The organism is Actinopolymorpha sp. B11F2 (assembly GCF_040195635.1).
Taxonomy (GTDB): domain Bacteria; phylum Actinomycetota; class Actinomycetes; order Propionibacteriales; family Actinopolymorphaceae; genus Thermasporomyces.
Genome location: NZ_JBEFTX010000003.1, coordinates 57,672 through 517,384, shown reverse-complemented (window position 1 = coordinate 517,384; position 459,713 = coordinate 57,672). Strand labels below are relative to the sequence as shown.

The following is a 459,713-nucleotide window of genomic DNA, read 5'->3' as shown; positions in this document are numbered from 1 at the left end:
GTACGCGACCGTCACGTCGTCACAGGCCGCACTCTCGGGCACGCCCACGTCGCGGTTGTCCAGGTCGCAGACCTTGCGGTTGACCGCCTCGTGATTGTTGCTGTAGGCGAGGGCGACCGACTCGAAACCCGGGTCGACGAAGATGGTGTAGTCGATCAGGCCGTCGCGGCTCGACACATGCAACTTCTGCGTCTCGCGGTTGACCGCGGGCCCCGGCGCGCCGAGCAGTCTGGGGTTGTAGATCCAGTCGCCCTGGTCCTCCACGCGCAGGCCGAGAGCGGGGACATCGGCCTTGTCTGCGACGTACTCCCGCGCGACCACCCGTGCGCGCGCATCGCTGAACAGACTGGTGGGAGCCTCGACCACGCCCGAGACCGTCTCCCCGAGCAGCGCCTCGAGTCCGCCCGAGTGGTCGAGGGTCGCCGTGACGTCGCCGGCCACCACCGGGAGTCCGTTGATGTACTGCTGCAGCCGAACCACCTCTCCGCCGGCCACCTTCGACGCGCCCGCCGGCCGGAGCGTGTCGGCATCGATCCCCATCTTCGCGGCGAAGCGTTCGAGGTGGGTGCGGGCCGCGTCCTCCGGCGACCCGGTCATCCCCTGGGGTAACGCGACAGGGGCGTCATCGGCCAACAGGCCGCGGACCACCCCATCGGCTCCCTCGAGCAGGGTGACTCCGTCGCCGGACCGCTCGACGGGGAACGCCGGGCCGGTCGACGATCCGGCATAAGACGGAGCGGCAAGCGCGACCAGTGCACTTCCGCTGATGACCGTCGCCAGGGCGGCCAGGCCGCCGACTGCGCGTCGGTACCTCACAGGGACTCCCATCGTCGGAACCGTCGGTCGGGGTCACGGAGAACGGTGCCGGCGAGAGCCTATTAGCAGACCGGGCGCATTGCCTACCCAACGGTGCGTACCGGAAGCATGCTCCCGAGACAGGCCAAAACACCGCAAGACAACCGACACACGCCTGTCATGAACCGTGCGAAAAGCCCGCGAACGCCAACGGCCCCGGACCACCTCCAGTGAGGAGGCGGACCGAGGCCCCTGGTCGTACGGCTATGGATCAGCCGCAGTTGTAGATCTTGAAGTTGTCGACCCACCAGGCGGAGTTGTCAGTCGCCACCGCCGAGCGGAACCGGAACTTCACCGACTTCCCAGCCAGGCTGGAGGCGTCGTAGCGGGTACCGCCGAAGCCCACCGAGTTGCCGGCGAAGCTGTCGGCACCGCCGAGTGTGTCGACCGGCACGTCCTCACCGTTGACATTCGGCAGGTCAGCCGCGGCCTTCCAGGTGAGGCCGTTGTCCTCGGAGTACTCGAGTGCCGCGCCGTCACCGTCGTCGAGCAGATAGGCGTGGTCGTACCGGATGAACGCATCGGCTGGTATCTCCACTGCCACGCTCTGCGTCAGCGAGATGTCGTCGCCGGCGAGTGACCAGGCCACCGCCGCTTCCTCACCGACCGCGGCGTAGCGGTAGAAGCCCACCTCGTTGCTGAGGAACCAGTTGCCTTGGAACGTCCAACCGTCGTTCTTGGACTCGAAGCCCTGGACGTAGGACGGCGTGTGCTTCAGGCCGTCCTCGCAGTAGTCGACGTTCTGCGCCGAACCCTGCAACGGGTCCTTGTACATCTCCGTCGCCCGGACGACCTTGTCGACCTGCTGGCAGTCGTCCTCGGTGATGTAGCTACCGGCCCGACCGATGTTCTTCCGGCAGGACAGCGGCAGGGTGTAGAAGACGTCCTTGTAGTCCGCACCCGGCGGCAGGAGGTTCTGCAGCGTCCAGCCGATCTTCGCGGTCTTCGCCGGCCCGAGCCCACGGATCTGGTAGCCGTTGAAGTCCTCGCCGTCGGTCATCAGGTAGATGGCCTTGTTGAAGACACCGCTGTTGTAGTGGACGCCACCGTTGTCCTCGAACGACGTGCCGTCGAAGAAGTCCGGCGACGTCATCCGGTCGGGCTGACCGAGCGATCCGGGGTCCTGCATGTCGCGGATCACGCCGAGCGAGGAGCCCTCGCCGACCTGCCAACGGGTGTCGGCGTTGTCGTCGTCACTGCCGTTGTTGATGTCGACCATCTCGCCCCAGAAGTCGGAGAGGCCTTCGTTGATGGCCCCCGACTGGAAGATGTACGCGAGGTTCGACGTCTGCTGGGTGACACCGTGCGCGAGTTCGTGCGCGGTGATGTCGTCGGTCGTGACGCCTTCGCCGAACACCATCTGCTCGCCATCCCAGAAGGCATTCTCGTAAGGGCACGCCTCGGTTGTGCACACCCGCACGGTGGCGCGGAGGGCCTTACCCTGCCCGTCGCCGTAGTCGGTCCCGATGAGCTGGGTCACGTCGGTGTTGATGTAGCTCGAGAACCGGACCGAGGTGTCGTGGAAGTAGTCGTAGACCTTGTTGACGTCATCCACCGCCGACGACGCGTCGCCCTCGGTGCGGGCGTAGGGCACCGTCTCGCCGTTACAGGCGTACTCCTCGATGACCTGCGACTCCGCGTCACACACCACGCGGTTGATGGCGTGCTGCACCAGCGAGTATGCGATCTCGGTCTTGCGGGTGGCGGCGTTCACGAGCACCTGGTAGGAGATGTCGAGGTTCTCGCTGTGCACCTTGTAGCTGTAGACCGGCTCGATGCCCTTGGCGTCAGGCACGCCGAGCACCTTGCCGTCGTACCACGCCCTGCCCTCGGACTCGACCTCGAGGCCGCTGGTCGACCGCAGCTTCTCGCGCCGGGCGACGACCTGCTTGGCGGCGTTCGCGAGCTTGCTCTCGCCGAAGAGGTCAAGCGTGGGGAACGACCGCTGCGGCTTGCCGCCGGTCTCACCCACGATGAACTCGAGATTGTTGAGGCTGTCGAGCGAGACGACCACCTGGCCACCGAAGACGTCGATACCGTCCACGGAACGGTCGAACCGGACGGCACTGCCGTCGCCGAGGTCGGTGGCCTTGGCGAGGCTGAGCTCTTCGCTCTGGACGCCGAATGCACTCGCGTAACGCGTCAGGTGAGCTTCGGCCGCCGCCTCTGGCTCGGCTTTGGCAGTGATGCCCTGTGGACGCTCGATGGTGCCGCCCTTGGACTCAAGGACACGCACGGTGCCGTCGTTCCCCCGCTGGGAAACGATGGCGTCGGGCTGCTTTCCGAACACGGGACTCGTCAACGAGCCCGCGTTGGCCGGAGCTGCTGTGGCAACCACTGCCGTACCGCTCAGCACAGTGGCTAGAGCCGCCAGGCCGCCGACCAGGCGCGATCTCACGTGTGACCCCCCGAGGGTGTCGTCTGGACGAAACAGACGGAGCCTAGAGCAATTTCCGGATCGCCCGGAAGGTGGGTTGTGGAAAACAAGTCCCAATTCGTGCGCAACGCCGGGACTGTGGATAAATCCTCATGTACGTCCGCGGTGCGCACGGTCCAGAATCGGTCAAATCGGGCGGTGCGGGCCCTGTGCGGTCGTCCCAGTACCCACGCCAGAGATGAGCCCCGCGAAGGGCCGTTCACAGCGCGCGGATCGTGCGCTCCAGCCGCGCGGCGACGTCGCCCAGCAGGCGGTGACGGCCGTCCTCGACCACCAGGACTCCGTTCGCGACGACGACGTCGACGTCACTCGAGGTCGCCGCGAACACCGCGGCGTCGGCGGCCTGGTCCGGCGTCGCGCCCGCGGTGCGCACCGAGTCCAGTCGTACGCAGACCAGGTCGGCGCGGGCGCCCGCGCTGATGACACCGGCGTCGTCGGTACCGAGCGCGTGGTGACCGGACTCGGTGACGGCGCGGAGAAGCTCGGCGGCCGACCAGTGCCCGCGTCGACCGGACGCGAGCCGCTCGTGGTGTTCGAGGGCGCGGGCCTCCTCGAACATGTCGATCACCGCGTGGCTGTCGGTGCCGAGTACCAACCGGCTGCCGGCGCGGTCGAGCGCCGCGGCGGGGGCGATGCCGTCGGCCAGGTCGCGTTCGGTGGTGGGGCACAGGCAGATGGTCGTACCCGTCCCGGCGAGCAGGCCGATGCCGTCACCGTCGAGGTGGGTGGCGTGGACTGCGGTCGTACGCGGAGAGAGGGCGCCGGCGTCGAAGAGCAACCTCGTGGGGGAGACGCCGTAGGCCGCCACGCAGTCGTCGTTCTCGCGGCGCTGCTCCGACAGGTGCACGTGCAGCGGACGTTCGCGCTGGGCTGCCCAGCCGACGACGCCGGCGAACTGGTCCCTCGGCACCGCACGGACGGAGTGGATGGCCGCGCCGATCACGACGTCCGCCGCGGCCGCGTAGGCGTGGTCGAGCCGCTCCACCCGGTCGGCCCAGCGGTCCACGTCGCCATCGCCGAAGCGGCGTTGGGCGCCGGCCAGCGGCAGACCGATCCCGCCCGACAGGTAGCAGGCGTCGAGCAGCGCGATCCGCAGCCCGGCGGCGCGCGCCGCGGCGACGAGGGCGTCCGCCATGACGTTGGGTTCGGCGTACGACCTGCCCTGTCGGTCGTGGTGCAGGTAGTGGAACTCCCCGACACAGGTGACGCCGGCGAGCGCCATCTCGGCGTATGTCGCCGTCGCCAGGTCGAGGTAGCTGTCCGGGTCGAGCCGGTCCGCCACGTCGTACATCTGGGTCCGCCAGGTCCAGAAGCTGGCCGCTTCGGAGCTCGCTCTGTGCGTACGACCGCGGAGGGCGCGGTGGAACGCATGGGAGTGAACGTTCGCGAGACCGGGCAGCGTGAGTCCGCGCAGCGTCTTCGCTCCGGGGGGCGGCGCTGGGGTGTCTGGCTCGACCCCCACGATCCGGTCGCGGTCGACGCGGACGAGAACGTTCGGTGTCGGCGTGATGCCGGGCGGGATCCAGGCGAGCTCGCACCAGTACGCGGACGGCTCCGGCCGCGTGGTCGGCGAGGTCGGAGTCGACGGTCCGCTCATGTGCCTCCCTTCTCCCTGACGTCCTTACCCTCGTGGACGACGTCTACCGCCGTGCGGTCGCGCGCTGAGAAGGTGAGCGGATGCGGACGACGGCGGTGAAGACGTACATGCAACGGGTCGGCGAGCGGCCCCGACTGCTGGTGAAGGTCGAGACCGACGAAGGAATCGTCGGATGGGGCGAGGCCTTCAACCACGGGCCCGACTGGGCGCTCGTCCCGTTGCTCGACTACCTGTTCGCCCAGATCAGGGGCGTCGATCCGCGGCGCATCGAGTTCATCGTACGAAGGCTGCTGCAGTCGTCGCGGTTCCCGCCCGGCGCGCTCGGGTTGGCGGCGTTGTCCGCCCTCGACCACGCGCTGTGGGACATCTCCGCCAAGGCGGCCGACCTGCCGGTCTACATGCTCCTCGGCGGTCATGCCCGCGACCGCGTGCGCGTCTACTGCGGTGTCTACTCTGCGCCTGATCCGGCGGAGTGCCGTGATCTGACGCAGCGGCTGAATGCCGAGTACGGGTTCACGGCGTTCAAGCTCAGCCCCTATCGGCGCGACCTGAACCAGGGACGTTGGGGCGAGACGTGCCGGTTGGCGGCGGACTACTTCGCTTCGTTGCGCGAGCTCAGCCCGACCGAATGGGAGTTCGCCTTCGACGCGCACGCACAGATCTTCGAGCCGTACCAGGCGATCCAGCTGGGAAACGCCTTGGCGCCGTATGATCCGCTGTTCTTCGAGGAGCCGATCCGCCCCGAACACATTCCCGCGTGGGGCCAGTTGCGGGGCCAGCTGAAGGCGCCCATCGCCACGGGCGAGTGCCTCTATTCGCCGTTCGAGTTCCTGGAGCTGTTGAAAGTGCGAGGGGCCGACATCATCCAACCCGACGTGTGTGTCGTGGGCGGTCTGCTGCAGTTGCGGAAGATCGCGACCATCGCCGACGCGCACTACGTCAGCGTCGCGCCGCACAATCCGATGGGACCCTTGGCCACCGCCGTCAACCTGCACTTCGCTGCTGCGCAACCGAACTTCAAGATCCTCGAGTACAAGGTGCCTGAGACACGCTGGTGTCCGGACCCCTATCTTCCGCGCGACGGTCATCTCGAACTCCGTCCCGACCGACCCGGCTGGGGCGTCGAGATCGACGAGGACGCGCTGGCGACCGACGACTACGTGCACTGGGAACGCAAGCTGCCGGTGCGACCGGACGGATCGACGGGCTACGTCTGAGGGATCGCCGACTTGCTCGCTCGCACCCTGGACGAGGGCGGGCGCCCCTCAAGCAAGCAGCGAGGACCGAGAGGGCGAGGCTGCTTCAGGGGAGGTCGACGGTACGGCCTTCGGCGGCGGAACGAATGATCGCCTCGGCCACCTCGACGATCGCCTGCCCTTCGCGCATGCCGACGACGACGTTGGGGTCCCCTCCTCCGAGCACGGCGTCGCGGAAGGCGGCGAGCTCGGTCCGCAGGGGTTCCGGCTTCGCGATCGCGTACCTGATCATGTCGCCCTCGGTCATCCCACGAAACGAGGCCATCGTCTCCCACTCCAGCGGCCGCACACCGTTGGCGTGGAACGTCAGGTCCGCTGCGATGGTGTCGGCGATGAAGGCGCCGCGTTCGCCGGTCACGACGGTGACGCGCTCCTTCATCGGGGACAGCCAGTTGACGAGGTGGTTGACGACCGTGCCGTCGGCGAGTTGGGCCACGACGGCGACGAGGTCCTCGTGCTGCCGGCCGCTCTTGTGCGCAGTGCGCGCCGACACCGAACGGTAGGGCAGCTGCGTCACCCACGCCGTCGAGTCGACGTCATGGGTGGCGAGGTCCTTGACCACCCCGACGTCGGCGACGCGGTTCGGGAACGGTCCCTGCCGGCGGGTGATGACCTGGTAGATCTCGCCGAGCTCGCCGTGTTCGAGGCGCGCGCGGAGGTTCTGCAGCGCAGGGTTGTACCGCTCGACGTGACCGACGCAGCCGACCACGCCGGCCGCCTCGAACGCCTCGGCGAGCCGGGCAGCACCCGCCGCCGAACTGGCCAGCGGCTTCTCGACGAGCGTGTGCACCCCGGCCGCGGCGAGCGCGAGACCGGCCTCCTCATGGCTCGCGGTGGGAATCGCGAGTACGCAGATGTCGATGCCCGCGGCGATGAGCTTCTCGACGTCGGGTAGCACATCGAGCCCGCCCGCGACCTTGTGCGGGTCGCCACCCGGGTCCGCGACGGCGACAAGCTCGACGCCCTCGAGCGACCGGAGCACTCTCGCGTGGTGCCGGCCCATCATGCCGAGCCCGACCAGGCCGGCGCGTAGCACTCCCATCGTCATCTCCCCCGTCGTGCGGGCGCGAGTCGTGCCAGTGCCCGTCGTCCACGGGTGGGTATCCCGCGCCGCTGGCCAGGCCACGCACTCATCCGGCGACCGCCTTCGCCACCGCGGCCACGATGCGTTCGAGGTCGGGGTGGGAGAGCGCCGGATGTACCGGCAGGGACAGCACCTCGCGGCAGACCTGCTCGGTCACCGGCAGCTCGACGCCACACCCGGCACTGCTGGCGAACGACCGCAGCTGGTGGGTCGGGATCGGGTAGTAGACCCCCGTCCCGATTCCGGCCTCCTGCAGTCGCGACTGGATCGCGTCGCGGTCGTCGGTACGGATCGTGTACTGGTGATAGGCGTGCTCGGCACCCTCCGCCACCTGTGGAAGGGCCACACCCGGGGCCTCGACGGCCAGCTCCGAGGACAGCACGGCGGCGTTGGCCCGTCGGCGTGCGGTCCACCCGGGGACCCGGCCGAGCTGCACCCGGCCGATGGCCGCGGCCATGTCCGTCATCCTGGTGTTGAAGCCGACTACCTCGTTCTCGTAGCGGCGTTCCATGCCCTGGTTGCGAAGCAGGCGGACCTTGCGCGCGACCGCCTCGTCGGCACAGACGACCATGCCGCCCTCGCCGGTCGTCATGTTCTTGGTGGGATAGAAGCTGAACGCCGCCACTTCGCCGAACGCACCGACCGGCCGGCCGCGCCAGCGGGCGAGGTGCGCCTGGCAGGCGTCCTCGAAGAGGGCGAGGCCGTGGCGGTCCGCGATCGCCTGCAGGGCGTCCAGGTCGGCGGGATGGCCGTAGATGTGGACCGGCATGATCCCGACCGTGCGAGGCGTGACCGCGGCCTCGACGGAGGCGGGGTCGAGGCAGAAGAAGCGCGGTTCGATGTCGGCGAACACTGGCGTCGCCCCGGCGAGCGCGACCGCGTTGGCGGTGCCGGCGAACGTGAACGACGGGACGATCACCTCGTCGCCCGGCCCGACCCCGGCCGCGAGCAGGCCGAGGTGCAGGGCGCTGGTGCCGGAGTTGACGGCCACACACGTACGCCCGTCGACCAAGGCGGCGAACTCGGTCTCGAACGCCGCGACCTCCGGCCCCTGCACCATCATCCCGCTGGCGAGGATCCGGTCGACCGCCCGGCGTTCCTCTTCACCGATGAGCGGCCTCGCCGCCGAGATCTGCCCCGTCGACGGACCATTCGCCCCCGCGAGTTCCCTCATCGTCAGTACTCCCCGTCCCCGTCCTCGTTCCTGTCACCGCCGGGCGCTTCCCGCAGCGCGGTCCCGTGCTCGCCGTCCTCGACGTACGCCGCACCGGTCGCCGGACACCGCCACCGACCCGCGCCGACCGGCTCGAGGCGTACGCCGGCCCGTCCCACCCACCCGATCCGCCGCGCCGGCACCCCCGCGACCAGCGCGAAAGCGGGAACGTCGGCCGCCACCACCGCACCCGCCGCCACCATCGCCCACCGCCCGATCGTGACCGGCGCGACGCACACGGCGCGGGCTCCGAGCGATGCACCCTCGCGCACGGTGACACCCACGGGCGCCCAGTCCCCGGCCCGCTTCGGCGCACCCGCCGGATCGACCGCACGCGGGTACTCGTCGTTGGTCAGGACGACCGCGGGCCCGACGAAGACACCGTCGCCGAGGATCGCCGGTTCGTAGACGAGCGCGTGGTTCTGGATCTTGACGTGGTCGCCGATGCGGACTCCGGCACCGACGTAGGCACCGCGTCCGACCACACAGCCCGCGCCGAGCACGGCGTCCTCCCGGATCTGAGCGAGATGCCAGATGGCGCATCCCGGCCCGAGCGTCGCGCGCTCGTCGACGTCGGCAGTCGCCGCGACGAGACCCGTGGATATAGCGGTCATAGCGGATGAGCCTAACGAAGTACGGACATCCCGCAGGCGGGAAACCCAGAAGCCCGGCCGGCGCGACGTCCGGTCGGTGCACACACGTCTCACGACGCCGTGGCGACCGCCATGACCTTGCGGAACGCCGCCACCGTGTCGTCGATGTCCCGGTCGGAGAGGGTGGGATGCACCACCAGCATGAGCGACGTCTCACCGAGCTCACGAGCGACCGGTAACGGCGCCGCCGGCCGCCCGCCGGGCACGTCGTCGAACGCCTTCTCCCGGTAGATCTCCGCGCACGCGCCTTGCAGACACGGCACGCCCTCGGCCGCGACGGCGGTCATGATCCGGTCCCGGTTCCAGCCGGGCGCGAGTGCCTCCGGCCGGACGAACACGGAGTACTTGTAGTAGGCGTGCCCGACCCCGGCCGGAGGAATCGTCACCCGCAGCCCTGGCAGGGCGCCCAGCCCGGCGTCGAGCGCCGCGGCGTTCCGGCGGCGCCGGCGCGACCATTCCGGCAGCTTCGCGAGCGCCCGGCGACCGGCCGCGGCCTGCACCTCGGTCATCCGGGCGTTGGTCCCGAACGTCTCGTGCAGCCACCGGAACCCCGGCGGGTGGTCGCGTTCGTACACCGCTTCGTAGCTCTTGCCGTGGTCTTTGTACTCCCAGACCGCCCGCCAGATCGCGTCGTCGTCGGTCGTGACCATGCCACCCTCACCGACGGTGGTGAGGATCTTGTCCTGGCAGAACGACCAGGCCGCCACGTGCCCGAAGGTGCCGACCGACTGCCCGTCGAGGGTCGCCCCGTGCGCCTGGGCGCAGTCCTCGACGACGACGGCACCGATTTCGTCGGCGAGCGCCACCAACTCCCCCATCGGCGCCGGCCAGCCGGCCAGGTGCACCGGGACGATGGCCTTCGTCCGCCGGGTCACCGCCTGTCGGACGGTTGCCGCGGTGAGGGTCTGGCTCACGGCGTCGATGTCGGCGACCACCGGCGACGCGCCGACCGCGACCGCCGCGCTCGCCGTACCGATGAACGTCCGGGCGGGTACGACGACCTCGTCGCCGGGGCCCACACCGGCCGCACGCAGCGCGAGTTCGAGCGCCACCGTGCCGTTGCTGAGTGCCACGGCGTGCCTCGCCCCGACGGTCGCCGCGAACTCCCGCTCGAACTCCCGCCCCTCCTCGCCGGTCCAGTAGTTGACCAGGCCAGAACGCAGAACGCCGACCACGGCGCGTACCTCGTCGTCAGCGAAGTACGGCCACGGCGGAAACGGGGCCTGCCGGACGGGTACGCCGCCGAAGGCCGCCAGGTCGCGGGCCCGCTCGGTCACCGGCACGACCGGCCCACCAGAACGGGCCCCCTCGGACAGGACCGTTCCACGGGGAAGGTCCGACCCCTCGGGCAGGGGCAGGGCCATCGGTCAACCTCCCATGTTGAGGAGCAGGTCGGACAGGATCGCGAACATCACCGCATCGTGCCGCGTCGCCTCTCCACCGCTGAACGAACCGTCCGAACGCTGCTTGCGGATCGCGTCACCGACGTAGCTCGTGATGTCCGAGCTCAGGTTGAGGCCGTAGACCGACGCGTAGCCCTCGGTCGGCACCAGGCCGTCGCGGGCATGGTTGGCCATCCAACTGAAGCCGCGGGCGGCGTGGCCCACCCAGTCCTCGCGGCCGCGCATCTCGCCGTACTCCAGCAGCCCGGTGTAGGCGATGTTGGCGTAGCCGCCCGAGTGCGGCGAACTCTCGTACCACGAGTACGGAATCGAGCCGTCCGCGCGCACCTTGCTGGCGAGGTTTCTCGCGATGGCGTCGCCGTAGGTGAGCAGCCGCTTGTCGCCGGTCTCGACGTACAACGCCTTGAGGAACGACAGGCCGGCGCCGTCGATGTTGTAGACCTCGACCGAGGAGTTCCTGACGGCGGACACCACGCGGTGGGAACGCACGCGGGGGTCACCCGGCGGCAGGATCGGCTCCAGGGAGCAGTAGGGGATGCTGCCGCGGGTGCGCTTCGAGTCGAGCCACTGGAATCCGTTGGATCCGCGCAGCAGGTAGTCCATCGCACGGACGGACGCGGCGAGGTAGCGCGAGTTGCCGTAGACCTTGAAGCCCTCCAGCAGGGCACTCGCCGCCGCGATGGTGACCACCGCGAGCGGCTCGCCGGCCGCGTGGGTGGTCGTGCCCCCGTGATAGTGCGCCGACGCGCCGAAATGTCCCTGCCCGGTGCCGAACGCCCAGGGCAGACCGAACGAACCATCGGCCCGCTGGTGCCTCACCAGCCACTCGAGGCCGCGCCGTGCCTGTGCCTCGTACTCCGCCTCCTGCGAGGACTGCGCCCGCTTCAGGTAGCCCTGGGTGAGGACCGCGATGGCCTGCGGGTCCTGCCGGATATCGCCCTGCCAGTACGGATGGGCGATCGCCCAGCCGCCGTCGCGCGTCTCGCGCTCCTCGAGGTAGCCGGCGAGCTTGTCGACAGCCCCGCGTACGGCCAGCCGGTTGGGCAACTGGACGCCATCGACGTCGGAGTCGAAGTTCTGCGCGGCGACGAAGATCGGGAACTCAGCCTGCGCCATGGGGTCGCCCAGCGTCGCGACCGGGAACCCAGTGCCCGGTGTCGGGCTGAAGCGGCCGGTGATGTGGATGGTCGCGGACTCTCCAGGCCGGACGAGGATGGTCCGGGTCGAGGAGTCGTAGCGGGCGGCGCCGCTCAGTTCGTACGTCATCCTGGCGCCGCCCTCGCTCGCCAACGCGCGCCGGCCGATGACCTGCAGGTGTTCACCGAACGCGTCGATGGTGCCCACATGGACACCGCCCGGTGTGGGCGTCGTGACCTGCAGGGAGAGCGTGTCGTCGCGCTCGCCCCGGCGGACGCCGGTGCCGCCCCACACCTCGAGGATCGGGCTCTGCGCCAGCTTGACGCCGTCGAGCCAGACGGTCCGCCCCGGCCCGGAGACCGCGACCTCCACCTCGACGAACGACGTACCCACCGGCGACCGTGCCTTGGCCGAGACACCCTCCCACCGGTGTTTCACCGCGTCTGCGCCCCGGTCGATGCCAGAGCCGATGACGCGCCGCTTGTCGTCGTAGAACACGATCCTGACCGACTCACCACCGGACGAACCGTCGACCGAGGAGCGCCGCCACACCGTTGCTTCGTACGTACGCTGCGGAAGGGCGGGCATCGCGGCGCTGCGCAGCGTGAAGCGGTCGCCCGCAGCGGGCACCACCACCCGTAGCGACCGCTCGCCCCCCTTCGCCACGTCGGTCGTGGTCGCGGTCGCGGGCCTGCCGGTGCGCCCGCAGGTCCAGCTGCGGGGACAGCGGGTGAACGGCCGGTCCTCGAAGCTCGCGTTGACGGGCAGGATCGGCGCTTCGGGTTGCACCGCGCGGTCGGCGAGCCGGTCTGCCAACCGGTTGTGTTGCACCGAGCGGGCCTGGGTGCTCATGGGCGAGGGTTCGTCGGACGCCTGCTGGATCCGGGAGGCGTCGGCACACGCGGTGGCGGTGAGCACGAGGACACCGACCGCCGCCATGGTCGTGCGAAGGTACGCCGACCCACGGCGGCGCCGCCGCAGGGCGAACGGGGTGCGCCACGTCAAGCGCACGCCCCCGTGGCGCATCGTCCTGGCTTCACCTGCCCCCACGTGATGTGCAGCTCCTCCCGGACGAACGGTCGCGTCAAGGTGCGGCGGTGACGTCGTTCAGCACCTTCTCGAGGCGAGCCGCCATCACGGTACGGGACGCGTGCCGGTCCACATAATCGCGAGCCCGCCGGCTCATCGTCTCCCGGTCGTCCACGGATCGGTCACGCAGCACCTCGATCGCCGTGGCAAGTGCGGCACGTCCGGAGGCACCGCCGCGTGGCGATCCGGGCACCGCGCAGCCGTGGTCGACGAGCCGCGCCTCGAGCCCACCGCCGACGTTGGTGATCACCGGGAGGCCCGCCGCCATGTAGTCGTACAGCTTGTTCGGGCTCATCGCCTCGCGGAACAGCTCCGACTGCGCGAGGGTGTGCAGGCCGACGTCACAGCCGACGAACACGTTGCCGAGGTCGCGTTTCGGCACGGGGTCGCAGAAGCGCACATTGTCGAGGCGCTCGTCGCGGGCCCGCGCGACCAGCCGCTGTTTGTCCAGCCCGTCGCCGAGGAGGACGAACGTGACGTCGGTGAGGTCCTTCGCCACGTCGAGCACCAGGTCGAGGCCGTTGGCGGGACCGTGCGCCCCCGCGTAGACGGCCACGAACCCGTCGACGCCGAGCTGGGCCTGGGCCTTCTCCCGGGTCACCGTCGGGACGAAGTCGGCCGGCTCGGCACCGTTGGTGACGAGGGCGACCTTCGCAGGCGGTACGCCGAACGACGCGAAGTGGGCGTTCCAGCCGTCGGCGACCGCGACGATCCGGTCCGCCGCCCGGTAGAGGAAGCGTTCCAGACCGACCAGGACGCGGTGCAGCGGCGATCCGGCGGTGAGGTAGCCGAGTTCCACCATCGACCGCGGCCACAGGTCACGGATCTCCAGCACGAGAGGGACCCGGTGGACCTTCGCCAGGAGCCACCCGGCGAGAGGAGTCACCAGATGCGGAGACGACGCGTAGACCACGCCGACGTCGCGCCGCCGCAGCCCCACCCGCAGGGCGCCGACGGCGTATCGCAGCCAGCCGCCGACCCGGGCGAGTCCGTTGGACTCGTGGCCGGGCACCCGGATCGTCACGAAGTCCGGCGAGTCGCTCACGAACCGCTCGCGGGTGTTGTTGTTGCGGTCTCCGGCGACGATCAGGTGCGCCCATCCGGTGAGCCGGCCGAACAGCTCGACGTGGCGCGTCCCTCCCCCTTGTGAACGGGGCAGGGCGAAGTGGTTGAGGACGAGGACTCGGCGACGTCCGCCGGCCCCTTGCGTACGGCTCCGGCGCGGTGTCATGACTGCCGTTCGCTCCCCGTCTCGGCCGCACCCGCGGCGTCGTGTCCGGCCGCGTCGTGTCCGGCGGCGTCGTGTCCGGCGGCGTCGTGTCCGGCGCTCTGTGACGTGGCGTCCGGCTGGGGACGCGGGGTGACGCGAGGCCGCAGCGGCTGCCGTCGCCTGGTGGCCGTGACGCCGCCCACCGGCATCAGGTAGACCATCAGGACCGCGAGCAGCATGCCGTGGGTCAGGAAGACGGTCAGCATCGCGGTGTTGGACAGGCTGAACGCCGACTGCGCCATCGCCGCGATCGCGAGCCCTTCCGGCAGCCCCTTCGCGATGGCGTCGAAGAAGAACAGCACCACGCCCAGGACCGCCGTGAAGCCGAACACACCGACCAGGCCGAAGTTGGCGAACGCGTCCGCCCAGATGTTGGCGTTCGCGCTGGTCTCGGGATTGCCGTAGTAGACCTGACCGATCAGGAACGCCGGCGGCAGTTCGTACGGATACTCCACCCAGCGGCTCAGCAGCCCGTAGCCGAGGAAGCCCTTCGGGTTGTGCAGGAAGAACTCGTAGTGGTACTTCGTGTTGACCGCGCTCGTCAGCACCATCCGGCGGATCAGCACCGAGGAGATGCTCCACCCGCCGGTGAAGAAGTCGTACGCCGTCACCGCGAAGACCCCGCTGCCGACGATCGCGGCGACCCGGTAGCCGACCCGCGAGACCGCCGTCGAGCGCACCAGGATCACCACGGCCGCCACCAGGACCGACGAGAACAGCATCTGCTTGAATCCGGTGATCGAGACGAGGAAGAGTTCGGTCGCCACGCCGAACACCGTCCAGGCGAAGCGTTTCGTCGTCAGGCCGCGCGCGATGGCGATCGGCGCGATCACGTTGCCCAGCCAGGTGATGGCGTAGCGCGCCAGCCGCGGCACCTGCTCGAACGAGTCGCGGTAGGTGTCGCGGATCTCGTAGATCTCCGACAGCGCCACCCACCGGAACTGCAGCCCGTAGTAGGCGACGACGACGCTGACCAGGCCGATCCACACGAGGGCGAAGAGCGGCCAGTACAACCGCGCGGGCAGGTGCAGGCGCGGAAGCGTCGGGAGGCGGACGGAGTAGATCAGGCCAAGCAGCCAGAACGCCGCCGCCACCGAGCCCACCATGAGCCACACCGCCGTCGACAGCCTGGTCGTGAACACCGGGACGACGTGGATCGGGGCCACGACGATCATGAAAAGCATCCAGTAGACGATCGTCGACGGACGCTTCCACGACGCCGGGAGCCGCCGCGCACACAGCAGGTAGCTCGGCAACAGAACGAGCGCGACGAAGGGGTTCGGCCCCACCTTCTCAAAGCCCAGGTAGGCAAAGGACGGCGCGATGACGAAGAAGTGCGACGCGCCAAGACCGACCGCGTAGACGGCCAGCCACAGCAGACCGCGCCGGCCGAGCCGTGGAGCGTCGGCCGGCCGGGTACGCCGGAATGGCCGAGCGGCCAGCGTCCTGGCTCCGGTCAGAGTCGTGGCCGTGGTTTCACGCACGTCGCAACACCCACCACGCGAGGCCGAGCACACCGGCATAGGAGAACACAAGGACCCCAGAGTAGGCAGTGACACCGAGCACGTCGGAGCCGCCGAGCGCCCACACCAGCGTGGGTACGGCGACGACGAGAACCAGCCGGCAGGCGTCCCAGACAAGGGCGACGCCCTGGCGTCCGGCGAGGTTGAAGACGTTGCCGATCGGGCTCGCCACGAACTGCAGCAGGAACGCCGCGGCCAGGATCCGTGCGTACACCCCGGACTGTTCCCAGGTGCTGCCGAACACCCAGCCGAACGCCCACGGCCCGGCCACCGCGAGCAGCAGGGCCGGACCGACCCCGACGACGAACAGCCGGCGGACAGCGAGCCAGGTGAGCCGGGGCAGCTGACCCGAGTCGGCGCGCTGCGCCGCCGCACCCCTCCCGAGGAAGACCTGGGCCACCGACTGACCGACGACCGTGGCGGGAAGGGTGAGCAGTCGCATCGTGAACGCCAACCAACCGGCCGGTGTCGCCCCGAACGTGGCCGGGAAGACGAACGCGGGCGCCCACTGGGCGGAGCTGTTGAGCAACGCGGACCAGGTGGTGACGGCGGGGAACTGGCGGAAGCGGTGAAGTGCGGCGCGCAGGTCGGCGATGGTCAGGCGTTCATCGTCGGGTCGTTCGGTGTCGGGTCGTTCGGTGTCGGGTCGTTCGGTGTCGGGTCGTTCGGTGTCGGGTCGTTCGGTGCCGCGCTTCGGGCCGCCGAACAGCGGCTGGCGACCGACCACCGACACCAGACCAAGGATCCGGCCGATGCCCAGCCCGAGGAGCAGCCCGAGCGGTCGGACGCCGGCGAAGCCGAACGACAGCTGCGCGGCCGCGGTGCCGAGTCCCTGGGCGGCATTGCGACCCGCCAGGTCCCGGTACCGTTCCGCCCGGATCAGAACCGCGCTGACCAGCTGGAACATCGCGAGCACGGCGATCGTGAGCGGCACCAGCCACCACATGGCACGCAACCCGCGCAGCGTCTCGCCGCGCGCCCACCACGGCGAGGTCGCGTAGCCGGCGATCCCGAGGACGCCCGCGATCACGACCGAGCTGAGCAGGCCGACTCGCACGACCGCGCGCGTCTCCCGCAGGTCTTGCGCGAGCGGGATCGCGAGCTCGAGCCGCAGGCTCGCGAGGACGGCGCCGATCGCCACGACACCGGTGAAGAGCTGGAGGAGGGCGAAGTCTGCAGGCGCGTAGAGCCGCGACAGGACCGGCGCCCCGGCGACGATCACGCCCTGGCCGACGACGGTGCCGAGGACGATCTCGACCACACCACGCCGGGCGCCGGGACGGGCTCTGCCGGAGGTCGGCGTACCGTCCAGGCTCTCTCGCGGCGCTCCCCCGAGTGCGCCCATCTACCCACCCGTCCGGCGCGCGCCGCTCGGTGCGGTGTCGGACCCGGCGTACGGTCCCATGCTGGCGCCAGCGCGAGCACCGGCGGGGAGGAAGCCGGCGTACAGCGCGAGCAGGGTCCCTGCCTCGGTCTCCCAGGAGTACCTCGCGTGGACCGCGCGGCGCCCGCGTTCGCCCATCGCGGCGGCCGCGGCGGGATCGGCGAGCAGGCGGGAGACCGCTTCGGCAGCGGCTTCGCCGTCCTCCGGGTCGACGACCACACCTGCGTCGGCCTCGGCCAGGATCTCCCTCCACACCGGGAAGTCCGATGCCACCACCGGGAGCCCCTCGGCCATGTACTCGAACATCTTCGTCGGCAGGTTCTTCTTGTACGCCTCCGGCCCGCGTTGCAGGATCAGGCCCACCTTCGCCTCGCCGATCAGCTTCCGGGCGGCGTCGGGGGGAAGGACGCCGGCATAGTCGATGACGCCGGCGAGGTCAGGCTCGCTCAACCGGTCCTGCAGCTCAGGTGGCGTGAACGGGCCGACCAGGGTGAGCTTCTCGCCGTGCCGGCGGCCGGCGATCCGGGCGACGTCGAGCATGCTCGACAGGCCACGCAGGTCGGAGATTCCGCCGACGTAGACCATGCCGCGCGGACGTTCGGTGTACGCCGTGACCTCGCCGCCACCACTCTCGCCGCCACCACTCTCGCCGCCGACCCCGTCCCGGCCGTCCCTGTCCCCGCCGGCACCGTCAGCCCCGCCGGCACCGTCAGCCCCGCCGGCACCGTCAGCTCCGCCGGTGAGGATGGGAAAGTTGTTGACCGTGACGAGGTTCCGCGCGCCGGTGTACACACCCGCCACCAGTGGCGAGGCGGCCACGACCGCGCTCATGCCCCGACCGGCGGCACCGACCAGGAACCTTGTCCCCCACGCCACCACTGGCCGCAGCCGGTGCGGTATCCAGTGCTTGGCCAGGATCTGGTCGGGAAGCGGTTCGTGGGCGTCGAAGACCACCGTCCGCCCCCTCGCCCGGAGGGCGAACCCCAGGGGGATCAACTCAGGGTCGTGCAGGTGGTAGACGTCCGCCCGTTCGGCGAGCAACGGCCGCAGCAGGCCCCACACGCCCGTCGTCATACGGACCAGCCGTGACCGGGGAGCCGGTACAGGGAGCACCCGTACGCCGGCCGCGGTGTACGCCTCCTCAGCGCGTGCGTACAGGATGACGTCGTAGCCCGCGGCAGCGAGGGTCCGGCACTGCTTGTGGAAGATCCGGATGTCGGTGGCACGGTGCACGATGGACACGTGCACGGCCTTCGGCCGCCGAGGCCCCGCATCGACCGGCCAACCGTCGCCTGACGGGCCGGCCCCACTCGATGCGGCCCCACTGGATCCGGCCCCACTCGATGCGGTGTTGCGCGGTGCGGAGCTACCGGTCATTGCCTATTCCATAGAGCTTGCGGTTGGTCGATGGTCAGGACACGAAAGATCGCGGACAGGTCCGCGATCTGTTGTGCACTGGTCGACCACCTCGACGGCCTCGTCGCGGTCGCGGCCGCGCTCGGGTCAGCTCGGTGCCGGCAGGTCTGACGTGATCAGCGGCTCGCTGTCGGCGCAGACTAACAGGTCCTCGGCGGGTCCGACCGTGCTGTCCTCCGCCCGAGATCCCACCCCGAGGACGTCGCTGAACTCGACCTCGGCCACGGCCAGCGGCGGGACCTCGACGTGGGAGATCAGCGGATGGAACGGCCGCTCGTCCCGCTCACTCGTGCCGAGGAGCTGTTCGTGCAGCTTCTCGCCGGGCCGCATGCCGGTGAACACGATCTCGACGTCGGCCCCGGCCATGTCGATGAGCTGGCGGGCGACGTCGACGATGCGTACGGGCTCACCCATGTCGAGCACGAGCACCTCGCCGCCGCGCCCGATCGCCGCCGACTGGATGACGAGTTGCACGGCCTCGGGGATCGTCATGAAGTAGCGGGTCACCTCGGAATGGGTCACCGTGACCGGCCCTCCGCCGGCGACCTGCCGGGCGAACGCCGAGAGCACCGAGCCGCGGCTGCCGAGGACGTTGCCGAACCGTACGCTCAGGAAGCTGCCCGAGGCGGACCCGGCGAAATGCGCGGTCAGCCGCTCGGCCAACCGCTTGCTCCGCCCCAGCACGCTCGTGGCGTCCGCGGCCTTGTCGGTGGAGATGTTGACGAAGCGTTCGACGCCGGCCTTGGCCGCGGCCTCCAGCACGTGGATCGTGCCGAGGACGTTGGTCTTGTAGCCCTCCTCCGGATACTGCTCCAGCATCGGCAGGTGCTTGAGCGCGGCGGCGTGGAAGACCACGTCGGGCCGGCGTTCGGCGAAGAGCGACACAATGCGGTCGCGGTCGCGGATGTCGGCGAGGATGACGTCGCCGGTGTCGAGCAGCGCGCGTCCGCTGATCGAGAGTTGGACGGCGTGCAGCGCCGACTCGTCGCGGTCGAGCATCATCAGCTCGGCCGGTTCGAACCTGGTGATCTGCCGGCAGAGCTCGGCACCGATCGACCCACCGGCTCCGGTGACCAGAACCCGCTTGCCCTCGAGGTAGCCGGCGATCGCCTGGATGTCGGTGTCGACCTGGTGGCGTCCGAGCAGGTCCGTCACGTCGATGTCGCGGACGTCGCGGATCGAGATGTGACTCGGCGCGAGCAACTCGGCGAGCTCGGGGAGCACCTTGACCTCGAGGCCGCACTGGCGAGCCTCCCGGGCGACGTCGCGGTAGAGCTCGGCCTGTCCGCTGGGAACCGCCACCACGAGGACGCTGGCGTCGTGGTGCCGCGCGACCTCGGCGAGGTGGTGCCGCGTGCCGAGGACGCGTACGCCGGAGATCCGCAGGTGCCGCTTGCCCGGATCGTCGTCGATCAACCCGACCGGAAGGTAGGGGCTCGCCGGGTCGGTGAGCATCGACCGGATCAACTGCTGGCCGCCGTCACCCGCACCGAAGACGAGCGTCCTGGCACCGCTACGCGGCCGGGCGGTCCCCTCCCGCAGCCCGCGGATGATGCCACGGGTGGTGACCATCGCGAGGACCGCCGCCATCGTGCCGCCGAGCGGCACACTCAACGGAACCAGCCGGCTCGGCCGCACGGCCAGGTCGACGACCAGGACCGACGCCCCGATGATCAGCCCGCACGCCACGATCACGACGGCCTCGTCGAAACTCGCCGTGCGGTAGCCGCCCTGGTAGAGCTTGACCAGCAGGCCGACGCCCAGCTGAAGTCCACAGGCCACGGCACAGACGGCGATCACCCCGCCGATGTTGATCCGGTCGAGGGCGCCGTCGTAACGGAACACCGTCGCCAGGACGAGGGAGCCCGCCCACGCGAGGAGGTCGCCAGCGACGATGCCCAGGCGCGACCACGACACGACCGGCGCCGGACCTGCACCACCCACGAAACCACGCTCCCCCGTGCGTCGAGATAGTACGAGTCGAGATAGTAGGAGTCGAGATAGCAGGATAAGGACCTCAACGTGCGATGACGGACGTTACCTGACGTCTTGCGAAACATGTCAGGTCTTGCCCGTGCCACACTCGGTGCCGACGAATGCGCAGCAGCCGGCGGTCGGGCCACGGGGTGTCGGGCGTAACTCGCGTGTTCGCGCTCTGTCCCCGAAAGACCCCAGGAAGGTTGCTCCCCGTGGAGCTGCGCGACTATCTCAGGCTCGTCCGCAAGCAGTGGATGCTCATCATCTGCTGCACAACCGTCACCGTCGGCATCGCAGCGCTCGTGGTCCTCCGGACGACGCCGACCTACGCCTCACAGACCACGCTGTTCCTCAGCATGACCCAGAGCGACAACACCCCCGCGGGGGCGTACCAAGGTGGGCTCTTCTCCCAGCAGCGGGCCGCCTCCTACGCCGACCTCGTGCGCGGGGAGGCCGTCACCCGCGCCGTGGTCCAGGACCTCGGGCTCTCGATGTCGCCGGCCACGCTCGGCGGCAAGATCGGGGCGCGGGTCCTTCCCGAGACGGTGCTCCTCGAGATCACCGTCACCGACACCGACCCCACCCGGTCGCAGCGGCTCACCAGCGCGGTTGCCGAGGAGTTCAAGACGTTCGTTCAGGAGCTCGAACGTCCAAGCCCCGACCAGCCCTCGCCGATCCGGGCGACAACGATCGACACGCCCACGCTGCCGGGCGCGCCGGTGACGCCGAACCCGAGCCGGACGATCAGTCTCGGCCTGCTCGCCGGGCTCGTCCTCGGCATGGGGATCGCCGTCCTCCGTGAGGTGCTCGACACGAGCGTCAAGTCCGCCGAGGCGCTGACCGCCCGGACGGGTGCACCGAACCTCGGCGTCATCGCCCACGACTCCGACGCGCAGACCAACCCGCTGGTCGTCCACATCGAACCGCGGTCACCACGGGCGGAGGCGTTCCGGCAGCTGCGGACCAACCTGCAGTTCGTGGACGTCGATCGACACCCGAAGCGGATCGTCGTGACGAGCTCGGTGCCGTCGGAGGGCAAGACCACGACCACGTGCAACCTCGGCCTGACGCTCGCGCAGGCCGGCCAGCGGGTCATGCTGGTCGAGGGTGACATCCGCCGGCCGCGACTGGCGGAGTACCTCGGCCTCGAGGGCGGCGTCGGCCTCACCAACATCCTCATCGGCCGGGTCTCCCCGGACGACGCGATCCAGCCGTGGGGCGACCTCCCCCTCCAGGTGCTCGCCAGCGGGCCGCTGCCGCCGAACCCGAGCGAGCTGCTGCAGTCGCGGGCGATGCAACACCTGCTGCGCGAACTCGACGACCGCGCGGACGTCGTCCTCATCGACGCGCCGCCGCTGCTGCCGGTCACCGACGCCGCGCTCCTGGCCCGGATGTCAGACGGTGCGGTCCTCGTCGTACGCCATGGCAAGACGGGGACGGACCAGCTCGAGACGGCGATCGGCAACCTCGCCAAGGTCGACGCCCGACTGCTCGGTTCGGTGCTCAACATGGCGCCGTCGCGAGGGCCGGACGCGATGACGTACGGCTACGGCTACGGTTACGGCGTCGAGGGCGGGCGGCGGCGGTCGCGGGCGCCCGGCGAGACCGTCGGCGTCACCTGACCTGGCCAGGTCACGCCGGCCGGCTCGCCCACGTACGACCGCCGTCGCCGCTGAACCACAACGCCTCACCGACACCGAGGTACGCACGGTCGCCGTCGGCGGTGATGTCGGGGAAACCGCCGGCCGTCGTCTCGACACACGCACGCGGCTTCCAGGACGCTCCGGCATCGGTCGACGCATGGACGGAGATCCCCGCACACGACCGGTCCCCCACCACCGCGGCGAGGCCGGTCGTCGCGGAGACGAAGTCCAGGTCGACCGCGCCGCGCATCTCACCCCGGTCGCTCCACGACGCCCCGCCATCGACGGTCCGCAACAGCACTGCCGCCGCGCCCTCCCTCCCACACAGGACGTACGCCTGGTCGCGGGACAACGTGCTGTAGCCCAGCACCTTTAGCCGTCGCGGGCAGGGGACGTCGACGTCACCGGTCGGCGCGTGGATGCGGGCGCCGGCGACGGGGAGGCGGTGCCAGCTCCCGTCCGAGCCGTTGGAGGGGGTCCACGTCCCGCCACCATCGGTCGTCGTGAAGGTCGTCAGCGTCGCGCAGTCGGCACCGGCGGCGACGACCCAGGCTTGTTCCGCGTCGACAGAGGCCACCCGCAGGACGACCGCCGCGGCCGGCACGCTCGCCCGCTGGAACGACTCGCCACCGTCGCGGGACAGTGCGATCGTCGCGCCGCCTGTGCCGCACGCCCCGGTCACCGCCCGCGCCACGGCACCCGCCGCTCCGATGTCGACGAGGACCCGCGGCGCACCCGGATCGAGCGCGGGTCGGACGGTCGCCCCCGGGTCACCGGTCGCCGTCGGGCTGCCAGCGGGGTCCGTACCCGGCGTGGCCGAGTGGCTCGCTGTCGGCGCGGGTGTCGCCACGATGCCGGTCATTGCCGGCGAGCCCGCGTGGGTGTGGCGTACCGCGAGAACGACGAGCACCACGTCGAGCGCCACCATCGCCGCCAACCCCACCGCACCGAGCATGCGCAGCCTCGACACCGAACGGCCCTCCTCGCGAGATCACCCGGCCGTAGTCCATCACGATCGACGGCGCAACGGCCGTAGGCGTTCCGCCACCAGCGTTCATGCTGGTCCAAGGGCCATTGTCCTGGTCCAAGGGCCATTGTCGTTCCTACCCGCCACGTGCGGCTTGGATAGCCTGTGCTGCCGGCGCCAGGCCATCGCGGCCGTGCGGTGGCGACGTCGATCAGGGCCGTCCATCAGGGCCATGAAGCCACCACGGCCGGGGAAGGGTTGACCCGCGGATGAAACGCGTCATGGTGGTCTACGGGACCCGTCCCGAGGCGATCAAACTGGCGCCCCTCATCTCCGCGCTGCGGTCGTCGGCCGTGGTCGAACCAGTCGTCGCCGTCACGGGACAACACCGGGAGTTGCTCCACCAGGTTCACGCCCTGTTCGGGATCACGCCAGACCACGACCTCGCGATCCTGACCGAAGGGCAGACACTCACCGACATCACCCAGCGCGCCCTCACCGGGCTCACTCCTGTCATCCGACATGTCGAGCCGGACGCCGTCGTGGTCCAGGGCGACACGACCACGTGCTTCGCGGGTGCTCTGGCTGGGTTCTACGCCCAGGTCCCCGTCGTCCACGTCGAGGCGGGCCTGCGTACGCACGACCGATACGCGCCGTTTCCCGAGGAGATGAACCGCCGGCTCACGACGCAGCTCACCCACCTGCATCTCGCGCCGACGGCCACCAACCGCGCACACCTGCTTTCCGCCGGAGTGGGTGAGGACTCCGTGGTGGTCACGGGCAACACCGTCATCGACGCGCTGATCGAGATCGCCGGCCGCCGGTTGCCGTACGCCGACCGGAAGGTGGCAGAGGTCGTCGCCTCTGGCCGCCGCGTCATCGTGGTCACCGCCCACCGGCGCGAGTCGTGGGGCGCTCCGCTGCGTTCCGCGGCCGGGGCCGTCGCCGACACCGCGCGGACGCACCGGGACGTCGAGATCGTGGTCCCGCTCCACCCGAACCCCGCTGTCCGCCGGGTGGTCGAGGACGAACTGGCCGGCCGACCCCACGTCCACCTCGTCGAGCCGCTGCCGTACGCCGACTTCGCGCGGTTGCTGCGCGACTGCCACCTCGTCCTCACCGACTCCGGTGGGATCCAGGAGGAGGCGCCGAGCCTCGGCCGTCCGGTGCTCGTCCTCCGCGACACCACCGAACGGGTCGAGGCGGTCGAGGCGGGGACCGTACGCCTCGTCGGTACGGATCGCGCGACGGTGCACACCGCGCTGACTCAGCTGCTCGACGACGACCGGGCGTACGAAGCCATGGCGAGTGCGAGGAACCCCTACGGCGACGGCAAGGCGGCCGCCCGGAGTGCCGCGGCGATCGAAGACCTGCTCGGGGCGGGGATACGCCTACCAGACTTCGGTGGATAAGATCACGCGCCTACGTCGCAAAAGTGCTAATTTCTTCACGAACCGGTCACAAGCGGACACTTGGCAGGCACCAATTCCCGCCACTCAGATACGCTCTGCGCCTGACTGATCACGATAAGTGTGGATTTCCACGTCTGACCACTGATCACCCTTCAAGGGGGGACGATGCAGTTAGCAACACTCGCTCGTCGAGGTACGGGGATACTCGCGTCGGTGGCCGTCGCCACCGGCACGCTCATCGCTGCGACACCTGCGCACGCGGACGATGCCCAGCCGGGCTTCGTGGCCCAGGCCTACGGCTCTTATGCGTTCACAGACGACCGACGCCTCGGCAGCGGGCCTACCGCCTACAGCGACATCGCGTGCGGCACCGCGCCCGGCGAGGTCGTCACCAACAAGACCGCACAGGTCGTACTCCCCGAGCTTCTCGGCAACGCTGGCGCCCAGTCGACCTACGTCGAGTCGATCGAGACCGACACGTCGCGGACCTCGCTCGCCAACTCGCGCACCGCGAGCCTCAACCTCCTCGGTGGACTGATCAGCTCCGGCGTGATCAAGTCCGAGACCCGCACGACCTGGGACGGCTCCGGCTTCAGTGCCGAGGGAACCTCGTCGCTCGCCGACCTCAGGATCCTCGGCCTGCGGGTCGCGGCCGACCCGGCGCCCAACACCCGGATCGACCTCTCCCTGCCACTGCTGGGCGACGTCGGATACGTCGAACTCAACCGGCAGATCCAGCGACCGGTCGACGGCGGTTTCGAAGCGATCACCACGGCGTTCCACCTCGTCCTGCTGTCGGACAACCCGTGGCTGCCAGGCAAGGGTCTGCACGTGTGGCTGGGCAACTCCAAGGCCGCGCTGACCGCGCCGTCGGTCGGCTTCCTCAAGGGGCAGGGCTTCGCCTCCAGGATCACCCTGGCCAACGGAGCGGTGAACTCCGGCGCGACTGCGTTGGCCAAGGTCGCCTGCACCGGCGGTAGGGACATGAACTCCGCAGCCACGGTCGACCTGGACGACATCGCCAAGGCCGGCGCGGCCAAGACGGACGCGATCGGCGAGACGACCGCCACCGATGCCAGCAGCAAGGTGGGACAGCGGATCACCTCGATCGAGGCCCTCGGCGGCCTGATCAGGGCCGACGCCCTCGTCGCAGCGGCCACGGCCACGCGTAGTAACGGTGGTCCGATCACCCTGACCGACTCGGGCACGCGGTTCGTCGGCCTGACGGTCGCCGGACACCCGTTGGCCACCCTGGGCGTGGCACCCAACACCAAGATCTCGCTGCTCGACGGTGCTGCCGAGGTCACGCTCCGCAAGGTCAGGCGCGACGCCCGCACGATCGAGGTCACGATGATCGAGATCGTGGTCAAGGACGGCACCCTCGGCCTGCCGATCGGCTCGAAGGTCGAGATCGGCCGGGCCTACGCGGGGATCACACCGGCCAGCTGACCGGCTAGGGCGACGCGGCCCCAGGCATAGGGGCGCAGACGACCATCGACGCCTGACCTGACAAAACCGAACGAGGGTGGCGCTTCGGCGCCACCCTCGTTCGCATTCCCGCGAAACCGAGCCCAGGCTTACGCGATCGAGCCCAGGCTTACGTGGTCGAGCCCAGGGTTTGCGGAAACGGTGCATGGCCGCGCCATGTCCCATGATCATGATCGTGATCGTGAAGGTTTTCGTCGCATAGACCCGCTTTTCCTTCATGATCATGGGCGCGGCACGTGGCAATGACCCCTGTACGGCCCAACGCCGGGCTCGCGCACAGCAGCGTCAGGCGCGGAGCTTGGGCCGGACATGCAAGCCGGCATCGGGAGGTACGACGACCTCCTGGGCGGCGGCTACGCCATCGGCCAGCAGGTCGGCGTCGACGGGGACGTTGCGGCGGATCAGAGCGAGTGTGACCGGGCCCATCTCGAAGTGTCGCGCACTACTGGTCACGAACCCGACTGCCCGATCTTCGTGGGTGACCGGTGCTCCGTGACCCGGGAGCCGGTCGACCGAGCCGTCGAGGTGCAGGAACACCAGCCGGCGGGGCGGCCGGCCCAGAGTGTGCACCCGCGCCACCGTCTCCTGCCCGCGGTAGCAACCCTTGTGCAGATGGACGGCGGTGCCCAGCCAACCCACCTCGTTGGGGATCGTGCGATGGTCGGTCTCGAATCCCGCCCTTGGCAGGTGGGCGGCGATCCGCAGCGCTTCGTACGCCCAGAGGCCAGCAGGACGACCAGGGCCTGCCGCTGCCGCCGTATCGCCAGCGCCCGCCGCCTCTCGAACGCCCGCCGCTGACCCCGTGTCTCCAGCGGCCTCGACAACCCGCCTCGCGGTCTCTGCCAGCTTCGAGCGTGGAACGAAGATCTCCCGGCCGCCGAGCGAATCCGCGCCCTGCCGGGTGAGATGGTCTGTCGTCCCTTCTGCAGTCCCCTCAGCCGTCACCCCTTCAGCCGTCACGCCTTCAGCCGTCGGCTCCCACCGGATCGCGTACTCCGCAGACAGGTCGCTCACCTCGACCCGCATCAGGAAGCGCATCGACTCCAGGAACGCGACCACCTGCGGTGCCGTACCTGGCTCGACGTGCATCCACACCGCCTCGCCGTCGTCGACCATGGCCAACGCGTGCTCGACATGGCCGTGCGGCGAGAGGAGAAGCGCACTCGCCGATTCGCCCGGAGCGAGATGCTCGACATCCTGCGTGGTGAGGGCATGCAACCAGGACAGCCGGTCAGGGCCGGCGACCCGGACGACACCCCGGTGGGAAAGGTCGACGAAATCCATGCGGTCGACGGCGAGGCGGCGTTGTTCGCGCATCGGGTCGCCGTAGTGGGCCGCGACGCCGCTGTCCGGCGGGTCGGCGGCAACGGCTCCCGCGAGACCGAGGAGTGGGCTGGCATAAGCGTCGGTGTCGGTGGCAGTCACGCCTTCGAGATTACGGGGCTCCGAGCCGAGCCGGGGTGCCACCGCCGCCTGCGTCCCAGGCGACAAACCCGCTGGGTGCAGTCCACTCCCGTCATTTCGAACAGTTCGTACAGGATCCGAAGATCGCGAGATGGCGTACGTCCATGGTGAAGCCGTGTCGTTCGCGGAGCCCGTCCGACAGCGGGTCGATCTCCGCCGACGCCACCTCGATCACCCGACCGCACGAACGGCAGACCAGGTGGGCGTGGTCAGGCGTACTGATCGCGTGGTAAGTCGGCGCCCGGTCGCCCAGGTGTGCGTGGCTTACGAGCTGGAGCTCCTCCAGCAGTTCGAGCGTGCGGTAGATCGTCGACATGTTGACGCCGCTGGCCTTTTGCCGGACGACGGTGAGGATCTTCTCTGGCGTCGCGTGGCCCAGCTCCTCGACCGCCTCGAGCACGAGTTGCCGCTGCGGGGTCAGCCGAAATCCCCTGGCCCGCAGCTCCTCGTGCAGGTCGGAGCCGCCAGGAAGGTCGCCATGCGGTCGGTCACCCATCGGCAGAAATTCTAGGCCGTGTCCACCGGCCGATGTGATCATGCCGGTCGCGCCCTACGAGCAGCACGTACGAATGTCAGGAAACGGGCGCAGCCCGCTCGAGCCGACCCCACAGGTGGGACTGCATGCCTTCGCCGACCGCCGCCATGTCGAAGGCCCACAGCAGCGCACCGTCGACCAGGCCGTACAGTCGGCGCCCCGCGTCGTACTCCTTGGCGGTCGCCGTCCGCGCCACCAGGTCGGTCGCGAGCTCGATCTTGGCTCCGTCGATCTGGCCGTACCACACCTCGGCCACACCGGTGGGGTGAGCGAGGACGACCTCGAGCCCGCCGTCAGGCTGGGGACGCCAGAAACCGGTCTCCATCGCCAGCGGACGGACCGCGGTGCCTTCCGAGTCGAGCAACCAGGAGCGACTCGTGTAGTAGAGGAATGGCTTCCCGTTGTGGCTGAAGACCACTTCGTGGCCGAACTCGAACGGCTCGATGGTGGGATAGTCGCCGTGCCCACGCCCCTCCCACCGGCCGAGCAGGAAGGCGAGCGGTACGCAGTCCGGGTGCAGGTCGGGCGGGATCTCGAATGGCGTCGGCGTTGCCATGGTGATCAGGCTCTGGCTCCGGTGTAGGTGGTGCTCTCGATCCGTGCGCTGGCGGTACTTCCGCTGACGTTCCGTGTCCGTCCGGTTCCTCCGCCGCTGGCTCCTCCGCCGCTGCCCCCACTTCGGGCGGTTCCGGACGCGACGGCGCGGGTCGCCGCCGGTCCGCGCTCCGGCCGGCGGACCAGTCGGAACAAAACGAAGATTCCGGCGACTCCGATGGCCAGCACGGCCAGGATGAGCAGTCCGGCGAACACCGATTCGATCACGATCCAGGAGTTTAGTTGCGCCTCGGCGGCCGACCGGCGACGCCCCGCCATGTGTCAGACAGTGAACCCGTGGGCGCGCCTGACCGTACATCCTGCGTAATGTTCGCCTATCGCGATCATGACGCTCGGTCGCCGGTGCTCTGCGTACGATGTGGTACGACAAGCTCGCCTGAGCCCTCGACCGTGGGGGAGCAGCATTCGTCGCAGGATCAGCGGGGATGTGCGTGGCAACCCGTAGCCCGCCATGCGGCAACCTCGTTGGTTCACGGCACGTCAGTACTAACTGAATGACGGTGAACTGACCGACGGCCAACTGACCACTGTGAAGTGACCGACTGTCTGGACAGCGCAGGGCTGCCGCCCGCGGCACACGGTACGAGGACGCAAGGAAGCCATGAGCTATTACCGCGCCGATGATGAGTTGCGCTCGATCAACCTGCGCGAGGACGATGACTCGCAAGGGCCACGCGCAGATCGCCGCAAGAAGAAGACCCGCACGAAGACGGTTCTCCTGGTCCTGCTCTCCCTGCTGCTCATGCTCAGCGGAGGGATTGTTCTCACCGGCTACATGCTGTCGGAAAAGTTCGGCGGCCAGATCGACCGGTTCTCCGCGTTCTCCCAGCTCCCGGAGAAACTCCGCCCGAAGAAGCCCACGGGCGCGGGGGCCGACGCCGTCAACATCCTGCTCGCCGGCAGCGACGCGCGCACCGACGACGACTCCGGTACGACCGGCCAGGGCAAGGGTGACGCCTGGAAGAGCGGCGGCCAGCGCAGCGACACGATCATGATCCTGCACATCACCGGCGACCGGAAGAGTGCCTACCTGATCTCGCTCCCCCGTGACTCCTGGGTGGAGATTCCAGGACGAGGCAACAACAAGATCAACGCCGCGTACTCCTTCGGTGGCCCTCCGCTCTACATCCAGACCGTCGAGAAGCTCACCGGGCTACGCATCGACCATCTCGCCGTGATCGACTGGGCCGGATTCAAGGCTCTCACCGACGCCCTCGGCGGCGTCCAGATGACGTTCGACGACGACACGCGCTTCGCCAGCGGGAAGTACTACAACGCCGGCACGCACACCCTCAGCGGCGAAGAGGCCCTCGACTACGTACGTGAGCGCAAGACGCTGCAGCGTGGCGACTTCGACCGGATGGCGCGGCAGCAGAACTTCCTCCGCTCGCTGATGCGTCAGACCCTCTCCAACGGCACGATCAGCAACCCGTTGAAACTGGGCCGCGCACTCGACGCGATCACGCAGAACCTCTCCGTCGACGAGGAGTTCACGACCAAGGCGATGCGCGACCTCGCTCTCGACATGCGAAGCCTGCGGGCAAGCAGTGTGACCTTCATGACCGCCCCCACCAAAGGCACCGGCATGGAAGGCAGCCAGTCGGTTGTCTACCTCGACGACGCGAAGGGTGCCGCGCTGTGGAAGGCCGTCCGGGCGGACAGGATCGGCCCCTGGCTGCAGAAGAACGGCTCACAGGAAGATGTCCTGGGCGACGAAGTCCGCTAACTGATCGGCTCCCGGCATCCACGCTGTCGGCGTTGTCCTCCTCGCCGATACGAACCCCAGTATCGGCTTCGTCGTCCGCCTTGCCAGCGCGGCGCCGGGCGCCGATCAGCCGTGTCAGATCTTTCAGCCAACTGTGCGCGCCTAACTTCAGTACGCGCCGTCGCGGCTGAGGACGGCGCCCAAGGTCTTGGCGAGGATCACCAGATCGGCTGACAGAGACCAGTTCTCGACGTAGTAGAGGTCGAGGCGTACGGAGTCGTCCCAGGACAGGTTCGACCGACCCGACACCTGCCAAAGGCCGGTGATCCCGGGGCGTACGAGCAGCCGGCGGCGGACGTCCTCGCCGTACTGCTCCACCTCTCTCGGCAGCGGCGGCCGCGGACCGACCAGGCTCATCTCGCCGCGCAGGACATTGAACACCTGCGGCAACTCATCGAGGGACAGCTTGCGGATCACCCTGCCCACCCGGGTGATCCGCGGATCGTTGCGAATCTTGAACAGCACACCGTCGTGCTGGTTGTCGGCGTGGAGTTCGGCGAGGCGTTGCTCGGCGTCGACCACCATCGAACGGAACTTGAAGCACGGGAACTCCTTGCCGTGCACCCCCACCCGTGTCTGCCGGAGGAGCACCGGACCGCGGTCGTCGAGTTTGATGGCGATGGCGATCACCACCAGCAATGGAGCGGCCAGGATGGCGAGCAGGACGGCCGCCACCCAGTCGAAAATGTTCTTGACGATCCGGCGGGCACCCTTGAACTCGGGCTCCTCCACGTGCAGCAGTGGCAGACCGGCAACCGGCCTGACGTGGATGCGAGGCCCGGCGACGTCGGTCAGGCTGGGTACGACGACGAGATCGACACCGGAGCCCTCCAGCGACCACGACAGCCGGCGTAGCAGCCGGGACGACCGCCCGGGGAGCGCACTCACGACCACCGTGTCGATGCCGCCGCGTTCGACGGCCTCCCGTACCTCGTCGAGGTAGCCCAGGATCGGCAGACCCTGGTCAGCCACCTCGTCGCCGGGATCCTTCGACAACCGCGGAAGGCAGGCGCCGACCACGGCGAAACCCATGTGCGGCTCCCGCTTGATGACCTCGAGGAGTTCGGCCACACCGGCCGGCATGCCGACGAGGAGTACGCGATGGACGAGGCGGTCCCGGCGATGGAGCGCATGGAGCACCTTGCGTGCGCCGAATCTGCCGAGCAGCACGACCATGGTGCCGAAGGGGAACGCCGTCGCGAGAAACCCACGGGACAACTCGATCTTGCCGAGGTAGCACACGATCGCCACCAGGCCGGCCGCCAGCACGCTGCTCGAGAGGACGAGCTTGTACTCGTCGGTGCCCGACCCGAACGTGCGGGGCGAATAACCGCCGCGGACGGCCAAGACACCTACCCAGGCGCCGGTCAGCGCGAGGGCGACGAACGTGTAGGGAACACCGCCGAGGTTGGCTCCGCGCCACGCACCTGCGATCTCGGTCTCGACGACCCTGAAGCGTACGAGCGTAGCCGCGAGCGTCGCGGCGCCGATGAGTCCGAGGTCGAGGACCGCGACGGCGAGTGCGAACCAGCGCATGCCGCGTGCCGCCATGCCACGCGGCGGTGGCCGGTGGGCGGCGTCACCCGCCACGTCCCCGTCGCCGAGACGTGCGCCCGGCTCCTTCAGTATCGCCATTCCGCTGCGATGTCCCCCAACGTTCGTACTCGTCCGACGTGCGATGTGGTGGTCGGGTTGCCCACCCCGTGCACGGCCGGATCATCGTCGAGGTCGCGGCACCGATCGGTCAAGGTGGTAGGAAACACCGTAAACCCTCCGGAGACGCCAGTCAGGTGGACGCGCTTCGGTGTGTGACGGTGCGCATTGCGTACGACGACATGCCTGGGTACGCACGACTGGGGCCTGCGCGGCCGACCGGGCACTGCGGGGCCGACCGGGCACTGCGGGGCCGACGGCGCAGAGCTCACCCCCGGAAGGCGGGTCCGGACGGCGTATCGTCGGCGAAGGCATCCGCCGGAGAGGGGTGGCACACACGATGGCGCATCGGGCTGTCGTCACCGGTGGCGCCGGTTTCCTCGGCAGCCACCTGTGTGAGCGGCTGTTGGACGAAGGGTTCGAGGTCATCTGCCTCGACAACTTCCTCACCGGACGCCCCGACAATGTGGCTCAGCTGATCGAGCGGGACGGTTTCCGGCTCGTCCGCTGCGATGTGAGCGACTTCATCCACGTGCCCGGTCCGGTGGACGCCGTCCTGCACTTCGCGTCACCGGCCTCTCCCGTCGACTACCTCCACCTGCCCATCCACACGCTGAAGGTGGGTTCGGTCGGAACCCTGCACGCGTTGGGTCTCGCCCGCGACAAGGGGGCGCGGTTCGTTCTCGCGTCCACCTCCGAGGTCTATGGCGACCCGCTCGAGCATCCGCAGCGCGAGGAGTACTGGGGCAACGTCAATCCGGTCGGCCCGCGTGGCGTCTACGACGAGGCCAAGCGGTTCGCCGAGGCCCTCACCGTGGCCTACCGTGCGACCCACGGCCTCGACACGGCGATCGTCCGGATCTTCAACACGTTCGGCCCGCGACTACGCCCGAACGACGGCCGCGCGATCCCGACCTTCATCCGGCAGGCGGTGCGCGGCGAGCCGCTGACCGTCGCCGGTGACGGGAGCCAGACCCGGTCCATCTGCTACGTCGACGACATGGTGACGGGCATCGTCTCGATGCTGCACTCGACCCACGCCGGACCGCTGAACCTCGGCAACCCCCATGAGCTCTCCGTCCTCGCGCTGGCACGGTGGATCCTCGAACTCGCCGGGTCGGCGTCCGACATCGCGTTCGTACCTCGCCCGGAGGACGACCCGCGGATCAGGCAACCCGACATCTCCCAGGCCCAACAGCTGCTGGGATGGGAGCCCAAGATCACCGTGGAGGACGGCCTCCGGCGGACGATCGCGTGGTTCCGCGACCATCCTGAGCTGGTGTGACGAACACTTCTCGCCTGGCAGCCGGCCGACCTAGTAGATACCTAGTAGACTGCTGTCATGAGCGCGCAACCGTCCGACTCGGACGCTACGGTCACGGTCACGGAGCTGAACCAGCGGACCACAGCGGTTCTTCGTCGGGTCAAAGCAGGTCATACCCTGCCCATCACCGAGCGCGGAAAGATCGTGGCATTTCTGACCCCGCCGCCACCGACCGTCACCGGTAACCCGACCATCGACCGATGGATCGCCGAGGGCCGCCTCACGCCCCAGGCAGTTCCAGGAACGATCCTCGACCTGTTGCCGATGCCAGAGCTGAGCGAGGACGGGTCCAGTCTTTCTGCCGAGATCGTCGCCGAACGCGACCGGGCAGCGGGCGACGAGTGATCTACCTGGACACCTCCGCCGCGGCAAAGCTCGTCCACACCGAGGCCGAGTCCGCTGCCCTCACCCTCTATCTCGCCGAACGACTGACCACGCCCCTCGTGTCGTCGGTGCTGCTGTATCCCGAGCTCGTCCGCGCCGTCACTCGCCACCAGCCAGCCCTGCTGCCACGCGCGGTCGCGTTGTTCCAGCGCATCATGACCGTGCCGATGTCGAGCGACATCGTGATCGACGCCGCGAGTGTCGGAACGCCACAACTTCGGACCCTCGACGCGCTGCACCTGGCCACCGCTGCCACGATCGCGCGTGAGCTCGACGCCTTCCTGACCTACGACAAACGCCTGGGCGACGCCGCCGGCTCTACCGGGCTTGCGGTGGCAGCACCCGCGTAGGTCGGGGACCGGGGAGCAACCATGCAGGCGCACGTTGTCGGAGGTTCCTCGGGGTAGAGCCCCGACAAACCTCCGACAACTTTGCCGCTCTGGACCGTCAGGCGGAGGCGGTGAGGGCCAGCTCCACCTCGGCGACCGTGCCGAGCTTCGCTTCCACCGAACCCTCGGCGGTCGCGCTCTTCGGCGCGAGCGCCCGCACCGTCCACGTGCCCGGCGCGGCGAAGAACCGGAACACGCCGTCGTCGCCGGTGGGCACCTCGGCGGTGAACTCGCCCGACCCGTCGAGCAGGCGTACGTACGCCCCCTTGACGGGCTGCGCGTCACGCCGCACGACGCCCTGGATCACCGCCTCCTTGGCCAGGTCGACTCCGGCCAGCGCGGCGCCACCGACCGGCGCGCCGCAACCGTCACCTGCACTCATGACGCCTCCCCAGGCTGGTCGCCGAGCGAGACGGGCACGCCGACCAGCGAGCCGTACTCCGTCCAGCTTCCGTCGTAGTTCTTCACGTTGGCCTGGCCGAGCAGCTCGTGCAGCACGAACCAGGTGTGCGAGCTGCGCTCGCCGATCCGGCAGTAGGCGATGGTGTCCTTGCCGAAGTCGACACCGGCCTCGCCGTAGATCTCCTTCAGCTCGTCGTCGGACCTGAACGTGCCGTCCTCGTTGGCCGCCTTGCTCCACGGCACGTTCACCGCGGTCGGGATGTGGCCGGCCCGCTGCGCCTGCTCCTGCGGCAGGTGCGCCGGGGCGAGCAGCTTGCCGGTGTACTCGTCCGGCGACCGCACGTCGACCAGGTTGCGCTGCCCGATGGCGTCGACCACCTCGTCACGGAACGCCCGGATCGCCAGGTCGGGGTCCTTCGCGACGTACTGCGTGGCCGCCCGCGACGGCGCCTCCTCGACGAGTGCCCGGCTGTCGAGCTCCCACTTCTTCCGGCCGCCGTCGAGCAGCTTGACGTCGGCGTGGCCGTAGAGCTTGAAGTACCAGTACGCATAGGCGGCGAACCAGTTGTTGTTCCCGCCGTACAGCACGACCGTCTGGTCATTGGCGATACCGCGCTCGGACAGCAGCTTCTCGAACTGCTCCTTGCCCACGAAGTCGCGACGGACGTGGTCCTGCAGATCCTCCTTCCAGTCCAGCTTGATCGCGCCGGAGATGTGGCCCTTGTCGTAGGCGCTGGTGTCCTCGTCGACCTCGACGAGGACGACCTTCGGATCGTCCAGGTGTTCTTCCACCCAGTCGGCGGAAACCAGGGACGTGTCACGGCTCATGCGGAAGCCTCCTTGCTTGGTGATTGGTGAGTGAGTGCCGACAGGGCGCGACGACCGAGCAGGTATGCCTCGCAGCCGAGGCAGAGCCCGAATGCCGCGTTGAGGAACGCGGCGATGAGTGCGAGACCGGTGGCGACGGCGCCCAGTGTCGTCGCTCCGGACAGGTAGCCCACGATGCCCAGGACGGCGAACGCCAGCCCGACACCCTGGGCGAACCGCGGTGGCGCCTCCGCCTCCAGTTCGCCCGGTGGGCCCAGCCGGGGCCGGACGAGCCGCGCGAAGATCAGTCCGTACGGAGACCGCCGCAGCCCGAACGCCACGCCCACCGCGAAGACGACCGCCTGGAGGGCCAGGAGCCAGGAACTGTCCGTGACGAGGACGATCGCCAGGACCACCGCGGTAACAGCGGCGGCGAACCGGAGCCCGCGCGGGTCGAGGATCGCGCCCGGCTGGCCGGTCGACCCGTGCGGGGTTGACGCTGTCGTTGACATGGGCGACGGCTGAGGTCTCTGGTCCGAATCCGACATGGCTACAACGCTCCTGTGGCGAGGCGGAGGCCGGGATGAGGGAGCGGAGAATCCACGCGGGGATCCCGCTCAGGACGGCGCCACTCTGCGAACGCTCGACGCATCCGACGGATGCGGGGCAGAAACGGACTAACGCCGTCCGATCAGGACGTACGACACAGACAGGTCGACGTGCGGCAATGATCCACGGCACGTCGTTTGGTCAACAAAGTCGTACGCAACACGCTGTTCAGGCTACGGACCGTTGCCACTACTGTCACGGCCGTCTCGCATAATGGGCAGCCGCATCAGGCAATGAGACGGCCAAAGTGCCCGCAGCACCGCAACCCAGCCACCGAAGCAACCCCTTCAGCGAACTGGCGCCGCCTTCCAGCAGTACGGCAAACCGGCGGGTCAGGCGATCAGCCGGCGGGAACGGAACGGCCCACGTCGGCGCTGTCGCGAGAGGCGGGTCGCCGACGCGGCCCGGCGCACGGCCTGCCCGTAGATCGCGGCCATCCGTTGGGCGTACTCCGCCGGGGTGTTCTGCTCGGCCCGCCGGCGCGCGTCGTCGCCCACCTGCTTGCGGTGGTCAGGGTCGGTGAGCAGGTCCTCCATCGCCTCGGCGTACCGCATCGCGTCGGTGGTCCCGAAGACTCCGGTGCCGGCGAGCGGCCCACTGCCGTACAGCGCCTCGTCGGCCAGAACCGTGGGCAGCCCGGCGAGGGCCGCCTCCTGCACGACCAGCCCCTGCGTGTCGGTGAGGGACGGGAACGCGAACACGTCCGCCGCGGCGTAGGCCTGGGCCACCTGGTCGGGCGGAAGCTGGCCGGTGAGGATCGTACGGCCGACGATGCCGGCCTGGTCGAGCAACTTGTGCACCCAGCGGGGCTCGTAGACCGCACCGACGAGGACCAGGCGGGCGGAGGGTACGACGCCGGCGAGCCGGCCGAATGCCTCGGCGAGCAGGTCGATGCCCTTCTCGTGGTTGACCCGGCCGACGAACAACACGACCTGCTCGTCGGCGTGGATGCCGTGTCGGCGACGGAACTCCTCGCCCGAACCGGGCGGGACGCGCGGCAACGACACCCCCGCGGGGGCCAGATAGATGCGGGCGTCCTCGACGGGCAGCCGGCAGCGGGTCAGGATCGCCGGCGTCGGGACGAGTACGGCGTCGGCGTCGGCGAGCAGCAGATCGGTGCAGGCGTCGACGACCGCGTTGCGACGTTCGGTGCGCGTGCCCCCGCGGGGAATGTCCGGCTTCGGGCTGCCCAGCCGGCGGGCCGCGCAACGCGCGATCCCTGACAGGACCCGCGAGGGCAACCGGTAGGCATCGGCGTACGCCCGAAGATCGGTGTGGTAGGTCTCCACCAGCGGCAGCCCCAGCTGCCGGGCGGCGAGGATGCCCAGCAGCCCGACCGGCCCGGGCGTGTGGACGTGGACCACGTGCGGCAGCCAGTGGGCCACCCGCTCGACGTGCTTGCTGCGCGGCCAGGCCGCGACGCGGTACTGCGCGACGCCACAGGGCACCGACGGCAGCCGGAAGAGCTCGACGTCACCGGTGGCCAGCTGGTCAGGGTGCCTCGGCACCACGAGCAGGCTCGCGTGCCCCTGGTCGGACATCGCCGCGGTCAGCGTCTGCAGAGCGGTCACGATCCCGTCGCGACGCGGCAGCCACGTATCGGAGAAGTGGGCGACCCGCAGGGTCGGCCGGTCCGTACGCGCGACGAGTGCCGGGTCGAGCGGGATCACGGGTGCGACGCCTCCCATACCGGCGCCGCGACGGATGCGGCATCGCCCAAGCAGTTGGCGGAGGTCCATGGACCGGCTCCTCGTGTCGGCCAGCGGTTCATCCTCAGCACACCATTCGTGAGCGTCAAGATGGCGCACTTCGGTCATGCACGGACTGGAGCAAGCTCGACTCCGGCGGTAAGCCTGGCATGGCCCCCCTCCGCGATGGTGTCGCGGGGGTGACATCTGCCGAAATCGGGGGTAACCCGACCTTTTCCGGACCTACACACCTTCCGATGGGGGTCTTATACCCCTCGAAGCGGACTCGGCAACAGTGCCACCGGCCTCTCACCAGCCGAATCGCGGGTGGTGTCAGCGACGCTTCGCCCGAGAGGAGGGTACGCCTGCCGGCATCGCGCCGGACAGTCTTGACACGATGGCTCAGGTCACCCGCTGGCCGGTGGCGCGCAGCAGGGCCGCCAGAACGTCCGGTCGCCTGGGCTGTCCCGACGCCCGGACGACGACCTTGCCGTCGGCGTCGAGGACGAAGACCGTGGGAGTACGCATGATGCGCAGGCGTCGAACCAGGTCCAGCTGGGACTCGGCGTCGACCTCGACGTAGGCCACGCCCTGCTCCTTGCCGGCCACGTCGCGCAGGAGCGCCCGGGTGGCGCGGCACGGCGCGCAGAACGCCGAGGAGAACTGCACGAGGGTCGCCCGTTCGCCGAGCTCGTCGCCCACGTCGGCCGCGGTCAGCACCTCGACGACGCCGTCGGCCGGCGGCGCGGGGGCACTGGCGTCCGCGCGCGGGGACGGTCCGGCGTCCCGGAAGCGGCCGTCGTACCGCCGCTTCGCCACACCCAGCACCGTCGCAACGGTGAGGGCGACGACAAGGGCGGCGAGTCCAGTGGTCATGGATCCAGAGTACGAGGCCGGACGAATACGCCAGAGCGGGAAGTACCTGGCGAACCGTCCCAGGTAGCGCTGGGGCGGGCCGTTCAGCCTTCGAGCTTGACGATCGACTCGTAGCCGGGCGCGAAGATCTCGATCCGGGACACCTGGTCCGCCGACACCGCGACCCCTCCGCTCCACCGGACGCCCTTGTCGTACGCCACCTTCCAGCTGCCGCCGTCCCACCGGTTGCCCGACGCGTCGTAGACGACGAGCGAGCAGACGTCACCCTTCTTGACGCCGGTCAGCACGATGTCGACCTTCGTACCCCACGCGACGGGGTTCATCGTGACGACGGCGTTGACGTTCGAGTCGGGATCGACGGCCGACCACTCCACCGGCGGCGCGGTCAGGTGCGGCGTCGCAGAGGAGGGTCCAGGCGACGGCGTGGTCGGCTGCGCGGACGCCGATGGCGTCGTCGGCTGAGCCGACGGCGTGGGGAGCGCGACAGGTTGGTGCGGAGTGACCCAGCGCCCGACCGCCCAACCTCCGCCACCGACGGCGATGGCGACCAGGGCGGCGGCAACGAGGGCGGTACGCCAACGGCCGCGGCGTTCGCGCCCGCGTTCGGCGCGCACCCGCTCCTGGAGCCGTTCGAGGCCGCGTTCGTCCGGGTGCGGGAAGCCGTCGATCACCTCGTCGGCACTGACAAGGCCCAGCAGGGTGGGTACGTCGGCGAGCTCCGCCTGTGCGGCCTGGCAGTCAGGGCAGCCGGCGAGGTGTTCGCGCAGCTCCGTCGACTCGGCCGGATCGAGTGCCCCGAGGACGTCGACGCCAAGCGCCGCGCGGGCTTCCGCGCAGTTCATAGCGCTACCTCCGGGGTGATACCGCGCTCCTCGAGCAGGAGCTTGAGCTGCCTCAGTGCGTAGTAGGTGCGACTCTTGACCGTGCCTGGGGGTACGCCGAGGTTCGCCGCGGCCTCGGCGACCGAGTGACCGCGGTAGTAGACCTCCACCAGCACGTGCCGATGGTGCGGCGCGAGCTCCGCCAGCACCTCGATGACCTCCCAGGACAGCATCGCCCGATCGATGTCGTTCTCAGCGGTGGGAACGACCCGCAGAGCCTCCTCGCCGACCTCCGGCGGGCGGGCGCGGCGTGCCCGTTCACCGTCGACCACGATGTTGCGGGCGACGGTCGCCAGCCACACTCGTTGCGGACCGCGGGCCGGGTCGAGTGACTCCGGGTGCCGCCAGGCGCGGAACAGTGTTTCCTGTACGACGTCTTCGGCCCGCTGACGGTCTCCTCGTACCAGCCGCAGGACGTAGCCGAAGAGCGCACCCGCGTGCTCGGCGTAGAGCGCGCGGATCAACTCGTCGTCGGTGGTCTCACCGCGTGACACCGCCGACCCCACACCCATTTCACGTGTGGGACGCTGCGGAGGTTCATTCGGCACGGGGGTGATGGTCGCACGAAACCCCGTGACGGTGCACCGGAATGATCACCGGGCGGCGAACATCGGTCCGGGCCGCCCCGCCCCCGCTTCCTGATCAAGCGGAGTCCGTCACCGACCTCGTGAACCGCACCACCTAGCCGCCGGCGTACGGCGGGAGGACCTCGATCCGCGCACCGGCCGTCAGGGTCACCGCAGCCGGGTCGCGGGCACCCACCGGGTCACCGTCGACCAGTACGGAACAGAGCTGGAGAACCTGCGCGAACCGGGGCCGATCGGCGTGCCGGGAGCGTACGTCGGCGAGAACGTCGGCGAGCGTCACCGCGCTGACCTGCTCCTCAGCCAGCCCGGACGCTTCCTTCGCCGCCGCCCAATAACGAACAGTGACCGTCACCTCGTGGGACACGTGGGATATCCTGCCTCCAACCGGCGGACCTGGGCGACATCGCCGTCATCGGGTTCCAGGTCCCTCATCAGCAGGGAGACGCCCCGGTGAGCACACTTCTCTTGCTGACGAACGCGCTGCAGCCGTCCGCCGAAATCGTGCCCGCACTCGGACTTCTCGCCCATCACGTCCGGGTCGCCCCGGCGGAGGCGAGTGCGCTGCTCGACGTCGGCCCGGCTGACGCGGTACTCGTCGACGCCCGCTCCGAACTCGTCCAGGCGCGCAGCCTGACCCGGGTCATTCGTACGACCGGAATCGACGTTCCCCTCCTCATCATCGTCACCGAAGGCGGTCTCGCCGCGGTGAACGCCGACTGGGGCATGGACGACGTACTCCTCCACAACGCCGGCCCCGCCGAGGTCGACGCCCGGCTGCGGGTCGGCATCGGGCGGCTCGCGCTGAAGTCCGCCGAGCAGGACCGGCCCCACGTGATCCGGCGCGGTGAACTGGTGATCGACGAGGACACCTACACCTCCCGACTCGGCGGGCGCACGCTCGACCTGACGTTCAAGGAGTTCGAGCTCCTGAAGTTCCTCGCCCAGCACCCAGGGCGGGTCTTCACCCGGCAGCAACTGCTGCAGGAGGTCTGGGGCTACGACTACTTCGGTGGTACGCGGACCGTCGACGTCCACGTGCGGCGACTGCGAGCGAAGCTCGGGCCGGAGTACGAAGCGCTGATCGGCACTGTCCGCAACGTCGGCTACCGCTTCGTCGCGCAGCAGATCGCCCAGGACGTACCCGAGGACGAGTCGGACGCCAGCGATGCCGCCGCTTCCGCGCCCCGGTTGGCTGACTCGCGGGTTCCCGACGACGCCCGCACTCTCACCCACGACTCCGCTGGCGACTGACGGGCTTCGCGACGTTCGCCTTGAGCCCGAACGGTCGTCTGCCCTAACGGGGTATCCGGCGCAACTGGAACCGGTGACGGGTTGGATCGTGCGCATTGACCGCGCTGGCGTCTGTGAGCGCCAAGGCTGCGGGCCCGGAGCCTTCCCAGGACCCCAGGCAGCCAGCTCCACAACGCAGGGCGAACCACGACTCTGAGTCGCCCCCATCCTGAACTGCTGTGTCCGCAGCTCTCGCGGCCCGGCCATCCCAACGGTAGCTAAGGTGGGTCCGGATGGTCCCAACTTACCCACAGGCTTGCGCTTACTCACAGTAAGTCTCGATTGCCTAGAGATGGTACGTTTCGGGGGCCTGCCAGGATTGGTTCATGGGCGCGACGACGATCGGCTCAGACCTACTGGTCCCACGCTTGGCTGCGGCCGCGGGACTCATGGTCGCTGGCGTTGGGGGCGTAGGGATCACGGTTTGGCTCGGTGGACTCCACATCCTCACGCTTCTTGTCCTCCTCCTTCCTGCCACTCTCGCCTGGATGTGCGTGATCATTTTGGTCGATCGCATCCAGCTCCGCCTCGACGGTCGCGGCTTGCGGGTTTCAGGGCGGCGCCACCAGGTGGCCTACTCCTGGAACCAGATCGAGCGAGTCGGGCTCGTACGCTACGGATCCCACGAGTGGCTGGCGATCTGGATATCGCAAGAGGCGGGCCGGCCCAAGCAGAAGTTCATGTACCCGGCATGGGTAGATGATCCCGGCGCCGTACTGCTCGGCCGAATGGATACCTGGAAGGCCACCAGCTACGAGTTGGAACAGACCGTCTCCCGCCACGCCGAAGGCAAGTGGAGCAACGACGCGACTGCGCGCAGTTGAGCATGGACGGGGCGGAGGGCTGCGGCGCCGCCCTTTTCGTTCGGTGGAGACTCGCTCAGCTGGTTGGGGTGATTCGGCCTTCGCCGCCTTCGGGGTAGTCGGCCGCGAGGACCTTGCCGGACAACCCGGCCTCGAGGTACTCCTGCAGCGCCTGCTGGTACGTCGTACCGACGGGCGTGAAGTCGAGACCCTTCAGCGGGTACGCATCACCGCCTCGCGCCGAGAAGTCGTTTGTCGCCAGCGGGATCGCCGGTCCGTCGACCACCTGACCGTCCTCGACCAGGACCGTCCCGTCGTCGAGCACGAGCTGGCGCACCCGCTCCCCGGGCGTGACGATCTCGCCGGTGCTCTCGTCGACGACCTGGGCCTGCCGGGCCACGTCGTAGGTGAATGACAGTCCCGACACCTGGGTGAACGCACCGGCCGCCGAGGGCAGACCCGCGACCCCACGCTCCAGCAGCTGACGCAGCGTGTCCCGCGGCACCTCCGGCACCACGGCGACGAAGTTGGCGAACGGCGCCACGTCGTAGGTGTCCAGCGCGGTCACGTCACCGGCCGGAATGAGTGCGTCGTTGCGGATGCCGCCGCCGTTCTGGATGCCGACGACCGGCTCTGGCACGCCGTACTCCGCCGACTGCTGTGCACCTGCCCACACCAGCGCGTCGGCGAGGAGGTTGCCGAGGTTGGTCTCGCCGCTGCGTACGTGGTCGCGGACGCCATCGAGCCCGACCTCGCTCTGCGCCACGACCGCCTCCTCCAGCGCGGCGACGTGCGCGGCAACCGGCTCCTCGACACGGGCGAGGGTCCAGCCGTCCTTGCGTACGGCATCGTCGCCGGCACCGGAGACGCGCACCGGCAGGCTCCGTTCCTCGTCGACTCCCAGCAGCCGACCGGCGCGATCGAAGCGGAGCACCAACTGCCCGACGTACTTGTAGTTGCCCGTCGTCGTCACCACTGGCACCTGCCGGCCGTCGGCGTCGTCCGCCCACAGGGGGTAGCCACGTTCGGCCTCGTCGCCCGGGATCAGCGCGTCGCCCTCGTCGGCGAGGATCTCGCCACCTCCCGCGCCCACCACGACATCGACGCCGCGCAGTTGCGGCACCAGCGCCAACTCGTTGTCGATGTCCTGCAGGTGGCTCACGAGCAGGATCGTGTCGACGCCCTGCTGAGTCAGCTCGCGCGCCTCGGCGTTCGCGATACCGGCGAGGTCGGTCAGCACCTTCACGCCGCGCGGGCTGGAGATCGTCGGCAGCTCCGGCGTCGTGAGGCCGATGACGCCGACCCGCTCACCGGCCGTACGCACGATTGTCGACGTACGGATGACGCGCTTGTCGGCGTACTCCTGCAGCCTGGGTTCGGCACTCACGTCGAGGTTGGCCGACACGAACGGCAACCGGTCGTCGAACCCCTCCATGAAGTCCGCGAGGACGTCCGGACCGAAGTCGAACTCGTGGTTGCCGATCGCCGACACGTCGAGGCCCAGCCGCCGGATGGCGAGGGCGTCGTAGAAGGGTGGGCCCTGCTCGAGACTCGCCGAGAACTCCGGTCCGGCGAGGAGGTTGTCGCCACCGGAGAGGGTGAGGAGTCCACGTCGACCACCCCGCAGGTCGGCCGGCCCGAGCCGCGCCTGTTCGCGCAGGCGGTCCCACTGGGTCGCGTAGCGCGCCGCGCCGCCGTAGGCGCGTTCCTCGTCGGGTTCGATCGTGCCGTTGCCGTTGGTGTCGCCGTCGACACCGAGCAGCTGCGACTCGTCGTCGTTGGTGTGCAGGACCGTCAGCGTGAAGTCGGCCCGACCGCCATCGGTAGCCGCGCCGGCCGCCGGGGCGGTCCCGAGTACGCCGATCCCGACCGCCGCGAACCCGACAGCTGCGACTCCCGCCACGGCACGGATCCCACGTCCACCAGCCGATCCCCTCCGCGCCATGCGGCCCTCCGCCTCCCTTCGCCAGAACGCTGATGGCGGCGTCGCATTCGATCACCGCACGCCGTACGGTACCGACGCTGGCGCCCGGTTGGCGGCGTTCGTCCACAAACCAGGGCCAGGCAGGACGGCGATCTTCGGCACGACCAGCCGTACGGTGGGGGAATGAGTGAATCGCCGGATGTCGTACGCGTCACCGGTCAACTCGCTCCCGGCGAACTCGCCGGCGTCGAGAGCCTGGTGGCGGCCGCCGCCCGCGTCGACGGGGTCCGCGCCCTCGACGAACAGGCCTCGCTGCACCTGGGCGCACCAGGATCCACCCATCTGCTGACGGGCGACCGGCGACTGATCACGGGGTACGCCCGACTCGAACGTGCTGCCGATCCTGACGCCACGCTCTCCACCGGGCCCGGACGCGACGACAGTCCAGGGACCGGCACCGCCCCAGCAGCCGGCACCGCCCCGACGCCCGACGCGGCCGCCGACCTCGTGGTCCACCCCGACCACCGCCGCCGTGGCCTCGGCCGCCTGCTCCTCGACCGGTTGCTCGAGCACGCCGCCGGACGTGCAGTCCAGATGTGGGCCCACGGTCCACACCCCGGGGCCGAACGACTCGCCGCGGCGACCGGGTTCGTACCCGTCCGCGAACTCGCCTGGCTTCGGCGCCCGCTGGCTGGTCCCGATGCGCCGCCGCTCCCCGACGGACCCTCTCCGGCGGGCGTCACGATCCGGACATTCCGCCCGGGCCACGACGACGACGCCTGGCTCGCCCTCAACGCGGCGGCGTTCGCGCAGCATCCGGAACAGGGCCGGTGGACACGGACGGATCTCGACGCACGGCTGGGCGCGGCATGGTTCGACCCGGCGGGCTTCTTCGTGGCCGAACGCGACGACCGGCCGGGTCAGCTGGTCGGGTTCCACTGGACGAAGGTGCACGAAGGGGAGGTACGCGGCGACGGGCCTGGCCCGGTGGGCGAGATCTATGTCCTCGGCGTCGCGCCGGAGGCGCAGGGCGCCGGACTCGCCAAGGCCCTCGCGGTCGCCGGGCTCAGGTATCTGCGCGACCGCGGCCTGCGGACCGTCATGCTGTACGTCGAGGCCGACAACGGCCCGGCTGTCGGCCTCTACACCAGGCTCGGGTTCGCCCACGAGGCCACCGACGTGATGTACCGGCACCCCTGATCAGCGCCGACCGCCCAGCCGCCGAACCGGGCCGCCCGGCCGCCGGAACCGGACTGACCGGCCGCCGGAACCGAGCCGCCGGAACCGGGCCGCCGGAACCGGGCCGCCGGAACCGGGCCGCCGGAACCGGGCCGCCGGAACCGGGCCGCCGGAACCGGGCCGCCGGAACCGGACTGACCGGGAGATCCCGGTCGCGAGCTACCCCGCGTTCACACAGCGGTGTCACGATGGCAGTGTGAGTTCGCAGCTGATCCGCCCCGAGGTCGCCGAGTACGACATCGAACCGCCGTACGACGTGTCCGGGGGCGACCTTCCCGCCGACCGGTTCCTCGACCGGGAACTGTCCTGGCTGCACTTCAACACCCGGGTGCTCGAACTCGCCGAGGACCCCCGGATCCCGCTGCTCGAACGGGTCCGCTTCCTCGCGATCTTCGCGGCCAACCTCGACGAGTTCTTCATGGTGCGGGTGGCCGGCCTGAAGCGCCGGATGGCGGCCGGTGTCGCGGTCCGCGCCGCGTCCGGGCTCCTCCCCCGCGAGGTGCTGGAGGCGATCTGGACCCATACGCAGGAGCTGATGATCCGCCACGCGTCCTGCTTCCACGATCAGGTACACCCGCAGCTGGCCGGCCAGCGCATCCAGATCCTGCGCTGGGCCGATCTCGACGAGTCCGCGCAGAAGCGCATGCACGACCTCTTCGGCGCGCGCGTCTTTCCGGTCCTGACGCCGCTCGCAGTCGACCCGGCCCATCCGTTCCCCTATATTTCGGGCCTTTCACTGAACCTCGCGGTCGTCGTACGCAATCCACAGACCGGCACGGAGCACTTCGCGAGGGTGAAGGTCCCGCAGATCCTGCCCCGTTTCGTGCCCGTCGACGACGGTCGCTTCGTCCCGCTCGAGGATGTCATCGCGGCCCATCTCGACCAGCTGTTCCCCGGCATGGAGATCCTGCAGCACCACACGTTCCGGGTGACCCGCAACGAGGACCTCGAGGTGGAGGAGGACGACGCCGAGAACCTCCTGCAGGCGTTGGAGCGGGAGCTGATGCGGCGGCGGTTCGGCCCTCCGGTCCGGCTGGAGGTCGAGGCCTCGATCGATCCGCACGTCCTGGATCTGCTGGTCTCCGAGCTCGGGGTCAGTCGTGCGGAGGTCTGCCACCTCACCGGGCCGCTCGATCTCACGGGCCTCTCCACGATCGCCGACCTCGACCGGGCCGAGCTGAAGTACGCCGCGTTCGTCCCCGCCACCCACCGCGACCTCGCGGAGGTCGAGAGCTCCCACCCGCCGGACATCTTCGCCGCCGTCCGCCAGCACGAGGTGCTGCTGCACCATCCGTACGACTCGTTCTCCACCAGCGTCCTGCGGTTCATCGAGCAGGCCGCGACCGACCCGCAGGTGCTCGCGATCAAGCAGACTCTCTACCGCACCAACGAGGAGTCGCCGATCGTCGACGCGCTGATCGACGCCGCCGAGGCGGGCCGGCAGGTCCTGGTGGTGGTCGAGATCAAGGCGCGGTTCGACGAGGAGGCGAACATCCGCTGGGCGCGCAAACTGGAGCAGTCCGGCTGCCACGTGGTCTACGGCTTCATCGGGCTGAAGACGCACTGCAAGCTGTCGTTGGTCGTACGCGACGAACCCGACGGCATCCGCCGCTACGCGCACATCGGCACCGGCAACTACAACCCGAAGACGGCGCGGCTCTACGAGGACCTCGGGCTGCTCAGCTCCGACCCGGTGCTCACCACCGACCTGAACGCGCTGTTCAACCACCTGTCGGGTTACGCCCTGACAACCGAGTACCGCCGGCTGCTCGTGGCGCCGCGGACGATCCGGGACGGGCTGATCGATCGGATCACGGCGGAGGTCGACCACCAGCGGGCCGGACGTCCGGCACGGATCCGGATCAAGGCCAACTCGCTGGTGGACGAGGCGGTGATCGACGCGCTCTACCACGCCTCCCGCGCCGGTGTGCCCATCGACCTGCTGATTCGTGGGATCTGTGCGCTGAAACCCGGAGTACCTGGGCTGTCGGAGACGGTACGGGTGCGAAGTATCCTCGGCCGGTTTCTCGAACACTCGCGGATCTTCTGGTTCGCCGGCGGTGGGTCACCGGAGGTCTGGACCGGTTCGGCCGACCTCATGCACCGCAACCTCGACCGTCGCGTCGAGGCGCTCGTCCAGGTGGTGGCGCCGGACCATGTGGACGAGCTGACCGACCTGTTGGATCTGGCGTTCGACGAGGGTACGGCGGCGTGGGTGCTCGACGGCGGTGGCTGGAGGCAACATCGGGTTGACGCGGACGGTGCGCCGCTCCTGGACCTGCAGGACCATCTGATCGCCACCAAGCTCCGGCGGCGCTAGTCGTGGCGCGTGGGCGGGCAGGCTCAGGGGTCGAGACCGGGACCGAGGTCGAGCGGAAGTTCGGTGTCGACGAGGCGTACGCGGTCCCCGACCTGAGCGATGTCGTGACCGTGCGCGAGGAGGGGACGGACGTCCTCGTCACCACGTACCTCGACAGCGCTGACCTGCGGTTGTGGCGGGACGGCATCGTGCTGCGCCACCGCAGCGGTGGGCCGGACGCGGGCTGGCACCTGAAGTTCCCGGCCGCCGTCACCGACGGCGGAGGCGTGACGGGCGCGGCGAGCGCGGCGGGGGGAGGTGCGGCGCCGGACACCCGGGTGCGGTCGGAGGTACGCCTGCCCGCGCGGCGCGGCGACCACCTGGGCGCGCCACCCGCTGAGCTCCTCGGCCTGGTCCGGGTCGCCCTCGCCGGCGCGCAGGTCGGCCCACGGGGCCGGATCCGTACCGAACGCACCCGCCGGACGCTCCTCACACCCGGCAGCGCCGAGCTCGCCGAACTCGCCGACGATCGCGTGACGGTCGGCCCCGCCGATCTGGATGAACGGATCCCGCATCCAGAAACGGCGTCACCACCGGGGCCCCCGCGTGCGACGGGCATTCCACTCGGGGCGTTCCGAGAGCTGGAGCTGGAGGAACTCAACGGTGCGGCCACGCCTGAAGGCCGGCGTCTCCTCGACGCCGTGGCGACCCACCTGACGGACGCCGGTGCTCAACCGCCGGCCGCAGAGTCCAAGGCCGTCCGGGTGCTCGGCGACCCGGCCAACCTCCCGCCGGCCGTGCCGCCCGTACCACCGCTGTCTCCCGCCGCACCGGCGGCCGCGGCCGTGCGCGCGCACCTCGCGACGTACACCCGGGCGCTGCGGCGCGAGGATCTCCGCGTACGCCTCGATGCCGAGGACTCGGTCCACCAGCTGCGGGTGGCGACCCGCCGGCTGCGCAGCGGGCTTCGGGCGTTCCGGCCCCTGTTCGTGACCGGCTGGGAAGATGCGCTGCGTACCGACCTGCGTTGGCTGGCGACCAGCTTCGCGCCGACCCGCGACGCCGAAGTCCAGCTTGCCCGCCTGGTCGACCGGGCGGGGCGGCTACCGGACGCGGAGGCCACGGAAGAGGTCCAGACGTTCCTCCGTCGGCGCCTCGGCCGCGAGCTCGCGACCTCTCGCGGGGCGAGCCTGGCGGTGCTCGACACCGACCGTTACCTGGCTCTTCACCACCAGCTGCTCCAGGCCGCAGACGCACCCGCGACGGTGAAGGCCGCGAAGAAACCCTGCGCGGAGGTGCTGCCGCCGCTCGCGCGCCGGGCGTACGGACGACTGGAGAAGGCCGCCCGCGGTCTCGACGCGGACGCGCCGGACACCCGGTGGCACGAGGTACGCATCACCGCGAAGCGCGCGCGGTACGCCGCCGAGGCATGCGCACCCGCGCTCGGCAAGCCCGCGAGGCGGCTGGCCGGCCAGCTTTCCCGGGTCACCGACGTGCTCGGGGAGCACCAGGACGCCGTGGTCGCCGCTGCCACCCTCACCCGGCTCGCGACCTCCGGCCGGGTCCCGGCGCGGGTGGCGTACTGGCTCGGCGTGCTCCACGCGGAGGAACGCGCTGCAGCCAGGGTCGCCCGAGAGTCGTTCGGCGACGTGTGGCGGGAAGCCGGCCGGCCGAGGTACCACCATTGGTTGGACGAGGAGCGCTGACCCATGGAAGGGCGTACGACAGGGTCCGGCGGCCGACGCGTGGTCGAGGCGGCAGGAGCCGTCGTCTGGCGCCAGGGAGACCACGAGCAGGTCGAGGTGCTGCTCATCCACCGGCCGAAGTACGACGACTGGTCGTTTCCCAAGGGCAAGCTCGAACCCGGTGAACGCGCGCAGGGTGCGGCAGTCCGCGAGGTACGGGAGGAGACCGGCGTCCACGTGCGGCTCGGTCCGGTCCTGCCGAGCGTCCACTATCCGCTCGCGAACGGGTCGGACAAGGTGGTGCGGTACTGGGCCGCCACTCCCCACGACCCCGGACGCCCGGCCGCCCCAGGTGCCCCCCACGCACGCGCCGGCCCTTCGAGCAGAGGCCCAGACACGGCCCGTTCCGACAGCGCCCGCCCAGGTTCGGCCACCCCCTCAGGTGCCGCCGCGCGCTCAGGACCCTCCGCACGCCCAGGTGCCGCCGCAGCGTCAGGTGCCACCGCCCCTGGCACCGCTGGCACCGCGCGAGCCGCCGGAGCCGTGGCCAACCCGTCGTTCCAACCCAACCGTGAGGTCGACGCCTGCGCGTGGTTCGGGCGGCGCGAAGCGGCGCACCAGCTCACCCACCCTCGCGACCGCGCCCTCCTCGGCCACCTGCGCCCCGTGGCCACACAGACCCTCGTCGTTCTCCGGCACGCCCACGCCATCGAGCGCGCCCGCTGGCCGGGCCCCGACCCCGACCGTCCATTGAGCCCGGAGGGGATCGTTGAGGCGGAGCAGCTCCGGCCCACGCTCGATGCGTACGGCATCCGCCACGTGGTGTCATCGCCGGCGCGGCGGTGCGTGGACACCGTTCTTCCCGACGCCATCCGCCACGGCCTCAGCGTCGACGTCGACCCGGCGTTCGCCGAGGAGGCCCCGGACACCGTGGTGCGGGCGGCGGCGGTCGGGCTGCGGCGGGTGCGCGAGCCCACGCTGCTGTGTACGCACCGGCCGACGCTTCCGGCCATCTTCGAGGCGCTCGGTGTCACCCCGATCCCCCTCGACCCGGCCGAGTTCGTCGTCGTACACCTCCACGACAACGCCCCATTCGCGATGGAGCACCCAGACGGGAAGTGATCACGCTCTGCGTGATCACTTCAGTTCTCCGCCGCCGCCGGCGCAGGAGGCGGCGGCATCGACAGCCGGCGCGCCGGCAAGCGCACCGGACCGGCAGTTCACGTGACGTCCGCCACAGCGTCGCGCAGCCGTCACGGTTCCGCCGGCCGACGTTCACCCTTCGTTCACGCGAGCCGGGGAGCGGTTTCACCTGTACTGCCTACGTTCCGTGGTGACCGCGTATTTCCATTGACCCGAAGGGCAAGGGCAAGAACGTGAACCACAACCGGTTCGCCGCATTCGCGGCTGCCGCTCTGGGTGGCGCCCTGGTGCTGGCCAGCTGCGGCGGGCAGAACACCGGATCCGAGTCCACGACCGGCGAAGGCGGCCAAGGCTCCGCCCTCTCCGGAGAGGTCCGCGTGGACGGGTCGTCGACCGTTCAGCCGCTGACGGCGGCCGCGGGCGAGCTTTTCAAGGAGCAGGAGTCGGGGGTGAACGTCTCCGTCGGCACCAGCGGCACCGGCGGCGGATTCAAGAAGTTCTGCGCCGGCGAGACCGACATCTCCGACGCGTCCCGCCCGATCAAGGACGAAGAGAAGGCGGAGTGCGAGAAGAACGGCATCGAGTACGCCGAGGTGCAGGTGGCCAACGACGCACTCACGGTGGTCGTGAACCCGGAGAACACCTGGGCCGAATGCCTGACCGTCGAGCAGCTCAACACGATGTGGGCGCCTGAGGCCGAGAAGAAGGTCACCACCTGGAAGCAGGTCGACCCGAAGTTCCCGGCCGAGGAGCTCGACCTCTACGGCCCGGGCACCGACTCCGGCACCTTCGACTACTTCACCGACGAGATCAACGGTGAGGAGGGTGCCTCGCGGGCGGACTACAACGCCTCCGAGGACGACAACGTGCTCGTGCAGGGCGTCGCGGGCAGCAAGAGCGCACTGGGTTACTTCGGTCTCTCGTACTTCGAGGAGAACTCCGACAAGCTGAAGGCCGTGAAGATCGACGGCGGCAGCGGATGTGTCGAGCCCTCGATCGAGACCGCACAGGCCGGTGACTACGCCCCGCTGGGCCGTCCGCTGTTCATCTACGTCGCCAAGAAGGCGTACGCCGACAAGCCACACGTCAAGGCGTTCGTCGACTTCTACGTCAAGAGCGACGAGGAGATCACCGAGCTGGCGAAGTTCGTCCCGCTCAACGACGAGCAGCGCACCACGGCGCAGGATGCGGTCGCCGGGATCAGTGGCGCCTGACATCCGGCCCGTGCCGCAGCTGGTACCGGTATCCACCCTGCCACGGAGGATCGTCCAACCGTGACGACAACAACAGCCGCCGGTGGGGGTGCGACTCGCGGGTCGCGCTCCCGCCGCGGCGACTCTTCCCCGTTGCGTTCCTCGAGCCCGAGGTACGGCGAACGGATCATCAAGGCCGTCCTGGCCGGTGCCGCGGCGCTGTCGATCGTGATCACGGTCGGGATCGTGGTGTCGTTGCTCGTGCCCGCCGTGGAGTTCTTCGGCCAGGTCTCGGTCGTCGAGTTCCTCACCGACACCAGGTGGGCACCGCGGTTCTCCAACCCGAGCTTCGGCGTCCTGCCTCTCATCACCGCGACGGTGTGGGCGACCGTGATCGCGCTGGCCGTGGCGATTCCGTTCGGCCTCGGCGCCGCGATGTACCTCAGTGAGTACGCCTCGGCGGGCGCGCGCCGGATCCTCAAGCCGATCCTCGAGGTCCTCGCCGGAATTCCGACCGTGGTGTACGGATTCTTCGCGCTCGAGTTCGTCAACCGGATCTTCTTCCGCGAGATCCTCGGCCTGCCGTTCGGGACGTTCAGCGTGCTCTCCGCGGGGCTCGTGATGGGCGTCATGATCATCCCTACGGTGGCGTCGCTGTCCGAGGACGCCATGTCGGCCGTGCCGCTCAGCATGCGGCAGGGTTCGTACGCACTCGGCGCCAACCGGATGCAGACGACGCTCCGGGTGGTCTTCCCGGCCGCACTGTCCGGGATCGTCGCCGCGGTCGTGCTCGGCATCTCCCGTGCGGTGGGCGAGACGATGATCGTCGCCATCGCTTCGGGTCAGCAGCCGGTGATGCTGCTCAACCCGGTCGAGGGCGGCCAGACGATGACTGGTTTCATCGCCCAGGCGGCGCTCGGTGACAGCCGGGTCGGCTCGGTGGAGTACAACACCCTCTTCGCCGTCGGCCTGCTGCTCTTCGTCATGACGCTGGTGGTGAACCTCGTCAGCATCAGCCTGGTCCGACGGTTCCGGGAGGCGTACTGATGGCCGCTGTCACAACAACCGCTGGTGGTGCCGCGCTCGGCCGGGCCAGCGGCGGTGAACGGAGCGCGAAATCACTGGTGTTCCTGGTCGCCTTGTGGCTGAGCCTCTTCTTCGCCTTCGCGTTCCTGCTGACCCTGATCATGACGACGCTCATCGACGGGCTCCCCCGCCTCGACGCGACGCTGTTCACGAACTACACGTCGTCGTTCGCCGAGCGGGCTGGGGCACGGGCCGCGGTCCTGGGTTCGCTCATGGTCGTGGGCTTCTGCGCCCTGCTGGCCGTGCCGCTCGGCGTCGCCGCCGCGATCCACCTGGAGGAGTTCGCCGACCGGCACCGGTGGTACAACCGGCTGTTCGAGCTCAACATCGCGAACCTCGCCGCCGTACCGTCGATCATCTACGGCATGCTGGCGCTCGGCTTCCTCGCCGTCCTGGGCGTCGCCAACAAGAACATTGTCATCGGCGGGTCGCTCGCCCTCGCGCTGCTGATCCTGCCGGTCATCATCATCACGGCCCGCGAAGCGCTCCGCGCCGTACCCGCCGAGATCAAGGAAGGGTCGCTCGCCCTGGGCGCGACGGAGTGGCAGACCGTGTGGCGCCAGACCCTTCCGGCCGCGCTGCCCGGCATCGCCACCGGCACCATCATCGCCTTGTCGCGTGCCATCGGCGAAGCCGCTCCCCTGCTGCTGCTCGGTGGGCTCGTGTTCGTCACGTACGATCCCAACGGCCTGCTCAGTGGCTTCACGACCCTGCCGATCCAGATCTTCAACTGGGTCCAGCTCCCGCAGGCCGACTTCAAGACGGTCGCCTCCGCGGCGATCATCGTTCTCCTGGCGATCCTGCTGGCGATGAACGGCCTCGCCATCTACATCCGCAACCGCTTCCAGCGCCGCTGGTGATCCCGACAACGATGAGGGCTTCTCACATGGCACACAGGGAACCCATGACACCCACGCACCCGACCTCGACGGCGTCGAGCAGCGACGGCGCCGCCGAGCAGGGCGGCGAAACCGCGGCCGGTCAGGGCAGCACGGCCAGTCCGGTGGACCGCGCCGGGGCCAACGGCACCGGCACCGGCTCCGGCACCGCCCAGCGGTACGTCGAGCGACCGCCCCTCACGGAGCATCAGTTGCCGACCACTCCGGCCGCGGTGATGGAGTGCCGCAAGCTCAACGTCTTCTACGGTGCGTTCCATGCCGTCCACGACGTGGACCTTCCGTTCGGCCACAACGAGATCACCGCGCTCATCGGACCGTCCGGATGTGGGAAGAGCACGGTCCTGCGCTGCCTCAACCGGATGAACGACCTGATCCAGGGCGCCCGCGTCCAGGGTGAGGTGACGTTCCGGGGAGAGAACGTCTACGGCGCCGGGGTCGACCCGATCGAGGTACGCCGCCGGGTCGGCATGGTGTTCCAGAAGCCGAACCCGTTCCCGAAGTCGATCTATGACAACGTGGCGTACGGCCCCCGGGTGACCGGCATGAAGGTCGACGACATGGACGCCGTCGTCGAGGAGGCGCTGCGCGGCGCCGCCCTGTGGGACGAGGTGAAGGACAAGCTCAACCAGAACGCCTACAGCCTGTCCGGCGGCCAGCAGCAGCGGCTCTGCATCGCCCGGACCATCGCCGTTCAGCCCGACGTCATCCTGATGGACGAGCCCTGCTCCGCCCTCGACCCGATCGCCACCGCGCGGATCGAGGACCTCATGCAGTCGCTGCGCGAGCAGTACACGCTGGTCGTCGTGACGCACAACATGCAGCAGGCGGCACGGGTGTCTGACCGTACGGCGTTCTTCACCGCCCGGCCCGACGAGACGACCGGCAACCGCACCGGCATGCTGGTGGAGTTCGACACCACGTCGAAGATCTTCTCGAACCCGTCGGAGAAGGCGACCGAGGCCTACATCACCGGTCGCTTCGGCTGATGCGACAAGAGCGCTCGGCCTGGCGGGCACCCAACGTTCGCCCGTCGCGGCGTGCCCGGGCCTGCCGTGCCAGTGCCCGGCGACAATGACCACGCTGCCCGGCGACAATGACCACGCTGCCCGGCGACAATGACCACGCTGCCCATGCCTGTGTCAGCCGGCACAGGCGTCGACACCTCGCAAGGGAGCACTCGCCTGGTCGGCAAGGCCTCCCCGCCCGCTCCCCACCTCTCCCCGCCCGCTCCCCACGTCTCCCCGCCCGCTACGCCGCCCTCGTGCTCGCAGAGGCTCGGCTGAACGCTGACCGGATCCGCTTGGCGAGCTGCGTACGACGCTCCGGAGCGAGGTCGGCCCAGGTCAGCCGGACGACCTCCAACCCGAAGTGCTCTCGCAGGGCATCCTCGCGCAGCTTCTCCCGCCAGACGACCTCGCCAGGGTCCGCATCATTGCCTAGGTCGCGGTAGTACTTTCGCCGGCCGTCGAACTCCGCCACTGTCCCGTACTCCCGGAAGAGGAAGTCCGTCCTGGCGACGACAGATCCATCGCGCGTCCGGAAGACAGCTTGCAGCTCGGGCGTGGGGAGCCGAAGCTCGTCGAAGGCGACGCGAGCAAGCGACTCGCCCGGGCTCTCGCTGCGACCGTCCGCGAACGCAACGACCCGGCTGGCGGTCCGCGAGCCGGCCCAGTCGCGGCAGGCGAGGAGTTCGGTCACGAGCTCGCTCCGGTTCACACCTCGACGGAGGCCGCAGTCGGCTACGACGACGCCGGCGTCGAACGAGGAAAGGCGCGCGAGGTCCAGCACAGTCCGAGCCACACTCGTCACCGCGACGCCGCCAGCCGCACACACGGTCCGTGCCTCGAGGGCACCGCGGTGGTGGCAGACTCCCGCCTCGATCCTGGCGGAGCGCAGCTCAGGTCGAGTCAGATGGACCAGGGACAGGTCGGCCTCTGCCATGTCGAGATCGTGTACGACGCCCGCCGACCAGTGACTTGCGACCGCTGGCCCGTCCACCCGCAGCAATGCCGAGCGGACCTCGACAAGGTGTCGGCGGTTGGGGGACATGGTCTCGTACGTGTGCGCGTCGATGTAGACGCCGCGGCGAATACGGTGCCACTCACCGGAGCTCACCAGCCGCTGGATCTCCCTGTCGCTTACGCCGGCAGCCAGCGCCTGGGGCCGGGTGAAGATGCCTCCGCCGGCAGCCATGGAGGTCACCGACGGCCGGCCATGGATGAATTCGGTCATGCAGCAGACGATGGCTCTTCGCTGTCTGGCACATGCGGTCGTGCAGAAGACCTGTGGAGAACCTTGCCGGTGCGTCACCTGTGGAAGAAACCGAGCGCTGATGCGGCCAGGGTCAGCGGCAGTGACGCATCTTTTCGGCGCGAACGCTCAGATCCGCCACCAGCGACCAAGCCGTCCAGGTCGGCCACCCCGCCGCCATTCCCCAGGTCGGCCACCTTGGTGGCCCACGCCGCCCAGGTCGGCCACCCCGCCGCCATTCCCCAGGTCGGCCACCTTGGTGGCCCACGCCGCCCAGGTGAGCCACCCCGCCGCCATTCCCCAGGTCGGCCACCTTGGTGGCCCACGCCGCCCAGGTGAGCCACCCGCCACCATCCCGCCCAGGTCGGCCACCTTGGTGGCCCACGCCGCCCAGGTGAGCCATCTGTTGCCCTGTCAGCCAGGCAAGCGGCCATGTCAGCCAGGCGAATGTCAGCCGGGCAAGGTGCCGACACCTGTGAGGAGACCACTGACCAGCTCAGCGTGGTCATTTGCGGCGACCGCGGATCAGGACCGGCAGCCGGTGGAACTCGCCCGACGGAAGGAGCATTGCCTCAGGTGTGCCAGCCAAAGTGCCGCAGCTGTGGAGCCGGGCAGATGGGCTGGGCCTACGGGAGGAAGAGGCGGGCGAAGGCGTACACCAACGCCGCTACCGCCGCCGCCATCGGGATGGTGAGCACCCAGGCCCGCAGGATGTTGCCCGCCATGCCCCACCGAACCGCGGAGAGACGGTTGGTCGCGCCGACACCCATGATCGCCGAGCTGATGGTGTGGGTCGTCGACACCGGGGCATCGAGACCGATGGCCATCACGTAGAGCACGCTCGAGGCGGTCGTCTCCGCCGCGACGCCCCGCGCCGGGTCGAGCTTGATCACCCGCCGTCCGAGGGTACGCATGATCCGCCAACCGCCGGAGTAGGTGCCGAGCGCGATCGCGCCCGCCGCGGACAGCTTCACCCACAGCGGCACATCCGTACCAGTGTGAAGGTCGGCCGTGACGAGAGCCAGGACGATGACGCCCATCGTCTTCTGGGCGTCCTGGAGCCCGTGACCGAACGCCATGGCCGCCGCCGACACCGACTGGCCGGCGCGGAAGTGTCGGTTGACCTTGTTCGGGCTGGTCCTACGGAAGATCCAGAGCAGTCCGACCATGACGAGGTAGGCCAGGGTGAAGCCGAGCAACGGCGACATCACCATCGGGACGACGACCTTGTCGAGGATCACGTCCCAGTGCACCGTCACCGAGGCGGCCATACCGGCTCCGATGAGCCCGCCGATGAGGGCGTGCGATGACGACGATGGCAGCCCGAGCCGCCAGGTGAGGAGGTTCCAGGTGATCGCACCGATCAGGCCGGACAGGACGACGGTCATGCCGTGCGAGTCGACGCTCGGCGTGATGATCCCGCTGCCGATCGTGCTGGCGACACCTTCGGAGACGAGCGCGCCGGCGAGGTTCATCACGGCGGCGAGGGCGAGGGCGACGCGAGGGGTCAGTGCGCGGGTCGAGATCGAGGTCGCGATCGCGTTGGCCGCGTCATGGAAGCCGTTGGTGTAGTCGAAGACCAGGGCAATCGCGACGACCGCCACAACGAGGGCAAGCTCCATACCGCCTGCTCACGACTCCTTGACGGCGATCTGCTCGACCGTGTTGGCGACCTTCTCGAACGCGTCGACCGCCAGCTCGAGCTGCTCCACCACGTCCTTCAGTTTGAGGACAGTCAGGGCGTCGTACGCACCACTGAACAGCTTCGCGACCATCTGCCGGTGGATCTGGTCGCCGAGGTTCTCGAGGCGGTTGATCTCGATCCAGTACTCCTCGAGGTGGCGCATCGTCCGCAGCCGCGGCATCGCCTCGGCCGTGAGATCGGCCGCCCGTTGGAGCACCTCGACCTGCTCCTCCATGCCTTCGGGAAGGATGTCGAGCTCGTAGACCGCGATGGCGTCGACCGCGGCCTCCATGTAGTCCATGACGTCATCGAGGCCGGCGGCGAGGCGGTAGATGTCCTCCCGATCGAACGGCGTCACGAAGGTCGAGTTGACCCGCCGGATGATCTCGTGGGTGGCTTCGTCGCAGCGGTGCTCGGCGTCCTTCATCAGCCGAGCGGTGACCGTGCGGTCGTTGTCGTCGACCAGCAGCTCGGCCAGCAGACGGGCGCCGTCGACGAGGTTCGCCGCGGACTTGGCGAACAGATCGTAGAACGTCGTGTCTACCGGTGTGAGTCGGAAGCGCACGGCGAACTCCTGTCGAAGTCTTCGTGTCCGGTCCAGCGATGGCCCGGGCCAATGCTAGGGGGGTTGTCAACGGTGGGTCACGACGGCCACGAGATCGAGGGCGCCGACGACCACGACCAGTGCAGCGGCACAGACAGTGAACCCACCCCGGGCGAGCAGGACCGCAGCAGGGCCTCCCATCAGACCGCGATATGCACGATGAGTGACCACCCAGGCGGGAACAGTGAGCGCAAGGACGACGAATCCGGCGATAGCCGCCCACAGTCCCGTAGCCGAGGAGCTGCGGATCAGCAGGGCCCCGTTGACCGCGAGCGCGAGCAGGGTGCGGTTCCAAGCCATGGCCGTGCGCTCCAACTGGGCGGCCTGGTCATAGACCCGGGTCGGCGCCCTGTCGCCCGCCGGTCCGGCCGCCGTCATTCGTGCCCCCACCCCGACCACTGACCCATCCGAAGATCCACTTGCCCTACCCGAAGACGACGAGGGCGATCACGGCCAGCGACACCACCAGCGCTGATGCGGCGAGGCCGAGTGGCATCAGAGTGGGTGGGAGGGGCGCATCCCGGCGCATGGCGGCGACGTTGGCCCGCCACCTGACGTACGCGCCGATCGACGCCGCGATCCCCGCGACTGCGAGGACGCTGCTGATCAGGCGCCGGATCCGGAGATCCTCGACGGCGGTGAGGAACTGCATGGCCGCGACACTCGCGGCGTCCAGGGCGAGGGCGGTACGGACGTAGGCGAGGAAGGTCCGCTCGTTGGCGAGGGTGAACCGGTAGTCGGGCTCGCGGACGCCGGGAGCGTCCACACCGGCAGGCTCACTGCTGGCGTCCGCGGTGCCGGCCGTGTCACCGCCGGCGTCCGCGGTGCCGGCGCGGTCGGCGCTGGCCATGTCGGCGCTGGCCATGTCGGCGTTGGCCGTGTCGGCGTTGGCCGTGTCGGCGTTGGCCGTGTCGGCGTTGGCCCCGTCGGCGCTCTCGGCGCTCTCGGCGCCGGTCTTCCGGACGCGGGCGCTGTGTGCGGACGAATCTTCGCCGGACGGATCACCGGCTCCGCCAGCCGTCCTCGCGTCCTCGGCCACGGTCCCATCCTCGCACCCGAGAACGTTCGATGATCCCAAGCGGGACAGGGCGCGCCGCCGCGACCTCGCCCGGGCCATCGCCGCATGTCGCCTCGGGACACTATGGTCAACAGGAAAGGCTTCGACACGGCAGCAGCACCACCGCCACCAAGACCACCACCAGCAAGACCACCGCCACCAAGACCACCAGCAGCGCCATCAAGATCATCGCCATCCAGGGGGTTCACCACATGGACGCCGGCCTCACGCCCGCCGAGCTCGAACTGATGCGCAAGGGCTTCGCCGACAACCCGGCCTACCGCCTCGCCCAGAACGCGCTCACCCAGACCTCGCTCGACGACCTCGCGCTCGACCGGGAGATCGTCGTACGCACGGACCGGTCGGTGTCCCACCTGCTCGACGACTGGAGCGCGACCAACCAGAAGAGCAGCGGCCGCTGCTGGCTCTTCGCCGGCCTCAACCTCCTGCGGGTCGGCGCCATGACGAAGATGAACCTCAAGAAGTTCGAGTTCTCGCAGAACCACGTGATGTTCTGGGACAAGCTGGAACGGGCCAACTACTTTCTCGAACAGATCATCGACACCGCCGACCGGGACGTCGACGACCGCACGGTCGCGCACCTGCTGCGCGATGTCGCGGGCGACGGCGGGCAGTGGAACATGTTCGTCGCCCTCGTCCGCAAGCACGGTCTCGTGCCCAAGTCGGTGATGCCCGAGACGCAGAGCTCGTCCGCAACGGCCCGGATGAACGACATTCTGCGCCGGGTGCTGCGCCAGGGCGCCCGTGACCTGCGTACCGCGACTGATGTCGACGCCGCCCGGCAACGCAAGCAGGCGATTCTCGAGGTGGTGCACCGCGTTCTCTGCATGCACCTCGGCACCCCTCCGGAGCGCTTCCACTGGCAGTGGACCGACAAGGACCGGGCCTTCCACCGCGACGGAGAGCTCACGCCGCAGGAGTTCGCCGAGAAGTACGTCGACCTTCCACTGGACGACTACGTCTGCCTTGTCCATGACCCGCGCGAGAGCAGTCCCCAGGGCAGGACGTTCACCGTCGACCGCCTCGGCAACGTCGTCGACGGCCCGCGGGTCATCTACCTCAACGTCGACGTCGCCCTCATGAAGACCCTTGCCAGGCAGACGATCGTCGACGGCGAACCGGTGTGGTTCGGGTGCGACGTCGGCAAGATGATGCGCCGCGACATCGGGATCTGGGACGCCGGGCTCTACGACGTCGGCGCCGTCTATGACACCGAGTTCGACCTCGACAAGGCCGACCGGCTGCTCTTCCACGAGACGGCGATGACCCACGCGATGCTCTTCACCGGCGTCGACATCGAGGGTGAGTCCGCACGGCGCTGGCGGGTGGAGAACAGCTGGGGTGACAAGGACGCCGACCAGGGTTTCTACACCATGAACGACTCGTGGTTCGACGAGTACGTCTTCGAGATCGCCGTACGCCGTGACCGGCTGCCCGCGGAGCTCCAGGCGGCGCTCGTCGAGGAGCCGATCGTGCTTCCCGCGTGGGACCCGATGGGCGCACTGGCTCGTACGCACTGACTCCAGGCAGCCCACCTGGGGCGAAGGTCCCCCCTGCGGCCGGTCTTTTTGGGGAGTACACGGGATCGTCGCGGCAGTGTTCTGAGGGTGTCCCACGCAGGCTACCCGTGTCCGGGATCCGGCGACGTCCACAAGGGTGTCGTACGCCACTCTCCTTCCGGGCGGCCGGCCACGCAGAACGCGGTAAGGCGGGGATGCGAACCAACCGTGTCCACGCGGCGCCGCAGGGGGAGGCAGCACAAAATGCCAGGAAACAAAGCAGTGGAGTACATCGGCCCAGGCAAGGTCGAAGTACGCACGATCGACTATCCCACCCTCGAAGTGCACGACGGCCCCGGCGTACCACGGGCGAATGTCGGTCGTCAGTGTCAGCACGGCGTCGTCCTCAAGGTCGTGGCGAGCAATATCTGTGGCTCCGACCAGCACATGGTGCGTGGCCGTACGACGGCACCGTCCGGGCTGGTGCTGGGCCACGAGATCACCGGCGAGGTCGTGGAGAAGGGGCGTGACGTCGAGTTCATCGACGTCGGCGACCTCTGCTCGGTGCCGTTCAACATCGCGTGCGGGCGGTGCCGAATGTGTAAGGAAGGAAACACCGGTGTCTGCCTCAACGTGAACCCGGACCGGCCGGGCGCTGCGTACGGCTATGTCGACATGGGTGGATGGGTCGGCGGCCAGGCGGAATATGTCATGGTTCCGTACGCCGACTGGAACCTCCTGAGGTTCCCGGACAAGGCGCAGGCGATGGAGAAGATCCTCGACCTGACGATGCTGTCCGACATCTTCCCGACCGGCTACCACGGCGCCGTCACCGCAGGGGTGACGACCGGGGCGACGGCGTACATCGCCGGAGCGGGTCCGGTGGGGCTGGCGGCGGCACACGCGGCCCAGTTCCTGGGCGCCTCGGTGGTGATCGTGGGCGACATGAACCGGCGCCGGCTCGGTCAGGCCCGCAGCTTCGGCTGCGAGACCGTGGACCTCACCGAGGATGCGACCCTGCCCGAACAGATCGAGCAGATCCTCGGAGTTCCCGAGGTCGACGCCGCAGTGGACGCGGTCGGCTTCGAGGCGCGCGGCCACGGGCAGGACGCCGACACCGAGATGCCCGCGACCGTACTCAACTCGATCATGGAGATCACCCGGCCGGCGGGGAAGCTCGGAATTCCGGGGCTGTACGTCACCGGTGACCCTGGCGGCGCCGATGAGGCCGCAAAGACCGGCAGTCTGTCCATCCGGTTCGGACTCGGCTGGGCGAGGTCGCTGTCGCTGACGACCGGCCAGTGCCCGGTGATGCGCTACCACCGCGGACTGATGCAGGCGATCCTCCACGACCGGACCAAGATCGCGAAAGCCGTCAACGCCAAGGTGATCCCGCTGGAGGACGCACCGAACGGCTACGAGGACTTCGACAAGGGAGAGGCGTGCAAGTACGTCCTCGACCCGCACGGAATGCTGGCCGGCAAGTCCGCCGCATAAGGAACGCGGTTCGCCGTGTCGGATCGCCAGCCGGCCGGCGAATGGTCCACGGTGGCGGAACTGATCCACGGTGGCGGAGCCAGACACCCCACGCAGGTGGCGTCTGGACTCCCCACCGTTGGTCAACCATCGTCGACGAACGTCGTGCGCTCCCGCTGAGTGCGCCGCTGGTCGGCGTTCACGAGGTCACGTACGCGGGAGACCTCGCCGCGGACCGCACGGGTGCCGAGCCTCGACACCTCTGCAGCCTCGGCAGCGGTCAGGTACGCCGCCGGTGACTTCCCGTGAACGCGGGCGAGCAACAGTGCGCCGGTGTGGCGTACGACCGACTCCTCCGCACCCGCCCGACCACCCGCCGCCGCATAGCTGTCAAGGAAGCCTTGCGCGCACGCCGTCAGCCGCTCCTGCGCGCCCTCCACCCGGCTCGCCAGGTGCACCGCCTTCATCACCAGGTGGTGCAGCAGGAACGCGACGTCGAACACCGGATTGCCCGCATGCGCGACCTCGAAGTCGAGCACCCAGAGGTCGTCGCCACCGGTCAGGACGTTCTTCGGCGAGAAGTCGCCGTGGACGAGGCAGGTCTGCTCGGTGAGCAACTCGTCCAGGCACGCGGTCACGGCGGCGGCAACGTCGGGACGCCTGGCGGCGACGGTGCGGTGGTACGGGTCGCCGCGGAGTTCGAGGAACATCGTCAGGTCGGCGAAGCCGGCCAGCGTGTCCGCGTCCCCCCGGGTCGCCGCGTGCCAGGTGCCGAGCACGTGCCCCAGCGTGAGGGCGGCCGGAACCGCGATCGTGCCGCCCAGCAGGGAGGTACGCCACTCCGACCAGTCCTCCGGTGCCGCCGACATGACGATGATGAACCGCTCCGGGTCGTAGTCGAGCAGCCGCGGCAGGCGCCCGGGTGTCAGCGTTTCGAGCAGGCCGATCGCCCGCGCCTCGACACCCGCACGTTCCTGGCGCGCCGGCCACACGTCGGCGACCGACAGGAACGGCAGCGGCTGCTTGACGACGTACCGTTGCCCGCCATCGACCGCGAGGAACGTCGCGCTACTCACGCCACCAGCGAGGGTGGTGACCCGCAGGCCGGCGGCAGCCGGGGCGATCCCGCGGGCGCGCAGGTGTTCACCCACGGCCTCCTCGCTCAGTCGCACCGTCACCCGAGCGAGTCTGCCCGACCGGCGATGTCGGCGACAGGTCCCCGCGATGGCGAACCCCGGTCGCCGGCAGCTCTCCTTGCCGAGTCGACCTCCGAACTACCGCGCTCAGTCGATCGGTACGTACAGGTCGGTACGCAGTTCGTCCGGCGGCGTGCTGTCATGGTCGCTGACATAGACCTCGAAGCAGACGCCTTCCCGCAACGTGTGGCCACCGGCCGGAACGTGTTCGCCGTAGAGCCGGGCCCAGGCCTCGCCGAGTCCGAAATAGTGGCCGATGAACTCCGCGCGGAGGAACTTTCCCGACGGCAGCCGTTCCTCTTCGAGGTCACCGATCTTCGCGTCGTCCGTCACGCTGACCGCGGCGACGGCCTGCAGTTCCTCGGCGGGTTTGGTTTCCGGGTCGTCGTAGTAGATGGCGAGCCGCATCGCCTCGGGATCGTCCATGAGACCGAGCGGACCTGCTTGTTGCGCGAGTGCGCCGAATGCCGCGCCGATCAGGTAGTAGGGGCCTTTGTGGCGTACGGCCGCAAGGCGTTTCGCCGGCACCTCGACGACGTCCAGTTTCATGGGGTCTCCTCCCCGATCGACAAGATGGAAAAGGGTCAGTCCGCCTGGATGAAAATGCAGACCGTTGGGAGCCCGGATACCCGGACAGGTCCGCAGGCCGTTGCGGAATCTTGACGGTGGCATTCCGTACGCCTGTTGAAAGGCCTTGGTGAATGCCTCATGAGTGGCATATCCCGCGGTGAAAGCCAGCTCCGTGATCGGCCGGGAGGTGTTGCGAACCTGCCAGGCCGCGCGTTCGAGCCGGAGCCGACGGATGAGCTCGGCCGGCGATTCGCCCGTCATCGCCCGGAAGATCCGGTGGAAGTGATACGGCGACAGGAACACCCGGCCGGCGAGCTCGCGAAACCCGGGCGGATCGTCCAGCCTGCGGGCGATTTCGGCCATGGTGTCCCGCACCATCGCCTCGTAGTCCACCGCCATCAGTCCACCGCCATCAGTCCACCGCCATCGCACACCGCCTGGAGGCCCGTCCGTTGCCCATGTCGAAGTCAACGTAGACGAGCGAACGGCGGGGTCGCTTGTCCCCGCTTGCGGTCCGTACGTGGCGAACCTCCGTCGCGTACTCCGGTGATCAGCACGGGGATTTTCCTGGAAGCAACATGCCTGGTCGATCGGCGAAATGCGGACGAGCGAAGCTGGGTCGCACAAGGCGGGCGAGGGGGCTTCGCGGGACGCTCGATCTGAGGGGGACCTCATGACGTTGTGGCAGGTACGCACCCGGGTTCGCGATCTTCCCGGCACGCTGGCGCGCCTCGCGACCGCGCTCGGCGCCGTACCAGGAAATGTGGTCGGCATCGACGTCCAGGGCTGCGACACCACGCACGTGCACGACGACCTGTTCGTCGACGTACCTGACTCGGTGACGCAGGCTGAGCTCTGCGGGGCGCTGGCCGCGGCGGTGGAGGGGACCGAGCCGGTCTACGCCCGCCGGGCACGCGCGCAGGAACTCGTCGACGGCCCCAGCCACGCACTTGCCCTCGCCGAGCGACTGGTCGAGGATCCGGCGAGCATGCCCAAGCTGGTGTGCCAGCTGGTCGGCGGCGACAGTGTCGAGCCGAGGTACCGGATCCCGGCCGAGTCCGACCACGAACTCGTCGTGATCGTGCCGCCCACCGGCGAGGTCATGGTGATCCGGCGGGACTGGGCGCCGTTCACCGTCGTCGAACGCGCCCGGGTCGACCGGTTCCTCGCCTGCGCGGCAAGCATCGCCCGGGCACGGTCCAGGGCGGGGCACAGCGCCACCCTCGCCGACGGCGCCGAAGTGCGGCTCCGGGACGGTACGCCCGCCGACACCGATGACGTGGCTGACCTGCTCGAACGCTGCAGCGAGTCGACGCGGCAGGGGCGGTTCATGTCCCCGACCGTGCACCTGTCGGACGAGTGGCTCGCGCGGCTGGCGTCGCCGGCCGAGGGCTTCGCGGTCCTGGCGTACTCAGAGAACGGCGCGCTGATCGGCATGGCCCAGTGCCTGCCGGACACCGAACAGGACGTACGCGGGGACGTGGCTCCGGGGCCCGCCGGCAGCGAACGCTCGGGCCGCCACGAGATCGGCCTCGTCGTCGTCGACACCTGGCAGCGACGTGGGGTGGGGACGCTGCTGTTGCGGAGCCTCGTGCGAAGGGCCAGGAGCGAGGGCATCGGGGACGTCGTGTCGGTGGGGCTCGCCGGCCGGGCCGGGGCAGAACGGTTGTTCGTCCGAGCAGGGCTCGCTCCGGTCGTCCGGTACGTCGACGGCATCCGGGAGGTGCGGGCCCGGCTCAGGTCTGGTCGTCGTGCGGCTGGATCTGACCGGCGTGCGGCTGGATCTGACCGGCGTGCGGCTGGATCTGACCGGCGTGCGGCTGGGCGAATGGCCACGGTGCCGGAACCGATCAGCCCGACCCACGACCAGCGGGGTTCGGTGCTCAGCGGCCGCCGTGCCCGTCAGGCCTGGGCCCGGTCACAAGCCTGATCGCGCTGGGATCCGGCCCCGCGTTCATGATCATGAAGGAAAAGTGGCCATACGTACGCAAAACGTTCATGATCACGATCATGATCACGGGAACAGCCACGGGGGCGTCACCTGGAGGGTGCGTGGGCTAGGGGTGGAGGCCGCGGGGCAGGGGGAAGTGCTCGGCGAGGAACTCCAGCAGCAGTCGGTTGAAGGCCGCGGGATTGTCCTGGTGGGCGTGGTGCCCGGCCCGGCGGATCACCTCGTACCGACACCGCGGGTCCCTCGCCGCCCATCGCGGCGCCAGCCGGCGGACTCCCGTCGTACCGTCGTACTCGCCATGAACGAGCAGCAGCGGCTGCTCGATCCGATAGGTCGGATCCGATCTGATCTTCCCGGCACCGGCCCGTAGGGCCGCGAGGAGCTCGCCCCTCGTGAGCCGTTGGGTCGCGTCGTAAGCATAGGTCTGCACCGCCGGGACGATGCCGCTCGCGCGCGCCAGGCGCTGCCGCAGCGTACGTCCCGAACGCAGCCGACACCCCGCCCGCGACCACGCCGACGCCCACGCGTGCCACGGCCCCGCCGGAAATGTCACGCAGCCGGCGCCGATGACGACCAGCGCGGCGACGCGTTCGGGCCGGGAGAACACGATCTGCTGGGACACCTGCGCACCGAGCGCCTGACCGACCAGGCACACCTGCCGGCCGAGCAGGTGATTGTCCAACAATGCTTGGAGATCCTCGGCGACATCAGTCATCCTCAACGGAACCTTGCCCAGTGGCTTCGACCTGCCGTGGCCGCGGATGTCCCAGCGGAGCGTGCGGTAGCCCGCCTTCCACACGGCCGGCAGCTGGCCGGCGAACATCCGGTGATCCATCGAGGCACCGTGGGTGAAAGCCACCATCGGTGCGCGTTTGGGACCGGCCACCCAGTAGTGGATCGCCGACCCCGACCGCTGGAGGATGCCGGAGATCTCCTCCATGAGTGCCCCTCTCGCGACGCGTCTGGCGCGACGTCGACAGGCATTCCGGCACTCCTGCCCGATCAGCGTAACCACAGCGGTGGCACTGATGTGGACCCATTCACCAACCCGCCGCCACCAGAGACCATGCGGTGGTCGCACGGTTTCGCGTCGTACACCCACGCTGAACGAACGACAAAAGCTCAACGAGAGCAAGGGGTTCAGTAAGAGAGAGTGCAACAGCGGAAATGGCTCAGCAGTGGAAAGGGCTCAGCAGTGGAAAGGCTCAGTAGTGGAAGGGGAAGGGCGACCAGTCGGGATCGCGCTTCCCCAGGAAGGCGTCGCGCCCCTCGGCCGCCTCGTCGGTCATGTACGCCAGCCGGGTCGCTTCACCGGCGAAGAGTTGCTGTCCGACCAAACCGTCGTCGATCAGGTTGAAGGCGTACTTCAACATGCGCAGGGCCGTCGGGCTCTTCCGGTTGATCTCCCGGGCCCATTCCAGCGCCGTACGTTCGAGATCGGCATGCGGGATGACGGCGTTGACCATGCCCATCTGGTATGCCTCGTCCGCGTCGTACGCCCTGCCCAGGAAGAAGATCTCCCGGGCGAACTTCTGCCCGACCTGACGGGCGAGATAGGCCGAGCCGAATCCGCCGTCGAAGCTGGCGACATCGGCGTCGGTCTGCTTGAAGCGCGCGTGTTCGCGGCTGGCGAGGGTGAGGTCGCAGACGACGTGGAGGCTGTGGCCACCGCCGGCGGCCCAGCCGGGTACGACACACACCACGACCTTCGGCATGAAGCGGATCAGCCGCTGGCATTCGAGGATGTGCAGCCGCCCGGGACGCGCGGTGTCCACGCCGTCCGCGGTCTCCCCGTCGGCGTACTGATAGCCGGTACGACCCCGGATCCGCTGGTCACCACCGGAGCAGAACGCCCAGCCGCCGTCCCTGGGCGACGGTCCGTTGCCCGTGAGCAGGACGCAGCCGACGTCCGGGGTCATCCGGGCGTGGTCGAGGGCGCGGTGGAGCTCGTCGACGGTGTGCGGCCGGAACGCGTTGCGGACTTCGGGACGGTTGAAGGCGATTCGCACGGTCCCCTGGTCGACCGCCCGGTGGTAGGTGAGGTCGGTGAAGTCGAACCCCTCGACCGCCTTCCAGGAGGCAGGATCGAACAGCGGTGAAACCTGCTCGGACGCCCCACCCATCCGGCCCACCCTCTCCCTTGTCGTTCACGTGTGCAGGCCCGTGTCCTGCTCGCCCACTGATCGTGCCACCGCGGGCCGACGACCCGGCACCCCGGCTGGTCCACGTCCGCGGACCCTCCTCGCCGTAGACTGTCGAGTCCCCAAGCCGTCGGAACCAGCGGAGGACCGGTCGTGGTACGCAGATGCGCGCTGCACAGCCGGATCCGCGGGCCCGCGGCGGCGGCCATGGGCATCCTGCTCGGCGTCCTCCTCGGCGTGGCTCAGCCGGGCATGGCCGGACTGCGGGCCGCCTATCGGGAGCCGGTCGGCGGCAACAGCCGCACCGCCGCCCAGCCGCTCACCGACTCACGGACCCATCGCGCGACGTCCGCCTCGCAGAGCACGTCGGAGGTCACCTCGGACGGCACGTCGCAGAACACGTCGGACGGTACGTCGCGGGGCAGACCGAGCGGTCTCGGTCATATCGCTCCGACATCCTCTGCGGTCCACGGCATGAGCGGCTCGGGCTCACCAAGCGCGTCCAGCGATCCGGCCGGCGCGACGCACGAACGCGCACGGGCCGCCGGCGACACCACCCACGCCGCGGGAATCCTCTTCGGCGCGGACGTCGTCCACTCCACCGGAGGGCGTGGAGCGCCCGTCGAGCGTGCTCCCCCGGAGGTCGGTTCCGCCGCCTGAACGCCTGAGCACCTGATCACGCCGACGCTCACGAACCCCTTCGCTGACTCGGGCGTACCGCAGGCACAGGCTCCTTCCTCGGCCCGCGACCCCACCGATCCTCCCCGGAGGCACCGTGTCCCGCGCACCTTTGTTCCGCGCCATCCTGACGTTCGGCATCCTCGCCGCGGCGTTGTACTTCGCGATCAGTACGCCGGTCAAGCTGGGCCTCGATCTGCGCGGCGGCACTCAGATCGTCCTCGAGACCCATGACGGTCCCGCCGCCAAGGCCGACGCCGAATCGACGAGTCGTGCGCTGGAGGTCCTCCGCCGCCGGGTCGACGCACTGGGTGTGTCAGAGCCGAGCCTCACCCAGTCCGGTGACCGCCGGATCATCGTCGAGCTGCCCGGTGTGCAGGACCCGCGGGAGGCCGAGCGGGTCATCGGTCGTACCGCCCAGCTCACGTTCCATCCCGTGGTCGGCGTCGCCCAGCCGAAGGAGAAGCCCAAGAAGGGCGAGAAGATCATCGCCGACGAGCAGGGCCAGCGGATCAGGATCGGCCCGACCGCCCTCACCGGCGAGGGTGTCACGGACGCCTCCGGAATGACCGACCCGCAGCAGGGTCTCGGGTGGTTCGTCAACGTCAAGTTCACCGGAGCCGGCGGCGACGCGTGGGCCAAGGTGACTGGTGAAGCGGCGTGTGCGCAGCCCGGCGATCCGAAACGGCGGGTGGCCATCGTCCTGGACGACAAGGTGATCTCCTCGCCGCAGGTCGAAGAGACCGTCCCCTGCAACGTCGGGATCGCCGGCGGCGAGACGACGATCACCGGCGACTTCACCCAGGAGTCGGCACAGGAACTCGCCGTCCTCATCAAGGGCGGTGCGCTCCCGGTGCCCGTCGAGACGATCGAGCAGCGCACCGTCGGGCCGACGTTGGGTGCCGAGGCGATCGAGGCGAGCTGGAAGGCCGGCGTGATCGGCCTCGCCCTGACCGGCCTGTTCATCATCGTCGTCTACCGGCTGATGGGTGCGCTCGCGACGATCGCGCTCGCCAGCTACGCGCTGCTGTCCTACGCCACCCTGGTCGCGCTCGGCGCCACCCTCACCCTCCCCGGCCTGGCCGGCTTCGTCCTCGCCATCGGCATGGCGATCGACGCCAACGTGCTCGTCTTCGAACGCGCACGGGAGGAGTACGCCGCCGCGCCCAAACGCGGGCTCACCGCGGCCCTGAGCCGGGGGTTCTCCGGGGCGTGGACCGCCATCATCGACTCCAACGTCACCACGCTGCTCGCCGCCGGGTTGCTGTTCTTCCTGGCGTCAGGACCGGTCCGCGGGTTCGGCGTCACGCTGTCGGTCGGTGTCATCGCCTCGCTCGTTTCCGCGCTCATCATCGCCCGGGTGCTCACCGAGTGGGCCGTCAAGCGGAGCTTCGTCCGCAACCGCCCAGGCATCACCGGGCTCGCCGCCCTGGGACGGGTGCGGACCTGGCTCACCGGACGCAACCCCGACCTGATGTCGCGGAAGAACCTCTGGCTCGCCATCTCGGCCACCGTCGTCATCGTCGCGATCGCGGGCATCTTCATCCGCGGGCTCAACTGGGGAGTCGAGTTCACCGGCGGCCGGGTGATCGAGTACTCCACGAGCCGGCCGGTCAACATCGACGCGGCACGCGAGGCCGTGGCCGACGCCGGGTTCCCGCGCGCGGTCGTCCAGCGCTCCGGCGAGGACAACGTGTCCGTGCGTACCGGCCAACTCACCACCCAGCAGGCCGTCGAGGTCCAGGAGGCGCTGGGCGACGTCGGTGGCAAGGTCACCAAGGAACGCGACGAACTCATCGGGCCGAGCCTCGGCACCGAACTACGGATCAAGGCGCTCATCGCGCTCGGGGTGGCTCTGCTCGCGCAGATGGCGTATCTCGCGATCCGGTTCCGATGGACCTTCGGGGTGTCGGCGGTGCTCGCGATGTTCCACGACATCCTGTTCGTGACCGGTGTGTTCGCCTGGCTGGGCCGGCCGATCGACGGCGTCTACCTCGCGGCGGCGCTCACCATCATCGGCCTGTCGGTCAACGACACGGTGGTGGTCTTCGACCGGGTGCGGGAGTTGTGGGCGGGCAGTCCGCGGACGCCGTTCGCCACGACCGCGAACACCGCGGCGTTGCAGACCGTCCCGAGGACCATCAACACCGGGCTGGGCGCGATGTTCATCCTGGCCGCACTGGCGGTGCTCGGCGGGTCGTCGCTCACCGACTTCGCGGTGGCGCTGCTGCTGGGTCTGCTCGTCGGTACGTACTCCTCGGTCTTCACCGCGACGCCACTCGCGATCACGTTGCAGGCGAAGAGTGCCAGCGGGCCGCCCAGGACCCGGTCGCGCGCACCGGAGGCCGCTGCCCGGCGCCGGGCCCGCCAGTCCGGTTCCGGTGCCGTCGTCTGACGCCGTACGCCGGGGCGCGTGAGGGCCGCCGGGGTCAGGGCAGGCCGCCGGCGGCGCAGAGGTTCTGGCCGGTCAGCCACCTGCCGTCCGGCCCCACCAGGAACGCCACGACGTCGGCGATGTCCGCGGGCTGGCCCAGCCGGCCGAGCGTGGTCATCGCGGGAATCTGCTCCAGCACTTCGGGCGGATTGGTCGACCGCAGCAGGTCGGTGTCGGTCGCCCCGGGCGAGACGATGTTGGCGGTGATGCCGCGCGCGCCGAGTTCTTTCGCGGCCGTACGCGTCAACATCTCGATCGCACCCTTGCTCGCCTGGTAGAGCCCGTTGCCGGCCACCGGCAACGCGGTGTTGAGGCTCGAGACCGCCACGATCCGCCCGCCGTCGCGCATCCGCCGCGCGGCCTCCTGCAAGGCGATGAACGTCGACCTGGCATTGGCGTTCATCACCGCGTCGTAGTCGTCCTCGCTCGCCTCGGCAAGGCTCGCCAGCCGGCTCGTCGCGGCGTTGCACACGAGGATGTCGAGTCCGCCCAGCAGGTCGTCGGCCGTGTCGAAGAGCCGTCGTAGGTCTGCGACGCTGCCGAGATCCGCCGGCACGGCGTGGGCGACCCCACCTGCCGCGCGCACGGTCTCGACCACCTCGTCGGCCGCCTGCTTGTGTCGTACGAAACTGAACACCACCGAAGCACCGTCGCGCGCGAGGCGCTCGACGACCGCACGTCCGATACCGCGCGAGCCGCCCGTCACGAGGGCCGTCCGCCCCTCCAGCACGCCTGTCATCGCCACCCCCTTGCACGGGGGTACGACCCCGTGCCGCCAACGTAGCAAGCGATCTCGTCAGTGCCGTCCTCACCACGCGAGGCGAGTTGCATGGTCGCGCTGGATGGAGTCAGCCCGAGCGGGATCGCCTGACCCGCTTCAGCCACACCCCCACGGAACCAGTCCTCTAGGCTGGCGGAAAGCATGGCCCTGGAGCGGAGGACAGAACTCGTGCAGCCAAGCGGAGAGCAGTACTCCATGACGGCGGTCGGCTACACCGCGACCGTGACCGAGGTCGGTGCCACGTTGCGCAAGCTCGCCCACGAAGGGCGCGCGCTCGTCGCCGGCTTCGCCGCCGAGGAGATCCGGCCGGCCTACCGGGGCGCCGTGCTCGCCCCCTGGCCCAACCGAGTGGCCGATGGTGCGTACGACTTCGGGGGTACGAGGCACCAGCTGCCGCTGAGCGAACCGGCCCGGCACAACGCCCTGCACGGCCTGGTCGCCTGGGTGCCCTGGACACTGCTCGAACGCTCAGCGGACCGGGTGGTCCTCGGGTACCAGCTGTTCCCGCAGGACGGGTATCCGTTCCGGCTCGATCTCACGGTGTCCTACGTACTCTCCGTCGACGGGCTGACGACCCGACTCACGGCGCTGAACGCCGGCGTGGACGAAGCGCCCTACGGGTGCGCGCCGCACCCCTATCTCGTCGCCGGGCCGGGCCGGGTCGACGACTGGACGTTGGACCTGCCGGCGGCGGACTACCTCGAGGTGACGCCCGACCGGTTGCTGCCCGTGCGGGTGACGCCGGTCGAGGGGACGTCGTACGACTTCCGCCGCCCGCACGACATCGGAGACACGTTTCTCGACCACGCCTACACCGGCCTCGGTCGCGACGCGGGCGGGCGTACCCGGACGCGGGTCCTGACCGGCGACGGGAGCGGAGTGGAGATGTCGTGGAACGCGGCGGGCCTCCCTTGGGTGCAGGTGCACACGGCCGACCGCCCGGAACCCGAGCTCAACCGGTCCGGCCTCGCCGTGGAACCGATGACCTGCCCGCCGGACGCGTTCAACTCCCGCACGGACCTGCTGGTGCTCGCGCCAGGCGAACTCCACGAGGCCTCCTGGACCATCACCGCCGTCTAGGACGACGCCCGCCGCCGGCCAACCAGTCCGCGCGGAATTCCTGGTCGGAGACGAGCATCCCCTTCAGCGCCGTGCGCGGAGACAATGCGCTTCCCCGCCCGACATCGCTGTCCTACCTGGTCCGTCCCTCATTCCATACGTGAGTCCTCACGGGCAGTCCCGCGCCATCCGCTGCCGCACCGGTCAGAGGTCACGAGTCTCTGATCGGCGGGCGCGCCGAGGTTGCCCGTGGACAACTCCCGTACTCCCCTGCGGTACGGGTGCCGCCCACAGGCGCACCCCGGCGTTGTCGGTGCTGCCACCTAGCCTCGCCTTCACACATTCGTACGAAAGGACCCTCCGATGAGGTTCACCTGCGACACCGCGCAGTTGGGCAGGTCCGCCGCCTTCGCCGCGCGGCACACCGCCGGCAACGGCGCATCCATCCCGTCGCTGTCCGGACTGCGGATGTCGGCGCGCGAGGATGTCGTACGCCTGACGGGTTACGACTACGAGGCCAGCTCCGTCGTCAGCTTTCCCGCCGAGGTCGGCGAGGCTGGTGAGCTGCTCCTGCCTGGCCGGGTGTTCGCTGAGATCGTGCGTGCGTTGCCGGCCGGATCGGTCGAGATCAGCGCGGCCGGCGGCACGGTCGAGATCGCGGCCGGCACGATCGAGTTCACGCTGCCGACCCTGCCGATGGCCGACTACCCCGAGCTGCCGGCACCGCCCGCACCGACCGGGGTGGTCGACGGTGGGTCGTTTGCCAAGGTGGCCGCACAGATGGCCCGGATCGCGCTGCGCGAGCACGTCATCCCGGTGCTGTCGGGCACGCTGTGTGAGTTCGCGGCCGACTCGCTCACCATGACCGCGTCGGACCGCTTCCGGGTCGCGATCCGGGAGTTGCCGTGGAAGCCGACCGATGCCGACCTGCCCGCCCGGGCGGTCGCCCCGGCCCGGCTCCTCGCCGAGGCCGCCAAGGGCCTCGGTTCCGACGACGTCCTCACTGCAGGAGTGGGCGGCGCCGGCGATCCGTTGTTGAGTCTGGGCACGGACGACCGACTCACCACCCTCCGCCTGCTCGACGACACCTATCCCGCGCTGCGGTCGAAGGTGCCGACCTCGTTCGTGGGCGCGGTCACCCTCGACGCCGAACTGCTGGCTGCGGCGCTGCGGCGGGTGTGCATCGTCGCCGACCGTTACGCGGCGGTCGAGCTGTCGATCGGCTCCGACGAGGTGGTGGTGGGCGCCGCCGGCGACGTCGACACCCGCGGGCGTGAACGACTGCCCGCCGACCTCGACGGATCCGGTACGACGGTGGGGTTCAACGCCGGCTACCTGCTCGACGGCCTCGACGTGCTCGACGCGCCCTACGCGCGACTCTCCTTCAACGAAGGAGTCCGTCCCGCCCTGCTCACCGGGCGCGACAGTCCCGACGCCGACGATCGGGCGGACGTCCGCTATGTCGCCATGCCACGCCGTCTCGCCTCGTGACGCGCGGAACCTCGTGACGGGCGGGCTCGCGGTACTTCTGTCGTTGCGTTCGCCACGGTCGGTGCGTCCGTTCGGGCCTCAGGGCGGCCGCCCGGACATGGCGGCCTCGCGAAGCCGGGTGAACTCGGCGGCCAGACCTGCCGGGGTGTAGTGCGCGTTGAGACCGCTGGGATTCGGCAGTACCCAGACCTGGGCCGCGCCGAGCGTGGCGTCCTGCGGTCCGACCTTCGCGGCGGGGGAGTCGAAGGCGGTGCGGTAGGCGGTCACGCCGACGACCGCTACCCAGGTCGGGTGCTGGCGCGCGACCAGGCGTCGGAGGCGGCGGGCACCAGCGCGTAACTCTGTCGGTTCGACGTCACTCGCCTTCGCTGTCGCGCGTGGGACGAGGTTGGTGATGCCGAGCCCGTAGTCGAGCAACTCCCGCTGCTCGGCCGGCCGCAGCTGGCGTGGTGTCAGTCCGGCGTCGTGGAGGGCGCGCCAGAACCGGTTGCCCGGATGGGCGAAGTGCCAACCGGTCGCGCCAGAGGTGAGGCTTGGATTGATCCCGCAGAAGAGCACCGTCAGGCCGGGCGCCATGACGTCCCGAATCGTCTTCCCGGCGGCGGCCAGGAGGTCGGCCCTCGGCACCGCTACCTGTCGTCCGGCTCGCTCGGCCACTCAGCCCTCCGGCGGTGCTTTCAGGGTCACCGGCGTCGTGGTCTTCGGCCGGTCCGGTCCGCCTACCCCTGCGCCCGTTCGGCGTCGCCGTATTCGTCGTGCCAGTGCCACCATTCGTACGGCGGGGTTTGGGGGTAGCCCTCGGGCGAGTCCTCCCACTGCTCCTGACGCCCGAGTGCGGTCATGTCGAGGTGACTCCAGGTGTTTCCCAGCGCCTCGTCGCCACGGGCGTTGATGAAGTACGTGCGGAACACGCTGTCATCCTCGCGGATGAACGCGTTCGTGCCGTGCCACTCGTCCACACCGAAGTCGGCGTCGAACTCGTCGGTCATGGTGTACCACGGCATCGTCCAGCCCATCCGCGCCTTCACCCGCTCGATGTCCGGCTGCGGCGCACGCGAGGCGAAGACGAGTGTGGTGTCACGGGCGTTCAGATGGGCGAGGTGGCCGACGTGATCGGCCACCATGGAACAGCCGACACAGGCGTGGTCGGGCCAGCCGGACACACCGGGCTCGAAGAAGGCGCGGTAGACGATCAGCTGTCGACGACCCTCGAACAGGTCAAGCAGGCTCGCCCTACCCGCAGGTCCGTCGAACTCGTACGCCTTCTCCACCGTCAGCCACGGCATCCGCCGACGCGCCGCGGCCAGCGCATCACGGGCTCGGGTCAGCTCCTTCTCCTTCACGAGCAGCTGCTCGCGCGCAGCCTCCCACTCCTGTGGCGAAACGATCGGTGGTCTTTTCATGGTGATGTTCTCCTTCCCGCTCAGGTTCATACCCACGCCCCTGGCTGGTCCCGTTCGGCTTGCCCAGGGGCCCGGGCGACCATCTGTGGTGTCGCCGCGCGGGGCTTACCGGCTGAGGTGGTCCTTCAACGCATCGAGCTGGCCGTCCCAGTCGCGGGCCAGCGCGGCCAGGAACTGTTGTGCCACTTGCATCGGGGCGGAGTGGAGCCGGTACCGCACCCGGCGCCGCTCCCCAGGTTCGGCCGTCACCAGGCCGGCCTCTGCCATCAGGGCCAGGTGTTCGGCGATCGCCTCGGTGTCAGGCGGCATCGAGGTAGTCGACCAGGTCGCCCAGCTCGCTTGCCCAGCCCTGGGTGTTGCCGTCGTACGCCTTGTGGTGGGCGTCTTCCGGCAACTGGGCGAAGCCGGATTCGACGATGGTCAGCCGCGTCCCCGTACCGACCGGTTCGAGCGTGAACTCGACATAGGTGCGGCGCGGATCCCCCTCGGGCAGGCCGTAGATGTGCCAGGTGAAGCCGAACACCGTCGGCTCCCTCGACCCGTTCGACGCGCATGTCGGCGGTGTCGCCGCTGGTCCGGGGCCTACACGTCTCCGTGTACGCGGAGGAGGGCCAGCGTCGCGTCGTCGTGCACCTTCGCCGTGGTGCGGCGCTGGCCTGCCGGTTGCCCCGCGTCCGCGCGTTCGGCGGCCCGGGTCTGGGCGATCCATGCGTCCGGGCCGCCCGCGCGCAGTGCCTCGACGGCGTCCCGCCAGTCACCCCACCCGAACGTGTCGACGAGGCGGGTCGCCCCGTCGGTGGCCGCCACCACCGTGCGTACGCCCGACAGTGCGGACTCACCGGTGAGCGCTTCGTACGCCGACTCCGGACGTTCGGCCGCCACCCAGTAGCCGCCATGCTGGTTCCGCCGCGCTCGAACCACCGGGCCCGTCGGGCGTATCCCATCCGCGCGCAGCCGGCGACCTACCTGGCCCGCCCGGTTGTCGGTGATGAGCCGCGGTTCCCCGCCGGTGTCCACGACGATGGCCGCGTCGGACAGGACCAGATGTTCGAGCGTCCCCTCGCGGAGACGTACGACCGCCACCGTCGCGGCCGGGCTGTCCGGATGCGCGGGATCGCAGCCGCCGCCATGCGCGTTCCGAGTCTCGGCGATCGCTGCGGCGAGGCAGTCGGTGAGTGGGTCGGAACCCTTCCCCGCCAGGGAGAAGAGGCGGGTCCCGAGCGTCCGGGCGTACCACGCGACGCCATGCCGGCAGCCGGTGTCGGACCGATCGAGCGGTGTCACCCCGTCAACGACGACCACCACATCCGGGGACGCCACCACGAAGTCCTCGTTCGGGATCGCGGGATCACCGGCAACGGTCGCGAACGTCACCTGCATGCGTCGCGGCTCCTCAGCAAGCCAGTTCCTTCACCCACGGTGGCACCTTTGGACCTTATGCCCAGCCGGAGCCGTCCCACCGCCTCCGACCCAGGTGCTACTTCCGGCGTACGTGGATATCGCCACCGCCGAAGATCGCCACGCCCTTGAGCACGATGACCGGCGCACCAGGCGGGGGTGGCGTGTCGCCGGTGTTGATGCTGACGCCACCGACGACGCCGCCGCACTGGTTCTGCACTTCGACGCCATCGGGAATGGTGATGCTGATCCCACCAAAGAGGGCGAACAACCTGATCTCGACCCTACGCGCGTCGAAAGTCGCCTCGGTCATGTCCAGATCGAAGCCGCCGAACACCGCGACCGCATTCGTCCGACGCCGCACGCGCCAGCGACCTTTCCGTTCGCCACCGCCGAAGATCCCGATCAGGTGGTCGGTCTCGGCGGACGCCCCGGCCTGGTCGATCACGGGGCTCCGGGTCCGCCCCTGCGTGTCCGCGCCCGGCGTTTCCGCCACATCGGACAGGTCATGGGTCAGCGGTACCAGTTCCCCCAAAGTCTTCGCGGTGTAGACCGCGTCGAGGCGCTCGGAATGCTCATGCGCTTCCAGCCGCCCGTCCGCAAGCGCCTCACCGAGCAGCTGGACCACGCGTTCGCGATCCGCGTCGGACGCGCGGAGGTGCGCCCGTGGGTGCACCGGCTCAGGCAGATTCGTCATGGCGACACGATAGTGGGACATGGGGGTTGTGGGCGCGTACCCATTTCTCCTGCGCGGTCCGGGCGTAGGTTGGACTTCAGGCCAGCGCCAGCGCATCGGGATGTTACGACATCAGGGGGACCGATCATGGTCGATTCCGCGCTCCAGCAACTCCGCGAACGCCTTCGTGGCCGCGTCATCACCGCGGCGGACGACGAATACGACCAGGCACGCCGCGTCAACAACGCGATGATCGACCGGCATCCGCGCCTCATCGTCCGGCCCGCCAATTCCGGCGACGTGATGGCCGCGGTCGATTTCGCCCGCGACAACAGTCTCGACCTCGCGGTCCGCGGCGGTGGGCACAGCGTGCCCGGGTTCGGCACCTGCGACGACGGGGTGGTCATCGACCTCAGCCGGATGCGCGGCGTCCGGGTCGATCCCGTCCGCCGGCTGGCCCGTGCGGACGGCGGCGCCACCTGGGGCGACTTCAACGCCGCGACGTATCCGTTCGGGCTTGCCACGACCGGCGGGATCATCTCCACCACCGGAATCGCCGGACTCACCCTCGGCGGTGGGATCGGCTATCTGACCCGCAGCCTCGGCCTGTCCTGCGACAATCTGGTCGCAGCCGATGTCGTCACCGCCGACGGGCAGTTTCTCCTGGCGAGTGCGCAGGACAATGCCGACCTCTACTGGGCCATCCGTGGCGGTGGCGGGAACTTCGGTGTCGTCACGTCGTTCGAGTTTCGGCTCAGCCCGGTCGCCGACATCTACGGCGGGCCGGTCTTCTTCGAACTCGAAAGGGCACGTGACGTGTTGGAGTTCTACCGCGACTTCATCACCTCGGCCGACCATCAACTCGCCGTCTTTCCGGCGTTCCAGATCGCGCCGCCGCTGCCGTTCATTCCGCCAGATCGCCACGGCGATCTGCTGGTGGGCCTTGTGTCATGCTGGGCGGGACCACTCTCGGAGGGTCCTTCGATGGTGGCACCGATTCGCGACGTCGCTCCCGTGGTCGCGGAGTTTCTCGGACCGATGCCCTACCCCGCCCTGAACACGGCGTTCGATGCGCTCGTCCCGCCGGGTATGCAGCAGTACTGGAAGGCCAACTTCGCCCGGGAGCTCACTGATCCCGCGGTCGACGCCCACCTGGAGTTCGGACCGCGGCTCCCGGCGTTGAACTCGACCGTGCACATCTATCCCGTCAACGGTGCGTGTAACGAGGTGGCGGGCGACGCCACTGCCTTTGCCTATCGGGACACGACCTTCGCCACGGTGATCGCCGGAATCTGGCCCGACCCGGCCGACAATGCACAGAACATCTCGTGGGTACGCGACTACTACTCCGCCATCGCGCCGCATTCTGAGGAAGCCGGCTACATCAACTTCATGTCCGGCGACGACCAGGCCAGAACCGAAGACAACTACAGCGCCAACTACGAGCGGCTCGTCGCGATCAAGAAGAAGTACGACCCGGGCAACCTCTTCCACCTGAACCAGAACATCAGGCCGGAATAGGGCCTGGCGACCGAGAAAGAAGGCCCCCTCACGCACGAGGTTCGCGCGAGGGGGCCCCTCATCCCACGTGCCGAACTGGCGGCAGCCCGGGCGCCCGGCTTTCTACTCCGGGCTTTCTACACCGGGCTTTCTACACCGGGCGCTTGAGGTACCGGTGCCGGCTGCGTACCTCGTCGAGAAGCTCCTCCGCGCTCAGCGCGAGCGTGTCGAGCTTGGGGTCGACCTCGTGGACGCGGGTCGCGTCGACGAACTCCGCCTCCGGCGGCAGCTTGGCCTTGACCGGGTTGACGGCGTCGTTCAGCACCGACGAATCGAAGCCGATCCGCTCGACGAACTTCGTACCGTCGTTCTTCCGCGCATGCCGCAGGGCACCGGCTTCGCGTAGCACGAGTTCGACCTTCGCCAGGGTTTCGCGGGCGTCGGCGAGCGTGTGATAGATGGCCTCGAGCTTGGTCTGGGCTTCCTGGCGTTCGATGATGGCGTGGTTCATCTCGGTCTTGGCGTCCGTCACCCGGCTGGCGGTGATCACCGCTCCGAGAATGGCGCCGAGAACGCCGGTCATCACGGCTGTGACGCCGGCATAGAGACTGAGATACTGGTTCCAGGCATTCGCGCGCATCGAGAGGTACGACACGAACGCGCCGAACGCGACGATCAACAGCAGTCCGAAGAATGTCCGTGGGTCTTTCCAGCTGTAGCTTCCGCCTTCGCGACCAGCGGTGCTGCTCATCATTCCCCTCCCCCGCATGGCATCCCGCTCGTTGCCCTGCACGCATCGAGACGCTCTGTGACTTGCGTACTACTGATTCGTCATCCTAGGTGCGACCTTTCACAGCCGGGCGGAAATCGCGGCTTCAATGTCTGGCAGCAATGACCGGACATGACCACCACTTGTGGGCGAATTCCGCACGCTTCGCGTTGCCTCTGAGGGAGACAATGGCGAGTCGTCGGGTTGGGGGATTTGCCAAGCAGGGAAAGAGAACCGCGGGAGACAACAGGACCAAACGCCCGGCTTCACCCGCTGAGGGTGGTCCCGGTGCTCACGGCTGGCCGACACCCTGGGAATCATGGACGATCACATCAGGCCGCGACGCATCGTGATCGTCGGCGGGGGATTCGCGGGACTCTTCGCAGCCCGCTCGTTTCGCCACGCACCGGTCAGGGTGACGCTGATCGACCGTGCGGCTCACCACCTTTTCCAACCGCTGCTTTACCAGTGCGCAACCGGAATCCTTTCCGAGGGCGAAATCGCCGCGCCGTTTCGAAGCGTCCTCAGGCGGCACCACAATGTCGAGTCCCTGCTCGCCGAAGTGACCGACTTCGACCTGGACCGCCGACAGGTGATCGCCCACCGACCGCACGGTTTTGAGGTACGTGTCGACTATGACGATCTGATCGTCGCCGCCGGGGTCGAGCAGTCCTATTTCGGGCACGACGAGTTCGCCCGTTACGCACCAGGAATGAAGTCGGTCCTGGACGCGCTGACCATCCGGCAGAAGGTGTTCGGCGCGTTCGAGTTGGCGGAGTCGGCGGCGAACGCGGACGAACGCAAGCACTGGTTGACGTTCGCCCTGGTCGGCGCCGGACCGACCGGTGTCGAACTGGCCGGGCAGATCCGCGAACTCGCCACGCACACGCTACGCAACGAATACCGGACGATCACACCGGAGGACGCGCGGGTTCTCCTCTTCGACGGCGGCGACGAGCCGCTCGCGTCCTTCGGTACGAAGCTCGCCGACAAGACCGCGCGCTCACTCACCCAGCTCGGCGTCGAACTTCACCTGCGCACCCGGGTGACCAGTGTCGACGACGAAGGCCTCGACGTCAGGCAGGCTGACGGCAGGACCATCCGCTACGACGCGGGAACGATCCTGTGGACGGCCGGTGTCACCGCACCTGCAGTGGCGGACACCCTCGCCAAGGCCGCAGGAGCCGAGCAGGACCGGTCGGGCCGGATCAAGGTCGCGCCGGACCTCACGATCCCGGGGCATCCCGAGATCTCCGTCGTCGGGGACATCATGAGCCTGGACCGGTTGCCCGGCGTCGCCGAAGTCGCCATGCAGGCAGGGATGTACGCCGCGACCCGGATCAGGCATCAGGTCGAGTGCCGACAGAAGCCGCAGAAGCCGTTCAGGTACAGGGATCTGGGCTCAGCCGCCTACATCGCGCGCGGACGTGCCGTCATGTCCGTGGGATCCCTCCGCATCAGCGGGTTCCTCGGCTGGCTCGGCTGGTTGCTGCTGCACATCGCGTTCCTCACCGGCTACCGCAACCGGGTGGGTGCCGTCCTCAGCTGGCTCGTCGCGTTCACCTCGGAGGCACGCCGCGAGCGTGCGTTCACGACCCGCCAGCTCGAAGCGGCCCGCGAGATCTACGCCCCGACGGCTCCAGGGTCGCCCGAGCGTCCGGGGTCACCAGCGCCCCCGGCGCCAGCCGCACCACCACGGCCGCCAGGGGAACACCCGTGATCGACATCGCGCCTCAGGCGATGACCGTCGCGGCGGACCTGCTGCTCGCCCAGCCTCCGCCGCAGACGCTGCCGGCCCGCCTCCAGATGGCGTTCACCCTGATGACGCACATCATCCTGGTGCCGCTCGGCGTCGCACTGCCGTTCATCACCCTGGTCATGAACTGGCGTGGCCTGCGGAAGAAGGACGAGGTGGCGTTGAAGCTCGCCCGCCGATGGTCGGTGGTGATGGCGATCCAGTTCGCGGTGGGGGTCGTGTCCGGCACGATCCTCTCGTTCGAGTTCGGCCTGCTCTGGCCAGGTCTCATGGGCCGTTGGGGCGGAGTCTTCGGCAGCGGCTTCGGCATCGAGGCCTGGGCGTTCTTCCTGGAAGCGATCCTCATCAGCATCTATCTCTACGGTTGGCGACGCCTCAAACCGTGGACACACTTCCTCGTCGGCCTGCCGCTGCCGGCCGTCGCCCTGCTCGGTGCGTTCGGGATCCTCGCGGCGAACGCCTGGATGAACTCACCGCGCGGATTCACCCTCGACGCCAGCGGGAACCCGAGCGCGATCGACATCCGGCGGGTTCTCTTCACGCCCCTGCTCGGCCCGCAGTACTGGCACTTCATCCTCGCCGCGTACATGGCCGCCGGTTTCGGTGTCGCCAGCATCTATGCGGTGGGTTGGCTGCGCGGGCGCCGGGACCGCTATCACAAGCTCGGCATCACCGTGCCCTTCACGGTGGCGGCGATCGCCACGCCGATCCAGCTCATCGTCGGCGATATCATCGCCCGCGCCGTCTTCCGTGAGCAGCCGGTGAAGTTCGCCGCCATGGAGCTGGTCTGGAGAACCGACACGCGGGTGCCGGAGTACATCTTCGGCCGGCTCAACGCCGACGGCACCGTCTCCGGCGGCATCCCGATTCCGTGGCTCGACTCGATGCTCGCCGGGTTCAGCCCCGACACCCGTGTCCAGGGGTTGGCGTCGGTACCGGTGAACAACCGCCCGTCACCTGAGCTCGCGACGCTCGTCCACACGTCGTTCGACCTCATGGTGATCCTCGGCACCCTGCTGTTCGGACTCTCGGCGTGGTACGCCCTTGCCTGGTGGCGGCATCGCGACCTGCCACGGTCGCGGTGGTTCTTCCGGTGCACCGCCCTGTCCGGGCTGGCGGCCATCCTCGCCATCGAGTTCGGCTGGATCACGACCGAGGTGGGCCGCCAACCATGGATCGTGTACGGATTCATGCGGGTGTCCGAGGCGGTGACCCGCAGCGTGGGACCCGCGACGATCTGGACGACCTTCGCCGTCATCGTCGTCCTCTACGTCCTCATCGCGACGGCGTTCATCCGGCTGCTGTTGCGGCTTCGGCTGCGCTGGCAGCTGGCCGACGCGGAGGCCGCCGTGCGGGAAGCGCCCGAAGCCGAGAAGCGCCCGCCGTCGGAGGCGGGAACCACGACTGGAAACACTCCGCCGCCGGATTCAGCTGAAGGTCCCCCGCAGCGCGACGACGAGGATCGGGACGGGACCCCGTGATGACGGCCGCCACCATTGTCGCCCTCGTCCTGCTCCTGGGTGTGGCGGCGTACTCCTGCGGCGGCGGTACCGACTACGGCGCGGGCATGTGGGATCTCGCGGCCGGCGGCGTCGAGCGCGGCGACCGCCCCCGGCGGCTCATCGACTACGCGATGGCCCCGGTCTGGGAGGTCAACAACGTCTGGCTGGTCTTCGTCCTCGTCATCACGTGGACCGGCTTTCCCCAGGTCTTCGCGGCGGTGTTCTCCGCGGCATGGATCCCGCTCACGCTCGCCATTCTCGGACTCATCCTGCGGGGTGTCGGCTTCGCGTTCCGCAAGCCGACCCGGCACCCGAGGAGCCGGCTCCGCTTCACCGCGTTGTTCGGCGTCTCCTCGATCCTGACGCCCTTCTTCTTCGCGGCCGCACTCGGCGCGATCGCGTCCGGGCGGGTCCCGCTGGGCAGCCGTGACGCCACGATCGTGTCGAGCTGGCTCAATCCCACGTCCGTCGCGTTCGGTCTCGTGTCGCTCGCCGCCACCGCATTCATCGCGGCGGTGTTCCTGACCGGCGACGCGGGCCGGTTCGGCGCACCGGACCTGGTGACGTACTTCCGCCGCCGCTCCGTCGTGGCGGCGGGCGCCTTCATGGTGGTCGGTGCGGCGGCTCTCGCCGTGGTGCGGTTCGACACACCCCGCCTCTTCGCCGGGCTGTGGAGTGGTGGGGCGCTGCTCTTCACCCTCGGGATACCGGTCCTCACGGTCCTCACGGCCGTTCTCGTCGGCCGCGGCATCCCCCGGATCCCCCGGGTGACGGCGGTCGGCGCGGTCGGCGCGACCGTGTTCGCGTGGGGCGTCGCCCAGCATCCGTACATCCTTCCGACCTCGCTGACCATCGAGCAGGGCGCCGCGCCCAGCAGTTCACTGAACTGGCTGGTGCTCGTCGTCGTGGTCGCGGCCATCCTCGTCATCCCACCGCTCGTCCTGCTCTACCGGCTGGACGCCATGGGTGCGCTGGAGGCCGATCACGACGAGGACCTGAAACCGCGCGGCAGCACCTGAGACCGGCCGCCGCGACGGGCTGCCTGACGCACCCGCGCCGCCGGCTCGGCGAGCTTCGCCTCCAGCTGCCGAAGCTCGTCCAGCACCTGATGGATCCAGAGCAGCTGCAGCCGATGGCCGGCAGGTGACTGCCTGCCCTCGGCCGCCGCCTGACGCAGGCAGGCCAGCCGATGGGTCTCGTCGGCGGGATCGACAGGTGCCGGTGGCGGTATGGAGCCGTCGCTGGTCAGCGCGCCGCAGAGGTCCTCGTACCACGCCTCGATCCCTTCGGCGTAGGACACCATCGCCGGATCCCGCGCACCGAACGCATCGGCCCGGTGGTCAACGGCTCCGGCCAGGTGATGCAGGGAGTGGCCCGCCAACCGGAGTTGGTTCGCACCCGCCACCAGCGCGCCCACGTCCGCCACCGGGATCGGCCGCGCACCCCAGTCGGTCAGATAGTGGCCGAACGCCTCGTCCAGGCGGCGGCCCGCGTCGATGGCCGGGTGGGCGAACGCGGCCAGCGGCTCGGCTCCCGGCACGCCCGCGATCCGGCGTACGGATGCGGTGACGTAGGCGATCGCCGAACGGTACGCCGCGGACAGGTCGTGGGTCAGCACGGTCGTGACCCCTCGGGGCCACAGGAGAATCCCGACCAGCAGGCTGATCGCCGAGCCGACGGCGATGTCCTCGAGCCGGACCAGGCCCACCTGCCAGCCGGTCGGCACGATCAGGTTGAACAGGATGAGCACCATGAGCGAGAACGCCGCCTGCCCGGCACCGAACGACAGCCGTCCGGCCGCATAGCTCGCGAAGAACACCGCCACCGGAAAGATCGCCCACAGGACCACCTGGTGCGATCCGATGGCCACCATCAGGGCGCCGCCCGCCACGACGCCGACGACCGTCCCGGCGACCGCCCGGACGACCGTCGAGCTGGTCCGCAAGGCGTTCGACCGCAACACCGCCAACGTGGCGAGCACGACCCAGAAGCCGTGCTGCAGGTGGGCCAGGTGGGCGACCAGGACGGCGACGCCGAGCCCGACGGCGCCCCGGGCGCAGTTGCGGAACCACAGCGAGTCCGGGCGGAAGTTCCGCACCGCCGCGGTCAGGCCCTCACGGGCCCGTTGTCCGACCAACGCGGCGGACGGCACAGGCCGCGCCTCGATACCGCCCGCCACTGCTTCGCGTGTGGCGCTGTCCGCCGGCGTACTCCCCCCGACACCGCTCTCGCTGACCGCGCCACCGGTGGCGCGGAGGGCACTGACCGCCACCGCCGCCGTGGCGAACGCCAGCGCCCGCATGCGCAACGCCGGCTCGATCGCCGCGAGCAGGGCCCTGTCCTCCGGATCCGGTCGCGCGACCGACGTCTCGTCGATCCGGCGAAGGACCGTGAGCGCCATCTGCGAGCGGGCGCGCTCCAACGCCTCGATATCCGGTACGCCGTTCCCCCGACGTAACCGGTCCGCGCTCGCCTGGAGGACGCCGACGACCTGGGCGCCGACCCGGCGGTTCTCCCCCTGTGCCGCCGGTGCGGGTGTGTCGTCCCTGGTCGCGGCCGCGGCCTGCACGAGGGTGAGCAACCAGTCGATCTCGTTGACCAGGCAGGCGAGCGCCCGGTCCGTGCCAGCGGCGCCGGTCCGGTGGAACGGCGTACCGACGGCGATGTCCCGCATCTCCGCGATCGTGCCGGCCGCCGTCCGCTTCATCGGCGCCTCACCGGGTGCGGCCGGGCGCGTCGGGCCCGCCAGCCCTGCCGCCTCGATCAGGCGCGCCACGGCGACGCACGCATCGGCGACCGCCAGCCGCAGCCGGTCGGTCGGCTGGTCGGCCAGGAGGAACATCGCGGCCGGAATTCCGACCGCGCATGCCAGGCCCCAGCCCGCGAGCCGGTCCGGCAGGTCGCTGACACCGCCGGGCAGCGAGACCGGAAGGACGAGCGTGAGCACCGCTCCGTTGCCGGCCGCCGCGAAGTAGCCGTTGACCACACCGGAATAGAGCACGAGGAAGCCGACGACCGTGGTCACCGACGCCGCGACCCAGGGATTCCCGGAGCACAGTGTCCCGATCGCGATCATGACGGCACCGGTCAGCGCCAGCGCGGCGTACGCCACCACCTGCGTACTCCGCCGGCCGGAGAACTCGACCATGACCAACAGCGCGAACGCACCGAATGCCGCGAAGAGCTCCACCTGGCGGTTGCCGATCACCACATGGGCGAACGCGAAGAGCGTGGGAATGACGATCGCGCCACGCAGGGCACGGCCGACCGCGTGCCGCCGAGGGCCCACGAGCACACGCCCGAGCGCGGTCATCAGCTCTCCTCCCGTTGCCACCCGACCCGTACCCATCGACGGGGCTTGCGGCGCGCACACGTCATGCCCGACTTCACCCGGCCCGGGTGAGGGGACCGCGGGTGCGGCGGCGGGATGGTGAGAGTGCGGCGGAAAATGTCCGACCAGATGTTGGGGGAATGTGATGGCGAAGAGCCACGACGTATTCGTCTATCTCGGTACGTACGCGAACGAAGCCGATGCCGAGGCCGACCTGCAGGCGGTGAAGACCCTGCACCGGGAGGGCGCGATCGGGACGTACGACGCTGCCGTGGTCGACCGGCACGACGGGGACGTCCATGTCCACAAGGTCGAGACGCCGACCCGTCGAGGCACCTGGACGGGCGTCGGTGTCGGCGCGGTACTCGGGATCCTGTTCCCGCCGTCGATCGTCGGCACCGCGTTCGTCGGCGGCGTCGCGGGTGGCCTCGTCGGGCACTTCGCGCACGGCATGTCACGCAAGGATGTCCGGGAGCTCGGCGAGACCCTCGACACCGGCGAGGCCGCGTTGATCGTCATCGGACGGGACCGGCTCGCGGAGAAGCTCGACAAGGCTCTCACCCGGGCCGAGCGGCTGGTCGAGAAAGAGGTCGACCTCGAAGGTCGGGAGCTCGACAAGCAGCTCGCGGCCGCCAACGCCGAGCAGGGCTAGCGTGCCCGGCGAGGAAGCGGTCCGACAGCAGTGCCGCCAGCGGGCAGGCGATCACCATGGCACAGACGACCAGTCACCTGTCGGCCGGTGAGTTTCGTACGCTCTTCACCGCCGTCTCCGCCTGGGACAGGTCAGGCGAACGGTCCGAACGTGGGGCGCTGCGTCATCTCACCCCGGACCGCGTCGCGGCGGCCGCCCGACTGGTGCGTACGGGAGTGACGGTGCCGCTCGGCCGGGTCCTCGACACGCACAGGGGCCCGGCGAATCCGTCGCCGGCTGTGCACGTCATGACGTCGACACCGGAACCTGACGGCGAGAGCGACGTCGACGCCACTGGCACCGTCCACTTCGGCACCGACTATGTGGGCCTCGACTACCACCATGACACGCACAGCCACCTCGATGCCTTGTGCCACGTCGACTTCGACGGCCTGCTCTACGGTGGCGTACCTGCCGAGACGGTGACGACCTACGGTGCCGAGCACGCCTCGATCGCGATGCTCGCCGGAGGGCTGGTGGGCCGCGGGGTTCTGCTCGACATCCCGAGGGTGCGCGGCAGCCGGTGGGTCGAGCCCGGCCAGCACGTCTACCGGAAGGACCTCGAAGCCGCCGAACACGAGCAGCGGGTGCGGGTCGGCACCGGGGACATCCTGCTCGTCCGCACCGGGCATGCTCGCCGGCTTGACGAGCTCGGACCGTGGGACACGACGCGTGTCAAGGCCGGCTTGCATCCGGCAACGGTGACCTTTCTGGCCGAGCGGGAGGTCGCTGCGCTCGGGTGTGACGCCAACAGCGACACCGCACCGAGTACGACCGAAGGGGTCGCCTTTCCCGTGCACGTTCTCGCCATCAACGCGATGGGGATCCACCTGTTGGACTATCTGCACTTCGAGGAGCTCGCCGAAAGGTGTGCGCGAGAGGACCGCTGGGAGTTCCTGTTCGTGGCGGCGCCCCTGCGGGTTCCTGGCGGGACGGGCTCCCCGGTCAATCCGCTCGCGATCTTCTGACCCGGTGAGCCGACGCCATGACCTACGGGCGGCGAGCTTACTAACGCCTCGCCGTCGCCTTGGGTCCGGGCTTGTCGATCGGCCCGGACGCATTGAACACACCCGCCATGCCGTTCTTCTTCTGGAAGGTACAGAAGAACGACAGGTTTCCCGACTTCGGCAACCTCACCGGCACCTCCGAGATCCCACCGGGTTGGATCTGCATGTCGATGTACGTACCAGCGATCGTGAAGGTATGCGGCGACTGGCTCTCATTTTCCAAAGACACCACGATGCGCTGCCCCGGCGTTCCCTTGATCACCGTCGGAGAGAAGTAGTTGTCCTCGATCTCGATGCTGACCTTGCGCGCACCAGTGATGTCCTTCGTGCCGTGATAGTTGGCCCGCACGCCGGCGAGTTCAGCCTTGCTGCCGATCTGCAGGGTTGGGGTCGCCTTCGCCGGCTTCGGAGTGGCCGCACCGGATCGAGCAGGCTCCGGATCGCCGCTACACCCCGTGAGCGACAGGACGGAGATGAGTACCACGATCAGGCCCATCCCACGCATGGGAACACCCCCGTGACCGGATGACTTCTGCCGGCAGCACATGACTTCTGCCCGACATTGACGGCGCCGAAGACAAAGCAAATGAACGTCTCGAATCTAGATCAGAAGGCGATCGGTTGGAGCGAATTCCGGCAGCTGGTGAATTCGTCGCCGCACAGGCCTTTGTGTTTCACTTCTTTCCAAAGTGGAGTATCAGGTCTGCTCCGGCGGGCCGAGGCTCAGTCGCCCGCGTCGCTGCAACACAGAAACGGTCACCGCCGCGCCGACTGCCAGGATTCCCAGCATGGCCGGGCTGAGCCACGGCGTCGACCATCGCTGGCCGAGGTCCTCGGCGTAGCCGATGGCGGTGTTGCCGAGGGCGGTGGTGATGCCCGCGGCGGTCGTCGCGAGGCCGATGTAGGTTCCGGTCAGCCCTACGGGGGCGAAGCCGCTCACCAGGTCGAGTGCGTAGGGCTGCGCGACGTCGAGTCCCAACGTCAGCAGCAGTGTCGCCGCCAACACCGGCAGCGCGGCCACCACGACCGCGGCCACCGCTGTGCCGTCGTCGCCCGACCCGTCCAGTGGCGTCATCGTCGTACTCCATGCCAACGGCACGAACGAGGCCGCCGTGGCGACCAGGCCGCATGTGATCGCCGTACCCGGCGCCAGGCGGCGGCGTAGCCACCTGATCATCCGGAGCTGGGCGGCCAACGTCAGCACGGTGGACACCAGGAACACGCACCCGGCCGCGCCCGCCCACCCGGTGACGCGGGTCGCCTCGAGCGGAAGCAGCAGATAGAACTGGTTGTAGAGCAGGAAGAGCACGGACGTGGCCACCGCGAATCCGGTGAACGCACGGTTGCGCAGACCGTCGCGCACGGATGCGCCGAGTCCCTGCGTGAGCGGCTCGACCGGCCGCGAGGGCAGCGCGAAGCACTGCCAGATCGTGAGAACGCCGAAGATCGCCGCCGCCACGCCCGCCGTCCACCGGAAGTCGACCGCGACCATCACGCTGCCCAGCAGGGGACCGGTCAGCGCCCCGACGGTGCTCGCGATGTTCTGCAGGGCGAAGGCATCGAGCCGCCGCTCCCCTGCCTCGACCGCGATGTACGCCCGAGCCGCCGGGCTGAAGAACGCACCCGCGAGTCCGACCAGCATCGACGCCGCGACGAGTCCGACCACCTGGTCGACGATCGCGAACATTCCGAAGGCCACGCACCGCAGGGCGCAGCCGACGATGATCACCGGGCGGGCGCCGAACCGGTCGGCCGCCGTACCGCCGACGAGCGTCAGGCCCTGTTGGCAGAAGACCCGCAGCCCGAGGATGGCACCGACCGCGGCCGCCGCGAGGTGGCGCTCGTCGCGAAGATAGGTGGCAAGGAAGGGGATCAGGACGAAGAACCCGAAGGCGATGCCGAACGTGTTGACCAGCAACACCTGCACCGCCGGGGACAGCGATCGCGCCAGCCGGAAGGTTCTCATCGAGCGACCACGAGAGACAAGGCTAACCCGGCCGGTTCGGCCGCCCGGGTAGGCCCACGTGTCCGGCGTCGCATGCCTGTGCCTGCGGGGTGGCCGGCTCCGTACCCGGCTCGGCTCGGCCCGGCCCACGTTCGGTCGCGAGCCGTCGGCGCGGCCACCCCGCCCCCGAGTTGCTCAGCAGTTGCGCAACTCCGGGCTCTGGTTGAGCAGCTGTCCGCGTGGGGACACGAACGCCGCGTGCAGTTCGCCGCCCACCGCCGACGGCCGGAACGCCGCGACCCGGTGCAACGGCCGCGGGCACGTCAAGAGACATGGTGGAAACCCCTCTCACTAGTTTGTATTGATAGTCGTTTTCAGGTTCAGGTCGTAGTATCACCGAGACGGCAGGTCACGTAAACCACGCCGGGTTCGACGAGTTCATGCCGACAGACGACCAGCGCTCCTGGAGTTGACGCGATGTGGTGGGACGTTCTCCTCGGGATCGCCGTCGGCGTACTCGGGGGCTGGGCTGCCCTCGCGTTCGGCTTGCTCCTCGCCCGGCCGAAGGGACCGCTCCTGCGCGAGGCGCTGCGGATCCTGCCCGATCTCCTCCGCCTGCTGAGCCGGCTCGCCACGGACCGCAGCCTCCCCCGAGGCGTACGCATCCGGCTCGGCCTGGTCCTCGCCTACCTCGCGCTGCCGATCGACCTGATCCCGGACTTCGTACCCGTGCTCGGCTACGCCGACGACGCCATCATCGTGGCCGCCGTGTTGCGCAGCGCGGTGCGTCGAGCCGGGATCGACGCGGTACGCCGGCACTGGCCCGGGACGCCCGAAGGATTCGCCGTGCTGTGCCATCTCGCCGGCCTCGACCCGCCGGCGGCGCGCGGCGACGACCAGTTCCCGCCATGAACTCGGCGTGAGCGTCACCCCGACGACCCGCTCACGCCGACGAACGCGTCACCCTGACGACAGCGTCACCTCGACGAAACGGGGGCGGTAGATCGTCACGTCGTCGTACAGGTCGGCGTTGGGGTCGAGACTGTTGACGTTGTACGTGACCAGCAGCCGGTCGCCGCTGCGGAGATCCGGATGCTCGTGCGCGTTGTAGGTGATGATGTTCGGGTTGCCGTAGGATCCGCCCGCGCCGGTTTCGGGCGTGACGTAGACGGTCGTCGCACGAGTGAAGGGCCCGCTGGGTGAGCACCCGACGTAGGCCACGATGTTCCTGCTGAACAGCTCGGTCGTGTCCTGCGTGATGACCAGATAGCCGTCCCGGAAGGGCGCGACGCTGTACTCGTTGGCAACACCGGGCATGATCCGGGCCGTGTCGGTCTCGGTGGCCGACCAGCCGGAGCCGGTCCAGTAGGACCACGGCCCGGCGGCGACGTCGCCACCCTTGACCCGGGCGAGGTGCATGTACTTCGTGGCGCCGAGATCCTCGACTCCATAGATGTAGGTGTAACCGCCGACCCGCTGCAGCCACGACGCCCACTGCACACCGGCAGCCGATGGCATGGGAACAAGCTCCCGTAGCGTCAACCGGTCGGGGTCGAAGCGGCCGAGCTTGTTCTCCCGCCAGGCGAAGTCCCAGGGTTCCGGGCCGGTTCTGCCGTACTCCAGGAACATCACGTCAAGCGAGCTCGGCGTGACCGTGCCGGCGCCCAGCCAGTTCCAGGTGTCCGGCTCGTCCGGCGGAACCAGGGACTCGGGCGCGTCAGGCGTGCCGCCGCTGACGGTCGTCAGCTCGTCGCCATGCTCCACGACGAAGGAGTTGTTGAGGAACGGAACGGTGGTCGGCCGGCTGAGGTCGTCGTTGACCGGACCCCAGAACGTGTCGGAGAACAGCCACAGGGTGCGACCACTGGTGAGCGGGACCGAGTAGGTACTGTCCCCGCCGGTCCAGCCGACGCCGCTGTTGCCGTAGTCGGCGAACCGCTGGGTGCGTCCCTCGTCGATCTCGGCGGTCGCCGTCCACTGTTTCCCGGGCAATGCGCAGGAGCGCCCCGCCGCGCCGCCTGCGGTACGGGCGGTTTCGCCGGTACCAGGGGCACCACCGACGCTGCGAGCGGCGGCGCCGGCGGGCGGCACCGCGAGCAGGAGCGCGACCGAGGCGCCCAGGACCGTCGCGACCGCCGGCCGGGCCAGAGTGTTGCGTGAACGGAGTCGTCGCTTCGAGCCGTAGCGCCGCATCGCGCACCTCCTGCACGTCGTACAACCCCGTAGAAGGGGTTGCATGGTAGCGCACCGGCCCTCGTTGGGGCAGTATGGCGCGCGCCGTCGGCCGCTACGGGAGGCCGACGTAGTTCTCCGCGAGACTGCGGGCGTACGCCAGTGACGTCGTGACATAGCGCAGCTGCGCGAGCTGGAGCTTCACCTCGTACGGATCGTGACCGGGGAACCGGTGCAGCATCGAGGTCATCCACCAGGAGAAGTGCTGCGCCCGCCAGACCCGGCGCAGGCAGGTGTCGGAGTAGCCCGCGAGCAGGTCGTCGCGGCCGTCGGCGCACCACGCGGCGAGCGCCTCGCCCAGCACCTTGACATCGGCGAGGGCGAGGTTCATGCCCTTCGCACCGGTCGGCGGCACGATGTGCACGGCATCGCCGGCGAGGAAGAGCCGCCGCCACTGCATCGGTTCGACGACCAGGCTGCGCATTGCGGTGACACCCTTCTCCAGCACCTCGCCCTCGGTGAGCCGCCACCCGTCGGCCATCGCGAGCCGGGCCTGCAACTCTGCCCAGATCCGGTCGTCGGGCCAGGCGGCGACGTCCTCCTCCGGAGGAACCTGCAGATAGAGCCGCGACAGTTCCGGGGTACGCATGCTGACGAGGGCGAAGCCGCGATCGGAGTGGCAGTAGACCAGCTCCTTCGTCGCGGGCGGCGCGGCGGCGAGAATGCCCAACCAGGCAAAGGGATAGGTGCGTTCGTACGTCGTCAGGACGCCCTCTGGTACGGCGGACCGGCTGACGCCGTGGAAGCCGTCGCAGCCGGCGACGACATCACAGCGCAGCTCCATGTCGCGACCCTCGTGTCGGAAGGCGACGACGGGCTCGTCGACATCGAGACCGTGCAGGCGTACGTCGGAAACCTCGAAGAGGATCGGCTCACCCGCGGCGACCCGAGCCGCTACGAGGTCCTTCACCACCTCCTGCTGGCCGTAGACGGTGATCGCCCTTCCCGTCAGCTCGGTCATCGGCACCCGGTGTCGCTCCCCCGCGAACTGCAGGTTGACGCCCTCGTGCACCATCCCTTCCCGGTGCAGCCGCCCACCCACTCCGGACTCGACGAGCAGGTCGACGGCACCCTGTTCGAGGACGCCCGCGCGGAGTCGGTGCTCGATGTAGTCGCGGCTGCGGATCTCCAGGACCACCGAGGAGATGCCGCGCAGGTGCAGCAGGTGCGCGAGCATCAGCCCCGCCGGGCCCGCGCCGATGATGCCGACCTGCGTCCGCAACGGTTGCTCCCTTCCTTCGCATGAGGGTGCCCCTCATCCAGTCCGCTTCCATAGGAGGGCGCCCCTCATCCAACCAGGCGACGTTCGATACGCCACGCCTCAGAACGGGTACGGCGAGATGTCGCCCTGCACCGTGAGCCACTGCGTCTCGGTGAACGCCTCGATGTTCGCCGCCGCACCGCCGAACCGCGCGCCGGTCCCGGACGCCGCCACCCCACCGAACGGCGCGACCGCCTCGTCACTCACCGTCTGGTCGTTGATGTGGACGATGCCGCTGGGGATGCGTTCGGCGAGGGCGATCGCCTTCATGACGTCGCGGCTGAGGATGCCGAGCGAGAGACCGTACTCCGTGTCGCTGGCGAGGGCGACCGCCTCGTCGAGGTCGCCGAACGCCGTCACGGGGGCGACCGGACCGAACACCTCCTGCGCCCAGGCGGGCGTCTCGCGAGTCACGTGCGAGAGGACGGTGGGGCGGTAGAACAGTCCTTCGTACGTCCCACCGGCCGCGAGCGTCGCCCCCGCACCGATGCTGGACGTGACCAGGGAGTGGATCTTGTTCCGCTGGCTGGTGTCGATGATCGGTCCGAGCGCCACCTGGTCGACGGCAGGGTTACCCACCGGGAGATGATTCGCCTTCTGGACAAGGCGTTCGGTGTAGTCGGTCGCGATGCGTTCATGCACGAGATGCCGGCCGGTCGTCATGCAGATCTGCCCCTGGTGCAGGAACGAACCGAACGCACCCGCCGACGCCGCGAGGTCGAGGTCGGCATCATCGAGCACGATGAGTGCGGAGTTGCCGCCGAGCTCGAGGTGGACGCGCTTGAGGTGCCTGCCGGCTACCTCGGCGACCTTGCGCCCGACCGCCGTCGAGCCGGTGAAGCTGACGACCCGCACCCGTGGATCCGTGATCAGCGCCTGGCCGGCGTCGCCGCCGCCAGGGAGTACGTGGAGGACGCCATCGGGCAGGCCCGCCTCCTGGAAGATCCGCGCGATCGTCACCCCACCCGACACGGCAGTACGCGGATCCGGTTTGAGAACGACGGCGTTGCCCAGCGCCAGCGCCGGCGCGACCGACCGGATGCCCAGGATCAGCGGAGCGTTGAACGGCGCGATCACGCCGACGACGCCCGCTGGCAGTCGACGCACCATGCTGAGGCGTGGCTGCTCCGACGGGATGATCTCGCCCAGGGCCCGCGACGGCAAGGTGGCCGCTTCGTAGCACTCCTGCGTGGCGATGTGCGTCTCCAGCTCCGCTTTGGGCGGCATCGAGCCGGTCTCCCGGATGATCCAACCCTGGATCTCCTCCTTGTGCTGGTCCCAGAGGGCTCCGGCCCGCCGGAGCACCGCGGCCCGCTCCTGGAATCCGGTCGCCGCCCAGGCCCGCTGCGCCTCGGCCGCACGGGCGCACGCCGTGGCGACGTCACCCGCATCCGCACGGCCGACCTGGCCCAACTCCTCCCCCGTGGCAGGCTCCACGACCGGAGCCGCACCGCCTTCCGCGGTCACCCAGCCGGAGCTGAAGATCCGTCCGGACCAGGTGCTGTCGTCGAGGAGTGTCATGCTCGGGCTCCCTCTCGTGGTCGTAGGCGTCAGTGGTCGGAGGCGGTCAGTGGTCGGAGGCGGTCAGGGGTCGGAGGCGGTCGATGGTAGTCAGGGGTCGAAGTGTTCCTCCGCGACGACGCGGATGTCGAGGAGCAGGGGATCCTGGCGGCCGGCGAGCGTCGGTACCACCTCGTCGAGCACCGCGGTCAACGTGGCATGGTCGTCGATCCGCCGGGCCGGACAGCCCAGACCACCGGCGAGTGCATGGATGTCCACGCCGTCGAAACCCGGCCACGGTGGCCTACCCCCGTGGCGTTCGGCCAACCGGTCCATGATCGCGTAGCCGCCATTGGAGAGAACGACGAACAGCACGCCACATCCGTACCGCACGGCGCTCCACAGGGCCTGGATCCCGTACATCGCCGAGCCGTCGCCGACCACCGCGACCACCGGCCGGCTCGGGTCGCCCATGCGGAGGCCGGCCGCCGCGGGCAGCGCGAAACCGAGGCCACCCATCGCAGCGCTGACGAACCCGCGCGGCGCACGGGCGGGCAGCAGCCGATGCAGGTCGGGGCGGGTCGACGGGGTTTCCTCGACGAGTACGACGTCGGCGGGGAGCCGTTGGGCGAGCGCGGCGAACACGTGGGCGGCGCGGAGGAGGGGTCGGCCGCCCACGTGTTCGCCGCGGTCCTGGGGTGCTTCGCCGGTGCGGACCGGCGGGGACGCTTCGGCGGCGGGCCCGGAGCGCCGGGTGACGAGCGTCGCGAGGTGGGCGCAGGTGAGGGCCGGGTCGGCGACGACGCCCAGGGCTGCCACGCTGTGGTGGACCTCCGCGGGGTCGTCGCTCACCACGATGATGCTGACGCCGGCCGGAACGAGCGGCCCCGGTTCGTACGGATACTGCCGGAACGCGGGCGCGCCGACGACCACGACCACGTCGTAGGTCTCGAGAACCCCGCGCAGCTTGCCCCGCCCGGCCGGCAGGTGACCCGCGAAGAGCGGATGGTCCTGCGGAAACCCCGCCCGCGCACCGAAGGACTCCTGCCACACCGGGCACCCGAGGCGTTCGACCAGGGCGGTCAGCGCCTGCCATGTGGCCGGATCGTCGGCCCCCGCGCCGACCACGACCGCCGGCGTCCGCGCCGCGTCGAGCCGCTTCGCGATCTCCGCCGTAGTCGCGGCATCGGCGGCGCTCGCGCGGCGTACGACCTGGGGCGCAGCCAACCCCAGCCCGGCCGCGGGGTCGATCTCAGCCGACCAGTCGTCCATCGGAACGACGACCAGAGCCGGTCCGCGCCCCGTCGCCGCCTCGTGCCAGGCCCGCCGGATCGCGGCCGGTACGTCCTGAGGGAGCACCGGTTGGTCGGCCCACACCGGATACGCGCCGGCCAACGCGTCCAGCCGCCGGCCGGCCAGGAACGGCTCCAGCGCCAGATGCCGACGGTCCTGCTGCCCGACGAGAACGACGAGCGGCGCACAGTTGACCCGCGCGGTCGCGAGGGCGCCGACCGCATTGCCCAGACCAGCGGTCGTGTGCAGGATCGCCAACGCCGGATGGCTTGTCGCGATCGCGTGCCCGGTCGCCATCCCGACCACGGAACCCTCGTGCAACGCGAGAACGAACTGAAAGTCGTCCGGCATCCCGGCGAGGAACGGCACCTCCGTCGAACCAGGGTTGGCGAAAACCGTTCGCAGGCCGCAGTCGCGCAGGACGTCGTACGTCGCCTCACGGACCGTCGCCTCGCGGACGGTCGTCACGGCCCGGCCCCCTCAACCCGCTCCGCCCTCTCGGTCCCCGCTGCCACAGACTCCTCAGCAGACCCATCTGCGGAAACCGCCGTCCGGTGGCCCTGCTTCGCCCGCTGGATCTGGGTGAAGACATGTGCCCGCAGCTCGCCGAACCGGGTTGACGACCGGGTGGTCAGCTGGTCGCGGGCGTCGGGCAGGTCGACGGGCACGTCGTCCATCACCACGGTCGGCGCGGCGGACAACACGAGCACCCGCTGCCCGAGATAGACCGCCTCGTCGATGTCGTGGGTGACGAACAGGATCGTCACACCGAGCCGCTGCCACAGTGCCCGCACCAGATCCTCCAGGTCGGCGCGGGTCTGCGCGTCGACCGCGGCAAAGGGCTCGTCCATCAACAAGACATGGGGTTCGTACGCCACTGCCCGCGCGAGGGCCACCCGCTGCTGCATGCCACCGGAGAGCTGCCAGGGGTACGCCGAGCCGATGTCGCCCAGCCCCACGGCCTCGAGCGCCTCGACCACCAGCTCGCGTCGGCGTGCCGACGGCAGCTTCTTCTGCTTCAACGGGAGCTCGACATTGGCGGTCACCGACATCCACGGGAACAGGCTTCTGGCGTACTCCTGGAACACCACGGCCATTCCCGGCGGCGGCCCGTCGACCTCCCGGCCCTCCAGCACGACGGACCCGGACGTGGGCGCCAGCAGCCCCGCCACGCATTTGAGCAGCGTCGTCTTCCCGGCACCGGACGGCCCGACGACGCACACGAGCGAGCCCTTGGCGACGCCGAAGCTCAGGTCCCGCACGGCCTCGACCGAACGGCCCGACCCCTCGTACACCTTCGCGAGCCGACGGACCTCCAGCAACGCACCCGCGGTTCGCGGCACCGACCCGGTGGTGGCCGACGTCATCACCTCACCTCCTGCCACGTTCAGCCCCGGCCGCTGTGTCTGTCCGTGGGACGCCCCCGGAACCCACGGCACTGGCATGCCAGGCGAGAACGCGTCGCTCGAAGGCCCGCATCGCCAGCGCCAGGCCGAAACCCAACAGACCAAGGAGAAAGATCCCCGTCCACATGTCCGTCACCGCGAACGAACGCTGGAACGAGATCACCGTGAAGCCCAGCCCGTTGTTCGCGGCGAACATCTCACTGATGACCATCAGGATGATCCCCACCGACAGCGCCTGCCGCATGCCGGTGACGATCTGCGGGCTGGCCCCGCGGATCACGAGATGGCGCAGCCTTGCCCAGCCACGGATTCCGTACGAACGGCACGTCTCCGCCAGCACCTCGTCGACCGCGCGGACGCCTTCGACGGTGTTGAGCAGGATCGGCCAGAGACAACCGGAGACGACCACCAGCACCTTCATCGTGTGCCCGAGTCCGGCGAAGAGGATCAGCACCGGCACCAGCACCGGGGGCGGGATCGCGCGCAGGAACTCCAACACCGGTTCGCAGAAAGCCCGCACCCGGCGGTACGAACCGATGACGATCCCCAGACCGACGCCGGCGACGAGCGCGACGCCGAAGCCGGCGGCCAGGCGGAGCACGCTCGGCACCACGTCCTGGACGAGACGCTCCCCGAACCAGACGTCGTCGAAGCTCGCCAGGATGGCGGACAGTGGCGGCAGGTAGTAGCTTTCGCTGTCCGCCGACGTCACCCACCACACGGCGAGGAGGACGACGGGAAGCCCGAAGGTCAGGCCGGTCCACCGGGCCACCCGGACGACACCGGTCCCTGCGGTGCCGCCGTTCATGCGGGCAGCTCCCCTCGGACCGACGTGTGCCAACGGAGTACGCGGCGCTCCAGCAGTCTCGCCGCGAGGTTGACCGCGACGCCGAGAAGGCCGGTGACGAGCACCAGGGCGTACATCGTGTCGACTGCCCCACCTGCCTGCGCCGTGCCGATCCGGTTGCCGAGACCAGGCGTACCGATGATGAGCTCTGCGGTGATGGTGAGGATCAGCGCGACCGCGGCGGCGAGGCGCAGGCCGGTCATCACATAGGGCAGCGCGCTCGGCCACACGACATGACGGATCCGCGCCAACCGTCCCAGCCCGAACGTGCGCGCCGTGTCACGCGCCACCGGATCGACATCCTGGACGCCGTACAACACCTGCACCAGGATCTGCCACATCGACGCGTAGACGACGAGCAGGAGCGTCGAGCCGAGCCCTGTGCCGAAGACCAACACCGCAAGGGGAATCAGGGCAACGGACGGGATCGGACGAAGGAACTCGATCGTCGACGCCGTGATACTGCGCAGCGCCGGGACCGTGCCGATGACGACGCCCAACCCGATGCCGAGAACGAGCGCCACCAGCAGGCCGACGAACCACCCGCGGACCGTCTCGGCGACGGCGATCCAGAACCCGGGCGTGCCCAGTTGTTCGGCGAGTGCCGCCGCGATCCCACTGAAGGGTGGGAGGTACGCCGGCGCGACCAGGCCGACGCGGGGCACCAGTTCGAGCAGCAGCAGGAAGGCGCCGAAACCCAGGATGCCGAGGACGGCGCTCGAACCCGCCAGCCGGCGTGCGGTGGCGCGGCCGCCGCCGGGCCGCGTCACCACCGTCGACGTCATGGCAGGACGTCCCCGACGTCGAACTTCTCCTTGATCAGGCCGTCTTCGTACATCAGGTCGGCGAGGGTCTGCACCGCATCGGCGTTGACGTCCGGCGGCCATGCGGGAAGGACGATCTTGTCCGCCACGGCCGGGTCGATCTCGGTATAGGTCGACAGGATCTCGCGGGCCTCGTCCGGGTGCTCATCTGCGTACGCCAACGACTTCTCGATCGCCGCCGTGAACCGCGTGGTGAGATCGGCCTCCTCCGCGATGACCTCCTCGGTCGTGAAATAGCACGCGATCGTCAGGTCGGGCGCGGGATCGGCGAAGTTCGACGCGACGAGTTTGGCGCCCTGGTCCATCGCGATCGTGAGGAACGGTTCCACGACCATCGCGGCGTCGACCCGGTGGTTGGCGACGGCCGCCGGCATCTCCGGGAAGGGCAGCTCGCTGAACCGTACGCCGGTCGGATCCCCGCCATCCTTGCGGATCGACGCTCTGGTCGTCGTGTCGCTGATGTTCTGGAGATTGTTGATCGCGACCGTCTTGCCGGCGAGATCCTTGGCGGAGTTGATCGGCGAGTCCTCGGGTACGACGATGCCGCCGAAGTCCTTGCCCACCTCGCCGGTCGACGCGTTGCCGTTGGCGATGGCCTTGAGCGGGATGTTCTGCGACCGCGCGATGATCAGCGACGTCACGTTGCCGAACGCGAAGTCGAAGTCACCGCTCACCACACCGGGCACGGCAGCGGCACCGCCGGTGGTGTTGACGACCTCGAGGTCGATGTTCTGCTCTTCGAAGAATCCCTTGGCCTTGCCGAGGTGCAGGGGCGCGACGTCGACGATCGGGATTGCGCCGACCCGCACCTTGTCGAGACCGCCGGCGGACTTCTCGTCCTTCGTACTCTCCCGCTCGCCGCCCCCCGGCGGTCCGGGTGCGTTCTCCGACAGGCTGCCGCAGGCGGCGGAGGCGAACAGCAGGGCGGTGGCGACGGCCGCGGCAGCGACCCGGGCGACCGCACCTGGGTGGACAGTGGTGCTGCTGACGAGACGCCGCATCGATCTCTCCTACGAACCGGAGGTCCAGACGCTCCTGGACGAATGTTCGCTGCACGAACGACTGTTCACTATGAGAACGTAGAGACATCCCGCCTCCGCCGTCAATGGCAGCCGCCACATTGCCGACGCGCGAAGCCCGCCGTGGCGCGGGTGCCCCAGCAGTGGGTGAGGACGACACTGGCCGCCGGGGGTGCTCCGAGCCCCACGCGAAGTCGGTGACGTCGGTCATACTGAGGACATGGCCGAACGTCGGGTGCTCTACGGCGACCACCGGCCCTACCTCGTGGCGGACACGCTCGACGAACTGGTGGGGCCGACCAGTGGTGTGATCACCCTGCCCCAGCGCCTGGACTGGTCCGAGCAGCGCCGATACGACCTCGACGACCCCCGTGAGCTCGGCGTCATGTACGAAGTCGTCCTCCGCGAGTCCCTCGACCCGGATGATCTCCGCCGCCACCTCAATGCCGCCATGCTGCGGCAGGTCTGGCACCGGCTCTTCCTCCCCCGCCGGGTTCGCGACCTCTGGGAGGGGCGCTTCCCGGAACTCACCCGGGCCGCCTGAACAGTGATGGACCCTTTCCACGCTCGGCTGGCGCGGGTGTGCCTGGACGCGGCGGCCCGCTACGGTTTCTGCCTGGCAGGCGGTTACGCCGTCCAGGCACACGGCTTCGTGCAGCGTCAGTCCGAGGATGTCGATCTCTTCACGACGGCCGCCATCGACGACGAGTTCCCTGCAGCCGTACGTGCCGTTCTCGACGCCCTGCACTTCAACGGGCTGGAGGCCACGGTGAGCCGGGAGGGACCGACCTTCGCCCGCATCGAGATCAGCGAGTCCTCAACGGGCTGACCGCACGGGTCGAACTCGGCGTCGACTGGCGGGCGTACCCGCCGGCCCGGCTCGACATCGGCCCGGTGTTGCATGCCGACGACGCGGTCGCCAACAAACTCTGTGCGTTGTACGGACGCGGTGCAGTTCGCGACTACATCGACGTGGACGGCATCGTGCGCTCAGGCCGATACACGGTGGCCGACCTCCTCCAGCTCGCAACCCAACACGATCCAGGATTCGACCCGGCACTCTTCGCCCAAGCCCTCCGGGCCGTGCGACGGTTCGCCGCCTCGGCGGTCGAGCCGTACGGCATGGCGCCGGAGGAGTTCGCGGCCCTGACCGAGCGCGTCGTCGGCTACACGGATCAGGTCCGGGACAGCCGGCCGGCCTGACCGACACCGCTCCCGCGACGTTGACGCGTACAGCCATGAACCCGTACGTTCGTCATAAGAACAGACGTCCGCGATGCGAACACCGATACCCGCTGTCGCCGCGGAGAAGAACTTCCTGGGGGTGGGGCGGTGGCTGAGATCCTCCCGCTCAGCGCGGCCGTCGCGGACCTCGTGCACGACGGCGACACGGTGGCCCTCGAGGGCTTCACCCATCTCATCCCCTTCGCCGCCGCGCACGAGATCATCCGCCAGCGACGCCGCGACCTGACCCTGGTCCGCATGACGCCCGACCTGATCTACGACCAGCTCATCGGCATGGGTTGCGCCCGCCGGCTCGTTTTCAGCTGGGGCGGCAATCCCGGCGTCGGATCGCTGCACCGGTTCCGCGACGCCGTCCAGAACGGCTGGCCGGGTCCGCTCGAGATCGAGGAGCACAGCCATGCCGGCATGGCCAACCGCTATGTCGCGGGCGCGTCCGGCCTGCCGTTCGCGGTGATGCGCGGCTATACCGGCACCGACCTGCTCGAGTACACCGACACGATCAGGCCGATCACCTGCCCGTTCACGGGCGAGCTGCTGACCGCGGTCCCGGCGTTGCGGCCCGACGTCGCGATCGTCCACGCTCAACGCGCCGACCGGGCGGGCAACGTCTCCATGTGGGGAATCACCGGCGTCCAGAAGGAGGCCGTCCTCGCCGCGGACCGGTCGCTCGTCACGGTCGAGGAGATCGTCGACGAGCTCTCACCCGTACCCGACCAGGTGGTGCTTCCCACGTGGGCGGTCACCGCGGTCGCGGAAGTCCCGGGCGGGGCGCATCCGTCCTACACCATGGGGTATTCCGTCCGCGACAACGACTTCTACGTCGCGTGGGATCCGATCAGCCGGGACCGGGAAACCTTCCAGCGCTGGATGGCCGACCACGTGCTCGGAGTAGGCGAACCGGACGGCCAACCACGATGACGACCCGGGAGCGAACCGTGGAGCGGCGGTGCAGGAGGAGGCAGCGGTGAGTGAGGCGTACACCTCCGACGAGATGATGACGGTCGCGGCGGCGCGGCGGCTGCGCGACAACACGGCCTGCTTCGTCGGTATCGGCCTGCCGAGCACCGCCGCCAACCTCGCCCGTGCGACGCACGCGCCCGGCCTGGTGCTGATCTACGAGTCCGGGTGCCTCGGGGCGAAGCCCGGCCGGTTGCCGCTGTCCATCGGAGACGGGGTACTCGCGGAGACGGCCGACGCCGTGGTGAGCGTCCCCGAGGTCTTCAACTACTGGCTCCAGCCCGGCCGCGTCCACGTGGGGTTTCTCGGGGCCGCGCAGATCGACCGGTACGCCAACATCAACACGACGATGATCGGCAGCGACTACGCGAACCCGAAGGTCCGCCTGCCCGGAGCCGGCGGCGCGCCGGAGATCGCGGCGTCCTGCCAGGAGGGGGTTGTCGTCGTACGCCAGACGCAGCGGACGTTCGTCCCGCGGCTCGACTTCGTGACCTCCGTGGGCTTCGGCACCGGCCCGGGCGATCGGCAGCGGCTCGGCCTCACCGGCGCGGGACCCCGACTCGTCATCACCGACCTCGGCATCCTCGAACCCGATCCGCAGACCTGCGAACTCACCCTCACCCACCTGCATCCCGGCGTGAGTGTCGACGAGGCTCGCGCGGCGACCGGATGGGATCTCGCCGTCGCGACGCAGGTCGAACGGACGGAACCGCCGACGGAGCGGGAACTCAGCGTCCTGCGTACCCTCATGGCCACGATGCGCGGCGGCGACGGCACGACACAGCCCAGGCCGACCACGGAGTCCACGCCGACGACGCCGAGCACCCGACCGGCCGAACGGAGTGGTACGCGGTGAGCCGGGACGTCTACATTCTCGATGCGGTCCGTACGCCGATCGGCAGGCACGGCGGCGCCCTGGCCGGCGTACGCCCGGACGACCTGGCCGCCCACGTCGTCGGCGAGGTCGTCCGCAGGAGTCCGCAGCTCGACCCCGCCCGCATCGACGACGTACTCCTCGGCGATGCCAACGGCGCCGGCGAGGACAACCGGAACGTCGCCCGGATGGCCGTCCTGCTCGCGGGCCTACCGACCTCCGTCCCCGGCGCGACGCTCAACCGGCTGTGCGGGTCGGGAATGGAGGCGGCGGTCGAGGCGAGCCGCGCGGTGGCGCTCGGCGACGCGTCGCTCGCCATCGCGGGTGGCGTGGAGTCGATGAGCCGGGCGCCGTGGGTGCTGCCGAAGCCCGAGCGGGCCTATCCGCGCGGGCACGAGACGCTGGTTTCGACGACGCTCGGTTGGCGCCTCGTCAATCCGGCGATGCCGCCCGAGTGGACGGTGGCGCTGGGTGAGGGCGCGGAGATCCTCGCCGAGAAGTACGCCGTCGGCCGCGATGCCCAGGACGCCTTCGCCCTGAGGAGCCACCAGCGGGCGGCCGCCGCGTGGGAGGCCGGGGCGTTCGCCGACGAGGTCACGCTCATGCCCGGCACCGCCCTCGAACGCGACGAGTGCATCAGGGCGGACACCTCGATGGCGGCGCTCGGTGCCCTGAAGCCGGCGTTCCGGCCGGAAGGAACCGTCACCGCCGGCAACTCCTCACCCCTCAACGACGGCGCAGCGGCGCTGCTCATCGGCGACGCGGACGGTGCGGCGGCGGCGGGCCGTGAGCCGTTGGCGCGGATCGTCGCGCGCGGTGTCGCCGCCGTCGAACCGCAGCTCTTCGGCGTCGCGCCGGTGCAGGCCGCCGAACGGGCGCTGAGCCGCGCCGGCGTGCGTTGGGCCGACCTCGACGTCGTGGAGCTGAACGAGGCGTTCGCGGCCCAGTCGCTCGCCTGCCTCGCCGAATGGCGCGAGCTCGATCCCGAGATCGTCAACCCGCTCGGCGGAGCGATCGCGCTCGGGCATCCGCTCGGCTGCTCCGGCGCGCGCATCCTCGGGACGCTGGCGTGGCAGCTGCACCGCCGGGGTGGCGGACGCGGGCTGGCCGCGCTCTGCATCGGCGTCGGCCAGGGCCTCGCCGTCCTCCTGGAGAGCCCATGACCCCGACGTTCCAGCTCAGGCAGCCCACGTGTCCGCACGGTCGGTCCACAGTGACGGGAGCGCGAGGATGACACAGCAGCAGACCGGCCTCGTCCTGCCGAGGTACGAGCCCGCCACCGGGGCCCATCCCCCGCTGGACTCGCCCGGCTACAAGTCGACCGGGTTGCGCTTCCCGCACGCCCCGCTCGTCGTGCTGCCCCAGCGGCTCACCGAAGTGACGGGACCGCTGCTCGGCGAGGAACGCATCGGCGAGCTCGACCACGACCTGACCCGCCAGCACCCGGGCGGCGAGGCGCTCGGCCAGCGGATCCTCGTGCACGGCAGGGTCCTGGAAAGCGACGGCCGGCCCGTCCCGAACACCCTGGTCGAGGTGTGGCAGGCCAACGCCGCCGGCCGCTACCGCCACGCTCTCGACACCTGGCCGGCGCCACTCGACCCGCACTTCACCGGCGCGGGTCGGGTGATGACCGACGCCGACGGACGGTACGAGTTCCTCACCATCAAGCCCGGCGCCTATCCGTGGCGCAACCACCCCAACGCCTGGCGGCCGGCGCACATCCATTTCTCGCTGTTCGGGCGGGCGTTCACGCAGCGGCTGGTGACGCAGATGTACTTCCCGGACGATCCGCTGTTCGGCCAGGACCCGATCTTTTTGTCCGTACGCGACGAGGGCGCGCGGCAGCGGATGGTCTCCCGCTATGACCACGACCGTACGACGCCGGAGTGGGCGCTCGCGTTCTCGTTCGACATCGTGCTGCGCGGCCGCGAGGCGACGCCGTTCGAGGAGGAGGACGAGGATGACGAGTGAGGCTGGATCCCTTACCCGGTGGGGGATCACGCCGTCGCAGACGGTCGGTCCGTACCTCTCCCTCGGCCTGCCGTGGTCCGACGGTTCGTACGTCGTCCCCGCCGGGACGCCTGATGCCATCCGGATCGGCGGCCAGGTCCTCGACGGCGCCGGCGTACCCGTCCCCGACGCGTTGGTCGAGACGTGGCAGGCCGATCCGGCCGGGCGCTTCGACCACCCCGACGACCCGCGCGGCGCGTGTCCACCCACCGTGCCGGGGTTCCGCGGCTTCGGCCGCAGCCCGACGGACACCGACGGCCGCTGGTGGGTGCTGACGGTCAAGCCGGGGCGCCTGCCGTGCCCGGACGGCGGTGTCGAGGCGCCGCACCTCACCGTGTCGGTTCTCGGCCGCGGGATGCTCGATCGGCTGGTGACCCGGATCTACTTCCCCGACGAGCAGGAAGCGAACGCCGCCGACCCGGTGCTCGCGGCGTTGCCGACCGCGGGCCGCGACACGCTGGTCGCCCGGAAGGACGAGGACGGGCTCCGCTTCGACGTCAGGCTGCAGGGTGCGAATGAGACCTGCTTCTTCGCGGTCTGACGGACCTGAGGTGCCCGGGTTGTTCGGTCCGCTGTTCGGGGACGCCGAGGTCGACGCGGCGGTGTCCGACGACGCCGTCCTGCAGGCGATGCTCGACGTGGAGAGTGCGCTCGCCCAAGCCGAGGCCGACGCGGAGCTGTTCCCCCGCGAGACGGCGGAGGCGATCTCCGCCGCGTGCGAGCCGCACCGTTTCGACATCACCCGCCTGGGCGAGGACGCCGAGGGCGCCGGCAATCCCGTCGTACCCCTCGTGCGCGCCCTCACTGCCCAGGTTCCCCCCGAGGCCCGGCCGTGGGTGCACCACGGCGCGACGAGCCAGGACATCCTCGACACCGCGTTCGTCCTCGTCGTGACGCGTGGCGTGGACATGCTGGTCCCGACGCTCGACGCGGCGGCCGCGGCCTGCGCGCGGCTGGTGGAGGAGCATCGCGGGACCCTCATGGTGGCGCGCACCCTCGGCCAGCAGGCGCTCCCGACGACGTTCGGACTCAAGGCAGCCGGTTGGCTGACGGGTCTCGATGTGGCCATGGACCGCCTGGCGAACGTACGCCGGAACCTCGCGGTCCAGCTCGGCGGCGCTGCCGGCACGCTCGCGGCGTTCGGTCCCACAAATGGGCTGACCGTCCTCGAACGGCTCGCCGCCCGGCTCGGCCTCGCCGTCCCCACGATTCCGTGGCACACGAACCGGCAACGTTGGCTCGACGTCGCGACCGCGCTCGGCGGCGTGGTGGCGGCCGCCGGCAAGGTCGCACTCGACGTCTCCCTCATGGCGCAGACCGAGGTCGGCGAGGTCGCCGAAGGCGGTGGTCGGGCGGTCGCGGATGTTGGTCCGGCGGCCACGGAAGGCGATCAGGCGGTCCAGGGAGGCGGGCGACACGGCGGGTCGTCGACGCTGCCGCACAAGCGCAACCCGGTCGATTCCGTTCTCATCCTCGCCGCGGCCCACCGCGTACCCGGCCTCGTGGCGACCCTCCACGCCACCGCCCTGCACGCACACGAACGCGCCACCGGCGCGTGGCACGCCGAGTGGGAACCACTCCGCGAGGTGGTCCGCCTGACCGGCTCGGCGACCGCCCGCACCCACCGGCTGGTCGGCGGACTGGAGGTCGACACCGACCGGATGCGGGCGAACCTCGACGCCACCGGCGGGCTCGTCATGGCGGAGAGTGTCGCCGCCCGCCTCGCCCCGGTGCTCGGGCATACCGCGGCACACGACCGGGTCGGCGAGCTGGCCCGCGCCGCCCTGCGTACCGGCACGCCCCTTCGTGACCACCTTCTCGCCGCCGACGACATCCGCCAGCACCTGACACCGGTCGACATCGACGAAGCCCTCGATCCGGTCGGCTGGCTGGGCTCGGCGGACGCCCTCATCGACCGGGCACTGGCCGCGCACCGCGAGCGGACGACGACGAAGGGATGACCGTGGACGGCAGCGGCACAGACGGCGCCCGTGACAGCGACCGCGACCGGGTGCGCTACGAGCAGGGCATGGCCGTACGCCGGGAGGTCCTGGGCGACGCCCATGTCGACCGGGCCATCGCGCGCACGGACGAGGTCACCGCGGACTTCCAGGACCTCATCACGCGGTACGCCTGGGGCGAGATCTGGTCCCGCCCGGGCCTCGACCGGCGTACCCGCAGCGTGATCACCCTCGCGATCCTCGCGACGTTGCACCACGACGACGAACTGGCGATGCACGTCCGGGCCGCCCGGCGTAACGGACTCGACCAGGCCGAGATCTCCGAGGTGCTGCTGCAGGTGGCCATCTACGCTGGGGTCCCGGCAGCCAACCGGGCCTTCGCGATCGCCCAGCGGGTTCTGCGGGAGGAGAAGGACGCGTGAGCGAGGAGAGCGAGACACCCGCGAGAGGGACGGAGTACGTCCAGTCCCTCGAACGCGGACTCGCCGTGATCCGTGCGTTCGATGCCGACCATCCGGAGCTGACGCTGTCGGAGGTCGCCCGGCTGACCGGGCTGACCCGCGCGGCCGCCCGACGGTTCCTGCTGACGCTGGTGGAGCTGGGTTACGTACGCACGGACGGTCGGCGGTTCGGCCTGCGGCCGCGGATCCTCGAACTGGGATACGCCTACCTGTCGAGCCTGTCGCTGCCCGAGGTCGCCGAGCCGCACATGGAGGAACTCGTCGCGCAGGTGCACGAGTCGTGCTCGGTCTCGGTGCTGGACGGTGACGAGGTCGTCTACGTCGCCCGCGTCCCGACCAAGCGGATCATGACGGTGGCGATCAGCGTGGGGACGCGGTTCCCTGCGTACGCCACGTCGATGGGGCGGGTACTGCTGGCGCATGCACCGGCCGAGTGGTTGGAGGAGTACCTCGCGACGGCCGAGCTCAAGCCCATCACCCGGCGGACGATCACCGATCCGGCGAAGCTGCGGAGCACGCTGGGGCGGATCCGTTCGCAGGGTTTCGCCGTGGTGGACCAGGAGCTGGAGGAGGGACTGCGGTCGATGGCGGTCCCGCTGCGCGACCCGAGCGGAACGGTCGTCGCCGCGATGAACGTCTCGGCCCGGGCCAGCCGGGGCAGCGCCGACACGATTCGCCGCGAGCTGCTCCCGCCGCTGCAGGCCGCCGCCCGCAAGGTGGAGGCTGACCTCGGTGCCCGCCCTGGTGGATGAGGGGACCCACCAACCAGCCCCTCATCCACACCAGGGGTTGCTTCACGGGTGGGAGGTTAGGCTAACCTTACCGCGTGCACGATGACGGTGAGCAGCTCCCGCGCGCCACCACCCTCGGGTTGCGTGGGGTGGACCTCCACCTCGGCTACCACGGACACCAGGTCGTCGACGGTGCCTCGATCCGCCTGCACGCCGGCGAGGTCACCGCACTTGTCGGGCCCAACGGCAGCGGCAAGTCCACGCTCCTGCGTTCGCTGGCACGGCTGCACCATCCCACGTCGGGACAGGTCCTCCTCGAGGGCGATACCGACGCCCTCGCCCTGTCGGCGAAGGAGTTCGCCCGAAGGGTCACGCTGCTCGCCCAGACGCATCCGACTCCGACCGGAATCAGCGTGCGCGACGTCGTGGGCTACGGCCGGCACCCTTACCGCGGTCGCTGGCGTACGCATGACCCGGAAGGGCCCGCCGCCATCGCCTGGGCCATGGAGGTCACCGGCACCGCGGGCATGGCCGACCGCGCGGTCGACGAACTCTCCGGCGGTGAGCTCCAGCGCGTCTGGCTCGCCACGTCCCTCGCCCAGCAGACCGGCGTCCTGTTGCTCGACGAACCGACGACGTTTCTCGACCTGCGCTACCAGATGGAGATCCTCGACCTGCTGCGTGACCTGGCCGACGCGCACGACGTCGCCATCGGGGTGGTCCTGCACGACCTCAACCATGCCGCCGAAGTCGCCGACCACGTGGTCCTGCTGGACGACGGCAGCGTCGCCGCCAGCGGCCCACCCGGCGAGGTGCTCACCGCCGAGCAGCTCTCCCAGACCTACGGCATCCGGATCGACGTACGCATCGACCCGGACACCCACCTGCTGACCACCCAGCCGGTCGGACGGCACACCCACCGAGCCCGGACATCTGTCTGAGCATCGCGAACCACACCGAAGGACTGTCATGACATCGCGTCGTACGCCCGTCACGGGTGTTCTCATCGCGCTCGTGTCGAGCGTGTTCCTGCTCGCCAGCTGCGGGACCACCGAGGAGGCCGCCGCCCCCGGCGACCGGACGACCCCGGCCGACAAGGCCGCACCCGTGTCCGTCACCGACTCCCGCGGCAAGAAGGTGACCCTGAAGGACGGGCCGGCGGAGCGGGTCATCGCCCTGGAGTGGAGCGAGGTCGAGGACCTCGTGACTCTCGGCGTCATGCCGGTCGGCATCGCCGACCCCAAGGGCTTCGCCACCTGGAACGCCGCCGTCCAGCTCGACGACTCCGTGAAGGACGTCGGCAGCCGGGGCGAGCCGAGCGTCGACTCGATCGTCGCCCTCGAGCCCGACGTCGTGATCGTGGAGCCCGACCGCGGCGAAGCGCTCATCCGGGTGTTGGAGGAGCAGGTGCCGGTGATCGTCATCGAGGGTAGCGACGCCAGCAACAACATCGCCCAGATGAAGGGGAACTTCACCCTCATCGCCAAGGCAGTGGGCAAGGAGGACAAGGCGGCGACGGTCGTCGCGGAGTTCGACGAGGCGCTCGCCGCCGGGCGGAAGAAGCTGGCCGCGGCCGGCGTCGCGGGCGAAGGGTTCGCCATGGCCGACGGCTGGATGGAGGGCAGCTCGGTCAGCATCCGGATGTTCGGAAAGGGCTCGCTGATGTCCGACATCGCAGAGGAGCTCGGCCTCGAGAACCAGTGGAAGGCCAAGGTCGACCCGACGTGGGGTCTCGGCCAGACCGACGTCGAGGGCCTCACCGCGCTGAAGGACGTGCACTTCTTCTACAGCGCCTCCGAGGACGACGTCTTCGCCGAAGGTCTCGCGGACAACGCGATCTGGACCTCGTTGCCCTTCGTCAAGGACAAGCAGCTCTACAAGCTCGACGACGGCACGTGGACCTTCGGCGGCCCGCGGTCCTGCATATCGTTCATCGACCAGGTAGTGAAGGCGCTCGCACCTTGACCCAGGTGGAACGCACCTCGCCGGCAGTCCCGGCAGGCCCGCCAGACGACCAGCGGCGGGCCACACCGGGCGGCCAGGCGACTGGTCCGCTGCGCCGCACCCGCGTCGCCGTCGTCGCCGTACTCGGTCTCGCCGCCGTCGCCGCGCTCAGCGTCGTCCATCTCGTCCAGGGCACGTCCGAGATCGGCGCCGGCGACCTGCTCAGGCTCGCCCTCGGGCAGGAGGACACCAACGCCTGGAACGTCCTCGTCGCCTCCCGGCTGCCCCGGCTGGCCGCCGGCCTGATCGTCGGCGTGGCCCTGGGCGTCGCCGGTGCCTCCCTCCAGTCACTGGTCCGCAACACGCTCGCCTCGCCGGACACGCTCGGCGTCAACGCCGGCGCCCACCTCATGGTGACCGCCGCCGCGGCGTTCGGGCTCTCACTGCCCGTCCTCCCGGCCGGTGGGCTCGCCTTCCTCGGCGGTCTCGGCGCGGCAGGCTTCGTCCTGCTGCTGTCCGCCGGCGGTGCGTCGGGACCGGCCCGACTGATCCTCGCCGGCTCCGCGACCGCGCTGGCCCTGGCGTCGCTCACCATGCTGCTGCTGTTGCTGTTCGAGGAGGAGACCAAGGGGCTCTTCGCCTGGGGCAGCGGGTCGTTGATCCAGGCGGACCTGAACGCGAGTACGCAGATGGCGCCGGTCCTGCTCGCCGGTGTCGCCGGTCTGCTGGTGCTCGGTCACCGACTCGACATCCTCTCCCTGGGCGATGACGCCGCCTCGGTGCTCGGCGTCGGCGTCCGGCGGACGCGCCTCATGGTGACCGTCCTGGCCGTCCTGCTGACGGCGGTCGCCGTGACGGTGGCGGGACCGATCGGCTTCGTCGGCCTGTGCGCGCCGGCGATCGTCCGACTGGCCGCTCCACTCGTGCCGGGGATCCTCCGCCACCGCGTGCTCCTTCCACTGGCAGGTGTCGCGGGGGCGCTCATCGTCATCGGTGCCGACGTCACGCTGCGGACGTTCATGGGCGGGCAGGGCGGCGTCGACATCCCGACGGGTGTCATCACCAGCATGGTCGGGGCCGCGGTGCTCGTCGGGCTGGCCCGCCGGCACCGTGACTCCGGGCCGACCAGGCAGCCACCGGCCGCACGGACGAAGGCCGGACGAAGCCGGTTGCGGTTCTGGGTGGTGTTGGGCACCGGCCTGGCCGCGGCGGTCGGAGCCGTCGTCGCCGGTGCGCTGCTCGGCGACACGCTGCTCCTCACCGGCGACATCGGCAACTGGCTCGCCGGTGTGGGCGGCCCGAAGACCAGCTTCGTCCTCGACACCCGACTTCCGCGGGTCGCCGCGGCCGTGCTGGCCGGTGTCGCCCTGGCGATCGCGGGCGTGACCGTCCAAGGTGTCTGCCGCAACCCCCTCGCCGAACCGGGCATCCTCGGCATCACGGCGGGTGCCGGCGTGGGTGCCGTGACCCTGCTGACCCTCGCGCCGCTGGCCGGCATCTGGCTGATGTCGGCGGCAGCGGGTGCGGGAGCGGTGGTGGCGTTCGCTCTCGTCTACGCGCTGGCCTGGCGCACCGGCCTGAACTCCGACCGGCTCGTCCTCATCGGCGTCGGCGTCTCGGCCGGCTTCGCCGCCCTCACCACGTTCATCATCGTCGCGACCGATCCGTGGAACACGTCGAAGGCGCTGATCTGGCTGTCCGGTTCGACCTACGGACGGACCTTCCCGCAGGTGCTGCCCCTCGTCATCGCGCTGGTGGTGCTGACGCCGTTGGTGTGTGTCGTCCGCCGGGACCTGGACCTCATGGCGCTCGACGACGACACGCCCCGCGTTCTTGGCGTACGGCTGGAACGCACCCGGCTGATCGCCCTCGCCGGCTCGGCCATCCTCACCTCGACCGCGGTGTCGGCGGTCGGCGTGGTGGGCTTCGTCGGCCTCGTCGCGCCGCACGCCGCCCGGGCGCTGGTCGGCGGCAGGCACGCCCGGGTCCTGCCCGTGGCGGCCGTGCTCGGCGCGCTGCTCGTCAGCCTCGCCGACACGATCGGGCGGTTCGTGATCGCACCCGCACAGATTCCGGCAGGGCTGCTGACGGCCCTGATCGGTACGCCGTACTTCGTCTGGCTGCTCTGGCGCTCCCGCGCCTGAGCAGCCGGAGCCTCCCCTCGCTCCCCACCCGAGCACGGTGCGTAGCCGGTCGGCGTACTCACCCGCGATCCGAGTAGTCCGACTCATGCGACCACCCGCCCACAACGACCAGGCTCGACACCCGTAGGTCTCTGCCCACTCTCGCAACGGAGACACGCTCATGGGTGCTCATGGCAAGCGGCGTGCGCCGAAGCCACGCAACGGCTGGAGGATCTCCAGGATGGTCGTCGCCAGCCTGATCGTGCTCGGCGGCCTGGTGTTCATCGGTGCGCTGATTCTCAGCGTGATCGTTTTCACCAACTTCGGGAGCAGCTGACGGCCCTGTGGCTACCCGGCCGAGCCCTCGTCCCGAGACGCTGTCGGCGAATCCGGAAGCGGAGTCGACAGCGCCTCGAGTCGCCGGCTGAGGCGTACTCTCCACACTCCCTTGCCGACCAGACGCGCAGGAATCCGGCGCAGCACGGGGATCCGTCCGGCCAGCGCGAGCGCGCGCGGCATCCGCACGGTGGCTCCCTCCTGGGCGGCCCTGTCCTGGGTTGCTCCCTCCTGGGCGGTCCCGGCGCGCAGCACGGGAGTCTGGAGCCGGTTCTGGATCGCCGACTGGAACGCCTGGACGATCCGGACCGGGATGGCGCGCCGGCGTTGGACCGAGCGGAGATGGTGTACGGAGACCCGGCCGTACCGCAGCGGCTCGACCAGGACGTTGGCCGCCACCACGGCGTCCTGGATGGCGAGGTTGATGCCCACGCCGGCGACCGGGGTCATGGCGTGCGCGGCGTCGCCGATGCAGAGCAGTCCGGGACGGTACCACCGGGGCAGCCGGTTGGACCGGATCGAGAGGGTCTTCACCTGGTCCCAGTCCGTGAGCTCGCCCACCCGGTCGGCGACCTCGGGCACAAGTCGCGCCAACGACCGGCGGAACGCCTCCAGCCCGGCGGCGCGGACCCTCTCCTGCGTGCCCTTGAGGATCAGGTAACCCACCTGCCAGTACGTGAACCGGTTGAGCAGGACGACGAACTCACCGGCGCCGATGCGTACCGACAGACCTTCCGGGTCGTCCTCTCGGCGGGAGATCCGGAACCACAACACGTCAAGAGGCGCGGAGTTGTCCCTCGGCCGCAACCCGGCGGCGGCCCGAAGCGTCGAGTCGCGCCCGTCGGCAGCCACGGTGAGCTCGGTGCGTACCTCGTGGTGGCCGCCGTCAGCACCCCGGTAACGCACCCCCATGACGCGGCCGCCGGCCTCAAGCAGACCCTCGACCTCGGCCTCCATCACCAGCCGGAAGTGCGGATAGCGCCGGGCCTCGGCCGTGATCAGGTCGAGAAAGTCCCACTGGGGTACGAACATGATGTACGGAAAGGGCGTCCGCAGCTGCGTCAGGTCGACCACCTGCGCCTCCTCGCCCCCCGCCCGCACGGTTGCGGTGGAGACCTTCGAGTGCGGCAGCGCGTGCACCTTCTCGGCAAGTCCCAGCTGGTCCATCAGCTCCAGCGTCGACGGGTGCAGGGTGTCGCCCCGGAAGTCCCGCAGGAAGTCGGCATGCTTCTCGAGCACGACGACGTCGACGCCTGCCCGGGCGAGCAACAGGCCGAGCATCGCGCCGGCCGGCCCGCATCCGGCAATACAGCAGCTCACCCGCGAGGACTGCCCAGTACTGGCGTACGCAAACGTTCCAGGCCAACGTCTGTGGGTATGGGACCGGGCGGGGGTGAGGCGATGCACGCCGTCGTGCTCAACTGCACGCTCAAGCCGTCTCCGCAGCCGTCCAACACCGCGTTGCTCGCCCAGGTCGTCGTCGACGAGCTCGAACGCCTCTGCGTCAGCGTGGAGGTCGCCAGGGTCGTCGACCTGCGGATCCCGCCCGGCGTCGAGACGGACCTGGGCGAGGGCGACGACTGGCCACGCCTGCACGGTCTGTTGCTGCGGTCGGCGATCCTCGTCATCGCGAGCCCGACGTGGCTCGGCCGACCGTCGTCGATCGCCCAACGGGTCCTCGAACGCATGGACGCGATGCTGTCCGAGACCGACTCGGAGGGCCGGCCGGTCGCGTACAACCGGGTCGCCGGGGTCGTCGTCACCGGCAACGAGGACGGTGCACACCACGTGATCAGCGAGATCGCGGGTGCTCTCGTGGACCTCGGTTACACGGTGCCCGGCCAGGCGTGGACCTACTGGAACGCGGGACCGGGGCCTGGTCCGTCGTATGCCGACACCGCCCACGGGCACGCCTGGTCGGAGCGGACGGGACGGACGATGGCGCGCAACCTGCACGCCGTCGCCCAGGCGATGTCGGGAGCGCCGATGTCCGCGCCGCCGAGCGAGTGAGGGCTGATCGTCGCCGTAAGCCGGAGCGGACGCAGCTGCATTCGGTGCTGTCCGGTCGTACGAACAAGGACTTCGAAGACGACTGAAGGCCCACCCCAGCCTGCTCATTCGGGTTGGCAGTGCGGGCACCAGACGGTGGTGCGGCCGCCCACCCTGCTTCGGCGAAGCGGGGTGCCGCAGCGCGGGCACGGGGCGTCCTCGTCGTCGCGCCAGCCGGTGAGCCACCGGGCGTAGCCGGGGACGCGACCGCGATCGATCGACTGCCGAAGGACGTTCCGCATCTGGCGGTACAGGCGGTGGCGGTCGGCGCGCGTCAGGTCGCTCGTCGACCGGCGCGGCTGCAGGCGGGCCCGCCAGAGGATCTCGTCGACCAGCAGGTTGCCGAGACCGGCGAGCACGGCCTGGTCCATGAGGGCGGGTTTGAGTTGCCGGCGTACGCCTGCCAGGGCCTGGTCGAAGTCCTCCGCCGAGACCGTCCACGCGTCGGGCCCGAGCCGCGACAGGAGCAGCTCGAGCGCGCCATCGGCCTGGACGAGTCGGATGCCGTGTAACTTGCGGAGGTCGCGATAGCGCAGTTCACCCTCGGCGAAGCAGAAGACGACCCGGTCGTCGCGATGGCGCGGCTCGTCGTGGAGTCGGCTGGTCCAGACGAGACCGCCGGTCATGCCGAAGTGGAAGATCACGGTGGGATCGCGCGAACGGTGCCTCTGGCCGGGCGTTCGCAGCGGCGCCATCAGCCATTTGCCGTGCCGGTCCGGGTTCGCGAACATCCGCCCGCGCGTCGCGTCGTCAAGTGCTGGGGGGTTCGTGTCGCGGAGTACGCCAGGATCCTCGACCGTGACGGCCTGGATCCGGCGCCCGGTCGCGTGTTCGGCCAGAATTCTCCGGAACCCCTCGACGTCAGGAAGCTCAGGCACTCCTCAAGCCTTCCACCCCCGCGCCGTCCTGCGCCGCACACAAGGGACCTCCGGGATGCCGACAACACGTGGGGCTTGTCGTCCCGGAGGCCCAGTGGCGTCAGGCGTCAGAACCAGTAGCGCCGGCCTCCCACCGGACGGCCAACCGCGCCGAGGATCCAGAAGATGACGCCGATGACAAGCAAGATCACTCCGATGGTCCACAGAATGGAGATTCCGAGGACGAACCCGAGGACCAGCAAGATGATACCGAGAATGATCACCGCACACCCCTTATGCGTTGGGGACGGGCCTCCGGGCTCTCGAGGCCCGAAAACCACGTTAGGTGTTCTGCGGGTTCCCCGGGCGCGTTTGAGCTATACATAAACCTTCCTGGTAACAGAAAACGCCCCGGACTCGGCCTGCCGACACATCAACCAGGACGAGCATTGCAATCCCGACGTTCTTCCCGTCCTCGCCCTTATTCCTTTTTCGACGCACGGATCAGCCGGGCCGCGCGCTCGGCGACCCGCTCGCGGAGCTCAGGTGGGTCGAGGATCTCGAAGTCGCCGGGTATCCGGCACACGAAGTCGACGAGCGGCCCCCATTCGACTGACCCGACCCGCAGGATGGACGTCTGCTCGTCACCGCGTTCGACGACACCGATGCTCGCCGGAAAGCACCGCACGGCCGTGTCGTAGTCGGAGTGCAGCAGGATCCGGGCCTCGATGTCGTACGGCGCGATCCCCGTCCCCTCGGCAACATGCGCAACGGGATCAGGCGGATCGTCGAACGTGTAGTGGTGCCCGGTGAGCGACGGCCCGGCCACCCGGTCGATCCGGAACGTCCGCCACGCGTCACGGTCACGGTCACGCGCGACGAGGTACCACCGGCGGCCGGTGTGCACGATCCGGTACGGCTCCACCGAGCGCTGCGTCGCGCGGCCCTGATGGTCGGAGTAGGTGAACCGCAGACCTTCGCCCCGACGGCACCCGGTCGCCACGACGCTGAGGACGTCCGGGTCGACGATCGGAACCTGCGGCCCAGGAAGCCGGATCGTGCTTGCCTGCAAGGCCTTCACCCGTTCGCGCAGGCGTACCGGCAGGACATCTTCGAGTTTCGCCAGTGCCGCCGCCGCTGCTTCGTCGACGCCGGAGATGGTGGTCGTGGTGGTGCTGCGCAGTCCCACCACGATCGCCACCGCTTCGTCGTCGTCGAGCAGCAGTGGCGGTAGCCGTCCCCCGGCGCCCAGCCGGTAGCCACCACCGACGCCCGGGTCGGCATCGACCGGATAGCCGAGCGAGCGCAGCCGGGCGACATCGCGGCGGAGCGTGCGGGTGGTCACCCCGACCCTGGCGGCGAGTTCCTCGCCGGGCCAGTGCGGACGAACCTGTAGCAACGACAGGAGCCGCAGGAGTCGCTCAGCGGTGTCCATGCTCGACTTGCTCGACCTGCTCGACCTGCTCGACCTGCTCGACTCTGACCACGGCGTTGTAGTCCGGGATCCTCGCCTGCGGCGACCGTCGGGACCGGTCGAGCAGCACCTCGCCTTCCGGCCAGTGCACCTGGAGGTTGCCAGGAGCGATGGGCGCCCGGAGCACCCGGCCGGAGAGGGTTCCTGCGGCGCTGCGCAGCACGATCGGATCGCCGTCGGAAAGTCCGAGCCGGTCGGCGTCATCGGGATTCATCAGGACCGCCTCGCGCTCGGCGCCGGTGAGGGCGTCCCTGCGTTCCTGGACCATGCTGTTGAACTGCTTGCCACGCCGAGTGGCGACGACGAACGTGCCATCCGGCCGGGACAGGTCGGGCAACCCGACCGTGGAGAAGTGTGCGCGACCATCGTCGGTCGGGAACTCCCAGTCCGCGCACAGGTGCGGACCGCCGTACTGGACCGCGTCGCCGAAGGCGTTCAGCTTCTCTATCCCCGCGTAGAGCGGGACCGCGGCGGCGATCTGCCGCCGGAGGGCGGGTGTTCCGTCGAAACGGACTGCCTCGGCGATCTCCGGACGGGTCCGCGCGGCCAACTCGCCGAAGATGCGGTACTCCGGCCACGCCTCCTCGATCCGTGGACCGCGGATCTCCGGGGAGAAGATGATGCGTCGTTCGGTCGACGTCTCGGTGACTCCGCCGACCATCTCGTACCTCGTCTGCGCTGGCAGCACCAGCACGGTCTCGGCCGGGTCGACCAGCATCTGGCTCGACAGGCAGATGTCGATGTGGATCCGCAGCGGAATGCGCGCAAGCGCTTCGTGACAGTAGTCCGGGTCGGGCAGCACCTCGAGGAAGTTGCCACCGGAGCTGATCAGCACGTCCAACTCGCGCCGGTGGGCGGCGTCGATCATGTCCGTCGCTGTCAACCCAGGCTTGCTCGGGACTTCGAAACCCCACAGGTCGGAGAACTTCGCCGCCGCCTCAGCAGTGATCGGCTCTCCGCCCGGCAGGACCGTGGAGTACGCACCCATCTCGGCGCCACCCTGGACGCCGGAGTGCCCCCGGATCGGCATCAGGCCACACTTGTCCCGGCCGACGAAACCCTTCGTCAGACCGAGGTTGATGAGTGCGCGTACGTTGTCCTCGCCGTGTTCGTGCTGGGTGACGCCCATGCTCCACACGAAGACGGCCGTCTTGGCATGGTGCAGCATCTCCGCGAGCGCGCGCATCTCCGCACGTGACGTGCCCGCCGTGGCTTCGAGGTCCTCCCAGGACTGGCCGTCCAGCGTCGCCACCAGGTCGGCGTAGCCCGTCGTGTGGTGGTCGACGAAGTTTCGGTCGATCCAGGAGTTGTCGATCATGTGCTTGGCGACACCGTTGAGAAAGCCGATGTCACCGCCGACGTTGATACCGAAGAACCGGTCGGTGATCTTGGTGCCGAAGACCGCACTCTCGATGTTGGACGGCACCCAGTAGCGTTCCATGCCGGGTTCACGGTAGGGATTGATGCACACGATCCGGGTGCCGGCCTTCTTCGCGTGGTAGAGGTATTTCATCGCGACCGGCTGGTTGTTCGCGACATTGGATCCGACGAAGACGATCAGATCACTGCCGATCCAGTCGGAGTACGAACACGTGGTGGCCGCGACACCGAGCGCCTCCTTGAGGCCGAACGTGCTCGGCGAGTGGCAGATCCGGGCCGCATTGTCGATGGAGTTGCCGCCGAGCGCCCGGATCGCCTTCTGGGCGGCGAAGTAGTTCTCGTTCGGCGTCCCGCGGCTCGTCAGGTAGGCGCCGAACCTGTCCGGGCTGGTGTCGCGGAGCTTGCCGGCCGCGAGGTCGAGCGCTTCGTCCCAGGAGATCCGGCTGAACCCGGGGTCCCCCGGACGGCGGATCAGCGGGAACGGAATCCTGCCGAGCTCGCGCAGCCGGGCGCTCCTCATCCCGGCCAGCGCACCGGCGTCGGCGACGGTGGCCGCGTCGAACGCCGGCATGGTGTTGAGCCGGAGCAGCCGGAGCCGGACGTTGCACAGATGGACCTCGCGCATCGTCCAGTCACGGATCCCCTTGGTGCCGAGGGCACAGCCGTCACAGGTGCCCTCACGCAGGATGCGCCACGCATAGCCCAGCTGGTCGCGGTTGTCCCCGATCGCCTTGGTGATCTCCCGGTAGTTGTTGGGCCGCCCTTCACCGATGCCCAACGGCTTCAGGCTGGCCCAGTTGGCGGGATCGATCCACTTCTCGCGCCTACGCATCGGCACTCCTCGGGCCTGGCGGCGGGAACATCGCCCTCCGAGGGTAGCTGGCCTCAGGACGCGAACCGGCCCGGGGATCTTCGCGAGAACGCCTTCAGCCCGGCGCCCAGCAGCCTGGCCACGATGACGAACGCCGTGGTGTGGCCGGTCCGGTCAATCGGGTGAGGTCACGCATGAGCGACATTTGCCCCATGAGCGGGTCTGTTGTGCCTCGGCCCGATCTCGTAGGTGGGGATTCGTCTGCATCGTGGTGGCGTTCGGAGATACCCGTGCCCACAAGCCAGCCAAGCGGGCGAAGGTCCCCCACAAATCCCCCCGCTCGCCTCTTCACTTGATCCGTCCCATGCGATGCCCTGAAGAGGCGAGGTGGTGCCGGATGGTGCCCAGATGCCTTGTGCGCCAAGCCAGGAGGAGAGGCGGTCACAGTGACATCGTTGTCGAAACATGGATCGACACGTGGGAGTGGACTGTTCTCGCGGGTCGAGGAGGAGCTTCTCCCGAAGCCATTTCTCAGGCAGTTCACCGGTCGGCAGGCCATTCGCGTGGAGGACTACAGCGACGAGGGACAGTACGTACTGCGGGCGGAGTTGCCTGGTATCGATCCCACGAAGGACGTCGACATCTCGGTGGCGAACGGCACCCTGACCATGCGGGTCGAACGTCGCGAGGTGAAAAAGGACGTGAACCGCTCGGAGTTCCGCTACGGCACGTTCCAACGCTCCGTCCAACTTCCCCGTGGAGCTGACGAGGAAGACGTGCGGGCGACGTATGACGACGGGATTCTCGAGGTCCGCGTGGGCGTGAGAGACGGCGAAGAGCAAGCGCCGGCAAGACACATCCCGATCAGCAGAGGGTGATCCGAAGGGGGTCCTCATGACAAAGGCACGCGACATCATGCACGTCGGCGTCGAATGTGTCGGGGAGCACGAGACGTTGGACAACGCGGCGCGCCGCATGCGTGACCTCGACGTCGGCGCTCTCCCGATCTGCGGTGACGACGATCGACTGAAAGGAATTCTCACCGATCGCGACATCGTGCTGAAGTGTGTCGCCACCGGTGGCAACCCGGCCGACATGACCGCGGGCGAACTCGCGCAGGGCACTCCGCACACGATCGACGCCGAAAGCGACGTCGATCAGGTGCTCCACCTCATGGAGGAACACCGGGTCCGCCGGGTGCCCGTCCTGGAGAACCGCCGGCTGGTCGGGATAATCGCCGAGGCGGACCTGGGGCGGAATCTTCCAGAGGACAGGGTCGGTCACTTCGTCGAGACCATCTGCGCCGACGCGTAGCGGCGCGATCGTGGCGCCGTCCACCAGGAGGAACCATGACCGACGCCGCCATGCCCGGACCGCGTGAGGGTGAGACCCTCACCGGCGCAACCAACGACCTTCTCGGCCGGCGACGCGTTCGGGACGTGATGACCTCGCGCGTCCTGGCAGTCGTCGCGTCGACGGAGGTCGACGCGGCCCTGCAGTTGATGGTCGGCGCCGGCGTCCACCATCTCCCGGTGATGGACAAGGGACGCTGCATCGGTCTGCTGCACGAGACCGACGTCGTGTGGCGGCTGGCTGCCTGGTCGCTGCACGGCCGGCCACCTGCAGCGGGCGACGTCGCCCGCAAGCCCGCGCCGGCGGTGTCGGTCGACCGGACCGTGAGCGAGGCGGCGGCGGAGATGTTCCACCGGTGTGGCGACGCCGTCGTCGTCAATGACGGGGATCAGATCGTCGGAATCCTCACCACGGACGACCTGCTGTCCGTCCTGGCACAGGAGCCCGCCGACTCCGAGCAATGAGCTGGGGCCACTCGACCGACCGGACGGTCCTATGCCGCGAGGATGTGTGCCCAGGTTTGGGTGAACCACAACGCGCCGTCGACGAGCACCGGGCGCATGCCGGTCGCCGGCCCGCCCGCGAGTTCGGCGGCGAACTCCTCCTCGATCCGCGCCACCGCGACGTGCGGCGTGCCGGCCTGCTCCACCCACTGCCACAGCGGCCGGCGGACGTCGAAAACCTCGCTCCTGTTGACCTTTCGACCGTGTGCGGCCAACAGCCCGGCGATCGCGTCAACGGTGAGCATCGTGCCGTGGGAGGGGTCGCGGAGCCGCTCGATCCGGTCCGGGTCGCCGGGGACGTCCGGGCGCCGGACCATGTCCGCGACCATCACCCGGCCGTCCGGTGCGGGGCGGCAGACCCGCGCCAGTTCGGCGACCAGCAGCGCGGGCGCAGCGACCTGGTGTAGCGAGAATCGCGTGACCACCAAGGTGAACGACGCGTCGACGAACGGCAGCGCCATCGCGTCGCCGTCCTGGAACACGATGTGGGACAGCCCTTCGGCATCGGCCTTCCGCTTGCCGGTGACCAGCATCTCCGGGGTGACGTCGACCGCGCTCACCTGCCGGACCACCGGTGCCAGCGCCCTGGCCACCAGCCCGGTCCCACACGCGACGTCGACACAGATGTCGGCCGCCTCCGGGGCCGCGAACTCCACCAGTTCACGCAGTCGGGACGTGAACGCCGTGTTCAGACCTGCGTCTTCGAAAGTCGACGCCTGTCGGGCGAACTCCTGCTGCACCCGCCGGGTGTGGTCGTCCATGCCGAGACCCTATTCGACCGGATACCCGGAACCGGATCAGAGCCAGCCGGGCACGACGAAGATGAGCCACGTCGTGAGCGGCACGACGATCACCATGCTGAAACCCCAGCGCATCAGGCGCTTGTAGACGTAGTCCCGGTGCTCCTCCGGTGTGTTCGCGACCGTCAGAGCGCCGCTGGTCGAGAACGGACTCGAGTCGACGACGGACGACGAGATTGCCAGCGCGGTGATCAGGCCGACCGCCCCGATGGAGCTGTCGCCGGTGAGGAACGGCACGGCCAGCGGGATCAGCGCACCGAGGATGCCGGTCGTCGACGCGAAGGCCGACACCGCACCGCCGATGAGGCAGATGATCAGCGCGGCCAGCAACGGAGCGCCGATCGTCGCCACCTCCTCGCCGAGCCACGTGATGGTGCCGATCGTCTCGAGAAGGCTGACGTACAACACGATTCCGCACACCAACAGGACGGTCGGCCACGCGACCTGGCTGACGGCGTTCCTCGCGGAGTCGGGCGATAGGAGCGTGAGGATCGCGGCGACGGTGATGGCGAGCATGCCGACGTCGAGGCTGAAGAACAACGCGCCGATGGCGAGGATGGCGAGGCCGACCAGCGTGAGGGCGCGGTCCCGGTCGAGCCCGATGTCCGCCGGCACTTCGTGTGTCTGCTGCGTACGTCCTGAGGTGAGGGTCGCCGTTGTGCCCGGCTGGGCCGCAGGCGCCGTGTGGCCACCTGCACCCGCCTCGGCGGGCGCGTCAGCCTCGGTGGCGCTGGGGTCGACGCGCCGGCCGAGCAGCTCACGACCGCCCCAGAAGAAGAACACGAACACGCTGATCGCGAGGTTGAAGAAGAACGACGCGAGGAAGAGCAGCGTGGGGTTGCCCGGCAGACCCGCCTTGTCGACCACGCCGTTCGTGATGCCGCCGAAGATGCTGATGGGAGAGAACCCGCCCGCGCTCGCGCCGTTGATGATGAGCAGGCCCATCAGGATCGGGTTGATCCTGTAGCGGACGGCGAACCCCATCCCGATGGGCGCGATGATCGCGACGGACGCCGGTACGACGGCGCCGATCGCGGTGAGGCACGCCGTGATCCCGAACATCACCCATGGGATCAGCCCCACGCGGCCACCGACCGCGCGGATGGACGCCTGGATCATCCAGTCCACGGTGCCGTTGCCCTTCGCGATGGCGAAGAGGAACGTGACGCCGACGAGGATCACGAACAGGTCGCCGGGGAATCCGGCGAACACCGCGTCGGTCTTTTCCTCGAGGTCGGCGCCGTCGAGCACGACGATGCCGAGGAAGAACGCGGCGACGATGGCGAGGGCGCCGAGGTTGATCGGCCGGACGGTCGCGATCACGAAGATGACGGCGAGGATGAGGATCGAGATGAGTTCGACAGACATGTGAACCTCTCGGATCGGCAGTCGCGAGCAGTCGGGGGTAGCTCGCGGCGGCGAGCGTGCTTGTCCAGAATGCGAAATTCGACTTCCGTTGCGGGGAGTATGTTCTATCTCATATCGACCGTCAAGGGAGGACCCTCACGATGCCGACCGGTCGCCACTTCCTGCAGATCCCGGGTCCCACGAACACACCGGAGCGGGTGCTGCGGGCCATGTCGGCCCCGACCATCGACCACCGCGGCCCTGAGTTCGCCGCGTTGGGTACGGAGGTGCTGTCCAGCCTCGGCCCGGTCTTCGGTACGACGCAGCCGGTCGTCATCTTCCCGTCTTCCGGGACCGGCGCCTGGGAGGCCGCACTCGTCAACACGCTGAGCCCGGGCGACACCGTGCTGGGTTTCGAGACCGGTCACTTCGCGACGCTGTGGAAGGACATGGCACGCGACCTCGGCCTCTCCGTCGACTTCGTACCCGGCGACTGGCGGCACGGTGTCGACCCGGCGATCGTGGCCGAGAAGCTGTCAGCCGACACCGGCCACGAGATCAAGGCCGTCCTCGTCGTCCACAACGAGACGTCGACGGGCGTGACCAGCCGGGTCGCAGAGATCCGGCAGGCGATCGACGCGGCACGACATCCCGCCCTGCTGCTCGTCGACACCATCTCCTCGCTCGGGTCGATCGAGTACCACCACGACGCGTGGGGCGTCGACGTCACGATCGCCGGTTCGCAGAAGGGCCTCATGCTGCCGCCGGGCCTGGGCTTCAACGCGGTGAGCGAGAAGGCACTCGCGGCCTCGGCCGACGCCGGGTTGGCCAGGTCGTACTGGAACTGGCGGCCCATCCTCGAAGCCAACCGGCGCGGCTTCTTCTCCTACACGCCCGCCACCCATCTCCTCTACGGGCTGCGCGAGGCGCTGCGGATGCTTGCCGAGGAAGGGCTTCCCGAGGTGTACGCACGACACCAGCGGCACGCCTCGGCGACGCGAGCGGCCGTGCGGGCCTGGGGTCTCGACGTGCTGTGCGCGGACGAACGCGAGCACTCCGGCGCACTCACCGCGGTCCTCGTGCCGCAGGACCACGACGCCGACAAGATCCGGTCGGTCATCCTCGACCGCTACGACATGTCGCTCGGCGCCGGCCTCGGAAGGCTTGCCGGCCAGGTGTTCCGGATCGGGCACCTCGGCCACTTCAACGACCTCATGCTCGCCGGAACCCTTGCGGGCGTGCAGATGGGGCTGGTTGCGGCGGGCGTATCGATCGATCCGTCCGGCATCAACGCCGCCCTCACCCGGCTGCAACAGCCATGACGGCCGCCGCCCGAGGGCCGGCCGGAGACTCGGGCCGAAACCTGGCGCCAAACCTGGCAGCGGACCTGCCACGTGAGCTCGCCGTGCGGCTCCGGCGCGACCTGGACGGCGAGGTGCGCGACGACGACTACACGAGGGCGCTCTACTCCCGCGACGCGAGCATGTACGCCATCACCCCGCTGTGCGTCGTCTTCCCGCGGCACGCGGGCGACGTGGCCGCTGCGGTCGCGGTGGCGCGGACCTACGACGTGCCGGTGCTCCCGCGCGGTGCCGGCACGAGCCTGGCGGGGCAGACAGTGGGGCCGGGGCTGGTGCTGGACCTGTCCCGGCACATGACCCGCATCGTCAGGCTGGACGCCGAGGCCCGCGTCGCCCGCGTGCAGCCGGGCGTCGTGCAGGACCAGCTGAACCGGGCCGCCGCCGCGCATGGCTTGATGTTCGGGCCCGACACGTCGACCAGCAACCGCGCAACGCTGGGCGGGATGATCGGCAACAACTCGGCCGGCAGCGGTTCCGTGCGCTACGGCATGACGATCGACCACGTCCGCGAGTTGTCCGTCGTGCTCTCCGATGCCTCGAGCGCGCACTTCGCCCCGTTGGACGAGGCTGGCCGTGCCCGTCAAGCACGCCTTGACACGCTCGAGGGCAGCCTCTGTCGAGAGCTGCCGCCGTTGCTGTCCGCGCATGAGTCCGCGATCGCGCGCGACTTCCCGGCGTACTGGCGACGCGCGGGTGGTTACCGGCTGGACCGGCTGGCGGCCGGCCTCGCTTCGACGCCGCCGGCGTTCGATCTGGCGAAGTTCGTCGTCGGGTCGGAAGGCACCCTCGTCATCGCGACCGAGGCGGTGGTCGACCTCGTGCCGAAACCACGCCGCACGGTCATCGCCGTCGGCCACTTCGCATCGACCATCGCCGCCGTCGAGGCGACCGAGGACGCGATGGCGTGTGACCCGTCGGCTGTCGAGCTGATGGACCGCACGATCCTCGACCTGTCGCGGGCGCGGATCGAGTACGCGGATCTCGGCACGATTCTGGTCGGTGATCCGGCGGCGCTGCTCTTCGTGTCGTTCACGGGTGATGACGAGGAGGAGTTGCTCGGCAAGCTCGACCGGCTCACCGCGCTGTGGTCGAGGCACGGCCACGGCTACCACACACTGCGTGCGGAAACCCCTGCCCAGCAGGGCGCGCTGCTCAAGGTCCGCAAGTCCAGCCTCGGCCTGCTGATGGCCGCAGGCAGCGGCACCCGACGTCCGCTGGCGTTCGTCGAGGACACGGCCGTGGCGCCGGAACACCTCGCTGCCTACACGAAACGGTTCGCGGAGATCCTTGGCAAGCACGGCTTGACAGCCGGCTTCTACGGGCACTGTTCGGTGGGGTGCCTGCACATCCGGCCGTTCGTCGACGTACGCCTCCCCGAGCAGGTCGAGGCGATGCGCGCGGTCGCGGAGGAGGTGAAGGACCTCGTGCGCGAGTACGGCGGCGTCAACTCCAGCGAGCACGGCGACGGTCTTGCGCGCAGTGAGTTCAACCGCGAGCTCTACGGCGACGAGCTGTATGCCGCGATGCGTACGGTCAAAGGGCTCTTCGATCCGGACAACCGGATGAACCCGGGAAAGATCGTCGACGCACCGGCGATGACCGAGCACCTGCGCGACGCCGCGTTGCCCTCGGCACCGACCGTCAAGACCCGCTTGACGTTCGACGTGGTGGGCGGCGGGATGCGGGACGCGGCCGACCGGTGCATGAACATCGGCCTGTGCCGCAAGACCGACGCCGGGACGATGTGCCCGTCCTACGTCGCGACCCGGGAGGAGGAGCACGCGACCCGCGGCCGGGCCAACGCGCTCGTCACGGCGCTCTCCGAACCCGACCCCGTGCAGGCGCTCGGCGACGAACGCCTGCACGAGATCCTCGACCTGTGCCTCATGTGCAAGGCCTGCAAGAGCGAATGCCCGCTCGGCGTCGACATGGCCGCGTTGAAGGCCGAGGCAGTCGCCCACCACCACGACCTGCACGGCGTCCCCCTGCGTTCGCGGATCTTCGGTGCGGTCCGGACGCTCAACCGGCTGGGCTCGGCGACCGCGCCGGTGTCCAACCTGGTGAGCCGGATCCGCCCGTTGCGTCGCCTGCTGGAGCGCACGCTCGGTATCACGGCCCGGCGCCCACTTCCGTCGTACGACCGGCCATCCCTGGTCCGTTGGTTCCGCCGGCACGCCAGGCAAGGACCGGTTGACACCGGACGGGGCGAGGTGACGCTGCTCGCCGACTCGTTCACCACCTACACCGAGCCGGCGATCGGACGGGCCGCGGTCGAGCTGCTCGAGCACGCGGGTTTCGTCGTCCGGCTGGAAGACAAGGGCTGCTGCGGCCGGGCCAGCTACTCCAAGGGCATGCTCGACGACGCGAAGCGGAAGGCCGGCGCCCTGGCGGAACAGCTCGCGACCACCAGCGCACCCGGCGCCCCGATTGTCGGGTGCGAACCGTCCTGCATTCTGACGCTGCGCGACGAACACCGCAAACTCCTCCCCGACGACCCTCACGTGGCCGACGTCGCCGGCCGGGTGCGCCAGGTCGAGGAGCTGCTGGTCGAAGCGATCGACTCCGGTGCACTGCGGCTCGGCGACTCGTGGCTCGCCGGCCGGCGGATCCTCTACCACGGCCACTGCCACCAGAAGGCCGAGGTGGGTACGACGGTGACGATCGCCCTGCTGCGGCGAGTTCCCGGCGTCGAGGTGGTCGAGCTGGACGCCGGCTGCTGCGGGATGGCGGGGTCCTTCGGGTTCGAGTCCGAGCACTACGACCTGTCGATGACGGTCGGCAGCGACCGGCTCTTTCCCGCGATCGAGGCCGAGCCCGACCAGACCGTTGTCGCGGCAACCGGCGTGTCGTGCCGGCAACAGATCAGGCACGGCACCGACCGCGCGGCATGGCACCCGCTCGAGCTCGTCCGTGCGGCCGTCCAGTAGCCGGCAACATGCACGTTTCACCCACCGCACCGAACCGGGTTGTCGACCGCGACGAGACCGGCGACCGCCAGTCCCCACAACCCTGCCCTGATGGAGAACATCGGGTTCCGGCAAGCACGCCTGAGGCCGGCGCCGGGGACTACCATGCAGGGCCCGGAGGGAGGCCGCCATGTCCAGCACCAGGACGACCGAAGGTTGCCGCGGGCCGGCCCGGTCGATGACGTACGCACTGTCCACGGCCACACACGGTCTGCTTACGCAGCGACTCGCGCTCGACGGGCAGCAGTCGTGGACGGTCGAGGGCCGCGGGCCGGTCTTCACCGTCATCGCGGACGGCGTGACGATCACCGGAGACGCGCCCGGCCTCGAGGTCGGGGAACCTGAGGTGACACCCGCCGCTGGCGGGGTGGTCGACGAGCGGATCTCCTGCCGGTGGGCCGCGGGCGGAAGCCCTGACCTGGCGATCGACTGGCACGTCCGGCGCTACCCCGACCTTCCCGTCGTGGAGACCTGGACGAGCGTCACCAACTGTGGTGCGCAGCCCGTCACCGTGGAACGGATCGACTCGCTGGGACTCGCCCTGGCCGGCAGCGATCTCGACCTTCTGTCGCACACGAGCGGATGGGGACTGGAGTTCGACGGCGTACGGGAGAAACTCGCCGATTCCCGCACGCTCGGCACGCTGCGCGGGCGCTCCTCAGCCGACCAGCATCCGTGGTTCGGGCTGGTCCGCGCGGTCGACGGCGCCGTGCTGTGTGGCGGAGTCGCGTGGTCCGGGAACTGGGTCGTCCGCTTCGAGCAGGCAGAGGACCCGGCGAGCTTCGTCCTCACCGGTGGGTTGCACGACACCGGGTTCGCGACGGCTCTGGACGCGGGCCTGACGGTCACCGCGCCCCCTGTCGTCCTCGCACTGGGCTACGGCGGCGATCTCGACACCGCCTCCATCGCGCTGGCCCGAGCCGCGCGGGCGCACTGGATGCCGCGCTCCGCACTCGCCGACCGGCTGCCGGTCGAGTGGAACCACTGGTGGACGTATGAAGATCACAGCATCGACGAGGCCGTCTTCACCGCCAACGCCGACGCCGCCGCCGAGCTCGGTGCCGAGGTGTGCACGCTCGACGCCGGGTGGTTCGGACCGGCGGAGGCGACCTCCCAGTGGACCGACGTCCGCGGCGACTGGGACCGGGTCAACACCGTGCGCTTCCCGTCGGGCCTGCGCTCGCTCGCCGACCACGTGCACAAACGCGGCATGAGTTTCGGGTTGTGGTGCGAGATCGAGGCACTCGGGCCGAAGGCCGCCGTCGCCACGCGGCGGGCCGACCTCCCCGCGCTCCGCGACGGCGAACCGCTCGGCTACGCCTGCCTGGGCAATCCGGCCGCGTGGGACTGGGCGCACGAGACGCTCGACCGGCTGGTCCGCGTGCATGGCGCCGACTGGATCAAGCTCGACTTCAACCTCGACCCCGGCCTCGGCTGCAACCGCACCGACCATGGCCACGGCGCGGGCGACGGACTCTTCGCGCACTACACCGGCTACTACCGCCTGCTGGACGTCGTACGCGCCGACCACCCCGATCTCGTCCTGGAGAACTGTTCATCCGGCGGGCTGCGGATCGATCTCGGCATCCTCCGGCGTACGCACCTGACCTTCCTCAGCGACCCCGACTGGCCCGAGCACGGCCTGCAACTGCTGTGGGGCGCCTCGCTCATGGTGGCCCCGAACCAGTTGCTGCACTGGGGGTTCTCCGAGTGGTACGGCGACCACCGCCACCAGACGTTCGACCCGCGGGATCCGGCGCTCGCACCGCACCAGCTCGACTACTACCGGCGGATAGCGATGCTCGGTGGCACCGGCCTCTCGATCGGCCTGGTCGACCTGCCGGACTGGGTGCGCGAACGGCTCCGCGCGTCGGTGCGGACCTACCAGGATCTCGTCCGGCCTTACGTGCACACCGCCGACCTGCACCGGCTGACCGCATCGCCGCGGCGGTTCGGGGAGGGCGAGCGGTGGGCGGCGGTGCAGTACGCCATGCCGGACGACTCCGCCCACCTGGTCCTGGCGTTCCGGTTGTCGGGGTCGGGTGAACCGTCGCGGGCGGTCCGGTTGCACGCGCTCGACCCGGTTCAGGCGTACGACGTGCACTGGCACGACGCCGACCGCCACGACGTGCGAACCGGCGAGGACCTGATGGCGGTCGGGCTCGAGTTCGCCCTGCCGGTGGAAGGTTCGGAACTCGTCGAGATCAGGAGGCGTTGAGCGGTGGGTACGCCGACGATCGAGTCGGTCGACTTCTTCTATCTCGCCATGCCGGAGATCCGCGCGATCGGCGACGGTAGCCAGGACATGCTGCTGGTCCGCGTGCGCGCCGGCGACCACACCGGTTGGGGCGAGTGCGAGGCGTCGCCACTGGTCTCGATCGCTGGGCTGGTCGCGCCCATGTCGCACAGCGCCTGTCAACCTGTCCTTGCCTCGGTGCTGGGGCAGCCACTGCGCGACGTGGCCGACATTTCTCGTATCTCCCAGCTGGTCAAGGCCAACAGCCTCGACCTGCTGCAGGCCGACCACACGCTGTCGGGTATCGAGATCGCGATGTGGGACCTGCTCGGTCGGCGGCTCGCCGCTCCGGTATACGAGTTGCTTGGTGCCGGGCGGGCGTTGCCGAAACGTGCGTACGCCTCGGCGTTGTTCGGGGACACCCCCGAGGAGACGCACGCGAAGGCACTTTCCGTTGCTGGGCAGGGATTCCGGGCCGCGAAGTTCGGATGGGGGACATACGGTCGCGGGTCGGTCGAGGATGACGCCGCCCACATCCACGCTGCCCGAGACGGCCTGGGACCCGATCGGAGCCTGCTCGTCGACGCGGGCACGGTGTTCGGCGAGGACGTCGACGCGGCGGCGCTGCGACTCCCCGCACTCGCGGACGCGCGGGTCGGCTGGCTTGAGGAGCCGTTCGTCTCCGGTGCGTTCGGTGCGTACCGCCAACTGGCGGCGATGAGGCCGGGGGTGCCGCTCGCCGCTGGCGAAGGTGCCCATGACCCGCACCAGGCGATTCATCTGGTCGACCATGCGGGGATCGGGTACGTCCAGGTCGACACCGGCCGGATCGGCGGGATCGGGCCGGCCGCGCGGGTGGCTGCGTACGCCGCCGAACGAGGGGTGCAGTTCGTCAACCACACCTTCACGTCGCACCTGGCACTGTCGGCCTCGCTGCAACCCTTCGCGGGGGTGAGGGACGCGTCGTTGTGTGAGTACCCGGTGGAGGCGTCCGCGTTGGCGATGGCTCTGACGGCCGATCACCTGCTCCCCGATGCGAACGGCGAGATCGTCGTGCCGGCAGCGCCGGGACTCGGGGTGAGCGTGCAGCCCGATGCCGTACGCCAGTACCTCGTCGAGGCCGAGATCCGCGTCGGCGGCAGGACGCTTTACCAGACGCCGGAGTTGTAGCCGGTTCGTCAGGCGACGTGGCAGGGCCCGCAGCCGGCGTCGCAGGGCCCGCGGCCGACCCACGTTCATGATCAAGAGGCAGGAAACGGGGAAAACCGGCCCGAAATTGCCAGGTTTCCGCCTCTTGATCATGAACCGCCGATTCGGACGGTTGGCCGCCGGTCCGGGGGTTGTCGGTGGTCGCTCCCTGACGCGGCTGTCTTCAGTCACCACACCGCCGCACAACTAGGCGACCTACCGGTCCCGGACGAGCCGGCGATCCATGTGACCCTCCCCCAGGAGCTGCAGCGGCGGCGAGTCCCTGGCATCGTCACGCATCGGTCCCTGTCGGTCACCGCGCGGTCGTTTGCGGGGTTCGCGGTGACGACACCGGCGCGGACCTTCCTCGACCTCGCGGGCAAGCTTTCCCTTGTCGATCTGACGGTTCTCGGCGACGCGATGGTGCGGCGACACTTCACGACGACCGAGCGCCTCCGTGAGGCTGCCTCCGCGGTCGTCGGCAGCCGTGGGGTGGTGCTCGCGAGGAAGTCGGCGGCTCTCGTGCGCCCGCGGGTCGACTCGCCGATGGAGACCCGCGTACGCCTGCTGGTCGTGCTCGCCGCGCTGCCCTGTCCCCAACCGGGCGGCGAGATCCTCGATGAGTACGGCCAGTGGGTCGCCACGGCCGATCTGCTGTACCGCGCACAGCGGATCGCGATCGAGTACGACGGAGAGCTCCACTACCGGCGCCGGCGCAAGTGGCGACAGGACATCAGCACGCGCGACCTGCTTCGCGAGATGGGCTGGCACGTCATCGTCCTCACCGCCGAGGATGTCTTCCGGACGCCGTTGCACACGCTCCACCGCATCCACGACAGCCTCGCGGCTCGGGGCCATCCACAACTTCCGGCCACACTCGACCCGCGCTGGGAGCAGCACTTCCCACCATGGTTCGACACACTCAGCGCCTGACACCCCGCAGCGTCCGACACCCGCAGCGTCCGACACCCGCAGCGTCAGACACCCATAGCGTCTGACGCACCAACGCCCGGGACGAGCGCGACTTCGGTGACGTCGACGGCGACGGGCCCAACCAGCTTCGACTGCTCGAAATCGTCGACACCCTTGTCCGCGTGATCGACGACAATCACGTCGACTACTTCTGGCGCATAGTTGATCGACTGTCCGGGTACGCATGCATGAGCACGCCCCACGTCTTCGAGGAGCACCTATGACGTCGGACGACACCATGCAGCGCTGGGGCGCCGGAGTGATTCCGTACGCCGAAATGGGTTACTGGCAACCCGATTACGTGCCGGAACCGTCCGACATCCTGGCGGCGTTCCGCATCTGTCCCCAGCCTGGCGTCCCGCCCGAGGAGGCCGGCGCGGCGGTCGCCGGCGAGTCGTCGACAGCGACGTGGACTGTGGTCTGGACCGACCGGCTCACGGCGTACGACCGCTACCAGGCCAAGTGTTACAAGGTCGAGCCGGTCCCGGGCAAGGAGGGCGAGTACATCGCCTACGTGGCCTATGATCTCGACCTCTTCGAGGAGGGTTCGATCGCGAACCTCACGTCCTCGATCATCGGCAACGTCTTCGGTTTCAAGGCCCTGAAGGCGTTGCGGCTGGAGGACATGCGCATTCCGCCGCATTACACAAAGACGTTCCAGGGGCCCGCCCACGGCATTGTCATGGAACGCGAGTACCTCAACAAGTACGGACGCCCGCTCCTCGGCGCCACGGTCAAGCCGAAGCTGGGGCTTTCGGCCCGCAACTACGGCCGGGTGGTCTTCGAGGCGCTGCGCGGTGGGCTGGACTTCACCAAGGACGACGAGAACATCAACTCCCAGCCGTTCATGCGGTGGCGGGACCGCTACCTGTTCTGCATGGAGGCGGTCAACCGCGCGCAGGCCGAGACCGGGGAGATCAAGGGTCACTATCTCAACGTCACGGCCGCGACCATGGAGGACATGTACGAACGCGCCGAGTTCGCCAAGGAGCTCGGCAGCGTCATCGTGATGATCGACCTCACCATCGGCTACACCGCGATCCAGTCGATGGCGAAGTGGGCCCGCCGCAACGGCATGATCCTCCACCTGCACCGGGCGGGCCACTCGACCTACACGCGGCAGAAGACGCATGGGGTGAGCTTCCGCGTCATCGCCAAGTGGATGCGCTTGGCCGGTGTCGACCACATCCACGCCGGTACGGTCGTCGGCAAGCTGGAGGGCGACCCGAACTCCGTCGCGGGGTTCTACGACACGTTGCGGCTCAACCACGTCGAGCCCGATCCGGTCAAAGGCCTCTATTTCGAACAGGACTGGGCCTCGATGCCCGGCGTCATGCCGGTCGCGTCGGGCGGCATCCATGCCGGCCAGATGCACCAACTGTTGCACCACCTCGGCGAGGACGTCGTACTCCAGTTCGGTGGTGGCACGATCGGCCACCCGATGGGCATCGCGGCCGGCGCCGCCGCCAACCGCGTCGCCCTCGAGGCGATGATCAAGGCCCGTAACGAAGGCCGCGACTATCTCGCCGAAGGCGAGGACATCCTGCGGGACGCCGCGAAGCGCAGCCATGAGCTCGACGTCGCGTTGACGACCTGGGGCGACATCAGCTTCACCTACGAGTCGACCGACACGCCCGATGTCGTCGAGACGCCCACGTCGGTGTGAGGGAAGGCCAGTCCATGCGGATCACCCAAGGCACGTTCTCCTATCTGCCCGACCTCACCGACGAGGAGATCTCCAAGCAGATCCAGTACGCACTCGACCATGACTGGGCGCTCTCGGTGGAGTTCACCGACGATCCGCACCCCCGCAACAACTACTGGGACATGTGGGGCCTGCCGATGTTCGACCTGAACGACGCGGCCGGCGTGCTGTATGAGGTCAACGCCTGTCGCAAGGCCTACCCTCAGCGCTACATCCGGGTCAACGCCTACGACTCCCGGCCGCACCGGCAGACCACCGCGCTGTCGTTCATCGTCAACCGCCCCAGTCACGAACCAGGCTTCCGGGTCGAGCGTCAAGAGACTGTTGACCGCAGGATCCGTTACACCCTTCATCCGTACGCGGCAGACCGTCCTCCCGGCGACCGCTACGTCTCCACGACAGGAAACGGTCACGACGGTCACGACGGTCACGACGGGCACCCGCCCGCGGCTCCCGGCTGATGACCGCCGGCGACGCGCAGGAGCGCCCCAGCTTCGGCATGCCGACCGGCGGCAGGTCGGGTGCGCCGCGAAGGCCCGGCGCCGCAGACGACCCGGAGGCGAGTTCGCCGCCGCGACTTCCCGCCGACGCGAAGGTGGACCTCGCCGCCGAACGTCAGGCCTCGGGCATCGACGAGATCCTCGACACCCTCGACCAGGAGCTTGTCGGCCTGGCGCCGGTGAAGACCCGAATCCGCGAGATCGCCGCGCTGCTGCTGGTCGACCGGGTCCGCCAGCGTTTCGACCTGAGCGCGTCGCAGCCCAGTCTGCACATGTCGTTCACAGGCAGTCCGGGCACCGGGAAGACCACGGTCGCCCTCCGGATGGCCGAACTCCTGCACCGGCTCGGCAGCATCCAACGCGGCCACCTCGTCGCCGTCACCCGCGACGATCTCGTCGGTCAGTACGTCGGTCACACGGCGCCCAAGACCAAGGAGGTCATCAAACGCGCCATGGGCGGCGTGCTGTTCATCGACGAGGCCTACTACCTGTACCGCGCCGAGAACGAACGCGACTACGGCCAGGAGGCGATCGAGATCCTCCTGCAGGTCATGGAGTCCCATCGCGATGATCTCGTGGTGATCCTCGCCGGCTACAAGGACCGGATGGATTCGTTCTTCGGCTCCAACCCCGGTATGAGCTCGCGGATCGCCCATCACCTCGACTTCGCCGACTACGACCTCGACGAGCTGGTGGCCATCGCGCAGCTCATGTTGGCGAAGGAGCACTACCGGCTCTCCGACGCCGCCGAGGCGGTCTTCCGCGACTACCTCCAGCGCCGGATGCGCCAGCCCCGTTTCGCGAACGCCCGCAGCGTCCGCAACGCCCTCGAACGCGCCCGGCTCCGGCAGGCCAACCGACTCGTCGCCGCGACCGGACGTACGTACCACAAGGACGATCTGATGCGGTTCGAACCCGACGACTTCCTCGCCAGCCGCGTCTTCACCGACCAGCCGGGCTAGCCGCGCCCGCAGACTCGGCCGTACGCACGACATCGCGCAACATGGTCTCGTAGACGAGTCCGTGGAACGGCTTGAGGAGCCACCAGTACGCGTGCCCGGCCAAGCCGCGCGGGACGAAGACCGACCGCTCCACCAGGCGCCGTGAGGTTCCGTCGTCGTCGATCTGCAGTTCCAGCCAGGCGTTGCCGGGCAGGCGCATCTCGGCATGCAACCGCAACAGCCGATCCGGCTCGCGAACCTCGACCCGCCACCAGTCCACCGGATCACCCACCCGCAGCCGATCTGGGTCCCGTCGGCCGCGACGCGCGCCGGTTCCACCGACCAGCCGGTCCACGAGGCCACGCAGTTGCCACGCGACCGTCGTGTGGTGCCAACCACGGTCGCCGCCCATTCCCTCGATGGTCGACCACAGCACATCCCGGGACGCCTTGACCGGCCGGCTGTGCTGCTCGACGTAGAGACTGCCACCGGACCACGCCGGGTCGGTCGGGAGTGGATCGCTCGGTGTGGCGACGGCCGCGTCCGCGGCTGACGACCATCCGAGTGCCACCGCGAGCCCGCGAGTCCGTTCCAGGGCAAGGGATGCGGCCGCGTCGAAGCCGAGGCGGCCGCCCGGTGGTTCGCCGAGGTGATCGGCGATGTCGTCGTCGTGACAGACCACCTCGTACCGCAGTGACGCGACCAGCGGTTTCGCGATCCCTTTCGGTACGGGCGTCACCAACCCGACCCAGTAGCTCGACAACTTCGGCGACAGCACCGGCAGCGGCACGATCCACCGACGCCGAAGGCCCTCGATCGCCGCGAATCTGGCCATCATCTCTTCGTACGTGAGGATTTCCGGACCGCCGATGTCGAACGTTCGGTTGGTCTCGGGCGGCAGCCGGGAACACTCCGCGAGGTACCACAACACGTCTCGGATCGCGATCGGCTGGATCCGGCTGCGTACCCACCGAGGCGTGGTCATGACGGGCAGGCGTTCGGTGAGGTACCGCAGCATCTCGAACGACGTCGAACCCGAGCCGATGATCACCGCGGCCCGAAGGGCAACCGTCGGCACGCCGGACTCGAGGAAGATCTGCCCGACCTCCTCCCGCGAACGCAGATGCGGGGACAGCTTCGCCGCTCCCGTGGGAATGATCCCGCCCAGGTACACGATCCGCCCGACGTGCGCCTGCTCGGCCGCGCGGGCGAAGCGGGTCGCCGTCCTGCGGTCCTGTCGTACGAACCGGCGTCCCTTCCCCATCGCATGGATGAGGTAGTACGCGGTGTCGACACCGGTGAGGGCGCGGGCCAGAGTGTCGGGGTCGTTGGCGTCACCCTCGATGATTTCGACGTCGCCGAACCATGGGCGTTCGCGGATCCGGTCGGTGGACCTGGTGAGGACGCGCACCTGCGTGCCTCGGTCCACCAGCTCCGTCACGAGTCGTCCGCCCACGTAGCCGGTCACTCCGGTGACGAGGGTCGTCGCACGGGTGGGAGACGTGGACTGGGCAGACGTGGACTGCGCAGACGTGGACTGCGCAGACGTGGACTGCGCAGACGTGGACTGCGCAGACGTGGACTGCGCAGACGTGGACTGGGCAGGCGTGGACTGGGCCGAGGTGGCGGGGGCCATGACTCGTCCCGCGTCTCTACCGGGCCGCCGTCAGGAGGTGGTAGAGCAACACCAGCTGGGTGATGGCGAGGGCCTCACTGCGGTCACCGTTACCGAGGTCGCCCAACATCTCCACCGGCTCGCCGCCTTCCAGACCGAGCCGCGACCAGATCGCCTTCTGGACAACCCGGCTCTCCTCACGCGGCACATAGCCGTGCACGTGCAGCGCGTCGACCGGCAGCCCGTCCTCATCCCTTGCCAGGCTGAGATGAAGCGCACGCTGGTCGCTCTCGGCAAGGATCCGGCGCAGATCCGGATGCCGGATCGTCGGGCGCAACATCAGCTCGGCCGACAACGGTGTTCCCGGTGGGTCGTACCTGCCCGCCACGGGCGCGAACCGGGCGACGAGATCAGCGACGGCGCGCTGTGGGCGGATGAAGGCAGCGGACTCCGGCTCACGGCGTTCCAACTCCGCGTGCACCTGTTCGACGCCGTAGCCGCGTTTCTGCGTGTCCCGCTTGATCTTCCACTGCCGACGGATGTCCTCCGGCGGGTCGAGATAGACGGTGATGTCGAAACACGCCCTGGTCAGCCTCGAGTGCAACGGCAGCAGGCCTTCGACGATGACGAACTCCCGCGGCTCGACGAGCTCAGGCCTGGCCAGCTTGCCGGTGTCATGGTCGTACACCGGTTTGAGGATCGGCTGCCCGGTCGCGAGGAGCTGCAGGTGCTGCTCCATGATCTCGACATAGTTGCATTCGGGATGCAACGCCGTGAAAGGCAGGTTCTTGCGTTCCTGCCGGTCGTACCGGTGATAGTCGTCGACACAGATCCGGGTGACGCGTTCGGGACCCAACGGGTTCGCGAGTCCCTTGCTGAGCGTGGTCTTTCCCGCCGCACTGTCGCCGGCGATGGCCAGCATCGTAGGTCGTCCCGGGCCCGCCTGGTGACGCCCACGCTGCATCCGAATCAGCTTGTGCGGCATGTCGTCTCCTCCCCCGTGAGCCATGACGGACGGCGGCCGACACCACCGAATGTAGGTTCCTACGCGGGCGTTAAGGACATTTCGTCCCTCGGCCACAGGCCTGCGCCGCCACGGCTTGCACTCGACCATAGGCCAGGCCGGATGGGACCGGATCCCCCGCGCGAGGGTGCCCACGGGGTAGGGGTCCTCGGTAGTCCCGTGTCACTCGTTTTCCATTCGGGCTCGCAGCCACGCTCATACGCTCATCTCATGGGCAACCAGCCGCTTCGGCTTGTCATGGTTGACGACCATGAAATGGTCCTCGAAGGGTTGAAAGCCCTTCTCGCCCGGTTTCGTGGGCGGGTACGCATCGTCGCGCAGTCGGTGACTGCCGACGACGCGGAGCCGTTGGTCGCCGCGCTGGACCCTGACGTCGTGGTGTCCGACGTACGCCTGCGCGGGTCGGCCAGCGGACTCGATCTGTGTCGACGCCTGGTCGAATCCGACCCGAGACGGCGCGTGGTCCTGCTCAGTGCGTACGACGACGAGCAGTATCTTTTCCAGGCACTCCGGGCAGGTGCGGCGGGTTATCTGTTGAAGTCCATCGACCGGGAGGAACTCGTCAGGCAGCTCGAACGTGCCGCGGACGGCGAAACCGTCGTTGATCCGAGCATGGCCGGCAGAGCGGTCGCCGCGGCGGCCCGTTTACAGGCCGGCGAATTCTGGCCGGGCGCCCATCTGAGCCTCACCCAACGCGAAAGCGAAGTTCTCGCCCTGGTTGTCGCCGGACTCTCCAACCGGGCCATCGCAGGCAAGCTTGTCGTCGGTGAGGAAACCGTCAAGAGTCACGTCCGCGGGATCTTCCGCAAGCTCGACGTGAACGACCGTGCTGGTGCCGTGGCGGTCGCGCTCCGCGAGGGGATCTTTCAGTGACTGCGATGCTCGTCGACATCATCGAGGTGGCCTCTTCGGGTCTTTCGCTGGAGGACCTGGCCCCGCGGGTGGCGCCACTGATCGCTGCCGCGACCGGGACCGACGCGTGTCTCCTCTTCGCACTTGACGACCTGGATCTCGAAGCCTCACAGCCCGCAGGCGCTGGACGCCACGCCGCGGGGCTCGACGCCGCCGGGCAGTGGTTGACGCTTCGCGGAGCGACTCCGCCGTACGACCGAGGGGTCGGACGGGTCAGGATCCGGCTCGGCGAGGCGCTCCCGGAAGCCGGCCGGGTGGGCCTGGATCCTGATGCTGAGGCGTACATGTCGATGGTCTCGGTGCCGATGACCAGTTCGCCGGGCGGCATTGTCGGCGCGCTGAGTGTCTATACGCGGGCCCGGCGCAACTTCACCGATGGGGACGTCCGGCTGCTCACGTCGATCGGCAGCCTGATCGCCAGTGGAACTCATGCCCGCCACCTGCGGCGCCGACTCGCAGCTCGCGAACGCGCCCACGAACGCTTCACCGAGCAGGCGATCGCTGCGCAGGAAGCGGAACGGCGTCGACTCGCCGCCGACATCCACGATGGCATCACCCAGCGCCTCTGCAGCCTCCGCTTCCACCTGGACGCCGCTGCTGACGCTCTGACTTCGGAGCCGGATTTCGCGTCCGAGCAGTTGGTTGTCGCGCGTACGCTCGCGCGCCTCACGCTGGACGAGGCGCGGGCGGCCATCAACGGCCTGCGACCACCCGTTCTGGATGACCTCGGCCTCGCCGACAGCCTTGCCAGCCTGGCGCGGACAACGCCAGGGATCGGGGTGGTCGTCGAGGTGGACGTCGACGAATGCGCGCTCCCCGAGCATGTCGAGATCGCGCTCTACCGTATCGCGCAGGAAGCGTTGCAGAACGCGGTCACGCATGCCGACGCCTCGACCATCCGGCTCCAGCTTCGGCGCACCGGCGAAGACGTGGCGCTGGTGGTGGCCGACGATGGCCGTGGCTGGGATGAAGGTGGGCGGCAACCGGCTGGCAACGGTCGGGAATCGCAAGCCGCCGGGCGGAAAACCAACATCGACGGCCCGGAATCGCACCGCGAACCGCGCGACGGAGCCGTTGCCCGGGACGGACCGGACGCCGGCGATCCGGACCGGGGATATGGCCTGCGGAGCATGGCCGAACGCGCCGAGCTGATCGGTGGTCGGCTTTTTGTGGTTTCGCGAGTCGGGGAGGGTACGACGGTGACCGCGCGCGTCTCGCTCACGTGACCGGCGCCAGAGCGTAGCCGCACCGCACCGCACCGCACCGCACCGCACCGCACCGCACCGCACCGCACCGCACCGCACCGACGAGCGTCGCCTCAGAACGGCGTGCCGGCCTCTTCCCTGGTCAGGTGAGGTCCGTGTCGTCGTGGCAGGTCGTGCTGCAGGTTTGGCTGCGCTGTTTCGGCTGGCTCGGCATTTGCCCTCTCGGTGTCGGCGGGTTCGGTGGGGTCGGTGGTGGGCGGTGGTTCGGGGTCGACGGTGTAGGTGTGGCCGAGAGGGCTTTGGGTGGTGAGGTGGCCGGGTTGGTTCTGGGTCCACCACCAGCCGCCTTCGTGTTTGGCGCGATGGTGTCTACGGCACAGGGGCGCGAGGTTGCATGCGCAGGAAGGTCCGCCGAGCCGGTGTTCGAAGCTGTGGTCGAGGTCGCACTGCGTGGCCGGTCTGGAGCAGCCGGGTTGGACGCAGCTGCGTTGGGTGGCCTGGATGAGGCGGCGTTGGGTAGCGGTGGGTTTGTAGCGGCGGCTGCTGGCCTGGTGGTAGACGACTTTGCTGTCGAGGGTGACGGTGCGGCAGTACTCGAACCCGCCTGCGGCGGCGTTCTTGATGTCGTCGATCACCGCCGGGGTGATGGCGCCGAGGCCGGCGAGTTCGCCTGTCTTCTCGCCGAGGCGGAGCCAGGTTTCGAGGTCGGCGATGAGTTCGACCTTGGCCACCAGGTGCTCATCACCTGTTTCGGCACACTCCCCGCCATCACCGAGGTCATCCAGGTCAACCCCGGTGTCCGGGCCTGACCATGCCGTGCCGGCGGTGACGTTCGCGCGGCCGCCGAGGTCGATGCCCGCGGCAGGTCCCTGCGAGTCTGCGTCATCGGACGGCTCCGCGTGAGTGGAGGGGCCTGCGTGAGTGGAGGGGCCTGCGTGAGTGGAGGGGCCTGCGTGAGCGGGGTACCCTGCGGTTCGGTTGAGGGCAGTCGTCTCGGCGCCGGTGGCAGGTCCGTTGGTGGATCCGGGCGTAGCGGGGTTGGCGGCGGGGTTTCGGCCGCGGAGTAGGTCGAGGAACACGTCGGCTTCGATCTGCGCCAACGTCCTGCCATCACCCTCGCCCTTGATGCGTCTGGCGACGGTCTTGACGAACACCCGCGCCGCCGCGGTCCCCGCCATCGGCAGGTCCTGACCGGTGATGCTGCCCGTGCCGTCGGGGTTAGCCCCGAACCGGATCCGCCTACCCTGCTGTGCTTCCTTACGGCGTTGTTCAGCACCGTCCGGGTCGAGCTCCAGCACCTTCCGCCGCAACCGCCGCACCAACTGCGCCCGAGTCAAACCCATCCCGGCCGCAGCGTCGGCAGCGAGAATCCACTCCTCCGCCACCCGCGCAAGCTCCGGTGACAGGCCGCACGTCTCCTCGGCGATCGTCCGCGCCTTGCCCAGATTGATGGTCCCCGCCGCGAGTGCGGCCCGAGTGCCTGGGAGTCGTTCGGTGAGTTCGTAGGCGAAGGACAGTTCACGATCAGCCGAGCCCGGCGACATACACAACGCCGCACCCACCTCAGCCGAGGCGAACTCACCAAAACACCGATCCAGCTCGGGCGGCGAATCCGGCTCACACGCAGGAGACCGCGCCACCATCGCCATCGCCCCATACAACTGCGCGTTCGACCACGACACCTGCCGCTCCCACGCCGCCATCACCAGAACCCGCACATGACCATTCACCGCAGCAACATCGATCCCCGCCAACAAAGCGGCAAGCTCAGGACCCGGCGCAGCCGAAGCCAACGCGCTGAGGTCAAGAACCCGAGAATCGAACATAGGAGCGATTTTACCAGTAGTTGATCATCACTGCACCTAGAAATGGCCTTGTTTTCAACGGGTTCAGCCCTCTACCTGCCACCCCTGACGAGTACCCAGACCCGCCAGCGCCCGCGTCATGACTGCCTTCCGGGAAGGTCCCATCGCACCGCACCCAGTCGCGAGCCCAATAGAAGCAACGGCGCTGCAACGGTGCCTGCGAGGGTCCATTGCCCATGCGGGTGGGCCTTTTCTACGGCGGCCAGGCGGCGGTCCTGGTAGGGGTCGCCTTCGAGGTCTGGCCGGCGACACTGCCGGAGTGGGTCGCCGGACCGGCCGCGCGCAACAGCGAAGCCCTGCTGCTGGCGATGCTGCTCGCCGCCTGGATCGAGTTCGCCCGACCACACCTCGTCAGCCGGCCCGCCCGCCGGCGCTGCGTGGTCACGACGGCGACAGCGGCCACGTGCCTGCTCGCCGCGACAGTTCTCCTCGTGGGCGACCTGCCGAGCCGCTTCCGTACCCTCAACGAGCCGTTCCTCGTCGCCGCCGTCCTCATCCCGGCGCTCCAGGCGCGGCGGCCACCTCCGGTGCGGGTCGCCGTCGGCATCACCCTCGCCACGCTCGTGATCGTGGCGGCCACCAGTCAAACCGCGCCCGTCATCCACCTGGCGGAGGCACTTGGTGTCGCCCAGTCGACGGGTTGGTGGGTGAGGTCGCGGGCTATGGCGTACGCACGATCGAGGCGTTCGGGTGCATGCTGCTCGTCCAGCTGTATTTCACCGTCGGGCGCCGCGAGCGGGTCACCCGCGGATCATTCCCCGGCGCCGACGATCGCGGTGACGGCGATCTCGACCCTCATCTTCGGATGACCGAGGCGGCTGACCACGACGGCGGTCCAGATCGGCGCGTGGGTGGGGATACGGGCGCGGAGCTCGCCGCTCATGCTCCCGAACTCGTCGTCGTCGAGCTGGGTGTGGTACGACTGCAGGCTGATCACGTCGGTCCATGATGCCCCCGCGACACGCAGGGTGCGTTCCACATTGTCGAACGCCTGCACGATCTCGTCGTGCCGGCTCTCCGGGAACTCCCCGTCGTCGGACCACCCACCCTGCCCCGCGGTCTCGACGCGGTTGCCGACCCGTACCGCCTGCGAAGAGTAGCGCCGGGCAAGCTGGGCCTCGCCGTAGCCGGGTTTCACGAAGAACTCCGGTCGTGTCATCTCACTCCAGCCCTGTGGTGCGACGGCCGCCACGCGGACCTCGACATGCATGCGCGGTCCGAGCTTGGGCAGGCCGACCCTCGTCCAGATCGGTGCATGCGACGGCATGCGGGTGCGGAGTTCGGCGCTCATCACCGCGTCGACCTCGGCCTCCCAGTCGCGGTCGATGACGTGGTACGAATGCACCGCGGTCACGTGGTCCCACGACGCGCCGGCGCCGGCCAGAACGCTCGCTACGTTGTCGAGTGCCTGGACGACCTCACCGTGCACCGTCGGCGGGTAGTCGCGGGTCCTCGTCCAGCCCCCCTGGCCGGAGGTCTCGATCGTCGTGCCGAGCCGTACGGCCTGGGCATAGGCCGACGACCCCAGCTCCGGGTCGGCCGGATCCGGGAACTCCGGTCTACGCAAGTCCCGGGCGCCAGGCGCGTCCGACCCATGCACCTGGGGCCAACGCTCCGGCTCGACGGCGTCCGGGCCAGGTGGCGGCGTCAACCGGCGCTGCCGTACGGACGGGTGATGATCTCGAGGAAGTGACCGTTCGGGTCCTCCCAGTAGACGCCCCGGCCGCCGTCGTTGGTGTTGAACTCCCCCGGCCGGTTGCGTCCCGGGTCAGCCCAGTAGTCCAGCCCACGCTCGCGGATCCGGCCGAAGATCTCGTCCCACTCCGACTCCTCGACGAGGAAGGCGTAGTGCTGCGGGTGCACAGGCCCGTGGTCGTCGGCGAAGTCGAGCGACACGTCGTTGGAGACCTGGACGACCATGAACGGCCCGTACGACGTGGGTGCGTCCAGTCCGAGAATGTCGGCGAGAAAGGTGGCAGACTCGCGCTTGTCCTTGGCGTGGACGATGGTGTGGTTGAACTGGACCGGCATCGTGGCTCCTCCCCATGCCCGAACATCCTGGGGATGTCCAGAGCGTCAAACGACATTGACGACCTCGACCGCGACGAAGCCCGCGACCTCGCCGACCAGCCGGACACCCCTAATCCTGCCCTGCGTGGTCGGTTTCCAGAACCGATGATCTGGAAATCCCGAAGTGCTCCGGCGGCGGAGCCGGGAAGGCGTCCTCGGGAACGACACGTGACATCCGGTTGAGCGCCGGCGCGAGACTCGTCTCCTCGTAGTCGAGATGCTCGGTCAGGCGGTCTGCCAGCCGCACCAACGCCCCGGCGGCCGCGGCCTTTGCCGCCTCGTCGCCGGGGAGGCGGGCGAGGGCACGTTCGGCTTCTTCGAGGTCGTCGGTCAGCGCGCGGTGGTCGGCGTCGAGGCGGGCGATCACCTGCTCGAACTCCGGTTCTCCCGCATCCTGCTGCTGCTGGAGCAGAGCGGGGAAGAGCATCGAGGTCTCCACCTCGTGGTGAGCGTGGACGAACCCGCAGAAGCTGGCACAGTAGCGGCGCAGCGTCCAGCCGGGCCGGCGGAAGGACAGGCGGGTGAGCACGGCCGCCGCGTCGGCCAGGTCCTGGCAGTCCTCGGTGATCACCGCGACCGCGCGGCGGAGCAGGGCAAGGTCATCGCGCATGCCCGCGTGCATCTTGACCAGCCGGGTCAGCGCCCAACCCGCCTCACCCGTGTCCTGCGCCATTTCGCGTACCTCCCGCCTCCTGGACGACATCCGACGTCCAGCCTGCGGCCTGGCACGGCCAGCGGACTGTCAGTGCAGCGCACATCTCGACGGATCGCGCACAACGCTCAGCTGGCCAGCGCCTCGCACTGCCTGCGGTACTCACTGGGCGGCACGCCGTATGCGGAGCGGAACGCCCGGCTGAAGTGCACCGCGCTGCCGAATCCCCAGCGGCCAGCGATCGCACTCAACGGTCTCGTCCGCAGTGCGGGGTCGGCGAGGTCCCGCCGGCAGCGTTCGAGCCGGCGTTGTCGGATTGACCCCGCCACGGTGACGTCCTGCGCCTCGAACAGCTTGTGCAGGTAGCGCAGCGAGATGTAGTGCGCGCCCGCGATGGCGCTCGGAGAGAGTTCCGGATCCGCCAGCCGCTGCTCGATGAACGCATGGACACGGTGGAGTAGCGCCTGCTGCCGGGTGCCGAGTTCGACCGTGGCGGTCCGCCGCAGCTGGGTCGTCAGCGCCACTGTGAGCAGGTCGACCACCGCGGTGCCCAGGCGTACACCTTCGGATGCGGCGCAGTCGTCGAGGTAGCGGGGGAGCTGGAGTGCGAGGGACGAGACGAGGGCGCCGATCCCGTGGTCACCGGGTATGCGCGTACCGGTCAGCTGGGTCACGTCGTCGCTCCGCAGTGGCAGCATCATGCGCGGGATCGTCAGTGCGACGTGGCGGGTGGCCGAATGGATGATCCGGGCCGGCCGCGACGGGTCGAACAGCATGAAGTCGCCCGGCCCGAGGACGCACTCCCGGCCGTCCTGTTGGATGATCAGCCGCCCGACCCGCAGGACATCGATCCGGTAGACGTCTGGGCCTGACAGGCGGATCCGGGCCGGGGAACGCAGGCAGACCCCGGGGGGCATCGTGGCGTCTGCGACGTCGATCGCCCCAACGCTGCCGACGACCATCGAGCAGCTGTAGTCCGACCCGTCGACGAAGCTTCCCTCGAACGGCACCGCTGTGTTGTCGACGACGTCCTGCCAGTAGTCAGGTCGAGAAGCGACCGGCACATCGTCGGTGCGCAGCACCATGCTCATGCCCACCTCCACCGTGCGTCGCGGCCTGTGAGTCTGCCATGAACGGACGTCCGACGACGTTGTTGTCCCGCTCGGCAGTCTGCCTGGGGTGCCAGGGCGCCGCCACCCCTCTCTTGGGGCGTACGGACGAGGTGCGGGCATGGGTTCAATCCGCCGGAGCGGGTCGCTCAGACGCCGGTGCCACTACCTACTACTGCCACTACCACTGCCACTGCCGGACTGGTCACGGGAGGCGAGGATGTCGCGGATCTCCTGCAACAGCTTGATGTCATCGGCCGGAGGGGCCGGCTCCTCCCCGCGCGCCTGGCGCTCCTTGAGCTTGTTGTAGGGCACGACGATCAGGAAGTAGACGACCGCCGAGAGGATGAGGAAGGAGACGATCGCGGTGATCAGCGCACCGAGGGGGATCCCGCCCGGTCGCCAGGCGTTGAAGTCCGGCTGACCCCCGACCATGCCGATGAGGCTCATGATGACGTCGACCGCCTTGGTGACGACGACACCGAACGCCACGGCCATGACGAACGCCACGGCCAGCTCGACCAGGTTGCCCCTCATGATGAACTCTTTGAATCCTCTGAGCATGACCGTCTCCTGGCTTCCTCGTTCTCGAGCGCGCATGCCTGCCGATGATCTGCAGCCTTTCCGGATCATGGCTTTCCGCAAACGTCGTGGCCGCAGGTGGACTCCTCGGCGGTAGGGGGCCGGACCTGGGGCGTCCTTGGCTCCCGGGTCAGCTCTCGGTGAGGGTCTCGAGCAGCGCGCGGGTCTGGCTCTCGCCAGGACGGTGCCCTGTCTCCTGGTGGATCGCCAGCGCCTGCCGCGCGGTGGCCGCGACGCACTCGACATCGCCGCCTCCCGCGAGCTGAACCCGGGCGAGCAACGTCAGTGCCTTTCCCTCATAGCCGCGGGCGTCGATCTCCCGTGCGGTGTCCACCGCCGCCCGGGCGGCGGTGAGCGCCTCGTCGTGGTTGCCGAGCCGAAGGTACGCATGGCCGAGCGCGAGGTGCGCGTCGATGAGCTCGAGCCGGTTTCCGCCCTCGGTGAAGAGGTGTCCCGCCTTCTGCGCGTACGCCACCGCGCCGGCATGATCCTCGCGCCGCAGCGCGGCGTCGGCCTGCAACACCAGGGCACAGCCGTCCACCCGGCCGCTCTGCATGCGTTCGGCCAGGCGTGACACCGTGTCCGCGTGCCGTTCCGCCACCTGTCCGTGGGCCGGGTCCCCACGGAGGTCGGCGAGGTCCCCGTGCAGGTTGGCGAGGTTGGCGGTCGTCACCAGGAGCGCGGAGTCGTAGCGGGCCGCGCGTTGGATGCGGAGGGCTCGATCGAGGCAGTGCCGCGCCTTGTCCAGTCTCCCCTGCCAGCGGTAGACCTCCGCGAGATTCGACAGGGCCGCACTGTGCAGCTGCGGCGACTCGGTCTCCGAGGCGAGTTCCACAGTCCGTTCGAACCGGTCGGCGGCGAGGGCGAGCTGGCCGAGGTAGAGGCGGGCGGAGCCGATGTTCAGCTGGTGCCGCGCTTCGTACTCCCGGTTACCCACCAGGCGGTCGATCACCACGGCGCGCTCCTGCAGCTCGGCGCCCGCGCGGTAGCGGCCCTGCTCGAACTCGACGACGGCCAACTCGTTGTAGGCGACCGCCTCTCCCTCCGGCCACTCCACCTCGTGGCACAGGGCGGCGGCACGGGTGCCGTGCGCCCTCGCCGCGGCGTAGTCACTCACACAGCGGTACGCCTGAGCCAGACTGAGCTCGGAAGCGGCCTCCCCGCCCCGGCTGCCGTCGCGGGTCGCCGCCGCCAGGGCAAGCTGACCGGCCGTGATCCAGTCGCCGGGGTGCCGGCGGAAGAAGTAGAAGCTGCGGAGGACGTCGACGAGGAGCCAGGACGGTACGCGGTCCACGACTCCGGGCTCCGCGGCGGCCTGGACGACGGCCGCCAGGCAGACCCGCTCGGCCTCGAGCCACCCGGCCGCGGCGTCCCGATCGTCGAACTCCGCCGCGGGAACGTCGGGCAGCTCCGGCGGAGGTGGTGAGACGGTGGCCGGCAGCCGTACGACATGCGGGAAGGCCGCGGCCACGGCAGCTGCGGCGGTGTGGAGGTACCAGCTGAAGAGCCGCGTCGTCGCCGCCACCCGTTCGTCCGGGCCGAGCAACTGCGCGGCGTACAACCGGAGCAGGTCGTGGAACGCGTACCTCCCCGGCGGGCGCACCTCGAGCAGGTGGCCCGCGACCAGCCGCCCGAGCAGCCGCCTCGCCTCGCGGACCGGAACGGCGGCCAGCGCGGCGACGGCCGCGGCGCTGAAGTCGGGACCGGGCGCCAGGCTGGCGAGGCGGAACGCCCGCCGTTCCGGTGTCCCCAGCCGCTCGTAGGAGAGGTCGAACGCGGCCCTGAGCGAGCTGTCCTGTCCTCCCTCGATCCCGATCCTGGCGAGCCGGTCGCCGTGCGAGAGCTCGGCCACCACCGCCGCGATCGGTCGATGAGGCTCCGCGGCCAGGTCGGCCGCGGCGAGGCGGAGGGCGAGGGGAAGCTGGGCGCACAGGTCGATCAGATCCACGGCGGCGGCGCGCTCGCCCGCCACCCGACGCTCGCCGAGGATCCGGGTGAGCAGGGCAAGGCACTCGGCGACGTCGAGCCGGTCGAGATCGAGGCGCCCGGCGCCGTGGTGGGCCGTGAGCCCGCTCAGCTGGTCGCGGCTCGTCACCAGAAGCAGGCAGGACGCACTGCCGGGCAGCAGCGGGCGTACCTGTTCGGCGCTCTTGGCATTGTCGAGGACGACCAGCATCCGCTTGTCGGCCAACAGCGACCGGTAGAGGGCCGCGGCCTCGTCGATGTCCAACGGCACCTGGTCCGGCGGCATGCCCATGGCCCGGAGGAAGCCCGCGAGCACCTCACCCGGCTCTCGCGGCGGCGACTGCGCGTAGCCGCGCAGGTCGGCGAAGAGCTGACCGTCGGGGAACTCCCCGGCCACGCGGTGCGCCCAGTGCACCGCGAGCGAGGTCTTGCCGATACCACCCATGCCCGCGATGGCCGTGATCACCACGGCGTGGGACGGCGGGCGGCGGTCGCCGAGAAGGTCGTCGAGCTGGCCGAGCTGGGCGTCGCGGCCGGTGAAGTCGGTGAGACCGGTCGGAAGCTGGCGTGGCACCGGCTCCTGTGGCGTCGCGACCGCCGCCGGCGCTCTGGAACCCCCTGGTGACCGGTGCGGCGGCAGCTCGAGATCCGGGTCGGCGCGCTGGATCTGCTCGTGCAGCTTCCGCGCCGGCCGGCTCGGCTCGACGCCGAGTTCGTCCCGCAGGAGGCGGCACAGCCGCTGGTACGCGACGAGGGCATCCGCCTGCCGGCCGCACCGGTAGAGGGCGAGCATGAGTTGGGACCACACCCGTTCGCGGAACGGATCGGCTTCGGTCAGGGCCTCCAACTCCTCCACGAGGTCCGCGTGGTTGCCGAGGAGCAGGTCGGCGTCGATCCGCGTCTCCACGGCGGACGTGCGCCGCTGGTCGAGCCGATCCGCCGCGGTCCGGATGATCGGCGTCGACGGCACGTCGGCGAAGGCCGGCCCCCGCCACAGCTCCAGCGCCTCCGCCAGGAGCCGCCGGGCGGTGTCGGCGTCCCCGTCGCGAAGTGCCGCGCGCCCTTCGGCGTCCAGGCGGTCGAACCGGCCGGCGTCGATGTCCTCGTGCGGGAGGCGGAGCTCGTAGCCGGGCGCCTTGGTCCGCAGCACGGTCGCGTCCCCGTCACCGAGCGCGCGCCGGAGCCTCATCACGTAGCCGTGGATCTGGTTGACCGCACCGCGTGGCTGGTCCTGCGGCCACAGCTCCTCGGCGAGCTGATCGACGGGAACGACCTGGCCGTCCGCGACGACGAGGCGGGCGAGCAGCGAGCGCCACTTCGCCGCGGTGACGGACCGCCAGCCCTCACCGGTCCCGACTTCGAGCGGGCCGAGGACCCGGATGCGCACTGCGCAGCCTCCCTCCGGCCTACCTTCGTACCGACCTCTCATTGTGGAGATGTACGCAACAACCGGGGCCGCTGGCTCAACCCGGACCCGGCGCACGGGACAGGACGCGGGCGTACTCCGTGACGTCCGCGACCTGTGCAGGCAGGCGCTCGAGGCGGTCGAGGACCTCCCGGTCGGCGCGCTCTGCCGACTCCACGCCAGTGGGACTGAGCGCGACCTCGACCCACTGCCGGAGCTTGGAGAGCCGCATGCCGAGGAGTCGAACCAACAGGTCCGGACGGCGCGGCACGCGGTGGCCGCCGGCTTCCTCGTACGCCGTCAACATCTGCCGGACGAGCGCGACGTCCGGGCGGTCGCGGCCCCGCATCGCGAAGACGGTCGCGACGTGCGCGGCCTCCAACGGTGCACTGTCGGGGCCCGCGACGTCCCAGTCGATGAGCACCGGCCGCCAAGCCGCCCCGCCGCCCTCGCCGGTCGGCGTCATCAGGACGTTCCACGGCTCGAAGTCGCGATGGGTCAGGACGTACGGGCCGGTCGCGGAGAACACGTCGAGGATCCGAGCACCCAGCTCGTGGATCAGGCCGAGCCGGTCGGCGAGAGTGGCTGCCCAGGGGCGGTTCTGCGCGCGCCCTTCGCCCAGCCACTCGTTCCACCGCTCAGGCGGCAGGGGCGTGAACTGTCCGTACCACCAGGACAGTGCAGGTGTTTCCGCCAGCTGCTGCAGCTGATGGATCCGGGCCAGCGTGGTACCCAGCCAGCCGGCGATCTCGTCGCCGGACTCGAGCGGGCGGTGTTCGAGGTACGGATAGGCACGGAACACCCCGTGCCCGTCGATCGCCGCGGCCGCGCCGAACTGGGGCGCGGGCGGCTGGATCGGTTCCACGGTGTCGACGCCGGCGTCCAGTGCCTGGCGTTCGATGTCCATCGCACGTTCGAGGTCGGCGCGCCACGGCACCTCCGGCCCCTCCCAGAACCGCTTGACCAGCGCGGAGCCCGACGTCGTGTCCAGCCGCCAGGTCTCCTGGCTCACGTGCCGGACGGGAACCATCGGACCAGTGGCCGGCCCCAGCCCGAAGTGCTCGGCGACGAGCTCGGCCGCAGGCGGTCCGGACATCGATGACCACTCCCTGACTCTCGGCGGTACAGTCACCCCGCGCAGGCATGGCGGAACTCTCGCGAAGGCTCGACACGCAAGGACCGTATCCTCGTGCACCTGCACGGCGTCGCACCAGCGATACCTCCTGCACCACACACTCCGCGGCCTGATCGACGCCACGCACCACTGCGACAAGGAGTCGCCCATGACCGCCACCGCCACCTCGGGCGGCACCAGGCCACGACGCGCCGAGAGCCTTGGCGGCGAGAGGCGTGACTTCGACGGGATGGTCGCGGTCGTCACCGGCGGCTCGACCGGCATCGGCCGGGCCGTGGTCGACCGCCTCGCGGCCGGTGGAGCGTCGGTGGTCTACTGCAGCCACGACCCGCGGACGGTGACCGCGACCGAGGTCGAAGGCGTGAACGTGACCGGAGTTGTCGCCGACGTCCGTTCGGCCGACGACATGCGCAGTCTGATGTCCGAGGCGGTCGAACGCCATGGTGGGCTCGACATCCTCGTCTGCAGCGCGGGAATCCAGACCTACGGCACGGCGGAGGACACGACCGAGGAGGACTGGCACGCCGTCCTCGACGTCAATCTCTCCGGCATCTACCGGGCGGCGAAGTTCGCCATCCCCCTCCTGCGTGAGCGCGGCGGCGGCACCATCGTCGCCATCTCGTCGGTGCAGGGCCGGGCTCCCGCCCGCCGGGTGCTCGGCTACTCGGTGAGCAAGGCCGGTGTCGACGCGCTCGTGCGTTCGATGGCGGTGGATCACGCATCCGACCGGATCCGGGTCAACGCGGTGGCACCCGGGCCGGTCGACACTCCCCTGCTACTGACCAGCGATCCCGGTCGGACCCCAGCCCCGGAGCCGCCCGCCGAACCCGACCGGCCGGCCGACCTGCCGGACACGCCCCAACCGCGGATCGCCCGGGCCGAGGAGATCGCCGAGGTGGTGGCGTTCCTCGCCGGAAGAGCGTCGTCCTACGTCACCGGCGCGACGTACGCAGCGGATGGCGGGATGGCGGCCGGCCAGGGCGGCGTGCTGACGGTGCACTAGCGAAGACCTTCGTCGGTCGTCAGTGCTCACCAGCGCACAGCTGGCGCGAGGCAAGATCGTCTTGACGACGAGGCGATGAGCGGGGCACTGCGACGAGCCGGCTGACGGCGAGCCACCCAGTGTGGTGCTCTACCATCCGAGGAGAGAACGCGGTACAGCGGAAAGGTGGCTCGACCTCATGGCCGGACGGGCCCTGCGCAGTCCACGACGGGCACAGCTCGACGTGCTCCGCAGCGCAAGCACGCGATCACAGGTCTACGCGCTGCTCCGCCGAGCCATCGTCTCCCTCGATCTTCTTCCTGGACAGGCGTTGTCGGAGAACGAGCTCGCCGCCCGGCACAGCGTGAGCCGTACCCCGGTACGCGAGGCACTGATCCGGCTCGCCGACGAGAACCTCGTGGAGGTCGCACCCCAGCTAGGGACTTTTGTCTCCAGGATCAGCGTGCGCGACGTCATCGAGATCCAGTTCATCCGCGAGACCCTCGAACGCGCCTCACTGCCCCACGCGATCAAGAACATCACCTCCACCGACGAGGCCTACCTCCGCGCTCTGCTCGACGAGCAGGAGGAGGCCGGACGCAAGGGCGACCTGCACCACTGGTTCGCCACGGACGAAGCCCTGCACCGGACCCTGCTGGAGATCGGCGGCCACCCGCGCGTGTGGCCGATCGTGTCGTCGGCCAAGGCGCACCTGGACCGGGTACGCATGTTGAGCCTGCCCGATCCGACCATCCTCGGCGAACTCCTCACCCAACACCGCGCCATCGTCGACTTCGTCACCTCCAAGCAGCGCAAGAAGGCCGACGAAGTACTGAGCCACCATCTGCGGATCGCGCTGGACATCCTCGAACCGCTCGAGCAGGAGCACCCCGACTACTTCGTTCTCGACGAGGAGGAGGACGAGGTGAGGGAGGCGCCGGCCCCGCGGCCAGTCAAACGGACCGCCACGAAGGCGGCGTCTCGACGCCGGCGCTGAGCACCCGCGGTCAGCAGGAGTCCGGCCGTACGTCGAATGCCCTTGTTGCCCTGTGCCCAGACCAGTTGGCCGGGCGCGTGGTCACGTGGTGGACGGGCGCGGCGGCGGTGGAGGAAGCTCGGCGAGCTCCGCCAGGCCGGGGATCGACGACGTGTCCGCGGACTCCGGCCGCGCCCAGGAGCTGTTGGGAATGAGGGGAAACCAGCCCGGGCGCAGCGCGTCGCGGTCATAGGCGTAGCTGCCGAGCCGACGGAAGAGTTCGGCATAGTGCTCCAGCCGGTCGCGGTCGAGCTCGACACCCAGACCGGGTCCGGTGGGCACTGCGATCGCGCCATCGTGGTAGGTCATCTTGCCGCCCACGAGAACATCGTCGACGAGGTGGTGGTAGTGCGCGTCCGCCGCGAACGTGAGCGTCGGCAGGACCGCGCCGAGATGGAGCATGGTGGCGAGCTGGATACCCAGTTCACCGGAGGAGTGGACGCAGATCTGCTGCTGGAACGTCTCGCAGACGCCCGCCGCCTTGATGCAGGCGCGGATTCCACCCCAGAACGTCGTGTCCAGCAGGATCGTGTCGACCGCCGGATCGCGCAGGTTCGTGGCGAGCTGCTCGAAGGTGACGACGACCGCATTGGTGGCAAGGGGAATCGCCACCGCGTCCCGCACCTGGCGCATGCCGTGCAGGCCCCACGTCGGGTCTTCGTAGTAGTCGTTGTTCAGGTCCTCGATCGCCCGCCCGAACCTGATCGCCTCGTCCACCGACAGCACGCTGTTGGGGTCGTAGCGGACCCGGTCGTCCGGCAGCGCCTCGGCGAGGGCCCGAAAGCACGCCAGCTCATGGGCGGGTTCGAAGACGCCACCCTTGAGCTTGTGGGTGGTGAATCCGTACCTCTCCTTGAGTTCCTTGGCGTGCTGGACCAGTCCGCCTGGGCTGAAGATCTCCCCTTGGCCTGTCGCCGGATGCGCGTACCGGAAGAACAGATAACTCGCGAACGGCACCGTGTCGCGGACCTTCCCGCCGAGCAGGTTGTGCACCGGGACACCGAGCGCCTTGCCACAGAGGTCGAGGCAGGCGAACTCGATCGCGGCCAACAGCTGCGTCCGGTTGTTGTAGAGCGACGCCGTGGGATTGGCGATCTTGAACCGCAGGGCCTCCAGCTCGAACGGATCGTGCCCCACGAGATACGGCTTCAGCCCGTCGAAGTCGGCGGGCTGGCCGCCACCGCCCATCTCGCCGAGACCGGTGATCCCCTCGTCGGTGTCGACTTCGATGATCGTACGCACGAACCGTCCCCAGTGCGCGCCGTTGGAGTGGCGGAGCGGCGCCTCCAGCGGAACGGTGATCGTGGTGGCCCGCAGGTCGGTGATCTTCAACGGCTACTCACTCTCCACGATTTTCCGTACTCCGACTGGCGAGGAGCTACCATACTAGTCGCCCAATTTGGGTACATCTCGTAACTTTCGGTGAGGGCCACCCTGATCCAACTGGGCGCTGCATGAGGGAGGCCTGCCCCAATAGGGCATTGCATGAGGGGCAACTTGTCCAATAGGTCCGCGTGAGGGGGACCTCCTCCAACGGGGCCTCACATGGGCGGCGCCGCGGGTCTTCCTCAGCCCTCGCCAGCCGACCCGCCCGGATACAGCCAGGCGGTCCGTCGTGGGCCAGGCGCTGACAAGCATGTACGGAACATGCGCCGGGTACAGCGACGCCACTTCCGCCGCCGGCTGCGCGACCTCTTCCCGCGGATTGCGCAGCTTCGATGCGGCGGAAGCCCTTAAAGGTCGCGCACATATGTATGCGCCGGCTAAGGAGCGAGCGTCTGGGGTTTGGCGGTGATCCGGATCGTCGACGCGGTGGACGTCTCGGGCGTGGCGTCACCGTTGGTGCCGGCGGAGTAGGCGATCCGTACCTGGTGTGGTGTGCGACCTGAGACCACCGATCCGGTGTCGACCCTCAGGACGTATTCCACCTCGACTCCACGCCCCGTGTCCTCGTGCGACGGCTGCGACGTCTTGTCGGAAAACTCCAGGTCGATGGCGTAGGTCCGGTCGTCAAACCCGTCGGACGTCGGGTTCGCCCGAGTCAACCAGCCCTCGAACGCCAGCATGTCGATGGACCCGCTGCGCAACGGCTCGATCTGCCTGAAGTCCGGATCCTCCCCGAAGCGTCGGTAGGACTCCTGGTCGTCATAGTGAACGAAGTTGACCGCGTGGGGGAGCGTCAGCGCATCGCCGGAAACGCCGATCGGCTGGAAGATCCGATCCGCCGCACCGCCGTATTTCGCCACGATCGGCGGAAGCTGGCTGAGGTACTCGCCGAACATCGCGGCGTCGCGGATCCAGATCAGGACGAGTTGGTAGTAGGTCTCACGGGGCTCACTCATGATCACTCCTTCTCTCGCGTGTTAATGCGACACCTGTAGCGCCAAGCGAGCGTACCCACCACCGACGCGCTAGTGCAACATCTGTAGTGTTAGGGTGGGCGACGATGGAAGGCGTCGATCAGGTACGCACCCGCCCGGGCGGGCGGAGTGCCCAGGTCCGGGAGCGGGTCTTCGCGGCCGTGCGTGAGGCGCTGGAGCAGGGCGAGACCGCCGCGCTGTCCATCGACGAGCTGGCCCGCAGGTCCGGCATCCACCGGACGACGATCTACCGCAGGTGGCTGTCGACGGAGGGCCTCATCGCCGACCTGCTCATCGCGCTGACACCCGTGGAGACCCCGCTGCCTGACACCGGCGACCTCAGGCGCGACCTGGCACGCGTCGCCCGCCGGGTCGTCGCCACGCTCGAGGCGCCGATCTCGAAGACGATGCTTCCGCTGATCGCCGGCACCACCGACCCGCGCCTCGCCGAGGCGGCCGCGGGCTACTGGTCGAGCCTGTTCGCGCACACCGCCGAGATCGTCCGGCGGGCGCAGGAACGCGGACTCGCCACTCGCGAGGTCCGCCCGATCGACGCCGTCGAATCGCTGCTGGCGCCGATCTACCTCCGGGTCCTCGTCACCAGGCAGCCGACCTCCCGGGCGTTCATCGACAACCTCGTCACCCGCTCGGCCCGCATGCTCGCACCGGGTCCGGAGGAGAAGGCCTGACCATCGAAGCGGTACGCCGTCGATGGTGGCCGTGGAGGTGGGGATGTTTGACCCTTGCCAGGCAGGTCGCACCGCTCGGGATCGTCGACCGTTATGCGCGCACAACACCCGCGCAGCATCGGTGAAACCTTCGGTTGTTAGGAACCCGTGTGGAGACCTTCAGTGCGCATCGAACGGCCCAGTGCGCATCAGACAACTCGGCGGGCAATGAGGCGCACTGACGTTCGTTCGACCGATTCGCGTAAGGGAAGGACGTACATGCAGACAGCGGACAACGCCGACGAGGTGCGATAGGCACTCATCGACCAGCTGGGTCGGCGTGAGTTTCTCCGAGCGGCTGGAGCGGTTGGTGGACTGGGTGCCGCTGCCGCCGGATCGGCCATGCTCGGTGGCGGCGTGGCACATGCGGCGGCACCGGTCTCGGCCGCGATGCCGCAGGCGGCACCGACCGGCCCGCTGGGAGGGATTCTCCAACCCGGTAAGGGCCCGATTCTCGGGAAGCACTATGTCCCCGCGCGGCCGGACGAGGTGCGCTGGGGATATGTACCGGCCGTTGGCAGCGAACCCGTCCTTCGCATGCGGTCGGGTGAGACGGTGACCATCGATGCGGTGTCGCACGAGGGCATCCTGGAAGACCAGGGCCGCGACCCGGTCGAATACTTCGCCAGCCACGGCGTCAGTCGCGACAAGGTGCTCGACGACGTGGTCGCCATCGCGGCCGACTACTCGCGGACGACGCGTAACTTCGACGTAGATGGCCCACACGTGGTCACCGGGCCGGTCCATGTCGACGGCGCCGAGCCTGGCGACGTGCTCGAGGTGCAGATGCTGTCAATGCTGCCCCGGGTGCCCTACGGCGTGGTGTCGAGCCGGCACGGCAAGGGCGCCTTGCCTCGCCTGCCCGGGGGAGCGGTGCCGGCCGGCATCACGATGGACGAGATCATGCCGCCGGTCGAAACCGACGGCCGCGACACCGGAGACCCGACGCACTACGGCAACGTGTCGACGTTCACGCCCGTACGCAGCCAAGCCAAGGGAACCTTGACGGGTGTCCTGCCGGCGGGGCGTTCGGGCGAGGTGGTCTTCCCGCTGGATCCGTTCATGGGGATGATGGGCGTGGCCTTCGCGTCAGCCGACGCTCTCACCGCGCCGGAGCTCAACTCCATCCCGCCGACGCTCGGCGGCGGAAACATCGACATCAACCTGCTCGGCGTGGGTTCGCGGTTCTACCTGCCGGTGTTCGCCGAAGGCGCGCTCTTCTACATCGGTGACCCGCACATGGCGATGGGCAACGGTGAAGTCGCGTTGACGGCGATGGAAGGCTCGCTGCGCGGAACGTTCAGGCTGACGGTCCACAAGCCGGGCTCGCCGGACGTGCCGTCCGTTTCGTACACCTATCCGTTCGTCGAGACGCCGCAGGCGTGGGTGCCGGTCGGCCTGTCGGACCCGGACGGATCGCAGAACGGCCAGGTCAACGATCTCGACATCGCCATGCGGCGGGCGGTGGTCAACGCGCTCGACTTCCTCGAGCACGACCTGGGGATGGATCGGGCGGTGGCCTACGCCTACCTGTCGGCGGCGGCGAACTTCGAGATCTCCCAGGTCGTCGACCGGACTGTCGGGGTGCACGGCGTGATCCAGAAGGCGCACTTCATCGATCTCGACAGCTGATCGCGCTCCACGCGCGCCGCCGGACCTGGGCCCTCCACCTCATCAGAAATCGCACGACACCAGATCGGCGTCGTTTCCTCGCCTGCCGGCACGATCTCCTCGTTGTCCTGTTCCCCGGTCGCCACCGCGGGCATCATGGGGAGCGTGATGATCGGTCTGCCTGCGGGGATTGCGGCCTGCCTGTTCGACCTTGACGGGGTCCTGACCAATACGGCGAGCCTTCACCGACAGGCGTGGAAGCAGACATTCGACGCGTTTCTCACCCGGCGCGACGGTGCCGATTTCACGGCGTTCAGCGAACGCGACTATCTGCAGTACGTCGACGGCCGGCCGCGCGACGACGGCGTGCGGGGGTTTCTCCGTTCGCGTGGAATCCAGGTGCCGGAGGGCAGTCCGGACGATTCGCCGACGAGTGACACGGTGCATGGCATCGGCAGCCGGAAAGACACGCTGTTCCTGGCCATCGTCAAGGAGCGCGGCGTCACGGCCTATCCGGGGTCGGTGCGCTATCTGCACGCCGTCCACGACGCCGGGCTCTCGGTCGGGGTCGTCACGTCCTCGGCCAACGGCGAGCTGATCCTGGACACCGCCGGCCTGAGTCGGTTCGTCCAGGCCAGAATCGACGGCGTGGTGATCGCCGAACGTGGCCTGCGCGGCAAACCGGAGCCCGACTCCTATCTCGCCGGCGCCGAGGCGTTGGGCATGGCGCCCTCGCAGGCGGCGGTCTTCGAGGACGCCCTCGCAGGCGTTCAGGCCGGACGCGCGGGCAGCTTCGGGCTCGTGGTGGGAGTGGACCGCACCCACCACGCCGACGCGCTCCGGGCCCACGGTGCCGACCTGGTGGTGTCCGACCTCGCCGAGCTCCTCGCGGTGCACCGGTGAGCGCCCCTCCGCGCGGCTACGAGGTCTCGCCGTGGAAGCTGCGCTGGCGCACCCTCGACGTCAGCGCCCTGAAGCGCACCGAGTCCACCTTCGCGCTGTCCAACGGCCACATCGGGTTCCGGGGATCGCTCGAGGAGGGCGAACCGCGCGGGCTGCCCGGCACCTACCTGAACGGTTTCTTCGAACGCCGTCCGCTGCCGTACGCCGAAGCCGGCTACGGCTACCCGGAGGACGGCCAGACGGTGGTGAACGTCACCGACGGCAAGATCATCCGGCTGCTGGTGGAGGACGAACCACTGGACATGCGCTACGGCTCCGCGCCGTTCCACGCCCGGGAGCTGGACTTCCGTTCCGGCACACTCCGACGGCGTACGGACTGGGTGTCGCCCACCGGGCGGCAGGTGCGTATCCAGTGCGAGCGGCTGGTGTCGTTCACGCAACGGGCGGTCGCCGCCCTCCGCTACGAGGTCGAGCCGCTCGATGGCCGGATGCAGTTGGTCGTGCAGTCGGATCTGCTGGCGAACGAAGCGATCGAACCGGAGTCGGACGACCCTCGCGTCGCGGCAATTCTCCAGGCTCCACTGGTCGCAGACTTCGCGGCCGCCGTGGACTACAGCGCGGTGCTGTCCCACCACACCCGCCGGTCCGGGCTGCGGATGGCCGCCGGCATGGACCACGAGATCGAGACGCCGGACGGAGTACGCACGAAGATCGAGGCCGACGGTGACCTGGCCCGGCTCACGATGGCGGTCGAGGTGCCGGAGGGCCAGCGGTTCGCGTTCACGAAGTACGTCGCCTACGGCTGGTCGGCCCAGCGGTCGACCTCGGCCTTGTGTTCGCAGGTGGAGGCAGCCCTGGCCGGTGCGAGGCGGACGACCTGGCAGGGTCTTCTCGACGAGCAGCGGGCTTATCTGGACGACTTCTGGGCCTCCGCCGACGTGGAGATCGACGGGGACGCCGAGCTGCAGCAGGCGGTACGGTTCGCGTTGTTCCACGTCCTGCAGGCCGGGGCTCGTGGGGAGACCCGCGCGATCCCGGCGAAGGGGCTGACCGGGCCCGGCTACGACGGGCATGCGTTCTGGGACACCGAGTCGTTCGTCCTGCCCGTCCTCACCTACACCGTGCCGGCGGCGGCGCGAAGCGCGTTGATGTGGCGCTACGCCACCCTCGACAAGGCCCGGGCCCGGGCGGCCCAGCTCGGCCAGACGGGCGCGGCGTTCCCGTGGCGGTCGATCAACGGCGAGGAGTGCTCTGGCTACTGGCCGGCAGGCACGGCGGCGTTCCACGTCAACGCCGACATCGCCGACGCGACCGCCCGCTACCTCGCGGCCACGAAGGACGAGGAGTTCGAAGCCAACTACGGGCTGGAGCTGCTGGTGGCGACCGCTCGGCTGTGGATGTCGCTCGGCCACCACGATCCGCACGCGGGGTTCCGGATCGACGGCGTGACCGGCCCCGACGAGTACACCGCGGTCGTCGACAACAACGTCTTCACCAACCTGATGGCCCAGAAGAACCTCCGCGAGGCGGGCATCCGTTGCGAACGCCTCCCCCGGGTCGCCCGCGAGCTGGATGTCGACGAGGAGGAGATCGCCGCCTGGCTCGACGCAGCCGACCGGATGGTCATTCCCTACGACAAGACCCTCCAGGTGCATCCCCAAGCGGAGGACTTCACCAGCCACGCGCACTGGGACTTCGCCGGCACGCCGCCGGAGCACTACCCACTGCTGCTGCACTATCCGTACTTCGATCTCTATCGCAAACAGGTCGTCAAGCAGGCCGACCTGGTGCTCGCGATGCACCTGCGCGGTGACGCGTTCACGCCGGAGCAGAAGGCCCGCAACGTCGACTACTACGAAGCGTTGACGGTGCGGGACTCGTCCCTGTCGGCCAGCACCCAGGCCGTGCTCGCCGCCGAGGTGGGTCACCTCGATCTTGCCTACGACTATCTGGCCGAGGCGGCCCTCGCCGACCTGCACGACACGCAGCACGACGTCCACAACGGGCTGCACATCGCGTCGCTTGCCGGCGCGTGGATCGGGACGGTGGCGGGGTTCGGCGGCATGCGCGACCACGGCGGGAAGCTCACGTTCGCGCCGCGCCTGCCGCCGGAGCTGGCCGCCATCACGTTCCGGATGTGCTTCACCGGCAGCCAGATCCGGGTGGCGATCCATCCGGAGGAGGCGACGTACTCGCTGCTGGGCGGTCCGTCGATCGAGATCGGCCACCACGGCGAACCGCTCATCCTCACTCCGGACGCACCCGTCACACGACCCATCCCACCGACGCCGCGTCGCACTCCGCCCCAGCAACCTCCCGGGCGGGCGCCGTTCCGCCGCAAGCCGGTGCTACCGCGCTGACCGAGTAGCCCAGGTCACGTGCCTACTGATGCCATATGAGCCTGCGCGCTATGTGCTGGAGATCGAGACTGGCCAGAGTGTTGCCCGCTGCTGTGCGACACCATGTTCCTATCTCCGCATTGCATCTCGGACACCGCCGTGACAGGACGCGGGCCGTCGTCGCCAGGTCGGCGTCCGTGTAGCCGTGCTCGCTGAGGCCGCCATCCCAGATCCAATCGAGACGGCCAGAGTCGATGGGATCGACATGTTCGTCGTTCACCTCGCCATCACCATGACGCCAACAGCGACAAACATCAAGAACGCGATCGCCTTCCAGGCAACGAGACGCATCGGTGGTCTCCTCGAGAGCCATCGTGCGGCGACCACGTCGGATCCGCCGCACGTGTAGCTGATGGTTGCGACACGGCGACCAGGACACGCAGTGTGAACGACGAGCTCGACGTCGACCAACCGCTGCATCGCACAGCGCACGCTAGGAGCTGCCCTTGGTCCATACGACATCAGTTTCTCGAAGTTTCTCCTGACGCCCCTGGCTCATCCACGTGACGATCAATACCGTCAGCAGTGAAGGGGACGATCACGGGAGGAGCTGAGATGAAGATCAGGTTCTTGGGTTCAGACAGCCAGGTCGGTGGCTGTCCCGCCCTCTATGAGCTGGAGACCGGCGACATCGTGGTGCAGGGACAAACGCCTCACCGACACCGAGGCTCTTGCTGGTGTGCGGGATGTTCTGGACGGTGAGACATTTGTCGTCGTACCACGTGACCTGCTCAATCATCATTGGGCTCCGAAGGAGTAACGAGTGGGCAACCTGGTGAGCGGCGAGGCCTTTGTCGATCTGTTTCGCCGCTTTGAGCACACCGCATATCGCCTCGAGGTACGAACCTCCTACGGCAGCAGTGAGGAGGACGACGCCTTTCCGCGGTTTCTCGCGGGCGAAGACCCTGGGTTGGACTGGTTCGAGCCGTGGCTTGACCTCATGCGGGAGCAGACCGGCCATGGCAAGCGCGTCGAACGGGTCAGGCTGATAGACGACCCACCTTCGGACTACCTGCGATTCGAGCTGTGGGGAACACCGCACAATCTGGCCGCCGGTGAAGACATTCGCTATCTCGACAGGCGAAAGGCTCCCGAACTCGATCTTCCGGCCCATGACTATTGGCTTTTCGACTCACGCCTCGTGGCCCGGCTCGAATTCGGCCAGCAAGACCGCTTCCTCGGTGTCACTCTCGACGAGACCCCGTCGATCGTTGTGCGTCATTGCTATTGGCGTGATGCCGCATGGCACCACGCCGAGACCTTTGACCGCTACAGAGAGCGAACAACAACAATACGCACGTGAGCAACTACCAGACGGCACGAGAGGGCCTCGGCGCGCGCATGCGGGAGATGCGTGCCGAGGCCGGCTTGTCCGCACGCGAGGTCGCCGAACGCCTGGGCTGGCCCCGGTCGAAGGTCTCCAAACTCGAGCACGGCAAGCAAACTCCTCATGTGCGAGACCTTCGCGCTTGGGCTCACGCAATAGGACAAGCGGGAACCGAGGTCGAACTGGTGGCGCGTTTGCGGCACCTGGAGACGCACTATGCCTCATGGCGGCGTCAGGTTGCTGCTGGGCTTCGAGCGCGTCAACAGGCCTGGGCTGTGGATGAGCAAAACGCCAGGGAGCTTCGGATATTCGAAAGTGCTGTCATTCCTGGCCTCTTGCAGACGCCCGACTATGCCCGCCACATGTTCCAGCTCTACCACACGCTGTTGCGTACACCGATGAATATCGACGAGGGCGTTCGGGCACGCTTGGAGCGTCAGCAGGTCCTCTCCGATCCTGATCGGAATATCCGAATTCTCGTCTGGGAAGCCGCCCTTCACATGGTGATGTGTCCGATCGACGTAATGGTGGCGCAGCTCGATCGACTTGCTGGCGGGGTGGGAATCTCGAGGACGCCGTTAGGAATCGTGCCGCTGGGTGTTCCGCTCACGGCAGTTCCTGGACATTGCTTCTGGATCTTCGACGAGCGGCTCGTTCGCATCGAGACGACGGCTGCCGAGCTTCGACTGACCGAGACGTCTGAGATCGCGACCTACGTCGAAGCATGGCAGCGATTGGAGGGGGCGGCGGCCTTCGGTCCGGCCGCGCATCGCATCATCGCGAGGGCGCGAGTCGCACTCGACAACAGCAACGGCGAGTGAAGCACGCTGCACTGCCGAGACGGCTCTCTTCCGAACAAGGTCCTATGCGGCCGCCGGTCAGCCGGCGTGGGCGATGTTGACCTCGGCGGCGGAGATGTGGCCGTTGACTCCGTTGCGGGCCGTCAACCGGACGTATCGCGCCGACGTCGCCGACCACTCCGCCGTCTTCGTCGTCGCGTCCCCGGCCCAGGTGCCGTCGGCGACCGGAGTGAAGGTCTCACCGTCGGCGCTGACCGCGACCTCGTAGTCGGTGACCACGCCGTTGACGTTGCCGTCCTGCCGCGGCTGGTAGACCACGGCAGTCGTGTCGTACGTACCACCCAGATCGAGGGTCAGCGACTGCGGCGGCGGTGTGTACGGACTCCACGACTCGTGCCACATCGTGCCGCAGTTGCCGTCGATCGCGTTGCCTGCTTCGTATCCCGGCTGCTGGCTCGTCGCGGTCGCGGTCATCTGCGACTGTGGTACGAGGTGGGGATACGTCGGGTCGGGGTCGGTCGGCGGCTCCCCTTCGCCCAGCGGAATGAGTTCCGTCCTCGACACGTTGAGCTCTGCCACCGTCGGCGCCCGTGGACAGCCGTTGACGTCGGTTGCCTCCAACCTGACGTACCTCGCTCGCACCGGTTCGTCGAAGGGCGCTGTCTTGGTGGCGTAGGTCCCGGCCCAGTGCCCGCTCGCTGCGTTGGTGAACGACTTGCCGTCCTTGCTCGTCGTGACGGTGTAGCTGGTGATTCCCCCGGCGACCGGGGTGACGGCGGGCGTGTACGCCACACCTGCCACGGTCGTCGACTCCCCGAGGTCGAGGGTGATCGCCTGCGGCAGCGGCTCGACCGGCGACAACGCCGACCGCCACGTGGACCAGAGCCGGTCGTCGATCGCGTGCTCGGCCACGTAGTTGTGGCCGAAGTCGTTCGCCGTGTGTTCGCTGGTGGCCGTCGCGGTCATGTCTGTATGGCGTACGAACGAGGGCCGCGGACCCGTCGGCACCACCCGCAGGTTGTCGAACTGGGCCCGTTGCCACCCGCCCACCCGCAACCCCACCTGCCCCGTCGTGTGGTCCGCGTCCTCGACGGAAGCGAGCTCATCGCCGTCGAGCAGTGCCGTGACCTGCTCCCCGCGGAATCGCAACGCAAGCCGGTGCCAGGTTCCCGTGCCGACGGCCGCCACGGATCCCGAGGCCAGCGTCCGGTCGCGTCCCTGCAGGTCCTGGGTGAAGAGTCGCCACTCGCCGGTGTCCGCGACGCGCAGGTGGTAGCCGGCCGCGTTGTGCTGCTGGCTGTCGACGCGGCCGAGCAGTTCGACGTGCCCGGACGCATCGAGCAGCGCGTCGACGCCGACCTCGTAGTCGCCCCACCAGCGCGGGTCGCCGACGATCGTCGTGGGCGGCATGTTCGTGTTGTGCCAGGTGATCGGCTGCTGGGTGACCTGCTGCTCGTAGCACGTGCCGTCGCGCCCACCAGCGCACCGGGCCGCCTCGAACCCGCCGTGGACGTCGGCGACGTAGCGCGCCAGGCCGAGACTTCCGACGTGCTCGAAGTCCTCGGCATACGGCATCGGCAGCTGCGCTCCAGGATCCGCGGTCGCCGCCGCGGTGCCCTTCGCCTGGCCGGTCGTCGTCGAGAGCGTGACCACGTGGCCGGGTTCGACGGTCAGTTCGTACGCACCATCGGCCGCGTCAATGCTACCTTGACGTACGAAGTCGTCGGCGGTGCTCGGGGTCGAGAGGTTCGTCGACCACACGTGCACGGGACGGTCCGACAGCCCGCCGGTCACCTCGAACCGCAGCGTCTCGGCCTCACCGGAGTCGAGTGTCTCGATCACCACGCTGTAGTCGTCGGTGTCGGCCGACCGCAGCGCCACGTGGCTCGCACCTTCCGCGCTGTAGCCGCTCGCGCTGTCGAGATAGTGCCACCCGGGCTCGGTGAACTGTGTCGTGTGCGCGTCGACCCAGATGCTGGGGCCGACCTCGTAGAAGCCCGACCACGGGCGCTCGGCCAGCATCAGGCCGGTCCCGCCGATTGGGAAGTTGTCGTACCACGCGGAGATCAACGCCCAGTTGAGGTTTCCGGTGACCTCGGCATCGATGTAGTGCCGGTTCATCGCCCGGGCGAGCGGTTCCGCGCCGACGTCGTAGTCCTGGGTGCTGTTCTCGCTGTCCCACAAGGGCTTCTCGAGCGCGCGGGCCGCGTCGCTGACGTGACACCGGCGCTGGAGCGTCCGCCACCCACACACGTCGTGCTCGCCCAGGATGTCGACGGCGGCGTTCAACTCGGGGTCAGCGGCGATCTCCGGCGCGGCGAACCAGTAGTCTGGCGGGTTGTGGTTGTCGGTGGCGGCGATCTTGATGTCACCGAAACCCTTCTCGGCAAGGGCTTCTGCAAGTCGTACGTAGACGTCGCGTTTGAAGCCGCTCTCGTTGGCGCCGCCGAGGTAGTCGATCGTGAGGCCGTTCTCCCGTGCGCACTCCACCCATGCGACGAGGTAGTCGACTCGGTCCGGCGACCAGTAACCTCCGTCGAACCAGCCGGGCGCCCCCCATGGCAGGCCGTAGAACTTGATGTCGGGATTGCGTTTCGCGGCCTCCCGCATCAGCCACCATTCGTAGCCGCGGGTGCAGTCCACCTCGTCGGCCGTCCGCATGTGACTGGCCTCGGCGCCCACGGTGGCATCGACGTCACCGCCGATCTCGACCTTGAGGAGGTCGAGGGCGGCTCCGTAGTTGGGTGTGAAGAGGTAGTCGAGGATCTCGTCCCGTTCCTTCTTCGGGTAGTCGATCAGCAGGCGCGACGATCCGCCTGCACTGACCCCACCCACACCGTCGAAGGGCCGACCGAGATCCTCACCGTCGAGGCTGATGGTCTGCGGCCCGGTGGCGTTCGCCGACCGTGCGGCAGATGCGGCGCCAACCCCTGCCGACACGCCTGTCAGGGGCATGGAGAGCGCGGCGACCGCCAGCGAGACGACTCCGACGACCAACCGTAGCGACTGGACCCGCGACGTGAGGCTCACAGCTCTGCGTCCTTGATGTTGTGGTAGACAAGGCGTTTCGTCGTCCCGTCGAAGGCGAGTGCACCCATCTCCGAGATCCCGTTGTATTCCTGGTTGTAGCCGGCACGGGTCTTGTAGTCCTTCAGTACCCAGAAGAAGTAGCCTGCGACGTAGTCCTTACGTTCCGCCACCTGTGCCCAGTGCGAGCGGAAGTTCATCGCCTGCCATTCCTCGGTGCCGACCTCGGTCTCCGGGCCGTGGTGGCCGAAGAACGACCACGAACCGTTCTCGGTGATCATGATCGGCTTGTCGGGATACCTCGCGTGTACGGCGTCGATCGCGGGACCGAGGTCCTCGTTCTTGCCGTAGAAGTAGCCGAAGTACTCGTTGAAGCCCACGATGTCGGCGATGTCGAACGCCGGGTCGTTGGTGGTGTGCGAAGCCCACGTGACGGGGCGCGCCGTGAGGTCGACAGCCTTGACCGCCGCCTTCATGTCGGCGAGCCAGGCGCGGTAGATCGGCGCGCCGTTGCCGTCGATCTCGGACTCGTTCTGCAGGCACCAGCAGACGACCGACGGGTGGTTGTGGTTGTTCCACGCCATCGTGAGGGCCATCGCGCGGGACAGTCCGTACTGCTCGGTCTGCAGCTTCTCCTGCGCGGCGTTGACCCACATGTTGTCGATGTCGTCCATGACGTAGACGCCGTGCGCGTCGGCCCAGTCGTACGCGTAGGGGTGGCGCGTGTAGACCGTGTTGCGGACCGCGTTGGAGTTCGTGGCGACGACGTGGCCGAGCTCGCGGTCGTAGTCGGTGCGGGTCATCGCCCGCCCGTGCGCCCCTGTCTCCTCGTGCCAGTTGAGCGCCTTGAGGAACGCCGGTTCGCCGTTGACGAGGAGCTTGGCGTCGCTGACCTCGACCGCCCGCATGCCGTAACGATCGCTCAGCTGGTCGACCACAACCGTGCCCTCCCCCGCGAGGAGTCTGGCCGTCGCGGTCAGGACGACCGGACGCTCCGGACTCCAGGCGGTTGCGTCGGGGACGGCGGCCTGGATCCGCGCGACGGCGACTCCGCCGGCCGGCGCGCTCACCGGCACGGTCATTGGCTTCGCGCCGGTCCCCTTACCTGCGTCGAGGACGACCCGGCCGGTGAACGCCTCGTCGCGTCGGTTCTCGACCACCGCACGGACCTCCAGCTCGCCGTCAGCGGCCGCGAGGAGGACCTTCGCGACGGTGACGGCTGGCACCGCCTCCAGCCAGACCGAGCGGGTGATCCCGGCGTACGGCCAGTAGTCGACCGGCTTCCAGGGGATGGCGTACGGGTCGGTGATCGAAGGGCTGGGCTGGGTGTAGTCCTCCCACGAGGCGAGCCGGTGCACCCGGACCGCGATGACGTTGACCCGGCCCGGGCGGAGGGCGTCACCTGTCGGCAGCGCGAACGGGGCGTACCCGCCTTCATGCGCGCCGAGGTGCTGGCCGTTGAGCCAGACGTCGGCGCGGTAGTTGACGGCGAGGAACGCGAGCCGGACGTGGCGTGCCGCCCAGTCGCCCGGGACCGAGATCGAGGTGCGGTACCACGCGTAGCCGTCGGCGAAGGCCGTGCCCTCGCCGAACCGGCTGCCGTCGTACCCGCCGAAGCCCGGCGTGTCCTTGAGATCCCACGCCGACGGGACGGCGATCGAGTCCCAGCCGGAGTCGTCGTGGCCGGCGCCCTGCCACCCGTCGCTCTCGCCGACGCCGTCCGGGTCGAAGCGGAACCGCCATGTGCGGTCGAGGTCGCGGTAGCTCCTGGTGGGTTCGTGCGTACGCCAGCCGTCGAACGCCGGGACGACCGCGTCGTACTGGAAGACCACCCCGGTGCCGGCGATGGTACGCAGCTCGGTACCCGCCGGCTCCCTGTCACCGTGTGGCGGCGGTTGGTTACCGGACGCCGCTGCCGCAGCCGCGTCAAGGGCGGGAGCGGCGGCCGCCGGCGTGGCGCCTGCCACCATGGAGGCCGCGATCGGGGTCAACGCGGCGGCTTGAAGCATGGAACGTCGGCGGATCGGACGCATGACGGGCCTCCTGCGGGCGGGCGCGTGGCGGGGGCGGGCCTCGGCGAGCGGAGCTCGCTGGGGGCTGGCACCAACGCTTTCGTCGATGTTGCGCCGTGAGCATGGTCAACCCGACCGGGCTTGTCAAGATGTAGTCATAATTAATGTCTTGTTCTAGGCTGGCCCCCACACCACAGAAGTGCACGACAGAACCAACGCTCACAAGGGAGAACCGTGGCCGTCTACTCGCGCCGAGGCCTGCACGGGCAGACCGTGCGGGAGATGGCGCGTCGCATCTTGTCGGGGGAGCTCGCCGAAGGGGAGACGATCGATCTCGCCGCCCTGGAGACCGAGCTCGAGGTGAGCCGTACGGTCCTGCGCGAAGCTCTGAAAGTGCTCGCCGCCAAGGGGCTGGTGGACGCGCGGCAGAAGCGCGGCACGTTCGTTCGTCCCCGCTCGGACTGGAACCTGCTCGACGGCGACATGATCCGCTGGCAGTACGCCGACCGGGGCGATGACTCGTTCCTCGACAACCTGCACGAGGTACGCGAGGTGGTGGAGCCGGCGGGTGCCCGGCTCGCGGCGATCCGCCGTACCGAGGACGACCTCGCCGCACTGGACGCGGCACTGGACGAGATGGCCGCGGCCGTCGGCGTCCCGGCGGAGGAGGTACGCGCCGACCTCACGTTCCACCGGGCACTGCTCACCGCCACCCACAACGAGCTCCTGCTCCGGATGGAGGTCGTCATCGAGGCCGGGCTCGCCACCCGCGACGAGCTGGTCCACGAGGCCAAACCCGCCGACGACCCTGTGCCGGCGCACCGTGCCGTCGCCGAGGCGGTCCGAGACGGCGATCCCGACGCCGCGGAGAAGGCCGTCCGGGCCCTGCTGGAGAAGGCCCGCCAGGACCTCGACTCCACCCGACACGGGGGCCAGCGGGCAGGCAAGCGTACGGCCAAGCGTGCAACCAAGCGGGCACGGCGCCGGAACGTAGGCGACGGGGGTGCCGGGTGAGGATCACCGCCCTGCGTACCTATCCCGTCCCGCCTCGGTGGCTCTTCCTCCGCATCGACACCGACGAAGGCGTCACCGGGTGGGGCGAACCGGTGGTCGAGGGCAGGGCGCGCACCGTCGCGACCGCCGTCGAGGAACTCGCCGAATACCTCGTCGGCAAGGACCCGCTGCGCATCGAGGACCACTGGCAGGTGCTCACGAAGGGTGCCTTCTACCGCGGCGGTGTGGTCCTCTCCAGCGCGGTCGCCGGCATCGACCAGGCCCTGTGGGACATCGCCGGCAAAGTGCACGGCGTACCCGTCCACGCCCTGCTCGGCGGACCTGTGCGCGACCGCGTCCGGGTTTACGGCTGGATCGGTGGCGACGAACCCACCAGTCTCGCCGAGGCCGCGAAGCGCCGCCTCGACGACGGCATGACAGCGGTCAAGATGAACGCCTCGGCCCAGCTGCGGCTCATCGACACCGCTGCCGAGGTCCAGGCGATCGTCGAGCGGGTCGCGACCGTCCGCGAGACCGTCGGTCCCGAGGTCGATATCGCGGTGGACTTCCATGGTCGGTTGACGGTGCCCATGTCGCGGCGAGTGCTTCCGCTGCTGGAGCCGTACCTCCCGATGTTCGTCGAGGAACCGGTCGTGCCGGAGGTGAGCGACCGGATCGGCGAGGTGGCCGCGGCAACGAGCGTGCCGATCGCCACCGGCGAACGGCTGTACTCCCGCTGGGACTTCCGGCCAGTCCTCGGATCTGGCGTCGCCGTCATCCAACCCGACCTCTCCCACGCCGGCGGCATTTCCGAAGTACGCCGGATCGCCGCGATGGCGGAGGCCTACGACGTCGCCGTCGCGCCGCACTGCCCGCTCGGGCCGATCGCCCTGGCGGCCAGCCTGCAGATCGGCTTCGCGACACCGAACTACCTGATCCAGGAGCAGAGCATCGGCCTGCACTACGGGGAAGGCTTCGACCTGCTCGACTACCTCGTCGACCGTTCCGTGCTGACCCACCGGGACGGTTTCATCGTCCGGCTCGACAGACCCGGGCTCGGCATCGAGATCGACGAGCGGACCGTTGAGCGTGCGACACGACACGCGACCGACTGGCGGACTCCGATCTGGCGCCGCGACGACGGTTCGCTCGCGGAATGGTGACCCCTTTCCCCTCAATACCACCCATACACGAGCCAGGCAGACATGCTTCACACACAAAGGAGTGGCACCATGCGGAAACGGCCAGTGGACAGGATGTCGGGAGCCGCGCACGGGCTCAGCCGGCGACGCTTCCTGTCGGCGAGCGCCGGCATCGGGGCGGGGGCGTTGATGCTGGGGGCGTGCGGCGGAGGCAGCGAACAGGCGGGCGAGGTCGGCGGTGAGATCACCGTGTGGACCTGGCCCGACAACGACAAGACGTTCGAGAAGACCATCCCGATCTTCGAGAAGAAGAACCCGGGAACGAAGGTCAAGGTGCAGGCGTTCGCCTCGGACCAGTACGACAGCAAGCTCCTCGCCACGCTGGTGTCCGGCACCGGTCCCGACGTCGCCATGGTGGAGATCACCAACGTCGCGAAATACAAGGGAAAGCCGGGCTTCGTCAACCTCGCCGAGGGTCCGTACAACGCGACGAAGAGCGCCGGCGACTACGCGAACTTCTCCTGGGACTACGTGTTCGACAAGGAGGAGGACCGGGCCTTCGTCCTGCCGAAGAACACCGGCCCGGGCGGGCTCTTCTACCGCCGCGACGTGCTGGAGAAGGCCGGCCTGCCGACCGAGCCCGACGACGTGAACGACGCGTTCAAGACCTGGGACGACTATCTCGCCGAGGGCAAGGCGCTGGCCGTCAAGGACGAACGCTGGCTGATCGACACGCCGATGTCGATCGTGGGAGCGATCCGCGCCCAGGCCGGTGTCTCGATGTTCGACGAGTCCGGTGCGTCCCAGCTGACCTCGGACGTCATGGTGGCCGCGGTCGACTACGCCAAGCAGGCCTACGATGCGGGGCTGGTCGCGCCGTTCGAGCAGTGGAGCCAGGAATGGGGAGCCGCGATCAAGAACGGCACAGTCGCGACGTTCCTCATCGGCAACTGGTTCGGCGGGCTCGTCAAGAGTGTCTACGCGCCGGAGTCGACAGGCTCGTGGGGCGTGACGCTCGCACCGGAGTACGACGGCAATGCCGCGTTCAACTCCGGCGGCGACTTCATCGGCATCCTCGAAACCAGTGAGAACAAGGCGACCGCGTGGGAGTTCGTCAAGTTCGTCACCCAGGACCCCGACAGCCTGCGCACGATGTACCGCGAGAACGACCTCTACCCCGCCTGGACGCCAGCCCTGGAAGAAGACTGGATGAACGAGCCCGACGACTTCTATGCCGGGCAGAACGTCAACGAGGTCTTCGCGCAGGTGTCGGAGTCGATGGAGACGCCGATCACCCATCCCGACGACCAGGCGGCACAGGACGCGCTGACCGACGCGGTCACCGATGTCATGAAGGGCAAGGCCAAAGCCGACGATGCACTGCGCGACGCGAAGCGTCGGGTCGAGAACCGGTCAGGTTGAGAGTCGCGATGCCAGCTGACAGCCAGACAGCCACACTCCCCCGAGCCAGCGGACCACCGTCTCGAGCCCCCGACCGGCGTGGCGGCCGAGGGCTGCGGCGGAGGGTGGGCGCGAACCGCGCGTTCTATCTCTGCATCGCGCCGTTCTTCGTCCTCTTCGCGATCTTCGGCGCGTTTCCGATCCTCGCCTCACTGGTGATCAGCTTCGTGCGCTGGGACGGGCTGAGCACACCGGAGTTCGTCTGGCTGCAGAACTACGCCATCCTCTTCCAGGACCCGGTGTTCCGGAAGGCGATCGTCAACACGGTCTACATCTGGATCGGTTCGACGGTCGTGACGATGGGCCTGGCATTCTTCCTTGCCTACCTCATCAACGAGTACGTCCTGGTGGGCAAGGGATTCTTCCGGGTCGTGTTCCTGTTTCCGCTGCTCGTCGCTCCGGCCGTGACGGGCATCATCGCGAGCGTGATGTTCTCCTCGCACGCCGGCGTCGTCAACGCAGCACTCAGCGCGCTCACCGGCGACCGGGTCACCTTCGAGTGGCTGCAGTCGACCGGATGGATCAAGCCGCTCATCATCCTGCTCATCGCGTGGCGGTGGACCGGCTGGCATCTGATCATCTTCCTGGCCGGGCTGCAGGCGATTCCGCGCGATCTCTACAGCGCCGCGCGGGTCGACGGTGCCGGCGAGAGCCAACTGTTCTTCCGGATCACGCTGCCGCTGATGATTCCGTTCGTGCTCTACAGCGCGATCTCGTCGACCGTCGGCGCCTTCCAACTCTTCGACGAGCCGTACGTCCTCACCGGTGGTACGTACGGAACCGCGAACTCCGCGCAGGTGATGGGCACGTACCTCTACCAGGCGGCGTTCCAGGAGTTCAAGTTCGGGCTGGCATCGGCCACGTCGTACGTCATCTTCGCCCTCATCCTGGTGTTCTCCGCCATCAACGCCCGCATGTTGCGGCGACAGGTCTGAAGGGAGGGAGAGCACTCGTGAACGATGTCGGCCACCGGACACCACGGGTCGTGATTACCGTCGCGGTCGCCATGACCACCCTGCTCTTCGTGTTTCCGCTGTACTGGATGGGAGTTCTCGCCACCCGGAGGACCTCGGAGGTCTTCCAGTTTCCTCCGCCGCTCCTGCCCGGCACGGCACTGATCGACAACTTCGGCCGGCTGCAAGCCAGCCTTGACATCGTGCGGGCACTGGGCAACACGGCCTACGTCTCGGTGGCGCACACCGTGCTGGTCCTGCTCGTGAGTTCCCTTGCCGGCTACGGGTTCTCCCGCTTCCGGGAGGCACCGGGGCACCGGGTGCTGTATGGCTCGGTCCTCCTCACCCTCTTCATCCCACCTGCAGCTGGGCTCATCCCGTGGTTCGTGGAGATGAAGGAGTTCGGCTGGATCAACACGTACTGGCCGCTCATCCTCACCGGAGCCGCCACCGGCTTCGGCGTCTTCTGGATGCGGCAGGTCGTCGACAGCACCGTGCCGGCCGATCTCTACGACGCGGCACGGATGGACGGCGCCGGCGACCTGTGGATCTACTGGCGGGTGGTGCTGCCGATCATCCGGCCCGGGCTCGCCGCCCTTGCCGTGTGGAGTTTCATGATGAGCTGGAACAACTTCCTGATGCCGCTCATCATTCTCAACGACTCGGAGAAGTTCACGTTGCCGCTGGCGCTGACCCAGCTCAACACCGCCGCCGGAGGTGCCGACGTAGCCGCCGTGATGCTCGGCACGACGATCGGCGTACTTCCGGTGTTCGTCGCGTTCGCGTTCGCCACCAAGCAGTTCATCGCCGGCCTCACAGCCGGAACCGTGAAGTGAGGAAGGGCTCATGACCGTCGATATTCCCTCCCACCTGCCGGCACGGCTGACGATCTCGCTGTGGGACTTCAGCTGGTTCACCCAGACGATGCCGGGTGAGCCGTTCGAGGACCTCGACCGGGCATTCGCCGAGGCGGTCGAGCGCGGCTACAACACCGTCCGCATCTGCGCGATGCCCTACACCCTCTTCGGCAGCGACATCCCGCCGGAGCCGCTGCGGATCGCCAACCTGGGAAGGGGATTCGGGAAGGGTACACGTTGGTACAACAACGCCGGTGGCGCGGTGATCGACGGTCGCGCCCACCTGTTGGAGCTCTTCCGGGCAGCGGAACGCCACAGCTGCCACCTCATCGTGTCGAGTTGGGAGTACCAGCAGACGCCGAGCTTCTTCGCCACGCCGGCACAGTACGAAGCGCTCGTCGCGATCCCCCCGGAGCGGCGCTGCGCGGCACTGGCGGAGTCGATGAGCGCGCTGCTCGACTTCGTGAAGGACAACGGCCTCGCCGACCGGATCGCCTACGTCGAACTGCACAACGAGGTCGACAACGCCGGCACGAGCCTCACCGAGGTCGCCGCGGAGGGCGAGAGCGTGGTGGCGGCTCAGCGGGCGCTGATCGAGAGCGCGGTCGACCTGCTGCGCAAGCGCCACCCAGACCTGCTGCACACGGCGTGCTACTCCGAGCCGGCACCGCACCGGTTGGACGACCTCGCCGGCAATCTGCAGGTCGCGCACTTCCACATCTATGCGTACGGCGTCCTGCGGCAACTCTTCGACGAGGCGGGCCTGTGGTCGGACGCTGAGTTCCCGACGCCACTCGTCACGCGGCTGCTGCGTTCTGACGCTCCGGCCTACGACGACTGGCTGCCGGACGAGGAGTGGCGGCTCGCGGCAACCGGCGTACAACGGCGGCTCGTCTACACCCACGACTGGACCGACCCGGTGAAGTGGGACCTCTACCTCTACGAGCACTACCACCGCTACCGCGAGTCGATGCGGGAGATGATCCGGAGCCGGCTCGAGGCGTACGCCGACTTCGGCGCGCGGATCGGCGCACCGGCGGTGATCGGCGAGGGTTACGTCGGCTACACGCCGCTGCACACGACGTTCGAGGAGGGGCCGGTGGGCAAGGACATCTGCGAGTTCGCGGTGCTCGAGGCCAAGCGGCTCGGATACTGGGGCACGATCCTGTGCAGCAACGCGGCGCCGCACCATCCGTTCTGGGCCGACGCCGCCTGGCAGCGCGAGGTCAACTCCTGGATCACCGACGTCTGACCCCCCGTACGCCCCCGGTCATGGGCACAGTCCCGTGATCATGATCGTGATCATGAATCCCTTTCGGAGCTATAGCCCCGTCAGGCTTCACGGTCCCGTACGGCTTCATGATCATGACCGGTCCCGACGCCGCCCAGGCACAGCCTGGGCGCAGGCACAGGCACAGCCCTGTCGCAGGCACAGCCCTGTCACAGGCACAGGCACGGGCACAGCCCTGTCACAGGCACAGGCACGGGCACAGCCCTGTCACAGGCACAGGCACGGCCCTGTCACAAGCACAGGCGCAGCTCCTGGCGCGGGCGTAGGCCTGGATACCTCGTGAGACTGCGGCTCGTGGACAAGGCGATCGAGGTGGCGCTGGAGGAGTTGGCGGCCCACCCGTCGGCGAACGCCGCCGCTTTCATGGTCATGAAGCGAAACCGTTCCATGAAAGGAGGCGGGGCCATACGCCCCACGGAGTTTCATGATCACCATCATGATCACGGGCCAGCGCCTCTACCGGCGGTCCATGATCACGAGGAGGTGGGCGTGGCCGAGGGGGCGGCGGGCGAGGTGGAGGGTGGCGAGGTGGAGGGTGGCGAGGTGGAGGGTGGCGGCGACGTGAGCGGGGGCTGAGGCCATGACGTTGCGGACTCGTACGCATGGCAGGCCCGCAGCACCCGCGCGTCGGCGTGCCGGGGGCCGACGACCTGGAGGCCGATCGGCAGCCGGTCGCTGGTCAACCCGCACATGAGGGTCGCCGCCGGCTGTTGGGTGAGGTTGAACGGATACGTGAACGGCGTCCACTCGGTCCACCGCCGCATGCCCGAGCCCGGCGGCACCTCGCATCCGGCCGCGAACGCGGGGATCGGCAAGGTCGGCGTCAGCAGCAGGTCGTAGCGCTCGTGGAACCGCCCCATCCGAACGCCGAGATCCATGCGTACGGCCGTCGCGTCAAGGTAGTCCAGCGCGCTGTACGACCGGCCCTCCTCGACCACCTCGGCGAGCCCCGGGTCGATCCGGCCCACCACGTCGTCACCGCCGAAGGCCTGCACGACCTTGGCGGCACCGGCGAACCACAACACGTGGTACGCCTCGATCGGGTCGGCGAAGCCTGGGTCCTCCTCCACGACCTCCGCGCCGAGAGCGGCGAACACCTCCACCGCCTGGCGCACCGCCGCCGCGACCTCCGCGTCAACCCGGGCGTACCCGAGGTCGGAACTGAACGCGACCCGCATCCCCGCAACCCCGCCGTCGAGGGAGGAGCGGAACACGTCGTACGGCCGGTCCAGCGCCGACCAGTCCCGCGAGTCGGGCCCGGACAGCACGTCCAGCAGCACCGCCGCGTCGGCCACCGTGCGGGTCATCGGCCCGGCATGCGCCAGGGTCCCGAACGGGCTCGCGGGATGGAGCGGCACCCGGCCGTACGTCGGTTTGAGCCCTAAGATTCCCGAGAACCCGGCCGGGATCCGGATCGAACCACCACCGTCGGTGCCCACCGACAGCGCCCCCATGCCGAGCGCCACCGCCGCCGCGCTGCCCCCGCTGGACCCACCGGCGGTCCGCGTGGGAGCCCACGGGTTGCCCGTCGCGCCGTAGCGCAGGGTGTCGGTGACCCCCCTTCCACCCGAACTCCGGCGTCGTCGTCTTGCCCAGCAGCACCGCACCGTGCTCGCGCATGCGTGCGGCAACCGGCGCGTCGACCGTCCACGGTCCGTCGGTGTCGGCGGAGAGGAGCTGTGATCCGCGCAGGGTCGGCCAGCCGGCGGTGAGGAGCAGATCTTTGACCGATGCCGATACGCCGTCGAGCAGTCCGGCCGGCGCGCCGTGGCGCCACCGCCGTTCGGACTCCTTCGCCTGCGCGCGGGCGAGGTCCGGATCGACCACACAGTACGCATGGACCGCGGTGTCGAGCCGCTCGATCCGGGCGAGTGCCGCGTCGACGGCCTCGACCGGTGACGCCTTGCGGGTACGGAACAGCTTCATGAGCTCGGTCGCGCTACTCATGGCGAGCTCGTCGTCCGTCACGTGGTCCCCTCCCCTGGTGGCCGGTCCACTCCCGGGACGTAGCCCAGACGCTTGTCCACGACATTCTGCAGCGGCTCGCCGTCCATCCATCGCTCGAAGTTCGTCACGAAGAGCGCCGCGAGATCGTCCAGCCAGCCAACCGTGTCGCCGGCCATGTGTGGAGACACGAGGGTTCCGGGCGCACTCCACAGCGGGCTGTCCGCAGGCAACGGCTCCACACTGAACACGTCGAGCGCCGCACCCGCGATCGTCCCCGCCCGCAGCGCGGTCACCAACGCCTTCTCGTCGACGATCGGCCCCCGCCCGACGTTGATCAGCCGCGCTGTGGGTCGCATCCGGGCGAGCACGTCGGCGTCAACCAGGCCTTGCGTCTGCGGGGTCAGCGGCGCCGCGACGACGAGAAGGTCCACCCCGCCGACGATCTCGCGCAGGTCCCCGCTCGCGAAGACCTCGCCGAAATCCGGATCCTTCGATCTCGGCGTACGACCGGCACCACTCACCACCATCCCGGCCACGCGGAGCAGGCGGGCGATCGCCCGGCCGATTCCGCCGGTGCCGACCACCAGCACGGACCGCCCCTCGATGCGTTCGGCGTCCCGGTGCCGCCACTCCCGGCGCTCCTGCAACCGCCAGATCGTCGGCAGGTCCTTGGCCCAGGCAAGGACGACCGCGAGTACCCACTCCGCGATCGGCCGGTCGAAGGTCCCGCGCGAGTTGGTGACCACCACCGGGCTCTCGACCAACTCGGGGAAGAGCAACCGGTCGACCCCCGCCGACGCGATGTGCACCCATCGCAGCGAGTCCGCCCCCGGCCAAGCCGTACGCAGGGCGGGGGAAAGGAAATCCCAACAGAAGAAGACATCCGCGCCGCGCAGGGCGTCACGAAGCTCATCGGCGCGGACGTACCGCACGTCCGCGCGATCCTCCACCACCGCCATGCCCGGCGGACGATGCGTGTCACACAACACCGTGACGACCGGCGCGGCAGACCTGCTCATCGCCTGCGATTATCCTGCGTCACGCCGTCCCGACCGGCGGGGGTGGCTCAACGCTCATCCAGGACTGCACGCAGGAAGGTCTTGGTCCGGTCGTGCTCGGGTTCGGAGAAGATCTTCGCCGGTGGCCCCTGCTCGATCACGTGACCACGGTCGAACATCATGACCCGGTTGGACACGTCGCGGGCGAATCCCATCTCATGCGTGACACACAACATGGTGATGTCGGTGGTCGCGGCGATGTCACGCAGGACGTTGAGCACGTCGGCGACAAGCTCCGGGTCGAGTGCGGAGGTCACCTCGTCGAGGAGCAGGACCTTGGGCTGCATCGCCAGGGCGCGCGCGATCGCCACCCGCTGCTGCTGCCCGCCGGACAGCTGCGACGGATAGGAGTCGCACTTGTCGCCCATGCCGACAAGCTCGAGCAGGCCCTTGGCGCGTTCGGTCGCCTCGTCAGCGGACAGACCGAGGACCTGACACGGCGCCTCGGTGACGTTGCGGAGGACCTTCATGTTCGGGAAGAGGTTGAACTGCTGGAAGACCATGCCGATCTTCCTGCGTACCGACCGGCAGTAGCGGTCGTCGGACGGCACCAGCCTGCCGCCCTTCTCCATGTGGGTCAGGCACTCCCCGTCGACCGTGATCGTGCCGCTGTTGGGCTTTTCCAAGGTCATCAGCAGCCGCAGGATCGTCGTCTTGCCCGATCCGCTCGGCCCGATCAGCGTCACCCGCTCACCAGCAGCGACGTCGAAGTCGAGTTCGTTGAGGACGACGTTGTCGCCGTAGCTCTTCATGATCTTGTCGAAACGGACCAGGGGATCACTCGATGGCTCGGCGTGCCGGCCGGCGGCCTGATCCGGTTTGTGGGCAGTCTCAGTGGCCAAAGCGACGCTCCAATACCCTCAGGGGAACGGCGGCCAGGATGCTGACCACGAGGAACAGCAAACCGACCATCGTGATGGGTTCGAGGTAACGGAAGGTCTCCGAGCCGACCGTCTTCGCGGCCAGGAGCATTTCTCCGACGGTGATCGCCGACAGCAGGGGCGTGTCCTTGAACATCGCGATGATGTAGTTGCCGAGAGCGGGCAGGACCCGCGGAATGGCCTGCGGCAGGATGACGTCGGCCCAGACCTTCCGGCGCGGCAGGCTCAGCGCGGTGCAGGCCTCCCACTGACCGCGAGGGACGCCGTCGATACCGGCTCGATAGACCTCGGACATGTACGCCGCATAGTGGAGCCCGAGGCCGATCACACCAGTCGCGAGGGCAGGCAGCGTGAGACCGAGGGCGGGAAGTACGAAGAACAGGAAGTAGAGCTGCACCAGCAGCGGGGTGCTCCGGATGAACTCGACCACCGCGGTCGCCGCCAGCTGGACCGCACGGACACTGGACCGGCGCAGCAACGCGAGGACCAGTCCGACCACCAGTGCCACCAGCGAGCCGAGGATCGTGGCGAACACGGTGATCTTGAGGCCGTCCAGCAGCAGCGGCAGGTTCTCGGCGACGAAACCCCAGTCCCAGTTCATGCGTGTTCTCGCTTCGCCGAGAACCCACACGCTGTGTCCGTGCTTCGCTCACTTCGTTCGCTCATGCCGGCACCTCCTTGCGGACAACGGTCTTGACGGCCGGTTGCGTGGTGGCGACCGGTACCTGGCCGATGGACGCCTTGGCTCTGCGTTCCAGCCAGCGCATGCCGAGCGTCATGAGGTAGGCCATCACGAAGTAGAGAACGAGCACCATCGAGAAGATCAGCACCGTGTGGCCGGTCAGCTGGCGCAGCACCTGTGCGTTGAACGTGAGGTCGTTGATCGTGATGAGTGAGACCAGCGCGGTCCCCTTCAGCAACTCGATCAACAGGTTGCCGAACGGCGGGATCATGCCCACGACCGCCTGCGGGAAGATGATCCGCCGCATCCGTTGGGCCGGCGAGAAGCTCAACGCGATCGCCGCCTCGTACTGCCCCGGCGATACTGCGTTGACCGCACCGCGCACCACCTCGGCACCGTAGGCGCCGATGTTCAGGCCGAGCGCGACGATGCCGGCGAACATCGGGTGCATCTCCCAACCCAGCAAGGGCAATGCGAAGAACAGCCAGAAGAGCTGTACGAGTGCCGAGGTGCCGCGGAAGAACTCCACGTAGATCCGGGCGATCGCCCGGACCGCTCGCTGCCGCGCCCTGGCCATCAGCCCTGCGAGCACGGCCATCACCAGTCCGATCGCCGCGGCGCCGGCCGTGATCTCGAGCGCGACGAGCGCACCGCGCAGCAACGTCGGGAGATAGTCGAGCATCGTCGACAGCATGGGTATCCGTCCTGTCAGCCCGAGCAGAGGCTCTTGGTCGTCTGGTCGGTCGGAAGCTCGGCCTTGCTGAATCCGTAGGGCTCGATGATCTCGAGCAGATCGCCGCTGTCCTTCACGTCACCGAGATGACTGTTGAACTCCTCCAGCAGGTCGGCGTCCGCGGGGCGGAAACCGTAACCCCCACAGCCGGTCTGCGGTTTGCCGTCGACCACCGGAACGAACGGCTCGGTGACCTCCAGGTCGAGCCCGTCCCGGTTGTCGAGCAGGAAACGCAGCGTGATGCTGGTGAGGGAGAACGCGTCGATCCGGTTGGCCGTCAGGCCTTCGAAGCCGCTGGCGGAGTCGGTGAAGGACACGAGGTTCTTCACCCCGGCACCTTCGGCGTAGGTCACCTCGATCGCGCCACCGACGACTCCGAGCCGGATTCCGGCCTTCGCCACATCGTCGTAGGTCTTGATCCCGTCCGGATTTCCCTTGCGGACAAGGAAAGCGCTCTTGCCGCAGTAGTCGGGTTCGGAGAAGGCGATCTGGCCGCACCGCTCGGGGGTGATGTACATTCCCGCGGCGATCACGTCGACCGCGCCCGCCTGCAACGCCGGGATCAGCGACCCGAACTCGACCAGTTTCCCTTCCAGGGTGGGAACACCCATCCGGGTGAAGACCTCCCTCGCCACGGCAGGCGCCTCTCCGACCAGGTCGCCTCCGGTGTTCTTGAAGCCGTAGGGCGCTTCGTTGGCGAACGCAACCTTGATCGCACCTTCGCGCTTGATCCTCGCCAGCGTGTCGCCGGCACCAGCGTTTGTCCCGGCCAGTGAGCGCCCGCATCCGGCGACGGCGACAGACGCTGCCCCCGCAAACAGCGCATGCCGGAGAAAACCGCGCCGGCCAAGGCGCGGTAACGGCTTGTTGGGCAACGGTTTCTGGACCACGTGAGCCTCTCCCTATGGGTGATGGGGAATCGGCACGAGCTGGACATCCGGGTGTTCCTCGGCGAGGCGCAGTGCAAACCCTGCGACCGGCTCAGCCGCCCGGGTCACCGCCGGGGCCTCTGTGGTGCGAAGGAAGTTATCGGCGTACCGTATTGTTGTCAACAATCCGATCATCGCCATGCAGAGAATCTGCTAAGGTCGGCGCGATCGGATGCGCTGGCGTGGTGGTCATTCGATCCACCCGCTGGCGGCGGCCGGGGTCTGGAGAAGAGCACACATGAACGACCTCGTCGGGCAGTCAGGTCTCGGACCGGTCAGCCGCGAGTCCACTGCCAGCATCATCGCGCGCCAGCTGCGTAACGCCATCACCCAAGGCATCCTGACTCCCGGCACCCAGCTCGGCGAGACCGAGCTCGCCAACCGGTTGAAGGTCAGCCGCGGTCCACTGCGCGAAGCGATGCAGCGCCTCGTCCAAGAAGGGCTGCTGCGCAGCGAACACAACCGCGGCCTGTTCGTCATCGAGCTCGATGCCGACGACGTGCGCGACATCTACCTCGCCAGGTCCGCGATCGAACGAGCGGCGGTCGCCACCATCTGCGAACGTGATCCCGCCGGCACGGCACGCCGGTTGGAGAAGGCCCACCGCCCGATGGTCACCGCCGCGCGACGCGGCGACCTCAAGGCCCTCAGCGACGCCGATCTCGCGTTCCACCAGCTGCTCGTCGAGGAGTCCGGGAGTCCACGGCTTCGACGCATGCACGACACCCTGCTCGTGGAGACGCGGATGTGTATCGCCGCGCTCGAGCAGACCTGCCAGGTGCCCGAGGCCACCGTCAGCGAGCACGGTGCGATGGTCGAGGCGATCCGCGACCGGGACCTCGAACGCCTCGACAAGCTCATCACCGCGCACACCAACGACGCCTTGTCACGACTGGCGCCCGGCTGAGCGCACGACCTACCGGAGACGCGCCTCGGAGTTGACGTCGGACACCGGACGAGTGCGGCGGGCCCGCACCAGCCACCGTTGCTCAACGTCCGGGTTCCCCGTCGAGGACGAGTTCTGCCAACGTGGTGGGGAGAAGTCCGACCAGCAGGAGCACGAGGACGATCGCCAACGCCGCAAGGGCGATCCACACCACTCCCAGGCGGATCCACCGCCGCCAGCCGTCGTCGCTGTCGTCGCTGTCGTCGCCGCGACCGGCGTCGTCCGGCTTCCACAGCTCCACGACGAGCCGGGCGGCGAAGGCACCTCCCGCAGCGGCGAGGACCCAGGTCCACCAGTCCAGGTCGACGCCGACCGAGGACAACGCCATGCGCAGGCCGCCGGCCAACACCACGACGCCGCCCAACGCCAGCAGGAGTGTCCGGGCGATGAGGCCGGCACCGGCGAGACGCAGGGCGAGCGCGGTCGTCGCCATCGGAACGATGACGAACACCGGCGTGACCAGGGCGACCACGACGAGGATCGCGACCAGCACCGCGGTGAGGAGCAGGAACACCCCGGCGATGACCGCTTCGACGCCGGAGAGGTCATCGGCCAGGGCACCGGAGGAGATGTCGCGGATGATGGCGGTGCCCAGGCGTTCGAACAGGACGACGAGCAGGAAGCTGCCGACCGGCACGGCGAGGAGCACCCCGGCGACAGCCCCACCCGCCGCGGCGAACGACCGTGCCCATGCCGGCACGCCGAGCCGGGGGCGGTCCGCACGCACGTCGTCATGAATCGAGTGCGGGGGGGGGGTGGATCCCTGCCCTGGTTGCGCTTCGTGCATCAGGCTTCACGCCCTCCAGTCCGGTGATGGCGGCGCCCGGACCTTTCATGATCACGGTCATGATCACCGTCATGATCACGGAAGGAGGGCTCTGGGTCGCCGCCCAGCCGGGCGAGTCGAAATGATCAACGAGGCACGATAGCCCGGCGCCACGGTGTCGCCAACCGTCGAGGCGTACGCAGGTCAGAGCAGGGATGTGAGCAGCGCGCGGTCGACGTTGCCGCCGCTCAGCACGGCGACCGCGCGTTGGCCCGGCCGTAACCCGCAGCGCCGGTGGAGCAACGCCGCGACCGCGACGGCGCCACCGGGTTCGGTCAGCAGTTTCGTACGTTCGAGAAGGATTCCCATGGCCTCGACGATCTCCTCGTCGCTCACCTGTACGACGGCGTCGACGTAGCGGGTGGCGAGCGCGAGGGTGCGTTCGCTCACGAAGGGCGCCGCCAGCCCGTCGGCGATGGTCGGCGTGCGCGGTAGATGGACGACGTGCCCCTCGGCCAGGGCGGCGTGCAGGCAGGCCGCGCCGGTGGGTTCGACCCCGATCACCCGGACCGAAGGACGCTGCTCCTTGACCACCGCCGCGATCCCGCCGACGAGTCCGCCGCCACCGACCGGGACCACGATGGCGTCGAGGTCGGGGACGTCCTCGAGGAGTTCGAGCCCGATCGTTCCCTGGCCGGCGATGATGGCCGGATCGTCGTACGGTGGGATCACGACCCGGCCGGACTCGGCGACGATCGCGGGGAAGTCGGCGTGGGTCTCGACCGCGCTCTCCCCGCGCAGGATCACCTCGGCACCATAGGCCTTCGTCGCGGCGATCTTGCTGGTCTGCGCGGTGGTGGGCATCACGGCGGCGGCGGACACGCCCATGCGGGCAGCCGCCCAGGCCAGTGCCTGCGCGTGGTTGCCGGCGGAGATGCAGATGACACCGCGGTCGCGTTCGTCAGGCGTCAGCCGCGCGAGCCGGTTGAGGACGCCGCGTGGCTTGAACGACCCGGTCTTCTGCAGGACCTCGGCCTTGACCAGCACCTCCACGCCGGCGCGCCCGTCGAGACTCGAGACCGACAGGACCGGTGTGCGGTGCAGGTTGGCGCCGATGGTCTCCCGCGCGGCGTGCGCCGCCTCGAGTCCGATCACGGGACCCGCCCCCTTCCCGACGCTGCCCGAACGCCCTACCTGACGGTGACGTTGATGTACTTCACCTCGAGGAACTCCTCGATGCCGAGTCGCCCACCTTCGCGGCCGATGCCCGACTGCTTCACGCCGCCGAACGGCGCCGCCGGCGTCGACACCATGCCGCGGTTGAGCCCGACCATGCCGGACTCCAGGCGTTCGCTGACCCGGATGCCACGCTCGAGATCGCGCGTGTAGACGTACGCGATCAGCCCGAACTCGGTGTCGTTGGCCGCCGCGACCGCCTCGTCCTCGGTCTCGAACACCGTCAAGGGGGCGACCGGACCGAAGATCTCCGTCCGCGACAGCTGCGCGGCCGGCGGGACGTCGGTGAGGACGGTCGGCTGGTAGAAGTACCCCGGCCCGCCGACCGCGGCGCCGCCCACCACCGTCGAGGCACCCTGCTTCACCGCGTCGGCGACGAGCGACTGCACCTTGTCAAGGGCGGCGGCGTTGATCAGCGGCCCGACCTGTACGCCGTCCTCGACGCCCCGGCCGACCCGCATCGCGCCCATGCGTTCGGCGAGCCGGCGGGAGAACTCCCCCGCGACGCCGGACTGGACGTAGAACCGGTTGGCCGCCGTGCACGCCTCGCCGACGTTGCGCATCTTGGCCAGCACCGCGCCGTCGACGGCCGCGTCGAGGTCGGCGTCGTCGAAGACGACGAACGGCGCGTTGCCGCCGAGCTCCATCGAGGTACGCATGACGGTGCCCGCAGCCTGCTCGAGCAGCTTCCGGCCCACCGCCGTCGAGCCGGTGAACGACAGCTTGCGCGAGCGCGGGTCGCGGATCAGCGGCTCCATGACACCGGCGGCATCCGTGGTGGTGAGGACGTTGAGTACGCCATCCGGCAGCCCGGCCTCCTGCAGGATCCGGGCGAGCGCCAGCATCGACAGGGGCGTGTCGGGTGCGGGCTTGATCACCATGGTGCAGCCGGCCGCCACCGCCGGGCCGATCTTGCGGGTGCCCATGGCCATCGGGAAGTTCCATGGCGTGATGAGCAGGCACGGGCCGACGGGCTGGCGTACGACGACGAACCGGCTCGTCCCGTCGGGCGAGACCGCGTAGCCGCCGTCGATGCGTACGGCCTCCTCGGCGAACCACCGGAAGAACTCGGCGGCGTAGGCGATCTCGCCCTTGGCCTCGGCCAGCGGCTTGCCCATCTCCAGGGTCATCAGCAGGGCGAGGTCGTCCTGGCGTTCGAGCAGGAGGTGGTACGCACGCAGGAGGATGTCGCTGCGGGCTCTCGGCGCGGTCGCGGCCCAGGAGTCCTGCGCGGCGACGGCCGCGTCGAGTGCGGCGACGCCATCTGCCGGCGAGGCGTCGGCCACCGTGCACAGCGCCCCGCCGGTGGACGGGTCCTCGACCTTGAACTCCGCGTCTCCGGCGGCGGCGCGCCATGTGCCGCCGATCAGGAGTTCCTTGGGTACGTCCGCGACAACCGCGCGCTCGCGCTCGGCCTGGCTCATCTCGGGACACCTCCATGGCATCGCGCGTGACTGATCACCCTGACCTCGCCACCTTAACCCTGACGGCGCCGGCTCATGATCATGAAGGAAAAGCGGCGCATAGACCCCAGTTCCCCACATGATCACGGTCATGATCACGGTCATGATCACGGTCATGATCACGGTCATGATCACGGAACCGGCGACGGCAAGCGCGGCGCGGCTCGGAAACTCACAGCTATGAGGGATTGACGTCAAGTATTACAGTCGGATTGTCTGCAATCCAACAGAGCGCTTTGATCTCCAGGGGTCGCCATGGCACAGCTCTCCCCACTCCTCAAGCAGGCCACACCCGTCCTCGCCGCGCGCGGCGAAGGGGTCTACCTCTACGACGAGGAGGACCGGCGTTATCTCGACTTCACCGCCGGTATCGGGGTCACCAGCACCGGCCACTGCCATCCGCGGATCGTCGAGGCTGCCCAACGCCAGGTCGCGACGCTGATCCACGGGCAGTACACGACCGTCATACACCGTCCGCTGCTCACCCTCGCCGACCGGCTCTCCGAGGTGCTACCGGCCGCGCTCGACCGGGTGTTCTTCGCCAACTCCGGCAGCGAAGCGATCGAGGCGGCGCTCCGGCTGACCCGGCAGGCGACCGGCCGGCCCAACGTCGTCGTCTTCCAGGGTTCGTTCCACGGCCGGACGATCGGCGCGGCCACGATGACGACGGCGGGTACGAAGTTCCGGGCCGGGTTCTCGCCGCTCATGGGTGGCGTGGTGGTGTCGCCGTTCCCGGATGCCTACCGGTACGGATGGGACCAGCGGGCCGCCACCGACTTCGCGCTGCGCGAACTCGACTACGCCCTCGCCACGCAGAGCGCGCCCGACGAGACCGCGGCGTTCGTGGTCGAGCCGGTCCTCGGCGAGGGCGGCTACGTACCAGCGACGCCCGAGTTCCTCGCCGGTCTGCGCACCCGCGCCGACCGGCACGGCATCCTGCTCGTCATGGACGAGGTCCAGACCGGGTGGGGCCGCACCGGGAAGTTCTGGGGACACGACCACTTCGGTGTGACACCCGACATCCTCGTCACGGCCAAGGGTCTCGCCAGCGGCTTCCCGCTGTCGGCAATCGCGGCACCGGCCGGCCTGATGTCCAGAGCCTGGCCGGGTTCCCAGGGTGGTACGTACGGAGGAAACGCTGTCGCCTGTGCCGCCGCCCTCGCCACCCTGGACGTGATCCGCGACGAGCACCTGGTCGACAACGCCGCCGCCACCGGCGCCGAACTCGCCGAGGGACTCCGGAAGGTCGCGGCCGAGTTCCCCGTCATCGGCGACGTACGCGGCCTCGGCCTCATGCAGGGCAGCGAGTTCACCGATCCGGCGGGCCAGCCCGACACCGCGACCACCCAGCGCGCCCAGCAGGAGGCGGCCCGCCGCGGTCTGCTGCTGCTCACCTGTGGCGCCTTCGGCAATGTCGTCCGCATGATCCCGCCGCTCGTGGTGCGATCCCCGCAGGTCCAGGAGGCGCTGGCCATCTGGACCGACGCGGTCGGCGCCGCCGTAGCCCCACCAACGTCCGAGGGCTGAGTGAGACCGCAGATGACCGAACGACGTGAGGTTGTGCATCACCACAGGACCTTGGCCATGGGGCCGACGAAGGACGTGCCATGACCGGACTGTTCAACGAACCGTCGAACATCCTCGCCGACGAACTCCCCCAGCGACTCGACAGCCTTCGGCGGGTCATGCGCGAGCGCGACCTGACGGCGCTGCTGCTCACCGCACCCGAGGACATCTACTACCTGACCGGGCTCGCCCACCAGGAGTACTTCGCGTTCAGCATGCTGGTGGTGCCGTCCGCGGGGCCCTCTGTGCTCGTCACCCGCGAGATGGAACGTACGACGGTCGCGGACCTGGCACCTTCCGTCGTCCACGTGCCGTATGCCGACGACGAGCGGCCGTCGGACGCCTCCGCTCGGGCCCTGCGTACCGCCATCGACGGGGCCGACGCCGCGAAGGGGCGGGTCGGTGTCGACCGGGCTGGCATGAACTTCCCGCTCGCCGTGTGGGAGGAACTCGTCGAAGCCTGCGCGTACGCGGAGTTCTGCGACGGGTCGGGCCTCGTCGAGGACCTGCGGCAGGTGAAGTCCGGTGCGGAGATCGGCTGCGTACGCCAGGCCGCCGAGGTCTCGTCGCGGGCGATGGAGGCCGGGATCGCCGCGGTGGCTTCCGGCGTCACCGAACGCGACATCGCCGCGGCCGTGTCCACCACGCTCATCACCGAGGGCAGCGAGCCGCCGGGCTTCGTGCCGCTCATCCGCGCGCAGGACCGGCTGTTCCAGGAACACTGCACGTGGACCGACCGCACGATCGTCGAGGGTGACCGGGTGTTCATCGAGCTGTCCGGCTCGGTCGCGCGCTACCACGCGCCGCTCACCCGGATGGTCTACGTCGGTGCGCCGCACCCTCAGCTCGCCGATTCGGCGGCACTTGTCACGGCCGGCCTGGAGACCGTGCGGGCGGCGCTGGTCCCCGGCGCTCAGGCCGGCGACGTCTACGCCGCCTGGCAGAAGGTCATGGACGAAGGGCTCGGCCACGACCGTTACCGCCGGCACCACTGCGGCTACATGACCGGCATCGGGTTCCCACCCAGCTGGAGCGGCGGCGGCGTGCCCGTCGGCCTCCGCCACGACAGCGAGCTGGAGATCAAGGCCGGCATGGTCTTCCACGTGATCTCGTGGCTGCTCGGTCAGCAGCTGCCCGACTACGTACTCTCCGACACGATGATCGTCACCGGGGACGGCGGCGAGATCCTCACCCCCCCCGTCGCGACCCGCTCGTCACGATGTAACCCGTCCCCGATGCAACCCGTCACGATGTCAGCGGTCTCGATGTAACCCGTCACGATGTCAGCAGTCTCGACCGCCGCCGCGAGGAGCCGCCGATGCGTATCACCGCGATCCGGGCCACACCGGTGGCCGTTCCCTTCCGCGAGGCCGAGATCTGGGCGTACGGCGGTCGCACCGGCATGGTCAGTGTCCTCGTCGAGGTCGACACCGACGAGGGGCTGACCGGACTCGGCGAGGCGTCGGCGTACCCCTCCGCCGACATCGTGCTGTCCGTCCTGCGGTCACTGGATCCGTTCGTCCTGGGCGAGGACCCGACAGCGATCGAACGCCTCATGAAGCGCATCACGGTCGCCGGCACCTGGCATCACGTGAAGTCGACGAGCCCGGCGATCGGTGCGGTCGAGATGGCCTGCTGGGACATCGTGGGCAAGCTGTGCGGGCAGCCGTTGGTGACGCTGTTCGGCGGGCGGGTCCGCGACCACGTGGAGTACTTCTACTACCTCAGCCGCAAGTCGCCGGCGGAGATGGCGTCCGACGCTGCCGCCGGAGTGGCGGCCGGGTTCCGGACGCTGTATCTCAAGGTGGGTTCGGACGATCCGGGCGAGGACCTCGCCCGGGTCGAGGCGGTCCGGGCAGGTGGTGGGCCGGACGCGCTGCTGCGGATCGACGCCAACGAGGCGTGGTCGTCGGCGGCCGCGATCCGAATTCTCGCGGAGATGGGGCGTTTCGGGATCGAGCTCGCCGAACAGCCGGTGTCGGGCCGGAACCTTCCCGAGATGGCGTACGTACGCAGCCGGATCCCGATGCCGCTTCTCGCCAACGAGGCGTCGTGGACCCGCTTCGACCAGCTCGACGTCATTCGCCACGGTGCCGCCGACGTGCTCTCGGTCGACAACCAGATGGACGGTGGGCTGCTCAATCTCAAGCGTTCCGCCGGTCTCGCCGAGGCAGCGGGGCTCCCGGTGCTCAAACACAGCCTGGGCGAACTCGGTCTCGCGACCTACGCGGCCTGCCATGTCATGGCGGCGACGCCGAACTTCCTCGCCGCGAGCCAGTCGTACGCCTCCCTCCTCGCCGACGACATCGTGGTGGCTCCCGATCCTGACCGCGCTGCGCCGGCCCCAGGTGCAGCCGGTGCTGCCATTCCTGGCCTCGCAGCCGGTGCAGCCGGTGCTGCGGTTGCTGCGGTTGGTGCGGTCGGCCCACTGCCGTATGTCAACGGTTGCCTGACGCCGCCGAGCGCGGCCGGCATCGGAGTGTCGCTCGATGCCGGGAAGGTCGCGAAGTACGCCGAGGCGTACACCAGGGACGCGGCCAGCTTCACCTTCCAGCAACGCGATCCCGGCCGTAGCCCGACGCCTCTCCTCCCCAAGCTCTGACCGCAGCCCGCCTCCGACAGACCCCCGCCTGCGTCTTCGCCCCCCGCGACCGGGCACCGCGGACTCACAGGCGGCTCCCCTCGCCAGGCCGTTCCATGATCATGCGTGGGAAAGGCAGGTTTCCCGCCAGCAGAAGCCGCACTTTCCCACGCATGATCATGGTCGGCGGTCGAGTCGGCGCCGGGGCTCGCGCGCCCTCGCTAGCCTTTGAGGCCGCTCGCGAACCCCTTGATGATGTGCTTCTGCAGCAGGAAGTAGATGACCACGATGGGCAGGATCGCGAGCGCCATTCCGGCGAAGATGATCCCCCACTGCGCCGTGAACTCCCCACGGAACGCGAAGATCGCCACTGGCAGGGTCTGCTGCGGGCTGCCACCGACGTAGAGCAACGGCGTGAGGAAGTCGTTCCAGATGTTGATCGAACTCAGGATGACCACAGTCCCGGTGATCGGCCGCAGCAGGGGGAACACGATCCGTCGGAACGTCGCCCCTCGACCTGCACCGTCGATCGCCGCCGCCTCTTCGTACTCCCGGGGCAGCGCCCGCGTGAAGCTCGCGTACAGGAAGACGACCAACGGGAGCTGGTGACCCACCTCGAAGACGATGAGCGAGGTGTAGGTCCGCAACAGGTTGACGTCCCGCATGAACTGGTACAACGGCACCATGCCGAGCTGCAGCGGCACCATCAGCCCGAGCAGGAACAGCAGATACAACCCATAGCTCAGCCGGGACATCCGCCGGGCGAGGAAGTACGCCGCCAGCGAGCCGCACAGCACCAGCAACGCGACCGACAGTCCCGCGACCGTGATGCTGTTGACGAACGCCTGAGCGAGGTCCCCACGTTCCCAGGCCGTCATGTAGTTCGTGAGGTCCAGCCGAGGCGGCAGCCCCAGCGGGTTCACCGCCACCTCGCGCGGCGTCTTCAGTGAGACGGTGAGAAACACGTAGAACGGAAAGACGAAGGCGAGCGCGACGGCGATCATCGCGACCTCGGCCCCGGCCCGGCCCCATGTGAACCGACGTGGGTTCATGCCATTTCCCTTTCGCGTGACCACCGCGGTGCCTCACTCCGGGACGCCTCGTTCCTCGGCGTACCTCCGTGTGGGCTCCTCGTGCTCACGCGTCCACCTCGAACCGCCGCAGCGCCTTGAGCTGGAGCATCGCGAACGCGAACACGATCATCGTGAGGACGAGCGCGATCGCGGTGCTGTAGCCGTAGCGTCCGGAGACGAAGGCTTCCTTGTACATCAGCAGGGACAGCGTTTCCGTCGCGTACCCCGGCCCGCCGCTCGTCATCACGAAGACCTGGTCGAACATCTTCAGGCCACTGATCAGGGTGAGCGACATCGCGATGGAGGTCGCCGGGATGAGCAGCGGGAGCGTGATGTGCCGCAGTCGCTGCCACCGGGACGCACCGTCGAGGTTCGCGGCCTCGAGCAGGTCGGCAGGCACACCTTGCAGCCCAGCAAGATAGATGACCATGGTGAGCCCGGCGTGCTGCCAGATGACGACGGCGATCACGCTGCCCAACGCGAGCGAGGAGTCGCCCAGCCAGTTCTGCGCGAGCCTGTCCGGTCCGAACGAACGAAGGGCGCCGTTGAGTGGGCCGCCCGGCGTGAGGATGTACTGCCACAGGAAGCCGATGACGACCGGCGGCAGCAGCGCGGGCGCGAAGAACAACGTACGCAGGATGTTGCGGCTCACGAGTGCCGAGTGCAGGACGAGGGCGAGCGCCAGACCGAGGAGCGTCTGAACGACGGTGGTCACCGCCGCGATGACCAGCGTGTTCGTCAGCGCGCCCACGGCCTGCCTGGTCGCGAGCAGTTCGGCGAAGTTGGCGAAGCCGACGACATCCGGGGCGCCACGCCGACCCGCCCAGTCGGTGAAGGCGTAGACGCTCCCGGATGCCGTGGGATAGAGCACGACCAGCGCGTAGATCGCCAACGCCGGAAGGACGAAGCGGTACGGAACCTCGCCTCGCTGCCGGCCTCGGCCCCGGCGCGGCCGATCGGGAGTCGCCGGCCGTGGCTTCTCGGCCGGACTCCCAGTCGCGCGGTCGAGCTCCACGCTCATGGGGTGATGACGACGAATCCAGGCCCTCGCCGGTTCGTCCGGTGATTCCCCGGCGGCGCGGTCACGGTGTCCCCTTGTCGTAGTCCGCGTCCATCTGGGTGAGCAGTTCCTTGGTGGTGATCTTGCCGTCGAAGAGTTCCTGCCCGGACTGCAACAGCGTCTGCTGGGTGTCGCCGTTCGGCCAGAGGTAGTTGGCGAACGGCGCGGTCCGGCCCTCGTCGATCAGTGGCAGGACCGGTTGCAGCGCGGTCTCCCCGAGGTCGACCTCGACGTCGAGGCCGGGGAGCACGCCCAGGGTGGTGGCATAGGTCTCGACGTTCTCGGGCTTGGCGAGGAACTCCAGAAAGTCCTTCGCCGCGTCCACGTTGTCCGATGCGGCGTTGACCGCCATGAAGTCCGGCGCGAGCGGAAGATGCGTGTCGGCCGCGTTGTCGGTCGCGGGCAGGGCGAAGACCTCGAAGTCCTCCGCGCCGTTCTCGGCGTAGCCGTAGAGCTGCGGCAGACCGCCCGACACCATGAGGATCATGGCGGACTCACCCGTCGCCACCGACTGCATGCCCTGGTCGAACGGAATGCCCAGCGACCCGTCGCTGAAGTAGCCCGCGTCGCGCAGGGACAGGAACTTCGCGTACACGTCGTTCCACGGCTTGTTGTCGACGAAGTCGACGGTCCCGGCCGCCATCTGTTCGTCGAGGTCGGGGTTCTCCGCGTAGACGAGCGTGGCGGCGAGGGCGTACATCCAGAACTGCAGGTAGATGCCGTCCTGCAGCGGTGTGGAGATGGGCGTCACACCGGCCGCCTCGAGCTTGTCGCAGGCCGCGAGCAGTTCGCTCCACGTGGTCGGCACCTCGACGTCGGCGTCGGCGAAGACCTTCTTGTTGTACGCCATGATGATGGCGTTGCGGCTCACCGGGAAGGCGAGCGTCCTGCCGTCGACGGTCGCGAGCGCGGCGGTGTCGTCGGGAATCGCGTCCACCCAGGAGGCATCGGACAGGTCGGCGAGTTCCGCACTGCCGAGCACACCGGCCGCGACCGGGCTGCTGTATCCCGGCGAGACCCGGAGGAGGTCGGCGGCCGTTCCGGAGGTGAGCTGGATCCTGAGCTGTTCGTTCAGCTCGGACGTCTCGGCCGAGGAGATGTCGACGGTGGTCCCGGAGGATCTTTGGTACGCCGCGATGAGTTTCGCCAGGCCGGTGTTCTGCTCGGTGTTGACATAGGCGGTCACCTTGGCACCACCTGCGCCCTTGCCCGGCCCGCCCTCGCCACCACCACCGCCACCACCGTCGTCGGTGTTGACGAAGCCACAGCCGGCGAGGGCGATCGCGAATCCCAGCGCCAGGGCGCCGAACCTGGCGGGGGCGCTCGAGGTCCGGCCGCGCCCGGCGGAAGAGGCTCGGGCGAAGCCGCCAGCCACTACAGCGTCATTGCTGCTCATGGATATCCCTTCGTCCTCACACGTGGGTCGAGGTGACGCTGTCCTGCGGTGTCCCTGGTGTGCCGGGATCCCCCGGCACGACGGCGCCCGCACGCCGAAGTCCGTCGTGGATGGCCTCGATGGGCACGTCCTGCATGCGTACGCCCGTCTTCGCCGACAACGCCGCCATCGTTCCGGCCGCCTGCCCCATGCCCATGCACGACGCCTGGACGCGGTAGGCGGAGTTGGCGGCCTGGTCACCGCAGACCGGCCGGCCGGCGACCGCGATGTAGCCGTGGTCGCGCGGAATCATCGCACCGCGCGGGATCGTGGGGAACGTCCCGACCGGCAGCGGGCGGATGTCGATGCCGTCACCGTCGGGGCGGTGGACGTCGATCGGATAGAAGCTGTAGGACACCGCCTCGGGCCAGCGCCGGCCGGTGAAGTAGTCGGCCTCGGTGATCCGGTCGAGCCCGTCGATCGTGTACGTCTCCCGCACGCCCGTCTCGATCGCCCACGCATCGACTCGTAGACCGGCCAGGCCAGGTTGACGTTTGAGGAACGTGAAGATCCGCATCATCGCGCGGCGGCCGGCGAGTTCGGCGGCGGTCTTGGCGGCACTGGTGCCAGCGCCCACGCCGGTGACGTGGATCGCGTTCTCACCGCCCTTGCGGAGAAACTTCTGGATCGGGTTGGATGCCATGTCCTCGGGCAGGAGCGAGCCTTCGGCCACCGCCTCGTCGTACGCACGAGCCAGCGCGGCATAGTCCAGGTCGTCGCGGTCGTAGCCACCCAACCGGATGATCAGCGTGCCGGGTTGACGGTGGGGATTGGTCAGGCGGCGGAGTCCGGCGAGAGCAACGACGTCGGCGTCGCCGGTGCAGTCGACGAGGCGTGCCGCCCGCGTGTGCACCAACCCCTCCTTGGTGCACAGCGTGACGTCCCAGTGCGTACCGCACCAGGTGACCTCCCCGATCATCGTGTGCAGCAGCAACTCGACTCCTGCACCGGCGACGGTCTCGTCGATGACCGCGGCATAGATCGCCGGAGTCACCGGAACCTGTAGCTTGAAATGCGGAAGCTCCCAACGCGAGAAGTCGGGGAGGTCGCGGCCGGCGATCTCCACCGACCGCCGCACCATGTCCCAACCCACGCCGGCGATGATCTGGCGCCCCCAGGCATGGAACAGCCCGGGGAGGGCCACCGCGGCGACCGTGGTCGTGCCACCGAGGGCACCGTTCTTCTCGACGAGCAGGGTGCGGGCGCCGGCAAGGGCGGCGTGGATCGCGGCGGGACACCCGGCCGGGCCGCCGCCGACGACGATGACGTCGTAGGCGTCCCTCATATGGCGTCCACCGCAGCTGCCGGGCGCGGGGCGCCGAGCAGAGCTGACAGTTCGCCCGCGGCTCTCACGACGGCCGTACGCAGGGATTCGTCGTGGGCGGGCGTATGGCGGACGGTGGGATAGCCGATGCAGACCGCGGCGACAGTTTCGCCGGTGTGGTCACGGACGGGCGCAGCCACCCCGCACACCCCGGGGACGTCCTCCTCGATGTTGGTGGCATAACCGCGGGTGCGTACGTCGGCGACGAGGGTGGCCAGTTCCGCTCGGGTGCGCGGTGGGCGACCGTCGTCCTGCCAGGGAGCGCTCTCGAGCATCCGCTCCCGGTGCTCGTCGCTGACGCCGGCGAAGAGGACCTTCCCCGCGGCGGTGCGGTAGAGCGGAACGGCCACCTCGTCGGTGAACCGTGCGGTCGTGGGGTTGATGTTGAGCAGCTGCCGGCTGACAAGTACGGAGATGTCGACGCGCTGGGTGTCCTTGAGGATCGCGAGATGGACCGTCTCGTTCGTACGTTCCCACAGGTCGCGAAGGATCGGTGACGCCGCGGAGGAAAGATCGGTCTGGGCGAGGTAGATCCGGTTGAGCTCGAAGAACCGCGCGCCGAGGAAGTAGTGGCGGGTGCCCTCGTCCTGGCGGAGCAGCCCGTGGGTGACCAGGGAGGCGAGGAGGGTCCGGGCCGTGGACGCGTGCAGCCCGAGGAGGCCGCTCAGCGTCTTCAGCGCGATGCCGCCGGGGCCCGCCTTGGCGATGACCTCGAGCATCGCGACGCTCCGGTCGATGGCCTGGATGGACGTCCGGCGCAACGCCATGGCGATCTCGCCGGCGACCGTTCCAGGCTCCTCAGACGGCACGGGCCTCAGCTCCTTCGATCCCCTTCATGCCTGGAACGACAGTCGCTCGACACCTCGTTCGGACGCCCCCAGTCGCCCGAACGGCCCGTCGCGCGAGACCCGGACCACACAGTGGTGCGCAGCGCAGGACGCCGGCGGCCTGATCGTTCGAACGCCCCGTGGTCGTTCGACATTATCGAACGGAGTCCTACACTGCGGTGCGCGCAGATTACCGGGACGCAGTGGTCGGCAGCAAGCAGATGACCCGCGACGACTCGCCCAACACACGTGCAGCCGCTTTCGCCAAGGGCCGGCAAAGCCTTCGATAATCCGTTGTGAGTGAGCTGCTCACTCAGTTAGCGTCTGCGCGTGTCCTTCGCACAACCGTCGCCGGCCGGCCAGCCACCGCCGCGCCTCTCGCAGCAGAGACCGCCCAGGTCATCGGCGACTCCGCCGGCGGGCTCTTCCGCATCGCCGCCGACCACCCCGCCGGCGCGACCCGCCGCACCCGAGGTCGCCCCACGCGGCGAGGTGCCCCGCCGGCAGCACCCGGGACGCGCCCGGCCGATGTCACCGGAGGATCGCCGCGCGGCGCTGATCGACGCCACCATTCCGCTGGTGGCGACGCACGGGTCCAACGTCACCACTCGACAGATCGCCGAGGCGGCTGGCATCGCCGAGGGAACAATCTTCCGCGTCTTCCCCGACAAGGCCGCCCTCATCCAGGCGGCGCTGACGGTCGCGCTCGACACGGCTCCCCTCCTCGACGAGATCGGCCGCATCGACCTTGACCTGCCGCTGTCCGAACGCATGACCCGGCTGACCGGCATCCTGCAACGACGGCTGATCCAGATCATCGGCCTGATCACCGCCGTCGGAATGCACCATCCTCCCGACGACGTGGAGGCGCACCGCGCGAAGGTCCGCCCCACCAACGAGTTGATCCACGAGGCGATCGCCCGCGTCCTTGAACCCGACCGGGACGAGCTCCGGTGTTCACTGCACCATGCGGCACGACTCGTGCGGCTGGTGACGTTCTCCGGGTCGCACTTCATGATCACCGACGGCGATCTGCTCACTCCCGAGGAGATCGCCGCTGTCCTCCTGGACGGCGTACGCCGCCACCACCCACCCGGAGAACATCGATGTTGATCCGCCTGCTTAGTACCTTCCTACGACCGTACGCCCGACCGCTGGCGGCGGTCGTACTCCTGCAACTCGTCGGGACCATGGCCTCGCTCTACCTGCCGAGCCTGAACGCCGACATCATCGACGACGGCATCGCCACGGGCGACACCGGCTACATCGTCCGGACGGGCGGCTGGATGCTTCTCGTCACGCTGGTGCAGATCGCCTGCTCGATCGCCGCGGTCTACTTCGGTGCCCGCACGGCGATGAGCTTCGGCCGGGACGTGCGTGCCGCGGTCTTCGAGCGGGTCGGGACGTTCTCCGCCCGTGAGGTCGCGCATTTCGGTGCCCCGTCACTCATCACGCGCAACACCAACGACGTGCAACAGGTGCAGATGCTCGTCGTCATGACCTGCACGATGCTCGTCATGGCGCCGATCATGTGCGTCGGTGGCGTGATCATGGCACTGCGCGAAGACATCGGCCTGTCGTGGCTGATGCTGGTGAGCGTCCCGACGCTCGTCGTCGCCACCGGCCTGATCCTGCGCCGGATGGCCCCTGCGTTCCGCGACATGCAGACCCGGATCGATGCTGTCAACCGGGTGTTGCGCGAGCAGATCACCGGCATCCGCGTGGTTCGTGCGTTCGTCCGTGAACCTCATGAGACACAGCGGTTCGGCACTGCCAACTCCGAGTTGACAGATACCGCGCTGCGGGTCGGCCGGCTGATGGCGATGATCTTTCCCATTGTCATGCTGGTGTTCAACGCGTCGAGCGTCGCGGTGCTGTGGTTCGGCGCCCTTCGAGTCGACGCCGGTGAGATCCAGATCGGCGCTCTCACCGCGTTCCTCAACTACCTGGTCCAGATTCTCATGTCGGTGATGATGGCGACGTTCATGATGATGATGGTTCCGCGCGCGGCCGTGTGCGCCGAGCGGATCGCCGAGGTGCTCGACACCGACTCCTCCGTAGTCCCGCCGGCGACTCCGGTCACGGACGTACGCACCCGCGGCGAGTTGGAGCTGCGCAACGTGCAGTTCCAGTACCCAGGTGCGGACGAGCCGGTGCTGCGCGACGTCTCGTTCCGCGTATCTGCCGGCACGACGACCGCCATCATCGGCAGCACCGGCGCCGGCAAGACGACGTTGCTGTCGCTGGTGCCGCGGCTGTTCGACGTCACGGGCGGTGCTGTGCTGGTGGGCGGCGTCGACGTGCGCGAACTCGACGAGGACCTGCTGTGGAGCCGGATCGGGTTGGTGCCGCAGAAGCCGTACCTGTTCACCGGCACGGTCGCCAGCAATCTCCGCTACGGCAATCCTGACGCCACCGACGACGAACTCTGGGCGTTCCTCGAGATCGCGCAGGCCCGCGACTTCGTCGAGGCGATGCCGGACGGCCTCGAATCCCCCATCGCACAAGGGGGTACGAACGTCTCCGGCGGACAGCGGCAGCGCCTCGCCATCGCCCGGGCGCTGGTCCGGCGGCCGGAGATCTACCTGTTCGACGACTCGTTCTCGGCACTCGACCTCGGCACGGACGCGCGCCTGCGCGCCGCCCTGCGCCCGGTCACCGCGGACGCCGCCGTCGTCATCGTGGCGCAGCGGGTGTCGACGATCCTCGAGGCCGACCAGATCGTCGTGCTCGACGACGGGGCGATCGTCGGCGTCGGCCGGCACGCCGAGCTCCTCGACTCCTGCCAGACGTACGCCGAGATCGTGGAGTCCCAGCTCACCGCTGAGGAGGCCGCATGAGCGCGAGGAGCCCCCACGCAGGTACGCCGAGGAACGAGGTGTGCCGGAGCGAGGCACCGCAGCGGCCATGCGAAAGGAGACCAGCATGAGCGCGAGGAGCCCCCACGCAGGTACGCCGAGGAACGAGGTGTGCCGGAGCGAGGCACCGCAGCGGTCATGCAAAGGGGGCACGGCATGAGCGCGAGGAGCCCCCACGCAGGTACGCCGAGGAACGGTGAAGGTGTGAGTGAGAACGGAAGCAAGACGGTTCCCGGCCGTCTGCCGGAAGCAGGCCAGCGCGCCCGCTCGGGTGGGCCGCCCTGGATGGCGGCGGGGATGCCGGCCGAGAAGTCGATGAACTTCGTACCGTCAGCCAAGCGGCTGCTCGGGCGACTCCGCCCGCAACGGCTTCAGCTGGCGGCCGTGATGGCCCTCGCCCTCGTGAGTGTGGCGTTCAATGTCATCGGACCCAAGATCCTCGGTCACGCGACCGACATCATCTTCGAGGGCGTCATCGGCAAGCAGCTTCCGGCCGGAGTCACCCAGGAGCAGGCCGAGCAGGCCGCACGCGCGAGCGGGAACGACGAGTTCGCGAACCTGCTCTCGGGCATGAATGTGGTGCCCGGCGCCGGCATCGCCTTCGACCGGTTGGCAGCGGTGTTGCTGCTGGCGATGGGGCTCTTCGCTGCCGCGAGCCTGCTTGCCTGGTTGCAGGGTCACCTGTTGGCCGGCGTCGTGCAGAACGCGATGCTGGCGTTGCGCGCCGACGTCGAGGACAAGCTCAACCGGCTGCCCCTTCCGTATTTTGACAAGCAACCACGCGGTGAGCTGCTGAGCCGGGTGACCAACGACATCGACAACATCTCCCAGAGCCTGCAACAGACGTTGAGCCAGCTGCTCACCTCGCTGCTGACGGTCATCGGCGTCCTGGTCATGATGTTCGTCGTCTCACCGCTGCTGGCCGTGATCGCGCTGGTGGCGGTGCCGCTGTCTGTCCTCGTCACCCAGCAGATCGGGAAGCGTTCCCAGAAACAGTTCATCGCGCAGTGGACGCACACGGGGACGCTGAACGCCCAGATCGAGGAGGCGTTCACGGGGCACGAGCTGGTGAAGGTGTTCGGCCGCCACCGTGAGGTGCAGGCCACGTTCGCCGCCAAGAACGAGGAGCTGTTCAAGGCGAGCTTCGGGGCGCAGTTCATCTCCGGGATCATCATGCCGACGATGATGTTCATCGGGAACCTCAGCTACGTGGTGGTCGCGGTGGTCGGCGGCCTGCGGGTCGCGTCGGGTGCGATGACGCTCGGCGACGTGCAGGCGTTCATCCAGTACTCCCGGCAGTTCACCCAGCCGCTCACGCAGGTCGCGTCGATGGCCAACGTCATGCAGTCCGGAGTCGCCTCGGCAGAGCGGGTGTTCGACCTGCTCGACGCCGACGACCAGACTCCGGACCCGGCCGAGCCGGCACGCGACACCGTGCGCCGGGGCCGCGTGGAGTTCGAGCGGATCTCCTTCCGGTACGCACCCGACAACCCGTTGATCGACGACCTGTCCCTGGTGGCGGAGCCCGGCCACACGGTCGCGATCGTCGGGCCGACCGGAGCCGGCAAGACGACGCTGGTCAACCTGATCATGCGGTTCTATGAGCTCGACGGCGGTCGGATCACCCTCGACGGCGTCGACATCACCGCGATGCGGCGGAGCGAGCTGCGCGGGGAGATCGGGATGGTGCTGCAGGACACCTGGCTGTTCAACGGCACGATCCGCGACAACATCGCGTACGGCCGCCCGGGGGCGAGTGAGGAGGAGATCCTCGCCGCCGCCAGGGCGACGTTCGTGGACCGGTTCGTGCACAGCCTGCCCGACGGCTACGACACCGTGATCGACGAGGAAGGCAGCAACGTCAGCGCGGGCGAGAAGCAGCTGATCACGATCGCGCGGGCGTTCCTCGCCGATCCGTCGCTGCTCATCCTCGACGAGGCGACGAGCTCGGTCGACACCCGCACGGAGTTGCTGGTGCAGCACGCCATGGCGGCGTTGCGGTCGGACCGTACGAGCTTCGTCATCGCGCACCGGCTGTCCACGATCCGCGACGCCGACCTCATCCTCGTGATGGAGCACGGCCAGATCGTCGAGCAGGGCACGCACGCCGAACTGCTCACGGCCGAGGGGGCGTATTCCCGGCTCTACAACGCGCAGTTCTCGCAGGCGCTCGTCGACGTCGACGCGGAGGTGATGGAAGCGGGCGCGGGTGCCGGCGGTGCCGCCCTCGCTCCCCGATGATCCCGCCTGGGCCCTCTCGCCTCGGCAGATGTGGGCGGTCATCCCCCGCAGCGACGGGACACCACGTCGAGGCGTTCGAGCTCGGTAGGCGTGAGCCGGATGTCCATCGCACCTGCACTCTCCGTGGCGTGATGGGGCTTCGAGGCGCCCGGGATCGCCACTACCGTGTCGCCGTAGAAGGTGATCAGCCAGCTGAGTGCCACCTGTCCTGCCGAGGCCCCGTGCGCCTTCCCGATCGCGCGGAGCTCCTCGATGAGGGGAGCCGTGCGGGCGAGCTTGCGGTTGCCGTGTCCGACCGCCATCCGGCGCATGACGGGAAGCGACCGCGCCCTGGCCGGATCGTCGTGGAACATGCCGGTGAGGATGCCCATCCGCAGTGGTGCGTACGCGATCAGCGACACGCCGAGCCGGCCAGCGGTCTCCAGCACGCCGTTGCGTTCGACATCGCGGTGAAGCAGGTTGATCTGCACCTGGTTGGCGGCGAGCGTTATTCCGTACGACCGCAGTAGTCGACTGGCCTTCTCCATCTGCCGGGCGGAGAAGTTGCTCACCCCGACCGCCGAGACCTTTCTCTCCTCCGCGAGCTTCGCCATGGCGTGCACCTGCCTGGACAGGGAGGACACACTTCCGTACGGCATGTGGATCTGGTGCAGGTCGATCGGGAAGCCCTGCAACGATGCCAACCTGGCGTCGACCGTGCGGGTGATGCTCGACGCTGTGCGCGCCAGCGGTGCCCACTTGGTGGCGATCACGACCTCGCCGGGTTCGATGCCGCACCCGCGCAAGGCGGTCGTGAGTGAGCGTTCCGACCGGCCCCTGCCGTACATCTCGGCCGTGTCGAACCAGGAAATCCCCGCATCGAGTGCGGCCCGGACGACCGCATGGACGGCCGTCTCGGCGAGGACTGGATAGAACCCCTCGACGAGGCCCGAGCCCGCGAACTGCATGCAGCCGAGCCCGATGGGCGTGATCTCGAGCTGCGTCGTACCCAACCGTCGCTTGTCCATAGTCACGTCCCTGGTCGTCTTCGCGGTTCGCGAGCACCTCGCGTGAGACATCACTGTCTCAATCACAGGCATCGATGTCAAGAATCGAGACGTCGCGATAACATCCGGGGATGGTGAAGAAAGGTCGCGCCCTGCATGATCACGTCGCCGCCGGGATCCTCGAGTCGGCGGCGGTGGCGTTCGCTGAGCGCGGCGAGGCGGTGCCCATGGCCGAGATCGCGCGGGCCGCGGGCGTGGGGCGGGCCACCCTCTACCGCTACTTCCCCACCAGACACGCACTCCTGCAGGGATTGGCGGAGGCGGGTGTCGAGGAATTGGGCGAGCGGATCGCCGACGCCGAACTCGACACCACCCCGGTGCAGGAGGGAATCGCCCGCCTGACAAGAGGAGTCGTCGCGGCGGGGAGCAAGTACGCCGTCCTCGCGCAGACCGGGAAGAAGCACGTCGAAGACGCGGCCGAGTTCGATCGCCGGATCAACCAGCCCGTGCGTGACCTGCTCCGCCGAGGCATCGACGACGGCAGCCTTCGCGACGACCTTCCGGCAGACGTTCTCTTCGCGATGTACACCGGGCTGTTGGAAAAGGCGCTCCAACTCGTGATCCGGGAGCAGTTAGGGGTCGAGCGGGTCAGCGCCGCAGCCGTCAGCGTGTTTCTCGACGGAGCGGGATCCCCCCGTCAGTGAACGCCACGGGGGTGCCGGGTCAGCGGTCTCGACGGCCGTGCGACTGGGTCCGGTGCCGTCGCCTCATCCGGCGAAGATACTGCCCGGCCCGACGCTGCCGAATCTCGTCCAGCTTTCGTACGAGCGGATCCGAGAACGCTTCGTAGTAACCGATCTCGGCGGCGCTGACCTCTCCGTCGTCGACGACCTTGCCCAGCACAAGCCGATCCTGGTCGAGGGGAGGTACGGGACCCACGTGCGGACGCGATCCGGCGTCGTCGTGATCGGGCATCGTCCTACGCTATCCAATCCCCCGGGCGACGAACGCGTCCATCGCCGCGACCACCTGCCGGAGAATATCCGCCGAGCGGACCGGTTCGCCCCTGGTCTCCATGCCATGGTCGGCGTCCGGGACCTCCAGCACGTCCACGTCGGCACGCTTCGCCACGTCACTGTCCCAGAGCGGGTCCGCGGTTCCACCGACCAGGAGAGCGGGAGCGGACGCGCGGGCGAGGGCTGCTTCGACGCGCTGCTCGGTGAGCAAAGGAGTGAGCCAGATCCCTGGCAGGCCACGGTCGGCCGCCACCTCGGTCGCGAAGGTGCCGAGAGACTTGCCGACGAGGAGGGCACGCTCGGCGCTTTCCTGGTCGAGAGCCCATGTGGCGTACTCGCACACGCGATCTGCCCGCTCTACCCACGCGCCGGGCCAGGCCTGCGTGTCCCACCAGAGCTCCTGCACAGTCCACCCGTGGCGAACGAGCACCGCCCGTGCGAAGTGCAGCAGCGGTCCGGCAGGGGTGTAGCCACCACCAGGCAGGATGATCGCGATCCGCCGCGGGTCACCTGCGGAGCGGGTCTGTTCGGGCGAGACCGTGAATGCTGGCATGACCCCTCCTCCCATCGTGACTTTCCCCGGAGCGTACGTCGATCGCCAGGTCGGCACGTGGTTCGCCGGCCACGCAGCCGTCGGGTTCTACCCGCGGACCACGGTGGATGCGTCGATGAGCCACCGGCGTCCGTCGCGTACCAGCGTGTAGCGGTGCACCTCGTTGAACTGCCGGCCGTCGCGCCCGGTGTAGTCCACCCGCGCGACCACGGTGGCCGGGTTGCCGCCGCTGGCGGAGAGCACCGACGCTTCCACGGACCTGAACTGGGACCACCACGACCGGTAGTTGGCATAACTGCCGGAGGTCGCCTGCCGGTAGCGCGAGCTCAGCCAGGTGTAGGCGGTGTTCGGGTGGTCCGGCATCAACCGGTAGTAGGCGAGGAGCGTTTCCCTGGCGCTTCGACTGGGCTTGTTGGCTTTCTGGTCATTGTTCGCTGTGGTCGACGGCGAGGTGTCGGGGCTGGGAGAGCGGTCAGGTGTCCGCTGCGGTTCGCTCCGGCGAGCCCGCGGGTCCGGTGTCGCACCCTCGGACTTCTCCCCCTGATCAGCCTTGCCGGTCGGCGCGCCGGTCGGGTCACCGATGCCCAACAACGTAGGCAGCGCGAACGCGGCGGCGAGGCCGGCGAGGGCGACTACGCACGCCAGGGCGCCGATCCAGACTGCGGCCCGCGTCCGCCGGGAGGTCGGCGGGCCGGTGGGTCCGACGTGCACCGGCGCGATCCTGTCGCCCGGTGGCACGGGCGCGTCCGGTCCCTCCTGCGTGGACGCCTCGCCCCAGTCGACCGAGATCACCTGCGCGAAGGGAGCCTCTTGTGGTGCCGCGTCGCCGTCCGGTGAGGAGTCGGCCGGTGCGACCTCCTGCGTGGGCGGCTCCTCGACCGACTCGCTTGCCGGGGTCGAATCGCCTGCCGAGGCCGAATCGCCTGCCGACGCCGACTCGCCAGCAGGCACGGACTCGCCAGCAGGGACGGACTGTCCGACCGGCGGAGGGGAGGGCGTTGCGCCGGGAGACGGGTGGACGGGCAGAACCTGCGGCAGAAGTGTCGTGTGGTCACGGGCAGTGCCCCCGCCCCTCGATGCGAGGGCCTCCAGCACCCGGCTGGCTTCGGTCATGCTCGGGCGCCCCGCCGGGTTCGGGTTGAGCATCCGCAACAGCACAGGTGTCATCACGCCGGCCTGCCGTGGCGGGTTGATCTGCCCGGACGCGACCCGGTGGAGCAGCGCGATGGCGTTGTCGTGCCGACCGAACGGCGGCGCGCCCTCGATCGCGGCGTACAACGTCGCGCCCAGCGAGAACACGTCGGACGCGGACGTCGCGTTCTCCCCCTTGGCGACCTCCGGCGACAGGAACGCGGGAGTGCCGGAGATCAGCCCGGTCATGGTGATGGTGACATCGCCCGCCGCCCGTGCGATCCCGAAGTCGACGATCTTGACCGTGCGAGCGTCACCGTCGCCCAGCAACACGTTGCCCGGCTTGACGTCGCGGTGGACCACCCCGACCGCGTGCGCGGAGGCGAGCGCGCTCGCGGCCTGGACACCGATCTGCGCCACCTCAACCGGCGGAAGAGGTCCGCGTTCCTCGTTGACCTCCGACAGGCTCTTCGAGGGGAGGTACTCCATCACGAGACACGTGTGGCCCTCGTCCTCGACCACGTCGTAGATGGCGATGACGTTCGGATGCTGGATCCGCGCCGCGATGCGACTCTCGCGCCTCGCGCGCTGCTTCGCCTCCTCGGCCTCGGCTCCGGCCAGGTAGGCCGGCAGCAGCAGTCGCTTGACCGCGACCGTGCGTCCGAGTCGTTCGTCGTACGCCTGCCAGACGACACCCATCCCGCCACTGCCGATGCGTACGCCCAGGCGATACCGGCCGGCGATCAGCCGGTCGTCCTCACTCATCCTGCCCCACTCGTCCCACCCCTGAGAACTCCCACCCCTGTGGCGACAACCCTAGGACCGGCCGGGGCGTGGCGCGTCGTCAGGGTTGATCAGTGGAACGGAGCTCCGAGTATGAGTGTGGCCCCGGAACCAGGTGCGGTCCGGGGCCACGGTGAGAGCCGGTGGTTCAGGCGGTGGCGTGAGCGCCAGCGCCAGCGACCTGTGGGCCCTGGTACTGCGCGCTGCCGAAAGCGAGCATCGGGAAGCCGATGATGCCGAAGAGCCACAGTCCGAAGAAGCCGAAGACGCCGCTCTTGCCGAACGACTTCGCCACATCAAGCGAGACGATGATCGAGATGACGAGGTTGACCAGTGGGACGAAGTACAGAATCGTCCACCAGCCTGGCCGTCCGGCGATCTTCAGCAACACGTAGATGTTGTAGATGGGGATGATCGCGGCCCAGCCGTACTGTCCCGCCTTGGAGTAGACCTTCCACATCGAGGCGATCATCAACACCAGGATGGCCAGGTAGATGATCATTACGACCGGACTGATACCGGCGCCCGGATCGGTTCCGTTCACGTAGTCCTCCTTGTCGACAAACAGGGACGACACCTTAGGGCATGCCGGGCAATGCGCGATTCGCTTGTCCACAGGGGCGGGCGCCGGGGGAAGGCCTGCGCCCTCATTCGTGCACGACAACTCCGGTCTCGTGCGCGCGAATCCAGTCCCAGTTGAGCGTGACGCCCAGGCCGGGTCCGGTCGGCACCGGAACACAACCCTCGCCGTCGACGGAATCCAGATCGTCTGCGTAGCCGTCGGCGTACACCTGGCAATGGTTGCGTTTCGCGTCGAGGCCGGGCGCGACCAGGCCGAGCTCGTAGTAGTTGGTGTTCCGGATGGCCGCCATGCAGTGCCGGTGAGCAGCGCCGGGTGCGTGGATCTCGCAGTCGAGGCCGAATCCCTCCGCGGCGTGGGCCAGCTTCATGACGCCGGTGATGCCGCCGTCGTAGTCGGCGTCGGCGCGTACGAAGTCGGTACCGTCCGCGACGATCTGGTCCACGTGCGGTTCGAGTCCGCGGACATGCTCGCCGAGAAGCAGCGGCGTGCGAATCAGCTGGCGGAGCTTGCGGTGCGCGAACGACGAGACACCGCCGTCCTTGTACGGGTCCTCGTACCAGAAGTAGTTCGCCTCGTCGCACGCGCGGCCGACCTTCAGCGCGGCGGCGAAGGTTTCGTACTCGCAGGCCGGGTCGATCATCAGGTCCATTCCGTCGCCGACCGCCTCACGGGTCGCGAGGACCGCGGCCACCTCGCGCGCGATCGGCCCGTTGCCCCAGCCGTGGATCTTGAACGCCGGATAGCCCATGTCGCGGCACTGCACGGCGAACTCGGCGAACGCCTCGGGTGTCGACAGTCCGCCGTTCTCGTCACCGTGGTAGGTGGAGGCGTACGCGGGGAGCTTGGTCCGGAAGCCGCCGAGGAGCTCCGCGATCGGCGCGTCGTAGGCCTTGCCGGCGATGTCCCAGAGTGCGATGTCGATCGGCCCGATGCCGAACCGGTCCTGCTTGCGCAGGGCGCGTTTCAGGTCGTTCCAGATCAGCTCGCGTGTCAAGGCGTCCTTGCCGATGAGGTACGACGCCACCATGTTGACCTGGGAGTAGGCGACCCCGCTGCCACCGGCGTACTCTCCGGTGATGCCGGCGTCGGTTTCGATCGTGAGGACGTGGCCCGCGTGCCGCGTGGTGCTTCCCCGTTGGTAGACGTTGTTGAAGCCGTTGTAGTCGACGCCGAGATCGGGCATCGTCCATGCGTAGGTCCGGACGGTCACGCGCCGGATCCGAAGGTCCCGGGACATCCTGCTCAGTTCCTCTCTCGTGGTGCGGCTTGTCCCGGCCGGCCACCCCTCGTCAGGTCCGGGACTGGGTGTCGAGCTGGAGGCCTGGACTGCCGGCCTCGGTGACGAAGGTGGCACGGGTGCTGATCGGTGCGCCAGGGGTGGAGACGTACGGCATCACCAGATGGTCGGACTGGCAGCGCTCCGGGGTGACGGTCATGCGAATGTAGCCGCGCTGGCTGTTCATGAACTTCACGTGCGGGTTCGCGGCCAGCACTGTCCGGTCGTGCTCGTCGAGGTCCGCACCGTCCTGGCCGGAGGTGACCGACGTCCCCGTGAACTCGACGGCGACCGTGGGCGAGTCGGGATCGTCGAAGTTCGCCTTCAGATCCGACACCATGTGCCGGTGCCGGTCGCCGCTGACCACCACCGGGTTGGCGACACTCCTTTCGGTGAACGCCTGGAAGAGTCGGTCCCGCGCGGGCTTGTAGCCGTCCCACGCGTCCATGAACAGCGGCATCGGTTCGGCGGTGTCGAGGTCGCACTGGGTGATCGGTACCTGGTTGGCGAGCACGTTCCACGTCGTACCAGCATGGGCGAGTCCGTCGTAGAGCCAGCTTTCCTGGTCGAAGCCGAGCATCGTGCGCGCCGGGTCGAGGCGTTCGGCGCAGTCAGCCTTCGCGCCGTCTCCGCAGGCCTGGTCATCGCGGAACATCCGGCCGTCGAGAACATGGAAGGTCGCCAGCCGGCCGTAGGTGAGGCTCCGGTAGAGCTGGATGTCAGGACCGCTCGGCTTCTGGGGAAGGCGCAGCGGCAGGTTCTCGTAGTAGGCCTGCGCGGCCGCGGCCCGTCGTACGCGAAACTCCGCCGGGTCCTGGCCGATGTCCCGCGAGATGTCGCCAGCCCAGTTGTCGTCCACCTCGTGGTCGTCCCAGGTGTGGACGAACGGCACTGCCGCGTGTGCGGCCTGCAGGTCGGGATCGCTGTGGAACAACGCGTGCCGGTTGCGGTAGTCGGCGAGCGAGAGCGGTTCGTTCCGGATCTCCGTTGGCAGCGCGGTCTTGCGGTGCAGGCCGTCCGCCGGGACGGTGTTCTCGTAGATGTAGTCGCCCAGGTGGAACACCACGTCGAGGTCGTCTTCGGCCATGTGCCGGTACGCGGTGTAGAAGCCGCCCCACCACACCTGGCAGGAGGCGACACCGAAGCGGAGCTCGCTCACGTCGGCGCTCGTGGCGGGAGCGGTGCGCGTCCGGCCGACCGGGCTCTCGAACTTGCCCGTACGAAAGCGGTAGAAGTACTCGCGCCCGGGTTTGAGGCCGTTGACCTCCACATGGACGCTGTGGCCCAGCTCGGGAACGGCTGGCGTCTGGCCCTCCCGGATGACCGTCCGGAAGCGCTCGTCATGCGCCATCTCCCAGCGGACGCTCACCCGTCGGTCGGCCATGCCGCCCCGGCCGTCGAGAGCGAGCGGTTCCGGTGCGAGGCGCGTCCAGAGCACCACACCCGAGGGCTGCGGATCGCCGGACGCGACGCCGAGGGTGAACGGGTACTCCGTCGAGGCGAGTGGTGCCGCCGAGGCCTTCGCATGGGTGAACCCGGCCGCGTACATCCCCAGTCCACCCAGGCCGGCGGCGAGCAGTGCGCGTCGTTCGATCTTCACCCGCCGCCCGCGTACCGCCTCGAGTCCCCATGCGTTGTTCTTCGCCATCGTGCCGCCCCCTCCGACGCTGCGTCGTCCCGGCCGGGACCACGGTATTGCGCCGGTTGGTCCGGGTTCGGAAGGTTGAGGACTTCCGGCCGTGACCGGTCAGGAACTCGGCGTGAGTGCGTGCCTGGCGGCGGCAAGGAGGGCGCGCAGGTTCGGCCGGAGGTCGCGCGCGTCGAAATAGCCAGCCCATCCGTCGTCGGTCAGCAGGTCGCTCACCACGAAACCGGCAGCCGCTTCGTATCCGCGCACTTCGGCGACAGCGAAGGCAGCGGCCGCTTCCATCTCGACAGTGAGGATGCCTTCCGCTCGATAACTCCGAACTTCCTCCGCGGTCTCCCGGTAAGGGGCGTCGGTTGTCCATGTCGTACCGACCCGGACGCTCGCCGTCCCAGATGTCGCGCGCACCTCGTGCGTGAGTCGAGCCGTCAGGTCGGCAGAAGGGCCGGAGTATCGACCGGGCGGCAGGTAGTGGTGCGAGACTCCTTCGTCGCGAAGGGCGCGGTCCCCGACGACGAATCCGCAGGGCTCCTGGTCGGATTGGAGAGCGCCGGCCATTCCGATGACGATGAACTGGCGTACGCCGTGGGCACCGAGCTCCTCGACCAGCATGGCCGCCGCGGGCGCACCGACACCGATCCCGCCCACAAGTGCCACCTGGCCATCCGTGGCGTCGAGCCGGTGGACATCACCACGGTACGCCCACGGATATGGGCAGGTCGGCTCCGAGTCGAGCACCTCGCGCAACAACCAACGGGGATAACACAGGATGGCCGCCCGGGGTGGGTCTGCGGGGAACGGCCCGACGGGGAGTGGGACCAGGGAGTCCGAGCGGTGCTTGCCTTCCGTCATCGGGTACGACGTCATGCGGCCAGCCTGCCGAGCCGCGGGTGATCCCGCCAGGCGAATAGGACCGCGAGGTCGCCGGTCACGCCGTGGGAACGCCGAGGCGGTCGAGGTCGGCATCGATGGCTTCGCGGTGGACGGCGAACCAGTCGCCTCCGGCCCGCAGCTCGTCACGCAGGACGATGGTCGTCCAGATCATCCGGTAGACCGCCAGCCGGACGGCCAGGTCGGAATCCAGGTCAAGCCCGTAACCGTCGAGCAGGAATGTCAGTGATGCGGGATCGGCGCGCGAGAAGCGGCTGAGGTCGAACACCGGATCGCCGGCGGCGACGTCGCCCCAGTCGATGATGCCGGTGAACTCGTCCCCGTCGGCGAACACGTGCCGCGGATGCAGGTCGCCGTGCAGGAGGACGGCCTGTCCGTCGTACGCGACAGTGTCCCGATGACCGTCAAGCCCGACCCGTAAGCGACCGGCCAGGGCGGGAGTGAGCACCTTGTGGGCGACGAGCTCGTCCAGACAGTCGAACGGTTCGTTCGTGAACTCGGCCCAGGTGGCGTACGGACCGCGAGGCGTCGGTGAGTCGCCGGCCGCGTCATGCAGGAAACCGAATCCGTCGGCGTGCAGGGCGTGCAGCACCCGGAGCTGGCGAACCGCTTCGACGAGGGCGCCGTGGCCTTCGCCGACGCCGGCACCGGACAGGCGGCGCATGAGCAGGAACGGTTCGGGAAGCGTGGCGCGGTCCACCTCGAGCGCGACGACCTCCGGAGCCGATACTCCGGCCGCGCGAACCGTCTCGCAGGCCCATGCCTCGGCGTTGATGCTGGTCGCGTCACCCGCCTTGAGCACGTAGTCGCCAGCCGGCGTCCGGACCATGAAGTCCTGGTTGCCGACGTAGCCGGCCAGCGTCGTCACGCCGTCGACCGTCGTACGCAGGCATCGCGACACAGCGTCCGCCACCTCGGCGCCGGTCAGCGGAACGGGCGCGGCCACCGGCCGCAGCTCGGTCATCAGCCGCACACCTTTCGTTGGATGAGGGTGTCCTTCACCCGGACCTGTGGGAGGAAGGGGCCCCTCATCCAACCGCACAGGTCACCCAACCGCAGGGCCGGCACGCACCTGGCGGGAAAGAAGCTGCCTATTCACAGCGGAAGCCGTAAAGCGTTAACGTCGTCGCTCGAACCGCACTTGACCGCAGGTCGTCACAACGGGGGTGGCCGTGCTGGCGTTGAACCTGCTCGGTGACGGCCTGCGTTCCGCGCTCGACCCGAAGGAAGAGAGCAGATGACGGCCGGCGGTGTGGAGGGTACGGCGGACGCGGTGGGAGCTGCTACGGACGCTGACGGCGAGGCGGTGCTGGCGGTCCGCGACCTGCGGGCATCAGGGTCGTCGGGCGCCGGTCGGGAGGTGCCGATCGTGCGGGGCGTGTCGTTCGACGTCCGGGCAGGCGAGACGGTGGCGCTCGTCGGGGAGAGCGGAAGCGGCAAGTCGTTCACCGCGTTGGCCCTCATGGGTCTGCTTCCCGACGGCGCGCGGATCACCGGAGGGTCGGTCCGGCTGGGCGGCCGCGACCTGCTCGGCCTCGACGCACAGGAGCGGCGGGCGTCCCGCGGTGCTGACATCGCCATGGTCTACCAGGACCCGATGACGTCGCTCAACCCGATGATGCGGGTCGGTGCCCAGGTGCGGATCGATCAGTCCGTACGAGAAGAGCCGGTGCTGGAGCAACGCGGAACGAACCTGGCGGCCTGCTGGGTGGCGCGGGACCGGTGGGTGTGATGCTCACCGTCGAGTCGCTGGTCAAGCACTACCGCGTGCGCGGCGGTGGTGTGGTGCGCGCCGTCGACGGTGTTTCGTTCTCCGTGAGACGCGGCGAAACGCTAGGCGTAGTGGGAGAATCGGGGTGCGGAAAGTCGACGACCGCCACGATGGTGGTCCGGCTGGACGATCCGACGTCAGGCCGGATCCTGCTGGACGGCGAGGACATCACGCGGGCGCGCGGTGCACGGCTGCGGTCGGTGCGGCGGCGGATCCAGCTCGTCTTCCAGGATCCGTACTCCGCCTTGAATCCGCGCCTCACCGTCGAACGCACGCTCGCCGAGGTGCTCCAGGTGCACGGCCTCGGCCGCGACGATGCGGCACGGCGGGCGCGGGTGGACGAGCTTCTCTCGCTGGTGGGACTGCCCGGATCAGTCGCGCGACGTTATCCGCACCAGCGTTCCGGCGGCCAACGGCAGCGGGTCGGCATCGCCCGCGCGCTGGCCGTCTCGCCAGAGGTCCTGGTGCTCGACGAAGCGGTGTCCGCCCTGGATGTGTCCGTACGCGCCGAGGTGATGAACCTGCTTGCCCGGCTGCAGGGCGAGCTCGAACTCACCTATCTGTTCATCTCCCACGACCTTGGGATGGTCCGGCACATCAGCGACCGGATCGCGGTGATGTATCTCGGCAGGATCGTCGAACTTGGTACCTGGCGGCAGGTTTCCGATTCGCCGCTGCATCCCTATACGCGTGCGCTGCAGGACGCGGTGCCCGTGCCCGATCCTGAAGCCGAGGCCCTGCGAGCGGCCCCGGTGGTGGTAGGCGACGTGCCGGACGCCGCGCATCCGCCGTCCGGGTGCCGGTTCCATCCGCGCTGTGCGTACGCCGAAGACGTGTGCCAGCGCGACGATCCCTTGCTGCGGGAGGTGGGAGCCGGCCGTTTCGCCGCCTGTCACTTTGCCGAACGTCTGGAATCGTAGTGGCATGGCGACGGCACGTGGCCGAAGGTCGGACAGGGTCGGCTGCCGGTGGGACAACGTCCGCACCCTCAACCGAGGTTTGCGTGAGGGGCACCAGGGACCTGCACTAAGGTCATGTGCCAGTTCCCGGTCCAGCAGCCATACCGCGAGGGAGTGCGCGAATGGCCACCTTCGTACTCGTCCACGGCGCCTTCGGTAGCGCACGGTCCTGGCGGCGGCTGGTGCCACTGTTGCGGGCACGCGAGCACGATGTCTTTGCGGAGTCGTTGACCGGCATGGGCGAACGGTTCCACCTCGGAGGACCCGACACCGACCTCAGCACACACGTCCAGGATGTCATCGGCATTATCGAACACAATGACTTGCACGACGTGATCCTGGTGTGCCATAGCTACGGCGGCATGGTCATCACAAGTGTCGCCGATCGGATTCCGGATCGGATCGCGCACTTGGTCTACCTAGACGCAATGCTCCCCTCGGACGGCGAGGCATGTGTTGACATGGAGGGCGGCGATGAGCTGGCCAGCCTGCCTGCCGAAGACGGCTGGCTCCTGCTCCTGCCGGACCGACCGGATGCACCGGCCGCACCATCACGTGGACATCCAGTCGGCACGTTCACGGAGAAGGTTCATCTCACAGCGCCGCTCGAGAAGGGGACTTTCACCCGCACCTACGTCAAGGCCGGCGGGAGCCCGCAGCCGCCACCCGAGCAGCGCACGGGCAACTTCTGGAACGCGGCAGCCAGAGTCCGCGACGACGCAGCCTGGCACTACGTCGAACTTCCCTTCGGTCACTCGCTACAAAACGAGGCACCGGAAGTAGTTGCAGGCCTGCTACAACAGCTCGCGGCCAACAGCGACGATGGCAATACGGAGGCACAGAGCTGATCGTGCCGGCCGGGCATGACGAGACGGCGGCCTCGCCCCTGAGGCACGTCTGTGTTCGCCCCTGTGCCCGCCCTGTGCCCGACCACCGCGTATGAGCCGACGCATCGGTCACCGGACTGGCCCGTTTATGGCCGCCCACCGTTGTGGCGCGGCCCCGACGGCCGGCCTGTTCGGGAGTGGCGCGCACAACCCCGTCACGAGGATGGCTGCGGCACCTTGCACGTGATCTTCGGGTTGACGCCCACATAGTTCAACGGGCCGGCGACGACCGTGATCACCACGTTCCCGGCCTCGGCGCAGCTTGCCTCGGAGTCTTGGAAGTACCCCCGCTGGACCGCTGCCAGGGCGCCGATGGCGAGCCAGATGACGACGACAACTGCTGCAATCCGCATAGCGAACCTCCAGATCCCTCCGCGGGACGCGAGAGAGGAGCGACCGAGCAGTGAACATCACACATATGGACGGATTTGCGAGGTCATAAACGTATGCCCGAACAGCCACCCGGCCGCTTCCCACGCCACACGACGCTCCCGCGGTGGGCGGCCGGCCGGCGTTCGGTTGGGCGGGCGCGCCGCATCGGGAAGCTGTCGCGGCGCGTGTGTCAGCGCGCCGCCGGGGTGCGCACGCCTTGAGCAGCGTCGTACGCGACCTTGAGTTCCGCCGCCGATGCCAGCCCCGCCCCTCCGTCAACTGCCTCGAGGCGTACGTATCGCGCGTCCCGAGCCGTCCCGAGCCGCACCACCTTGGTCGAAAGGTCCAGTGACCAGGTTCCGCTGTCCACGACGGTGAAGGTCTCGCCATCCCTACTGGTGGAGAGGTGGTAGCGCGTGATGATGCCGTTGTTGTTCACGTCATGGCGCGGCTGATAGATGAACGCCTCGACCGGATAGTCGCCGCCAAGGTCGAGGGTGATCGTGTGCGGCTGCGGCGCCGGCGGGTCGTAACGGCTGTGCCACATCGTCGTGCAGGAACCGTCGATGGCTTTGGACGGTTCGAAGCCCTCCTGGTACGACGATGCCGTCGCACTCATCCGCTCCTGGGGAACGTAGGTGAATCCGCTGAGGTCCTCGCCCTCGTCGGTGCCCCCGATCAAGGGTGTCAGCGCGACGTCGAGCTCACCGATACCGGCTCGCCCGCGACACCCGGCTTCGAGCGCTTCCAGGCGTACGAACCGGGCGGACTGTTCCGGCCAGCTCGCGGTCTTCGTCGCATTGGTCAGCGCCCAGGAACCTTCGGCGACCGGTGAGTAGGTCCTGCCATCGTTGCTGAGCCACACCCGATAGCGCGTGGTGATGCCGATCGGCGACGCCTGCAGCCGCGGTTGCGCGACGATCCCGTGCGTCTTGTAACGCGCACCGAGATCGACCGTGATCGCCTGCGGTAGCGGGGCGACCTGTTCGTGCTCTGCCCACCACCAGGTTTCCGGCCGGTCGTCGACCGCCCGCGCGGCCTCATAGGTATACCCGCCGAGGAATCCGGTGCTCGTCGTCGCGGACGCCTCGAGATCTGCCTTGGGCACGAACCGCGGACGCGGCGCGGTCGCCGACACCGCGAAGTCGTCGAACTGCGCATGGTTCCAGCCGCTCACGACCAGCCCGACCGAACCAGTGCGTTGCCGCGTGTCCTGGACCGTCGCCAGTCGTTTGTCATCGACCTCCACGCTGATCGCCGAACCACGCATGTGCAGCGCCATCGTGTGCCAGGTGCCGACTTCGACCTCGACCGTGCCAGTCGCAAGAACCTGGTCTCCGCCGTACTGGTCGTGACTGGTGAGCTCCCAGGTCCGGTCGCTCGCCACGCGGAGGTGATAGCCGCTGAGCTTGGTCTCCCTTGTCGCCGGATGAGCCGACGACCGCCCGACGAGTTCCACATGGCCGGGGCCGTCGAGCATGAACGCCGTCCGCACGCGGTAGTCGCCCCACCATCGCGGATCCCCGACCACGGTTGTCGGATCCATCAGCCCGGCGGAGTTCCACGTGATCGGTTGCTGAGGAGTCTGTTGCTGGTAGCACATGCCGGCGCGACCGGCCGCACAAGGCGCGGTCTCGAAACTGCCGTTGAGATCGGAGAAGTACGCGGCGAGCTCGCCAGGTTCGTCGTCGTCAAAGGATTCGCGGTACGGAAGCGGCATCTCCTCGCCTATCCCCGCGTGCGGGCGTGCCGAGCCCTTGCCCTGCCCCGTCGTACTGCTGAGCGTGTAGACGTGCCCTGGCTCCAACGTCATGGCGAAGGAGCCGTCGACCGGTTGGACTCCCTTCGTACGCACGAAATCGTCGGCCTGGGTGGCGGTCTCGAGATCGGTGGACCACACGTGGACGCCATCGGTGGGAAGTCCGCCGGTGACATCGAACTCCACCGTGGCCGGCTCGGTGGCGTCCAACGTCTCCACCACCGTGGTGAAGTCGTCGGCGGCCGGCGACACCATGCTCACGTAGCTCGCACCGGAGTCGAGATAACCGCTGCCGGTGTCGAGATAGCGCCAGCCCGGGTCGGTGAACTGCGTCGTGTGCGCGAACGCCCATACCGTCGACCCGACCTGGTAGTGGCCGGACCACGGCCATTCGGCCAGGATCGTACCGGTGTCGGCGATGGGGAAATGGGCGTACCACGCAGAGACCGCGGACCATGTCAGGTAGCCCGTCAGCCGAGCGTCGACGTACATCCGGTTGATCGACCGAGCGGCCGGCGCCGCGCCCACATCGTGTGCCTGCGCGCTGACCTCGCTCATCCACAGCGGTTTGTCGAGGCCGCGCGCGGTCTCGGTGCTGTGGCACTCCCTGCGCTGGTCGCGGTTGCCGCACGCGAAGTGCACGCCGGCGATGTCGACCGCGTTGTCGAACGCCGGGTTCGCGGCCATGTCGTCGGCCACCCGCCACAGGTCTTCGCGACAGCACTCGTCGGCCGCGATGATCTCGATGTCGGGAAACCGCTCGGCCAGCGCCTTGTCGAAGACGACGTACCAGCCCGTGTCGTAGCCGCGTTCGTTCCAGCCGCCCACGTAGTCGATGCGCAGGCCGTGTGAGGCCGCACAGTCAAGCCAGGAAAGGATGTAGTCGATGTTGTCCTGACTCCAGAAGCCGCCGTCGAACCAGCCGGGCGCCCCCCATTGGAGCGCGGCGAGCTTGATGGCGGGGTTGCGCTTGCGGGCCTGTTTCATGAGCCACCATTCGTAGCCCCGGTCGCAGTCGACGACACCGGGCTCGCGTTGGTGGCTTGGTTCCGCACCGTCGGTGGAGTTCGTCTCGCCGCCGATCTCGACCTTGAGAATGTCGAGGGCCGCTCCGTACGCCGGCGTGAAGAGATAGTCCAGCACCTGGCTGCGTTCCGGTTCGGGGTAGTCGGCGAGCAGCCGGGACGAGGCTCCGGCGCTCACCGCTCCGACACCGTTGAAGGTCCGCCCGCCGGCGCGCCCGTCGACGGTGATCGTCCCGCCGGTAGCCGGCGCCGCGGCGAGCGCCTCGGTGTTCGTCGTACCTTCCTGCGCCGCCGCGGGCATCGCCGCCGCCAGACCCGCACATGCGACGACGACGGCCATCAGCAGGTGCCGGAGCCGATCCCGCCGCGGCACGGCAACACCTCGCCAGCAAGCAGCGCGTCCCACGAGCCCACCCCTTCGCCATCGGACGTGACGGATCAGTACTGGTCCATTTATGGTCAGAGGTTAGACCACAATCCATGGCCGGCAAAGATCGTTGTCCGGCCCCAGCACACCGTCCCGGGAGGTGGTCCGGCAACCGCGGAGGAGTCGCTACGCCCGCTCAGCGGTAAGAGTCGCGCGCTCCGGTCCCGTGCCGCGGAGTGGCGACGTCAGGACGACGACTCCTGGTGAACGTCTGGAGGGCCGGCCGCGCGCCTTCTCCGAGTCATGCCGAACCCGACGCCGATCGCCAGGACGGCGAGGACGACCGGCGCAAATACCAGCGCATATCCAGCGGCGCCGGCATGGTCGTCCACCGGAAGCCACGCGGGGAGAAAGCCCTGGTCCGACTCGATCGGAGCCGGCCGCGGGCCCCACAGCCGACGGGTGGCGGTGCAGCCGTTGTCGCGGTACGGACTGGTCGCGTTGGTCGGATGGAACTCGTACAACGCGCCGACGGCGAACCGACGGCCGGACGACGACACACCGTCCGCGGCCGGGTTCTCGACCGTCACCTGGTCGCCGTTCTCGGTGACCACCGTGGCGATCCGCCCGCCGTCGTCGGTCGCGATGACCGTTCCCTCGAACGCATGTGCCGAAGGCGCGGGGCGCTCCGCACAGTCCGCATACGCCGCAGGCGCGAGCCCGAGCGAGAGACCCACGGCCATGACGCCACCAAGGACGCTCCCCCGCGCGCCACTGCACAGCGCCGCCCTCCACCACCACGCGCTCGTCACACCGTGATCATGATCGTGATCGTGAAGATTTTCCAGTCCTATGGGCCGCATTCCCTTCATGATCACGGCGGCGTCGGCGTCGCAAGGGGCGTCGGCGTCGCAAAGGGGCGGCCTCGGCCACACTGTGGCTACCGCGCGAAGCGCCCACACCGCCTATACCGCCCCCATACCGCCCGGCTCGCAGAGGCGATCGAGTCATCCGGGCGAGAGGTCCCGCCGGCGATGGCCCACACGATCCAGAGCAAAGTGCCTGTGGTGCTGGGCACTCCGGAAGCTGCCGAGATCTGGGTGGCGGCCAACCTGGCGGCCCGCGACGCCCTACTCAGCGGCAACGGCGGCAAGGTGGCCGTCGACATCGACGAGCTGGTCGCCATCCTGTCCGAACGACTGCGCGCCGAAGGCGTCGACGTACCTGCCGACCTCCCGGCGCACAGCTCGAGAGTCGTCCTCGTCGCCTCACCTGCCGTCGCACGGGCACGTGAAGGTTCGCAGTTGACCACGATGCTGGCGCGGGCACTTCCCCTCGTCGCCGGCGCTCTGCTGTTGCTCGCCCTGCTGATCTCGGCTCGACGCTTCCGTACCCTGGCGATCGCGGGGATCGGCGTCTCCGTCGTCGCGCTGGTCGAGATTCTCGCCGTTCGGCTGGGCCGGGACCGCTACCTCGCGACGGTCGACGACGACACCTCGCGGGCACTCCTGGACGCGGTGGCGCAGGCATTTCCCGATCGTTGCGTTCCGACCTGCTCGTGCTGCTCTTCGCGGCCATCGCCGTCGCGGTCGTCGGCATCATCCTCGGCCTCCTCACCCGGCGGCGGCAGAGCGACGATCTCGACATCGAACGCCTCGCGCCGACCACGGCGGCCAGGTAAGGCAGCTGCTCGCGCGAACGTGGTTGGATCGAGGTCGTGACCACCGATCTCGCGGCCGAGCACCATGACGAGCTGCGACCGCTGATGTTCTCGATCGCGTACCGGATGCTCGGAAGCGTCGCCGAGGCCGAGGACGTCGTCCAGGAGGGGTTCCTCCGCCTGCATCGCACGCCCGCCGAGGAGGTGAGATCGGTGTCCGCCTATGCCGTCACCGTCACGACCCGGCTGGCGATCGACCAACTGCGGTCGGCGAGGGTACGCAGAGAGCGCTACGTCGGGTCCTGGTTGCCCGAACCCTTGCTCGCCACGGACGTCGAATCCGACCCGGCCGTCCGAGCCGAACGTGCCGACAGTCTCTCGCTGGCGTTCCTCGTCGTCCTGGAAACGTTGTCACCGGTCGAGCGCGCCGTCTTCCTGCTGCGCGAGGTCTTCGGCTACGACTACGACGAGATCGCCCGGATCGTCGAGAAGTCGGTGGTCAACTGCCGCCAGATCTTCACCCGCGCAAGCCGCCGGATCGCCGCCGGCGAGCCGCGTTTCGAGGCGTCCCGCGAACGCCGGGACGACCTCGCGCGCGCCTTCTTCGCGGCCTGCGAAACCGGTGACATCACCGTGCTGGAACAACTACTCGCCGAGGACGTCGTGTTCGACGGCGACGGTGGCGGCAAGGCGCCCGCCATCGCCAGACCGATCCGGGGTCGGGTCCAGGTCGCCCGCTTCATGCTCGGCATCATCCGGCAGGTCGCGACGTTCGGTGGGCGGATCGAGCCGACCATGGTCAACGGCCAACCGGGCGGCCGCATGGTCGACGCCGAGGGACGCCTCGCCGCGATTTTCGAACTCCAGATCGCGGACGGCCAGGTACGTGCCCTACGCAATGTCCTCAACCCGGACAAGCTCCGCCACCTCGGCCCGCTGGTGGATCCCGCGAGTCTTCCCGGCGCCGGCCGGCGGCCGCGCGAACGCTAGGGGGTGTCTGATGGATCAGACCCCCCTAGGTCACAAGGTGAGCTGTCAGCTTCGCGTCCGTCCAGGCGCTGGGCGCGTCGGCGTTCGACGATGCCGCGGACGAAAGCCGCCTGCCCCACGTGCTGGAGGTCGTCGCCGATCACGCTGACGAGTCGTACGCCGAGCGACACCGGCGGATCCCAGGACTCGTCGACGACGCGGTCAAGATCGCTGTCGACGAGCCGTTCGACGAAGGCGACCGTGGCGTCGTGAACCGCGTCGTGGTAGCTCGTGAGCAGTCCTGACGTCTGCACCCGTACGGCCGCGACTTCGTGCGTGCCATGCCCGTAACCGGTCGCCGACGGTTCGAACGGCAGACCGAACCTGTCCACGAAACCGCGTTCGGTCCAGACCTGCTGTGTTCCCGCCGCGTCGGCGAGGTGGTCATCCTGGACGCGGGTCAGGTGCCATACCAGCCAGGCGATCGAGTTCGCGTCGGCATCGAGGCGGTAGGCAAGATCGTCAGGCGCCAAGCCGTCGACGACCGCGTGGACCTCCTCGCGGATCCGGCCGAACGCATCGACGAGTAGGTCGGCACTCCTCATTCCCGATCACTCCCTCTCCATGAGTCGGTCTACCTCGGATTCGCCTGGCCGAACCGTCGGAGCCATTCCACCCTCGTCACGGCGTACTCGACCTCACCATGCTCGGTTCCGGGAATCGGGTCGGGGAAGTACTCGTGATAATTGCGGACGAACGTCAGTCCCGCCTTCTCCATCACCCTTCGGGAGCGCTGGTTGACCGCCATCGTGTCGGCGGAAACCCGCTGCACGCCGAGTTCGGTGAACGCCTTGGTGAGGAGGGCCCGCGACCCCTCGGTCGCAAGACCGCGGCCCCAGGCGGCTCGGCGGAGCCGGTATCCGAGAGTGGCGCAGCCGGGCCCGATGCGTTCGGCCGAACGGAGCCCGAACCATCCCAGGAACTGGCCGGTGGCCTTCTCGTTCGCCGCCCAGCAGCCGAAGCCGGGGAAGAGTGCGTACTCGCGAAGGAGTTTCGGCAGAACCTCGTCACGGACCTCCTCCAGTGGCGTGGGCTTGCCGCCGGTGAGAAAGCGCATGACCTCGGGGTCGGCGTCGAGTTCGGCCAGGGCGTCGACGTCGTCCTTTGTGAACTCCCGCAGCCGGAGCCGCGGCGTCGTCAGCACAGTCGCCTGCTCCGTCGGCGGGAGATCGTGGTCGGTTGCCGGGAGATTCTGCTCGGTCACGGCACGCGATCCTAGGGTCCGGTCGGGCTCCGGTTCGAGACAATTTCCCACGACCCACCGCACATGTACGACAGGCACGTCGTGGCCGGGACATGCGAAGGGCTGACCCGTGACACCTAGGTCCGGCAATTCCCCAACCTCTGCGCTCAATGCTCTCGACGACCCCGGAGCTGACAGACTGCCACCATGCGAGGACGCCACGTGGCTTCAGGCGTGCTCGCCCTGGTCGCCTGCCTGGCCGTCCTGGCCGTGGTTCCGGTCGTGTGGCTCAACGCGCAACTGCACGGCACCGCCTACGCCGACACCGTAGGTCCGCTGGCGAAAGACCCTTCTGTCCAACACGCCATGGCCGACCGGGTGGTCGAGACGGTGGCAGGAGGTGGCGAAGGGCTCAGTCCGATCGTTGTCGACGTGGTCCGGGAGGAGATCCCTGCGGTGATGCGTACGCCCGCGGCCTCGAGGATCTGGCTCGCCGCCAGCCTGGCAGCCCGCGAAAGCCTGCTGACCGGCAACGGTGGAGAGGTTTCGGTCGACATCCGTGAGCTGGTCCGACCGCTGGCGAATCGGCTGGGCCCGGCAGGATCCGCACTTCCGTCCGAACTGCCGGACGGGATGACGAGCATCGTGCTGGTGGACGTTCCCGCGCTCGCACAGGTACGCACGATCGCACGGATGGTGCCGACTCTGGCGTACGTCGTCCCCGTCCTTGCCGCCGGCCTGCTGACGCTTGCCCTGCTGACCTCACTGAACCGCTGGCGCACCCTCACCGTCGTCGGCATCGTGGTCGCCGCCGGCACTCTGGCGGAGTTGCTGCTCATCGGCCCGATCCAGGACAGCGCTCTCGCAGGCGTCGACGACGACATCTCCCGCGCGGTCCTCGCCGCCATCGCCGAGGCGTTCGCCGACTCCCTGCGCTCCGCGCTGATCATCCCGCTCGTCGTCGCCGGCGTTGTCGCGGTGGCTGGCCTGGTGAGTGCCCACCTCGCCAGCCGCCGTGCCGATGAGGCCGACCGGATCAGGTGACGCGGAGCCGGCTCACCGGATCGAGGGTGTCGAGGAGCTCCAGAATCAGGACAGCCGCCTCGAGTACGTCGTGCCGTTCCTGGTGCAGTCGCAGTCCCACGGCCCACTCCTTGAACAGCAGTGGTTCGCTTCGAAGCATCTCGTGGAACTCGATAGTCGAGGGCCGCTCGACCACACCCTTGCCGCGAAGGTTGAGGATCTTGCCGGCGTTCATGCGGATCGGCGTCACCAGCAGACCATCGACATAGGCGGCCATCTCGGCGTACCGACCCGTTTCGCGCAGCACAGCGAGCTTGTGCCCGACTTCTTCGTACGTCTCGTCGGCGTAGGTGAAGGCGGCCCACGCACGGTCCTCGGCGGGCATCGCGGCCGCGACGGCCGGCTCCGCCACCCAGCCGCGCAACGCTTCGGCGAACGCATGGAACGCCCGCATCCCCCGATCCGCGGCTTCGGCACCCACAGCCTTGCCGACGCCAGCATCATCGGGACTGTCGAGGCCAAGCCCGCGCAGCAGCCGCGCGTGCAGATCGTCCCGGCCGATCATGTCCAGAGCGCGACGTGCGCCGTCGAGGAAGTGCGACGCGGAATACCGGCCGCCGAAGGCGTCGAGGACCGCCGCCGCGGCGGCCTCCAGGCCGAGCCGGGCATGCAGGGCCGCGAGAGTACGGTCGGCGTCCACCAGCTGCCGGGCGGCCTCGACATACCCGAGGCACAGGTCGCGCCGGGCCGCCGCGCGAGCGCGCCTGCTTTCCGGCGCGAGGAAGGCGGCGGTGACCCGGTCCCGCAGGTGCGCGTACGCGCCGTCGGTGTCGGCCACGACGATGGAGTGCACCACCCGCTGATGCCAGGCGCCGCCGGTGACCGCCACGAAGAACCGCGGCCAGGCGATCCGATCGACGTCTGCGAACAGCGGGCCGTCCGGGCAGGGCCGACCGATCACATCCGCTACTCGAACCCGGGAGACTTCGCGGTAGTCGTTCGGGCGGTCGAGGCAGAGGGTCACGTCAACGTCGCTGGCCCGATCGGCGTCTCCCCACGCGACCGAACCGAACACGAACGCCGCGTACACATCGTCATCCGGGAGACGGGCGACCACCTCGCGGGCGACCTCCGCCATGCGCACGCACTCGGCCGAGCGTGGCGCTGACTCTGCTCCGATCCGCGACATCCGCGCAGTCTAGGGCGCCTACTCGAGGGCCGGCGTGTCCGTCGGAAGGTAGGTCGCGATCAGCTGGAGCAGCCACTCGATGTCGACCGGTTTGGCGACGTACTCCGTGGCACCGGAGGCGAGGCTCTTCTCCCGGTCACCCTTCATCGCCTTGGCGGTGACCGCGATCAGCGGAAGGTCGCGGTAGCGGGGCATCCGCCTGATGGTCGCCATCGTGGCGTTGCCGTCCAGGGCGGGCATCATCACGTCCATCAGGACCAGGCGGATGTCGTCATGCTGTTCCAGCGCCCTGATGCCGGCCAGGCCGTTGTCGACGCAGATCACATTCAGCCCGTGCTGCTCGAGCGTCGTGGTGATCGCGTAGACATAGCGCGGGTCGTCGTCGACGACGAGTACCGTGTCGCCGTCTTGCCAGGAAGGACGTCCGTGTACCTCTGGTGAGACTGCCTGCTCCGGTACGGCGGGAGCGGGCGCCATGACGGACACTTCAGGAGGAAGTGCCGGTTCGTGGGACGTCAGTGCGGCAGCCCTGTCGCCGGACGGCCCGTCGCCCAACTGCCCGTCACCCGACAGCCCGTCGCCGATCGGCCCCTCGCCGCGCGACCGTTCAACCCGGTCCCCCACATCCGACCCTTGCGTCGCAGCGCTTCCCAGCGGGGCATGGCGCTCACCGCTTCCGGAGTGCTCCGCGTAACGGGCCACATGACGGCTCGACACGGGACCCGGAACCGCCTCCGGTTCGGCGACCGTCAGAGCCGCCCGGGCGGGCCGCTCCCCTGCCGAGACATAGAGCGTGAATGTGCTGCCTGCGCCGGCCTCGCTGTGGACCTGCAGCTCTCCGCCGATCAGGCGGGTCAGCTCCCGGCAGATGGACAGACCCAGCCCGGTGCCGCCGTACTGCCGACTCGTCGTCCCATCGGCCTGTTGGAACGCGTCGAAGATGAGCGCGAGCTTGTCAGGCGGGATGCCGATGCCGGTGTCCTCGACGACGAAGGCGATGCGCGAGGGCGCCGCCCGCAGCGACGGGCTGCTCACCTCGGCCGGGTCGGCCGTACGAATGGACAACCGGACGCTTCCCTCGTGCGTGAACTTGATCGCGTTGGACAGCAGGTTCCGCAGGATCTGTTGGAGTCGCTGGCGGTCGGCCTGCAGGCTCGCCGGCACCATCGGGGAGACCGTCACCGAGAAGTCGAGCCCCTTGTCGGCCGCGAGCGGCCGGTAGAGCGACTCGACATAGGAAACAAGGCTCTCCACCGGCACCGGCACCGGCAGGAGTTCCATGTGCCCGGCCTCCACCTTGGCGAGATCCAGGACGTCGTTGATCATCTGCAACAGGTCGCTCCCCGCCGCGTGGATGGTCTTGGCGAACTCGATCTGTTGCGGTGTCAGGTTGCCTTCCAGGTTGTCCGACAGCAGCTTCGCCAGGATGAGGGCGCTGTTCAACGGCGTACGCAGCTCATGGGACATGTTGGCGAGGAACTCCGACTTGTAGCGCGACGCCATCGACAGCTGCTGGGCGCGCTCCTCGAGTTCCTGGCTGGCCTGCTCGATCGCGATGTTCTTGATCTCGATGTCGCGGTTCTGGCTCGCGAGCAGGGCGGCCTTCTCGGCGAGTTCGGTGTTGGAACGCTGCAGTTCGTCCTGCTGCTGTTGGAGTTGTTCGGAACGGGCGCGCAGCTCCGACGCCAGGCGCTGGGACTCGCCGAGCAGCGCCTCGGTCCGCGAGTTGGCGACAATCGTGTTGACGTTGACGCCGATGGTCTCCTTCAGCTGGTCCAACAGGTCCTGGTGGACAGGCGTGAACTCGCGGACGGACCCGAGCTCGATCACGCCCAGGGTCTGGCCCTCGAACAGCACCGGGACCAGGATCACGTTGGCCGGGCTGACCGTCCCCATCCCGGAGGCGATCTTCAGGTTCTCCGGTGCGCCCGCCATCAGGATCGTCTTCTTGTCCGCCGCGGCCTGGCCGACGAGCGACTCACCGAGATGGAACCTCGCCCTGACGCCTTCGACGAGATCCGAAGGGGGCGCGCCGTAGCTCGCCGTCCGCTCCAGAACGACCTCGGAGTTCGGCCCCTGGCTTGCCAGGTAGAGCGCTCCGTACTGGGCGGAGACCAGCGGCGCCAACTCGCTCATGATCAGGGAGGCCAACGCCTTCAGGTCGTGGTGGCCCTGCATCAACCCCGAGATCCGGGCCAGGTTGGTCTTCAACCAGTCCTGCTCGAGGTTGGTCCTCGTCGTCTCCGACAGGTTGGCGATCATCTGGTTGATGTTGTCCTTGAGCTCCGCCACTTCACCGGACGCGTCCACGGTGATCTGCCGGGTCAGGTCGCCTTCGGTGACCGCGGTCGCGACGGCAGCGATCGCCCGCACCTGGGTCGTGAGGTTGCCGGCAAGGTGGTTGACGCTCTCGGTGAGTCGCTGCCAGGTGCCGGAGACGCCGACGACCTCGGCCTGCCCGCCCAGCTTGCCTTCCGTACCGACCTCACGGGCGACGCGCGTCACCTCGGAGGCGAACGCGGAGAGTTGGTCGACCATCGTGTTGATGGTGTTCTTCAGCTCGAGAATCTCGCCCCGCGCGTCGACGTCGATCTTCTTGCTCAGGTCCCCCTGCGCGACGGCGGTCGTGACCTGGGCGATGTTGCGTACCTGGCTGGTCAGGTTGTTCGCCATGAAGTTCGTACTGTCGGTGAGGTCCTTCCAGGTGCCGGCGACGTTGGGCACCCGCGCCTGCCCGCCAAGGATTCCTTCCGTACCCACCTCGCGCGCTACCCGCGTTACCTCGTCGGCGAACGCACGAAGCGTGTCGACCATCCCGTTGATCGTCTCGGCGAGGGCCGCAACCTCCCCCGACGCCTCGACGGTGATCTTCTTGCTCATGTCGCCGCCGGCCACCGCGGTGGCGACGGTGGCGATGCTGCGGACCTGGCCGGTGAGGTTCTCCGCCATGATGTTGACGTTGTCGGTGAGGTCCTTCCACGTACCGGCGACGCCGCGGACCCGAGCCTGACCGCCGAGTCGACCTTCCGTTCCCACTTCTCGGGCGACGCGGGTCACCTCGTCGGCGAATGCCGACAGCTGGTCGACCATCGTGTTGATCGTGTTCTTCAACGCCGAGATCTCGCCCCGCGCGTCGACGTCGATCTTCTGACTCAGGTCCCCCTGGGCCACCGCGGTGGTCACCTGCGCGATCGAACGCACCTGCGCGGTCAGGTTGGCCGCCATGAAGTTCACCGAGTCGGTGAGGTCACGCCACGTACCCCCCACACCCGGGACCTGGGCCTGACCGCCGAGGCGGCCTTCCGTGCCCACCTCGCGGGCCATCCGCGTCACCTCGTCGGCGAACGACGACAGCTGGTCCACCATCGTGTTGATCGTGTTCTTCAACGCCGAGATCTCGCCCCGCGCGTCGACGTCGATCTTCTGACTCAGGTCGCCGCGGGCGACGGCGGTGGTCACCTGGGCGATGTTGCGGACCTGCGAGGTGAGGTTGGCCGCCATGAAGTTCACCGAGTCGGTGAGGTCACGCCACGTACCGCCGACCGCCGGGACCTGCGCCTGACCACCCAGCCGACCCTCGGTGCCCACCTCACGGGCGACGCGGGTCACCTCGTCGGCGAACGACGACAACTGGTCCACCATCGTGTTGATCGTGGACTTCAACTCCAGGATCTCGCCCCGCGCGTCGACATCGATCTTCTGACTCAGGTCGCCGCGGGCAACCGCCGTCGCCACCTGGGCGATGTTGCGGACCTGGCCGGTGAGGTTGGCCGCCATGAAGTTCACCGAGTCGGTGAGGTCACGCCACGTACCGCCCACACCAGGAACCTGGGCCTGACCACCCAGCCGTCCGTCCGTGCCCACCTCACGGGCGACGCGGGTCACCTCGTCGGCGAACGACGACAACTGGTCCACCATCGTGTTGATCGTGGACTTCAACTCCAGGATCTCGCCCCGCGCATCCACGTCGATCTTCTGACTCAGGTCGCCGCGGGCAACCGCCGTCGCCACCTGCGCGATGTTGCGGACCTGCGACGTGAGGTTCGCCGCCATGAAGTTCACCGAGTCGGTCAGGTCGCGCCAGGTCCCCGCGACCCCCGGCACCTGCGCCTGACCACCCAGTGCGCCATCGCTGCCGACCTCACGCGCGACCCGGGTCACCTCGTCGGCGAACGACGACAACTGGTCCACCATCGTGTTGATCGTGCTCTTCAACTCGAGCATCTCGCCTGAGACCTCGACGGAGATCTTGCGGCTGAGGTCACCACGGGCGACTGCCTTGGCGACCTGGGAGATGTCCCGCACCTGAGCGGTCAGGTTCCCCGCCATGAAGTTCACCGAGTCGGTCAGGTCACGCCAGGTCCCCGCGACCCCCGGCACCTGCGCCTGACCTCCGAGCCGGCCGTCCGTTCCGATTTCCCTGGCGACGCGGGTCACCTCGGAGGCGAAGACCGAGAGCTGGTCGAGCAGGCCGTTGACCGTCGTACTCAGGCCGTCCAACTCGCCGTCACCGGTCTGGCCGGCGACGTGGAACGACATTCGCTGCGACAGGTCGCCCTCGGCCGCGGCGTCAAGCACCCGGCTGAGTTCGGCGGTCGGCCGCTGCAGTTCCTCCATCAGGTCGTTGACCGCGGTCTCCGCGACCGACCAGCCGTCACCCTGCGCGTCGAGGTTCAGGCGTTCAGCGGTCTGGCCATCGCGACCGGCTGCGCCCCGCACCCTCATCAGCTCGCCGACGAGATTCTGGTTTCGTTCGGCGATCTCGTTGAACACCGTGGCCAGCCTGGCGGCGATGTCCTCGTCGTGGTCATCGGCATTGGTGGGCGTGACGCGACGACGAAAGTTGCCGTCGCGAAGGTCTTCCATCGCTGCCAGCAGACGCTCGAGCGCCTGCCCCTCAACGCGCCCTTCATGCCCGTTCGGGCGGACGCCGCTGATGTCGCCGCTGTCCCGCCCCAGTCGGGTTGTGCTCATCGTCACCGCTGTCCCGCATCGCCGTCGGAGTCCCCTGCAAGGCAGCGTTGACACCACCGGGGAGGCGTCACCGCCACTGAACAAGACCAGACATGACGCACTGCTCATCCAGGCAGGGCCGAAAGTCCCGGATCCCAGAGGACATCCGGCGGCGATGGCCTCTGCAAACCGGGTCAACTGAACAAAATCTCGGACGGACCCCAGCCGCCGATGGGGCCTGCCTGGCGCGCGGGGTGCTTTGTGTGAACGTATTCCTCCCCGTCTACTCCACGCTGTCTCGTGTTGCCCTGTCTCGCATTGCCTCCACCCGATATTTCCTTGACGCTCGAATCTGCCGGTTGAGACCATGACGCGACTCATTCACGTACGAGTGCGAGAGGAGACCAGAAACCATGCGAGTCGGTTGTTCTGCGTTCTCCCCCGCGGCTTCCTGCCGCTGACCTGATCCGCGCCACGACGCCTTCCTGCGTCGCTGTCCGCGCGTGCAGGGCGCGAGGTATCGCCTGCGCCCACTGTCATCGTCCACTCGCACAGGAAAGAGTTCCCTCATGACAGCCTCGGCGGTCCATCTCACCCTCCGGTGTGGTGTCAAACCGACAGGCTTCCGCCTTCACTCATAGGCGATCTTCCTTGTAGGACGCTCTCGGCTCAGCCTCGTCCCGCAGAACCTGCCGCGCAGATCTCGCCAGTGCCGGAGGGATTCCGTTCCCTCCTGACACTCCAGGGAGACCTCGACGGTGCGTACGTACGCGCGGCGGTCCGGCCTGCCCACGCTCTGTGGGCAGGTCTGAGATGCGCCCGGCAAAGTCGAAGATCAAGAAGTTCCGCATGGACCCGAAATATGTCCACCACCGCTCAGAAGGCCTCACCCGACGGCAGAACAAGGGCACCAAGCTTCTCGTCATCGATGACCGCAAGGGGAGGCGGCGGTCCGACCGCCGCCCCGAGCCCGACCAACCCGAGTGACCCACCTCATCGCGGTGCGTCGAGGTGCGCGGCTGTCGAACCCTGCGGTACGAGGACGACGAGCGCGTTGCGGTCCACGGCGAACATCTTCGGCGTCGAGGTCACCACCTCGCCGTCCACGTTGATCGGCTGTTCCGGATCGGCGTGCAACAACACCGTGCGGGTGGTCAGGTGGAGGACGTTCTCGTGTTCGACGAATGTGCCGTCACGTAGGAACCTCGCGATGCTGGTGTGGTCGCGCAACCTGCCCTTGCGGATCGCGTACACGTCGAGGATGTGATCATCGATGCCCGCCGTGGGCGACACGACGTTCCCTCCGCCGTAGTGCCGGCCGTTGCCAATCGCCACCTGGAGCAGGCTGTCGAGGTCGATGCTGTCCTGGTCGCCGTCCGGAAACTCCAGCCGTGCGCTGAAGGGCTCGTGCTTGCGGTAGGCGCGCATCGCAGCGATCGGGTACGCCAGTGGCCCAAGCCGCCGCTTCAAGGTGGGGCTGAGTGCTTTCGTGACGCCGACGGACAAGCCCACCGACGCGACGTTGACAAAGCAGTTGTCTCCGATCCGACCGAGGTCGATGTCGACCACCTTGCCGTCGGCAATCGTCGTGCACGCCGCTGCGAGATCAGTGGGAATCTGCAGGGTTCGGGCGAAGTCGTTCGCCGTACCGAGAGGCAGAACCCCGAGGGCGACGTCGCGATGAGCGAGATGATCCACAGCAGTGCTCAGTGTGCCGTCCCCGCCGCCGACAATGACGACGTCATGGCGGTCCACGATGTCCTCGAAGACTTCCGGAAGTCGAGCGGCATCAGTGACCTGATAGCACTCTGCGAGCGGCACGCGGAGGTCATGCAGCTTCTGCCGGGCGAATTCAAACGCCTCCGTACCCGTGCGTGAGCTCGCGTTGACCACGAGTGCAGCGCGGGTGATCCGCCGGCCAGCCACCATTCGACCAGGTTAGATGGTCGAGCAACGAGTCACGACGCCGACGTGGGGTTCGCACTTTCCCGGAAATGCGACCGGATGACATGCTCGGACCGGTGAAGGTGCGCAGACAGCTTCGCCTGAGCCACCTGCGCATCGCCGGCCACGACCGCGTCGTAGATCTCCCTGTGTTCCTTGGCGATCGCCTTCGGACCGAGCAGCTGGTGCGTCTGTTTCACGACCATGCACAGGTGTGCCTCGCCGATGATCGAGTCGTACATGCGCAGCACCCGTGGACTGTCGAGCTGTTCGACGAAGGCGTAGTGGAATGCAATGTCGGAACGAATGATCCCCTCGACCGACCCTTCCTTCACGGCCAGGTCGAACTCACGCAGTGCCTTCCTGGCCTTCTCCGGCCGCAGGCCCTCGGACGCGAGGTGGGAGACCGCCATGCTCTCGATGACGAGACGGCTGAAGTAGAGATCGTGAACGTCGGACTCGGTGAGCCGCGGAACACGTGCCGACTTGTTGGCCGACCGGCGGAGCAGACCGGTGTTCACCAGTCGGTCGATCGCGGCCTTGGCCGTGGGGCGCGCGACGCCGTAGAGCTCGGCAGTGGCCTGCTCGTAGAGCACCTCCTCCGGACCCAGCTCTCCGGTCAGGATGCGTTCCCGAATCGCGTCGCAGACGGCGTCGACCACCGTCACGGTCCGGAGTGTCTCCTTCATGCGCCCTCCTGGACTCTTCCGGGCCAGTTCCGGCAGCGACAGCGCGCCACCTACCCGGCGTGCTCTAGGGTTCCGCGGTGTCTGCCCTGCGTACTTGACAGACAAGTGTACGGACAGTACGTTCCGTGGCGATACGGGGCCCAAACTATCGGTAGCGTTCACCCCCTTCCGGCGACGGCCGGCTCATGTCGACCGGCCGTGTCGGAGAGTCAGGAGTCACGTCGTGAGCGAGAAGAACATCGCCTGCCACCGTCTCAGCCGGCGCCGTCTCGTCGAAGCGGGTGCGCTGGGAGTCCTCGCGCTGACCTCCCTCCCGGCATGCGACGCGCTCTCCACCAAGCCCCAGCAGAAAGGTGGCGGCGGCGCGCAACTGAAGGACAAGGAGGCGCCGAGCCTCGCCAGTCTGGTCAAGAGTGGCGATCTCCCACCCCTTGCGGAACGCCTCCCCACGAGCCCGATGGTGGTCGAGCCGGTCGACCGACTTGGTACGTACGGCGGCTCCTGGCACATGGGCCTCACCGGCGGCTCCGGCTCCTTCTCCCAGCTGAACCGGTTCCAGGGATACGAGGGCCTGGTGCGCTGGACGCCTGACTGGAAGCCTCTTCCCATTCCCAACGTGGCCGAGTCCTTCGAGATCGGCGGAGGCGGCACGTCGTACACGTTCAAGCTCCGCGACGGCATGCGGTGGGCGGATGGGAAGCCGTTCACCGCCGACGACGTGTTGTTCTGGTACGAGGATGTCGTTCTCAACAAGGAACTCACGCCGGTGCCGCCGAGCTGGATGCTCATCGAGGGTGAGCTCGGCAGCGTGAAGAAGGTGGACGACCACACCGTCGTGTTCGAGTTCCCCAAGGCTCATGGGCTCTTCCTCCAGAAACTTGCCCAGCCCGGCGGCGACGCGCCGGTGAGATATGCCAAGCACTACCTCAGCGAGTTCCACCCGAAGTACAACGACACCGTCGACGACCTCGTCAAGGAGCACAACCAGTCAGACTGGGTGCAGCTGTTCCAGAACATGGGCGGGATCGACGACGACAGCGTGCGCTATGCCGTGAAGAGTCAGCCGCTGCTGCATCCCTGGACGTTCAGCGAGCCTCCCAGTGGCGGATCCGGTCGCGCGATCGCGGAGCGCAACCCGTACTACTGGAAGGTCGACCCCAGGGGCAGGCAGCTGCCGTACATCGACAAGCTGGACTATCGGGTCATGCAGGGCGACAGCACCAACACCTTGACCCTCATGGTGGTCAACGGCGAGATCGATATGGAGGACCAGTTCTTCGCCGTCCCGGAGAACAAGCCGGTGATCGCCCGCGGGCGGAAGGAGGGCGGGTACGACTTCTACACCACAACCTTCGCCGAACCCAACGCCGGTGTGATCCAACTCAACCTGAACCACAAGGTCCCGGCCATGCGGGAGTTCTTCCAGAACAAGGACGTCCGCATCGGACTCTCCCACGCCCTCAACCGCGAGGAGATCATCGACATCGTGCTGCTGCGGCAGGGAAAGCCCTGGCAGGCGGCACCGCTGCCGGACTCGGAGCACTACAACGAACAGCTCGCCACGCAGTACACCGAGTACGACGTCGACAAGGCCAACGAGCTCCTCGACAAGGCCGGCTACACCGAGCGTGACGGCAAGTTCAGGTTGGGTCCCGACGGCAAGCGCATCACCATCGGTTTCGACATCGACAACGGCCGGCCGGTATTCGTCGACATGGCACAGCTCATCAAGGCCCAGTGGGAGGCCGTCGGCATCAGCGTCAACATCACGGCCATGGACCGCTCGCTGTGGGAGGAGCGGGTCAGGACGAACGCCGACTTCGACGCCACCATTCACCGCTTCGGTGGCGGAAGCGGCGAGGCGGTGATCCTCGACCCGAGGTACTTCTTCCCCTTCGACGGAAACTCGATGTGGTGCTCAGCCTGGCAGGCGTGGTACCAGGGCCTTTCCGGCGACGAGGCGAGCGCGGGCGTCGAACGTCCACCGGCCGCCGCCCGAAAGCAGATGCAGCTGTACGACCAGTTGAAGCTCGCCGCCGACGCGGAGACACGCAAGGCTCTCATGAAGCAGATCCTCGAGATCGCCGCGGACGAGTTCTACGTCATCGGCATCAGCATTCCAGGAGATGGCTACGGCGTCGTCCGCAACAACTTCCACAACGTTCCGAAGCACATGCCGGCCTCCTACATCTATCCGAACCCCGCACCGTGCAACCCCGAACAGTTCTTCATCAGCACATGAGGCAGCCCTCGCCCGGAGCGGGAGAAGGGAACCGTCGGATGTGGTTCGATCAGGTGATGCGGTGGGGACAGCTCACGCTTGTCGAAGACGACCCGGTGAAGTACGACGTCGACTTCTGGCTCGACTACTTCGAACGCACCAAGTGTGACGCTGTCTGCCTGAGCGCGGGCGGATACGTCGCCTACTACCCGACCGACGTTCCGCTGCACCATCGCAGCCGGTGGATGAACGGTGGAGACCCGTTCGGCGAACTCGTCGCGGGCTGCAGGGCCAGGGGAATGGCCGTGCTCGCGCGTACCGACCCGCACGCGGTGCATCAGCCGGTCCTCGACGCACACCCGGACTGGATCGCCGTCGACGCCGACGGTGACAAGCGCCGCCACTGGTCGACGCCCGACGCGTGGGTGACCTGCGCGCTGGGGCCGTACAACTTCGCGTACATGCCTGACGTGAATGCCGAGATCATGGCTCGTTACGACGTCGACGGCATTTTCAGCAACCGGTGGACCGGATCTGGCATGTGTTACTGCGAGCACTGCCAGCGCAACTTCCGAGATACGGCTGGAATGGATCTTCCCCGGACGGATGATCCGCAGGATCCTGCGCGCAGGGCCTACATCGTCTGGCGGCAGCAACGCCTCTTTGCGCTGTGCCGGCAGTGGGACACCGCGATCCGTGCGGCGAATCCCGATGCGCGGTTCATTCCCAATTCTGGGGGCGGCGCCCTGAGCGACCTCGACATGAGCGAGTTCGCCCGGGTCGCCGACACTGCCTTCGCAGACAAACAAGGGCGTTCCGGCATCGTCACAGCCTGGGCGGCTGGAAAGAACGCCAAGGAATACCGCGCCACCATGAGGGACAAGCCGATCGGCGGGATCTTCAGTGTCGGCCTGGAAGGTACCCACCGTTGGAAGGACTCGACACAGAGCGGCGACGAGATCCGCATCTGGGTGGCGGAGAGCGTCGCCAACGGCATGCGCCCGTGGTTCACGAAGTTCGCCGGCGTGGTACACGACGGCCGCTGGCTGAAGGTGGTCGAGGACCTCTACCGGTGGCACCACAGATGGGAACGCTATTTCCGCGATCAGGTGCCTCTTGCCCGGGTGGCTGTCGTTTACTCGCAGCAGACCGCGAAGTTCTACGGTGGTGGGGCGGCAGGCCTCAAGGTCGAGGATCACATTTCCGGCGTCTACCAAGCCCTGCTCGAAGGGAGAATTCCGTTCGAGATGGTGCACGACGGGATGCTGACTCCCGACGTGCTCGACAGCTTCTCGACGATCGTCCTTCCCAACATCGCTGCCCTCTCGGACGCCCAGTGCGACCAGATCCGCAAGTTCGTCGCCCGTGGAGGCAGTGTGGTCGCCACGCACGAGACCTCGCTGTACGACGAATGGGGTGTTCGGCGTACCCGCTTCGGCTTGGAGGATCTGTTCGGCGTCGCCCCGGCCAGGGACACCGAGACGGGCATCAGGAACGCCTACATCCGGCTGCGGGAGGATCCGCGTACCGGCCGGCGGCACGCACTTCTCGAGGGACTCGACGACGCATCGCGCATCATCCATGGGGTCGGTCGGGTGCCTGTGGAGGTACTGGACGAGTCGTCGCCGCGTCCGTTGACGTTCGTCCCGTCCCACCCCGACCTGCCCATGGAAGAGGTCTATCCTCGCGAAACCCAGTCTGAGTCCGATGCTGGGGAGCGTTCGGTCGTTCTTCGCGAGGTCGGGGCCGGGCGGGTCGTCTACTTCCCCTGGGACATCGACCGGACGTTCTGGGAGGTGCTGGATCCCGACCATGGCCGGCTCCTGCGCAACGCGGTCGCATGGGCGACGCGCGAGGAACACCCGGTCACGGTCTCGGGTCAGGGCATCGTCGACGTCACCGTCTGGCGGCAGCCCACATCGCTGACAGTCCACCTCGTCAACCTCACCAACCCGATGCTGATGCGAGGGGCGTTCCGCGAACTGATTCCTCTCGGGGAGCAGCGGGTACGGGTGGTCCTGCCCGATGGGGCTCGGGTCGGCCGGGCACACCTGTTGCGGGCGGACACATCCGCGCAGGTGCAGGTGTCCGACGGCGTTGCCGAGGTGACGGTCGCGGGCATCACCGACCACGAGGTGGTCGCCCTCGACCTCGCATGACAAGGAAGGTCTCGTCGCGGCGGGACGCTGGTGTCGAAGCCATTAGGCTGCCTCGATGATCGATGTGCCTCCTGAGTTCGCACGCGAGATCACCGATCGCGAAGGTGTGGAAGGTGCGCGATGGATCGCCTCGCTGCCCAGCCTCGTCAAGGAGCTCCTCGGGCGTTGGACCTGTACCCCTACAGGACCGGTGATGCACGGCAGGGTCGGGATCGTCGTACCTGTGCAGCGTCGCGACGGCTCTCCCGCGGTCCTGAAGGTCTCCTTTCCCCACCCCGGCAACGTCCACGAGCCGACGGCCTTCGCCTTGTGGTCGGGCCGTGGGGCGGTGTTGCTGTTCGAGCGTGACGATGCGCGATTCGCCATGCTTCTCGAGCGGGTCGAGCACAGCACCTTGGTCGATCTCGACGATGACGACGAGGCCGCAGCCGTGTGCGGACGCCTTACCCACCGGCTCGCGATCCCGGCCCCACCGGACGTTCCACGGCTCAGCGAACACGCGGAGGCGCAGGAGCGCCAGCTCCTCGATGCTTACGAGGCACTCTCCGACAACGTGCCGCGCCAGGTCGTCGATGCGGCACTTGGCACCATCCGGGAGCTCGGTCGCGAGCAACCGGACACGCTCGTCCACGGAGACCTGCACTACAAGAACGTCGTACGAGCGACACGCGAACCCTGGCTCGCCATCGATCCCAAGGGGTTTGCGGGGGACCCGGCGAACGAGGCGGTGAGCGTGGCGATCGGCGGCTTTCAGCGTCAGCTGGCCGCCGACGATCTCTGCGCCAATCTCCGTCGCCGGTTGGCGATCTTCGCCGAAGCTGCCGAACTCGACCGAGACCGCGTGGTCCGTTGGACGCAGGCTCGCGCCCTGCTCCACGCCTGCTGGAAGCGCACGGCTCCCCGTCCCGCACGACCCGGGACTGTCCAAATCGCCGAACGGGTCGCGACACTCTTGGCATGAACCCCAGCTCGGAGCAGGTGACCGTGGCGCCAGGCCGGACCTGCGATCGTTGCCTGCATCGGAAGACGTCGCTATCCGACGAAACGTCGCTTCCCGATGTCACATTGTTGCCGGCACCTGACCCGGGGCAGACCACCGCCAGCTGCGCCGATGTCCGGGTCGCTGCCTAAGGTGCGTGCCATGAGCCTCTCCACAGACGCGTGCGTCACCGCGATCACCCACCACTCCCACGGCTTCGCCAACGCGGTCCGGGGCAACCTGGACGCCCGGGTCGAGCAGTGCCCAGACTGGGACGTCGCCTCACTGGTCCGGCACCTGACCGAGGTGCACTGGTTCTGGCGTACGATCGCCGCCGACCGCCTGGCGGCGCCACCCGAGGATTCCCGTCGCCCGCAGCGTCCGGACCGGGACGATCTCGTCGCCACATTCGAGCGCGGCGCTGCCGAACTCGTCGACGTACTCCGTGACGCGGACCAGGCGGCGCCCGTCTGGACCTGGTTCCCGGACCGCCGCGACATCGGGTTCATCACCAGGCACCAGGTTCAGGAAACCGCGGTGCACCACTGGGACGCCGCGCACGCCGCCGGTGCGGCATGGACGATGCGGACCGAGGTGGCGGCCGACGCGGTCGAGGAGTTCCTCACCTGTTCTCTTGCAGACCAGGACGACGTTAGGCGGCTGGGTCGATCCCTCTCCGGCCCGGTCGTCCTCACCGCGACCGACGCCGGATCGTCGTGGACGATCTCCCAGGCCGACGCCCGCGCCGCCCTGCTCTGGGCGCCGGGCGCGGCCGGTCCGGCGACCGTCACCGGCACGACGACCGACCTACTGCTCTGGCTCTACGGACGCCTCGACCTGCCCACCGAGCACCCCGACCGGGTAGCGGAGCTTCGCGCGCTGAGCTCCACGGACTAGGGCTACCGTTCAAGGCTCAGATTGGAGGTCCCCTTTGAGTCGCGCTTCAGTTCGTTGTTGGCATATCGGCTTACCCGAGACGGTGGACCGCGAGGACGGGTTTGTCGGATTCACTGCCAGCGACCTGGCCGCGGCAGCGCCATACACCTCAGAGGTCCGCGGGCTCCATGACGTGCTCCCTGAGGAGAATCCGCCCTTGGCGCCGCGCGTCGACGTTCACCTTCCTTCGTACCGGCCACGGAGTTTGGTGCCGCTCCTCGCCTGGCTTGCCACGCGCCTCGCCCAGCCGAACGCAGAGATCTCCTGGTACCTCGACAAGCGGCAAGGACCCAACGCCGTGAAGCGTCTTCTGGAAGGAATCGGCTGGAACCTCGAGACGGAGCGCCAGGGTCGGCTGATGTGTCTGAGAGGTACGCCCCCCAACGCGCAGTCGCTTCCAGAACCAGCAACCTTCATCGCTCACCTCGGGGCCCATGAGGCGAGACTGCGTGCGGACTATGGGGTCTTCTCTCCACACCAGGTAGACGAGGGAACCGCACTCCTGCTCGAAGTCGCCCTCAACTATCGGGCCGTCGACGTCGTGGCAGACATAGGTACCGGATACGGGCCGCTGGCAATTGGCCTCGTGCTGAACTCCGTAGCAAAGTCCGCGGTGGGCACGGAGGTCGACTGCCTGGCGATGTGGCTGGCGAGGCAGAATGCCGCCGATCTCAACGTGCCGCTCGAATTGGTTTGCGATCCCGATCCACTCCGCGTACCGATGACTCCACTCACGGTCTGTAACGTCCCGACCCACGTCAATGCGTCCGAGTCGGCGCAGCTCATGGCCGGCTTGGTGAAACGCGCGGAGTTCGGCAAGGTCTTCGCGGTCATACACGCGAGTATCGCGAGGCGATATGCGCGTCATTTCGAGTCTGCTGGCCTTGGAGTCATCGACCACCCCGGCAAGAACCACGTGGTTCTCGAGGCGTGCACCTGACCGCGTTGAGGCTGCATCTTGCACCGCGGGCCTGAAACTCGATTGCTGGCGCCCGCTGGGGTTGCCAGGATGCTCGAGGTGATCTCCGTGCGTCGGTATCGGGAAGCTGACCGCCCACATATCCGGACACTGCACGATCGCGTGTTGCCACCGTGGCACAAGGGCCCTGAGCCGCCCGGATGGTTCACGGATCTGGAACGCATCGAGGAGTGCTACCTCGCGTTCTGGGTGGCTGTCGAACCCCGTGGAGATGGCGAGGTATTGGTTGGCATGGTGGGCGCAGATCTTCCCGGTACCGACGTTCCACCGGGCCTCACCGAGGGTCGTACCAGCGTGGCGCACCTCAGCCGGATGCGGATAGCTCCGGAGTGTCGCCGACGAGGTGTCGGAGCCCTTCTTTGCCGCACATTGATCGACTGGGCAGTCAGCAACGAGCTTGATGCGGTTGTCACCCACACTCCGTCGAACAACCCGCCTGCGCGTTCGCTGTACCGCAAGGTTGGCTTCGCTGAGGTCGGAACGACCGTAGTGGGGCCAGCCGAGCTGATGTGGTTCGACCTCCCCCTCCATGGAGAGGTTCGCAACCTTTGATCTGCTCACTCCGGGTGCTCGTAGATCACCAGCAGTTCGGTCAGTAAGCCTCGCCAAGAGGAGAGCGCAGCGGATTCCTGCAGGCGCTCGGCGAGGGGGAGCTGTGCCGGACGTTCCGAGGGCAGCGCGCTGGCCGCAGGACAGTTCGGGTCGCAGAGCCTGGGCCTGCGTTCAGCTGTCGTACGCCCCGCGAGGGATCGGGCCCAACCCCCGTCAGCCAGGCCACATCCCACCGTGACCAGCACACCTACGACGGAAAGGTGGACGTACGCCCAACGCCTCCGCCCCTGCAGGACCCACGGGACCTTAGTCGGTTGAGCTACCGTGGTTGATCTGCTGGGCGAGGTAGTGGGCGATGCCCACATGTTCGATGGCGTCGAGCTGGCTCTCGAACAGGTCGACGTGCTTTTCCTCGTCGCGCACCATGTCCTCGAACTCCGCGGCCGTACCGTGGTCGCCGAGCTGGTGGCACTCCTGTGCACCGGCGTTGAACTGCGCGACGGCCACCTTCTCGCTGTCGTACGCCAGCCGGAGAACTTCCTCGGGGGACTCGCCGACCTGGATGGGGTTGAGCCGCTGCACGTTCGGGTGCCCGTCGAACAACAGGATCCGGCGGATCAGGTCGTCGGCGTCCCGCATCTCCTCGATCGACAGGTCGTAGAAGACCTTGCCGAGATGTCCGAAGCCCCAGTGATCACACATGCGGGCGTGCAGGAAGTAGGTGTTGGTGGCGGTGAGTTCGAGAGTCAGGGCATCGTTGAGCAATTCGACCACGCGTGGACTAACTGGCTGCAACTTCCACCTCCGGCGACGCACTGCTTGGCTCATGCTCGCACAGCAGTCGCTTGAGCGAGAAGACACACGCGCCACAGCCTCGTCCGGCACCGGTGGATTTGCAGATGTTCGCCAGCGTTCGGGCGCCACCATTGATCGATTCGACGACAGCGCCGTCGGTCACAACTTCACAGTGGCAGATGATCATGAGGAGGGTTCCTCCGGAGCGGTGCCCGCGACGAACGCGGCGACGATCCTGCGGTGCACCCGGACTCCTTCGTACGAAGGCTCCACTGTCAGCCCCGGCGGTTGCCGGTCCGAGGCGGAGCCCATCAACGCCACACCATAAGGTGAGGCTTCCCTAAAGTGGCACTCTATTAGGTTACCCTAACCCCGGCAAGCGCAGAGTGGCACATGCCCGGCCTGACTACGGGAGGGCGCCGCGCTCGTGCTGGTCATACCGGAGCTGGTGGTGCTCAACCGCCGGCTGTACGCGCGCCCACTCGGCGACGATCTCGCACCCGCGGTCGTACCGACCCGCACACACCTGCGCCGCGTCCAGGGCGGCCCGGCTGGAAAAGCTCAGGCCACTCGCGGGGAGTACATGATGACCGCGACCCCGACCAGGCAGATAAGGGCTCCGGCCACGTCGTACCGGTCCGGTCGGAACCCGTCCACGGCCATACCCCAGGCCAGCGACCCGGCCACGAACACCCCGCCGTACGCAGCCAGGATGCGGCCGAAGTGCGCGTCCGGCTGCAGCGTCGCGACGAATCCGTAGAGGCCCAGCGCGAGGACGCCGGCGCCGACCCAGATCCACCCCTTGTGCTCGCGGACCCCCTGCCAGACCAGCCAGGCGCCGCCGATCTCGGCAACGGCGGCGGCGACGAACAGCAGCAACGACTTCGTCATACTCACGGGCGCCAGTCTCCTCACGCGCCGCCCGTGACGAACGTGCAGCTCCCCTGCTCGCACGCCGTTCGGGCGGCGACGATCTCTTTTCGCAACGCCTTCAACTCCGCGATCCGCGCATCGACCCGATCGAGTGCGGCATCCAACCGCCAACGCTCCGACTCACACGTCACCGGACCGGCGTCATGCGCGGCGAGCGCGTCGATGATCTCGTCGAGCGAAAGCCCCAACGACTTCATCCGTCTCGCCAACTGGATACGCCCCACCGTGTCCTCGCCGTACTCGCGATACCCCGACGGGCGGCGGGCCGGCGCCGACAGCACGCCGCGTCGTTCGTAGAACCGGATCGTGTCGATCGTGACTCCGGCACGCCGGGCCACCTCACCGATCTTCATCGCAAACCCTTGACCCTGGACATAGGTCCAGAGTCTACGGTCGTGGAGTGACTACTTCATCCAGCTCCGCTCCCCTCGTCTGCGACATGACCACCGCCTCCGACACCCCGCAGGAACGAATGGCCGAGTACGCGCGACTGTTCGACCACGCACTCGCCGGACGGGAACGCACCGACGACGCCGTCATCTGGCGGTTCACCGCCCGCGCCGGTGTCGAAGCGTGGGTGCGCGACCTCGCCGAACGGGAGGCGGGATGCTGTCCGTTCCTGACCTACACGGTCACGACGTACGACGATCAGGTCATCTACCGCATTGCCGGCGAGGACGACCCGATGGTGCAAGCAGCCCTCGACGAGATCGATCGCGTCCCCGAACATGTCGCCGACGGATTCCCGGGCCTGTTGGAACGGCTGCGCAAGGCCGGCTTCGACATCAGGACGAGCAACGACGGCGCCCTCACCACCGCGTCGGGCGGGGTGGACTCCTGATCAGCGCATGCTAATGCGCGGCTCAGAGTCCGAGCGCCTCGCTTACCCGCTCAGCCAAGTCATCCTCGGTCATCGTGGTGCTGACGTCGATGACGCGTCGTTCGAGACTCGCTGCTTCCTTGCAAAGGCGGTTCGTGAACAGTCGATCACGCTCGAGCAGGTTGTGCAGAGCACGTTTCGGATTGTTGGTCTTCCGCGCTATCTCCCAGGTCGAACCCCGGCTGTCGAACGCAGCCCGGCGGAAGTCGGGAGTCGGGAGGAGCCAAACGGCGTTGGTGGGCGCCGCGAGGAGAGGCTTCACGAGGCCTGGCAACGCTCGGTGGCCCTCGACGATGATGCGAGGCTCTCTCGGAAGGCGGAGAAGATCCTCGACGATCAGGCCGAAGCCCTCGCCCCGCCACCAGTGGAACGTCTCCAGCATGGTGTCCGGAGGTCGGTTCACCCATCGCTCGTCCATGTCCATGGCCACGAACTCGCTCAGGTACGGGCAGTCTTCGGGTGTGCTCCGGCTGGCGTGATCAGACATCACGTCATCTGTCGAGTAGAGATGCAGACCGTGCCGATCGGCCAGGCGACGAGCGATGGTGGACTTCCCCGCACCGCTCCCGCCACCGATCCAGTAGACGTGCTGGAGCCGTGCTCTCACCGCCGCAGTCTCCCCGTGTCGTTCAGTGCGCACCCCGATCTCATCCATGGGGCATGAGTCTGTGGCACTGGACGCCGAAAGATAAGTCTTGAAATGGTCTCCTGACCTGTGCGAAAAATGGAGAAGGAACACCCCGGTCGGTCGCGACCGAGGCGGTGGTCGACCTTGTGCCGAAACCCCGCCGCACGGTCATTGCCGTCGGCCACTTCGCATCGACTATCGCCGACGTTCTCCGGAGTGATCGTCTCCAGTCGCAGCGACAAGCGGTCACCTTCCCGTGTGAACTGCGATGTTTCTCGTCAGCTTCAGGAATCCGAGGATGAAGCCCATGCCCCACCCGACGTGGATGCATGGCAGGACTACGAGGTACCACAGCCCGGTGCGGATCCCTTCGCGCGTCGCTATGGTCGACGCGACAACGACGAACAGTACGTAGAGCGCGGGAACGGCGAAGCCGATCAACAGCCACCCCAAGCCCGCGCCGAAACCGATGATCCCGAGGATGGCGCCGCCGAGCACCCCAAGCACCGCTAACGGCGGAACGAAGTAGCGCAAAGAGTTCTCGGCGCCGAACCGACGTGCGAGTTCGCCTCGCCAGATGCCGGTCGAGACGAATTGGCGGACGAGCCTGCGTAGGCTCGAGCGCGGACGATAGACGACCTCGAGCTCGGGCGTGAACCAGACAGTTCCGCCGTTCGCGCGCATGCGGCGGTTGAGTTCCCAGTCCTGTCCACGCCTGATCCCCTCGTCGAAAAGGCCGACTTCGACGAGACGATGCCGCTGGAAGACGCCAAGGTATGCGGTCTCGGCCGGACCTTCCTCGCCGCCGACGTGATGTGGCGTTCCACCGAGCCCTTCGCGGGCGCCATATGCGTGAGCGACCGCCTTCTCGAACGGCGTCGTGCCCTCGGCTTTCATGATGCCGCCAACGTTGTCCGCGCCGGTGCGCAAGAGAGTCTCCACCGCGATACGCGTGTAAGCGGGCGGCAAAACTGAGTGGGCGTCCACTCGCACGACAATCGGGTAGCTCGAAGCCCTGATCGCCGCATTGAGGCCACCGGGAGTCGAACCGAGCTCGTTCGGGATGCTGCGGATCCGCGGGTCGTCCCGCGCCATCTGCGAGACCACTTCGTTGGTGCCGTCCACGCTCGGTCCGAGCGCCAGGACGACCTCGCACGGGCCCGCATAGTCCTGCCCGATGAGGCTCTCGACGGCCGCCTCGATGTGCTCGACTTCGTTGAGCACCGGCATGACATAGGACACCCCGTGGAGTGTGTCTGCCCTGCCTGCCATGTGGTCCTCGTCAACGTCGGAAGGATCGTCGAGGCTACCAGCCGACGTCTGAAAAGCACGGAAACGCTTGGGTACCTGCGGCTCGGCCAACGGAACTCGTCGCTGTGATCGCGCGCCCAGTGGAGGAAGCTGTGCGGCGATTCCCCGGTGAGGTCTGCGACGGTCGAGGTGACCAGGGTCGAGGCCGAGCGGGTCTCGGCTGCCGACAGCAGGGCGTCCACCAGGGCGGGTGGGCGGCCGTCGGCAAGCATCTGTGCTCGCGCATCCTTGACAGGGACTTCTTCGAAGCGAAGGTCCCGCCCGATCGCCGTGCCGATCGCCCGGACCTGTTGGGGGGCTGATCACCTGGGGTCCGGTCAGCCGGTAGGTCGCACCCACGTGCACGTCGTCGGTGAGCGCGCAGGCCGCGACGGCTGCGACGTCGCGCGGATCGATGACCGCCGTCGGCGCGGTGAGCGGGCCACGCACGATCCCGGCGGTACGGATCTGTTCGGCCCAGCCCAGAGCGTTGCTGGCCATAGTGTCCGAACGCAGCACGGTACGCGGCGGGCCGCACGCATCGATCAGGCTCTCCATGTCAGCGTGCAGTGTGAAGATGGGATCGACCAGCTCCTCGGGACGGCCGCCCACGCCGATCGACGACAGGTAGACCAGGCGCTGGCCGTGTTGGCCGATCGCCTCCAGCACGGCGTGCGCACCCTCGGTGGTGAGGAACGGCCACGCCAGGAAGACCACCTCGACTCCGCTCAATGCCGCGAGCAGTCGGTCCGGTTCTTCGAGGCTTCCGATCGCGACGTCCACGCCCTCAGGCACATGCGCTCCCGGGCGCACCAGGGCGCGAACGTCCGCGGCGCCTGTCGCACGCCGCGTCCTGGAGGGGTGCGGGAGTCATGCCGCCGCCTCTTCCTCGGAGCGGGGGAAGAAGGGGAGCTCGATGTGGACCCTGTCGGCGGCGGCGAGGATCTTCGGGGCGTCGTCGACCGGCGGGTGGATGGCCTGGTTGATCCGCACCTTGATCTCTTTGCCTTCCGCGCCTGAGGCCATCACTCTGCGGTCCCAGCCCCGGGTGAAGATCCCACCGGCGGCGCCCAGGTCCAGGCAGGTGACGTACGGACCGGGGGTGAAGTCGCGCAGCGGCACGCCCAGCAGGTCTGCCGCCGCGTTGTATCCGGCGACCTTGCCGAGCGGGGTGGCGTGCTGGCAGGCCTGCATGACCGTGTGCTCGGCGTCGAACGCCGCGGCGGCGGTGTCTCCGGCGACGAACACCTCGGGAAGGGCGCGCAGCCGCTGGTCCACCGGAACCCGGCCGAGGTGGTCGAGTTCGTCGGAGATCTGCCGGGTGAGCTCGCTGGCCCTCATTCCCACGGACCAGACCACCGCATCCGCCTCGACCGTGGTGCCGTCGGAAAGGACGGCGTACCCGTCGCCGACCTCCGTCACCGTGGTCCCGAGGCGGCATTCGACGCCCAGGGCGTCCAACGCCGACTCGATCTCCTCGCGCGGGCCCGGGCCGAGCTGGTGTCCGACCACCCCCGACCGGTCCACCAGCAGCACCCGGCCCCGGGCGGCCAGTTCGGTCGCGGCCTCCAAGCCGACGAACCCGGCGCCGACGACCACGGCGGAGTAGTCCTTGCGGTCGCGCAGATGCTCGGTCAGCCGCCGGGCACCGGCCAGGGTGTCGATGTCGAAGAGTCGTTCCGCGCCGGGCAGGCCCTGGGGTTGAACGAGCTTGCTGCCCGCCGCCAGCACCAGCCGGTCATATCCGATTTCCTCGTCGTCGGCCACGACCACGCGGCGGTCGGTGTCGATCGTGCTCACCGCGGCCCGCAGGTGCTCGACGCCGATCGGCTCGAGGATCCTGCCGAGTTCCACCTTGGCCAGGTCCGGCTCCGGCTCGTACAGGCGCGGCCGCAGCACCAGGTGCTCGTTCGGCGCGATGAGCGTGATCCGCAGGTCGGCGTCTCCGCGTACCAGCGCCGCTCCCGCCGCGCTCCACACACCCGCGAAACCGCCTCCGATGATCACCACGTGTCCCATCGTGTTTGTCCTCTCCTGAGCCTCGCCCCCCCGGGATCGGAGGGTTCGGCAGGGAGACAAGATGGCGGCTTCAGATGTGACCGATACGAGCGAGCTTCTCGGGATTGGCCAGTCTCCTGTACTCCGTGATCCGCCCGTCGACGATCTCCACGGTGTCCAGCCAGACCAGCTCGCCACGACGGTAGGTCGCCAAGGCCGGGGACCCGTTCACCTCGATGATCTGGAACGCGTCGGGGCGTCTGATCTCGATCTGCCTGATCGCCAGTAGGGCGATCGTCTCGGCACCGTGGACCGGCCTGCGCGCGGCGGTCACCTTGCCGCCGCCGTCGCCGACATAGACGGCCTCGGGGTTCAGCAACTCGACCAGCTTGGCCATGTCCCCCGCGTCGGCGGCCGCCTTGAACGCCTTGAGCACGCGTTCGCTCTCAGCCCTGGACGCCCGGGGCAGCTCCTCGACCGCTGCGACCCGCGCCCGCGCACGGGAGGCGAGCTTGCGGCTGGCGGCGGGCGTGCCGCCAAGCACCTCGGCGATCTGGCCGAACGGGAAGTCGAAGACGTCGTGCAGCACCAGTGCGACGCGTTCGGCGGGGGTGAGCCTCTCCATGAGCACCAGCATCGCGGTGCTGACCGACTCGTCCATGAGCACCTGTGCGGCGGCGTCGGGCCCGGTCAGCAGCGGTTCGGGCAGCCAGGGCCCGACATAGGACTCGCGCCGGACGCGCGCCGACTTCAGCACGTTGTAGGACGTACGCGCGGCCAGGGTCACCAACCAGGCCCGCAGATCCCGCACCTCGGACAGGTCGACCGTGGCGGCACGCAACCAGACCTCCTGCATCACGTCTTCGGACTCGGCCACGGTGCCGAGAATCCGGTAGGCCGCCCCGAACACCGCAGGGCGATGCGATTCCCAGTCGGCCTCCGACAACGTGATGGTCGACCCCACCCTCGGCCCCCTTGCCCACTCGGATCAGCGATCGACCTCCGATTCTAGGGACGGATGGGCTCGATCCGCCGGTAGCGCCGGCCGGGATCCATAACCGTTCAGCGCTCCTGTGGCAAGGGCGTTAGCATGCCCGGCGGGCATGACCAGCTTGGAGTCCAAGTGGAGATGGAAAGATGTCGAGCGAGACGCCTGCAGAGATGCTATACCGGCGCGGTCGCGCCCAACTGGTGAGCATCCACGCTGTCCTCGACGTCTTACGCCGAGCGGCAGTGGCGGCCTGGTTGTTCGGAGGGTGGGGCCTCGACGCTCGGATCGGTCGGATCACCCGCGAGCACGGCGACATCGAGTTCTGGGTCGAGAGATCGGACGGCGAGCGCGGCACGGCGGCGCTTGTGGAGGAGGGCGCCGTCCTGTTGGACACGCAGCCGCCCGAGGAGTCGCGCGAGTTCGCCTGGAACGGTGTCGCCTTCAGCACCGCGTATTTCGATGCGCATCCGGACGGCACGTTCCGCACACAGGGCCGTTGGTCTGACTGGGTGTTCCCTGCCGACTCCTTCAGCAATTTACCCGGCGTGCTTGACGGCCATGCCGTCCCGGCGATGAGCGTCGCTGGAATGCTTGCGATGAAGGAGCACTTTCCCAAGCTTCGCAACGGTCGATCATGGCGCCCGAAGGATGTCCACGACATCGCCACCCTCCGAGAAATTGCTCGCACACCCGCCTGAGTAGGTGCCACGACACTGCCTGGCTCGCCACGTCGAAGCCGTCTCGCTGGAGTCCGAGTCGCGGTACCCGCCGGCTCCTCCCTTCCAGGGCGGCCTGTCCGCCAAGGAGAAGGCGGTGGCCGATCAGGGTTCCTCGTAGCCGACCCAACCCAGGAGCTTGGCCATCGCCGGACCAGGGATGAACGGATGCGTCACTCCAGTCGTGTGAGCAGGTGAGGCCTCACACGCAATCGCTCATCACGACACGGGAAGGGCCGAGTATGGCAATGAAAACAGCCCGCGCGGCACGGACATGGGGGGCGGCCGCGTTGGTCGCTGGTGCCCTGCTGATGGGGGCAGCACCAGCCACCGCCGCTACCACCGCCGAGCCCGCTTCACAGGCTGTGGGCACCACGTCGACGCAGCAGGCGATCACCATGCATCCCCCGGGGTGCATCGGCCAGGAACTCGTCCTGCAGTGGACGGCCATTCCGGACGCGTTCGGCTACAGGATCTTCGCCGACGGAGTGTGGTTTTCCGGTTCCCAGTCAACCATTGCCAACTTCTACGGCGTGGACCAAGACATAACCTGGACCGTTCGCGCTATCGATGAGTCGGGCAAGTACATCTCATTGGAGAGCAACGGTGTGAAGAGTCCCTGCCAGGAAGCTGGCTAATAGCACCGGACGGATCGGTTGAACATGACAGCAGGGCCTCGGGCCGGTCATCTGACCAGCCCGAGCCCCTGCCGACGGTATTTCACACACTCAAGAATCGCGGGTTCACGGGCGCAGACATCGCCCGCGTACTCGATATCTCCGAACAGCGAGTGTCTCAGCTGATCAAGCCGCTCGGGGTGAGGACGCGTCAGGGTCACGACGCAGAGCATCCTGATCATCTGTCGACGATCACCCATATGCCTGGATGTGGTCCCACATTAGAGACGTACATCGTGATCGAGTTCGCCTGGGACGAAGGGCGGGGAGCGAGCCAGGTCCGTATCCCAGAGGGAACGTCAGTCCGCCAGTGCCGCGATGCTGGCCATCTGCTGCCGTGGTATCTCTGCTCTGGTTCGGATTTCGGTCGGATCGGCGTACGGGACAAGACGCAGCCAGGAGACGAGCCGGTGCACGTGGACCAGGACTCGGGTTGCGGCGAGGTCCCGGTGCAGCAGCTGTGGGTTGGCGTGGAGGTGTTCGCGCCACACCATCAGGTAGCTGTCGCAGAGCGCTTCGCGGTCCGAAGATGACAACGGGGCGTTGTTCCACTCCTCCACCGAGTCGAGGAAGCCGTGCAGTGTGACGAACGGGTGGCCCCAGAGTGCATTGCCGAAGTCGAAGAACCGCAGTTGTAGCGTGCCGGCCCCGCGGTCGGCGCAGATGTTCGCGGCATAGACGTCGTTGATTTCCAGGTCGAGTGGAACAGCGCCGCTGAGGGGCGCAGTGCAGCGATCCAGTACGCCCGCGGCTTGGTCAGCCCGTTCCAGCATGTCCGATTCCGCGTGGAGTGGATGGCCCGCCGGCAACGCAGCCCAGTCGCGGGCGACAGCGCGCACCCGGTCCCCGGCGGCGCTGGGTGGGAGCACGACAAGCCCAGGGTGCTCGCCCACCTCGAGATGGCCGAGCAGTGAGCATTGGAGCCGCGCCAATGCGCGGACCACGGTGCACCGTGTTGGCTGATCAGCGACGTCTTTATGGTCGAGTGTCGTTCCGTGGTCGTTGGTGAGCAGCCAGCCACGGGCACGATCCACCGCGATCGGCGCGGCGACGACATCGGGTACCAGACGTGCCAGGGCAGCAGTCAGGCCAGCCTCGAACCGATGCCCGGGATTGGTCTCCTTGAACCACACCAGCCCTTCGATGGACTGATAGCAGCGGACCACGGACCACACGCGGGCTCGGTAGGTGACGGGTTCGCCGATGATCCGGCGGCCCTGCTCGGCGAGCCGGCGGCTCACCCATGCGTCTACGGTGCGCGTCCACTCCGGTGACGTCCAACGGCGAACCCACCGACCCTCGGCGTCCGGCCCCAGCGGTCTTGCCGGTGGAGGAAGGTGTCGTGGCATGGCCAGGGACGCTAGCAAAGCGTCCCGCGAAGCCAGCGCCAATGCAGGAGCGGCGGACGACCTGGGCGGATACTGGCGGGATGCAACAGCCTACGCACGAAGAGGTCGCCGCATTCCTCACCCAGCATTCCGGCGGCACTCCCAGCGACCTGGAGCCCTTGACCGGCGGGGCGTGGTCATCGGCATGGGCCTACCGATCGGGCGGGGAAGAGTTGGTGATTCGCTTCGGTCGTGAGCGTTCCTGGTACGAAGCCGACCGGATGGCTATGGCCTTCAGCGGACCGGATCTGCCGGTACCGCAGGTCAGGGAGGTGGGGACCACACCGGCCGGGCAGGCCTACGCCATCTCGGTACGTCATCACGGGCGGTTCCTGGAGGACACACCGGTCGAGCGCGCCGATGCCGTCGCCCCCACCCTCACCCGCCTGCTCGTCGCGCTCTACCGGGTACCCGCATCTCCCGGTACCCCGGTGATGTGGCACCCGGCAGGCGCGCCGGCCCGCAGTTGGCGCGAACTTGTCCTCGCCAGGCTGGTGGACGATCCGGGGAATCGGGTGCACGGATGGCGCGCCGCCCTGGACGCCGACCCGAAGCTCGCGGCACTGTCCGCAGCGGTGTGCGACCGGGTGAGGACGCTGGTCGCGGCCTGCCCCGAGCGCCGCGATCTCATCCACGGTGATCTCCTGCACGGCAACGTGCTGGTGAGTCCGGACTGTCGCCGGATTCAAGCGGTACTTTCCTGGAAGAATTCGCTACGCGGTGACTTCCTCTACGACGCCGCCTGGTGCAGTGTCTGGGGGCCCGTGTTCTACCCGGGGATCGCCGCCACCGACCCGCTTTCCGGACTGCTCCAGGACCCAGGCCTACGAGCCGACCAGAGCGCCCTCGTCGACGCCGCCGTACGCCACCACTGCTACGAGCTGCAGATCGGCTTCACCCACCTGGGATGGAACATATGGACCTGGAACCAGGAACATCTCACCGCCACGGCCGAGCTCCTCGCCGAAATCCTCGAACGCGGTCCCCTGCCCTCGACCGGCGCCTGAACAGACAACCGCCGACAACATCTGACCACGTGTCGTGTCTCGGGTGATGCTGGACAGTCCGCCCCGTGTGTTCGAACGGATCCAGGCGCCGGCCGGTGTCTGCCATGTCAGGACGGTCGCAGCTAGCGAGGATATGCTCCACTCGCTCATGCCGCTGATCACGCGCGCGCCGACGGTGAGGTCGAAGCCGCGGATCCGTACGCACTAGCAACCTGTTCTGCGTCGCTGAGCACCCGCCCAGCTCCTGACCTCGGTTTGGGCGAGCCGAGCCCGGTGGGCCACTCGATGGGTGGCCCCTGCGGCTCTCCACTCACCGCCAGCCGCTCCTGTCGTGGCAGAGTCCACCTGGAGGGCCGAACAACGCCCGTTGGTCAATTACGGGGTCAAAGTGGCGGCGGTCCCGATCCGGCGCACGTGGCGTTTGTGCTGGTCAGGCGGTGCGCGCTCGGAGGGATTCGAACCCCCAACCTTCTGATCCGTAGGACTCGACAGGCCTCGAATCGACTAGCCGGAACGCGGGCTGACCTGCGGTTTCAGTGCCCGGCGTTGTTGATCATCTGGTGTCTTCTGGGGGTGCCTCGCGGCCAAATTGCGGCCACTCCTGGCGGCTCAGCGCGACGTGTCGAGGTCTCCGATGAACGCCCAGACGGCGAAGACCAAGACGAGTGCAAGAGCGATCCAGATCCAGGTTGGTACGCGTCGCGGGCTGGGACTCATGTAGGGATCATGGCAGATTCGTCCAACTTCTGGCTGCGGACTCGGAAGCTCGGGCGCCTCGCCGACCTGCCGCTTTTCAGGTCGCGGCAAGCCGGGTCTGGGGTTCGGTCAACGCTCTGGATGATCACGCCTGGGCGGCTGGTGCTTGCTGCTGGTCGGGTCAGTTGGCGTCACGGCTGGCGTCGTCGGGCGCTCGACCGGCTAGGAGCTGCGCTGTCCTGTCAGCTGCGCCTTCCACCCCTTCGGCGGAGGCCACGGGACGCCCCACTTCGCCAGAACCTCCCGAGTCCAGCCACCCGTTGGGGACCGGGCAGCCTCGACCTCATCGGCCGACACCGTGCCAGCAGGAACGTCGTCAAGACTCATCGTCGGCCCCTCTTGGGTCGTCGGCTGGTGGGAGCAGGTCGCCTTGAGGGCTCACGCGGATCGATGCGCCGGTGTAGATGTCTTCGCGAGCGACGTAGCGACCGATGGATCTCAATGCGGTCTCATCGAACGCGGTGGTCATGCCGTCGAGCATCAACACGGAGTAGGTCCGCGAGTCATCTACCTCGTTTTGCGCCCTGCCCAACACAACACCTTCCGTCGGTTCGGCTGGCGGGGCGATGGTCGGGACCACGATCTGGACGACCTCGAAGAAGTCGAACCTATACGGTCTGCTCGCATCTGCTCGTTCCTGCACAAGTGCAAGCGTCCCACGAACGGGCAGCCTCCAGTCAGTTCGAACGGAGCCACGATCGCCAGCCGCCCGGCATCGACGGAACGTGCCAGCGCGGAGGGTCGGAGGGCTTGGTCAGTTACCTGGCTCGATCCGGGGCCGCGGCTCTGGTGCAGTGGCCGACTCAGCGGACAGCCAGATGCCATGACCGTCTCGATGCCATCAATGCGCACCCGGGTCAGTTAAGGGCGTCCGCGAAGGTCAGGCGGTCAGCGGTGGTTATGCTGGAGTGGCCTCGGCCGGTCGTGTTGCTGTACTTCTGTGCTGTACGCATGCGCAGTCGTATCGGCCTCACGGCTGAAGAGATGAGGTACGAGGTGGGCCGAACCCTCCACCGAGTCGGCGCAGTCGTGGTCGGCCTCGTGACAGTCGTCCTGCTTGCGGGTTGCCGGCCTATCTCGAGTGGCTGGATGGCGGTGCGTCTGGCCGCGGATGACGAGTTGAAGGTCATCATCTCGATATGTGAGGGTGAGCCTGTCAGCCTGATTACCATGGTTGATCTAGGTGCGAACACCGACGACGGGGAGGTGCTATCGGGTACCTGGGCCGTCACAGCTCCGCCCCCACCGGATGCGCAGACACAGCCACAGCGGGAGTTCACGATCTTCAGAGCTCCGGCTGGCTGGACCGTCCAAGAAGACGATCTTCGGCCACTCTCCGATGACAAGGAGTACGCGGTATCAGCGATGACCTATGGCTATTCACGTTCGTCAGACCAGGCCGGCCCACGCAGAACTGATGTTAAGTTCCGCCTCGAGGATCTCCGTGCGCTGGATGACGACCAGGTGCTGGTGTCCACGCCCGACGGAGAGGGCGAGGTCATTACCGTTCAGGAGTTCGAGCAAGACGCCCACGATCAGTGTCACTAGACGGCGGGTATCGGCTGGCCAGAGGGTCGGAGGGTTTGGCCGGTGGCCTGGCTTGGTCCGGGAGGTCGGGGGCCCGTAGCCTTGCCCGGCGCGGTGGGCAGCTGGCTGCCCGACCGTTACCGCCCACCGTGGGCCCCCGGCCTTCGGGCCCCGGGCCAAGCGAGGTGGCTAAAGCCTTCGGCCCGCCCCGGCCACCGCCGGGTTTCTGGGCGGAACGGTGCCGACGCTGTGAGGGTCGTCAGTCTTCTGGCGGCCCTTTCTTCGCGCCCAGCCGGGCCGGCCGACCGGGCGCCGTCAAGGCGCGGAGGGAAGGCCGGCCCCGTGTAGGCGGGCGCGGCGGCCCGGTTCGGGCCGCCCTTGAAGACGTAGGGAAACTCATCACCGGAGTGGACCCAGATACCCGACCGAACGACGGGCCTCATCCGTCACATGGTGGCATTATGTCGGGCAAGGGTGGACGAGTGTAGCGAGGCTCGACGATGGGGGGACATAGTGACGCCGGAATACCGAGACCTCTACTTCGGAAAGAGCGACTCACGTAATGAGGCGAACGAGAGCCAGAATGATTTCGTCAAGAGTTACGTCGACCTGAACGGTACGTCGAGATCCGTAGTCTGCGGAGAAAAGTTCCTGGTCCTGGGCCCAAAGGGAACTGGAAAATCGGCACTAGCGTGGTATCTCAAGGCGACCGAGGGGGCAGACCGCCATCTAGCACTCGTTCGAGATGCGTCCTCGTTGCCTTTGGCTGAGATCCCACGAATCCAAACGGGTCAGTCCGCAGGTCCAGAACGAACAGTCGTCGCGTGGAAGTTCATCCTACTCTGCAACTACCTCGAGTTGTTGCTACGAGACCAGGGGTGCTCCCTCCAGAACGACTCCGAAGTGACACGCGTCTCAAAGTTGCTCCGTGACTATGGATTCATGGGCGACGCGGCTGGGCGGGCGCTCCTGAAGGCCTCCAGTACGACCATAACGATACCCATCCCAAAGCTCGGTCAGATTTACAGGCGCGAGAGTCGAACAAATCTCAACCTATACAACTTAATTCCCTATCTTGAATCCTGGGTCGTTGACGCGAGTTCGCGTACACGTCATGTCCTGCTTCTAGACGGGTTGGACTCCATATTCTTGAACGACCCGAGTTACGACGAAAGTCTTTCCGCTCTGGTGCAAGCGGCATATGGCCTGAACCAGAGACTCCAGAGTCGCCCATCGACGGGGAGCATTGTATTGCTGCTGCGAAATGATATCTTTTCGCGAATGGCACTTTCACTTCCAGATTCGCAGAAAATGCGCGACGACCTGTCACTTGATCTAGACTGGCGGGTCCTGTCTGGTTCCGCAGGAGTGCGGGCGCCTCTAATTCAACTCGTCAACGCGAAGGCTGCCAGAGCATCGGGAATCGAATACATAGAAGTCCTGGAGTACTTCCCGCCGAATATCGAGCTAAATGCACGCGATCCAGCGTCCCGGCGTATGCCAAGGCTCCAGTATTTGTTGAACCTCACGAGGCACACGCCTCGCGACCTGCTCCGACTGTTCGAAGAGATCCGTAACACGGAGGCGATGGGTATCTACAGTCGATCAGTAGGAGGATCTCTCAGTCAGGAAGTGATCCGTGAAGGTGTATTGCAGTATTCGACGAAATACTTTGTGGGTGCTATTAGGAACGAGTTTGCAGGTTTCGAAGGTGGGCCGGAGAGCGCGGCTGCCGCGATAACCGCGTTGCAACACATCGGCAAGCAACGTTTCGATCGTGAGGAGTTCTGCGCTGCTCTTTCTGAAGCCAGAACGATAGATCATGACAAGGCGGAGAGCCCAGACAGGCTGCTTACGTTGTTGTTCTACGCTGGGGCCATTGGAAACTATGTGTCTCGTCGCGGCGAAACATACATGCAGTTCTATCACCGACGCGACGACTCGGAGGTTTATCTTCGAGGTCAGTTCGTGTTGCATAACGCGCTCATCCACGCATGGGGACTGCATCGCGGATAGCGGGTTCACTTGTGCGCCTATGGTTCCAGGTGGTTGTTATGCCAGAGCGATGCGAGGAGGTAAGTCCCCGGTGGGCGCCCAAACTGTTACGCCAAGTGCATCCCTGAGGTGGGCTCCATATGCCACCCGTCACCAACTTCAAGGGGCCCGATATGACGACTAGTCGGCAGCATATCCCGGCGGCTACGGTGGCTGCGCTATGGGCTCTAAGTAGCGGACGTTGTTACTTTCCTGCATGCGAAGTCCCCGCAGTCAGGGAGGCCCGTCCAGGCGTATATCGGAAGAACGTGCAAGTCGCCCATATCTACGGGGTGGAAGAGAATGCTGCACGCCACCACCTCATACCCTTAGGCGAAGACCGGAACGCGTTCAAGTACCTCCTGTTGCTATGCCTCACCTGCCATGCTGAGGTCGATGACAAGACGACCGGTGAGACGCTCTATCCTCCGGAGAGGCTGATACAGATGAAGGCCGCACACGAGGGTCGCAACGGCGCGGCGTTGGCGAGCCTAGGTTCCATCGGTGATGAGCAATTAACCGATCTGCTGCTTGAGGTGTTTACGCCGCCAATAGATCGGTTGCGCACGATCGCAGAGCAACTTGAGAGGACAGGCGTAGCTAGCGCTGACACGGTAGCCGAATTGAAGCAGCTCGTTACGATCTTGGGAGAGAGTTTCCCTGGGCCGGACGCTCGTACCGCTAATTCCCTTGCTTACGCGGCAGAAGTCTTCAGTGGGATTCGTTTGCGTGATGCAGCCACCGCATTAGCATCGGCGGCGGATTCGTTCAGTGGGATGAGGCTTGACCGGACAGCGAAGGAACTACGGAGTGCGGCGTCCGAGATGATCAATGCCTCTGAACAGGCAAGGGGCTGGCAGTAGGGTCTCCACAGATCGGCGGTGCGTGCGCATGAACCGGTCGGGTCCTGACAGGAAAGCTACTCAGCGTAGTTCGTTCCTCGGCCAGGTGGCTGACCATCGGGCTTCGTCTACGTTGACGGACGCCAGGGTGAGAGCTTCTGAAGTCAGCGCCCCGCCTCCACATGGGCGTGGCCGGCGCTAGGCGAGGGCGGCCCCGTCCCGGACGACACCATCATGGCGGATGGTCCTCTAGCTCGGCCGTGGTTGTCCACAAGTGACATCCCTCGCAGGCTCGGCTATGGAGGAGCATCATGCAGATCGTCGCGGAGCGTGCGATACCGTCGGTCGGATGCGCGACGACCCTGAGGGCGCCTCTGACCTCGCCAAGCGGCTGTTGAGTCCGCTGGGTGATCGGTGGCGGCATGTGCAGGCAGTGGCAGCGCGGGCGGCAGAGATCAGTCATGTGGTTGGTGCCGAGGATCGAGAGCTGTTGGTCGACGCGGCATGGCTGCACGACCTCGGGTACGCCCCGGAGTTGCGCGAGACCGGATGCCATCCCATCGATGGCGCCCGATACCTAGAGCGCGAGGGATGGCCGGCGCGACTGGTTGCGCTCGTGGCACACCACTCTGGCGCCCGTGTCGAGGCTGACGTCCGCGGCCTGGCGGAGGAGCTCAACCCGTATCAGCTCGAGGAGGGCCCTGTTATGGATGCCCTTGTCTACGCGGACATGACGACAGGGCCGCAGGGTCAGCCGCTCACCTTCTCTGAGCGGATTGGGGAGATCCTGAGCCGCTACCCCGTGGGCTCCGAAGTCAATGAAGCGATTACGCAGGCACTTCCGATTCTCGTCGTTCATGTTGCCCGCGTGGAGGCCCGGCTTCGTGCGGCTAGCTGACTTTGGTGACGGTACCGGGCTGCCATCGGCGGCCGTCATCGATGCGGATCCGCATCGACGGGTGGATGTCGAGCGTCGAGAGCTCTTCGAAGGGCACCCACCGCACACCCTTCGTCTCTGACGGCTGCGGCCGAAGGGTCCCGCCGATCGGCACACCACGGAAGCAGAGGCTGAACTGCTGGCGCACCTCGCCGTCGTCATAGCGCATGACGTGTCGCGGGTCGGTGTATACGCCGATCAGTCCGAGGATCTCGATCTCGACGCCGGTCTCTTCCTGGGTCTCTCGAACCGCTGCCTGGATGCTTGATTCGCCCAGATCGATTGCTCCGCCAGGAAGGGCCCAACGATCATTGTCGACTTTGTGAATGAGCAGCAGCGTCTCGTCCTGAACGACGACAGCGGTCACCGATGGGACGATGCTGTTCGGCGCTGGCGCCTCCGGGTCGTCCCAGAAGTCCACGCGCGTCATGCGGCGCTCTTGATGAACGGGTTTGCGGACTTTGCGCTGGTCCAGATGGTGTCGAAGGACTCCATGTAGTTGTCGAACACCCGGCCTCCAGGGACTCGCTGAAGATGGAGAACAGGATTCTGCGCAGCGGTCGACCCGTACACATGCGTGTTCACCAGCGCCACGTTGTCGGCACGGTAGATCGAGGCATAGAGCGTCGTGTCGTGCAAGCGCACTTCCAGCCCTTTGACGTCGGCCGCCTCGCGGAAGTATCGAAGACAGAGGCGCGCTCGCTGTGCCATCCCGTCGCCGACGTCTTCTTCCTTTCCGCGAAGTGCGACTGCGTCGCCATCAGGATCTCCGATCAGAATTCGCACGCGTACGCCACTCTCGGCCTTCTTCACCAGGCGTGGCACGAACGCATCGGTCTGCTCAGGCATGAACAGCCCGGCGAACGCGAGGAAGTCGAAGCATTCGACCGCCTGGTCGGGTAGTCGCCGCCAGAGGTCAGTTGGTACAGCTGATCGTGAGGGGTAGAAGTCGACCAACTCGGCCCGTCCCGCCGACTGAGTTCGAGGGTCCTGGGTAGTAGTCGGCCAGAGGTAGCTCTCATCCACGTTGAGCAGCTTGGCTACTGCCGACCGATGCAGTCGGTGTGGAACGCGTTGCTGGGTGACCCATCGTTCTGCGGTCTTTGGTGACACGCCGACCTGTTCTGCGAGGTCAGTAAGCGTCATTCCGGCCGCTGTTGCCGCTCCGCGAAGTCGCTCGTTCGTCACTATCCAACCCCCAAGGGACGTTACGGGACATGAAGGGACGTTATCAGGCGTCCCAAGATGTCTGCAAGTGATCCAGTTATGTGGTGTCGACGTTCCGTTACCTCGCGGTTTTCTAGACGCCATGAGGCAAGGTGCCTCGCTCGATCAGAACTCCTACGAAGGGGAGAGCACTCATGAAGCTGTATCTGGACACGTCGCGGACCACGTTCACGGTGACGAAGGTGGCGGAGCCGAAGACCGATAACGAGGGTCGGCACAAGGCGGATCGCAAGACCGGTGAGTTGCTGTTCGTCGTTCAGGTGATGGCGCTCGACGCTGAGAACGGGGCGGACGTCCTCATGATCACTGTGGCGGGTCAACCGCCGAAGGTGAGCGTGGGGCAGACCGTGACCCCGGTTGAGCTGGAAGCCATGCCGTGGGCGACCAATGGCCGGAATGGTGTCGCCTACCGCGCCAAGTCTCTCGACACGAAGGCGTCGGTGAAGGCTGCCTGAGCCGCAGTCACACGGTGAACGCGCGACAGCGCACATGTACCCGAGTGCAACAGGAGTGAACATCCCGCCGTGACGGGCGGGAGGTACGTCCTGACGGCGTACACGCATCAACACAAAGAGAACGACCCCCGAAAAGACGGGGGCCGCTCCACACAAGACGGGCGGAGAGCCGGGACCGGCGTAGGAAACCTTCCGGCTCTCTGCCTACCAAACACAACCCAACCCATCGGGAGGGCTCTGTCATGTCCAACTCTACCCACCACAACGTCAACCGAGGCGTCACCCCGTTGCGGGTCAGAGGCGACCTCACCTCGACCACATACCTGGAGGGCTCAGCGATCGACGGCTACTCCGGGCCGGTCATGTTGCTGAGCATCGGGCTCCACCACGACATCGGTCTCTGGATTAGGGACCTGGACACCCTCGACCGGCTCTCCGCCGCGATCGAGCAGGCCCGTACCGCCTTCCTCAACCTCGATACCGACGAACTCCGGAAGGTCGGGTGACTCGTCATGCCACGTCGCACGTCGTATCGCTCCAGTAACCGTGTCCGCCTGGTGGAGGACGTCAAACCGAAGTTCCACCAGCGGGTGTTCGTTCAGGTGGTCGTCGCCGTGTGGCGGTGGCTACCCGAGATCATCATCGCCACTGCTGTGGTGACGGCGTTCGTGTATCTGATCCGGATGGATCTGCCGGCCTGGGCTGCCGGCTGTGTCCTGGTCGCACCTGTGGCGGTGCTGTTGTGCATCCCAGGAGTCAACCGGGTGCTGATCGCCGTGTGGTGTTTGAACGTCACGAGGCATCGGCTGCGGGCGTTCATGGCTGAGAACGGGCTCCGGAACCGCTCCGGACGCCTGCCCTGGTTGATCTTCATCCGACCCACCCGGGTCGGGGAGCGGGCCTGGATGTGGCTCGTTGCTGGCGTCACCTGCAAGGACGTCGAAGAACGCACTGAGTCGTTGGCGTCGACCTGTTACGGCCGGGAAGGCCGCGTCACCGCACACCGCCGGTTCGCCCATTTGATCCGGCTCGACATCACCCGACGCGACCCCCTCGACCAGAAGACACCGGTCCGGTCCGTGCTGATCGAGAAGAACGCCGAACCTGAGGTGATCCCACCGAACGGTCGGGTCGAGTCGAAGACCAGTTACACCGCCTCCGAATGGGCGGTCGGCATCGGCCTCCCACTGACCAACACCAGCGAGGAAAGGTCGGTCATCGCCAAGAAGGCACTGGCCGGGAAGGCCGAGACAACGAAGAACACCCCACCCAAACAACGAACCCAACCGGCCCCGGAGCCGGCCGCGGTTCTTTCAGCCTCAGGAGAGGACGTCAGTGATTATGTCTAGATTGCTCAAGGTGATCCCCGGCCGCAAGGCCGGGGACACCCCCCACCACAGCCCCACCACTGCTACTTCTGCTCGTGCGCAGGTGTCTGGGCTGTCTGGCTACGACACCGTGCACTTCGGCATCGACGAGTACGGCGACCTGTTCGGCATCGAACTCGCCACGAGGAGCCTGCTCATCGGCGGGGTTTCCCGGTCTGGCAAGTCCGGGTTCATCTCCAACGGCGTCGGCCACATGTCCCAATGCACCGACACCCGCATCATCCTCATCGACGGCAAGATCGTCGAACTCATCCTGTGGCGAGACATCGCCGACTTCTTCGTCGGCCCCGAGATCGACCTCGCCATCCACGTCCTGACCCAGCTCCAGGCCGAGATGAACGGCCGCTACGACTGGCTCACCGCACGCCGCCGCCGCAAGGTCGTCAAGGGCGACGGCATGGACCTGATCACCGTCTGGATCGACGAACTGTCCGTCTTCACCTCTGTCTACGGGTCGAAGGATCAGCAGGAACGGTTCCTCGCCCTGCTGATGGACCTCGTACAACGCGGACCCGCTGCCGGCATCTTCGTCTGCGCCGCCACCCAACGCCCGAGTGCGGACATCGTTCCCACCAGGGTTCGCGACGTCTTCAACTACCGCATCGCCTTCCGCTCCACCACCGAGGCGTCCAGCGACATCATCCTCGGCACCGGCTGGGCCGACAAAGGCTACGACGCCTCGAAGATCCCCACCAACCGGCCCGGTGTCGGCTACTGCCTCGCCGAAGAATCCCGACCCTTCAAATTCCGCTCCGTCTACCTCGAAGACCACGAAATCGACACCCTCGTCGCCCGCTCCATGTCCATCCGGCACGGCCTCACCCGAGGAGGTGCAGCCGCATGAGAACACACATCGACGTTGACGGGACCAAACATATGTGGGACGGCAACGGAACATGCCGAGTCCACGGTGACGCCTGCTCTCTGGGACCCGTTCACAAGCCGCTCAGCGCTTGCTTTTGCGCCAGCGGATGCGGATCACACCCGCTCGCCGACCCCGGCGTCTTCCCGGATTGCCACTGCTGGTGCCACCACCCCACGAACGGAGGCACAACCGCATGACCCACCACCAAGAGACCACGACTCACACGATTCGGATCGTCCAGAACACCGCCGAGATCGTTACCGCCGAGGCGGTGATCGACACCTACCCGGACTCGTTCACCAACACCGACGAAGCCGCCGACTACGCCGAACGCATCGCGGCGGACTTCCCGTGGGGCTGGATCTGCAGCTGCGGCCAATTCGGTACCGCCGACCGCACACTCGAGCAGGCGGCGTTCAACGCCCCCGACGAACACCGCCATTTCACCGGCCGTCACGACCAGGTGCTCATCCTCGACCCCCACATCGGCGACCACTGCGGCGGTGAGCCGGATGACTGACTACCGAGGACCACGCAGAAGAAGGGGCAGGCGGGCGCGGCGTGGCCGAACCTACAACCGCCGCTACCGCATCGAGTTCCACGACCCCGACGGCACCGACCACGGCGGAATGCCCACCTACGGGTGGCGCATGGCGCCCGAAGGCCTTGCTACGAAGAGACAGCTCCTCGCTCTGGAGCTACGTCCAGGCGGACAACCCGTCGCGGCACAGGTGCTGTGGATGCGCTACGGCAAGCCGGCCGTGGCCTACCTCTACCGCATCGACCAAGCCAAACCCAAGAGAGTCCCGTCGCTGGCGCAACTGCACGCCATCGAGAAGGCGCTCGCAGCACGCCGCATCTGCCCACTGTGCAAGGAAGACGCCGGCTACACCATCCCCACCTCGCTCGGCTGCTGCGTCGACTGCCACCGCGAACACACCGAACACGAAGACACCTACGACGACTACCGCGAAGGAGAAGCAGCATGACCACCCTCGCCACCACGATCGGCCTCTCCGGCCTGATCACCACACTCGCCATCCTGTCCGCCGCCGCGCTGGTCGTGGGCAAGGTCATCGACGGACACATCGGACCCACCCTCGCCGTCCTCCTGATCGGCATCCCCGCCGCACTCGGCGCCGGCACCATCCACGGCTGGCTCATCACCACAGGCACCGACATCCGCTGGCTGTTCGCCGGCACCTTCACCCTCGCCTTCGCAGGCGTCGCCGGCTTCCTCACCACCGCCATCTACCTGTCGGTGCAGAACAACCGGCCCGACGACACCAACCACATCCAGGTCGACATCCACGAGGCGGCGGATGCACACCGCATCGCCGCATGAGCACACATACCGGGACCCCGGCCGGCAGACCCAGCCTCCGGCCTCGCCTGGCCGGGGCCCCCTCACCGACCACAGACACCGACCAGATGAGAAGGGAGCAACAACCATGGCTGTTCACGCTGAGGCCGCGTACGACGCGACCTGTGACACCTGCGATGCCACGTTCAGCGCCACCGCTGGCCTTGTCGGCACGGTCGGCGAGTTCCGTGACTACGGCTGGCTCGTCGACGGCTCGAACGCTCTCTGCCCCGCCTGCGCACGCCGCGAGGGCGCCGCAGCATGACCGCTTCGACCTCGACCCTCACCCCCGACACGCACAGTGTGCCGGGGGCGGTGGCCGACGCCGAAACACAGTCACAGCCGCTCGATCTGGCGAACCTGACCGGGTACGACAAGTTCACCGCTACCACCACCGCGATGGCCCGCGGCTCCCGACCCGACTACCCCCGCTGGCTCCGCCACATCCACGCCGCAGCCGGATGCACCCAACCCGTCCGGCTCGCCGGTCAACTCCGCACCCGCACCGTCAACACCGGCACCGGCCAGATCATCAACGAGACGGCCACCTCGACGGCGCAGATGCCGGACGGGGTGATCTACAAAGCCTGCGGGAACCGCCGCGCCTCCGTCTGCCCCTCATGTGCGGAGATCTACCGGGCTGACGCCTACCAGCTCGTCGCCGCCGGTCTCAAAGGCGGCAAAGGCGTCCCAGAAACCGTCGGCGGTCACCCAGCCGTCTTTGCGACGTTAACCGCGCCAGGCTTCGGCATCGTCCACACCACCCGCACGAACAAGAAGAACAAGCCCGCACCCTGCCGCGCCCGCCGACAGCCCGATCTGTGCGCCCACGGCGTGGATCTGCGGTGCATGCGAGTCCATCAGGACGGCGACCACCGCCTCGGCACACCCCTCTGCGCCGAGTGCTACGACTACGACCACCACGCCGTCTGGAACACCCAAGCCTCAGAACTGTGGCGACGCACCCAGATGACCGCCGCCCGGCTGCTCGACCGGTACGCCCGCGACCACGGCCACGTTCCGCGTGTTCGTAATTCCGCCACCGGTCGGCTTCGGTGGGGAAAGACCCCGGTGCGGATCTCGTTCGGCAAGTGTGCGGAGTTCCAGCGACGCGGCCTGGTGCACTTCCACATCCTCGCCCGCTTCGACGGCATCAACCCCGACGACCCAGACGAGGTGATCGCCCCGCCGGCGTGGGCCAACTCGTTCCTGCTCGCGTGGATACTCCGCAAAGCCGTCGAACAAACTCACTTCCAGACTCACGGCCTGGTCCTGGTCGACCACCACGGCCACCAGCTCGTCGACCAGCCCGACGGCTGGCCGATGGCCTGGGGCAGCTCCCAAGGCATCGACATCCGACCCGTCCGCGTCCGAGGCAGCGACCCGCTCACAGAAGAACGGGTCGCGGACGAGCTCGACCATGGCCGGCGGATGCTCACCGGCAACGCGGTCGCCGGCTACCTGGCCAAGTACGCCACCAAAGCCACCGAGATCACCGGACACACCTCCCGGAAGATCACGCCCTCGACGGTCGAGTTCTACGCCAACAACACCCACCCCGGTCGGCTCATCGCCTCCTGCTGGCGCCTCGGGCAACGCGGCCTGCAGACAACTTCGGAGTGGGAGGACAGCGGCTACCACCGGCTACGCCGCTGGGCACACATGCTCGGCTTCGGTGGCCACTTCTTCACCAAGTCCCGCCGCTACTCCACCACGTTCCGCCAGCTGCGCAAGGCCCGCGTCGACTACCGCCGCGCCCACCACGAACGTCAAGAGCACCTCGAGGAAAACGAAGAGATCGAGACCATCGCCGAACTCGTCTACGCCGGCACTGGCTGGCACACGACAGGCGACGCACTGCTGGCCAACACCGCCGCCGCCCTCGCCCGCGAACACCGGTACGTCGCACGCCTGGAGATCGCGACCACTGCATGACCCACGTCAACCATCAACCACAGAAGGAGAAACAGAACCATGAAGCCGGAACGGCTTTGGACACCCGAGGAGGTCTGTCACTACCTCGGCGTACCCATCGACACGCTCTACCGATGGCGCTACCTCGGCATCGGCCCACAAGCGGGCCGTGTCGGGAAGCACCTGCGTTACGACCCGGCCGACGTTCGCGCCTGGTTCAACGAACAGAAGGCGAGGGCGGCATGAGTGTCGAGAAACGTGGCGACCGCTACCGAGCCAGATACCGGGGACCAGATGGCAGGGAACGCAACAAAAGCTTCCGCCGCAAGCTGGATGCGCAACGCTGGCTGGCTGAGCAGAAGACCCGGATCTCGCGCGGTGAGTGGGTCGATCCCGCCGCACTCCGGATCAACTTCGGTGTCGTGGCACAGGAGTGGTTCGGCACCATCCTGCATCTCAAGCCACGTACCCGGGACGGCTACCGCCGGCTGTTGGATAGACGCATCCTGCCCCGCTGGGAGCGCGTACCGATGGGGAAGCTCGCCGGCCTGGTGCCCGACTGGATCACCGAGCTTGGTGCGTCGAACCTGTCGCCAACGGACATCAGGCAGACCGTCTACGTGTTCTCGGCGGTCTGTCAGTACGGCATCCGGACGGGTCGTCTCCTGGCGAACCCGGTAAGTGGAGTGAAGCTCCCACGGCCGAAGCCGTCACGCGATCGCGTGTTCCTGAGCCATGCCGAGGTGGGAAAGCTCGCGGCCGAGGCCGGTTCGTACGGCACGCTTGTCCGGCTCCTGGCGTATACCGGGCTTCGGTGGGGCGAGGTGATTGCACTCCGAGTGCGGGATGTCGACCTGGCTCGTCGCCGGCTCGATGTACGGCGGGCGTTCGCTGATCTCGCGGGCAAGCTCGTCGAGGGCACTCCGAAGAGTCACCAGAGCCGGACGGTGCCGCTGCCTCCGTCGCTATGCGAGGAGCTGCTCCACCTGGTCGACGGGCGCGGTCGGGATGCTCTGGTGTTCACCTCGCCTCGGGGTGGCCCGCTTCGGCTGACGAACTTCCGTCGAAGCGTCTGGCACCCGGCGGTCCGTGCGGCTGGGCTGGACGGGCTCACCATCCACGGGATGCGTCACACGGCGGCATCGCTTTACATCTCGGCCGGCACTCCCCCGAAGGTTGTCCAACAGATCCTTGGGCATGCGTCGATCACGATCACGATGGACCTCTACGGCCACCTGTACGCGGACGAGATGGACACGTGGGCGGCACGTCTGGACAAGACCGCCAGGGAGTTCGACGTGTGGCCAGAAGGTGGCCAAAACGGGGGTTCAGACGGCGATGACGAAGAGACGTCGGGAGGTGCAGGGCTGTGACCTGGGGTTTTGTGGGCGCGCTCGGAGGGATTCGAACCCCCAACCTTCTGATCCGTAGTCAGATGCTCTATCCGTTGAGCTACGAGCGCTGGGCGGTTGCCGAGTCTACAGGTCGGCGACCGGCGTTCCGAATCAGGTTAGTCCGGATCACCTGACCAGCTCCGCGCAGACGCGGACACCACCCTCAGACCACCCCAAGCAGTGCTTCAACGTCGGGCGCGGCCTCGAGCTGGACGAGGGGGTGCAGATCACGATCTTGCGGGCATGTACGAAGATCAGAGACGTTCGGTGCCACAGAGTGATCGAAACAGTACGCACCGACGTGTCATTTGCGACAGGATTCTCATACTGCCGCCGGGAGCGACCGCACCGTACGCACGCGAGAGTCCCCGGGAGAGGAGCCACGGTGACCGCACTGCTGACCCGAGGCTTTCGCCGGGTCGTGATCGTCGGCGCTGGACTCGGCGGGCTCTCCGCCGCCTGCCACCTCAGCGGTGCCGGCCATCGGGTGACCGTGGTCGAGCAGGCGAGTGGTCCAGGCGGGCGCGCCGCGCGGGTCACCAGGGACGGCTTCACGTTCGACACCGGGCCGACGGTACTCACCATGCCCGACCTGCTCGAAGCAACCTTCGAGGCGGCGGGGGCACGGATGTCGGACCTGCTGACACTGCGCCCGCTCGACCCTTCGTACCGCGCGACGTTCGCCGACGGGTCCACCATCCGCGTACGCCATGGGCAGGAGGCGATGGCGGCCGAGATCCGGGAGCAGTGCGGAGCGGCCGAGGCGGCGGGTTTCGTGCGCTTCTGTCGCTGGCTGGAGTCGCTGTACCGGTTGGAGATGCCGGCGTTCATCGACCGCAACTACGACGAGGTGCGCGACCTCGCTCGCCCGCTCGGGCCGGCGCTGCGACTGTTCCGGCTCGGCGCGCTTCGCAAGCTGGAGCAGGCGGTCAGCAGCTACTTCCGCGACGATCGCCTGGTCCGGTTGTTCAGCTTCCAGTCGATGTACGCCGGACTCGCTCCGCAGGAGGCACTCGCCGTCTTCGCGATCATCACGTACATGGACACGGTCCGCGGGGTCTACTTTCCTGAGGGCGGCATCGGCGCCGTGCCGGTCGCACTGGCGAAGGCGGCCGAGAAGGCCGGAGCGATGTTCAGATACGACACACGGGTGCAGCAGGTGCTCCGCAACAGCGCGGGCCGCGTCCGGGGTGTACGCCTCGCGGACGGCACCGAACTCCCCGCCGACGCCGTCGTGGTGAACGCCGACATGCCCGTCGCGTACCGCTCACTGCTCCCCGACCTCAGCACACCCCCGGCGCTACGGCGGGCACGTTACTCGCCCTCGGCGTTCGTGTGGCACGCGGGCGTGCGCGGTCTGCCTCCGGCCGAGGCGGCCCATCACAACATCCATTTCGGTACGCAGTGGCAGCAGTCGTTCCGGACCCTGCTGAAGCGTGGACGCCGGATGCCCGACCCGTCGGTGCTGGTCACCGTGCCGAGCCGTACCGAGCCCGGTCTGGCGCCACCGGACTCGTCGGTGCTCTACGTTCTCGAACCCGTGCCGAATCTCACCGGCCGCGTGGACTGGACGTCGGAACGCCAGGAGGCCCGCGACCGGCTCGCCCGGCTGGTCGACGGGTGGGGCTATCCGAGCGACGTCGTGGTCGAGGAGACGATGGATCCGACGGACTGGGCGCAGCAGGGCATGGCGATGGGTACGCCGTTCTCGATCGCGCACACGTTCTTACAGTCGGGACCATTCCGGCCGCCCAACGTCGACCGCCGGATGCCCGGTCTGGTGTTCGCGGGAAGCAGCACGGTGCCCGGCGTCGGCGTACCGATGGTGCTCATCTCGGGTCGGCTTGCCGCACAACGGGTGGAGGAGCTGTGATGGCCGAGTCAGCGGACGACGACGAGCCGGCGGACCGCGTCGGGTTGGCAGACCACGACGGGTTGGCAGACGGCGACGGACCGGCGGATCACGATGGACTGGCGGGCCGCGACGGACTGGCGGACCGCGACGACGGGGATGGCAAACGCGCCGACCTGGTGCGGCGGTCGTACCGTCTGTGTGGACGCGTCGCCCGCCACCACGGCAAGACGTATGCGATGGCGGCCCGCCTCCTGAGCGCCCAGCAACGACGCGACGTCCACGCCGTCTATGCGTTCTGTCGGGTCGCGGATGACATCGTTGACGATGCCGGCGACGCGGACCCAGAGCAGACTCGCCGGGCGCTGGCGGAGCTGGGCGCAAGGTTCCGGGCCGACCTCACCCGCGGTGAATCGGATCATCCGGTCCTCGCCGCCGTCGTCGAGACCGCCCGGCGGCGGCGCATCGACCCCACCTGTTTCGAACGATTCCTCCGGTCGATGGCGATGGACCTCGACACGACCGCGTACGCCACCTGGGACGACCTGATGGGGTACATGGACGGCTCCGCCGCGGTCATCGGGGAGATGATGCTGCCGGTGCTCCGTCCGTACGACGCGACACAGGCACTCGGCCCCGCCCGCGACCTTGGCATCGCCTTTCAGCTCACGAACTTCCTGCGCGACGTTGGCGAGGACCTCGACCGGGGACGGATCTACGTGCCGCAGGAGGACCTCGCGCGGTTCGGCGTCGATCCGCGCGAACGGCGCGTGAGTACGCGATGGCGGGCACTGATGCGGTTCGAGATCGAGCGGAACCGCAGGATCTACGCGTCGGCCGACACCGGGATCCCTTTGCTGCCAGGGCGTTCGGCCCGCTGCGTACACACCGCGCGGATCTTGTATTCGCGGATTCTGGACCGGATCGAGGCCGCGGGGTACGACGTCTTCAGCACGCGGGTCCGGGTTCCCGGTCGGGAGAAGGCGGCGGTGGCGTTGCGGTCGATGCTGCGTCGTCCTCCGTCTGTGGCGGCGGGTTCGCCGGCGTCGACGGGAGGTTCGGCGGCGTCGGCGCCTTCTCCGGCGTCGGCGCGTCTGTCGGCGTCGCGGCCGGGTTCGGCGTCCCGGTCGGATCCGCCGTCCCGGTCGGATTCGGCGTCGGGTGGGAGAACGCGGACCGCCGGGGCGTCAGGCGTACATCCTCATTCTGAGGCCGGCGGGCGAGACGCTCCCACAGCAGAATCGTGAGCGTCATGAGGCTGAATCCGAACGCAAAATCCTCCACCGGGATGTCCCACGGGAAGCGGATCCCGCTTGCCTGGCGCGGCGCGTACACCACGATGGGCGCGCTCAGCTTGGTGAGCCAGCCGTCGACGAGGATCTGAAAGCCGAGAACGATGACGACGGTGAGCCAGTACGCCGGCCGGCGGAACAGATGGGTCCGCAGGACCAGGAGTTCGAGCGCGACCACAGCGGGGACCGAGAGTGCGGCCGCGACGGTGTACTCAGGCATGGGGGCCACGCCCCGGGAGTCGGCTGCGGCCGCTGCGTCGGCTGCATCGGCTGGGTCGGTTGTATCGGCTGGGTCGGGCGTGTCGGCTGTGTCGGAGGAGCGTGCCGACGGCTTCGTAGGTCAGGAGGGCACACAGCGGTACGACGACGAAGAACACCAGCTCCTCGACCGGGATGCCGAACGGCAGCAGCGCTCCTGTGGTGTAACGCGGGCTGAACTGCCAATGTCCGCGCGCGATCGCTACCGCGTCCCAGACGAGGAACACCACGACGACGACACCGAGAACGAGCGCGAGCCGTCGCGGCCGGCGGTAGACGCGGGCACCGAGCACCCACTCCAGCGGGAGGGTGACGGCGAGGCAGGCGGCCATGAGCAGGAGGTACTGGTAGCGGTCGATCGGTCCTCCTCCCCCTTCGTCGACGCCTACGGAGGCCCCGCCGCGGAGCACCCGCGAGGGGCGCGAGGGGGTCGCCTTCGTCCAGTGAGCCTAGAGATATTCCATGATCATGAAAGCTGACGGGCCCATAGAGCCACAAAACCCTCATGATCACGATCATGATCACGGGACAAGGGACGCAGGGCGCAGCGACCGGGGCCAGGACGAGGTCGACCGAGGACCGGATGGGTTCGATGTCGCGGACGGGTTCGACCGCGGGGCCGCCGCGTACGACCGGTTGGTGGGGTTGAACCCCGGCTATCACGTACAGCTTCGGCGGTCCGCGCACCGCCTCTGCGTCGACCTCGGTCCGGCCGACAGCCGGAGCCCAGCCGACAGCCGGAGCCCAGCCGACAGCCGGAGCCCAGCCGACAGCCGGAGCCCAGCCGACAGGGGAAGCCCAGCGGACAGGGGGAAGGGCCTGCGCCTGCTGGACCTCGGCTGCGGTACCGGCGCGTCGACCGCAGCCCTGCTGGATGTGGTTCCGGACGCCGAAATCGTCGCTGTCGACACCTCGGCACGAATGCTCGACCAGGCACGGTGCAAGAGTTGGCCGCCGACCGTCGAGTTCGTCCGTGCGCGGGCGGAGCACCTCGACGCCGCGGGGGTGAGCGGTCCGTTCGACGGCGTGTTCGCGGCGTACCTCGTCCGCAATCTCCGCGACCCGGATCCCACCCTGCGACACATCCGCGCGCTCCTGCGGCCGGGCGGGCGGCTCGCGGTGCACGAGTACTCCGTCGCCGACTCGGCCGTCAGTCGAGCGGTCTGGCGGGCCGTCTGCGCGGGCGTCATCATTCCGGCGGGACGCCTGCTGTCCGGTGACGCGGACCTCTACCGGTACCTCCACCGGAGCGTCCTCGACTTCGACGGCGTGCGTGCACTGTCGGCGCGGCTGCGGCGGGCGGGGTTCACCGGCGTACACGTCCAACCGATGTCGGGGTGGCAGCGCGGGATCGTGCACACGTTCGTGGCGCACCGGCCGGCGGGTACGACGGTTGCGCCCCGCACCGCCGCCGTCGCCACCACCACCACGGCCAGCGGCCGCCGTCTCGCGAATCCTCCCCGCGGAAACACCTGGTACGGCACGACGCGGCCCGGACGCGACCGCCGCGCGGGGCTCCTGCCCGCCACACCGCCGCCGAGCGATCGCGCGGCTTCCTCCGAGACCCCGCGGGTCGCGGTGGTCGGCGGCGGCATCGCGGGTGTCACGGCCGCCGTCGCGCTGGCCGAGCGCGGGATCGCCGTCACCGTGTACGAACGCGAGCCCCACCTCGGCGGGCGCCTCGCCGGGTGGCCGACGACGCTCCGCGACGGAAGTACGGCGACGATGAGCCGCGGGTTCCATGCGTTCTTCCGGCAGTACTACAACCTGCGTGCGCTCCTGGGCCGGGTCGATCCCGGGCTCGGGTCCCTCGTGCCGCTGCGCGACTATCCCCTGGTCCATGCCAGCGGCGCCCGTGACAGTTTCGTCCGACTCCCGCGGACTCCGCCGTGGAGCGCGCTCACGTTCGCGCTGACCAGCCCGACGTTCTCGCTCCGTGACCTCAGCCGGGTCAATGCCCGGGCGGCGCTGCCGTTGCTGGATGTGAGCGTGCCCGACATCTACGAACGCCTGGACGGCATCGACGCCCTGACGTTCCTCGAACGGATCCGCTTCCCGGCCGCTGCCCGCGACCTGGCGTTCTCGGTGTTCTCCCGCAGCTTCTTCGCCGATCCGCGCGAGCTGTCCGCCGCCGAACTGGCGTCGATGTTCCACCTCTACTTCCTCGGATCCAGCGAGGGGCTGCCGTTCGACGTGCCCGCGCGGCCGTTTCCGCAGGCGATCTGGAATCCGCTGGCCGGCTACCTCGCATCTCTTGGCGCCGACCTGCGCCTCGGTGCGGCCGTGGGTGAGGTCGCGCGCCCCGATGACGGGCATTTCGTCGTACGCACGACTGGCGGCGAGGACGCCGAGGTCGACGGCGTGGTGCTGGCGTGCGACGTCGGCGGGTTGCGGGACGTGGTGGCCGCCTCCCCCGACCTCGGGGACGCGGCGTGGCGGGACCGGATCGCCGCCCAACGTAGTGCCCCGCCGTTCCTCGTCAGCCGGCTGTGGCTCGCCCGCCCGGTCGCGTCCGAGCGGCCGGCATTCCTGGGCACCGCCAGCTTCGGGCCACTGGACAACGTCAGCGTGCTGGAGCGGTACGAGGACGAAGCACGGGCGTGGGCCCGACGTACCGGCGGGTCCGTCGTCGAGCTGCATGCGTACGCCGTGCCAGCCGGTGCCGACCCGGCCGGCGTGCGGGGTGACCTGCTGACGCAGCTGCATCGCGTGTATCCCGAGACGGCCGGAGTCGACGTGGTGGACGAACGGACCGAGCTCCGCGCCGACTGCCCGCTGTTTCCGCCAGGCAGCTTCGCCGGGCGGCCTCCGGTCAGGACGCCTGATCCGGGTGTCGTCCTCGCCGGTGACCTGGTCCGCGTCGACGCACCGGTCGCTCTCATGGAGCGCGCGGCGACGAGCGGCCTCCTCGCGGCCAACCAGCTGCTGGCGTCGTGGGGCCGGCCGACCCATCCGGTGTGGAGCGTCCCCAATGCCGGGCGCTGGCGCGCGTTCCGGGCCCTGGCCGCCCGCTTCGCGCCCTAGTCGTCGACAACGGCGACCACGACGACCACGACACGACCACGGCGACCACGACCACCACCGAGGGCAGGGCCGCGGCCGGGGAACGCCAAACGCGTCGGGCGCCCACCCCGTCAGCCGGGGAAGCGGCCACTGGTGCGGAGCGCGTAGCGGCGTTCGGCGTACGCGAGATCGTCCTTCCACAACCGCCTTGCGGCGGCCCGCATCAGCGGGCGGAGTGCCGACGCGCCGCGACGGGCGAGCGCGAACCCGGGTCGGTCGGAGTAGGCGATCGTCGCCTCGACCACCGCCGTCACCGGCCGCTCCAGCGCATCCAACCCCAGGGGCGTGGCGTGGGTCTCGACCACACTCGTCGCACCTTCGCCGTCGACGATGTGCATGACGACCGTCCGCGGTTCAGGGCAGCTGAACTCCACCCGCACCGGCACGCCGAGCCGCCCCGCCACCCGGAAGGACACCTCCACCACGAACCGGTCCTCGCCCTCGCCCGAACCCGGACGCGGATCGGCCGGAGCGTCGAGCACCCTCAGGTGCGCGAAGGAGTACGGATGGAACCACGCGCCATGCCACGGGTCGAGCCGGTTCGCCACCACGTCCTCGGGCTCGCACCGCCCGGTCATCGTCGCGACGGCGGCGATACTCCGCCCGAGCGCCGGCCGCCGCGGAAGGACCGGCTCCGCCAGCGGCTCCTCTCCACCCACCTCGTCGAGCCGCACCCACGCCAGCACGCCGTCGTCGTACGCCGGAAACGGGTCCCACCCCGGGAAGCCGCCCGAACCGAGCGCCAACCCGTGCCACCGGCACACCAGACGCCCCGCGTCGACCGCGGCCAGACAGAGCGGTGCACCGAGGTGCGGGCACGCGCCGGGACCGGCGTGCAGAGCGCCGTCACTCCCGCGCCACAGGACGAGTTCGACGCCGGCGACGGTACGCCCGAACGGCCGGTCGCGCCGGACCTCCCGGCTCGACGCGACGACGTACCAGTTGCCGGACGGTCGCGCCTGGGTGCGTTTGAGCGCCGCCTCGATGAGCCCGGGTCGGGCCTCCCGCCAGGTAGGTTCCTGCGCCGACCAGGCAGCACGCGGCATCCGCCGCAGCGGGATCCCCCGCCGAATTCTGCCGCGTACGCTCATTCGCCCTCACCCAGAAGTGATCAACGGTCCCGATCCGGGCCGGCGAGCGCTCGCCGGGTCCGCATGCGGGACCGTTGATCAACCACAAGACGGCTGCCGCTCGACGCCGTCCTACCCCGAGGACCGCGGCCTACTTCGCTCCGAGGTCGTCGAGTGCCTTCGAGGCTCCTTCGTTCAGCGGAATCGGGTCGGTCTTGCGCGCCAGCTCCAGCGTGATGTCGGCGGCGGCCGGGTTGACCTTCTCCAACGCCGCCCGCTCGTCGAAGATCAGCTTCACCAGCTTGCCGGCCAGCTCGGCGTCGAAGCCCTTCTTCACGACGAGCACGTTGGGAACGACGATGGTCGGCACGTCGGCGGCCTGACCGTAGGTGTCGGCCGGGATGGACCCCGCCTCGTAGATCGATCCGTACTCCTCCTGCAGGCCAGCGAGCGAGGAGGAGAGGTCGAGGAGCTCGACCTTGTCGCCCAGCGACGTCGTGAGGTCGGTGATACCGCTGGTCGGCAGCCCGCCGGACCAGAACATCGCGTCGATCGCGCCGTCCTTCATGCCGTCCTGCGTCTCCGGCAGACCGAGGCGCTGCGCCTTGATGTCGCTCGCCGGGTCGAGACCGGCATCCTCGAGCAGCCGGTGGGCGATGACCTCGGTGCCGGACTTCGGCGAGCCGGTCGACACCCGCTTGCCCTTCATGTCGGCGATCGAGTCGATGCCCGCGTCGGTGCGTACCAGCACGTGCGTGTAGTTGGGGTAGAGGCGGGCCAGCGCCTCCACCGGCTGCGGCTCGCTGAAGGAGCCCGTGCCCTCGACCGCGTCCTGCGCCGTGTCGGAGAGGGAGAACGCGACGTCGTAGGTGCCGGCCACGACACCCTGGATGTTCTGCACCGACGCACCGGTCTCGCTCGCGGTCGCCTTGTAACCCTCGAGGTTCTGGTCGATCAACCGGGCCAGACCGCCACCGAGCTGGTAGTAGACGCCGGTCGTGTTGCCGGTCGCGATGGTGAGACGCCCGCCGGTCGAACCGCTCTCGCCGGCACCGCCGCCACCGGTCTCGGTGTCGGTGCGCTTGCCGCCACAGCCGCTGAACGCCAACGCGCCCGCGAGCGCGGCGACTCCGAGCCGAAGTAGCAGCGTACGACGGTGGTGCGGTCGTCGGTCTCGGCTGGGTGAGCGCCGTTGTGCGCCCTTGGTCATCACATGCCCCCTTGCGGATCAGGCACCGGCGACGCCAGCCGCCGGCGGATGAGGTGGACGGCGACGGCGACACCGAGAAGCGCGCCACCGACGCCGATGGTGAGCGGTTCGAGATACAGAAGCAGGAGCGCGGCGCCGAACGCAAGAATCCGTTCGTACGCACGCGCCGGTCCGACGATCCAACCGCCCGTCGCCGCCGCGAGGGCCGCGACGGCCAGTACCGACACGAGCGTGGCCCAGACCACGCCGAGCAACGGGCCCTGGGACAACAGGTTCGACCCGTTGTCGCTGAGGACGAACGCGAACGGCACAAGGAACGCCGGTAGTGCGTACTTCCAACTCGCCCACATCGTACGCACCGGGTTCCCGCCGGTGATCGCGGCCGACGCCACTGCCGCCAGTGCCGTCGGTGGGCTCACCTCGGAGAGAACCGCGTAGTAGAAGACGAACATGTACGCCTCGGGCCGCGTCACACCCAACTCCAGCAGCGCCGGCGTGATGATGACGGACGCGATGATGAACGACGCGGTGACCGGGACGGCGAGACCGATCACGGCGACCGCCACGGCGGCGAACAGGGCCGTGAGAAGCAGGACCAGCGTCGGATGGTCGCCGACGACCTGCGCGCCGTCGACGATGATCGCCGCGAGGTTGAGGCCGAGGCCGGTGAGGGTGACGACGGCGACGATGACCCCGGCTGCCGCGCACACCGCGGTGACGGGGAGCACGCTGCGGGTGCCGGTCGCGAGCGCCTCGAGGAGCCGGCGCGGCGTCATCGCATGCGTACGGTCGAGGAACGAGAACCCGAACTGCAGGATCGTCGCGTACACCACGGCCTTGAACGGCGGGATGTCCGCCGCCATGAACGCCACGATGAGAAACAGCGACAGGAAGTGGTAGCCGAACCGCCCCAGCAGCCGCCACGGTGAGGCGGTGGAGATCTCGACGGCTTTCGCGTCGTGCTTCCGCGCGTCGATCTCGATCGCGAGAATGATGCCGACGTAGTAGAGGATCGTCGGGATGATCGCGTAGATGAGCACGGTGAGATAGCTCGTCCGCAGCAGTTCGGCGATGATGAACGCCGCCGCGCCCAGCGTGGGCGGTGAGAGGATCGCGCCGATGCCGGCCGCCGCCAGGATGCCGCCGCCCTGTTCTCTCGGGTACCCGGCGCGGCGCAGGATCGGCCACGACACCGTGCCGAGACTGACCGCGGTCGCCGTACCCGATCCGGAGACCGTGCCGAGCAGGAAACCCGCGAGGGTGACCGTGCGGCCGGGTGCCGTACCCGACCCCCCTTTTCCGCGCCGCCCGGAGAACGCCGCGAACGACAGGTCGATGAAGAACCTCCCCGCCCCCGACATGTCGAGGACCGCGCCGTAGATCGTGAACAGCACGATGTACGTGGCGGCGACGGACAGCGGTGTGCCGTAGAACCCGCTCGTGCCCATGAACAGCTGCGGCACGATCTCGTCGATGTTGAAGCCGACATGGGCCAGCGACCAGTCGATCGGCAGGTAGGCGCCGTAGTAGGCGTACGCGAAGAAACCGAGACAGATCGCGGGCAGCCACCACCCGGTCGTACGCCGGGTCGCCTCCAGGATGAGCACCAGGAGGACAAGACCCGCGACGAGATCGAGCGTGGTGGGGATCTGCCGGCGTTCGAGAAAACTGTCGTACGCAAGAAGCGGGTACAACGCCACCAGCAGGGAGAGGACGGCGAGCACCCAGTCGAGAGCAGCCGGGTTGTCGCGGTCACCGGACGCGGCGGGGACTTCGCTCCGGCGGTTGAGGCGGCCCACGCTCAGGCGGAAGCCGGACCGGTAGCACAGGAACGTCAGTGGCAGTACGACCGCGAGGAAGATCGTCAGGTAGTACTGCGTCCCCTTCGCCAGTGGGAGAAACACCGTCCAGAGGACGAAGACACTGACCAGCGCACACAGTGCCGTGATGGCGATCGCGACCGGGCCGGAGAGCTGGCGGCCGGGGCGTTCCTCGTCATGCTCGGCGAGAATCTGCCCGGCATCGGACCCAGCCTGATCACCTTCGGAGGAAGTTGCACTGACCTTCGCGCTACCCGGGTGATCATCGTGTGCCATATGTCACGCTCTCCCCATGGACGAGCTTGCGCGTGCGGGACTCGGGCCGCGCCCGTTCGCACGGTGGTCCGAACCAGACGATGATGTCGTACCGTCGAGCCGGAACCTAGTCTGGCTCCGCGAGCGGCTCGGCGAGCTGACCCCGACGCCGCCGGTGCCGGTCTCGGTCATTGCGGTGGCGGAGTCGGCATTGCCTGCCGACGCGGCTGATGCGTTCGCGGGAATTGTGGGACCGGCGTACGTCCTGGGCGACAAGGAGGCACGGCTCGCCCATGCCGGCGGCCAGTCGTACTCCGATCTGCTGCGGCGGCGGTCTGGTCATCAGGTCACGCTTCCCGACGCGGTGATCCGCCCGGGCGGGCACGAGGAGGTTGCCGCGGTCCTCGACAGGGCGGGCGAGCTCGACGTCGCCGTCGTCCCCTATGGCGGCGGCACCAGCGTCGTCGGCGGGGTCGAACCCGAGCGCGGTGGGCACCGGGCGGTCGTCACGCTCGACCTGTCCCGGATGGACCAGTTGCTCGCGCTCGACGACGTGTCGCTGACGGCGACGTTCCAGCCCGGAGTGAGCGGTCCACGCGCAGAGGAGCTGCTCGGCGAGCACGGACTCACCCTCGGCCACGTCCCCCAGAGCTTCCCGCGCGGCACGGTCGGCGGTTTCGTCGCCACCCGGTCCGCCGGGCAGGCGTCGACGGGGTACGGACGGATCGACGCACTGGTGGTGGGGCTGCGGGTGGCGACACCGGTCGGTTCGCTCAGGCTCGGCACGGGCACGCCGAACGCGGCCGGGCCGGACCTTCGCGCGCTCTTCACCGGGTCCGAAGGCACCCTGGGCGTCCTGACCGAGCTGACGTTGCGGGTACGGCCCGCGCCCACCGAGCGGCGGTACGAGATCTGGGCGTTCCCTGCGTTCGACCGTGGCCTCGAAGCGATCCGGACGATGGTGCAGGACGGCGAAGTCCCCGATGTCGTACGCCTGTCCGACGAGGACGAAACCGAGACCGCCCTGGCGTCGCAGGGTTCAGCGGGACGAGTGGCGGGGTTCGTGTCCCGGGTGCGGGGGGTCCGCCGCCCGGCGTTCTGCGTACTCGGCTGGGAAGGGGACCACGACTCGGTGCAGCACCGGCGCCGGGTGATCCTTCCCGTACTCCGCAAGGCTGAGGCGTCCTCGCTCGGTGCCCGGGCCGGTGAGTCGTGGCGGCACCACAGGTTCGACGGTCCACGCCTGCGTGACGCGCTGATGGACGCGGGGGTCCTGGTCGAGACGGTGGAGACGGCGACGAGCTGGGCAGGGCTTCCGCGCCTCTACCGCGCGGTGACCGATGCGCTGCGGGAAAGCCTCACCGGTCTTGGTACGCCGCCGATCGTGATGGCGCACGTGTCACATGTCTATCCCACCGGCGCGTCGTTGTACTTCACCGTGCTGGCGCGGCAGCTTCCCGACGCGGGTGTGGCGCTCGACCAGTGGGATGCGGCCAAGACCGCTGCCAGTGAAGCGATCTCGGCATCCGGCGGCACGATCAGCCACCACCACGCGATCGGTCGTACGCATGCGCCCTATCTCACCGCAGAGGTCGGGCGCGTCGGTGTCGTCGTCCTTGCGGGTCTCAAGGCGACGCTCGACCCGCACGGAATCCTCAACCCCGGCGTCCTGATCCCACCCTCCCCGTGATCATGATCGTGATCATGAAACCGTTGGGCGTCTATGCCCCCGTAAGGCTTCACGGTTCGGAACGCCTTCATGATCACCGGCCCGAACCCCCACTTGTCGCAGGAGTTCCGGGCAGCTCGGCAGGTCCAGCGGCTTGACCCGGACCCCGGCACCCCAGCACCTCAGCACCTCAGCACCTCAAGCCTGGCCGCCCTCACAAGCCCGGCAGCCCTCCGTACCTCAAGCCCCGCAGCCCTCGCACGCCCGGCAGACTCGCGGGCCTGGCAGCCCCCCGCCTCAAGCCTGGCAACCCCCGGCACCTCAAGCCCGGCAGCCGCCGCAAGCCCGGCTGCTCCGCGCCTCAAGCCTGGCAACCGCCGGCACCTCAAGCCCCGCGGCCCTCGCAAGCCCGGCTGCTCCCGCACCTCAAGCCTGGCAACCCCCCGCACCTCAAGCCCGGCGCGTCGCACACCCCGGCCCTGGCGGGGCCCGGCGACACGGCAACGGCAACGGCAACCTCTCCATGATCATGAAGCGAGTCGGGATCATGAAGCGAGTCGGGATCATGAAGCGCAACGGGGAAATAGCGCCTCAGAACCTTCATGATCACGATCATGATCACCGGACGGGTGGTGGACCGCCGACAACCACCCGGCCCGCGGGCCGCGGGAGAGCACCGGCGACCTGCGCGCCGCGAGGCAGCATGTACGTTCCAGCGCGTACGCGGTGCCCTCGAGCTACGTCTCGGGCGGCAGTGGAGATCACGCTCACCAGTGGACGCCGTCACCGCCAGCTGGCGGCGATTCTGGGACCTCGAGTTCGCATCCGGTGAGCAAGGAGCTTCTGATGATCGTACGACCGTTCCGCTTCGGCATCGTGTCCGCACTCGCGCCGTCCGCCCACGACTGGACGACCATGGCGCGCCGGGCCGAGGACCTGGGCTACGACACGCTGCTCACTCCCGACACGCTCCGGACGTTCTCGCCGTTCCCCGCGATCGCCGCCGCAGCAGCCGCGACGGACACCCTGCGGTTCGGCACGTTCGTCCTCAACACACCGCTCCACGCCCCCACCGCAACCGCCCTGAACACGATGACCATCGACATGCTGACGAACGGCCGGTTCGAGCTCGGCCTCGGCGCCGGCCGCCCCGGCGCCGAAACCGAAGCCGAACGTCTGGGAATCCGGTGGGGTACGCCTAGCGAGCGGGTCACCCATCTCGCCGACACCATCCGTACCGTCAAGGAGACCTTGCGCACGGCGGCGGCCAGCACGAGCAGAGGTCCCGGCCAGCTCCGACCGGTCCAGCAGCCCCGACCGCCGATTCTCGTGGCTGGTCAGGGGCGGCGGCTGCTCCGGCTCGCGGCCGAGGAGGCCGACATCATCGGTGTCGGCGTCGGCCTGGAGGGAACGGAGTACGACCTGGCGGCGAAGGTCGGCGAGCTCCGCGACATCGCCGGCGACCGGTTCCCGCGCCTGGAGCTCAGCATGAACATCGCCGCGGTGGGCGACGACCTGCCCGACTGGATGCGCCCGATGCTGGGCGGCACCGATCCGCGCGAACTGGCGGAGAAGGGCTCGATCGCACTCCTCCGCGGTTCGACAGACGACATGGTCGACACGCTGCTCCGGCGCCGTGAAGCACTCGGCATCTCCTACATCTCGGTGAACGCGACGTTCATGGACCAGCTGGCACCGGTCGTAGGAAAACTCGCCGGGCGCTGAGGGGTCATGCAGTAACGACTCAATTCGGCGCAGGCCGGTCTTAGGTATGGGCTGGTCCGGACCGGACAGGCCGCCTTGTGCATGATCTCGACAGTGCTCGGCAGAATCCCGCAAGAAGTTTCAGACAATTCGTAAGAATTGGTCGGACAGGGCTTTCCCATTTCGTCGTACCGTCATGCACGGACCCCGCGATGGAGCCATGCCCACCTAGCGTTACTGCATGTCCACAACCACCACACCGAGCGGCCATGTGATCAGCCCACGCGGCGAAAGCCCTGGGACGGTCCCTACCCGACATGCCCGACTGCGCACCTGGGTCCAACAGGTCGCGGCTGTGTGCCAACCCGACCGGGTGTACTGGTGTGACGGCTCGGACGAGGAATGGACCCTGCTCACCGACCAGTTGGTCGACGCAGGAACGCTCGTACGCCTCAATCCCGACAAGAAGCCGAACTCGTTCTGGGCGCGTACGGACCCCAGCGACGTGGCCCGAGTCGAGAAGCGCACCTTCATCTGCTCCGACAACGAAGCCGACGCCGGTCCGACCAACAACTGGATGGACCCGGCGGAGATGAAACGCACGATGACCGACCTCTTCCGCGGCTCCATGCGCGGCCGGACGATGTACGTCATCCCGTTCTGTATGGGCTCGCTCGACGCCGAGAACCCCTTGTTCGGCATCGAGATCACCGACTCCGCCTATGTCGTCGCCTCGATGCGGATCATGACCCGCATGGGGCAAGCTGTCCTTGACAGGCTCGACGAGGACTCCGAGCAGGCCTTCGTCCCCTGCCTCCACTCGGTCGGAGCGCCCCTCGAGCCCGGCGAAGAAGACGTCCCGTGGCCGTGCAACGAGACCAAGTACATCTCGCACTTCCCTGAAACCCGGGAGATCTGGTCGTACGGATCCGGCTACGGCGGCAACTCCCTGCTCGGCAAGAAGTGCTACTCGCTACGGATCGCGAGCGCCATCGCGCGCGACGAGGGCTGGCTCGCCGAGCACATGCTCATCCTCAAGCTGACCTCGCCGGAAGGGCGCGTCCACTACGTCGCCGCCGCATTCCCCAGCGCCTGCGGCAAGACGAACCTCGCCATGCTCGAACCCACCGTCCCGGGCTGGAAGGTCGAGACCCTCGGCGACGACATCGCCTGGATGCGGTTCGGTGACGACGGCCGGTTGTACGCCCAGAACCCCGAGTTCGGCTTCTTCGGCGTCGCGCCTGGTACGGGCTGGAAGACCAATCCCCATGCCATGCGGACGATCGAACGCGGCAACTCCCTCTTCACCAACGTGGCCCTCACCGGCGACGGCGACGTCTGGTGGGAGGGATACTCCGAGGAGCCACCCGCCCACCTGACCGACTGGAAGGGCCGGCCCTGGCCGCCACAGGGCTCCGACGGTGACGAAGGCCAGCGGTCAACGCGGAATCGGGAGCAAGGGTCGGAGGCCGCGCGGAAGCCGGAGCCGTCCAGCCATCCCAACAGCCGTTTCTGCACGCCGATCAAGCAGTGCCCGATCCTCGCGGATGAGTACGACGATCCGCGCGGCGTACCCCTGTCCGCCATCATCTTCGGCGGCCGGCGCGCGACGACGATCCCGCTCGTCACGCAGTCCCGCGACTGGACGCACGGAGTCTTCATGGGCGCCACGCTGTCGTCGGAAACGACGGCTGCCGCGGAGGGTCAGGTCGGCGTCGTACGCCGCGATCCGATGGCGATGCTGCCGTTCATGGGTTACAACGGCGGCGACTACTTCCAGCACTGGATCGACGTCGGCAAGCAGCACGATGCGGACAAGCTGCCGAAGATCTTCTACGTGAACTGGTTCCGCCGGGATGCCGACGGATCGTTCCTGTGGCCGGGCTTCGGCGAGAACAGCCGCGTCCTGAAATGGGTCATCGAACGTATCGAGGGCCGAGCGGAGGCCGCCGAGACACCGGTCGGCTGGGTGCCGGCGCCAGATGCGCTCGATGTCGACGGGCTCGACCTCGACGCCGACGCGATCGAGGCGCTGCTCCGCGTGGACGGCGAGGAGTGGCGGGCGGAGCTGCCGCAGATCACCGAGTGGTTCGAGAAGTTCGGCGACCGGCTCCCGGCGACGCTGTGGGCCGAGCTCGACGGGTTGACGGAGCGGCTCGGCGCCGACCGGGGTCCCCGCGGAGACGCGGAGCTTGCGTAGCGTTTTCGTGGGGTGAAGTAGCGTAGTGGTCCGCGAGGAACGAGCGACCCGCGGAGCGAACGAGAAGCCGACCGCGACCATGAACACCGAGCGGCTCGGCGCCGAGTGAGCGACGCCCAACCCGATTGGATGAGGGCGCCCCTCACGCGAACAGGAAGTGGCGGAGCCGGCAGCGGAGTCGGCGCGCGATAGTACACACTTGTCCGAGGTCCCTCGCCTGTCGTGGCGGGGAACCTCGGCCACGTTTCCGCACGTCCTGGGGTGAGCTCATGGGTGCCGCCATCATGCCGTTGGTGCTGGTCGTCTTCGTCCTCGTGCTCGGCCTGGGAGCCGCGGCCATCATCACTGCCGAACGCCTACGCCGCGAGAACGCCGCGCTGCGCGGGCTCGTCGACAGGTTGAAGGACATCGCCTGGGACCAGCGCGAGCTGGACCCCAACCTCAGCACCATCATCATCGACGAGATCCGTACCTATGAGAAGAAGGAGCTGCGTGGATGAGGAAGTCCGCGGTCCTGGCCCTGACCGTCGCGGCAACACTTGGCGCCGTCATCGCACTCAATGGATGCACCAGCATCAACACCCAGCCGGACGAAGCCGGACTCACCTATGACGCCGGTCCATTGTCCAACACCGAGTTCGAAAGTTGCGTCGGTCCCAGCACCCGCAACTGGGATGGACCGCGCGACCTGCACTTCACCTACCCGTTTGGTCAACGTACGTACGACTTCAGTGGAACCGAGGGGTCGGACGGGCCGCCGATCAGCGTTGTCACGAACGACAATGTGACGATGACGGTGACTGGTGTCGCGACCTTCGCGCTCAACACCGACTGCAAGACGCTGCGACAGTTCCACGAACGGATCGGGATCAAGTTCCAGTCCTGGATGGAAGGTGGGCAGACCGCCGACGGTTGGCGCAACATGCTCAGCGTCTATCTCAAGCAGCCGCTCGACAAGGCGATGGACGCGGTGTCGAAGAAGTACGGCTACAAGGAGCTCTACTCCGATCCCGCGGTCAAGGAGAAGTGGGAGGACGAGGTAGGCATGCTGGCCTCGGAGTTCATCAAGGATCAGGCCGGAGCCGACTTCTTCTGCCAGCCGTCGTACGCCGGTGCCGGCCCATGTGGCAACGCGGTCCTTACCCTGCAGGCACCGGTGCCTCCGGAGAACATCCGCTCGGCGTTGACGGCCGAGCAGGAGGCCGTCGCGCAGAACAACGCCCAGAAGCAACGGAACGAGACCGTACGCACCGAACTGGAGTCGATCCGCGAACTCGTGAAGGTCCTCGGCCCGGACGCGTACGTGCTCTACAAGGCGGTCGAGGATGGCAAGGTCAGCGTCGTTCCGGTTCCGGCGGGGAGCGGAATCAACGTCACGCCTCGCAACTGATCCTCGACGCACGACCTCATTTGGATGAGGGGCGCCCTCACAGACCACCGCTGGATGAGGGCGCCCCTCATTCGAACCTATTGGACGAGGGCGCCCCTCATGCACGGTCCCGTTGGATGACGGTGCCCCTCATCCACCACGCGCCGGCGGCCCCACGCATCACGGGACCCTCGGAGCCGATCAGCGTCATTCAACGGCGAGCAACGGAGGTGAACGGCTCGGGGCGGTGGACGCCGCGTGGCCGGTAGCCGAGCGCCTCGCTCTCCCCGAGGTAGTCGGCGAGCAGCCACACGATGGCGAGCCACATCTCCGTACCCTGCAGGCCGGCCGTGTGCCGAGCACCCGCGCCCGGTTCGAGCGCGAACGCGAACCCCTCGCCGTCGCGCCATCGGTTCAACGCCCGGTCGAGATGAACCCGCGCCCAACTCTCGGCTTCGTTCCGCCGCGACGGGGTCTGCTTGGCCGCGAGCCACAGCGGATGGATCACGTCCAGGACGTTGCAGGCGTTGCCGCGATTCTCACCGAAGTACTCGGGGTCCCGGCTGTGCGCGAGGACCGTGTCGACGACCTGCTCGGGATACGGCAACGGCAGGCCGAACTGTGCGTAGGTGCCGCGCGTCAACCGGTAGAAGCCGTTGACGGGCTGCAGCCAGCGCTGACCGCTGTCCGGGTTGCTCCACATCGCGTGGAACGGGTCGGCGTTCGCGAGGAGCCAGCCGAACAGCGACTCGACCGGACTGCGCAGGTCGAAGTCGACGAGGTTGCGACAGACCCCGGTGCCGAACGCATCCACCCACGCGCCCGCTCCCCAGCCACGGGTGTCCCATGGCAGGTTGTCGAGGCGTACGAGCAGGTCCGCCGGATCCATGTCGGCGACTGCCCGTACGGGATGGGCGAATCGGGTGCCCAACAGCTGCAATGCATAACCCACACAGAGGATGTGGTACGCAGCGGCTCCACCGTCAAGGGAAGGTTGCGCGGCCTCGGAGTACTCCGGAACAAGCCCGGACTCGGCGTCCTGCAACGAACGCAGATGCGCGGCGATCCGGTCACCCGGCACCTGCGGAGGCGGAGATCCCTGCTCCAGAAGCAGATCGGCGATCTCGACGGCGTCGCACCATGCCCTGACGGTGGGTGAGGCGTCCGGCCGGTCGAGGAACCGCCCGCCGAGCTCGGCGGCCACATCGCCGATGCTCGCACCCTCCTTTGCGTCACCGCCGGGCTCCGGATTCTCGTGCCAGCAGCGTGCGAGGACGTCCTGCGCCTGCGATCGCGCCTTGTCGGCAAAGGACTCCAACCGTGCGGCGAGCCCGCCAGCGCCGGCAGCCGGCGCACGCCTGACGTCCCGGCGGTCGCGGATCATCCGCGCCGGATTCCCGCCCACCATCGCCCAGTCAGGAACGTCCTTCGTCACCACGGCACCAGCACCGATGACCGCGTGGTCGCCGACCGTCACGCCATCGACCACCACGACGTGGGACCCGATCCAGACATCGTTGCCGATGACGATGCCCTTGGTCGTCGTCGGCTGCTTGCACACCGGCCGGTCAGGTGCCGTCCCATGGTTGAACCCGAGCAGCGACGTGTGGGCGCCGACGCGGACCTGGTCGCCCATGCGTACCTTCCCGCGCACCACCGCGTACGGGTTCAGCGTGCTCTGCGTACCCATCTCGAGATCGTCGACCAGCACGTACGTATGGGCCCCAAGGTAGGAACCGTCACCCAGCCGGAGGCGCTGCGGGAAGATCGCGGCGAGCGGCGAGACGAACACGTCGGTGCCGAAGGCAATGTCACCCCGGCCGGCCAACTCCTCCTGCCAGGCGAGTTGCGCCTTGCGTTCGTCGTCGCTCGCCGTACGCCAGAACGCCCATGGCGCGAAGTCGTAGTAGGCGTCGGGCATCGTCGAACCGTCGTCGCTCATCCGGATCCTCTCCCAGGCGGGTCAGATCCAGTGTGGGCGACGGTCTCACGCGCGACAACGCACGCTTCACGAAGCGGACGGCACGTTCCGGCGCCCCGGGAACGCGTCGGCGAGGAACCCGGTGACCGCGGCGACGAACTCCGTCGGATCTTCCTTGTGTACGCCGTGGCCCACCGGAATCGAGACCATGCGTGCACCGGGGATGCGGTCGGCCATTGCCGCGATCGCGTCCTGGTCGAACGGGCTCGCCGGCCCACCGCCGATGACGAGCGTGGGTGACTTGATCGCTTCGAGCTGTTCCCACCACGCCGGATCGGGGCTGTTGACCTGGCCGACAACGGCCGGCCGGACCGCCCAGTCGTAGGACAGTGGTCCGGGTGGGCGTTCCGGGACGGTGCGGCGGTGCGGAACCGGCGGTGGCGTCTCCTCCAGCACGAGCGCGGCGACCCGGCCGGGGTGCTCCTGCGCGAGGAGGTACGCCGCGACGCCGCCCATCGAGTGCCCGACCAAGACGGCCCGCTCGAGGTCCAGTCGGTCCAGGAAGCCGAGCAGGTCGTCCTTCATCAGCCCGAACGCGTACTCGCCCGGCCACGTGGTCTCGCCGTGCCCGCGGAGGTCCGGGACATACACCCGCCAGTGTGCGGAGAAGGCAGGTAAGACGGAGTTCCACGATGATCCGTCAGAGGTGAGCCCGTGCAGCAGGACCATCGGTGGCGTGTCAGGGCCGCCGTCGACGCGGTAGGCAATCCGCAGCGCTGAAACGTCAACGATGCGTCTTTCGGTCACGGGCGGACCGTACCAACCGAAATCGTCATCATCGATGCGCGTATGTCTGTTCGCTGAGAAATGTTAAGCTCCGCCTGTGCCAGTCTGGCGACTTGCTGAAGGTCCTGCCGATGGATGCACGGAACGACGGACTCGTTGATGCCGATATCCAGGTCCTGGGTGCCGATATCCGGTTCATGCGCCATTCCTCGATCGGGCCGGTTCACGAAGCTATTTCCCACTATTCCGACCAGGCGCTGGCTCGGCAACTTCAACGGCTCGCCGAAATACGCACCATGAGTGACATCATGGGCATCAGGCTTGACCAGGCGTACCGGGCGACCTCAGCCCCTTCTGCCGACATGATCGTGCGTTCGCGGAAGATCATCGAGCAGAGCCGGAACATGATCCGGCTCTCCTGCGCCGCTGGAGAGCACTCCGCCAAACGCATCGAACGATCCCGCGCACTCCTTTCCATGCGGCAGCGCGCATCCGCTGCCTGACAAAGGAGGCCCACGGCGCACATGCGGTCCTATCGCGTCCTTGAGGTGTAAGGCTCCGAGGGATCTGCCTCAGAATTCGACCGAGTAGCGGACCTTGCTGCACAGGTGATCGCCGCGCCGAGCGCGATCGCGGCAACTGCGACGGCGGCGGTTCCCGACCAGCCAATCCAGGCCACCGCTGCGGCGCCGAAGGCAGTGCCCAGACTCCCGCCGACAAAGTAGACGATCATGTACGCGCTGTTGAAACGCGCCGGCGCTCGTGGGTCGATCGCCAGTACGGTGCTCTGATTGGCAACCTGGGCGGCAAACAGTCCGGCGTCGAACAACGCCAGCCAGAGGACCATCAGTCCTGGGCTACCAGGGATGAAGCCCAGTGCCGCTGCGGCAACGCCGGCCAGCGTCAGGCCGACCAGAATCACTGTGCGTGCCCCGTGCCGATCGGTGAGTATCCCGGCAACCTGGGTTGCGATCATCCCAGTCAGCCCGGCGAGGGCATACAGGCCGATCCGTTCGGCAGAGTAGTTGTATGGCGGCCCCGACAACGTAACCGCCAAGCCTGCCCAGATTGCGCAGAACGCAAAGAACCACGCCGTCCCCCTGGCAGCGGCCAGCCGCAGGGATGCGAACCTCACCAACAAGCCCGGCATGGACCGAAGGGTTGCCAGGTAGCCGCTCTGCGTACCACCTGGGACCTTGGGCAGCACCAGCAATGCAGTTCCTGCGATCGAAAGGCACGCGACGGCTAAGGTCAGCAGCATGCCGCGCCAGCCGACCGTATCGGCCAGCCAGCCACCAGCGATGCGGCCGGCCAAGATTCCCGCTGAGATCCCGGCCGTCACGATGCCGAGCACGGTCGCGCGGCGACCAGCGCTGGACAAGCGCCCGGCGACCGAGCTCAGGCCGGCGCCGACCGAAGAACACAGCCCGCTCATGAGGACGCACAAACCCAACAGCCAACTGGTGGAGACAGCCGCCGTCGCACCGATCGATACGCCCAATGCGACGAACTGCGCTGCCAGCACGAACCGAGGAGGGAACCGATCGACCAACGGGACCAGCAGGCCGAGCCCGACCAGGTAGCCAGCCGGTCCACACGCCAACGCCACGCCGACCGCTGCCGTCGACGACCCCAGCGAGATCGCCACATCAGCAATCGCGGGCTGCAGTGGGTAGATCGCCGCCGTCCCCACAGCGGCAGCTACCGCCATGAACAGCACGACAGGGCCACGGAGGTCGCGGGCGCGGTCGGAATCGTCCCTCAATTCGGTTCTCACGCCAGTGACCCTAGGAATCATCACCCACGACTGCTGGCGAAAATTGGACGGCACCGACGATCCTGGGTGGAACGGGCGCGGGCGCTCTGCTCGTGGATACTTGAGGTTCGGCTGGTTGTCGTTCTGTGAAAGGGTCATGGACTTGCCCCGAGGTACCGATGGTTGCGGCGCTGTGGCTGGGCGCTGTGGTGCTGGTGATGACCCCTCACCACCTGCCGTAAGTCTCCGGTGTGCCCGTGTTGAGGCGGTGCCGCCACTGTGATGGTTGTGCTGAGCGTGCTGCTCGGTGTCTTGGTGGTGGGCGCGTTGACCGTGTTGACCGGGTACTTCGTAGCGCAAGAGTTCAGCTACATGACGGTGGACCGGTCCCGGCTGAAAGCGGCGGTCGCCGCCGGTGACGCCGGCGCGAAACGCGCGCTCGGCATCACGGGGCGTACTTCCTTCATGTTGTCCGGCGCGCAACTGGGCATCACGGTGACGGGGCTGCTGGTCGGATATGTCGCCGAACCGTTGATCGGCGCCGGCCTCGGGAAGGCCCTGGGTGGGGTGGGGATTCCGCAACCAGTCGGCGTGGCGGTCGGCACGGTCCTGGCGCTGGTGTTCTCTACGGCGGTGCAGATGGTGTTCGGGGAGTTGTTCCCCAAGAACCTGGCGATCGCCCGCCCGGAGCTCCTTGCCCGCGCGTTGGCCCGGTCCACCACCTGGTATCTGGCCGGGTTCGGCTGGCTGATCTGGCTGTTCGATCAGGCCGCGAACCTGCTGCTGAGGCTGGTGAGGATTGAACCGGTGCACGACGTCGAACATGCCGCCACGCCACGTGATCTCGAACACATCATCGCCGAATCCCGTACCGCCGGCGAGCTGCCCGCCGACCTGTCCGGGTTGCTGGACCGGGTGCTGGGTTTCCACGACAGCACCGCCGAGCACGCGATGATCCCGCGGCCGTACGTCACCGCGATCGCCGGCACCGAACCGGTTCGCCGGGTGCTGGAGGTGATGGCTGCCGGCCACTCCCGTCTTCCGGTGGTGGGCGAGTCGATCGACGAGGTGATCGGCGTCCTCAGCCTCCACGATGTTCTGGCCGCAGACGAGTCCCAGGATCTGGGCACCGTGCCGGTACGTGATCTGGCCCGCCCGGCGGTGTTGGTGCCGTCTACGAGCCCATTGCCCAATGTCCTGGCCCGGCTGAACGAGGCCGGTGAACAACTCGCCTGCGTGATGGACGAGTACGGCGGCCTCGCCGGTGTGATCACCATCGAGGACGTTGCCGAGGAACTGGTCGGTGAGATCGTCGACGAGCACGACCCGGTCGGTGAGGACCAGGTGCACGCCGACAACAACGGCGACCTGACGGTGCCAGGAACGCTGCACATCGACGAGGCCGAACGGGTCCTCGGCCACAACCTGCCGGCCGGTGACTACCAGACGATCAGCGGGCTGATCATCACCCAATTGCACCGACTCCCCGAACCCGGCGACGCCATCACCCTTCAGCTGGCTGCCAGCCCCGATGGCGACCACCCGGCCCCGCGGCTGACCTTGATCGTCCTCACCGTCGACCGCCACGTCCCCCAGACCGTGCAACTCCACCTGGCCGACACCACCAGGAACCCCCGCCTTGGCCAACACGGCGGCACCGTCGCGGAGGTCTCCACGTGACTGGGATGAGCACCTGGACCGCCCTGCTGATCTCCGCAGGCATCATCGCCTTCAGCGCGTTCTTCGTCGCCGTCGAGTTCGCCCTGGTCGCCGCCCGCCGGAACCGGCTCGCCGAAGCCGCTGCCACCAGCGCCTCGGCCCGCGCGGCGCTGAAGAGCGCTCAGGAACTGTCGCTGCTGCTGGCCGGATCCCAACTCGGCATCACCCTGTGCACCCTGGCCCTGGGCGCGATCGCCAAACCCGCTGTCCACCACCTGATGACCCCGACCCTGGGAGCCTGGGGGCTGCCGGAAGCCACCGCCGATGTGGCAGCTTTCATCCTGTCGTTGATCGTGGTGACGTTCATACACCTGGTCGTCGGTGAAATGGCGCCGAAGTCCTGGGCGATCTCCCACCCGGAAAAGTCCGCCACCCTGCTGGCGCTGCCGATGCGGGCCTTCATGTGGTTCACGCGCCCGCTGCTGGTCACCCTCAACCAGTTGGCGAACTGGTGCCTGCACCGGGTCGGCGTCGAACCGGTCGACGAACTGGCCACCGCCCGCACCGCCGACGACCTGCGGCAGCTGGTCCAGCACTCCGCCAAAGCCGGTGCCCTTGACACCGAACGCCACGACCAGCTCATGATCGCCCTGGACCTGCACAGCCGTCCGATCCGTGACATCGTGCGCCCGGCCGCGCAGATGGCCCACATCGACGCGGCCGCCACCATCGAACAGATCAAGACAGCCGCACGCAGCAGCGGGCACTCCAGACTCGTCGTCCGCCAAGACGGTCTGCCGGTCGGGATGGTCCACGTCCGCGACACGCTCACCGCACCCACCGACGTCACCGCCGCGGAGCTGATGCGACCAGTGGCGACTCTGACCGCCGACACCCCGATCTACACCGCGATGAGTGCGATGCGCGACAACCGCAACCATCTCGCCTTGATTCACGACGACCAACAACTCCTGGGGATCCTCACCCTGCAAGATCTCCTCAACCAACTCCTTACCACCCCACCAACGTCGAGCGCGGCGACGATTGCCAGCGTCCGGACTTCTGCACACGGATAGGTGACCCGGGGTTTTGTGAGAACTGGCGTGAGTAGACCACTGTGCGCCCGGGGAGAAGGGTCATCACAACAATCGAAGATGGTCACCGCCGCGGAGGAGACGGCCATGAAGCTGAAGCGATGGGAGATCCTGCTGCAGTACAGGGATCATCCCGACAACGCGGAGCCCGACTATGAGCAGCCGTACACCAACCAATTCCTCACCCGCCGTGGCGCTGAACACCGGGCGGGGCAATGGCGACTCGACAAGAAGATCGGATTGACCTGCGTGGTGCGAAGACGCCCGTGACGGTCGGGCGGTGGGTCCTCTGGGAGGGTGGGGCCAGGCGATGCGGCGACCCGGTGGAGAACGTTGCCCCGAGCAGGAACGCTCGTGCTCGAGGAGGTGTCGAGCGAGGAGGCCGAGGCGCATCAAGTGCTCGGCTGGGCGGCCGCATCGCCAGCCCCGTGAGATGCCTGATACCGCGTCCGGGTGGGTGACCACCTCCTTCCGTACCGTCCATCCCGCTGCATGACGTCAATGCTGTGTTGGTGTCCGCTTGCCTACATGACTGAGGGCCCGTTGGCGGAGGGCCGCGTTGGCGAGCCCGCCCGGTTCCACGTGCCCTTGCCCTAGCCGGGTTGAGCACCCGCGCCTCAGGCCGCTGCCCGTCCGACTGCGGCTCGCGCGGACGGGCAGGGGCCCGCTTCGGACGGGGCGGCCATCGTGGTGGGCTTTCCCAGCATGCGGCGACGATGGCGTCGAACTCGGTGCGTACCAGGTCGTCGTCCGCATACACGAGGTCGACAAACGCGCGGGCCTCGTCAACCGTGACGTGGTGTATTCCAGCCATCAGTCGTCACCGACCCTGACAGACCGCAGAGTGTGCTCAGGCCTTGATCTGTTTCTGCCCCGAATCGGTGTTCGCGATGGCGATCTTGCGGGGCTTGGCCCGCTCGGCGACCGGGATCGTCAACGTCAGGACGCCGGCGTTGTAACTGGCCTCGATCCGGTCCGCGTCCAACGTGTCACCGAGGAACAACTGGCGGGAGAACACGCCGAGCGGGCGTTCGGCGACCTGCATCTCCACGCTCTCGGGCACCTCCGGCGGCCGCCGCTCGGCCTTCACCGTGAGCACGTTCCGCTCGACATCGAGTTCGATCGCATCCGGCGCGACGCCGGGCAGGTCGAACGCGACGACGAACTGGTCACCTGTCCGGTAGGCGTCCATCGGCATCGGGTTCGGCCGGGACCACGTGCCCGGGCTCGAACCGCCGAAGAACTGTTGGGCGATGCGGTCCAGTTCGCGGAATGGGTCAGTGCGCATCAACATCGTCCGTACACCTCCTGATCGTCGACTGGGACGTGGCCGTCAATGCACAGTCCTCTTGTACCATGTCATCCAACCGATGACAAGAACTCAGTCATCTAACCGATGACTTCGGAGGTGGGGAGTGACCAGCCGATCACGCCAGGCACGAGCCCGTACAAGCCCGGCTGATCCAGACAACCGTCCGACGCCAACAACGCCATTGGCGGCGACGCCGGAGGAGGTGGTCGCACACTTGGCGGACACGATGAGCCGCATCTCAGCAAAGGCGGCAACGCGCGCCCGCCGATCGCCGCGAGCGCGTGGCGCACCACACCAGACGCGATCCGACACCGACCGGCACGTAGCTGCGTCCGGAGTGGATGGGCCGCATCTGCTGGCGGCACTTGCCTCCCTGCGACAACTGCGCGAGGAACTGGCCGGATGGGAGCCGACCCTGATGCGCGCTGCCCGCGACCGCGGCCTCACCTGGGCGGAGATCGCCCCAGCCCTCGGACTAGCCAGTCGCCAAGCCGCGGAGCGCCGCTACCTCAGACTCAACCCGCGGGCCGGGGAGACACCAGCATCCACCCGCGAGCAGCGCGTACAGGCGACCAGACACCAACGCGCCGGTGACAGAGCCGTCGCCGACTGGGCCCGCAACAACGCCGCCGACCTGCGTCAACTCGCGGGACAGATCACCGCACTCACAACCCTGAAGCCCGCCACCAAAAACAAGATCAAACCCATCCGGGCCGCGCTCGGCAGCAACGACGCAGCCGACCTGATCGGTCCGCTATCCCGAGCCGGACCCGCGCTTCGCCCCACCCACCCGCAACTCGCCGACCAGATCGCCGACCTCGACCACACCTCCGCCCGCATCCGTAGCTCCGATGGCGGCCGAGGCACCGCAGCACAGCCGACCGACGAGTAGCTCGGACAGAAAACCAGGACGGCTCGGGGACTGCAGCGCCCGATCGGCGCAGATGAGACGGAAACTGAGACTGAGGGCCGCCGGCCGGACCCTGGTCGGGTATCGGCACGGCGCCCACTCGGTGCGTTTCGGCTGGTAGGGGCGGAGGCGGCGGGATTTGAACCCGCGAGAGGGTTGAGCCCTCAACCCGCTTAGCAGGCGGGCGCCATAGACCGGACTAGGCGACGCCTCCCCTGGCAGAAGCCAACATGTGCGGATCAGGGTAGCGGTCGCCCCACCGACCGGGCAAAGCGCATTGCCGATGCCGACGATCCGGCTCGAAGAACCGGGGCGGGGCGGTGCTCGCCCGGCGCTGGCGAGGTACGGTGCCTAAGAGGTGCCGCCATGACCAGGCGAAGCGGAGTACGCACGGCCGGCTACACCGACCGTTATGACGCAGGTCGCCAGCTGGCAGACCAGCTCGCGGCCTACTCCGGGCGTGCCGACCTCACCATTCTGGGTCTCCCCCGAGGAGGCGTCGTCACCGCCGCAGCCGTGGCCGAACGCCTGGGCGCTCCCCTCGACGTCTTCTGCGTACGCAAGCTCGGCGTCCCCTGGCACCCGGAGCTCGCGATGGGGGCGGTGGCGAGCGGCGCGGTTCGCGTACTCAACGACGATGTCGTACGACAACTCGGGATTCGCCCCGACGAGATCGACGAGGTAAGTCGGCAGGAACTTGCCGAGCTGGCCCGGCGGGAGGCCGCCTACCGCGGGGACAGGCCGCCGGCGCCGCTCGCCGGGCGGATCGTCGTTCTCGTCGACGACGGAGTAGCGACCGGGGCTACCGCCCGCGCTGCGGCGGTGGCCGTCCGGCGTCTCGATCCGGCGCGGGTGGTGCTCGCCGTCCCGGTCGCACCGGCGCAGGCGTTGCGGGAGTTCACCGATGTGGTCGACGAGATCGTCTGCCCGCTGACGCCGGATCCGTTCGAGGCGGTCGGTCGGTGGTACCGAGATTTCCGCCCGACGTCGGACGACGAGGTGCGCGCCCTACTCCAGGCCCACCCCTGACTGACCCCCGCCGAGACAGGGTTCACGGGTCGCCCGAGCTCCCTGCCCGACAGTGCTCGTCGGAGCTTTGTCCCAGAACCCTTGCCTGCAAGGCAAGTCAGGGTCAACGCGATGGCGAGGGCCCTTCCTCGCCTGTGAGAAAGGGCCCTCACTGGTGACACTCGAACCTCGGGCTAGAGCCCCACCCCGAGGCCCAGGGCGGCGGCGAGGAGATCCCCGACCTGGACCGCTGCGGACAGGGCGACATCGAGGCCGAGGCCGAGGTGGTCGAGCAGGGACGAATCCCCTGTCGGCGCGATCGTGCTCGCCGACGCCGGCGTCGCGAGTGTCGGTACCGCGACGATGGCCGCGATACTTGCCGCTGAAAGCAGCTTCTTCATGACAGTCCTTCCACTAGACAATACGGACAGCAGTGGTCCGACTACCCAATGCGGAAGGGCTAAACCGAAAAGCGAACGAACAACGCCAATGCCTCACAAGCGCTCACTCCTCGTCAGCAGCGTCTGCTTGGCGCGCAGGCGGAGTGAGCGTCTCGACGACCAGATCGCCTTCGGCATAACGCTGTCTGAGAACCTTCTTGTCGAACTTCCCGACGCTCGTCTTCGGCACCTCGGCCACGAAGGACCAACGTTCAGGCAGCTGCCAGCGAGGCACCTGCCCCACCAGGAAGTCGCGCAACTGCTCCGCTGTCACCGACTCACCGGTACGTACGACAACCGTGGCCAGCGGCCGCTCTCCCCAACGCTCGTCGGGTACGCCCACCACCGAGGCCTCCGCGACCGACGGGTGACCCATGAGGAGGTTCTCCAACTGCACCGACGAAATCCACTCTCCGCCGGACTTGATCACATCCTTCGCCCGGTCGGTCAGGGTGAGAAACCCGTCAGCGTCCAGGTGTCCCACATCGCCCGTCCGCAGCCACCCGTCGTCGAACCGGTCCGACGCGTCCTCGCCGTAATAGCTGCCGGTGATCCATGGCCCGCGTACCTCCACTTCGCCGACGGTCTCGCCGTTCCACGGCGCGACCGCGCCGTCAGGTGTCACCACCCGGGCTTCGACGAGGGACACCAGGCGGCCCTGGGACAGCCGGTAGCGCCACCGCCTCTCGCCGCCGGAGTACTCCGGCGGGACTGCGACGGTCGCCACCGGCGAGGTCTCCGTCATGCCCCACGCGTGCAGGATGCGTACGCCATGGCGTTCGAAACCCTCCATGAGCGTTCGTGGGCACGCCGACCCGCCGACGATGACGTCGCGCAGGCTGGACCAGTCGGTGTCGGGATTGGCGTCGAGATACTGCAGGACCCCGCCCCACACACTGGGCACGGCCCCCGCGAGGGTCACGCGTTCGTCCTCCACCAGTCTGGCGAGCGGTTCCGGCGTCATGAATCGGTCCGGCAGTACCAGCGACGCCCCAACCAGGAAGCAGGCATGAGGAATCCCCCACGCGAGGACGTGGAACATCGGCACCACAGGCAGCGCTCGGTCGTTCGACCCGATCGCCAGTGCGTCGCCGAGCGCGATCCCCATGGAATGCAGGACGACGGAACGATGCGAGTACACCACGCCCTTGGGATTGCCGGTCGTCCCCGACGAGTAGCACATCGCCGCCGCTGACCGCTCGTCGATGTCCGGCCAGTCGAAGGTGTCGGGCTGCCCGGTGAGCAGATCGGAGTACGCATGGACCTCGACGCCGGGTGCCTTGCCTCGCACAGCGTCGGCAGCTTCCGCCGCGTTGTCACCCACAACCACGAGGTGCCGGACGGTCGTCAGCGACGGCAGGACAGGCGCGATAGCCGGGAGTAGCGTGGCATCCACCAGGACAACAAAGTCTTCCGCGTGGTTGGCGATGTAGGCAACCTGGTCGGAGGGCAACCGGATGTTCAGGGGATGCAGCACCGCCCCCATCGACGGGACGGCGAGGTACGCCTCGAGGTGCTCCTGGTTGTTCCACATGAACGTCGCGACCCGCTGGTCGGCGGTGACGCCGAGCCCGCGGAGGGCGTGCGCGAGGCGGGCGGCGTTGCGGGCCACCTCGGCATACGGTGCCCTGCGTAGGCCGTCGGCCGTCAGCGTCGCCACCGACCCTGTCCGTCCGTGGACAGTGCTGCCGTGATGCGTCAGCGATCCGATGGTGAGCGGGACGTCGAGCATCGTGCTGCGCAAGGCGACCTCCTCGTCGGCAACCGTCGTACGGCCGATCTTGGCAGCCCGCGCTGCCGACCAACAGGTTTGTGCGTGCCTTTGTACGGCCAACCTTCGGTGGCAAACTGTCCGATATGGGTGGCAACCTCACGGCGAGTTCGTTCGTCGAGCTTGGGTAAGAAAGACCTGGCCAGCCGGTTGACGGCCGGCCAGGTGTGTTTTGCGTGGTCCCGAACGATAATCAGTGGTCCCGAACGATTGCCAGCCGAGTGGGATTGAATACGGTCAATGTCTGAGTCTGTCCGGGACGAGTACGGTGTGCCGCGGCGCGGCCCCGTCGGGCCGAGGCCGCCGATGCGGCCGCGACGGCCGTCGATGTCGTTCGGCCTTGCACTGGGACTCACCGTAATCGGAACACTGCTCCCTGGTACCGGACTGATGGCGGCCAACCGTCGCCGGCTGGGCTCGCTGATCTTCTTCGTCTACCTGCTCCTCACCGCCGGCGCGGTCTACCTCGCCACCACCCGGCTACGCGAGCTCATGCATTGGGCCGTTCAGCCAGAAGCGCTCAATGTGATCAGCGTGGTCCTCCCGGTCCTCGGCCTCGCGTGGATCAGCGTCATCGTCGGCACCTACCGGTCGCTGCGCCCCGACCGTGCGAGCGTGGCGCAGCGGCTCGCCGGCTCCGGCATGATCGTCGCGCTGGCTCTGGTCATCCTCCTTCCACTCGCGGTCGGCGGCAGGTACGCCGGCGTGCAGCGGGGCCTGGTCGAGCACGTCTTCGCCGGCGAGGACAGCAGGAGCGCCACCCGGCCGAAGAACGTCACCCAGAAGGATCCGTGGGGCGGACAGGACCGGGTCAACGTTCTCCTCCTCGGTGGCGACGGCGGCAAGGGCAGGATCGGCATCCGACCGGACAGCCTGCAGGTGGCGAGCATCAACACCGAGACCGGCGACACGGTCCTCTTCAGCCTGCCTCGCAACCTCGAGAAGGTGCCGTTCCCGCCGGACTCCGTCCTTGCCGACGCCTATCCAGAGGGCACGTACGACGGCTCGGGCGACCGGCTGGAGTGGATGGTCAACTCGATCTACGAGAACGTCCCGCAGCAGCATCCTGGGCTGCTCGACAGCGACAACCCCGGCGCCGACGCCACGAAACTCGCGGTCGGCGCGGCACTCGGGATCCAGCTCGACTACTTCGTCCTCATCAATCTCGAGGGCTTCAAGGAACTCATCAACGCACTCGGCGGGATCACCGTCAACATCAACGAACGCGTCGCGATCGGTGGCTCGTCGGACGAGGGCGTCGAGCCGAGTGACTGGCTCGAACCCGGGCCGAACCAGCACCTCGACGGCTACAACGCCCTGTGGTTCGCGCGCGGCCGCTACGGCTCCGACGACTATCACCGGATGGAACGCCAGCGCTGCACGATGAAGGCGATCATCGACCAGGCTGAGCCAGGCAAGGTCCTCACCCGCTACGAGTCGATCGCGCAGAGTTCGAAGGACATCGTCTTCACCGATATCCCAGGCTCGCTTCTTCCCGCGTTCGTCGACCTGTCGATGAAGGTGCAGCGCGGGGCCCAGGTCAAGAGCATCGCGTTCACGAACACGATCATCCGTCCCTGGGACCCCGACTACGACCTGATCCGGTCCATGGTGGCCAAGGCGATCAGGAACAGCGGCACCGAACAGGTGTCGGACCCCGGGCAGGATCCGAAGCCCGCGCCGGACGAAACCGGATCCCCGGACGCCACGCCGTCGCCGACGCCGACGGACGACTCCGACGACTCGGCGTCCCCGTCCCCGAGCACGAGTGGCACGCCAGCGCCCGGCGGTGACTCGCTCGACGACACCTGCGCCTACCACCCGGCGGTCGACTGACCCAGCCCGGCGCTCTCCCGCGGCCGATTCCGCCGACGGGCCGGGCGGCGCCCGATGACGGCGGGTCCGAGCAACCGCCCGAAGCAGAGCGCCGCCCCAGCTCCCGTGGGGGCGTGGGAGCCGAGGCGGCGCGTGGTGACACACCATGGAGGGATGGCGCAATCATGCTGTTCAACGATGCGTCGAACCAAAGGGTTACGCTCAGCTTTGAGTTGACTCTAATTTGTAATCAAAGCGTCGCTCTGTGCCCAGGTCGTGGTGGACGGATGTCGTACGCATGACCTCGGCGTCTTGGATGAGGGGACCCTCATCCGACCTGGTGACGGCCCCTTCGCGTGTCGCCAGTCCGCCCAGTGTCCACGATGTGAGGGCAGTAACCGTCTAGAGCGGGCGGTAGCCGTGTGCGTCGTTCAGCCGGTCCCGAAGCTGTTCCTCCAGGGTCTGGGCTGGTACGTCGAGCAGTCGGGAGGCGATCAGGCTGCTCCGTCCGTCTGCGAGTTCGAGGACGAAGACGGTGCCCGCCGCACCGTCGACCCGGCGTACGTCCGCGACGTCGGTCCACCGCGCGGCTCGCACGCTGTCGCGGCGCCACGTGGTCTGGTTGCGGAAGCCGGCGGCGTCCATCGCGAGCGGCGCGCCACGGCTGAGCATCGTCCACCCGACCCAGCCCGCGACGACCGCGAAGATCGCGACGAGGAGCCACTCCACTGCCAACAGCGCCGGCCGGTCGAGCGCCGGAACGCTCCGCCGCAGGACGTCCAGCAGGAGAGCGAGACCGAGCCAGAGGCAGGCCATGCCGACGACCCGGAGGCGCAACGCCGGACGCAGGCGGAATTTCGTCGGCTTCTCAGGCATGCGCACGAGTCTGTCACGCGGCCCCGGGACAGCTGACGCCCCTTCACCCGGCTGGCGTTGCGCACGGCGCCACCACCATGGGTGGCGCCGTGCGCACTCCTACTTCAGGGCGCCCCGGGTGAGGCCGGAGACGAACTGCTTCTGGAAGAAGATGAACACGAGGATCACCGGCAGCGACGCCAGCAACGCCCCGGACAGCAACATTCCGTAGCGGAAGTCGTACGGCCCGACGAGCGAGGCGATGCCGAGGTTCATCACGAACATGTTCGGGTCGGTGGTGATGACCAGCGGCCAGAAGAAGTCGTTCCAGAGCCCGAGAAAAGTGAGAATTCCGAGTACGGCGACACCCGGCCGCACCAACGGCAGGACGATGCGCCACCAGATCCGGAACTCTGTCGCACCGTCGACGCGCGCGGCATCCAGCAGTTCGTTCGGCACCGAAAGGGTGTATTGCCGCATCAGGATGATCCCGAACGCCGTCACCGCGCGCGGGATGATCAGACCCTCATAGGTGTTGAACCAGCCGAGCGTACGCATGATCTCGAACTGTGGAACCAGCAGCACCTGGGTCGGCAACAGAATCGTGACCAGCATGATGACCAGCAGCTGGTTCTTGAACCGAAACTCGTGCTTGGCGAATGCGAATCCTGCCAACGACGCCAGCGTCACGGTGAGAGCGGTGCCGACCACCGCCACGATCGTGGTGTTGAGTGCCCACCGCAGCATCGGGAATCCGACGACCAACTCGTACATGTTGGTCCAGGTCCAGGCCTGGGGGAAGAGTGCGAACTCTTCGGAGAAGATCTCCTCGTTGGGCTTGAACGCACCGAACGCCATGTAGAGGTAGGGCAGTGCCTCGATCACGACGCCGAGCAGTAGCACCGCGTTGAGCACGACTGCCGCCACGATGACGTTCCACCGGCGGGGAGCGCGCGCCCTCAGGTCACGCATCAGCACTTTGTCAGCGACCGCCATGGTTACCCTCCCCACTCCTGTCTACAGCCCCAGTCATCACTACAACCTGAGTCGTCACTACAGCCTCACTCATCACAGAAGATGCCTCTCTGGTCGGGGACCCAGACTGGACGCGATTGCCTTACTCACCGGGAGACGCCCAACCACCGAAGACCTTGATATTGATCGCGGACACCGCCAGCAGGAAGAACGTCATCACGTAGGCGATGGCGCTGGCGTATCCCACATTGAAGAACTGGAAGCCCTGGTTGTAGATGTAGAGGGTCACCGTCAGCGATGCATCGGACGGGCCGCCTTGGGTCAGCAGGAGCGGCAACGCGAACAGGTTGTAGGAACCGATGATGGCCTGCAACACGACGAACAGCGCGATTGGCCGCAGCAGTGGCAGCGTGATGTGCCAGAAGGACTGCCAGCGACTTGCACCGTCAATGGCTGCCGCCTCGTAGTAGTCCTCGTCGATGGCGTTGAGGCCGGCCATCCAGTACAACGCGTTGATACCGGTCCAGGTCCAGATACCGATCAGGACGATGGAGAACATCACCACCTTCGGATCGGTGAGCCACGCGATCGAATCCAGGCCAAGACCTTTCAGACCGTAGTTGAGCAGGCCGGCGTTCTCGTCCAGGATCCGGAACGCGATGACCGCGATGATGACCTCGGAGGTGAGGACGGGGAAGAAGAAGGCCGTCCGGAAGAACGTCTTCCACCGCACCAGGCGCGAGTTGATCCCAAGCGCGAGCAGCAGCGAGACCCCGCCGATCAGGAAGACGCTGCCGAGTGCGTAGATCGTGGTGTTGCGCATCGCCATGCCGAAGCGCTCGTCACCCAACAGGTGCAGATAGTTGCCCAGTCCGAAGAACGACCGTTCCTCGAACCCGAAGCCTTTGGTGAAGCTGAGGATGAACGAGTAGAGGATCGGATACAGGCCGAAGATCGCGAACAGGATGAAGAACGGCGCGATGAACAGGTAGGGCGCAACACGTCGCTGACGGCGCCACCACCACTCTCGAGCTGGCCACAGTGGCCGGCTCAGGCGGGTCACGAGAGTCGTCGATGCCATAGCGGGTCAGTTTCCCTTCTCAGGAGCTACGCCGTCACGAATTCGATGGTGTCCAGGGCTTCGTTCTGGGCGTTGGTCAGCGCCGTCTTCGGCGGAATGTTGAGGTTCTGCATGGCCGGCGTCACGCCGATTCGGACGAGCGCGCTCGTCGCCTCCTGGTAGTAAGGGGACGAGTAGGCGTTGTTGATCTCGGGAGACACCTCGTTGATCAACTGGCCCACCCGTTGGTTGTCGAAGAACTCCAGCGGCTCGTTGAGCTTGGACTCCTGGAATGCCGGCCGGTAGGTGGGCCAGACCTGCCGACCGGCGAAGTCGTACATCAGCGCCTCGGTGGTGGTGTGCTCGAAGAGCACGAAGTCCATCGCTTCCTCCACGAAATCGCTGGTCTTCAGCACCGAGACCCCGGTGCCACCCCACGTCGCCGTGCGGGAACCTCCGGCTTCCCAGCGTGGGAACGGCATCAGGTGCCACTTGCCCTTGGTACTGGGAATGTTCTGCTGGACGAATCCGCTGAACCGCCAGGACGGTCCGAGCAGGGAGGCGATCTTCCCTTTCTCCAGCGCGATGTTGTAGCTCTGGCCCTGCGGGGTCAGGATCGACCAGCCGTCCTTCACGGCGTCCTGCATCCACGTGAGGGAGCGAAGGCCGGGCGGCTGGTTGAACGCCGGCTTGCCGTCAGCGCCGAAGTAGCCGCCGCCGCCCTGGAGCGTCAGCAGCCACCACTGGTTGGCGTCGAGATACGCCTGGTCCAGGAGCACGTCGCCGGTGTCGCGGTGGAACCGCCTGGCCTCCTCGACGAACTCCTCCCACGTGGCGACCTCGGTGTTGACGCCCGCCTTTTCCCAGACGTCGTGCCGATAGCTCATCAAGCAGGCATTGAGCTCGTTACCGACTCCGTAGGTTTTGCCCTGCCAGGACCAGGGATCGGTCGCGGACGGGTGATAGAGGTTGTCCCATTCACCCATCTGCTGAAGCTTCGGCTTCAGGTCGGCGAAAATGACGTCGCCTTTGATATAGCGCGCGAATTGCCCGATCTCGACATCGACGATATCTGGCCCACCGGACTGCGCCTGCGCGGTAACCAGCAGCTGGTCGTGCATCTGCTGGTAGGGCAACACCAGCCACTCGATCTCGAAATCGGGATTTCTTTCCTTCTTGTACAGTTCCCAGGCCTTTTTCTGCCAGGCCGTTCGAGTGTCGGTAAATGCCCAGAAGCTCAGCGTCTTCTTGGCCCCGCGGTTCAAATTAGGTGATTCGCCGCAACCTGACAGCCAGCCACCCGCAGCGGCGGCACCCGCGGTAGTAGCGGCCCCCTTCAGGACGGTCCTCCTGCTCACAGGCGCCATGACCAGTAGCCTCCAACAGCGTTCGACATCGAATACTTGGGCGATGCCCGCCAAAACAAGAAGAAACCGGCCTACGCGCCAAAAGCCGATCAGCCGAATTTCTGCGAGATTCCCGGTGGGCATATGTTGCAGTTGCTATGCGGTTTTACGCTATTCCACCGAACGAGCTGCCAGCGGCGCTGAGCGTACGCCGCCGGCGGATTGAGCGGCTAGGAGCGTGACCTGCTTCGGACGTCCTGAAAGAATTTCGGTAACGCATAGTGCCGAAGCCTGAGAGCCAGCGCAAGTCCCTGGAGACCAGTGATGCCCACCCATCGCTGTTACTACGTCGGCAATTCGTTCAGCACGGGACTTCGTTAGTGGTTGCTCCGATTGCGCCCGTTCAGGCGTGAACACACCCGCTCATGGGAGATTCGGAGCTTCCCCGCAGTGGGATGAGGTGCACTCAACCTGCCCGGAAACTGACGACCCCGACGAAGGCTCCGTACACGCCGAAGGCCGGGATACGGACGTAGCCGATGAGGACGGGTCGGATGGCGAGGGTTCGGGCGCCGCGTCACCGACGAGTCGGCGTGGTCCCGATCCGCTCGCGGCAAGCCGGTCATGGGGGTTGGCGAGGGCGCACCGATCGATGGAAAGGCACCCGCACCCGATGCAGTCGGTGAAGTCGTCGCGCAGTTGTTGCAGCTGGCGGATGCGATCGTCCAATTCCGCCCGCCAGCGCCGGGACAGGCGTTCCCAGTCCCGCCGGTTGGGTGTGCGACCGTCCGGGAGCTCTGCGAGTGCGTCTCCCACATGCGCCAACGGGATGCCGACCCGCTGCGCGATGCGGATCAGCGCGACGCGGCGGAGGGTGTCACGCCGGTAGCGGCGCTGGTTACCGGAGGTACGCCGGCTGGTGATGAGGTTCTGCCGTTCGTAGAAGTGCAGCGCGGAGACTGCGACGCCACTGCGTGCGGCGAGCTGGCCGACGGTGAGTTCCTTCTGGTCCCAGGTGAGATCGTCCATCGCCCGAGCACTCCGATCCGGCTTGGCCACGTCGCGGCAGCGCCAGGACCTCACCGGCGGCCACGCACACCTTCACCTCAACAATAGGTGAGGGTCGGGGGAAGGGGCCGGGCCGGCGAGCCAACGTCGGGGCGGTCCAGATCGCGGAGGCGGGCGATCTAGACCGGCCCGGCGCGGGCTCGCGCCTGTCCGGAGAAGAATGCTGCGGGCCAACAGGTCTGGGGCCCTACCGGACTGGCGCTGACCCAGCCCGGACGTCTCACTACAAGGTCACCGCACCGGCACGCTCGACAGTCGACTCACGAGGCCACCTTCCGTGCACAGAGGGGGCAGTCTTCGGGGCGTTGGTTCTCGGCGACCATTCTGATCGCCTGTGACACCCGGTAAACCGCCTCGGTACGAATCTGGGCCAGCCGTTCGTCCTCGACGGTTCCCTGCTGTCGCAGGCTGGTTTCATACGTCGGGAGCGGGTCCTGGGCCACGACGTCGTACTCATCCGGCAGGTAGCCGGTAACCCGGCTGGCGTCTTCCTGCCGAACTCTCACGGTGCCTACCTCAACGAGGGAAGGACCTTCGCCTGACCTGGCTCGGGTCACTGCGCGCCCGGTCGCTGTGTAGATCGCTTCCACCGCGTTGTGCTCCACACGTTCCCCCGGGATGTCATAGGTCGTCAAGGGGGTGAGGCCGTCCATCTCGGTACTCCCCGAACTCGCAGCCATTGGTGGGGTCGTTCCATAGTCGTCCTCGACGACGAAAACAACAGGCAGTTTCCAAAGATTGGCCAGAGTCATGGCCGAACGGAAACCTTCCTCGTCGGCCACTGCCCGGTCGACGATCGACGCCGCGATCTGGCCGCTGCGGCGTTCCCGGAACGCGAACGCGCGCCCGAGCGCGGACAGGTAGCCCTCCGACAACATCAGCGGGCTGGACCAGCGGAGGTCCTCGGCGGCCCAGGCGTCCTGCGCCGACCCACCTGCGGGTGGAGCGATGCTCGCGATGCCACCAGACTGGGGCCGCTCCGCGCCGACGCCGTGCGTGCTCCCGTGTCGATGCGCCAGGCCGACCGACTCCTCCGCCAGGCGGTGGAGGTCCAAGCCGCGCGCAACCGCGAGCTGGTGCGGCCTCGTCACGGCCGTCACCGCGTCGCGTGGTCGCAGCTGTGCCGCCACTGCGGCGGCCACGGGCTCCCGCCCGACAAACGCCAACCCCAGGGCCTTGGCCCGGTCACCGTCTCGATCGACGTCGCCGGCCGGGTGATCGTCATGGTCCTGATCTCGCGCCGCTGCGGCTTCGAACTCGCGGCGTACGGCGTCGTCGAACGCCCTCACCAGGATCATGAGGCGGAACAGTTCGACCCGAGTTGCGTCAGTCAGCGTCGGGTCTTCGGACATGACTCCTCCCTCTTCCCTCCGTAAGGAAAGCACTGCCGGAGGAGAGGGGTTGCACCATGCCGCTGATTGGCCCGACAAAATCAGCCAAGGCTCAGTCGTGCACGGCGCCCTCGTGGCCGCGATGCTCGACCGACTCGATCTGGAACGTCGAGTGTTCGACGTCGAAGTGATGCGCGAGGCAGGCGCGGAGCGCGTCGAGCACCTTTCCGGTCTGTCCGCCGGCGATGGTGGCGTCGTCGACGACCACATGGGCGGACAGGACCGGAAGCCCGGAGGTGATCGTCCAGGCGTGCAGGTCGTGGACCTCGAGGACACCAGCGACACAACTGATGTGATCGCGCACATGATCGAGGTCGACACCCTTGGGCGCCGTCTCCAGCAGGACATCGACGGCGTCGCGGAGGAGCACCCATGCCCGCGGCAGGATGACGACGCCGACCGCGATTGATGCCACGGCGTCCGCCGCGATCCATCCCGTGGCGGCGATCACGACCGCCGCCACGACGACCGCGACCGAGCCGACGAGGTCGCCGAGCACCTCGAGGTAGGCGCCCCGGATGTTCAACGACTCCGACTGTGCACGGTGCAGGAGCAGGAGCGACGCGGTGTTGGCCACCAGGCCGATCACCGCGACGACCAGCATCAACGTCGACGCGACCTCGGGCGGGTCGAGCAGGCGTCGTACCGCCTCGACGAGGATGTAGAGGGCGAGACCGAACAGCAGCACGGCGTTGATGACGGCGGCGAGGATCTCGGCCCGCTGCCAGCCGAAGGTACGCCTGGCGGTCGGCGCGCGCTGGGCGAGGGTGGTGGCGATCAGCGCCATCGTGACGCCGGCCGCGTCCGTCGCCATGTGCCCCGCGTCGGCGAGCAGCGCCAGCGACCCCGACAGCACCGCGCCGACCGCCTCGATCACCAGGACGGCCACCGTGAACGCGAGAACGGCGACCAACCGGCCGCGGTGAGCGCCGGTCACCGTGCCGTGGTTGTGCCCGTGACTCATCGTGCCGCTGTCTCCCGTACGTCGTGGCCCCCAGTCTTTCCTACGCCTGGCCGGTGGCGTCTGGGATCTCTCCTACCCGCTCGACGAGAGGTGCGGGCTCAGGTCGCGAGGAGCGTGGACCACCCGGTGAGGCGCAGGACCAGGTCGGGCAGTTCCTCGATCTGCTCCCTGGCCCGGACGTCCGCCTGCATCGGTTCGATCGAGCGGTGGTCGACGAGCCCGAGCGTCACCTCCAGGCGTTCGGCCAGTCGGGTGAGCCGGAGCCCCACCCGGCGGGCGATCACGGCCCGACCGGTACCGGGCGCGGCACCACCCTCCGCTGTGTAGGCCGACAGCGCGCGGCGCACCATCGCCGCGTCCGGTGCCGAACGGCCGAAGGCGGCGAAGTCCAGCAGCGCGTGGGCGGCCTCGAGCGGGGCACTGTCGGGACCGGAGGTGTCCCAGTCGATGAGGACCGGACCGCGTTCGGAGATCAGGACGTTCCACGGTTCCACGGCGCGGTGCGTCACCACGTATCCGCCGGCCTCGGCGAACGCCTCGCCGATCCAGCGGGACGCGTCGAGGATGTCGGCCAGGTGTTTGCGCAGGGCAGGCGCCCACAGCCGCCCCTGTGCCTCGCCGTCGGCGAGCCAGGCGTGCCAGCGGACAGCGGGGAACAGGCCGTACGACTGCGGCTCCGGCGTGGCGTCGAGCGGCTCCAGCTGATGCAGCCGGGCCAGCGTCGCACCGAGCCACTCACCCAGGTCGTCGTCCTTGTCGACCGGACGATGGTCGATCCATTCGTACGCCCGGAACACGCCGAACCCGTGCACGCGGGTCGCGCACCCGAACGCCGGGCTGCGCGGCTCGATCGGTCGAGGCGCGTCGATCCCCGCGTCACAGGCACGGGCCTCGAACGCCATCGCGCGGTCGAGGTCCGGCCGCCACTCCGGGTCAGGACCGACCCACAGCCGCTTCACGAGGAAGCGCCCCGCCATGGTGGCGAGCGCCCACGTCTCGTGGCTGCCGTGGTGGTGGGGCACCAGCGACTCGATCGGCCGCCCGAGGCCGAACGCCTGGGCGATCATGGCCGCCGACGGCGACGGCGGGTGCGGAGTGGGTGCCTCGGTTGAGGAAGCGGGCGGCGGGGGCATCTGATCACGCTAGCGAGCGCACCGGTCCGCGTCGACCAACTCCGTGCCGGGTCGGTGATTCAGCTGACCACGTCACCTGGGCGAGCGACCGGGTGCCGATGCATCGAGGCGATCCGTCAGTCCGCCTGGCAGTCGACGAGTACCTTGACGACACCGCCGGACTCCAACGCGTCGAAGGCCTGGCTCACCTTGGCCAACGGCACGATCTCAGAGATCAGGGACTCCACCGGCACGTCGCCGCGATGGACCAGCTCGACGGCGGTGTCGAAGTCGGCCCGGTCGTAGACGCGCGTACCCACGATCGACAGCTCGCGCAGGAAGACCTGGTTGAGGTCGACGGGCACGGGGTCGGGGTGGATTCCCACGACGACCATCCGGCCGCGGACGCCGAGGACGTCTGTCGCCGTACGCACGCCAGCGGCCGCACCCGACACCTCGAACGCGACCGGTGCGCCGGCACCAGCCGTCCAGTCGGCGACGTACGCCGGAACGTCTTCCGTTGTCGGGTCGAGCGTGGTCAGCCCGATCTCCTCCGCCACGCCGCGGCGATACGGGTCGGGCTCGACGACGAGGACCCCGGCACCCTCTGCCTTGGCGACCCGTGCGATCAGGAGGCCCACCGGACCGCCGCCGATGACGACCGCCCACTCGCCTCCGCGGAGGTTCGCCCGGCGTACGTCGTGAACCGCGACCGCGGTCGGCTCGACCAGGGCGGCCTGGTCGAGCGGCAGATCGTCGGGAAGCCGGATGACGACATCGGCGGGTACGGTCCAGAGACTCTGCATCGCACCCGGCAGGTCGACGCCGATGACCCGCAGCCGCTGGCAGACGTGGGAATGACCGGCCTCGCAGGCGGCGCAGGTGCCGCACCACCGCAGCGGCATGACCGTGACGGGTGCACCGACCAGGTCCGGCGCGACCCCGGCACCCACCGACACGACCCTGCCCGACGCCTCGTGCCCGAGGATCGCGCGGTCGGGGACGCGGGCGTCCATCGCACCGTGGCGGATGTGCAGGTCGGTTCCACAGATCCCGGCGTACGCGACCTCGATCTGGACCTCACCGGGGCCCGGCGGCACTGGCTCGTGTTCCTCGACCCGGAGTGTGCGCTCCCGGGTGTACATGGCTGCGCGCATGTTTCTCCTCGCTCCGTACCCATCGTCGCCGGCCGGTTAAGGTCACGCATGCGGAATGAGCGGGAAGACGGAGCAGATGTACGCCTGCCACTGTCCGTCCCGACCCGATCGGTGGTCGCTGACCGCGGGCCGACGGCACGGCCGACGGCCGAGCGGCAGCGGCCGCGCACCAGGCGGGTGTCGTATCGCTCGGTGAGGACGGGCGATCAGCGACCGTAGAGCCGCCGGGTGTCGTACTGCTCGGTGCGCCCGGAAGCCTGCCGACGGCGCGGCGCCCAGATCACCATGGTCACCACGAGGCCGAGCGCCCCGACGACCATGAGGATCCAGCCGACGACGGAGATGTCGAGACCAGAGACGTCGTACTCGATCGCGAACGCGAGGATGGCGCCGACAGCGATGAGGAAGATGCTGGCACCAATACCCATGGAAACCACCTTGAACGCTGGGCTGACTTGGTCGTGTGGACGGACGGTGTAGCCCCCCGTTGCGGTGATGCCGACGTACTGCGCGTACCGCGCCGTTGCGCGTCGCCGCCTGCACACAGTAGGACACGAGGTCAGCGGGGCGCGACCTGAACGGCCAATCCGTCCCGGGCGGTACGCCGCGTCGTCAGGTACCGTCAGGACAATCCGAGGCGTACGGCGGTCACCAGCCGGGCACGGGGTGGAGTCAGCCTCGGACTGGCCGGGGGCCCGTCCGCTGCTACGTTGTGGGCCCCGTCGAAACCAGATGGGTGCGAGCAAGAGATCCAGCATGCCGAAGGCCGAGCGATGAACCCCTTCAGGGTGAGTGGCAGAAGAGGTCGTCGCGCCCAGACCACCGAGGATCCGGGCCAGGACCTCATGGACATCCTCTACCGGGACTACTACACACCGTTACTTGCGTTCGCCATGCGCCTCACGGGCGGGCAGCGGCAATGGGCCGAGGACGTCGTGCAGGAGACCTTGCTGCGGGCCTGGCGCAACGCTGCGGAGCTCGACCCTGACGGACGGTCGCTGATGCCCTGGCTCGGCACCGTCGCGCGACGTATCGTGATTGACGACCGACGTCGACGAGACGCCCGGCCCGCCGAGGTGGCCCACGAGCTCCCGGAAGTGCCCGTCGAGGACCAGACCGAGCGGCTCCTGCGGACCGTCACGGTCACCGAAGCGCTGCAGGCGCTCACCCCAGCTCATCGCGAGGTGCTCGTGGAGACGTTCCTGAACGACCGTACGGTCAATCAGGCCGCCGACAACCTCGGTGTCCCGGTCGGCACGGTGAAGTCCCGGGTCTACTACGCGTTGCGCGCTCTCCGCCTGGCGCTGGAAGAACGGGGGGTGACACTGCAATGACGACGATCGATCACACGGACCACGGGCCGCACACCGACGTCGCGGCATACGCTCTCGGACTGCTCGAGGACGCTGACCGGCAGGCCTTCGACAGCCACCTCGCGGGGTGCGCCAGGTGCCAGGCCGAGCTGGCGGAGTTCGCGGGACTCGCCGGAGCGCTCCGCGACGTGGACCCCGCGGTACTCGCCTCGAGTGCGGTTGCCGGCCCAGTGGACGGTGCAGTGGACGGTGCAGTGGACGGTGCAGTGGACGGCGCGGAACCGGACGGCGCCGTCCTGGAGTTACGGAGACGCCGACGGCTGGCCGCCCCCGGGGTCGTCGGGGCGAGTGCAGACGGGGCGGGCCGTACGCGTCGGGCCGGCGGATCGCATGGAGCGCGGGGTTCCGGTGGCGCGGACGGCACGAACGAGCGCCGGTGGATCCGGCCCGACCGGCTACTCGCGGCGGCCGCGGCCGTCGTCCTGCTCATGGCCGGTGCTGTGGGTGGCACGTTCATCGCGGATCGCGGGAGCGACACCACCGCCACGCCCGACAGTGTGCACCGTCCGGCGGGCGAACTCCTACTCACCGGCGAACGCTTCGCGACAACCGACCGCGCGACCGGCACGACCGGCGTGATCGGGGTGGAGAGCCGCAAGTGGGGCACCCACCTGGCGATGGAACTCCGCGGAGTCCACGGCCCGCTCAGCTGCCAGCTCATCGCGGTCTCCAGGGACGGCCAACGACAGGTGGCGATGAGCTGGAAGGTGCCGCCTGAGGGATACGGAGTCCCCGGGGCGCCCGACCCGCTCGTCCTGCACGGCTCGACCAGCATCCCGCGCGAGGACGTCGCCGGCGTGGAGGTACGCACCGCCGAGGGCAAGACCATCCTCAGGGTCTCCCTCTAATCCGAAAATCGACGGTCAACGTCAGCGTCAGCGTCAGCGGTCAGCGTCAGCGGTCAGCGTCAGCGGCCATGGTCAGCGTCGGCGGCCAGCGCGGCACCGACGACGCCGGCGTGGACGCCGAGGCCGGCCGGCACGATCGGCAGCGCCCGGGTCTGGGGCGCCCAGATCATCCGCCGCGCCCGGTCGACCGCACCCGCAAGGTAGGCACCACCCGCAAGGCCGAGCCCGCCACCGACGACGACCGCCTCCGGATCGAGCGCGTTCACCAGCAGGGCGATCGCGTCACCGAGCGCGTCGCCGGCGTCACGGACGACCGTCACCGCCACCGGGTCACCGGCAGCGGCGGCGTCGAGCACCATCCGGGCATCGCCCTCGACCCGACCACCGGCGACCTGGCTACCAACGACCTGGCCACCGGCCACCTGGCCACCGGCGACGCGGAAGCGTTCGACGAGCGCGGGACCAGCGGCGACCGTCTCCAGCAACGGCGGCTGATCGGCGGCGCCCGGTCGCCCCACGACGTCAGGGCCAGTGGGCTTGGCGCCTGGTGCCAGCAGGAGCAGGGCGTTGCCGCGGGCTCCTGCGTACGGCACGCCATGCTGGACGAGGCTGAACGAGATACCGGTACCGATCGTGACGTAGACGAAGACCTCGTGTTCGCGCCCGGCGCCGAAGCGGGCCTCGGCGAGAGCAGCCGCGCGGACGTCCGACTCGATGCGTACGGGCAGGTCGTCACGGGCGGCGGGTCCGCCGTCCGCCGCGACCGCCGCCGCGAGCTCGTCCCGGCGCCAGGCCAGCAGGTGGTCCGAGGTGATGTCACCGGCCGGGCTGACGAGCTCGGGGACGCCGACACCGACGCCGCCGAGGGGACACTCTTCGTCCGCCACGGCGTCGGCGAGCTGGCGGACGAGGGCGACCGTCGTGAGCAGGACCGCGTCGCTGCCCCGGCGCAGGTCGGTCGGCACGGTGACCCGGTGGCGGACCGTCCCGGTGCGAGGGTCGACCACGCCGCCGGCGATCTTCGTACCTCCGACGTCGACTCCCACGAGCAGCTGAGGGGCTGCGCCGGTGTTGGCGGCGGGGTCGGCGGCGGACGTCGTACGACTCACCCGGACGACTCCGGCGTCGCGGTGGTCGCCTGTCCGGCGTCAGGGAGGTACGCCGGGGCCACCCCGAACACGAACTCCACCGGCTCGGCCGACCAGTTGTAGTACTGGTGCGGCGTCCCCGCCGGGAGGAAGAACCCGTCGCCCGGCTCCAGCTCACACCAGGACGCGACATCCGGCCCGGCCTCCGGGAGGTGGACGTTGAGCCGTCCCCGCGTGACGTACAACGCCTCCTGGCCGGCATGGGACTCGACGTCACCACGCCGGCCGGGCAACAGCTCGACCACGCCGGCCGTGAGGTGTTCGGTCGAGGCCAGCAGACCGACGAGCACCTGCTGCTGGTGTCCCTCCAACCGGAGCCGCCGGTCGGCGACGCCGATCCTGGTGATCGTGTCCGCGGACCGGATCTTGTCACGCTCCGCCGGCCAGGATCCGAGCACGTGGTCCTGGATGTAGGTCGACTGCTCGAGGTACGGGCGGGTGCGTGCGTAGCTGCCCGACGTCCCCTGCGACGGCGGCGGGGAGAAGAACTCCAGCACGCGGAGCTCCTCGTCGCCATGGTTGATCACGTGGTGCCACGTGTCCCGCCGGAAGAACGCCGCCTCGCCCGGGGTGACGCGATGCACCTCGCCGGTCTCCGGGTTCGCGATCAGCATGACTCCGCTGAGGACGTACAACACCTCGTCGGCCGCGAAGACCGTACGAAACGAGTCGGAGTGTCGGAAGCGCCCGCGCGGCGGCAGGCCGAACACCAACTGGTGGATGTCGGTGCTGGAGACGTAGATCCAGTCCGACACCCGACCCGCGCCGTCGTCGCCCCAGAGGTGTCGGGTGACCGAGCGGTACGGGATGTGGGTGGGCTCGGTGAATGTCGGGCGCGGAGAGGGGGCGTAGGCCACGTCTCTTCCTCCGGATCTGTTCGGGATCTCACGGGTGTGGGTCGGCTGACCCATCCTCGGGACCGGCGTGCTCGGCGACATCGGCGGTGGACTCGGTGAGGACGACGCGCAACGGGTTGGCGTCGTCGCCCGTCCCGGAACCACCCGGTCCCCCGCGACCGGCACGCGGGCGGCGACTGGACGCGGCGAACTCGAACCGGTCCGCTCGGTACGTCGCCTCGAAGTACTCCACCGGCTCCCCGGCGTAGTCCTCACTCACCCCCCACAACGCCATGACGCAGGCACCCTTGGCCAGGTCGAGGTGGGCGCGTTCGGCGGCGGTGGCGGCGCGGGCGGCGAAATGCTGGCGGGCACCCGCGAGACGCAGCCCGAAGTCCGATTCCAGGGTGGCGTAGAGCGAACGACCGGTCAGGTCGGCCTTCTCCAGTCCGCCGCACAATGCGTGGGGAAGGTAGCTGGCCTCCAGGACCAGCGGCTCACCGTGCGCCCTGCGGATCCGCCGCACCGTGACCACCGGCGAGCCGGCCTCGACGCCCAAAGCCGTAGCCACGTGGGGCGACGCCGGTACGACGGCCTGCTCCAGCACGTCCGATGTCGTCGTACTCCCCTGCGCGGCCAGCGTCTCGCTGAACCCCAGCAGGTGCAGTGCGTCGTAGGTGAGCTTCGGCTCGGCGACGAACGTCCCGACCCCGTGCCGGACCACGACCAGGCCGTCCGCGACCAGCAGCGCGATCGCCTGCCGCGCGGTCATCCGGCTGACACCCGCCTGCTGGCTGAGCGCGGACTCCGAGGCCAGCCGCGCGCCGGGACCGAGCGTGCCCGCGCGGATCTGGTCGCGGATGCCCGCCGCCACCTGGTGGTAGAGCGGCAGCGGGTTGTCCCGGTCCCGTCGTACCCGCTGACCGGTGGTCGACGCCGCCGCGCGTCCCGTCATCTGCTCGCGTGCGTACGGTCGTGCACCCGGTGGGCCGCCTCCCGCCCGGACTCGCCGTCACCGAACGACAACGCCGGGAACGTGCTCGACACCTCGTGGTGCTTGCCGTCCTCACCGGACGCGATGGCGCCGAGCATGACCTCGAGCACGTGGTAGGCGTGCTCCGGCGCGACCAGCGGCGTGGTCCCGGCCGCCACCGACTCGACGAGGTGCTGCAGACCGGCGGTCCACGGCCACCCTGGGTTCGGGCTTGCGTACAGCTTCCACGCGCCCTCGGAGTTCTGCCACAGCTCGTGCCCCTGGGGTGCCCAGTCGTCGCCGAGCATCTGGACGGTGCCTTCGGTGCCGTAGATCTCGACGGCGGGCGAACGGTACTGCTGCATGGAGAAGCCGGTCGTCACCGTGGCGAGGACGGAGCCGCCGAAGTCGAGCAGGATCTGGTAGTTGTCCGGCGTCTGGACGTCGATCATCCGGCCGTCGACCATGCGCTGGTCGTGGACCTTGCCGGTGAACGCCGACACCCGGCGTACCGGTCCCAGCAGTCCGGTGAGTGCGGTGACGTTGTAGACGCCGAGGTCGAACAGCGGACCGCCGCCGGCCTGGTAGAACCACGGCCCCCAGTCGGGGCCGGCCCAGCCGTAGCGGCCGCGCGCGAGCGTCGGCCGGCCGATGTCGCCCGCCATGACGTGCCGCCACATCGCCTGGAACGTCGGGCTCAGGATGACGAACGGCGCGCACACGAGGTGGCCCGGGCTCGTCTTCGCCAGCTCGACCAGTTCGGCCGCCTCGGGCAGCGTGATGGCCATCGGCTTTTCGACGAGGACATGCTTGCCGGCGAGCAGTGCGTCCTTCGCGAGTGGGCCGTGCTCGGGCATCGAGGTGAGCACCATCACGATGTCGACGTCCGGGTCGTCGAGGACCTCGCGGTGGTCGGTCGTGAAACTGACGACGCCGGGTTGGTCGGCGACGATCTCGCGGACCTCTGGGTTGGCGTCACAGGTGACGATCTCGTCGAGCTGGCCGCGGGTGCGCAGCTGCTGGATGAGCGACATGTACGGCCAGCGGAACACCCGACCGCAACCGATGACTCCGAGCTTGTACGGACGTTCCGCGGCGACCACGGCGACCTCCAGTCACGGGGGGTGTCCCCAGTGGCCCCCTATAGACGTCTAGATGTCTGGAGACGCTAGGGAGCGGTGGCACGTCCGGTCAACGCATCCGAACGGGAGCGGCCGGGACCGGCCGCGCGGCCGTCAGGCTCCTGCGGCGCTGGCTCCTCCGTCGAGCGGGGCGAACAGGTCGACCGAGTTCCCGTCGGGATCGGCCAAGGTGGCGTAGCGCTGGCCCCAGAACGCGTCCCAGGGCGGGTTGTGGCCGGTGTAGCCGAGCTCCAGCAGTTCGGCGTACGTGCGGTCGACGTCGGCCGCGGAATCGACCCGAAAGGCCAGTCCGATCCGGTGCCCACCACTCGGCGGCTTCCATTCGCTGTCGAACGAACGGACCACCTCCTCGGTGTCCCACATCAGCCGCAGGCCGCCGGGAAGCGGGGCCTCGACGTGCGGTTCGGTGTCGGCCTCGGGCGGGATGTCGAGGCCCAGCCGGCGATAGAACGCGAGCGACCGTGCCATGTCGGCGACGACCATCCCGATGGCGTCAAGACGAGGTTGCATGAACGGACTTCCTTCGTACGGAGGGATAGGCGGAGCCAGGAGGGCTCCCCGCATTTGGCTCGGCACGCTAGTCCGAGCATCCCCCGGTCGCCTTGAACGAATCGGCCATCGGCTCTTGCGTCAGCCGTCGCTGCCCGCGGACCCACCGGGCGTCGCCTCGGCCAGCCGGGCATGCAGCCGGGCGCGGATCTCCTCGGGCGTGTAGGCCTGGCGGCGCCGCTCGGCCCGGACGATCACCGCACCCGTCGCCGCGACACCCACCACGCCTGCCAGTCCCAGCCATTTCCACCAGCGCACCCGCCTAGGCTACGACCATGCCGGGTACGACGATCACCCTGGACGAGGCGCTGGACCTGACACGTACCGGCGACATCTGGCTTTTCCGCGGCCACTCCATGGCCGATCGCGCCATCCGGGTGACCACGAACAGCCCGGTCAACCATGTCGGCATGTCGGTCGTCCTCGACGATCTGCCGCCGCTGATGTGGCACGCCGAGCTCGGCCGGTCGTTGCCGGACCTGTGGTCGGGTACGCACCAGCGGGGAGTCCAGCTACATGATCTCCGGGCGGCGGTGCTCGTCTGGGCACGGAAGTACGGCCAGCAGGCCTGGCTCCGCCAACTCGACCAGTCGGTGACACGGGAGATGGAGGACGCCGTGCTGCGGACGATCGCGCGGCTGGACGGAACCCCGTTCCCGTCGAGCGCGCGGATGGCGGCGCGATGGTTGCGTGGTCGGGTACCAGCCCTCGGCGTGCGCGAAGGCCTGTCGACACTGCGGCAGACCCGTGGCCGGCGATGGTCCCTGCCGGGCCGGGGCGGTGGCCGCGGTGGGCGCGGTGTCGATCTGGAGACCGCGTACTGCGCGGAGGTCATCGCGGTGACCTACGAGGCGATGGGTCTGCTGCCCACCGGCCGACGGTCGAGCTGGTACGACGCGGGTCGTTTCTGGAGCGGCGACGAGCTCCCGCTCGCGGCTGGCGCCCGACTCAGTGGCGAGATCGCCGTAGAGATTCCTGGGGCGAGTCGTCGGTGATCATGCGCGGGATGCTGAGCGGGTCGGGGTGGCTGCGGGAGGGAAACCCTAGGCTCGTACGCCATGACGGATCGCTTCCGGGTCGTCCCGGCCGCCTATGTCCTGCTCCGCCGCCACGGGAGCTCCGGCGACGAGGTGCTGCTCCAACTACGTCAGAACACCGGCTACATGGACGGCCACTGGGCGATGGGCGCCGCGGGACACGTGGAAGCCGAGGAGTCCGTGCTGGACTCTGCCTGTCGGGAGGCGCGTGAGGAGCTGGGCGTGCTCATCGAACCAGCCGACCTCACGCCGCTGACCAGCATGCACCGGACCGGGGGCAACCAGAGGCCGATCGACGAGCGGGTGGACTTCTTCTTCGAATGCCGACGATGGAAGGGCGAACCTCAGCTCATCGAGCCCGCCAAGGCCGCGGATTTGCGCTGGTTCCCGCTCGACGCGCTGCCCGATCCGGTCGTACCGCATGAGCATGTCGTGCTCCGCGGTCTCGGCGAGGACCGGCTGGCGCCCATCCTCACCTTCGGCTTTCGCTGAAACCCCTTGTTGACTTCTCGATCGGATGCCGACGACACGTCCTAGTGTCCTGCGCCGGACACTAGCCCCGACGCATGACGGGCAGACCCGCAGGAGACCATGGGGCGGTGATTCTCGAACACGCGTTACTCCCCGTGCTGCCCGGTCAGGAGGCAGAATTCGAGGGCGCCTTCGCCCAGGCGAAGGAGATCATCGCGCGCATGCCCGGCTTCGGCGGGCTCACCCTCTCGCGTTGCCTCGAACGACCGAACACCTATCTCCTGCTGGTGCAGTGGGAGCGGCTGGAGGATCACACCGAGGGTTTTCGCGGCTCTGCCGACTACCAGGAATGGCGACGCCTTCTGCACACGTTCTACGAGCCCTTCCCCGTCGTGGAGCACTTCTCGCCAGTCCTCACGGCGTAAGCCCGCCTTACTCCTCGCCGGAGAACCGTTCCCACGCCGACTGCCGGCTGATGCCGAGGGTTTCACCGATGCGCGCCCAGGTCACCCCGCGCTCACGCAGGATGCTCACGTGCTCGGCGACAGCCCGCTCGACATGATCCGGCGCGGTGTCGAGCCGAGCGATGCTGGCCAGCAGGTCCTCGGTGCTCCGGCCCTGCAGGTCTCCGAAGAGCTGGCCGCTTTCTTCGGCGATGACCTGCTCGGCCAGGCGGATGCACCCGTCGCAGATGAAGACGGCCGGACCGGCGACGAGCCGGTCGACCTCCTCCTTGGACTTGTTGCAGAACGAACACCGCAGATCCGAGGGCGATATCTGGGTCGAGGACACCGGCTTCCGCCTCCTTCGCACCATGGCGTCAGGATATCCCTGACGCATTGTCAGGTTAGGCCTGACAGGGTGCAAGGGTCAAGTGTCGTGCGACGCACCCAAACCGCTCGGCGCGCTCTGACCGCGATGGTGACCGTGGCCCGGGGTCTTCGGTCGCCTGTGCGGTCTGACAATTCTTCGACGGGCAGCCCGGAACGGCCGGACAGTGGATCCTGGTCGCAGGAGATGCGCTGCTGCAGCAGGGGCGACCATCGTGAGCAACCTCGAACGCCGCCGACTACGGAACCGTCTACACCGCGCCATCGACGCCCTGCTCCACCGGGACGAACCGACCGTCTCGCAGTTGCCGAAGCGTTCGCCGTACCTCATTCGTACGACCGGGGACGCCGACGGGCCGGACGAGCCGCCCGCGTTGCCGCCAGCCCTCGACTTTCTGCTCCGGCTGGGTGAACTCCTGCTCCGCAGCGGCGCGGGTTCGGTCGACGTCGAGGCATCGGTCCTCGCGTCCGCGGCGGCGATCGGGCTGCGCGACGTGGAGGCTTCCGTCACGTACACGCAGGTTCTGGTGTCCATCGCCGTCGGTGACGCCGATGCACCTGTGACGGATCTGCGGATCGTGCGCGCCCGGGCGGTGGACCACAACCGGCTGGTCGAACTCCACCAGATGGTCCTCGCCCTCACCGAAGGCGAACTGGCCCCGACCGCTGCGTACCAACGACTCCGGGTCATCGAAGGGGCGCCGAAACGCTATCCGCGTTGGGGTGTCACGGTCGCGTGGGGCGCGCTCGCGAGCGCCGTCGCCGTCCAGTTGGGCGGTGGGCTCCTGCTGGTGATGGTGACCTTCTGCACGACCGTTCTCATCGACCGGATCGGCCGGCGGCTGGCTCACCGCCACGTGCCCGACTTCTACGTGACCTTCGCCGGTGCCGCGATCGTCACCTCGGTCGCCGCAGGTCTGACAGCTGTCGGCCTTCCGGTACAGCCGCCGCTGGTCGTTGCCGGGTGCGTGGTCGTTCTGATGCCCGGACTCGCGTTGTTGGCGGCTGTCCAGGACGCACTTACCGGCTTCATGGTGACCGCAGCCGCGCGGACGATGGAGGTCCTGCTGCTTTCCGCGGGAATCATCGGTGGTCTGGCGGTCGCGCTGATCGTCGCCAGGCAGGTGGGAATCGTCATGCCGGTCCAGCCGCCGCCGCCGTTCACCCTGTTGGGACTACCGCACCGGTTCCTTTCGGCCGGCGTGGTCGCCGGCGCCATGGCGGTGGGATTGTACGTACCGCTGCGGCTGGTTCCGGCCATCTTCCTGCTCGGAGGCTCTGGGTACGCGGCGTTCCTGGGCCTGGACCACCTGCTCTCCTCACCGTCGACCACCCGGGCGGTGGTGGCGGTCGGCATCGGTGTGTGCGGCTACGCCGTCGCTTCGCGCCGCCGGCTGCCGGCCCTCGCGGTGGTCTTGCCGGCCATCGTTCCGATGCTGCCCGGCCTGACGATCTACACCGCGATGCTCCAACTCACACAAGGGAACAGCTTCCTCGGCATCTCCCATCTGCTCATCGCGGCGACCGACTCCCTGGCACTGGCGGCGGGTGTCATCTTCGGCGAGTTCCTGGGTCAGCCGTTACGGCGTCGCCTCCCGCGGTGGGAACGCCGCTATGCCGGACCGCGTCTCGTCGGCCCGCTGCGGATCCGCCGCAACCGTCAGGTCGTGCGACTGTCACACAGTCGTCCCGGTCGTACGCCGCCGGACGGACAGGGCTGACCCGACGGGCACGGGCAGCGTTCTGTCGTGCACGGGCGTTACGCTCCATGACGTGCGCGTGGTCAGCTCACTCCTGCACCCCGACGATCTGGCACGACTGGTCGAGCGGGAGTACGACGTTGCCGGACCCGTGGTGGCGAGGCTGCTGCGCCGGGGATTCAACGACACCTACCTGCTGGCCGACAGCGCCGGCGAGCGCCGGATTCTTCGGATCTACTCGCGCGACAAGTACTGGGTGCGGTCGGCGGACGATCTGCTCTTCGAACTGGAACTCCTGAACTATCTGGCGAGTGCCGGATGCCCGGTGTCCCATCCGTACCCGCGTCGCCGCGGCGACCTGCTCGGCGAGCTCGAGGCACCTGAAGGTGAGCGGCACTTCGCGCTGTTCACGTTCGCGCCCGGCGGACCCCCCGGCGAGGACGGCTCGCTCGACATCGAACGCGCACGCGCCCTCGGCACCGGGATCGCCCGGCTCCACGTTGCCATGGACGGGTTCGGGTCACCAAGGCATCGATACCACCTCGACCTCGAGCGCCTCGTCGACATGGCCGTCACCGCCATCGCCGAGCACGTCGGTCCCCACCAGCAGGCCAGCTACGCCGAGCTGTGCACACTCACCGAACGCCTGAGGGCGTACATCACCCGGCTCGACCTTCCGGAGCATGCGTACGGCCTGATCCATGGCGACCTCTACGGTGGGAACATCCACCTCACCTCCGCCGGCGAGTTCGTGGTGTTCGACTTCGACCACTGCGGCTTCGGGTGGCGGGCGTACGACCTGACGAACTTCTACCCCCGCCAGGACTCCTCGGACGCGAAGCGGGAGGCATGGCCCGCGATCGCCGCCGGCTATGCGTCCGTGCGGGCGTGGAGCGAGGCCGAACAGCGGGCCATGCCGGCCTTCGCCGCCTGTCGCGAGCTCTGGGATGTCGGCGACTGGCTCGGAGCGGCCCACTGGGCCGGCCACGAGGTGGCACCCGAACGGCTCAGCCAGCGCGCCCTGGACCGGGTACGCAGAGCCCTCGGTTCGTTCAGGTGGGAGGGCTGAACGTCCAGTCGATCCCGCGGGGCTGGCCGCCGAGCTTGCCACCAGCCGCTGTGTAGGCACGGATGGCGGCCGGATTGTCGTCGTCGGTAAGAACCCACATGCCGTAGCACCCATGCTCGGTCGCGAGATCGGCCAGCCGGCGGACCAACGCCCGACCGATTCCCCGGTTGCGGAAACCCTCGACGACGCCCAGCTCGTAGAGGAACATCTCGGTTCCCTTGTCCGGGTGCGTCATCTCCACGCCAGTGACCATCCCGACCGGCTCGCCTTCGACGTAGGCAACCAACAGATGATGATCGGGCGTACGCAGGAACCGCTCGGCGGCGTCTGGCCGCGGCTGCTGATCGAAACACGCGGCGGCCGCCATCACCTCGGCGACGTCTTCCGGGCCCAGCCGAACGATCCGGATCTTCTCAGGTCCGGTCTGTGTCATGCGCGGATGCTAACCCGGAATCCGCAACCGAGCCGCTCCTGGATGAGGGGCACCTTCCTCCAACGGTCGTTCCTGTGGGGGACCCTCCGCTCAGGAGTGCGCGCCACGTCAATCGGGGAGCATCGGCACCGACAGGCCCTGGTCGCGGCCGAGGAGCACCGCGCGGGTGACGGCGCCCGTGCCGAACCGATCCCGCACGTTGTCGAGCGCGGCGTCGAGCGCTGTGCCGCTCTGGCGATCGAACGGCAGCTCCAGCTGGATCGCGGCGTCGTCGTCGAGGTTCGCGATGGCGATCCCGACGAGAGTGAGGCCCTTGCGCTCGATCAGCGGTCCGGCCGCGGTGAGCAACCCTCGCGCCGTCGCCAGGATCGTCTGCGTGTGCGCGGTCGGCCGGGGCAGCGTGTGTGACCGGGTGGCGCGCGTGTAGTCGTCGAAGCGCAGCCGGAGTACGACGGTCCGCCCGAGCCGGCCAGCCGCCCGCAGCCGGCGGGTGACCCGATCGACCAGGCCGACGAGCGCCGCGTCGATGGCCGCGGACGACTTGGGCGAGCGGCCGAGCGCCCGCTGTGAGCCGATCGAACGCCGCCGCCGACCGACCTGGACCGGTCGCGGGTCGCGGTTGTGGGCCAGTGCGTGGAGATGCCGGCCCGCCGCCTGGCCGAGCATCGCCACCAGCGTCCGCTCCGCGAGCTGGGCGACCTCACCGACATGCGTGATCCCCCGGTCGTGCAGCTTGCGGGCGGTCACGGGCCCGACCCCCCAGAGCCGCTGCACCGGCAGGGGATGCAGGAAGTCGAGCTCACCATCGGGAGGGACGACGAGCAGCCCGTCGGGCTTCGCCACCCCACTCGCGACCTTGGCGAGGAACTTGGTGCGCGCGACCCCGACCGTGATGGGCAGACCCACCTGGGCGAGAACGTCGTGGCGGAGTTGCCGCGCGATCTCGACGGGCGTCCCCGAGATCCGCCGCAACCCGCCGACGTCGAGGAATGCCTCGTCGATCGACAGCCCCTCCACCAGCGGCGTCGTGTGCCGGAAGACCTCGAAGACCGCCTTGCTGGCGTCGGAGTACGCCGACATCCGGGGCGAGACGACGATCGCCCGGGGGCACAGCCACCGCGCCTGCGCCCCACCCATCGCCGTGCGTACGCCATAGGCCTTGGCTTCGTAGCTTGCGGCGAGCACCACGCCCCCGCCCACGATGACCGGCCGGCCGCGCAGGCGTGGGTCGTCCCGCTGCTCGACCGAGGCGTAGAACGCGTCGAGGTCGGCATGCAGGATGGTCGCCTCACCACTCGCCACGAACACATGTTCGCATCCCCCGCCGACAGTCGCGCCAGCGATTCGCTACACATGTCCAGGCGACGATCCCTTGCCGGCTCAGATCGAACCGGCACAACAGGATGCGCTGCTCGTCGTCGACGATGAGCGCGCGGACCGCATGTCGAAGACGTGGGCGCACCGGCCCCACCCTAGGACGTGCCGGTTCATCTCCGCGCCAGGCGGATGGGGCCCTCGCTCCCCGATGGTCGCGCGTACGACCTCAGCCGGCGCGCTGGCGTTCGCGGTAGGGCGCGGGCGTCCGCGCCAGCACGGTGGTCTTCCGCCCCCAGAACTGCTCCCACGTCGCCTCGGCCTCGGCCACGCCGCGGGCGTACGCCTCTGTCGCCTCGTCGGACTCGTCCCACTGGTCGTGACCCTCGAACTCAGTCGGCCCGCGACCGAGCCTCTCGGCAATCAGCTGGTCGTACACCGGTGTCTCGCTCATCGATGCTCCTGTAGCCCGCGTGGCTTGACGGCGGTGCGTCTCAAAGCCGCCGGGCCCATCCCTGCCCCGTAGCGTCGACCGAGAAGTCGATCACGTCAAGTCCCTGACCGAAAGCAAAGAGTAAAGATTCTCTGCGGTTGGCTCGCGCTGCGAGACCTGGTCCACCAGCGTCGGCGTAGGGTCGACCGGCCAGAAGCGTGCGGCGCCTCTGTCGCTCGCTGGAGTGAGGAGGCGGGCGTCGAATGAAGATCACCGCGGTGGAGATCCTGCGACTGCGCGGCCCGGCACCCGAGCGGCCTTCGTGGTACCGGCAGAGCAGGCCCCTCGCGCACTACCCCCAGCACGCGCCGACGTCTCGGTGGCAGAGCCGCTCGGCCGACCCGGGCGTCCAGGAGGCCGACTACCTCCAGATCCGCGCCGGCGACCACCTCGGTCTCTACGGACCCGTCGACCGGCCGGCATCCACCGTCGTGACCAACGAGCTGCGCGACTTCCTCATCGGCAAGGACCCGCGCGCGATCGCGATCGTGTGGGACCAGATGAACCGCCGTGACCGGCACTCGCGGTCGAGCTACCCGATGATGGCGATCAGCGCGGTCGACAACGCCCTGTGGGACCTTGCCGGCCGGCTGCACGGCGTTCCCGTCTACGAACTCCTCGGCGGACCGCGGGCCGCGACCGTCGAGGCCTACGCCAGTACCCTCGGCACGTCGCTCGACGAGGGCGCCGCCGAGGACCGGGCCCGAGCGCTGGCCGACGCCGGGTTCGCGCACCAGAAGTGGTTCTTCGCCTACGGCCCTGGTGACGGGCCCTCCGGCATGGCGGCCAACGTCGACCTCGCCCGCCGACTGCGTACGGCCGTGGGCGAGGACGTGGAGCTGATGTTCGACGCGTTCATGAGTTGGAACCTGCCGTACGCACGGGAATGGCTGCGCCGGGCCGGGCAGTTCCGTCCGTACTGGCTCGAGGAGCCGCTGCCACCCGACCAGCTGGAGGCGACGGCGACCCTCAACCGGGAGTCCGAGGTCCCCATCTCCGCCGGCGAGCACCTCTACGGCAGGTGGGAGGCGCAGCGCTACCTCGCGGCCGAAGCCGTCTCGATCCTGCAGTCCGACCCCGAATGGTGTGGCGGGGTGTCCGAGCTCGTCCGCATCTGCACCGTCGGATCGCTGCACGGCGTGCCGGTCATCCCGCACGGTCATGGCATCCGGGCGGCGCTGCACGGCGTGGCAAGCCAGCCGCCGAGCATCTGCCCGAGAGTCGAGTACCTGCTGGAGTTCATGCCGTTCAAACTCCACTTCGAACAGGCGATTCCCACGCCGGTGGACGGCCGGATCACGCTCGGGCCGGAGCCGGGATTCGGCATCGCGTTCGACGAGTCGCGCATCGACGACATCCGTACGTTGTAGCAATGCCTGCGGCCGGCGAGGTGCGCATCGCAGGCTGCTCACCTCGGGTGCGTACCCGCACCACCTGCGCGGAAGGCGCCGCGCGTGCGGTTGCCAGACTGTCCTGCATGGAACCGACTTTCGTCCTGGTGCACGGCGCGTTCGGCAATTCGTTCAGCTGGGCACCGATGCAACGCGAGCTCGCACTGCGCGGGCACCGCTCGCTCGCCGTCGACCTGCCCGGCCATGGTTTCCAGGCCGCGTTCTCGCCCGCCTACCAGGCGCCGCAGGACCTCGCCGCCCTGGCCGCGGCGCCGACGACACTCAGTGGGGTCACCCTCGCCGACAACGTGGAGCACGTCTGCGAGGTCGTACGCCGCGCCGCCGAGCACGGGCCAGTCATCCTGGTCGGACACAGCCGCGGCGGCCTCACGCTGACCGGCGTCGGCAATACGGTTCCGGCCCTGATCGACCGGATCGTCTACGTCTCTGCCTGGTGCTGCGTCGACCTGGCGCCGATGGACTACGCATCAACCCCCGAGCACGGACCACCGAGTCTCAACGAGACCAACACGGCTCTCGTCGGGGATCCGAGGAAACTCGGCGTGATCCGGCAGAGTTTCCGGATGGCCGACCCCGACAAGCTGGCCAGACTGAAGGCCGTGCTCGCGGACGACTGCACCGGGGCCGAGTTCCTCGCCTACCTCAACACGCTGGAGCCGGATGAGAATCTCGACGTCGGTGGGGACGACGCGCGTGCGCAGGCTGACACCTGGGGCCGCGTTCGGCGTACGTACATCCGACTCACCCGCGATGCCGCCATACCGATCGGTCTCCAGGACCGCTTCATCGCCGAGGCGGACGCACTGACGCCGGACAACCAGTTCGACGTGCACTCCCTCGACAGCAGCCACGTTCGGTTCCTCGTCCACCCGGAGGACACGGCCGCGATCCTGGCCGGCCTGGCGACGTAGGCGAACGGGTTTCGCTTGCTCCGACCGACCCGGATTCACTGTCCGACGAAACGACACGCCCGGGCGCTCGTTGACTTTCGGACGGTCCCGCGGCGCCGCCCGCGCCGGCGCGACGCCGCGCGGATCTGACCCGTTCGGCGAGACGCCAACTCGTAGCGTGCTACGGTGGGCACAAGTTGCAGTTGTGGTTCCCATGAACGTTTGTGTGCGCCTGCTGGTTACTCACCAACGGGCGCATTTCTGTTTATCCGGACCTTTCTCCGGAGGGTCGAACAACGCAGCGACACCGGCTCGCACCGTGCGAAGCCGGCACTGCCACCCTGAAGGAGACAGCGATGGCGACAGGCACAGTGAAGTGGTTCAACGGTGACAAGGGCTTCGGCTTCATCGAGCCGGACGGCGGCGGCGCCGACGTCTTTGCCCACTACTCCAACATCCAGGCCCAGGGCTTCCGTGAGCTGGCCGAGGGCCAGAAGGTGGAGTTCGACGTCGCGCAGGGCCAGAAGGGCCCCCAGGCGGAGAACATCCGCCTCGTCTGAGCACCTGACGACCGCGAAGACCGCGCCCTTGCCAGCTGGTGAGGGCGCGGTTTTTCATGCCAGCGGTCGAAGGGGGTTTCGTGCGGTGACGGTTTGCGGCCCTCCACCGTCGGCGACGTCACGCATCGATCAGGTGCTGGCGCGGTCCGAAGGCGCGGGCCTGTGCCCTGCGGACAAGACGACTCGCAGCCGGCCTGCCGAGCGCTCCGCCGAGTGCGCCCAGGAGGAGTGCCGGAAGCGCGAGCCACCACATGCCGAGCACGCCACTGTCGCGGGTACCGCTCGGCACGTTGAGTCCGTTCACGTTCTCGTTCCTGGCACCGCCGGGGTTAGCCGGACTGGCAACCTCGTCGGCGGCAGCCTCGTCGGCCGGTTGGGGGACGGACTCGACCGGGAGGCTTGCCGTCCCGTCGAGCATCCCCCAGCTTCCCAGCAGCGCGAGAAGCCCCTCCGGATCCGGCGAACGGTGCCACACCCCGGCCCCGTCCAGGTCAACCAGGTCGCCTTCCCACGCTTCCCGGGTGTTGATCCACACTCCCTTCTCGGTATCGACCAGGATGCGGTCCAGCCGCCAGATGGAGATGTCGTGCATGAGCCAGGTGACGTTGATCTGTGAACCACCCGGGTCCAGGACCTGATCGACAGGTGCGCCCTTCTGCGCGACGGGACTCTCGTCGAGTGCGCGGGTCAGGAGCGCGTACTCGTCGTCGGAGTGGTACGCCGATGCCGTGACGCCCTTCTGCGGCGAGACGACGAGGACGCTCGTCGGTCCGCCAGCGTGTGCCGTCCCCGGCCCGAGTGCGAGAAGGCCCACCATCGCGCCCACCAGAGCGAGGACCAGGCCGCGCGCGCGACGGACAGGGTGTGTGGATGCGTACGTGGAGCGGGACATGAGTGGCTCCTTCGATGACCGCGGCGTGGTCAGACGCCAGTGCTACACCGCTCCCCGTCCCCGCGTTCCCGGATCCCGCATCGCCCAGGCCCGCGGCGCCATTCACCGTGACGCCGCTCGCGGCACGGCTCGCGTTCAGGACGCTGACCGGGCGATCTCGATCGCGCGCCGCTTGTCGGCCACGCCCTCGAGGCGGAGGGTGACACCGCTCGACTCCCACACCAGCGTGGGACCCGCGGGACGCGCCGACTCGGTGCGTTCTGCTCCCGCCTCGTCGATGAGTGCGACCTCGTGTGGCGTGGGGAACCACAGTGCGGTACGCCCGTCCAGGTCGACGTACTCCGCTTCGCCCCTGCTGACCGACTTGACGAACATCGGCGCCAACTGCCCCTCGAACTCGTCCAGGCGCCGTGTGCCGCCGGAACTGCTCCAGCTGAGCGACAGCAGCCGGCCGTCCGAAGCGACGTCGACCTTGTCCGGTGTACCGAGCGCGCGGGGCACGACAGGGATGAACCGCACCAGCCGCGCCGCGTCTTTCATGGTGAGCGATCCCGTGGCAGACGGCGGCGGCGGCGCCGAGGGGACCCGTGGTCCGGGGCGAACGACCACGCCGAAACCGAACCACTCCGCCACGGTCGCGCGTACGGGCGGCGTCAGCGCGAGCGCCACCACCAGTGCGGTGGCGGCGACGACGGCCACGCGTCGGGGCTCGCGCAGGACCGCCCGGATCGGCTCCGTCCAGGCCGCTGCCCAGGCCCGCAGCCGACCCCGGTGGCCGGTCGGGGCGGGTTCTGCCGCCAGCCGTTCCATGACGGCAGCGGCGAGGGCGTCGCCGTCCGGTGCGGGAGTGTGGATCGTACGACCGAGGACGCGAAGGTCGTCGGCCAACCCGTCGCCGGGTCGCCCGCCGAGTTCATCGGCCGGAAGCCGGCCGCTTGGCGGGAGGTCAGGTCCCATGGCCGGCCTCCTTCGCATCGTCGTACGTCTCCGTCGACGGCGCGTCCACCAACGATGCTTCCGGCGCCTGACGGTCCGGACCGGCGGCATGCCGCGGCTCTGCGGCTTCGGTGGGGGTCACGGCGGTCACGGCGGTCACGGCGGCCGGCCGCGGATCGTTGGTCTCGGTCAGGCGGGTACGCAGGCGACCCAGCGCGCGATGCAGCCGGGACTTCACCGTCCCGCGCGGCCAACCGAGCACCGTGGATGTCTCCTCCTCATCGAGCTCCAGGAGATACCGGCAGACCACCGCGCGGCGCTGCGGATCCGGCAGCTCTCTTACGGCGGCGAGGAGTGTCGCCCGGCGTTCGCTGGACAGCACGTCGCTCGCCGGATCTGGAGCCGCATCGTCCAGACCCTCCACCGAACGCAGCGTCGCGTCCCGGCGCCGCTTCGCCGCGCGTACCGCGTTTCTCGTCTCGTTCGCGACGATCCGCAGGAGCCAGGGGCGGAACGCCGAACCGGCGCGGAAACCGCCCAGCGCCCGATAGGCCTTGACGAACGCGATCTGCACGACGTCGTCCGCGTCGGATCCCGCGCCCAGCAGCACGGCGGTCCGGTGGGCGATCGCCGAATGACGGCGTACGAGGTCCGCGTACGCCTCCCGGTCGCCGGAACGTACGCGGGCGATGACCACCTGCTCGGCGGCCTCCGCGGGATCGGTGATGCGGACCTCCTGACGGTGCCTCCGGCTCAGGATGCCTGCCGGCTCCCGATGGCACCACTGCCCTGTCCTACACCGCCGCCCGACAGCGGGTTCCCGTGGCGCCAGATGCGGCTCGGAGTGGGGACGCCTGTGCGGCCGGGTCACGGAGCTGGCGCGGCTGACCGGATGGTTGCGGCGGGCAGCCGCCAGCTGCGCGGGGCCGGTCAGCCGACCGGCGTGGACTCTGCGGACCGCGCGCCGACGGCCTCGGCCGGCAGCCGTGACTCCAGCGCCACCACGGCCAGCCCCGCCGCCAGCGCCGCCACGCAGACGATCAGCCACAGCGCGACCGGCTGCCAGCTGAACAGCTGGGTGAAGAACGCCGGCGCCACGACACCGCTGAGCGCGAACGAGAACTGGAACGTCGACATGTACCTGCCGCGCTCCCGTTCCGGGCCCAGTTCCGACGCGAGTGCGTTCGACGCGGGCGCGTGCAGCAACTCCGCCACGGTGTAGAGGATCGTGACGGGAAACAGCGCCACCACCACCCACTCGACCGGGATCGCGAACATGGTCGCCATCAGGACACCCCAGCCCGCCCAGCCGAGGCCCGCGACGAACATCACCCGCGTACGCCGGCGCCCGGCGAGTCGCTTCACCACCACGGTCTGGCAGAGCGCGAGCGCGGCCGTGTTCAGCGCCAGCAGTACGCCGACTGCCCAGCTCGCCTTGCCGAGCAGGTGATCGACGTACACCGGCAGGCTGAGCCCGAGAAGCCCACTGCACAAGGCGAAAACCGTGTTGGCCGCGACCAGGACGAGGAACGGTCGGTCCCGCAGTGGGCCGCCCACGGACGCCCGGCCCGCCGACGAGGAAGGTCCGCTGTCGTGCGTACGGCGTGGAATCCGGAGCCACAGGACCAGCGCCGACAGGGCGAAGGTCGCGGCGTCGAGGACGATCACCAGGCGGAACACCGACTCGTCGCCGACCGCCAGCAATGCCGCGGCGAGGAGCGCGCCCACACCGACTCCGGCGTTCTGCGCGGCGCTGGATTTCGCATAGGCATGGTCGCGGTCGGCCGAGGACGCCAGGTCGGCGATCAGCGTGAAGATGGACGACCAGTACGTGCGCTGCCCGACCGCCGCCAGGCCCGCTGCGACGAACAGGGCGACGGCCTCGCTGACCAGGAGGAAGCCGGCGAAGCCGCTGGCCTGCAGAAGGAGCCCGCAGAGCACGACCGCGCGGGATCCGAACCGGTCCACGAGGCGACCGACAAGCAGTGGGAGCGGCAGGGTGAGGAGCTGCGCCGCCGACAGGCACAGTCCCGTCGTCGCCAACGAGATCCCGGCGACCTTGGTGAAGTACAGCAGCGACACGGGCAGGTACAGCCCGCTGCCAACCATGTCGATGACGACGACGGCGATGAGGGCACGCATCCAGCCAGGACGGTGCCGAGGTGGCGCGGACGGTGTGGACACGATCTCTCCCCAGAGAGTCAGACAGTCGTGCGGCAACGAGAAATCGTTGGTTCCGGCGCCGGTGGAATCCAATGATTCTGCTGAGGCAGAATCATCAGCTGTGATCCGGTACGTCTTCACCGCGACGTCATTGGCCGAGACCAGGTTCGGCTACTCGCCGCTTCTCGAAGCCCGCAACGCTCTGCGGCTCCTGCATCCGTTGACCCGCGCCAACCATCCGGTCTACGCCTCGTGGCGTCGCGTGACTCAGCAGGCCATCGACAGATCCGACCTGGACCTGCGGTTTCTCTACGCCCTGATCCCACCGCACAACTACACGCCCGACTTCCTCGCTCCGCCCGCGGGCCGGGAGCCGCAGTCGATCGACGCCGAGCTGTCCGCTGTCCGGCGTACTCCCCTGACGCGCGTACGCACCGAGCTCGGACTGATCCAGCACTGGTTCACGCCCGGCACCAGCCGGCATCGGTGGGCGGAGGCCCGTGCCCTGATCCGGGCGCCCGGGCTCGTCCGGGACCGCGCGGCCGAGGAGCTCGCGGCATTCTGGGACGTCGCCCTACGGGCTGACTGGCCGCGAATCCGGGCATGTCTGGAGGCCGACGTCGCCCGCCGCGCACGGGCGTTGGCGCGGGGTGGGCCGGGCCTCGCGTTCGCCGGACTGCCCGACGGTGTGCGCTGGCGACGGGACACCCTCGAGGTACGCCGGCCCTTCTCAGCCGAGGTCTCGATGAACGACGAGGGCCTCGTCCTCATGCCGTCGGTCTTCGCCGGTCATCGGCTGGGGGGCGCGACGGATCCGCCGAGCCCACCAACCGTGTGGTACCGCGCCCACGACGTGCCCCAGGTGTGGGAGCCGCGCCAGGGTGTCCCGGCACCGATCGTCGCGGTGCTCGGACGCACGCGGGCCCGGTTGCTCGCGGCCCTGTCCCGACCGGTGTCGACGACCGCGGCGGCTGGTGAGCTCGGCATCGCCGCCGGTCACGTGGCCCAGCAGCTCGCCGCCTTGCGCTCGGCCGGGTTGGTCCGTTCCCAGCGGGTCGGACGCGAGGTGCTCTCCATGCGTACCCCTCTGGGCGACCACCTGCTGGCCGGCCCAGACCACCACGACGAAGCGGCCTGGAGGACCTGCGAGCGGGCGGTGTCCCGCTGACGAGCAGGCCCACACCAGCTGAGCAGGAGGCTCACACCAGCTGACGAGCGGGCCCGCAGAGTCGGGGTTCACCCCTACTCCAGCATCTTCCGCGCGTTGTCGGGCGGGGTGTCGCGGTCGCGTTCCAGCTACCTGGCCACTGCCGCGCGGAGCTCCAGGACGTCGAGGCCGAGGTCGAACCCGGTCGAGGAGGAATGCCGCCCCGTCACGAGGGCGTGGAGCACGTGCGCACCCTCGGCCAGGACGAGATGGGGGAAGGTCAGCGTCTGCCGAGCCACCGAGCCACGGTAGGTGTCGACAGGCGGGCCGAGCGGTTCACCGTCGAGCGAGAGCTGATGGATGCCTCCGGCGGGCGATCCGCCCAGCGTCAACCCGAGGTTGCGGGATCCGAGTCCACTCGTGTCGAAGGCGACCTCCGCCGTGTCGCCAGGGCCCGTCGCCCGCACGAGCAGCTGGGCGTCGCCCGACCACTTGCCGCCGTTCATTCCCTTGTTGGGTTGGACTTCCACCGGACAGCTGGACCGGCACCCTGGCTCCAGCGACTCGACCTCGATCCAGACCGCCCGCTCCTCCCGCAGCGCCGTGACCATCCGGCCCGGATGGTCCGTGATCACGCCGTCGATACCGAGCGGCATCATCTCGCGCACGTCCGCGGCCGTGCTCGTGTTGGTGAGGACACCGAGACCGAGAGCCTGGACGCGTTCGACCTGCTCCGGCGGGAACCGCGCCTGCCCCGTGCCGATGAACGCGGCGTACTGGGCGATCCTTTCCAGCTCCGCCAGGTCCGTGTCCGCGCGTACCGTCAACGCCGCCACCGTTACCTCGGGACGAAGTTCCTTGTAGCGAAACGCATACTCTCGTTCGATCGACGCCACCACGAACCTGCCACTGTCACCGGAGGCCTCGAGCGGACCGCCGCGACCATGCCGGTCGAGGCACGCCGCCACTGCGGCGACCATGCCCTCGTCCTGCGACGGTCGCTTCATTTCGATCAGCAGCCGGGCGCGGTCGCCCACGAGGTCGATCGTCTCGTCCAGCGTGGGAATCCGTTGACCGGCGAACCGCTCGTCGTTCCAGCCACCGGCGTCGAGGCGCCGCAGCTCGGCAAGGGTGAAGTCACGCACCCGCCACGGTGCACGATCAGGAAACACCCGCGTGGCGTCAGTTGTCCGCCTCAGGTTCGCGTCGTGGAAGACGACCAGCTCCCCGTCCGCGGTCCGTCGTACGTCGAGTTCGATGACGTCGGCACCCTGGGCGAGCGCCTCCTCGAATGCGGCAGAGGTGTTCTCCGGTGCGTCACCGGACGCGCCTCGGTGCGCAGCAATCACCGACATCTCCCCTGCTCGTGCAAATGACCACGCTGAGCAGGCCCCTGGTAGCTGGACAGGTGCCGATACCTATCCCAGGTTCCGAACGCATGGGCAGCGTGGTCATTTGCGGCTCTCTGGCCACTAGCTGACGAGGCCGGACTGGTAGGCGAACACCACGAGCTGGGCGCGGTCCCGCGCGGCGAGCTTGATCATCGCCCGGCTGACGTGGGTACGCGCGGTCGCCGGGCTCACGACCAACCGCTCCGCGATCTCGTCGTTGCTGAGTCCCTCGCCGACCAGGCCGACGATCTCCCGTTCGCGGTCGGTGAGGGTGTCGAGCTGCGGGTGCGGCTTCACCGCGCGGGGTGACCGGGACGCGAACTCCCGCACCACCCGCCGCGTCACCGACGGCGACAGCAGCGCGCCTCCCTCGGCCACGAGCCGGATCGCCTGCAGCAGCTCGCTCGGCTTGGTGTCCTTGAGCAGGAAGCCGCTCGCGCCGTAGCGCAACGCGTCGAAGACGTACTCGTCGAGTTCGAACGTCGTCAACACGATCACCTTCGTACCCGCCAGCTCGGGATCGGCACAGATCCGCCGGGTCGCCTCGAGCCCGTCGACGCCGGGCATCCGGATGTCCATCAGGATGACGTCGGGCCGATGTTCCCGTGCGGCGGCAACGGCACCGAGCCCGTCACCGGCCTCGCCCACGAAATCCAGGTCGTCCTCGTTGTCCACCAGTGTCTGCAGGCCCAACCGGACCAGATCCTGGTCGTCGACGATCAGCACCCTGATCACGCCGCACCTCCTGTCGGGATCGACGCCCGCACCATGAACTGTCCATCGTCGGTGGGTCCGGCGGTGAACTCCCCGCCGAGTGCCTCGACGCGCTCCCGCATACCTGGGATGCCGAGCCCACCGCCGCGGCTGCGTACGGCTCCCGCGGGGTTGGAGATCGCCAGCGTCACGGCGTCAGTCTGGTAACCGATCCGCACGGTGGCAACCTTCGCCGCGCCGTGCCGGAGGACGTTCGTCAGCGACTCCTGGACGACCCGGTAACCGGCCAGTTCGACGGCCGCCGGAAGGGCGCGGCGCTCGCCGTCGGTTTCCAGGTGGATGTCGACTCCGGCGTCGCTCATGCGTTGGCGAAGCTCGTCGAGCCGCTCCAGACCGGGTGCGGGTGTCCGGTCGGCATCCGCTCCGGTCCTTCGGACGACCGCCAGTGTGGCGCGGAGCTCGTCGAGGGCCGCGGTGCTGGTCCGGCTGATCGCGTTCAACGCGACCTCCGCCTGCTCGGGGCGCTTCGGCAGGACGTGCAGGGCGACGTCGGCCTGCATCTTGATGGCCGCGAGCCCGTGGCCGACCACGTCGTGCACCTCCTGCGCCACCCGCAGCCGCTCCTCGTCGACGTGCTGGCGGACCGTCTCGGCCCGGGCCTGAGCCGCTGCCTCACGGGTCAGGCGTACGGTCACGCCGATCGCGAACGGCACCACCACCCACGCGGAACCGGGGATGACGCCGAGCAACCCCGGCAGCGACGCACTGTTGGTGAAGATGTGCGCCAGCAGGATCACCAGGGCAGCGGCGCACGGCGGCCAGGCCCGCGCGAGCGGCAGATGCCGGGCCACCGTGTAGACCGCGACGAAGAACGAGAAGAGGATCGGTCCGTACGTATACCCGAGCACGAGATAGGTCGACGAGCACAGCGTCGCCACCGCCAGCGTGACGAGCGGCCACCGCCGCCGTACGGACAGGACGAGTGCAGTGGCGATCACCAGGCCGAAGCCCACGGCGTCGATCGGGCGGTCGGGCGACATGAACGCATTCGCCGACGTTGTCCCGGCGAGCCCGACCACGGTGAGCACGAGCGCGAGGGCGATGTCGCCGATCAGCGATCTCGAGAGTCTCATCTGTCCGCAGTCCTCACTGGATGTCCGGTGCTACCCGATGTCGCGGCGATGCAGGAGCCAGCCACCGACCATCGTGAACGCCAGCAGGTACGCCGTGACCACGAGGGTCGCCTGGCCCGACCCGACGAGCTCGGCCACCCCTGGCGTGTCCGACGATGCGCCGAGCGTCGCGACGAGGGAACCGGCGTTCGGACCGGGGAGGCCCTTCTGCAGTTCCGCCACCCAGTCCAGCAGGGGTGCCGCAATGGCGGCGAGCAGGTTCTGGATCGCGAGCAGCCACACCAGTCCGAGCCCGACCGGCAGCGCCACCGACCGCAGCAGGACGGCCAGCAGCACGCCGAACGCGGCCCACATCATCGTGACCAGCCAGCCGGCGCCCACTCCGAGCGCGATGTCGGTCGCACTCGGCCAGTGGAGCGGTTGGTCCTCCACGACGGCGACGAGGGCGCTGGCGGCGGCGGACACGCAGACGAGCGCGCCGACGAGGACGAGCGACCCGGCGGCGACCGTCACCAGCTTGGCGGCGTACGCACTCCACCGGGACGGCCCCTGCGCGAAGACGGTCTTCCATGTCTCCCATGCGTACTCGCTGCCCGTCACGAGGACCCCGAAGATCAGCGCGAGCGCCCCGACGAAGACGGGCGTTCCGCCGATCGCGTTCCCGACGAACGCATCCGGCACCATGGCGGCCAGCCCACGGTCGCTGTTCGGCGGGCCCGAGGTGCCACCGGCATAACCGGCGTACGGAATGAGATAGGCGAACGTCAGGCTCAGCAGCACACCGATGGCCAGCAGCAGCCAGGCGGCGGGCCGGCGCACCTGCTTGGCGAGTTCGGCGCGGACGTTACCCCACATGGGTCGGCTCTCCTGTCAGCTCGAGGAAGATCTTTTCGAGGTCAGGCTCGCTCCAGCGGACCTCGCTGACCGAGATCCCGGCCTGGACGAGTTCGGTGTTGATCCAGGCGGCCTTGGCGGCGTCGATGTCCACCGCCAGCGCTTCGCCGTCGACGCGTACGAGGTCCGGGCCGGCGAGCGACGCGACGAGATCGCGCGCCACGTCGAGCGGGTCGGCGACGATGCGGAGAGCGCCACCGCTGCCCAGATCGGCGACGGTCGTCTCCGCCACCAGCCGGCCGCGCGAGATCACGCCCACGCGGTCGCAGATCTGTTGGACTTCACCGAGCAGGTGGCTCGACAGCAGCACCGTCCGGCCGGCGTCGGCCAGTCTGCGGAGGGTGACACGCATGTCGGCCATCCCGGTCGGGTCCAGGCCGTTCGTCGGTTCGTCGAGGATCAGCAGGTCAGGGTCCTTCAGCAGGGCCGCGGCGAGGCCGAGGCGCTGCTTCATGCCGAGCGAGTACTTCGCGTAGCGGTCCCGCGCCCGCTCAGCCAGGTCGACCGTCTCGAGCACGGCGTCGACGCGGCGTGGGGCGACACCCGCGTGGCGGGCCAGCACCCTCAGGTTGTCCCGGCCGGAGAGGTACGGATAGAACGCCGGACCCTCGATCAGCGCCCCCACCCGGTCGAGGTGACCTGCTCCGGGCGGGTGGCCGAACAGCCGCAGGCTGCCCTTCGTGGGTCGGACGAGTCCGAGCAGCATCCGCAGGGTCGTGGTCTTGCCGGCGCCGTTCGGGCCGAGGAAGCCGTAGACCTCGCCCGGCTGGACGGTCAGGCTGAGCTCCTCGACCGCCGGCGTACGGCCGTAGCGCTTGGTCAGCGCGGTGGTCTCGACGGGATTTCTCATGCCATCGAGGCTCCCCGATCCTGCCTCGGCGAGCGTCCCTCGGGAAGCGGCTCCGTCGCTACGCCACTCGACGTAGCGGTCGGCCGCCTGACCACGCGGGGGCGTACGCAGCGGGTCGCAGGCGTACGTACGTCCGCCCGGCGTACGAACCCACTGAGGCGGTGCCCGGTTCATGATCATGCGTGGGAAAGGGGCGTTCCCCAGCGCCAGAAACCACAGGTTCCCACGCATGATCATGAACGACACCGCCTGGGTGCAGCCGCTCGCGCGGGATGGACCCGCCGCTATCGACCGTCGAGGTGGACGGTCTCGCCGAGGCTGGCCGACCGGTAGATGGCCTCACTCAGCTCGGCGACCCGTAGGCCGGCCGCCGGCGGCGCCGGGTTCGGCGTCTCCCCGTTGATCGCGGACCACCAGGCCTCGTGCAGGTCGGGCGTGCGCGGAAGGTCCAGCCGCTGCTCGATCGACCTCCCCCGCGCGAACGTCACCCGCCCCGTCCGCCACGGATGCTGCGGCTCCACCTCGTAGCGCAGCAGCCCAGCCGACCCGGAGACGACGACGGTTTCCATCCAGGTCGTCGCCAGGTCGCCCACGACGGCGAGCTGCCCCTGGACGCCGCCGGCGAAGGCGACGGTCGCGGTGGTGTTGATGTCGACGGGCGAGCCCACCTGGTCGACAAGGGCCGACACCGACGCCACCGGCCGGTCGACGAGCCAGAGCAGCATGTCGGCCAGGTGGGAGCCGCTGTCCATCAGCATGCCGCCGCCGGACAGCGCCGGATCCTGCCGCCACGTGCCGGCCGTGCCTGTCAGCCACCGCTGCCCGCACGTGATGATGATCGAACGCAGCTCACCCAGCTCGCCGCCCGCGATCGTCTCCCGCATGAAGGTGTACGCAGGATCGAAGCGGCGCTGGTACCGCACCATCACGGTGACGCCCGCCGCCTCGGCCGCCGCCTCGATCTCCCGCGCCTCTCTCGCCGCACACGTGAGGGGCTTCTCGCACAGCACGTGCAAGCCCCGCTTGATCGCGCTCATCACGATCGGGAAGTGCAGTGTGTGGGGAGTGACGACCGTGATGGCGTCCAACTCGACCGCCTCGAACATCTCCTCGGCGGAGGCGAAGGACGGGACCTCCGCCACCATCGGAACCCGCGATCGGAACAGCTCGAGATTCGACTGGCTGGGCTCGGCCAGCGCGACGATCTCGAACTCCGCCGTACTGGCCATCGTCTGCGCGTGCCCCGTCGCGGCTCCCCCACACCCGACGACGCCGACCCGAAGCCGTCCCATCGGCCCTCCCACATCTGTCGTTCGGTCCAGGACACAGATGTGTGGAAACCTTTCCACACATCCCGCCCGCGGAACACGGCCCGGCCACAGGGCGGTCCTGGACCGGTCAGTCCATCTCGCGGGAGGGGCGGCGCCTGTCGCGGTTGGACCAGTGCGCTCAGCGGATGAACGTCACATCCGGATGCCGCGGCGACGGCCCGTCGAGCAGCCGCTGGTGCAGGTGCCGCAGGTGCTGGTCGAAGAAGGCCGTGACGCACGCCCGCACCGAGGCCGTGACCCGTACCGGGTCGACCGTGCCGATCGACCCCGAGACCCGCTCGGGCGGCACGTCATAGGCCGCGTCGATCTGTGGCAGGAGCACCTGCTGGTCAGCGAACGTGAAGTGCTCGCCCTCGGCAACGTACAGGTCCCGCTTCCACCCGGTCGAGTTCGCCCAGAACTCGCGCCACTCAGGTGCGTCACGGTGGGTATGTGGCAGCCCGCTCGTGAGACCCGCACCCATGAGCATGAACGGCCGGTCGAGACCGTGCCCGACGACATCGCCGAGGTCGTTGTCTTCGAAGCTGTACGCCATGCTCCCGTCCATGTCGATGCCCGCGTCGATGCGCCGGTCGACCAGCATCGCCTCAGCCGCGGCGAACCCGCCCGCGGAGTGGCCGAACACTCCGACCCGGGTCAGTTCGAGCATCCCGCCGAGGCCGTCCGGCAGTCGCCGCCGGCCGGCGTCGGGATTGCCACCCGCCGCGAGCACGCCAAGCTGGTCGAGGACGAAGCGCACGTCCGCGACCCGCGCCGCCAGCGCCACGTGGTTCCGCTCCGTGGGCGTGCCGTCGAACGGTGCCGGCAACTCGAGCCGGCCGCCGGGGAACTCCACCGGCGCCTCGTGGGTGTGGTCGACGGTGACCACGACGTAACCGCGGCTGACCAGTTCCTCGACCAGCACGGTGCCGAGCGCACGGGGGATGCGGGCGCCCGGCGAGAACACCACAACGGGGCGACCGCCGGGTCGGCCGAGGACGGGTGGCGAAGTCCGTGCGTGCGTACGAATTCCCGCCCAGTCCACCTGTCCGGGGCGCAGGCCGAGCTGCACGTCGGCGCTCGCGCCGAAAGCCTCGGCGGCGTGCGGCCGGAAGTACGGAGTCGTCGGTGACTCCCCTGGCCACCTGGCACGCGCCGGGTACCACACGCTGACCATCAGCTCCCGTTGCCGATCCGCCACCCACGGGTCGCGGCGGTCGCGGTCGACCAGATGGAGTTCGGTGGTGCCGACGCGATGCGGGCCGGTGGGTTCGGGCAGGCGGGGGCGCAGCGACTCCTCCGCGCGTACGCCCGCACGCTCACCGATCGCCGAAGACGGCGAGCCGAGGACCGAGTCGGCGGTGCCTGCCGAAGCGGGCGCTGTCGTTGCCGGAGCGGGAATGGCGTACGCCGAGGTGCTGACAGCAGTCGGGACGAGGGCAAGGCTGGTGAGGAGGAGTCGTCTGGTGAGGGTCATGGTCCCAGCCTGGGTGGCGACGCTGCTTCGGGCGTCCGCCGAACGGTCACCGCCGGATGCGACGAAGGTTGTAGCCCACCTGGCACCCTCACTGCCCGATGGCTAGCCGCGCCCAGGGATCTCCTGGTCGGATCGTGCAACCGTGCGTTCGGTTCCCCACTCACCAGCGCTCCCCACACCTGCCGGACCCGACGACGCCCCTGGAATAGCCCGGCGGGGCAGAGTGGTTCGCCTGTCGTGATGGCGCCTTGAGGCGTCCGACTTTTCCAGACGTACGAAGGAGTCCACATGCCGAAGCCGCCACTCTCCCCTGACGTCATCACGCTGTTGAGGCAGCCCAACCCGGCCGTCATGGCCACTGTCCGGCCGGACGGTACGCCCGTCTCGGTGGCGACCTGGTATCTCTGGGACGACGAGCGCGGGCGCATTCTGCTCAACCTCGACGCCAGGCGGAAGCGCCTCGAGCACATCCGCGCCAACCCCCGCGTCTCCCTGACCGTGCTGGACGGCGACTCGTGGTACCGGCACGTGAGCGTTCAGGGCACCGTGACGCTCGAACCCGATTCCGATCTCGCCGGCATCGACCGGCTCGCCAGGCACTACGCCGGCAAGCCCTATCCGGAGCGGAAATACCCGAGGTTCGACGCCTGGCTGGACGTCGAGACCTACCACGTCTGGCCATGAACACGACCCGGCAGGCCCATCGCGATGGCTTGACGCCCTCCTGTCTACCGGCTAGACATACGGGGCACCCCGGCAGGCAACGGCGGGCGAATCGAACGTGAGCGGGCACTCACGTTCGTCACAAGGGGTTGGCCGACATCACCGAATCGACTTACCGCGTCGTGGTTTCCCGCGACGGTACGACCTGGCACGCCGACGTGCCAGGCATCGAAGGCGCCCAGACCTCCGCGCGCACGCTTCCCGCACTCGACCGCCGGGTGCGGGACATCATCGTGCGGACGGCGCGGCTTCCGGACGGCACCGGGTCCTCTCTCGTCCTCGACTGGCACTTCCACACCGGTGACCGCGTCCTCGACGACGAAGCCGCCCGGGTCCGCGCACTCCGATCCAGGGCACGCGAACTGGCCGACGCCATCCACTCCTCGACCACGGCCACGGCACGCCGGCTGGTGGCACAGCGCGTGTCGGTACGCGACGCGGCCATCATGCTCGGCGTCAGCCCGCAACGGATCTCCCAGGTCACCCGTACACAGCCGAGGGCGAGCTGATGATCGCCACCCGCCTTCGCACAAACAAAACCGGACGAAATGTCCCTATTGCGCAACCCGCCCCTTGCGCTGACCGTTTCTTCACAGAAGGAGCAAGGGAGTAGACATGCACGAGGACCCGGCGCTCGATGACGCCGCGCGGGTCGATCTGCTGCGAATGATGGTCCTGCTCCGGACATTCCACGATGCGATCCGGCGCGAGGCCGACGCGAGGCGGGCGACGACCGCGGCGGTGCAGGTACCGTCCAGGGCGCGCGAGTGGCAGTCCGGCACAGGTGGACGGACCGACGTGGCCGAGCGGGCCGGCGCAGGTGGGCGGGCCGGCGCAGGTGGGCGGGCCGACGCAGGTGGGCCGCTCCGGCGGAACGGTCCGCGCAGCAGTCTGCTCGGCTGCGAGCCGATGGCGGCCGGGTTCGGCGTACACCTGAACTACGACGACTCCGTCTCCGCGCCACGGCAACCGCATTATCTCGCGATCGCACGGGGAATCGACCTGCGCTGCGTGGTGGGCGAGGCGATCGGAACCGCGCACGGCCATCAGTCGCCGGAGGAATCCGACGGCAGCGCTCCATGGTCGGTCCCCGGCCTGCGGACGTCGGGTCCGAGCGCGGAAGGCGCCGGATATCTTCCCGCCCTGGGACGGGCGTTCGGCTATCAGGAGCAGGGCTCGAATCGGGTCGCGGTCGCGATCGTGGACCAGGCCACGTCGGCGGAGGAGGGTTTCCGGTCGGCGACCCAGCTTGCCGATCTGTGGAAGCTGCCGGTCGTCTTTCTCCTCTGCACAGACCGCCTCGCCGCCGCATCCGAGTCCACCGGTGACCTCGCCGCCGGGCATGTGCATGACTACGGCATCCCGAGCGTCCGCGTGACGAGTGTCGCGGTCGAGTCCGCCTGCGCGGCCGCCGAACGTGCGGTACGACGGGCCCGGGCAGGTGAGGGTCCCTTCCTCGTCGAGGTGCGGACGATGTGGCCCGGGCCGCCCGAGGCAGCTTCTCCCGGCGCGGGCGCGGTCCAGGATCCAGTCATGAGCTACGAACAGGCACTACGAGAGCGCGGTCTCGTCGATGACACACTCATGGCTCAGATTCACGCCGAGGCGACCTACCGGGTCGACGACGCGGTGCGTGATGTCGTGGACAGCCACCGCGAGGGTCCGGACAGCTGCGCCCTCTGTGCGCGGAAAGCGGCTTCCTGAGTGCTGCGGCCGACAGGGCCGCCGATCACGCGACTTTCCGCCTGTTCGCGCGAGCGGCCCGGCGCGTCACGCCAACGGTTCGGGCGGCGGCGTCGGGTCGGTGAGGTAGCGCTGCAACGTGGGTCCGAGCCACGCGACGACCGTGTCTGGACTCGCCGACGCCAGAGGTTCGATCCGTACGACGTATCTCGCAAGGGCAATGCCCATGAGTTGTGAGCCCACGAGCTCCGCCCGCAAGGGTGCGTCGTCGGTACCGATCACCCGCGCGACCTGCCCCAGGATCTCCCCCTGGACGAACTCCCGCAGCAGTCCCGCCGACTGGTCGTCGGTCGGTGCCGAGCGCAGCAGGGCGTACATCGGCTCGAAGCTGCCGGCGTCATCCCAGACCTGGAGGAAGTGCCGGATGATCCGTGGCCCTAGCTCGTCGAGCCCGCCTTCGAGCAGTGCGGCGATGCGGTCCGCGGGGTTGGCCGGAAGTTCCATCGCTGTGGCGAACAGCTTCGACTTGGTGCTGAAGAAGTAGTGCACCATCGCCGGGTCGACCCTCGCCTCGGCTGCGATCTGCCGGATGGTCGCCCGGTCATAGCCGTACCGCGCGAACGTCGATCGGGCGGCAGTGAGGATGCGTTCCCGACTCTCCGCCCCGGAACGCCAGCGGCCCGGCCGGCGCTGACCCTGCCCCCGCTGGCTCGGCTGGGCCTCATCCTGCTGGGCCTCATCCTGCTGGGCCTCACCCTGCTGGGCCTCACCCTCCTGGGCACGCCGCCGAGGTGGGGACCTTCGCGAGCGGTCCGTGCCGCCCGCCTCGTTCGTCACGGCCGCATGTTACTTCATCGCTTGTTGAAGTACGGGTGAACTGCTGGTAACGTCCAACAAACTCCACCATGCGATGAAGAATGACCTGTCGGGTGGGTAACCGCCGGATCCAGGCCGGTTCGGAAGGGTCGCCATGGTCACGTACGTACGACGCCTGGACAGCGCCGACACCTGCGACGTCACGCTGGCGGGGGGCAAGGGAGCGGGCCTCGCGGAGCTGATCCGCGCCGGGTTCCCCGTCCCGGCGGGATTCGTGGTCACGACGAACGCCTACACCGACTTCCTGGGGGGCAACGCCCTCGCCAGCAGCGAACTCGCCGGCAGCCACGCCGACCAACTGCGGGACCGCATCTCCACCGCGCCCGTTCCCGGCGCGATCGCCGACGCGATCCGCGAGGCCTACCGCGAGCTGGGCTCCGGGCCCGTCGCCGTGCGTTCGTCCGGCACCGCAGAGGACCTGGCCGACGCCTCGTTCGCCGGACAGCACGACACCTATCTCGACGTCACGGGCCAGGAGTCGGTGCTCACCGCGGTGCGCGACTGCTGGGCCTCGCTGTGGACACCCCGGGCCGTCGCCTACCGCGCACAGAACAGCTGGGACGAACGCGGTCTCGCCCTCGCGGTCGTCGTCCAGACCATGGTGGACGCGGAGTGGGCGGGCGTGATGTTCACCGCCAATCCGGTCAGCGGACGTCGCGACCGACTGGTGATCGAGGCTGTCCGCGGGCTCGGTGAAGCCCTGGTCTCCGGTGAGGCGACCGGCCACCACCTGGAGGTGGACAAGGGCACGGGCCAGCTCGTCGACAGTGTCGATTCGCCACCGTCACCGCTTCCGCCCGGGCTCCTCGACGAGCTGGTGAAGCTCGGCACGCGGGTCGAGGAGGCGTTCGGCCGACCGCAGGACATCGAGTGGGCCTACGCCGAGGAGCGCTGCGCGCTGGTCCAGGCGCGGCCGCTGACGGCACTTCCCGACGCACCGGACGCCGGCGGGGAGAGCGAAGGCCCGCCACGGCGGCAGAGCCGAGGGCCGCAGCCGGCCGGGGACCAGCGCGACAGGAAGGGGCGCGGGGGACGTCGGCGCAGGCGACGTGGCCCGGACTACCAGATCGCGGCGGACCACATGCCGTACCCGCCGTTTCCGATGGACCTGGGGCTGTCCTTGCGGCCGGCGGTGGGTGCGATTCTCGACGGATTTCGCTCCGCCGGCTTCGCGACGCCCGACGTCGACGACGTTCTGATCGAGATCGACGAGGGCGTCGTGCAGGTCGTTCCACCGCGGATCCGGCCCACGGCGCGAGTGCTGACTCGTACGCCCGCCGCGCTGCCGAAGCTGGTCCGCGCCCTGCGGGTACGCCCGACGGACTGGCTCGCGCGCTGCCACGCCACGCTGGTCCCGCTCGTCGAGCGGATCGAGGCGGAGGACCTCACCGCGCTGTCCGACCAGGAGCTGCTCGACCGGGTGCTGGAGTTGCGGCAGGTACAGGGTCAGCTGGCCCCCACCCGATTCAGTTCCATCGTCCCCTGGGTGCTGCCCGCCGACCGTGTACTGGGGACGGTCCTCCGGCTGGCGGTCGGCCGCGGCCGCGGCGAACAGCTGCACACGGACCTTCTGTCCGGGATCCCCTCCGTCACCCAGGCGGCGAGCCAGGAGCTCGACCGGCTCGCCGCCACGATCCATCGGTCGCCCGACCTGTCGCGGACCTACGCCGAGACGCCCGCCGAGGACATCCCGGAGCGGCTGCGGGAGACCGAGCCCGGGCGCGCACTACTCGGCGAGATCGACGCCTACCTGCGGCGGTTCGGGTTCCGGCAGATCGCCCAGCCACTCGCCGGGTTCCCACCGCTGCGCGAGACACCAGCGGCCGTCCACGGCATGCTCAAGGGACACGCGCCGGCCATGGCCGACCGTCGCCCGACCGTCGAGACCGCACAGGACGACGCGGCCCGCGCTGGACGTGCCCGCGCGGACCTGGCTGGCGGGAAGGTGCGTACCCGCGTGTTCGGGCCGCTCGCGCTCAAGCTGACCGACGCCGTACGCACCGGCACCAGCGTGCGGGAGGACAGCCACTTCCACCTGTTCATGGTCGCCTGCGCGGCCATCCGTCGCGTACTCCTGGATCTCGGGCGGCGCTATGTCGAGCGCGGCCACCTCACCGACGCGCGGGACATCTTCTACCTCGAACTGGACGAGGTGACGACACTGCAAGGTGTGCAGGTCGGTGCCGTCGTCGCCCGGCGCAAGGCCGCGCGCGAAGCCGCCCTCGCGACCTACACGGTGGTCCCCGCCGAGCTGCTCGGCCAGCCGACCCCGGAGGCGGGAGCGATCCATGGCACACCGGCCAGCCGTGGAACGGTGGTCGGACCCGTGCGCGTCATCCGCGACGAGACGGACTTCGGCCGGCTCGCCCCCGGCGACGTCCTCGTCTGCCGGTACACCAACCCCGCGTGGACACCGCTGTTCTCGCTCGCGAGCGCCGTGGTCACCGACGCGGGCGGGGCGGCGTCGCACGCCGCGATCGTCGCCCGCGAGTACGGCATCCCCGCCGTGATGGGCACCGGTGACGCGACCAGGGTGCTCACCGACGGGCAGCTGGTACGCGTCGACGGCGGCACCGGAACCGTCGTCCGCTTGGACGCCCAGACCAGCACCGGGTAGCGGAGGCGCCGGTCGCAGACCTGGCTCGCGAGGCGGCGACGGCCGGTGTTTGATCAACGTTGAGGACTTCGGAGGCTGCCGGCGCGGCTTGGTCCAGCTGGATCCGTGGTTGACCAATGGTGGCGGATTCGCCGCTCGTGGAACAAGCTGGGGTGGTACGAAAGCAACCCGCCTATCAGGCACCGCGACGGGAGGTGGCGGGGTTGCCGAGCGTCGATGCTGACATTGCCGTCGTCGGGCTGGGTGCCATGGGAGCGTGTGCCCTGTGGCGGCTCGCGGACCGCGGGACCGATGTCATCGGCTTCGAGCGCTTCGACCCGGGTCACCCCTGGGGGTCCACACACGGGTCGACTCGCCTGTTTCGTACGGCATGCAGAGAACATCCCGTCCTCGTCCCGTTGGCCCAGACCTCGCTCGGTCTGTGGCGGAAACTGGAGGAGGAGTCGGCGCGCCCGCTCCTCGACATCACGGGCGGGCTGATGATCGGCGCACCCGACACGCCGGTGGTCGCCGGGACGCTGGCGGCGGCCACCACGTACGACCTTCCCGTGCGCACACTCTCCGCCGCCGAGGTGACCGACCGCTTCCCCCAGCATGCCCGCCTGCCCGACCATCACATGGCGGTCTGGGATCCCCTCGCCGGCGTGGTCCGGCCGGAGGCCGGCGTGCTCGCCGCGGTGATTGCGGCGCAGAAAGCCGGTGCCACGGTCTATCCGCGCACCGACGTGAGCGGCATCGACCTCGTTGCCGGCGGGGTCCTCATCCGTACGGCGGCTCGCGACTTCCGTGTCCGCCAGGCGGTCGTGACGACCGGGCCGTGGTTGGGGAAGCTCGTGCCCGAACTTCCTCTGGAGGCGGTGCGTACGCCGATGACGTGGTTCGACGCCCGCGACGATCCGGCGTCGTTCGAGCTGAAGCGGTTCCCGGTCTTCATTCGTACCCTCCCGGACGGCACCGGCATCTGGGGACACGGCGCGGTCGACGGGCACCCGTCCAAGGTCGGCCTCAGCGACGACCCTTCGCTGCCCGTCATCGACCCGGACCAGTGCGACCGCGCGATCTCACCCGCCGACTACCGCCTGCTCAGCGAGATCGTCACCGCCGCGCTGCCCGGTCTGCATCCCCACCCAGTCCGGACGACCACCTGCATGATCACCCGCTCACCCGACGGTCAGTTCCAGGTCGGCCGACCGCACCACGATCCGCGGCTCGTCGTCGGCGGTGGCGGCAGCGGTCATGCGTTCAAGCACGCCACCGGCATCGGCGAGCTGCTGGCCCGGATCGCCTGCGACGAGGCGCCATTCGTCGAACTCGACGTGGTCGACCCGAACCGATTCCTCCGCTGAGTCGATCTGGCGACCCGACCACCTGCGTGGGCGTAGGCACGGGCGTGGCCGATCGGTGGTCAGTAGCGGTGCCGGCGATGCGGGTACGCCCGGAACGGTACGCGGGGCGCGACGCCGGACCAGTCACCGGGCCGGAGCTGGCGGAGGCTGCGGAGGAGGTCGAAGGTCAGCCAGCGACTGAGGTCGGGATGGTGGGGGTGTTCCCACAGGCCGAACGGTCCGCGGCGTTGCTCGAGGAACTCGACCAGGCCGGCGATCCGTGCGTCGTCGAGTGCGGCTCCCGCCCGTGCCGCGATGTCGAGAACCAAAGCCGGGTCGAAGCGGGCGTAGTAGGTGACGAACCCCGACGGCGGCTCCCGGCCGGTCAGTCGCGCGACCTCGGTGCCGAGGGCCCATTCGTCGCGGGACTCCCGCTGCAGGAGGAGGTCGAGCGCCCGCCGGGTCCGCGGAGCGTGGGCGAGCTCATCGTGGAGGACGAGGCACGCGAGTGCTCCCTGCGTGGTGGTCCGACAGCCCCGCGATCCCGGCAGCTTCCGGTAGCCCGCGATGAAGCCCGGCTGGCCGTGCGCCTCACCCATCGGCCACGCCCCGTCGTCGAGCTGGTGGCCGAGGAGCCAGTCGTACGCACGTTGAGCGCGAGGATCGGTCGCGTAGCCGGCGGCGGCAAGGCCGCGCAGCGGCAGCGCGACCTGCAGCGGCGCCATCGAGTAGACGCCCTCGGATCTGCCGCGGCGGAACAACCGGAGTGGCCACGATCCGTCGCCGTCCTGGAGAGCGAAGAGTCGCTCGGCGAGTGCAGCTACGGCGGGGTGGTCGCGGCCGATGCCGTGATACGCCCACCGGCACAAGGCGAACGCCAGTGCCTTGGGATCGGCAGACGCGCCAACGCTGAGCTCGAGGGTCGCGGCCCGTAGCCGGGCCAGGTCGGTCACCTCGGGATCGTCCGCCGGCACGTCCATCAGTTCGGTGAGGACCCGGTAGCGCAACGCGGGCGAGGGATCGCACAAGAGCAGCGCCAGCCCGTCCGCGAGGCCCGCCGTCATGGGAGGACCGCCGCGAGATAGGGCGCGGTCGGCGTGGCCCCGAGAGCGATCTCCTCAGGCGTACCGGTCGCGATCACGCGCCCGCCGTCGGGTCCGGCGCCGGGACCGAGTTCGAGGAGCCAGTCGCATCCGGCGAGCAGGCCCGGGTCGTGCTCCACGACCAGCACACTGTGGCCCGCGTCGACCAACGCGTCGAGTGCGCCACGCAACCGGGCCACGTCGCGCGGGTGCAGGCCGAGGCTCGGCTCGTCGAGGAGGAACAGCGTCGGTTTCCGCGTCTTTCTGCCTATCTCGCGGGTGAGCTTGAGTCGTTGCGCTTCGCCGCCGGACAGGCTGTGGCTTGGTTGCCCGAGGCGCAGGTATCCGAGGCCCAGTGCGCAGGCCTGCTCCAGCGGGCGCGCGACACCCGGACGGTCCTGCCACACCTCGCTCACCTCGGCGAGAGTCAGGTGGGTGAGTGCCGACAGGCTGTGCCCACGGACGGCGATCCGGCGGGCCTCCTCGCCGTACCCCGTCGCGTCGCACGCGTCGCACGGGCTCTCGATCGACGGCAGGAATCCCATGTCCTGCTTGACGAAACCCCGCCCGTGACACGCGTCGCACGAAGGCGCGAAGTCCTTCTCGGTCAGGTCGAGCGCCGCGGCGGCGTCGGACTCCGCGTACGCCTGCCGCAGCGCGCGCAGGACGCCGAGATGCTGGCCGGGCGAGTGGATACCAGACCGACTCTGGTCCGACCACACGGTGCGGGGCGGTGCGCTGACGAGGAGTCCTGGGTTGGCTTCTTCCCGGTCGTCGCGGGTTGGGACCAGGGCCCATCTGCAGCACAGGCAGCATCTGCAGCACTGGCACCATCTGCAGCACAGGCACCATCGCCGGACGGCACCAGCTGGTTGGCCGACGTGCTGTGAAACGCGCTTCTGATCGTCCGGCGTACGGCCCCTTTCATCGTCACGGGAACGATCCGTCCGTTCACTGCCAGGCGTTGGCCAGATCGTGACCAATTTGGTGATCGTCACGAGCAACATTTCACCGGTCCCCGGCATCTTGTGTGTGTCGCACCACTTCAGGGGGAGCCCATGCGCCGCCGTCCGCTCACCATCGTGATCGCCTCTTCAGTACTTGCCGTTGCTGCCCTTGGCGGAGTGGCCTACGGGACCGGTTTCGCGTCGTTCGCCGACCGGGGAGCCGCCGGGGAGAACGTGACTTCGCAGGTGCGTTCGCCCAGCCCGACGCCGTCGAAGTCGACGTCGGCGCGGCCCACTCCGACGGCCTCGCCCAGCATCACCACGCCCACCGCCACGGCAACGCCCACGCCGACGCCCACGCCGACGGCGACCTCCACTCCCACGCCGAAGCCGCAGGCGCTGATGGAACTCGAGGACCGCAGCGACGACGTACGTGAGCTCGAGGCGCGGCTGCACCAGCTCGACTGGCTCGCCACCGAGTGGGTCGACGGCTACTACGGCACCACGACCCGCGAGGGCGTCAACGGCTTCCAGGCCCGCCGTGGGATGCCGCGGCTGGGATACGTCGACGCCGCCACCTGGGACCGGCTCGTGGCCATGACCCGCACGCCGACGCGCGCCGAGCTGTACCCGCCGAAGCCCACGCCGGCGCCGAACGCGTCGGCCCTCGACTCGCGCTGCACCACCGGTCGCGCGATCTGTATCGACAAGTCGACGCGTACTCTCCGCTGGGTGGTCGACGGCAATGTACGTCTGAGCATGGACGTCCGTTTCGGCTGCCCGTCCAGCCCCACCAGGGAGGGCGCGTTCACGGTCAACGCCAAGGTGCGCGACGGGTACTCCAACTTCTACGACACCCGGATGCCTTTCTCGCTGTTCTTCAGCGGCCACCAGGCGGTCCACTACTCCGACGACTTCGCGGCGCGCGGCTACAACGGTTGCTCCCACGGCTGTGTGAACGTCCGCAGCTGGGACACCCTCTCGCAGCTGTTCAACGAAGCCCGCGTCGGCGACAAGGTCATCGTCTACTGGTCCTGAGCTGCAAAACTGCCGCCGCGACCATTCGGGGGATTCGGCGACGCGTTGCCCTCACCGGTCAGGGTACTGAAAATCGACGAAATCCCACCGGTCAGGAAGCCCACTGGAGAAGCTGACCTCGTCAGGTGTGAGGGAGTCGTCAAGCATGGCGACCGTGCAACCCTTCACTGTCCTTCCCGGTGCCCAGGCAAATGGTTCGACGTTCGCCGTGCAGTGTGCCGGTGCGTTCGGTGCATTGTGTGCGAACCGCATCGGGCCCGCAGGTACGACACCGGCGTTGACCGAGAAGCTGAACTGAAGTGGATCCTCGGGGAACGTGACTGTGCGGTCACCGATATGGGTCGCCTTGTAACGCAGCAGTGTCACCGTCATGCCGTCGAATTCTGCGGACAATCCGGACCGACGTACGTCGACGGCCAGCAGCGTGACCCGAACAGGAATCCAAACCCGCTCGTTCTTGGCCACGACTGCGGTGAAGGGTTGACCCACTCGAGGTGAGGAGGGTTTGGGCAACGGCACGCCCGCGCGGTCCTCCGTCGGCGAGACGGACGCCAGCGGCGGCACGCTGGGGAGGTCGGTCGGGAAATCGGTGGGGAAGTCGGTTGGCAGGTCCGTCGGGAGGTCCGTGGGCAGATCTCCCGTCGGGAGGTCCGTCGGCCCCGTGGGCTTGGTTCCCGGCGTACCCCACTGGCCAGGCCCGAGCCACCGCTCGCAGTGGGTGTCGAGGAACGTCAGCGCGCTCTCGAACAACGTCCTCAGCGAGCGCAAACTCTTGTCGAGCGAGGCCATGTCCCTGTTCTCCAGGTCCTCCTGCATCGTCTCGATGGCGTCCACCCCGGCGTAGATGTCCTTGGCGAACTCGCGATCGGTGAGCTTGTCGGCCACCTCACGCAGGTGCTTCGCCTGCTTGGTGAGCCACTGCCTCCTCGCCGTCCGGTCGGCGCCCATCTGCTGCAGCGTCACCATGTCCTGACCGAACTCGGGGGCCTCGTTCTCGATCACCCGGCAGTCCGCGGCGTAGTCGGGCCCGTTGCCGCCGCCGTAGAGCGCCCACAGTCCGATCCCGACCCCTGCCACGAGCAACACCACCGCGGCGATGATCAGCCACGTGGTGGTACGCCTCTGCGGCTCCCGGGACTCCGGTGGCGGTGAGTCGGTCATCAGTGCGTACCTTCCTGTCGCGGACGACGGGCGTGAAGGACTGCCAGCGCCACCAGACCCAGGCTGGCCAGCACCAGAATCGCCACCAGGTAGGGCGCCGCGGACCTTGCCCGGCCGCTGAGTGTCTGGTTCTCGTGACGGGCTGCGGGCTCGTCGTCGAGCGGAAACTCGCGCGCCAACGCCGCACGATCGACCTTGGATTGGCCACCCATCCACCTGTTGCCGTTGCTCTTGTCCACCGCACCGCCTGTGACTCCTTGCCTGGCCAGTGCGCCCAGCCCCGGCCAACGATCCTGGAACGCCCGGCTCCCGACGGACCTACTCGGCACCAGGGCGAAGTCGACACCGCCTACCTGGAGCGTCCAGGTCTTCTCGACGTTGCCCTCGGTCCACTTCTCCGTGGCGCGGTACTCGCCCTTGGTGAACGACGTGACGTACCGCTTGAACGTCTGCTCCGGACGCCACCGACCCGCGTCGGCCCAGCGGTCGATGGTGCCGCTGTCGACCAACCCGGCAAATGACGTGTCACCATCCGTGGCACGTTCGCGGTACCACTCCGCGGCGACCCGGCTCAGGTAGATCCGGCGTAGAGCCGCGAACTCCGGAGCGGTGTTCACCTTCTTCTTCAGATGCGGCAGAACGACTCGCGCGTAGACGTCGAACACTCTCCGCTTCTCCGCCTCCGACATGCCTGGACACGCCGTGCTGCCTCCCTGAAGCTGCGGATCACCCGCGCGAGGCTGGTAGTCCCACTGCTCGACCTTCACGTCCAGAGGTGCGTCCAGGATGTAGAACTTGTTGCCCTTCTCGTAGACCTGCGCGATGTCCGGAGTGATCCACAAGCGTGTCCCCGGGAAGCAGTCTCGACCGGCCTCGCGCCAGAACCGCGCACCGAGACTCCGCTTCGGGTGGAGAGCCCAGGAGGCCTGCTTCTTGAGCGTCAGATCGGCCTCGAGCATCACCTGACCGACCTTCGTACGGGCGAGCTCGGAGTCCATGATCTTGTCCGGCTCGTTGGGCTTGAGGTTCACCCAGAACGCCGTACGCGGCAGGGCCAGCCACACGAAGAACGCGTCCGACGCCTGCGCCGCGTTCTCGAGCCCGTCCCCCAGACCCGCGCCGCCGCTACCCGGTCTGACCCGGAAGGCGTAGTCGATACCGACGGCACCGTTCTTCCGGTCTAGAGCGAGGTATCGGAGCTCGAGCGTCGAGAAGTCGATCCCACCTGCCTTGGCGCTGTCAAAGAACGTCTTTGCGTGATTGGCGGAAACCGCGGCTGCCCTCGACGCCGGCACCCTATGGGGGAATCCAAAGGCATTCTCGCCGACCGTCCTCAACGCCTCGAACCACCTCTGGCGTTGGTCGGGAGGGAGCTTGTCCGCACCATCGACAAAGAACCATCCCCATGCTCGATCGATGATGTCCCGCTGGCGGTAGAAGTCTTCACGCGTCGCCCGACATCGACCATTGACGATGAAGTTTGCATCGAATGCCGCCCACATGAACTTGTGGAACATCCGAAGATGAAGCCTGTTGTTGATGATCCAGTCGGCCGACTTGGAACCATCGTTGCCGCCCTTGATGACCCCGCGAAGATTTTCCATCGAGTGCAGCAGGTCGGGAGGAAGAATCCCTCGGCAGGGGTTTGGCACTTGCTTTCCATTTCTCTGCCAAGTCTCAGCCCAGTATTTTTGCGGGATGGCATGGTGGATGACGACGGCTCCGAACCATTGGGGTCGGGCCAGGAAGTAGCGCTGCTGGTACACCTTGTTGGCGCCCTTTCCGCCCCACACTGCTTTCAGCCGATCCCAGTGTTTTGGATCGACGCCCGGTGGCGGTGGCCCGGTCGGTCCTGGAACCTCGTCTGTTGCGCCGCGGGCCAGCGACGGTGGAGCCGTAATCAGGCAGGTGCAGAGGCACAGGAAGGCCACCAGGAACCGCGATGCCGTACGGCGCCGACGGTGTGTTGGTGTTTCCCCGTCCGGAACACCGCCCTCACCGCCACGCGTGCGCCCGGACGTCGTGGTTCCCGCCTCGCCGAAGCGCGAACGTCTTCGGACTGCCTCGTGATCGGACACGAACATCACCCCGTGAGATCCGGTGCCGCATGCTCGGCGGACGCCGACATCGGCAACCATGATCAAGGGCGGGTAGTGGTGCGCCAAGGTCTTTCGATCACAGTCGAAACGAGCCGGCGCCGAACCCCGCGGAAGCTCAGGATGGGCGGGCGACGTCAAGGTCGAGCTGGGCGATCACGTCCTCGGCGCAGGCATCGGGCGTGCGCGTGGACGTGTCGACCTCGGCCGCGAACCTCAGCCCGTCATGAATGTCGACCGCCTGCGTGGCCGCCCAACCAGCGGGGCGGGACTCGGGGCGACTCGCCTCACGCTCGTTGAGGATCGCCACGGAGCAGACCACTGCGACCAGCCGGAGGTCGTACGCGTCGAACATCGCCAGACACTGGTCCCGCAGCCCTAGGTCCCCGTACGGAAGTGAACCGTCGACGATCAGGTGGAACCCGGCCTCGACCCAGGCGGCCAGCGACCGGTGGAACGCCAGGACCACCGCAGCCGGCGACCGTCCCGACGATTCCCATCCGGGATGCGTGGTGGGTACGGCGGGGAAGGACCGGTCCGCCTCCACCCACACCGCAGGGAGCGGCAACCTGCGTTGCAGAGCCCCTGCCAGCGCCGTCTTCCCTGCCGACGAGGGACCGGACAGCAGGATCACCACCGGCTCCGCGCCGGCAGGCACGCTAGCTAGGTACGTCCACAGCCAAGATCCTCTCGCGGACCTCGTGCGCCCGGGGTGCCTGGTGGAGTGGCCGCCCGGGTGCCTCCCGCTTGTGGTGGGTCACACCGCGCGACAGCCGTTGCCAGCCCCCACTCGTCACCGTATGGTCGTAGACGAGTAATCGTCCACGAGGAGCCGGGCAAGAGGAGGAGCCAGCACCGTGGCCAAGCGGCGAAAGGTCGGCAATCTGCTCGCCCTCGCCGTGCTCTCGGTGGTCCTCTCGAGGCCGATGCATCCCTACGAGATGGCCTCGGTCCTTCGCGCCCGCGGCAAGGACCAGGACATGAAGATCAAGTGGGGCTCGCTCTACACCGTCGTACAGAATCTCGAGAAGCACGGCCTGCTCGAGGCGACCGAGAGCCAGCGCCAGGGCGGCCGCCCCGAGCGCACCCTCTACCGGATCACCGATGCAGGACGGGAAGAGCTCGAGGACTGGGTTCGCGAGCTGGTCGCCATCCCCGAACGCGAGCAGCCGAGGTTCGAGGCCGGCCTCTCCGTGATCGGCGTTCTCCACCCGGACGAGGCGACCCAGCTGCTCCGCGACCGGCTCACCAGGCTGGAGCAGCAGATCGCCACCCAACGCAACGCCCTGGCCGAAGCGGGTCGCGAGGTTCCACGGCTGTTCCTCGTCGAGTCGGAGTACGACCTGGCGATTCGCGAGGCGGAAGCCAGCTGGATCCGGTCGCTGCTGGACGAGTTCACGACCGGATCGCTGCCCGGCCTCGCGGAATGGCGGGACTGGCACGAGACCGGCCGGATGCCGCCCGAGTTCGAAGCACTCGCCGAGAAGGGCAGCACCAACGACTGACCCACAAGAGAGCAGATCCACGACAGAACGGACCCCGGCGGGTGCGGGAACACCGCGCCGGGGCCCTCGACCTCGAACCGGACCCGCGGAACGGAACCCGGCCACAAGGTGGCAACCGCAACAGTAGCTGGGCCTTCGCTCCCTGAACGGTTCGTACGACACGCATCGTCACGACACCCGAAGGAGCAGACCATGAACGACACGACGAACGTCCGGCAGAAGAGGCGCAAGCTGGTGCCGGAGATGGAGGGGATGACGGCCCGGTGGTACGCCCGGCAACGCAGCTCGGGTGACCAGCTGGAGTCCTACCGCACGGGTGCCGCCAAGCTCGCCGGCGAGTTCCCCGACGGCACCGCCGTGCTCGAGGTGGCGCCGGGCCCTGGGTTTCACGCGATCGAACTGGCCCGAACGGGTCATTTCCGCGTGACCGGCCTGGACGTGAGTCGTACGTTCGTGGACCTCGCGAACGACCGCGCTCGGCAGGAGGGTGTGACCGTCGACTTCCGCCATGGCGACGTCGCGGACATGCCGTTCGCGGCGGACTCGTTCGACCTGGTGGTCTGCCAGGCGGCGTTCAAGAACTTCGCCCGCCCCATCGACGCGCTCGACGAGATGCACCGGGTGCTGCGCGGTGGAGGGACAGCCGTGATCCAGGACCTGCGCAGCAACGCCTCGGCGGCCGAGATCGATCAGGAGGTCGCGAGGATGCGACTCAGCCGAGTGAACGCCTTCATGGTCAGGCGGACGTTGGGGATGCTGCGGCGACGGGCGTACGCACCGGACCAGTTCCACCGCCTTGCGGAGCAGTCCGCCTTCAAGGAGTGCACCCTCACGACGGAAGGGATCGGGATGGCGATCCGGCTACGGAAGCAGTGAGGCGCCGGCCCATCCGGCGACGGGTCCGGCGAGTCCGGCGAGTCCGCCCCCCGGCGAGTCGGGTGGCCCGGTCACCCCATGTCAGGCGTGGCGGGATAGGCGCGGGTCTCGGCGGCCTTGACGGCAGCCCAGACCCGCTGGCCGATTACGAGGTCGAGGGCGGCCGCGCCGGCCGGCGTGACGTCGGCGGCCACCACGATCGGCCCGTCCAGCCCGATCCGCAGGTTGTCCCCGTGCCGCTGGACACCGGTGACGGTGGCCGGCCAGGTGTTGCGCGGGCTGCCGTCCGGGCGGGACCGGTGCAACGCGACGGCAGACGGTGGGAAGGCGACGAACGCATCGCCGTCGAGCCGGTCCGCCACTGCGAGCGCGAGGTCCGAGCCGACGACGACGGTCAGCCCCTCAGCACGGCCGCGGTAGAGGTTGAGGCCGACGAGGCGGGCCACGTAGTCCGTCCGCGGCTGAGCGGTCACCGTGGCGGCGTCACCGACCTGCACGACCCGACCGTTCTCGAGGATGACCAGCCGGTCCGCGAGGACCAGGGCGTCGAGCGGGTCGTGGGTGACGAGCAGGGTGGCGCCGGGATGTTCGGCGAGGTGGCGGTGCAGGTTCGCGCGCGTGTCGAGCCGGGTCCGGGCGTCGAGTGCCGCGAGCGGCTCGTCGAGCAACAACAGGCTCGGGTCGACCGCGAGCGCCCTCGCCAGCGCCACTCGCTGCGCCTGTCCGCCGGAGAGCTGCCGCGGCTTGCGCCGTGCGTACTCCGAAAGACCGATCCGGCCGAGCCACGCCGCCGCCTGCGCACGGGCCTGTCGCCGCTCGACCCCGTGCCGGCGAGGTCCGAACGCGATGTTGTCCAGGGCGTTCAGGTGCGGAAACAGCAGGTAGTCCTGGAAGACCACGCCGATCGAGCGGAGCTCCGGCGGCGTCCACACGCGGCCGGCCGGCCGGTCGAGGTCGTGCCCGCCGAGGGTGACGTGCCCGGCCGTCAGCGGGTGGAGACCGGCGAGGGCGCGAAGGGCGGTCGTCTTGCCGGCGCCATTGGGCCCGAGCAGCGCGACGACCTCGCCGGCGTCGATCCGCAGCTCCAGCTCGAGCCGGAACGTCTCTCGCTCCACCACGACATGAGCGTCCAGCAGCGGCTCCCCAGTCGTGCGCCCCTGCCGTCGTTCGTACGTACGGTCGCGATCCGTGCCGGTCATGGGGTGGTCATCCAGCGGTCGCGGAGGCTGACGAGGATCGCGACGGACACGAGAAGCAGCACCAGGCTGAGGACGATCGCCGCCTCCAGGTCGGTCTCCAGCGCGAGATAGACCGCGAGCGGCATGGTCTGCGTACGGCCTGGGAAGTTGCCGGCGAACGTGATCGTCGCACCGAACTCACCGAGCGCCCGCGCCCAGCACAGCACCGCACCGGCGGCGACGCCGGGCGCGACGAGCGGCAGCGTCACGTGGGTGAACGTTGTCCACCGCCCGGCGCCCAGCGTCGCCGCCGCCTCCTCGTAGCGGGCGTCCGCACCGCGCAACGCTCCCTCCACGGCGATGACGAGAAAGGGCATCGCGACGAACGCCTCCGCGAGCACCACACCCGCCGTCGTGAACGGCAACGTGACACCGAACGCGGCGTCGAGCCACGTACCGACCAGGCCTTGGCGGCCGAACACGAGCAGCAGCGCCACCCCGCCCACCACCGGCGGGAGGACGAGCGGCACCGTGACCAGGGCCCGCACCAGCCGCCGGCCGGGAAACGGCGCGCGGGCGAGCAGCCACGCGAGGGGTATCCCGAGTACGAGGCAGAGCAGAGTCGCCAGGGTGGCGGACTGCAGGGACAGCCGGAGCGCGGTGAGGACTCCTGGCTCGGCGAGCCGCTGTGGGAGCGTGGTCCATGGCGTACGAACGACGAGACCGACCAACGGCAGCACCAGAAAGAGGAGACCCAGCCCGGCCGGGACCAGCAGGGCGAGAGGAACCCGGCGGGCCCGCCGAGGTGCTCCGGTGGTCATGGGCGGCTACTCGTCCGGCGCCTGGAAGCCGGCCTCGCCGAGCACGGCCGCACCCTTGTCGGAACGTACGTACGAGACGAACGCCTTGGCCGCGCCCGCGTTGGGTGCGTCCTTCAGTACGACGATCGGGTAGTCGTTGATCGCACTTGCGGCCTCCTCGAAGGCGACTCCGTCCACCTCGCCCGCGGCCGCCTTCACGTCCGTGCGGTAGACCAGCGCGGCGTCGACCTCGCCGAGGGTCAGCTTGGACAGTGCGCCCTTGACGTCCTGCTCCAGTGTCACCGGAGTGAGGTCGACGTGGCCCGCGTCGAGGGCCTTCGCCGCGGCCGCACCGCAGGGCACCTGCTCGGCGCAGAGCGCGACCTTCACGGCGGGTTTCGCCAGGTCGGCCAGCTGCTTGATGCCGCCCGGGTTGCTCTGGGGAACAGCGATGACGAGCTGGTTCCTGACGAACACGGCCGGCTCGCCGGTGCCGTTGCCCGCGTCGGTGACCGTCTCCATCGAGGCCGGTGCGGCCGAGGCGAACACGTCGGCCGGCGCGCCCTGGTTGATCTGTGTCGCCAGCGCCGAACTGCCGGCGAAGTTGAACGTCACCGTCACCCCGGGATGGGCGGCCTCGAAGTCCTTGCCGATCGTCGTGAACGCCTCCGTCAGCGACGCCGCCGCGAACACCGTGACCGTGCCGGTGAGCGTCGAGGCTCCGCTCCCGGGTTCCGGACTGGTCGTGCTGGCGGCGTCGGGTCGATTCCCGTCACACCCGGGCAGCCCCACCAATGCCAGCGCGGTCACCACCGCGAGCCCGACCACCGTCGCGAGGCTGACCACGGTCGTACCGCCGACCACCGTCGAACGCATCCCACCGGCTCTCACGGGCGGGACCTCCGTCTGCTGCCCCCGGCGGCGAAGTCACCGGTCGGCGCCCCGCCGGCCGCCCGTCGGCGCCACGCCGTCATCGGGCTTCTCCACGACGACCGTCGTCGACTTGATCACCGCGACAGCGATCGAGCCGACCTGGAGATCCAGCTCGTCGACCGCTTCGCGACTCATCAGCGACACCACGCGGAACGGCCCTGCCTGGATGTCGACCTGCGCCATCACCGTGTCCTTGGCCACGGCGGTGACGATGCCGCGGAGCCGGTTGCGGGCGGAGGAGTGCTCCGAGCGTTCCTCCTGCTCGCCGGCCTGGGACCGCGCGAAGCCGGCGAGGTCGACGCCTTCGATCACCCGGTGCCCGTACCCGTCGCGAGCCGCGGCGAGCCGACCAGCGTCGACCCACCGGCGTACGGTGTCGGCGCTGACGCCCAGCAGCTCGGCTGCCTCGCTGATCCGGAACGCTGTCACGGGGGCGATCCTAGCGCCGCGTCTGCGGGTCAGTACAGTCGATATCCATTGCAAACTCTGCCCTAACACACCTGTAAGCATCGCACTTGCGGCACGGCTGCTGCGGTCCGGAACCTCGCCGGCACCTTCGACCCCGACCTCCTGACCCGACCTCCTGACCCGACCTCCTGACCCGACCTCCTGATCCCGACCTCGTGACCCCGACCTCGTGACCCCGACTCGTGACCCCGACGCCGTAGCACGCAGGCCGAGAGCCGGCCTCGGTAACGTCAGGCCTTCGCGAGCGTCGGAGGTCAAGCGATGGCGGCGTACTTGCGCAGGCAGCTCCTGGGGCAGACGTTCACCGGCACGCCAGTCGAGGTGGTGGAGGCCGTCGCCGGCCTCAACGCCCAGACACCGCGGGCGCCGTCGGCCGGTCTGTGGACGAGGCTGGACAGCTTCGACCAGGACGACCTCGACCGGGCGCTCAGGAGCTACCAGCTGGTGAAGGCCAACCTCATGCGTGGCACCGTGCACATGGTGACCCGCCGGCAGTACGTCACCTGGCGGCTCAGCCTGCAACCGATGCTCGAACGTACGGTCAACGGGTTCTGTCCTGGCCTGTGGCGCACCGTCGACCACGACAAGCTGCTCCAACGTGGCGCGCGGCTTCTCCGGGAGCACGACGGCCTCACACGCGCCGAGATCAGCGCGGAGCTGGGCCAGGAGTTTCCCCTGTCCGAGCCGCGGCAGTTGGGCTTCGCCGTACGCATGCTGCTTCCGGTCGTGCAGGCCGCTGACGACGTGTCCTGGCGACCCGCGCGGACCCGCTACATCCTCGCGGAGCAGGCGTTCGACGACGTAGCCGGTTCGCGCCCGGAGTCGCCGGCCCGGGCGAGTGGTTCGACCACGTCCGGCGCCGCCGTTCATGATCAAGAGGCAGAAAACGGGGAACTGGGGCCCGCAAATGCCCGTTTTCTGCCTCTTGATCATGAACCAGGAATCCCGGGACAGTCCGGTGACCTGCTTCCCGCGCCGCAGGGCCTGCCCGACTTGGTGCGGAGCTTCCTCCGGGCGTTCGGTCCCGCATCGAGCGCGGACGCCAGCTACTGGTCGGGGGTCTCCCGGCTGGCACCAGTCCTGACGTCGGTCGGGACGCCATCGGTCGGGCGCCCAGCCGTCGGGCGCCCAGCCGTCGGGCGCCCAGCCGAGAGTACGGGTCCTGCGCGGAGGACCTGGTACGACGCCAACCAGCACATCGACGAGGAACCGCGGCGGTGTTACGTCCTGCCCGAGTACGACAACGTGTACTTCTGCCGCAAGGGGCCGGGGTCGCCGCTTGTCTCCGCCAAGAAGCGACTGGTCGGACCCGTAGGCCACATGACCGGCTCCTTGGTCTCCGACGGAGAGGTGTGCGCGCAGTGGAAGTGGACCGTCGACGCGGGCACCGTCACGCTGACCCCCTGGAGGGACCTCGACACGGACGAGGCGACCGAGTTCGAGCGGTTCCGCGCCTGGTGCTCCACCATCGACGCCGCCACCACCCGCCGGAGGTGACCGTCACGGCTGGTCGATCGAGGTCGCGGAGGAAGGCGTACACCTCCTGCAGGCGTTGCCGATCCTCCGCGCTGCGAAGGTGCTACCTGATCTGGCCGAGCGTCGTACCGCGGCGACGGCGCCACGTCCTCGCCGGCAAATGAGGCTCCCCCGACATGTGTCAGGAGAGCCCCAAATGACCACGCTGAGCAGGCCTGTGGAGTGCCGCACATGTCTCCGACGCCTTGCTGGGTTCCACAGGCCTGCTCAGCGTGGTCATTTGCGGGCCCGCCCCAATCCCCGGGCGGAGGCGCGGCGCGCCGGCCAGGCGGGTCCGATCAGGGCGGACGGCGAGCTGAGGTCAGCTGGACTCGCGGCGGGCGCGCGACGAGGTCTGGTACGCGGTCGCCTCGCGCAGAGCCGACGGCCCGGCGAGAGAGCGGGAGATGCCGCGCGCGGCCGTTCGGACCAACGGCGCGAGGAACGCCGGATCCACCGAGCCGGCGTGTACCACCACGGACACGGCGGCGACCACCGTCCCGGACGCGTCACGTACTGGGGCCCCGACGGACAGGCTGTCGAGGGTCACCTGTCCGTCGCTGACGGCGATCTCCTGGCGGCGGGCCTCCGCCAGGATTGCGCGCAGGCGTACCGGATCGGTGAGGGTCTTGTCCGTGAACCGCTCGAACGGGCCGGCGAGGACGGCTTCCTGCACGTCGTTCGGCGCGAACGCCAACAGCACGAGTCCCGCACCGCTGGCAGGCAAGGGAAACCGCAGGCCCACCCGGGTGTGGACGCCTACAGAGGTACGGCCGGCGAGCCGTTCGATGAAGACCAGCTCCACGCCCTCGCGGACCGCCAGCTGAACCACCTCGTGGGTGACTTCGTACAGGTCTTCCATGAACGGCATCGCGGCGTCGCGCAACGCAACACCGCGGGGCGCCAGGGCGCCGACCTCGTAGAGCCGGAGGCCGATCCGGTACCGGCCGTCCGTTCCTCGTTCGAGCGCGCCCCAGGCGACCGCCTCGGCGACGACCCGGTGGGCCGTACTCAAGGCCAGCCCGGCCCTGCGCGCGATCGCGGACAGGGTGAGTGCGTCTGCGTCCGTCGTGAATGCTCCGATCACACCGAGCACCTTGCCGGCCGCCGTAGCTGCCGCGGGCCGGCGGGCCGGCACGCCTCCTTGGCCACCAATCCTCGCGGCTGGTCTCTCCGACGGCACACCTGCTCCGCCCGCAGCCGTGACCGATCCACCCGCAGCCATGGCTGATCCACCTGCAGGCGTGCCGGATCCACCCGCAGGCTGGGCTGGTTCCACTGAGGGCTCGGCGGTCATTCGCACAGAGTTCCAGGACCCGGGGCGGTCCGCACGCCGCGGCAGGCGGAGATGGACAGCCAGGCCCCGGGCGATTGGCGAGCCGGGTCAGGTGCGCGCCCGTTGCCTCCGCGCGTTCGCCGCCGTCGTTGCCGGACGCGAAGGCGCCAGGCAGGCTTCCGCCAGACGGAAGGGCCACTGTCGGCGGCGCGAGCCCGTCCTAAGCTGGCGGCCGCGTCAGTCCGCGCGCCGTTCGTGGTCCCAGCCTGCCGTGTCACCTGTCAGGCAGTTGACCAGGTCGGTCAGGTCGGTCGGCCAGGTCAGTCGGCGGGGCAACTCGACCGGGCCAGCCGGCCGGGCCAGTTGATCGGGACAGCTGATCGGGGTCGCTCGTCGCGCCGGCCGGCGCGGCACCTGTCTGTACGTTCGAGCCCGGAGGTCACCACGATGACTCGTATCTCGCCGCCCTTCCGCGCCGACCATGTGGGCAGCCTGCTGCGGCCCGCCGCGCTCCTCGATGCGCGCCGACGGCACAAAGCGGGCGAGATCGACGGCGGCAGCCTGCGCGCCGCCGAGGACGCCGCGATCCGCGATGTCGTACGCATGCAGGAAGAAGTCGGCCTGCAGACCGTGACCGATGGGGAGTTCCGGCGTACGTCGTGGCACATGGACTTCATCTACCAGCTCGGCGGGATCGACCCCACCGACGAGAAGCTCATGGTGCACTTCCGCAACGAGCAGGGCGAGCTGGACTTCGAGTCCGCGGCGCTGAAGGTCCACGACCGGATCACGCTGGCTGACACGATCTTCGCCGAGGCGTTCACCTTCCTGCGCGACAACGCCAGCTCCGCCCAGACGCCGAAGCTGACGATCCCGTCGCCCAGCATGGTCCACTATCGCGGCGGGCGGGCCGCCATCGACCGATGCGTCTATCCGGAACTCGACGGTTTCTGGGCGGACCTGACGAGCGCGTACGCCGAGCAGGTGCGGCGCGTCGCCGATCTCGGATGTACGTACCTCCAACTCGACGACACCAGCCTCGCCTACCTGAACGACCCGAAGCAGCGGGAACTGATCGCCAGCATGGGCGGCGACGCCGAGCACCAGCACGAGCAGTACATCCGCACCATCAACGCCGCGCTGGCCAACCGGCCCGACGGCCTGCGGGTGACCACGCACATGTGCCGCGGCAACTTCCGCTCGTCGTGGGCGGCCGAGGGAGGGTACGACTTCGTCGCCGAGGCGTTGTTCTCCGAACTGGACGTCGACGGGTTCTTCCTGGAGTACGACGACGACCGCTCGGGCGGCTTCGCGCCGCTGCGGTTCGTACCCCCCGGCAAGCAGGTCGTCCTCGGCCTCGTCACCACCAAGAAGGGCGCGCTGGAGGACAAGGACCAGCTCAAGCGCCGGATCGACGAGGCGTCCCGATACGTGCCGCTCGACCAGTTGTGCCTGTCGCCGCAGTGTGGGTTTTCGTCGACGGTGGAGGGCAACGTGCTGACGTACGACGAGGAGGTCGCGAAGCTGCGGCTCATCGTCGAGACCGCCCGCGAAGTCTGGGGGTGATCATGATCGTGATCATGAAGATCTTGCGGCGTATACGCGACTTTTCCTTCAGGATCATGGACGTGTTCCTTGCTCTCACATGGAGCGCGCCTGCGCCCTGAGGCGATCGAACGCCGACGGCGGTGAGCCGTCGTCCAGGCGTCGGCGAATCTGGTCGGCGGATTCCTCGGGGCTGAGGACCGACGTGTCGACCTCGAGGTCGTACACCCCGGGTTCGTGCACTGCCTGTTCCCACAGTTTCACCGGGTCGCGGACGGTGCCGCCCTGCGCGTAGCCGACGCCACCCCACGTGGCGCGCCGGCGCTCCAGGACCACCTCAACCGGGCATCGGACGCCGACGAACAACGCAGGCAGTCCGGTCAACTGGTGAGCACTCGCACCGAGAATCCCGCGCGGGACAGAGTACGCGTCATGGTGCGCCGCATCGACCACCACATTGACACCCAGCCGGCTGTGCCTGGCAATTGCTTCGTACATGCCGCGATACAGCGTCACCACGAGTGGCTCGAGATCGGGTCGCTCGCCACCCGGCCGCTGCCCCAATCCTGGCTGAAAACGCGCGGGGGTCATCCGCTTGAACGTGTCGACTCCGAGGTTCATCCACACGCCCGCGAACCGCTCCTGGATCGCCGCAGCAATGCTGCTCTTACCCGAGCGCGGGGTTCCGTTCAGGATGACAATGGTGCCGGGCGCGCCTTCGCTGGCCATGCATCTCCTTGTGCCGTTGGTCTCTGTCGCATGAGGCAAGAACGCCACGTGCGCACAGGCAGGATCAGAAAGGTCGAGGCTCCGGCGGCGCGAGGATCCACGGCTCGTTCAGAGGAGTGGCTCGCCATCTCCACCCGCCTAGCTCGGGCAGACCGGGAACGTCAAGCCGCCCCGTCACCCATCGCAGTGCCGTCCATGGATCCACGCCGGCCTGGGCCAGCCTCGATTCGTGATGGGGAAACATCCGGGCGACGACACGTTCGCACACATCATGAGGTGGTGCGAAGTCCACGCCGAGCCCGGTGGCGATGTCGTGACCATGAACAAGCGCTTCCACGCATCCCCCGCCTGCGAATCCTCCTGGATCCGCCATCCCGTACGGATGATAGGTCCGTACCTGCGGCGACGAGGCACGAACCACCATCGCGAGAATCCGCCCGGTCGCCGTCACGAAGTCAAGAACGCCATCAGGAGGGGCGTCGTTCATCGCCCTGCCAGCCCATCGCACGTATCGAGTACGAGCCCGGATCGCCAACTGAGACGCATAGTGTGCGAGACACTGACCGATGTGCTCAGCGGTCGACCAGCACGTCCATTCCAGCTTCCCGGCACGAACCGTCCAGTTCCTGTCCACTGCGGGGCGAAGACCGTCTTCCACACACGTGATCACGGCGTCCAGATCATCGGCGGTGACCCGCACATGGTCCTCCACTCTCGGGAAACAGGCACGTCGATGATCCGTCCGTACGCCAGCAGAATTCAAGTCTTGTATTCAGCTGTCGACGATGATTGATTGAAGAGGTAGGGGGAAGCTGCCCGGGGTTCCACCGGGCCGAACAGCTGGTCGAGGCGGGCCGGGTCGAGCACCAACGACGGGAGAAGCCACCGGCCTCCGCGGCTCTGTTATGTTCAGGCGTCCGGAGTTGCGCGTAACTACGCTCCGATCGAGCGCGGCCCACAAGGGGAGAGAGTGGTATCTGACGAGCGGATGGCCAAGGAGCTGTCCGGGACACTCGAGCGGACGTCCTTCACACACCTCGGTGTCGCCCATGCGGGCAAGGTTCGCGACAGCTATGTCAGCGGCGGAGTTCGCACCATCGTCACGACCGATCGGCAGTCCGCCTTCGACCGGATCTTGGGCACCATCCCCTTCAAGGGCCAGACACTGAACGCGATCGCAAACTTCTGGTTCGACGCCACGGCGGACATCGTTCCGAACCACCTGCTCGAGGTGCCCGATCCCAATGTCATCCGCGCTCGTGAGTGCGAGCTCGTCACGCTCGAGTTCGTCGTCCGGGCGTACATCACCGGAGTGACGAGGACGTCGTTGTGGTTCAACTACGAGTCCGGTCAGCGTGAGGTTGCCGGCAATCGTCTGCCGGAGGGGTTGCGCAAGAACGAGCGACTGCAACAGCCGATCCTGACGCCCGCGACCAAGCTCGACGAGCACGACCGCAATATCAGTCGGGCGGATGCCATCGGCGAGGGACTGATCACTGCCTCCCTGTTCGACCGCATTGCCGATCTCAGCTTCGCCCTGTTCGCTCGGGGAACCGAGGTGGCCTCCCAACGGGGGCTCATCCTCGTTGACACCAAGTACGAATTCGGTGTCCTCGGCGGGGACATCTTCCTCATCGATGAGGTGCACACGCCGGACAGCTCGCGCTACTGGTATGCCGACACGTACGAGTCCTTGTTCGAGGACGGCAAGGACCAACGCTCGCTCGACAAAGAGCCCCTGAGAGAGTGGTTCGTGGAGCGTGGGTTCGATGGCGATGGCACGCCACCGGCACTTCCAGACGATGTGCGGGTGGCAACTGCTGCCAGGTACATCGCTTTGGCCGAGGAGATCACTCAGCGGCCGTTCGAAGCAACGCCTGACACTGCCGTCGACCGCGTGACCTCTGTCCTCGCCGGTTAGGGACCAGCCTTCAGTGCGCTACCTGTGGCTGCTGCGCGACAACTCGGGATGGCCGTTGTGACCTGCGTGGGCGTCATCTTCTGGGACTTCGACGGAACGCTTGGCTACGGCCCGCATGGGCCGGGTTCGTGGCGGCCGTGCTTGATCGAGGCGCTCGATCAGCTGCATCCGGGCCATGGCGTGACACCCGCGGACCTTCGGCAGTACACGAGGAACCGGTACCCGTGGAGCAACCCCGACGTGGCGCACACGCACCTGGTGTCGGCCGCCGAGTGGTGGGCCGAGCTGGAAGCAGTATTTGCCGAGGCGTTCAAAGGTGTTGGATACGTCGAGACGGCCGCCGAGCTGGCGAACTTGGCGGGCAGGTTCTACGCCGATGGCTCGCGGTGGGGTCTCTTCGAGGACACCATTCCCGTTCTCCAACAGCTGCGGGACGACGGCTGGCGGCATGCCGTGTTCTCGAACAACGTCCCGGAGCTCGAGACCAACCTCGGTCTGCTCGGACTGAACCAGGTCGTCGAGGTTGTCGTGTGCTCAGCGGCGATCGGCTACGAGAAGCCGCACCCTGAGGCCTACCGGTGCGCTCTCCGCGCGGCCGGCCATCCCCGCACGCGGTGGATGGTGGGTGACAACTTTCAAGCGGATGTCGTCGGCGCCGAGCACGCCGGCATCCCGGCGATCCTCGTCCGAAGCGAACACCCCCAAGCACAACGCCGGGCAAAAGACCTCGTCGAGGCGGCGTCCATCATCACGGCTCGCCCCACCGGGTAGAGCGCCTCGGCACGACCTGCCCGGCCTCCCGTCGCCCAACACATCCCCGGTGACCAGCGACAACACCCCGCCCGATCGCCGTATCCACCCACGTCAATGCCAGGAGAGCCGGATGCGCTCCTGACACCAGATGTCAGGAGCGCTCTGGCAGGGTCGACTTTCGTCCACGCGTCCGCCCACACATCGGCCTCGACTGGCCGACCCGCAGAGCCAGTTTCTGCCGAGCTTTGGCCAGCCGGTCAGCGATCGGCTGATCGAACGGACCGGTGGGCGACGAGGCGTGACAGGACACGACGAAGCTGGAGGCGGGTACATGGGCGACGGCCCACGAGAATGGATCGCGGAAATCAACGATCGCACAGGCAGCGGCCTCTCGTTCGTCGATGTCGCGCCACAAGGCGAGACCGGGGGCGCGGCCTTCGTACGCTGGCCAGACGGCCGCGACGGCGTGGTCACCCACGCACCGATCCCGCCGCATCAGGCACGGCAGACCGCCGAGGTCCTCGCCACGGTCCGCGCCGCGGGTCTGCCGGTTCCCCGCCACGACCTCGTTCTGGAACTCGCGGACGGCACCGCGGCAGTTGTGCAGGAACGCCTGCCCGGGTCACCGCCGAGGCGTACGGACGTCCGCGCGATCGAGGCGATGCTGGCGGTCAACGAACGCTTCGCCGGTCTGTTGGCCGACCGGCCCGACGTCGCGATCCCGCCCCTGTACCTGCGGAAGAGTGGTCCGGTGTTCCCCCGGCACGAGACCCTGGCGGACTACTGTGACCGCAGCCGACGGTTGCTCCAGTTGATCCGCGAAGTCGGCAACGCCGAGCGGCACGAGATGGCCGGCGATGATCTCGTCCACACCGATTTCACGGTCCCGAACGTCCTTTTCGACGACTCCGGCCAGGTGACCGGCGTCGTCGACTGGAACTTCGGCGTGGCACGCGGGGACCGCCACTTCGCACTCGTCGGGCTCCGCTTCGACCTCGCCTGGGCAGCGGCGGATCCGGATGGCGGATACAACGGTGTTGAACGAAAGGCCATCGACCGGGTGGATGTGGCACTCGAGACCACGATGACGCCGGAGCTGTTACGCATGTACTGGGCGTACTGGACCCTCTACAAGCTCCACTGGGTGATCCGCTCCGGCATACGAAGTGTCATCGATCTTCATCTCCGGTTGGGTGAGAGCCGCCTCCTGTGACCGTCGGGCTTGGCAGAGGGGTGGCGGTTGCGCAGTGCTGCGACGGCGAAAGCGACGGCGGACCGTCTCCGCGGAGGTGCCCCGAGACGCCTGCTCGGGCAGACTTGTCCGCTGTGAACATCGCGATCCGAACCGCGACAGGCGCTGACGCCGCGCGCGTGGCGCAGATCTACGTCGACTCGTGGAACGCGGGATTCGGTGACCTGATGCCGCCTCAGGTGCTCGACGACGACCGGATCGACCGCTGGACCGCGACCCTCACCACGGCGGCTTCCGCGGATCCGCAGCCTGCCGCCACGTCGATCCGAGCCCAGACAGGACCGCGCATCGCGACCACCCCGCGTGCACCCCGATGGTGGGTCGCCGACCGGTCCGGTGAGGTCGCCGGCTTCGTCGGCATCGGGCCCAGCCGCGACCCGGTGGACCCCGACCTCGGCGAGGTCGACACCATCGCGGTCGCTCCGGCCCATTGGCGCAGCGGCGTCGGCACCGTGCTCATGCGTACCGCCCTCGACGCACTTCGCGACGACGGCTACCGCGAGGCGATCCTGTGGACTCTCGCCGACTATGACCGCGGGCAGCGCTTCTACCTTTCGGCCGGCTGGACGCCCGACGGACGAAGGCGTGACAACGGTCATCAGGTGTCGTTCCGGCACCGCCTGCGCGACACTCCTCGATAATCCACAGTGCCGCGCCCCGGGGGCGGCGGAAGAGGCGGCGAGGCACCAACCGCCTCAGGCCTGCAGCGAGGGGCGTTCACCCGACTCCTTGTGACCCGCGAACAGCGGCCCGCCAGAATGGTCGAGTACGCCGGTGAGGAAGCGGGCGATCGCGGTGGGGTCGGCGTGGGCCGCGAGCCAGCGTTCGGTGAGCTCGAGATCGTAGGCAATGAGCTCGCGCAGCAGCCACTTGCCGGTACCGGTCCAGCGCCCGTTGAGGGCGAGGACCCGTTCGCCAGCAGCGGCCCAGGCCGCGGCGGCGACCACCGTGCGCTCCGCCGGATCGGTGGCGTGGGTCAGATCATCGAGCAGATCGGTGAGCTGGTAACGGATTCGGTTGCGTTCGGTATCGGTCAACGGAGCCGGACCGGCCGCGAGCACGTTCGTACACAGAGTCTGGATCTCACCGGAATGTGTGCGATCGCCGACCAGGTGCACACCAGTGGCGACCATCCGGTTCAGGGCCGGGCGCCGACCTGGCAGTTCCTTCGTCAGGTAGTGGGCAAGCGTCTCCTCGTCGTGGACGAACAACTCGACCGGCCAGCCGCGAAAGTGCCGAGAGTCACGGTGCGGTGCCTCCGGGTCGCCATCGGGCAGCAACACCACGATGTCGAGGTCGGAACCGGCCGTGCGGTGCGTCGTGATGACACTGCCGGACAGGAGCGCCCAACGCGCATGGGGAAAGGTCTCGACGACAACATCCCGCGCGTCGACGATCGGATCACCTCGGCCGTCTCGGCCATCGTGGCTCATCTCGCCAGCGTGGCAAGCCTTCGTGACTCGGCGCAAACCAATTGGCCCTGCGAGCGAAGCGCGTCATCCGACCCGATAGCGCACGGGACCGGCCGGCATTCGCGTGTACAGACCGCGCAGGCTGACCTCAGCTACATGACTCGTCCACTGCCGACTCGTCCTACGTTGGCGTGGACGATGGCCTCGATCAGATCATCCGGATCACAGGGCACAGCACGCCTTAGTCGACCTCCGCGAAGCCTCCGATCGCCACATGGTCGACGACCCAGGACGTCAGCTCCAACAACGGGACCAACGCGTCGCGTACCCGGTCGACGACCTCGGGCGTGTGGACCCATGCCCCCGCACCGAGCCACAGTTGCGCGAACGCCGACCGTCGGCGAAGAAGGTCGGCCCGCGGATGGTCCGGCGGGTAGCCACGCGGTGGGCGGGTCATGAGCCGACCGGTGAACTCGTACCCGGTGCGGTCCAGGACGGCGGCGATCTCCGCCAACTCCTCACCGCTTCCATCGGCTGCGGCCGCCTCACGATACCGAGTCAGGGCAGGGCCCGCGCCACCCGACCAGCCACCCTCGACGGTCAGCCCGTCCAGGTCGAACTCCACCGTCATCCGTACCCGACGCGCGATCCATGCAGTGGCGTTCGTGCGCTGCCACGACCGTGGCTGACCGCTGCGCCCGGACACACAGAATCCGCAGCCCGCCACAGGATCGAGCGCCGCCGCCAACTGCTCCATCGGTCGGCGGATCAGCTGGTCGTGTGCGGTGCGGTGTGCGTCCAGCACGGCGGATGACGGCTCACCGTCCAGTTTCAGCAGCACGTCGTAGGCAGATTCTGGCAAACCCGTCATCTCTTCAGCCATCCCGCCACACTGCCAGCCCGCACCGACAGACCTCCCGCGCGTGGGTCACGCGCGAAGATCGCGATGCCGGCGGTGACGATCCCGGACGTCCGATGGCGTGGTGAGTCCCCTGACCGCCTCCTCACCACCATCCACGGCGCCCGTACCATCGGGGCGCATGGCTGCCGACGACGTTCCGTTCCTGGTCATCTCCGGACCGCCCGGTGTCGGTAAGACCACCGTGGCGTGGGAGATCTTCGATCAGCTCATCGAGTACGGCAGCCAGCACGCCCTTGTCGACCTTGACCTGCTGGGCGCATCGTGGCCCGTGCCGGCTGACGACGAGCACAACGAACGCCTCAGGTCGCAGAACCTCGCCTCCGTGTGGTCGAACTTCAGCGCCTCCGGCGCGCGGCGACTCATCGCGGCCGGCGTCATCGAGAACGCGGAGAACCTCGCTCGGTATACCGACGCCGTGGCCGGATCCAAGCCGGTCCTCTGCCGACTCAGCGCCACGGACGAGATCCTGCACGCCCGCATCAGGCGCCGCGGCCGGGAACGCGGTGACGGCGTCGAGGCGCTCTCGCGGCGCGCTACCGAACTGTCTGCCCAACTGGAGGCCAACGATGTCGCCGACTTCGTTGTCGAGACCACCGGGCGCGAGGTTTCGGAGATCGCGCGGATCATCCTCGAGCGGGCCGGGTGGGCGGCAGCCCGCGCACAAGGGCCTGAGTCGGTCGGTAACGCGCGCGATTACCGACGGCCGTTATCGCGGTGCGGCGAGTGAGCTGCCGCGGGTAGCCTGCCCGGATGCGGTCGATTCCTGAGTTCCTGCTCGTCGCGATCCTCCTCACCGTCACGCCGGGACCCGCCACGGCGGCCATCGTGCGTACGGCCGCGAAGGACGGTCGGGCAGCGGCGCAGGGCACTGTGGCCGGCAACAGCATCGGTGTCCTTCTGTGGGGTGGACTGTCGGCCGTCGGCCTCTCCGCCCTGATCCTCGCCTCACAGATCGCATACGACGTGCTGCGGATCACCGGAGCCGTTGTCCTCGTCGTCCTGGGCCTCCGGTCGCTGCTCGCCCGCCGGCGGGAGGGCTACCCGACCGGTGTCGACCCGCGGACCAGCCAGCCGTCGGGCCGGATGCGGGCGGCCCTGGCGGGCGGTCGGATCGGTCTCGTCACGAGCGTGTGCAATCCGAAGCTGGCGGTGTTCTTCGTGGCGCTCTTCCCACAGTTCCTGGAGCCAGGGGCCGCAGTCCTTCCCGCCGCGTTGGCGATGGCGCTCGTCATCGTGACGCTGGACATGTTCTGGTATTCGACACTCATCTACGCCGTGCACCGGATGCGGATCCTGCTCCGGCCGCGCATCCACCAGTGGATGGAACGCGTGACCGGTGGAGTCCTTGTCGCGTTGGGCATCCGCCTCGCCGTCGACACCAGATGACGTACGTATGAGCGGTCTGCGTCGCTACGTCGCAGCGGCGTACGCAGGCCGGAGCGCGGCGGCCCGCTCGTGTTGCTCAACCAGGGTCGTGATGCGCCTCGTCGCCCCGGCCGCGCCGAACTCCTCGCCATGCCAGCAGGAGATCACGTGGATGTGCAGGTGCCACACGTCCTGACCACCCGCGGGTTCATTGTGCTGGCGTACGGCAATGCCGTCGCACTGGTCGATCGCCAGCAGCGCCGCCGCGGCTCGCCTCGCGGCCGGAAGCAGGCGCGCGCCAAGGTCGTCCGGCAGCGCGTAGAGGTTCTCGACATGCCGCGTGGGGATGACCATGAGCTGGCCCGGTCGGCCGTTCCAGCTTGTTGGATTGACGATCACACCGATGTGCTCATCCTGATGCACGATCCCGCCGGGCGTACTGATGTCGGTGTCCTCGCCACGCAGCAGCCGGCAGAACGGGCAGGCGTATTCGTTCGGTTCATGACGATGCATGATCCGGGACCATAGCGGCCCGGGGTTCACCGGGCCCCTGCGAGAGCTTGCCCACCGGGGCCGCCGGATGAGCGACGGAATTCGCCGACCACTCGAGCACGCTGGTCCCTCTCCTCGAATACACCATGAACGACCCGCGGAGAACAAGACTTCACATTTTCCGGAGGCGGAGTCACAGTTGCCGGCATGGTGTTCCAGCAGACGTCGAAGAGGCCAGCACCGGAATTCCGCGACCTTCCGCCCGTGATCTGGATCGGCGGCGGTAGCGGTGCAGGCAAGTCGACCGTCTCCCGGGCCCTCGCCTACCGCTTTGACCTGGCGTGGTATCGCATCGACGCATCGGCGTACGCACACCGCGACCGCCTCATCGTCAAAGGCAAGCTCCATGCCGATGCCGCGGCGGAGACCCATGACCAACGCTGGCTCACACCGAGCGTGGAGAACCTCGTGGACAGGTTCGTGGAGGGCTCCGTGCATGGCTTTCCGCTGATCCTCGAGGACCTGCGCGCCATGCCGACCGACATTGCGGTGATCGTCGAAGGGCCGCAGTTGTTCCCAGGGCTCGTTGCACCATATCTGCCGGATCCGGGTTGGGGGCTCTGGCTTCTGCCGACCCCGGAGTTTCGGCGCGCCGCGCTGGCATCGCGCTGGAATGCCTCGCGCTCCACGTCCGACGCTGAGCGCGTCCAGGAGAAGCTGCTGGCCCGCAACGATCTTCTCGACGCTCGGATCCGTATCGAAGCTACCGCCCACGGCCTACGCGTCGTGGAGGTCGACGGCGTACGAGACCTGCCGACCATGATCGACCGTGCGGCTGACCTCCTGGCACACCCGCTCGCGAACGCTCCGCGGGCGCGAACTGGGCGGCAGCGTCGGGCTCTCCGCCAGTCCGAGAACGACACCATGATCACCAATGTCAGGGCGTGGCTCGCCGACATCGGACCAACCGGACCACCGGACCCGCTGCTGTTGCCGTTCGCCTGTGAGTGCGATCGGCTCGGCTGCACGGCCGAGGTCGAACGAACGCCCGCCGACCACGAGGCACTGCGCGCCACCGATCGCCACATCACCGCGCCAGGTCACGCAGTCCCCGCCGATGAGCCGCGACCAGCCGGATAGCTCGAAGGATCGCCGGTACCTGAGAGAGGGCGCGGCTGTAGGACCCTTCCCGGTCAGTGCTTCAGCGGGTCGTGGCCCCAGTTCATCAACGAGTACCTCCACCGGCTCTCCGTCACGTCCTTGGCCGGACGCTGCGCGAGGTGACGCTTGACGTAGCCGACGACTTTGCGCATGTGGTCGACGTCCTCATCAGTCAGTTCGTTCTTGTTCTTGGCCAGCAGCGTGACGATCCTTCGGCCGGACTCGTGGCCCGTCGATTCGCCGCCGTCGCGGCGCTGGCCGACCGACTGGGACTTCTCGGTGTCGAGCCACCGCTCGAGTTCCTTCGCCGTCATGTTGACGGCTGCCTTCCAGTCATCCCAGATGGCATCGACAGACGAGGACTTCACCATGTCAGGTCTTCCGCCATCAGCGGCGGCTAAACGCGGTCGTGGATGCGACTCGTCCAACCAGCCGGCCGCACGCCGCCCCTGCTGTCTCGGCGGTCGGGCAGGGACCGGACGATGAACGCGAGGCCGAGAGCGATCCCGAACACCCACCAGACAAGAACGCGCAGCGAGGCCGCGAACGCGTCGTAGGCCGCCTCGCCGAGCACCCGCTGGTCGGGGGCGAGCGAGGCCAGGGTCGGCTCGCGGGCCATGGTGATTCCGAGGACGAGGACGCCCATCGCGACCGTGGTCCCAGCCAAGACCGCCAAGAGCGTACGCCGGCTTGGCGACGCGGCAAGCGCCACCAGGAAACTTCCGGCCGCGATCACGGGAAGGATCACCCCGAGAATCGCCACCACGTCGTACCACCTCTGAGCTTCGGCGAGAGGTGCGGACTCGACGACCACGAACCGAAGCGACGGCGAGCGTACGTCCCGGACGGCGTCGAACCCGTCGTCGACCAGTCGCCGCTTCGCCTCCTCCACCAACGGAGTCAGCTCGACGGTGATCGGTGCGTTGCGCGGTGAGCCGGTGGCGATGGCGTTCCGGGCGTCCCTCAGCGCCGTCGCCCAGACCTGCGTCGCGACCGGACTGTCGAGCGTCTCGCGGACGTCCTTCTCGATGAGCGCCGCAAGTGCCGCCTCGGTCGGATCGAGGACGCTGCCCAGGTGGCGGCGGACCAGGGATCGCGGAATCCCCAGGCCGGCAAGGGCATCGACGGTGCCGTCGACGATCTTCGGCAGGTCGGCCTGTCGTCGGATGTCGTCGGTCACCCGGGTCGCGATGGCCGCCTGGATCTCAGGATCCTTGATCAGCGGGCCGGCGGTCTCCGCGTACCCTTCGGTGCGCAGCTCCTGGCCCGCCCAGATCACGGGGACGGCGGCGAGAACAGCCAGGCTCCCCACCAGCACAAGCACGCCCGCCACCATGTCGCGGACAGTCATGCCCGCCAGAATCTCATGGCGAGCCCGGCGTGCCGGTGCGCGTCCCGGCCGGCACGTCCACGTGCGGCCACTCTGCTGGGCGTTCAGCGGCGATTGTGGGGTTATGGCCCGGAGGTGATGGCTTGTGGCCATCCGTCGGGTGACTGAGCAGTGGGACTGCTGAAACCGAGCGGATTCTTCTGTTGGACGTCTCACCGGGAAGGCGCGCAAGATGGGCACCATGGACTTCACTCAACTCGGTCGTACCGGCCTCAAGGTCAGCCGCCTCTGCCTCGGCACGATGAACTTCGGACCGCACACCTCCGAAGCCGACGCGCACGCGATCATGGACGCGGGCCACGACAAGGGCATCAACTTCTACGACACCGCCAACGGTTACGGGGGCCAGGGTCATAACGGCCGCACAGAGGAGATCATCGGCCGGTGGTTCGCGCAGGGCGGCGGGCGGCGTGAGAAGACCGTCCTCGCCACCAAGGTCTACGGCGACATGGCCAACAACTGGCCGAACTCCGGGCGCCTCTCCGCCCTGAGCATCCGCCGGAACCTCGACGCGAGCCTCAAGCGGCTGCAGACCGACTACGTAGACCTGTACCAGTTCCACCACGTGGACCGGAACACGCCGTGGGACGAGATCTGGCAGGCCCTTGAGGTCGCCGTCACCCAGGGCAAGGTCCTCTACGTCGGCAGCAGCAACTTCGCCGGCTGGCACATCGCCCAGGCGCAGGCCGCGGCGGAGCAGCGCAACTTCCTGGGCCTGGTCAGTGAGCAGTCGAAGTACAGCCTGCTCACCCGTGCCATCGAGCTCGAGGTCATCCCCGCCGCGGAGCACTACGGCCTCGGCATCATTCCGTGGTCGCCGCTTGCCGGCGGACTGCTCGGGGGCGTCCTCGGCAAGGTCGAAGGAAAGCGCCGGCAGCAGGCCGAGGCGATCGAACGCCACCGGCCGCAGCTCGAGCAGTTCGAGAGCCTGGCGGCCGAGCTCGGTCACCAGCCCGGCGACGTCGCACTCGCCTGGATCCTCGCGCAGCCCGCGGTCACGGCGCCGATCATCGGGCCCCGCACCATGGACCAACTCGACGCCGCGGAACGCGCACTCGAGGTCAAGCTGGACGACAAGGCCCTGGGTCGCCTGGACGAGATCTTCCCCGGTCACAAGACCGCGCCGGAGGACTACGCCTGGTAGGACCCGCACGAAGCGGGTGGTCGCGTCGTACGGCAGAACGGCGCGACCATCCCCTACGCGAACCCGGTCAGCCGGCGGGCGTCCTCGATGATCTGGATCTGGCGACGTACGCTCGCAGCCGTCACGAACACCTCGGCCCCCTCGCGAAGCGTCGACTCGAGCTTGTCGTAGTACCGCAGCGCCGCGGAGCGGGTCCTGCGGCCGAGCGTGCGGACCTCCTCCTCCCAGCTGATCTGCTCACCCGTGCCGTACCGCCGTCCCGCTGCCGGACCCTCGTTGAGTTCCAGCGCGCCCAGCGAGTCCGGATCGAACCACCGCAGCGTGAACGTCGTACCGTCGCCGACGAGCGCTCCGGTCGTGCCGGAGAGCTGCCACGCGGGTTGCGGCAGCGCCACGCAGAAGCTCGACTCGATGTCGGCCAACGGGCCACTCTCGCCGCGCAAGCAGAGCTTGACGTGATCCTCGGCGTCGCCGAGACCGACCGTGTGCCGTAGGTCGGCGTACACCTCGATCGGTCCGTCGCCGAGAAGCAGGAGCACCTGGTCCATCAGGTGCGGCACCGTGTTGGAGAGTTCGCCGCCGCCGTACTTCCGCAGCATCTGCCAGTCCGCGCGCCGTTGGAACCGATGGGACGTACGACGGACCAGCACGAGGTCGCCCAGGCGCCCGGACGCGAGGACCTCCTGGACGTACTCGAAGTCGGCGTCGAGCCGGCGCGGCTGGTAGCAGGTCAGCACCCGGTCGGCGGCCTTGGCCGCGGCGATCATCTGGTCGACCTCGGCGGCGGTCCCGGCGAACGGCTTCTCGACGACGACGTGGCGCCCCGCCTCGAGGGCGGTGATCGTCAACGGAACATGGGTGTGCGACGGGGAGGCCACCACGACGACCTCGAGGTCGGCGTTCGCGAGCAGCTCCTCGGGCTCGGTGTACGTCGCGCAGCCGAAGCGTTCCCGCGCCTCCCCCCGCCGGTCCTCGACCGGATCTGCCACGGCCGTCACGTCGAAGCCGTCGTGCTCGGCGATGGCGTCGGCGTGGATGTTCCATCCACTTCTGCCGAGGCCGAGAATGCCGACCCGGAGCGGTGCGTCGGGCATCGCGTGGTCCTTTCGGTCGAGGTTCGTCGCTTGCCAGCCTGCCGGCTTGGTTGGTTCCCGGCCAAGCGGACCGACCAGTCACGGCCAGCCGGGCCAAGAGAAACGATCAACGGCGGCGGCACCGGGCACGTGCGGGTGACTTGTCCCAGGTCTGGAGCTTGTCCCGATTTTGTCCCGATCTGGACGATCCAGGCCAGCGGCTACCGGAAGCCGCCGCCGTCCAGATCCCGGGCCGTGGGCGACAGGTCGCCGACGGCGTGGCGCACCCAGACGTTGGGTTCGACGTAGACCGCGTACCCGGCTTGCGTGTCGCACTGCACCGGCACCAACGCGTGCGGGACATCGACCGGACCGTCCTCGTCGAAGGGCAGGCCGGTCCACCCGCGCCACCGGCTGAGCGAGGCCGCGATGACCCAGGACGTCGGCGCGACTCCGACGAGTTGGCCACCGGCGCGTACATGCGTACGCAGCCATGGGTCGTACGGCAGGCCGTCCGCGCGGACGCGCTTTGCGTACTCCTCCATCGGCGTGCGCGGCTCGCGGTCCTTCCAGGTGGGGCGTACCGGCGCGACCAGGCTTGTCAGGCCGCTGTCGGCGGTTGCTCTGCGCAACGCGTCAAGCATCAGCCTCGCCAGACCCTGCCCCTGCACGGTTACCGCGACGCTGATGTCGAGCGCGCAGGCGGTGGTCGACGCGACACCCTGGCGATCGTCCATGAACGCCCACACCACGACCTGCTCCCAGCCGCCTTCGGGCAGTTCCTCCCGACCCGGACCATCGGCAGCGAACCTGACCGCATGCGCATTCGCCACCACGGTGCCGTCCTCGGTCGTCGCGGTCAGGCAGATCTCGGGAAACGCCTGCCGCGACTGCCAGAAGTAGGCGTCTGAGATCCGGTTGTGACGCATGAACTCGCTCGAGGGCCCGGCGTCGAACGGCGCGCCACTCGGATGGTCCGATCGAACCGCCAACGTGGTGATCTCGACTGGTTGCCCGGAGTTCAAGGTGGCGTGCATCGGCTACGCCCCGTCACTCATCGCGTCGAGAGGAGTGTCCAATGTCTTGACGTAGCGAAGCCAGCTGTCGGCATCTCGGTCCTGATACTCACGGATGACGTACGAAGCGCACACGGAAGAACTCCAGGGGGAAGCGAGAACGAGTCGGGTCCCACGCGACGGATCGCAGCGGGGCCGAAGGTCATGACGGTCGGACTCACTTCGAGCGCATCCCCAGATCCTGCACGAGCGGTCGCCAGGTCGGCAAGAGCGTGTGCGTACTCCCCTACCCGTGATCATGATCGTGATCATGATCGTGATCATGATCGTGATCATGAAAGTTCTGCGGCGGATAGCCGACCTTTCTTTCATGATCATGGAACAGCCCTTGTTTTGCAGGGCTTTCGGGCGTTCGGTTGTCGGTGGTCGGGTCTATGTTGAGATCATGGAAACGGCCACGACGACCGCTTCACACCCCAGCGCTGGTGCCCGTGACACCGGCGTCGGCGAAGCGTCGCGACACCCGCTGCCGGTCCTGGTGGAGCGGGTGCGTGCCCGGTTCGGTGCGGAGTTGCCGCCGGTGCTGTGGTCGATGCCCGACGACGACGTGGTGGGACTTCTCGTCGACCTGCAGGGGCTTGCTGCTCAGGTCGACGCAGCCCTGCTCGCCGGAGTCCGCGAAGCTGACCGCCGCGACCTGGGCAGGACCGCTGGCGCCACCTCCACCGCGAGCTGGGTCTCCGGACTGCTGAAGATCCGACCCGGCCACGCCAGCCGTAAAGTCAAACTCGCCCGCGACCTCGACACCACGCTGATCCTCACGCAGTCGATGGTGAACACCGGCGAGATCAGTGTCGAGCATGCCGATGTCATCGCCCAGACCCTCCGCGACCTACCATCCGAGGCGGGCCCGGACGTGCGGCACGAGGTCGAACAAGCACTGCTGGACCACGCCCGGGTCTTCCACCCCAAGGATCTCGCGAAGATCGGCGCCACCATCCTCGAGATCGTCGATCCAGAGCTGGCCGACCGGGTGTTGGCCAAGAAGCTCGCCGACCAGGAAGCCAGAGAACTCCGCTTGCGGGAACTGTCCATCAGTGACGATCCCTACAGCACGAGCAGTTTCCTCCGCGGCAAGCTCGACGCCGAGACCACTGAACTCCTTCGCGTCGCGCTCGAACCACTTGCCAAGCCCCGACCGACGACCGCAGACGGACCCGACATGCGGACCAGCGCGCAACGGATGGGCGACGGGTTCCACGAACTCCTCCGTCGCTACCTTGGCTCAGGACAGTCACCCACTCACGGCGGAGAGAAACCACACCTCGTCATCACGGTCACCGACGCCAACCTGATCAACGGCACCGGCTACGCATCCCTGCTGCACACCGGCACCCCGATCTCCGCTCGTACCGCCCAACGCGTGGCGTGCGATGCCAAGATCAGCCTCTGGGGCACCCTCAACAGCGAACCGGCTCTCACCGACGGCACCCGCCTCTTCACCGGCAAGACCCGTCGACTGTTGGAGCTACGAGACGGCGGCTGCGCATTCCCCGGTTGCGACCGGCCACCGTCGTGGTGCGACGGACACCATGTCACAGCCTGGCTCCATGGCGGACCGACCAGCGTCGGAAACGGCGTCTTGCTGTGCGGATACCACCACCGGCTCATCCACCAAGGGGCCTGGCAGGTCCGTATCGCCGACGACGGCATGCCGGAGTTCATTCCGCCCGACTGGATAGACAAGAACTGCGACCCGTTACGCAACAACAGACTCCGCGCATAGACACGTGATCGTGTCAGGAGGTTCTGCGCCGCAGAGGCGACTTTCCCTTCATCATCACGGGCTGGCGCGGCCGCCCGCAGTCGCAGCGGCGTGGCAGGCGCCGTAGCCTTCCGCGCGGGCGACGATCCTGCCCGCCTCAATGCGTACGGCCGCTTCGGTGGCGTCGCTGACCGCAGGGACACCGGCAGCGGCGGCAAGGGCACCGGTTTCGTCGTACACGATCTGCAACCCTGGCCACGTCGGCGGCGGGAGCGCCTGGCGGAGGCAGACGCGGAACTCGGCGATGGTCAAGCGAGCGAGCGGAATCAGTTCGCGCGGCGCGCTGGAGACGAGGACCGCCGTGACGTCGGCACCGGACGGTGCGGCGCGCACGGCTTCCTCGATGGCCGCGAGCCGGTGCAGGCCGAGGATCGCGACCACGCCGTCGCCGCCCAGGCGCGCGGGCTCTCCGCGGATCGCATCGGTCGCGGGGAGCGGCGACCAGCCCTCATCGGCCGCTCGCGCAGGAGGAACGTAGGGAAGGTGCGTGGGCTGCCACCGCTCGTCGAGTTCGAGAGCGGCCAGCTGTCCGCATGCCCGGATGACGTTGAACGGCTCGACGAACCCGGGTGCCGTGGCGGCCAGCTGGCTGGCGCCCTGCAACGTCGTGAGGACGGCTTCGGCGACCCCGACCAGGCGCCAGGCGCCACGGGACGGTGGGCGTAGCCGCTCCAGCGCGAGCCCGAGCAGGAGTGCGTCGAGCCTCATCAGTTGTGCGTACGGATGGCGCGTCCGCTCGTCGGCCGCGACCTCAGGCATCAGGTCCATGCCGAGCAGGCCAGCGCTGCGCTGGGTGTCCGTGGCGAGGGGAAGACGGGCGAGCCACGCACGACTGAACGCCTCGAGCGCCTCCTGGACGGTCTCGCCAGCGGGCTGGAGTGCCCCCTCGGGCACACGTTCGGCGTCCTCGGCGAGGACCGCGAAGTAGAGCGCCCGCTTGCCGGGGAAGTTGGAGTAGACAGCACCGCGGGTGAGTTCCGCGCGCTCGGCGATGCTGTCGACCTTGGCCGCGCGAAATCCCCGCTCGATGAACTCGTCGCGGGCAGCGGCCAGCACCTTCGCGCGGTTGCGCGCCTGCATCTCCGCCCTGGTGAGGCGGGCCATAGTTCCCCTGCTTCCTGCGGTGGCCGGTCCGGGTCCCCGTGCAAACGTCGACTTTCCGGTCGTTGCCATGCGGCTCGAGCCAAGATACCGTCACCATTGAAATGGTATAAACATCTGGCATCATCATCTGACAGCGCGCAAGGAGTGCACATGACCGATCTCGGGGTAGCTGTGGACGGCGTGCCGGAGATTGATCTGACCGACATCGAGGTCCTGCGCGATCCGTTCACCGCCTACGGCGCGGCGCGCGAGCGGTCGCCGATGGCGCGGATCCAGATCCCCGGCATCGGCCAGGTCTGGGTCGTCACCCGGCATGCGGACGCGAAGGCGATGCTGAGCGATCCGCGGTTCGAGATCAACGCCGACAGCTTCACACCGCCGCCCGGCATCCCCGCCGAATGTCTGCCGTACATGCGGACCATGGCCGAGATGAACGGGCCCGAGCACATGCGGCTGCGGAGACTGGTCGCGCCGGCATTCTCCGTACGCCGGGCCGCGGAGTTCCGTTCACGGATCGAGCGGATCGTCGAAATCCTGCTCGACAGTCTGCCCAGCAACGGCGAGGCAGCCGGCGATGGCTCGGTCGACCTGCTGCGGCATTTCGCCCGGCCGCTGCCGATCGAGGTGATCTGCGCGCTGGTCGGCATCGCCGAGCCAGACCGTCCGCGGTGGCGAGACTACGGCGCCCTGGTCGCGGCAGGCGTAGGTCAGGGGTTCGCCGAGGCAGTCCCAGGAATCATCAACGGCGCCAAAGCCGCGATCGCCCGCCGACGCGACGAGATCGCGGACGACCTGCTCTCCGACCTCATCCGAGCGCAGGCCGAGGACGGCGACCGCCTCAGCGACACCGAGCTGGTCACGCTGGTCTGGCACCTCGTCCTCGCGGGACAGACGCCGACGAACCTCATCGCCAACTCCGTACGCGCACTCCTCGCCCACCCCGACCAGCTCACCGCGCTACGTGCGGACTCGGCTCTCATCCCTCGCGCTGTGGAGGAGCTGATCCGCTGGTGCGGTCCGACTCTCCTGACGATTCCCCGGTACGCACGCGAGGATGTCGAGCTCGGCGGGGTCCTCGTCGCCAAAGGCGCACCGGTCACAGCTTCCGTCGCCGCCGCCAACCGGGATCCGCGGGCGTTCGCCGGCACCGGGGCCCAGCCGGACCAGTTGGACATCCGCCGGACCGTCACACCACCGGGGCATCTGGGCCTCGGTCACGGTCCGCACTTCTGCCTCGGGTCGGCCGTGGCCCGCGTGGAAACGGAGGTCGCACTCGCCGGGCTGCTGCGGCGCTTTCCGGATCTCGCGTTGGCCGCACTGCCAGAGGAGGTGCACCACGTCCCAGACCCGGGCACCTGGCGGCTGGCATCACTGCCGGTCACCCTCTGATCCAGGTCTGCCTGCACCCACGACCGCCAGCGGCCCGGCGCCGACTGGGACATCGCCCGTGTGTCGGCCGGTCCGATGTAGGTCCGATGTAAGTCCGCTGTAAGCGCGGGTCTGGAACGCTCGTCCTTTCGAGGCGTCTTCGAGACGGAGGACTGGTGGCGTTCTACGTCGACCCCGACGGGTTGTATGGCTACAGCGCGCTTCTTGGCCAGTACGCGAAGGACGCCGAGTACCTGCAGCGATACCTGACCAACGGCGACCTCGGCGCCTGGCAGCTGGCCGTTCATGTGCCGAACTCCTACGCCGCAAACCTCGTCGGCACGCTCCACGCCTACCTCCTCGTTCGCGCGGACGCGCGCCTCGGCCACATGAGGAGAGTCGCCAACGGTAGTGCGGAAGGTTTGAACAGCGCAGGCCACTTCTACGTCTACACAGATCGCGAGTCGGCCGAGAAGCTCGAGCAATATTATCCGGATACCGTCAATCACTACGGTGTCCCGGATGGCAGTGCCAAGGATCCACACGTGGTCTTCAATGTCGACGAAGACGCCGTCGTCGATCTTGTCACCGAAGCCGAGCGCAAGGACGCCGACGACGATCTCGGGATAGACCTCAACTTCGTTCAGAAGGAACTGGACTTCTGGTCGAACCTCCTGAGTCCGAGTCACTGGGTCCGGAAGATCCTCAAGGCCGGCTACGGCATCGATCCGGTCGAAGAGGTGATGGAGTTCTACTTCGGCAACTGGGAGGCCTGGCGAGACGCCGCCAAGGCATGGCGCCGATGCGGCACTGCCGTCCATCACATGTGGGCGTTCCAAGCCAGGGAATACACTCATCTCGCCGACTACTGGCGGGGACGTGCGCAAGGAGCCGCGGAAGACCACTTCGCGACCTTCGCCGCCGCCACTGAGGCGGAAATCGACTACTACAAGTCGTATCTGTTCGACGGCTATCGGAGCATCGCCGAGCATCTCTTCGAGGTGCACCAGATCGTGAGCCAGTGCATCAATATCATCCTCGACCTCGCGATTCCCCTTGGCTGGGCCGGTCTGACCCGGCTGTTCATCAAGGGCGGCGAGGCTCTCGAACTGATCGAGCACGCCTTGAACCTCATTGCCCAGACACTGGGGTTGGCGAAAGAGGGCCTTGAAGAGCGGGCCAGGCCACTCTTCAAGGAGGAGCCGCCCTGCCGCATGGAATCGATCGTCGTCTACGACCATCCAGAGAAGAAGTGGTGACCACGATGCCAGACCTCGATGCGATTCGGGTACAGGTCCACGAACTGACAAGTCGAGCCCGCGCCGCCCGTCAGGCAGCGATCGAGGCCGCACTGACGTCGAGCGACCCACGAGTACGCGAAATGGCCGACGAGCTCGCATCGGGTCGCCAGACCTCGGTCGAGATGCTGTCCAACTCGGCCTACAACGAGATCTTCCAAGACGCGATGGAGACCACAGACTCGCTCCGCCCATCCGCCGAGGACACCACTGCCGACGACACAGAACTCAGTCCCTGACGTAGAACTGCTCGGGTCCCACGGGCGCCGGGTCGGGATAGAGCGAACCTTCCGGAATCGGCTCGGGGACGTTGCGGAAAGTGTCCTGCACGATCGAATAGCGACCGGCGATCAAAACCGTTCCGATGGTGTAGAACTCGTCGGTGGAAATGCGCAGGATCTCACCAAAGAGCCGACGCCGCTCGGCATCGTCGGCGGTCGTCTTGATCGTGTCGTACAGCTCCATCTGCTGGAGCGGTGCGGCCGGTGGCTTCTCGCCCGCCTCACCATCGGTGGCGTACCAGTCCGCCCACTGCCGGGCGTAGTAGCAGCGGCCACCCACCGGGAAGAACCAGCCAGGATCAAGGATCGCGTCCCGCAGCCCGTTCTCGGCACTGTAGATGACGGCATCGTGCTGATTGGCGAAAAGTCGTTCCCAGTACAGCGGCCCACCCTGCGACTTCACCTTCATCTCGACGCCGACAGCCTTCCAGTATCCCTGGATCAGCTCGGCTGTGGACGGGTAGCTCGGGTCGAAACCGGTCGGAAGTTCGACAGTGAAAGTGATCCGCTCGCCGTCCGGACGCAGCCTGAATCCACTGCCGTCCCGCTCCGTGTAACCGGCCCGGTCGAGATGGTCATTGGCTTTGGCAACGTCGTACTCGGTGTACTGCCTGGCCAACTGCTCGTCGTAGAAGTCCGACTCCGGTCGAGGCGCCGACTGATAGGGCTCGCCCTGACGCTGGTGCACGGCCTTGATGAGTTCGGAGCGATTGATGGCGTAGGAAAGCCCGATCCGAAAGTCCTTGTTCTGAAACACCTCGCGCAGCCGCCTGTTCTCGTGGGTGAGGTTGAGGCAAATCACACCTCCGTTGATGTCCGAGGTCAGCTGGTCGATGAGGTGGTAGCCACCCTTCTCCGCGTTCTGTGCGAAGACCGGCTTGTTGGCCGGCGTCAGGACGTCGGTCGAGGGAAGACTGAACTCCCCGTTGCTCGCCCGCAGGGTCGCGGTTTCGGGACTCGTCACCACCTCGATGACCACCTGATCGAGATATGGCAGCTGGCTACCGTCGGGGTCGGTCTTCCAGTAGTACGGGTTTCGCTTGGCCACCAGGCGATTCTTCGTCAGCGCCGTGGAGACGACCCATGGGAGAAGGACGGGCAGGTCGGGGTTCTGCCAGATCGCAAGACCAGAGGTGCCGTCTCCCCCCTTGCCGAAGTAGAGCTCGCTCCACTTGGTGAGCTTCGCCTCCTTCACGAGCGCGTCGACTTCGGGGGTGTAGGTCTTGTGGAACTGTCGCAGGTAGTGCTTGGGCGTCGCCGCGAGAAGGTTGCCCTCCGGACTTGCCAGGTGCTCCAGAAAGAACGCGTGCGGCTCGGCGAAGGTGAACCTGCACGTGACGTCATCCACCTTCTCGAACTTCGCCGGCGTGCCCCCGGGGGCGAGCCACTGGGGAAAGACTGGCGAGAGTTCCTTGTTGCTGAAGACGTCAACGTATGCGAATGCGATGTCGTCGGTGGTGAACGGCTTGCCGTCCGACCATTTCATTCCCTTGCGCAGGTGGAGCGTGTATTCCTTGCCGTCGGCCGCCACATCCCAGGACACCACGTTCGGGATGATGCCGGTGAAGTCGGGCGCCCAACGCACGAGGCCGTCGTAGCCGATGTTCTCGTAGACCGACGCACCGTCGATGCCCTGGATGAAGGTGTTCCACGTCCCGCCGTAGACGCCGACCTCCTGCGCTGGCTCGACCACGAGCGGCTCCTCCGGCAGGCGGTTCTTGACCGGTGGCAGTGCGCCGGCCTTCACCTGGGCGGCGAGTTCGGGCGCCTCCTTGCCCTTCTTGCCGCGCGGGCCCCCGTTCCTGTCGCTCGCCGGATCCGTGCTCAACAGGTCGCATCCGACCAACGACGTCGCGGCGAGCACGGCGCCGCCTGCGGAGCGAAGAACATCCCGACGGGTCGGCCTGTGCGCCCCCAGGTCTCCGATCGACATCCGGTCCCCCTCCAGGTTTCACCCGTTCACGTCGCGTGGTAGTACGCCACGCTGTTTACAACGTTGGAGTCCCGAAGTCTGATGATCCTGCGATCCGACGTCAATCGAGCTGCACCAATCTGGCCACGCGTCCTGGCCGGTTCGGGCCAGTCCGCCACGACACCCGCGGGAGACACGGGACGTCCTATGCTCGATGTCATCATGTCGACTTCGGGACCGACGGCCACCCGGCCCGCTCGCCCCCCGGCCATCACCCGAGCGCTGCTCGTTTGCGGCGTGGTCGCGGGCCCACTGTTCACGTTGGCGTGGGTCGTCGAGGGTGCCACCCGGGCCGACTACAACCCGGTGCGCCATCCGGTCAGTTCCCTGGCACTCGGTGCGTACGGATGGACGCAGGTCGCCAACTTTCTCGTCGCCGGCATCCTGTCGGTCGCCTTTGCGGTCGGGCTGTGGCGCGCACTGCGACCTTGGGGCGGTTCGACGTGGGGACCTGTGCTGATAGGTGCGTACGGCATCGGCCTGATCGGCGCGGGAATCTTCCCCACCGATCCCGTGAGCGGCTATCCACCCGGCACCCCTGACCAGCTCGTCGGGTACAGCAGCGTGCCCGCCCTCCTTCATGACCTGTTCTCGATCCCGGTGTTCGTGGGCCTGCCGATCGCCTGTTTCGTGTTCGTACGCCGGTTCAGCCGGTGGGGAAGGCGCGGGTGGGCGATTTACTCGGCGCTGACCGGCGTCGTGTTCACCATCGGGTTCGTCCTTGCCAGTCTCGCTTTTGGCCAGGTTGCCGGTCTGGTCGAGATCGGTGGCCTGCTCCAGCGCCTCACCATCACCGTCGGGTGGACGTGGCTCCTGCTGTTGGCCGTTCTACTGCTGAGGGACCGTCCGTTGCGATCCTGATCACGAAAGGAAGGGCGTGCATGCACATCGATCTCGGAGGACGCGTCGCCATCGTGACCGGTGGCGGACGCGGTATCGGACGCGCGCTCGTGCTGCGGTTGGCGAGCGAAGGCGTCACCACGGTCGCCATCGACGTCAACCAGGAAGATCTCGACGCCCTCGGTGCCGAACTCGCCGACACCGGCGTACCCTCCAGCCAGTTCGTCGGCGACGTCACCGACCTCGAGCGCATTCAGGAGGTGGTCGACGAGGTCGTACGCCGCCACGGACGTATCGACATCCTCGTCAACAATGCCGGCGTCGCCGCGGGAGGTCCGGTCGACACCCTCCCGGTGGAGCGGTGGCACTCCTGCCAGGACGTCAACCTGACCGGCACTTTCCTCATGTGCAAGGCGGTCATCCCGGTCATGAAGAAGCAGCGCTCGGGTCGCATCATCAACGCGTCGTCGTTCGCCGCGATCGTCCCCAGCGTGGGAGGCGCGGCGTACGCATCCGCCAAGGCCGCCGTCGCACACTTCACGCGCGCCATCGCCGGTGAGCTCGGGCCGTGGAACATCACCGCGAACGCCTATGCACCAGGCATGATCCCCACCGACATGAACCACTTCGCCGAACGCCCCGACGAGGTCCAGGATCGGCTTCTGGACATGCTGACCATCCGCCGATGGGGCTCGCCTGAGGACATCGCCCACCTGGTGTGTTTCCTCGCGTCCGACCAGGCGGAGTACATCACCGGCACGCTCATCGACGTGAGCGGCGGCAAGCTCGCCACCCAGCGGCCGCGGACGGCTTATGACATGAGTGCCTCGTAGACGAACAGCTCGGTTCCTGATCCTTCATTCCCGTCATCGGGAGCGGCCAACAGGCGCAAGGTCTCATTGACAACCTCGAGTGCCACGGGGTTGCGCGTCATCACGTGGCCGGCGCTCGAGAAGTACGGAAACGGGATCTGGTGGAGGATCCGGTTGTCCCGCAGGTCGCGCAGCACGACGGAGCCCAGCTCGTAGCGGCCGCCGTCAGAGGTCGGTAGGGATGCCACACCGGTGCAGATCTGCTTGCGCCAGCCGACATAGTTGGCGTCCTGCACGGCGACAAGATGATCCTCGTTCGCCTGGCGCGCAAGCGTTGTGCCGTCCGGCGTCCACGCGTACATCGCGCGGGCGTCCCAGCTCATCCCGTGCAGGTTTCCGGTGATCCGGTCGCGCACCATCGCACTGATGTGGTCATCGACCTCGAAGACCGGCGTGACCCGCGAGGTGGACATGTCGAGCCGGTAGATGATCGACCTGCTGTCCGGGCGATACTCCGCGACCGGCACCCACACCGACTCACCGTCGAAGTCGATGCCGCCCGGGTGGTAGATCGTGCCGTCTCCGATCTCGATGTCGGCTCGCAGATTTCCTTCGCGATCCATGAGGAGGAGATGGCCGATTCCCTTGCCAGGCGTACGATCGTGGCCGTCGGCGAGCTGCGGGCGCCGCACTGGCCACTCGACCACCTCGACCGTGGACAGCACAATCGTGTCGCCGATCAGGGCGAGACCCTGCGGATGATGGGTCGGGAACCGCAGGGGGATGCTGCGGTTCAGCCGCCAGCGGGTCGCTGCGGTTGTTCTGGCAAAAGCCACCGTCACCGGATCATCCGCGGGCACAGCCTGCGCATTGTCCGACGTCACGTCGCTCTCCACTGGATTCGTCGCACGTCTCTCCGGCTTACGGCTGGACAGGAAACCGGCGTCAGAGTCGACGCGAACGCACGTAGCGTCGTCAGGGTGCTCCTCCTCCATCGCCCGGGCAGGCACCATGTGGCGGCAGACTCCGGCGCCGCGGGTCTCCCCCGCCTCGACCTGGCCCTGGTCTCAGCGGGCTCCGGATTCTACCTAGGACGAGCAGCACGCGAATCTGACGATGTACGGAGTCGGCTCCTACTATTCGAGAAGGTGCGCACGTCGGCTCTGGGAGACTGGAACGGGTTCGGGTTCCTGTTCTGAGTCACCAGCTAGAACAACTGCCCGAGCAAGGTGACGGATGCGCGGCGCAAAGAGGGGCCGTCGGCCAGGCAACCAGCCGACGCCACTGAGGCGTCAGAGGGGCATGCGGAGCCGAGCCACAGCAGTTCTCCTACTTCTCGCCCTCACAGCGTTGCCAAGCTGCCGCCCTGAGACCGCGGACCGGACTGTTGCAGCGGACAACAACCAGAAGCCAGTCCCATCCGGTGACTCTACGCTCGTAGTGGCGGCGGCCAACGAGCAGATGGCTGGCAGGCACGCCGATGAGTTCTTCGCCGAAGCCACCCTTCGCACCGCATCCGGTCAGGTCGTCGGCACAGCCAGCGAGTGGCAAGCAAATCGACTGATCTTCAAACGGCTGGCACGCGGCAGCGAGTACGTGATCGAGATGCGGGTACGGCCGTGCGGCGACAGCGGATGCACCAACGAACGCTCAAGCGGCAACAGGTCCGATGAGCATGCCGACTGTTCGATGAAGCTCGACGTCGGTGGCGATGCCACAACCGTGCAGGTCCTCCTGCGCGCCGGCGGGGAACCATGCGCGTTCGACAAATGGCAAAGATCAACCCTCATCGTTGACAGCCCTGCTCGCCGGTGAACGCGGTGGGCAGGGCCATTCGTTACATCTCGCACACCGGCAGACACAATATGTAGGCCTTGCCGTGTCTCAGACGATGACGCCGTCGCCCTCGCCAGGGTGTGTGGCCCGGCATCCGCTTCATCGCCGCACCTGGAAACAGGCATCGGTTCCGGGCACACTGCATCCGCCGGTCGCCGCCCGCCATGGCGGCCGCGCCCGGCTGCGGCCGGGTGATCACGTGCTCGACCCATGCTGTGGCGCCGGAACTCTGCTGGTCGAAGCCGCAGAACTGCTTCCTGGCTTGATGCTGACGAGATCGGACAGCTCGCCCGCCTCCCTGGCCGCCGCAGCGGTGAACGCGGCGGACCTGTGGGATCGGACGACGATCCGGTGAGTGCGGGCCGGCCGCGAAGGCGGTACTGATCTCGTGCTCCCGTGGCACGGATTCGTCTGCTCGCAGACAACGTGGGGTTTGCGTACGACCGTGGATTCCTTGCGTTCGGCGTCCTTCTCATGGTCGTCGGCATACTCACCTGTTCATCAGCAGGAGCGGAGGGTAGGTAGTCCTAGGCCGGGAAAGTCATGGGGGTTCCAGAGTGACTGACAGCGACGCCGACCGCGCCCACAGTCTCGAGGATGCGAGTGCGCAGGATTGGCTGGGTTCCAACCAGGACCCCGACGTCTTCCTGAGCATTCCCGACCTCGGAGTCGAGAAGATCACCCTCAACGTGGAAGACCTCGAGGCACACGTGGACCTGCACGCGAGAGTGCTGGACATCGTGGAGATTCATGTCGGCGCGGACGCCACCCTCGGCAAGGTGGAGCTGAACATCGAGAACGTCAGCGCCCAGGCCATGCTCAAGGTGAAGCTCGACAAGGTGGCACAGATCGTCGACCGGGTGATGCGGACCATCGACAACAACCCCGAGATCCTGACGTCCCTGACGAGGCCCATCGGCCGAGGGGTGGAGAAGGTCGGCCAGGGTGCGGGAGAAGGGGTCCGTGAGGTCGGCCGTGGCGCTGGGGAAGGGGTCCGTGAGGTCGCCCAGGGTGCGGGCGAGGGCGTGCGGGAGGTCGGCCGAGGCGCCGGCGAAGGTGTAGGCGAAGTCGGCCGAGGCGCCGGCGAAGGTGTAGGCGAGGTCGGGCGAGGAGCCGGGAAGGGCGCCAGCGAGGTCGGCCAGGGTGTCGGGGACGCGGGCAGGAGCGCGGGGGAAGGCGTCCGCGACGTCGCCGGGAAGACCCCGCTGCCTTCGGACGATTCGCCGCAGGTCGAGACCGCCTACGACGCCGACTACGACGAGGTTGACGAGGGTCGGACGGTGCCGAGGCAACACCGCAGGCGAGGACGTCACTGACAGGGCCCAGGTCTCGGGCGTTGTGTCCTGAGGACGCATCCGGGACGATGGGACAGGCGGGGGGCTGCGTCAGACGTTCGACAAAGGGGCCGCCATGGACACCGACCGCCAGCTTTCCCCGCGGATGCGTCGCCGGAGCCTGCGGTGACGGCCGACGCCGCGTCGCCTGCCGACGCCGTAACCGGTTCCGCCACCCACGCCGACGGGGGCGCCAACCGCGCCGCCGGCAGCCCTGGAACTACCAGGTTCAGCCTCAACGGCCAGCGCCACGACGTCGACGCGCCGGTGGGCCAGACGCTCGCGGAGGTCCTCCGCGACGACCTCGGCTTCACCGGCACCAAGGTCGCCTGCGGTGAAGGCCACTGCGGCGCCTGCACGGTCCTCGTCGACGGCAGGCCTACCTTGTCGTGCCTCACCCTCGCCCACAGCGTCGACGGCGCCGAGATCACCACGATCGAGGGCCTCCGTGACCACCCGATGGTCGACGCGTTCGTCCGCTGTGACGCCCTGCAGTGTGGATTCTGTACGCCTGGACAGATCGTGTCCGCCGCCGCCCTCGTGGAGGGCAACCCCGAGCCGACCCGGGAGGAGATCCGGCACGCGATGGCCGGGAACATCTGCCGGTGCGGCGCCTACCCCAAGATCGAGGAGGCGATCCTCTCGTGGCGCGCCTGATCAAGACCGAGAAGGAAGTCGAAGGCCGGTACGAAACGATCTGGCTGGTGGTCGACGAGGACTCGCTCGACCAGTGGCCGGCCGGTCCGCGCGACGTCGTCGGACGCCCGGCCCTGCGCAAGTCCGCGCCGGCCCGCGCCAGGGGTGAGGCGATCTACACCGCCGACGTACGCCTGCCCGGCATGCTGCACGCAGCCGTTCTGCGTTCGCCCCACGCCCATGCCCGGGTACGCGCGATCGACCTCACCCGCGCGCTCGACGCACCTGGTGTCCGGGCCGCGATCGGACCCGGGGACGCGCCCGAGGTCGAGGAGCTTGCCGGCTACCACGGCGCACCCGTCGCCGCCCTCGCGGCCGACAGCTTCGCCCAGGCCCGGGCCGCGCTGGACCTGGTCGAGGTCGACTGGGAGGTACTGGAACCGGTCCTCGACCCGGACGACGCCGTACGCCGGGAGCACTTCACCTCCGACCCCCGCCACTATGCCCGCGGCGACTTCGACACCGCGCTCGCCGAGGCGGACGTCGTGGTCGAGTCGGAGTACCGCACCCAGACCGTGCTGCACAACTCGCTCGAGACCCACCAGTCCGTGTGCGCATGGGAGGGCGACACGCTCGTCGTCCACACGTCCACCCAGGACATCTGGGGCGTCCGCAGCGGCGTCGCCCGCGCGCTGAAGGTTCCCGCCGACAAGGTGCGGGTGATCTGCGAGTACATGGGCGGCGGCTTCGGCGCCAAGAACGACGCCGGCCACTACACGTTCATCGCGGCCGAGCTCGCCAGGCGCACCGGCCGTCCCGTTCGTTGCGCGCTCACCCGCCGGGAGGAGAACCTCGCCGCCGGCAACCGCAACGCCACCATCCAACGCCTCACGATCGGTGCCAAGCGCGACGGCACGATCGTCGCGCTCGGCGGCGACTTCGTGGCGGCCCTCGGGTGGAACGGCTGGATGGCCTCGACCGCCGGCCCGATGCAGACCCTGTACGCCTGCCCGAACGTGCGTACCGTCGAGTACGCCGCAAAGCTCAACACCCCACCGATGGCGGCGTTCCGCGCACCCGGCTTCGTCGAGGGGACGTTCGGCCTGGAGTGCCTGGTCGACGAGCTTGCGGTGAAGCTGAAGATGGACCCGCTGGAGGTGCGCCGCCGCAACTACTCCGGCTCGGACCCGGCGTCCGGTGTGACGTACTCCGCCAACCACCTGCTGGACTGCTACGACCTCGCCGACAAGCACTGGGACCGCCGACACGACGTACGCGCCCGCAGCGAGGGACCATGGCGGCGAGGCGTCGGTCTGGCGAGCCAGATCTGGTACGGCGGCGGCGGACCTCCGTCGTATGCGTGGGTGCGGGTCGGTTCCGATGCCCGCGCCACCGTGGTGACGGCCATGCAGGACATCGGCACCGGCTCACGCACAGCCATGTCGCAGATCGCGGCCGAGGAGCTCGGTTTCCCCTTGGAGAGCGTCGATCTGGTGCTCGGCAACACCGATCGCGGGCCGTACGCGGTCGCCGCGGCCGGCTCGTCGACGACCCCGTCGATGGGCCCGGCGGTGCGCGCTGCCGCCGGCGACGCGCGGCGGCAGATCCTCGACATCACGGCCCAGCGGTACGAACGCACGCCGGAGGAGCTGAGCCTGCGGGCCGGTCGGATCGAGACGGCCGACGGCGCCGAGTCGTGGCCGGTCGAGGAGCTTCTCGGCCTGCTCGGCAACGCGCAGATCCTCGGCACCGGCGCGCGTGGCCCCAACCCCACCGGCATGGGTGTCCACACCTTCGGGGTGCAGGTCGCCGAGGTGGCGGTCGACATCGAGACCGGCGAGATCCGGGTGGAGCGGCTGGCCGCGATCCACGACGTCGGCCGGGTCATCAACCCCCTGGGCGCGTCGAGCCAGCTCGAGGGCGGTGTGATCCAGGGCATCGGACACACCTTGTCCGAAGAACGGCTCCTCGACCCCGCGACCGGTGTCGTCCTCACCCAGACGCTCGACAGCTACCGGATGCCGACGATCGCCGACGTCCCTGAGATCATCACCGAGCTCGTCGACGTTCCCGATCCGAACCTCACCAGCCTCGGCGCGAAGGGACTGGGCGAGCCGCCGATCATCCCGACCGCCGCTGCCATCGCCAACGCCATTCGGGACGCGACCGGAGCCGACGTCCACGAGCTCCCGATCGACCGCGAGGCGATGCTCCGGGCGCTTCGCGACGCGGCCGACAGAGCGGACAGAGCCGACCGGGCCGACCGGGCCGACCGGGCCGACAACAAGGCAGCGAGGGAACGCCATGAAGCTCCAGCGACTGTCTAGCCTCGACCCGGCCGAGCTGGGCGGAGCCGGCTTCGACAACGGTTCGGTGCCGCTCGCCGGCGGCACCGACGTCGTACCGCTCCTTCGCGACGGGCTGCTCTCGGCCGACACCCTCGTCGACGTGCGTGCGGTCGTGCCACGCGGAATCGAGCCGTACGACGGTGCAGACGGGCAGGGCGGGGGTGTGCGGATCGGCGCGGGCACCACGCTCGCCGAGCTGGAACACGCCCCCGAAAGCGTCCCGGATGCCCTGCGGGAAGCCTGCCGGCTGTCCGCGTCCCCGCAGATCCGCGGCATGGGGTCGATCGCCGGCAACCTGCTGCAGGCGACCCGCTGCTGGTACTGGCGGCTCGGCCAGAGCTGCTGGCTCGCCGGCGGCGACCGGTGCCTCGCCCGCGCCGGCCGCGGCGACGAGCACGCCGTGTTCGGCAACAGCCACTGCTCCTCCGCACATCCGTCCGACCCGGTGGCCGCGCTGGTCGCTCTGGGGGCGACGGTCCGTACCACCCAACGGGAACTCCCCATCGCCGACCTGTACCGGCTCCCGACCGACGACAACCGCAGCAACACCACGCTCCGGCGGGGCGAACTGATCCTCGAGCTCGACGTGCCCCGGCCGGACGCCAGCACCTACCTCAAGGCGATGGACCGAGCGCGGTATGCGTTCCCGCTCGTCGGTGTGGCGGCGGTACGGCGAGGCGACGACGTACGCATCGCCCTCGCCGGCGTCGCGCCGATCCCCTGGCTGCTGGAGTCTCCCGACGGCGGGCTCGGCGGTGCGACACCGCTGCCAGGTTCGGCGTTCAAGATCGAGCTGGGCGAAGCGCTCGTCCGGCGCGCCCGGGACGCGATCTCGCAGGTGAGGTGATCACGGCGTCCAGAAGACGAACGTGAAGACCTTCTCACCCTGCCCAAGATCCCGCGCGTAGAGGGACTCGGAACCGTCCGCGGTCCGGTGAAGTGCCTGCCCCCACTCGGCCCGCGAGTGCAGCCCCGACCGACCGTGGCCGGCCGTGGATGATCCGACCGTGGTGGTGGAGTCCAGGTGGGCGTAGATCGTCTCGAGCTGTGCGTAGTCGTGGGCGTTGGGGTGCTGGTTGCTGGCCGGGTCGCTGGTGTAGTCCATGCACGTACCGAGGTTCGGATTGTCGAAGTTCTCGTCCTGGTGGTCGAGGCCGAAGACGTGGCCGACCTCCTGGCACATCACAAGGTTGCGCCACGCCGGGGTGTTGTAGGTCGAGGTGTTGAAGTAGGTGTCGTTGAGCTTGACCGTTCCCTGCGTGATGTGGTTACCGCTCACCCAGATCTGGGCGACGCCAAGCCACCCGTTGTTTCCGTACGCCGCGTTGCACACCTCGCCGCGTCCGCTCGTCGGCCGGCAGTTCTTGGACCTAGCGCCTCCAGCGACGACCCTGGTGTCGAGGACGGACGACTTGCTCCAGTCGCTGCTCGCCGTCGACAGGTAGGAGTCCCAGGCACTGGAAACGTTGTCGCCCAGGGCCAGCGTGAACGGATTCTGGGTACGTGCCCAGTGGTAGTTGCCCCAGGAGTGACTTGCACCAGCGCTCGCGGGGAGCGCCAGGATGAGCCCGAGCGCACCCACAATGGCGGAGAGGACTTTGAGCCGCATGCGTGACCTCCTGGGACCGAGGAACGGGTGCGCACATGGTCAATGGGAGGCCGTCGAAGTTCAAGGCATATGTACAAAGCTGGCAGGAATGATCCTGGCGAGCCGATTTCCGCCAGCCTGGTCGTTCCGCGCGCAGTGGCAACCTCGCGGGCGGTGGATGCGTCACGTGAAGGTGAGGACGACAATCGCCACGATGGTGCTGGCCGCTGTCTTGATGGCATGTGGGACCCAGGCCGGCCCTGCCGAGTCACCTCGTTCGGCATCGCCATCACCCTCGACCAACGGAGCGGGCGACGATGTGGGCGACTACTTCTCCCCACCCGCGCCATTCCCCGGCCCGACCTGGACCAAGAATGGTCGATCGGTCGAGGGAACCGAGCTGAACAGCATCGCCGGTCCCGAGCATTGCGGGTGGCAGAGCGCCGTCCTGCTCCATCTCGGCTGGCCACCCGGGACCGTGTCCAAGACGATCGAGGGCGTACGACAATACGTCCGCGATCCGAAGGATGTCCTGGATGGCGGGTACGACAAGGGTCTCCGGCGACACATCACTCTCCCGGACGACGCCGCCGACACCGGCTACCGGACCGGCAAACTCCAACTCTGGCTGACGCCGTCCGATCCTGACGGCGCCTATCTGCGAGTCCAGAACGACGTCGAGCGGTGGCCGCGCGCCGATCCACCAGTCGCCTGCGCGTAGCTGCAGGTCACAGGGCTTCGCGAACCATCCTTGGCCATGATCGGTACGACAGGTGTCACGCCGCCTGCGTGCTGCCATACTCCGGGACCATGAAAGCGCTTACACAGCGCACCTCGGATGGCGGTGACACGGCGTCCTCGCCACACCAGGACCCCGCGCCCGCCGGGGACACCGCGACGACCGACAACGCGGACGCCGGCACCGGCGTCACGATCTACGAGGTCGCGGCCCGCGCGGACGTGTCCATCGCGACGGTCTCGCGCGTCCTCCGCGGAAGTTCCAGCGTTGCGCCCACCACCCGCCGGCGGGTCCTCGACGCCGTGGACGACCTGCGGTACACGCCCAGCCGACTCGGCCGGTCGCTCGCGGAACGCCGGCACGCGGCGCACGGCATCGTCTTCCCCGACCTGTCCGGTCCGTACTTCGCGGAGGTCGTCCTCGGCTACGAGGAGGTGGCCGCCGAGCTCGGCCGCTCCGTCCTCATCCTCGCCACGCACGAGCGGCCGGCTGCTCGCGACATGGTGCTCGACCTCGCCTCGCGCGTCGACGGGATGGTCGTCCTCGGGCGGACCGTCGACGACGACGCCGTACGCCACATCGCCGCGACTGGTCGCCGGCTCGTCCTCCTGGCCCGCCCTGCCGTCGCCGGCATCGACTCCATCACGGCCGACAACGACGGCGGCGCCCGCGCCCTCGTCGAGCACCTGGTCAGCCACGGCCATCGCCGTTTCACGTTCCTCGGCGACGAGGCGTCCTCCCCCGACACGCACGCGCGGTGGGTCGCGCTCCGGGAGAAGCTCCGCGAGGTCGGCGTCCGGCCGCCGAGTCGTCCGGTGCGCTGCCCGCTCGACGAGGAAGCCGGCTACGAAGCGGCGGGCGGAGTGCTAGACCGCAGGGGCCGGACACTGCCGGATGTCCTCGTCTGCGCCAACGACGAGATCGCGCTTGGCGCGCTACTGGCCGCAGAGGAGCGTGGTCTCGCAGTACCGGACGACATCGCCGTCACCGGGTGGGACGACATCATGGCCGCCCGGCACGCCCGTCCCGCGCTGACGACGGTGCGGCAGCCGATGCGCGAGCTCGGTGAGCGGGCGGCCCGGCTGCTCCACGCTCGTGTCGAAGGCACCGCCGCGGCACCCTTCCACGACGTACTTCCCACTCAGCTTGTCGTCCGTACGAGCTGTGGGTCACATGCGGGGACCGACACACCAGGAAGCGCACCACGAAGCGCACCAGGCAGCACCCGAAGTACCCAAGGCACCGCTCCTCTCCACGTCGGCCGCACCGGCTGACCGACTTTGCCAGGAGGTACGTTCATGCCCACCACTCGACGCGTGGTCGCCGCCGCGGCCGCTGGGGCGCTCGCCCTCGCGTTACCCGCCTTTTCGGCGGCGGCCGCTGTCCCGGCAGGCTCCTCGTCCGGATCTTCAGCGACAGCCTCGAGATCCGGCGAGAAACTGACGGCAGCGGACCAGACCACGCTCAGAACGTATGCCGAGGACACCTGGGCTTCGATGGACGCCATGGTGTATCCGGAGACCGGCCTCCCGGACGACAACATCACCGGCGACCTCGATCCGGAGGGCCGCGGCGGCTACACCTCGCCGACGAATGTCGGTGCGTACATGTGGTCGACCATCGTCGCGCGCGACCTCGGCCTCATCGGCAGGACTGACGCGCGCGAGCGTCTTGCCACCACCATCGACACGGTGGCCCGGCTCAACCGGCATGACGACTCCGGCATGTTCTACAACTGGTACGACCCGCACACGCTGGAGGTGTTGCGGGCGTGGCCGGATAGCGGCGATCCCATCCGCCCGTTCCTGTCCAGCGTCGACAACGGCTGGCTGGCGGCGGCGCTGATGGTGGTCGAGCGGGCGGAGCCGCGACTGACGTCGAAGGCTCGTACGCTGCGCAAGTCCATGGACTTCGGCTTCTACTACGACCCGAAGGCCAAGGGCGAGGACGTCGAGGCGGGCCTGATCCGTGGCGGATTCTGGGACGAGGAGCCCACGGAGTGTTCGATCGTGGGCAACTACCGCGACCGCGGGCCGGACGTCTGGTACACCTGCCACCACTACGGCGCGTTCAACTCCGAGCCGCGGATCGCCTCCTACATCGGCATCGCCACCGGGCAGATTCCTCGCGAGCACTACTTCGGGCCGTGGCGGACGTTCCCGCCGACCTGCGACTGGTCGTGGACCGAGCAGGTGCCGGTCGGTGAGTGGCGGACCTATCTCGGCGTCGAGGTCTTCGAGGGCGCCTTCGAGTACCGCGGCAAGCGGATCGTGCCGTCGTGGGGCGGCGACATGTTCGAGGCGTTCATGCCTGGCCTGTTCGTGCCCGAGTCCGACTGGGGTACGCACTCCTGGCGGGTGAACCACCCGTTGTACGTCCAGGCGCAGATCGAGCACGGCATGGACGAGGCGAAGTACGGCTACTGGGGCTTCTCGCCGTCCAGCAACCCGGCCGGCGGCTACCGCGAGTACGGCGTCGACCAGTTGGGCATCGACGGCGGCTCGTCCACCGCGGGCGGGTACACGTCGGACCAGGAGCGTACGACGGTCACGCCGGCGTACCTCGACTGCCGGGCGGCCGAGCCGGAGCCGACGGCCTACGGCGACGGTGTGGTGACGCCGCACGCGGTGTTCCTCGCTCTGGAGTACGACCCGCAGGCGTCGCTCGAGAACCTCGCCAACCTGAGGGCCGACTTCGACGCGTACGGGCCTGGCGGCTTCTACGACGCCATCGCGGTCCGGTCGGGAACGGTCGCCACGCGGTACCTGTCCCTCGACCAGGGCATGATCATGGGCGCGCTCGGCAACTTCCTCGACGACGACTCGCTCCGTGGCTACTTCGTCTCTGACCAGGTGAAGATTGAGCTGAAGCCGCTCATGCAGATGGAGAGGTTCAGCGCGGGACAGTGAACCCGGGGCGGGCAACGGGGGCCGTAAATGACCACGCTGCCCATGCGTGCGGAAGCCGGGACAGGTGTCGGCACCTGTCCACGGACCGCGGGCATGGGCAGCGTGGTCATTTGTGGTTCGGCGGCGGATGACAGCTGACTAGGGTGCGGGCATGGACCAATGCAACGAGTGCGGGTTCACCTATGACCTGGGCGGGGCCACGGAGGCGGGTCCTTCGATCCGCGCGGGAGCGGAGGAGTACGCGACTCTCCTCCGGCGTACCGACCCTGCGGTGACCACCCGGCCGGCTCCCACGGTCTGGTCTCCACTGGAGTACGGCTGCCATCTCCGAGACGTCCTGCTCGTCCAGCGGGAACGCGTGCTGCACGCTCGCCGTACCCAGCAACCGGCACCGGCACCGGAGCCGATGGGCCGCGACGAACGCGTCGAGCACGACGGTTATGCCGACCAGAACCCCGCCGACGTGGCCAGACAACTCACCGACGCGGCGCAGCTGTTCGCCCACGTGCTGAGCCGGCTCGGCCGGGCCGACTGGGAGCGGACGCTGGTCTACAACTACCCCGAACCCACCGTACGCAGCCTGCGTTGGGTCGCGGTCCACACCTTGCACGAGGTACGCCACCACCTCCTCGACGCCAGCCGCCACCTCTCGTCGAACCTGCCGTAGAACCCGGCGCCGAAACCTGCCGTCGAACCCGGCGCCGAATCCTGCCGTCGAACCGGGCGACGCCGACTGACCGGTCCCGAGGCAGTCGCCCGGTCCCATGCCCGCCAGTCACTCCAGGCCTGAGTCCTCCGGTGCGTGGCCCGCCAGCTGCGCGAGGGTGTCGAGGGCCGTTGCCAACACGTCCCTCGGTGGCGAGGCAAGGGCGAGCCGCACGGCGTTGGGGACATGCCCCGCCGACACCGTGAACGATCCGGCGGGCGTCACCGCGATCCCCCGGCGTGCGGCCGCCGCCACGAACGTGTCCGCCCGCCAGGGTTCTGGAAGCTCCCACCAGCAGTGGTACGCATGCGGATCCGTACGAAGGTCGAACGCGCCCAGCCGGTCAGCTACGATCCGCTGCCGCGCGGCCGCGTCCTCGCGTTTGACTTCGCAGATCGCGGCGACGGTTCCGTCGTTCATCCAGCAGGTCGCGGCGTCGAGGGCGAACCGGGTGGCCGTCCACGTCCCCGACCTGAGCGCGGCGGCGACATCGGTGGCGACGCGGCGGGGCGGTACGACGAAGCCCAGCGTCAGCCCGGGCGCGACCCGTTTGGAGAGACTGTCGACGACCATGACGTGCTCGGGCTCGAGCACCGCGAGCGGAGGCAGGTCCTGGCGTAGGAACCCGTAGATCGAGTCCTCGATCGCGTACATCCCCTGCTGGCGGATGGCGGCAGCGAGCGCTGCCCGTCGCTCGTCCGGCATCGTGAGGCCCAGCGGGTTGTGCAACGTCGGCTGGACGTAGATCGCGCGTAGTGGTCGGCCTTCGGCGATGGCGTCCGGGATCACGCCGGCCTCGTCCATGGCCAGCGGTACCAGCGTGACGCCGAGCCGTGCGGCGATGCCCTTGACCACGGGATAGGTGAGCCGTTCGACCCCGAGCCGTTCACCGGGCGGGACGAGTGCCGCGATGGCTGCCGCGATCGCCTGCCGGCCATTACCCGCGAAGAGCAGGTCCGCCGGGTCGGGTGCCCAGCCGCCGCGCGCCAGCAGTGCGGCGGCCGCCTGCCGGGCCCTCGGCGTTCCGGCCGCGCCCACCGGCCGCAGGGTCGCCTCCAACACGTCCGGGCGCACCAGGCTCGCGAGGCTCTTCGCGAGCAGTCCGGCCTGCTCGGGGAGGACGGGAAAGTTCAGCTCCAGGTCGACCCGTGCGGCCGCTGCCGGTTCGGCGAGCGCCGGCTCGACCGGGCCTGTCGCGGCACGTACGAAGGTCCCGCGTCCGACCTCGCCCACGGCAAGGCCGCGTCGTACCAGCTCGCCGTACACCCGTGCGGCGGTGGAACTGGCGATACCGCGCTCCCGGGCGAACCAACGCTGCGGTGGAAGCCGATCCCCCGGACGCAGCCGCCCCGCCGCGACATCGGCGGCGATCTGGTCGGCAATCGCTCGGTAGTCGTCCATGCACTGACACCCTCACGAGAATTGCACCGAGAGCATTATTCCTATTGATAGGAGAGATTGCCCCGCATAGCATCGATGTGTCAAGCCGCAGCGGGGAGAGGATCACACCGATGAGCAAGGTGACCCTGGACGGAATCACCGTGGGATACACCGACGAGGGCAGTGGCGAACCACTCGTCCTCGTCCACGGCCATCCGTTCGACCGCTCGATGTGGCATCCACAGGTCGCACACTTCAGCAGGCAGGGGTGGCGGGTGATCGTCCCGGACCTTCGCGGGTACGGCGAATCCACCGTCGTTCCAGGACTCACCACGCTGGAGACGTTCGCCCGCGACATCGCCCACCTGCTCGAGCATCTGGGAGTCGGTCACCACGTCATCGGCGGCCTGTCGATGGGCGGGCAGATCGTCATGGAGTACTACCGGTTGTTTCCGGACCGGGTGCGTGCGCTGCTTCTCGCCGACACCTTCGCGGCCGGGGAAACCGAACACGGCAAGAAGGTACGCAACGACACCGCCGACAGGGTGCTCCGCGAGGGCATGGAGGGCTACGCCACCGAACTCCTCCCCGGGATGGTGGCACAGCGCACTCTCGAGGCCATGCCGGAGGTCGCCGCGCACGTGCTGGGCATGATGCGGCGTACGTCCTCGGCGGGAGCCGCGGCCGCGCTGCGCGGGCGAGCCGAACGACGCGACTACGTGGACATGCTCGCCCGCATCTGCGTGCCGACGCTGGTTGTCGTGGGCAGCGCCGACGAATTCACCCCGGTCAGTGACGCAAGGCTCATCCAGGAACGCATTCCCGACGCGACACTCGCGATCGTCGACGGAGTGGGGCACATGCCCAACCTCGAACGCCCCGGTGAGTTCAACGCCGCGTTCGAGAAACTGCTTCACTCCCTGCCCAGAACCGCTTAGCCTCGATCTTTCAGCTGGCTGGTGGCGAGTCCGGTGACCAACCCCGACGTGAATGAGAACGCCGTGAACGAAGCCCGCAGTCTTCCGCTCACAGAACTACCGCCGCTCGACGGTGAACTGTCGCTGGACACCGAGGTCCGAGCGGCCGCCGCCGACGACTTCGGGCACGTGGTCGAACGCATGCCGCTGGCGGTGCTGCGCCCTGGCTCGGTCCAGGACATCGCCCTCGTCACCAGATGGGCGGCGGACAACGGGTGGAAGGTCGCCGCCCGCGGACAAGGCCATTCCACCTTCGGCCGTTCACAGGTCGACACCGGCATCGTCATCGACATGACAGGTTTCGGCGACATCCATCGCGTCGGCGAGGATCACATCGTCGTCGGCGCGGGTGCGACGTGGCGTTCGGTGCTCGCCGCCACGCTGCCGCGCAAGCTCACGCCGCCGGTCCTCACGAACTACCTCGACCTTTCCGTCGGGGGCACACTTTCCGTCGGCGGAATCGGCGGGACGACGCACAGGTACGGCATGGCGACCGACAATGTGCGCGAGCTCGAGGTGGTCACCGGTGAAGGCAAGGTCTTCACCTGTTCGAGGGAGGAGAACACCGAGCTGTTCGACTGCGTACGCGCCGGGCTCGGGCAGTTCGCCCTCATCACCCGCGCGACGCTGTCGCTCGTCGCCGCTCCCGATCGGGCCCGCAGGTACGCCCTTGTCTACCCGGACCTGGAAAGCCTGGCCGCCGACCAGCGGCTGCTGCTGCGAAAGGGTCGCGCGGACCATCTCCAAGGCTCGATCCTCGCCCCCGACGGTCGCTGGCGACACCAGCTGGAGATGGTGGTCTTCCACGCGTCAGGCGACCAGCCGGACGACGACGCGGTGCTGGCCGGTCTCGCGGACGACCGCGCCCAGGCCCAGATCGACGACCTTTCGTATCGCGAGTACGTGGAGGCCTTCGACAAGTTCGAAGAACTCCTGCGTACGACGGGTGAGTGGGCGAACGCGCACCCGTGGTGGCTGACCTTCCTGCCTGGTTCGGCAGCGGAGGAGACCGCCGCCGCCGTCCTTGCCGACATCGAGCCCCAGGACGTCGGCGTGCACGGTCTCGTCACGTTCTACCCGTTGACCGTTGACGCGATCAGGACGCCGTTGGTGACGATGCCCGCCGGCGAAGTCGTGTTCACCTTCAACCTCATCCGGTTCGCCTCGACCGATACCCAGCAGGTCGGACACATGCTGGAACAGAACCGGGCGCTTTATCCCCGCATCCGTGCCGCTGGCGGGGTGGTCTATCCCGTGAGCGCCTTCCCTCTCACCCCTTCGGAGTGGGAGGAGCACTTCGGTGCCAGGTGGCCGGTGGTGCGCAGCGCAAAGGAACGCTTCGACCCGGCGCACTGCCTTACTCCCGGCTACGAGGTGTTCTGAGACAGGGCGTTCGCGAGATGATGAGAACCGCCGCACGCCCTGGCTAGCCTGCCTCGGAGGATGCCCATGCCGGTCCCGGATCGCGCGACAGTAGTGAAACCCCTGACACTGACCGACAGCGAGGTCCATTTCTATGCCGCGCAGGGATTCCTCTGCCTGCCTGGGTTCGTGTCGGCCGATGCCGTCGATGCCCTGCGTACCGAGGTGTTCGAGGTTCTCGAGGCCAACGGCGTGTCGAGGGAGTCTCTCGCCCGGGCCACGAAGACCGCGGACAAGCTTCGCCAGTGCCCGCAGTACCTCGCGGACTCCCTGCTCGACAGCCTCATCAACGGCTCGGCGACACTCGACGTGGCGTCCCGGCTGATCGGCGGGCGAGCGATCCGGTACCTCCCGTTCACGGCCGTGAAGGCCGGAGGCGGTGGTGGAACATTCCATCTCCACCAGGACAACAACTACACGCGGCACGACCCGGCGCTCGGCTCGATCAACATCTGGGTCGCACTCGAGGACATGACGCCCGAGAACGGCTGCCTGCAGATCATGCCCGGATCGCATCGCGAACAGCTCGACTCCCGTACCAGCGACGACGGCGACAGTCACCGGCAGGTCGACGTCGATCCGTTGCACTGCCTACCGATCCGGATGCGGGCGGGCGATGCCGTCGCGTTCACCCGGTGGACGGTGCACGGATCCGGCCCCAACAGCATGGACCGGCCGCGGCTGGCCTACGCGCTGCAGTATCACCGGGAGGACGTGCGGTGGTACGACAAGGACTCTGACACGTGGAGGGCACTCGTCGACACGCCGAAGTTCGCCACACCACCGGTCACGCACCTCGGCCCGTCAGCGTCCTCCTGACCCGAGGAACGGATTCCAGGCGCGGACGCTCACGACTTCGACACCCGGCGTCGCGTAGTAGGGGTCGTCGGCCAGGATCTGCTCCACGCCCGCGCGGTCGGTGTCGAACACCAACGCGGCACCGGAGTCATCGGCCCATGGTCCCGCCATCACGAGCCGGCCCTCGGCGTACAACTGCTGAAGGCGGGCCCGGTGGGCCGGACGTGCTTCGATGCGTCGGGAGTCATCGTTGAACTTCAGTTCGAGGAGGAACATGCCCGCACGGTAGGGCCTTCCACGGGCCGGTGGCTGTATCGCGCGATACTGGGCTCGAGGTGGGCCATGAGGATGGGGCCGTGAGGGACCAGATCGGCGCGTTGGCGACTGTGCCGCTGTTCAGCATGCTTGGCGACCAGCGACTCCGAAGGCTGGCCGCACACTCAGCTGTTCGTACCATTGCCAGCGGGACTGTGGCCGCCACCCGCGGCGAACCGGCGTCCCACCTGCTGGTCGTCGAATCTGGCGCGTTGACCGCCTTCCATGACAGCACCCAGGGACGCCGCGTCAATCTCGGCGACTTCCACGCACCCTGCGCGGTGGACAAGGCCGCCGTCCTCGACCGCGGTGGCCACACCGCCACCTGGCAGGCAAGCGGCACCACCCGACTCCGGCGATTCCCCCGCGACGAGGTCCTGGCCCTCGTCGACGACGTTCCCGCCGTACGCCGTCACGTCCTTGCCCACCTCGCCGCACAGGTACGCCACCACCAGACCGAACGCATCCGCGCTACCCTTGACGACGCCACCACCCGGGCCGCGATCTGGCTCGTTCAGGCCACCGCCACGCATGGGCGAAGGATCCCTCTGCCCCAAGGGCAGCAGGGCCTCGGAGAGGCCATCGGCGCTACCAGGGTGACCACCAACCGAGCCCTTCGCCACCTCGCACGTGACGAGCTCATCCGGATCGAGCCAGGCGCCGTCATCGTGCTGGCCCCGGAACTCCTTGCCCATCGGGCAGCTTCCTCGTCGCGTTAGAAGTCCGACCACGTTCCCGTCGACCACCATGGGAGATTTCTGCATGCTGAAAGTGATTGGTGCCGGCTTCCCAAGAACCGGCACGTATTCCCTGCGAGCCGCGTTGATGACCCTCCTCGGTGGCGACTGCTACCACATGCGTACGGTCAACGAGCACGACGATCACGTCGCGGAATGGCGCGGCGCTCTCCGCGGCGAGCCGCCAGAGTGGCATTCACTGTTCGAGGGATGCACGGCCGCCGTCGACTGGCCGGTGTCCAGCTTCTGGCGGGAGATCAGCGCCGCCTTCCCTGACGCGCTGATCCTGCTGTCCGTACGCAAGGACGCGGGCACCTGGTGGCGCAGCTTCGACGAGAACATCCTCCCCCGCGTCCGGCGGCCACCGGAACCCGGCAGGGAGTCCCGGCACGCGATGAGCCTCGAACTCCTCGCCCGGGAGATCGGCTCGCACTGGGACGACGAAGGACAGGCCGTGGAGGCGTACGAACGTCACATCGACAACGTACGCACCACCGTCCCGTCCTCGCGCCTGCTGGTCTGGCAGGCCGAGCAGGGATGGCCACCGCTGTGCCAGGCAGTCGACGTCCCGATCCCGTCAGAACCCTTTCCGTGCCTCAACACCACGGCCCAACGACGCCAGTACGCCAAGGACCGGATCCGGGCCGCGGACGCGTCCTGAGACGGCGAGACTCACCAACGGGTGATGGTGTTCTCCTCGATGTAGGCCAGGTTGAGGTCCTGTCCCAGCCCTGGACGTGTCGGCATGTGGACGAAGCCCTCGGCGTCCAACTCGTCGATCGCGGAGTTGAGGTGTGGGGGCACCTCGTCGTAGTCGTAGTGCGGATGCAGCAGGCCGCGTTCGTACCACCGGCCGAAGATCGTGCCGCCCAACACGGCGAGGTTGCCGGCGCCGCCGCCGTGGATCTCACACTCCATGTTGAACGCCTCCGCGAGGTGGACGACCTTCATGGTCGGCGTGATGCCGCCGCAGTCACCGACTCCGGCCCGGACGATGTCGCACGCTCCGGCGACGATCCACTCGGCGCGGGTGAATCCCTTGCCCCACGCGGTTTCCGGGCCGATCACCGGAATGTCCAGCTGGTCGGCAAGCCACTTGTAGGACTGGATGGAGGCCTCCTCCATCGGCTCTTCGTACCAGTAGTAACCGAGCTTCTCCAGCGACCGACCGAGCGTGAGTGCCTGCAGCCGGCTGTACCAGTGGTTGGCGTCGAGCATCAGCGGCACGTCCGGCCCGACCGCTTCGCGCACCGCGGCGCAGGCCTTCGCGTCCATGCCGATGTCCGGCGCGAACGACACCGGCGGCATCCAGGTGTGCAGCTTGATCGCGCTGTAGCCACGGGCGACGAGCTGCTCGGCGAAGGCGCCGTAGTCCTCGGGCGTCGCCAGGCCACCCGCGATCTCGTCGCCGCACATGGTGCTGGCGTACGCGGGCACCTTGCTCCGCCCACCGCCGAGCAGCTTCCACACCGGCATGTCGAGGCGGCGTCCCTCAAGGTCCCAGAGCGCCATGTCGACGTATCCGAGCGCCCGGTCGGTGAACCCGCCGCCGGACCCGCGCTGGGTCTGGGCCATCGCGTGCCACAGGCGTTCGCGGTCGCTCGGGTCCTGGCCGACAAGGATGTTCCTGACGTGGCCGGCGAGGATCGGCTCCCGGAGCTGGTCTGCCGATGTCAGGCAGTACCCAGTCGCGCCGTCGCTGTCGATGACGCGCAGCAGTGCCTGCCGTACCTCGTGGGCCTCGCCGGGATGGGTGTGCCCGTCGCTGTCCCTGGATGTCTTCGACACCGTACGAAACACACTGACGGACACGCTCTCGATCACGGCGTTCACGGACATCACCTCTCGTCGATCTGGCTCGGGAAGCGGGGCGGCGCTGGAACGAGTTGCCGCAGGGATTGAGTACCTTCCGGCGTCCCTGACGTAGGGGGTCCTAGAGCACGGAGGTCCGACCCACGCCACCCGGCATGGGCTTGTCGCCGTGCATGGACGAGGAGGGACTCATGCGTTGGTCTGGCGTCATGTTCGCAGGAATGGCGGCCGTTGCCGTCCTGGTCGCTGGCTGCGCCGGCTCCGACAGTGGCACCTCGACGACGGAGAGTGAGAGTGCCGGCGGCGGTAGCGGTAGCGAGGCACTCACGATCACGTCGCCCGAGGACGGTGCGGAGGTGACCTCGCCGTTCACGTTGGAGTTCGATGCCGGAGACATCGGTCCGGAGGAAACCGGCAAGGATCACGTCCACATCTTCGTCGATGGCGAGGAGTCCGACTACACCGTCGTCACCGAGAACACCTTCGAGATCGAGGGGCTGCCTGCGGGCGAGCACACCGTCACCCTCACCAAGCAGCATGCCGACCACTCGCCCACCGGGGACGAATCGGAGATCACCGTGGAGGTCACCGAGGGGGACAGCTCGGATGACACGTCCGGCGACACGTCGGGTAACAGTGGAAACGACCAGCCGGACTATGACTACTGAACGAGGGCGGCGTAGATCGGTCGCGGCGACCTCGGCCAGAGTCGAGCGGTACAACCGACGCACCCGGTGGTTCCACGCCGGCATCTACATCACCGTTCTGATTCTGTTGGCGACCGGCTGGTGGCTGACGCTCGGGCACGAAGGGCAGCCAAGTCCACTGGCGTGGATCTTCCGGACTCCTGACACGGTCCTCCACACGAACACCGGCTGGGTCGTCGCCATCCTCTCACTCGTCGGGTTGGCGTTCGGCGCCCGCGCGGTGCGCGTCTTCGTCAGGGAGACGTTGCGGGTCGACCGGTCGGACGGACGCTGGCTGGTGCGGTGGCCACGAGCGGTCTTCACCGGCCGGTTCGACCGGCACGAGGGCCACTTCGATCCCGGTCAACGGGTCCTCAACGTGGCGTTGACGCTTGGGCTCGTCGTCCTGATCGGCAGCGGCGTGGGGATGGCCTGGCTGCATGGCGGGCCCGCGTTCGTCGTGCTCGTACGCCTGCACACCTGGGCCACGTACGCCGTCACTCCCCTCATCCTCGGTCACATCGTCGTCGCGGCCGGCATCCTGCCGGGCTACCGGGGTGTGTGGAGGTCCATGCATCTCGGCGGCCGACTCGACGTCTCGGTGGCTCGCCGGCTCTGGCCGGGCTGGTACGAACGCCAGGAAGCCGCGCCGGACAAGCAGGACGAGCAGGCGACCAGAGCGCGCGGAGCTCACCGATAACGACCGGCCTGGGATTCGGAGAGCGCGACGACAAGGGCGACCGTGGGTCCTTCGACCAGGTTCGAAAGAGCTGGTCATTCGCCTCGTACGAGCGGATGATCTTGGAGTGAACCTCTGCAGGAAGCACGCGGGAACGGCCACGGGGAGCGCGGCGCCGGCCGTTCGTCTTGCGGCGGCGACTGCATATCTGCTTCTCGGCGCGAGCATGCTCGCCGCTTGCGGTTCCGGCGGTGACGCCGTTGACCCGACCGACGCTGCCAAACAGTCGCCCTCACGGTCAGCGTCGCCGACTCCGAGCACGTCACCCGAGGAGTACAGGAAGACGCTGACGGCCGCGGGCGCGCCCGTCGATGCAGCACTGGCGAAGGTGACGGCGGCGAAATCGCTGCCCACGTTGAACAACCGTCTGGCGGCGGCAGGGCGCGTCGCAGCCGAGACTGCTACGACGCTCGACGAGGTGCGACCGCCGAACGGCGAGGAGTCAGCCCACCTCGAACTCCTCGCCGGCCTCCAGTCCTTTCAAGTCTCAGCCGAGCGCGCGGTGGCGTCACCCGCTCGGGACAACTCCTGCAAGGCAGCGGTTCCTCCGTCGAGCGTCGTCGCCAGCCTCGACGTCGCTTCGTTGAACCAGGCAGTCAGGAGCCTCAAGACCAGGGGCTACGACACCGGAATCCACCCGGTGGCCGTTCCGAAGGTGTCGAGCCGCCGGCTGCGTCATGGACAGTTCGTGCGGTCCGGGTCGCGTACCGGCAACGGCACGCTGGTCATCGACAACGGCGGCGACACGGATGCCTTCGTCGCGTTCGCGACGGGCAAGTCGCAGACCTTCTCGGTGTACGTACGCAAAGGTGGCACGTTCACCGTCCACGGCATCCGCTATGGCACCTACACCGGGTACTTCGCCACCGGTGAGGACTTCGACTCCCGGGCCAAGGGCTTCACCCGCAACTGCGGCTTCGAAAAGTTCGACGAGCCCTTCAGCTACCCGAGCGGATACCAGTCGACCTTCACGATCACCCTGCACACTGTCGTCGGTGGTGACGCATCAACGACCGAACTCGACCCGAACCAGTTCCCCTCCTGACCAGCGTGCGGGCGACGGCCGGTCAGAGCCGCTCACCCGCCAGAGTCGGCCGCCAGACCAACCGCGGATGCCCTGGAGTAGAGGCTGGCTCGATCGCGGACATCACGCAGGTAGGCGGTGGACTGGTTGTACGAGAGGACCGCCCTGCGCCACCCAGCTTCCGTGCTCAGGTCGCCACCCTTCCCACAGAGATAGTGCGCCGCCGCCAGGGCCGCGTCGTCGAGGTCATGGGGGTTCTCGTCACCGTCACCGTCTCCGTCGGCCGCGGCGGTGGCCCACGTGTCAGGGATGAACTGCATCGGCCCGACGGCTCGATCCCAGTTCCGATCGCCGTCCAGCCGGCCGTCGTCGGTGTCCTGGATCGCCCGGATGTCCGGGCCGCCGTTCAAGGCGACGCCGAAGATGGGAACCGACGGTCGCCCGTCGGCGCCGAGTGCGCGTCCCCCGATCTGGCCGTGGTGCGATTCGACGAATCCGATGCCGGCCAGCGTGGACCAGTGCAGCCGGCATCCGGGGTCCTCGGCCGCGATCCTTGCCTCCGCCGTGGCGTACGCCTCCAACGCGCGGACAGGGATTCCGGCCCGCTGGCCGGCGTACACCGCCCACATGCGTAGCGGTGAAGCATCCAGGCGATCGTCGCTTCGCCCGTGGTCGCCGCCATGGCCCGAGCCGCGGCGTCCCTCATCCAGTGAGAGCGACGGCTGAGACGGTGCGAGACGCAGGTTCGACACGAACCCCGCCACCACGGGCGTGGCCACCATGGCCAGGACGACGAGCAGCGACGTCAACCTGCGTAGGCGGTCACGGATCACCACCGCGCGGGCGGAAATCTGTCCGAGGGCGTGGGCCCAGCTCACCGGGAGACGAAGCTCACCGGTGCACCGAAGGATCCCCTTGCGCACACGTGAAGGCGAGCTGACGGCGACTGCAGACGGACACGCACGCCGGCTCCTCTACCCGTCCGTGGCAAGGGGTGCATCCGGGGAACAGTAGCAACCCGACAGAGAAGCGCCAATCCCACAACGCGGAATCACCCTCCGAGCCGGTCACTCGGGGCGGGGTGCCGTCGCGAGGTGGCGCAGTGCTGACCAGGCGCCGGGCACGTCGAGACTGCGGGCGGCGTAGGACTTGGTGAGCAGCGCGTCGTCGAGGTAGTTGTCGTGCTTGTCGGCCGCCTTGTTCGCGACCTTCTCGGCCAGATCCAGCGGATCGGGAGGCGGAGCGCAGGCGAGCTGCCGGATGAGCTCCCACAGACCCACGACGTTGGTACGCCGGACGGTCAACGCCACACCGTCCTGCCCGACCTCGAGCCGGTGGTCCCTGAGGACGACCGACAGGGTGTTCATGATCTTGTCGCCGCGCCAGGGCAGCAGCACGGTGTCGCGTCCCCACGACACGAGAGGCTGCTGGTCGAGGCTGAGCCGCCGGAATGCCGCGCGCCCCTCGGCCAGCAGGCGCTGCGCGGTCCGGTCGAGATAGACCGGGACCGTGTCGGCTTCGTACCACGTACGCATCCGGCGGCGCACCTCGTCGGCCACGTCGGGGCCCATGCCGGGGAACGTCGGCGGTCGCCCACCCCGGGCGGGCGCCAGGTCGATGACCCGCTGCTGCGACTCGACCGCGAGCACCCGCCAACGCCGGCCGCTGAAGATCAGCAGGCTGCCGACGGAGATCGGGTACTCGACCGGCAGCGATCCGAGCGTGCGTCCGTACGACACGAGCCGGTACTCGTCGTCGGTCGTGAACGCGGTGTAGAAGCTGAAGTGGTTGATCAGCTTCTCTCCCGCCGACCCGGGGAGCAGGAGACCTTCGGTGTCCTGGCTGATCAGGTCCGCCTCGCCCATGGCGCGCAGGAGCGCGACGAACGTTCCCTTGTCGACCGTACGAAACGGCCCGTGGGCGCACAGCGCGTCGAACAGCGGCTCCGCCTCGGCGCCGCCGCGTTGGGCGATGACCGACAGGATCTGCTGGAGCAGCGTCGACAGGTGCAGCCGGTGCAGGTCCGGCGGTTCGTACCACCGCTCCAGCAGCAGGTCGACCATCGCGATCGTCTGCATCAGCTGGCTGCGCAGGGCGTCGGCGGGTGGGGTGTGGTCGGTGAGTTCGGGTTCGGAGACGTACATCCGGAGCACGGCAGGCTGGCCGCGGCGGCCGGACCGGCCGAGGCGCTGGCGCAGGACCGAGACCGCAAGCGGAGAACCGATCTGGGCGACCGAGTCGGCCGAGCCGATGTCGATACCCATCTCCAGCGTGGACGTACAGACCGCTGTCGTCGGGGTGTCGGACGCCTTGAGCCGGTCCTCGACGTGCTCCCGGACCTCCTTGGACAGGTTGCCGTGGTGGGGCTGGAACTCGTTCGGGACGTTGGCGTCCGCACTACGCCGGGAGAGCAGGTCGGTGTAGATCTCCACCAGGCCGCGGGCGTTGGTGAAGACGAGGTTGTCGCTGCCGCGCAGCGTGGCGAAGAGATGGTCGGCGATCGCACCCTTGTCATAGTCGACGCCGGTCTCGCCGGTCGGATCGGCGTTGACCTTGACCGGATCCGCGGCGATGTAGCCCCGCAGTTGCATGCGAAGCTCGGTCCGTTCCTCGTCGACGGAGGAGACGACAGCCACCTCAGGTCCGGCCCCCGGACGAAGGAACTCCGCCGCGGCACCGAAGTCGCCGAGCGTCGCGGACAGCGCGATGCGGGGAATCCGGTGCCTGACCGCGAGCTCCAGGCGGTGCAGGAGAGAGCGAAGCTGCGCGCCGCGCTCGGTGCCGATGAACGAATGCAGCTCGTCGATCACCACGTACCGCAGCCCGCCGAACAACCGCACGATCTTCTCGCCCTGGTTGACGAACAGCGACTCCAGCGACTCCGGCGTGATGAGTAGCAGGCCGTCCGGGTTACGGGTGACGAGGCGCTTCTGCGAGCCCGCGACGTCGCCGTGCCAGCGGTGCACGGGCAGGTCGAGGTGCTCGCAGAGCTGGTCGAGCCGGGAGTGCTGGTCGTTGATCAACGCCTTCAGCGGACTGAGGTAGAGCGCCTTGACGCCGGGCTCCGCGGTGTCGTCCTCCGCCTGCATCGCGAGCACGGAGCAGATCGGCAGCCAGGCCGCCTCCGTCTTGCCGCTGGCCGTGGCGGCGGCGACGATCACGTCGCGGTCGCCGGCCATGATCGGCGCGGCCGCGTGCTCCTGCGCGCTCCGCAGTGACTGCCAGCCCTGGTCCCAGATCCACTGACGTACGCGCGGATGGAAGCGTTCGAACGCCGACGACGCCGACGACGCCGACGCCGGGACGGCGACGGCCGGCGGGTCAGAGCCGGAAGCTGGTGAGGTCGTCGTCATCAGGCGATCCGGCAGATCGGTCGGGAGCGGGCGCGGCGTCGTCGGCGGGCGTGGTCGCCGCGGTGTCGTCGGCGAGTGGCGCGAGCTCCGGATCCGTCTCGGCCGCGAGACTGACCGTGCCGACCAGCTTCCGCCAGTCTTCGCCAGGGTTCTGCTCCAGCACGGCGAGCAGGTCGAGGAAACCCTTGATCGTGTTGCGTGGCGTACGAAAGTAGGCATCGCCGATGCGGGAAGCGCAGTGTCGCATGTACGCCTCCAGCGCTTCGTCCGGCACCAGGTAGGCCGCCGGGTCACCGCCGGCGAACACGTGGCGTAGCTTGCCCAGCAGGATGTAGAGGTCCTCGGGTGAGAGGTTGGCGAGGCGCAGGACCGGGCCGGAGTGGTCGACCAATCCGTCGGTGGCGAAGGTGTTCTCGGCCAACCGAGACTGCAGGGCCGGATAGCTGAAGAGCCCGCGCCGGGTGTCGAGCAGGAAGTCCGGCGTACCACCGAAGACGAAGCCGAGGCTTCCCGCGCTGCCCTGCAAGCTGTCGTTGACGATGCGCAGGAGCTGTTCGTAGTTGGCGTTGCGGGCCTGGGTGTTGGCCAGTTTGTAGAGGTTGACCATCTCGTCGAGGCAGACCAGCAGCCCACCGAAGCCGGCCAGCCGGACGAAGCGGGCCAGCAGCTTCAGCTGGTCGTAGACGTTGCTGTCGTCGACGATCGTACGTACGCCAAGGGCCTTGCGAGCCTCGGTCCGGGTGGAGAACTCGCCCCTCAACCACCGCACCGCGTCGGTCTGCAGCTGGTCATCGCCGGTGTCATGGCCCCGCCAGTACGCCGCAATGACCTCGGCGAAGTCGTAGCCGCCGGTCAGCTCCGCCAACTCGGCGAGACGGGCACGGATCACGTCGTCCGGAGCCTCGGCGTTGTCGCGCGCCCGCGCCAGCGCGGCGGTCACGAAGCGTTCCACGACGCCCGCCATGGCACCGCCGTCCGGCTTGGCCCGGGTGGCCATGCTGCGCATCAGCTCGGTGTAGAGGCTGCGTGCCTGACCACCCGTGGCGTGCAGGCGCCGGTCGGGCGACAGGTCGGCGTGCACTGTCACCAGCTTCTGCTGCAGGGCGATCGACCGGACCAGGTGCAGGAAGAACGTCTTGCCCGACCCGAACTCGCCGATCACGAACCGTGCGGTCGATCCGCCGTCGTCGACGCGAGCGATGTCGGACACCAGGGCCTTGACCTCGGCGACGCGGCCGACCTGGATGTGCTGCTGTCCCGCGCGGGGTACGACGCCCGCACGCAGCGCCTGCACCAACGTGTCGCGGTCCCGTGGCCGGATCCGGGTCGACGCCGCGTCGAATGTCGTGGTCGTGGGCGCGCTCCGCGTGGTGGTTCGCTCGCTTGTCATGCCGTTTCCCCGAGGAGCTCCTGGAGTACGTCGTCGTCGATCTCGAGAACGTCCTCGCCGGCCGTGAGGGGTTCGTCGGCGGCGTCGAGAGCGGCCTCGTTGAGAAGGTCGAGCGCACCCGCCGGTAACAACCCCAGCCCGACCGCCAGGGCATCGAAGGCGTCCTTCGGCCAGGCCGGACGCTCGGCCAGGGCACGGAGCAGCGCCGAATGAGGCGCGTCGAGGCCGGGCACCAGCTCGACCCCGCCCGAAACGTTGTCGCAGCGCCCTGCGTGGGTGGACGCAAGGTCGCCCGCGTCGTTACCTGGCTCGTTCTCCGCGTCGTTATCCGGCTCGTTCTCTGTCGCGCCCGCGGCATCGCCCTCGGCGGGTTCGTCGTCGGCGAAGATGCCGTGCAGCAGGGTGGAAACGGTGGCGGTCTCGGCGAGCTTGGCCTCGATCGCGGCGTTGTCCAGCGGCACCAGCGCGAGCGGGTCCGGAGCGGGCACCCGAGCCGGGTCCGGAGCTGGGACAGCGGGCTCGGCAGATGGTCGCCGCGGGAGGAGGTACTCGCCCACAGCCGCGCCGCCTGCCTGCACCGTCACCGGTTCGTTCGCGGGCAACGGCGTGGGCATGCGCACAGGCCCGGGCACAGCCACGGGCGCAGGCGCAGGCAGACCCGCAGGTGCGGACGCTGGCGCGGCGGTCACCGGCGCCCGCGCGGAAGCAGGCACGATCGCAGACCTGGACGACATGGCAGATGGAGTCGTGAGCGACGCGTGTACGCGGTTGGGCACGGTGTCCGGGTCCAACCCGAGTCGGCGATAGCTCCTCAGCAGACTGGTCACGTGATGCGGCAGCACCGTGCCACCCGCGGTGGCGGTCGTGACGAGCAGCTCGCCGATCTTCGCCCGGAGAGTGCCGGACAACCCGTCGAGGCGCCTTCGCAGGACCGTGAGGCTGCACTGGGCCGAGGTGGCCAACCAGTGCAGATGTGCGCCCAGCCGCAGGCGTTCACCGGCGTCGAGCGGCAGGGCCGCGCACGCCAGTTCGCTCACCTGCCGGCGCTGGTCCTCACCGAGCTGGCTGTCGGCAGCCAGGACAGCCGCGGCGAGCTGCGCGAACGTGACGGCGGCCGCGTAATTCTCACCGGCCACCGGCGGAACGTCGACATCGGTTCGGAACACCACCGCGGCCTGACCGGCGGTCGGCACCGGCCCACCCATGCGTACGTCCGGTTCGAGACCGATGCCGAGGTGGCCGAGCAGTCGGCACAAAGCGGCGGCCTCCCGTCGCGTCATCGCGCCAGCTGCCGCGGTGGGCCACCTGGCGATCAGCGCGCCGGCGTCAACAGTGGTCGATGATGCACCAGTGAGACGGCCCTCGATCCAGCCCTGCAACGCGGCGACCTCCGGGTCGAGGGCCTGCCCCTCCGCGTCGACCACCAACTCGGCCGGCAGCAACGCCGCCGCCGCGATCGTGTCGAGCCGGTGGTCATGGCGGCGCAGCCAGCGGCTGTAGGCACCGAGGTCGTCTGTGACCCTGCCGACCAACTCGGCGAGCTGCCGGCGTGGTTCGTCGGCCAGGTAGAGATCGGGAACATCCCGTCCGTACCGCATCGGCCGGAGGCCCGCGCTCGCGGGCTGGTACTCGACGCACAGGCGACGCTGGCCGGGCTCGACGAGCAGACCCTCACCATGGGCATCCGCGTACCGCACCGTGAACAACCGCGCGAACTCGTCCCGGCACCGGAACGCGGGAGTACGCAGGGAGATGTCGGGGTGGTACCACGCCCACGCCAGCGCCCAGGTGGCCGGCAGCCGACGTCCTTCGGTGGCGAACGCACCCAACGCCCGCCGCAGTGTCATCGGCGGTGGCCACCGCGGCTCCCGAAGCTCGGGGACGGCGAACGCGTCCGAGGGCGTCTCATCGGGAGCCCCGACCAGCTCGAGCAGGTGGGAGAACTCCGTCGCATAGCGCCGGAACGACGCGTGGGTGCCGTAGGCCTCGAGCAGGCCCTGCACTTCCGCCGCCAGCAAGGGCACCTCGGCACGCAGGGACGGGTCGGCCATGATGTCGTGGAGGAGGCGCCGCTCGAGGCCGTAGAAGAAGAGGAACACGTAACCGATCGGCACCCCCGGTGCGCGGCGACCGTCGGCGAGCCAGTGCAGGTAGGCGGCCCGGCTCTCCGGCGGGATCCGGTCGTACGACGGCCAGTAGCCCAGGTCTTTGCCGCCGGTCCCGGGACACCGGGGCGCGAGCTCCAGGTCAGGATCGATGAGAGCGGGCTCGACCCGGCCGCCACGCGCTGCCGCAAGTCGCCGGCCGAGGTAGATCATGCCGTCGGGGATGGCGTGCCCGCCGACGACCGTGTGGGCGCCCGGACGAAGCCACCGGGCATCTCGGGCGGGCTGTCCGGCGAACGGATCAGCCGCCCAGTCGAGGGGGGCGAGGTCGGACGAGGTGGCACCGTGATCGTGGGCGGCGGCGCGGACGACGTTGCCCATCGACGAATCCCTGGGTGCCTGGCGTGAGGTAACCGTTCGAACATAGTACCGGATCAAGAGATTCAGGTGCTTTCGGTCACCACGATTCGATGAGGGGGTCATCGTGTTCGTGCCGCCGCCATTCCTCGGTGAGGCGGCCGAGGCGGGCCTGGGAGGCCACACCGCGTAGGGCCGCGATCTTGCCGTCGCGGACCTCCAGGACCACCACGCCCACAACCTGGTCGTCGAGCGCGGCGATCACGGCGGGGGAGCCGTTGACCATGCCGGAGTGGATCGCCGGGGAGCCGCCGGCCAGTTTCCGTTTCGCCGGAGTCGGCTTGAACCCGGCTCGCATCGTGGCGGCGATCCGCTCGGGGTCCGAGGACCGCAGGACCTTCTCGCCCAGCCCGGCTCCGTCGGAAATCGCGGTCGCGTCGTCGGTCAGCAACGCCAGCAGCCGTTCGGTGCGACCCGAGGAGGCGGCGTCGACGAACGCCTCGACGATTCGGCGCGCGGATGCATGGTCGACCTCACTGCCGTTGCGCTCGGCCGCGATGCGGCGCCGGGCCCGGTGGGCGTGCTGCTGGCTCGCGGACTCGGTGATGTCGAGGATCTCGGCGATCTCGGCGTGGCTGTGGGAGAAGGCCTCGCGCAGGACGTAGACCGCCCGTTCGATCGGCGAGAGACGCTCCATCAAGGTCAACACCGCCAAGGTCACCGATTCGCGCTGCTCAACGGTGTCGGCCGGGCCCAGCATGGGGTCGCCGTCGAGGAGAGGTTCGGGAAGCCCGTCGCCGACCGCGCGTTCGTGCCGCCTACTCGCCGAACGGAGCCGGTCCAGAGACAGGTTGGTGACCACCCTGGTCAGCCACGCCTCGGGCACCTGGATGCGCTCCCGGTCGGCGGCATGCCAGCGCAGGAACGCGTCCTGCACCGCGTCCTCGGCGTCGGCGGCCGAGCCGAGCAGACGGTACGCGAGCGAGGCCAACCGGTCCCGGTTGGCCTCGAAACGCTCCACGGTGGCGGCGTCCACGAACGCCACCCTAGACGGCCATCTAGGCGGCCACCGCCTCCGTGTGGCCTCCGGTCGTGGTCGCGAGTCGGCGCTTGCGGGTCGGCAGTCCGTAGGTCGGGTGGCCCATGTTCCAGGCGGTCCCGTTGAGGACGAACGCCTTGACGCGCGCGGCGGTCCGACCGCGCAGCGACCACGACTTCGACCGCGCGTCGCCGTCGACCGCTTGGAAGATCGCGTCCTTCCCTCCGAGGCTGATGCAGTTGCCTAGGTAGGCCAACGGGGTCGTCGAGATCTTGCGACCGGTCAGGTCCCCGACGATCGCGGCTGTCGCCTGCATCCTGGTGAACCCCGCCGAGGCGCAGGACATCGGCAGCGGCCGGCCGTTCTCGCCGATCGCGTAGACGCTGTCGCCGGCAGCGTAGACCTCCGGATGCGAGACCGACCGCATCATCCGGTCGACGGTGATCCGGCCGTCATCCTCGACGGCGAGACCGCTGGCGGCGGCGATGGGGTGGACGGCGAAGCCGGCCGCCCACACGGTCGCGTCGGAGGCGAAGGTGGTGCCGTCAGCGGCGACGGCCTTCGTCGCCTCGACGCGTTCGACCGTGGTGTGCTCGTGGACCGCGACGCCGAACCGGTCGAAGGCGCGCATCAGGTGGCGGCGGGCCTTCGGTCCGAGCCACCCGCCCAGCTCGCCGGTGGTGGCGAGGGTGACCTGCAGACCGGGGCGGCATTCGGCGATCTCGGTGGCGGCCTCGATCGCGGTCAGGTTGCCGCCGACGACCAGCACCGTCCCGTTTCCGCCCAGCTCGTCCAGGTGCTGGCGCAGGCGCAGCGCCGCCGGCCGTCCGGCGACGTGGAAAGCGTGCTCGTCCACGCCCGGAACGCCGTGGTCGGCTGCCGTGCTGCCGAGTGTGTAGAGGAGGGTGTCGTACTCCAGCCGGTCGGTGCCGGCGCCGTCGGTCACGGTGACGGTCCGACGCTCTGGGTCGACGTCGGTCACGCGCGCCAGGTGCAGTCGGATGCCGGTGCCGGCGAACATCTCCGCCAGTCCGTAGCGGCGCAGGTTCTGGCCGGCGGCGAGCTGGTGCAGGCGCATGCGCTCGACGAAGTCGGGTTCGGCGTTGACGACGGTGATCTCGAAGTCGGCGGGTTGGAGACGGCGGGCGAGGAACCCGGCGGCGGAGGCTCCGGCGTATCCGGCCCCCAGGACGATGATGCGGTGCCGCATGTTCGTGCTCCTGTCTGTTCGCTTGCCCTCCGAACGAGACAGCACCCAGATTCCTGACAGGGATTCGACTATGGCGTGGATCACCATGCACTGAGCAGTGCGTACGACCTTCTGATTCGCGCCAAATCGCTCATTCCCCTCACCAAGGGCCCAGGACTTGCCAGACCACCACACACGGCCGGGAACGAAGCGCCCGGACCCGCTCGGCTCAGCGGTACTCGGCGAGGCGTGGCCGCACGCCCAGCAGGACGAGCAGAGCGATCCCGGCCACGGCGCCGGGAAAGATCAGGTGCCAACCGTTCAGTGCCTTGTCACTCTCGGCGATCGCCCGAACGAATGCCTGCCTGTGATCCTTGATGAGCGCGACCATCGTGCGGTCGGTGTTGGCGAAGCCGTCGAGCAGGGGCCCCATCCGTTCCTCGATGCCGCGCAGCTTCTCCGCCGACGCGACGTTCTGGCGTACGTCGAGACGGTAGCTTCCCTCGTTGGCCTGCAACGTGTTGTTGGCGGCCCTCGACCGGGAGACCGAAAGGATCTTGTCGTGGCCGTTGGTCTTGGCCGCGGTGAGGTTCTCCTGCGCGACAGACAGCACGAAGAGGCTGGCCACGACGAGGACGAACGTCGCGACGGTCGCCAGGACGAGCGCCGGATTGAGGATGCGGCGGAACCGCGCCGACAGGTAGACCTGCAACCCGATCAGGGCGAGGATCGTGGCGAGCCCGCTCACGGCGATCCAGAGCGGGAGGTTGCTCACCTGCGACTGTGCGCGTTCATAGGTCCCCTGCACGGACTCGTCACTCTCCACGGTGACCGCCCGGGCTTTGGGCAACACGTCGCGGTTCATCAGTGTGTTGGCTTCGCGGTACAGGTCGATCGCCTGCTGCGGCAGCGGACCCGCGCCCTCCGTGCGCGCGTCCAGGATCATCGCCTGGGACGCCAGGCGTTCGTACTTGCCGATCCCGTCCAACACCTCCCGGATGGTGTCGTCCTGGCCGCTGTCACCGGCGGCGAGACTGGTGGCCTGCATGACCGCGCGACTGGCCTGGGTGCGGCGATCTTCGTACCGCTCCAGGGCGGCGGTCCGGCTGATGCCGAGGCTCTCCTCCCTGCCGGCCAGCAGGACGTTGGCGACCTGCGCGTTCATGTCGCTGAGCGCGTAGTAGAGGTCGCCGGTGGCGACGACCTGTGGGCCCGCGCCATGGCCGATGACGCGTACGCCGTTCCGGGCGTTGTCGATGGCCAGACTGCCGAACGTCGCCAGCGCCCCGAGGGTCAGGACGACAAGCACGGTGAGCATGCGCACGCGGCCCGGCGTCGTACGCGCACGACGCAGGAGCCCACCGGCCGGTGGGGCCGCCGTCTTCACTGCCACCTCGCGTTCATCCCTTCCGGAGAGTGATGACGGTCCAGGCGCCGAGGTAGATCCGGTCCCCCTGGCGCAACGGAACTTCGATGTGTGCCGAAACCGGCTCGGGGTTGTCGTTGAGCAGCGTGCCATTCGTCGCGCCGAGGTCCACCAGCGACCACGCGCCGTCGGGCTTGGACAGGAGCACCGCGTGTTGGTGCGAGACGGCCGGATCCTCCGGCGGAAGGCTGAGATCGATGTCCGGCCGGATGCCCCGCCCGACGCTGCGGCGGCCGATCTGGACGAACTGCGCCGTGAGCGGATACTGCCGCTCGGGGTGGTACGACGGGTACGGCAGCGTGGTCGGGCTGGACCCGGTTTCTGCCATCAGCCGCTCGTAGTAGTCCCGGTCGGCACCGACGACGGCGATCCAGTCGACGCGGCTACCCGGCCAACCGCTCTCGCTCGATCCAGGCCAACCGCTCTCGCTCGATCCAGGCCAGCCACTCTCGGTCGATCCAGGCCAGCCACTCGTCGCCGGAGCGGCGGGCGGCGGTACCGCCTGGTGTGACCTTCTCGCCTGGAGCGTGTCGAACCCGCATCCTTCACAGAACCTGTCGACGAGCCGTTCACCGCAGACCGGGCAGTCGGGGGTGGACGCCTCCGAGACCACGCCCAACACCGTGGTCGCGGACGTGCTGGTCGAAGGCATGCTGGTCATGCGGATCCCGCACGTCTCGCAGTAGTCGCTGTCGGCGGACTGGTGACCGGCTGGGCACGTCGACATGTCACTCCTTGCGGGTACGAACGGTGCGGGTCGAGCGGGTGTCGAGTGACATCTCGTCGACCTTGTCGACCACGGACTTCAGCCGCACGGTCCCGGACTCGTGGTCGATGACGTCGACAACTTTGTCCAGGAGTGCGGAGGTCGCTTCATTCCCCGTCTGTCGCGCCAGGGTGACCGCCCGACCCAGCCGGGTCGTCGCCGTGTCGAGGTCACCGGACCGTTTGGCGTGCAGGCCAGCCTGGATGACCTCGGCGAGTTCCTGCTGGCCGGTGTAGTGGGCGACCTGGGGATCGATCATGGTGTAGTCGCCCTCCTCGTCGGTCCACGACGCCAGGACGTTGCCAGACGCCAGGACCTCGGGCGGATCCCCGGGCTGGACCAGGCGTACCCAGGCGGCCCGCATCTCCTGACCGACCGCACCCGACATCACCTCGATGCAGATGTGGTAGTCGCGGACCTCGTTCCCCCACGAGCCGGTCGGGAAGTCGTACGCCATCCGACCGGCCTTCACGCCGCGCTCCGTCAGGTCCTCGACGCTCGGAAGGACCTGCCGGACGAACTTCAGCCGCGACGCCTCCGGCCGCCAGATCCGCAGGGCGACGTCGCCGATGGACTTGCCCATGGCGTGCTCGGTCATCGCGCGGAAGTCCGCTTCGAGGTCGTTGGGATCCGGAACGATGTCGACGCTTCCCAGGAGGGCCGAGGACACCCGGCGCAGCTCGTCGGGCTCCCAGTCGGTGCCGACACCGCGGCAGTCACACACGAAGCTCCCGGCGACCGCCGAGAGAGTCGCGCCGAACTGCTCCGGCGCCTCGTGTTCGTTCTTGCCGTCGGTCAGCAGGATCGCGTGTCGGAGGTCCTCGCGGTGCGGAGCGAAGAGCTGGGCCGCCAGCTGGAGCCATGCCCCCATCGCCGTACCTCCGCTGGGAGCCAGGCCGCCGATCGCCGCCTTCGCCTCGATCTTCGTACGCCGGTTGGCCTCGACCGTCTGCTCCTCGCGCGGGTAGACCATGGTGGCGACGTGGTTACCTGCGACCACCGCGAACGAAACTCCGTCGCGGAGGTTGTCGACCGCCTTCATCGCGGCCTGCCGGGCCGCCATGATCTTCGTGATCGGCCACTCCATCGAGGCCGACGTGTCCAGGATGATGACCTCCGCCATCCCGGTGTCGGGTTCCTCGCCCCCCAACAGTCCACCGAGTCCGGTCGACTCGATGGTCACAATCGCGTTGACCTCTCGCGCACCATGGGCGAGAAACTTGTTCTGGGAGATCGTCAACGTGAAACCGGAACCACCATTCATCCTCTATGCCCTCCCTCGGGTGGGTACGGAATCACGACCACGGTGACGTTGTCATGACCGCCGGCGTCGAGCGCTAACTGCACCAACGAGCGCGCAGCCGCCATCGGCGCCTTGGCAGCGCCAGGAACGGCCGCGGCCAGTGCCTCGGCCTGGGGAAGGTACTTCCACAGGCCGTCACTGCAGATGAGCACGGCACCAGGGGCGCCGGGCTCGCAGCTCACGATGCGCGGGCGGATGTCCTCCGCATCCGCCCCCAGCCACTTGACCAGGGCGCCGCCGTTCGGCTGCCTCCTGGCCTCGTCGTGAGTCATCTCCCCCGTCTCGGACAGGTGGTTCACCAGCGAGTCGTCCTTGGTGAGAACGACAGACTGCGTCCGCGCGTCGGCGGCCAACCAGTACGCACGGCTGTCGCCCACCCAACCCACGGTCACCACGTCGCGCTCCACAATGGCCGATACATAGGTGCAGGCTGGTGCGTCAGCTGGTGATGTGGCAAGGGCCGACACCGCCTTCCCGGCACTGGCCACCGCCGCCTTGGTCGCCTCACCCGCCTGGTAGCCCGCACGGAGATGCGCGACCAGGGCCTCGGTGCCGACGTCGACCGCCGCCTGCGAGGCACGGTCGGGACGCGGTGAGTTCGAGATGCCGTCACAGACCACGGCCACGACCCCCCGCTCGTGACCGAACACGTAGTCGAGGACACCCACCGAGTCCTCGTTGCGATAGTGCTCCAGGCCCCGGTCGCTCACCCCCGCCGCACCCGGGTGGTCGACCTCCATGCGGTCACGAGGTTGCGGTTGCCTCGGCAGCAAGCGGTATCCGCATCCCTCGCAGTAGGTGTCGGCCTGATGCGCGGGGTATTCGCAGGACGGGCAGGTCAACACGTCTACACCCACGTTCTCGGTCGTACGGAGTTCGCGAGGCTCACCATCGTGTACCGCTCGTCCTTGCCCGACGAGTGCTGGGCCAGGCGGCGATAGGTCCGGGCGAGCTCGCGGCGCAGTCCGGTGTCGGTCATCAGCGCGCCGAGCACGGTGGTGCCAGGTCGCACGGGCCGATCTGCCTGGACGTAGGTCTGCGCGGCGCTGAGGATCTCGACCGCGAGCAGGTCGTGGCGTACGGCGTCGAGCCCGAGGGCCTGGAGCCGGTCCGCGGCGTTGGTGATCTCGGCGTCGGTCATGGTCTCCGGCCGGCGGTTCCGCACCGCACAGGCGATGGTCGCCACCTGGGCGGGGACGTAGCGGCTGGAGACGCTCGGCACCGTGTCGAGCACGCGGATCGCGCTGGCCCGGTCCTCGTCCGCGACGAGGATCCTGGCCAGTCCGAACGCCGCGCTCACATACGTGCGGTCGGTACGCCAGATCGTGTCGTAGAGGCTCGCGGCCGAGCCCACGTCGCCGACGCACTCGCGGGCGAAGGCGAGGGCGAGCTTCGTGGCAGCTTCGCCCGGCAGCATGAAGTACAACTCGTCGAAGCGTTCGGAGGCGATGCCCAGCTCGCCCACGGACAGCGCCGCCACCGCGTCGTACCAGAACACTCTCCAGTCACCCGGAAGCGTCGAGGCGAGGTTGACGAGCAACGCCTCGGCACGCTTCAGGTCACCGAGCGCGATGGTGGTCCGCGTCATCATCAGCATGACCTCTGGCGACTGCACCGGACTCGCCTGCAGCGCGGCGAGCACGTCGTGCGGATCGCTCGTGGAGAGACCGGCCAGGAAGGTCGCGGCCGGGTCGCTCGGGTCGACCAACGGGACGGGCAGCGCCGCCGCCGCCTGCATCGGGTCGAGGACACCGAGCACCGGACCCTGCGTGCCCTCCAGCCCGGGGATCTCCGTACCCGCCGGGTCGGTCTCGATGCCGAACAGCCGGGACTGGCCTGGGCGCGGCCGCCCGTCCTCGGAGGCCAGCACCTCACGCAGGATGCCGGTGAGCTGCTCGGCCATCTCCGCCGCGTCCTGGAACCGCACACTCGCCTCGAGGTGAGTGGAACGTCGCAGGAACCGGTCCAGTGAGTCGTACCGCTGGAGGAGCGGGACTTCCTCCCGCGGCGGGAGCCGGTCGGTCAGCTTCGTCGAGAACCCCCTGAACGGGAAACTGAGCACGGCGAGGGTCCGCCCGACCGTGTAGAGGTCGGACGCGATCGAGGCGCCGGTGGTCGCGATCTCCGGCGCCTGGTAGCCGACGCTGCCGTAGATGTCGCCTTCGGCGCCGATCCGGGTGACGCCGCCGAGGTCGATCAGCTTCAGCTGCTCCTCGGACTGGATGGCGTTCTCCGGCTTGAAGTCGCAGTAGAGCAGACCCCGCTCGTGGAGGTAGCTGAACGCCCGGAGCACTTCGAGGATGTACGCGATGGACTGGCTGAGCGGGATCGAGGCGAGGTCGCCCTCCTCCTTGCGCAGCTCCAGCAGGTGGTCCTTGAGCGATCGGCCACCGACGTACTCCATGACGATGTAGCCGACCATCTGGGCCGTCGACGGGTCGAAGTGGCGGACGAAGTTGTAGATCTTGACGATGTTCGGGTGCTCGACCTCGGCCAGGAACGCCCGCTCGGCCGCCGCGGCGATGAGGGCCTCGGTGTCACCGGCGTTCAGCAGACCCTTCATGACGACCCAGCGGTCGTTGACGTTGCGGTCCCGGGCGAGGTAGATCCAGCCGAATCCGCCGTAGGCAAGACAACCCAGCACTTCGTACTGTCCGCCCACGAGGTCCCCGGCCTTCAGGCGGGGTACGAAGGAGTACCGGCGACCACACTTGCGGCAGAAGCCCTCCAGTCGCCCGGGCACGCCTGGCCGACTGCGGCCAACGGGCTCGTTGCAGCCGCTGCAGAAGCGGTCCTTCTCGCGGACCTCGGGCTTTTCGAGGACCGCCTCGGCGGGGTCGCGAACGGGCACCGGGACGACGTCGACCAGGCCCGCGCCGAGCGTGCCACGTTTGGCCGAGCGCGACGTGCGGCTGCTGGTCGTCCGCGTCCGCCCACTGATCCGGTGGGAGATGGACCCGGTGGAGATGCTGCGGGCCGAGGGGCTCGACACCACCGACTGACTCGAGACGCTCGACACTCTCGAGACGCTGGACGGGCTTGACGGGCTGGACACACTCGACGGGCTCGAGCCACCCGACGGGCTTGAGCCACCCGATGGATCCGACCCACCCGACGGGTCTGAGCCACCCGATGGATCCGACCCACTCGACGGATCCGACCCACTCGACGGATCCGATCCACCCGAAGGACCCGACCCACCCGAAGGACCCGACCCACTCGCCGGACCGGACGGCTGCGGGGCAGGCGACGTCGGCGCGAGCGACGTCAAGGGAATGGCACCGCCCGGTCCGCGAAGCTCCTGCTGGAAGTGTGTGGCGGGCTGCGGCGAGCCCGGCGGCGGCCCACCCGTCCAGCTTTGGCCGTTCGCCGGCCCGCCCGGACCCGGCGACCACAACTGCGCCCCGCCGGGATCGGCAGGCCAGGACGACGGCGGGCCGACGCCTGGTTGCATGGGGGCGGGTCCGTTGGCCGCAGGCATGCCCGACGGATGCGCTGACCCGGGCGGCTGCGGCGGCGCCTGGGGCGCCTGCGCCGGCCTGGCCGCTTGTACCGGCGACAGGCCACACACGTTGCAGTAGCCGTCCTCGACCTCACCGGTGCACGCGAGATCGGTGCATCGAACCATCCGGCCATTCCTCCTCGCCCTGACCGCCGACCAGTGCCGCCCTGTGGTGCCGGCACTGCGGTGCGGTTGGCACATGCGGACGTACGCTCCACACCCCACTCGCGTGGAACTGCGCGAGCAGAGAGATGGCGGGGCCAAGTCTCGCCCACTGTGGCGAGTGGGAGCAATAAATGGGAATAACCCGAAGTGGCCGGAGAGGCCAATGACCCGCCCGTTTGGGTTGTCTCTACGTTTTCACTTCGTTTGTACCAGTCCCGCCAGGCTGTTCCGAGCGCTGTTTCCCAAGCGCCACAAGGAAACGACCGCACTCTGTAACCGCTTGCGTGCGTATGGCCACATCGCGGCACCTAGAGCACAGGTTGTGCGGGATCGCGTACATTTGGGCCGCCCCATCTCCCTGGCTGGCGAGGATGGCACAGAGCATGACGTCGACATCAGACCCTTTCGGCGCATCCCACCGGGAAGTCTCCCGGCGCCGTGTCCTCGAGATCTTCGGTCTCGGCGCGGTCGGCGCGGTCGGCGCCACCGGCCTGACTGCCTGCACCACAGGCAAGGCCAGGTCAGATGGTGACAAGACATTCGCAGTCAGTGACGGCCCCGCGTTCCATGGCGGTTGGCCGTATCTACTGCCGGCCGATGGCGGTCACTTCAACCTGTTCTCAGAGGTCCAGAACCGCGTCGACCTGGGGGCGTACTTCGACCTCATCGTCGCACCAGGCGGCATGTGGTACTGGGCCCGCGAGGAGTGGCTGTACCTCGTGTGCGAAAGCTTCGACTTCGACCAGAAGTCGTTCGTCTACAACGTCGCCGAGAACCTGACCTGGAACAACGGCGAACCCATCACCGCCAGGGACGTCGAGGCGACGTTCTGGTGTCGCTGGATCATGCGCCAGCAGGAGTGGACGTTCATCAAGTCCCTGGACGTGACGGGCGAGCGTCAGGTCACGTTCCAGCTCACCAACCCCGCCGATGTGGTCGAGCGCTTCATCGTCCGCGCGAACATCTTCCCGGCCCAGATCTATGGCGACTTCGCGCTGCGGGCGAAGGAGCTCTTCGAGTCCGGTGGTTCGATGGACGACCCCGAGGGCGGCAAGCTCAGCGACGAGTTGCAGAGCTGGCGCCCGAAGGACCCGATGGAAGACCCGTCCGAGGTGATCACGTCAGGGCCCTTCCGCTACGACTTCGGGGCCTATGACGAAACCCGCCTCGTCCTTCGTAAGCAGACCAACGGCGTCCTCGCCGACAAGGTGAAGTTCGACCAGATCGTCATCTACAAGGGCGAGACCGCGGACATCACACCCAAGGTGCTCGACAAGTCGGTCGACTTCGCCACTCACGGCTTCCCCCTCAAGACACAGGAGCGGTTCGAGCAGCTGGGATTCCGCGTGCTCAAGCCGGTGACCTATATCGGACCGGCGATCACGTTCAGCCTCGACAAGGTGCCGATGTTCAAAGACGTCAAGGCACGGCAGGCGCTCGCCTACGCAATCGACAAGGCGCAGGCTGCCGAGGTCTCCCTGGGCGAGTCGGCCTACCCCTCGGAGTTCATGGCTGGGTTCTTCGACATCCAGGTCCGTGAGTGGCTCACCGAAGCCGACCGGGCCAAGCTGGAGCCGTACAAGTACAACCCCGGCAGGGCAGAGCAACTGCTGGTCGAGGCCGGCTGGCGAAAGTCGGGAACGCGCTGGACCATGCCGGACGGCCGACCCGCCAGATTCGAGTTCCTCTACCCCAGTGACTTCGCCGACTGGGGCGCTGCCGCGGTGAACGTCATGGAACAGCTGACCGACTTCGGCTTCGCGATCGAGGACAAGGGAATGGTCAACCCCGAGGTCATCCCGCTGATCCCGAAGGGGGAGTTCGAGCTCGCGATCCAGCAGTGGAGCGACGGAAGTCCGCACCCGTACTTCTCCCTGCAGATGGACTTCATCACGCAGAACATTCCCGTGGCGGTCACCCAACTCGGCCGCGGCATGGCGTTCGAGCTCACCCAGAACACCGAGGCCTTCGGCGAGGTCGACATCCAGAAACTCATCGCCGAAGCCGGCGCCGGGCTCGACATCGAGGCGCAGAAGGCGAAGGTCACCCAGCTCGCCTTGATCTTCAACGAGCTACTCCCGAAGATCCCGATCTTCGAACGTCTGGGCAACAACGCCGCCCTGGAGGGCGAACGCGTGAAGGCGTGGCCACCCGACGACGACCCGATCTACCAGAACGCGCCGTACGACGACAACCACGCCGTCATGCTGCTCCTCGAAGGCCGGCTCGAACCCGCGTGACACCCGCCGCCAGTGGCCAACAAAGTGGCCACGGGCGCGTGCAACGTGGCGGCCGACTCTGTCTATGATCGTCCCCATGGCCGATGACGAACTGGACTTCGAGTTCACTCGTAGCCGACGACGGCGCATCGTGATCAGCCAACCGCGGGTGATGCCCGTCCTGTGCCGGGACACCTCGCACACCTGGGTCGACGAGGATGCCATCGACACCTACTGTCGCGCGTGTGGGGCGACGCGGTATGTCGAGCTGTGGGACCTGCCCTCGGACGACGACAGTTAGTCGACCGCTCGCTAGGCGAGGTCGAGTACGACGTACTGGCCCTCGACCGTGACGGGGATCGTCTCCGCGACGTACGGACCCCTGACCCTTCCGTCCTCACCTGGCGCCGACTCGAGGATCTCGTCCCCTCCCCTGATCTCCGGTTCGTACGCGGCGACCCGGAGACGGTCCGGATCGCACCATGACTGTCCGGTCCTGATGTGGAACTCCCAGCCGTGATGGACGCAGCTGAGGATCTCGCCACCGGGCGTGTAGTCGAACTCCCCCGGTACCGACGCGGTGACGGTCCCCCACAGCTTTCCGCGACAGAGCTCGGCACCCTGGTGGGGACATCGGTTACGCAGCGCGAAGAACTCTCCGCTCAGGTTGAAGATGCCGACGGACCGACCAGCGACCTCGACGATCTTGCGGTCACCGGGAGGTATCTCCTCCACCGTCGCGACGACGTACTTCACGGCAGGCGGTACAGTCTGCGCGCGTTCTGCCGGAGCACCTTGTCGCGCGCGTCCTTGTCGCGGAGCAGCGGCACGGCACGCGCGGGTGTGTCGCCGTCCCAGTGCGGATAGTCGCTGGAGAACAGCAGCCGGTCGACGAACCCCGGATACTGGTCCAGCATCTGTCCGAAGTACTCCCGCCTCTCCGGCTCCTCCACCGGCTGGGTGGCGAGGTAGACGTGCTCGTCGAAGTACTCCGACGGCGGACGACGCACGTGCGGGACCTCGTGCCGCAGAAGCGTCCAGGCGTTGTCCATCCGCCAGCGAAGGGCCGGCGCCCACGCGAAGCCGTTCTCGACCGAGACGAACCGCAACGTCGGGAACCGCTCGAACACCCCCTCCATGATCAGGCTGGTGATGTTCGCCTGGACGGAGATCGCCGGTCCTACGTGGTCCTCGATGTAGTACGACGCCCAACCGGTGCCGGTGATCGGGTTCCCGCACGACCCGAAGGCGTGTGACATCACCGGCAGATCGAGCTCCGCACATGCCTCGTAGATCGGCCAGTACCGCCGCCGGCCCATCGGCTCCCTCGGCCGGCCACTGAACTGCACCTGGACGAACCGCCGGTCGTGGCCGAGCCTGCGGATCTCGGCGACCGCCGCGTCCGGGTCCTCTGTCGGCACCGCGATCGAGGAACGCATCCGCGGCTCCCGATCGAGCCACTCCGCGGCCTGCCAGTCGTTGATCGCCCGCGCCAGGGCTGCCGCGAAGTCCAGATTCTGCATGCCCGTCACGGGATTGGACGGGATGAGGACGCAGTACGCGATGTCGTGGCGGTCGAGGTGGTTCCGACCCATGAAGGCCACGTCGGAGCCGGACTTGCGTCCCGAGTCCGGCGCGGTGTCGGCGGCGTCACCCCAGAACCGTGGATAACCGCCACCCGCGTAGTGCCCGGGACCGAACTCGTCGAGCAACCGGTGCCAGCGCTCGGCGACGAACGGCCTCAGCTCCGACAGATCGTTCCAGGTGTTGTGCGTGTCGCAGTCGACGATGCCGACCTGGGTGTCGGGCTTCGGCCGGCTCGGTGCCTCTGTCACTGCGGTCATGAGAATCCTCCGTCGTCACGACGATTCGGCGTGGTTCAGGCCGCGGTACCAGCTCTGCGCATTCGTCGCCCTGATCCTGTCGGCCGTGGCCTCGGGCACCACGCCCAACAGGTGGTCGAGGTTTCCAGGAGACTGGTGCGGAAACCCGGTGGCGAACAGCAGCAGGTCCTCCGAGCCCAGCTGGTCGAGAAGGTCGAGCGCCAGCCGGTCGTCCGCAGGCATGTCCCACGGCTCCGCCGTCAGGCGTACGTGGTCACGGATGTAGGACGATGGCGGTCGCTTCACCCACGGAACCTGCAGCCGAAGGTTCTTCCACTCCTTGTCGAACTTCCACAGGTGCGCCGGCAGCCACGTCACGCCGCTCTCCACGAGGGTGACGCGTGCGGTGGGGAAGAGATCGAAGACACCTTCACTGACCAGACTGGTCAGCTGGGCGGCGAAGACGTGCGCCATTCCGACGTACTCCTCGATGAAGTACGACGGCCAGCCCACAGGTGTCGTCGGATTGCCAGGGGCGCCGCCGAAGTAGATCCCCGCTACGAGGTCATGGCGGACGATCGCCTCCCACAGCGGATGGAAGAGGCGGTTGCCGTACGGATGGTGGGCCCTTGCCGGCAGCGCGACCTGGACGAAGCCGGGGTGGTCCGCCACCCGCTCGATCTCCGCCGCCGCCAGGTGAGGAAGCTGCGACGGTACGACGATGGACGCCCGCAGCCGGCTGTCCCTGTCGAGCCACTCGGCGATCTGCCAGTCGTTGGTGGCTTTCGCCAGCGCCACCGCCTGGTCGGGGTTGTGCAGTCCGTTCACCGCGTAGGTGCACAGGAGAATCGCGGCCTCGACGGACGGGCCGAGGACCTGCCGCTGAGTCATCTCCAGGTCAGGCGGCCCGTCCGCGACCCGACAGCCGGGCCGAACAGCGATGTCGGAGTTCGGCGGGTAGGGGGCGTCGTAGCCGGCCGGGCCACGGAAAACGGTGTTGTCGATCTGCTCGACCCAGTAGTCCGAGAGGTACGGCAGCAGGGCGTGGACGTGGGGAACTTCGTTGTGCACGTTGGAGTCGATGATCGTCAACGCCGATTCCTTCGTCGTTCCGCACGGTGCAATTCATCAGACGTTTCCACTGCAGGCTACCCCGGACGAACGTGTTCACGATCGCGACGACGTGACCAGTGTGGCCATCGGCGGGGTGGATCGTGGTCGTCACTGGCCGGCTGAGGGCTGGCGCTGGATCTGCTCGACGGCGGCGGCGAACTCGGCGGACAGGTGCGAGTCACGAAAGATCGCGGCTCCGTCGAAGACCTGGAGACCGCGGCTCGCGTGGTCGGACGCGGCCGTCTCGCGCAGGCTGGCCGGGAAGTCCTTCGCGTCCAGAATCAGCTGGACCGGCCGGTCGTGCGGGACGAACGCGGCCGACGCTTCCAGGAACTCCCGCCCCCAGCCCGGACCTCGCCCACTCTTCGCGCAGTAGATCAACGGCGTGAACACGTCGATCGCCGGAGCGAGCATCGCATAGTCCTGGGCGAAGATGCGGCTCAGCGCCCGGTCGAACTCCTCCGGCCGCCACGGACACATGTACGCCCCCACCACGCAGTCGGGCAGGTACGCATGGATCAGGTCGGCGTACTGGCCGGCGAACACCGCGATGCGTTCGCAGTTGTGCCGCTCCCACTGCTTGGCCGCCGTACGAAGAATCTCCTCGGGCGAGGTCGTGTCGAGGCCGGTGGCGGTACAGAAGTCCGCGACGCATGCCGCGCAGAAGCAGCTGTCCTGCAGGTCCGGATCCGGCACCTCGAACCAGCCGGCGTGGGTCAGGTAGTCCAGCCAGATGCCGGCGGGTTGAAACTCCCGCAGTCCGGCGACGAGATCGGCCGTGATCTCCTCCAGGAAGTCCTGCTGGGACAGGCAGACGCCCTGGACCAGCCGGCCGTACCGGATCGGCTGACAGTCCACGCCGAGGGGGATCAGCTCCGGCCGGGCGGCGAAGTCGGCGCGGAACGTCTTGAACTCCACGCACGCCGCCACGCCGTGCTGCGCGCAGGCGTCGAACGCCGCCGGATCGAAGCCGTGGAACCACAGGGCGTTCGCGCCGTACCGCTCGAACCGGTCGAGGAACTCCACCGCGGCACCGCCGTACGGACCGAAAAGAGCAGGGATGGTACGCATGTCGTCTTCTCCACATCGACTCGTCAGCGGGGCGTCGGCTCGTCGCGGGTCACAGTCCGGGCGGGTGCCGGCGATGCCAGGTGGTCTCGGACTGGAAGGCCGCGGCGGCACGCACGAGGGCCGCCTCGTCGAAGTGCCGCGCCACCAGTTGGACAGCGGTCGGCACGTCGTCCGGCGAGAATCCCGACGGCAGGGTGATCGTGGGGCTGCCGCTCATGTTGAACGGGACGGTGAACTTCCGCAGCCGCGACCGGTCCGGCCCGGCGAGTTCGGCGAGAAGGTCGACCGGTGGCGTCACGAACGCCATGGCCGGCATCACCAGCAGGTCAGCCGCGTCGAACACCGCCGCCAACCGCCCGCTGAAGTCCGCCCGCGCCAGGATCATCCGCTGGTACTCCATGCCGGTCAGAGCCCGGCCGCGGTCGAGCAGGTCCACCAACGCCTGGCCATAGCCCTCTCGTCGCGCCGGGAACGTGGCCTCGTGCGCGATCGCTGCCTGCACCGCGCACAGGTCGAACCAGGTCGCGACCACGGCACGGGGATCAGGAAAGCGGATCTCGACGATCTCGGCTCCCAGCGACGCCAGGACGGCGACCGTATGGTCCACGCCCGCGGCAGTCGGATCGTCGACGTCGGTGTGGATCCAGTCGCTGTCGACACCGATGCGGAGTCCCTTGACGGGCTGACCGGCCGCCCCCACCAGGTCGGGCACGGGCTCTCGGGCAGCCGTCGGGTCGGCCCGGTCGCTGCCGGCGATCACCTGGAGCATGGCCGCCGCGTCGGCCGCACTGCGGCACATCGGACCCACGTGGTCCAGGGTCGCGGCCAACTCGGCGACGCCGTGCCGGCTGACCCGGCCCCAGGTCGGCTTCACGCCCGTGACCCCGTTGGCCGCCGACGGGAAGCGGATCGATCCTCCGGTGTCCGATCCGATCGCTCCGTAACACAGCCCGGCGGCGACAGCCACGCCGCTGCCGCTCGACGACACGCCCGCATAACGTCCGTGGTCCCAGGGATTCAGCGGTGCCCGCAGCGTCGGGTGGTACGCGCTGAACGCCCCCTCGGTGAGGTTCAGCTTGCCGAGGATCACCGCGCCGGCCGCCTGCAGGCGTGCGGTCACCGTCGAGTCCGCCGCAGCGATCGCCTCGGACCGAATCGGCATCCCCGCGCGCGTGGGCACGTCGGCGACGTCGACAAGGTCCTTGACCGCAACCGGCACGCCGTGCAGCGGGCCCCGGATCCGGCCGGCGACGACCTCCTCCTCGGCCCGGCTCGCCTGGGCGAGCGCCCGGTCGGCAAGGACCATGGCGTAGCTGCCGAGCTCGTCGTCGAGGGCGGCGATGCGTTCCAGCTGGGCCTTGGTGGCCTCGACGGGAGAGACCTCTTTCGTACGTACAAGAGCGGCGAGTTCGGTCCCCTGCAGGTAGTGCAGCTGGTCTACGGCTGTCATGCGTACGGCCTCCGGCGGGTCAGTCGATCCCACTGCTCTGTCTCACCGGACACACCCCTTGAGCAGGCAGCTTGCCGCCGTTGACCGAGCCGGTGACGTGATGGGTACGCTTCGGGCTCCGCGGTCGTTCCCACCCGGAGATACTCACACAACGTCGCCAGCGCAGTCGACGGCCTCGAGGCGATCACCAAGGGCACACAGGCGGCCATGACCTTCGACTCCACCCGTCGGGCGTGCTACACGGGCAACGTCACGCAGGCGATCGTGAACAATCTCGCGCCCTTGCTGTTCATCGTCTTCCAGACCCGGTACGACGTGCCGGTGGAGATGCTGGGCCGGCTCGTCCTGCTGAACTTCGCCACCTAGCTGGTCACCGACGTCATCGCCGTCAAGGTGGTGGATCGGGCGGGCTACCGCGGGCCGCTCGTCCTCGCCCACGTCCTTGCCGCGTTCGGCCTCGTCCTGCTGTCGGTGGCGCCGAGTCTGGCCCCGTCGCCCTACCTCGGTCTCTGTGTGGCAGTGATCGTGTACGCCGTCGGCGGCGGACTGCTCGAGGTCCTGGTCAGCCCGGTCGTCGACGCGTTGCCCACACCGCAGGCGGCGAAGGCGGCGCAGATGAGCCTGCTGCACTCCTTCTACTGCTGGGGCCAGGTCGGCGTCGTCGCGGTCACCACGCTGCTGCTCGCGGCCATCGGTCAGAGCTCGTGGCAGGTGTTGCCCCTGGTCTGGGCGATCGTCCCACTGATCAACCTGGTCGCTTTCCTGCGGGTTCCGCTGCCGGCCACCGTGCCCGACGAGCACCGCATGTCGCTGCGCGCGCTGCTCGGCGCGCCCGCCTTCGCGATCGCGATGGTCCTCATGCTGAGTGCCGGGGCGGCCGAGCTGACCATGTCCCAGTGGGCGTCGCTGTTCGCCGAGGAGGGCCTCGGGGTGTCAAAGGTCTGGGGGGACCTCGCCGGGCCGTGCCTGTTCGCCGTCCTCATGGGCATCGGCCGGATGGCGTACGGCCTGTGGGGAGAACGGATCCCCCTGCTGCCCGCGCTGGTCTGCTGCGGCTCCCTCGCTACCGCGTGCTACCTGGTGGCCACCCTGTCCGCCAGCCCGGTACTGAGCCTCGTGGGGTGCGCGCTCTGCGGTCTGGCGGTGAGCCTGCTCTGGCCGGGGACGTTCAGCCTCGCGGCCGCGCGCTTCCCGCTCGGCGGGGCCGCGATGTTCGGCGTCCTGGCCATCTTCGGGGACGCCGGCGGGGCGGGCGGGCCGTGGATCACCGGGGCCGTCGCCGACCTCGCCTCGTCGGGAGGCGACGGCGTCCTGAGCGACCTCGCGGCGAGCCTTCCCGTCCGTGACGGCTCCGGCCTGCGGGTGGGACTCCTCGTCGGCGCGGTGTTCCCAGTGACGATGGTGGTGGCCGCGCTGCTGTACGCGGCCGCCAGTCGACGTCAACAGCCGTTCGACCGGCGACGGCCAATCGACCAGCGACGGCAGGCCGGCGTGGACAGCCCTCAGGACTCCACCTGATCGTCGGGACCGACGGAACCTCTCGAGCCAGCCGAAGACCCGCCTCCAGCGGTCATGGTTGTAGCGTGACGTGGTGGTCGCCACTGGCCGCCCTGCTGATGATCTCAAGGCACGCGCCTTTCTCGGAGTGCGGGTCATTGGCGTTGCTATGGCCTATTACGCCGGGACATATCTGAGTGTCTTGACCAAACCGCTCGGCCTGCCGGTGACGTCGCTGTGGGTATCGGCGGGAATCGCGTTGGCCAGTCTCCTGCTCTTCGATATCCGGATATGGCCGGCCATCACACTCGGCTCGTTCCTGTCCAACGTACAGGCGGTGCCTGCGCCCGAAGCGCTCCTGGTTTCCCTTGGAAATACTCTTGCACCGGTCTGTGCCTATCTCCTCCTCCGGCGCGTGGGGTTCAGGATCGAGCTGGACCGATTCAGGGACGCACTGTCGCTGGTGCTCCTTGGCGCCTTTGGGGCAATGTCGCTCAGCGCGGCACTGGGCACTGCCGCACTCGTGGTCGCGGATGTCCTGCCGGCGCGACAGTTCCTCCAGGTGTCGGTCGTGTGGTGGTCGAGCGACGTGTTGGGCGTCCTGGTCGTGGCCCCGTTCATCCTTGTTCTGAACAGGTTTCTGCGTGCCATGCGAGACGAGCCCCGGCTCGCCATCCGGGTCGGGTCGTGGCGGGGGCTCGAGCTTGCTGGTCTGCTGCTCACCACCCTCACACTCACGATCATCGGAGACAGAGAATTCGGCGTCCCGTTCATTTCCTTTCCACTCGTCGTACTGGCGGCACTGCGGTTTCAGTTGAATGGCGTGGCGCCATGCGCGCTGATCGTGTCAGCTGTGGCGATCGACACCGCTGCGCATGGTTACGGCCTCTTCGAGGGGCGCAATCTGTACGAGAATGTCGTGATCCTTCAGGTGTTCAATGGAACGTTCGTTCTCACGGGGCTGCTGCTTGCGGTGGTCATCGCCGAGTGGCGCCAAGCCCGCGCGGACGTCCAGCAAACGTGCTTTCGCCTGGCCGAGGTCGTCGAGCGGTTACATCAGAGCCTGCTCCCGGACGCAGAGTCGTACCGGGAAATGTCGCACGGGGAAGAGCAGAGTACGACGCGGAAACAGTCGACGGGCAGCGTCAGAAAGAAATGGGTTCCACCACCGCGCTATCGATAGATGCGGGCTCGGCGTTCGTACCGGCTCGGCGACGCGCTCTAAAATCGGCGTGTGACCGAACCTTCCCGGCTCGCCCAGATCGAGGCCGACCTTGCCCACGCCGCCGAACTCCGCCGGCAGCACACGGACCTGACCCGACGGCTGTCGACCGAACAGGCCCACGTCCAGCTTCTGGACAAGCAGGTCAAGGAACTCCGCGATCGACTCGCCGACGAGGCCAAGGACGTCGACGCGCTGGAGTCCTTCTCGCCCACCCGAATCTGGGCGACTCTTCGCGGATCACGTACCGACGATCTCGACCGTGAACGCGCCGAGCGTGATGCCGCCAGCTACGCCGTCGCGGAAGCGGAGGCCCGACGGGCCGCCGCCCACCGTAGTGCGGAGTCGGTCCAGGCACAGCTCGACGGGCTGGGCGACGTCGACGACGTCCACAGCCGTGCCCTCGCCGCCAAGGAGCAGTGGGCGCTCACCAACGACTCTGCTCTCGCCGCATCGTTGGAGGACATCGCCAGGCAACGCGGCGCGCTCATCGCCGCGCGCAAGGAGACCGCCGAGGCGTACGCAGCCGGGAAGGCGGCCTCTGCCCTGGTCGAGCAGGCGGTCGAGGTCCTCGGCAAGGCGGAGTCGTGGTCGACCTTCGACACGTTTCTCGGCGGCGGACTGGTCACGGACATGATGAAGTACAACAGGATGGACGAGGCTACGGATCTCCTTCACCGCGCAGATGTCGCGCTCGGGGACTTCTCGCGCGAGCTCGCCGACGTGGGGATCGCCGCGATCGGTGGCGTGCAGGTCGACGGCATGACGCGTACCTTCGACGTGTTCTTCGACAACATCTTCAGCGACCTGGCGGTACGGTCACGGATCCAGGAGGCAGGCCGCCGCGCTGAAACGGCGAGCAAGGCCGTACGTCAGGCACTCCAGCAGCTGGAGAAGACCTCGCGTGACATCGCCGGCCAGCTCAGCGAGCTCGACGCGAGGCGAGACCACCTCCTGTCCGGGTGAGGCTCGCGTGCACCGACGACGTCCGCGATCGTCACCAGTCGCCGCAGGCGCTGGATCACGACTGAGACTCCAGTTCAAGTAGGCCAGCGAGGAAATTCATCCTGGCCGACATCGCAGCGAAGGTGTCGTCGGAAAGTTGCTCGGCAACGCTCAGGAAATGGTCGATCGTCCAGCCGAGACGAAGAGCGTTGGATACCACCATCGACCGTCGGACGAGGTCGAGGTCACCGGACCAGCCAGCTGCACTCAGGCCATCGCAGTACGCCGACTGCATGGCGTGCCAGGCCTCGCTGGGAGACGCCCCCAGGTCGGCTTCGGCGTCGAGGGCGAGATGGCCGGCGTCGTGTCCGATCGGTCCCCAGCCCACGAATGCCCAGTCGATGATGACGACCTCCTCGTCGACAGTGCCGATATTGGCGTGGTGGAAGTCGTGATGCGTCAGGACCTGCGGAAAGTCCTGGAGCTGACGCCGGATCTCCGCCGGGTCGGTGACCCGTACTTCGACGACGCAACGCAGCACCGGGTCGAGGCCCCGGTCGATCGCGGTCGGCCAAGCCGGATGCGCGAGGGTCCGCTCGTTATCGAGCCCGTAACGGCTGACGTGGGTGGGAATCCAGTCCTCGGCCAACCAGGAGCGGTCGCTGTCCAGGTGGGCGACCTGCCACCCAGCCAGCCCGCTGGCAGCCCGCTCGCACACGCGCAGGGGCGCCGGGACGTCGACGGACTCCAGCCACAGGTCGCGGCACTCGTCGTGGTCGTCGATCGCGTAACAGCGCGCCGCACGTACGCCGCCTGGCCAACCCGAGACCGCCAGATCTGACTCGTAGAACGCAGCTTCGCGTCCCCACCACTGCGGATCATCCGATGCGAACCGGCAGCGCCACACCCGACTGTCGCCGAGGTAGCTGGCACCCGTGCGCTTGACCCACACGCTCGAGGGACCGGCACCATTCGGTCGGTCGGCGCTCACCTGCCAGATCCCGCCGTTGGGATAGCCACCGTCGTCACCGAACTGGTCGACGACCCACCCGGTGTCGGCCGCGGCGCCGGTCAAACCTTTCAGCACCTCGTCAGGAGGGATCTGCCGGACCGGGCCAAACCGCGGTCGCTGTGGAGGTTCGGTCACCGGGTGACCCTGACCGGAGGAGTTCATGCCGGCAAGGGTGACACGCTCGGCCTGCTGAGCGCTGGTACGGGTAGACCGGGTAGACGCCATGGCACCAGGGGTCGACAACTCTCGCGGTGGAAGGATCGATGGATGAGCAGACTGATGACGGCGGCGGTTCTGACACGTCACGGTGACCTTGATGCGCTCGAGGTGCGCCGTGACTGGCCCGTACCGACGCCCGGGCCCGAGGAGGTCCTCGTCCGGGTCACCGCGACTGCCGTCAACAACACCGATGTCTGGACGCGTGAGGGCGCATACGGATTGTCCGGGAAGCCGGACGCGCTGGCCGGCTGGCGTGGCCCGCTGTCGTTTCCCCGGGTGCAGGGCGGCGACATCGCTGGTGAGATTGTCGCGACCGGCTCGGACGTGCCCGAACGGATGGTTGGCCAGCGCGTAGTCGTCGATCCCGCCCTCTATCTTGACGAGCGTCCCTCTGCTCCGCCCGTCGGGCTGCTGGGCAGCGAGGCCGACGGGGGCTTCGCCGAGTACGTCGCCGTCCCCGCGAGCCAGGCGCATGACGTCTCGGACTCTCCCTTGTCCGACGAACAGCTTGCCTGCTTGCCGATCGCCTACGGCACGGCGATGGGAATGCTGGTGCGAGTGAACCTCCACGCAGGTGAGAGTGTGCTCGTCACCGGCGCGTCAGGCGGTGTCGGGTTGGCGTTCGTGCACCTGGCTGTCGCCCGCGGGGCCACCGTGCTGGCGCTCACCAGCAGCTCCAAGGCGGATGAGCTTCTCGATGCGGGCGCCAGCCAGGTCGTCGTCCGCGACCGCGGGACTGTCGCCGAGCAGGTCACCGAGGCCACCAGGCAAGGTCTGGACGCCGTGGCCGACGTCGCCGGCGGACCCTGGATCGAGCAGCTCATGCCGCTGTCCAGCCGCGAATCGCTGGACGTCACGCGCTGGAGAACATCCACGATGCGCAGCGGCAGTTCCTGCAGGGTAGGCACGTCGGCAAGGTCGTCATCACGCCCTGACGAGCGTGCTCCGGCGTGCACTCCGGTCAGGGACTGATCAGAGTCCTCACGCACACACATGGCCGCACTCGTGGCACTGCCGTGGAGGTCGGGGCACCGCGCAGCGAGGGCACCGGTGACGAGCTCGACCTCTTCCGGGAGACCGCCGATGACGGGCCCCGACACGTCGTGAATCGTCGGACTCCCGCCCTCGCCGGGGCCGCACCCACCCTCAGCGACCGCCCGACGTAGCGTCGATGCGGAGAAGTGGCATACCGAACGCGGCCACGGTAAGCCACTTCTCCGCATTCGATTCAGGCTCGAGCGAGTGGCGTCCCCTACCGGAACGCCCGCCATCGGTCAGGCCGTACGAGCGGACTGAGGGAAAGTCTGGTGCTCCCCCTCCCAGTCGACTAGGTTAGGACAGGCTTACCTTATTGGAGGTCGCGAATGGGCGCTCCCGTCTCCGGTCGCATCGAGCCGACCGTTCCGGAACGGACCCGGTCCGCCGTCGCCGCGGCGGCTTCCATGACCCTCTCCGCGGACGGGCACCGGCAGGTGCTGCTCGGCCTCCACGCGCTTGACGGTCAGGGTCGGGTCGTCCTTCGCCTACCCACCGACTGCCGGGTGCCAACCGACATCGCTCATGGTCCGAGCGAGGGCCTGCGAGCCGTGGTGGAGTTCACCGACCTGGCACCGATCTCGGTGCGGGACCGGGTTCGCGCCAAGGTCACGTTTGCCGGACGGCTGGCCCCTGTTCCTGCCCGCGATGCGACGGACCCGATCGCCGCTCGGCTGGATCCTGAACTGATCACGTTCAAAGAGAACGGCGGCAGTGTCACTGTCAGTCCCGACGAACTCGCCTCGGCAGAAACCGATCCACTGGCCGCGCATGAGGCCGACCTGCTTCTGCATCTGGCCGACGCCCACGCCGACCTCGTAGCAAAGCTGACCCGCCTGATCGATCCGCGGCTGATGCACCACGTCATCCGGGTGCTGCCCCTGGCAATGGATCGCTGGGGGATCACCCTTCGGCTCGAATACACACGCCACCACAACGATGTCCGCCTGCCGTTTCCCGTACGACTGACCGACGTCGCGCAGGTGGGCCCGCAGTTCCGCGCCCTCCTCACGCGCGCCAACCTCTGCCCCCGTCGCCGACGACTGCGCGCCGAGCGATGACCGCTGCCACCCTCCCAGCGGGATCGGGTGATGTCGCGGCCATCATCCGCGCGACACCGCTGGCGGAGGCAATCTGTTCGCCGCGCCAGGTCGACCCACTCGAGCATGTGCCCAGAGGAGCCACTTCCACCATGACCAGAAGCAGGGCCGACTACCACGACGTCGAGGTTGTCCACACGCAGCGGCTGACGCGACACATGATCCGCGTCGTCCTCACCGCCGACTCACTCGCCACGTTCGGCGACGACCTCCACACCGACGCCTACGTCAAGATCACCTTCGTCAAACCCGAACTCGGGCTGACGCCGCCGTACGATCTCGCCGAGCTACGACAACGGCTCGCACCCGACGACATGCCCGTGCGCCGCACCTACACGGTGCGCTGGTACGACCAGCAGAAGCGCCAGCTCGCCATCGACTTCGTGGTCCACGGAGACGAAGGCGTTGCCGGGCCGTGGGCCGTCGCCGCCAGACCCGGTGATCGCCTGGTGGTCTCCCGGCCCGGTGGCGCCTACACGCCCAGCGCCGAGGCCGACTGGCACCTGCTGGCCGGAGACGAAGCTGCCCTCCCCGCCATTGCGGCGGCGCTCGAGGCGATGCCCGACAATGCCGTCGGCGACGCGTTCATCGAGGTGGACTCCACCGAGGACCACCAAGAACTCACCCACCCGGACGGCGTCCTCGTCCACTGGCTGCACCGGGACGGCGTTCACGCGGGAACGTCCACCGTGCTCGTCGACACGGTTACCAAGAGTCCGTGGCGGGAGGGCCGGGTGCAGGTGTTCGTGCACGGTGAACGCGGCATGGTCAAAGAACTCCGGAACTACCTCAAGAACGTACGAGGCCTATCGCGGGACCAGCTCTCGGTGTCCGGCTACTGGGCGTACGGAAGGACCGAAGACCGGTTCCAGGCCGAGAAGCGCGAACCCATCGGGCAGATCCCGCTCGACTAGGGGGTGTCCCGTGGACACCACCTAGTCGCGGAGGTCGAGCCAGCGCACCTCCGCCGGCGTGAGCTCGACATCGAGGGCGGCGTAGGAGTCGCGGGTCTCGCTGAGCTGCTGCGGACCGATCAGCGGGAACGCGGGGAAGTCCTGCGCGAGGACATACGCCAACGCGATCGCGACCGCCGAAACCCCGCGCTGGCTGGCGAGGGTCTCGGCACGCTCCTTGCGGAGGAAGTTGTCCTCGCTGTACCAGCAGCGCACGAGATCGGGGTCGGAGTGATCGTCGGGGCTGGATCGTCCGGTGAAGAAGCCGCGCGCCTGGCTCGACCACGGAAACAGCGCCAGCTGGTGCTCCTCGAGCCACTGGCGCGGTTCGGGGTCTGAGGCGGCAAGGCAGCCCTCCCACGGCGGCTCGACCATCCGCGCCAGGCTGAAGTTGTTGCTCAGCGCCACGAATCCCTTCCTGTCATGGGACTGCGCGTACGCGTTCGCTTCGACGAGCCGGTCCGTCGTCCAGTTCGAGCCACCATAGGCATGGATCCGGCCCGCCCGGTGGAGTTCGTCCAGCACATCGACGAACTCCCCGACAGGAACGTCGATGTTGTCCCGATGCATGAAGTACAGGTCGACATGGTCGGTCTGCAGCCGCTCCAGGCTCTCGGCCAGTTGGCGACCGATCGACTCGGGGTCGCAGTGCGGGGTGTGCGCTCCCTTGCCGATCACCACGATCTCGTCCCGGTTGCCGCGGTTGCGCATCCACTGCCCGAGCAGCCGCTCGGTCATGCCACGGCCATAGATGTACGCGGTGTCGAAACAGTTGCCGCCGCGCTCGACGAAGTCGTCGTACAGCACACTCGCGTGCGACAGGCCGCGCCCGCCCGCGCCCATGACGAGCTTGGAGATCTTCTTTCCCACCCCCGTCACCTCGCCGTAGCGCATCCGGTGGTCGGATCCGGCGCGGACCGGCCGCCCGTGGACGGGCGGGATGTTGGCGTCGATCCGCTCCGCGTCGTACTCCAGCCCGATCGCCGCCCGCCAACGGTCCAGCGTCGCCATGTTTCCGAGCGTGTCGGCCCAACTCATCGCCGGGGCCTGCCGAGCCTCCAGGTGTGAGGCCACGGTGTCGGCTTCCAAGGCGTACGGTCGCTCGGCGGCGAACTCGAAGATCTCCGGATCCGCACCGACCCGGTGGACCTCGATGGTCGTGGGACTTCCATCCCTGCCAGCGCCCCACGGAGACCCGACGACGAGATAGCCCTCGCTGCCGAAGACGCGTACGGCGTTCTCGGCGGACCTACGTACGCCCGTCGCCACGTGGGCGGTGATGGACGGATCGGATCCGGAAGCGGCGAACCGCAACGTCGCCACGGCCCACTCGTCGATCCGGTTGTCGCGCCCGATGAGACCGACTCCCTCGACCTCGTCGGGATCGGCGAAGGCCTGGCCGCGCGCGGCACCAGCCAGCAGCCGCGCCATCGACGTCGCATAACCTCCGACGTCGAGAATGCCGCCGCCCGCGAGGTCCTGGCGGAACAGCCGATTCGCCGGATCTCCACTGGACCCGAACGCGAACGTCGCCTGGATCTGGTGGACCGCGCCGATCGCACCCGAACGGATCAGCTCCGCAAGCCGCACGGTCCGCGGGTTGCAGCGGTACATGTACGCCTCCATGGCGAACACGTCGTGCCTGCGCGCGGCCTCGAACACCGCCGTCGCCTGCGCGTGGTTGACCGTGAGCGGCTTCTCGCACAGCAGGTGCTTACCCGCCTCGGCGGCGCGAATTGCCCACTCCGCGTGCTGCGGATGCGGCGTAGCGATATAGACCGCGTCCACGGTGTCGTCCGCGAGGAGTTCGTCGTAACTGCCGTACGCGTGATCCGCGCCATGCTGGTCGGCGAACGACTTGGCCCGCGCGAGGTCCCGGCTGGCCACCGCCACCAGCCTGCCGGTCTCGGAGCTCGGCAGGTCAGCCGCGAACCGTCCGGCAATCCGGCCCGGACCGAGAATTCCCCAGCGCACGTTCTGCGTACTCATACGTCGTCCCCTCGTCCCTCGTCATCCGACCGGGCCGCCCGCTCGTCACCTCGCTCAAGATTCGACGAAGTACTGCTCCGGATAGGCCGGGCCCGGTGTGGGGTATCTCCACGACGCGATCATCGACTTCGGCACGTTGTGGAAGTCCTTCCGCTTGATGCCGTAGGTCCCGATCGGAAGGACGGTGCCCATCACCCAGAACTCGTCGGCCGCGATCTGCAGGATCTCCATGAACAACTCGTGCCGTCTCTCCGGGTCGACGGTCAGTCCGATCTCGTCGTACAGCTCCATCTGCCGGCGGGCCGCCTCCGGCGGCTCCTCGCCTTCCTCCCCGCGCGTGACGTACCACGTCATCCACAGAAGCGCGAAGTTCGACTCGTTGTTGACCGGGAAGTACCACCGCGGGTCGACCATCCCGTCCCGCATGCCGCCGTCACCGGTCCACACGCTGGCGTCGTGCTTGTTGGCTTCCTTGCGCGTGTAATAGAGGGACCGGTCGATGGTGTGGAGGTCCATCTTCACACCCACGTCTTCCCAGTAGCTCCTGACCAGTTCGAGTGCGTCGATCTGGGTGGGCTCCTCGGTGATCACGTCGATGTGGAACGAAATGCGCTTGCCGTCCGGACGCAGCCGGAATCCGCCGGAGTCGCGCTCGGTGTAGCCGGCCTTGTCCAGGTGCTGGTTGGCCAGGTCCACGTCGTACGACGTGAACTGCGTGGCGAGTTGTTCGTGGTAGAACTCCGACTCCTTACGCGGAGCCGCCTGCCAGGGCTCGCCCTGCCGTTGGTACACCGCGGTGATGATCTCCTCGCGGTTGATCGCGTGAGAGAGGCCGATGCGGAAGTCGCGGTTCTGGAACACCTCCGCGAGTTTGCGGTCGGGGTGGTTCAGATTGAGCGCGATGACCGTCTTGTTCATCGTCGAGTCCAGCCCGTCGACGAACTCGTACCCACCCTTGTCCCGGTTCGACGCGAGCACAGGCTTGTTCTTCGGCGTACCGAGGTTCGGGTTGTAGAACGTCGGCGGGAGGAACTCGAACTCGCCGTCCATCGCACGCAGGAGAGCTGCCTCCTGGTCCGTGATCACGTGCCGGACGATCCGATCCAGGTAGGGAAGCTGACGGCCCCGCGGGTCGGTCTTCCAGTAGTACGGGTTGCGCGACAGCACCATCCGGGTGTCCTGCTGGGTGATCTCCGTGGTGTGCCACGCGGTCAGCAGCGGCACCTCCGGCTGCCAGATGTTGCCGATCCAGCCCAGTGAGCCGCCCTTCTCACCGAACAGTTCGTACCACGTGTCGAACTTTTCTTCCTTCAGCAGCGCGTCGATGTTCTTGTTGTACTTCGGATGGAACTGCTCGAAGTAGTGCTTGGCGGTGATGGTCAGGACGTGGGCACCGTTGGACGCCAACTGCTCGAGGAACAGGCCGTTCGGAGTCGTGAAGACGAAACGGAACGTGTAGTCGTCGATCACTTCCAGTTGCGCGGCTTTGCCGCCGGTGACGAAGAAGGACGGCGGTGCGGAGAATGCCTCCTCGTTGAGCACCACATCGTTGTAGGCGAAGGCGATGTCCTCGGTCGTGAACGGCTCTCCGTCGGACCACTTCATACCTTCCCGAAGGTGGAACGTGTACTGCCGGCCGTCGTCGTCGATCTCGAAGGACTCGGCGACGTTGGGAAGTACCTCGCTCCAGTCCGGACTCCACCGCACCAACCACTCGTAGTAGACCTCCGCGCCACCGCCGGGCGGAGGGCTGTCGCCGAACAGGTCCCATTGTCCGCCGTAGGTCCCGAGCCGGTCGGTCGGCTCGACCACCATCGGGCTGGCGGGAAGCCGCTTTCCGAGCGGCGGAAGATCGCCGGCCTTGACGAGTTTGGTCAGCTCGGGCGCTTCCTTGGCATCCAGGGCGCCGTCCGCACCGTCACCTCCACCGCTCCTTCCCTGTGGATCGGTGGACAGCAGGTCGCAGCCGGCCGCGAACATGGCGGCCGCCGCGAGCCCACCCGCCCTCAGTACATGTCGGCGTGACGGGTCACGCGGGACGAAGGTCTCCCGGTACCTCATCGGGCCGTCGGCTCTGTCCAAGCTCTCGTTCATCGCGTCCGCCTCCTACCTCGGGGACGAGGCTAGGGCGGTCGGTTGTGCGCGTATACGGCTGCGACCGGCCATCTTCGGACGGTGCAAGCCACGCCTCGCCCGATTGCACGCGAAGGTCTGTGCCGTCTGGTGGCTCCGTGCTGAGCGGTCCGGACCACTCCTTGGCAGCGGTACGAGATAGTTCGATCGCAGAGAGTTGTCGGCAACCAACTGTGCCACCACAGCGTCTTCACTGCGGGGGGAGCGCGCGTCGTGCTCACGGAACCCCTACCTGGAGCTGTAGGGACACCTAGATGCGCGGCGCACACCAACCGACGGAGTCAGGCGGATGACCGTCACCGCTTGGGCCATCCTCGAACCTTCCTCCGCCACGACGTTGGCGATGCGGACGGGTTTCGGCACCGTGCGCGCCCCCCGGTCTCACGGCCTTCACGATCTCCCCCGGCGAACGCCTCGCCCCTTGGCGGCTCGGACGTTCGTGGGCTCCAGCACCGGCACCTGTCGATGTCCGCCGGGTTCCCCACCTTCATCCTCAACAGCGCAGCCGCCATGCGGCTCACCGGGCACAGCAGGGAAAGCTATGAACCTTTCGAACATCGTCGTGTGCTCCTTCTATACTTCGGACGATTATTACCGGGGACATGCTGCCTCACTCCGAAAGAATCTCGAGCGTATCGGCGTCGCCTACAAACTCGAGGAGATCGAGAAGGCGCCCGGTGAGGAATGGCCCGACATCTGCCGCAAGAAGATCGGGTTCCTGGCCCGGGTTTGCGACGAGCAGCCGGACAGGAAGGTCTTCTGGATCGACGTCGACTGCGCCCTGCTGGAATTGCCTACGTATGTAGCCGGGTTCACCGCCGACATCATCGGCTTCCAGCGCGGGTTCGGCTCCCCCATGCGCATCGGGTACGCCAACCGCACCAGGTTCTGGGAACCCTGCTTCTTCGGGATCAACACCACGCCGAGTGCGCGGAAGTTCATCCATGACGCCCACCTGCTAGAACAGAGTGCCGAGATCAAGGCCACGGATGACTACTTCTTCGAAGAGTCATGGCGCTCCAACGCATCGCGTCTGTCGTTCCAGGTCATTCCCTCCATCGCCGTCATCTCCAAGGCACCAGCTACCCCCCAGGGCGTGGCCACATTCTTCTCGTTCGGCGCCAGCGGCAACGTCCAGGCCTACAAGCACAAGGTGAAGCAGCATGGTCGCACCGGTGGCACCGGTGGCACCGGTGGCACCGCCAGAGTGCGCCGTGTCGGTGGGATGCGGCATCAGGCGCTCCGGGCGGCGAAGCTGATCGAAAGGAGACTTCCCGCACGGGCGGCGGCATCTCTGCGCAAGATCGCGGACAACCTCGGTCTCACGCATGTCTTGACCGGCGGTGGCCTGGATGCCGACCGGTACCTCCCGAGCGGGGTCACATCCCCGCACCGCAACCGCCTGATCAACGAAATGATCATGGCTGGTCAGCGAGGTGAGGTGTCCCGGGTCGATCAGGCGTTCAGCCGGCTGGCCTCGAGCGGGATACCGTCCGAGTCGGAGATCGCCGCGAAGCGGGCGGCCGACGCGTTTTCGGTGTACGCGAGCAAGAACTCAGACGCGGACCCGATCAGACTGGCCTGGTGGCCGCGGCCGTTCCCCGGGAACTTCGGCGATTGGTTGAGCCCGCTGGTCCTCGACGCCAGAACAGACCGGTCCGTCGTCTACCAGAGCCCCACGGCGCCCACGAGCGAGCCGCACATCTTCTCGATCGGCTCCATCGGACGGTTCATCAAACCCAGCTCGATCGTCGTCGGCACGGGCATCAGCAGTACCGACGTCGAACTCGACCGGAAGGCGCGCTACATCTCCGTCCGTGGTCCCCTCACAGCCGAGCTTGTCCAGCAGTGCGGCGGGCCGAACATCGAGAGCTTCGGCGACCCCGGGGCACTCCTCTCCCGCATCATCCCGGTGGAACGCGGGCTGACGAACGGCAGGATCGCCCTGGTGCGGCACCACCGGCATGCCAGTCTGCCGACTGCGCTCGCCGACAACATGGACGAGCTCAGCGTCTGCCTGTCACACCCCCAGGCGATCCGTTCGTTCGTGACGGAACTGAACGGGTACGACGCCGTGGTCACCAGTGCGATGCATGTGATGATCATCTGCCACAGCTACGGCATCCCGTGCTGCCTGATCACCTTCGAGGGCTTTGAGTCGGCCGTGCACGGCTCCGGAATCAAGTACAAGGACTACGCGCTGGGCGCCGGACTCGAGGCCGTGTACGAACCCATTCCGATCTACACGGATCTGCGCCGCGTCAACTTCGAGTCCATGATCTCGAAAGAGAAGATCACCGAAAGCAAGTTGGATGAAATCGAGCAGGCCATCGCCGCCGGGGTCTCCACGTACCTTTTGACAAGCGGCTAGGTCCGCATGCTCGCGCACCTGCTCGCCGCGTTCAGGAGGCTGTTCACCACCTGCAAGAGTCGGGTGGTGGTCGGCCTTCTCATCGTGGTCACCGCGACGCTTCCGGTCGCGGAGATGCTGGTGCTCAGGCTGTTCTCGTCACTCATCATCGATGGTCCGGAGACCTTCACCCAGGACACCAACGGTGCGATTCTGCAGATCGCCATCTTCTTCCTTGCCTTCGGTCTCACCCGAGGTGTCCATCACCTGGTCCGGCTGGTACGCGTACGTGTCTTCCGAGATGGCTTCGCGGTCTCGGGGCGAACCCGCAGTCCCAGCCAGGAGAGCTGGGAATGGGCACTGGCGTTCGAGTTGTCCGGCGTCCTCGTCAGCCTGGTTCAGGCCGTGATGTTCAGCACGCTGTTCCTCTTCATCGACTGGCCCACGGGAATGGTCAACATCCTGGTGGTCGCCGTGGTGCTGGCCCTGGTCTCGGCGATCTACCGTCGGCAGTTCGCCCTGCAGAAGGACTACATCAAGATGGGCAGCCGCCCGGGAACCGTCGCGATTTCCCAACGAGTGGGCGAGCGAGTGCGAGATGCGGAGTTCGGTGCGATGCTGGCCAGCGCGGCCATGGCGCTCGTACTCGTGTACATGCTGCTCCGCACCCTCGTCGGCGACATCTCCAGCGCGAACGCCATCGTGCTGTTCCTCGGTCTACGTCTACTCTCCGGGCAACTCGGGACGCTCTCGGCCAGCATCATGCGGTTTGCTCGTGCATCGGCTCGACGAGGGGCGGACTGAGCCATGTCGAACGCACCTCTCCTCACGATCGCGTACTCAACCCTGGCCGCGAGGGCGCACCACATCTCGTTGACGGGTACCGCTCCGGACATCGAGGTGCTGGTGTGCGTTCAAGGTGGATCCCCGACAGGCGACGGCGCGTTGGCGCGTGCCCGCATCATCCCCGTTCCCGGAACGGGTGTGGCCAAGAGCCGAAACGCGTCCATCGATCATGCGCGCGGTCGCTACCTGCTGTTCTGCGATGACGATGTGGCGGTGAACTTCCCCGGAGTTGCTCAGGGAATCCGCCACTTGCAGCGAACCGGCCATGCGCTGGCTCTCGGGCAAGGGCTGGACCCGTCCGGATCGTTGCGGAAGAGGTATCCACGGCACGTGACGCCCCTGACTCCCTTCAACTCGGCGAAGGCGGCGACGTACGAGATGCTGATCGATCTGTCGCAGGTCCGGGCCAAAGGCGTACGTTTCGACGTGCGCTTCGGCGCGGGTACGGACCTCCATCTCGGCGACGAGTACATCTTCATCGTGGATCTGTTGCGGGCTGGGCTTTCCGGTGATGCCGTACCACTGATCTTCGGTACGCATCCGCGGGTGAGCTCCGGCGCGCAGTGGGGCAGCCCAGCGGACAGTCACGCCCGGGCGGTGGCTCTCAACCGGGTCTTCGGCCGGTGGGCATTGCTTGCGCGTATGGCGTTCGGTCTGAAGAACCGCGCAAAGTTCGGTGGCCGACGTGCACTCATTGCGTTCATCACCGACAGGTCTCAACCACCCGCCGCCGAGCCGATACCCTGGCGGCCCACCGTGGCACCGGGCGCTACCTCTGAGCCCTGACGGCCCTCCTCGAGACGGAGCGAAGAGTCCTTATGAGCTCGGTGGTCTCAGGTCAAGCGCAGTGTCGAGCCAGGTGCGGTCCCAGGTTCCTGTCGCGATCGCCGCCCGGTCGCTTTCTTCGCTACGGGACTTCTGCTCGGCGGCGTCGGTCACCTCTTCGGCCATCGCTCGCGGGATGACAGCGACGCCGTCCTCGTCCCCCACCACCAGATCACCGTCATCGACGGCAAGACCCGCGATCGCGACGGGGCGGACAGCCCGGCGACCGGTCCGATGCCCGGCGCTCCGGCCCAGCGGCCGAACGCGTCGGACACCAGCGACGTCGAGAGAGCGCGCAACCTGGTCACCAGACCCGCGGACGGTGCCGGCCTGGCGGGATGGACGACGCAGGGCACGGACATGGGCACTCCCTCTCAGGTCGGAGACCGCGAACGCGATGCCTCGCTACTGGTCGATGAAGTACTGGGAGACCTGGGTGACCCCCGGGTACATGAATGCCATCCACATGTCGTCCGGCACGTTGCGGAAGTTGTTCTTGACCACGGCGTAGTAGCTCTCGGGCAGGCTGATGCCGATCGACCAGAACTCGTCCCGTGCGATCTCGATGATCCGTCGCATGGGTTCGAACATGTCCTCCACGTTGGTCTTGGTGACGACCTCCTCGCGGTAGATCTCGATCTGCCGCAGCATCGCCGCCGGGGGTTCCTCCTGTGGTGTGGCGCCCGTGAACCAGTTGGCCCAGAGGGGGGCGTACAGCGAGTTCCCGCTGGAGGCGAACAGCCATCGTGGGTCACGGATCATGTCCATGTAGCCGAGCTGACCGGCATCTGCCGTGGAGTCGTACTCGTTGGCCTCGAGCCGGTCGCCGACCAGGGTCGGATCCACGTTGTCGATCCGCAGTCCGACGCCGACCTTCTCCCAGGTGGGCTTGATCATCTGGAGAGCGTCGACGATCAACGTGTAGCGGCTCGGGGTCAGCACGGTCACGATGATCGGTTCCCCGTCCGGCCCCAGCCGGATCCCGTCCTTGTCGCGTTCGGTGAATCCGGTCTTGTCGAGATACTCACTCGCCAGGTCGAGGTCGAACTCCGTGTACTGCGTACCGAAGTCGTCGGACTCGTAGAACGGAACCTCTGGCCGGGGCGCGGTCTGCCACGGCCGGCCCTGCCGCTGATGAACGACGTTGATGATCTCCTGCCGGTTGATGGCATGCGACAGGCCGATGCGGAAGTTCTTGTCCCGGTAGACCTGGCGTCTGGCCTTGTTCGGGTTGGTCAGATTCAGGCAGAGCCCCATCGTGTTGAGATCGGACGTGGTGACGTCCATCAGTCGGTACCCGCCGGTCTTGGCAGACTGCGCGAGGACCGGCTTGTTCTGCGGCGTCGTGGTCTCCGCACGCATGTACATGTCGATGTCGCCGTTCGCCGCGTTGAGCAGCAACGTCTCCGGGTCGTTGAAGAAGGTGAACGTCGCCTCGTCGAGGTAGGGGAGCTGGCTCCCTTTCGAGTCGACAGACCAGTAGTAAGGGTTGCGCCGCCAGGTCATGCGGCGGCCATCGTTGAACGGGCGGGTGGGTACCCACGGCGTGAGCGTGGGGAGGTCAGGATTGTTCAACCAGTCCTGCTTCTGGAAGAAGAGCTCCACCCAGTCCGGGACCTTGGCCTCAGCGACCAACTCATCGACGTTCGGGTTGTACTTCGGGTGGAACTGCTTCAGATAGTGCCGCGGAGCAAGCATCTCGAACGAAGTCCAGAACCACGCGAGCTCGTGAAGAAACAGGCCGTGGGGCTCTTGGAAGACGAACGACACGTGCTGGTCATCATGCTTCTCGACCCGTACCGGCTTCTCGTCGTCGCCGTATTGCGGACCGACGACCGGGGTCAGCTCGGAGTTGGTGAGCACCGCGTCGTGCCAGAACACCAGGTCGTCGGCAGTGAACGGCTCGCCATCGGACCATTTCATCCCCGACCGGAGGGTGAAGTTGAACTCCCGGGCATCATTCGCGACCTCGAAGGACTCGGCGACGAACGGGACGATCTTCTGCCACTGCGGATCCCAGCCGACCAGATGCTGGTCGTACCGCATCGTCATGTACAGCCAGCCCGGGTCGGTGCTTTCCAGAGCGGTGCGCCAGGTTCCGCCGTACTGACCGATCCGCTCGACAGGGTCGATCACCCTAGGCTCATTCGGCAGTCGCTCCTTCACCGGCGGTAGCTCGCCCTTCTTCACGAGCCGGGTCAGGCTCGGCGCCTCCGGCCCGTTGGTGCCGCCTCCGGCCTGTCCGCCGCCGGCCTTGCGCGTGGGGTCGGTCGCCAACAGGTCGCACGAGGTGAGCAGGGCGGCGGTCCCCATCGCTCCGATCGACATGAACTCCTTACGCGAAAGGCGTCTCGTCATCTATGCCGTCCCTTGGTGAGATGCGGATGACACCACTGCGACCACACGAGGTCCCGGAAGCCGGGCTCTTACCCGAAGGGCGCTCACGTCGAGCGCCAATTCTAAGGAATGGAAGGTCAATTTCATTGTCGGGAAATTATCGGCGGTGTCTGGCCGGTGTCAACGCTCGCCGCCGGATGTGGCCGAGCGGCCACAACCCGCAAGAGCAGGGTGCACGTGACCGGCTCGACCCATCCGCCCTCCGCGCCGGCGCCGGCACGTAGGTCAGCCGTACGACGCAGGCCTTCGTCACTGGTGGGTTGAGGGCCTATTCCTGTACGGGGTCGTAGAAGATCAGTGACGTGCCGTTGTTGTCCTTGATGCTGAACTGGCGGCCGCCGTAGAAGGGTTCATACAGGTCTTCCTCGAAGCGCACTTCCGGTTCATCAACCCTGTCCGGCTCCGTCATCACCCTGAGCTGGCGCTGCTTCAGCCAGTCGTACAGCTCTGTGATCCGTTTGGTGACGAACCAGAGCGTCGGCGCCTGCGAGGCCGGTTCGCCGAAACGATTGAAGTGGATCTCCGCAGCGCCGATCGACAAGATGACGTAGTCCAGTTCACCGTCCTGCTCGTGGCTCGTCACCACCTTGAACCCGATGGATGTGTACCACGCCACCGTCTCAGCGAGGTTGGGTGCGGACATGCCGATCGAGAGCTTCCTGATCGACTGGCCAAGAGCGTCAGCGCTCGACCGCTCGGCCTGGCGCGGCTCCTCGGCTCCGGCGGCTTTGAGCAGGCGCATTCCTTCTCGATCGCCACGCAGCATTGCGATCATCAACGGCGTGCGGCCCTTGTCGTCCTTCGCGTCGACCTCGGCGCCATGCTCGATCAGGAGCTCGAGCATGGGGTACTGCCGGTCCTTTCCTGACAACCCGTCCGGCGGCGCCAGCGCGGCGTGGAGTGGCGTCTGCCCGTTCTCGAACCGCGAGCGGCGGCGGAACAGGCACTCAGGATCCTCCTCGACCAGGCCTTCGACGATCTCCAGATCACCGAGAGCAATCGCGGAGAAGATGTGATGGCGGGCCCCACGCTCGAGCAGCAGGTTGACGACCGCCTCATTACCTTCATGTGCCGCCCAGCCGATCACGTCGGCCTGGTGCACATCTCCCGCGCCCTGCACGTCAGCCCCCGCGTCGAGGAGAACCCGGACACTGTCCAGATGCCCTCGCCCGGCGGCAAGGTGCAACGGGCTGGCGTTGTCGCCCACGTCGCGCACGTGGGGATCGGCACCGTGCTCGATCAAGAGGCGCAGCGCATCTGGGTGGCGCACCGCGAGGTGCAGCCCCGTGCTGCCTTCCGAGTTTCGCTCGCGAACCAGGCCGGGATCGATCTGCAGGTGCATGCGCAGGGCGTCGACGTCTCCCGTCGTGCACGCGCCGAAGAAGTCGGCCGTGCTCGGAGCACGTCGCCGATCAACCTCCGCCTTCAGTGCCCGCCAACTCGAGAAGCCGTACTCGCGGGCAATCGCCTGCTGGGTGTCGGCGAGTTTTGTCGCCGGGCGAGTCGTGCGTAATGCGACCAACCGCTCCTTGGCGAGCTTGCGCAGGTACACCAAAGATGGTCGTTCGGGCAGATTTCGGGTGGGCATGGGCACGTTCCTTCCACTCTGCCCGGCGTCCGCTACTCACGGGCTGGAAGTCAGCGCGCCACGGTCGAGGTGGACGTGAACGGGTGGGTTCGACCCTTCACGCGGACCGTCGGCCGCCCATGTCGGCCGGCACAGATCTTAGTCCAGGGAAGACAGGGCACAGGCAAGTGCTGACGGATGTCCCCCTTCGATGCGGACTGGTATGGAATCGGCCGGAACGCGCCCGGCCCGCCTGATACTTGATTGATTCCAGAAACTGCGCCAAACTTCGGAGCGTGCCAACGACTTCGGACCTCGAGCGGATGGTGCGCGGGGCCGCACTGCGGGTCACCCGACCGCGGATCGCGGTGCTGTCCGCGGTGCACGACCATCCCCACTCCGACACGGAGTCGATCATCGGTGCCGTTCGGGAGAACCTCGCCGGGGTGTCCCACCAGGCCGTCTATGACGTACTGCGGGTGCTGACCGACGCGGGTCTGGTGCGGCGTATCCAGCCGCGCGGCTCCCTGGCGCGCTACGAGGCGCGGGTCGGGGACAACCACCACCACGTCGTCTGTCGGACGTGCGGTGCCATCGCCGATGTCGACTGCGCGGTCGGCAACATCCCCTGCCTGACGGCCGCTGATGACTCGGGCTACGAGATCGACGAAGCCGAGGTCATCTACTGGGGCCGATGTCCCGAGTGTGTCGCGGCGAACCAACCAGCCACCAGATGAGAACAGCGAGACAGGAGAAGGACCAACGTGTCTGACCGCGGTAGCGAAAGTGAGAACCCAGCAATCTCCGCGCCGACTCCCACGCCGACTCGGCCCAGGACGAACCAGGACTGGTGGCCGAATCGGCTGAACCTGCAGGTACTCCACCAGCACTCGCCCCGATCCAGTCCGATGGGTGAGGACTTCAACTACGCAGAAGAGTTCAAGACCCTCGACCTCGACGCGCTGAAACGAGACATCGTCGAGGTGATGACGACGTCGCAGGAATGGTGGCCGGCTGACTACGGCCACTACGGACCGCTCTTCATCCGGATGAGCTGGCATGCGGCGGGCACCTACCGCATCGCCGACGGCCGGGGTGGCGGCGGCGCCGGCACGCAGCGATTTGCCCCCCTCAACAGTTGGCCCGACAACGCGAGCCTCGACAAGGCGCGCCGGTTGCTCTGGCCGGTCAAGCAGAAGTACGGCCAGAAGATCTCCTGGGCCGATCTCCTGGTCTTCGCCGGAAACTGTGCCCTGGAGTCGATGGGGTTCAAGACGTTCGGCTTCGGGTTCGGGCGCGAGGACATCTGGGAACCCGAGGAGATCATCTGGGGGCCTGAGGACACCTGGCTCGGAGATGAGCGCTACAGCGGCGACAGGGAACTCGCGGGACCTCTTGGCGCCGTGCAGATGGGCCTGATCTACGTGAATCCCGAAGGCCCCAACGGCAACCCGGATCCGCTGGCCGCCGCCAGGGACATTCGCGAGACCTTCCGCCGGATGGCGATGAACGACGAGGAGACGGTCGCGCTGATCGCCGGCGGCCATACGTTCGGCAAGACCCATGGTGCGGGTCACGCGGAGAACGTCGGGCCCGAGCCGGAGGCGGCGCCCCTCGAGGAGCAGGGCCTCGGCTGGCGGAACACCTTCGGTAGCGGCAAGGGCGCGGACACGATCACCAGCGGCCTCGAGGGTGCCTGGACGCCGACCCCGGTGACGTGGGACAACAGCTTCTTCGAGACTCTGTTCGGCTACGAGTGGGAGCTGACCAAGAGCCCTGCCGGGGCGCACCAGTGGAAGCCGAAGGACAGCGCCGGTTCCGGCACTGTGCCCGACGCCCACGACTCGTCGCGGAGCCACGCGCCGACGATGCTGACGACGGACCTCGCGTTGCGCTTCGACCCGGTCTACGAGCCGATCTCGCGGCGCTTCCTCGAGCACCCGGACGAGTTGGCCGACGCGTTCGCCAAGGCGTGGTACAAGCTGTTGCACCGCGACATGGGCCCGGTCTCCCGCTACCTCGGCCCATGGGTTCCGGAGCCGCAGCTGTGGCAGGATCCCGTCCCCGAGGTCACCCATGAGCTCATCGCGGACGAAGACATCGCTGCCCTCAAGGGCACGCTCCTCGCATCGGGCCTGTCCATCTCCCAGCTGGTCTCCACCGCGTGGGCGTCGGCGGCAAGCTTCCGCGGCACCGACAAGCGTGGCGGGGCCAACGGGGCACGGATCCGCCTTGCACCGCAGAAGGACTGGCAGGTCAACAGCCCGGCCGAGCTCGCCAAGGCGCTCCAGGTCCTGGAGCAGGTCCAGCGGGACTTCAACAGCGCGCAGCCAGGCGGGAAGCAGGTCTCGCTCGCCGACCTGATCGTCCTCGGTGGGTGTGCGGCCGTCGAGCAAGCGGCGAAGAACGCCGGGCACGACATCACCGTCCCGTTCGCGCCGGGGCGTACGGACGCCTCGCAGGAGCAGACCGACGTGGAGTCGTTCGCCGTGCTCGAACCGACCGCAGACGGGTTCCGCAACTACGTCCGAGCCGGGGAGAAGTTGCCGGCGGAGACCCTGCTGCTGGACCGGGCCAATCTGTTGACGCTGACCGCTCCCGAGATGACGGTTCTGGTCGGCGGCATGCGTGCCCTGAACGCCAACGTCGGACAGGCCCAGCACGGCGTCTTCACCGACCGGCCCGGGACTTTGACCAACGACTTCTTCGTGAACCTGCTCGACATGAACACCGAGTGGAAGGCGTCCGAGTCGCAGGAGTTCGTGTACGAGGGTCGTGATCGCGCCAGCGGCGAGATCACCCGGACCGGCACCGCCATCGACCTCGTCTTCGGCTCCAACTCCGAGCTCCGAGCCCTCGCTGAGGTCTACGCGGCCAACGACGCGCAGGAGAAGTTCGTACGCGACTTCGTGGCGGCCTGGGACAAGGTCATGAACCTCGACCGGTTCGACCTCGCCTGACACCGATGTCCAGGTCGGCCGCACCTCAGGCCGACCTGGACATCCCCGGCCGGATGGCTTCCGGAGTCCCTCGAAAAGGTTGGCGAGCTGTGTCGATCCACGACTTTCCCCGTTCGACCTAGGGGTAAGCGGGCCCGAGAGAGGGACCCCGGACAAGCCAGGAGACAGAACCATGAAGTACATGCTGATCATGCGCGCCACCGACGAGACGTACAAAGCGTTCCAAGACGTCGATTTCAACGAGATCATCGAGGCGATGGGCCGGTTCAACGACGAGATGATCCGTGCCGGCGTGCTGATCTCCGCCGAGGGCCTCGACGACGCCGCACAAGGTGTGGTTGTGGATTACTCGTCCGACCCGCCGGTGGTCACCGATGGTCCCTACGGCGAGACCAAGGAGCTGTTCGGGGGCTTCTGGATCCTCAACGTCGCCTCCAAGGAGGAGGCCGTGGAGTGGGCGAAGCGGGCGCCGATGGCCGGGCCGGGCGCCAAGGCCGAGATCCGTCGGGTCTCGACGATCGACGAGTTTCCCCAGGACAACGAGTGGATCAAGAAGGAGCGGGCGTGGCGCGAAGCCACCGGTCAGCTCTGAACGGATCGACCGGGCGAGTCGGGGATGGCTGATCCCACCGGCCGTGAGGCCGTCGGGGCTGTCTGGCGGATCGAGTCCGCCCGGATCGTCGGTGCGCTCGCCCGGTACACCGGCGACTTCGCGCTGGCCGAGGACCTCGCCCAGGAGGCGCTGGCCGAGGCACTGGTGACCTGGCCACGCGAGGGTGTGCCCCGCAACCCGGCGGGGTGGTTGCTCACCGTCGGCCGGCGCCGCGCGATCGACGCCTTCCGCCGGCGCTCCGCCCTTGACGCGCGGTACGCCGCCCTCGCTCAGAACCTGGGCGAGGGCGGCGTCGTCTCGGGGAGCGCGCCCGCCGATCCGGTCCGAGACGGCGAGGACGTGCTGTGGGATCCGGACCAGATCGACGACGACATGCTCGCGTTGATGTTCATCTCCTGCCACCCGGTGCTGTCGCGGGAGGCGAGAGTCGCGCTCACCTTGCGGGTGGTCGGCGGTCTGACGAGCGACGAGATCGCCAAGGCGTTCCTCGTCCCGACCGCGACCGTGCAGGCCCGAATCACCCGGGCGAAGAAGACCCTCGGAGCGGCCCGGGTGCCGTTCGAGGTGCCACCGGCGAAGGAGCGGACCGAGCGGCTCGGATCGGTGCTCACCGTGGTCTACCTGATCTTCACCGAAGGGTCCTCGGCCAGCTCCGGTGAGGATCTGATCCGACTCGACCTCGCGAGCGAGGCACAGCGCGTCACGCGGATGCTGGCCCGGCTGGTGCCGAACGAACCCGAGGTCCACGGCCTGCTGGCTCTGCTGGAGCTGACCGCGGCGCGCTTCCCCGCCCGCATTGGATCGGACGGTGAGCCGATCCTGCTGGAACACCAGGACCGCCGCCGCTGGGACCGCGCCGCGATCCGCCGGGGACAAGCCGCGCTCGCCCGCGCGGAGCAGGTCGGCCGGGGCCTGGGCGCGTACGGCCTGCAGGCCGCGATCGCCGAATGCCATGCCGTCGCCCCGTCCGTCGACGCGACGAACTGGGAACGCATCGTGCTCCTCTACGAGGCACTCGGCCGGCTCGCGCCGTCGCCTGTGGTCGACCTCAACCGGGCGGTGGCGGTCTCCATGGCCCAGGGACCGGCCGCGGCGCTGCCCCTCGTGGACGAGCTCGTTGCCGCCGAGGTGCTGTCGAGCTCGCACCTGCTCCCGACGGTTCGCGGCGAGCTGCTCACCCGCCTGGGACGCATCGACGAGGCGCGCGCCGACCTGCAGGTCGCCGTACACCTGTGCGGCAACGACCGCGAACGCGCCGTGCTGGAGCGTAAGGTCGCCGACCTCGGCTGACCGGCTCACGACCGGAACCTGTCAGCCGCCTGCCGCGCCGCAGCCGCGACCTAGCCGGTTCGGTACACGGCGATCTCGGTCATGGTCGGGGTGTAGACCTCGGTGGCGATCTGCTCGGTGAGCGCCACCCGCAGTCGGGAGGTCGTGACGCTGCCGAAGCCGGTCACGGTGAGGTCGTGGCCGATGCCGCCGTCGTGGCTCGCGAACGTCACCCACTCGCCCGTCCCGGCGTCCCACCGCTGCAGGTCGAACGACTGCACCCGCGGGTTGGTGCCCCCGTCGGTGTACTCGTCCAGGTACACCTCGTCGAACGTGGTGTCCCCTCCGAAGTCGATGTCGAGCGTGATCGGGTAGGCCGCGTCGTCGGCCGCCGCCCACCGGGTCGTCAGGTCGCCGTCGGTCAACTTCTCCGCGCCGAGCGTGCCGCCTGCCCCCGGGTGGGTCGAGCTCGCGGTGACCGGCTTGCCGAGCGCGAGGTTGACCCGGTTGCCGGGCTCCTCCTCGATCGGGTCGTCGTCCACCGGGTTGGTGACCTTCTCGCCGATCCGGCTCTCCGCGATGCCGATGTCCGGTGCGTCGCCGTAGTAGATGTGCGTACCGAGGAAGTCCTCGGATCCCAGGTGCGCGTTGTACCGGCCGGCGTCGATCAGCGGGGACTCATCACGTAGCCGGAACTGGGCCGCGGCCTTCCGAATCCTGTCCACGCCCGCCCCGGTGAGGTATGAAGTTGGGTTGCCCACGAACCTCGGGTCGACCCGCAGCCCGTTCGGGTCCGCCGGTTCCTGACTGGAGTGGCTGCCGCTCGCCTCGTAGAAGTCGTTGTTCGAGAACACCGCGTGGCGCAGAGCGTCGGTCCGGCGGTACCACGGCGTCGGCTCAGTCGTCGAGTAGTTGTAGAAGATGTTGTTCAGGAAGTAGACCCTGGACAGGAACGTCTCGTCGTGGAAGTAGTCCATTTCCGCGCCGTTGTAAACAAAGGTGTTGTTCACGAAGTACGTCGGTGAGTAGTTCGTCGACAGCATGTTCTTCACGAGCACGCCGTTGTCGTTGACGCTCAGGTTGTAGCGGGCGACCGAGTTGGAGCTGTTGCCCATGTACGACATCCAGCCGGCCGGGTTGTCGTGTGAGTAGTTGAACTGGTACGTGACGTTGAAGTTCGTGTACTCCAGGTCCCACGGGGTGCCGTCGAACTCGTTGTACGGGCCGCCGTAGACCTCGTTGTACTGCATGACCGAGTCAGCGCCCGCCCACAGATACAGCGCGACGGACACGGAGTTGTAGCGCTCGAGGAACCCGTTCACCTCGTTGTACTCAACCGTCATGTTCTTGGTGTTGGCGAGCTGGATCGCGCCCTGGCCGATACTCTCGGCGTAGTTGTGGCCGATGTAGACGTCCCGGCTGTAGAGGTCGCGGGTGCGCACCCACAGCTGTTCCCAGCCCTCGTGCCACTTCCCATTCTCGTCGTACTGTCCGGAGTCGGCTGTGCGGTCGCCGAACCAGTTGAACGCGAACTGGATGGCGTGCAGCTCGACGTTCTCGAAGGTGTTGTTCTCGATCCGGACATCCTGGAAGTAGTAGCCGCCGGTGCCGTACTCCCGGTAGTTGCGGCTGCCGAAGACCTGGAAGTTGATGCCGCCGTAGTGCATCTGCTGCCAGAAGCTCGGGCCGTCGGTGTTGTGGACGTAGACATCGAAGATGCGGAAGTGGTCCATGATGTTGTCCGCGCCGTCGGCCAGGAGGTCGGCGTTGATCGACACCATGATTCCGTCGCGAACGACGCGTTCTGTGGTGATGTCGGTCGCGAAGTCGTCGTCGTTGGACAGCTCGACGTTGTTGATCTCGAAGTACTGCTGGTTGCGCAGCACGATGGCGCCGGTCAGGCCCACCGTCTCGGGATTCTTCGTGCCGTCCGCGTTGAACGGGCTTGGCACGTTGCCGTTCGTCGCGATGTACGGCCGGCCGGCGCGCGGATCGCCGTACGCCGAGATGGTGATCGGCCGGCCTGCACTGCCCGAGCCCTTCGGCCACAGTTGCTCGTCATGCCACTGCTCGCCGGCCTTGAGCAGGATGCGGTCACCGGGGGCGAACGTCGTCGCGTTTGCCTTGGCGAGACTGCGCCAGGCGGACTCCGGCGATGTGCCGCCGGCGTTGTCGGAACCACTCGTCGCGTCGATGAAGTAGTCCGTGCCGCCGTTCGGGTTGGGCGTGTTGCCCGGCCAGCTCGGCTTGGTGGCGGCGGCGACGCCGCTTGGAGCTGCGGCGGCCGGCATGACGGTCACGAGCGATCCGGTGAGGAGCGCGGCGAGCAGGGCGACGAGGCCCCTGCGGAGCGCCCGCGAAGAGGGTCGTCGGCGTGTCGGCGCTCCGGGGGGTGGTGGTGCGGTAGCGACAGGTTTCATTCCTGCACATCCTTTGCGTTGATGGCGTCCAACGCCTCGGCGTCGACCTCGATGTCGCTGGTGGCGATCCGGTGCTCGACGTACTGGTTGAACCTCTCCTCGATGAGTGCCTGGCGGATGCGCCGGGAGTAGTCGGCGAGCGCTGCGCTCTCATCGACGGTCCTGCCGTCGAGCTCGTAGTAGGTGATCTGGCCAGTGCCCATCACCGGGGCGGAGATCTCCCCCGGGGCGAGGTTCCCGAGCAGCGTCATGAGGTCCTGGTCGTGGGCGTTCGCCCCTGTCAAGCCGCCGTCGTACGTATCGGTCGTGAGCATGGCACCGGGCTCCCGGGCGGCGACGTCCGCAAGTCGCCCGGCGGCGGCGACTCGCCGGTTCAGGCGTGCCGCGTAGTCCGTGGAGGCGCCGTCGCCTTCGGGCACCCGGACGACGAGCTTCGAGTAGCTGTAGGTGGTCGCGTTGGCGCTCCACGCCTCCCGGTCCGCGTCGAACGCGCGCCGGACATCGACGTCGTCGACCCAGAGCGGGTCACCGGCGGCGGCGCTGAGTCGTTCCTTCAGTGCAGTCGTGATCTCGGTGAGCCGGTGTGAGTAGTACTCCTCGGGCGAGAACGCCGTGACGCCGTAGACGACCTCGCCCCTCGCGAGGGCGTCGGCACGTCGCTCGTTCTCGTCGGCCAGCTGGGCGAGGAAGTCCTCGTGGTCGATCGCGACGCCGAGCCCGCGCTCCTCGGCGAGAATGAGTGTGGCCTTGTCGCGTTTGATCTCGTCGAGCGCACGAGTGGTGAGCTGGTCGAGGGCGGTGCCGTCGCCGACCGGCGTGGTCCAGTCGATCGCGCCCTGCAGTCGATGCTCGTTGCGCAGCTCGTTCTGAATCGTCGGTTCGAGCCGCCGCAGGTGGAAGAGCAGCTCGTCCCGGGTCACGGTGTACCCGTCGATCGAGGCGACCTCGCCCGCGGGGCGGGCGAGCACGATGCCGGTGACCGCAAGCGCGGCAATGGCTACACCTACGCCGGCGCTCAGGGCGGCGACGGCCCGGCGCGACAGCCTGCTCACCCGCACCCTCCTGCCGCTGGCCCGATCGCGGCTCTGTGGCAGTGACGCCGCGCCCCACCTCTGGGTCCTGGCTCACCCTTGCCGATCAGAGCGTTGTCAGAGTGGCATCGATAACATCAATGTGCAAGAGATGCTTTTGTGCCGCGCGACTTTCCACCCCTTCAGGGGGAACGTCGCGGTGCGGTGGAGGCGCGTACCGACAGTGTCGCGGGAGCGACGTACTCGCCACCCGCGGCATCGTCGCCCTGCAGCAGCAGGTCGACGGCTGCTGTGCCGCAGCGGTAGAAGTCCTGTCGCACGGTCGTCAGCGGCGGGAGCAGTACGCCGCCAGGGCGATGTCGTCGACGCTCACGATCGACACGTCGTCGGGCACCGACCGGCCACGCTCGCGCAGGGCACGGATCACCCCGAAGGCCATCTCGTCGCTGGCAGCGAAGACAGCAGTCACGTCCGGGATCACCGCGAGCACCTGGCCACGCTGGTATCCCGACTCAGGCGACCAGTCGCCCTCCAGCGGTGGCGGTGCCTCGATACCGGCCGAGGCCAGGCAATCCTGCCAACCGAGGCACCGCTGGTGCGCCTCGATCCACTCCTTCGGTCCGGAGACGTGCCAGACCTGGCGATGGCCGAGATCGAGCAAGTGCTGCGTCGCGATGCGTCCCGCCTCCCGCTGGTCGATCCCCAGGACCCGGGCACTCGCGGTGCGCGAACCGTCGAGCGTGACGGTGGGGATGTCGCGGGTGATGTCCTCCATCTTCTGAGTCACGGAGATGAGCGGGACCGCGAGGACGATGCCGTCCACGCTCTGGTCGGCAAGCTTGGACAACGACCGCTCCATGAGGCCGGTGTCGAGCCTGGCGATGGTCGCGATGCTCACTGCGTACCCAGACTCGCCCGCCGCCGCCTCAACGCCCGCGG

The 459,713-nt window shown here is 68.4% G+C and carries 417 protein-coding genes, 2 tRNA genes and 4 pseudogenes (2 of these 423 cut by a window edge); 199 read left to right on the top strand and 224 right to left on the bottom strand.

Annotated features, from left to right (window positions below):
- The 3 genes from ABN034_RS08805 to ABN034_RS08795 form a co-directional block, all read right to left on the bottom strand.
- A protein-coding gene (locus ABN034_RS08805; protein ID WP_349690498.1) for a M4 family metallopeptidase crosses the window boundary here: on the bottom strand, positions 1 to 816 show its beginning. It extends 1,395 nt beyond the left edge of the window; 816 of the gene's 2,211 nt are visible here — the first part of the coding sequence; it begins with the start codon at positions 814 to 816; its stop codon lies beyond the left edge, outside the window.
- A gap of 250 nt (positions 817 to 1,066) precedes the next feature.
- The gene (locus ABN034_RS08800) at positions 1,067 to 3,091 is read right to left on the bottom strand and encodes a M4 family metallopeptidase (RefSeq protein WP_349690497.1); all 2,025 of its coding nucleotides are present in this window, start codon (positions 3,089 to 3,091) and stop codon (positions 1,067 to 1,069) included.
- Positions 3,092 to 3,491: 400 nt separating this feature from the next.
- Positions 3,492 to 4,889 carry a formimidoylglutamate deiminase gene (locus ABN034_RS08795; RefSeq protein WP_349690496.1) on the bottom strand — a complete coding sequence of 466 codons (1,398 nt, stop codon included), beginning with the start codon at positions 4,887 to 4,889 and terminating at the stop codon, positions 3,492 to 3,494.
- An 80-nt stretch (positions 4,890 to 4,969) separates the two neighbouring features.
- On the opposite strand from ABN034_RS08795, the gene ABN034_RS08790 reads away from it, so the two are divergent.
- Entirely contained in the window at positions 4,970 to 6,106 is a 1,137-nt protein-coding gene (locus ABN034_RS08790; RefSeq protein ID WP_349690495.1) for a mandelate racemase/muconate lactonizing enzyme family protein, read from the top strand.
- Positions 6,107 to 6,191: 85 nt separating this feature from the next.
- On the opposite strand, the gene ABN034_RS08785 is transcribed toward ABN034_RS08790, so the two are convergent.
- From ABN034_RS08785 to ABN034_RS08740, 10 genes are all read right to left on the bottom strand, one after another.
- Positions 6,192 to 7,187: a Gfo/Idh/MocA family protein gene (locus ABN034_RS08785; protein ID WP_349690494.1), complete on the bottom strand. Its 996-nt coding sequence runs from the start codon at positions 7,185 to 7,187 to the stop codon at positions 6,192 to 6,194.
- An 88-nt stretch (positions 7,188 to 7,275) separates the two neighbouring features.
- Positions 7,276 to 8,403, bottom strand: coding sequence for a DegT/DnrJ/EryC1/StrS family aminotransferase (locus ABN034_RS08780; RefSeq protein WP_349690493.1), 1,128 nt, complete (start codon positions 8,401 to 8,403; stop codon positions 7,276 to 7,278).
- A gap of 2 nt (positions 8,404 to 8,405) precedes the next feature.
- Complete coding sequence (locus ABN034_RS08775; protein ID WP_349690492.1) at positions 8,406 to 9,056, bottom strand: acyltransferase; 651 nt, start codon at positions 9,054 to 9,056, stop codon at positions 8,406 to 8,408.
- 89 nt (positions 9,057 to 9,145) lie between these two features.
- Positions 9,146 to 10,459 carry a DegT/DnrJ/EryC1/StrS family aminotransferase gene (locus ABN034_RS08770; RefSeq protein ID WP_349690491.1) on the bottom strand — a complete coding sequence of 438 codons (1,314 nt, stop codon included), beginning with the start codon at positions 10,457 to 10,459 and terminating at the stop codon, positions 9,146 to 9,148.
- A 3-nt stretch (positions 10,460 to 10,462) separates the two neighbouring features.
- Positions 10,463 to 12,640, bottom strand: coding sequence for a hypothetical protein (locus ABN034_RS08765; RefSeq protein WP_349690490.1), 2,178 nt, complete (start codon positions 12,638 to 12,640; stop codon positions 10,463 to 10,465).
- Between the two features lie 79 nt (positions 12,641 to 12,719).
- Positions 12,720 to 13,955: a glycosyltransferase family 4 protein gene (locus ABN034_RS08760; protein ID WP_349690489.1), complete on the bottom strand. Its 1,236-nt coding sequence runs from the start codon at positions 13,953 to 13,955 to the stop codon at positions 12,720 to 12,722.
- A complete protein-coding gene (locus tag ABN034_RS08755; RefSeq protein WP_349690488.1) occupies positions 13,952 to 15,478 on the bottom strand; it encodes a hypothetical protein in 1,527 nt (508 codons plus the stop codon). The genes ABN034_RS08760 and ABN034_RS08755 overlap by 4 nt, the downstream gene beginning before the upstream one ends.
- Entirely contained in the window at positions 15,471 to 16,862 is a 1,392-nt protein-coding gene (locus ABN034_RS08750) for a lipopolysaccharide biosynthesis protein (RefSeq protein WP_349690487.1), read from the bottom strand. Before ABN034_RS08750 ends, ABN034_RS08755 begins: the two co-directional genes overlap by 8 nt.
- Entirely contained in the window at positions 16,863 to 18,143 is a 1,281-nt protein-coding gene (locus ABN034_RS08745; RefSeq protein ID WP_349690486.1) for a glycosyltransferase family protein, read from the bottom strand.
- Between the two features lie 261 nt (positions 18,144 to 18,404).
- Positions 18,405 to 20,261, bottom strand: a complete 1,857-nt coding sequence (locus ABN034_RS08740) for a polysaccharide biosynthesis protein (RefSeq protein ID WP_349690485.1) — start codon at positions 20,259 to 20,261, stop codon at positions 18,405 to 18,407.
- Between the two features lie 245 nt (positions 20,262 to 20,506).
- On the opposite strand from ABN034_RS08740, the gene ABN034_RS08735 reads away from it, so the two are divergent.
- Positions 20,507 to 21,916: a tyrosine-protein kinase domain-containing protein gene (locus ABN034_RS08735; RefSeq protein WP_349690484.1), complete on the top strand. Its 1,410-nt coding sequence runs from the start codon at positions 20,507 to 20,509 to the stop codon at positions 21,914 to 21,916.
- 10 nt (positions 21,917 to 21,926) lie between these two features.
- Here ABN034_RS08735 and ABN034_RS08730 read toward each other — a convergent pair whose 3' ends face one another.
- A complete protein-coding gene (locus ABN034_RS08730; protein ID WP_349690483.1) occupies positions 21,927 to 22,907 on the bottom strand; it encodes a WD40/YVTN/BNR-like repeat-containing protein in 981 nt (326 codons plus the stop codon).
- Positions 22,908 to 23,173: 266 nt separating this feature from the next.
- Here ABN034_RS08730 and wecB point away from each other — a divergent pair, with 266 nt between their 5' ends.
- On the top strand, positions 23,174 to 24,316 hold the full coding sequence (gene wecB / locus ABN034_RS08725; protein WP_349690482.1) for a non-hydrolyzing UDP-N-acetylglucosamine 2-epimerase: 1,143 nt from the start codon (positions 23,174 to 23,176) through the stop codon (positions 24,314 to 24,316).
- Positions 24,317 to 24,529: 213 nt separating this feature from the next.
- Positions 24,530 to 25,765 (top strand): choice-of-anchor P family protein, encoded by a 1,236-nt coding sequence (locus ABN034_RS08720; RefSeq protein WP_349690481.1) that lies wholly within the window; start codon positions 24,530 to 24,532, stop codon positions 25,763 to 25,765.
- Positions 25,766 to 26,089: 324 nt separating this feature from the next.
- On the opposite strand, the gene ygfZ is transcribed toward ABN034_RS08720, so the two are convergent.
- The 4 genes from ygfZ to ABN034_RS08700 form a co-directional block, all read right to left on the bottom strand.
- Positions 26,090 to 27,229, bottom strand: a complete 1,140-nt coding sequence (gene ygfZ, locus ABN034_RS08715) for a CAF17-like 4Fe-4S cluster assembly/insertion protein YgfZ (protein WP_349690480.1) — start codon at positions 27,227 to 27,229, stop codon at positions 26,090 to 26,092.
- Positions 27,230 to 27,320: 91 nt separating this feature from the next.
- The gene (locus ABN034_RS08710) at positions 27,321 to 27,764 is read right to left on the bottom strand and encodes a Fur family transcriptional regulator (protein WP_349690479.1); all 444 of its coding nucleotides are present in this window, start codon (positions 27,762 to 27,764) and stop codon (positions 27,321 to 27,323) included.
- A gap of 76 nt (positions 27,765 to 27,840) precedes the next feature.
- Positions 27,841 to 28,359, bottom strand: coding sequence for a heme-binding beta-barrel domain-containing protein (locus ABN034_RS08705; RefSeq protein ID WP_349690478.1), 519 nt, complete (start codon positions 28,357 to 28,359; stop codon positions 27,841 to 27,843).
- 5 nt (positions 28,360 to 28,364) lie between these two features.
- A complete protein-coding gene (locus ABN034_RS08700; RefSeq protein WP_349690477.1) occupies positions 28,365 to 28,676 on the bottom strand; it encodes a hypothetical protein in 312 nt (103 codons plus the stop codon).
- 343 nt (positions 28,677 to 29,019) lie between these two features.
- Here ABN034_RS08700 and ABN034_RS08695 point away from each other — a divergent pair, with 343 nt between their 5' ends.
- On the top strand, positions 29,020 to 30,144 hold the full coding sequence (locus tag ABN034_RS08695) for an LCP family protein (protein ID WP_349690476.1): 1,125 nt from the start codon (positions 29,020 to 29,022) through the stop codon (positions 30,142 to 30,144).
- 147 nt (positions 30,145 to 30,291) lie between these two features.
- Here ABN034_RS08695 and ABN034_RS08690 read toward each other — a convergent pair whose 3' ends face one another.
- Positions 30,292 to 31,818: a sugar transferase gene (locus tag ABN034_RS08690; RefSeq protein WP_349690475.1), complete on the bottom strand. Its 1,527-nt coding sequence runs from the start codon at positions 31,816 to 31,818 to the stop codon at positions 30,292 to 30,294.
- A 358-nt stretch (positions 31,819 to 32,176) separates the two neighbouring features.
- Between ABN034_RS08690 and ABN034_RS08685 the strand changes: the two genes are divergently transcribed.
- The 3 genes from ABN034_RS08685 to ABN034_RS08675 are packed head-to-tail and all read left to right on the top strand — an operon-like array spanning position 32,177 to position 33,894.
- Positions 32,177 to 33,121: a UDP-glucuronic acid decarboxylase family protein gene (locus ABN034_RS08685; protein WP_349690474.1), complete on the top strand. Its 945-nt coding sequence runs from the start codon at positions 32,177 to 32,179 to the stop codon at positions 33,119 to 33,121.
- Positions 33,122 to 33,178: 57 nt separating this feature from the next.
- Positions 33,179 to 33,505: a type II toxin-antitoxin system Phd/YefM family antitoxin gene (locus ABN034_RS08680; RefSeq protein WP_349690473.1), complete on the top strand. Its 327-nt coding sequence runs from the start codon at positions 33,179 to 33,181 to the stop codon at positions 33,503 to 33,505.
- Positions 33,502 to 33,894 carry a type II toxin-antitoxin system VapC family toxin gene (locus tag ABN034_RS08675; RefSeq protein WP_349690472.1) on the top strand — a complete coding sequence of 131 codons (393 nt, stop codon included), beginning with the start codon at positions 33,502 to 33,504 and terminating at the stop codon, positions 33,892 to 33,894. Before ABN034_RS08680 ends, ABN034_RS08675 begins: the two co-directional genes overlap by 4 nt.
- 97 nt (positions 33,895 to 33,991) lie before the next feature.
- Here ABN034_RS08675 and ABN034_RS08670 read toward each other — a convergent pair whose 3' ends face one another.
- The 8 genes from ABN034_RS08670 to ABN034_RS08635 all read right to left on the bottom strand — a co-directional run bounded on the left by ABN034_RS08670 (position 33,992) and on the right by ABN034_RS08635 (position 40,147).
- A complete protein-coding gene (locus ABN034_RS08670; protein WP_349690471.1) occupies positions 33,992 to 34,315 on the bottom strand; it encodes a DUF1416 domain-containing protein in 324 nt (107 codons plus the stop codon).
- On the bottom strand, positions 34,312 to 35,163 hold the full coding sequence (locus tag ABN034_RS08665; protein ID WP_349690470.1) for a sulfurtransferase: 852 nt from the start codon (positions 35,161 to 35,163) through the stop codon (positions 34,312 to 34,314). The genes ABN034_RS08670 and ABN034_RS08665 overlap by 4 nt, the downstream gene beginning before the upstream one ends.
- On the bottom strand, positions 35,160 to 35,654 hold the full coding sequence (locus ABN034_RS08660) for a DUF4395 domain-containing protein (RefSeq protein ID WP_349690469.1): 495 nt from the start codon (positions 35,652 to 35,654) through the stop codon (positions 35,160 to 35,162). The genes ABN034_RS08665 and ABN034_RS08660 overlap by 4 nt, the downstream gene beginning before the upstream one ends.
- A gap of 429 nt (positions 35,655 to 36,083) precedes the next feature.
- Positions 36,084 to 37,490, bottom strand: coding sequence for a glycosyltransferase (locus ABN034_RS08655; RefSeq protein ID WP_349690468.1), 1,407 nt, complete (start codon positions 37,488 to 37,490; stop codon positions 36,084 to 36,086).
- Positions 37,491 to 37,841: 351 nt separating this feature from the next.
- Positions 37,842 to 38,315 (bottom strand): TlpA family protein disulfide reductase, encoded by a 474-nt coding sequence (locus ABN034_RS08650; protein WP_349690467.1) that lies wholly within the window; start codon positions 38,313 to 38,315, stop codon positions 37,842 to 37,844.
- An 83-nt stretch (positions 38,316 to 38,398) separates the two neighbouring features.
- Entirely contained in the window at positions 38,399 to 39,157 is a 759-nt protein-coding gene (locus ABN034_RS08645) for a zf-HC2 domain-containing protein (protein WP_349690466.1), read from the bottom strand.
- The gene (locus ABN034_RS08640; protein ID WP_502878989.1) at positions 39,154 to 39,744 is read right to left on the bottom strand and encodes a sigma-70 family RNA polymerase sigma factor; all 591 of its coding nucleotides are present in this window, start codon (positions 39,742 to 39,744) and stop codon (positions 39,154 to 39,156) included. The genes ABN034_RS08645 and ABN034_RS08640 overlap by 4 nt, the downstream gene beginning before the upstream one ends.
- Before the next feature lie 133 nt (positions 39,745 to 39,877).
- Positions 39,878 to 40,147, bottom strand: coding sequence for a MoaD/ThiS family protein (locus ABN034_RS08635; protein ID WP_349690465.1), 270 nt, complete (start codon positions 40,145 to 40,147; stop codon positions 39,878 to 39,880).
- An 86-nt stretch (positions 40,148 to 40,233) separates the two neighbouring features.
- Here ABN034_RS08635 and ABN034_RS08630 point away from each other — a divergent pair, with 86 nt between their 5' ends.
- A complete protein-coding gene (locus ABN034_RS08630; RefSeq protein WP_349690464.1) occupies positions 40,234 to 41,034 on the top strand; it encodes a winged helix-turn-helix transcriptional regulator in 801 nt (266 codons plus the stop codon).
- Positions 41,035 to 41,399: 365 nt separating this feature from the next.
- A complete protein-coding gene (locus ABN034_RS08625) occupies positions 41,400 to 41,897 on the top strand; it encodes a hypothetical protein (protein WP_349690463.1) in 498 nt (165 codons plus the stop codon).
- A gap of 55 nt (positions 41,898 to 41,952) precedes the next feature.
- Here ABN034_RS08625 and ABN034_RS08620 read toward each other — a convergent pair whose 3' ends face one another.
- The gene (locus tag ABN034_RS08620) at positions 41,953 to 43,779 is read right to left on the bottom strand and encodes a bifunctional metallophosphatase/5'-nucleotidase (RefSeq protein ID WP_349690462.1); all 1,827 of its coding nucleotides are present in this window, start codon (positions 43,777 to 43,779) and stop codon (positions 41,953 to 41,955) included.
- Between the two features lie 204 nt (positions 43,780 to 43,983).
- Between ABN034_RS08620 and mshD the strand changes: the two genes are divergently transcribed.
- The 8 genes from mshD (at position 43,984) to pstB (ending at position 54,330) form a co-directional block, all read left to right on the top strand.
- Positions 43,984 to 45,000 carry a mycothiol synthase gene (gene mshD, locus ABN034_RS08615; RefSeq protein ID WP_349690461.1) on the top strand — a complete coding sequence of 339 codons (1,017 nt, stop codon included), beginning with the start codon at positions 43,984 to 43,986 and terminating at the stop codon, positions 44,998 to 45,000.
- Between the two features lie 277 nt (positions 45,001 to 45,277).
- The gene (locus ABN034_RS08610) at positions 45,278 to 47,359 is read left to right on the top strand and encodes an RNA degradosome polyphosphate kinase (protein ID WP_349690513.1); all 2,082 of its coding nucleotides are present in this window, start codon (positions 45,278 to 45,280) and stop codon (positions 47,357 to 47,359) included.
- 2 nt (positions 47,360 to 47,361) lie between these two features.
- A complete protein-coding gene (locus ABN034_RS08605) occupies positions 47,362 to 49,044 on the top strand; it encodes a CYTH and CHAD domain-containing protein (RefSeq protein WP_349690460.1) in 1,683 nt (560 codons plus the stop codon).
- Positions 49,045 to 49,047: 3 nt separating this feature from the next.
- The gene (locus tag ABN034_RS08600) at positions 49,048 to 50,145 is read left to right on the top strand and encodes an NUDIX hydrolase (protein WP_502878988.1); all 1,098 of its coding nucleotides are present in this window, start codon (positions 49,048 to 49,050) and stop codon (positions 50,143 to 50,145) included.
- Between the two features lie 254 nt (positions 50,146 to 50,399).
- Entirely contained in the window at positions 50,400 to 51,380 is a 981-nt protein-coding gene (locus tag ABN034_RS08595) for a PstS family phosphate ABC transporter substrate-binding protein (protein WP_349690459.1), read from the top strand.
- A gap of 60 nt (positions 51,381 to 51,440) precedes the next feature.
- Positions 51,441 to 52,406, top strand: a complete 966-nt coding sequence (pstC, locus tag ABN034_RS08590; RefSeq protein ID WP_349690458.1) for a phosphate ABC transporter permease subunit PstC — start codon at positions 51,441 to 51,443, stop codon at positions 52,404 to 52,406.
- Entirely contained in the window at positions 52,406 to 53,305 is a 900-nt protein-coding gene (gene pstA, locus ABN034_RS08585) for a phosphate ABC transporter permease PstA (RefSeq protein WP_349330172.1), read from the top strand. The genes pstC and pstA overlap by 1 nt, the downstream gene beginning before the upstream one ends.
- A gap of 254 nt (positions 53,306 to 53,559) precedes the next feature.
- Complete coding sequence (gene pstB, locus ABN034_RS08580; protein WP_349690512.1) at positions 53,560 to 54,330, top strand: phosphate ABC transporter ATP-binding protein PstB; 771 nt, start codon at positions 53,560 to 53,562, stop codon at positions 54,328 to 54,330.
- A 262-nt stretch (positions 54,331 to 54,592) separates the two neighbouring features.
- On the opposite strand, the gene ABN034_RS08575 is transcribed toward pstB, so the two are convergent.
- From ABN034_RS08575 to ABN034_RS08555, 5 genes are all read right to left on the bottom strand, one after another.
- Entirely contained in the window at positions 54,593 to 55,576 is a 984-nt protein-coding gene (locus tag ABN034_RS08575; protein ID WP_349690457.1) for a type IV toxin-antitoxin system AbiEi family antitoxin domain-containing protein, read from the bottom strand.
- A gap of 644 nt (positions 55,577 to 56,220) precedes the next feature.
- Positions 56,221 to 57,216 carry an inorganic phosphate transporter gene (locus ABN034_RS08570; RefSeq protein ID WP_349690456.1) on the bottom strand — a complete coding sequence of 332 codons (996 nt, stop codon included), beginning with the start codon at positions 57,214 to 57,216 and terminating at the stop codon, positions 56,221 to 56,223.
- Positions 57,217 to 57,225: 9 nt separating this feature from the next.
- Entirely contained in the window at positions 57,226 to 57,843 is a 618-nt protein-coding gene (locus tag ABN034_RS08565; protein WP_349330175.1) for a DUF47 domain-containing protein, read from the bottom strand.
- Between the two features lie 66 nt (positions 57,844 to 57,909).
- Positions 57,910 to 58,260 (bottom strand): DUF202 domain-containing protein, encoded by a 351-nt coding sequence (locus ABN034_RS08560; RefSeq protein ID WP_349690455.1) that lies wholly within the window; start codon positions 58,258 to 58,260, stop codon positions 57,910 to 57,912.
- A 46-nt stretch (positions 58,261 to 58,306) separates the two neighbouring features.
- Entirely contained in the window at positions 58,307 to 58,921 is a 615-nt protein-coding gene (locus ABN034_RS08555) for a YidH family protein (RefSeq protein WP_349690454.1), read from the bottom strand.
- 230 nt (positions 58,922 to 59,151) lie between these two features.
- On the opposite strand from ABN034_RS08555, the gene ABN034_RS08550 reads away from it, so the two are divergent.
- Positions 59,152 to 60,480 carry a C1 family peptidase gene (locus tag ABN034_RS08550; RefSeq protein ID WP_349690453.1) on the top strand — a complete coding sequence of 443 codons (1,329 nt, stop codon included), beginning with the start codon at positions 59,152 to 59,154 and terminating at the stop codon, positions 60,478 to 60,480.
- A gap of 243 nt (positions 60,481 to 60,723) precedes the next feature.
- Complete coding sequence (gene fdhA, locus ABN034_RS08545) at positions 60,724 to 61,956, top strand: formaldehyde dehydrogenase, glutathione-independent (RefSeq protein ID WP_349690452.1); 1,233 nt, start codon at positions 60,724 to 60,726, stop codon at positions 61,954 to 61,956.
- A gap of 122 nt (positions 61,957 to 62,078) precedes the next feature.
- On the opposite strand, the gene ABN034_RS08540 is transcribed toward fdhA, so the two are convergent.
- The gene (locus tag ABN034_RS08540) at positions 62,079 to 63,113 is read right to left on the bottom strand and encodes a phosphotransferase family protein (protein WP_349690451.1); all 1,035 of its coding nucleotides are present in this window, start codon (positions 63,111 to 63,113) and stop codon (positions 62,079 to 62,081) included.
- Between the two features lie 105 nt (positions 63,114 to 63,218).
- Positions 63,219 to 64,100, bottom strand: coding sequence for an AraC family transcriptional regulator (locus ABN034_RS08535; RefSeq protein WP_349690450.1), 882 nt, complete (start codon positions 64,098 to 64,100; stop codon positions 63,219 to 63,221).
- A 274-nt stretch (positions 64,101 to 64,374) separates the two neighbouring features.
- On the opposite strand from ABN034_RS08535, the gene ABN034_RS08530 reads away from it, so the two are divergent.
- Positions 64,375 to 65,631: a GNAT family N-acetyltransferase gene (locus tag ABN034_RS08530; protein ID WP_349690449.1), complete on the top strand. Its 1,257-nt coding sequence runs from the start codon at positions 64,375 to 64,377 to the stop codon at positions 65,629 to 65,631.
- A gap of 127 nt (positions 65,632 to 65,758) precedes the next feature.
- On the opposite strand, the gene ABN034_RS08525 is transcribed toward ABN034_RS08530, so the two are convergent.
- The gene (locus tag ABN034_RS08525) at positions 65,759 to 66,592 is read right to left on the bottom strand and encodes an alpha/beta fold hydrolase (RefSeq protein WP_349690448.1); all 834 of its coding nucleotides are present in this window, start codon (positions 66,590 to 66,592) and stop codon (positions 65,759 to 65,761) included.
- 265 nt (positions 66,593 to 66,857) lie between these two features.
- Entirely contained in the window at positions 66,858 to 67,775 is a 918-nt protein-coding gene (locus ABN034_RS08520; RefSeq protein WP_349690447.1) for a 1,4-dihydroxy-2-naphthoyl-CoA synthase, read from the bottom strand.
- Between the two features lie 171 nt (positions 67,776 to 67,946).
- Here ABN034_RS08520 and ABN034_RS08515 point away from each other — a divergent pair, with 171 nt between their 5' ends.
- Both ABN034_RS08515 and secD read left to right on the top strand, forming a co-directional pair.
- Entirely contained in the window at positions 67,947 to 68,453 is a 507-nt protein-coding gene (locus ABN034_RS08515) for a hypothetical protein (protein ID WP_349690446.1), read from the top strand.
- A 115-nt stretch (positions 68,454 to 68,568) separates the two neighbouring features.
- A complete protein-coding gene (secD, locus tag ABN034_RS08510; RefSeq protein ID WP_349690445.1) occupies positions 68,569 to 70,866 on the top strand; it encodes a protein translocase subunit SecD in 2,298 nt (765 codons plus the stop codon).
- A 34-nt stretch (positions 70,867 to 70,900) separates the two neighbouring features.
- On the opposite strand, the gene ABN034_RS08505 is transcribed toward secD, so the two are convergent.
- Positions 70,901 to 71,644, bottom strand: a complete 744-nt coding sequence (locus ABN034_RS08505) for an SDR family oxidoreductase (RefSeq protein WP_349690444.1) — start codon at positions 71,642 to 71,644, stop codon at positions 70,901 to 70,903.
- A gap of 210 nt (positions 71,645 to 71,854) precedes the next feature.
- Here ABN034_RS08505 and ABN034_RS08500 point away from each other — a divergent pair, with 210 nt between their 5' ends.
- Together ABN034_RS08500 and dnaN are read left to right on the top strand one after the other, a co-directional pair.
- Complete coding sequence (locus ABN034_RS08500; protein ID WP_349690443.1) at positions 71,855 to 72,766, top strand: aldose 1-epimerase family protein; 912 nt, start codon at positions 71,855 to 71,857, stop codon at positions 72,764 to 72,766.
- A gap of 342 nt (positions 72,767 to 73,108) precedes the next feature.
- Positions 73,109 to 74,236, top strand: coding sequence for a DNA polymerase III subunit beta (gene dnaN, locus ABN034_RS08495; RefSeq protein ID WP_349690442.1), 1,128 nt, complete (start codon positions 73,109 to 73,111; stop codon positions 74,234 to 74,236).
- A 78-nt stretch (positions 74,237 to 74,314) separates the two neighbouring features.
- On the opposite strand, the gene mug is transcribed toward dnaN, so the two are convergent.
- The 6 genes from mug to ABN034_RS08465 form a co-directional block, all read right to left on the bottom strand.
- Positions 74,315 to 74,893: a G/U mismatch-specific DNA glycosylase gene (gene mug, locus ABN034_RS08490; RefSeq protein WP_349690441.1), complete on the bottom strand. Its 579-nt coding sequence runs from the start codon at positions 74,891 to 74,893 to the stop codon at positions 74,315 to 74,317.
- Positions 74,894 to 74,955: 62 nt separating this feature from the next.
- Positions 74,956 to 75,639, bottom strand: coding sequence for a DUF899 domain-containing protein (locus ABN034_RS08485; RefSeq protein ID WP_349690440.1), 684 nt, complete (start codon positions 75,637 to 75,639; stop codon positions 74,956 to 74,958).
- Positions 75,640 to 75,744: 105 nt separating this feature from the next.
- Positions 75,745 to 75,948 carry a hypothetical protein gene (locus ABN034_RS08480; RefSeq protein ID WP_349690439.1) on the bottom strand — a complete coding sequence of 68 codons (204 nt, stop codon included), beginning with the start codon at positions 75,946 to 75,948 and terminating at the stop codon, positions 75,745 to 75,747.
- On the bottom strand, positions 75,938 to 76,162 hold the full coding sequence (locus tag ABN034_RS08475; RefSeq protein WP_349690438.1) for an SRPBCC domain-containing protein: 225 nt from the start codon (positions 76,160 to 76,162) through the stop codon (positions 75,938 to 75,940). Before ABN034_RS08475 ends, ABN034_RS08480 begins: the two co-directional genes overlap by 11 nt.
- 59 nt (positions 76,163 to 76,221) lie before the next feature.
- On the bottom strand, positions 76,222 to 77,019 hold the full coding sequence (locus ABN034_RS08470) for a protein phosphatase 2C domain-containing protein (RefSeq protein ID WP_349690437.1): 798 nt from the start codon (positions 77,017 to 77,019) through the stop codon (positions 76,222 to 76,224).
- Between the two features lie 97 nt (positions 77,020 to 77,116).
- Positions 77,117 to 77,734, bottom strand: a complete 618-nt coding sequence (locus tag ABN034_RS08465) for a DUF1707 SHOCT-like domain-containing protein (protein WP_349690436.1) — start codon at positions 77,732 to 77,734, stop codon at positions 77,117 to 77,119.
- A gap of 126 nt (positions 77,735 to 77,860) precedes the next feature.
- Here ABN034_RS08465 and ABN034_RS08460 point away from each other — a divergent pair, with 126 nt between their 5' ends.
- On the top strand, positions 77,861 to 79,234 hold the full coding sequence (locus ABN034_RS08460) for an FAD-binding oxidoreductase (RefSeq protein ID WP_349690435.1): 1,374 nt from the start codon (positions 77,861 to 77,863) through the stop codon (positions 79,232 to 79,234).
- 130 nt (positions 79,235 to 79,364) lie between these two features.
- Here ABN034_RS08460 and ABN034_RS08455 read toward each other — a convergent pair whose 3' ends face one another.
- Positions 79,365 to 79,964 carry a hypothetical protein gene (locus ABN034_RS08455; protein ID WP_349690434.1) on the bottom strand — a complete coding sequence of 200 codons (600 nt, stop codon included), beginning with the start codon at positions 79,962 to 79,964 and terminating at the stop codon, positions 79,365 to 79,367.
- A 337-nt stretch (positions 79,965 to 80,301) separates the two neighbouring features.
- Between ABN034_RS08455 and ABN034_RS08450 the strand changes: the two genes are divergently transcribed.
- The 3 genes from ABN034_RS08450 to ABN034_RS08440 are packed head-to-tail and all read left to right on the top strand — an operon-like array spanning position 80,302 to position 84,259.
- On the top strand, positions 80,302 to 81,702 hold the full coding sequence (locus ABN034_RS08450; protein WP_349690433.1) for an NAD(P)/FAD-dependent oxidoreductase: 1,401 nt from the start codon (positions 80,302 to 80,304) through the stop codon (positions 81,700 to 81,702).
- Entirely contained in the window at positions 81,699 to 83,219 is a 1,521-nt protein-coding gene (locus ABN034_RS08445) for a cytochrome ubiquinol oxidase subunit I (protein WP_349690432.1), read from the top strand. Before ABN034_RS08450 ends, ABN034_RS08445 begins: the two co-directional genes overlap by 4 nt.
- Positions 83,219 to 84,259 (top strand): cytochrome d ubiquinol oxidase subunit II, encoded by a 1,041-nt coding sequence (locus ABN034_RS08440; RefSeq protein WP_349690431.1) that lies wholly within the window; start codon positions 83,219 to 83,221, stop codon positions 84,257 to 84,259. The genes ABN034_RS08445 and ABN034_RS08440 overlap by 1 nt, the downstream gene beginning before the upstream one ends.
- Here ABN034_RS08440 and ABN034_RS08435 read toward each other — a convergent pair.
- Complete coding sequence (locus ABN034_RS08435; protein WP_349690430.1) at positions 84,223 to 86,553, bottom strand: FUSC family protein; 2,331 nt, start codon at positions 86,551 to 86,553, stop codon at positions 84,223 to 84,225. The genes ABN034_RS08440 and ABN034_RS08435 overlap by 37 nt on opposite strands.
- A 163-nt stretch (positions 86,554 to 86,716) precedes the next feature.
- On the opposite strand from ABN034_RS08435, the gene ABN034_RS08430 reads away from it, so the two are divergent.
- Both ABN034_RS08430 and ABN034_RS08425 read left to right on the top strand, forming a co-directional pair.
- Positions 86,717 to 87,223, top strand: coding sequence for a DUF1269 domain-containing protein (locus tag ABN034_RS08430; RefSeq protein WP_349690429.1), 507 nt, complete (start codon positions 86,717 to 86,719; stop codon positions 87,221 to 87,223).
- Between the two features lie 56 nt (positions 87,224 to 87,279).
- A complete protein-coding gene (locus tag ABN034_RS08425; RefSeq protein ID WP_349690428.1) occupies positions 87,280 to 88,230 on the top strand; it encodes a cyclase family protein in 951 nt (316 codons plus the stop codon).
- Between the two features lie 40 nt (positions 88,231 to 88,270).
- Here the strand turns inward: ABN034_RS08425 and ABN034_RS08420 are convergent, their stop codons facing one another.
- The 3 genes from ABN034_RS08420 to ABN034_RS08410 all read right to left on the bottom strand — a co-directional run bounded on the left by ABN034_RS08420 (position 88,271) and on the right by ABN034_RS08410 (position 90,541).
- Entirely contained in the window at positions 88,271 to 88,765 is a 495-nt protein-coding gene (locus ABN034_RS08420; protein ID WP_349690427.1) for a cupredoxin domain-containing protein, read from the bottom strand.
- Positions 88,766 to 88,966: 201 nt separating this feature from the next.
- Positions 88,967 to 90,235, bottom strand: a complete 1,269-nt coding sequence (locus tag ABN034_RS08415; RefSeq protein WP_349690426.1) for an MFS transporter — start codon at positions 90,233 to 90,235, stop codon at positions 88,967 to 88,969.
- Between the two features lie 174 nt (positions 90,236 to 90,409).
- On the bottom strand, positions 90,410 to 90,541 hold the full coding sequence (locus ABN034_RS08410) for a hypothetical protein (RefSeq protein WP_349690425.1): 132 nt from the start codon (positions 90,539 to 90,541) through the stop codon (positions 90,410 to 90,412).
- A gap of 150 nt (positions 90,542 to 90,691) precedes the next feature.
- Here ABN034_RS08410 and ABN034_RS08405 point away from each other — a divergent pair, with 150 nt between their 5' ends.
- Positions 90,692 to 91,126 carry a YkvA family protein gene (locus ABN034_RS08405; protein WP_349690424.1) on the top strand — a complete coding sequence of 145 codons (435 nt, stop codon included), beginning with the start codon at positions 90,692 to 90,694 and terminating at the stop codon, positions 91,124 to 91,126.
- Between the two features lie 48 nt (positions 91,127 to 91,174).
- Here ABN034_RS08405 and ABN034_RS08400 read toward each other — a convergent pair whose 3' ends face one another.
- From ABN034_RS08400 to ABN034_RS08365, 8 genes are all read right to left on the bottom strand, one after another.
- The gene (locus ABN034_RS08400) at positions 91,175 to 92,407 is read right to left on the bottom strand and encodes a DUF5005 domain-containing protein (protein WP_349690423.1); all 1,233 of its coding nucleotides are present in this window, start codon (positions 92,405 to 92,407) and stop codon (positions 91,175 to 91,177) included.
- A gap of 94 nt (positions 92,408 to 92,501) precedes the next feature.
- On the bottom strand, positions 92,502 to 93,668 hold the full coding sequence (locus ABN034_RS08395; protein WP_349690422.1) for a 4-hydroxybenzoate 3-monooxygenase: 1,167 nt from the start codon (positions 93,666 to 93,668) through the stop codon (positions 92,502 to 92,504).
- A 99-nt stretch (positions 93,669 to 93,767) separates the two neighbouring features.
- The gene (locus ABN034_RS08390) at positions 93,768 to 95,228 is read right to left on the bottom strand and encodes a benzaldehyde dehydrogenase (protein ID WP_349690421.1); all 1,461 of its coding nucleotides are present in this window, start codon (positions 95,226 to 95,228) and stop codon (positions 93,768 to 93,770) included.
- Positions 95,229 to 95,318: 90 nt separating this feature from the next.
- Complete coding sequence (locus ABN034_RS08385) at positions 95,319 to 96,968, bottom strand: thiamine pyrophosphate-dependent enzyme (RefSeq protein WP_349690420.1); 1,650 nt, start codon at positions 96,966 to 96,968, stop codon at positions 95,319 to 95,321.
- Positions 96,965 to 97,867, bottom strand: coding sequence for an ABC transporter ATP-binding protein (locus ABN034_RS08380; RefSeq protein WP_349690419.1), 903 nt, complete (start codon positions 97,865 to 97,867; stop codon positions 96,965 to 96,967). The genes ABN034_RS08385 and ABN034_RS08380 overlap by 4 nt, the downstream gene beginning before the upstream one ends.
- 4 nt (positions 97,868 to 97,871) lie before the next feature.
- Positions 97,872 to 98,714 (bottom strand): ABC transporter permease, encoded by an 843-nt coding sequence (locus ABN034_RS08375; protein WP_349690418.1) that lies wholly within the window; start codon positions 98,712 to 98,714, stop codon positions 97,872 to 97,874.
- The gene (locus tag ABN034_RS08370; protein ID WP_349690417.1) at positions 98,711 to 99,538 is read right to left on the bottom strand and encodes an ABC transporter permease; all 828 of its coding nucleotides are present in this window, start codon (positions 99,536 to 99,538) and stop codon (positions 98,711 to 98,713) included. The genes ABN034_RS08375 and ABN034_RS08370 overlap by 4 nt, the downstream gene beginning before the upstream one ends.
- Complete coding sequence (locus tag ABN034_RS08365) at positions 99,535 to 100,578, bottom strand: ABC transporter substrate-binding protein (protein ID WP_349690416.1); 1,044 nt, start codon at positions 100,576 to 100,578, stop codon at positions 99,535 to 99,537. Before ABN034_RS08365 ends, ABN034_RS08370 begins: the two co-directional genes overlap by 4 nt.
- Before the next feature lie 238 nt (positions 100,579 to 100,816).
- Between ABN034_RS08365 and ABN034_RS08360 the strand changes: the two genes are divergently transcribed.
- From ABN034_RS08360 to ABN034_RS08295, 14 genes are all read left to right on the top strand, one after another.
- A complete protein-coding gene (locus tag ABN034_RS08360) occupies positions 100,817 to 101,140 on the top strand; it encodes a transcriptional regulator (RefSeq protein ID WP_349690415.1) in 324 nt (107 codons plus the stop codon).
- 6 nt (positions 101,141 to 101,146) lie between these two features.
- On the top strand, positions 101,147 to 101,425 hold the full coding sequence (locus ABN034_RS08355) for a nucleotidyl transferase AbiEii/AbiGii toxin family protein (protein WP_349690414.1): 279 nt from the start codon (positions 101,147 to 101,149) through the stop codon (positions 101,423 to 101,425).
- 65 nt (positions 101,426 to 101,490) lie between these two features.
- Positions 101,491 to 101,799, top strand: coding sequence for a hypothetical protein (locus tag ABN034_RS08350; protein ID WP_349690413.1), 309 nt, complete (start codon positions 101,491 to 101,493; stop codon positions 101,797 to 101,799).
- Positions 101,800 to 101,928: 129 nt separating this feature from the next.
- A complete protein-coding gene (locus ABN034_RS08345) occupies positions 101,929 to 102,759 on the top strand; it encodes a CoA transferase subunit A (RefSeq protein WP_349690412.1) in 831 nt (276 codons plus the stop codon).
- A gap of 46 nt (positions 102,760 to 102,805) precedes the next feature.
- Positions 102,806 to 103,654: a CoA-transferase subunit beta gene (locus ABN034_RS08340; RefSeq protein WP_502878987.1), complete on the top strand. Its 849-nt coding sequence runs from the start codon at positions 102,806 to 102,808 to the stop codon at positions 103,652 to 103,654.
- A complete protein-coding gene (locus ABN034_RS08335; RefSeq protein ID WP_349690411.1) occupies positions 103,651 to 104,835 on the top strand; it encodes a thiolase family protein in 1,185 nt (394 codons plus the stop codon). Before ABN034_RS08340 ends, ABN034_RS08335 begins: the two co-directional genes overlap by 4 nt.
- A gap of 67 nt (positions 104,836 to 104,902) precedes the next feature.
- Positions 104,903 to 105,643, top strand: coding sequence for a protocatechuate 3,4-dioxygenase subunit beta (gene pcaH, locus ABN034_RS08330; RefSeq protein WP_349690410.1), 741 nt, complete (start codon positions 104,903 to 104,905; stop codon positions 105,641 to 105,643).
- Positions 105,633 to 106,223 (top strand): protocatechuate 3,4-dioxygenase subunit alpha, encoded by a 591-nt coding sequence (gene pcaG / locus ABN034_RS08325; RefSeq protein WP_349690409.1) that lies wholly within the window; start codon positions 105,633 to 105,635, stop codon positions 106,221 to 106,223. Before pcaH ends, pcaG begins: the two co-directional genes overlap by 11 nt.
- A gap of 10 nt (positions 106,224 to 106,233) precedes the next feature.
- Positions 106,234 to 107,643: a class-II fumarase/aspartase family protein gene (locus ABN034_RS08320; RefSeq protein ID WP_349690408.1), complete on the top strand. Its 1,410-nt coding sequence runs from the start codon at positions 106,234 to 106,236 to the stop codon at positions 107,641 to 107,643.
- Complete coding sequence (gene pcaC, locus ABN034_RS08315; RefSeq protein ID WP_349690407.1) at positions 107,640 to 108,065, top strand: 4-carboxymuconolactone decarboxylase; 426 nt, start codon at positions 107,640 to 107,642, stop codon at positions 108,063 to 108,065. The genes ABN034_RS08320 and pcaC overlap by 4 nt, the downstream gene beginning before the upstream one ends.
- A complete protein-coding gene (locus ABN034_RS08310; protein ID WP_349690406.1) occupies positions 108,062 to 108,856 on the top strand; it encodes an IclR family transcriptional regulator in 795 nt (264 codons plus the stop codon). The genes pcaC and ABN034_RS08310 overlap by 4 nt, the downstream gene beginning before the upstream one ends.
- Positions 108,857 to 108,930: 74 nt before the next feature.
- Complete coding sequence (locus ABN034_RS08305; protein WP_349690405.1) at positions 108,931 to 109,776, top strand: ABC transporter ATP-binding protein; 846 nt, start codon at positions 108,931 to 108,933, stop codon at positions 109,774 to 109,776.
- A 28-nt stretch (positions 109,777 to 109,804) separates the two neighbouring features.
- A complete protein-coding gene (locus tag ABN034_RS08300; RefSeq protein WP_349690404.1) occupies positions 109,805 to 110,800 on the top strand; it encodes an ABC transporter substrate-binding protein in 996 nt (331 codons plus the stop codon).
- Between the two features lie 5 nt (positions 110,801 to 110,805).
- Complete coding sequence (locus ABN034_RS08295; protein WP_349690403.1) at positions 110,806 to 112,923, top strand: iron ABC transporter permease; 2,118 nt, start codon at positions 110,806 to 110,808, stop codon at positions 112,921 to 112,923.
- Between the two features lie 327 nt (positions 112,924 to 113,250).
- Here the strand turns inward: ABN034_RS08295 and ABN034_RS08290 are convergent, their stop codons facing one another.
- Positions 113,251 to 114,558 (bottom strand): FAD-dependent oxidoreductase, encoded by a 1,308-nt coding sequence (locus ABN034_RS08290; protein WP_349690402.1) that lies wholly within the window; start codon positions 114,556 to 114,558, stop codon positions 113,251 to 113,253.
- 81 nt (positions 114,559 to 114,639) lie between these two features.
- On the opposite strand from ABN034_RS08290, the gene ABN034_RS08285 reads away from it, so the two are divergent.
- Positions 114,640 to 115,248 carry a flavodoxin family protein gene (locus tag ABN034_RS08285; RefSeq protein ID WP_349690401.1) on the top strand — a complete coding sequence of 203 codons (609 nt, stop codon included), beginning with the start codon at positions 114,640 to 114,642 and terminating at the stop codon, positions 115,246 to 115,248.
- Positions 115,249 to 115,352: 104 nt separating this feature from the next.
- Here the strand turns inward: ABN034_RS08285 and ABN034_RS08280 are convergent, their stop codons facing one another.
- From ABN034_RS08280 to ABN034_RS08265, 4 genes are all read right to left on the bottom strand, one after another.
- Positions 115,353 to 116,165, bottom strand: a complete 813-nt coding sequence (locus ABN034_RS08280; RefSeq protein WP_349690400.1) for an Fpg/Nei family DNA glycosylase — start codon at positions 116,163 to 116,165, stop codon at positions 115,353 to 115,355.
- A 107-nt stretch (positions 116,166 to 116,272) separates the two neighbouring features.
- On the bottom strand, positions 116,273 to 116,428 hold the full coding sequence (locus ABN034_RS08275) for a DUF6131 family protein (protein ID WP_349330230.1): 156 nt from the start codon (positions 116,426 to 116,428) through the stop codon (positions 116,273 to 116,275).
- A 197-nt stretch (positions 116,429 to 116,625) separates the two neighbouring features.
- Positions 116,626 to 117,579 (bottom strand): helix-turn-helix transcriptional regulator, encoded by a 954-nt coding sequence (locus ABN034_RS08270; RefSeq protein ID WP_349690399.1) that lies wholly within the window; start codon positions 117,577 to 117,579, stop codon positions 116,626 to 116,628.
- Positions 117,566 to 119,830, bottom strand: coding sequence for an FdhF/YdeP family oxidoreductase (locus ABN034_RS08265; RefSeq protein WP_349690398.1), 2,265 nt, complete (start codon positions 119,828 to 119,830; stop codon positions 117,566 to 117,568). The genes ABN034_RS08270 and ABN034_RS08265 overlap by 14 nt, the downstream gene beginning before the upstream one ends.
- 434 nt (positions 119,831 to 120,264) lie before the next feature.
- On the opposite strand from ABN034_RS08265, the gene ABN034_RS08260 reads away from it, so the two are divergent.
- The 3 genes from ABN034_RS08260 to ABN034_RS08250 are packed head-to-tail and all read left to right on the top strand — an operon-like array spanning position 120,265 to position 121,626.
- Positions 120,265 to 120,687 carry an Hsp20/alpha crystallin family protein gene (locus ABN034_RS08260; RefSeq protein ID WP_349690397.1) on the top strand — a complete coding sequence of 141 codons (423 nt, stop codon included), beginning with the start codon at positions 120,265 to 120,267 and terminating at the stop codon, positions 120,685 to 120,687.
- A gap of 16 nt (positions 120,688 to 120,703) precedes the next feature.
- On the top strand, positions 120,704 to 121,123 hold the full coding sequence (locus ABN034_RS08255) for a CBS domain-containing protein (protein WP_349690396.1): 420 nt from the start codon (positions 120,704 to 120,706) through the stop codon (positions 121,121 to 121,123).
- 35 nt (positions 121,124 to 121,158) lie between these two features.
- On the top strand, positions 121,159 to 121,626 hold the full coding sequence (locus ABN034_RS08250; RefSeq protein WP_349690395.1) for a CBS domain-containing protein: 468 nt from the start codon (positions 121,159 to 121,161) through the stop codon (positions 121,624 to 121,626).
- A gap of 29 nt (positions 121,627 to 121,655) precedes the next feature.
- Here ABN034_RS08250 and ABN034_RS08245 read toward each other — a convergent pair whose 3' ends face one another.
- The gene (locus ABN034_RS08245) at positions 121,656 to 122,426 is read right to left on the bottom strand and encodes a class I SAM-dependent methyltransferase (protein WP_349690394.1); all 771 of its coding nucleotides are present in this window, start codon (positions 122,424 to 122,426) and stop codon (positions 121,656 to 121,658) included.
- 36 nt (positions 122,427 to 122,462) lie between these two features.
- Positions 122,463 to 123,833, bottom strand: coding sequence for an SLC13 family permease (locus ABN034_RS08240; RefSeq protein WP_349690393.1), 1,371 nt, complete (start codon positions 123,831 to 123,833; stop codon positions 122,463 to 122,465).
- Between the two features lie 140 nt (positions 123,834 to 123,973).
- On the opposite strand from ABN034_RS08240, the gene ABN034_RS08235 reads away from it, so the two are divergent.
- From ABN034_RS08235 to ABN034_RS08215, 5 genes are all read left to right on the top strand, one after another.
- Positions 123,974 to 125,134 carry a pyridoxal-phosphate-dependent aminotransferase family protein gene (locus tag ABN034_RS08235; RefSeq protein WP_349690392.1) on the top strand — a complete coding sequence of 387 codons (1,161 nt, stop codon included), beginning with the start codon at positions 123,974 to 123,976 and terminating at the stop codon, positions 125,132 to 125,134.
- A gap of 83 nt (positions 125,135 to 125,217) precedes the next feature.
- Positions 125,218 to 128,100 (top strand): FAD-binding and (Fe-S)-binding domain-containing protein, encoded by a 2,883-nt coding sequence (locus ABN034_RS08230; RefSeq protein ID WP_349690391.1) that lies wholly within the window; start codon positions 125,218 to 125,220, stop codon positions 128,098 to 128,100.
- Between the two features lie 169 nt (positions 128,101 to 128,269).
- Complete coding sequence (locus tag ABN034_RS08225) at positions 128,270 to 130,357, top strand: alpha-galactosidase (protein ID WP_349690390.1); 2,088 nt, start codon at positions 128,270 to 128,272, stop codon at positions 130,355 to 130,357.
- A gap of 3 nt (positions 130,358 to 130,360) precedes the next feature.
- Positions 130,361 to 131,545, top strand: coding sequence for a mandelate racemase/muconate lactonizing enzyme family protein (locus ABN034_RS08220; RefSeq protein WP_349690389.1), 1,185 nt, complete (start codon positions 130,361 to 130,363; stop codon positions 131,543 to 131,545).
- A 264-nt stretch (positions 131,546 to 131,809) separates the two neighbouring features.
- The gene (locus ABN034_RS08215) at positions 131,810 to 132,496 is read left to right on the top strand and encodes a putative endonuclease domain-containing protein (protein ID WP_349690388.1); all 687 of its coding nucleotides are present in this window, start codon (positions 131,810 to 131,812) and stop codon (positions 132,494 to 132,496) included.
- Positions 132,497 to 132,540: 44 nt separating this feature from the next.
- Here the strand turns inward: ABN034_RS08215 and ABN034_RS08210 are convergent, their stop codons facing one another.
- Positions 132,541 to 132,738: a hypothetical protein gene (locus tag ABN034_RS08210; protein ID WP_349690387.1), complete on the bottom strand. Its 198-nt coding sequence runs from the start codon at positions 132,736 to 132,738 to the stop codon at positions 132,541 to 132,543.
- A gap of 17 nt (positions 132,739 to 132,755) precedes the next feature.
- On the opposite strand from ABN034_RS08210, the gene ABN034_RS08205 reads away from it, so the two are divergent.
- Genes ABN034_RS08205 through cbbX form a run of 3 tightly spaced genes read left to right on the top strand, consistent with a single transcriptional unit; the run spans position 132,756 to position 135,702 of the window.
- Positions 132,756 to 134,201, top strand: a complete 1,446-nt coding sequence (locus ABN034_RS08205) for a form I ribulose bisphosphate carboxylase large subunit (protein ID WP_349330245.1) — start codon at positions 132,756 to 132,758, stop codon at positions 134,199 to 134,201.
- A gap of 14 nt (positions 134,202 to 134,215) precedes the next feature.
- Positions 134,216 to 134,701, top strand: a complete 486-nt coding sequence (locus tag ABN034_RS08200) for a ribulose bisphosphate carboxylase small subunit (protein WP_349690386.1) — start codon at positions 134,216 to 134,218, stop codon at positions 134,699 to 134,701.
- On the top strand, positions 134,701 to 135,702 hold the full coding sequence (gene cbbX / locus ABN034_RS08195) for a CbbX protein (RefSeq protein WP_349690385.1): 1,002 nt from the start codon (positions 134,701 to 134,703) through the stop codon (positions 135,700 to 135,702). Before ABN034_RS08200 ends, cbbX begins: the two co-directional genes overlap by 1 nt.
- Here the strand turns inward: cbbX and ABN034_RS08190 are convergent.
- A complete protein-coding gene (locus tag ABN034_RS08190; protein WP_502878986.1) occupies positions 135,683 to 137,317 on the bottom strand; it encodes an SDR family oxidoreductase in 1,635 nt (544 codons plus the stop codon). The genes cbbX and ABN034_RS08190 overlap by 20 nt on opposite strands.
- Before the next feature lie 16 nt (positions 137,318 to 137,333).
- Complete coding sequence (locus tag ABN034_RS08185; RefSeq protein WP_349690383.1) at positions 137,334 to 138,281, bottom strand: phosphoribulokinase; 948 nt, start codon at positions 138,279 to 138,281, stop codon at positions 137,334 to 137,336.
- 249 nt (positions 138,282 to 138,530) lie between these two features.
- Here ABN034_RS08185 and ABN034_RS08180 point away from each other — a divergent pair, with 249 nt between their 5' ends.
- Complete coding sequence (locus ABN034_RS08180; protein WP_349690382.1) at positions 138,531 to 139,193, top strand: response regulator; 663 nt, start codon at positions 138,531 to 138,533, stop codon at positions 139,191 to 139,193.
- A gap of 5 nt (positions 139,194 to 139,198) precedes the next feature.
- Positions 139,199 to 140,458 (top strand): GAF domain-containing sensor histidine kinase, encoded by a 1,260-nt coding sequence (locus tag ABN034_RS08175; RefSeq protein WP_349690511.1) that lies wholly within the window; start codon positions 139,199 to 139,201, stop codon positions 140,456 to 140,458.
- Positions 140,459 to 140,550: 92 nt separating this feature from the next.
- On the opposite strand, the gene ABN034_RS08170 is transcribed toward ABN034_RS08175, so the two are convergent.
- Positions 140,551 to 142,263: an HNH endonuclease signature motif containing protein gene (locus ABN034_RS08170; protein ID WP_349690381.1), complete on the bottom strand. Its 1,713-nt coding sequence runs from the start codon at positions 142,261 to 142,263 to the stop codon at positions 140,551 to 140,553.
- A 215-nt stretch (positions 142,264 to 142,478) separates the two neighbouring features.
- Between ABN034_RS08170 and ABN034_RS08165 the strand changes: the two genes are divergently transcribed.
- Complete coding sequence (locus ABN034_RS08165) at positions 142,479 to 143,111, top strand: hypothetical protein (protein WP_349690380.1); 633 nt, start codon at positions 142,479 to 142,481, stop codon at positions 143,109 to 143,111.
- Here ABN034_RS08165 and ABN034_RS08160 read toward each other — a convergent pair.
- From ABN034_RS08160 to ABN034_RS08130, 7 genes are all read right to left on the bottom strand, one after another.
- Positions 143,054 to 143,953 carry a Rid family hydrolase gene (locus ABN034_RS08160; protein ID WP_349690379.1) on the bottom strand — a complete coding sequence of 300 codons (900 nt, stop codon included), beginning with the start codon at positions 143,951 to 143,953 and terminating at the stop codon, positions 143,054 to 143,056. The two genes, ABN034_RS08165 and ABN034_RS08160, sit on opposite strands and share 58 nt — an antisense overlap.
- Entirely contained in the window at positions 143,950 to 144,333 is a 384-nt protein-coding gene (locus ABN034_RS08155; protein WP_349690378.1) for a VOC family protein, read from the bottom strand. The genes ABN034_RS08160 and ABN034_RS08155 overlap by 4 nt, the downstream gene beginning before the upstream one ends.
- A gap of 109 nt (positions 144,334 to 144,442) precedes the next feature.
- Positions 144,443 to 145,045 carry a hemerythrin domain-containing protein gene (locus ABN034_RS08150; RefSeq protein WP_349690377.1) on the bottom strand — a complete coding sequence of 201 codons (603 nt, stop codon included), beginning with the start codon at positions 145,043 to 145,045 and terminating at the stop codon, positions 144,443 to 144,445.
- A 107-nt stretch (positions 145,046 to 145,152) separates the two neighbouring features.
- On the bottom strand, positions 145,153 to 146,115 hold the full coding sequence (locus ABN034_RS08145; RefSeq protein ID WP_349690376.1) for an AraC-like ligand-binding domain-containing protein: 963 nt from the start codon (positions 146,113 to 146,115) through the stop codon (positions 145,153 to 145,155).
- Positions 146,116 to 146,298: 183 nt separating this feature from the next.
- Positions 146,299 to 146,697: a large conductance mechanosensitive channel protein MscL gene (mscL, locus tag ABN034_RS08140; protein ID WP_349690375.1), complete on the bottom strand. Its 399-nt coding sequence runs from the start codon at positions 146,695 to 146,697 to the stop codon at positions 146,299 to 146,301.
- Positions 146,698 to 146,845: 148 nt separating this feature from the next.
- Positions 146,846 to 150,067, bottom strand: coding sequence for an AfsR/SARP family transcriptional regulator (locus tag ABN034_RS08135; RefSeq protein ID WP_349690374.1), 3,222 nt, complete (start codon positions 150,065 to 150,067; stop codon positions 146,846 to 146,848).
- Between the two features lie 76 nt (positions 150,068 to 150,143).
- Entirely contained in the window at positions 150,144 to 151,181 is a 1,038-nt protein-coding gene (locus ABN034_RS08130) for a phosphotransferase enzyme family protein (protein ID WP_349690373.1), read from the bottom strand.
- Positions 151,182 to 151,368: 187 nt separating this feature from the next.
- On the opposite strand from ABN034_RS08130, the gene ABN034_RS08125 reads away from it, so the two are divergent.
- On the top strand, positions 151,369 to 152,223 hold the full coding sequence (locus tag ABN034_RS08125; RefSeq protein WP_349690372.1) for an SDR family NAD(P)-dependent oxidoreductase: 855 nt from the start codon (positions 151,369 to 151,371) through the stop codon (positions 152,221 to 152,223).
- Positions 152,224 to 152,401: 178 nt separating this feature from the next.
- Positions 152,402 to 153,199: a GntR family transcriptional regulator gene (locus ABN034_RS08120; RefSeq protein WP_349690371.1), complete on the top strand. Its 798-nt coding sequence runs from the start codon at positions 152,402 to 152,404 to the stop codon at positions 153,197 to 153,199.
- A gap of 81 nt (positions 153,200 to 153,280) precedes the next feature.
- Here ABN034_RS08120 and ABN034_RS08115 read toward each other — a convergent pair whose 3' ends face one another.
- Both ABN034_RS08115 and ABN034_RS08110 read right to left on the bottom strand, forming a co-directional pair.
- The gene (locus ABN034_RS08115; RefSeq protein WP_349690370.1) at positions 153,281 to 154,570 is read right to left on the bottom strand and encodes an enolase C-terminal domain-like protein; all 1,290 of its coding nucleotides are present in this window, start codon (positions 154,568 to 154,570) and stop codon (positions 153,281 to 153,283) included.
- Between the two features lie 431 nt (positions 154,571 to 155,001).
- Positions 155,002 to 155,580: a DUF1330 domain-containing protein gene (locus tag ABN034_RS08110; protein WP_349690369.1), complete on the bottom strand. Its 579-nt coding sequence runs from the start codon at positions 155,578 to 155,580 to the stop codon at positions 155,002 to 155,004.
- 104 nt (positions 155,581 to 155,684) lie between these two features.
- On the opposite strand from ABN034_RS08110, the gene ABN034_RS08105 reads away from it, so the two are divergent.
- The 4 genes from ABN034_RS08105 (at position 155,685) to ABN034_RS08090 (ending at position 161,200) form a co-directional block, all read left to right on the top strand.
- Positions 155,685 to 156,287: a TetR/AcrR family transcriptional regulator gene (locus tag ABN034_RS08105; RefSeq protein WP_349690368.1), complete on the top strand. Its 603-nt coding sequence runs from the start codon at positions 155,685 to 155,687 to the stop codon at positions 156,285 to 156,287.
- 381 nt (positions 156,288 to 156,668) lie between these two features.
- Positions 156,669 to 157,958: an acetamidase/formamidase family protein gene (locus ABN034_RS08100; RefSeq protein WP_349690367.1), complete on the top strand. Its 1,290-nt coding sequence runs from the start codon at positions 156,669 to 156,671 to the stop codon at positions 157,956 to 157,958.
- A 102-nt stretch (positions 157,959 to 158,060) separates the two neighbouring features.
- The gene (locus ABN034_RS08095; RefSeq protein WP_349690366.1) at positions 158,061 to 158,840 is read left to right on the top strand and encodes an HAD family hydrolase; all 780 of its coding nucleotides are present in this window, start codon (positions 158,061 to 158,063) and stop codon (positions 158,838 to 158,840) included.
- The gene (locus tag ABN034_RS08090) at positions 158,837 to 161,200 is read left to right on the top strand and encodes a glycoside hydrolase family 65 protein (protein ID WP_349690365.1); all 2,364 of its coding nucleotides are present in this window, start codon (positions 158,837 to 158,839) and stop codon (positions 161,198 to 161,200) included. The genes ABN034_RS08095 and ABN034_RS08090 overlap by 4 nt, the downstream gene beginning before the upstream one ends.
- Before the next feature lie 22 nt (positions 161,201 to 161,222).
- Here ABN034_RS08090 and ABN034_RS34305 read toward each other — a convergent pair whose 3' ends face one another.
- Complete coding sequence (locus ABN034_RS34305) at positions 161,223 to 161,552, bottom strand: zinc finger domain-containing protein (RefSeq protein WP_502878985.1); 330 nt, start codon at positions 161,550 to 161,552, stop codon at positions 161,223 to 161,225.
- Between the two features lie 450 nt (positions 161,553 to 162,002).
- On the opposite strand from ABN034_RS34305, the gene ABN034_RS08085 reads away from it, so the two are divergent.
- Positions 162,003 to 162,542, top strand: coding sequence for a DUF6879 family protein (locus tag ABN034_RS08085; protein ID WP_349690364.1), 540 nt, complete (start codon positions 162,003 to 162,005; stop codon positions 162,540 to 162,542).
- Positions 162,539 to 163,387, top strand: coding sequence for a helix-turn-helix domain-containing protein (locus ABN034_RS08080; protein ID WP_349690363.1), 849 nt, complete (start codon positions 162,539 to 162,541; stop codon positions 163,385 to 163,387). The genes ABN034_RS08085 and ABN034_RS08080 overlap by 4 nt, the downstream gene beginning before the upstream one ends.
- Before the next feature lie 57 nt (positions 163,388 to 163,444).
- Here the strand turns inward: ABN034_RS08080 and ABN034_RS08075 are convergent, their stop codons facing one another.
- Together ABN034_RS08075 and ABN034_RS08070 are read right to left on the bottom strand one after the other, a co-directional pair.
- Positions 163,445 to 166,396, bottom strand: a complete 2,952-nt coding sequence (locus ABN034_RS08075; protein WP_349690362.1) for a discoidin domain-containing protein — start codon at positions 166,394 to 166,396, stop codon at positions 163,445 to 163,447.
- Positions 166,393 to 168,426, bottom strand: a complete 2,034-nt coding sequence (locus tag ABN034_RS08070) for a glycoside hydrolase family 2 protein (protein WP_349690361.1) — start codon at positions 168,424 to 168,426, stop codon at positions 166,393 to 166,395. The genes ABN034_RS08075 and ABN034_RS08070 overlap by 4 nt, the downstream gene beginning before the upstream one ends.
- A gap of 213 nt (positions 168,427 to 168,639) precedes the next feature.
- On the opposite strand from ABN034_RS08070, the gene ABN034_RS08065 reads away from it, so the two are divergent.
- The 6 genes from ABN034_RS08065 to ABN034_RS08040 all read left to right on the top strand — a co-directional run bounded on the left by ABN034_RS08065 (position 168,640) and on the right by ABN034_RS08040 (position 175,063).
- Positions 168,640 to 169,419, top strand: a complete 780-nt coding sequence (locus tag ABN034_RS08065) for a FadR/GntR family transcriptional regulator (RefSeq protein ID WP_349690360.1) — start codon at positions 168,640 to 168,642, stop codon at positions 169,417 to 169,419.
- Positions 169,416 to 170,561: a galactonate dehydratase gene (dgoD, locus tag ABN034_RS08060; protein WP_349690359.1), complete on the top strand. Its 1,146-nt coding sequence runs from the start codon at positions 169,416 to 169,418 to the stop codon at positions 170,559 to 170,561. Before ABN034_RS08065 ends, dgoD begins: the two co-directional genes overlap by 4 nt.
- 69 nt (positions 170,562 to 170,630) lie before the next feature.
- On the top strand, positions 170,631 to 171,962 hold the full coding sequence (locus tag ABN034_RS08055) for an ABC transporter substrate-binding protein (RefSeq protein ID WP_349690358.1): 1,332 nt from the start codon (positions 170,631 to 170,633) through the stop codon (positions 171,960 to 171,962).
- 104 nt (positions 171,963 to 172,066) lie between these two features.
- Positions 172,067 to 172,936, top strand: a complete 870-nt coding sequence (locus tag ABN034_RS08050) for a carbohydrate ABC transporter permease (protein ID WP_349690357.1) — start codon at positions 172,067 to 172,069, stop codon at positions 172,934 to 172,936.
- Between the two features lie 17 nt (positions 172,937 to 172,953).
- Entirely contained in the window at positions 172,954 to 173,790 is an 837-nt protein-coding gene (locus ABN034_RS08045; protein ID WP_349690356.1) for a carbohydrate ABC transporter permease, read from the top strand.
- 10 nt (positions 173,791 to 173,800) lie between these two features.
- The gene (locus tag ABN034_RS08040; RefSeq protein WP_349690355.1) at positions 173,801 to 175,063 is read left to right on the top strand and encodes a cellulase-like family protein; all 1,263 of its coding nucleotides are present in this window, start codon (positions 173,801 to 173,803) and stop codon (positions 175,061 to 175,063) included.
- A gap of 269 nt (positions 175,064 to 175,332) precedes the next feature.
- Here ABN034_RS08040 and ABN034_RS08035 read toward each other — a convergent pair whose 3' ends face one another.
- The 8 genes and pseudogenes from ABN034_RS08035 to ehuB form a co-directional block, all read right to left on the bottom strand.
- Positions 175,333 to 175,473, bottom strand: coding sequence for a hypothetical protein (locus ABN034_RS08035; RefSeq protein WP_349690354.1), 141 nt, complete (start codon positions 175,471 to 175,473; stop codon positions 175,333 to 175,335).
- A 102-nt stretch (positions 175,474 to 175,575) separates the two neighbouring features.
- A complete protein-coding gene (locus ABN034_RS08030) occupies positions 175,576 to 176,709 on the bottom strand; it encodes an amidase (protein ID WP_349690353.1) in 1,134 nt (377 codons plus the stop codon).
- A gap of 7 nt (positions 176,710 to 176,716) precedes the next feature.
- Positions 176,717 to 177,028 (bottom strand): annotated as a pseudogene (locus ABN034_RS08025) (amidase family protein); the annotation flags it as partial.
- Positions 177,029 to 177,066: 38 nt separating this feature from the next.
- Positions 177,067 to 178,068, bottom strand: a complete 1,002-nt coding sequence (locus ABN034_RS08020; RefSeq protein ID WP_349690352.1) for a D-2-hydroxyacid dehydrogenase — start codon at positions 178,066 to 178,068, stop codon at positions 177,067 to 177,069.
- Between the two features lie 47 nt (positions 178,069 to 178,115).
- Entirely contained in the window at positions 178,116 to 178,949 is an 834-nt protein-coding gene (ehuA, locus tag ABN034_RS08015; RefSeq protein WP_349690351.1) for an ectoine/hydroxyectoine ABC transporter ATP-binding protein EhuA, read from the bottom strand.
- Positions 178,939 to 179,589 carry an ectoine/hydroxyectoine ABC transporter permease subunit EhuD gene (gene ehuD, locus ABN034_RS08010; protein ID WP_349690350.1) on the bottom strand — a complete coding sequence of 217 codons (651 nt, stop codon included), beginning with the start codon at positions 179,587 to 179,589 and terminating at the stop codon, positions 178,939 to 178,941. Before ehuD ends, ehuA begins: the two co-directional genes overlap by 11 nt.
- A gap of 61 nt (positions 179,590 to 179,650) precedes the next feature.
- Positions 179,651 to 180,364, bottom strand: coding sequence for an ectoine/hydroxyectoine ABC transporter permease subunit EhuC (ehuC, locus tag ABN034_RS08005; protein WP_349690349.1), 714 nt, complete (start codon positions 180,362 to 180,364; stop codon positions 179,651 to 179,653).
- 14 nt (positions 180,365 to 180,378) lie between these two features.
- Positions 180,379 to 181,293, bottom strand: a complete 915-nt coding sequence (ehuB, locus tag ABN034_RS08000; RefSeq protein WP_349690348.1) for an ectoine/hydroxyectoine ABC transporter substrate-binding protein EhuB — start codon at positions 181,291 to 181,293, stop codon at positions 180,379 to 180,381.
- Between the two features lie 277 nt (positions 181,294 to 181,570).
- Here ehuB and ABN034_RS07995 point away from each other — a divergent pair, with 277 nt between their 5' ends.
- Entirely contained in the window at positions 181,571 to 182,239 is a 669-nt protein-coding gene (locus ABN034_RS07995) for a GntR family transcriptional regulator (protein WP_349331312.1), read from the top strand.
- An 82-nt stretch (positions 182,240 to 182,321) separates the two neighbouring features.
- Here the strand turns inward: ABN034_RS07995 and ABN034_RS07990 are convergent, their stop codons facing one another.
- The 3 genes from ABN034_RS07990 to ABN034_RS07980 all read right to left on the bottom strand — a co-directional run bounded on the left by ABN034_RS07990 (position 182,322) and on the right by ABN034_RS07980 (position 185,704).
- On the bottom strand, positions 182,322 to 183,005 hold the full coding sequence (locus ABN034_RS07990) for a hypothetical protein (RefSeq protein WP_349690347.1): 684 nt from the start codon (positions 183,003 to 183,005) through the stop codon (positions 182,322 to 182,324).
- A gap of 243 nt (positions 183,006 to 183,248) precedes the next feature.
- A complete protein-coding gene (locus tag ABN034_RS07985) occupies positions 183,249 to 184,199 on the bottom strand; it encodes a threonine ammonia-lyase (RefSeq protein ID WP_349690346.1) in 951 nt (316 codons plus the stop codon).
- 35 nt (positions 184,200 to 184,234) lie between these two features.
- Positions 184,235 to 185,704: an NAD-dependent succinate-semialdehyde dehydrogenase gene (locus ABN034_RS07980; protein ID WP_349690345.1), complete on the bottom strand. Its 1,470-nt coding sequence runs from the start codon at positions 185,702 to 185,704 to the stop codon at positions 184,235 to 184,237.
- Between the two features lie 294 nt (positions 185,705 to 185,998).
- Between ABN034_RS07980 and ABN034_RS07975 the strand changes: the two genes are divergently transcribed.
- The 3 genes from ABN034_RS07975 (at position 185,999) to ABN034_RS07965 (ending at position 189,911) form a co-directional block, all read left to right on the top strand.
- Positions 185,999 to 187,270 (top strand): aspartate aminotransferase family protein, encoded by a 1,272-nt coding sequence (locus tag ABN034_RS07975; protein WP_349690344.1) that lies wholly within the window; start codon positions 185,999 to 186,001, stop codon positions 187,268 to 187,270.
- An 80-nt stretch (positions 187,271 to 187,350) separates the two neighbouring features.
- Positions 187,351 to 188,580 carry a M24 family metallopeptidase gene (locus ABN034_RS07970; RefSeq protein WP_349690343.1) on the top strand — a complete coding sequence of 410 codons (1,230 nt, stop codon included), beginning with the start codon at positions 187,351 to 187,353 and terminating at the stop codon, positions 188,578 to 188,580.
- Between the two features lie 47 nt (positions 188,581 to 188,627).
- Positions 188,628 to 189,911, top strand: a complete 1,284-nt coding sequence (locus tag ABN034_RS07965) for a mandelate racemase/muconate lactonizing enzyme family protein (protein ID WP_349690342.1) — start codon at positions 188,628 to 188,630, stop codon at positions 189,909 to 189,911.
- Positions 189,912 to 190,111: 200 nt separating this feature from the next.
- Here the strand turns inward: ABN034_RS07965 and ABN034_RS07960 are convergent, their stop codons facing one another.
- From ABN034_RS07960 to ABN034_RS07940, 5 genes are all read right to left on the bottom strand, one after another.
- Positions 190,112 to 190,942 (bottom strand): carbohydrate ABC transporter permease, encoded by an 831-nt coding sequence (locus ABN034_RS07960; RefSeq protein WP_349690341.1) that lies wholly within the window; start codon positions 190,940 to 190,942, stop codon positions 190,112 to 190,114.
- Positions 190,943 to 191,027: 85 nt separating this feature from the next.
- A complete protein-coding gene (locus ABN034_RS07955; protein WP_349690340.1) occupies positions 191,028 to 191,984 on the bottom strand; it encodes a carbohydrate ABC transporter permease in 957 nt (318 codons plus the stop codon).
- A gap of 61 nt (positions 191,985 to 192,045) precedes the next feature.
- Positions 192,046 to 193,419 carry an ABC transporter substrate-binding protein gene (locus tag ABN034_RS07950; RefSeq protein ID WP_349690339.1) on the bottom strand — a complete coding sequence of 458 codons (1,374 nt, stop codon included), beginning with the start codon at positions 193,417 to 193,419 and terminating at the stop codon, positions 192,046 to 192,048.
- A gap of 16 nt (positions 193,420 to 193,435) precedes the next feature.
- Positions 193,436 to 194,743: an FAD-dependent oxidoreductase gene (locus ABN034_RS07945; protein ID WP_349690338.1), complete on the bottom strand. Its 1,308-nt coding sequence runs from the start codon at positions 194,741 to 194,743 to the stop codon at positions 193,436 to 193,438.
- Positions 194,740 to 195,591: an IclR family transcriptional regulator gene (locus ABN034_RS07940; RefSeq protein ID WP_349690337.1), complete on the bottom strand. Its 852-nt coding sequence runs from the start codon at positions 195,589 to 195,591 to the stop codon at positions 194,740 to 194,742. The genes ABN034_RS07945 and ABN034_RS07940 overlap by 4 nt, the downstream gene beginning before the upstream one ends.
- 546 nt (positions 195,592 to 196,137) lie before the next feature.
- Here ABN034_RS07940 and ABN034_RS07935 point away from each other — a divergent pair.
- The 3 genes from ABN034_RS07935 to ABN034_RS07925 all read left to right on the top strand — a co-directional run bounded on the left by ABN034_RS07935 (position 196,138) and on the right by ABN034_RS07925 (position 200,708).
- A complete protein-coding gene (locus tag ABN034_RS07935) occupies positions 196,138 to 196,722 on the top strand; it encodes a TetR/AcrR family transcriptional regulator (protein ID WP_349690336.1) in 585 nt (194 codons plus the stop codon).
- Entirely contained in the window at positions 196,716 to 198,449 is a 1,734-nt protein-coding gene (locus ABN034_RS07930; RefSeq protein WP_349690335.1) for an ABC transporter ATP-binding protein, read from the top strand. Before ABN034_RS07935 ends, ABN034_RS07930 begins: the two co-directional genes overlap by 7 nt.
- Before the next feature lie 174 nt (positions 198,450 to 198,623).
- Entirely contained in the window at positions 198,624 to 200,708 is a 2,085-nt protein-coding gene (locus tag ABN034_RS07925; protein WP_502878984.1) for an ABC transporter ATP-binding protein, read from the top strand.
- A gap of 38 nt (positions 200,709 to 200,746) precedes the next feature.
- Here ABN034_RS07925 and ABN034_RS07920 read toward each other — a convergent pair whose 3' ends face one another.
- Entirely contained in the window at positions 200,747 to 201,715 is a 969-nt protein-coding gene (locus ABN034_RS07920; RefSeq protein ID WP_349690334.1) for an aldo/keto reductase, read from the bottom strand.
- A 110-nt stretch (positions 201,716 to 201,825) separates the two neighbouring features.
- On the opposite strand from ABN034_RS07920, the gene ABN034_RS07915 reads away from it, so the two are divergent.
- Positions 201,826 to 202,398 carry a TetR/AcrR family transcriptional regulator gene (locus tag ABN034_RS07915; RefSeq protein ID WP_349690333.1) on the top strand — a complete coding sequence of 191 codons (573 nt, stop codon included), beginning with the start codon at positions 201,826 to 201,828 and terminating at the stop codon, positions 202,396 to 202,398.
- A gap of 19 nt (positions 202,399 to 202,417) precedes the next feature.
- On the opposite strand, the gene ABN034_RS07910 is transcribed toward ABN034_RS07915, so the two are convergent.
- From ABN034_RS07910 to ABN034_RS07875, 8 genes are all read right to left on the bottom strand, one after another.
- The gene (locus ABN034_RS07910; RefSeq protein ID WP_349690332.1) at positions 202,418 to 202,669 is read right to left on the bottom strand and encodes a hypothetical protein; all 252 of its coding nucleotides are present in this window, start codon (positions 202,667 to 202,669) and stop codon (positions 202,418 to 202,420) included.
- A gap of 9 nt (positions 202,670 to 202,678) precedes the next feature.
- Positions 202,679 to 203,263, bottom strand: coding sequence for an alpha/beta hydrolase (locus ABN034_RS07905; protein ID WP_349690331.1), 585 nt, complete (start codon positions 203,261 to 203,263; stop codon positions 202,679 to 202,681).
- 87 nt (positions 203,264 to 203,350) lie between these two features.
- Positions 203,351 to 205,159: a protein kinase domain-containing protein gene (locus tag ABN034_RS07900; RefSeq protein WP_349690330.1), complete on the bottom strand. Its 1,809-nt coding sequence runs from the start codon at positions 205,157 to 205,159 to the stop codon at positions 203,351 to 203,353.
- Positions 205,160 to 205,325: 166 nt separating this feature from the next.
- A complete protein-coding gene (locus ABN034_RS07895) occupies positions 205,326 to 205,721 on the bottom strand; it encodes a DUF5684 domain-containing protein (RefSeq protein WP_349690329.1) in 396 nt (131 codons plus the stop codon).
- 103 nt (positions 205,722 to 205,824) lie between these two features.
- Positions 205,825 to 206,970, bottom strand: coding sequence for an enolase C-terminal domain-like protein (locus tag ABN034_RS07890; protein ID WP_349690328.1), 1,146 nt, complete (start codon positions 206,968 to 206,970; stop codon positions 205,825 to 205,827).
- Between the two features lie 79 nt (positions 206,971 to 207,049).
- A complete protein-coding gene (locus tag ABN034_RS07885; protein ID WP_349690327.1) occupies positions 207,050 to 208,684 on the bottom strand; it encodes an alkaline phosphatase D family protein in 1,635 nt (544 codons plus the stop codon).
- A gap of 99 nt (positions 208,685 to 208,783) precedes the next feature.
- The gene (locus ABN034_RS07880) at positions 208,784 to 209,548 is read right to left on the bottom strand and encodes a nucleoside phosphorylase (protein WP_349690326.1); all 765 of its coding nucleotides are present in this window, start codon (positions 209,546 to 209,548) and stop codon (positions 208,784 to 208,786) included.
- Positions 209,549 to 209,609: 61 nt separating this feature from the next.
- The gene (locus tag ABN034_RS07875; RefSeq protein ID WP_349690325.1) at positions 209,610 to 210,536 is read right to left on the bottom strand and encodes a phosphotransferase family protein; all 927 of its coding nucleotides are present in this window, start codon (positions 210,534 to 210,536) and stop codon (positions 209,610 to 209,612) included.
- 273 nt (positions 210,537 to 210,809) lie between these two features.
- Here ABN034_RS07875 and ABN034_RS07870 point away from each other — a divergent pair, with 273 nt between their 5' ends.
- The 3 genes from ABN034_RS07870 to ABN034_RS07860 all read left to right on the top strand — a co-directional run bounded on the left by ABN034_RS07870 (position 210,810) and on the right by ABN034_RS07860 (position 213,150).
- Positions 210,810 to 211,304 (top strand): ATP-binding cassette domain-containing protein, encoded by a 495-nt coding sequence (locus ABN034_RS07870; protein ID WP_349690324.1) that lies wholly within the window; start codon positions 210,810 to 210,812, stop codon positions 211,302 to 211,304.
- A complete protein-coding gene (locus ABN034_RS07865) occupies positions 211,304 to 212,263 on the top strand; it encodes an ABC transporter ATP-binding protein (protein ID WP_349690323.1) in 960 nt (319 codons plus the stop codon). The genes ABN034_RS07870 and ABN034_RS07865 overlap by 1 nt, the downstream gene beginning before the upstream one ends.
- A 161-nt stretch (positions 212,264 to 212,424) precedes the next feature.
- Positions 212,425 to 213,150 (top strand): alpha/beta fold hydrolase, encoded by a 726-nt coding sequence (locus ABN034_RS07860; RefSeq protein WP_349690322.1) that lies wholly within the window; start codon positions 212,425 to 212,427, stop codon positions 213,148 to 213,150.
- Positions 213,151 to 213,344: 194 nt separating this feature from the next.
- Here the strand turns inward: ABN034_RS07860 and ABN034_RS07855 are convergent, their stop codons facing one another.
- The 3 genes from ABN034_RS07855 to ABN034_RS07845 all read right to left on the bottom strand — a co-directional run bounded on the left by ABN034_RS07855 (position 213,345) and on the right by ABN034_RS07845 (position 217,524).
- Positions 213,345 to 213,542 carry a hypothetical protein gene (locus ABN034_RS07855; RefSeq protein ID WP_349331282.1) on the bottom strand — a complete coding sequence of 66 codons (198 nt, stop codon included), beginning with the start codon at positions 213,540 to 213,542 and terminating at the stop codon, positions 213,345 to 213,347.
- A 209-nt stretch (positions 213,543 to 213,751) separates the two neighbouring features.
- Positions 213,752 to 216,718: a discoidin domain-containing protein gene (locus tag ABN034_RS07850; protein WP_349690321.1), complete on the bottom strand. Its 2,967-nt coding sequence runs from the start codon at positions 216,716 to 216,718 to the stop codon at positions 213,752 to 213,754.
- Between the two features lie 239 nt (positions 216,719 to 216,957).
- Entirely contained in the window at positions 216,958 to 217,524 is a 567-nt protein-coding gene (locus ABN034_RS07845; RefSeq protein WP_349690320.1) for a hypothetical protein, read from the bottom strand.
- 222 nt (positions 217,525 to 217,746) lie between these two features.
- Here ABN034_RS07845 and ABN034_RS07840 point away from each other — a divergent pair, with 222 nt between their 5' ends.
- Together ABN034_RS07840 and ABN034_RS07835 are read left to right on the top strand one after the other, a co-directional pair.
- The gene (locus ABN034_RS07840; RefSeq protein WP_349690319.1) at positions 217,747 to 218,433 is read left to right on the top strand and encodes a hypothetical protein; all 687 of its coding nucleotides are present in this window, start codon (positions 217,747 to 217,749) and stop codon (positions 218,431 to 218,433) included.
- Entirely contained in the window at positions 218,430 to 219,362 is a 933-nt protein-coding gene (locus ABN034_RS07835; protein ID WP_349690318.1) for an RNA polymerase sigma-70 factor, read from the top strand. Before ABN034_RS07840 ends, ABN034_RS07835 begins: the two co-directional genes overlap by 4 nt.
- Here the strand turns inward: ABN034_RS07835 and ABN034_RS07830 are convergent.
- Together ABN034_RS07830 and ABN034_RS07825 are read right to left on the bottom strand one after the other, a co-directional pair.
- Positions 219,359 to 219,946: a mycothiol transferase gene (locus ABN034_RS07830; protein WP_349690317.1), complete on the bottom strand. Its 588-nt coding sequence runs from the start codon at positions 219,944 to 219,946 to the stop codon at positions 219,359 to 219,361. The genes ABN034_RS07835 and ABN034_RS07830 overlap by 4 nt on opposite strands.
- Before the next feature lie 29 nt (positions 219,947 to 219,975).
- Positions 219,976 to 220,605, bottom strand: a complete 630-nt coding sequence (locus ABN034_RS07825; RefSeq protein ID WP_349690316.1) for a GNAT family N-acetyltransferase — start codon at positions 220,603 to 220,605, stop codon at positions 219,976 to 219,978.
- A gap of 186 nt (positions 220,606 to 220,791) precedes the next feature.
- Between ABN034_RS07825 and ABN034_RS07820 the strand changes: the two genes are divergently transcribed.
- Complete coding sequence (locus ABN034_RS07820; RefSeq protein WP_349690315.1) at positions 220,792 to 221,628, top strand: hypothetical protein; 837 nt, start codon at positions 220,792 to 220,794, stop codon at positions 221,626 to 221,628.
- Here ABN034_RS07820 and ABN034_RS07815 read toward each other — a convergent pair.
- Both ABN034_RS07815 and ABN034_RS07810 read right to left on the bottom strand, forming a co-directional pair.
- Entirely contained in the window at positions 221,621 to 222,796 is a 1,176-nt protein-coding gene (locus ABN034_RS07815; protein ID WP_349690314.1) for a nucleotidyltransferase domain-containing protein, read from the bottom strand. The genes ABN034_RS07820 and ABN034_RS07815 overlap by 8 nt on opposite strands.
- An 18-nt stretch (positions 222,797 to 222,814) precedes the next feature.
- Entirely contained in the window at positions 222,815 to 227,770 is a 4,956-nt protein-coding gene (locus ABN034_RS07810; protein WP_349690313.1) for a HAMP domain-containing protein, read from the bottom strand.
- 792 nt (positions 227,771 to 228,562) lie between these two features.
- Here ABN034_RS07810 and ABN034_RS07805 point away from each other — a divergent pair.
- Positions 228,563 to 228,736, top strand: coding sequence for a hypothetical protein (locus tag ABN034_RS07805; RefSeq protein ID WP_349690312.1), 174 nt, complete (start codon positions 228,563 to 228,565; stop codon positions 228,734 to 228,736).
- A 6-nt stretch (positions 228,737 to 228,742) separates the two neighbouring features.
- Here the strand turns inward: ABN034_RS07805 and ABN034_RS07800 are convergent, their stop codons facing one another.
- Positions 228,743 to 229,678, bottom strand: a complete 936-nt coding sequence (locus ABN034_RS07800) for a lipid kinase (RefSeq protein WP_349690311.1) — start codon at positions 229,676 to 229,678, stop codon at positions 228,743 to 228,745.
- 29 nt (positions 229,679 to 229,707) lie between these two features.
- Complete coding sequence (locus tag ABN034_RS07795) at positions 229,708 to 230,382, bottom strand: GntR family transcriptional regulator (RefSeq protein WP_349690310.1); 675 nt, start codon at positions 230,380 to 230,382, stop codon at positions 229,708 to 229,710.
- Positions 230,383 to 230,605: 223 nt separating this feature from the next.
- Between ABN034_RS07795 and ABN034_RS07790 the strand changes: the two genes are divergently transcribed.
- From ABN034_RS07790 to ABN034_RS07765, 6 genes are all read left to right on the top strand, one after another.
- On the top strand, positions 230,606 to 232,624 hold the full coding sequence (locus ABN034_RS07790; protein WP_349690309.1) for an ABC transporter substrate-binding protein: 2,019 nt from the start codon (positions 230,606 to 230,608) through the stop codon (positions 232,622 to 232,624).
- 38 nt (positions 232,625 to 232,662) lie between these two features.
- On the top strand, positions 232,663 to 234,762 hold the full coding sequence (locus tag ABN034_RS07785) for an alpha-amylase family protein (protein WP_349690308.1): 2,100 nt from the start codon (positions 232,663 to 232,665) through the stop codon (positions 234,760 to 234,762).
- 55 nt (positions 234,763 to 234,817) lie between these two features.
- Positions 234,818 to 235,723 carry an aminoglycoside phosphotransferase family protein gene (locus ABN034_RS07780; RefSeq protein WP_349690307.1) on the top strand — a complete coding sequence of 302 codons (906 nt, stop codon included), beginning with the start codon at positions 234,818 to 234,820 and terminating at the stop codon, positions 235,721 to 235,723.
- Positions 235,724 to 235,903: 180 nt separating this feature from the next.
- Positions 235,904 to 236,638: a maleylpyruvate isomerase family mycothiol-dependent enzyme gene (locus ABN034_RS07775; protein WP_349690306.1), complete on the top strand. Its 735-nt coding sequence runs from the start codon at positions 235,904 to 235,906 to the stop codon at positions 236,636 to 236,638.
- Positions 236,639 to 236,885: 247 nt separating this feature from the next.
- Positions 236,886 to 237,617, top strand: a complete 732-nt coding sequence (locus tag ABN034_RS07770; RefSeq protein ID WP_349690305.1) for a methyltransferase — start codon at positions 236,886 to 236,888, stop codon at positions 237,615 to 237,617.
- 69 nt (positions 237,618 to 237,686) lie between these two features.
- Entirely contained in the window at positions 237,687 to 238,208 is a 522-nt protein-coding gene (locus ABN034_RS07765; protein WP_349690304.1) for a GNAT family N-acetyltransferase, read from the top strand.
- Between the two features lie 306 nt (positions 238,209 to 238,514).
- Here the strand turns inward: ABN034_RS07765 and bfr are convergent, their stop codons facing one another.
- From bfr to ABN034_RS07740, 5 genes are all read right to left on the bottom strand, one after another.
- Positions 238,515 to 238,982, bottom strand: a complete 468-nt coding sequence (gene bfr, locus ABN034_RS07760; RefSeq protein ID WP_349331260.1) for a bacterioferritin — start codon at positions 238,980 to 238,982, stop codon at positions 238,515 to 238,517.
- A gap of 7 nt (positions 238,983 to 238,989) precedes the next feature.
- Positions 238,990 to 239,190 (bottom strand): (2Fe-2S)-binding protein, encoded by a 201-nt coding sequence (locus ABN034_RS07755; protein ID WP_349331259.1) that lies wholly within the window; start codon positions 239,188 to 239,190, stop codon positions 238,990 to 238,992.
- Entirely contained in the window at positions 239,187 to 239,315 is a 129-nt protein-coding gene (locus tag ABN034_RS07750) for a hypothetical protein (RefSeq protein ID WP_349690303.1), read from the bottom strand. Before ABN034_RS07750 ends, ABN034_RS07755 begins: the two co-directional genes overlap by 4 nt.
- Positions 239,316 to 239,564: 249 nt before the next feature.
- Positions 239,565 to 239,894 (bottom strand): YnfA family protein, encoded by a 330-nt coding sequence (locus tag ABN034_RS07745; RefSeq protein WP_502877640.1) that lies wholly within the window; start codon positions 239,892 to 239,894, stop codon positions 239,565 to 239,567.
- A gap of 20 nt (positions 239,895 to 239,914) precedes the next feature.
- Complete coding sequence (locus tag ABN034_RS07740; RefSeq protein ID WP_349690302.1) at positions 239,915 to 240,289, bottom strand: MerR family transcriptional regulator; 375 nt, start codon at positions 240,287 to 240,289, stop codon at positions 239,915 to 239,917.
- Positions 240,290 to 240,375: 86 nt separating this feature from the next.
- Between ABN034_RS07740 and ABN034_RS07735 the strand changes: the two genes are divergently transcribed.
- Positions 240,376 to 240,777: a hypothetical protein gene (locus tag ABN034_RS07735; RefSeq protein ID WP_349690301.1), complete on the top strand. Its 402-nt coding sequence runs from the start codon at positions 240,376 to 240,378 to the stop codon at positions 240,775 to 240,777.
- 22 nt (positions 240,778 to 240,799) lie between these two features.
- On the opposite strand, the gene ABN034_RS07730 is transcribed toward ABN034_RS07735, so the two are convergent.
- The 5 genes and pseudogenes from ABN034_RS07730 to sigJ all read right to left on the bottom strand — a co-directional run bounded on the left by ABN034_RS07730 (position 240,800) and on the right by sigJ (position 245,696).
- Complete coding sequence (locus ABN034_RS07730) at positions 240,800 to 241,471, bottom strand: hypothetical protein (RefSeq protein WP_349690300.1); 672 nt, start codon at positions 241,469 to 241,471, stop codon at positions 240,800 to 240,802.
- Between the two features lie 219 nt (positions 241,472 to 241,690).
- The gene (locus ABN034_RS07725) at positions 241,691 to 243,061 is read right to left on the bottom strand and encodes a glycosyltransferase family 2 protein (protein ID WP_349690509.1); all 1,371 of its coding nucleotides are present in this window, start codon (positions 243,059 to 243,061) and stop codon (positions 241,691 to 241,693) included.
- A gap of 54 nt (positions 243,062 to 243,115) precedes the next feature.
- A pseudogene (locus ABN034_RS07720) lies at positions 243,116 to 243,556 on the bottom strand (SDR family oxidoreductase); the annotation flags it as partial.
- 48 nt (positions 243,557 to 243,604) lie between these two features.
- Positions 243,605 to 244,744: an NAD(P)/FAD-dependent oxidoreductase gene (locus ABN034_RS07715; RefSeq protein WP_349690299.1), complete on the bottom strand. Its 1,140-nt coding sequence runs from the start codon at positions 244,742 to 244,744 to the stop codon at positions 243,605 to 243,607.
- A gap of 79 nt (positions 244,745 to 244,823) precedes the next feature.
- On the bottom strand, positions 244,824 to 245,696 hold the full coding sequence (sigJ, locus tag ABN034_RS07710; RefSeq protein WP_349690298.1) for an RNA polymerase sigma factor SigJ: 873 nt from the start codon (positions 245,694 to 245,696) through the stop codon (positions 244,824 to 244,826).
- 227 nt (positions 245,697 to 245,923) lie between these two features.
- Here sigJ and ABN034_RS07705 point away from each other — a divergent pair, with 227 nt between their 5' ends.
- Positions 245,924 to 246,421: a nucleotidyltransferase domain-containing protein gene (locus ABN034_RS07705; RefSeq protein ID WP_349690297.1), complete on the top strand. Its 498-nt coding sequence runs from the start codon at positions 245,924 to 245,926 to the stop codon at positions 246,419 to 246,421.
- A gap of 266 nt (positions 246,422 to 246,687) precedes the next feature.
- The gene (locus tag ABN034_RS07700; RefSeq protein WP_349690296.1) at positions 246,688 to 247,077 is read left to right on the top strand and encodes a hypothetical protein; all 390 of its coding nucleotides are present in this window, start codon (positions 246,688 to 246,690) and stop codon (positions 247,075 to 247,077) included.
- 338 nt (positions 247,078 to 247,415) lie between these two features.
- Here the strand turns inward: ABN034_RS07700 and ABN034_RS07695 are convergent, their stop codons facing one another.
- Entirely contained in the window at positions 247,416 to 248,357 is a 942-nt protein-coding gene (locus tag ABN034_RS07695) for a hypothetical protein (protein ID WP_349690295.1), read from the bottom strand.
- Positions 248,358 to 248,545: 188 nt separating this feature from the next.
- Here ABN034_RS07695 and ABN034_RS07690 point away from each other — a divergent pair, with 188 nt between their 5' ends.
- Positions 248,546 to 249,511 carry a phosphotransferase family protein gene (locus ABN034_RS07690; RefSeq protein WP_349690294.1) on the top strand — a complete coding sequence of 322 codons (966 nt, stop codon included), beginning with the start codon at positions 248,546 to 248,548 and terminating at the stop codon, positions 249,509 to 249,511.
- A 1,072-nt stretch (positions 249,512 to 250,583) separates the two neighbouring features.
- Here ABN034_RS07690 and ABN034_RS07685 read toward each other — a convergent pair.
- On the bottom strand, positions 250,584 to 250,910 hold the full coding sequence (locus ABN034_RS07685) for a hypothetical protein (protein ID WP_349690293.1): 327 nt from the start codon (positions 250,908 to 250,910) through the stop codon (positions 250,584 to 250,586).
- Positions 250,911 to 251,218: 308 nt separating this feature from the next.
- Between ABN034_RS07685 and ABN034_RS07680 the strand changes: the two genes are divergently transcribed.
- The 4 genes from ABN034_RS07680 (at position 251,219) to ABN034_RS07665 (ending at position 255,568) form a co-directional block, all read left to right on the top strand.
- A complete protein-coding gene (locus ABN034_RS07680; protein WP_349690292.1) occupies positions 251,219 to 251,815 on the top strand; it encodes a hypothetical protein in 597 nt (198 codons plus the stop codon).
- A 453-nt stretch (positions 251,816 to 252,268) separates the two neighbouring features.
- Complete coding sequence (locus ABN034_RS07675) at positions 252,269 to 253,810, top strand: P-loop ATPase, Sll1717 family (protein WP_349690291.1); 1,542 nt, start codon at positions 252,269 to 252,271, stop codon at positions 253,808 to 253,810.
- Positions 253,811 to 254,121: 311 nt separating this feature from the next.
- Positions 254,122 to 254,691, top strand: a complete 570-nt coding sequence (locus ABN034_RS07670) for a hypothetical protein (protein ID WP_349690290.1) — start codon at positions 254,122 to 254,124, stop codon at positions 254,689 to 254,691.
- Between the two features lie 328 nt (positions 254,692 to 255,019).
- Positions 255,020 to 255,568, top strand: coding sequence for an HD domain-containing protein (locus tag ABN034_RS07665; protein WP_349690289.1), 549 nt, complete (start codon positions 255,020 to 255,022; stop codon positions 255,566 to 255,568).
- On the opposite strand, the gene ABN034_RS07660 is transcribed toward ABN034_RS07665, so the two are convergent.
- Together ABN034_RS07660 and ABN034_RS07655 are read right to left on the bottom strand one after the other, a co-directional pair.
- The gene (locus tag ABN034_RS07660; protein ID WP_349690288.1) at positions 255,561 to 256,037 is read right to left on the bottom strand and encodes an NUDIX hydrolase; all 477 of its coding nucleotides are present in this window, start codon (positions 256,035 to 256,037) and stop codon (positions 255,561 to 255,563) included. The two genes, ABN034_RS07665 and ABN034_RS07660, sit on opposite strands and share 8 nt — an antisense overlap.
- Positions 256,034 to 256,456, bottom strand: coding sequence for a DUF5919 domain-containing protein (locus tag ABN034_RS07655; RefSeq protein ID WP_349690287.1), 423 nt, complete (start codon positions 256,454 to 256,456; stop codon positions 256,034 to 256,036). Before ABN034_RS07655 ends, ABN034_RS07660 begins: the two co-directional genes overlap by 4 nt.
- A 512-nt stretch (positions 256,457 to 256,968) precedes the next feature.
- Here ABN034_RS07655 and ABN034_RS07650 point away from each other — a divergent pair.
- The 11 genes from ABN034_RS07650 (at position 256,969) to ABN034_RS07600 (ending at position 264,192) form a co-directional block, all read left to right on the top strand.
- Complete coding sequence (locus ABN034_RS07650; RefSeq protein WP_349690286.1) at positions 256,969 to 257,289, top strand: hypothetical protein; 321 nt, start codon at positions 256,969 to 256,971, stop codon at positions 257,287 to 257,289.
- A 242-nt stretch (positions 257,290 to 257,531) separates the two neighbouring features.
- The gene (locus tag ABN034_RS07645; RefSeq protein ID WP_349690285.1) at positions 257,532 to 257,795 is read left to right on the top strand and encodes a hypothetical protein; all 264 of its coding nucleotides are present in this window, start codon (positions 257,532 to 257,534) and stop codon (positions 257,793 to 257,795) included.
- 6 nt (positions 257,796 to 257,801) lie between these two features.
- Complete coding sequence (locus ABN034_RS07640; protein WP_349690284.1) at positions 257,802 to 258,638, top strand: hypothetical protein; 837 nt, start codon at positions 257,802 to 257,804, stop codon at positions 258,636 to 258,638.
- Entirely contained in the window at positions 258,631 to 259,521 is an 891-nt protein-coding gene (locus tag ABN034_RS07635) for a cell division protein FtsK (protein WP_349690283.1), read from the top strand. The genes ABN034_RS07640 and ABN034_RS07635 overlap by 8 nt, the downstream gene beginning before the upstream one ends.
- Before the next feature lie 214 nt (positions 259,522 to 259,735).
- A complete protein-coding gene (locus ABN034_RS07630) occupies positions 259,736 to 260,062 on the top strand; it encodes a hypothetical protein (protein WP_349690282.1) in 327 nt (108 codons plus the stop codon).
- Positions 260,055 to 260,531, top strand: a complete 477-nt coding sequence (locus ABN034_RS07625) for an RRQRL motif-containing zinc-binding protein (RefSeq protein WP_349690281.1) — start codon at positions 260,055 to 260,057, stop codon at positions 260,529 to 260,531. Before ABN034_RS07630 ends, ABN034_RS07625 begins: the two co-directional genes overlap by 8 nt.
- Entirely contained in the window at positions 260,528 to 260,887 is a 360-nt protein-coding gene (locus ABN034_RS07620; protein WP_349690280.1) for a hypothetical protein, read from the top strand. Before ABN034_RS07625 ends, ABN034_RS07620 begins: the two co-directional genes overlap by 4 nt.
- Positions 260,888 to 260,993: 106 nt before the next feature.
- The gene (locus ABN034_RS07615) at positions 260,994 to 261,170 is read left to right on the top strand and encodes a hypothetical protein (RefSeq protein ID WP_349690279.1); all 177 of its coding nucleotides are present in this window, start codon (positions 260,994 to 260,996) and stop codon (positions 261,168 to 261,170) included.
- On the top strand, positions 261,167 to 262,840 hold the full coding sequence (locus ABN034_RS07610) for a replication initiator (protein ID WP_349690278.1): 1,674 nt from the start codon (positions 261,167 to 261,169) through the stop codon (positions 262,838 to 262,840). The genes ABN034_RS07615 and ABN034_RS07610 overlap by 4 nt, the downstream gene beginning before the upstream one ends.
- A gap of 39 nt (positions 262,841 to 262,879) precedes the next feature.
- The gene (locus ABN034_RS07605) at positions 262,880 to 263,065 is read left to right on the top strand and encodes a helix-turn-helix transcriptional regulator (protein WP_349690277.1); all 186 of its coding nucleotides are present in this window, start codon (positions 262,880 to 262,882) and stop codon (positions 263,063 to 263,065) included.
- A complete protein-coding gene (locus ABN034_RS07600) occupies positions 263,062 to 264,192 on the top strand; it encodes a tyrosine-type recombinase/integrase (RefSeq protein ID WP_349690276.1) in 1,131 nt (376 codons plus the stop codon). Before ABN034_RS07605 ends, ABN034_RS07600 begins: the two co-directional genes overlap by 4 nt.
- Positions 264,193 to 264,208: 16 nt before the next feature.
- On the opposite strand, the gene ABN034_RS07595 is transcribed toward ABN034_RS07600, so the two are convergent.
- Positions 264,209 to 264,281: transfer RNA gene (locus ABN034_RS07595), tRNA-Arg, on the bottom strand.
- Positions 264,282 to 264,598: 317 nt separating this feature from the next.
- Between ABN034_RS07595 and ABN034_RS07590 the strand changes: the two genes are divergently transcribed.
- Together ABN034_RS07590 and ABN034_RS07585 are read left to right on the top strand one after the other, a co-directional pair.
- Positions 264,599 to 266,086: a phytoene desaturase family protein gene (locus ABN034_RS07590; protein WP_349690275.1), complete on the top strand. Its 1,488-nt coding sequence runs from the start codon at positions 264,599 to 264,601 to the stop codon at positions 266,084 to 266,086.
- Positions 266,086 to 266,982: pseudogene (locus ABN034_RS07585) on the top strand (phytoene/squalene synthase family protein); the annotation flags it as partial. The gene ABN034_RS07590 and the pseudogene ABN034_RS07585, both read left to right, overlap by 1 nt.
- A gap of 31 nt (positions 266,983 to 267,013) precedes the next feature.
- Here ABN034_RS07585 and ABN034_RS07580 read toward each other — a convergent pair.
- Together ABN034_RS07580 and ABN034_RS07575 are read right to left on the bottom strand one after the other, a co-directional pair.
- Complete coding sequence (locus tag ABN034_RS07580) at positions 267,014 to 267,577, bottom strand: lycopene cyclase domain-containing protein (RefSeq protein WP_349690274.1); 564 nt, start codon at positions 267,575 to 267,577, stop codon at positions 267,014 to 267,016.
- Positions 267,570 to 268,025 (bottom strand): lycopene cyclase domain-containing protein, encoded by a 456-nt coding sequence (locus ABN034_RS07575; protein ID WP_349690273.1) that lies wholly within the window; start codon positions 268,023 to 268,025, stop codon positions 267,570 to 267,572. The genes ABN034_RS07580 and ABN034_RS07575 overlap by 8 nt, the downstream gene beginning before the upstream one ends.
- 58 nt (positions 268,026 to 268,083) lie before the next feature.
- Between ABN034_RS07575 and ABN034_RS07570 the strand changes: the two genes are divergently transcribed.
- On the top strand, positions 268,084 to 270,639 hold the full coding sequence (locus tag ABN034_RS07570) for an FAD-dependent oxidoreductase (protein ID WP_349690272.1): 2,556 nt from the start codon (positions 268,084 to 268,086) through the stop codon (positions 270,637 to 270,639).
- Between the two features lie 110 nt (positions 270,640 to 270,749).
- Here ABN034_RS07570 and ABN034_RS07565 read toward each other — a convergent pair whose 3' ends face one another.
- From ABN034_RS07565 to ABN034_RS07555, 3 genes are all read right to left on the bottom strand, one after another.
- Positions 270,750 to 271,769: a DUF5914 domain-containing protein gene (locus tag ABN034_RS07565; RefSeq protein WP_349690271.1), complete on the bottom strand. Its 1,020-nt coding sequence runs from the start codon at positions 271,767 to 271,769 to the stop codon at positions 270,750 to 270,752.
- A gap of 130 nt (positions 271,770 to 271,899) precedes the next feature.
- A complete protein-coding gene (locus tag ABN034_RS07560) occupies positions 271,900 to 272,958 on the bottom strand; it encodes a TAXI family TRAP transporter solute-binding subunit (RefSeq protein ID WP_349690270.1) in 1,059 nt (352 codons plus the stop codon).
- On the bottom strand, positions 272,958 to 275,054 hold the full coding sequence (locus tag ABN034_RS07555) for a TRAP transporter permease (protein WP_349690269.1): 2,097 nt from the start codon (positions 275,052 to 275,054) through the stop codon (positions 272,958 to 272,960). The genes ABN034_RS07560 and ABN034_RS07555 overlap by 1 nt, the downstream gene beginning before the upstream one ends.
- A gap of 16 nt (positions 275,055 to 275,070) precedes the next feature.
- Between ABN034_RS07555 and ABN034_RS07550 the strand changes: the two genes are divergently transcribed.
- From ABN034_RS07550 to ABN034_RS07530, 5 genes are all read left to right on the top strand, one after another.
- Positions 275,071 to 276,723: an FAD-binding oxidoreductase gene (locus tag ABN034_RS07550; RefSeq protein WP_349690268.1), complete on the top strand. Its 1,653-nt coding sequence runs from the start codon at positions 275,071 to 275,073 to the stop codon at positions 276,721 to 276,723.
- An 825-nt stretch (positions 276,724 to 277,548) separates the two neighbouring features.
- On the top strand, positions 277,549 to 278,427 hold the full coding sequence (locus tag ABN034_RS07545; protein WP_349690267.1) for a TIGR03621 family F420-dependent LLM class oxidoreductase: 879 nt from the start codon (positions 277,549 to 277,551) through the stop codon (positions 278,425 to 278,427).
- Positions 278,428 to 278,647: 220 nt separating this feature from the next.
- Positions 278,648 to 280,606, top strand: a complete 1,959-nt coding sequence (locus ABN034_RS07540; RefSeq protein ID WP_349690266.1) for a phosphoenolpyruvate carboxykinase (GTP) — start codon at positions 278,648 to 278,650, stop codon at positions 280,604 to 280,606.
- 269 nt (positions 280,607 to 280,875) lie between these two features.
- Positions 280,876 to 281,106 (top strand): hypothetical protein, encoded by a 231-nt coding sequence (locus ABN034_RS07535; protein ID WP_349331227.1) that lies wholly within the window; start codon positions 280,876 to 280,878, stop codon positions 281,104 to 281,106.
- Positions 281,103 to 281,996, top strand: coding sequence for an SPFH domain-containing protein (locus tag ABN034_RS07530; protein WP_349690265.1), 894 nt, complete (start codon positions 281,103 to 281,105; stop codon positions 281,994 to 281,996). Before ABN034_RS07535 ends, ABN034_RS07530 begins: the two co-directional genes overlap by 4 nt.
- A 1,342-nt stretch (positions 281,997 to 283,338) precedes the next feature.
- On the opposite strand, the pseudogene ABN034_RS34300 reads toward ABN034_RS07530, so the two are convergent.
- Both ABN034_RS34300 and ABN034_RS07520 read right to left on the bottom strand, forming a co-directional pair.
- Positions 283,339 to 283,503, bottom strand: a pseudogene (locus ABN034_RS34300) (DapH/DapD/GlmU-related protein); the annotation flags it as partial.
- Positions 283,504 to 283,983: 480 nt separating this feature from the next.
- On the bottom strand, positions 283,984 to 284,703 hold the full coding sequence (locus tag ABN034_RS07520) for an alpha/beta fold hydrolase (RefSeq protein ID WP_349690263.1): 720 nt from the start codon (positions 284,701 to 284,703) through the stop codon (positions 283,984 to 283,986).
- Positions 284,704 to 284,795: 92 nt separating this feature from the next.
- On the opposite strand from ABN034_RS07520, the gene ABN034_RS07515 reads away from it, so the two are divergent.
- Positions 284,796 to 285,185 carry a hypothetical protein gene (locus ABN034_RS07515; protein ID WP_349690262.1) on the top strand — a complete coding sequence of 130 codons (390 nt, stop codon included), beginning with the start codon at positions 284,796 to 284,798 and terminating at the stop codon, positions 285,183 to 285,185.
- Positions 285,186 to 285,214: 29 nt separating this feature from the next.
- Here ABN034_RS07515 and ABN034_RS07510 read toward each other — a convergent pair whose 3' ends face one another.
- On the bottom strand, positions 285,215 to 286,513 hold the full coding sequence (locus ABN034_RS07510; protein WP_349690261.1) for an MFS transporter: 1,299 nt from the start codon (positions 286,511 to 286,513) through the stop codon (positions 285,215 to 285,217).
- 207 nt (positions 286,514 to 286,720) lie between these two features.
- On the opposite strand from ABN034_RS07510, the gene ABN034_RS07505 reads away from it, so the two are divergent.
- The 3 genes from ABN034_RS07505 (at position 286,721) to ABN034_RS07495 (ending at position 289,461) form a co-directional block, all read left to right on the top strand.
- Complete coding sequence (locus tag ABN034_RS07505; protein WP_349690260.1) at positions 286,721 to 288,118, top strand: hemolysin family protein; 1,398 nt, start codon at positions 286,721 to 286,723, stop codon at positions 288,116 to 288,118.
- Positions 288,119 to 288,123: 5 nt separating this feature from the next.
- A complete protein-coding gene (locus tag ABN034_RS07500; RefSeq protein WP_349690259.1) occupies positions 288,124 to 289,173 on the top strand; it encodes a hemolysin family protein in 1,050 nt (349 codons plus the stop codon).
- 105 nt (positions 289,174 to 289,278) lie between these two features.
- Positions 289,279 to 289,461: a hypothetical protein gene (locus tag ABN034_RS07495; protein WP_349690258.1), complete on the top strand. Its 183-nt coding sequence runs from the start codon at positions 289,279 to 289,281 to the stop codon at positions 289,459 to 289,461.
- A gap of 580 nt (positions 289,462 to 290,041) precedes the next feature.
- Here the strand turns inward: ABN034_RS07495 and ABN034_RS07490 are convergent.
- Entirely contained in the window at positions 290,042 to 290,479 is a 438-nt protein-coding gene (locus tag ABN034_RS07490) for an Hsp20/alpha crystallin family protein (protein ID WP_502878983.1), read from the bottom strand.
- A gap of 361 nt (positions 290,480 to 290,840) precedes the next feature.
- On the opposite strand from ABN034_RS07490, the gene ABN034_RS07485 reads away from it, so the two are divergent.
- Complete coding sequence (locus tag ABN034_RS07485) at positions 290,841 to 291,395, top strand: hypothetical protein (protein WP_349690256.1); 555 nt, start codon at positions 290,841 to 290,843, stop codon at positions 291,393 to 291,395.
- 142 nt (positions 291,396 to 291,537) lie between these two features.
- Here the strand turns inward: ABN034_RS07485 and ABN034_RS07480 are convergent.
- Positions 291,538 to 291,627: transfer RNA gene (locus ABN034_RS07480), tRNA-Ser, on the bottom strand.
- Between the two features lie 152 nt (positions 291,628 to 291,779).
- On the opposite strand from ABN034_RS07480, the gene ABN034_RS07475 reads away from it, so the two are divergent.
- On the top strand, positions 291,780 to 292,442 hold the full coding sequence (locus ABN034_RS07475) for a phosphoribosyltransferase (protein WP_349331005.1): 663 nt from the start codon (positions 291,780 to 291,782) through the stop codon (positions 292,440 to 292,442).
- 173 nt (positions 292,443 to 292,615) lie between these two features.
- Here the strand turns inward: ABN034_RS07475 and ABN034_RS07470 are convergent, their stop codons facing one another.
- Together ABN034_RS07470 and ABN034_RS07465 are read right to left on the bottom strand one after the other, a co-directional pair.
- Positions 292,616 to 292,822: a hypothetical protein gene (locus ABN034_RS07470; RefSeq protein WP_349331004.1), complete on the bottom strand. Its 207-nt coding sequence runs from the start codon at positions 292,820 to 292,822 to the stop codon at positions 292,616 to 292,618.
- Between the two features lie 103 nt (positions 292,823 to 292,925).
- Entirely contained in the window at positions 292,926 to 294,605 is a 1,680-nt protein-coding gene (locus ABN034_RS07465) for a long-chain fatty acid--CoA ligase (protein WP_349690255.1), read from the bottom strand.
- Positions 294,606 to 294,872: 267 nt separating this feature from the next.
- Between ABN034_RS07465 and ABN034_RS07460 the strand changes: the two genes are divergently transcribed.
- Positions 294,873 to 296,468 carry an LCP family glycopolymer transferase gene (locus ABN034_RS07460; RefSeq protein ID WP_349690254.1) on the top strand — a complete coding sequence of 532 codons (1,596 nt, stop codon included), beginning with the start codon at positions 294,873 to 294,875 and terminating at the stop codon, positions 296,466 to 296,468.
- Between the two features lie 381 nt (positions 296,469 to 296,849).
- On the opposite strand, the gene ABN034_RS07455 is transcribed toward ABN034_RS07460, so the two are convergent.
- The 10 genes from ABN034_RS07455 to ABN034_RS07410 all read right to left on the bottom strand — a co-directional run bounded on the left by ABN034_RS07455 (position 296,850) and on the right by ABN034_RS07410 (position 306,803).
- Positions 296,850 to 297,323, bottom strand: coding sequence for a hypothetical protein (locus ABN034_RS07455; RefSeq protein ID WP_349690253.1), 474 nt, complete (start codon positions 297,321 to 297,323; stop codon positions 296,850 to 296,852).
- A gap of 99 nt (positions 297,324 to 297,422) precedes the next feature.
- Positions 297,423 to 298,298, bottom strand: a complete 876-nt coding sequence (locus ABN034_RS07450; protein ID WP_349331000.1) for a carbohydrate ABC transporter permease — start codon at positions 298,296 to 298,298, stop codon at positions 297,423 to 297,425.
- Positions 298,299 to 298,419: 121 nt separating this feature from the next.
- Positions 298,420 to 299,358 carry a carbohydrate ABC transporter permease gene (locus ABN034_RS07445; RefSeq protein ID WP_349330999.1) on the bottom strand — a complete coding sequence of 313 codons (939 nt, stop codon included), beginning with the start codon at positions 299,356 to 299,358 and terminating at the stop codon, positions 298,420 to 298,422.
- A 26-nt stretch (positions 299,359 to 299,384) separates the two neighbouring features.
- A complete protein-coding gene (locus tag ABN034_RS07440) occupies positions 299,385 to 300,704 on the bottom strand; it encodes an ABC transporter substrate-binding protein (RefSeq protein WP_349690252.1) in 1,320 nt (439 codons plus the stop codon).
- Positions 300,705 to 301,106: 402 nt separating this feature from the next.
- Positions 301,107 to 301,712: a redox-sensitive transcriptional activator SoxR gene (gene soxR, locus ABN034_RS07435; protein WP_349690251.1), complete on the bottom strand. Its 606-nt coding sequence runs from the start codon at positions 301,710 to 301,712 to the stop codon at positions 301,107 to 301,109.
- Positions 301,713 to 302,011: 299 nt separating this feature from the next.
- Entirely contained in the window at positions 302,012 to 303,103 is a 1,092-nt protein-coding gene (locus ABN034_RS07430; protein ID WP_349690250.1) for a thiamine pyrophosphate-dependent enzyme, read from the bottom strand.
- Positions 303,104 to 303,194: 91 nt separating this feature from the next.
- Complete coding sequence (locus ABN034_RS07425) at positions 303,195 to 304,106, bottom strand: cation diffusion facilitator family transporter (RefSeq protein WP_349690249.1); 912 nt, start codon at positions 304,104 to 304,106, stop codon at positions 303,195 to 303,197.
- 98 nt (positions 304,107 to 304,204) lie between these two features.
- Positions 304,205 to 305,239, bottom strand: a complete 1,035-nt coding sequence (locus ABN034_RS07420; protein WP_349690248.1) for a phosphotransferase — start codon at positions 305,237 to 305,239, stop codon at positions 304,205 to 304,207.
- Between the two features lie 116 nt (positions 305,240 to 305,355).
- The gene (locus ABN034_RS07415) at positions 305,356 to 306,375 is read right to left on the bottom strand and encodes a zinc-dependent alcohol dehydrogenase (RefSeq protein ID WP_349690247.1); all 1,020 of its coding nucleotides are present in this window, start codon (positions 306,373 to 306,375) and stop codon (positions 305,356 to 305,358) included.
- 206 nt (positions 306,376 to 306,581) lie between these two features.
- Positions 306,582 to 306,803 (bottom strand): DUF6458 family protein, encoded by a 222-nt coding sequence (locus tag ABN034_RS07410; protein ID WP_349690246.1) that lies wholly within the window; start codon positions 306,801 to 306,803, stop codon positions 306,582 to 306,584.
- Positions 306,804 to 307,163: 360 nt separating this feature from the next.
- Between ABN034_RS07410 and ABN034_RS07405 the strand changes: the two genes are divergently transcribed.
- Both ABN034_RS07405 and ABN034_RS07400 read left to right on the top strand, forming a co-directional pair.
- A complete protein-coding gene (locus ABN034_RS07405; RefSeq protein ID WP_349690245.1) occupies positions 307,164 to 307,709 on the top strand; it encodes a sigma-70 family RNA polymerase sigma factor in 546 nt (181 codons plus the stop codon).
- Positions 307,706 to 308,596, top strand: coding sequence for a zf-HC2 domain-containing protein (locus tag ABN034_RS07400; protein WP_349690244.1), 891 nt, complete (start codon positions 307,706 to 307,708; stop codon positions 308,594 to 308,596). Before ABN034_RS07405 ends, ABN034_RS07400 begins: the two co-directional genes overlap by 4 nt.
- Before the next feature lie 59 nt (positions 308,597 to 308,655).
- Here the strand turns inward: ABN034_RS07400 and ABN034_RS07395 are convergent, their stop codons facing one another.
- From ABN034_RS07395 to ABN034_RS07370, 6 genes are all read right to left on the bottom strand, one after another.
- The gene (locus tag ABN034_RS07395) at positions 308,656 to 309,705 is read right to left on the bottom strand and encodes an ROK family protein (RefSeq protein WP_349690243.1); all 1,050 of its coding nucleotides are present in this window, start codon (positions 309,703 to 309,705) and stop codon (positions 308,656 to 308,658) included.
- The gene (locus ABN034_RS07390; RefSeq protein ID WP_349690242.1) at positions 309,702 to 310,601 is read right to left on the bottom strand and encodes a cupin domain-containing protein; all 900 of its coding nucleotides are present in this window, start codon (positions 310,599 to 310,601) and stop codon (positions 309,702 to 309,704) included. Before ABN034_RS07390 ends, ABN034_RS07395 begins: the two co-directional genes overlap by 4 nt.
- Positions 310,602 to 310,629: 28 nt before the next feature.
- The gene (locus ABN034_RS07385; RefSeq protein WP_349690241.1) at positions 310,630 to 311,535 is read right to left on the bottom strand and encodes a GntR family transcriptional regulator; all 906 of its coding nucleotides are present in this window, start codon (positions 311,533 to 311,535) and stop codon (positions 310,630 to 310,632) included.
- Positions 311,532 to 312,656 carry a Gfo/Idh/MocA family protein gene (locus ABN034_RS07380; protein WP_349690240.1) on the bottom strand — a complete coding sequence of 375 codons (1,125 nt, stop codon included), beginning with the start codon at positions 312,654 to 312,656 and terminating at the stop codon, positions 311,532 to 311,534. Before ABN034_RS07380 ends, ABN034_RS07385 begins: the two co-directional genes overlap by 4 nt.
- 132 nt (positions 312,657 to 312,788) lie before the next feature.
- Positions 312,789 to 313,205: a VOC family protein gene (locus ABN034_RS07375; RefSeq protein WP_349690239.1), complete on the bottom strand. Its 417-nt coding sequence runs from the start codon at positions 313,203 to 313,205 to the stop codon at positions 312,789 to 312,791.
- A 120-nt stretch (positions 313,206 to 313,325) separates the two neighbouring features.
- The gene (locus ABN034_RS07370) at positions 313,326 to 313,502 is read right to left on the bottom strand and encodes a hypothetical protein (RefSeq protein WP_349330984.1); all 177 of its coding nucleotides are present in this window, start codon (positions 313,500 to 313,502) and stop codon (positions 313,326 to 313,328) included.
- A 17-nt stretch (positions 313,503 to 313,519) separates the two neighbouring features.
- Here ABN034_RS07370 and ABN034_RS07365 point away from each other — a divergent pair, with 17 nt between their 5' ends.
- The 3 genes from ABN034_RS07365 (at position 313,520) to ABN034_RS07355 (ending at position 315,177) form a co-directional block, all read left to right on the top strand.
- Entirely contained in the window at positions 313,520 to 314,239 is a 720-nt protein-coding gene (locus ABN034_RS07365) for a hypothetical protein (protein ID WP_349690238.1), read from the top strand.
- 63 nt (positions 314,240 to 314,302) lie between these two features.
- Entirely contained in the window at positions 314,303 to 314,773 is a 471-nt protein-coding gene (locus ABN034_RS07360) for an NUDIX hydrolase (protein WP_349690237.1), read from the top strand.
- 74 nt (positions 314,774 to 314,847) lie between these two features.
- The gene (locus ABN034_RS07355) at positions 314,848 to 315,177 is read left to right on the top strand and encodes an antibiotic biosynthesis monooxygenase family protein (RefSeq protein WP_349690236.1); all 330 of its coding nucleotides are present in this window, start codon (positions 314,848 to 314,850) and stop codon (positions 315,175 to 315,177) included.
- A 7-nt stretch (positions 315,178 to 315,184) separates the two neighbouring features.
- On the opposite strand, the gene ABN034_RS07350 is transcribed toward ABN034_RS07355, so the two are convergent.
- Entirely contained in the window at positions 315,185 to 315,544 is a 360-nt protein-coding gene (locus tag ABN034_RS07350; RefSeq protein ID WP_349690235.1) for a ClpX C4-type zinc finger protein, read from the bottom strand.
- Between the two features lie 253 nt (positions 315,545 to 315,797).
- Here ABN034_RS07350 and ABN034_RS07345 point away from each other — a divergent pair, with 253 nt between their 5' ends.
- Complete coding sequence (locus ABN034_RS07345; protein ID WP_349690234.1) at positions 315,798 to 317,303, top strand: threonine/serine exporter family protein; 1,506 nt, start codon at positions 315,798 to 315,800, stop codon at positions 317,301 to 317,303.
- 52 nt (positions 317,304 to 317,355) lie between these two features.
- Entirely contained in the window at positions 317,356 to 318,351 is a 996-nt protein-coding gene (locus ABN034_RS07340; RefSeq protein ID WP_349690233.1) for a phosphotransferase enzyme family protein, read from the top strand.
- Here ABN034_RS07340 and ABN034_RS07335 read toward each other — a convergent pair.
- The 3 genes from ABN034_RS07335 to ABN034_RS07325 form a co-directional block, all read right to left on the bottom strand.
- Positions 318,335 to 318,784: a GNAT family N-acetyltransferase gene (locus tag ABN034_RS07335; protein ID WP_349690232.1), complete on the bottom strand. Its 450-nt coding sequence runs from the start codon at positions 318,782 to 318,784 to the stop codon at positions 318,335 to 318,337. The two genes, ABN034_RS07340 and ABN034_RS07335, sit on opposite strands and share 17 nt — an antisense overlap.
- Before the next feature lie 108 nt (positions 318,785 to 318,892).
- Complete coding sequence (gene dinB / locus ABN034_RS07330) at positions 318,893 to 320,086, bottom strand: DNA polymerase IV (RefSeq protein WP_349690231.1); 1,194 nt, start codon at positions 320,084 to 320,086, stop codon at positions 318,893 to 318,895.
- A 241-nt stretch (positions 320,087 to 320,327) separates the two neighbouring features.
- A complete protein-coding gene (locus tag ABN034_RS07325) occupies positions 320,328 to 320,552 on the bottom strand; it encodes a hypothetical protein (protein ID WP_349690230.1) in 225 nt (74 codons plus the stop codon).
- A gap of 242 nt (positions 320,553 to 320,794) precedes the next feature.
- Here ABN034_RS07325 and ABN034_RS07320 point away from each other — a divergent pair, with 242 nt between their 5' ends.
- From ABN034_RS07320 to ABN034_RS07310, 3 genes are all read left to right on the top strand, one after another.
- On the top strand, positions 320,795 to 321,961 hold the full coding sequence (locus ABN034_RS07320) for an enolase C-terminal domain-like protein (RefSeq protein WP_349690229.1): 1,167 nt from the start codon (positions 320,795 to 320,797) through the stop codon (positions 321,959 to 321,961).
- Between the two features lie 107 nt (positions 321,962 to 322,068).
- Entirely contained in the window at positions 322,069 to 322,914 is an 846-nt protein-coding gene (locus ABN034_RS07315) for an alpha/beta fold hydrolase (protein WP_349690228.1), read from the top strand.
- Between the two features lie 335 nt (positions 322,915 to 323,249).
- Positions 323,250 to 323,453 carry a cold-shock protein gene (locus ABN034_RS07310; protein WP_349330971.1) on the top strand — a complete coding sequence of 68 codons (204 nt, stop codon included), beginning with the start codon at positions 323,250 to 323,252 and terminating at the stop codon, positions 323,451 to 323,453.
- 118 nt (positions 323,454 to 323,571) lie between these two features.
- Here the strand turns inward: ABN034_RS07310 and ABN034_RS07305 are convergent, their stop codons facing one another.
- From ABN034_RS07305 to ABN034_RS07290, 4 genes are all read right to left on the bottom strand, one after another.
- Complete coding sequence (locus ABN034_RS07305; RefSeq protein WP_349690227.1) at positions 323,572 to 324,345, bottom strand: hypothetical protein; 774 nt, start codon at positions 324,343 to 324,345, stop codon at positions 323,572 to 323,574.
- Positions 324,346 to 324,480: 135 nt separating this feature from the next.
- Positions 324,481 to 325,302 (bottom strand): hypothetical protein, encoded by an 822-nt coding sequence (locus ABN034_RS07300; protein ID WP_349690226.1) that lies wholly within the window; start codon positions 325,300 to 325,302, stop codon positions 324,481 to 324,483.
- Positions 325,292 to 325,978: an RNA polymerase sigma factor gene (locus ABN034_RS07295; RefSeq protein ID WP_349690225.1), complete on the bottom strand. Its 687-nt coding sequence runs from the start codon at positions 325,976 to 325,978 to the stop codon at positions 325,292 to 325,294. The genes ABN034_RS07300 and ABN034_RS07295 overlap by 11 nt, the downstream gene beginning before the upstream one ends.
- Before the next feature lie 233 nt (positions 325,979 to 326,211).
- Positions 326,212 to 327,423: an MFS transporter gene (locus tag ABN034_RS07290; protein WP_349690224.1), complete on the bottom strand. Its 1,212-nt coding sequence runs from the start codon at positions 327,421 to 327,423 to the stop codon at positions 326,212 to 326,214.
- A 142-nt stretch (positions 327,424 to 327,565) separates the two neighbouring features.
- Here ABN034_RS07290 and ABN034_RS07285 point away from each other — a divergent pair, with 142 nt between their 5' ends.
- Positions 327,566 to 328,612, top strand: coding sequence for an ArsR/SmtB family transcription factor (locus tag ABN034_RS07285; protein WP_349690223.1), 1,047 nt, complete (start codon positions 327,566 to 327,568; stop codon positions 328,610 to 328,612).
- Positions 328,613 to 328,740: 128 nt separating this feature from the next.
- Here the strand turns inward: ABN034_RS07285 and ABN034_RS07280 are convergent, their stop codons facing one another.
- The 7 genes from ABN034_RS07280 to ABN034_RS07250 all read right to left on the bottom strand — a co-directional run bounded on the left by ABN034_RS07280 (position 328,741) and on the right by ABN034_RS07250 (position 336,360).
- Complete coding sequence (locus ABN034_RS07280; protein ID WP_349690222.1) at positions 328,741 to 329,940, bottom strand: glycerophosphodiester phosphodiesterase; 1,200 nt, start codon at positions 329,938 to 329,940, stop codon at positions 328,741 to 328,743.
- Positions 329,941 to 330,063: 123 nt separating this feature from the next.
- Positions 330,064 to 330,717 (bottom strand): response regulator transcription factor, encoded by a 654-nt coding sequence (locus tag ABN034_RS07275; RefSeq protein ID WP_349690221.1) that lies wholly within the window; start codon positions 330,715 to 330,717, stop codon positions 330,064 to 330,066.
- Positions 330,714 to 331,829: a sensor histidine kinase gene (locus ABN034_RS07270; RefSeq protein WP_349690220.1), complete on the bottom strand. Its 1,116-nt coding sequence runs from the start codon at positions 331,827 to 331,829 to the stop codon at positions 330,714 to 330,716. Before ABN034_RS07270 ends, ABN034_RS07275 begins: the two co-directional genes overlap by 4 nt.
- Positions 331,830 to 331,859: 30 nt before the next feature.
- Complete coding sequence (locus ABN034_RS07265) at positions 331,860 to 332,684, bottom strand: ABC transporter permease (protein ID WP_349690219.1); 825 nt, start codon at positions 332,682 to 332,684, stop codon at positions 331,860 to 331,862.
- On the bottom strand, positions 332,674 to 333,810 hold the full coding sequence (locus tag ABN034_RS07260) for an ABC transporter ATP-binding protein (protein ID WP_349690218.1): 1,137 nt from the start codon (positions 333,808 to 333,810) through the stop codon (positions 332,674 to 332,676). Before ABN034_RS07260 ends, ABN034_RS07265 begins: the two co-directional genes overlap by 11 nt.
- A 47-nt stretch (positions 333,811 to 333,857) precedes the next feature.
- Positions 333,858 to 334,865, bottom strand: a complete 1,008-nt coding sequence (locus ABN034_RS07255) for a Gfo/Idh/MocA family protein (RefSeq protein WP_349690217.1) — start codon at positions 334,863 to 334,865, stop codon at positions 333,858 to 333,860.
- Positions 334,866 to 335,022: 157 nt separating this feature from the next.
- The gene (locus ABN034_RS07250; RefSeq protein ID WP_349690216.1) at positions 335,023 to 336,360 is read right to left on the bottom strand and encodes an alpha/beta hydrolase family protein; all 1,338 of its coding nucleotides are present in this window, start codon (positions 336,358 to 336,360) and stop codon (positions 335,023 to 335,025) included.
- A 288-nt stretch (positions 336,361 to 336,648) separates the two neighbouring features.
- Between ABN034_RS07250 and ABN034_RS07245 the strand changes: the two genes are divergently transcribed.
- The 3 genes from ABN034_RS07245 (at position 336,649) to ABN034_RS07235 (ending at position 338,787) form a co-directional block, all read left to right on the top strand.
- Positions 336,649 to 337,044: a PPOX class F420-dependent oxidoreductase gene (locus tag ABN034_RS07245; protein WP_349690215.1), complete on the top strand. Its 396-nt coding sequence runs from the start codon at positions 336,649 to 336,651 to the stop codon at positions 337,042 to 337,044.
- Positions 337,045 to 337,205: 161 nt separating this feature from the next.
- Entirely contained in the window at positions 337,206 to 337,592 is a 387-nt protein-coding gene (locus ABN034_RS07240) for a type II toxin-antitoxin system HicB family antitoxin (RefSeq protein ID WP_349690214.1), read from the top strand.
- A 106-nt stretch (positions 337,593 to 337,698) separates the two neighbouring features.
- Positions 337,699 to 338,787 carry a thiamine pyrophosphate-dependent enzyme gene (locus ABN034_RS07235; protein ID WP_349690213.1) on the top strand — a complete coding sequence of 363 codons (1,089 nt, stop codon included), beginning with the start codon at positions 337,699 to 337,701 and terminating at the stop codon, positions 338,785 to 338,787.
- 66 nt (positions 338,788 to 338,853) lie between these two features.
- On the opposite strand, the gene ABN034_RS07230 is transcribed toward ABN034_RS07235, so the two are convergent.
- Positions 338,854 to 339,603, bottom strand: coding sequence for a TetR/AcrR family transcriptional regulator (locus ABN034_RS07230; RefSeq protein WP_349690212.1), 750 nt, complete (start codon positions 339,601 to 339,603; stop codon positions 338,854 to 338,856).
- 133 nt (positions 339,604 to 339,736) lie between these two features.
- On the opposite strand from ABN034_RS07230, the gene ABN034_RS07225 reads away from it, so the two are divergent.
- Both ABN034_RS07225 and solA read left to right on the top strand, forming a co-directional pair.
- Positions 339,737 to 342,259 carry a PEP/pyruvate-binding domain-containing protein gene (locus ABN034_RS07225; protein ID WP_349690211.1) on the top strand — a complete coding sequence of 841 codons (2,523 nt, stop codon included), beginning with the start codon at positions 339,737 to 339,739 and terminating at the stop codon, positions 342,257 to 342,259.
- Between the two features lie 203 nt (positions 342,260 to 342,462).
- A complete protein-coding gene (solA, locus tag ABN034_RS07220) occupies positions 342,463 to 343,605 on the top strand; it encodes an N-methyl-L-tryptophan oxidase (RefSeq protein WP_349690210.1) in 1,143 nt (380 codons plus the stop codon).
- 59 nt (positions 343,606 to 343,664) lie between these two features.
- Here solA and ABN034_RS07215 read toward each other — a convergent pair whose 3' ends face one another.
- Together ABN034_RS07215 and ABN034_RS07210 are read right to left on the bottom strand one after the other, a co-directional pair.
- Positions 343,665 to 344,648: a prenyltransferase/squalene oxidase repeat-containing protein gene (locus ABN034_RS07215; protein WP_349690209.1), complete on the bottom strand. Its 984-nt coding sequence runs from the start codon at positions 344,646 to 344,648 to the stop codon at positions 343,665 to 343,667.
- Positions 344,645 to 345,388 (bottom strand): excinuclease ABC subunit UvrA, encoded by a 744-nt coding sequence (locus ABN034_RS07210; RefSeq protein ID WP_349690208.1) that lies wholly within the window; start codon positions 345,386 to 345,388, stop codon positions 344,645 to 344,647. The genes ABN034_RS07215 and ABN034_RS07210 overlap by 4 nt, the downstream gene beginning before the upstream one ends.
- A 336-nt stretch (positions 345,389 to 345,724) precedes the next feature.
- Between ABN034_RS07210 and ABN034_RS07205 the strand changes: the two genes are divergently transcribed.
- Positions 345,725 to 346,651 (top strand): L,D-transpeptidase family protein, encoded by a 927-nt coding sequence (locus ABN034_RS07205; RefSeq protein WP_349690207.1) that lies wholly within the window; start codon positions 345,725 to 345,727, stop codon positions 346,649 to 346,651.
- A 51-nt stretch (positions 346,652 to 346,702) separates the two neighbouring features.
- On the opposite strand, the gene ABN034_RS07200 is transcribed toward ABN034_RS07205, so the two are convergent.
- The 3 genes from ABN034_RS07200 to ABN034_RS07190 all read right to left on the bottom strand — a co-directional run bounded on the left by ABN034_RS07200 (position 346,703) and on the right by ABN034_RS07190 (position 350,566).
- A complete protein-coding gene (locus tag ABN034_RS07200; protein WP_349690206.1) occupies positions 346,703 to 347,812 on the bottom strand; it encodes a hypothetical protein in 1,110 nt (369 codons plus the stop codon).
- Positions 347,812 to 349,416 (bottom strand): hypothetical protein, encoded by a 1,605-nt coding sequence (locus ABN034_RS07195; RefSeq protein WP_349690205.1) that lies wholly within the window; start codon positions 349,414 to 349,416, stop codon positions 347,812 to 347,814. Before ABN034_RS07195 ends, ABN034_RS07200 begins: the two co-directional genes overlap by 1 nt.
- A 610-nt stretch (positions 349,417 to 350,026) precedes the next feature.
- On the bottom strand, positions 350,027 to 350,566 hold the full coding sequence (locus ABN034_RS07190) for a phosphotransferase-like protein (protein WP_349690204.1): 540 nt from the start codon (positions 350,564 to 350,566) through the stop codon (positions 350,027 to 350,029).
- Between the two features lie 199 nt (positions 350,567 to 350,765).
- Between ABN034_RS07190 and ABN034_RS07185 the strand changes: the two genes are divergently transcribed.
- Together ABN034_RS07185 and ABN034_RS07180 are read left to right on the top strand one after the other, a co-directional pair.
- Complete coding sequence (locus ABN034_RS07185; protein ID WP_349690203.1) at positions 350,766 to 351,413, top strand: PadR family transcriptional regulator; 648 nt, start codon at positions 350,766 to 350,768, stop codon at positions 351,411 to 351,413.
- A 192-nt stretch (positions 351,414 to 351,605) separates the two neighbouring features.
- The gene (locus ABN034_RS07180) at positions 351,606 to 352,289 is read left to right on the top strand and encodes a class I SAM-dependent methyltransferase (protein WP_349690202.1); all 684 of its coding nucleotides are present in this window, start codon (positions 351,606 to 351,608) and stop codon (positions 352,287 to 352,289) included.
- A gap of 71 nt (positions 352,290 to 352,360) precedes the next feature.
- Here ABN034_RS07180 and ABN034_RS07175 read toward each other — a convergent pair whose 3' ends face one another.
- The 4 genes from ABN034_RS07175 to ABN034_RS07160 are packed head-to-tail and all read right to left on the bottom strand — an operon-like array spanning position 352,361 to position 355,629.
- The gene (locus ABN034_RS07175; RefSeq protein WP_349690201.1) at positions 352,361 to 353,488 is read right to left on the bottom strand and encodes an ABC transporter ATP-binding protein; all 1,128 of its coding nucleotides are present in this window, start codon (positions 353,486 to 353,488) and stop codon (positions 352,361 to 352,363) included.
- On the bottom strand, positions 353,485 to 354,288 hold the full coding sequence (locus ABN034_RS07170) for an ABC transporter permease (RefSeq protein WP_349690200.1): 804 nt from the start codon (positions 354,286 to 354,288) through the stop codon (positions 353,485 to 353,487). Before ABN034_RS07170 ends, ABN034_RS07175 begins: the two co-directional genes overlap by 4 nt.
- Before the next feature lie 6 nt (positions 354,289 to 354,294).
- Entirely contained in the window at positions 354,295 to 355,158 is an 864-nt protein-coding gene (modA, locus tag ABN034_RS07165) for a molybdate ABC transporter substrate-binding protein (protein WP_349690199.1), read from the bottom strand.
- Between the two features lie 36 nt (positions 355,159 to 355,194).
- The gene (locus tag ABN034_RS07160; protein ID WP_349690198.1) at positions 355,195 to 355,629 is read right to left on the bottom strand and encodes a TOBE domain-containing protein; all 435 of its coding nucleotides are present in this window, start codon (positions 355,627 to 355,629) and stop codon (positions 355,195 to 355,197) included.
- Between the two features lie 300 nt (positions 355,630 to 355,929).
- Between ABN034_RS07160 and ABN034_RS07155 the strand changes: the two genes are divergently transcribed.
- Positions 355,930 to 357,165, top strand: a complete 1,236-nt coding sequence (locus ABN034_RS07155; RefSeq protein ID WP_349690197.1) for a DNA glycosylase AlkZ-like family protein — start codon at positions 355,930 to 355,932, stop codon at positions 357,163 to 357,165.
- 340 nt (positions 357,166 to 357,505) lie between these two features.
- On the opposite strand, the gene ABN034_RS07150 is transcribed toward ABN034_RS07155, so the two are convergent.
- On the bottom strand, positions 357,506 to 358,321 hold the full coding sequence (locus tag ABN034_RS07150) for an IclR family transcriptional regulator (RefSeq protein ID WP_349690196.1): 816 nt from the start codon (positions 358,319 to 358,321) through the stop codon (positions 357,506 to 357,508).
- A 585-nt stretch (positions 358,322 to 358,906) separates the two neighbouring features.
- On the opposite strand from ABN034_RS07150, the gene ABN034_RS07145 reads away from it, so the two are divergent.
- Positions 358,907 to 360,025, top strand: a complete 1,119-nt coding sequence (locus tag ABN034_RS07145; RefSeq protein ID WP_349690195.1) for a 5-methyltetrahydropteroyltriglutamate--homocysteine S-methyltransferase — start codon at positions 358,907 to 358,909, stop codon at positions 360,023 to 360,025.
- Positions 360,026 to 360,100: 75 nt separating this feature from the next.
- Here ABN034_RS07145 and ABN034_RS07140 read toward each other — a convergent pair whose 3' ends face one another.
- Complete coding sequence (locus ABN034_RS07140) at positions 360,101 to 360,733, bottom strand: chloramphenicol phosphotransferase CPT family protein (RefSeq protein WP_349690194.1); 633 nt, start codon at positions 360,731 to 360,733, stop codon at positions 360,101 to 360,103.
- A 970-nt stretch (positions 360,734 to 361,703) separates the two neighbouring features.
- Between ABN034_RS07140 and ABN034_RS07135 the strand changes: the two genes are divergently transcribed.
- From ABN034_RS07135 to ABN034_RS07120, 4 genes are all read left to right on the top strand, one after another.
- Positions 361,704 to 362,654 carry a phosphoribosylaminoimidazolesuccinocarboxamide synthase gene (locus ABN034_RS07135; RefSeq protein ID WP_349690193.1) on the top strand — a complete coding sequence of 317 codons (951 nt, stop codon included), beginning with the start codon at positions 361,704 to 361,706 and terminating at the stop codon, positions 362,652 to 362,654.
- A gap of 57 nt (positions 362,655 to 362,711) precedes the next feature.
- Entirely contained in the window at positions 362,712 to 363,425 is a 714-nt protein-coding gene (locus ABN034_RS07130; RefSeq protein WP_349690192.1) for an HAD family hydrolase, read from the top strand.
- Between the two features lie 313 nt (positions 363,426 to 363,738).
- Positions 363,739 to 364,620, top strand: a complete 882-nt coding sequence (locus ABN034_RS07125; RefSeq protein WP_349690191.1) for a phosphotransferase — start codon at positions 363,739 to 363,741, stop codon at positions 364,618 to 364,620.
- Between the two features lie 113 nt (positions 364,621 to 364,733).
- On the top strand, positions 364,734 to 365,300 hold the full coding sequence (locus ABN034_RS07120) for a GNAT family N-acetyltransferase (protein ID WP_349690190.1): 567 nt from the start codon (positions 364,734 to 364,736) through the stop codon (positions 365,298 to 365,300).
- A 54-nt stretch (positions 365,301 to 365,354) separates the two neighbouring features.
- Here ABN034_RS07120 and ABN034_RS07115 read toward each other — a convergent pair whose 3' ends face one another.
- Both ABN034_RS07115 and ABN034_RS07110 read right to left on the bottom strand, forming a co-directional pair.
- Positions 365,355 to 366,092: a nucleotidyltransferase domain-containing protein gene (locus ABN034_RS07115; protein ID WP_349690189.1), complete on the bottom strand. Its 738-nt coding sequence runs from the start codon at positions 366,090 to 366,092 to the stop codon at positions 365,355 to 365,357.
- Between the two features lie 220 nt (positions 366,093 to 366,312).
- The gene (locus tag ABN034_RS07110; RefSeq protein WP_349690188.1) at positions 366,313 to 366,954 is read right to left on the bottom strand and encodes a DUF2461 family protein; all 642 of its coding nucleotides are present in this window, start codon (positions 366,952 to 366,954) and stop codon (positions 366,313 to 366,315) included.
- A gap of 157 nt (positions 366,955 to 367,111) precedes the next feature.
- Between ABN034_RS07110 and ABN034_RS07105 the strand changes: the two genes are divergently transcribed.
- Entirely contained in the window at positions 367,112 to 367,720 is a 609-nt protein-coding gene (locus tag ABN034_RS07105; RefSeq protein WP_349690187.1) for an ATP-binding protein, read from the top strand.
- A gap of 23 nt (positions 367,721 to 367,743) precedes the next feature.
- Positions 367,744 to 368,379 carry a LysE family translocator gene (locus ABN034_RS07100; RefSeq protein WP_349690186.1) on the top strand — a complete coding sequence of 212 codons (636 nt, stop codon included), beginning with the start codon at positions 367,744 to 367,746 and terminating at the stop codon, positions 368,377 to 368,379.
- Positions 368,380 to 368,403: 24 nt separating this feature from the next.
- Here ABN034_RS07100 and ABN034_RS07095 read toward each other — a convergent pair whose 3' ends face one another.
- Complete coding sequence (locus ABN034_RS07095) at positions 368,404 to 368,871, bottom strand: HIT family protein (protein ID WP_349690185.1); 468 nt, start codon at positions 368,869 to 368,871, stop codon at positions 368,404 to 368,406.
- A 186-nt stretch (positions 368,872 to 369,057) separates the two neighbouring features.
- Between ABN034_RS07095 and ABN034_RS07090 the strand changes: the two genes are divergently transcribed.
- A complete protein-coding gene (locus ABN034_RS07090; RefSeq protein ID WP_349690184.1) occupies positions 369,058 to 369,990 on the top strand; it encodes a hypothetical protein in 933 nt (310 codons plus the stop codon).
- A gap of 53 nt (positions 369,991 to 370,043) precedes the next feature.
- On the opposite strand, the gene ABN034_RS07085 is transcribed toward ABN034_RS07090, so the two are convergent.
- Positions 370,044 to 370,382, bottom strand: a complete 339-nt coding sequence (locus ABN034_RS07085; protein ID WP_349690183.1) for a DUF3140 domain-containing protein — start codon at positions 370,380 to 370,382, stop codon at positions 370,044 to 370,046.
- Between the two features lie 26 nt (positions 370,383 to 370,408).
- Positions 370,409 to 371,362, bottom strand: a complete 954-nt coding sequence (locus tag ABN034_RS07080; RefSeq protein WP_349690182.1) for a hypothetical protein — start codon at positions 371,360 to 371,362, stop codon at positions 370,409 to 370,411.
- Positions 371,363 to 371,582: 220 nt separating this feature from the next.
- Here ABN034_RS07080 and ABN034_RS07075 point away from each other — a divergent pair, with 220 nt between their 5' ends.
- Positions 371,583 to 372,545 carry an aldo/keto reductase gene (locus ABN034_RS07075; RefSeq protein ID WP_349690181.1) on the top strand — a complete coding sequence of 321 codons (963 nt, stop codon included), beginning with the start codon at positions 371,583 to 371,585 and terminating at the stop codon, positions 372,543 to 372,545.
- A gap of 53 nt (positions 372,546 to 372,598) precedes the next feature.
- On the opposite strand, the gene ABN034_RS07070 is transcribed toward ABN034_RS07075, so the two are convergent.
- Positions 372,599 to 373,639 (bottom strand): Gfo/Idh/MocA family protein, encoded by a 1,041-nt coding sequence (locus tag ABN034_RS07070; RefSeq protein WP_349690180.1) that lies wholly within the window; start codon positions 373,637 to 373,639, stop codon positions 372,599 to 372,601.
- A gap of 200 nt (positions 373,640 to 373,839) precedes the next feature.
- Positions 373,840 to 374,655 (bottom strand): N-acetyltransferase, encoded by an 816-nt coding sequence (locus ABN034_RS07065; protein WP_349690179.1) that lies wholly within the window; start codon positions 374,653 to 374,655, stop codon positions 373,840 to 373,842.
- Positions 374,656 to 375,079: 424 nt separating this feature from the next.
- On the opposite strand from ABN034_RS07065, the gene ABN034_RS07060 reads away from it, so the two are divergent.
- A complete protein-coding gene (locus ABN034_RS07060) occupies positions 375,080 to 376,420 on the top strand; it encodes an HNH endonuclease signature motif containing protein (RefSeq protein ID WP_349690178.1) in 1,341 nt (446 codons plus the stop codon).
- A 54-nt stretch (positions 376,421 to 376,474) separates the two neighbouring features.
- Here the strand turns inward: ABN034_RS07060 and ABN034_RS07055 are convergent, their stop codons facing one another.
- On the bottom strand, positions 376,475 to 377,563 hold the full coding sequence (locus ABN034_RS07055) for a TetR/AcrR family transcriptional regulator (RefSeq protein WP_349690177.1): 1,089 nt from the start codon (positions 377,561 to 377,563) through the stop codon (positions 376,475 to 376,477).
- A gap of 150 nt (positions 377,564 to 377,713) precedes the next feature.
- On the opposite strand from ABN034_RS07055, the gene ABN034_RS07050 reads away from it, so the two are divergent.
- From ABN034_RS07050 to ABN034_RS07040, 3 genes are all read left to right on the top strand, one after another.
- Positions 377,714 to 378,952 carry a cytochrome P450 family protein gene (locus ABN034_RS07050; RefSeq protein ID WP_349690176.1) on the top strand — a complete coding sequence of 413 codons (1,239 nt, stop codon included), beginning with the start codon at positions 377,714 to 377,716 and terminating at the stop codon, positions 378,950 to 378,952.
- 155 nt (positions 378,953 to 379,107) lie between these two features.
- Entirely contained in the window at positions 379,108 to 380,190 is a 1,083-nt protein-coding gene (locus tag ABN034_RS07045) for a hypothetical protein (protein WP_349690175.1), read from the top strand.
- Positions 380,191 to 380,195: 5 nt separating this feature from the next.
- Entirely contained in the window at positions 380,196 to 380,468 is a 273-nt protein-coding gene (locus tag ABN034_RS07040) for a hypothetical protein (protein WP_349690174.1), read from the top strand.
- Here ABN034_RS07040 and ABN034_RS07035 read toward each other — a convergent pair.
- On the bottom strand, positions 380,458 to 382,443 hold the full coding sequence (locus ABN034_RS07035; RefSeq protein WP_349690173.1) for an ABC transporter substrate-binding protein: 1,986 nt from the start codon (positions 382,441 to 382,443) through the stop codon (positions 380,458 to 380,460). The genes ABN034_RS07040 and ABN034_RS07035 overlap by 11 nt on opposite strands.
- 201 nt (positions 382,444 to 382,644) lie before the next feature.
- On the opposite strand from ABN034_RS07035, the gene ABN034_RS07030 reads away from it, so the two are divergent.
- Positions 382,645 to 383,343, top strand: a complete 699-nt coding sequence (locus tag ABN034_RS07030) for a DUF998 domain-containing protein (protein ID WP_349690172.1) — start codon at positions 382,645 to 382,647, stop codon at positions 383,341 to 383,343.
- Positions 383,344 to 383,363: 20 nt separating this feature from the next.
- On the top strand, positions 383,364 to 384,155 hold the full coding sequence (locus ABN034_RS07025; protein ID WP_349690171.1) for an SDR family NAD(P)-dependent oxidoreductase: 792 nt from the start codon (positions 383,364 to 383,366) through the stop codon (positions 384,153 to 384,155).
- Here the strand turns inward: ABN034_RS07025 and ABN034_RS07020 are convergent.
- Positions 384,134 to 385,018, bottom strand: coding sequence for a DUF6454 family protein (locus ABN034_RS07020; RefSeq protein WP_349690170.1), 885 nt, complete (start codon positions 385,016 to 385,018; stop codon positions 384,134 to 384,136). The genes ABN034_RS07025 and ABN034_RS07020 overlap by 22 nt on opposite strands.
- Before the next feature lie 556 nt (positions 385,019 to 385,574).
- On the opposite strand from ABN034_RS07020, the gene ABN034_RS07015 reads away from it, so the two are divergent.
- The 6 genes from ABN034_RS07015 to ABN034_RS06995 all read left to right on the top strand — a co-directional run bounded on the left by ABN034_RS07015 (position 385,575) and on the right by ABN034_RS06995 (position 391,135).
- A complete protein-coding gene (locus ABN034_RS07015) occupies positions 385,575 to 385,949 on the top strand; it encodes a hypothetical protein (RefSeq protein WP_349690169.1) in 375 nt (124 codons plus the stop codon).
- Complete coding sequence (locus ABN034_RS34295; RefSeq protein ID WP_502878982.1) at positions 385,846 to 386,325, top strand: hypothetical protein; 480 nt, start codon at positions 385,846 to 385,848, stop codon at positions 386,323 to 386,325. The genes ABN034_RS07015 and ABN034_RS34295 overlap by 104 nt, the downstream gene beginning before the upstream one ends.
- 202 nt (positions 386,326 to 386,527) lie before the next feature.
- Positions 386,528 to 387,286, top strand: a complete 759-nt coding sequence (locus ABN034_RS07010; RefSeq protein ID WP_349690168.1) for a hypothetical protein — start codon at positions 386,528 to 386,530, stop codon at positions 387,284 to 387,286.
- A 144-nt stretch (positions 387,287 to 387,430) separates the two neighbouring features.
- Positions 387,431 to 387,961 (top strand): (2Fe-2S)-binding protein, encoded by a 531-nt coding sequence (locus ABN034_RS07005; protein ID WP_349690167.1) that lies wholly within the window; start codon positions 387,431 to 387,433, stop codon positions 387,959 to 387,961.
- Positions 387,949 to 390,267: a xanthine dehydrogenase family protein molybdopterin-binding subunit gene (locus ABN034_RS07000; protein ID WP_349690166.1), complete on the top strand. Its 2,319-nt coding sequence runs from the start codon at positions 387,949 to 387,951 to the stop codon at positions 390,265 to 390,267. The genes ABN034_RS07005 and ABN034_RS07000 overlap by 13 nt, the downstream gene beginning before the upstream one ends.
- Positions 390,245 to 391,135 (top strand): FAD binding domain-containing protein, encoded by an 891-nt coding sequence (locus ABN034_RS06995; protein WP_349690165.1) that lies wholly within the window; start codon positions 390,245 to 390,247, stop codon positions 391,133 to 391,135. Before ABN034_RS07000 ends, ABN034_RS06995 begins: the two co-directional genes overlap by 23 nt.
- Here ABN034_RS06995 and ABN034_RS06990 read toward each other — a convergent pair whose 3' ends face one another.
- The gene (locus tag ABN034_RS06990; RefSeq protein ID WP_349690164.1) at positions 391,136 to 391,897 is read right to left on the bottom strand and encodes a hypothetical protein; all 762 of its coding nucleotides are present in this window, start codon (positions 391,895 to 391,897) and stop codon (positions 391,136 to 391,138) included.
- 172 nt (positions 391,898 to 392,069) lie between these two features.
- Here ABN034_RS06990 and ABN034_RS06985 point away from each other — a divergent pair, with 172 nt between their 5' ends.
- The 4 genes from ABN034_RS06985 (at position 392,070) to ABN034_RS06970 (ending at position 396,191) form a co-directional block, all read left to right on the top strand.
- Positions 392,070 to 392,597 (top strand): hypothetical protein, encoded by a 528-nt coding sequence (locus ABN034_RS06985; RefSeq protein WP_349690163.1) that lies wholly within the window; start codon positions 392,070 to 392,072, stop codon positions 392,595 to 392,597.
- 89 nt (positions 392,598 to 392,686) lie between these two features.
- Positions 392,687 to 393,889, top strand: a complete 1,203-nt coding sequence (locus tag ABN034_RS06980) for a LacI family DNA-binding transcriptional regulator (protein WP_349690162.1) — start codon at positions 392,687 to 392,689, stop codon at positions 393,887 to 393,889.
- Positions 393,890 to 393,913: 24 nt separating this feature from the next.
- Positions 393,914 to 395,524 (top strand): glucoamylase family protein, encoded by a 1,611-nt coding sequence (locus ABN034_RS06975; protein ID WP_349690161.1) that lies wholly within the window; start codon positions 393,914 to 393,916, stop codon positions 395,522 to 395,524.
- Positions 395,525 to 395,675: 151 nt separating this feature from the next.
- Positions 395,676 to 396,191, top strand: a complete 516-nt coding sequence (locus ABN034_RS06970) for a DinB family protein (protein WP_349690160.1) — start codon at positions 395,676 to 395,678, stop codon at positions 396,189 to 396,191.
- Positions 396,192 to 396,299: 108 nt separating this feature from the next.
- On the opposite strand, the gene ABN034_RS06965 is transcribed toward ABN034_RS06970, so the two are convergent.
- Positions 396,300 to 397,631, bottom strand: coding sequence for an aminotransferase-like domain-containing protein (locus ABN034_RS06965; RefSeq protein ID WP_349690159.1), 1,332 nt, complete (start codon positions 397,629 to 397,631; stop codon positions 396,300 to 396,302).
- 110 nt (positions 397,632 to 397,741) lie between these two features.
- Between ABN034_RS06965 and ABN034_RS06960 the strand changes: the two genes are divergently transcribed.
- From ABN034_RS06960 to ABN034_RS06950, 3 genes are all read left to right on the top strand, one after another.
- The gene (locus ABN034_RS06960) at positions 397,742 to 398,548 is read left to right on the top strand and encodes an alpha/beta fold hydrolase (RefSeq protein WP_349690158.1); all 807 of its coding nucleotides are present in this window, start codon (positions 397,742 to 397,744) and stop codon (positions 398,546 to 398,548) included.
- Between the two features lie 63 nt (positions 398,549 to 398,611).
- Positions 398,612 to 399,970: an FAD-binding protein gene (locus ABN034_RS06955; protein WP_349690157.1), complete on the top strand. Its 1,359-nt coding sequence runs from the start codon at positions 398,612 to 398,614 to the stop codon at positions 399,968 to 399,970.
- 66 nt (positions 399,971 to 400,036) lie between these two features.
- Positions 400,037 to 400,828: a phytanoyl-CoA dioxygenase family protein gene (locus tag ABN034_RS06950; protein ID WP_349690156.1), complete on the top strand. Its 792-nt coding sequence runs from the start codon at positions 400,037 to 400,039 to the stop codon at positions 400,826 to 400,828.
- Here the strand turns inward: ABN034_RS06950 and ABN034_RS06945 are convergent.
- Positions 400,814 to 401,083 carry a YciI family protein gene (locus ABN034_RS06945; RefSeq protein WP_349690155.1) on the bottom strand — a complete coding sequence of 90 codons (270 nt, stop codon included), beginning with the start codon at positions 401,081 to 401,083 and terminating at the stop codon, positions 400,814 to 400,816. The two genes, ABN034_RS06950 and ABN034_RS06945, sit on opposite strands and share 15 nt — an antisense overlap.
- Positions 401,084 to 401,163: 80 nt before the next feature.
- On the opposite strand from ABN034_RS06945, the gene ABN034_RS06940 reads away from it, so the two are divergent.
- Entirely contained in the window at positions 401,164 to 401,841 is a 678-nt protein-coding gene (locus ABN034_RS06940; RefSeq protein ID WP_349690154.1) for a Crp/Fnr family transcriptional regulator, read from the top strand.
- A gap of 43 nt (positions 401,842 to 401,884) precedes the next feature.
- Positions 401,885 to 402,520: a sulfotransferase family protein gene (locus ABN034_RS06935; protein ID WP_349690153.1), complete on the top strand. Its 636-nt coding sequence runs from the start codon at positions 401,885 to 401,887 to the stop codon at positions 402,518 to 402,520.
- Positions 402,521 to 402,531: 11 nt separating this feature from the next.
- Here ABN034_RS06935 and ABN034_RS06930 read toward each other — a convergent pair whose 3' ends face one another.
- Positions 402,532 to 403,692, bottom strand: coding sequence for an enolase C-terminal domain-like protein (locus ABN034_RS06930; protein WP_349690152.1), 1,161 nt, complete (start codon positions 403,690 to 403,692; stop codon positions 402,532 to 402,534).
- Positions 403,693 to 403,862: 170 nt separating this feature from the next.
- On the opposite strand from ABN034_RS06930, the gene ABN034_RS06925 reads away from it, so the two are divergent.
- From ABN034_RS06925 to ABN034_RS06915, 3 genes are all read left to right on the top strand, one after another.
- Positions 403,863 to 404,339 (top strand): Ig-like domain-containing protein, encoded by a 477-nt coding sequence (locus ABN034_RS06925; protein ID WP_349690151.1) that lies wholly within the window; start codon positions 403,863 to 403,865, stop codon positions 404,337 to 404,339.
- Positions 404,329 to 405,057 carry a cytochrome b/b6 domain-containing protein gene (locus ABN034_RS06920; protein WP_349690150.1) on the top strand — a complete coding sequence of 243 codons (729 nt, stop codon included), beginning with the start codon at positions 404,329 to 404,331 and terminating at the stop codon, positions 405,055 to 405,057. The genes ABN034_RS06925 and ABN034_RS06920 overlap by 11 nt, the downstream gene beginning before the upstream one ends.
- A gap of 106 nt (positions 405,058 to 405,163) precedes the next feature.
- Positions 405,164 to 406,141: a hypothetical protein gene (locus tag ABN034_RS06915; RefSeq protein ID WP_349690149.1), complete on the top strand. Its 978-nt coding sequence runs from the start codon at positions 405,164 to 405,166 to the stop codon at positions 406,139 to 406,141.
- 32 nt (positions 406,142 to 406,173) lie between these two features.
- Here the strand turns inward: ABN034_RS06915 and ABN034_RS06910 are convergent, their stop codons facing one another.
- From ABN034_RS06910 to ABN034_RS06860, 11 genes are all read right to left on the bottom strand, one after another.
- Positions 406,174 to 406,998, bottom strand: coding sequence for a lytic murein transglycosylase (locus ABN034_RS06910; protein WP_349690148.1), 825 nt, complete (start codon positions 406,996 to 406,998; stop codon positions 406,174 to 406,176).
- A 189-nt stretch (positions 406,999 to 407,187) separates the two neighbouring features.
- A complete protein-coding gene (locus ABN034_RS06905) occupies positions 407,188 to 409,473 on the bottom strand; it encodes a DEAD/DEAH box helicase (protein ID WP_349690147.1) in 2,286 nt (761 codons plus the stop codon).
- Positions 409,442 to 410,863 carry an ATP-binding protein gene (locus ABN034_RS06900; RefSeq protein WP_349690146.1) on the bottom strand — a complete coding sequence of 474 codons (1,422 nt, stop codon included), beginning with the start codon at positions 410,861 to 410,863 and terminating at the stop codon, positions 409,442 to 409,444. Before ABN034_RS06900 ends, ABN034_RS06905 begins: the two co-directional genes overlap by 32 nt.
- Positions 410,860 to 413,349, bottom strand: coding sequence for a TerB N-terminal domain-containing protein (locus tag ABN034_RS06895; protein WP_349690145.1), 2,490 nt, complete (start codon positions 413,347 to 413,349; stop codon positions 410,860 to 410,862). Before ABN034_RS06895 ends, ABN034_RS06900 begins: the two co-directional genes overlap by 4 nt.
- 76 nt (positions 413,350 to 413,425) lie before the next feature.
- Positions 413,426 to 414,361 carry a sigma-70 family RNA polymerase sigma factor gene (locus ABN034_RS06890; protein WP_349690144.1) on the bottom strand — a complete coding sequence of 312 codons (936 nt, stop codon included), beginning with the start codon at positions 414,359 to 414,361 and terminating at the stop codon, positions 413,426 to 413,428.
- Positions 414,362 to 414,383: 22 nt separating this feature from the next.
- Entirely contained in the window at positions 414,384 to 415,574 is a 1,191-nt protein-coding gene (locus ABN034_RS06885) for an NAD(P)/FAD-dependent oxidoreductase (protein ID WP_349690143.1), read from the bottom strand.
- 208 nt (positions 415,575 to 415,782) lie between these two features.
- Positions 415,783 to 416,946: a GlnX family signal transduction membrane protein gene (locus tag ABN034_RS06880; RefSeq protein WP_349690142.1), complete on the bottom strand. Its 1,164-nt coding sequence runs from the start codon at positions 416,944 to 416,946 to the stop codon at positions 415,783 to 415,785.
- A 7-nt stretch (positions 416,947 to 416,953) separates the two neighbouring features.
- Complete coding sequence (locus ABN034_RS06875; protein ID WP_349690141.1) at positions 416,954 to 417,706, bottom strand: FHA domain-containing protein; 753 nt, start codon at positions 417,704 to 417,706, stop codon at positions 416,954 to 416,956.
- A gap of 1 nt (position 417,707) precedes the next feature.
- Entirely contained in the window at positions 417,708 to 419,009 is a 1,302-nt protein-coding gene (locus tag ABN034_RS06870; protein ID WP_349690140.1) for a vWA domain-containing protein, read from the bottom strand.
- Entirely contained in the window at positions 419,006 to 419,788 is a 783-nt protein-coding gene (locus ABN034_RS06865) for a PP2C family protein-serine/threonine phosphatase (protein ID WP_349331384.1), read from the bottom strand. Before ABN034_RS06865 ends, ABN034_RS06870 begins: the two co-directional genes overlap by 4 nt.
- Positions 419,789 to 419,895: 107 nt before the next feature.
- On the bottom strand, positions 419,896 to 421,989 hold the full coding sequence (locus ABN034_RS06860; protein WP_502878993.1) for a serine/threonine-protein kinase: 2,094 nt from the start codon (positions 421,987 to 421,989) through the stop codon (positions 419,896 to 419,898).
- A 1,109-nt stretch (positions 421,990 to 423,098) separates the two neighbouring features.
- Between ABN034_RS06860 and ABN034_RS06855 the strand changes: the two genes are divergently transcribed.
- Together ABN034_RS06855 and ABN034_RS06850 are read left to right on the top strand one after the other, a co-directional pair.
- Positions 423,099 to 424,955, top strand: a complete 1,857-nt coding sequence (locus tag ABN034_RS06855) for an ABC transporter substrate-binding protein (RefSeq protein WP_349690139.1) — start codon at positions 423,099 to 423,101, stop codon at positions 424,953 to 424,955.
- 76 nt (positions 424,956 to 425,031) lie between these two features.
- Positions 425,032 to 425,235 (top strand): hypothetical protein, encoded by a 204-nt coding sequence (locus ABN034_RS06850; protein ID WP_349690138.1) that lies wholly within the window; start codon positions 425,032 to 425,034, stop codon positions 425,233 to 425,235.
- 11 nt (positions 425,236 to 425,246) lie between these two features.
- Here the strand turns inward: ABN034_RS06850 and ABN034_RS06845 are convergent, their stop codons facing one another.
- From ABN034_RS06845 to ABN034_RS06825, 5 genes are all read right to left on the bottom strand, one after another.
- Positions 425,247 to 425,690, bottom strand: a complete 444-nt coding sequence (locus ABN034_RS06845) for a Rieske (2Fe-2S) protein (RefSeq protein ID WP_349690137.1) — start codon at positions 425,688 to 425,690, stop codon at positions 425,247 to 425,249.
- Complete coding sequence (locus ABN034_RS06840; protein WP_349690136.1) at positions 425,687 to 426,778, bottom strand: amidohydrolase family protein; 1,092 nt, start codon at positions 426,776 to 426,778, stop codon at positions 425,687 to 425,689. Before ABN034_RS06840 ends, ABN034_RS06845 begins: the two co-directional genes overlap by 4 nt.
- A 15-nt stretch (positions 426,779 to 426,793) precedes the next feature.
- Positions 426,794 to 427,849: an amidohydrolase family protein gene (locus ABN034_RS06835; RefSeq protein ID WP_349331379.1), complete on the bottom strand. Its 1,056-nt coding sequence runs from the start codon at positions 427,847 to 427,849 to the stop codon at positions 426,794 to 426,796.
- 129 nt (positions 427,850 to 427,978) lie between these two features.
- Positions 427,979 to 428,941, bottom strand: a complete 963-nt coding sequence (locus ABN034_RS06830; protein WP_349690135.1) for a hypothetical protein — start codon at positions 428,939 to 428,941, stop codon at positions 427,979 to 427,981.
- 49 nt (positions 428,942 to 428,990) lie between these two features.
- Positions 428,991 to 430,391, bottom strand: coding sequence for an amidase (locus ABN034_RS06825; RefSeq protein WP_349690134.1), 1,401 nt, complete (start codon positions 430,389 to 430,391; stop codon positions 428,991 to 428,993).
- A 207-nt stretch (positions 430,392 to 430,598) separates the two neighbouring features.
- Here ABN034_RS06825 and ABN034_RS06820 point away from each other — a divergent pair, with 207 nt between their 5' ends.
- The 4 genes from ABN034_RS06820 to ABN034_RS06805 all read left to right on the top strand — a co-directional run bounded on the left by ABN034_RS06820 (position 430,599) and on the right by ABN034_RS06805 (position 434,076).
- Complete coding sequence (locus ABN034_RS06820; RefSeq protein WP_349690133.1) at positions 430,599 to 430,757, top strand: hypothetical protein; 159 nt, start codon at positions 430,599 to 430,601, stop codon at positions 430,755 to 430,757.
- Positions 430,758 to 431,909: an MFS transporter gene (locus tag ABN034_RS06815; protein WP_349690507.1), complete on the top strand. Its 1,152-nt coding sequence runs from the start codon at positions 430,758 to 430,760 to the stop codon at positions 431,907 to 431,909.
- 73 nt (positions 431,910 to 431,982) lie between these two features.
- Positions 431,983 to 433,071, top strand: coding sequence for an MASE1 domain-containing protein (locus ABN034_RS06810; protein ID WP_349690132.1), 1,089 nt, complete (start codon positions 431,983 to 431,985; stop codon positions 433,069 to 433,071).
- A 51-nt stretch (positions 433,072 to 433,122) separates the two neighbouring features.
- Positions 433,123 to 434,076 (top strand): hypothetical protein, encoded by a 954-nt coding sequence (locus tag ABN034_RS06805; protein ID WP_349690131.1) that lies wholly within the window; start codon positions 433,123 to 433,125, stop codon positions 434,074 to 434,076.
- A 55-nt stretch (positions 434,077 to 434,131) separates the two neighbouring features.
- Here ABN034_RS06805 and ABN034_RS06800 read toward each other — a convergent pair whose 3' ends face one another.
- Complete coding sequence (locus tag ABN034_RS06800) at positions 434,132 to 435,229, bottom strand: phosphotransferase (protein WP_349690130.1); 1,098 nt, start codon at positions 435,227 to 435,229, stop codon at positions 434,132 to 434,134.
- 105 nt (positions 435,230 to 435,334) lie between these two features.
- On the opposite strand from ABN034_RS06800, the gene ABN034_RS06795 reads away from it, so the two are divergent.
- From ABN034_RS06795 to ABN034_RS06785, 3 genes are all read left to right on the top strand, one after another.
- Positions 435,335 to 436,258 carry an alcohol dehydrogenase catalytic domain-containing protein gene (locus ABN034_RS06795; RefSeq protein ID WP_349690129.1) on the top strand — a complete coding sequence of 308 codons (924 nt, stop codon included), beginning with the start codon at positions 435,335 to 435,337 and terminating at the stop codon, positions 436,256 to 436,258.
- Between the two features lie 617 nt (positions 436,259 to 436,875).
- Positions 436,876 to 437,382 carry a DUF2470 domain-containing protein gene (locus ABN034_RS06790; RefSeq protein WP_349690128.1) on the top strand — a complete coding sequence of 169 codons (507 nt, stop codon included), beginning with the start codon at positions 436,876 to 436,878 and terminating at the stop codon, positions 437,380 to 437,382.
- A 131-nt stretch (positions 437,383 to 437,513) separates the two neighbouring features.
- Positions 437,514 to 438,335, top strand: a complete 822-nt coding sequence (locus tag ABN034_RS06785) for a siderophore-interacting protein (RefSeq protein WP_349690127.1) — start codon at positions 437,514 to 437,516, stop codon at positions 438,333 to 438,335.
- Positions 438,336 to 438,356: 21 nt separating this feature from the next.
- Here the strand turns inward: ABN034_RS06785 and ABN034_RS06780 are convergent, their stop codons facing one another.
- Positions 438,357 to 440,363, bottom strand: coding sequence for an aldo/keto reductase (locus ABN034_RS06780; RefSeq protein WP_349690126.1), 2,007 nt, complete (start codon positions 440,361 to 440,363; stop codon positions 438,357 to 438,359).
- Between the two features lie 54 nt (positions 440,364 to 440,417).
- Complete coding sequence (locus ABN034_RS06775) at positions 440,418 to 442,457, bottom strand: ABC transporter substrate-binding protein (protein ID WP_349690125.1); 2,040 nt, start codon at positions 442,455 to 442,457, stop codon at positions 440,418 to 440,420.
- Between the two features lie 580 nt (positions 442,458 to 443,037).
- On the opposite strand from ABN034_RS06775, the gene ABN034_RS06770 reads away from it, so the two are divergent.
- The 3 genes from ABN034_RS06770 to ABN034_RS06760 are packed head-to-tail and all read left to right on the top strand — an operon-like array spanning position 443,038 to position 446,478.
- Positions 443,038 to 444,867, top strand: coding sequence for a polysaccharide pyruvyl transferase family protein (locus ABN034_RS06770; protein WP_349690124.1), 1,830 nt, complete (start codon positions 443,038 to 443,040; stop codon positions 444,865 to 444,867).
- 6 nt (positions 444,868 to 444,873) lie between these two features.
- A complete protein-coding gene (locus tag ABN034_RS06765; RefSeq protein ID WP_349690123.1) occupies positions 444,874 to 445,650 on the top strand; it encodes a hypothetical protein in 777 nt (258 codons plus the stop codon).
- Between the two features lie 3 nt (positions 445,651 to 445,653).
- Positions 445,654 to 446,478, top strand: coding sequence for a glycosyltransferase (locus ABN034_RS06760; RefSeq protein ID WP_349690122.1), 825 nt, complete (start codon positions 445,654 to 445,656; stop codon positions 446,476 to 446,478).
- A 30-nt stretch (positions 446,479 to 446,508) separates the two neighbouring features.
- Here ABN034_RS06760 and ABN034_RS06755 read toward each other — a convergent pair whose 3' ends face one another.
- The 3 genes from ABN034_RS06755 to ABN034_RS06745 all read right to left on the bottom strand — a co-directional run bounded on the left by ABN034_RS06755 (position 446,509) and on the right by ABN034_RS06745 (position 450,256).
- Complete coding sequence (locus ABN034_RS06755) at positions 446,509 to 446,685, bottom strand: RraA family protein (RefSeq protein ID WP_349690121.1); 177 nt, start codon at positions 446,683 to 446,685, stop codon at positions 446,509 to 446,511.
- A gap of 237 nt (positions 446,686 to 446,922) precedes the next feature.
- The gene (locus ABN034_RS06750; protein WP_349690120.1) at positions 446,923 to 448,875 is read right to left on the bottom strand and encodes an ABC transporter substrate-binding protein; all 1,953 of its coding nucleotides are present in this window, start codon (positions 448,873 to 448,875) and stop codon (positions 446,923 to 446,925) included.
- Positions 448,876 to 449,182: 307 nt separating this feature from the next.
- Complete coding sequence (locus ABN034_RS06745) at positions 449,183 to 450,256, bottom strand: ankyrin repeat domain-containing protein (protein WP_349690119.1); 1,074 nt, start codon at positions 450,254 to 450,256, stop codon at positions 449,183 to 449,185.
- Positions 450,257 to 450,804: 548 nt separating this feature from the next.
- Here ABN034_RS06745 and ABN034_RS06740 point away from each other — a divergent pair.
- The 4 genes from ABN034_RS06740 to ABN034_RS06725 all read left to right on the top strand — a co-directional run bounded on the left by ABN034_RS06740 (position 450,805) and on the right by ABN034_RS06725 (position 455,344).
- Positions 450,805 to 451,218: a Fur family transcriptional regulator gene (locus tag ABN034_RS06740; protein WP_349331396.1), complete on the top strand. Its 414-nt coding sequence runs from the start codon at positions 450,805 to 450,807 to the stop codon at positions 451,216 to 451,218.
- 27 nt (positions 451,219 to 451,245) lie between these two features.
- Positions 451,246 to 453,441, top strand: a complete 2,196-nt coding sequence (gene katG, locus ABN034_RS06735) for a catalase/peroxidase HPI (protein ID WP_502878980.1) — start codon at positions 451,246 to 451,248, stop codon at positions 453,439 to 453,441.
- 172 nt (positions 453,442 to 453,613) lie between these two features.
- The gene (locus ABN034_RS06730) at positions 453,614 to 454,033 is read left to right on the top strand and encodes a YciI family protein (protein ID WP_349690118.1); all 420 of its coding nucleotides are present in this window, start codon (positions 453,614 to 453,616) and stop codon (positions 454,031 to 454,033) included.
- A gap of 24 nt (positions 454,034 to 454,057) precedes the next feature.
- Positions 454,058 to 455,344, top strand: coding sequence for an RNA polymerase sigma factor (locus tag ABN034_RS06725; RefSeq protein ID WP_349690117.1), 1,287 nt, complete (start codon positions 454,058 to 454,060; stop codon positions 455,342 to 455,344).
- A 50-nt stretch (positions 455,345 to 455,394) separates the two neighbouring features.
- Here the strand turns inward: ABN034_RS06725 and ABN034_RS06720 are convergent, their stop codons facing one another.
- The 4 genes from ABN034_RS06720 to ABN034_RS06705 form a co-directional block, all read right to left on the bottom strand.
- Positions 455,395 to 457,743, bottom strand: coding sequence for a discoidin domain-containing protein (locus tag ABN034_RS06720; protein ID WP_349690116.1), 2,349 nt, complete (start codon positions 457,741 to 457,743; stop codon positions 455,395 to 455,397).
- Entirely contained in the window at positions 457,740 to 458,795 is a 1,056-nt protein-coding gene (locus ABN034_RS06715) for a hypothetical protein (RefSeq protein WP_349690115.1), read from the bottom strand. Before ABN034_RS06715 ends, ABN034_RS06720 begins: the two co-directional genes overlap by 4 nt.
- Before the next feature lie 161 nt (positions 458,796 to 458,956).
- Positions 458,957 to 459,094: a hypothetical protein gene (locus ABN034_RS06710; RefSeq protein WP_349690114.1), complete on the bottom strand. Its 138-nt coding sequence runs from the start codon at positions 459,092 to 459,094 to the stop codon at positions 458,957 to 458,959.
- Positions 459,095 to 459,099: 5 nt separating this feature from the next.
- Positions 459,100 to 459,713 carry the 3' portion of a LacI family DNA-binding transcriptional regulator gene (locus tag ABN034_RS06705; RefSeq protein ID WP_349690113.1) on the bottom strand. Its footprint extends 265 nt past the window's final position, so 614 of the gene's 879 nt are visible here — the last part of the coding sequence; its start codon lies off the right edge, out of view — the gene reads right to left on this strand; it ends in the stop codon at positions 459,100 to 459,102.

What these genes read in the sequence shown, in the direction of transcription:
- ABN034_RS07425 (WP_349690249.1), bottom strand. Translation starts at nt 304,106, where the DNA reads ATGAGTCACGGGCACAACCACGGCACGGTGACCGGCGCTCACCGCGGC.
- ABN034_RS07200 (WP_349690206.1), bottom strand. Translation starts at nt 347,812, where the DNA reads ATGACCGACTCACCGCCACCGGAGTCCCGGGAGCCGCAGAGGCGTACC.
- ABN034_RS07665 (WP_349690289.1), top strand. Translation starts at nt 255,020, where the DNA reads ATGCGCGACGACCCTGAGGGCGCCTCTGACCTCGCCAAGCGGCTGTTG.
- soxR (WP_349690251.1), bottom strand. Translation starts at nt 301,712, where the DNA reads ATGGACGATCTCACCTGGGACCAGAAGGAACTCACCGTCGGCCAGCTC.
- ABN034_RS07755 (WP_349331259.1), bottom strand. Translation starts at nt 239,190, where the DNA reads ATGATCATCTGCCACTGTGAAGTTGTGACCGACGGCGCTGTCGTCGAA.
- pcaG (WP_349690409.1), top strand. Translation starts at nt 105,633, where the DNA reads ATGACGAGTGAGGCTGGATCCCTTACCCGGTGGGGGATCACGCCGTCG.
- ABN034_RS08440 (WP_349690431.1), top strand. Translation starts at nt 83,219, where the DNA reads ATGACGGCCGCCACCATTGTCGCCCTCGTCCTGCTCCTGGGTGTGGCG.
- ABN034_RS07095 (WP_349690185.1), bottom strand. Translation starts at nt 368,871, where the DNA reads ATGCATCGTCATGAACCGAACGAATACGCCTGCCCGTTCTGCCGGCTG.
- ABN034_RS07605 (WP_349690277.1), top strand. Translation starts at nt 262,880, where the DNA reads ATGAAGCCGGAACGGCTTTGGACACCCGAGGAGGTCTGTCACTACCTC.
- ABN034_RS06925 (WP_349690151.1), top strand. Translation starts at nt 403,863, where the DNA reads ATGCGTTGGTCTGGCGTCATGTTCGCAGGAATGGCGGCCGTTGCCGTC.
- ABN034_RS08190 (WP_502878986.1), bottom strand. Translation starts at nt 137,317, where the DNA reads ATGGCCCCCGCCACCTCGGCCCAGTCCACGCCTGCCCAGTCCACGTCT.
- ABN034_RS07865 (WP_349690323.1), top strand. Translation starts at nt 211,304, where the DNA reads ATGCTCACCGTCGAGTCGCTGGTCAAGCACTACCGCGTGCGCGGCGGT.
- ABN034_RS06830 (WP_349690135.1), bottom strand. Translation starts at nt 428,941, where the DNA reads ATGCGTACCATCCCTGCTCTTTTCGGTCCGTACGGCGGTGCCGCGGTG.
- ABN034_RS07495 (WP_349690258.1), top strand. Translation starts at nt 289,279, where the DNA reads ATGAAGCTGAAGCGATGGGAGATCCTGCTGCAGTACAGGGATCATCCC.
- ABN034_RS07970 (WP_349690343.1), top strand. Translation starts at nt 187,351, where the DNA reads ATGACCGGACTGTTCAACGAACCGTCGAACATCCTCGCCGACGAACTC.
- ABN034_RS08700 (WP_349690477.1), bottom strand. Translation starts at nt 28,676, where the DNA reads ATGGCGGGGCGTCGCCGGTCGGCCGCCGAGGCGCAACTAAACTCCTGG.
- ABN034_RS07325 (WP_349690230.1), bottom strand. Translation starts at nt 320,552, where the DNA reads ATGAGCGAGACACCGGTGTACGACCAGCTGATTGCCGAGAGGCTCGGT.
- ABN034_RS08300 (WP_349690404.1), top strand. Translation starts at nt 109,805, where the DNA reads ATGACATCGCGTCGTACGCCCGTCACGGGTGTTCTCATCGCGCTCGTG.
- ABN034_RS08520 (WP_349690447.1), bottom strand. Translation starts at nt 67,775, where the DNA reads ATGGGTGGGGCGTCCGAGCAGGTTTCACCGCTGTTCGATCCTGCCTCC.
- ABN034_RS08180 (WP_349690382.1), top strand. Translation starts at nt 138,531, where the DNA reads ATGGGCAACCAGCCGCTTCGGCTTGTCATGGTTGACGACCATGAAATG.
- ABN034_RS08380 (WP_349690419.1), bottom strand. Translation starts at nt 97,867, where the DNA reads ATGACGTCGGCCACCACCGGGTCGGTGCCGCGAACCGCGGGTGCGTTG.
- ABN034_RS07955 (WP_349690340.1), bottom strand. Translation starts at nt 191,984, where the DNA reads ATGAGCGTGGAGCTCGACCGCGCGACTGGGAGTCCGGCCGAGAAGCCA.
- ABN034_RS08415 (WP_349690426.1), bottom strand. Translation starts at nt 90,235, where the DNA reads ATGAGAACCTTCCGGCTGGCGCGATCGCTGTCCCCGGCGGTGCAGGTG.
- ABN034_RS08670 (WP_349690471.1), bottom strand. Translation starts at nt 34,315, where the DNA reads ATGAGTGCAGGTGACGGTTGCGGCGCGCCGGTCGGTGGCGCCGCGCTG.
- ABN034_RS07300 (WP_349690226.1), bottom strand. Translation starts at nt 325,302, where the DNA reads ATGGGACCTGACCTCCCGCCAAGCGGCCGGCTTCCGGCCGATGAACTC.
- ABN034_RS06965 (WP_349690159.1), bottom strand. Translation starts at nt 397,631, where the DNA reads ATGGACGACTACCGAGCGATTGCCGACCAGATCGCCGCCGATGTCGCG.
- ABN034_RS06780 (WP_349690126.1), bottom strand. Translation starts at nt 440,363, where the DNA reads ATGAGTACGCAGAACGTGCGCTGGGGAATTCTCGGTCCGGGCCGGATT.
- ABN034_RS07635 (WP_349690283.1), top strand. Translation starts at nt 258,631, where the DNA reads ATGTCTAGATTGCTCAAGGTGATCCCCGGCCGCAAGGCCGGGGACACC.
- ABN034_RS07700 (WP_349690296.1), top strand. Translation starts at nt 246,688, where the DNA reads ATGAAAACAGCCCGCGCGGCACGGACATGGGGGGCGGCCGCGTTGGTC.
- ABN034_RS07290 (WP_349690224.1), bottom strand. Translation starts at nt 327,423, where the DNA reads ATGCGTGCCCTCATCGCCGTCGTCGTCATCGACATGGTTGGCAGCGGG.
- ABN034_RS07315 (WP_349690228.1), top strand. Translation starts at nt 322,069, where the DNA reads ATGGAACCGACTTTCGTCCTGGTGCACGGCGCGTTCGGCAATTCGTTC.
- ABN034_RS07055 (WP_349690177.1), bottom strand. Translation starts at nt 377,563, where the DNA reads ATGGCCCGCCTCACCAGGGCGGAGATGCAGGCGCGCAACCGCGCGAAG.
- ABN034_RS08780 (WP_349690493.1), bottom strand. Translation starts at nt 8,403, where the DNA reads ATGAGGGAACTCGCGGGGGCGAATGGTCCGTCGACGGGGCAGATCTCG.
- ABN034_RS06725 (WP_349690117.1), top strand. Translation starts at nt 454,058, where the DNA reads ATGGCTGATCCCACCGGCCGTGAGGCCGTCGGGGCTGTCTGGCGGATC.
- ABN034_RS07500 (WP_349690259.1), top strand. Translation starts at nt 288,124, where the DNA reads ATGAGCACCTGGACCGCCCTGCTGATCTCCGCAGGCATCATCGCCTTC.
- ABN034_RS08760 (WP_349690489.1), bottom strand. Translation starts at nt 13,955, where the DNA reads ATGACACCGCGCCGGAGCCGTACGCAAGGGGCCGGCGGACGTCGCCGA.
- ABN034_RS06865 (WP_349331384.1), bottom strand. Translation starts at nt 419,788, where the DNA reads ATGGAGGTCGACCACCCGGGTGCGGCGGGGGTGAGCGACCGGGGCCTG.
- ABN034_RS07840 (WP_349690319.1), top strand. Translation starts at nt 217,747, where the DNA reads ATGGCCCACACGATCCAGAGCAAAGTGCCTGTGGTGCTGGGCACTCCG.
- ABN034_RS07995 (WP_349331312.1), top strand. Translation starts at nt 181,571, where the DNA reads ATGAACGACCTCGTCGGGCAGTCAGGTCTCGGACCGGTCAGCCGCGAG.
- ABN034_RS08770 (WP_349690491.1), bottom strand. Translation starts at nt 10,459, where the DNA reads ATGGCCCTGCCCCTGCCCGAGGGGTCGGACCTTCCCCGTGGAACGGTC.
- ABN034_RS07810 (WP_349690313.1), bottom strand. Translation starts at nt 227,770, where the DNA reads ATGAGCACAACCCGACTGGGGCGGGACAGCGGCGACATCAGCGGCGTC.
- ABN034_RS06870 (WP_349690140.1), bottom strand. Translation starts at nt 419,009, where the DNA reads ATGAATGGTGGTTCCGGTTTCACGTTGACGATCTCCCAGAACAAGTTT.
- ABN034_RS07570 (WP_349690272.1), top strand. Translation starts at nt 268,084, where the DNA reads ATGAAAGCTGACGGGCCCATAGAGCCACAAAACCCTCATGATCACGAT.
- ABN034_RS08150 (WP_349690377.1), bottom strand. Translation starts at nt 145,045, where the DNA reads ATGGCGCAGGACACGGGTGAGGCGGGTTGGGCGCTGACCCGGCTGGTC.
- ABN034_RS07550 (WP_349690268.1), top strand. Translation starts at nt 275,071, where the DNA reads ATGGACGAGCTTGCGCGTGCGGGACTCGGGCCGCGCCCGTTCGCACGG.
- ABN034_RS07065 (WP_349690179.1), bottom strand. Translation starts at nt 374,655, where the DNA reads ATGCACGCCACCTTGAACTCCGGGCAACCAGTCGAGATCACCACGTTG.
- ABN034_RS07540 (WP_349690266.1), top strand. Translation starts at nt 278,648, where the DNA reads ATGTCCACAACCACCACACCGAGCGGCCATGTGATCAGCCCACGCGGC.
- ABN034_RS07800 (WP_349690311.1), bottom strand. Translation starts at nt 229,678, where the DNA reads ATGGTGGCTGGCCGGCGGATCACCCGCGCTGCACTCGTGGTCAACGCG.
- cbbX (WP_349690385.1), top strand. Translation starts at nt 134,701, where the DNA reads ATGACCGCCGGCGACGCGCAGGAGCGCCCCAGCTTCGGCATGCCGACC.
- ABN034_RS06980 (WP_349690162.1), top strand. Translation starts at nt 392,687, where the DNA reads ATGAAAGCGCTTACACAGCGCACCTCGGATGGCGGTGACACGGCGTCC.
- ABN034_RS07960 (WP_349690341.1), bottom strand. Translation starts at nt 190,942, where the DNA reads ATGAACCCACGTCGGTTCACATGGGGCCGGGCCGGGGCCGAGGTCGCG.
- ABN034_RS06840 (WP_349690136.1), bottom strand. Translation starts at nt 426,778, where the DNA reads ATGACCGCAGTGACAGAGGCACCGAGCCGGCCGAAGCCCGACACCCAG.
- ABN034_RS07650 (WP_349690286.1), top strand. Translation starts at nt 256,969, where the DNA reads ATGAAGCTGTATCTGGACACGTCGCGGACCACGTTCACGGTGACGAAG.
- ABN034_RS08530 (WP_349690449.1), top strand. Translation starts at nt 64,375, where the DNA reads ATGACGTTGTGGCAGGTACGCACCCGGGTTCGCGATCTTCCCGGCACG.
- ABN034_RS08205 (WP_349330245.1), top strand. Translation starts at nt 132,756, where the DNA reads ATGACGTCGGACGACACCATGCAGCGCTGGGGCGCCGGAGTGATTCCG.
- ABN034_RS07110 (WP_349690188.1), bottom strand. Translation starts at nt 366,954, where the DNA reads ATGGCTGAAGAGATGACGGGTTTGCCAGAATCTGCCTACGACGTGCTG.
- ABN034_RS07250 (WP_349690216.1), bottom strand. Translation starts at nt 336,360, where the DNA reads ATGACCCTCACCAGACGACTCCTCCTCACCAGCCTTGCCCTCGTCCCG.
- mshD (WP_349690461.1), top strand. Translation starts at nt 43,984, where the DNA reads ATGAGTGAATCGCCGGATGTCGTACGCGTCACCGGTCAACTCGCTCCC.
- ABN034_RS06850 (WP_349690138.1), top strand. Translation starts at nt 425,032, where the DNA reads ATGGCCGATGACGAACTGGACTTCGAGTTCACTCGTAGCCGACGACGG.
- ABN034_RS08650 (WP_349690467.1), bottom strand. Translation starts at nt 38,315, where the DNA reads ATGACCACTGGACTCGCCGCCCTTGTCGTCGCCCTCACCGTTGCGACG.
- ABN034_RS07365 (WP_349690238.1), top strand. Translation starts at nt 313,520, where the DNA reads ATGCCGGGTACGACGATCACCCTGGACGAGGCGCTGGACCTGACACGT.
- ABN034_RS07180 (WP_349690202.1), top strand. Translation starts at nt 351,606, where the DNA reads ATGAACGACACGACGAACGTCCGGCAGAAGAGGCGCAAGCTGGTGCCG.
- ABN034_RS06895 (WP_349690145.1), bottom strand. Translation starts at nt 413,349, where the DNA reads ATGGGCAACGTCGTCCGCGCCGCCGCCCACGATCACGGTGCCACCTCG.
- ABN034_RS08285 (WP_349690401.1), top strand. Translation starts at nt 114,640, where the DNA reads ATGCACGCCGTCGTGCTCAACTGCACGCTCAAGCCGTCTCCGCAGCCG.
- ABN034_RS07490 (WP_502878983.1), bottom strand. Translation starts at nt 290,479, where the DNA reads ATGCGCACTGACCCATTCCGCGAACTGGACCGCATCGCCCAACAGTTC.
- dnaN (WP_349690442.1), top strand. Translation starts at nt 73,109, where the DNA reads ATGAGGTTCACCTGCGACACCGCGCAGTTGGGCAGGTCCGCCGCCTTC.
- ABN034_RS07880 (WP_349690326.1), bottom strand. Translation starts at nt 209,548, where the DNA reads ATGACGTCGTACCCGATGACGGAAGGCAAGCACCGCTCGGACTCCCTG.
- ABN034_RS07445 (WP_349330999.1), bottom strand. Translation starts at nt 299,358, where the DNA reads ATGGCATCGACGACTCTCGTGACCCGCCTGAGCCGGCCACTGTGGCCA.
- ABN034_RS07555 (WP_349690269.1), bottom strand. Translation starts at nt 275,054, where the DNA reads ATGGCACACGATGATCACCCGGGTAGCGCGAAGGTCAGTGCAACTTCC.
- ABN034_RS07195 (WP_349690205.1), bottom strand. Translation starts at nt 349,416, where the DNA reads ATGGAAAATCTTCGCGGGGTCATCAAGGGCGGCAACGATGGTTCCAAG.
- ABN034_RS07475 (WP_349331005.1), top strand. Translation starts at nt 291,780, where the DNA reads ATGACCAGGCGAAGCGGAGTACGCACGGCCGGCTACACCGACCGTTAT.
- ABN034_RS07175 (WP_349690201.1), bottom strand. Translation starts at nt 353,488, where the DNA reads ATGACCGGCACGGATCGCGACCGTACGTACGAACGACGGCAGGGGCGC.
- ABN034_RS07820 (WP_349690315.1), top strand. Translation starts at nt 220,792, where the DNA reads ATGCGAGGACGCCACGTGGCTTCAGGCGTGCTCGCCCTGGTCGCCTGC.
- ABN034_RS07335 (WP_349690232.1), bottom strand. Translation starts at nt 318,784, where the DNA reads ATGACACAGACCGGACCTGAGAAGATCCGGATCGTTCGGCTGGGCCCG.
- ABN034_RS08130 (WP_349690373.1), bottom strand. Translation starts at nt 151,181, where the DNA reads ATGTCCGGACCGCCTGCGGCCGAGCTCGTCGCCGAGCACTTCGGGCTG.
- ABN034_RS07610 (WP_349690278.1), top strand. Translation starts at nt 261,167, where the DNA reads ATGACCGCTTCGACCTCGACCCTCACCCCCGACACGCACAGTGTGCCG.
- ABN034_RS07980 (WP_349690345.1), bottom strand. Translation starts at nt 185,704, where the DNA reads ATGAGCCAGGCCGAGCGCGAGCGCGCGGTTGTCGCGGACGTACCCAAG.
- ABN034_RS07775 (WP_349690306.1), top strand. Translation starts at nt 235,904, where the DNA reads ATGAGCCTCTCCACAGACGCGTGCGTCACCGCGATCACCCACCACTCC.
- ABN034_RS08795 (WP_349690496.1), bottom strand. Translation starts at nt 4,889, where the DNA reads ATGAGCGGACCGTCGACTCCGACCTCGCCGACCACGCGGCCGGAGCCG.
- ABN034_RS08400 (WP_349690423.1), bottom strand. Translation starts at nt 92,407, where the DNA reads ATGCGGCGCTACGGCTCGAAGCGACGACTCCGTTCACGCAACACTCTG.
- ABN034_RS08480 (WP_349690439.1), bottom strand. Translation starts at nt 75,948, where the DNA reads ATGCCGCCTGACACCGAGGCGATCGCCGAACACCTGGCCCTGATGGCA.
- ABN034_RS08435 (WP_349690430.1), bottom strand. Translation starts at nt 86,553, where the DNA reads ATGACCGCGCTCGGGCGTGTGCTCGTGGGCCCTCGGCGGCACGCGGTC.
- ABN034_RS08695 (WP_349690476.1), top strand. Translation starts at nt 29,020, where the DNA reads ATGAGCTATTACCGCGCCGATGATGAGTTGCGCTCGATCAACCTGCGC.
- pstA (WP_349330172.1), top strand. Translation starts at nt 52,406, where the DNA reads ATGGCCGCTGTCACAACAACCGCTGGTGGTGCCGCGCTCGGCCGGGCC.
- ABN034_RS07945 (WP_349690338.1), bottom strand. Translation starts at nt 194,743, where the DNA reads ATGAGGGACGCCTACGACGTCATCGTCGTCGGCGGCGGCCCGGCCGGG.
- ABN034_RS07780 (WP_349690307.1), top strand. Translation starts at nt 234,818, where the DNA reads ATGATCGATGTGCCTCCTGAGTTCGCACGCGAGATCACCGATCGCGAA.
- ABN034_RS08255 (WP_349690396.1), top strand. Translation starts at nt 120,704, where the DNA reads ATGACAAAGGCACGCGACATCATGCACGTCGGCGTCGAATGTGTCGGG.
- ABN034_RS08200 (WP_349690386.1), top strand. Translation starts at nt 134,216, where the DNA reads ATGCGGATCACCCAAGGCACGTTCTCCTATCTGCCCGACCTCACCGAC.
- ABN034_RS07225 (WP_349690211.1), top strand. Translation starts at nt 339,737, where the DNA reads ATGGTCACGTACGTACGACGCCTGGACAGCGCCGACACCTGCGACGTC.
- ABN034_RS06820 (WP_349690133.1), top strand. Translation starts at nt 430,599, where the DNA reads ATGACCTTCGACTCCACCCGTCGGGCGTGCTACACGGGCAACGTCACG.
- ABN034_RS07655 (WP_349690287.1), bottom strand. Translation starts at nt 256,456, where the DNA reads ATGCCTGAGCAGACCGATGCGTTCGTGCCACGCCTGGTGAAGAAGGCC.
- ABN034_RS08165 (WP_349690380.1), top strand. Translation starts at nt 142,479, where the DNA reads ATGCGGGTGGGCCTTTTCTACGGCGGCCAGGCGGCGGTCCTGGTAGGG.
- ABN034_RS07920 (WP_349690334.1), bottom strand. Translation starts at nt 201,715, where the DNA reads ATGGACAAGCGACGGTTGGGTACGACGCAGCTCGAGATCACGCCCATC.
- wecB (WP_349690482.1), top strand. Translation starts at nt 23,174, where the DNA reads ATGAAACGCGTCATGGTGGTCTACGGGACCCGTCCCGAGGCGATCAAA.
- ABN034_RS06945 (WP_349690155.1), bottom strand. Translation starts at nt 401,083, where the DNA reads ATGTTCCTCCTCGAACTGAAGTTCAACGATGACTCCCGACGCATCGAA.
- ABN034_RS08355 (WP_349690414.1), top strand. Translation starts at nt 101,147, where the DNA reads ATGGACCCTTTCCACGCTCGGCTGGCGCGGGTGTGCCTGGACGCGGCG.
- ABN034_RS34305 (WP_502878985.1), bottom strand. Translation starts at nt 161,552, where the DNA reads ATGGCTCTCGAGGAGACCACCGATGCGTCTCGTTGCCTGGAAGGCGAT.
- ABN034_RS06765 (WP_349690123.1), top strand. Translation starts at nt 444,874, where the DNA reads ATGCTCGCGCACCTGCTCGCCGCGTTCAGGAGGCTGTTCACCACCTGC.
- ABN034_RS08505 (WP_349690444.1), bottom strand. Translation starts at nt 71,644, where the DNA reads ATGACAGGCGTGCTGGAGGGGCGGACGGCCCTCGTGACGGGCGGCTCG.
- ABN034_RS07140 (WP_349690194.1), bottom strand. Translation starts at nt 360,733, where the DNA reads ATGGCCAGCGAAGGCGCGCCCGGCACCATTGTCATCCTGAACGGAACC.
- ABN034_RS07400 (WP_349690244.1), top strand. Translation starts at nt 307,706, where the DNA reads ATGACGACGATCGATCACACGGACCACGGGCCGCACACCGACGTCGCG.
- ABN034_RS06960 (WP_349690158.1), top strand. Translation starts at nt 397,742, where the DNA reads ATGAGCAAGGTGACCCTGGACGGAATCACCGTGGGATACACCGACGAG.
- ABN034_RS06900 (WP_349690146.1), bottom strand. Translation starts at nt 410,863, where the DNA reads ATGACAAGCGAGCGAACCACCACGCGGAGCGCGCCCACGACCACGACA.
- ABN034_RS07645 (WP_349690285.1), top strand. Translation starts at nt 257,532, where the DNA reads ATGTCCAACTCTACCCACCACAACGTCAACCGAGGCGTCACCCCGTTG.
- ABN034_RS08125 (WP_349690372.1), top strand. Translation starts at nt 151,369, where the DNA reads ATGACCGCCACCGCCACCTCGGGCGGCACCAGGCCACGACGCGCCGAG.
- ABN034_RS07935 (WP_349690336.1), top strand. Translation starts at nt 196,138, where the DNA reads ATGTCACCGGAGGATCGCCGCGCGGCGCTGATCGACGCCACCATTCCG.
- ABN034_RS06970 (WP_349690160.1), top strand. Translation starts at nt 395,676, where the DNA reads ATGGACCAATGCAACGAGTGCGGGTTCACCTATGACCTGGGCGGGGCC.
- ABN034_RS08645 (WP_349690466.1), bottom strand. Translation starts at nt 39,157, where the DNA reads ATGAACTGCGCGGAAGCCCGCGCGGCGCTTGGCGTCGACGTCCTCGGG.
- ABN034_RS08575 (WP_349690457.1), bottom strand. Translation starts at nt 55,576, where the DNA reads ATGACCGAATTCATCCATGGCCGGCCGTCGGTGACCTCCATGGCTGCC.
- ABN034_RS06920 (WP_349690150.1), top strand. Translation starts at nt 404,329, where the DNA reads ATGACTACTGAACGAGGGCGGCGTAGATCGGTCGCGGCGACCTCGGCC.
- ABN034_RS08240 (WP_349690393.1), bottom strand. Translation starts at nt 123,833, where the DNA reads ATGTCTGTCGAACTCATCTCGATCCTCATCCTCGCCGTCATCTTCGTG.
- ABN034_RS07420 (WP_349690248.1), bottom strand. Translation starts at nt 305,239, where the DNA reads ATGCCCCCGCCGCCCGCTTCCTCAACCGAGGCACCCACTCCGCACCCG.
- ABN034_RS07075 (WP_349690181.1), top strand. Translation starts at nt 371,583, where the DNA reads ATGGACTTCACTCAACTCGGTCGTACCGGCCTCAAGGTCAGCCGCCTC.
- ABN034_RS06770 (WP_349690124.1), top strand. Translation starts at nt 443,038, where the DNA reads ATGAACCTTTCGAACATCGTCGTGTGCTCCTTCTATACTTCGGACGAT.
- ABN034_RS08175 (WP_349690511.1), top strand. Translation starts at nt 139,199, where the DNA reads ATGCTCGTCGACATCATCGAGGTGGCCTCTTCGGGTCTTTCGCTGGAG.
- ABN034_RS07320 (WP_349690229.1), top strand. Translation starts at nt 320,795, where the DNA reads ATGAAGATCACCGCGGTGGAGATCCTGCGACTGCGCGGCCCGGCACCC.
- ABN034_RS07690 (WP_349690294.1), top strand. Translation starts at nt 248,546, where the DNA reads ATGCAACAGCCTACGCACGAAGAGGTCGCCGCATTCCTCACCCAGCAT.
- ABN034_RS08070 (WP_349690361.1), bottom strand. Translation starts at nt 168,426, where the DNA reads ATGCGTCCGATCCGCCGACGTTCCATGCTTCAAGCCGCCGCGTTGACC.
- ABN034_RS06730 (WP_349690118.1), top strand. Translation starts at nt 453,614, where the DNA reads ATGAAGTACATGCTGATCATGCGCGCCACCGACGAGACGTACAAAGCG.
- ABN034_RS07030 (WP_349690172.1), top strand. Translation starts at nt 382,645, where the DNA reads ATGTCGACTTCGGGACCGACGGCCACCCGGCCCGCTCGCCCCCCGGCC.
- ABN034_RS07765 (WP_349690304.1), top strand. Translation starts at nt 237,687, where the DNA reads ATGCTCGAGGTGATCTCCGTGCGTCGGTATCGGGAAGCTGACCGCCCA.
- ABN034_RS08370 (WP_349690417.1), bottom strand. Translation starts at nt 99,538, where the DNA reads ATGACGTCGACGGTGGTGACGCGGCCCGGCGGCGGCCGCGCCACCGCA.
- ABN034_RS07580 (WP_349690274.1), bottom strand. Translation starts at nt 267,577, where the DNA reads ATGCCTGAGTACACCGTCGCGGCCGCACTCTCGGTCCCCGCTGTGGTC.
- ABN034_RS07730 (WP_349690300.1), bottom strand. Translation starts at nt 241,471, where the DNA reads ATGGATGAGATCGGGGTGCGCACTGAACGACACGGGGAGACTGCGGCG.
- ABN034_RS06825 (WP_349690134.1), bottom strand. Translation starts at nt 430,391, where the DNA reads ATGACAGCCGTAGACCAGCTGCACTACCTGCAGGGGACCGAACTCGCC.
- ABN034_RS07900 (WP_349690330.1), bottom strand. Translation starts at nt 205,159, where the DNA reads ATGAGTGAGGACGACCGGCTGATCGCCGGCCGGTATCGCCTGGGCGTA.
- ehuD (WP_349690350.1), bottom strand. Translation starts at nt 179,589, where the DNA reads ATGAACTGGGACTGGGGTTTCGTCGCCGAGAACCTGCCGCTGCTGCTG.
- ABN034_RS07680 (WP_349690292.1), top strand. Translation starts at nt 251,219, where the DNA reads ATGCGCAGTCGTATCGGCCTCACGGCTGAAGAGATGAGGTACGAGGTG.
- ABN034_RS07355 (WP_349690236.1), top strand. Translation starts at nt 314,848, where the DNA reads ATGACGGGCAGACCCGCAGGAGACCATGGGGCGGTGATTCTCGAACAC.
- ABN034_RS08655 (WP_349690468.1), bottom strand. Translation starts at nt 37,490, where the DNA reads ATGGACCTCCGCCAACTGCTTGGGCGATGCCGCATCCGTCGCGGCGCC.
- ABN034_RS07430 (WP_349690250.1), bottom strand. Translation starts at nt 303,103, where the DNA reads ATGTCCGAAGACCCGACGCTGACTGACGCAACTCGGGTCGAACTGTTC.
- ABN034_RS07035 (WP_349690173.1), bottom strand. Translation starts at nt 382,443, where the DNA reads ATGTCGATCGGAGACCTGGGGGCGCACAGGCCGACCCGTCGGGATGTT.
- ABN034_RS08390 (WP_349690421.1), bottom strand. Translation starts at nt 95,228, where the DNA reads ATGACACTCCTCGACGACAGCACCTGGTCCGGACGGATCTTCAGCTCC.
- ABN034_RS07050 (WP_349690176.1), top strand. Translation starts at nt 377,714, where the DNA reads ATGACCGATCTCGGGGTAGCTGTGGACGGCGTGCCGGAGATTGATCTG.
- ABN034_RS06975 (WP_349690161.1), top strand. Translation starts at nt 393,914, where the DNA reads ATGCCCACCACTCGACGCGTGGTCGCCGCCGCGGCCGCTGGGGCGCTC.
- ABN034_RS07910 (WP_349690332.1), bottom strand. Translation starts at nt 202,669, where the DNA reads ATGCCCGATCACGACGACGCCGGATCGCGTCCGCACGTGGGTCCCGTA.
- ABN034_RS08270 (WP_349690399.1), bottom strand. Translation starts at nt 117,579, where the DNA reads ATGGACACCGCTGAGCGACTCCTGCGGCTCCTGTCGTTGCTACAGGTT.
- ABN034_RS06935 (WP_349690153.1), top strand. Translation starts at nt 401,885, where the DNA reads ATGCTGAAAGTGATTGGTGCCGGCTTCCCAAGAACCGGCACGTATTCC.
- fdhA (WP_349690452.1), top strand. Translation starts at nt 60,724, where the DNA reads ATGCCAGGAAACAAAGCAGTGGAGTACATCGGCCCAGGCAAGGTCGAA.
- ABN034_RS06875 (WP_349690141.1), bottom strand. Translation starts at nt 417,706, where the DNA reads ATGTCGACGTGCCCAGCCGGTCACCAGTCCGCCGACAGCGACTACTGC.
- ABN034_RS08460 (WP_349690435.1), top strand. Translation starts at nt 77,861, where the DNA reads ATGGTCGATTCCGCGCTCCAGCAACTCCGCGAACGCCTTCGTGGCCGC.
- ABN034_RS08155 (WP_349690378.1), bottom strand. Translation starts at nt 144,333, where the DNA reads ATGCCGGTCCAGTTCAACCACACCATCGTCCACGCCAAGGACAAGCGC.
- ABN034_RS08420 (WP_349690427.1), bottom strand. Translation starts at nt 88,765, where the DNA reads ATGGGCCTGATCGTGGTACTCATCTCCGTCCTGTCGCTCACGGGGTGT.
- ABN034_RS08485 (WP_349690440.1), bottom strand. Translation starts at nt 75,639, where the DNA reads ATGAAAAGACCACCGATCGTTTCGCCACAGGAGTGGGAGGCTGCGCGC.
- ABN034_RS07115 (WP_349690189.1), bottom strand. Translation starts at nt 366,092, where the DNA reads ATGAGCCACGATGGCCGAGACGGCCGAGGTGATCCGATCGTCGACGCG.
- ABN034_RS08790 (WP_349690495.1), top strand. Translation starts at nt 4,970, where the DNA reads ATGCGGACGACGGCGGTGAAGACGTACATGCAACGGGTCGGCGAGCGG.
- ABN034_RS07660 (WP_349690288.1), bottom strand. Translation starts at nt 256,037, where the DNA reads ATGACGCGCGTGGACTTCTGGGACGACCCGGAGGCGCCAGCGCCGAAC.
- ABN034_RS06800 (WP_349690130.1), bottom strand. Translation starts at nt 435,229, where the DNA reads ATGAACTCCTCCGGTCAGGGTCACCCGGTGACCGAACCTCCACAGCGA.
- ABN034_RS07125 (WP_349690191.1), top strand. Translation starts at nt 363,739, where the DNA reads ATGGGCGACGGCCCACGAGAATGGATCGCGGAAATCAACGATCGCACA.
- ABN034_RS07170 (WP_349690200.1), bottom strand. Translation starts at nt 354,288, where the DNA reads ATGACCACCGGAGCACCTCGGCGGGCCCGCCGGGTTCCTCTCGCCCTG.
- ABN034_RS07740 (WP_349690302.1), bottom strand. Translation starts at nt 240,289, where the DNA reads ATGAAGATCGGTGAGGTGGCCCGGCGTGCCGGAGTCACGATCGACACG.
- ABN034_RS08110 (WP_349690369.1), bottom strand. Translation starts at nt 155,580, where the DNA reads ATGAGTGAGCCCCGTGAGACCTACTACCAACTCGTCCTGATCTGGATC.
- ABN034_RS07535 (WP_349331227.1), top strand. Translation starts at nt 280,876, where the DNA reads ATGGGTGCCGCCATCATGCCGTTGGTGCTGGTCGTCTTCGTCCTCGTG.
- ABN034_RS07905 (WP_349690331.1), bottom strand. Translation starts at nt 203,263, where the DNA reads ATGCCAGCATTCACGGTCTCGCCCGAACAGACCCGCTCCGCAGGTGAC.
- ABN034_RS08040 (WP_349690355.1), top strand. Translation starts at nt 173,801, where the DNA reads ATGACCGTCGATATTCCCTCCCACCTGCCGGCACGGCTGACGATCTCG.
- ABN034_RS06995 (WP_349690165.1), top strand. Translation starts at nt 390,245, where the DNA reads ATGAAGCTCCAGCGACTGTCTAGCCTCGACCCGGCCGAGCTGGGCGGA.
- ABN034_RS07815 (WP_349690314.1), bottom strand. Translation starts at nt 222,796, where the DNA reads ATGTCGCGGATCGGAGCAGAGTCAGCGCCACGCTCGGCCGAGTGCGTG.
- ABN034_RS07085 (WP_349690183.1), bottom strand. Translation starts at nt 370,382, where the DNA reads ATGGTGAAGTCCTCGTCTGTCGATGCCATCTGGGATGACTGGAAGGCA.
- ABN034_RS07860 (WP_349690322.1), top strand. Translation starts at nt 212,425, where the DNA reads ATGGCCACCTTCGTACTCGTCCACGGCGCCTTCGGTAGCGCACGGTCC.
- ABN034_RS08570 (WP_349690456.1), bottom strand. Translation starts at nt 57,216, where the DNA reads ATGGAGCTTGCCCTCGTTGTGGCGGTCGTCGCGATTGCCCTGGTCTTC.
- ABN034_RS08550 (WP_349690453.1), top strand. Translation starts at nt 59,152, where the DNA reads ATGGACGCCGGCCTCACGCCCGCCGAGCTCGAACTGATGCGCAAGGGC.
- ABN034_RS07745 (WP_502877640.1), bottom strand. Translation starts at nt 239,894, where the DNA reads ATGACGAAGTCGTTGCTGCTGTTCGTCGCCGCCGCCGTTGCCGAGATC.
- ABN034_RS06720 (WP_349690116.1), bottom strand. Translation starts at nt 457,743, where the DNA reads ATGAAACCTGTCGCTACCGCACCACCACCCCCCGGAGCGCCGACACGC.
- ABN034_RS07455 (WP_349690253.1), bottom strand. Translation starts at nt 297,323, where the DNA reads ATGCCTGAGAAGCCGACGAAATTCCGCCTGCGTCCGGCGTTGCGCCTC.
- ABN034_RS07145 (WP_349690195.1), top strand. Translation starts at nt 358,907, where the DNA reads ATGACTCGTATCTCGCCGCCCTTCCGCGCCGACCATGTGGGCAGCCTG.
- ABN034_RS08465 (WP_349690436.1), bottom strand. Translation starts at nt 77,734, where the DNA reads ATGACGAATCTGCCTGAGCCGGTGCACCCACGGGCGCACCTCCGCGCG.
- ABN034_RS08430 (WP_349690429.1), top strand. Translation starts at nt 86,717, where the DNA reads ATGGCGAAGAGCCACGACGTATTCGTCTATCTCGGTACGTACGCGAAC.
- ABN034_RS07375 (WP_349690239.1), bottom strand. Translation starts at nt 313,205, where the DNA reads ATGCAACCTCGTCTTGACGCCATCGGGATGGTCGTCGCCGACATGGCA.
- mscL (WP_349690375.1), bottom strand. Translation starts at nt 146,697, where the DNA reads ATGCTCAGAGGATTCAAAGAGTTCATCATGAGGGGCAACCTGGTCGAG.
- ABN034_RS08525 (WP_349690448.1), bottom strand. Translation starts at nt 66,592, where the DNA reads ATGGAGGAGATCTCCGGCATCCTCCAGCGGTCGGGGTCGGCGATCCAC.
- ABN034_RS08470 (WP_349690437.1), bottom strand. Translation starts at nt 77,019, where the DNA reads ATGCAGGTGACGTTCGCGACCGTTGCCGGTGATCCCGCGATCCCGAAC.
- ABN034_RS07100 (WP_349690186.1), top strand. Translation starts at nt 367,744, where the DNA reads ATGCGGTCGATTCCTGAGTTCCTGCTCGTCGCGATCCTCCTCACCGTC.
- ABN034_RS07270 (WP_349690220.1), bottom strand. Translation starts at nt 331,829, where the DNA reads ATGAGACTCTCGAGATCGCTGATCGGCGACATCGCCCTCGCGCTCGTG.
- ABN034_RS08660 (WP_349690469.1), bottom strand. Translation starts at nt 35,654, where the DNA reads ATGTCAACGACAGCGTCAACCCCGCACGGGTCGACCGGCCAGCCGGGC.
- ABN034_RS08035 (WP_349690354.1), bottom strand. Translation starts at nt 175,473, where the DNA reads ATGACCATGAAAGCGGCGGCGTTCGCCGACGGGTGGGCCGCCAACTCC.
- ABN034_RS07530 (WP_349690265.1), top strand. Translation starts at nt 281,103, where the DNA reads ATGAGGAAGTCCGCGGTCCTGGCCCTGACCGTCGCGGCAACACTTGGC.
- ABN034_RS08360 (WP_349690415.1), top strand. Translation starts at nt 100,817, where the DNA reads ATGGCCGAACGTCGGGTGCTCTACGGCGACCACCGGCCCTACCTCGTG.
- ABN034_RS07105 (WP_349690187.1), top strand. Translation starts at nt 367,112, where the DNA reads ATGGCTGCCGACGACGTTCCGTTCCTGGTCATCTCCGGACCGCCCGGT.
- ABN034_RS07975 (WP_349690344.1), top strand. Translation starts at nt 185,999, where the DNA reads ATGGCACAGCTCTCCCCACTCCTCAAGCAGGCCACACCCGTCCTCGCC.
- ABN034_RS07070 (WP_349690180.1), bottom strand. Translation starts at nt 373,639, where the DNA reads ATGCCCGACGCACCGCTCCGGGTCGGCATTCTCGGCCTCGGCAGAAGT.
- ABN034_RS07245 (WP_349690215.1), top strand. Translation starts at nt 336,649, where the DNA reads ATGCCGAAGCCGCCACTCTCCCCTGACGTCATCACGCTGTTGAGGCAG.
- ABN034_RS07630 (WP_349690282.1), top strand. Translation starts at nt 259,736, where the DNA reads ATGACCCACCACCAAGAGACCACGACTCACACGATTCGGATCGTCCAG.
- ABN034_RS07965 (WP_349690342.1), top strand. Translation starts at nt 188,628, where the DNA reads ATGCGTATCACCGCGATCCGGGCCACACCGGTGGCCGTTCCCTTCCGC.
- ABN034_RS06990 (WP_349690164.1), bottom strand. Translation starts at nt 391,897, where the DNA reads ATGCGGCTCAAAGTCCTCTCCGCCATTGTGGGTGCGCTCGGGCTCATC.
- ABN034_RS08245 (WP_349690394.1), bottom strand. Translation starts at nt 122,426, where the DNA reads ATGGACGACCACACCCGGCGGGTGCAGCAGGAGTTCGCCCGACAGGCG.
- ABN034_RS07360 (WP_349690237.1), top strand. Translation starts at nt 314,303, where the DNA reads ATGACGGATCGCTTCCGGGTCGTCCCGGCCGCCTATGTCCTGCTCCGC.
- ABN034_RS07625 (WP_349690281.1), top strand. Translation starts at nt 260,055, where the DNA reads ATGACTGACTACCGAGGACCACGCAGAAGAAGGGGCAGGCGGGCGCGG.
- ABN034_RS06795 (WP_349690129.1), top strand. Translation starts at nt 435,335, where the DNA reads ATGAGCAGACTGATGACGGCGGCGGTTCTGACACGTCACGGTGACCTT.
- ABN034_RS07640 (WP_349690284.1), top strand. Translation starts at nt 257,802, where the DNA reads ATGCCACGTCGCACGTCGTATCGCTCCAGTAACCGTGTCCGCCTGGTG.
- ABN034_RS07870 (WP_349690324.1), top strand. Translation starts at nt 210,810, where the DNA reads ATGACGGCCGGCGGTGTGGAGGGTACGGCGGACGCGGTGGGAGCTGCT.
- ABN034_RS08185 (WP_349690383.1), bottom strand. Translation starts at nt 138,281, where the DNA reads ATGCCGCACAAGCTGATTCGGATGCAGCGTGGGCGTCACCAGGCGGGC.
- ABN034_RS08680 (WP_349690473.1), top strand. Translation starts at nt 33,179, where the DNA reads ATGAGCGCGCAACCGTCCGACTCGGACGCTACGGTCACGGTCACGGAG.
- ABN034_RS06855 (WP_349690139.1), top strand. Translation starts at nt 423,099, where the DNA reads ATGACGTCGACATCAGACCCTTTCGGCGCATCCCACCGGGAAGTCTCC.
- ABN034_RS08375 (WP_349690418.1), bottom strand. Translation starts at nt 98,714, where the DNA reads ATGAACGGCGGCACCGCAGGGACCGGTGTCGTCCGGGTGGCCCGGTGG.
- ABN034_RS07305 (WP_349690227.1), bottom strand. Translation starts at nt 324,345, where the DNA reads ATGTCCCGCTCCACGTACGCATCCACACACCCTGTCCGTCGCGCGCGC.
- ABN034_RS08250 (WP_349690395.1), top strand. Translation starts at nt 121,159, where the DNA reads ATGACCGACGCCGCCATGCCCGGACCGCGTGAGGGTGAGACCCTCACC.
- ABN034_RS07950 (WP_349690339.1), bottom strand. Translation starts at nt 193,419, where the DNA reads ATGAGCAGCAATGACGCTGTAGTGGCTGGCGGCTTCGCCCGAGCCTCT.
- ABN034_RS06885 (WP_349690143.1), bottom strand. Translation starts at nt 415,574, where the DNA reads ATGCGGCACCGCATCATCGTCCTGGGGGCCGGATACGCCGGAGCCTCC.
- ABN034_RS06760 (WP_349690122.1), top strand. Translation starts at nt 445,654, where the DNA reads ATGTCGAACGCACCTCTCCTCACGATCGCGTACTCAACCCTGGCCGCG.
- ABN034_RS08020 (WP_349690352.1), bottom strand. Translation starts at nt 178,068, where the DNA reads ATGAGCAGGTCTGCCGCGCCGGTCGTCACGGTGTTGTGTGACACGCAT.
- ABN034_RS06775 (WP_349690125.1), bottom strand. Translation starts at nt 442,457, where the DNA reads ATGAACGAGAGCTTGGACAGAGCCGACGGCCCGATGAGGTACCGGGAG.
- ABN034_RS07925 (WP_502878984.1), top strand. Translation starts at nt 198,624, where the DNA reads ATGAGCGCGAGGAGCCCCCACGCAGGTACGCCGAGGAACGGTGAAGGT.
- ABN034_RS07080 (WP_349690182.1), bottom strand. Translation starts at nt 371,362, where the DNA reads ATGACTGTCCGCGACATGGTGGCGGGCGTGCTTGTGCTGGTGGGGAGC.
- ABN034_RS07875 (WP_349690325.1), bottom strand. Translation starts at nt 210,536, where the DNA reads ATGACCGAGCTGCGGCCGGTGGCCGCGCCCGTTCCGCTGACCGGCGCC.
- ABN034_RS07235 (WP_349690213.1), top strand. Translation starts at nt 337,699, where the DNA reads ATGCACGAGGACCCGGCGCTCGATGACGCCGCGCGGGTCGATCTGCTG.
- ABN034_RS08100 (WP_349690367.1), top strand. Translation starts at nt 156,669, where the DNA reads ATGCTCGGTGGCGGCGTGGCACATGCGGCGGCACCGGTCTCGGCCGCG.
- ABN034_RS07885 (WP_349690327.1), bottom strand. Translation starts at nt 208,684, where the DNA reads ATGGCGAAGAACAACGCATGGGGACTCGAGGCGGTACGCGGGCGGCGG.
- ABN034_RS07915 (WP_349690333.1), top strand. Translation starts at nt 201,826, where the DNA reads ATGGTGAAGAAAGGTCGCGCCCTGCATGATCACGTCGCCGCCGGGATC.
- ABN034_RS08455 (WP_349690434.1), bottom strand. Translation starts at nt 79,964, where the DNA reads ATGAGCAGCACCGCTGGTCGCGAAGGCGGAAGCTACAGCTGGAAAGAC.
- ABN034_RS08665 (WP_349690470.1), bottom strand. Translation starts at nt 35,163, where the DNA reads ATGAGCCGTGACACGTCCCTGGTTTCCGCCGACTGGGTGGAAGAACAC.
- ABN034_RS07470 (WP_349331004.1), bottom strand. Translation starts at nt 292,822, where the DNA reads ATGAAGAAGCTGCTTTCAGCGGCAAGTATCGCGGCCATCGTCGCGGTA.
- ABN034_RS07505 (WP_349690260.1), top strand. Translation starts at nt 286,721, where the DNA reads ATGGTTGTGCTGAGCGTGCTGCTCGGTGTCTTGGTGGTGGGCGCGTTG.
- ABN034_RS08685 (WP_349690474.1), top strand. Translation starts at nt 32,177, where the DNA reads ATGGCGCATCGGGCTGTCGTCACCGGTGGCGCCGGTTTCCTCGGCAGC.
- ABN034_RS08625 (WP_349690463.1), top strand. Translation starts at nt 41,400, where the DNA reads ATGGGCGCGACGACGATCGGCTCAGACCTACTGGTCCCACGCTTGGCT.
- ABN034_RS07265 (WP_349690219.1), bottom strand. Translation starts at nt 332,684, where the DNA reads ATGTGGGGTAACGTCCGCGCCGAACTCGCCAAGCAGGTGCGCCGGCCC.
- ehuC (WP_349690349.1), bottom strand. Translation starts at nt 180,364, where the DNA reads ATGCTGTCGACGATGCTCGACTATCTCCCGACGTTGCTGCGCGGTGCG.
- ABN034_RS07310 (WP_349330971.1), top strand. Translation starts at nt 323,250, where the DNA reads ATGGCGACAGGCACAGTGAAGTGGTTCAACGGTGACAAGGGCTTCGGC.
- ABN034_RS07040 (WP_349690174.1), top strand. Translation starts at nt 380,196, where the DNA reads ATGCCAGACCTCGATGCGATTCGGGTACAGGTCCACGAACTGACAAGT.
- ABN034_RS08145 (WP_349690376.1), bottom strand. Translation starts at nt 146,115, where the DNA reads ATGAGCATGGTGCTGCGCACCGACGATGTGCCGGTCGCTTCTCGACCT.
- ABN034_RS07830 (WP_349690317.1), bottom strand. Translation starts at nt 219,946, where the DNA reads ATGAGGAGTGCCGACCTACTCGTCGATGCGTTCGGCCGGATCCGCGAG.
- ABN034_RS08170 (WP_349690381.1), bottom strand. Translation starts at nt 142,263, where the DNA reads ATGTTCGATTCTCGGGTTCTTGACCTCAGCGCGTTGGCTTCGGCTGCG.
- ABN034_RS06950 (WP_349690156.1), top strand. Translation starts at nt 400,037, where the DNA reads ATGCCGGTCCCGGATCGCGCGACAGTAGTGAAACCCCTGACACTGACC.
- ABN034_RS08785 (WP_349690494.1), bottom strand. Translation starts at nt 7,187, where the DNA reads ATGGGAGTGCTACGCGCCGGCCTGGTCGGGCTCGGCATGATGGGCCGG.
- ABN034_RS07460 (WP_349690254.1), top strand. Translation starts at nt 294,873, where the DNA reads ATGTCTGAGTCTGTCCGGGACGAGTACGGTGTGCCGCGGCGCGGCCCC.
- ABN034_RS08105 (WP_349690368.1), top strand. Translation starts at nt 155,685, where the DNA reads ATGGAAGGCGTCGATCAGGTACGCACCCGCCCGGGCGGGCGGAGTGCC.
- pcaH (WP_349690410.1), top strand. Translation starts at nt 104,903, where the DNA reads ATGACACAGCAGCAGACCGGCCTCGTCCTGCCGAGGTACGAGCCCGCC.
- ABN034_RS06905 (WP_349690147.1), bottom strand. Translation starts at nt 409,473, where the DNA reads ATGACGACGACCTCACCAGCTTCCGGCTCTGACCCGCCGGCCGTCGCC.
- ABN034_RS07090 (WP_349690184.1), top strand. Translation starts at nt 369,058, where the DNA reads ATGGTGTTCCAGCAGACGTCGAAGAGGCCAGCACCGGAATTCCGCGAC.
- ABN034_RS07735 (WP_349690301.1), top strand. Translation starts at nt 240,376, where the DNA reads ATGACCACCGCCTCCGACACCCCGCAGGAACGAATGGCCGAGTACGCG.
- ABN034_RS08450 (WP_349690433.1), top strand. Translation starts at nt 80,302, where the DNA reads ATGGACGATCACATCAGGCCGCGACGCATCGTGATCGTCGGCGGGGGA.
- ABN034_RS07785 (WP_349690308.1), top strand. Translation starts at nt 232,663, where the DNA reads ATGTGGTTCGATCAGGTGATGCGGTGGGGACAGCTCACGCTTGTCGAA.
- ABN034_RS08560 (WP_349690455.1), bottom strand. Translation starts at nt 58,260, where the DNA reads ATGACGGCGGCCGGACCGGCGGGCGACAGGGCGCCGACCCGGGTCTAT.
- ABN034_RS08775 (WP_349690492.1), bottom strand. Translation starts at nt 9,056, where the DNA reads ATGACCGCTATATCCACGGGTCTCGTCGCGGCGACTGCCGACGTCGAC.
- ABN034_RS08365 (WP_349690416.1), bottom strand. Translation starts at nt 100,578, where the DNA reads ATGCGGCGTCTCGTCAGCAGCACCACTGTCCACCCAGGTGCGGTCGCC.
- ABN034_RS07155 (WP_349690197.1), top strand. Translation starts at nt 355,930, where the DNA reads ATGGCGGCGTACTTGCGCAGGCAGCTCCTGGGGCAGACGTTCACCGGC.
- ABN034_RS08120 (WP_349690371.1), top strand. Translation starts at nt 152,402, where the DNA reads ATGGCCGGACGGGCCCTGCGCAGTCCACGACGGGCACAGCTCGACGTG.
- ABN034_RS08055 (WP_349690358.1), top strand. Translation starts at nt 170,631, where the DNA reads ATGCGGAAACGGCCAGTGGACAGGATGTCGGGAGCCGCGCACGGGCTC.
- ABN034_RS08425 (WP_349690428.1), top strand. Translation starts at nt 87,280, where the DNA reads ATGGCACAGACGACCAGTCACCTGTCGGCCGGTGAGTTTCGTACGCTC.
- ABN034_RS08225 (WP_349690390.1), top strand. Translation starts at nt 128,270, where the DNA reads ATGTCCAGCACCAGGACGACCGAAGGTTGCCGCGGGCCGGCCCGGTCG.
- ABN034_RS07750 (WP_349690303.1), bottom strand. Translation starts at nt 239,315, where the DNA reads ATGGGCTCCGCCTCGGACCGGCAACCGCCGGGGCTGACAGTGGAGCCT.
- ABN034_RS08710 (WP_349690479.1), bottom strand. Translation starts at nt 27,764, where the DNA reads ATGGGTGACCGACCGCATGGCGACCTTCCTGGCGGCTCCGACCTGCAC.
- ABN034_RS07415 (WP_349690247.1), bottom strand. Translation starts at nt 306,375, where the DNA reads ATGCGCGCAGCCATGTACACCCGGGAGCGCACACTCCGGGTCGAGGAA.
- ABN034_RS06750 (WP_349690120.1), bottom strand. Translation starts at nt 448,875, where the DNA reads ATGACGAGACGCCTTTCGCGTAAGGAGTTCATGTCGATCGGAGCGATG.
- ABN034_RS07615 (WP_349690279.1), top strand. Translation starts at nt 260,994, where the DNA reads ATGGCTGTTCACGCTGAGGCCGCGTACGACGCGACCTGTGACACCTGC.
- pstB (WP_349690512.1), top strand. Translation starts at nt 53,560, where the DNA reads ATGGAGTGCCGCAAGCTCAACGTCTTCTACGGTGCGTTCCATGCCGTC.
- ABN034_RS08705 (WP_349690478.1), bottom strand. Translation starts at nt 28,359, where the DNA reads ATGGCAACGCCGACGCCATTCGAGATCCCGCCCGACCTGCACCCGGAC.
- ABN034_RS08600 (WP_502878988.1), top strand. Translation starts at nt 49,048, where the DNA reads ATGGAAGGGCGTACGACAGGGTCCGGCGGCCGACGCGTGGTCGAGGCG.
- ABN034_RS08405 (WP_349690424.1), top strand. Translation starts at nt 90,692, where the DNA reads ATGTGGTGGGACGTTCTCCTCGGGATCGCCGTCGGCGTACTCGGGGGC.
- ABN034_RS07805 (WP_349690312.1), top strand. Translation starts at nt 228,563, where the DNA reads ATGCGCCCGGCAAAGTCGAAGATCAAGAAGTTCCGCATGGACCCGAAA.
- ABN034_RS07260 (WP_349690218.1), bottom strand. Translation starts at nt 333,810, where the DNA reads ATGATCATGCGTGGGAACCTGTGGTTTCTGGCGCTGGGGAACGCCCCT.
- ABN034_RS07545 (WP_349690267.1), top strand. Translation starts at nt 277,549, where the DNA reads ATGATCGTACGACCGTTCCGCTTCGGCATCGTGTCCGCACTCGCGCCG.
- ABN034_RS34295 (WP_502878982.1), top strand. Translation starts at nt 385,846, where the DNA reads ATGCCACAACCGTGCAGGTCCTCCTGCGCGCCGGCGGGGAACCATGCG.
- ABN034_RS07440 (WP_349690252.1), bottom strand. Translation starts at nt 300,704, where the DNA reads ATGGCGCCTGTGAGCAGGAGGACCGTCCTGAAGGGGGCCGCTACTACC.
- ABN034_RS08750 (WP_349690487.1), bottom strand. Translation starts at nt 16,862, where the DNA reads ATGGGCGCACTCGGGGGAGCGCCGCGAGAGAGCCTGGACGGTACGCCG.
- ABN034_RS07600 (WP_349690276.1), top strand. Translation starts at nt 263,062, where the DNA reads ATGAGTGTCGAGAAACGTGGCGACCGCTACCGAGCCAGATACCGGGGA.
- ABN034_RS07205 (WP_349690207.1), top strand. Translation starts at nt 345,725, where the DNA reads ATGCGCCGCCGTCCGCTCACCATCGTGATCGCCTCTTCAGTACTTGCC.
- ABN034_RS07795 (WP_349690310.1), bottom strand. Translation starts at nt 230,382, where the DNA reads ATGAAGGAGACACTCCGGACCGTGACGGTGGTCGACGCCGTCTGCGAC.
- ABN034_RS06785 (WP_349690127.1), top strand. Translation starts at nt 437,514, where the DNA reads ATGACCAGAAGCAGGGCCGACTACCACGACGTCGAGGTTGTCCACACG.
- ABN034_RS07255 (WP_349690217.1), bottom strand. Translation starts at nt 334,865, where the DNA reads ATGGGACGGCTTCGGGTCGGCGTCGTCGGGTGTGGGGGAGCCGCGACG.
- ABN034_RS07620 (WP_349690280.1), top strand. Translation starts at nt 260,528, where the DNA reads ATGACCACCCTCGCCACCACGATCGGCCTCTCCGGCCTGATCACCACA.
- ABN034_RS06745 (WP_349690119.1), bottom strand. Translation starts at nt 450,256, where the DNA reads ATGCACCTGCAGATCGATCCCGGCCTGGTTCGCGAGCGAAACTCGGAA.
- ABN034_RS06740 (WP_349331396.1), top strand. Translation starts at nt 450,805, where the DNA reads ATGGTGCGCGGGGCCGCACTGCGGGTCACCCGACCGCGGATCGCGGTG.
- ABN034_RS07450 (WP_349331000.1), bottom strand. Translation starts at nt 298,298, where the DNA reads ATGGCGGTCGCTGACAAAGTGCTGATGCGTGACCTGAGGGCGCGCGCT.
- ABN034_RS07385 (WP_349690241.1), bottom strand. Translation starts at nt 311,535, where the DNA reads ATGACGGGACGCGCGGCGGCGTCGACCACCGGTCAGCGGGTACGACGG.
- ABN034_RS08535 (WP_349690450.1), bottom strand. Translation starts at nt 64,100, where the DNA reads ATGGCGGTGGACTACGAGGCGATGGTGCGGGACACCATGGCCGAAATC.
- ABN034_RS07025 (WP_349690171.1), top strand. Translation starts at nt 383,364, where the DNA reads ATGCACATCGATCTCGGAGGACGCGTCGCCATCGTGACCGGTGGCGGA.
- ABN034_RS08235 (WP_349690392.1), top strand. Translation starts at nt 123,974, where the DNA reads ATGCCGACCGGTCGCCACTTCCTGCAGATCCCGGGTCCCACGAACACA.
- ABN034_RS07855 (WP_349331282.1), bottom strand. Translation starts at nt 213,542, where the DNA reads ATGCGGATTGCAGCAGTTGTCGTCGTCATCTGGCTCGCCATCGGCGCC.
- ABN034_RS08690 (WP_349690475.1), bottom strand. Translation starts at nt 31,818, where the DNA reads ATGGCGATACTGAAGGAGCCGGGCGCACGTCTCGGCGACGGGGACGTG.
- pcaC (WP_349690407.1), top strand. Translation starts at nt 107,640, where the DNA reads ATGACCGTGGACGGCAGCGGCACAGACGGCGCCCGTGACAGCGACCGC.
- ABN034_RS07410 (WP_349690246.1), bottom strand. Translation starts at nt 306,803, where the DNA reads ATGGGTATTGGTGCCAGCATCTTCCTCATCGCTGTCGGCGCCATCCTC.
- ABN034_RS07215 (WP_349690209.1), bottom strand. Translation starts at nt 344,648, where the DNA reads ATGACGGCGGGCCTCGCGGACGGGCTGGCGCTGCTCTTGTGCGATCCC.
- ABN034_RS07060 (WP_349690178.1), top strand. Translation starts at nt 375,080, where the DNA reads ATGGAAACGGCCACGACGACCGCTTCACACCCCAGCGCTGGTGCCCGT.
- ABN034_RS07560 (WP_349690270.1), bottom strand. Translation starts at nt 272,958, where the DNA reads ATGACCAAGGGCGCACAACGGCGCTCACCCAGCCGAGACCGACGACCG.
- ABN034_RS07565 (WP_349690271.1), bottom strand. Translation starts at nt 271,769, where the DNA reads ATGAGCGTACGCGGCAGAATTCGGCGGGGGATCCCGCTGCGGCGGATG.
- ABN034_RS07930 (WP_349690335.1), top strand. Translation starts at nt 196,716, where the DNA reads ATGTTGATCCGCCTGCTTAGTACCTTCCTACGACCGTACGCCCGACCG.
- ABN034_RS08265 (WP_349690398.1), bottom strand. Translation starts at nt 119,830, where the DNA reads ATGCGTAGGCGCGAGAAGTGGATCGATCCCGCCAACTGGGCCAGCCTG.